This is a genomic window from Janthinobacterium sp. RA13 (genome assembly GCF_000745325.1).
Taxonomy (GTDB): domain Bacteria; phylum Pseudomonadota; class Gammaproteobacteria; order Burkholderiales; family Burkholderiaceae_D; genus Janthinobacterium; species Janthinobacterium rivuli.
The window spans coordinates 858761-1320133 of the sequence record NZ_JQNP01000001.1 but is presented as its reverse complement, the minus strand read 5'-3'; the positions used below and the strand labels follow the sequence as shown (position 1 = coordinate 1320133).

The following is a 461373-nucleotide window of genomic DNA, read 5'->3' as shown; positions in this document are numbered from 1 at the left end:
CCCGTGCCGGCCGGCGTGGACTGGATCTGCGTCAGCCCGAAGATGGGTTCGACACTGGTCGTACACAAGGGTAACGAAATCAAGGTGGTTATTCCCCAGTTCCAGCAAGACCTGGCCGCCTACGAACAACTGGATTTCGAGAACTTCTTCGTGCAGGCGATGGATGGCCCCCTGGCCGCGCACAACATGAAGCTGGCCATCGAGACGTGCAAAAGCAACCCGAAGTGGAAGCTGAGCCTGCAAACCCACAAACTCCTGCAAATTCCTTAAATAATAGTATTAATACAATAACATGCTGACTATCACACGCAAGCTCGAATTCGACGCGGGCCACCGCATTCCCGATCACAAAAGCCAGTGCCGCAACCTGCACGGCCACCGCTACACGGTGGAAATCACCCTGGTCGGCAAGGTCATCGAAGCGGAAGGCAATTCCGACAATGGCATGATCATGGACTTTTCCGACGTGAAAACCCTGGCCAAGCAGCACCTGGTCGACGTCTGGGACCACGCCTTCCTCGTCTACGAAAAAGACACGGCCGTGCGCGACTTCCTGGCCAGCCTGCCCGACCATAAAACCGTCGTCATCGACCGCATCCCGACCGTGGAAAACCTGGCGCGCATCGCCTTCGAGATCCTGAAAGCGGCATTTACCGACCATTTCGGCACCGGCTTGCACCTGCATAAGCTGGTGCTGCATGAAACGCCGAATTGCTGGGCAGAAGTGACCGATGACTGAAACGCACGCTGGCGCGCAGGACGCGCGCTATATGCAGCTGGCCCTGGAGCAGGCCCAGCACGCATGGGACCTGGGTGAAGTGCCCGTGGGCGCCGTCGTCGTCAAGGATGGCGAAGTCATCGCCGTCGGCTACAACCAGCCCATCGGCCGCCACGACCCCACGGCGCACGCGGAAGTGATGGCCTTGCGCGCGGCCGCTGAAAAGCTGGGCAACTACCGCTTGCCGGGCTGCGAGCTGTACGTGACCCTGGAGCCGTGCGTGATGTGCTCGGGCGCCATGCTGCATGCGCGCCTGGCGCGCGTGGTGTACGGCGCGGGCGACCCGAAGACGGGCGCCTGCGGTTCCGTGCTGAACCTGTTCGAGCAGCCGGCCCTGAATCACCAGACGGCGATACAGGGCGGTGTGCTGGCGGACGAGTGCGGCGCTTTCCTCAAGCGTTTTTTTGCCGAGCGCCGCCGCGCGCAGGCGGAAGCGCGCAAGCTGGCCAATCCGCCGGCCTGCTAGCCAGGTCTTGCCAGCCATGTCAGCCATTGCGGCTGGCATTTTTTATAACTGTTGCGAAATAACATCTGTATAGACCACTTTGCCATTCTCAAATGAGAATGATTCGTGTTACAGTATTGTTTTCGCCAGCAAACTTTCCTTATGCATCGTTAACACTTTCGTTATCGATCCGGGTTCAAGAGCCAGCCTCCACTCTTAAACCGGATCATCATGACTACAGTGCTTCTGCAGCGCTCCGCTGCGCCCGTCGTATCTCCCGTTCCTGCCCGCCGCCATAACCTGGTGCTGCGCGCCGCCTTGCTGGGCCTGTTCGCCGCGCCGCTGCTGCCTGCCATGGCGCAAACGGCCGCCATCAACGCGGGCACGGCCGCCCAGGAACCGGCCAAGCTGCCTGTCTTCCCGGAAATCGTTGTCAATGCCAAGCAGGACTATGAGCGCCGCGCCGGCACCAGGACGGTCGTCACGGCGGATGACCTGGAGCGCCGCAATGTCACGGACATGGGCGGCATCGTGCGCTACCTGCCTTTGATTACCGCGCCAGCGGCGGCCTCGGGCAGCGGCAGCGTGTGGGATGGTTCTGGCAATACCGGTTACAACATCCGCGGCCTGGAAGGCAACCGGGTCAGCCTGGAGCTCGACGGCATTTCCCTGCCGGATGCGGCACCCAAGCCTGACGGCAACACCCTGAACGCCTTCGCCACGGTCCGTGATTATTTTGACCCGGAAACTTTCCGCGAAGTGCGCATCGATTCGGGCACGACGGCCGCCAGCGGCGCCAATCCCGGCCTGGGTGGTGGCGTGGCTTTCATTACCAAGTCGCCCGAGGATTACCTGGGCGAAGGGGTGGACCATTTCGTGGCATATAAATACGGCCGCGCGACCGCCGACCGCAGCAATGCGCACACCCTGACGGGCGCGGCCAAGATCGGCACCAATCTGCAAGGCCTGGCCGTGTATGTGCACCGCGATGGCGAGCAGCTTGACAGCCGCGGTAGCGCCACCGTCAACCCGGACGACTGGCATTCGAACGCCTTGCTGTCCAAGCTGGTGTGGGCCTTGCCGGGCGAACAAAAGCTGGACTTGACGGTCGATATGTTCGAGCGCAAGAACAAGCGCGATCTGCGCAACAAGGTCAGCACGTATTATCCGACAGGCGTGCAGCAGGATTCCACCACCAAGCGCACGCGCGTGAGCCTGGGCCACGACGTGGTACTGAAGGATTTCGCCCTGTTCGATCGCCTGACGTCGAAAGTGTATCTGCAGAATGCGAACACCGATGACAAGACGCAAGGCCGCTACACCTTTGGCAGCCCGGCGCAGCGTTCCATTGAAACGAGCTTCAAGAATGACAGCATCGGCGCCACGTCCGAAGCGTTCAAGCAGCTCAACGCCGACAACGCGCTGTTGTACGGCGTGCAGCTGGAACAGCTGAAAACCCGGCGTCCGTGGCGTGAAGACCGTCGCATCATCGCCACCGGCCAGCATCAGATCACCAACAAGAACCGCATGGCCGACATGGATACGAGCAAGCTGGCCCTGTATGTGCGCGATGACCTCAGCTTTGATCTTGCTGGCAAGAAAGCCGTGCTGACGCCTGGCTTGCGTGCCGATTACCGCAAGGACGCGCCGAAAAACCTGCAAGGCTATGCCATCGGCGTGCCGGGCGCGTCCAAAGAGGTGCGCAAGCAGAGCGACACGTATTTCACGCCCAGCCTGAGCCTGTCCGTGGAAGTCTTGCCACAAATGAATGCCTACGCCACCGTGACGCGCGGCACGCGCCTGCCGACGGCGGCCGAACGCACGGGCACCTATGATTCCATCAGCTATACGGGCACGGGCAGGGGTTATGCCGTGCTGGGCAATGCGAATCTGCGCAAGGAAACGAGCCAGGCCTATGAACTGGGCTTGAAGGGTGACGTCGTCAAGGGCTTGAGCATGCACGCCTCCGTCTACCAGACGGAATACAAAAACATGATCGAGTATGTGATGCAGGAAGATGACCCGGTCAACTATCCCACCATCACCCAGGGCCTGTTCCGTCCGGAAAACATCGGCAATGCCCGTACCTGGGGCGCCGAGCTGACCCTGCGCGCGGAACTGGGCGCCTGGGCGCCGGCCATGCAGGGCTACCACGTCGACCTGGCGACCGGTGTGGCCAAGGGCCGCTCCTTCAATACCCTGACGGGCGACAGCGGCGGCCTGGCCTCGGTGGCGCCGGCCAAGTCGGCCCTGACCTTTGGCTACGACCATGTGGGCGAACTGTTCGGCCTGGCCCTGACGGCCGTGCATGCGGGCGACAAACAGGCACCGAATGACTTGCTGATGGGCACGACCGCGCCCCGCTTCACCGTGCCGTCGTACACGGTCTTTGACTTGTCGACCTACTGGAACGTGCACAAGAACGCCAAGATCGTCGTCGGCGTGTACAACTTGACGGACCGCAAGTACTGGGATTACGCCGCCGCGCGCAGCCTGTCCGCCGGCACCACGGCCGCCAATCGCGCCGAGATCGAGCGCTATGCCAAGCCGGGCCGCAACGTCGCCGCCAGCCTCAGCGTCAATTTCTAAATTTTTTACCGGGGAGGGGTGCTTGCCCCTCTTTTTTTCCATGTTTGATTGAATGGTCTCTCTATGAAGTTATCCAAACTCGTTCTATCCCTGCTAGGCAGCCTGCTGATTGCAAACGCATACGCGGCCCCAGCCACCCTGGCGGAACGCTGGTCCACCTTGCGTACCGAGCAGCCGAAGTTGCAGATCCGCGACGCGGCGCGTGCGCTGGGTGTGTCCGAAGCGCAATTGCTGGCAACCAACATCGGCAAGGGCGTCACGCGCCTGCAGGCCGACGGCAACCAGCCGCGCGAAATCATGCGCGCCGCGCTGGACCTGGGCGTCGTGCAAGCGATCACGCGCAATGAAAACGGCGTCATCGAAACGACGGGCGTGGCCAGCAAGTTCAAGCAGGCGGGCGACAAGTCCGAGCAGGCCGACGCCAAGGACCCGGAAACGCAAGCGCGCCAGCGCAATATCGCCGGTGGCTACCTGGGCGGCCAGATCGACCTGCGTTTCCACTTTGAAAACTGGAAATATGCATTTGCTGTGGAGCAAGCGGGCCGCGACGGCAAGCCGACGCGCAGCCTGCAATTTTTTGATGCCAACGGCACGGCCGTGCACAAGATCTACCTGCGCAACGAGCCGGGCGTGGCCGTCTACGATAAATTGGTGGCGACCTTCCGCCTGCCGCAGCAAAGCGCGGAATTGAACGTGCTGGCCGTGGCGCCCAAGGCGGCAGAAAAGCCGGATGCCGAGATCGACGTCAAGGAATTCCAGCTGGCCTGGAAAGACATGACGGATGTGCACCAGTTCGCGCAAATCATGCGTGAATTCCACCTGACGCGCGAACAGGCCTTGCGCCTGGCGCCGGCCGGCGTGGTCGAGCGCGTGACGCCGCAAGCGCTGCGCACCCTGCTGGAAAACGCGGCGAAGGACAAGGTCGCCATCATGGTGTTCCTGGGTAACGAAGGTCTGACGCAGATCTACAGCGGCAAGATCGAAAAAATCATGGCCGCCGGCGGTTTCTTCAACGTGCTGGACCCGGACTTCAACCTGCACATCCGCGACACGGCCCTGCGCAGCGGCTGGGTCGTCAAGCGCGGCGGCGTCACTTCCGTCGAATTCTTCGACAACGACGGCACGCAAGTGGTCTCCTTCTTCGGCGTGCGCGAACGCGGCAAACCGCAGCCGCAAAGCTGGGTGGACCTGGCCGATTCCTTGCCTAAGGCAAAGTAAGCAGCACCGTTGTTCATCACAGTTGCCGCGCGCCGTACCGGCGCGGCAACACTTCAGTGTGGGTGCCGCGTGCCGGTCTCATGTCTGAAGCACAATAGTGGTATGCTGGTTGCAAGGCCGCAGCGATCGTGTCTGCGTGCTGGTTCCTGTAAGAGAGGCAATCATGGCAACCATCATGGCGAACGGCCTCAACATAGCTTATGAAAGCCACGGCGACCCTGACGATCCGTGCGTGCTGCTGGTCATGGGCCTGGGCATGCAACTGATCGCCTGGCCGGCGGACTTCGTCGAAGGCATCGTCGAGCAAGGCTTTCGGGTGCTGCGTTTCGACAACCGCGACAGCGGACTGTCGAGCAAGATGGCGCTGGCGGGCAAACCGTATCTGCCGCTGGCCTACGTGAAAAACCTGCTCGGCTGGCCCCTCAAAACTTCCTACACCCTCAATGACATGGCGGACGACGCGCTGGGCTTGCTGGCGGCCTTGCGCATTGCGCAGGCGCACGTGATCGGCGTGTCGATGGGCGGCATGATCGCGCAAGTGATGGCGGCGCGCGCGCCGCAGCAGGTGCTCAGCCTGACGTCCATCATGTCGAGCAGCGGCCGGCGCGGCTTGCCCGGCCCCACGCGGGCGGCGCGCAATGCGCTATTGCAACGTCCGAAACGCAATGCCAGCCGCGCCGAACTGATGGCGCACATGGCGGCCACCGTGCGCGTCATCGGCAGTCCCGCCTACCCGGTCTCGGAAAAATTGCTGTACCAGCGCATCGAAGCGGCGCTGCAGCGCGGCAGTTGCCCGGAAGGCGTGGCGCGGCAAATGGTGGCCATTGCCGCCTCGGGCGAGCGTACGGCCTTGTTGCCAAGCATCAGCTGTCCGGCGCTGGTGATCCATGGCGCGGACGACCCCTTGATCCCCGTCGCCTGCGGCATCGATACGGCGGCGCTGATTCCGGGCGCCCGGCTGGAAGTGATCGAAGGCATGGGACACGACATGCCGCCCCAACTGATCGAGCGTCTGCTCGCCTTGATCGATGTGCATCTGCAAGGTAAGATGGCGCCCCAGATGCGCTCCCAGCCAGCTTAAAAAGCTACTTGGCGCGCCGACCACTTTTGAAGGCACGGGCATTTTGAAGACACCTGAGATTGGCATCGCCATCGTGGCGCCGGGCGGTTGCGCGCCCGACGACGCGGCCGTGGCGCGCGGCATCGCCCGCTTGCAGGCGCAAGGCGCCACCGTCCACAATTACTACGACCCCGAGCACACCTTCCAGCGCTTCGGCGGCACGGATGCGGGCCGTTTGGCGCAGCTGAACGCGGCAGCGGCCGATCCGGACGTGCAAGTGGTGCTCGCCTTGCGCGGCAGCTACGGCATCAGCCGCATCCTGCCCGATATTGATTTCGACGGCATGGCGGACAGTGGCAAGCTGTTTGTCGGCTACAGCGATTTCACGGCCTTCCACATGGGCTTGATGGCGAAAACGGGCCGCGCCAGCTTTGCCGGCCCCATGCTCTGCGACGATTTTACGCGCGACGAACCCGAGCAATTTACACTGGATCAACTGTGGTCGTGCCTGGCAGGTCCCACGCACACGGTCACGGGCACGGCGGCGGGCAATCCGCAGGTCGAAGTCAGCGGCAAATTATGGGGCGGCAACCTGGCGATGCTCGTGCATCTGCTCGGTACGCCGTATTTCCCGGAAATCGATGGCGGCATTTTGTTTCTGGAAGACGTCAACGAACACCCGTACCGGGTCGAGCGCATGCTGCTGCAATTGCTGCACGCGGGCGTGATCGGGCGCCAGCAAGCGGTCGTGCTCGGTGATTTTTCCGCCTATAAATTGAGCCCCATGGATAACGGTTATGATTTCGACGCCATGCTGGCCTATGTGCGCCAGCGCCTGCCCGTGCCCGTGCTGACGGGGCTGGAATTTGGCCATATCCGCCGCCGCGTCACCTTGCCGTTCGGCGGCCACGCGCGCCTGCAGTCGGATGCGTCCGGCTTCAGCCTGCAGGTGACCGACTACCCGACCCTGGCGCGCCCCTGAACTCCCTGAACTCCCTGAACGCCAAGTCCACCAAGCCCGGCAGGCTGTTGCAGCTCGACGTGCTGCGCGGTCTTGCCGTGTTTGGCATCCTGCTGGTGAATATCTGGGGCTTTGCCTGGGGCACGATTTCCTTGCGCTACGGCACCTTGCCGGCGCAGCCGCCTGTGCTCGACCAGCTCGTCATTTTCGGGATTGCGGCGCTGGCGCAATTCAAGTTCTATCCCATCTTCGCGTTTTTGTTTGGCGCCGGTTTTGCCCTGCAGACACGTTCGCTGCAACGCCAGCTGGGCAGCTGGGAGCAGGCGCAAGCGGTCTACCGGCGCCGGCTGCGCTGGCTGCTCGTGTTTGGTCTGCTGCACGGTTTCCTCATCTGGAGCGGCGACGTGCTGACCTCGTATGCCGTGGCCGGCATGCTGATCCTGCCACTGGCATCCGCCAGGCTCAGCCGCATACGCAACCGCGCCTGGCTGGTCGCGGCCGGTTTTCTGCTGTTCATGTGCTTGCTCATTCCCGTGGGCCAGCAGGGTGGCGCGCCGGACATCGCGCGCGACCTGCAAGGCTTTGCGGAGCGTTACGCCATCTACACGCAAGGCAGCGTATGGGCCGTGGCCAGGCTGCGCGCCAACGATTTCCTCGTCTCCTTGCTGTACGCCACCGTCATGCTGCCGCACGTCATCGTGCTGTACTTGCTGGGCATCTTGTCCGTGCGTTGTGGCTGGTTGACGCAGCCGCGGCGCCACCAGCGCCTGTGGCGCCGCGTTTGCGCCGTAGGGCTGGGCCTGGGCTTGCCGTTCAACCTGCTGGCGGCCGGCGCCGTCGCGTGGCAGGTGGCCGATCCGTATCAGACCGTGTTCGATACGGCCCTGTTCGAAGTGGGCCTGTTCGCCGGCGGCCCCGTGCTGGCAGCTGGCTACGTGGCGGCATTGATGCTGGCCGGTCCCTTCATGCTGCGCTGGCTTGGGACATGGCTGGCGCCCGTGGGACGCATGGCGTTGAGCAACTATCTGCTGCAGTCGCTGATCGGCACGTGGCTGCTGCAGGGGCCGGGCCTGGGCTGGGGCGCCAGTTTGCGTCCGGCCGAGATGCTGGGCCTGGCCGTGCTGATCATGGCGGGGCAGGTGGTGCTAAGCCGTTACTGGCTGCGTTACTTTCGGCAAGGGCCGATGGAGGCGCTGTGGCGCCGGCTGGCGCGCTTGCCTTAATCCATTGCCTTAGTCCGTTCCCCAGTCAAACGCGCTTTGCGCCGCGGCCGGCGATGGTGCTTTGGCCTTGGCGGTCGGCACCAGCGGATTGTCGACGGCATGCCACTCGAACAGTTCCACATCCAGCATGCAGGTGCGCGCCAGTTGCAGCGCTTGCTCGGGTGTCAGGGCGGGATCGAGCCAGCGGTGCGCGTCTTCCTGGCTGACGGCCACGGGGCGGCGGTCGTGGATATCGACCATGCCGCCCAGACTGTCGGCCGTCACCAGCACGAAGCCCGCTTCCTCGCGGTTGTGCTTGTAGGGGCCGAACTGGGCCAGCGCCAGCTGGAACAGAGGCGCGCGGTCCTTGCGGTGGATGTGCCACGGTTGCTTGCTGCCTTTCTCTCCCGTCCATTCATACCAGCCATTCACGCAAACGATGCCGCGCCCCGCGCGCAGCAAGGGTTTCCAGTAGGCGCCGGCGAGTTTTTCCAGGCGGGCATTGATAGCGATAGGGATTTTTTTCTTGCCGGGAGCGGGTGTGGCCGCGGCTGCCCAGGCGGGCCGGTAGCCCCAGAAGACATCGTCGACCCGGTGCACGCCATCCTGGATGTGCAGCACGGGCCGGTAGGTGCCGGGCGACACGTTCAGGTGCGGCTCGGCTTCGCTGTCGAATACGGCGTCGGTCCAGCCGAAGGACGACGCCAGCACGCGCGCCGTGTCATTTTGATCGAATCGTCCACACATGGCGAAATCATACCCGATCGCCCGGTCACGCGCGGGCAGGCGCGTGCGCGCTTCCTGTGTGTGATCAAACGTACAGACCGCCAGCGGTGTGCGGCGCACAGTAGGGACCAGTCAGCTTATTGACGCTTCTTGTACTGGAGGAAATATGTCTTTTGAAAATCCCACCATCCACAAAGGCTTTATCATCAGCGCCACGGCCAGCCAGCGCCGCGATGGCCGCTGGGTCGGCTCGTATGTGAGCCAGAACCAGGCCTGCGGCGCGTATGCGGACACTTGCGATTACGACGATTGCAGCAATGAAAAAGAGGCGCAGCAACTGGCGCTGTCCATCGGCTGGCGCCTGGCCGATGGCGTGTCGGCACGTTGAAACGGCCTTAGCGCTTGCCCCGCAAGGCCAGCAGCAGGCCGGCCAGGGGGAAGAGCAGGGTAGCGCCCAGCCGTACGGAGGTCAGTGAGGCGGTCTCCACACCCAGCACATGTGGCAAGGCCAGCAGCAACAGGGGCACGGGCACGGCGATGGCAAAGAAAAACAGGTACCACGAATAGCCATTCTTCTTGGCCAGCAAGGCAATCAGCGCGCAGCCGACGAGGAAGACCAGCGGCAAGTTCACATATTCCATTGTTCTGTGTTTTCATCCGGGAAAGCGCGTCATTATACGCGCCGCCAAGGCGTCCGGATGGACTTGCCGGCGTCAGTTGCCGACGAAATCCGGCGGCTGCGGCGCCTGCGGTGCCTGCTTTGTAGCGAGCGGCGCATCGGCCGGCAGCAGCGCCTTGATGGCGCCGTTATAGATGAGTTCCTGGGCATACGCCGATGCCTCGATCAAAGCCGCATGCACGGACTTGAAACTGCTGGGCGTTTCAATCAGCACCGGCTTGGCGTAGGCCTGCTGCGTATCGCCGCGCTTGCTGATCAAAATCATGCCCCGGTAGCGCCCATCCTTCTCCAGCGCCCCCGCCACATGAAATTCATAACCCCTGATCTGGTGTTTTTGTCCCTGATCCATGTCTCCCGCCTCCAGACCCGATTGTCGTGGCCCGGACCTTTTTATGCGTATCGAACAGCTGAGTGTTTGATTTGGCTCAAGACCGCCAATTCAAGCAATGGTTCAACTAGCGTATCGACGCTTGCTGCAAGCGTAGCGAGCGGAGGGGATGTGTGGCTGAGAAGCGCAACCGCACTTTGGTGCGGTGAGCATCGCCAGCCGCAAAGCGCCCCGCGCAGTAGCTTGCGGCAAGCGTCATCACCCCGCGCGAATGGCGCGGATCTGCTGGGCGGTTTCCTCGATCTCCCGATACGCTTCCTGGATATAGCCATTGATCGGATGCCCATCCATCCACTCGAAATAGGCGCGCTCGTCGTGTTTGATGGCAAATGGTATGTGGTGGTCGCGTATCGATTCAGCCGTTTCGCGCACCAGCGAGGCAAAAAGCAGCTCAAGAGTTTCCATGATGGTCACCTTGCGAGACAGGAATGCAGAGCCTTGAATGTAGCACAAAGCGCGTCGCCAGCCACGCTGGTGCCTGTGGCGTGCGCGCCCGTTGCCCGGCCCATCGTCAGGCCGGATGGCCGATATGCTCGTACAGGATCACGCAGCCGATGATGATCAGCACCAGGCCGCCCACCAGTTCAGCGCGCCGGCCCGCCACCGTACCCAGCACTCGGCCCAGCATCACGCCCAGGGTCACCATGACGAAGGTGGAAAAACCGATGGCGGCGGCCGTCACGACAATATTAGCGCCCAGCAGGGCCAGGCCAGCGCCCACCACCATGGCATCGATGCTGGTGGCCAGGCCCGTCACGGCCAGCACCCAGAACGAGTGCGACTGCGCTGGCGCCTCTTCCTCGTCGGCATCGGACAGCGCGTTGCGTATCATCAGCAAGCCGATGATGCCCAGCAGGCTGAAGGCGATCCAGTGGTCCCACGCTTCCACGTAAGGTGCGGCCACGCTGCCCAGGGCCCAGCCGATGATGGGCGTGATGGCTTCGATGACGCCAAAGATCAGCCCCGTGCGCAGCGCCTCGCGCCATTGCGGCTTGTGCAGGGCGGCGCCCTTGCCCACGGCGGCCGCGAAGGCGTCGGTGGACATGGCAAGCGAGAGGGCGGCGGTGGCGGCGAAATTCATCGTTGGCTTTCTGTAAACCTGGCTGGGATGTGTGTATAAACTGCAAACCCGGCGATTTTACCCCAGGTACAGCACTACCAAGGAGGCCAGCAGGCAATACGCGCCAAAGAAATGCCAGCGCCCTTGCTCGAGCCAGCGCGACAGCCAGCGCAGGGCCAGCAAGCCGGCCAGGAACGACAGCAGCATGCCCAGCAGGCTGGGGCCGAGCAGGTGCAGCAGGCTGTTGCCGTGTTCCAGATGGTCCAGGCTGCCATTTGCCACGGCCTGGTAGAAGCGCCAGCCTTCCTTGGCCAGCACGGCAGGGGTCAGCACGACGGCCAGGGCAAAGCTGAATTCCTCGGCGCGGCGCTGCGGCACGCCCATGGCGATGCCGGCGGAAATGGTGGCGCCCGAGCGGGAAAAGCCCCGGAAAGGCAGGCACAGGCCTTGCACGGCGCCGATCACCATCGCCTTGCCGATGGACAAGGTGCCATGCTGGCGCGCTTGCAGGCGCGACGAGACAATGATCAGGACGCCGGCGGCAGCCAGCGCGGCGGCCATCAGCTTCGCGTTGCCGAACAGGTGTTCGATTTCAAAACCGGGCGCATCCTTGCTCATGACGTGCGTAATGCCCTTCAGCAATCCGAAGCCGACGATGCCCGTCAGGGCCGTGGCGGCCGCGAGCAGCAGGACATTGCTGCGGAAGGCGCTGGCCGAACTGAAATACGTGGCGCGCCAGGATTTCCAGAAATACACGATGACGGCGAACATGGTGCCCGTATGCAGCATCACCAGCAGCATGGTCAGCTCCGGCGAGGTGGGATCGAGGCCCATCCATTTTTCCGCCATGATGACGTGGGCGGAACTGGACACGGGCAGCAGCTCGGCGAAGCCCTGGACGATGGAAAGGATAAATAATTGAAGAAAACTCATGGATATCTGTAATCGGGCGGGGAAAGAAGGGCCGCCGATTTTACCCGCCCGATCTTGCTATTACGTTCCCCGCCAGATTACAGTTTGTCCATGTTTTATTGCCCAGCCGGCGCCTGCGGCTGGAATACGCTGCGGAACGCCTTCAGGGCTGCCGGGTGATAGATCGTGCCGTGGGTTTCTTCCTGCATCTTTTCCACATGCCATTGCAGGCCGCCCGGTGCCTGTTTCTCCAGCACCTCGGCCAGGCGCTGCACTTCGATGGCGATGCCCGCTTCGCTGCTCGATGCCAGGTACAGGCTGTGCTTGCCTGGTTTGCCCTTGGCTATCAGCCCGGCCGCCTGGCGCGGCAGGGCGCCGTGGTTCCACCACAGGCTGGGGTCGAAGGCCAGGTAATGGTCGAACAACTGCGGTTCCAGCAGATAGGTTTCCACCACGAACAGGCCGGCCAGCGATTCGCCGACGATGGCCGTCTCACCCGTCGTGCGGTAGCGGCGCCTGACTTCCGGCATCAGTTCGTCGCGGATGAAGGCCCGGTAGGCCGACGCGCCACCCACAATGGGGGCGATCTTGCGGTCTTCCGCATTCTCCGTCGGCCCCGTCAAATCGCGCCGGCGCTGCGTGTTTTGCATGCCGACCAGCATGAAAGGGCGCATCGTGCCATTCGCTACCGACACTTGCAGCAAGCCGGCCACGTGCAAAAAATCTTCCGCTACGCCGCCGTCCGGCATGTACAGCACGGGCAACGGTGCGTCGGGGGGCGTATCCCAGGCGCGCGCCATGTACACATTGATGTGGCGCTTTTCCTGCAGCGCCTGCGAATCGATGCTGAAACTTTCGCCGATGACGAGCGGCGTGGCCGCGCTGGAGGAAGCGGTGGCGGCGGGCGCGGCATTGGCGAGGTGGAAGGGGCTGGACAGCAGCAGGGCGGCGGCGAGGTGCAGTGCAAGGCAGGAGCGGCGCATGGTTTCCCGTGATAAGTAGTGGATCGATGGCATGTACGTGTATGGACGTGCCATCGGGCAATTCTATCTTATCTTTGGTGCAGCATTACTTGATCGTCAAGAGTTTCCGCTCGCGCACGATACCTGCCTTGTCGATCGTGTAGGCGACCAGCAGCGCGCCATCCTCGGCGCAGGCGTGGCAGGTGATCAGGGGCGTGGAAAACAGCACGCTCTGGCCGCCATCGCTGGTCGCCGTGCTGCCGACGAAATCGGCGGGCGCAAACGGGACAGCGTCCGGATGGGCGGCGGCAAACGCGCGCCAGGCCGGCGTGGCGCGGTCTTCCTCGCCCACTGAGCCTTCGTCGACGTCGATGGCGGCGCCATCGCTGCCGATCAGCAAGGTGCCTTCATTCGTGTTGGCGCGGAACGGATAGGTAACGGTGGCCAGGGCCGCCTTGCCCAGCGGGCGCCAGGCGGAGATGAAGCCGGCCTTGTTTGCCTTCACCAGCATCCGGGCGGCGGCGATGGCTTGCGGATGCGCGCCGCTGCGCTGCATGGTGCGCAACAGGCAGACGTCGGGCGCGGTCGTCGATTGTTCGCTGCGGCAAGCCGACAGCGAGCGTTCCTGCCACACGGCGCGCGCGTCGACGGGGCCGATGGCTGGAAGGCCGGCCGCCTGCGCGCTTGCCAGAGCGGAGAAAGCAAGTATGGCGCAGCCGAATACCTGGCGGGAAAATTGTGTGGGCATGGGGAACTTTCTGTAGCGGAAACAATAGAGCCTCCGATTATAGGAGGGGGCCGGCGAGCTTGCCCACACGAAACGGCCTCGCTGGCGGCCGGCTTGCGCCTCGATCAGCGCTTTTTTGCCGCCGCCTGGCGCAAGGCCTTCGCTTCCTGCTTGTTGGGGATATGCGGGCGCTTGGCCAGTTCCGCCTTGACGGCGGCGATGGCGGCACCGAATAGCTGTTCAGCCTGCTCGACGCTGGCGCCCGCATAGTGCTGCTGGTTGGATTGGGCTGCACGCAGCCGGCGCAGCAGCGCCAGCAATTGCTTGCCGTGCAGGGCAGGCAAGTCCTGCGCCAGCACTTGCGCGCCCAGCGTGACCTCCACATGCTCGGGGGCGAGCAGCTGCAGCAAGGCCAGGCCTGCAGGCTGGGCGACTGGGGTCAGTTTGGGCTTGTCCATCGGCAGTTTAAAGCTCCGTGTAGGATTACAAGTATTCCCAGATTTCATCGAAGGTTTCGCGCGCGAAATCGTTGCGCCACGCTTCCGAGTTCTTTTCGCGGCTGACGCCAAACACGGCGCGCCACGTCTGCTTCGGCGAGCTCGTGTAGGTTGCGGCGATCTTTTCCAGGCCGGCCTTGCATTGCTCGACCTTGCAGCCGCTCTTCGCCAGTTGCTGGGCCGCAGGCGCCCAGGCGACAGGCGCCTTGACGACCTGGCATTCGAAGCTGACGGCGACCGTCTGCATGCCGTTTTCCACCGTGACCGGGTCCGCCTTGGTGGCCTGGCAGGCGGTGCCATTCTTGGCGGCGATAACGTTCGCGGCCAGCTGTTCGGCGGCGGGCGTCAGGGCCGCGCGCATGGTCGCGGGGAACAGGTCGGCGATCAGTTTGCCCGTTTGCGTTGGGAACTTGGCATCCGCTTCCTTCAAGCCGCTGTACGACGCGTATTCGGCGCTTTGATGGCCCGCCAGGCGGGTCGGGCGCAGGTAGGCGTTGAGTTTGGCAACGCTGGCTTCATCCTGGTTGATGATGGTCTTGATGTACAGATTGGCTACGTCCAGCGGAGCTAGTTCCACGGCGTCGGCGGCGATGGCGGGCTGAGCCAGCGCCACGGCGGCGGCCATGCTTGCCGCCAGCAGGGCGGCGCGCGAGCTTGTTTGTGTTTGTTGCATGTATTTTCTCCATGATTCAATGTCAGGCGCCAAAAGATGCTTTAAAGAAATTTTGGCGCCCGCATTATAAATGGTGAAAGTCATAACGTTGCACACATTAGGCCTACCCCTTGCTGGCTGCTTCAAGCAAAGCCAGCAGCAGCTCCTTGCGCCGGCCTTGCGCCTTGCGCGCCAGCGTCGCCACTTTTTCCAGCTTGCCCCAGACTGGATACAGCATGTGTTCCACCTGATAGCCTTCCAGCCCTTGCAGTTGCTGGAAGAATAGTTCCAGTTTCTCGACATCTTCCAGTTCCGCCTGGATTTTCACTTTGGCGTTATCCGTGCACGCGCGCAGGCAGGCCGCCAGCACGGGGACGGAGTCTGGCGTGACGCCATGCTTTTCAGCAAAGGCCGCCGTGAACTGGTCCTGCACACACTGGTGTTCCTCGTCGACGTTGGCCATGTAGTGCTGCACCAGCGGGAAATAGCGAGCGTCGAGCAGGCCCAGCCCAAACGTGGCGTAACTGCCTGGCATGCAGTTCTTTTCGCCTTCCGTATCGGCATAAAATTCGAATTGCTCGATGGCGGCGCGCGCATACGCTTCCATCTGCGGCTGCAGGGCGGGCCAGGCGAGGGCGTTGGCAAAGAAGCGGTGCGTGTCGGATTTCGCCAGTCCTTTCAAGGGCAGATATGCCTTGACCTTCGATTTGAGCTTGATCTGGTAGCTTTTCGGAAAGCCGTTGTTCAGCAAATGCGTGACGAACGCCAGCGCCTGCGCATACGCGTCTTCCTCTTCCTGGACGATGCTGATGTTAATCGTGGCAAACACATCGTTGGCGCGGCATTCCAGCTGGGCATTTTTCAGGTGGATGGCGTCGGGCGCGAAAGTGCCGCTGCCTTCCTTGAGCATGCGCACGGCCCGTTCGCTACCCAGTTCGCGGGCGATTTCCAGGAATTTCAGGCCCGTCGACTTGGCGTAGCTCGGTTCGTGGCGCAATATCATCACGGCGCCATACAGCAGCAGGTCGATCGGCGCCAGCGCCTGCGCGTCTGGCGCCGCGCCCGCTTTCAAGCTGTATTCGGCGCTGCGGTAGCTCGATTTCTGCACGTCATAGAACTGCGGCAGGAACTGCTTTTCCGCCCAGGCCGTCACGGCCTGGATGATGTCGCTGCGGTGTTCGGCCAGCGCTTGCGGGCGCGACTTGTTCAGTTGCTCGATGCGCTCGAATAGGGCGATCGTCCAGGCGATATCGGGCTGCGGAAACAGCAGGGGATCGAGCAGGTGGCGCGCGAGGAAGAAGGTTTCCAGTTTTTTCGTCGGCCGCTTGCCGTGCTCGAGTTTTTGCGTGACGTAAGTATGTATGCGTTCGAGCAGGGTTTGGCGCTTGCCTTCGTTGACGTATTCCAGCAAGGTCAGGTGCAGCTTGCCCTGCGCCGTCTGGAATTTGCCGCGGAAGCTGAAGCGGTAGTCGATCATCGGTGTGTCGGCCAGTGTCTCCAGCTTCGCTTGCACCATGGCAACCAGCTGGGGCGCGATGCTGTCGCGCACGACGGCTTCATCGAGGCGCGCCGGCGTGCGGGGACGCACGTCGTCGTCGAAGCCCAGGTCGATCTCGTCGGCGGTGGTGCGTCCTGGTTTGTAGTCGAGCAAGAAATCATTAAAGATGCCCATCTGCAGGGTGGTCCGATTCACGGCGCTTTCCAGATCGGTGCGCTTCAGGCGCTCGGCAAACCACGCCTCCACGGCCGCCATCATTTCCGCCGTTGCCTGTTCTTGCAGTGTACTCATCCTCTCATGCCTTTCGCTGGTTGTTGTCCTGGCGGCGCCGTTGCGTCCCGCGGGGGCAGTATACGTGATGCTGCCTTTTCGCCATGGTTTCAAGCGTGCCAGGCTGATTCTTTCTGCATGCTTATCTTCCGCATAATGTTGCCTTGCGATGTATTGGTATTTCCGCACAGATCGTCAAGTAAATGCAGGTATGGCTGGACGGAAATGTTACATCTGGGTATTCTGCGCATGATACTTATTTCTATACAGTTATTTCTATACAGAAAAAGGTAAGAGGGCGGTTCGTACCGGCGGCAACGCGGCGCGCCCCGCCACGCAAGGTCAGGCATGCAAAGGTGAAGTCGTCCGCCAGCTGAGCGAAACGGTCAGTTTCGGCTCGCGGCGGGCAGGGAACAGTGCTGTCATCTTAAAAATAGTAGGAGAGGTTGCTCATGGATGCAGAAAAGGATGTTGTGTACGGTACAGAAGATTTGTTGATGAGTTTGTGCAACTCGGTGGTTCGGGTGCTCAACGTTGCAACGCAAAGTAAAGTCAATTATTCAGGCATGGTGCAGCGCATTACGAAGACCGGCCTGAAGCCGGACATCGGCTGTTTCGTGATGTTCGATGGCGGTTTCACAGGCCTGGTGGTGCTTAATTTTGCCGCCGATACGGCAATGGAAATCTACGAGCGCTATATGTTGCACATGGGCATGCCGAAGTCGGAACTGGCCAGCTTCTACACGTCGGACGAAGTGTCGAACATCATGGGCGAGCTGATGAACCAGATCGTGGGCGACTTCACGGGCAAGGTGCGGCGCGAACTGCAAACGAACATCACCCAAAGCCAGCCGAAGATGCTGGTGCTGAACAAGCAGGTGATGCTTAGCGTCGACACGCCGCTGGACCGCCCGGAAATGCGCCGCGTCACTTTCTATACGGAAAAGAACAATATTTTCTATCTGGAACTGGCGATCGACCGTACCGAGTTCATCAAGCTGCACGATTTCGATTCGCGCGAAGTCGACGCCGACTCGCTGATGGATGGCGAATTCGCGAACCGCGAACGCGACGCCGCTCCCGCGCCTGCGGCGGAACCGGAAGACGACGACAACGCTGATCTGCTCAAGTCGCTGGGCATGTAAGCAGCGGTTGTTGACCGTGCTTGATCGTGGCTGGCGGCAGGTTTGCCGCCGGCCACTGTCGTATGCAGCCTACAAGGCCTTGCTCATGAATACCCGGCTCGTGCCTTCGGGGCTGCAGGCGATGTCGCCGAAGCGGCGCCAGCCGCGCCGCTCGTAAAATTCGGGCGCCTGGAAACTGATGGTGTACAGCACCGCCGAAGCGCAGCCGCGCCGGCGTCCTTCCTCTTCGAATTGCGCCAGTATCTGGCTGCCCAGGCCCAGCCCACGCAAGGCGGCGGGCAAATAAAACAGATCGAGAAACAGCAGGCCCAGCGAGGTCCGGCCCATGGCGCCGCCCAGCACCCGCTGGCTGTCGCGGTCGCGCACGACCACGCTCAATACCTGCCTGTCGCTATAGCCGGTGATGGCATCGTTGTAGGCGTTCAAGCCCTCGAGGATGGTTTGCTCGGCCTCCGCGTCGATCGTGGCGCTGACGCAGATGGTGTAGGGCAAGGCGTTGTGCGGGTGTGCAGGCATGGCGGACAGGAGAATAGTCGATAACTGTATAAATATACAGTATATTGACTAATTTTGCCCGGCTTGTTGCGGCAACGTCAATGTTTCCATGCGGCGCATGCCCACCATGCCGCTTTGCTGGCTGTCATCGAGCGACCAGTATTCGAGCGCATACGCATGGCTGCCATCGATGATGGTCAGCGATTCCTTCTGGCGTCCGTTGGGCGCCTTGTAATACAGGCGCCGCGCTGGCCTGCCATCCACAGTCTGCTTGAACGATTGCGCCGCCATGCGGGCGCGCTTGCCCGTTTTGCCCGCCATTGACATGGCCGTGATCGTCACATAGGCCCGGTCCGGGCAGCGGGCCAGCAAGTGCGCGCCGCTCAGGACGGTGGGTTGCGCTTGTTCCAGCGGGAAACCGAACGGCTGCACGCCGACGATATCCATACAGCCCATCTGTTGCGCCAGGCCGGTCAAAGCGACCGGATCGAGCGCGCTGGTATAGTGTTTTTCAGCGGCCTGCGCCTGTCCCAATGCCAGACGGCGCTCCAGTTCGGCCAGCGAAATGTCGCTGGGCACGGGTAGCGGGGCAGGGGCGTCAGGATCGGCGGCCGTGGATGTTTCCGCCTGCATGCGCGCGGCAACGGAGTGGCTGCTCCCGGCTGTGCCATCGAGTGCGTGGGCGAGTGATGTGGCGCTGGCAAGGGCCATGGCCAGCGATAAAGCTGGGTGTTTCAGCATGAAATTTCCCACTTAACGTGCGGCCATCGCCGACGCAATCTCGATTGAACTGAGTTTCCAGCCCCACACGCCATGGCGCAGCAGGACCAGCGCGCCGTCCTGCGCATTACCGTCTTTTGCCCGCACGACAAAGGTGTTCACGCCGGCATAGCCTGCCGAATACTCGGCCTTTTTCTGCGCGCCATCGGCGGGCGCGTCCGCCGTGTCGCTTGCTTGCGGACTGACGGCGCTCTTGTTGACCAGCGCGACGACGCCTGCGGGCGAGACCATGGTATCGACCATCTTGCCCAGCATGGCACTGGCGATCGACTGGCCCAGCGCGGCCAGCGGGTTGCCGCTGCCGGCGGTCGCTTCGATGCTGCGTGCCATGCTGGCCTCCAGCTGCGTCTTGACGCTGGCGCGCAAGGCGGGGAAGTCCACGTGTGCGGCCAGGGCTTTGGCGTTGCGCTCGGCCAGCGCGGTCTTGATCTGGTGCAAGGTGTAGTAGGGCGAAGCGTAGACGGAGGCGGCGACGGCAACGGCAACGGCAACGGCGGCCAGGGCGGCGGCGATGGTGATTTTTTTCAAGTGAGGCCTGTAAGGTAGAGGGAGAAAACGGATGCCGCGCAGCGTATCTGCTAAATGGGAATACGGCAATCGTATTTTCTTGCCATTATTTCTTTGCATTGATTTCCAACGTCCTGGCTGGCCCCCTATAGAGGGAAGAGGGTGGGTGCTGTATAATGGGTGCAAAGTACCTAACTAGCTGTTTTAACTGAATAAAGACCCAATATCACATGCTATCTACAGCAAATATTACGATGCAGTTTGGCGCAAAGCCATTGTTTGAGAATATCTCCGTCAAGTTCGGCGACGGCAACCGCTATGGTTTGATCGGCGCGAACGGCTGCGGCAAGTCGACGTTCATGAAGATCCTGGGCGGCGATCTGGACCCGTCGGGCGGCAACGTCATGCTCGATACCAACGAACGCCTGGGCAAGCTGCGCCAGGACCAGTTTGCCTTTGAAGACATGCGCGTCCTCGACGTCGTCATGATGGGCCACACGGAAATGTGGGCCGCCATCCAGCAACGCGACGCGATCTACGCGAACCCGGAAGCGACCGACGATGACTACATGCAGGCGGCCGAGCTGGAAGGCAAAGTCTCCGAATACGACGGCTACACGGCCGAATCGCGCGCCGGCGAACTGTTGCTGGGCGCCGGTGTCGCCATCGACCTGCATCAAGGCCCGATGAGCAATGTCTCGCCAGGCTGGAAGCTGCGCGTGCTGCTGGCGCAGGCGCTGTTCTCGAACCCGGACATCCTGCTGCTCGACGAGCCGACGAATAACCTGGATATCAACACGATTCGCTGGCTGGAAGACGTGCTCAACGAGCGCAACTCCACCATGATCATCATTTCCCATGATCGCCACTTCCTGAACCAGGTCTGCACCCACGTGGCCGACATGGACTACGGCACCCTGAAGATTTACCCAGGCAATTACGACGAATACATGTTCGCTTCGACCCAGGCGCGCAACCAGCAGCTGGCCAACAACGCGAAAGCGAAAGACAAGGTTGCCGAGCTGCAGGAATTCGTGCGCCGCTTCGCAGCCAATAAATCGAAGGCCCGCCAGGCCACGTCGCGCGCCAAGCAGATCGAAAAGATCAAGGTCGACGACATCAAGCCATCGTCGCGCGCCTATCCCTTCGTGCGTTTCGACGGCGAAAAGAAATTGCACCGCCTGGCCGTGGAAGTCGAGAACATCTCGAAAGGTTTCGACCGCCAGCTGTTCAAGAACTTCAGCATCATGGTCGAAGCGGGCGAACGCATCGCTATCATCGGCGCCAACGGCGCCGGCAAGACCACCATGCTGCGCTGCATCGCGGGCGACATTGCCGGCTTGCAGCCTGACCAGGGCCGCGTGAAGTGGGCGGAAAACGCCAACGTGGGCTACATGCCGCAAGATCCGACGGAAGATTTCGCCAAGGACACGAACCTGACCGACTGGATCGGCCAGTGGACGAAAGAGGGCGACGACGACCAGGCCGTGCGCTCCATCCTGGGCCGCTTGCTGTTCGGTGGCGACGATGTGAAAAAGGCCGTCAAGGTACTGTCCGGTGGTGAAAAAGGCCGCATGATGTACGGCAAGCTGATGCTGGGCCGCCACAACGTGCTGATGCTCGATGAGCCGACCAACCACATGGACATGGAATCGATCGAATCCCTGAACATCGCGCTGGAAAAATACGCTGGCACCCTGATCTTCGTGTCGCATGACCGCGAATTCGTCTCCTCGCTGGCGAACCGCATCATCGAGATCAAGGAAGATGAAGTGGTCGATTACCGTGGCAACTACGAAGACTATTTGAAGAGCCAAGGTATTGATTAATTTGTAGGGTAACGTTGCGTCGGATTACGCGCTGTGCGCTAATCCGACCTACGTCAGGGTGAGTTGCCCGGATTGGTCGCGTAATCCGACAATTCCGGCCAGCGAAGCCACCCAGCACCACACCGACGCGCCGCGGTCCTTTCGTTCCGGCGCACCTGCTTTATTGCAATCGTGCCGGTCTATCCCGTTTTTGTTTGACACAGCCATGCAAACTTTAGCCATCAAATCCGTCGAGTACGAACATCCACAAGACGGAGCCAGCTGCACTGCCCACGCCTGGGCACGCACGCCAGCGACGCCTTCCCCGGCTGAAAAAGCCGAACTGATCACGCGCATCAAGCGCCTGCTGATCGAGCGCGAAGCCGTGCTCGTTGCCCACTACTACGTTGATGCTGATCTGCAAGACCTGGCCGAAGCCACAGGCGGCTGCGTCTCCGATTCCCTGGAAATGGCCCGCTTCGGGCGCGACCATCCGGCCAAGACCCTCGTCGTGGCCGGCGTGCGTTTCATGGGCGAAACGGCAAAGATCCTCAGTCCCGAGAAAACCGTGCTGATGCCCGATCTCGACGCGACCTGTTCGCTCGACCTCGGTTGCCCGGCCGATGAATTCACGGCCTTCTGCGACGCCCATCCGGACCGCACGGTTGTCGTCTACGCCAACACCAGCGCGGCCGTCAAGGCGCGCGCGGACTGGATGGTGACCTCGTCCATCGGCCTCGATATCGTGGCTCACCTGCATGCGCAGGGCAAGAAAATCCTGTGGGCGCCCGACAAGCACCTGGGCGGGTATATTCAAAAGCAGACGGGCGCCGACATGCTGCTGTGGCAGGGTAGCTGCCTCGTGCATGACGAATTCAAGGGCATCGAACTCGATTTGCTCAAGGAAGAGTATCCGCAAGCCAAGGTGCTCGTGCACCCGGAGTCGCCCGCGAACGTGGTGGCGCTGGCCGATATGGTCGGTTCCACGTCGCAAATGATTGCGGCAGCGCAAACCATGGACACGGACACTTTTATTGTCGCCACCGACAACGGCATCCTGCACAAAATGCGCGCGGCCGCGCCAGGAAAACGTTTCATCGAAGCGCCCACGGCCGGCAACAGCGCCACCTGCAAGAGCTGCGCGCACTGCCCGTGGATGGCCATGAACGGCTTGCTGAACCTGGCGCAGACGCTGGAAAACATGCATAACGAAATCCACGTCGATCCTGCCGTCGGCCAGCTGGCCGTGCGCTCGATCAACCGTATGCTCGATTTCGCCGCCGCCAAGAAGGCAGGCCTCAAGCCGGGTGCTGACCTGGCAAAAGAAACCACATTGTTCCAAGGAATCGGTCCAGCATGAGTACCCTCGTTAATTCTTTCGCTCCTTTTGATGCGGCCCTGGCGCGCGCGTTCGAAGGCAATTTGCTGGCTGCCTTGCTGGAAGACGTGGGTCAGTGCGACCTGACGGGCGAGCTGGTGCCGCCCGACCATATCGTCACGGCACGTGTCATCGTGCGCGAAGCGGCCGTGCTGTGCGGCGCGCCGTGGTTCGAAGGCATCATGAAAAGCCTGGACCGCAGCATCGACATCGTTTGGCATTACGCCGAAGGCGACCTGATGACGGCCGACAGCGTCGTCTGCACGATTCAAGCGCCGGCGCGCGCCTTGCTCACGGCCGAGCGCAGCGCCCTCAATTTCCTGCAATTGCTGTCGGCGGTCGCCACGGCCACGCGCCAGTATGTCGATGTGGTCGCCGGCACCAAGGCGTCCATTTTAGATACGCGCAAGACCTTGCCTGGCCTGCGCCTGGCGCAAAAGTACGCGGTACGCGTCGGTGGCGGCAAGAACCAGCGCCTGGCCCTGTACGACGGCATTTTGATCAAGGAAAACCATATCGCGGCCGCCGGCGGCGTCAGCCAGGCCCTGGAAAACGCGCGCAACCTCGACGCGGGCGTGCCCGTGCAAATCGAGGTGGAAACCCTGGCGCAATTGCAGGAAGCGCTGGATGCGGGCGCCGTCTCCGTGCTGCTCGATAACTTCAGCAACGACATGATGCGCGACGCCGTGGCATTGACGGCTGGCCGCGCCTTGCTGGAAGCGTCCGGCGGCATCAACGTCGACACCGTGCGCGCCATCGCCGAAACAGGCGTGGACCGCATCTCGATCGGCAGCCTGACCAAGGATGTGCGGGCCACCGATTACTCCTTGCGCATCGTCGGCTGATGAAAAAAGCAGGGCGGCGCCTGCTGGCCCTGGCGCTGCTGTGGCCCGTGCTGCTTGTGCCATCGCAGGCGCCAGCCCGGGAACTGCTGGCCGTGGGCGCGCAGTTCGAGCGCGTGTTCGAGTATCAAAACAGCGGTGAATATGGCGGCCTGGGCGCGGAACTGCTGCGCCTGATGGCGGCGCGCACGGGGCACACCGTGCGTTTTCGCATGGTGCCGTGGGCGCGCGCGCAAGCCATGCTGGTGCAGGGCCAGGCCGATATCCTGATCGGCCCTTACAAGACGCCCGAGCGCATCGCCAGCATGGCGTTTTCCGACAAGCCGTTTTACCAGGACCAGATGGTGTTTTATACGCGCCAGGATGCCAGCTTCGGCTGGGATGGCGACTACGCGGTGCTGAAGAACCGCCGGGTGGTGCTGCTCAATGGCTGGGCCTATGGCGCGGACTGGGAGCGCGTGCGGCCCGGCTTGCAGGTCAGCGTGGCCAACAACGTGGAAAATGGCTTGAAGATGCTGGTGCACAACCACGTCGACGTGTTTGTCAGCAACCGCCGCAATACCGATCCCGTCATCGCCCGTCTGGGCTACGGCCGCCAGGTGAAACCCCTGCCCAAAGTCATCGACGTACAAAACGGCTATTTCGCCTTCCCCCGTTCGCCCACTTTCGACAAGCTGCGCCTGCAGTTCGACCAGGAACTGAACAGCCTGATCGAGACGGGCGAGCTGAAACGATTAGGCAAGCGCTACGACGTCAGCGTGCCCTGATGGATGCGCATGCCGGCCCGCGCGGGGCGGCATGCGTGGATTCATTTACAACTGGCGCGCCTCGAACGTATTGCACTGGGCAATCTGACCGCTTTCGATGCCCTTGGTAAACCAGCGCACGCGCTGTTCCGAGGTGCCGTGCGTAAACGAGTCGGGCACGACGTGGCCTTGCGCCTGGCGCTGCAGCGCATCGTCGCCGATGGCCGTGGCCGCTTTCAGGGCCGCTTCCACGTCGCCCTGTTCCAGGATCTTGCGATCCTGGTTCGCGTGGAAGGCCCACACGCCGGCAAAGCAGTCGGCCTGCAATTCCAGGCGTACGGACATGGCGTTAGCCTGGCGCTCCGACTGCGTGCGGCGCGCATTGTCGACCTTTTCGGACAAGCCCATCAGGTTTTGCACGTGGTGGCCCACTTCATGCGCGATCACGTAGGCTTCGGCAAACTCGCCCGACACCTTGAAGCGCTGCTGCATCAAGTTGAAGAAATCGAGGTCCAGATAGACTTTCTGGTCGCCGGGGCAGTAGAACGGCCCGCTGGCGCTCTGGCCCGTGCCGCAGGCGGTCGGAATGCTGCCCGAGAACAATACCAGCTTGGGTTTCACATAGCTGCCGCCCTCGGCCTTGAACAGGGCGCCCCACGTGTCTTCCGTATCGGCCAGCACGGTTTTCACGAAGCGGGCCATGTCGTCCGATTCGGGCGGCTGGCGCGCCGGCGCCTGGCTTTGCTGGGTGCTGATCTGGCCGCCACCGCCGCTGAGCAGGTTCAGCAAGGTCAGGGGATTGACGCCCAGCACATACGAGCCGACGAGGGCGATGACGATGGTGCCGATGCCGATCGAGCGCCCGCCAAAACCAAAGCCACCGCCACCGCCGCTCCCACCACCGTCTTCGCCACGGCGATCTTCCACATTGTCGCTTTCGCGATTGCCTTCCCATTTCATGATATCTACTCCTGCTGCGATTTGCGATTGATTGGTGACGCCGCAAGATGTCTCTTGCGGTGAATCTTATAACGAATCTTACAATTATCGCAGCAAACTGCGCCGCGACAGGAGCGACAGTGTTACGCTTTGCAACTTTCCAACCACATCACAACAGGTGCACGCATGGCGCTTGCCAACGATACACTTATTTCGCCAACGGCGGTGGTCCAGGCCCAACTGGACGCCTACAACGCACACGACGTGCCGGCCTTGCTGGCCATCTACGCCGATGACGCACAGCAATTCCAGCATCCCGATACCTTGCTGGCGCAAGGCAGCGCGCAGATTGGCCCCCGTTTCACGGCACGTTTCGCCGCCAGCCGGCCGCGGGCGCAGTTGCTCAACCGCATAGCCTGCGGCAAGCTGGTGATCGACCATGAAATCGTCCACGGCGACACGGACGATGGCGTGTCGGCGCAGGAACTGGTGGCGACGTATGAAGTGGAGCAGGGCCGCATCCGCCGTGCCTGGTTCAGCTTTGGCGCTTTGAGCGGCTTGCGCGTGGCGCTGCCGGCCGACGTACCCGCCATGAATGCGCTGATCGCGCGTTCCGGCGTGGAACTGAGCGCGGGATTTTATACGCAGGAACAGGCCGAGTCCGTCACGCGCCACGTGTTCGGCGTCGATACGCAGCTCGTTGCCGACCGGACGTATTTCATCATCGAACGCGATGGCGCCATGCTGGCCTGCGGCGGCTGGAGCCAGCGCGCCACCCTGTATGGGGCCGACCGCGCCAAGAGCGGGCCGGACCCGCTGCTCGATCCGGCCAGCCAGCCGGGCCGCATCCGCGCCTTCTTTGTGGAGCCTGCGGCCGCGCGCCAGGGACTGGGCAGCATGCTGATGCGCCATTGCGAACGGCAGGCCCTGGCCGCCGGTTTTACCGCCCTGGAACTGGCCGCCACCTTGCCAGGCGTGCCACTGTACCTGGCCAGCGGCTTTGCCGTGACGGAAGAGTTTCACCTGGACTTGCCCGATGACATCAAACTGCCGCTGGCGCGCATGCACAAGCAGTTGTAAAACCATGTTTTACCAGGGCAGCGGCGCCTTTTCCCCGTTGGCGTGCTCGCCGTAGTACAGCGACGGCAGGAAGCGCGACAGATAGGTAAATTCGCTGTAGCAATGGCGCAGCAAATTCAGGCCCAGCACGTCGGGCACGTCGCGCACGGGATTCAGGCTATTGCGGCCCAGCAAGAAGCGGCTGCGCAGCACGCAGCCCGTGGGCGTGTCGCGCGTCAGGTGCAGCATTTCGCCATCGAGCGGATCGCCCTGCGGGTCCAGCTGTACATGTTCGCCAAAGCCGATGCGCGCGCAAATGGCGGCCGACAGGGCGCCGCTGTCCTGGGCCTGTTGCAGTTGCGCCGGATCAAATACTTCCTTCGGGTCATGGAACTTCAGCTTGGCTTTCACGGGCGGAATGTCGCCCAGCGATTCCACCGCCTCGATCGAGGCGCCGTAGTAATTTGCTCCCTTTTTCCACGCGCTGTTCCAGCCGTGATGGGCCACGTGATCGTGCGGGTGCCACCATTTGATGTGCTGCGTCGTCTCGAAAAACGTAAACCACCAGTCCAGCATGCGCCCGCTGCAGCCGTGCAGTTCCGTGCGCGCCGCCACCAGCAGGCAACCGTCGGGCAGGCGCGTGATGCCCGTTTCCAGGTGCAGGGGAAACGGGTCGAGCAAGTCGCCTGTGTTGGTGATGCTCCATGGGAATTCAATATGCTGCGTCATGTCCTTCTCCTTTGTTGGGGTGAGCCAATTATATATTAAAGAAACGCAATACGTTTCCAAAATATGTTTCAGTGTAAAATTGCTTATCGATCAAGCTGGGAGATGGCATGCAGGAAGAAGAGAGCAAGGCTGTGCGCGGACGGGGCCGTCCGGCGCGGCCGCCCGGGGAAGCGCGCGAGGCGGCCGTGCAGGCGGCCACCTGGCTGCTGCTGCAGGAAGGCTATGCGGCCACGACGATGGAAGCGGTGGCGCGCCACGCGGGCATGGCCAAGAAGTCGCTGTATCAGTACGCGGCCAACCGCGAGGAACTGGTCGCTCTGGTGGTGCGCGGCTGGACGGACGCCTTCTTGCCGGCCATGGCGCACGATGCGACCGCGCCCGCTGAGGTCTTGCCGTTATTGAAGGAGGTCTTGCAGACGATGGCGGCGCGCGTGCTGACGGCGGACGCCGTGGGCCTGTTCCGCCTGCTGTGCACGGAGTTTCCCGCGCGCGCCGATTTACTTGCCGTGTATCAGCGCAACGGCATCGAGCGGGGCACGGCCATGCTGGCCGAGTGGCTGCAGCGCCAGGCCACGCGGGGCCACGTGATGCTCGGCGATGCGTCGGAGCTGGCCGGTTTGCTGCTGGCGATGGTGATTGCCGAGCCCCTGCGGCAGATGGCGCTGGGTTTGCTGGCGCCCGTGCCGGCCTGGGATGCCGGCCCCCGCATCGACGCCGCGCTGCGTCTGCTGGGCGGATCGGCGTTCAAGGTGGCTGGTGCTTCAGCGCTTCGCGGTAGCTGAGCGGCGACAGTTGCTGGCGGTGCGTGTTGGCAAACGTCGTCACGGCCTCAGGCGCGTGGCGCGCATAATCGCGCAAGGCCCAGCCGATGGCCTTGCGGATGAAAAACTCGTCTTCGTGGGCCAGGGCCAATGCCGCGTCGAATAGCCAGGCCACATCCGTGTCGGCGCGCCAGCCCAGCTGGTGCAGCATGGCGATGCGGCGCAGCCAGAAGTCTTGGTGGCGCAGCGCGTCATCCATGTGCGCATGGCCGTCGCCGCCGCGCTGGTGCGCCGCCTGCAGCACCTCGCCGACGATGCCGGCCATGCCGTCCACGCTGTCCCACCAAGCCCGCTGGCGCGCCAGGCCAAGCAGGGCGGGGATGTGTTCAACGTCCAGCTGGCGCCAGTGCAGGGCCAGCATGTCGAGCGCCACGTGCTGGTATTCGCGCTGCGGCTGCTGCCACAGCCGTTGCGCGTGTTCCAGCAAGGTCCCGGCATCAATGCCCTTCAAGCCCGCCAGCAAGCCCCTGGCGGCCATCCGCCGCTGCGGCGCGGCCACGCCAAGGAATATGAACTGGTCGCGCATATAGGCTTGCATGGGCGCCGCGCGGCCCGGTTCGGCCGCCGCTTCCAGCGCGATTTTTAATGCTTCATGTAGATCCATCCCAGCTCGCTTTCTTCAGGCGTAAAAAAAGCGCCCCCAGGGAGCGCTTTATATCCGGGCAGAATGCCCGATAAAACCGTAGCGAGCGGAAGTGAATTGTGGCCGAGAAGCGCAACCGTACTCTAGTACGGTGAGCATCGCAGGCCGCAAGTCACGACGCGCAGTAGGTTTGATCGGGTATTCTTATTGGATTTTGGCTTTTTTCATCAGTTCATCGCGGTAGGCGGCGAGTTTCTTCTGTTGCAGCGACTCGGCCACTTGGCCCTTGACTTCTTCCAGCGCCGGCAGTTTCGTCGGGCGGGTTTCTTCCAGCTTGATCACGTGGAAACCGAATTGCGATTGCACCGGCGTTTGCGTGACCTGGCCTGGTTTCAAAGCAACCATGGCGTCGGAGAATGGCTTCACGTACGAAGCTGGGCTAGCCCAGTCCAGGTCGCCGCCATTGGCTGCGGAACCGTCTTTCGATACTTTCGCCAGTTCTTCGAACTTGGCGCCGCCTTTCAGCTTGGCGATGATGTCTTTCGCTTCCGCTTCGGTGGCCACCAGGATGTGGCGTGCATGGTATTCCTTGTCGCCGGCCTGTGCCTTGAACTTGTCGTACTCGGCCTTGATTTCAGCGTCCTTGACGGGGTTTTTCTTGACGTAGTCGGCCAGCAGGGCGTTGATGATGATGCTTTGACGGGCATTGTCGATCTGCGACTTGACTTCCGGACGCGTGCCGTAGCCTTGCTTGTCGGCTTCCTGGATCAGCACTTCGCGGCCGATCAGGTCTTTCTTGATGGCTTCGCGCAATTGCGGCGAATCCGCTTGTTTGCCTTGGGCGACGACTTGCTTGACGACCTGGTCGACGCGCGACGACGGGATGGCCTTGCCATTCACGGTGGCCACGTTTTGCGCGAACGCAGGGATCGCTACAACGGCGACCAGGGCTAAGATCAGGCGGGCTGGCTTCAAAATCATGTTCATTCCTAATAAATATACTAAAAATCGATACGCGCGACTGCCGTGCAGTGCGCATTCAGGCGCAGAATACACGACCGGCGCCGAAAAGGGCGCCGGGGAGGTCAGTTCTTACTGAACTTTCGCTTTTTTGATCATTTCTTCCTGATACGCTTGCAGTTTCTTTTGCTGCAGCGCTTCGGCGATCTGTGGCTTGACTTCTTCCAGGGTCGGCAGTTTTGCCGCGCGGGTGTCTTCCAGCTTGATTACGTGGAAACCGTTAGGCGTTTGCACCGGGGTGTCGGTGACCTGGCCTTTTTGCAGTTTCACGAAGGCGTCGGAGAAGACTTTCGGGAAGGACGATGGGGCTGCCCAGTCCAGGTCGCCGCCGTTGTCGGCCGAACCGGCATCTTTCGATTGCTTGGCCAGGTCTTCGAACTTGGCGCCGCCTTTCAGCTTGGCGATGATGTCTTTCGCTTCCGCTTCGGTGCCGACCAGGATGTGGCGCACGTGGTATTCCTTGTCGCCGGTCTGGGCCACGAACTTGTCGTATTCCGCCTTGATTTCAGCGTCGTTGACCGGGTTCTTTTTCAGGTAGTCGCCGACCAGGGCGTTGATGACGATGGCCTGGCGTGCGTTCTCGATTTGCTGCTTGACGGCTGCATCTTTACCGAAACCTTTGTTTTCCGCTTCTTGCATCAGCACTTCACGGCCGATCAAGTCCTTCTTGATCATTTCGCGCAGTTGCGGCGAATCCGGTTGCTGGCCTTGGGCGACGACTTGCTTGACGACTGCATCAACGCGCGACGATGGGATAGGCTTGCCATTAACAACGGCAACATTTTGCGCAAAAACAGGTACCGCGACAACGGCGAGTAGTGCGATCAGCAAGCGGGCTGGCTTAAAAGTCATTATTAAATCCTGTTAGGGAAAGTTTCGTAAAAAACGCATGGAAAGAAATTGATAACATGGCTCGGGTACGCCAAAACGCCATCCTTACACTACTTCGGACGGCGCCAGGGCCACAATCGCCAATGCATGTATCTCATTATGCATCATATCGTGCACGGAATCATACACCAGTCGATGGCGCATGACGAGCCTGAGCCCCTCAAATTGACTAGAAATAATGCGTAGATTGTAATGGCCTCCGCCCGAGGCGGCGCCAGCATGGCCCCGGTGGCGCGCCGAGTCGTCTTCCAGCACGCATTCCAGAGGAGAAAGTGCCGTTTCCAGGCGGGTACGAATGCGCTCCATGCGCGTTGTCGTGTCGTTCGTCATCATGCGTCTTCCTTGATATGTTTGGCCAGGAACAGGGTTTGCGCCACGATGAAGGCAAAGAAAATGCCTGTCGCGCCAAACGCCTTGAAGCTGACCCAGGCGGCCATGTCGCCCTGGTACAGCACGAAGGCGACGAACAGGTTCAGTGCGCCCAGAAGGCCGAAGAAAATGATCCAGGCGGCCAGCAACTGCTTCCATACGGCATCAGGCAATTGCACTTGCGCTTCCATGGTCTTGCGGATCAGGTTTTTCTTGAAGCCAACATGCGCGATCAGCAGGGCCAGGCCGGACAGCCAGTAAATCAGGGTCGGCTTCCATTTCAGGAAGAAATCGTCATGCAGGTAAATGCTGGCGCCGCCGAACACGACAAAGATGAACAGCGACAGCCACAACATGCCGTCCACCTTGCGTCCGCGCAGCAGCAGATAACTGACCTGGCAAGCCGTGGCGACGATGCCGACGAGGGTGGCGAGTATCCACGGCGCCTGGTCGGCCTTGATCAGGCCGCCGGACACGAAGCCGGACAAATATTGCTGCACGAAATCGTGCGTGGCCGCTTCATACATGCCGCCCAGCTTGAAGGCGGCGAAGAAGGCGATCAGGGGGAATAGGTCGAATAGAAATTTCATGGCGAGACTTTACACTGGTCTTATTAAAATCATCTTAGGAATGGCTTAGGAGCAACCGAATCGCTCCCAAGCATTCCTGTGTCTCACGGCTGCGGGTCGAAGCGCAAGGAGGCCGAATTGATGCAATAGCGCAAGCCGGTCGGCGGCGGGCCGTCCGGGAAGACGTGGCCCAGGTGGGCGTCGCAGACGGCGCAGATAATTTCCGTGCGCAGCATGCCATGGCTGCGGTCGGTGATTTCCGTCACGTTGGCAGGATCGAGCGCCTGGAAATAGCTGGGCCAGCCGCAGCCCGAGTCGAACTTCGTGTCCGAGGCGAACAGGGGGGTGTTGCAGCAGACGCAGGTGTAGACGCCGTGTTCATGGTGGTCCCAGAACTTGCCCGTGAAGGCCCGTTCCGTAGCGGCGTGGCGCGTGACTTCGTATTGCATCGAGTCGAGCATGGCGCGCCATTCGGCGTCGGTTTTTTTGACTTTATTCGTGGTCATAATGACTCCTCAGGATGAGCAACTGACTTCAAGGTGGCTGGCCCAGTCGGGCGGCAGGGCCGCATAGTGCTGGTGTTCGGGCTGTTCGTCAAATGGCTTTTGCAATATTTCCAGCAGTTTCGCCACTTCCGTGTAGTCCTGCTGCTGGGCTTTTTCGATGGCCACTTGCGCCAGGTAGTTGCGCAGCACGTATTTCGGGTTGACCAGGTTCATCGCCTCTTGCCGTTCGGCATCGACGCTGTGCTCCTGCCGCAGACGCGCGCGGTATTGCGCCGCCCATGTATCGAAGGCGGGGCGGTCGATGAACATGTCGCGCAGCACCGTGTCGTGCTCGGGAGTATCTACTTGCAGTGTCGACAGGGCGCGGAAGAAGTTGGTGAAATCCACGTGATTGGCTTGCATCAGCGCAAACATGCTGTCGAACAGGGCCGTATCGTCGTCGTGTTGCGTGCGCAAGCCCAGCTTGGCGCGCAGCAAGGCATTCATCTTGTCTGCAAAAGCGGGCTGGTAGCTGTCCAGCGCCGCCTGCGCCAATTCCACTTCGCCGATCAGCGGCAGCAGCGCCTGGCCCAGCGCATAGCAGTTCCAGTGGCCCACCTGCGGCTGGTTCTCGTACGAATAGCGGCCCTGCTGGTCCGTGTGGTTGCAGATGTGCTCGGCATCGAAGGCTTCCATGAAGCCGAAGGGGCCGTAATCGAGGGTCAGGCCCAAGATCGACATATTGTCCGTATTCATGACGCCATGCATGAAGCCCACGGCTTGCCAGTGCGCAATCATGTGCGCCGTGCGCACGCACACTTCGGCCAGCAAGGCTTGATATGGATTTGATGCAGCGCGCAAGTGGGGATAAAAACTGTCGATGACGTAATCGGCGAGGATTTTCAGCTCGTCCGGCTGCTTGCGGTAAAACCAGTGTTCGAACGAGCCGAAGCGAACAAAACTGGGCGCCATGCGCGTCACGACGGCGGCCGTCTCGACGGTTTCGCGCATGATGCCTTGCTGCGAACCCATGATGGATAGCGCACGCGACGTGGGTATGCCCAGCGCCGCCATGGCTTCCGAGCACAGGAATTCGCGGATGGACGAGCGCAGCACGGCGCGGCCGTCGCCCATGCGCGAATACGGCGTGGCGCCGGCGCCTTTCAATTGCAGTTCCATGGGGCCGTGTTCGGTGGCGATATCGCCCAGCAGGATGGCGCGGCCATCGCCCAGCTGGCCGGCCCAGACGCCGAACTGGTGGCCCGAATACACGGCTGACAACGGTTGCGAGCGCTCGGCAACGGCATTGCCGCTCAGCAGCGCCACGAAGTCCGGCTCGGCCAGACGCGCCGCATCGAGGCCGATGAGGGCTGCGGCGGGTGCGCTGGCGGCCACGAAATACGGGGCGGGCAGGGGCGTGGGCATCAAGCGCGTATAGAACGCGGGCGGCAAGGCCGCAAAGGCGTTATCCAGTGGTAAGGTATGAGCGGTGATGGCAATTCCAGTCAGTAAGATGGACCGGCAAGGTGCGCCAGCCTGGAATGCGATTTTACCGCACAGCGCCAAGGCGCGTGGCGGGCACTCTTGCAGCTGTTTGCATAGCAAGAAACGGAATCAAGAATTCCATGTTGCATCGCAATATCGAAATGCGTTGACGATTTCCGCACGACCGTACGAAACTAAGGAAAGTCTTTAAATTCCAACAACAAGCAAGTATCCACCCAGGAGAGACGATGTCGGCATTCCCCTTGAGTCCAGTGATGGGCCAGATGATGAATCAGCCCCTGCTGATTTCCAGCATTATCGAGTTTGCAGCGCGTCATTACGGGGGCAGCGAAATCATTTCGCGGCGGGTGGAAGGCGATATGCACCGCTACACCTACCGCGATTGCCACCAGCGCGCGCGGCGTCTGGCGAACGCCTTGCATGGCCTCGGTGTCGGCATGGGCGACCGCGTCGCCACGCTGGCCTGGAATGGTTACCGCCACCTGGAAGCGTACTATGCCGTGTCCGGCTCGGGGGCCGTGCTGCACACGATCAATCCGCGTTTGTTTCCCGACCAGATCGCCTACATCTCGAACCATGCGGAAGACCAGGTCTTGCTGTTCGATTTGACCTTCCTCCCCGTGGTGGAAAAGATCGCCGCCGACTGCACCTTCGTCCGTCATTTCGTGCTGATGTGCGACCGCGAGCGCATGCCCGCCAGCAGCACGATTCCCGACCTGCTGTGCTATGAAGACTTGATCGCCACGCATTCCGACGATTACGCCTGGCCCTTGTTCGACGAGAATGCGGCCGCCACCCTGTGCTACACGTCGGGCACGACGGGCAATCCCAAGGGCGCCCTGTATTCGCACCGCTCGACCGTGCTGCACGCGTATGCGTCGGCCATGCCCAGCGGCCTGAACGTGCGCGCTTCCGACACCGTGCTGCCCGTCGTGCCCATGTTCCACGTGAATGCCTGGGGCTTGCCGTATTCCGTGCCCCTGTCCGGTGCGCGCATGGTGTTTCCCGGCGCGGCGCTGGACGGCAAGTCGCTGTACGAACTGTTCGAGGCGGAAAAAGTGACGTTCTCGGCCGGTGTGCCTACAGTCTGGCTGGGTTTGCTGAATCACGCCTTGCAGAATAACTTGAAATTTTCCACCTTCCGCCGCACCGTGATCGGCGGCGCGGCGTGTCCACCGGCCATGATGGATACCCTGATCGACAAGTTCGACGTGGAAGTCATTCACGCCTGGGGCATGACGGAAATGTCGCCGCTGGGCACGGCCGGCGGCTTGCAGACCAAGCACCTGGACTTGCCGAAGGACGAGCAGCGCAAGATCCTGCAAAAGCAGGGCCATGCGATCTACGGCGTGGACATGAAGATCGTCGACGACGACGGCAAGGAATTGCCGTGGGACGGCATCAGTTATGGCCATTTGCTGGTGAAAGGGCCGTGGATCATTTCCTCGTATTACAAGAACGAGGGCGGCGACGTGTTGCAGGATGGCTGGTTCCCCACGGGCGACGTGGCCACCATCGACACGGATGGCTATATGCAGATCACGGACCGCAGCAAGGACGTGATCAAGTCGGGCGGCGAGTGGATCGGCACCATCGACCTGGAAAACCTGGCCATGGCGCACCCGGCCGTGCTGCAGGCGGCCTGCATCGGCGTGTTTCACCCGAAATGGGACGAGCGCCCCGTGCTCGTCGTCGTGCTGCGTCCCGGCATGACCGTCACGCGCGACGCCTTGCTGCAGTTTTTCGAGGGCAAGATCGCCAAGTGGTGGACGCCGGACGACGTGCTGTTCATCGACGCCTTGCCCATGGGCGCCACGGGCAAGATCCAGAAGAACAAGCTGCGCGAGCAGTTCAAGGGGCACCAGTTGCCGGGGATGTAAAGCAGCCTAGGCAGCCTGCGGCAGCGCCGCCCCCAGTTTTTCCAGCAGATGATCGCACTGGAAGACGGATAGGGTCTGGCGCTGCGCCTCCGTGCCGATATCGATCATCTCATCCATTTCGCTGCGCAAGTCGTCGTGTTCACCCGTGCGGATGATTTGCGGCGCGGCAAAGCGCTGGCTGTCGGAAATGGTCATGATGTTGTCGACGTGGTCGACGAGAAAGCCGTAGCGCTCGTTTCCCCGTTCCACGATCAAAATCTTGCCGGTGCTATCGTCCGGCAAGGCCGGCATGGCGTACAGCTGGCGCAAGTCGATGATGCTGATCATTTGCTGGCGCAAGTTGAGCATGCCGCGCATGCAGGCCGGCATGCCCGGCGGCGTCGTGATGGCGCCGCTGAAATCGATGATTTCGCGCACTTGCCCGATTTCCACGGCGAAGCGGGTTTCCACCGTAAACGTGATGTAGACGCGGCGCTGCGCCTTGTGCGTGGCGGCCGCCGTTTCCGTCACGGCCGGGTACAGGCGCGCGTGGCCGTCGCGCATCTCGACAATTTCCGCCTGCGACAGGATGCCCTTGTGGTCGAGGAAAATGATGTCGCCCAGCCCCTCTTTCGTGATGCAGCCGGCGAACATGGCGGCGCGCGCCTTGCTCAGCAGGGGAATCGGCAGCACTTCGTCGCCAAAGAAATGCACGATGCTGTCGACGGAGTCGACGAGGAAGCCCACGGTCGTGTCGTCGAGGCGCACGACGATGATGCGCTGGTCGCCTGTTGCAGCCGTGCCGGACGCGGGCGCCTGCAGCAGGGCGCCGAAGTCGACGACGGCCACCTGGCTGCCGCGAAAATGCATGCGCCCCAGGCACAGTTCGCTGTTTAGCAGGGAGCTGTGCAGTTCCGGCACCCGGATGATTTCCTGGATGGCCAGCATTTCAAAGGCAAACGTGGCGCCGGCCGCATGGAAGCTGACGCATTGCCGGCGCTCGCTTTGCGCATGGTAGCGGGCCGTGCTCAGCCTGGCGCCGGTCGCCTGCAGGGCCAGCACATGGGGCACGTTTTCAATGCGCAGCAGGGCGTGCGGGTCGAGCACCTGCAGCAGGCGCGCGCCGCCATCGAGCAGGATCGTGCCGGCGATGACGGCGTGGCTGTCGCCGGCCGCATATTGCAGGGCGCTGCGGGCGCTGGCGGGCACGCGCAGGATTTCGCCCGTATCCTGGAAGACGATGCCGATCAGCACTTGCTGGAAGTCGAGGATGGCGATCTTGTCCGTGGCCACGGCGCGCGGCGCCTCGGCGCGGAACAAGCGGCCCAGGTTGACCACCGGAATGACGCTGCCGCGCAAGGTGAACATGCCTTCCAGATACGCGGGGGACAGGGGCAGGGCCGTGACTTTCGCCGGGTAGTTCACCACTTCGCGGATGCAGCTGGCGGGCAGGGCGAATTCATCGTCGCCCAGGTGGAAGGAGCCGAACAGTTCGGTGGCCGTGTCGCTTGCGCCCTGTGCTTGCAAGCCCGTCGCTTCATGCATATCCATATGCGCCTTCCTTGCGTGGAATTAATTCGGGTGGCGCCACCACATCGGTGACGGCATAGCTGTGATGGGCGCAATCGATCAGCAACTGGCGCCCGTGGCGGCCGCCCAGCGCGCAAAAACTCACCGCCAAGCCGCACTGGTCCAGGTATTTTTGCGCCGCTTGCGCGTTTTGCCGGCCCACTTGCAATCTCCCGTTGCGCGGGCCAAACATGCTGGCGCCGCCCGCCAGCACCACTTCGATGTCGGCGTAGTCGGCCTGGCGCACGCCCATCAGGCGCAGCAGCGAGGGCACGGCCTGGCTCACATAGCGTGCCCCCAGGCTGCTGTCGGCGCCCGGCGCTTCCGGCAGCAAACAGTGGGCCAGGCCGCAGCATGGGCCATTCTTCCAGATGAAACCGATGCCGATGCAGGAACCCAGCAAGGCTTGCAGCTGCTCGCCATGCGTGCCCACGCTCAGTTGACCCATGCCAACATGGTGCAGCGGCAAGCCAGGGTCGATGATGATGCTCATGCGCTACCCGCCTTATAAATCATGGGAAACTCGAATTGATAGCCGGTGCCGAGCCGGGCGATGGTTTCCGACTCGCCCAGGATCAGCCGGCCTTCGTCCTTCAGACTCAGGCGAGCCTGGCGCAGCACGGTTTCCTGGTGCTCGGCATCGAAATAAATCAGCACATTGCGCAGGAACACCAGGTCGAATTGCCGTGCCGGGCGCAGCGCTTCCAGCAGATTATGCTGGGCAAAGCTGACGTGTTGCCGCAGTTCTTCATTGACTTGGACGCCATACGGCGCGGGTGTGAAATATTTGCGCAGCAAGTCCGGGTGCGACAGACGGATGCGCTCGACGGAGCGGCCGCTGTACTGGCCGGCCCGCGCCGCGCCGAGGATTTGCTGCGAAATGTCGCTGGCCAGGATCTGGTAGCGGAAAGACGGCGCTTGCAGCTTGAATTGCTCGCACAGCATGGCGATCGAATACAGCTCCTCGCCGCTGGCGGCAGCCGCCGACCAGATGGCCAGGCAGCCGTCCGGATGCGCGCGGGCCCAGGCGGGCAGGTAGCGGTCGCGGAAGTAATCCCAGATCGACGGCGTGCGGAAGAACAGGGTGTCGTTGGTGGTCACCAGGTCGATGAAATGGTCCACCTCGTCGCGGTCGCTGGCCACGCGGTCCAGGTAAGCCTGGTAGCTGTGCAGGGACAGCGCCTGCAGCCGTGGCTGCAAACGCCGTTCCAGCAAGACGCTCTTGCGCGCCGTCATGGCGATGCCCGTATGCTGGCGCACCAGCGCGATCAGGGTTGTCAGCACCTCGGGCGTCAAGGTGGCCGCGTGGCTCATGGCCTATACCACGAAGCCGGAGACAGTCTGGTTCAAGCTGCCAGCGCGCTCGTTCAAGCCATCCGTCGAGCGGGCGATGCTGTCGCAGTTGGCGGCCGACTTTTCCGTTTCCTCGGCGATGTACTGGATGGCCGTCGACACTTCGCGCGCCGTCAGCAGCTGCTCGTTGGCCGCCTTCGAGATATCGGAAATGGCCAGGGTGGTTTTCGCCACGCCCGAGACGATCTTGTCGAAGGCGTCGCTGGCCTGGCGCGAAATCTCGCTGCCGGTGGAAACCCGCTTGACGGATTCGTTGATCAGCTTGGAAATTTCCTTGGTCGCCTGCGAGGAACGCTCGGCCAGCTTGCGCACTTCGTCGGCGACGACGGAAAAGCCCAGGCCGTGTTCGCCCGCGCGCGCCGCCTCGATGGCCGCATTGAAGGCCAGCATGTTCGTCTGGTTGGCGATTTCGCTGATGACCTTGACGATTTCGCCGATGTCTTCCGACGAGCGGTTGATCAAGTCCATCGCCTCGATCGACTTGGCGACGGCGCGCGCGCCCGCTTCCGCTTCCTGCTGCGTGGCTTTTGCCAGGAAATCGGCATTCGAGGTGTTTTCCGCGATGGAATTGATGGAAAACGTCAGGCCGTCGATGGAGGCGTTCATTTCTTCCACCGTGGCGCCCAGCGCCTGCGTGCCCACGGCCACGCCCGTGGCCCGCTCGGCGATGGCGTGCGAGGCGTCGGCAAAGCCGTTGGCGGCCGACACCACGTTGCCGATCACGCCGCGCAAGTCGACGATCATCTTGCTGATGCCGCCGGCCAGCAGGTCGATTGGCTCGTCGCCCTCGGGCACGATATTGCAGGTCAGGTCGCCTTGCGCCGCGCGCGCCACCGATTCGAGCAGGGCGTTGACCTTGCGGCTGTCGTTGGCGGCCTTGGACTGGATGCTGTTTTCCAGGTTCACCTGTTCGCTGATATCGATGGCGAACTTGACCACTTTATACGGCTTGCCGTTCAGGTCCAGGATGGGGTTGTAGGTGGCCTGTATCCACACCACCTTGCCATGGTTGCCCAGGCGCTTGTAGCGGCCCGCGTCGAATTCGCCCCGGTTGAGCTTTTGCCAGAATTTCTTGTACTCGGCGCTGCTCGCATACTCGGGCTCGCAGAACATGCGGTGGTGCTCGCCCTGGATATCGCTCAAGTCGTAATCCATGACGGCGAGGAAATTCTCATTCGCTTCCAGCACATTGCCCTGCATGTCGAATTCGATCACAGCCTGCGCCTTGCCGATGGCGCTGACCTTGCCTTCGTACTCGACATTGCGCTTTTTCAGGGCCGTGATGTCGGTAGCGAACTTGATGACTTTATACGGCTTGCCGTCCGCGTCGAGGATGGGGTTGTAGGAAGCGTTGATCCACACTTCGCGCCCATCCCTGGCGCGGCGCTTGTATTCGCCCTGGTCGAATTCGCCGCGTCCGAGCTTGGCCCAGAAGTTGCTGTATTCATCCGTTTTGACATACTCGGGGTCGCAGAAGATGGCATGGTGTTTGCCTTGCACTTCGGCCAAGGTATAGCCGACGACACGCAGGAAATTCTCATTCGCATGCAGAATGGTGCCGTCGAGCTCGAATTCGATGACGGCCTGGACACGGTTCAATGCAGTATTTATCGCTTGTAAGTCCAGATCCTGGGAGTGGCTGACATGGCTGGCTGCGTCCATAGTATTTCCTTCGGGGTGAGAAGAGGAAGGGGGAGCGATAAGGCTGCTGTTATTATTTTTTCTGCTATCGGTTTAAGGCAAGGATTAAGGCTGCGGTTATTGCATCAGCCGGCATCCGGTGATAATCCGTGAGAATGTGCGCGATGAACGTCCGCCGATGTTCGCCATACGGATTGCCTATAGTAATTGAATTGTAGGGTATTGATTTGAATCAATAATTTTATTATTCCCCAGCGTCTGGCGAAAAACAAGGGGCGGGAATAAATAATGTCAAAACTGTCGTAATTGGCTCCTGTCCACATATAACAAGCCCCTTCTTTCACATAATAAAACGACGTTATTATTATTGTGCTTTTATTATTTAAATGAATATCCAAGTGATAGCTTCTACAGACGCTTGCCGCTTGCAGCAGAATCTTTCCGCAAACGATGTTGTACCATGGCGTACCATGCTGGCGCCGGACGCGCCACGACAAAAATAATACGAGCGTTCTTTTATGCGGTATAGTGAAGCTTCATCCCTTGCAACCACCTCATCGCTGAGCAAAAATCAATAAGGAAGAGACATGAGTGCTGAATATCAAGTGAACGGCGCCGTTGCCGTCATTACCCTGGCCAACCCGCCCGTCAATGGACTGGGCCTGGCGACGCGCACGGCCGCCGTGGCCGGCATCCGCCAGGCGCTGGCGGACGAGGCCATCAAAGCCATCGTCATCACGGGCGCCGGCAAGGCCTTTTCGGGCGGCGCCGACATCAAGGAATTCAATTCGCCCAAGGCGCTCACGGAACCGACCCTGCACACCCTGATCAACGTTGTCGAGCAATCGACCAAACCGGTGGTGGCGGCCATCCACAGCGTCTGCATGGGTGGCGGCCTGGAGCTGGCGCTCGGCTGCAACTACCGCGTGGCCGCGCCGGGCGCGCAGATGGCCTTGCCGGAAGTCAAACTCGGCATCTTGCCTGGCGCGGGCGGCACGCAGCGTCTGCCGCGTGTGCTGGGCCTGGAAATGGCCCTGAACATGATCGTTTCGGGCACGCCCGTCGCATCTGAAAAACTGGCCGGCACGGCCCTGTTCGACGAAGTCATCGCGCCTGGCGCCGATTTGCTGGCCGCCGCCGTGGCCTTCGCCACGAAAGTGGCCGATGTGCGCCCGCTGCCGAAAGTGCGCGAGCGCAAGGTCGATTACCCGAATCACGAAGCGTTTTTGCAGTTTTCGCGCAATACCGTCAAAGCCATGTCCGGCCCGTTCCCTGCGCCGCTCAAATGCGTCGACGCCGTGGCGGCCGCCGTGACGATGAAATTCGACGACGGTTTGAAGTACGAGCGCGACCTGTTCATGCAGCTGGTGCAGTCGCCGGAATCGAAAGCCCTGCGCCACGCCTTCTTTGCCGAACGGGTCGCCAGCAAGGTGCCCGACGTGCCATCCGACACGCCCGTGCGCACGATCGCCAGCGCGGCCATCGTCGGCGCCGGCACCATGGGCGGCGGCATCGCCATGAACTTCGCCAACGCGGGCATCCCCGTGATCTTGCTGGAAACGAAACAGGAAGCGCTGGACAAGGGCCTGGCCACGATACGCAAGAATTATGAAAACACGGTCAAAAAGGGCAAGCTGACGCAAGAGAAGGCCGAGCAGCGCATCGCCCTGGTCAGCGGCACCTTGGCGTATGCTGACATTGCGCAGGCGGACATCGTCATCGAAGCCGTCTTCGAGGAACTGGGCGTCAAGGAAACCGTCTTCAAGCAGCTCGACGCCGTCATGAAGCCGGGCGCCATCCTCGCCTCGAACACGTCTACGTTGGACCTGGACAAGATCGCCGCGTTCACCCAACGCCCGCAAGACGTGGTCGGCACGCATTTCTTCAGCCCGGCAAATGTGATGAAACTGCTGGAAATCGTCCGCGGCAAGGAAACGGGCAAGGACGTGCTGGCGACCGCGCTGGCCCTGTCGAAAAAGCTGAAGAAGACAGGCGTCGTCTCGGGCGTGTGTGACGGCTTCATCGGCAACCGCATGATCGAGCAATACAGCCGCCAAGCCGGTTTCCTGCTGGAAGAGGGTTGTCTGCCGGAACAGGTCGACAAGGCGGCCGAGAAATTCGGCTTCGCCATGGGCCCGTTCCGCATGGGCGACCTTGCCGGCAACGACATCGGCTGGGCCATCCGCAAGCGCCGCTACGTGGAAAAACCGGAAGTGACGTATTCGAAGACGGCCGACCTGCTGTGCGAATTGAATCGCTATGGACAGAAGACGGGCGCCGGCTGGTACGACTACAAGGCGGGCGACCGCAAGGCCTATCCGTCGGAACAGGTCAACGCCATGATCATCCAGCACTCCGCCGACATCGGTGTGGCGCGGCGCAAGATCAGCGACCAGGAAATCGTCGAACGCCTCGTGTATGCGCTCGTCAACGAAGGCGCGCGCATCCTGGAAGAGGGCATCGCCTTGCGGGCCTCGGACATCGACATGGTGTATTTGACCGGTTACGGCTTCCCGCTGTTCCGCGGCGGCCCGATGTTCTATGCGGATACGGTCGGCTTGCCGAACGTGCTCGACACGATAGCCGGCTACGCCAAAGGCCGCCACGGCGAAGCGTGGACGCCGGCGCCGCTGCTGGTGAAGCTGGCGGGCGAGGGCAAGGGGTTTAATAGCTAAGCCGACGCCAACAATATTGTCGGATTACGCGTGGCTTTGCCGCGCTAATCCGACCTACGCCTCTACGAGGGCTCAAGAGCCGGGTAGGTCGGATTAGCGCGCAAGCGCGTAATCCGACACCACCACGGACGCCAGCAAGCATGTTTACTTCTTCTTCGCCACCATCTTGACCGCCTCGTTGACGATGACGGGGTTGTCCTTCTGGATGTAGTAGCCGGCGCCCGTGATGCGCTCGATGGCTGGCGCGCCGGACAGGCGCTGCCAATCCTTTTCCTGGGCCCGCACCACGTTCTCGAACGAACCCATTTCCTCGATGCCGAACTTGTCGCGTACCAGCAGCATGGCGGGCACGCGCAGCGGGCTGCTCATGTCGACGTGTTGCAGGCACTGCGTCTGGGCGTCGAATTCGGCCGATTCCGTACTGTTGAACATGAGTTTGCGCCGCGTTTTGACGAGCATGGCGTAGGCGGACGCGTCCGTTTGCAGGCGGTTCCATTGTTGCGGGTGCGTGGGATCGAGCAAGACCAGGCCGGCCACGTCCTGCGGGTACAGCCTGGCATATACATACTGGTACAGCCCGCCCAAGCCATGGCCGACCAGCACATACGGCGGCTTCAGGCCCGCTTGCGCCAGCAGGGCGCGCTGTTGGGCGGCAATGGTGCACGGATCGCGCGGCGTGGTGGTTTTTTTGCTGTCGCCGTAGCCGGGACGGTCGTACACGAGCACGCGGTGCTGCCGAGCCACTTCGGGCACCACCTTGGCCCACACATCCTTGCCGTCGCCCATGGCCGACTGGAACACGACGGGCAAGCCGCCCTGGCCGCTCAGGGTGTAGGCGATGCTGGCGTCGGGCAGGGCGGCCGTGGCCGGCACGCCGGGCATGACCGGGGCCGATGGCAACAGGGAGCAGCCGGAAAAACAGCCTGCCAGCAGCAAGCCGGCGCTGGAGAGGAGCATGGTGCGCGCGGGGCGGCCGACGAATAGATGATGCATGAATCTCCTTCTTGGTGCACGGACCGGGGACGGGTATGGCTTGCCAGCCATTATAGGCAAATCGTGCCGAAGTGGAAATGCCGAACAGAGGCGTATTTCCCGTCCTGTCAGCCGGCGTCGGCGCGATGGCAGACGGCTTCGATGCGGTTGCCGTCCGGATCGAACAAAAAGGCCGCGTAATAGCTGGCGTGATAGTGGCGCAAGCCGGGCGCGCCCAGGTCGATGCCGCCATGCGCCAGCCCCGCATGCCAGAACGCTTCCACGGCGGCGCGCGAGGGCGCCTTGAAGCAGCAATGGCGGCGCGGCGCGTCGTCGGGCGTGGGGCCGAGGCGCACGGAAAAATAGCTGCGCCCGGGATGTTCCGCATCGCTGCGCTCGCCATAGCCTATCCATGCATCGGCATGGTCGCTGCCCACCTTGGGCACGCCTAGCGCGGCGAAGATGGCGTCGTAGAAGCGCTCGGCGCGTTCCAGGTCGCTGACGGTGAGGGAAACGTGATCAAGCATGGGTACTCCGCTATAAAAACAAGGACGGCCATAGCATAGCCCGGATCAGGGCGGCCGTGGGCGGGAGTGACCGAGTGATACTGTTGCTGGCCGACTGCCGGTTAAGGGCGGCTGGCGAGCCGGGCCACGATGCTGCGGCTGAACAGCTGCACGCGGGGCGCGAACAGCATCACGGCGCAAAAGGCCACGGGCCAGGCGGCAAAGAACGCATGGCGCCAGCGGGGCAGGAAGTCGGCCTGCAGGCCGATATTGAGCCAGGTGACCCAGGCGCTCATCAGCAGGGTCATGAGCAGCGACATCAGGAAGGCAAATACGCAGCGCAGGCGCAGGGCGTCGGACATGGTGCACTTTCAAAGTGTAAAGATACGCCAGCGTAACGACTTGCAGCAATCTATACTAGAGCCATATTTTTAATTTCAAATTCCGAAAATGCAATCATGCTTGATGATTTAGCCTTATTTGTCGCCATTGTCGAGGCGGGCAGCCTGCATGCGGCGGCCGTCAAGGAAGGCTTGCCCGCCGCGACCGTCACGCGCCGGCTGCAAAAGCTGGAAAGCCAGCTTGGCTACCGCTTGCTCAACCGCAGCGCGCGCCGCCTGCAGCCGACGGCGGAAGGCTGGCAGTACTACGAGCAGTGCCGTCCCCTCGTGCACGCCCTGCGGCAGGCGACGCAGCAGCTCGACGCCAGCCTGTCGGCGGTCTCGGGCAGCATCCGCGTGCTGGCGCCCGTCAACTTCGCCAGCGGCTTGCTGACGCCAGCCTGGGTCAGCTTCATGCAGAAGTATCCGGACATCCGCCTGGAGCTGGAACTGTCGAACCTGCTGCAAGACCTGGTGGGCAGCGGCGCCGACCTGGCCATCCGCGTGGGCGCGCTCGACGATTCCTCGCTGATGCAGCGCCGGCTGGGCAGCGCTTCGCTGGTGATGGTGGCCGCGCCTGCCTACCTGGCGCGCGCCGGCGTGCCGCGCGACTTGCAGGAGCTGGAAAAGCACGAGTTGATCGTGGCCGAGCCATTGCGCAGCTGGCGCTTGCGGCGCCCTGGCGACGGCGCCGAGCTGGTGATCGAACCGCAGGCGCGCCTGCGCGTCAATGAAATGCGCCTGGCCGTGGAGATGGCCGACGCGGGCATCGGCATCTTGCTGTGTCCGCTTTTGCAATGCCGCGACGAAGTGGCCAGCGGCAGCCTCGTACGCGTCTTGCCCGACTGGATGCCGCAGCCGCGTCACGTGTACGCCGTGTGGACGCAGCGGCGCTACCTGCCGGCCCGCGTGCGCGTGCTGCTTGAGCACCTGGCGGCGTTTGCGGCCGGCAATCCGCTGTTGAACGAGGAGGCCGGCGCCGATCAGGTCCTTGCGCCGGGTATCCTTTCCAATAAGTAATACCGAGCGCTTGTACTTTTCGTCAAGATCGCGTTAAGATAAAGCAGCCCGCTTATCCAGTGGGCAATCTGGTGTTTTTTCGCGCAATCCCGTCCCTATCCATGAGAGTAGCAATGAAATATCTGATCATTCCCTTCTTGCTGGCCATCACCGGCTGCGAAGTACTGTATGACGCGAACCGGGACAAGATCGGCGAGTACTGCAACAGCCTCAATAATTTCGACGACCGCAACGCCTGCCGCAAGCGCAACCAGACCAGCTACCAGGAATACGTGCAGCAGCGCGACCAGCTGAAAAAGAGCAAGAGCGACAAGTAAGCTTGCAACCACATAAAAAAACGCCGCTGACCAGTCAGCGGCGTTTTGCATTGCGGACCCCGGCCTTGCGACCGGGGCTTGCTTCAGATTAATCGTCAGCGTAGATATTGTTATCCTTCGTTTCCTTGACGAACAGGGTGCCGATCACGACAGTCGCCAGGGCGACGACGATCGGATACCACAGGCCGTAATAGATATCGCCCTTGAAAGCCACCAGCGCGAAGGCTGTGGTCGGCAGCAAGCCGCCGAACCAGCCGTTACCGATATGGTAGGGCAGGGACATCGAGGTGTAGCGGATACGGGTCGGGAACATTTCCACCAGCATGGCGGCGATCGGGCCATACACCATGGTTACGTACAGCACCAGGATGAACAGCAGCAAGACCACCATCGGCTTGTTGATCTGGTCAGGATCGGCTTTCGCAGGGTAGCCCGCTTCCTTGATGCCGGCGCCCAGTTCTTTTTTCAGCGCCGCTTCGTGGGCCTTGCTTTCCGCATCGAAGTTCAGGCCATCGGCCGTCATGACGGCGTTAAACGACGTAAATTCCTTCGTACCGATGCGCACCTTGGCGATGCTGCCGGCCGGCGCGTCTTCCTTCGTGTAGTTCACCGAGCTGTTCGACAGGAAGCCCGTGGCGATGTCGCACGACGATGGGAATTTCTTCGTGCCCGTCATGTTGAACTGGAAGTGGCAGGAAGCAGGATCGGCAACCACCACCACTGGCGAGTTCTTCAGCGCCGCTTCCAGCTGCGGATTGGCGAAGTGGGTCAGGCCGTTGAAGATCGGGAAGTAGGTCGCTGCGGCGATCAGGCAGCCGCCGAGGATGATGTACTTGCGGCCGATGCGGTCGGACAGGCTGCCGAAGAACAGGAAGAACGGCGTGGCCAGCAGCAGGGCGATGGCGACCAGCACGTTGGCCGTTGCCAGGTCCACTTTCAGGGTCTGGATCATGAAGAACAGGGCGTAGAACTGGCCCGTGTACCAGACGACTGCCTGGCCGGCGGTCAGGCCGATCAGGGCCAGGATGACGATCTTCAGGTTTTTCCACTGGCCGAACGCTTCCGTCAGCGGGGCTTTCGAGGTCTTGCCCTCGGCTTTCATCTTGGAAAACGCCGGTGATTCATTCATGGCCAGGCGGATCCACACGGAAATACCCAGCAGGATGACGGAGACGAGGAAGGGAATGCGCCAGCCCCATGCTTCGAAATCCTTCTCGCCGGTCGCCAGGCGGGTGCCCAGGATGACCATCAGCGACAGGAAGAAGCCCAGGGTTGCCGTCGTTTGTATCCACGCCGTGAACGCGCCGCGTTTGCCTTCAGGCGCATGCTCGGCCACATAGGTGGCTGCGCCGCCGTACTCGCCGCCCAGCGCCAGGCCTTGCAGGATGCGCAGGATGACGAGGATGATCGGTGCGGCGATGCCGATGGAGGCGTGGCCCGGCAGCAAGCCGACGATGAAGGTGGAGCCGCCCATGATCAGAATGGTGATCAGGAAGGTGTACTTGCGGCCGATCATGTCGCCCAGGCGGCCGAAGACCAGCGCGCCGAATGGACGCACGATGAAGCCGGCGGCAAAGGCCAGCAGCGCGAAGATGAAGGTGGTGGTAGGGTCGCCGATGAAGAATTGCTTGGCGATGATGGAAGCGAGCGAACCGTACAGGTAAAAATCGTACCATTCAAAGACGGTGCCGAGCGAGGATGCAAAGATGACCTTGCGTTCCTCAGGCGTGATAGGTGTGCCTTTGGTGGAAAATTTCCGTACGTCGGCCGGGCCGGATGGTGATGCCATGGTTTGTCTCCCTATGTTTTATAGTGAACTGGTGCCGCGGTCTTTTTGACCATTCTTGCAACAGCTGGAGGCGAGTGTGTTCTCCGAACCTTACGTCATGCTTGCTTGAAACTTACACCAAGCTTACAAATCGATGTTACCCCGAACTTTGCGAACGACCGTACTTAAATGTGCTATTCTCATTGCGCAGATACCTCACCCCATAATATCCCCACAAGGAGACACAGCATGAATGAAGCCGTCATCGTATCGACCGCCCGCACGGGCCTGGCCAAGTCCTGGAAGGGCGCGTTCAACATGACGCATGGCGCCACCCTGGGTGGCCACGTGCTGGCCGCCGCCGTCGAGCGCGCGCGCATCGAGGCGGAGGAAGTGGAAGACGTGCTGGTCGGCTGCGCCTTCCCCGAAGGCGCGACGGGCGGCAACATCGCGCGCCAGGTGGCCTTGCGCGGCGGCTGCCCCGTCACCACGGCCGGCATGACCGTCAACCGTTTTTGTTCTTCAGGCTTGCAGGCCATCGCTCTGGCGGCGCAGCGCATCATCGCCGGCGAAGGCGATATCTATGCGGCCGGGGGCGTGGAATCGATTTCCTGCGTGCAAAACGAAATGAATACGCATATGTACCGCGACGTCTGGTTGCAGCAGCACAAGCCGGAAGTGTACTGGCCCATGCTGCAGACGGCCGAAACCGTGGCCAAGCGCTACCAGATTTCGCGCGAGCGCCAGGATGCCTACGGCGCGCAAAGCCAGCAGCGCGCAGCAAGCGCCCTGGCCGCCGGCCTGTTCGACGCGGAAATCGTGCCGATGACCACCATCATGGGCGTGGCCGACAAGGCCAGCGGCATGCTGGTCTCGCGCGAAGTGACGATTTCCGCCGATGAAGGCATCCGCGCCGACACGACGTATGACGGCGTGGCGAAGATCCGCCCGGCCATTCCTGGCGGCGTCATCAGCGCCGGCAACGCCAGCCAGTTTTCCGATGGCGCGTCGATGGCCATCGTCATGAATGCGAAAGTGGCCGAAGCGAAAGGTCTACAACCGCTGGGCGTCTTCCGCGGCTTTGCCGTGGCCGGCTGCGAACCCGATGAAATGGGTATCGGCCCCGTGTTTGCCATCCCGAAACTGCTGAAAAAAGCGGGCTTGACTGTCGCCGACATCGGTCTGTGGGAACTCAATGAAGCGTTCGCCGTGCAAGTGCTGTATTGCGCCGACACCCTGGGCATCCCCATGGACCGCCTGAACGTGAACGGCGGCGCGATTGCCGTCGGCCACCCGTACGGCGTGTCGGGCGCCCGCCTGACGGGCCACGCCTTGATCGAAGGCAAGCGCCGCGGCGTCAAATACGTGGTCGTGACCATGTGCATCGGCGGCGGGCAGGGCGCGGCCGGGCTGTTCGAAGTACTGTGATTTAAATTAAACCCAGTCTTCGGGCGGCCTTCGAGGCCGCCCGTTTGCATTGCGCGCCCCGTTCCTGCAAGACGCGCCGATAGCGGGTACAGTAATGCTTCATTAATAAACAAGCAGCCTGCCACCATGATCAAGCACATCGTTTTCTGGAAACTGTTAGACCACGCCGAAGGCGCCGACCGCGCCACGAACGCTTTGAAACTGAAAGCCCTGCTCGATTCCTGCTCCGGCCTGGTGCCCGGCATCCTGAAATTCGAAGCAGCCGTGGCCCAGCCGGGCCTGGAAGCGACCTACGACATCGTCCTGTACAGCGAATTCGCCAGCCGCGAAGCGCTCGATGCCTACCAGAACCACCCCGAGCACGTGAAAATCAAGCCGTTTTTTGGGGCGGTACGGGAAGCGCGGCAGTGCATGGACTATGAAGTGTGAAAACCCGTTAACCCCAAACGAAGGGCCGGGGTCGAACCCTCAGGGTTCGACCCCAGTTGTCGCCTCTGGGTTTCATTGATCAATAACAGGAGCATTCATGACCACCTACCAACGCATCGTCCTCGCCTCGCGCCCCGCCTCCACGGAGGAAGTCAACCCGGCACATTTTCGCCTGGAAACTCAAGACCTTCCCGCCATCAACGATGGTGAATTGCTGGTACGCAATCAGTACCTGTCGCTCGATCCTTACATGCGCGGGCGCATGAGTGCCAATAAAAGCTATGCGGCGCCGCAAGCGCTCGATGAAACCATGATCGGCGGCACGGTGGGCGTGGTACTTGAGTCGAAACATCCGAAGTTTGCCGTGGGCGACACGGTCGTGGGGACTTTGGGCTGGACGGAAGTGGCCGTGTCGGATGGCACCATGCTGCGCAAGGTCGACACGACACAGATTCCCGCTTCGGCTTACCTGGGATCCGTCGGCATGCCGGGCATGACGGCGTGGTATGGCTTGAATCAGATCATGGCGCCGAAAGCGGGCGAAACCGTGGTCGTGTCGGCCGCCAGCGGCGCCGTGGGCAGCGTCGTGGGGCAACTGGCGAAATTGAAAGGCTGCCGCGTCGTCGGTATCGCCGGCGGTGCGGAAAAATGCCGCTATGTTGTCGAGGAACTGGGTTTCGATGCCTGCGTCGATTACAAGGCGGGCAATCTTGAGGCCGATTTGGCGGCGGCCACGCCGGACGGCATCGACGCCATCTTTGAAAACGTGGGCGGCGCCATCTTCGATGCGGCGCTGGCGCGCACCAACGCGTTTGGCCGTGTGGCCGTGTGCGGCTGGATCGCCGGCTACAACGGCGAACCGACGCCGCTCGACAATGCGCGCCTGATCCTCACCAACCGCCTCACCGTGCGCGGCTTCATCGTTTCGGAACAGCCGGAATTCTGGCCGCAGGGACTGGCGGAACTGGGAACGCTGGTGGCGACGGGCAAGCTGAAATTCCGCGAATCCGTGGCCGACCGCCTGGCCAGCGCACCCGAGGCCTTCATCGGCCTCTTAAAAGGGCGCAACTTCGGCAAGCAGCTGGTGAAGTTGTAACCGGGCCGTCCTGAAAAGTGACCGGGCGCGCCCGGTAGCGCAGCAATGCTTTCAATAGATCGGGAGCGTGAAATCCTCGTCGATCCTGCGCGCCTTGCTCGTGGCGTTCGCTTGCAACAGCGACTGGATCAGGGCGCTGCCGAAGCACCGTTGCAGCAGGTGCGCGATGGCGATGCCGAACCGCGTCCGCACGTGCATGAGCCGGATGAGGCGAGGGCTCAGCTCCCGCTGTGTACGCTCGACATACGGGCGAAGCATGTGTTCGTATGCCTCGAAAGCCTCGGTGTGGTTCGCGCATCTCTTGATTTCCCCCGCCAGCACGTAGGCTCCCACCAGCGCCAGCGCCGTGCCCTTGCCCGTGAATGGCGTCGGGCAGTGCGCCGCATCGCCCAGCAAGACCAGCCGGCCTTTTGACCAGGTGGAAGCTTGTACCTGGCTCATCGGCCCGAAGTAGAAGTCCTGGACATTATCCAGCTCGGCGATGATACGATCGGCCACCTTGCCCCGGCCCACCAGTGCCGCACGCAGCATCTCGCGCCGCGACGGCGTCGTCGGACTCCGCACGCCAGGCTCAAAGGCAGGAAAGGTCATCAGCACGGTAGTGTGCGTCAAGCCACCTGGCCTGAGGTTGATCATCGTCCCGCCTATGCCATTGACGGAGCAGGCCCAGAAGTCGTCCTCCGGCCGCCGGGGAATGTTGAAAAACGCCATGTAGGCACCGAGGTAACGCATGCGCGTTTCAGCAGCCAGCGCCAGGTCTCTGGTCGGCGAGCTCACGCCGTCGGCGCAGATCACCAGCGCGAAGTCCTCTGCCGTGCCATTGGCAAAGGTTGCCCGCACGCCATTTTCAATCTCTTCAACGCCACTGACGCACGTGCCAAAACGGTATTCGCAAGTACCGCTGGTCGCATCGAACAAAATACGCGCGAAATCGCCGCGCAGGATTTCGAAATCGCAGGTCAGTCCACCGATACTACCTTTGGGAAAAACAGCCACCACCTTGCCGGCCGCGTCGAGCCACTTCTGTCCGCATTCCAGCGTGTCGCGCGCCTCGACCTGTTCCGTCAAACCCATGCGCTTGATGACCTGCTGCGCGGCATCCTTCACATCGACGTTCTGCCCGCCGACCCTGAGCGCGCCAGCCTTTTCGACGAGCACCACGGAGTAGCCGTACTTGGTCAGCCACCAGGCACACGCAGGGCCGGCGATGCCGCCGCCGCAGATCAGGATTTTCTTCGTTTGTTCCATGTGACAGCTTTCGTGGTTGTGATGTCAGTGTCCATGTTAGGCGCGCCACGTGTTGGTCACAATGAGCGAACAGGCCATGTTATATTGAATTCTTGCCACTGACTCTGACCCTTGAAAGGTGCCCGATGCCTGTTTTCAGCGACGACTCGTCCAGCGAGTGGGAAGATCCCGACTGCGTGCCAAGGCCGGTGGTCACGCTTGGCGCCGTTGGTCGCGACATGGATAGCCGCAAGGAGAGGGATTTTCATCAGCATCGAAAAGGCCAGTTCCTGCTCTGGATGCGCGGCGTGCTGACCTGCGAGGTGGACGGCGGCTTCTGGCTGGTACCGCCAGGAAGCGCCATTTGGATACCCGGTGGCACACAACATCGAATGGATGGGGCCGGCACGGTCGATTGTTACGTGGTGTATGTCGATCCTGCGGTGGGCGGCGCGTTGCCGCGGGAGTGCTGCACCTTGTCGACCACGCCGCTGCTGCGTGAATTGGTGATCCGTTCAGCGGCACTGCCGATGCGCTACGAAGAGGGCGGCATGGCGTCACGACTGATGACTCTGCTTCTCGACGAAATGGCGCTGGCGCAGCCCGGCCAGGTTCATCTACCCCTGACGACAGACAAGCGGCTACGCAAACTGGTCGAGTGGATCATGGCGCGTCCGTCCGATCCGGGCAACATCGAATCATGGGCGCAGCGGATGGGCATCAGTGCGCGCACGCTGTCACGCCTGGTGTCCCGGGAAACCGGCATGAGTTTCGGACGCTGGCGCAGGCAACTGCATATCCTGCTCGCCTTGCAATGGATGGCCAGGGGTGCCACGGTCCAGCATGTCGCAGAGGGCCTGGGCTACGAGAACGCGAGCAATTTTGTCGTCATGTTTCGCAAAATACTCGGTGAAACACCTGGACGCTACTTGAAATCGAACGCTTGAGCCGAACCAACTGCCAGGGCGCGGCAGGCCGTGCGACAATGGCGGCCTGTTTCTTTCTACCGTACATCATGACCAAGCACACCATCCGCCTCGGCGACTGGGCCACCCTGGGCTCCGACGCCACCGCCATCCGTTTTGAAGTCTTTGTCGATGAACAGAAAGTGCCGGCCGAGATTGAACTCGACGACATGGACGCCGTCTGCCTGCACGCCGTCGCCTATGATGACTTTGGTGCCGCCATCGGCACGGGCCGGTTACTGCCCGATGGCCACATCGGCCGTATGGCCGTGCGCCAGCCGGGACGCGGCACGGGCGTGGGCGGCGCCATCTTGACTTTGCTGATGGAGAAGGCCCGCGAAAGGGGAGACTTGGCGGTGGTGCTGAACGCGCAAACCGTGGCCGCGCCATTTTATGCGCGCCACGGTTTCTTGCAGCAGGGGGAACAGTTTGAAGAGGCGGGGATTGCGCATGTGGAGATGCGGCTGGTGTTTTAGGGTGTTGTCGGATTACGGCCTGCGGCCTAATCCGACCTACGCCTGTCGTTGCACGTAGGTCGGGTTAGCGCAAAGCGCGTAACCCGACAACACCAGCAAAATCAGTTCTGCGCGTGCGACTGGCGCCATTTGTCGAGAATCACCGCCAGCACGATCACGACGCCTTTCGCCACATACTGCCAGAACGACGACAGCCCCAGAATCGTCAAGCCGTTGTTCATCACGCCGATGATCAGGGCGCCGATGACGGTGCCCCAGACGGAACCCACGCCGCCCATCAGGCTGGTGCCGCCCAGCACGACGGCCGCAATCGCATCGAGTTCATAACCGGTACCCCAGTTGCCGTTGGCCGCATACAGACGGCTGGCCGACATGGCGCCGCCCAGGCCGGCGAACAGGCCGCTGATGGTGTAGACAAACATCAGCACGAGGCCAACCTTGATACCGGTCAAACGGGCCGCCTGGATATTGCCGCCGACGGCGTAGATATGCAGGCCCAGTGTCGTCTTGCGCAAAATAAACCACGTCAGCACGACGACGGCCGCCGCCAGCCAGATCAGCCAGGGCACTGCCAGGAAGCTGCCGTTACCCATCCATTCAAAGCTCGGGATTTCCGTGTTCAGCACGCTGGTGCCGTCCGCCAGCAGGTAGGCGGCGCCGCGCAGGGCCGTCATGGTGCCCAGGGTCACGACAAACGGGTTCAGGCCGACGAGGGCGACCAGCACGCCATTGAGCGCACCCAGCAGCAGGCCGACGATGAGGAAGGCGGGAATCGAGAAGCCGGCGAACTGGGCCGACAGCGACATCAGCATGCCTGCCACGGCCGAGACGGCCAGCACGGAACCGACGGACAAATCGATGCCGCTGGTCAGGATGACGAAGGTCATGCCGGACGCCAGCACGATATTGATCGACACCTGGCGGAAGATGTTCATGGTGTTATTGCTGGTCATGAACGTCGACGTGCCGTCGGCCGAGAAATACACGGTCAGACCGTACATGGCCAGGTAGAGCACCACCAGCACGGGCAGCATGCCCAGGCGGCGCATCAGGTTCGAGGCATTGAAGGGTTCGCCGGCGCGCGCGGCGCCGCTGGTGGTACTCGTTGTCATGTTAAATCTCCTGAATGATTATTTTTATGCCGCTTCTTGCAGGGTGGCATAGGCAAGGATGTTTTCCTGCGTGATGTCGTCGCCCGTGACTTCGCCGGTGAGTCTGCCTTCGCACATCACCATCACGCGGTCGCAAATGCCGACCAGCTCGGCCAGTTCGCTGGAAATGCACAGCACGGCCGTGCCCGCGTCCGCCAGCTGGTGGATGATCTTGTAGATTTCGCTCTTCGCGCCCACGTCCACGCCCCGCGTCGGTTCATCGAGGATGAGGACCTTGGGCGCGATGGCCAGCCAGCGCGCCAGCAAGACTTTCTGCTGGTTGCCGCCGGAGAGTCCGCCGACGATGCCGTCCGGCCCCGACACTTTCACGTTGAGGTTGCTGATGGCCTCGCGCGTGAGCTGGGTCAGGGCGCCACGGTTGACCACGCCCGCCGTCGCATGCTTGGACAGGATATTCATCGACATGTTTTCCATGGCCGACAATTGCATGAACAGGCCCAGGCTCTTGCGGTCTTCGGGCAGGTAGCCGATGCCGTGGCGGATGGCCGCCAGCGGCCGGTGGATATGCACTTCCTGGCCGTCGAGCCATACTTGCCCGGATTGCTTCTTGTCCGCGCCAAAGATCAGGCGCGCCAGTTCCGTGCGGCCCGCGCCGACGAGGCCGGCAAGACCCGTCACTTCGCCCGCATGCAGGGCGAACGAGGCAGGCTTGACCTTGCCGCCGCCCACCTTGTCCACGCGCAGGCGCTCGGCGCCCCGGGTGGTGCGCCGCTGGTGCGAATAAAAGTCGTCGGCAGGGCGGCCCACCATCATTTGCACGACTTTCTTTTGATCCAGCTCATCCTTGCCCAGCTCGCCCACATAGGCGCCGTCGCGCAGCACCGTGATGCGGCGCGCCAGGCGTTCCACTTCGGCCATGCGGTGGCTGATGTAGAGTACGGCCAGACCCTTGTCGCGCTGCTCTTCGATGATGCGGAACAATTGTTCTGTTTCCCGGTCGGACAGGGCGGCAGTGGGCTCGTCCATGATCAGGATGCGGCTTTCGTGCACGAGGGCGCGGGCGATTTCCACCTGCTGCTGCTCGGCGATCGACAGGGTCGACACCATGGTGTCGGCGTCGAAGCGGGAACCGAGATCGGCCAGGATGGCGTTCGTGCGCGCGCGCATTTCGCCGCCCTTGACGGTCCAGAACGGTCCCTTCGGCTCGCTGCCCATGAAGACGTTCTGCGCCACCGTCATGTTCTTGGCCACGCTCAGTTCCTGGTAGATCAGGTTGATGCCCAGCGCGCGTGCCTCGCCCGGGTTGCGGATGCGGATCGGCTTGCCGTCGAGAATGATCTCGCCGGCGTCCGGCGTGTACACGCCCGATAAAATCTTCATCAGGGTACTCTTGCCGGCGCCGTTCTCGCCCATCACGGCATGGATTTCGCCGCTGCGCACGGTCAGGTGCACGCCGCGCAGCGCGCGCGTGGCGCCAAAGCGCTTCTCGATGCCGCGCATTTCAAAAATAATATCGTCGCTCATGACTGTCCTTCCTTGCTTGTGAAACTGGCGCCGCCTGCCAACCGGCCAGCGGCGCCTCGTGGTTCAGGTCAGGCAGATCAGTTCTTTACCCAGCCCGTGTAGGTGGCGACGTTTTCCTTGGTGATGGCCGGGGTCGGCAACAGCACCATGGTCTGTTTCGGCGTGCGGCCGTTCATGATGTCGTAGCCCATCTGCACGGCGTCGGTGGCCATGCGGTACGGGTTTTGCGCCGAGGTGGCGGCGAACAGGCCGGCCTTGTTTTTCAGGGCGTTCTGGCCATCGGGCGCGCCATCGACGGCCGTGATCAGTTTGACGTCCGTGCGCTTCGACTGCTTGATCGCCAGTTCGGCGCCGATACCGGTCGGATCATTGATGGCGAACACGCCGTCGATCTTCGGATGGGCCGTCAGCAGGTTCGACATCACGGTCATACCGCCGTCGCGGCTGCCGCCGGCGTTCTGGTTGTCGGACAGGATCTTGATATCCTTGAACGCAGCCAGGGTTTTCTTGCAGCCATTCACGCGGTCGATCACGGACGTGACCGGCGGGCCGTTCAGAATCACCACATTGCCCTTGCCGCCGATCTGCTTGGCCAGGTAGGCGCACGACACGTCGCCAGCCATGGTGTTGTCGGACATCACGGTGGCCGATGCGCCCACGGCGCCCACGTCGACAGCGATCACGACCACGCCCGCATTGCGCGCTTTCTTGATGGCTGGCGCGATGCCCTTCGAGTCGACGGCGTTCAGGATGATGATGTCGGTCTTGTTGGCAATAAAGTTTTCGATCTGGTCCACCTGGGTGTTCAGGTCATACTTGCTGGACACTGTGGTGACTTTCACGCCAGGGCCGCCCAGCTTTTTCGCGCTTTCTTCCGCGCCGCGGCCAATCGCCACGAAGAACGGGTTGGCCAGGTCGCCCACGCTCACGCCGATCGATTTCAGCGGTTTGTCAGCAGCGAAAGCGCCACAGGCGGCGGACAGCAGCAGGGAGGCGGTAATGACTTTTTTCATGAGGATCTCCAAGGGTTTTTATTGTGAAAAACAAACGGTGCTACGGGTGAAAAAGGGTGCCAACTTATTGACTGCGTAATTTCTCGATCATGGCGTCCAGCTTGCCCGCATCGACGGCAAAGCCGCGGATGCCTTCGGCCAGCTTTTCGGTCGCCATCGCGTCGTCGTTCAAGGCGTAGCGGAAAGCGGCTTCGTCATACGTGATGGCCGGCTGCGCCTCGCCCAGGTCGGCGCCCAGGGCCCGCTCGAACGGTGCATCTGCCGTTTCGAGTTTCGCCAGCAGATCGGGGCTGATGGTCAGCAAGTCGCAGCCGGACAGGGCCGTGATCTGGCCCACGTTGCGGAAGCTGGCGCCCATCACTTGCGTGGCGATGCCATGTTGTTTGTAGTAATTGAAGATGCGCGTGACCGACTGTACACCTGGATCGTTGGACAAGCTGCGCGCCGCTTCGTCCCATGCCGCGCCCAGCGATTTTTTATGCCAGTCGTAGATGCGGCCCACAAAAGGCGAAATCAGCCGTACTTTCGCATCAGCGCAGGCGACGGCCTGGCAAAATGCGAACAGCAGGGTCAGGTTGCAAAAGATGCCGTCTTTTTCCAGTTCGCGCGCCGCCTGGATGCCTTCCCAGGTGGCGGCGACCTTGATCAGCACGCGCTCGCGGTTAATGCCGGCTTGCTCGTACAGGGCGATCAGGCGGCGTCCGCGGGCGACCGTGGCGTCGCGGTCAAAGCTCAGGCGCGCATCGACTTCCGTCGATACGCGGCCCGGCACCACCTTCAAAATTTCCAGGCCGAAGCGCACCAGCACCTGGTCGACAATATCGTCCAGCGACGCGTTCTTGTGCGCGGCGACCGTGCTTTCCAGCAAGGGTGCGTAATCGGGCTGCAGCACGGCCTTTAAAATCAGCGACGGATTGGTGGTGGCGTCCTGCGGCGCGAAGCGCGCCAGTTGCAAAAAGTCGCCCGTGTCGGCGACGACGGTGCTGTGTTGTTTCAATTGTTGCAGCTGATTCATTACTCTTCCTTATCACTGAGTTGGTGCAAGGCTTGCACGGCGGGAAACAAGCTACGGTAGCGGCTGTAGCGGATGCTCAAGGCTGCGCTGTGCGCGGCATCGGGCAGGAAAGTGTTTTTGATGGGCAAGCTGGTGGCCAGCAGCTGGCGCTGGCCGATGGCGGCAAAGCCGAGCTTGGCCGCGCCCAGGCTGGCGGACAGTTCGCTGTTGTGCAGGGTGCGCATCTCGCGGCCCAGCACATTGGCCAGCAATTGCGCCCAGTACTGGCTGCGCGCGCCGCCGCCCACCAGCATGCAGTGGGGAACGACGGCGCCTGTCGACGTGACGGCCGCCATCGCGTCGCGCAAGGCAAAGGCCACGCCTTCGAGCACGGCATAGCCGAGCTGCGCCGGCGTGCTGTCGTGGCCCAGCTGTAAAAAGGCGCCGCGCACTTGCGGGTCGTTATGCGGCGTGCGCTCGCCAGACAGATACGGCAGGAACAGGGGTGCGGACGGCGCGATGGTGCTGTCGAGCGGCAAGAGCGCTTCCACCAGCGCCAGCAGGGCCGCCTCGTCGGGCTGGCCCAGCACGCCAGTGGCCCAGCGCAAGCAGCTGGCGCCGGACAGGATCGCGCCCATCGCATACCAGCGGCCGGGCAGGGCGTGGCAAAAGCTGTGCACGCCGCCGGCCGGATTGCCCAAAGGCTGTTCGGTGACGGAAACGATGGCGGCGCTGGTGCCCAGCGAAATGAAACTGTCGCCGCCGTTGACGGCGCCGATGCCCACGGCCGAGACGGGGTTGTCGCCGCCGCCGGCCGCCACCACCACGTCCGCTGGCAAGCCCAGCTTGTCTGCGACGGCGGCCAGCACCGTGCCCGTGGCCGCATCGCCTTCGGCCAGCGCCGGCATCTGTTCCGCACGCAAACCGCAGGCGGCCAGCATGGGGGCGAACCAGGCACGGCTGGCCTCGTCCAGCCACAGGGTACCGGCCGCGTCGGACATGTCGGTGACCTTGTTGCCCGTCAATTGCAGGCGCAGATAATCCTTGGGCGACAGCAGGCAGGCGATGGCGGCAAAGGCGTCAGGCTCGTGGGTTTGCAGCCACAGCAGTTTTGGCGCCGTCAGGCCCGCCATGGGCAGGCTGCCCGTCACGTCCGCATACGCGGGATAGTCGCGCGCCAGGCTGGCCGCTTCGGCTTCGGCGCGCGCATCGTTCCACAGGATGGCGGGACGGATCACGGTGTCTTGCTCGTCGAGCAGCACGGCGCCGTGCATCTGGCCCGACAGGCCGATGCAGGCGACCTGCGCGTATTCCTGCGGCCAGCCGGCGCGCAGCTGCGCCAGGGCGTTGACGCAGGCGGCCCACCAGTCTTGCGGCGCTTGTTCGGACCAGCCCGGCTGTGGGCGGCTGGTGTCGACGCGCACGGACGCTTGGCCGCGCACGGCGCCAGTGCTGTCCATCAGCACGGTTTTCAGTTCGGAGGTACCGAGGTCGATACCGAGGGAAATCGCTGGATGCATGTTGATTTACTGTAAAAGGTCAGGGGCAGCCGCAGGAATTGCGTACGCGCAAGGTCGGCGACAGGCGCTGCACGTGCTGGGCACGGCCGGGATGGGCGATGCGCTCGATCAGCAGGTCGACGGCCATGGCGCCCAGCTCTTCGAGCGGCTGCGCCATCACGGTCAGGCGGGGGCTGAAATAATCGGCCCAGTCGAAATCATCGAAGCCTGCCAGGGACACGTCTTGCGGTACCGCAATGTGCGCGTCGCGCAAGGCATGCATGGTGCCGATGGTCATCAGGTTATTGCCGGCCACGATGGCCGTGGGACGCTGTCCTGCAGGCAGGGCCAGCAATTCGCGGGTGGCCACGCCGCTGCGCTCGAGGTTGGAGTCGCCCGAGCGCAGCAGTTCCGCATCGAAGCTGATATTAGCGCGCTGCAAGGCCAGGCGGTAGCCGTCGATACGCTCGTGCGTCGTGGACAGGCCGGGCGCGCCCGCGATGAAGCCGATGCGGCGGTGGCCGTGGGCCGTGATCAGGTGGCTGACTAGCTGGGCCGTCGCCTCGATGTTTTCCACACCTACCTGGTCGAACGGCTGTGGCGACATGCGGTCGACCAGCACGGAAGCGATCTTGTTGCTGGTCAAATAGTCGAGCGCGCGGTTGTGCGGATCGCCGGACGGCGCCAGCACGATGCCGTCGACCCGGCGCTGGTGCAAGTTCTGTACTACTTTGAGTTCCTGCTCGGGATCGTCATGCGTATCGGAAAACAGCATCATCAAGCCATGGCGCGTGCAGGCCGCCTCGATGGCGCGCACGGTTTCACTGAAGTAATGATTGGTGAAGGCGGAAATGGCCACGCCGATGGTGCCCGACGAGGAGCCGGCCAGCGCGCGCGCCAGCATGTTGGGCACATAGCCGATCTGCTGCATGGCCGCATTGACGGCGGCGACGGTTTTCGGGCTGACCTTGCGGGTGCCGTTGACTACGTGAGAGACGGTCGACAGCGATACGTCCGCCGCCCGCGCTACATCTTCCATGGTGGCCATGGTGTCTCCTGAGGTTTTTTTATTATTGTGTACTGCGATAGTGTGCGGCTGTGTCGCCGCGATTGAAGCTATCGTAAACAAAAGAAAGCGCTTGCGCAAGCGCTTTCTTTTTTGTGCAAGCACATGCGGAGTGGCTTTTCGATGCAGACAAGGGGAAGCGTGCGTAGGTCGGATTAGCGCGCCGCAGGGGCGCGTAATCCGACATTGTGGACGGTGGTGATGCCGGTTGAGTGTGGTGGTGTTGTCGGCTTACGCGCTTGCGCGCTAACCCGACCTACCCCGACCTACCCGGACCTACTGTATCACCAGCTCATGCAATTCGCCGGGAGAATCCGGGAACAATTTGACGACGGTGGAGGCGCGCGTGCCGTAGCCCGGCGTTTCGATGCAGACGGCGGACAGCACGCGTTCGAGGTCGAGCGGCACGCCCGTGTCCGGCAAGCGGAAGTCGGGTGCGCGCGTGGTGTCGGCCAGCATGTCGAAATACGCTTCGTCGGGCGCGCCCTGGCACAGCAAGCTGGCGAACTGGGCCTTGGTCTTCAGGACCTTCGGCCATGGCGCGTCGAGCAGCGCGTTGGACAGGCCGTAGATGCCTGGCTCCAGAGGCTGGCCGTTGCGCGCATCGCCATCGCCCCGGTTGGAAAACCAGATCAGGGTATCCGCGTCGCCCAGCACCAGATTAAAACCGTTGTAGGCTTTGCATCCGGGGCGGATTTGCGCGATGTAGTCTTGCGGCGACATATTGCCAGCCAGGTAGTCGGCCACCAGGGCGCCGCGCGAGGGGGCGTCCGGGTTGCGGTCTTGCGGGCTGCGGATATTCGTGATGGCGGCAAAGCGCGAGCTGCCGCCGCCGGCTTGCGTGATACCCATCCAGCTGCCGCCCGCCTGCAGGTCGCGGCCAGCATACACTTGCGGGTGCTCGGGCCAGGCACCAGCGGGGGCGCTGGCGCGTTCGTAAAATTCGTCGCGGTTGGCGGCGGCAATCAGCGGGATGTGCGGATTGACTTTCCAGGCAAAAACGATCAGGCACATGGAGGCAAATCCATGAACACTTCCGTATGGCGCGCGCCGGCCGTCAATGACAGCAAGCCCGCTTCGTCGGCTGCGCTGGCCAGCAGTTCCGTAAAGCCTTCGCCGACGACGGGATAAATTTCCATCCACGTCTGCAAGCCATCCTTGGCGTCAGGACGGCGCTTGAGTTGCGGCGCCACGCCGGAGGCGGCCGCCAGTTTTGCCTGCAAGGCACGCACCCTGGCTTCCAGCGCCTGGGCGTGCTCTTCTTTTACCTGATAGTAAACGTACAGATCTTTCATGGCATTCTCACAAGTCGAGTGCGTCGAGCACGTAAGGCATGGTCAGGAATTGCACGGCGGCGCCCTGGGCCGAGCCGTAGCGCACGGCGCCGGCGGCGCTTGCACCTTCTGCTATGGCCCCCAGCTTCATTTCAACGAGGGCGTCGATGCCGCCCACGCCGTTCGGAGCCGCGTTGACGACCATGCCGCAAGGCTGCTCGGGGTCGCTGATGGCGAATAGTTCGCCGCCGGCCACGACCGAGGGATCGGCAATGCTGACGAGGGTGGTGCGGCGCTTGAGCTTGCCCAGATACTGGCTGCGCGCGACGATTTCCTGGCCCGGGTAGCAGCCTTTCTTGAAATTGACGCCGCCCAGCAGCTCGAAGTTGACCATTTGCGGCACGAATTGCTCTTGCGTGGCGGCCGTGATTTGCGGGATGCCCGCGTGGATCTCGGACAATTGCCAGGCGTCATTGCCGCCCTTGGCCAACTGTTGCGTCAATGGGGTCCACACGTCGCGCGCCGTGGCGGCCGACGTCAGCCATTCATAGCGGGCGCTGCCAAATGCATCGGCCACGCGCAGCAGCGTGCCCAACTCATGCTCGACCTTGCTGAACGGCGTGGCGGGCAGTGCCGGGAACCAGGCGGACAGGGCCGAGCTGGCCTTTTGGCCGCCGAGGCCCAGGACGACCTGGTTCGCTTCGTCAAAGGATGCATCGTGCAGCTTGGCCTTGGCGCGCAGCACGAACATTTGCAGCCGCTTCTGGATGGCTGGCTGTATGGTGCGCGGCAATTGCAGATAAATGGTGGTGGCGTTGCGCCACATCAGGAAACTGGCCAGCAAGCGGCCCTTCGGCGTGCAGTAGCCGGCCAGGCGCACTTGCTCCTGGCTCAGGTGTTCCACGTCGTTGGTCAGCTGGCCGTGCAGGAAACTGGCTGCCTCGTCGCCGTTCAAGCCGATCAAGCCCTGGTCCGTGATGGCCGCGACAAAACCTTCTTGCAGCTGGGGCACGGTCAGGGACTGGCCGAAATCATGGATAGGGGCGGCGGCGATGGGGGCGGTGCCGTCAGGCACGCCACCGGTGGCAACGGGGCGGGCGCCTTGGGCGGTTAAAAATTGATTCCAGTTATTCATAATTTCCATTAGATCAGCGATTAAGCATTATCATTACGGGTTCATTATAGTGATGTCGCGCAAATTGCGTCGGCAGCGGCAAGATTGCCAGTGTTGGCGCCGCTTTGCGCGGACTTGCTTCACAAATGAACGATCATAACAAGCGCGCGTTGCCCGCCAGCGAGCGCATCACAAGAATCGGAACAATGGCTTTCTTTAAAAAACTTGTAGTCAGCTCAGTCATCGCCGCCATCGGCGTCGGCGGTACTTTTGTGTATTGGGCGCAGCAGCCCATCACCACGGACGGCGAGGCGATCCCGTTTACGATCGCGCCGGGCAGCGGCGCGCATGCGGCCGGCCAGCAAATCGCGGACGCGGGCGTGCCCATCGTGCCCATCCTGTTCAACATGCTGGCGCGCATCGAAGGCAAGACCTCGAAGATCAAGGCCGGTTCTTACGAGTTGAAACCGGGCACCACGCCGCAGCGCCTGATCACGCAGCTGGCGCGCGGCGAATTCGCGCAAGAGGCGCTGACCATCATCGAAGGCTGGACCTTCAAGCAGATGCGCCTGGCGATGGCGAATCACCCTGGCCTCAAGCACGATACCGTGGGCCTGTCCGACAAGGAACTGATGGCGAAGATCAGCCCGGAATACGTGCACCCGGAAGGCTTGTTCTTCCCGGATACATATTTGTTTGCCAAGGGCGCCAGCGAAATGCAGATTTTCAGGCAGGCGCACACGGCCATGATCGGCCGCCTTTCCGAAGCGTGGGACAAGCGCGATCCGGCCTTGCCATATAAAAACCCGTACGAGGCGCTGATCATGGCTTCCATCGTGGAAAAAGAAACGGGGCAAAAGTCCGAGCGCGCGATGATCGCCGGCGTGTTCGTCAACCGCTTGAAAACAGGCATGCTGCTGCAGACGGACCCGACCGTGATCTATGGCATGGGCGATAACTACCAAGGCAAGATCCGCAAACGCGACCTGGAAGCGGACACCCCTTACAATACCTACACGCGCGGCGGCTTGCCGCCCACGCCGATCGCCCTGGCTGGCGCGCAATCGCTGACGGCGGCGCTGGCGCCGGCCCGCACGCAAGCGCTGTATTTCGTTGCGCGCGGCGACGGCACCAGCCAGTTCTCGGCCAACTTGCCCGACCATAACCGCGCCGTGAACCAGTATCAGCGTTAATATCATCACAAGATTAAGAGTTTCATGACACAACACTATCAACCCCGCTTCATCACCTTCGAAGGCATCGATGGCGCGGGCAAGTCGACGCATATCGGCTTTGTGACCGACTACCTGCAGCAGCGGGGCGTGAGCCTCGTTTCATCGCGCGAACCGGGCGGCACCAGCCTGGGCGAAAAGCTGCGCGAACTACTGCTGCATGAAAAAATGCACCTGGAAACGGAAGCCTTGCTGATGTTCGCCAGCCGCCGTGAACACATCGCGCAAGTCATCGCACCCGCCCTGGAACGGGGCGAGTGGGTCATTTCCGACCGCTTCAGCGATGCCAGCTTTGCCTACCAGGGCGGTGGGCGTGGCATGGACTTGCGCAAGATGGAAGCGCTGGAAGCATGGGTGCACCCGCACTTGCAGCCGGACCTGACATTCCTGTTCGACGTGCCGCTGGCCGTGGCCAGAGCCCGCCTGGACGCCACGCGTGCGCTCGACAAGTTCGAGCAGGAGCAGGCCGATTTCTTTGCCGCCACGCGCAACGAGTATCTGCGCCGCGCGGCCCAGTTCCCGGAACGCTTCCGCATCATCGATTCCACGCAAAGCATCGCCGATATTCAAGTACAGTTGGCAAAACTGCTGGATATTTTGCTCGAACAAAGCCCTGTAATGCGCTGATTTAAAAGAATAAAATGACCAGTTCTCTCTATCCGTGGCAACAGGATGCTTGGCAGCAATTGCAAGCCTTGCGTCCGCGCATGCCGCACGCCATTTTGTTCCATGGCGCGCAAGGCATCGGCAAGGCCGACTTCATCGAGCATTTCGCGCAGGCACTGCTGTGCGAAGACGTGCGCGCCGACGGCCACGCCTGCGGCGCCTGCGCCTCGTGCGGCTGGTTTAGCCAGGGCAACCATCCCGATTACCGCCGGGTCCGTCCGGAAGCGCTGGAAGACGAGGTGGCGGACGACGGCGAAGAGGGCGAAGGCGCGAAGAAAAGCGCCAAGACCAAGACGCCGTCGAAAGACATCAAGATCGAGCAGATCCGCAATCTGGCCGACTTCATGAACATTTCCACGCACCGGCAAGGCTTGCGCGTGGTGGTGCTGTACCCGGCCGAGGCATTGAATACGCCGGCGTCGAACGCCTTGCTGAAAACCCTGGAAGAACCGCCGCCGGGCACCGTGTTCCTGCTGGCATCGAACAGCCTGGACCGCTTGCTGCCGACGATCTTATCGCGCTGCAGGAAATTCGCCTTGCCCATGCCCAGCCACGAGCAGGCCTTGACGTGGCTCAAGCAACAAGGCTTGAACGATGCGGACAGCTGGCTGCGCGAGCAGGGCGGCGCGCCGCTGGCCGCGCTGGCCCAGTCCGAATCGGGCGGCCGCGAAGAAACGGAACAGTTGCTGCAGGTGCTGGCCAATCCCGGCGTGGAAGCGGCCCTGAAGGCGGCCGATAAATTGCAGAAGGCGCCGCTGGCGCCGCTGGTAGCATCGCTCCAGCGCTGGCTGTACGACGTGTTTTCCGTCAAGCTGTCCGGCACCATCCGCTACTACCCGCGCCACCGGCGCGAGCTGGAGGCCTTGGCCGGGCGCATCAATGTCAGCCGTTTGATGGCCGCCATCAAGGCAGCGAACGAACGCCGGGCCATTGCCGAGCACCCCTTGTCACCCAAGCTGTTCCTGGAAGACATGTTGCTCGACTACGCATCCAGCTGCCAATAAAATCAAACGCTTGCGTTATCAAGTTAATCCAGATTGTACGGTTCTTGGGCTGAATGGAACGGCTTAGCCGCAGGCGCGCGTACAACTGCGGTATTGCACTTCGCACGCTTGCTGGCGTTCGGCGCGCCGGGCGCGGAAGGCCTGGGCTTCGGTGGGGCGCAACTGCTCCGCTTGCGCGTCGACATTCCTGCCGGCCGCGACGTAGGGATTGCTGCTGGGCTTCATCGACAAGATGGGACTGCTATCGTTTTCCGTGGCGCCTTGCGCCTGCGCGCGGCAATCCTGGCGCGCAGACGCGCAGACGGGCTGGCACAGGCCCGCCTCGGCGGCAGGCTTGGGCACGCCGCGGTTATCCTGGGCATGCGCTGTCAGGGCCAGGCAGGCCAGCAGTATCAAAGGGCGGGCAACTTTCAGCATGAACACTCTCCACGTATCCGCGCGCGACCCTATGGTTGCGCTGCGGTAAGCCACTATACATCTTGATAATATTTTTGCCTATCAGGCATACCCGTTTGCCACGCTTGGCCCCCGGTGATACAGTCAGGGCACTGGACAGCAACGGAGGCGGGCATGAAGCGAGTCACTGGCATCGGCGGCATCTTTTTCCACGCGCAAGACCCGGCCGCGCTGCGCGCTTGGTACCAGCGCCACCTGGGCCTGGACGTGCAGCCGTGGGGCGGCGCCGCTTTCAGCTGGACGGACGCCGACGGCAAGCCGACTGGCGGCACCACCATCTGGTCCGTCGCGGCCAATGACAACGAACAATTCGCGCCCGGCAAGGCATCCTTCATGATCAACTACCGCGTCGACGACCTCGACGCGCTGCTGCAAGCCTTGCGCGACGAAGGCTGCAACGTCCTGGAAAAGGCGCCCGATTCCGAGTATGGCCAGTTCGGCTGGGTCATCGATCCCGAAGGCAACAAGGTGGAACTGTGGCAGCCGCCGCAGGGGCAATAACGCCGGAAAGACTCTACTCCAAGGTAGCTGCTGAACAGGCATGGTCGCTCGTGCGCTCGTTTATCGACCATCGCATAGGAGGGCGTATAATTTAACCTGGTTCTTTAATGTAGGTTTTGAGGCCAATTTGGCAATAAGGAGAACGACATGGCGAAAGTAGCTTTTTCTCGGAGCGACGTTATGGCGATAAATGGCCGAATGTCTACCAAGTCGGCCGTGCCGAAAGAGGCTAACTATGGCTCGGCCTCCAGTACCTTGTCGCGGTCGCCGTCCTCACCTGTCGCGGCGAAAGTTATGCGGGAAGTAGGGGTTTCAAGCAAAAAAATATCAGAAGCCTACCGCTTTGCAAAGACTGCAGTTATTAACCCAAAGTGACCTGTGGCACACAACACTATCTATGGGAAGTTGACTGCAGATCCCAATGACTTGGTAGGTGCGTTAGCTTATATTATCTATAAGCAACAAAAAGTCGAGTTTTTCAAAACAACTTCGGGTGGCAATCCTAGCCGGGAAGAAGTTGACCGATTTCATGCTATAGCGTCACTTGACGCATCTATAGCAGCCTATCGTTCACAGGCTGAGGCAATGGCTCAGGCTTTTCTCAATGAAGGTCTTGATGATTTGGTTCAACGTACTGAGGCAGAAACTCGACAGGATGTTCTGTACACGTATATTGGAACGATTAATACTAGCTTGCAAACACAGCTAACGGCTATCAATGGCGCTTTAGCCGCTAAACGTACTTGGGTGGGGTGGCTGCGCGACGTCGGAGGAAATCTCATTGTTAACGTTGTCACAATTTTAGTCATTGGTGCTTTAGTGCTTGGCTATAAATTTATCGGTGAGATTCAACAGCGCACTGAGATGAAATCAGGACTTGGTTCCGCTAGTGCTTCAGGTAGCCCGGCGACGGATGCCGCAAAGCAGTGAAATCCTCTGTGGTATTGGTACGTTGATTACACTGCAGAATTTGCCTCTACTCTCTGCCAGTTTCCCCGTGCTCCGGTACAATCCCGCCTTATGTATATCGATTCCCATTGCCATATCAATTTCCCCGAGCTGGCTGCTCGCATGCCCGAGATCCTCGCCAAGATGGCCGAGAACAAGGTGACCCATGCCTTGTGCGTGTCCGTCGACTTGCCGGACTTTCCACAGGTGCTGGCCCTGGCCGAGCAGTATCCGCACATTTTCGCTTCCGTCGGCGTGCATCCCGATTACGAGGACACGCCTGAACCTTCCGTGGAAGACCTGGTGCGCCTGGCCGACCATCCGAAGATCATCGCCATCGGCGAGACTGGCCTCGACTATTTCCGCCTGACGGGCGATCTGGAGTGGCAGCGCGAGCGTTTTCGCACTCACATCAAAGCTTCAAGAATCACGCGTAAGCCCTTGATTATTCACACAAGAGCGGCCAGCGAAGACACGATACGCATCATGCGCGAAGAGGGCGCTGGCGTGTCGGACGGCGGCGTGGCCGGCGTCATGCATTGCTTTACAGAATCGCTGGAAGTGGCGCGCGCCGCCATCGACATGGGCTTCTATATTTCGTTTTCCGGCATCGTCACGTTCAAGAGCGCCAAGGATTTGCAAGCCGTGGCTCTGGAAGTGCCGCTTGAGCGCATCCTCATCGAGACGGATTCGCCGTACCTGGCGCCCGTGCCGTTCCGCGGCCGCATGAACGAACCGGGCTACGTGGCCCACGTGGCGGAATACCTGTCGACCCTGAAAGGCATACCGCTGGACCAGGTGGCGAAGCAGACGACGGATAATTTCTTCAAGTTATTCAATCAGTTGCCATAACTTCTTAAGGTCAGACATGATGAAAAAACTCGCGCTGGCGATGCTGTTGTGCTGCGCCACCGCCAGCCATGCCAGCCATGCTGCGCCGGAACCGGACGCTTTCTTCCGCGCCGTGTCCGTGAATAACGTCAGCGGCGTGCGCAGCATGCTGCTTGACGGCATGAATCCGAATCAGCCTGACGCGCAGCGCGGCGACATTCCCCTCGTGCTGGCCTTGCGCGACGATGCGGACCGGGTTTTCCAGGTCCTGCTCGAGGCGCCCGGCATCGACATCGAAGCCCGCTCGGCCAATGGCAACACGGCGCTGATGATGGCGGCCTACAAGCACAAGCAGGACGCCGTGAACGCCTTGCTGGCCAAGGGCGCCAAGGTCAACCAGAGCGGCTGGACGGCGCTGCACTATGCGGCCTCGGCGGGCGACTTGCCCATCATGAAGATTTTTCTCGACCTCGACGCCGTGGTTGATGCACGCGCGCCCGCCAACGTCACGCCGCTGATGTTTGCCGCCCGCGAAGGGCAGGAGGGCGCCGTCAAGCTGCTGCTGTCCTGGGGCGCGGACGCCAGCCTGAAAAGCGACCATGGCTGGACGGCCGTGCAGTTTGCCCAGGCGGGCGACAAGCCCGGTGTAGTCGCCATCATCGAAGCGGCACAAAAGGCGCGCGCCGCACGTAAATAAGTCCATGTAAGCAATGTTTTAATTTCAATACTTTCCATGCCAGCGCTGAAACTGGCATGGAATTGCCTCTCACCTCAGCCCTTTGTTCTCCTTGCCGATTAACGATAATGATCGTGTCGCATTAATCAGGAGATACGTCGCATGGGTCATCACCTCACCGTCAGGCGCCGGCTGTATTGTCGCCGCCCCTCGCGCAGCCCGTGCGATATCACTGCTTTCTGGAATGACAAAACCGATCGGCCATCGGAGCCAGACTCCAAGAGGACAGACATGCTGAATGAACGAGAAATCGAGAGTTGTTACCTGGGGCAATTTATCCCCGTCCATTACCACCACAATATGTTGATGGACCAGAACCGCATGCACGGGTTCAAGTCGGCGATCGATTACGCGGTGAAGCCTGGCATGAAAGTGCTGGAGCTGGGCGGCGGCACGGGCGTGCTGTCGTGGTTTGCGGCCGCGCGCGCCGACAAGGTGTGGTGCGTGGAGTTCAATCCGGACATGGTCAAGGAAGCGCGCAAGATGCTGGCGCTCAATCCCAACGGTGAAAAAGTCGAAGTCGTCCACGCGGACGCCTTCGAGTACCTGCCGCCCGAGCCCGTTGATGTGGTCATTTGCGAAATGATCCATGTCGGCATGCTGCGCGAAAAGCAGGTGGAAGTGATCGAATCGTTCAAGCGCCGCTACCTGGCCCGCTTTGGCGGCCCGCTGCCCATCTTCCTGCCCGAAGCCGTCATCATGGCCGTGCAGCCGATGCAGCAGGAATACGATTTCGAGGGTTTCTATGCGCCCATCGTGCAATTCCAGGAAACCACGGCCATCCATCCTGGCGTGCTGGAACTGGCGCCGCCTTCCGTCTACAGCATCATCGACTTCAGCCAGCCGACGGACAGCGTGTTCGGCTTTGACGGCAAGTTTGTCGTCGAGCGCAGCGGCGCCCTGAACGCCTTGCGTTTCGTCACCAAGAACATCCTGGCCGTCGTGCCCGAGCGCTCGACCACCATCGACTGGCTGAACCACTACATGTGCCTGCCGCTGGCCACGCCGGTGGCCGTGAAGGCGGGCGACGTGCTGCAAGTGAGCTTCCAGTACCGTGCTGGTGGTTCGATCCCTTCGCTGGAAGCATCGATCCGCGCCCAGGTCATCTATGACGTCAACCTGCAGCCAGCGATACAGAACGCCGTCTACGCATAAGTAGCGTTAATTCCAAGGCAACGCCGCAGCGATTTCGTCCTGCGGCGTTTGTCCATTCAGGGTATATTTCGTCTTTTACCCACTGGACAGCTTTACTATCATGGAACAGATCGATCAGCGTTACCTCGTGCAACAGAACAAAATCAGCGATGGCGAGACCAGGCCACCCGTGTTTGCCAAGGTAATGCGCAGCAAGGAAGGCGTGTTTGAAGGCGTGTCCTTCATCAAGTCCAAGGACAAGGCCACCATCATGACCATCGAAGATGCCAACCAGGCTATCAAATGGGCCACCAGCAAGAAACCGAACGCGCATGAATACATCACGAAAGTGATTTGCGTCGGTCAATAAAGGTATCCGCAGGCCCCGTTCATTCCCGTTTTTGCGCCGTTCATCCCTGTAGCGCGCAGTTCATCGCACGGCCGTTGCCGCCGTGGCGGCGCTTTACTATAGTGCTGTCACGGTAGCGGGGCAAGCACGGCTTGCTCCGCACATTTCATTCTAGGGGGAACGCGATGCTGGGATTCGTGCTGTGGTTGCTGCTCTTGCTGGTGTGCTGGCCCCTGGCCTTGCTGGCCCTCGTGCTGTATCCGCTGGCCTGGCTGCTGTTGCTGCCATTCCGTTTGATCGGCATCGGCGTGGAAGGCGTGTTCGAATTGCTGCGCGCCATCGTCATGCTGCCGGCGCGCGTGCTGGGCGGTGGCCGGCGATAAACCAGATATTTCCCATAAAAAATGGCGCCCTCGGCGCCATTTTTGTTTGCGTGACTGTGTTGCTTACAGGTCGACCATGAAACCAGCGCCGATCGATTTCTGCGAATAGTTGTAGTCGATCAAGCTCTGGCCATAGCCGGAGAACAGTTGCAGATAGCCTTTCAGGTTGGCCTTCAATGGGAAAGCCCAGCTGGCCTGCATGGAACCATGTTTCTTGCTGAAATTGCGGCGCGCCGTCACGGCGTACTCGTGACCCTTGTTGCGGTAGCTCACGCGCAAATCGCCATGTCCCATGTAATCGGTGATGTCGATATTGTCATTATCGGTCTTGCCATTGTCGAGGCGGTGCCAGATGCGCGTCGTGACGGCCAGGTTGTCTTTCTCCACGCCCAGCTCGGCATATACGCGGTTCCAGCTACGCGACAGGGTTGACGTCTGGCCGTTGGACTGGTGCACGAGGCCGAAGTTCAGGTAATTGAATTCCACGCCCGCGAAATTCTTGTTGATCGGCATCACCAGCATCAGTTCCGGCTGGTAATTGGTCTCGCGGAACGGGCTTGAGGCCTTGCGGTTATACGCCTGCCAGAAACTTTGCTGCGTGTAGCCGAACCACATGTCGATCGGTGTGCCGGCGATGTCTTCCAGCAGCTTCATCTTGAAGCTCAGCTGGAACGTCAGTTCCACATGCTGGCTCTTGATGCCGCCTGGCGTGAAATCCTGGAACGGTTCGTCGTTCGAGGCGTCGCTGTAATTGGCCAGCAGCAGATAGGTGTCGCGGTGCGGGCGGAAGTTGAACAGGCCGCGCTTCGAGGCGTCGTTCAGTTCCCACGATTGCTGCGTGCGCGAAATCGGCGCTTCCGGTGGCGCCGCGCCAGCCTGTGCGATGGCGGGAATGGCGGCGTTGACGGCGTCCGGCGTGGCGACGCCCGGCGGACTGACTGGCGTGAGGGGAGCGGCATCAGCCGCCACTGCCAGGGCCGCTGCGGCTGCCGCAGGATCGCCGCCAGCCGCGATGGTGGCCTTTTCCGCCGCCTTGGCCAGGGTATCGAAGCAGCCGAGGCGGGCGCTGGCGTCACCGAGGACGGCGCAACGCTGCATTTGCTGTTCCAGTTCGCCGGCCATGGCCAGCGCCGGCGATGCCAGCAGGGAAGAGAGGATTATTTTTCTTAGTTGGATAGTCATAAGCTGAGTAGGGCATGTCGTTCGGTGCGCACCTGGGCTGCATGCCGGCGGCGTCGCCTTGCATGGCGGGATGCCATGCGTATTGATTTTTATTAATCTTTGTTGAATTAAAGTTCAAAAATTAAGGTCTTGGAAGTATAGCCGAATCTGCAATTAGCCCCCGTGTCCCTGACGTGCGCATGGCGGACAGTGTTGCGCGCTTGGTAAACGGCCCGCTGCCGTGCTGCCCAAATCGATGTCTGCTACACTGGAAAGCCGGGCGCCGGGGCTAGCCATGGAGATTGTGATGACCCGCAAAACACCTATCGAGCGCTACCGCAACATCGGCATCAGCGCCCATATCGACGCCGGCAAGACCACCACCACCGAGCGCATTCTTTTCTACACCGGGGTGAATCACAAGATAGGCGAAGTGCACAATGGCGCCGCCACCATGGACTGGATGGAGCAGGAGCAGGAACGGGGCATCACCATCACCTCGGCCGCCACCACGGCGTTCTGGAAAGGCATGGCCGGCAACTTCCCCGAACACCGGATCAACATCATCGACACGCCCGGCCACGTGGATTTCACGATCGAGGTCGAGCGCTCGATGCGCGTGCTCGACGGCGCCGTGATGGTCTACGATGCCGTCGGCGGCGTGCAGCCGCAATCGGAAACCGTCTGGCGTCAAGCCAATAAATACCACGTGCCGCGCATCGCCTTCATCAACAAGATGGACCGGGTGGGTGCGGATTTCCTGCGCGTGCGCCAGCAGATCGCCGACCGCCTGAAGGGCGTGGCCGTGCCCATCCAGCTGCCCATCGGCGCCGAAGAGCATTTCACGGGCGTGATCGACCTGTTGAAAATGCGCGCCATCACCTGGGACGACGCCAGCCAGGGTGTGCAGTTCAGCTATGGCGAGATTCCCGCCGAGCTGCTGCCGCAGGCGCAGGAGTGGCATGACCACATGGTCGAGCACGCGGCCGAAGCCACGCTGGACATGACGGAACGCTACCTGAATGGCGACACGTTTACGGAAGCGGAGCTCAAACAAGCCTTGCGCGCGCGCACCATCCGCAACGAGATCGTGCCCATGTTGTGTGGCAGTGCCTTCAAGAACAAGGGCGTGCAGGCGATGCTCGATGCCGTCATCGAATACCTGCCGTCACCGATGGAAGTGCCGCCCATCATGGGCCATGACGAGCATGACAACGAAGTGGAGCGTCATCCGACGGACGACGAGCATTTTGCGGCGCTGGCTTTCAAGATCATGACGGACCCCTTCGTGGGGCAGCTGACCTTCTTCCGCGTGTATTCGGGCGTCGTCAATTCGGGCGACATGGTCTACAACCCGACCAAAAGCGCGCGCGAACGGCTGGGGCGCATCCTGCAGATGCATGCGAACGAGCGCAAGGAAATCAAGGAAGTGTATGCTGGCGACATCGCCGCCGCCGTGGGCCTGAAAGCCGTAACCACGGGCGACACCCTGTGCGCCATCGACCACATCATCGTGCTGGAAAAGATGATTTTTCCGGAACCTGTGATCTCCCAGGCGGTCGAACCCAAGACCAAGCCTGACCAGGAAAAGATGGGCATCGCCCTGAACCGCCTGGCGCAGGAAGACCCGTCGTTCAGGGTGCATACGGACGAGGAATCGGGCCAGACCATCATGTCCGGCATGGGCGAGCTGCATCTGGAAATCCTGGTCGACCGCATGCGGCGCGAATTCGGCGTGGAAGCCAATGTTGGCAAGCCGCAGGTGGCGTACCGCGAAACCATCACGCGCGCGGTGGAAGACGTGGAGGGCAAGTTCGTCAAGCAATCGGGCGGACGGGGCCAGTACGGCCACGTGGTGCTCAAACTTGAACCCTTGCCGCCAGGCACAGGCTACCAGTTCGTCGACGCCATCAAGGGCGGCGTGGTGCCACGCGAATTCATTCCGGCCGTCGACAAGGGCATCGTCGAAACCTTGAAGTCGGGCGTGCTGGCCGGCTACCCGGTCGTCGACGTCAAGGCAACGTTGACCTTCGGCTCCTACCACGACGTCGATTCAAACGAAAACGCCTTCCGCATGGCCGGCTCCATCGCCTTCAAGGATGGCATGCGCAAAGCGTCGCCCGTGCTGCTGGAACCGATGATGCAGGTGGAGGCGGAAACGCCGGAAGAGTTCATGGGCAACGTCATGGGCGACCTGACGGCCCGCCGCGGCATGGTGCAAGGCGTCGACGACATCCCCGGCGGCGCGGGACGCATCGTCAAGGCCCTCGTGCCGCTGGCGGAAATGTTTGGTTACTCCACCACCTTGCGGTCGCTGACGCAGGGCCGCGCCACCTATACGATGGAATTCAAGCACTATGCGGCCGTGCCGAAGCATATCCTCGACCAGGTGGCATCTGCTGGCAAAGCCAAGTAGGTCGGGTAGGTCGGATTAGGCCCTCCGGGCCGTAATCCGACACCATTGTTGGCCTGGTCCGTTGATGGTGTCGGCTTACGCGCTGCGCGCTAACCCGACCTACGCTCAAGATGGCGTGCAGGCCTTTCTCATTTTCGGCGTCACTGCTACATTAACTATCAGTTCACCAACACAGGAGAGAGCATGACCACCGCAGAACAGAAGCAGGAAGGACAGCACCGCGACAGCAGCGACTTTGTCATCACGCAGACTTTCGACGCGCCGCGCGAACTCGTGTTCCGCTCGTGGGTGGAGCCGGAGCGCCTGGCCCAGTGGTGGGGACCGGTAGGCTTCGAATTGAGCGTGCTGGCGCTGGACTTGCAGCCGGGCGGCATTTTCCACTACGGCATGCGCGCCGACAATGGCTACGAGATGTGGGGCAAGTTCACCTATCAGCAGATCGAAGCGCCGGAAAAGATCGTGTCGGTCCTGTCGTTTGCCGACAAGCAGGGCAATGCCGTGCAGCACCCCGTCAGCGCCACTTGGCCGCTGGAATCGTTTAATGTCATGACGCTCACCGAGGAAAACGGCAAGACGACGATGACCTTGCGTTCAACGCCGCACAAGGCGACGGATGAGCAGCATCGGACTTTCCTGGAAGGGCATGAGTCGATGACGCAGGGGTTCAAGGCGACCTTCGCACAACTAGCACAGTACCTGGCGCGTGTTCAGTGATCGTATTGTTTTGAACAGCGGGCCAGAGCCGCGGGCCTGAGAAAATGTCCATGGCTGCGTTGCTTGGGCTCGCCGTACATGCGTACTGTCTTCGCCCGCGCGCCTTGCCCTGGCCATTTTTCAGGCCCGCTGGGCCCGGGGAGCCTTTGTTTGGGGCGCGGGTGGGTTCTTGCTGTGGTGGTGGGTTCGCGTTTGACGAGCACCTGTTTGCAATCTGGTACAGCTATCGCTGATCGCAGGGATCCTGTTGACCTTACCTCATCATGTTTTTTACAGAAATGAAGAAGTGGAGTGCGGTTGATAGCGTCGATATATCTTCTTCTTCAATTCCTGCTGGATCAAAATGCATCACGTCATTGCGAATTAAACGAACCTCGTCAAGTGTTTCAATAAATACTTTTCTACTTGTATTTTGCTTGAAATACTGATTCCATTTTTCAGAATTCTCCAAAAGTCGTTTGTACTCACCAAAAGTTAAGTCATCAACCCTTTCAATAATTCGCTCCGCGTCACCTGGGTCCTTCGCATCTTTTATTTCGTTTAGTGGATAGTATTTTTCTATAATCATCCGAAGAACTGCCTCTATCTGGCCAATTTTCAAAAATGCTTCACTCATCTCGCTGAATTGGATTCCCAAATCAGCGGCAGTTATTATTCCGCTAATGGTGTTATCGTGTTTTTTTACTAGAACGCACTCTTTATTTATAATTGTTGATATCGTATCGAAAAGCGTGGCATCAAAAGAGACGGTTTCTATGGGAAGAGAACATTCATCAACTCTTTCTGGAAGTTTGTTATTTATCAGCATCTGATTTGCAATCGATTTCCAGCTAATTATCCCAATAACTCGACGCTCATCTGACATTATTGGCAACTGAGAAAAATTATGCTTAATCATTAGAGATGTTGCTTCGAATATTAATGCGCCTGGTGCCACCTTTGTTGGGCGTCGATTCGCTGCCTCTAGTCTACCGACCTTTAAAATATGTGCGTCGCGGTCGATCTGTAGCATTTCTTTGGCAATCTCAGTTTGAAGAGGTGGTGCAATATTGTCCTCAATTTTTTGCAGCATCACCTCCCCGCTGATATGGGCGTTTCTAAAATCGGGCAGCGTACGCAAACGAAGTTTATCCAAGGCAGACTGGATTCGACGCTCAGAACTTCCTCTTCGACGAAGGTAACCCGACCAACTTACTAAATCTCGCACAAAAATTGATATTGTCGCGGAATTATCATGTCGCAATTTATCAGCGAGAATAGATAAGTTGTCGTCAAGCGTATTTTTTGAATTTTGACTGTCCACTGAATCTAGTGTTTGGTCACTTCTCGGAATGGCAACTCCTGATACGATTGGGTAGTTAGTGCATTCAGTTTTTTCCATACATTCCATATTTAAATTGGATTTAAAAATTAAAATTTCGCTGTCTAAATTTTCTTGCGATATGTGTTCCTGAGGAATGATGAAAAATTATTTTTCACTAGTTATTTTAATAATTCCGAATTTTGAGATGCTGGGGGTGGTCGTGTCATGATTTTACATGTTATACACTCGGTGCGTTCTAAATAGCTTTTTTGCCGTGGGAAGCGTATTCCTAGCATTGTAATATTAGAGTAATTTCTGAAAAATAGAATTTCTTGGTCGCTACAAAGCCGTTTGTAAAGACTTTTCCAAAAAAATGCAATGGAAGAATTGGTGTGGTCAGTAGTGTAAATGGGGCTAATTCTTTGCCGAGATAAAACAAGATCAATTCTACAGGGGAAGCGTAGCCGCTATGTCGATACTGCAGCCAGCCAATCAGCGTGCATGTAAGCGAAAAAAATAATAGAAATTTTAACCAAGGAAAGTCAATTTGGATGGCAGCACCTCTTTCTTATTATTTTTATTTTACGGACGTTCTTGTCGGATTGTAACCCACCCAGAGTCTATGCCAGATGCGGTTTGATGCAAACGTAGCCTCCTTTACAGCACCTTTCCTCCCTCCATCCCCAACATCCCCCGAACCACCACCAAAATCATCCCCCAAGCATTCGACGTGGCCGCAATCTCGTCATAATGACTGGCCCCCGGCAAAATCAGTACCTCCGCATGGTCACCGGCCTTCACAGCTTTCGCTGCGTAATCGTGCGCCACGCGGGGTGGGGAGATGGTGTCGAGCTCGCCTGTGATCAGCACGGTGCGGCTGCCGTTGGGGATCAGGTCGGCGGCGTTGGTGTCGCTGTAGATGTCGGGGCGGTCGGTGCTGGCGCTGCCTGCCAGCTGGGCGATGTCGCGCTCGCAGCTGGTCTTGATCAATTCCTTTTCATGGCGCAGGTCGGCCAGGCCGCCCAGGCTGACGATGTTTTTCACTGGCAGGAACTGGTCGCGGTAGAGGGGGCTGGTCTTTGGCAGTTTTTCCCGGCCGGCGATCCATTGCACCAGCTGGCCGCCGGCCGAGTGGCCCATGGCGACGATGCGGTTCACGTCCAGCTGGTACTGGGGCGCGTGCTGCTGCAGGCTGTCGAGCGCCGCGTGCATGTCTTCGTAGGTGCCCGGATAGCCGCCGCCCGGCTCGTCCACGCGCCGGTACTCCACATTCCACACGGCGATGCCTTGCGCCACGAGGGCGCCGGCCACGTTGCGCATCTGCTTGATGCCGCCGAAGGCCACCGTCCAGCAGCCGCCATGCACGAGCACGACGACGGGGAACGGTCCGCTGCCTTCGGGCCGGAACAGCTGCGCGTATTGCGACGGCGCGGGGCCATACGCGATCTGCGCCGTGGGTGGCGGGCCGTTCAGGGCCAGGTAGTCGTCCAGGCTCATGGGGGCGGCGACGGCGCCGTGGACAGAGGCGAGCAGGGCGGTGGCGATCAGGGAGGATGGCAAGGAAGTAGGCATGCTGGAATTCGCTTGAGAGGAGAGCAACACTTTAGCATAGGCCCGCAGGGTCGCAGAGATCAAGCAGTGTGCTGTTTTCCTCCTGCAAGAGGGGTGCCCCATGGTATATTCCGGGCATCAGTTTTCCCCCTATCGACACGGTGCACGCAAACAACATTCTTTCCTTGCTGGACGCCGAGCATAGTGCGCTGGGCAGCATTGCGGCCGGCGCCGACCTGGCCCATGCACTGGAACACCTGTTGCTGGCGCTGCAAGACCTGGCCGAGGGCGGCGCGCATGCCTGCCTCGTGCTCATCGACGAGGCCGACCGCTTTTGCGGCTTGTCCGCGCCCAGCCTGCCGCAAGACCTGTGCCTGGCGCTGCGCCACGGCGGCGAGCAGCCTTCTCCGTTCGGCACGGCCGCCTTTTCTGGCGCGCCCGTGTATTGCGGCGACATCACGCGCGACGTGCACTGGAGCGCGGGACGCAAGGAAGCCATGCTGCACGGCTACCGCGCCTGCTGGGTCGCTCCCGTCTTCGGCGCCAAGGGACATATCCTGGGCGTGCTGGGTCTGTTTTTCCCCGCGCCATGCCATCCCACGCAACCCGAGATCGAATTGCTGGCGCTGGCCGCGCGCGTGGCCGCGCATGTGATCGAGCGGGGCCAGCTGGAACAGGCGCTGCACGACAGCCGCGAACATTTTCATTACGCCATAGAACTGAACACGCAAGTGCTGTGGACGGCCGATGTCGACGGCAAGCTCGATTATGTGGCGCAGCGCTGGCGCGAATGGACGGGCGGCATCGGCCTGGGCACCAGCTGGCTGGACGCCATCCACCCCGAGGACGTGCCCCATTCCCTGGCGGCCTGGAGCGAAGCGGTAGGCAGCGGCCAGCCTTTCGATCAGGAAATGCGTGTGCGCCGGCAGGACGGCCAGTACCGCTGGGTGCATTCGCGTGCGTATTGCCGGCAAGACGAGCGCGGCCAGCCCGTGAAATGGTATGGCTCGTGCGAGGATATCGACGAACACTGGCAGGCGCGCAATGCCTTGCTCGACAGCGAGGCGCAGTTCCGTTCACTCGCTTCCACCATGCCGAACCAGGCCTGGCTGGCGCATGGCAGCGGCGCCACCTACTGGGTCAACGAGCAAGTCTGCGACTACACGGGGCAATCGCTGAAGTCGCTCGTCACCAGCGGTTTTCGCCACTGCGTGCATCCAGACGACGTGCAGGCCACGCAAAAAAGCTGGGAACGGGCCGTCACCACCGCCAGCGCCTACGAGCACGAGTTCCGCATGCGCCGCGCCAGCGACGGCGCCTACCGCTGGTTCCTGGCGCGCGCCTTGCCGCTGTTCGACGAGGCGGGCACGGTGCTGCGCTGGGTGGGCACGAATACGGACGTGCAGGAACAGAAGAACGTACTGGAAAAGATGGCTTACCTGAATTCCTCGCTGGAAGTGGAAATGGCCAACCGCACGGCCGACCGCGACCGCATGTGGCGCTTGTCGACCGACATCATGCTGGTGGCCGACCTGGCCGGCATGATCATCGCCGTCAATCCCGCCTGGAGCCAGATCCTCGAGCGGCCGGAAATCGAATCGCTGGGCATGGACTTCATCAGCCTCGTGCATCCCGACGACCGCATGGCGGCCTTGAAGGATTTGTCGCGCCTGGCTCATGGCGCACCCACCTTGCGCATGGAAAACCGCTACCGGCGCCGCGATGGCGGCTACCGCTGGATTTCCTGGACGGCCGTACCGGCGCAAAAGCTGATCCACGCCATCGGCCGCGACGTCACCGATGAAAAAGAGGCGCGGCTGGCGCTGGTGCGCAGCGAGCAAGCTTTATTGCAGGCGCAAAAGCTGGAATCGATCGGCAAGCTGACGGGCGGCGTGGCCCACGATTTCAACAACGTGCTGCAAATTATCTCGGGTAATCTGCAGTTGCTGAAACTGACGGTGGCCGACAATCCGCAGGCGGCCAGGCGCCTCGCTTCGGCCGCCTCGGCCGTGGAACGGGGCGCCAAGCTGTCGTCGCAACTGCTGGCCTTTGCCCGGCGTCAACCTTTGCGGCCGCTGGTGACGGACCTGGGCCGTTTGCTGCGCCGCATGCATGAACTGATCCGCCGCGCCCTGGGCGAGGCGATTGCCGAGGAAACCTTCATCAGCGACGGCTTGTGGCATACCCTGGTTGACCCGAACCAGATGGAAAACGTGCTGCTGAACATGGCCATCAATGCGCGCGACGCGATGGACAAGGGCGGGCGCCTCACTTTTACCTTGAGCAACGTCACGCTCGATGCGGACTACGCCAGCCGGCATGCGGACGTGCTGGAAGGGCAATACGTGCTGCTGACCATCACCGACACGGGCCATGGCATGGAGCGCGACGTGATCGACCAGATTTTCGAGCCGTTTTTCACCACCAAGCGCGAAGGCGAGGGCACGGGACTGGGCCTGTCCATGGCTTACGGCTTCATCCGCCAGAGCGCGGGCCACATCAAGGTGCACAGCGCGCCGGGCGCCGGCACGACGTTCAAGATATATCTGCCCCGTTCGCTGGAAAAGCTGGCCGAGCCGCCACCGGGCCTGACGGGCCCCGTGCTGGGCGGCAGCGAGACCATCCTCGTGGTCGAAGACGATACTCCTGTTCAACATACCGTGGTCGACATGCTGCGCGGCCTCGGCTACGACGTGCTGCATGCGGACGATGGCGCCTCGGCCCTGGCTTTGCTGGGCACGGGCGTGCCCATCGATCTGCTGTTCACGGATGTGGTCATGCCTGGCCCCGTCAGCAGCAAGGAACTGGCGCAGCAGGCCAGGCTGCTGCTGCCGGAACTGGCCGTATTGTTTACCTCGGGCTATACGCACAACGCCATCATGCAGGGCGGGCGGCTCGATCCGGGCGTTGAATTGTTGAGCAAACCGTACCAGCGCGAAGACCTGGCGCGGCGCATCCGCCATGTGCTGGCCGACCGCCGCCTGGTGGGCGCACCCGACCCGTCCGGGCGGCGCATCCTGCTGGTGGAAGACAATGACGATGCGCGCGAAATGACGACCGAGATGCTCAATATGCTGGGGCACACCGTGCACGGCGTGGCCAGCGCCGAAGAAGCCTTGCCCCTGTTGGCCATGCCGGGCCTGGACGTGCTGGTGACGGACATCAGCCTGCCCACCATGTCCGGCCTGGAACTGGCGCGCCATGCGCGCGCGCACTGGCCGCAGCTGGACGTGGTGTTTGCTTCCGGGCACGACTGGGGCGCCAGCCTGATGCAGGACGCCAGTGCGCGTTTCCTGCGCAAGCCGTTTGGCCTGGAAGAGCTGGCCGGCGCACTGAAGGCGCGCCGGCTCGACGTCTATTAGGCACCCAAGCTTGGCGGCAACAAGGCTTGCTGCAATTGCTCGACGGTAAATGGTTTCACCAGGAAGCGCGCCTGCGGGTCCAGCACGCCGGAATTGGCCGGCGCGTGGCCCGTGGAAAACACCACTTCCAGCTGCGGATAGTCGCGCGCCGCGACTTCGGCCAGCTCGGCGCCCGACATCCGCGGCAGGCTGATATCGGTCAGCAACAGTTCCAGTCCCGGCGTGCCCAGCAGGGGCAAGGCTTCTTCGGCCGTGCCCACGGCCAGCACCGTGTGTCCCAGCATGTCCAGCAGCTCGCCCGTCATGGCGCGCGCGTCGCCATTGTCTTCCACGAGGAGGATATGGCGTCCTACCGGCAGCGCCGGCGCAGGTTGCGGCGGCGCCAGCTGCGCGCGGTACTGGTGCAGGGCCGTCACGTGGCGGCCGTTGGCCAGCAAGTGGCGGATGCGCCGCGCCAGGTCTTCGCGCCGGTACGGTTTGCTCAACAATTCCACGCCCGGCTCCAGGCGGCCGCCCTGCATCATGGCGTCCTGCGTGTAGCCCGAGGTAAACAACACGGCCAGCTGCGGCAGCTGCACGCGGGCCTGGCGCGCCAGCGCCGTGCTGGCCACCTTGCCCGGCATCACCACGTCCGTAAACAGCAGGTCGATGGGGACGCCGCTGCCGATGATGGCCAGCGCGCTTTCGCCATCGCTGGCGCGCAGCACGACATAGCCGAGGCCGCGTAGCATGTCGACCACCGTCGTCTGCACCTGCACGTCGTCTTCCACGACGAGAATGGTTTCCTTGCCGCCCAGCACGGGGCCGTCCAGTTGCAGCGGCAGTTCCGTTTCCGCTTCAAGCGAGCGTGGCAGGTAGATGCGGAAGGTGCTGCCATGGCCCGGCAAACTGTCCACCGTCAGGTGGCCGCCGCTCTGGCGCAGGAAACCGTAGGCCATGCTCAAACCCAGCCCCGTGCCTTCGCCTTCCTTTTTTGTCGTGAAGAACGGTTCGAAAATCTTGTCCAGCAGTTCCGCGGGAATGCCCGTGCCCGTATCCGAGAAGGCCAGCTGCACGTAGTCGCCGGGCGCCACGTCCGCATGGCGGGCCGCGTAGTCGCTGCCCAGCACGCTGTTACTGAGTTCGATGGTCAGCTGGCCCTGGCCAGCCATGGCGTCGCGCGCGTTGATGGCCAGGTTGAGGATGACGTTTTCCAGCTGGTGCGGGTCGACCAGGGCGCGCCAGCAGTCGTCGGCCAGCAGCAAGCGCGTCTCGATGCTTTCGCCCGTGGCGCGCCGCAGCAGTTCTTCCGTCGCGCGCAGCAGTTGCGCCAGGTCCGTCACCAGCGGTTTCAAGGGCTGGCGCCGCGCAAACGCCAGCAGCTGGGCCGACAGCTTGGCGCCCCGTTCCACGGCGGCCGAGGCGCTGGCGATGCGCTTGGCAGCCAGCGGGTCGTCATCCAGGCCCAGCTGCAGCAATTGCAGATTGCCGGAGATAATTTGCAGCACGTTATTGAAATCATGGGCCACGCCGCCCGTCAGCTTGCCCAGCGCTTCGAGCTTTTGCGATTGCAGCAGGGCCATTTCGCTGTGGCGCAACGATTCCTGCATGCTGCGCAAAGTGTTTTGCGCCTCTTTTTCCACAGTGACGTGGCGTCCGGTGGCGAAGATCAGGTCGCCTTCGGGCGCCGCCACCCACGACAGCCAGCGGTGGCCGCCATCGCGGTGCCGGTAGCGGTTTTCAAAGCTGGGCATGGATTCCTTGCCGACTTGCAGCAAGGCCTGGCGCGTGGCGGCGGCATCGTCGGGCAGCACGAAGTCGAAGATGCTGCGGCCCAGCATTTCCTCGGGCAGCCAGCCCAGGATGGCGCCGGCGGCCGGGTTGACGGCGGCAAAGCACCCATCGGCATCGATGGCCACCATCAGGTCTTGCGCGCTGCGCCATAGCCGCTCGCGTTCGCTGTTGCGCGCGGCCAGGTCGGCTTCCAGTTTCTTTTCCACGGTGATGTCGCGCGCGCTGCAATACACCTTCTCGCCCTCGGGCACGGCCACCCACGACAGCCAGTGCCAGCCGCCCAGCTTGTGGCGGTAGCGGTTTTCGAAGCGCAGGGCCGGCTGGCCCTGGTTGGCCGCATCCCAGGCCGCATACGTGCGCGGCAAGTCGTCCGGGTGGATCAGTTCAAAAAATTTCGTCGTGCGGATTTCCTCGGCCGACCAGCCCAGAGTGGCTTGCCAGGCGGGATTCGAGTGTTCGAAATAGCCGTCGAGGTTAAGCACACCCAGCAGATCGGGGCTGACGTTCCAGGTACGGCCGAATTCGCGCGTGCGCTCGGCCACTTGCATTTCCATGCTGGCAGTCAGGGTGCGCAAACGCGCTTCCGCCCGCGCCCGCAAAATGGTCGACCAGACCCGTTCCGACACTTGCACGGCCAGTTCGATTTCGTCCGCATGCCACAGTCGCGCAGCGCGGCTGTGCACGACGAACAGGGCCGCCAGCTGACCATCCTTGGCAATGGGAATGTTCAGGAAGGCGCGGATGCCCAGGCGCGCGAACGTGGCCAGCGCGGCCGGTATGGCCGTGCGCGGGTCGCTGGCCACGTCGCTGACGGCCAGCGCCTGGCCGGCGGCAAGCGCATCGGCCAGGCCTGCCGCGTAATCGCCGAGGAAATACTCGCCGGCGGCGCCCGGCGCGAGGCCATCGCTCCACGCATGCTGCAGGGTGGGGCACTGCAGGGTCTGGTCGATATCGAAACACGCCACTTGCTGGGCGCCCAGGCGCTGGCCCAGCAACTGCGCCGACAGGGACAGGATCTCGCCCGTGTCTTGCAGCAGGCGCAGCCGGCGTTCCAGCTGCAGCAAAAAGGCGACGCCGCTGGCGCCAGCCTGGCTGCGGGGGGCGGGAGTGCTGCTCATGCGGGCCTCAGCTGCCGGCCAGCGGCAGGGTGACGCTGAACAGGGCGCCATTGCCGGGCTGGCTTTGCAGGGTGATGGCGCCGCCGTGCGCATCGACCAGCTGCTTGGTGATGAACAGGCCCAGGCCCAGGCCGCCCGTGCGGTCCTGGTGGATGACGCGTTCGAAGGCATCGAAAATGCGTTCCTGGTCGCGCGCGTTGATGCCGATGCCATGGTCGCGCACTTCGATGACGGCGCTGTTCTGCGTGTGCGCCAGGCTGATTTCCACGGGCTGGCCCTGGCCGTAGCGCACGGCATTGCTGATCAGGTTGACGACGATCTGCTCGACGCGGAAGGCATCCCAGTAACCGTGGATGGGCTCGAAGGCCATCACTTCCAGCACGCTGCCCGTCGTGGCCGCATATGGCGCCAGGTCGTCCGCCACGCGGCGCACGAGGCAGGTCAGGTCGACGGCTTCGCGGCGGATCGACAGCTTGCCGCTGGTGATGCGCGAGACGTCGAGCATGTCGTCGATCAGGCGCACCATGCTGCGGATTTGCCGCCCGTCGCGCGCCACCATCTTGCCCAGCTTTTCCGGCTCGAAAGCGGCCAGGTTGCCCCGTTCCAGGTTGACGGTGCGCATCTGCGTTTCCAAAAACAGCGTGTTCAGGGGCGTGCGCAGTTCGTGCGCCACCATGGACATGAATTCGTCGCGCAGGCGCAGCGAGCGCTGCAGTTCCGCCTGCGTGGCGCGCAATTCTTTCAGCAGCGCTTCCTGCTGCTGGCGGCTGTGCTCGAGCGCCTGCACCTGGCGCCGCGTTTCGCTGCGCTGCTGGTGCAGGGCCACGAAGACGTTGACCTTGCTTTGCACGGCATTGATGTCGAGCGGCTTGTGCAGGAAGTCGACGGCGCCGCTTTCATAGCCCTGGAAGGCGAAATTCATTTCCTTGCCGGCCGCCGTGACGAAGACGATGGGGATGTGGCGCGTCTTTTCCGTGCCGCGCATCAATTGCGCCAGTTCAAAACCATCCATTTCCGGCATTTGCACGTCGAGGATGGCCAGCGCGAAATCGTGCTCGAGCAGCAGGGCCAGCGCTTCTTCGCCCGAGGATGCCTGGTAGACGCTGCGGTCGCTCTCGCGGATCAGCGCATTGAGCGCGCGCAGGTTTTCCGGCAAGTCGTCGACGATCAGCAGTTTGGTACTTGTTTCATTCATCATGTTTCATTCCTGGCATGGCTTTGCCGTCCAGCGTAGTGGGAAGCGGCGTGCGAGGGCGCACGCTTGCGGTAGAGCTTTTCGGGACCCGGCAATGGCTCGAAGTCGGCGGCAAAGCGGGTGAAATGCGTGCTTTCCTTGCTGCCCAGGCCCAGGAAACCCCGGTGGCACAGCGAGTCGTGGAACAGGCCCAGGGCCCGTTCCTGCAAGGTTTTGTTGAAATAAATCAGCACGTTACGGCACAAAATCAATTGCGTTTCAATAAACACGCTGTCCGTGGACAGGCTGTGGTCGGTAAAGTTAATCCTGTCGAGCAGGCGCTGCTGGAAGCGCGCAGTGGCATGCTCGACCGTGTAGTAGTCGGTCAGCTGGCCCAGGCCGCAGGCGGCCAGGTAGTTGGCGCCGTACTCATCGAGCCGGTGCAGCGGATACACGCCGCGCGCGGCCGTGGCCAGCGCTTGCGGATTGATATCGGTGGCGTAAATCGTGCTGCGTTCGAGCAAGCCTTCCTCGTGCAGCACGATGGCCAGCGACAGCGCCTCTTCGCCCGTGCAGCAGCCGGCCACCCAGATGGTCGGCGACGGGTAGGTTTTCAGCACGGGCACCACCTGTTCGCGCAAGGCGAGGAAAAAGGCCGGGTCGCGGAACATTTGCGTGACGGGCACGGTCAAAATCTGCAGCAGCTTGCCAAAGGCGGCCGCGTCGTCGAGCACCAGTTGCTGCAAGGCGGGCATGTCGGCGCAGTGCAAGCGTTCGAGCGCCTGACTCAGGCGGCGCCGCTGCGAGGGTAAGGAGTAATCGCGAAAATCATAGCTGTAGCGCTGATAGATCGCATCCATCAGCGCGTGCAGTTGCGCGTCCGTGGTGCGCAGAGACATCAGATGCGTTCCATCTTCGGCATCCACACGCGCAGCAGCGAATACAAGCGGTCGAGGTCGATCGGCTTGGCCAGGTAATCGGATGCGCCCGCCTGCAGGCATTCTTCCTGGTCATTCTTCATGGCCTTGGCCGTGATGGCGATGATGGGCAGCTTGTTGTAGCGGCCATCGGCGCGGATCAAGCGCGTCGCTTCCAGCCCATCCATGCCCGGCATCATGACATCCATCAACACCAGGTCGATATCGTCCACGCTGTTGAGCTTGCTGATGGCTTCGAAGCCGTTGCGGCCGATTTCCACCACCACGCCTCGCTGTTCCAGCGCATTCGTCAGGGCGAAGATATTGCGCACGTCGTCGTCCACCAGCAAAATCTTGCGCCCTTCAAATACGCGTTCGCGGCTGCGCACCTGTTGCAGCATGCCCTGGCGCTCGCTCGACAGTTCGGACTCCACCTTGTGCAGGAAGAGGGTGACTTCGTCGAGCAGGCGCTCGGGCGAACGGGCGCCCTTGATGATGATCGAACGCGAGTATTTCATCAGGTCCGCTTCTTCCTCGCGGCTCAGGTTGCGGCCCGTGTAGACGATGACGGGCGGGAACGAGCACAGCTCTTCATGTTCCATGCGTTCGAGCAATTCGTTGCCCTGGATGTCGGGCAGCTTCAAGTCGATGATCATGCAGTCGAAAATCTGCGTTTTCAGCAATTCCAGCGCTTGCTCGCCCAGCGCCACTGCCGTGATTTCCACGTCGTCGTCGCTGATCAGGTGGACCACGCTTTCGCGCTGGCGTTCGTCGTCCTCGACCAGCAGGATGCGCTTCATTTTTTGCGTAAACTTCGATTCGAGCTTGCGGAACACTTCCTTCAGCTGCTCGCGCGTGCGCGGCTTGGTGGCGTAGCCGATGGCGCCCAGCTGCATGGCTTCCTGGATCTGGTCGTTGCCGGACACGATGTGCACGGGAATGTGGCGCGTCAGCGGGTTTTCCTTCAATTGCTGCAAGACCAGCAAGCCCGGACGGTCCGGCAAGCCCATGTCGAGCAAGATGGCGTCGGGCAGGAATTCCTCGGCCAGGCGCAAGCCTTCGTCGGCGCCGTGCGCCACCAGACAGCGGTATTGCATTTCATGCGCGAGGTCGAACAGGATGCCGGCAAACGACGGTTCATCCTCGATCACCAGCACGGAACGCTGGCCCGTTTTGGCGGCCGGCACGCTATTCCTGTCATCCTCGAAGGTGGGCAGCGGCACGGGCTTGGCGGCAGGCGCCGCCTTGGGTGCGGCGGCCGCGGCGGGCGCTTGCGGCGCGGCGGTGGGCGTCGGCGTCGACGCCGCTTCCACCGCGCGTTCCGGCATGACGGCCGGCAGCACCAGGGTAAACGTGCTGCCCTGGCCGGGTGTGCTGGCCAGTTCGATGCTGCCGCCCAGCAAGGCGGCCAGGTCGCGCGAAATCGACAGGCCCAGGCCCGTGCCGCCATAGCGGCGGCTGGTGGTGCCGTCGGCCTGGTGGAAGGCGTCGAAAATCTTGTGCTGCTGGTCGCCGGCGATGCCGATGCCGGTATCCTGCACCTGGAAGCGCACCTGGCCGGCCGCATCCGTGCTCACGTGCAGGGACACGGTGCCCGCATCCGTGAACTTGATGGCGTTCGACAGCAGGTTTTTCAGGATTTGCTCGAGGCGCTGGCGGTCGCTGACGAAGGACGGCGGGACGTCCGGCGCCACCTTGACGTCAAACACCAGTTTCTTTTGCTGCGCCTGGGCGCCGAACAGCATCTTCATGCTGCTGAGCAGCTCGTTGAAGGGCACCGCTTCCGGCGTCAATTCCAGCTTGCCTGCCTCGACCTTGGAAATGTCGAGGATATCGTTGATGAGGGTAAGTAAATCGTTGCCGGCTGAATAAATGGTTTGCGCGAACGTCACTTGCTCCGGCGTCAAGTTGCCGCTGGTGTTGTCCGACAGTAGCTTGGACAGGATCAGCGAGCTGTTCAGCGGCGTGCGCAGCTCATGCGACATGTTCGCCAGGAATTCGGATTTGTAGCGGCTGGCCCGCTGCAGCTCTTCCGCGCGCGCTTCCAGCTGGGCGTGCGCCTCGCCGATGGCCATGTTTTTCTGGTCCAGCGACAGCGCCTGCACGGCCAGTTGCTCGTTCGACTGCTCCAGCGCCGCCTTTTGCTCTTCCAGGTGCGCCTGCGACTGCTCCAGCACGCGCGACTGCTCGCCCAGCTCTTCATTGGCCGTGCGCAGTTCTTCCTGCTGCACTTCCAGTTCTTCATTCAATTGCTGGGTTTCTTCCAGCACGTTTTGCAGGCGCTGGCGGTACAGGGCCGCTTCCAGCGAGGTGCCGACATTCGCGGCAATCAGGTTCAGCCATTCCTTGGCGCGGGCGCTGACGGGATGCGTAAAGCCCAGCTCGATGACGCCGTTGACGACGCCTTCGTTGTTGACCGGCGTCAAGACCAGTTCCAGCGGCGTGCCGCGGCCCAGGCTTGACGTCACGGTCAGGTAATTCTCGGGCACTTGCTGCACATGCTTGAGGCGCTTTTCGCGCGCCGTCTCGCCCACCAGGCCTTCGCCCAGCTTGAAGACTTGCTTGTCCTTCACACCCTGATCGTTGAAGCCGTACACGGCCGTGCGGCGCAGGCTGCCATCCTCGTCGACGACGTACAGGGTGGCGATGGCCACGTCGAGGCGGTGGGCCAGGAAATCGAGCACGTGCCGACCCAGTTGCGGCAAGCCCAGCTGGCCGCTCGTGTGGGCCGCCAGCTCCGTCTGCCCCGTGCGCAGCCAGGCTTGCTCCTGCAACACGTCGTTATCCTTGCCGCGCTGCTCGAGCGCATCGTTGTAGATGTCGGACAGGCGCAGCAGTTCGCGCCGTCCCAGGTAGGCCAGCAGGCCCGACAATCCCAGACTGAGGATGAGGAACACGACGACGGCCAGCATGGTGCGGCTTTCGGCCGTATCGGCCCGCTCCTGGCGCAAGCGCTGCTCCATGGACAGGAAGGTGAGGAATTCGCGGCGGATTTCGTCAAATTCGAGCTTGCCTTCGCCCTGGCGCACGCGCGCGAGGAATTCCTGGTTGTTGCGGCGCTGGGCGATCACGGCTTCCGCGTAATCGAGCCACTGGCCTTGCAGCGCGCGGATGCGGCGCAAGCGGTCCACCTGGATGGGGCTGTCGGACACCAGATCCAGCAGGGTGGTCATTTCGACGGCGATCTTTGCCTTGCCCGATTTATACGGGGCCAGGAACGTTTCGTCGCCCGTCAGCAAATAGCCGCGCATGCCCGTTTCCAGGTCGACCGACAGCTTCATGACTTCATTCGCATTGCCGATCACGCGTTCGGAATGCTCGACCGAGCGCAGGGCCGAGAGCAGGTAGGCGATCAGGCCGACAAACACGAGGGCCGTGATGACCCCGATGACCAGCGGCAAGGTCACATTGCGGGCGAGGATGCGGCGAAAGCTGAAGGAGTCGATCGGGGTCTTGGTATTCATTATGTCCGTGGAAGGCTGTCGCGAAAAAATCAATTTTAATTGAAATGCAAGATTTCTGGTGGTCAAGCATAGCGTGCGTTAGCATAACAGCCTTGGGGCATTTTCCGCAGGCGCAAGGTAGTGCAAAGCGCGCCAGCGCACAGATGAAAGTAGCTTGAAAATCAAGCTGGCCACGATTGAGGCGGATCAAAGATATTGGTTGTTGACATCCTAAGATGCAGGAGGTGGTGGCGCCCATGCGGCTGGCCACTGTGTGCAAACCAGACCATGCAGGAGGACATCATGGCTAATCATTTGATCCGTCGCGATCCGCAAAACCCGCTGGCACGTTTCGACCCGTTCAGCGACATGGAAGAATTCATGCACGACTTTTTCGCGCCCGCCCTGCGCCTGCGCGATGGCGGTTCGCCACGCATGCGCGTCGACATTTCCGAAACTGAGCAAGCGTATCAGGTGCAGGCGGACATTCCAGGCGTCAATAAGGACGATATCAGGGTGTCCATCGACGGCAACCGCGTCTCCATCAGCGCTGAACTCAAGGATGAAAGGGTGACCCGCGATAGCGGAGGCAAGACCGTGCGCAGCGAGCGCGAGTACGGCCAGCAATACCGCAGCTTCGTGCTGCCGCAAGAAGTGGACGAGGCTGGCGCGCAGGCCCGCTACGAAAATGGCGTGTTGCTGCTGGACTTGCCGAAGAAGGAGGGCACGGGCGGCCGGCAGCTGGCGATACAGTGAGCCGGATCGGGTTTAGCTGCGTAGGTCAGATTAGTGCAGCGTAATCTGACAATCTTCGTGGCGGCGCCTGTCGGCTTACGCCCTGCGGGCTAAGCCGACCTACGAAAAAACGCGGAACGATGCCGGCGTTTTTTCAAACCGCGCGCCGGGCCGGGTTCTAGCTGCGTAGGTCAGATTAGTGCAGCGTAATCTGACAATCTTCGTGGCGTGCTTGTCGGCTTACGCCCTGCGGGCTAAGCCGACCTACGAAAAAACGCGGGACGATGCCGGCGTTTTTTCAAACTGCGCGCCGGGCCGGGTTTTAGTTGCGTAGGTCAGATTAGCGCAGCGTAATCTGACAATCTTCGTGGCGCGCCTGTCGGCTTACGCCCTGCGGGCTAAGCTGACCTACGAAAAAACGCCGGACGGTGCCGGCGTTTCGTGGGGTGTTCCGGGTGACGGCGCGCCGCCACCCGGATTGCCTCTCAATATATGTCAGTCGCGAATTTCCAGCGCCCGGTTCAGGCTCAGGGCAGCCAGCGAGGCGACGGCGCCCGACAGCAGGTAGAAGCTGACATAGGCGAGGCCGAAGTTGGCCGACAGGCCCAGCGCCACCAGCGGAGCGAAGCCGGCGCCCACCAGCCAGGCCAGGTCGGACGTCAGGGCCGCGCCCGTGTAGCGGAAGCGGGCAGGGAAGTTGGCCGTCACGGCGCCGGCGGCCTGGCCGTAGGACAGGCCCAGCAGGCTGAAACCCACGAGGATGAAGACGTCCTGGCCAAAGTTGCCGCCACCCATCAGGGTTGGCACGAAGGCGCTGAAGATGGCGATCAGCACGGCCAGTACGCCCAGGGTGGTGCGGCGGCCCACTTTATCGGCCAGCACGCCGGAAATCACGACGCCGATGGCGGCCAGCACGGCGCCCAGCATCTGCACTTGCAGGAAGTCGGATGCGGAACGGGTCTGGTAGACGGAAATCCACGACAGCGGGAACACGGTGACGAGGTGGAACAGGGCGTAGCTGGCCAGTGCGGCGAGGGCGCCGATCAGCACGTTGCGGCCCTGGCCGCGGCTCATTTCAAACACGCTCACGGGCTGCAGTTCGCGTTCGTCGAGCAGGCGCGCATATTCATTCGTCGACACCAGGCGCAGGCGGGCAAACAGGGCTACCACGTTGATGGCGAAGGCCACATAGAAAGGATAGCGCCAGCCCCAGTCGAGGAAGTCCTCATCCGTCAGGGTGGTCAGCATGAACCAGAACAGGCCGGCGGCGATCAGGAAACCGACCGGTGCGCCCAGCTGGCCCAGCATGGCGTACCAGCCGCGCTTGTTTTCCGGCGCGTTCAGGGCCAGCAGCGACGGCAAGCCATCCCACGAGCCGCCCAGGGCCACGCCCTGGCCGATGCGCAGCACGGACAGCCAGATGATGGCGGCAAAGCCCAAGTGCGAATACGTCGGCAGGAAGGCGATGCCGGCCGTCGACACGCCCAGCAGGAAGAGGGCGAACGTCAGCTTGGCACTGCGTCCCATGCGGCGCTGGATCTCCATGAAGATCACGGTGCCGAACGGACGGGCGATGAAGGCGAACGAAAAGATCAGGAATGCATATAAGGTACCTTCCAGGCGTTCTTCAAACGGGAAGAAGACGCGTGGAAACACCAGCACCGAGGCGATGGCGTAGACAAAGAAGTCAAAGTATTCGGAAGCGCGGCCGATGATCACGCCGACGGCGATCTCACCGGGGTCGATATGCGATTCGACCGTGCCGGCCCCGCGTGCGTCGCGCAGGGAGTGGGGGGAAAAGTCGGCGGGTACATCCCCGCTGTGTATGCGCGTGCTGGACATGATGATCGTCTCCAATATAGTTTCGAGTTCGGCCAACGCGTAACATACCCCGGGTGTCTCACGCCCGGAGTAGGACTATTCAATAGATAGCTGTAGGAAAACTCCGCAACCACCGAGTGAAAATCCGAGCAAGGGGGTGGACAAAACGTCCAATTGCCAACGCGCTCCAGTGAGAATACAGTACCATATCTTCATCCCCTGTACTGGACTTTCCTGTATGTTTTCATTAAAAGTTCGTCGCGGACTGCTTCTTTTACCTCTCGCATTGTTGGCTGGTTGCAATACGGTGGTACTGAATGCGTCTGGTGACATCGCAGTTCAGCAAGGCAATCTGATTGTCATCTCGACATTGCTGATGCTGTTGATTATCGTTCCGGTAATCGCCCTGACCCTGCTTTTCGCATGGCGCTATAGAAAAAACAACACCGCGGCCAAATACGAGCCGGACTGGGACCACTCGACTCGCCTCGAGCTGATTATCTGGGGCGCGCCCCTGCTGATCATTATCGTGCTGGGCCTGCTGACCTGGATCAGCACCCACACCCTCGATCCATACCGCCCATTGAGCCGTATCGACGCCAACCGTCCTATTCCTGCCAGCCACAAGCCGATGATCGTCGAAGTCGTGGCCCTGGACTGGAAATGGCTGTTCATCTACCCGGAGCAAGGCATCGCTTCCGTGAATGAACTGTACGCGCCCGTCGATCGTCCGATCCGCTTCAAGATCACCGCCTCGTCCGTCATGAACTCGTTCTTCATCCCCGCACTGGCAGGTCAGATCTACGCCATGCCGGGCATGGAAACGCAGTTGAATGCCGTCATCAACAAGCCTGGTGTCTATAAAGGCTTCTCCGCCAACTACAGCGGTGCCGGTTTCTCGGGCATGCGCTTCAAGTTCCATGGCGTCAATGATGCGGACTTCGACAAATGGGTGGCATCGGCACGTGCCGGTGGCGGCGCGCTGAACCGCGACGACTACCTGTCGCTGGCCCAGCCTAGCGAACGCGATCCGGTGCGCCGCTACAGCGCCGTACCTAGCGATCTGTACAAGGCAATTCTGAACCGCACCATCGTTTCCGACGCCCTGTGCGTGACGCCGGTCGAGCCATACAAATTGACGATGGCAAATAGCCCGGTAGCGGCCGTAACGGCAGTAGTCGCTAGCGATGCAGTAGTTGAAAAGGGCGTTCAAGCCAAGTAACGACTGCATGAATCCCGCAGCGCATTGCGCTGCAGATACTGGCGCCGTTTGCCTGGCGCCTCCCTTTTTTCTCTGAGAGTAACAATGCTAGACCATATTGATCTGACGAAGCTTATATTCGGCCGTCTGACTTGGGATGCAATTCCATTTCACGAACCTATCCTGCTGGTGACCTTTGCCATGGTTGCCCTGGGCGGTATCGCACTCGTTGCGGCACTGACGTATTTCCGCGTCTGGGGTACCCTGTGGCGCGACTGGATCACCAGTATCGACCATAAAAAAATCGGTATCATGTACATGATCCTGGGCCTCGTCATGCTGCTGCGCGGCTTTGCCGACGCGCTCATGATGCGTACCCAGCAGGCTGTTGCCTTTGGCGACAATGCCGGCTTCCTGCCACCGCATCACTACGACCAGATCTTCACCGCCCACGGCGTGATCATGATCTTCTTCGTCGCGATGCCTTTCGTGACGGGTCTGATGAACTACGTGGTGCCGCTGCAAATCGGCGCGCGCGACGTGGCTTTCCCATTCCTGAACAACTTCAGCTTCTGGATGACCACCATGGGCGCCGCCCTGGTCATGGCTTCGCTGTTCGTCGGCGAATTCGCCCGCACAGGCTGGCTGGCGTATCCACCGCTGTCGGGCATCGTCGGCAGTCCGGACGTGGGGGTAGACTATTACATCTGGTCCTTGCAGATTGCCGGGGTCGGGACGCTATTGTCCGGTGTTAACCTGATCGCCACCATCGTCAAGATGCGCGCGCCAGGCATGACCTGGATGAAAATGCCCGTCTTCACCTGGACCGCACTGTGCACCAACATCCTGATCGTCGCCGCTTTCCCGGTACTGACGGCGGTGCTGGCCATGCTGTCGCTGGACCGCGTTGCAGGCTTTAACTTCTTCACGACGGAACTGGGCGGCAACGCCATGATGTACGTCAACCTGATCTGGATCTGGGGTCACCCGGAAGTCTACATCCTGATCCTGCCGCTGTTCGGCGTGTTCTCGGAAGTCGTCGCCACGTTCAGCAGCAAGCGCCTGTTCGGCTACGCCTCGATGGTGTACGCCACCTGCGTCATCATGATCCTGTCGTACCTGGTATGGCTGCATCACTTCTTCACCATGGGTTCGGGCGCCAGCGTCAACTCCTTCTTCGGCATCACGACGATGATCATTTCGATCCCGACGGGCGCGAAGATCTTCAACTGGTTGTTTACCATGTACCGCGGCCGTATCCGCTTTGAACTGCCTATGCTGTGGACGATCGGCTTCATGGTCACCTTCACCATCGGCGGCATGACCGGCGTGTTGCTGGCCGTACCACCAGCGGACTTCGTGCTGCACAACAGCCTGTTCCTGATCGCCCACTTCCATAACGTGATTATCGGCGGCGTGGTCTTCGGTGTATTTGCTGCAATCAACTACTGGTACCCGAAAGCCTTCGGTTACAAGCTCGACGTGTTCTGGGGCAAGTGCTCGTTCTGGTTCTGGTTCGTCGGCTTCTACCTGGCCTTCATGCCGCTGTACGTGCTGGGTCTGATGGGCGTGACCCGTCGTGTCAACCACTTTGAAGATCCATCGTTGCAAATCTGGACCATCATCGCCTGGTTTGGCGCCGTCTCGATCGCACTGGGTATCGCTTCCATGCTGATCCAGTTCTTCGTCAGCTACCGCAACCGTCACGCCCTGCGCGACGTGACCGGTGACCCATGGGGTGGCCGTACGCTGGAATGGTCGACGTCGTCGCCACCGCCAGACTATAATTTCGCCTTCACGCCACAAGTGCACGAACTCGATGCATGGACTGACATGAAGAAACACGGTTACCAGCGTCCGACATCCGGTTTCACGAAGATCCACATGCCGAAGAACACCTGGGCTGGTTTCGTGATCGCCGCGCTGAGCGCACTGGTCGGTTTTGGCCTGATCTGGCAAATGTGGCTCGTCGCCAGCATTGGCTTCGTGATCATGATGGTCACCATCATCGTCCATACCTTTAACTACAAGCGCGATTACTACATTCCTGCGGAAGAAGTGGTCCGTACCGAAGACGCTTATACTAAATTGCTGAGCAGCCATGTCTGATACCATCGCCCATAACACCGGCGCCGCTGGCGCCGCACCAAGCACGCGCAGCTACTTTGTGCGCGAGCACCACCCGGAAAACGGCAGCCTGCTGGGTTTCTGGCTCTACCTGATGAGCGATTGCCTGATCTTCGCCTGTCTGTTCGCCACGTACGCCGTGGTCGGCCGCAGCTATGCGGACGGCCCGACGGGCGCCGCGCTGTTCGACCTGCCGCTGGTGGCCGTCAACACGGCCATGCTGCTGCTGTCGTCGATCACCTACGGCTTCGCCATGCTGGCCATGCAGCGCAAGCAATTGCGCAGCACCCTGGTCTGGCTGGGCATCACGGGCCTGTTCGGCCTGGCCTTCCTGTCGCTGGAAATGTATGAATTCATTCATCTGATCCACGAAGGCGCCGGTCCGCAGCGCAGCGCGTTCCTGTCGTCGTTCTTCGCACTGGTCGGCACCCACGGCTTGCACGTGACGTTTGGCGTGATCTGGCTCGTGACCTTGATGTTCCAGTTGAACAAGCATGGCCTGACTCCGGAAAACGGCCGTCGCATGATGTGCCTGTCGCTGTTCTGGCACTTCCTGGACGTCATCTGGATTGGCGTCTTCACCTTTGTCTACCTGATGGGAGTGCTGCCATGAGCGACCACCACACACACGGCGATAGCCACCACCATGACAACCACGATCATGGCAGCCTGAAAAGCTACACGATCGGTTTCATCCTGTCGGTGATCCTGACGGCCATCCCGTTCTGGCTGGTGATGACGAAAGCCATCACCAACTCGGGCACCATGGGCCTGGTCCTGCTGGCGTTCGCGGCTGTTCAAGTCGTGGTGCACATGGTGTACTTCCTGCACATGAACACCAAGTCCGAAGGCGGCTGGAACATGATGGCGCTGATCTTCACGATCATGATCGTGGGCATCGCCATGGCCGGTTCCCTGTGGGTCATGTACCACATGAACCACAACATGATGCCGGATCTGATGCCTGAGTACATGCATACGAAAACGGCTCCATGATGAGTAATACGCGCCCAAGCAACACCGGGCGCGCCCCTGGCGCCGCATCGCAAGATGCCGCGCCAGGCCCACGCGGCATGGTCGTGCATTATTCAAAAATTGCATTGGCCTTGCTGGCGGGGATCTTGTTTGCCGGTTTCTGTGCCCTGGGCACCTGGCAAGTCAAGCGTCTGTTCTGGAAGCTTGACCTGATCGAGCGCGTCGAACAACGCGTACATGCGCCCGCAACGGACGCACCTGGACCCGCAGCCTGGGCCAGCATCACGCAGCAAACGGATGAATACCGCCATGTGCGACTCTCCGGTACCTATCTCCCCATTTTCAATACCCTGGTGCAAGCAACGACGGCACTGGGCAGCGGTTACTGGCTGATGACGCCCTTGCGTCTGGCCGATGGCAGCACCGTGCTGGTCAACCGCGGCTTCGTGCCGAAACGGGAAGGCATCGCCGCCAGCACGCCGGCCGGTATCGTCCACGTCGACGGCTTGCTGCGCGTCAGCGAGACGGGCGGCGGTTTCCTGCGCGAAAACAGTCCTGCCACGCAGCACTGGTATTCGCGCGACGTGGCCGCCATCGGCGCCTCGCACATGCTGAGCAATGTGGCGCCGTATTTTGTCGATGCGAAGGCCAAATCGGAAACGGCCGTTGATGCACCCGTCGGCGGCCTGACCGTGATTTCCTTCCACAACAACCACCTCGTGTACGCCTTGACGTGGTTTGCGCTGGCCCTGATGGTGGCCGGCATCACGTGGTGGCTCGTGCGCGAAGACAAGCGCCGCCGCGCGCGCCGTAGTGCCGGCACGCAAGAGAGTGACCATGCCGGGCAGGATTGAGATCCTGCCCAACCGCGAGGTACTAGAACGCGGTGCGGTGGCGGCCGAGATGGAACATCCGGCCGGCCACCAGAACATGAAGTTGCTGATCCAGCTGCGCTGGCTGGCCGTGATCGGCCAGATCAGCACGATCTTCGGCGTGGGCGTGGGACTGGGCATCGCCTTGCCCGTGCCTTACATGCTCGAAGTGCTGTCCTGCCTCATCGCTTTTAATCTTGCCAGCCTCTTGCGCTGGCACGAACGCCAGCCCGTTTCCAACACGGCTCTGTTCCTCGCTCTGCTGGTCGACGTCACCGTGCTGACGGCCCAGCTCTACCTGAGCGGCGGCATCAGCAACCCGTTTGCCTTCCTGTACTTATTGCAAGTCATCCTCAGCGCCGTGCTGCTGGAAGTGTGGTCGACCTGGATCATGGTGGCCATCACCAGCCTGTGCCTGGCCGGCCTGGCCTTGTTGCCCGGCCCCCTGATTCTGCCGATCGACCCCGAGCGGGGCTTTTCCAGCCTGTACGTGCAGGGCTTGCTGATCTGTTTCATCCTGAACGCCGCCTTGCTGGTGGTATTCATCACGCGCATCAACCGCAACCAGCGCGCCGGCGACGCCAAGGTGGCGGACTTGCGCCAGCGCGCGGCGGAAGAAGAGCACATCATCCGCATGGGCTTGCTGGCTTCGGGCGCCGCGCACGAGCTGGGCACGCCGCTGGCGACCCTGTCCGTCATCCTCGGCGACTGGCGCCGCATGCCGGAACTGAGCAAGAACAGCGAATTGCTGGAAGAAATCACGGAAATGCAGGCCCAGTTGCAGCGCTGCAAGAGCATCGTCAGCGGCATTTTATTGTCGGCGGGCGAGGCGCGCGGGGAATCTTCCGTAAAAACGACGATCAATACCTTCCTCAACGACCTGGTCGACGAGTGGCGCACCAGCCGCCCGATCCAGGGTTTCGAGTACGATAACCGCATCGAGCACGACGTGCCCGTCGTCTTCGATTCGACCCTGAAGCAAACCATTTGCAACGTGCTCGACAATGCGCTGGAAGCGTCGCCCGAGTGGCTGCGTTTCGAAGCGACGCGCGAAGCGGATGCCTTGCACCTGGTCATTACCGATGCTGGCCCCGGCTTCGAGCCGTCGATGCTGACGCACCTGGGCAAGCCGTATCAAAGCAGCAAGGGCAAGCCCGGCGGCGGCCTCGGTTTGTTCCTGGTGGTCAATGTCGCGCGTACCCTGGGCGGCACGGTGACGGCACGCAACCGGGTGCAGGGCGGGGCGGTGGTGCACCTGGCCTTGCCGCTGGCCGCCATCAAACTGGAAAGAGAAAGCGACCACCATGCAGGATGACCGTCTGTTACTGATCGTGGAAGACGACGCCGCGTTTGCCCGCACCCTGGGCCGCTCGTTCGAGCGGCGCGGCTACCAGGTCATCCTGGCCACCAATTTCGACGAAGCGAGCGCCTTGCTGGAGCAGCATTGCCCCGACTACGCCGTCGTCGATCTGAAACTCAATGGCAATACTTCAGGTCTGGCTTGCGTGCAGATGCTGCACCAGCACGACCCGGACATGCTGATCGTCGTGCTGACCGGCTATGCCAGCATCGGCACGGCCGTCGAAGCGATCAAGCTGGGCGCCTGCCAGTATCTGGCCAAGCCGTCGAACACGGACGACATCGAAGCGGCCTTCGGCCATGTGGCCGGCAACGCCGACATCGAACTGACCAACCGCGCCACCAACATCAAGACCCTGGAATGGGAACGCATCCACGAAATGCTGGCCGAGACGGATTTTAATATTTCGGAAACGGCCCGCCGGTTGGGCATGCACCGGCGAACCCTGGCGCGCAAGCTGGAAAAGCAGCGGGTGAAATAGTCACCGCGCAGTTTGGGTGTCGTCGAACGTCAGCTCGACAACGCTGTCATCGCTCCAGTCCTGTTCCCGCAACGGCGGCGTGAACGACGCGCCACTGAAGGGCACGGGCGCGCTTTTGCCGTTGTAGCTGATCGTCGCGGCCGTGATGCGCCGTGGTTCGGAAAAGCTGTAGGTTCCCTTTTGCGACACGAAGTTGCAGGGACCGCCCAGCGCGCCCATCGCCGTGCGCATGGCAAAAGGCAAGGTGTCCTTGTCGATGGCCCAATGCACTTCGCACGCCAGCCGCAGGTCGCCCAGGCGGCGGATGGTGTCGCTGGTGGCCGCGCTCCTGACGTAGGGTATCCACCGGACCGAGCCAGCCTTGCGGTTCACGCTCAGCTCGGCCTTTTCATACAGCGGACCCTGCTCGACGGGTAAAACGAAGATATTGCGCTCGTTCAGCGGGATCGCCATCCCCGCCTCGTCGCTTTCCAGCCGCAGGGCGATGGCGTGCATGTCGACGTCGGCGCGGCGTGGCTCCAGAATGAAGCGCAGTTGCGCGCCAGGCGCCAGACCATGTTTTTCCTCGAAGCGTTTGATGCCCTTGAGCATGGCACTGTAGGGCTTCCAGTCCGGATCCCGGATGCCTTTGACATTGACGGACGCCGCCGCCTCCAGATTGGCTGGCTCCACGGCCTGCGCCGTTTCCTCCCGGGCCTGGACCGCGGCGACGCATAAACACAGCAGAAGACCAGCTATTGCACGCATATTCATCCTGTTCATTTGACTCCCAAGTAATCGTAATCCCAGCTTGGCAGAGTGTAGAAAAAAACACAGGCGCCAGGTGGTTTTTAAGACAGGATGTCAATCGGGATGAATGGAGTGCCTGAAATCGCTGTTTTCCGGATTCGCCATCAATGATCTGCGGCTTTAATGGCGGTGCCCGAAATGACCAATGCCTCGTGCTCATAGGCGCCCAGATGGCCATAATGACCTTTGGGACTGAGATAAGCGACAATATGCACAAGCGGCTGCTCATAGGCTGAATTGGGCGCCACCAGGCCAACGTCCCGCCATGCAACACTGCCGAAGGAATTTAGCCACCATGGGCCGGCGTCACCAGGGTCAAGCTGGGCCGGCTGGAACATGCTCTTTTCAAAGCCTCGTGACCAGACGCCATCGCGTTCGATGGTACGGTAGCCATAGCCTGCCATGATATTGGCCCGTTCGGATGGATGGTCGCGCCAATAGCGTTGACCATTCGTGTAGGCATCACGCATGACGTCTGATTGCGTGAGAATTCCACCGTATGGATGAGTCAAGCCTTGAAAGAACCACTGCGCATATTCGGCTGGCGGCGTGGATGCTTGCTTGTCCGCCGCCTGTGTTTGCGCAAACGCATGGGCATATTCAAGAACGATCTGTGGAATATTGCCAGCGTTCGCCTTGCCGGCAAGGGCGCTTATGAATAGCAGGACTGTTGCAATAGATCGTCGCATCGCGTTTCCTCTTTCCATTGTTAATGTCTAGGCAGGCTCCCGCCATTCCATTTTCTGCACCTGGATATGCGGATGGCTTTCCAGCGCTTCCCATTCCGGCAAAAAGACAAAGCCCTGTTTCTGATAAAACGCGGCCGCGCGCGCATTTTCCGGCGCCACGTCGAGCACCAGGCGAGCATGGCCATTGTTCACGGCGCATTGTTTCACGGCGTCGACCAAGCCCTGCGCCACGGCCAGGCCCCGATATTCGCGATGCACCCACATGGCGATCAGATGGCACTCGCCATTGCCGGCCACCACTTGCGCGGCCAGACCGATGGGCTGCTCTCCATCAAAGGCGAGGAAAAAGGTGCGCTGCGGCGTGCTGACGGCACGCTGCTGCCAGTCGGCATCGGAAAAACCGGCCGCGCTGGCATGGCTGGCGCCAAAGGCCGTGGGGGCGTCGAGCAGGGCGGCCAGGCGCGCGGCTTTCAGGGCGGGCCAGTCGCTGGCGGTGGTGGGGCGGATGAGAATATTGTTCAAATCTTCAGGATTCCTCAGGCGACAAGGTCAGTCATAGCGGTCATTGGCGATATTAACAGCATCGCTGCCGTGCCGGCTCCCCGTTCGTATTTATCGGGTGCCACTCAGGACTGGTCCCACACTTCGATGGTCAGCAGTTGACCGGGTTCACATGCGGCAATGCGGTTCTGGTGCACGGTAATGCAGCCGGGCCAGCCCGTCAGCTGGCCTTGCGGAAATTCGCCATCCTGCGCTTCGGCGATGCCCGCCTGCAGCAGCGGCACGACGACGTTCGCCAGCGCCGTGTAGCGGTTGGGAAAGCCGTTGAAGGCCAGCTGGGTCGCCTTGCCTTGCTGGCATAGTTGCGCGATCCAGTCCGCACCGAACAGGCCCGCTTCCCACGTGGCGAGAAATGCATCCTTGTTGACTTTCGTCATATCGGCCATTTGCTCCGGCGTTTCTGTCGAGATAATGGTCCACCAGCCTGACATGGCTTGTCCTTGTGAAAAGTGAAAGTTAACGGGTCATGGCGCGGCGCAGCAGGTAGCTGAGGCCATCGACGGCGGCCACCATCAGCAGCATGGCGACGATGACTGTAGCGGCGTTCTGCATCTGGAACAGCGACAGATGGTATTTCAGCATCTGCCCCAGGCCGCCCGCACCGACGACGCCGAGGATGGCAGCGGCGCGGATATTGTTTTCCCAGCGGTACAGGGTGTAGGACATCATCTGCGGGCTGCACTGCGGCAAGGTGGCATACAGGAAAGCCACGGCGGGCCGTGCGCCATTGATGCGCAAGGTGGCGGCCGGCAAGGGCGGGCAATTTTCAAACGCGTCGGCAAACAAACGGCCCAGCACGCCTACCGTGTGCAGCGCCAGCGCCAGGGTGCCTGCAAACGGGCCCAGGCCGGCGGCGATCAGCAAAATCGAAGCCCACACCAGCTCCGGGACCGAACGCAGCACGTTGAGTACCGCGCGCGTGGCGTTGCGCGCCAAGGAACCAAAGCGGCCGCTGGCGGGCAGGGCCAGCAGGGCCCCCAATATTGCCGCGATGACCGTGCCGATGGCCGACATGGCCAGGGTTTCAAACGTGGCGATGCCGACTTTCATCAGGAAGGGGCTGGCCAGCTCGGGCGGGGCGAAGCCGTGCAGGAAGTCGGCGCTCGTGCGCACGGCGTCGGCGCTGAAGAATTCACCCCATTTCAGGGGCAGGGTGGCGAAGCTGGCGATGGTCAGCAGCAGCAAACCGGCCAGCAAGGCCCAGGTCGACCAGCGCACGGGCGCAGGCGCGGGCATCGCGCCGAAATTCGGATGCTTCATGCCAGCCTCCGGCGCAGCATGGCGGACACGGCATCGGCGCCTGCCACCAGCAGCACGAACACCATCAGCATGGTGGCCAGCTCATTGCCCGCCATCATTTTCATCGATTCATCCATGCGCTGGCCCAGGCCGCCCGCGCCAACAAAGCCCATGACGACGGAGCCGCGGATCGCGCATTCCCAGCGGTAAATCGTATATGACACCAGTTCGGCGGCCGATTCGGGCAAAGCGCCGTACAGCAAGGCTTTCAGGCGGCCGCTGCCATTGTGGAGCACGGCGTTGCAGGCGGCCGCATCCGACGATTCGAGGATTTCCGCGTAGACCTTGCCCAGCATGCCGCAATAGGTGAGGGCAATGGCGATCACGCCCGCCGTCGGCCCCAGGCCGACGATGCGCACTAATAATAAAGCCCAGACCAGTTCCGGCACGCTGCGCAGCAGCACCAGCAGCGCACGCACGCAATGGCGCACGCTGGCGGCCAGCGGCGACACTCGGCCAGAGCCGATGCGCGAAATCGACAGCCGCTCCGTCACCAGCAGGGTCAATGGGATGGCGCCCAGCATGGCCAGCGCCATGCCGGCCGTGGCCATGGCGATGGTTTCCCAGCTGGACACAGCCACCAGTTGCAAAAATTCCAGCGAGTGCGCGGGCGGCACGAAACTGGCAATAAACTGCCAGGTGGCCGCCAGGCTTTGCGCATCCCATAAAATCCACGGCTTGAATTCGGCCTGCACCAGCATCGGCCATAGCACGAGCAGCGCCACGGCCGTGATGGTCAGGCGGCCGCGCCAGGCAGGGTCGCGCGGCATGGCGGCGTTGGGGCTGTTCAGCAAAGGGGCCTCGCGGCGTCCAGATTTATTTCCACGGCCTCGAACTGCGGCGCCGGATCGGCCTTGTTGCGGTACAGCTCGGCGATCATGGCGTCGCTGACCTCGCTGCTGGGCGCATCGAACACGATCTGACCATCGCGCAGGGCGACGATGCGCGTAAAGCAGGCGCGGGCGATTTCCACCTGGTGCAGGCTGCAGATCAGGGTGGCGTTGCGCGCCGTCGCTTCGGCCTGCAGCACATGGATCGTCTGCAAGGCCAGAGTGGGGTCGAGCGCGGACAGCGGTTCGTCGACGAGGAACACTTGCGCGTTCGACACGAGCGCGCGGGCCATGCCGCAGCGCTGGCGTTCGCCGCCGGACAGGCGGTCGACTCTTGCATACAGTTTGTCCTGCAAGTTGAATTTACCTAAAGCTTCCCACGCGGCGCGCGGGTCGACGGGCGCGAGCAGCGAACGCATCGCCGTCCACAAGCTCCATTGCGGCAAGCGGCCCGCCAGCACGGCGTTGACGACGCGCTGGCGCGGCGGCAGCGGCGGCGTTTGCGGCGCCAGGAACAAGCGCGCGCGCAAGCGGTGGCGTTCGGCGCTGCCGATCTGCCACGGTGAAGTGCCCAGGATGTTCAATGTGCCCGATGCCGGGCGCAGCGCGCAGGCCAAGGTGTGCAGCAAGCTGGTCTTGCCGGCGCCGGAGGGACCGATCAGGGCGATCTGTTCACCTTGGGCTACGTCCAGGCTCAGCTCGCGCAGGGCCAGCGCATTGCCGGCGGCGCCCGCGTGGTGGACGCTGACCTTGTGAAGTTGGAATGTCATGCTATGTGTCGGTGCAAATGAGGGCTGGGGTCAGACCCGGCGGGTCTGACCCCGGATTTCTGCTGCTTGTCGAAAATTACTTCAACAACTTCGCGTCGCGCGCGGCCGCTTCGATATCCTTGTAGTTCTCGGCCTTGGTCGGGATGAACTTGGTGGCGCGCTGCAGTTCGAGGATTTCCTTGCCTTCGGCCGTCGATGGATCGAGCGCCAGGAAGGCGTCCGTCAGCTTCTTGCGCACGACGGGGTTCATGTCGGCGCGCACGCTCCAGTTGTAGTCGTAGTAGCCTGGTGTCGTGTAGAACACGCGCACCTTGCTTGGGTCGACCTTTTTCGCTTCGACCAGTTTTTCCCACACGGAGATATTCAAGGTACCCGCATCGACCTTGCCACCAGCCACTGCCGCCACGGTGGCGTCATGCGCACCCGAGAACGCGATGCGCTTCATGTCCGTGTCCGGGTTGATCTTGGCGGCCAGCAGGTAGTAGCGTGGCATCAAGTGACCGGAGGTCGACGATTCCGAACCAAACGTGAAATTCTTGCCTTTCAGGTCCGACAATTGATTGATGTCCTTGCTGGTGGTCACGAACACCGAGCGGAATTTCGTGTCTTCCTCACGCTGCACCAGCGGCACGATCTTGCCGCCGCTGCGCACGTTGGCTTGCACGAAAGTAAAACCGCCGAACCAGACCATGTCGAGCTTGTTATTGATCAAGCCTTCCACGGAGGCCGCGTAATCGGTGACAGGCGTAAATTCCACCTTCATGCCCAGCTTTTTCTCCAGGTAGCTGCCCAGCGGCTTGAATTTGCGCTGCAATTCCGTCGGCGCTTCGTCGGGAATGGCGGATACGCGCAACACTTGCTGCGCTTGCGCCAGGCCACTGTGGATGGCCAGGGTAGCGGCGACGGTGGCCAGGATGGCGGGGAATTTTGAGAATGTGCTCATGGGAGTGCCTTTGTAAAAAAATTGTTCATTAGATGACGGAAACTCCGGTTGTGCCTTCCAGCATCTCGCCGATGACGACGGCGTCGGCAAAACCTTCGGCACGGAAAATCGCCAGCACTTGCTCGACGGCTTCCGGCGCGCAGGCCACCAGCAGGGGGCCGGCCGTTTGCGGGTCCGTCAGAATCGCCTTGTCGATGGCGCTCAGGCTGTCGGCCAGCGCCACTTGCGCGCCATAGCCTTGCCAGTTGCGGCCGGAGGCGCCCGTGATGTTGCCGTTGTGCGCCAGTTGCTGCACTTGCGGCAGCAGCGGCACGGAATCCATGGCGATGCGCGCCTGCAACTTGGCGCCGCGCGCCAGTTCCAGGGTGTGGCCCAGCAAGCCGAAGCCCGTCACGTCCGTCAGCGCATGCACGCCATCGACCAGGGCCAGCTTCTTGCCCGGGGTATTCAATTTGGTGGTGTTGTCGATCAGGGAAGCGTAGCCATCCGTGTCGAGCGCATTTTTCTTCAGCGCGGCCGACAAGATGCCCACGCCGATCGGCTTGCCCAATACCAGTTTGTCGCCGACGCGCGCGCCCGCGTTGCGTTTCACCTGCGATGGGTGCACGAGGCCCAGCACGACGAGGCCATAGATCGGCTCGACGGAGTCGATGGTGTGGCCGCCCGCAATGGGGATGCCGGCCTGGGCGCAGATGGTTTCTCCGCCTTTTAATATGAGGCCGATGGTTTCCACGGGCAGCTTGTTGATCGGCATGCCGACCAGAGCCAGGGCCATGATGGGCGTGCCGCCCATGGCGTACACGTCGGAGATGGCATTGGTGGCGGCGATGCGGCCGAAGTCGAACGGGTCGTCGACGATGGGCATGAAGAAGTCCGTCGTGGCGATCAGCGCCTGCTCGTCGTTGAGCTGGTAGACGGCCGCGTCATCCGAGGTTTCTATGCCGACCAGTAATTCCTTCGGCAGGGGAAAGCCGCCGCTGCCCTTTAAAATATCGGCCAGCACGCCCGGTGCAATTTTGCAGCCGCAGCCGCCGCCATGGGCAAATTCGGTCAATCGGATGGGGGTATTTGGTGTTACTGCGCTATCTGACATGGGAGTTCCTGCTGATGTTGTGTACTGCTATGATCATTTTTACCCCAGACGCAAAATCTGGGGTCGGACCCTCAGGGTCCGACCCCGGTATTCTGCCTTTGGGTTCATTGCTTTCCGTCTCCGACGATAGCACATAATGCGCGCGCGGCTTGCTCAAAGGCATGTTCTGAAATATCGGGCAAGACCAGCGGCGTCGCCTGGGCATAGCGGCTGAAGTTGCGGGCGATCGATTGCCGGTAAACGGGGTCGTAATGCTGTACCAGCAGTTCTTCCACCAGCTCGGCCATCCGTCCAGACGTGGCCAGTTGCTGCCAGTGGGTAATTTTCTCCTTGCCATGCAACTGCGTCAGCAGGGCCAGCTGCACGTTCAGGCGCGCCGGGTCGCCGACGAAATGGTCATAGTCCTGCATCAGCAATTGCACGCGCTGGTCTGTTGCCAGCCGGACGTCCGTACAAGCGGCCGCGCGCATCTTTTCCATCAGCGCATCGGGCACGCGCAAACGGCCCACTTTCTTGCTTTCCGATTCGATGAAGACGGGCAGTGCCGGGTCGAAAGTGCGCAGTTGCTGCCACAGCGCGCTTTCAAACGCTTTTTGCGATGGCTGGTCTTCCTCGGGCAAGCCGCCCAGCACGGAACCGCGGTGGGCCGCCAACTGCTCCAGGTCGATCACTTGCGCGCCTTGGCTGTCCAGCACTTGCAGCAAGCGGCTCTTGCCGCTGCCCGTGGGACCGCACAGCACGTTGATGAAGTCGAAGGGCTCGGGCAGGGTGGCCAGCTCGGCGTTCACGTGGCGCCGGTAATCCTTGTAGCCGCCCTCGAGCTGCGTGACGGGCCAGCCGATGCGCGCCAGGATGTGCGCCATGGCGCCGCTGCGGTTGCCGCCGCGCCAGCAGTAGACGAGCGGCTTCCAATGCTGCGGGTGACCGAGCAAACCCTCTTCGATATGCCGCGCGATATTTTTCGCCACCAGCGCCGCGCCCAGCTTCTTCGCTTCGAAGGCGCTCGTCTGCTTATACAAGGTGCCGACACGCACGCGCTGCTCGTCGTCCAGCACGGGCAGGTTGATGGCGCCCGGCAAATGGTCTTCCGCGAACTCGGACGGGCTGCGCACATCGATGATGGCATCGAACTCGCTCAAGCGGGGCAGGATATCGCTGAAAGGCTGAACTGCGGGGTATTTCATCGTGGCGCGGGTGCTGGCAAGGGGAAAGACGTATTATCCCCGATAAACGCCCGTGCCGTCAGTCCCTGCAAGCAATGGATGCCAGGCGGTTCAAGCGGCATCCGTGCCCAGGGCGACCAGTTCCGTGCTGGCGGCCGTCGCCATCAAGGCAATGACGACCGCGGCGTCGCCCGCGTCCAGGTCGCCGCTGACCTCGAGCAAATCGCTGACGAGGAAATTGACGGCATTGCGCACGCCTGAAATGCTGCTGGCGAGGCCCTGGCAATCCGTGCCCAGCTGCTGGCACGCCGCCTTCATGCCATTGAAGGCGCCGATCTGGCCGTTCAAGCCGCCGATCTGGCTTTGCAGGTCGCTGACATCGGATTTCCATTTCAAGTATAGGCCCAAGGCCACGGCCAGGCCGACCAGGCCGAACGGACCGAGCGCTAGCAGATAGTAATAGCGCTTTTGCGCCGCATCGAGTTCGCTTTGCGCGTCGCCCAGTTGCCCCTGCAAGCTTGTCACCTGGCTTTGCAGGCCCGCTTCGACACCGGCAAGCTGGTTGAAATAGCCCATCAATTGCGCCGTTTGCGCCGTCAGCGTGCCGGCCGTTGCGTTGGCTGTGCCTTGCAGCTGCTGTGCCTGCTGCTGCAGGGCCGACATGGCCGCCTTGATGTCAGGCAGCGGCGCCTGCGCCGAGAGCATGCTTTGTACTTGCGCCAGTTGCGGCGTTGCCGTCTGGACGAAGGCGGCAACAGCCTGCTGCAACGCGTGCGTTTGCGCCAGCATGGGCAGGATCAGGGCATTGCATCCTGCCTGTATCTGCTGGGCGGCTGGCGGCAAGCCACCGAGGGCCGCGATCCGCTGCTGCGCGGCCAGCAGGTTGGCGAGGGTTTGCGTCAGCAGGCCGGCCATGGCGCTCACGCCGCTGCGGCGACGGCCGCTTCGCCCACCGTCTGGCCCTTGGGCGCGACGATGCTGGTAACGCCCGTCATCTGACCCTTGATGGTGGTGATGTCCGTAGTGACGGCTTGCATTTCCGTGTTGGCGGCCGTCAGGAACAGGCTGCGGATGGTGTCCGTGTTTTGTATGCCTTGCTGCAGATCGCTGATCAGGCTGCCCAAGTCGCTGCTGAGAAATTCCCACGCGTTTTCCATCTGCGTGGCCGATTGCACGGCTGCCTGCACCTGGTTCGACAGGCTGGCATAGCCGCTGCTGATGCCGGTGGACAGCTTGACTTCGGCCGTCAGCGACGCTTCCTGTCCCAGCAGGGTCGCCTTTTCATCGTTCAGGTTTTTCAGGGTGATGGCCGAGGCCACTTCGCCGCCTATGCCGGCGGCCACGACGGCAACACCGGCCACCACCAGCGGCGTCGACGTGCCTGCCGTGACGAAATCGGCCACGCCCCCGACGACGACCATGAAGGTGCCGCCCACGATGGCCAGGCCGCTCAGCACGGTGCCGGCAATGGCGCCGTCGATCTGGCCCTGGATGGTGCCGAGCTGGCTGTTGATGGAGCTGAGCACGCCATTGTCGCCATTCACGGCCGCGTTCAGGTCGCTGACGGTGGTGGAGAACGAGGCGGAATCCGTGGTCAGGTTGTCGTGCAAGGTCTGCAGTGCGCTGACGACGCCATTCGCGGCTGTCTGGTATTGCTGAGATTGCTGTTGCAGCGCCGTCAGGGTGGCGATCCATTGCGCCTCGGTCGAGCCGGTAGGCAAGGCCGTCAGCACGGCATTGTTGAGCGCATAGTAATTGCCGATATTGGCGATGTTGGCAATGATCGTGGGCTGGATGACATTCAGGTAGGCGGTGGCGTGGGTTTGCGCCTGACCCAGGCCATCGTTGATTTGCGACTGGTATTTCAGCAAATTGGCGTCGCCCGAAAAATCCACGCTGGGCTGCTCGTTGATGCTGTTGGCGTAGGTTTGTATCAGCAGCGCTTGTGAACATTGCGCTTTGTTGGCGGTGCTGATGCCTTGTGCTGCCTGGTTTTGATTCGACATGCGCGGCTCCTCGGATGGATCGTTGTGGGGACAAGCGGTGGCGCACCGTTCAGGACGCGCCTGTCATGGTTTGCTCCAGCGGCGCCAGACTGGCGGCCAGCAGCTGCCACGCCGTGTTGGCGTAATCGAGCTGCCCGCCCAGCGTCTCGGCGTCGGCATCGCTGGCCATGCCGGCGACGGCGTCGGCAAAGGCGGCCAGGCCGGCGCTGACGCCCGTCGCTGGCGGCGCCTGCGGCGACTGGCCCCAGTCCTCGGCCAGCACCTGGGCCGTATCGAGTGCGCTGTTGAACGCGCTGGTGAACTGGCTGTTCTGCACCTGCACCACCTTGGCCACGGCTACCAGCGCATCGGCGTCGGCCAGCTGCTGGTAGGCGCTGGCCAGCAGGGCATTGTTGGCGTTCAGGGCCGTGCGGGCCTGCGCCGTTTCGGCCACGCCCTGTTCCGCCGCATCGATGCCTTGCACCACGAAGTCGCCCGATGGCGCGGACTTTCCATCACTCTGGGCGTCGCTGATGGTGGTCATGGTCTTGACGATCAATTCCGTGACGGCAGCGCCCGTTTTGTTGGCGCCGGCGACGATATCGGCGATATTCGTGTTGATGGCGGCTTTCAGCTGGTCGATGCTGGCCGATGATGCGCTGGCAGCGGCGCCCAGAGCGGCGATGGTGGCCGACAGCGCCGTGTTGAAGCCCGCGTTGAGCGGCGCCAGTTCGCCGGCGATGACGCGCATGTCGCCCGACAGCGCCTGGGCTTGCTGGTTAATGTGTCCCGATTGCACCGCCAGTTGCCGGTAGACCTGCGCGATGTCGGCGCGCGCGGCGCCATCCTGCGCCGCTTGCGCCAGCCGGGGCCGTTGCAACTGGTAGGCGGCGTCCCATAGCGCGGCAAAGGCCGTCGCCTGGCTCAGCAGACCGATGTAGGCGGGCAGGATGCGGTCGCCGGCGGTCATCGCCCGGTTCTTCATTTGTGACTGGAACTGGCTGACCTGATAGGCCAGGCCGGCATCGACTTGCGCGTCAAGGTCGAGATTGGCTTGCTGCTCCAGCAGATCGGCGGCCGTCTGCGTGAACAGGAACTGGTCGCTGGCGGAAAAATAGTCGACTTGCAAGGCTTGCGGCCCTGGATTGGATGTGCTTGCCATAGGGTTTCCGGGATGGTGGGCGAACGAAACTCCGCCCACTATCGCCCAACCCGCGCTTGCCGTTTTGACCTGCCGCAATCGCGCCGAGGGAACGTTAAGCGAGCAAGCGCCCCAGCAGCGGCGCCAGCAGCACCGTCACGACGCCCGAAAAAATCATCGTCAGGCTGGCCACGGCGCCTTCTTCCGTGCCCACCCGGCGCGCCACGGACAAGCCAAAACCGTGCGCGGCCGCGCCATACGGGGCGCCACGGGCGATGCGCATGCGTAAGGGCAGCAGTTTCAGCAGCGGTTTGCCCAGCAGCAGGCCGAACAAGCCCGTCATCACCACGAAAATGCCCGTCAGCTGGGCCGAGCCGCCCATGCGGCGCGACGCTTCCAGCGCGAACGGCGTCGACACGGAGCGGGCCAGCAGGCTGCGCGCCATGTCGCCGTGCACCCCCAGCAAGCGGTCCAGCAGCAGGGTGGCGGCGACCGAGGCGACAATGCCGGCGCAGCTGCCCAGCGACAGGGCCAGCCAGTGTTTGCGGATCAGCTTGCGCTCCTGGAAGATGGGCAGCGCAAACGCGATGGTGGCCGGCCCCAGCAGCCACGGCAGCCAGAGCGTTTCGCCGAAATACGTGGCGAACGGCGTCGAGGTCGCCTGCACGATGACGATGAGTATTGCCGAGGTGCAAATGGCGGGCGTGAGCAGGAAGTGGGGATGGCGGCGGTGCAGCGCCTGGTTGGCGTAGAACAGCACCAGGGTCAGCAGCAAAAACAGCAGGGACAGGAGCACGGTGTTCATGCTTGCGCCTTGGCTGTGCGCTGGCGCAGCAACTTTTGCAGGCGCAACTTGCGCTCATAGCGGCAGACCCATTCCACGGTGAACGCCGTGACCAGCATCACGCTGGCAAAGCCCAGGCCGATATTCACGAACAGCATCAAGCCCTGTGACTTCAGCAGCTGCGTAAATTGCACCACGGACACGACCAGCGGAATGAAGAACAGCAGCATGTTGGCCAGCAGCCAGTTCGCGCCCAGTTCGATGGCGGCGGGCCGTACCCAGCCGGCCAGCAACAGTGCCACCAGCACGAACAGGCCGACGACGCCGCCGGAAAACGGCAAGTGCAAGGCGGAAGCGGCCGCATCGGACAGCCACCAGGCGGCGATCAGCACGCCCACTTGCCACACGGTCTGCGCAGGCTGGCGCCAAACGGGGACGGAAAGTGGGGCGGTGGTGGAATAAGGGACGGCTTTCACGGCGGGCTTTCTCGCGGCAGGGGGAAGTTTTCATTGTAGGGATCCCGCATCAAAAGATAAAATGACTTAAACTCATGATTATCATTCGATATTGGAATGCATCATGGATATCCGCTCCTTGCGCTACTTCGTCGAAGTGGTCGAGCAAGCCAGTTTTACGCGCGCGGCCGCCAGGCTGCATGTGACGCAACCCACCGTCAGCAAGATGGTCGCCCAGCTGGAACAGTCGCTGGACCTGGCCTTGCTCGACCGCGCGGGCAAGCGCTTTACCCTGACGGACGCGGGCCAGGTAGTGCTGGCGCGCGCGCATGAGTTGCTGGCCCTGCACGCGGAATTAAAAGTGGAGTTGCGCGACCTGCAACAGCTGGAGCGGGGAGAGCTGAGAGTCGGCGTGTCGCCGCAAACCCATTCGACCCTGGCGCCGTGGCTGGCCGAATACCACCAGCGCTATCCCGGCATCGAGCTGAAGATGTATGAAAGCGGCACGCAGGCGATCGAGCGCGACTTGCGCACGGGCACGGTGGAACTGGGCACCATGCTCGACTACCCGGGCAATGCGGCCACCTGGCAAGATTTCGAAGCCTTGCCCCTCGTGCGCTCGCCGCTGTGCCTGCTGGCCGCGCCCGCTTCTGCGTGGCAGGGACGCGCTTCCGTCGCCCTGGCCGAGCTGGCCGACAGTCCCTTCATTTTCTATGGCGCCGCTTTCGCCCTGAACGACATCGTGCTCGATGCTTGCCAGCGGGCCGGCTTCGCGCCGCGCATCACGGGCCGCAGCGGGCAGTGGGATTTTATCGCCTCGCTGGTACAGCTGGGCGTGGGCATCTGCCTGCTGCCGAAGATGTATTGCGACACGCTGGATCAAGCGAAATTTGCCGTCATTCCCCTGGACGGTCCGCCCGTGGAGTGGAATCTGATGCTGGCCTGGCGCCGGGGAGGGCGGCTGTCGTTTGCCGCGCGTGCCTGGCTCGAGCTCGTCAGGACGCGCATGGCGGACGCGGCCCGTTTACAATAGGCGCTCGCCAACCACCGTCAAGAATATGAAGAATATCGGTAAAACAAGTGTGAAACGCACGGCAGGCTCGCTGCTGCTGGGATTGTTGTGCACCGTGGGCCTGATGAGCGAAATGGGCTACGCCCAGGCGGCCATTCCCGTGTATGGCTATTTCGTCAAGAATACCTATCCGCACGACCCCCAGGCTTTCACCCAGGGCTTGCTGTTCAAGGATGGCCACCTGTATGAAAGCACGGGCCAGAACGGCCAGTCCTCCTTGCGCAAGGTGGAGCTGGCGACGGGCAAGGTCTTGCAGAAAACCATGCTGGACAAAACAGTATTTGGCGAAGGCATCACGGACGTGGGCGATGAAATCCTGGGCCTGACGTGGATTTCGCAAACCGGCTATGTCTTCGACTTGAAGACCTTCAAATTGAAACGCAAATTCAGTTACCAGGGCGAAGGCTGGGGCTTGGCCAGCGACAGTCAATTCGTCTACATGAGCGACGGTAGCTCCGCCATCCGCGTGCTCAATCCGAAAACCCTGGCCGAGGTGCGCCGCTTCGAGGTGAAGGCCGAAGGCCGCGCCATCGAGCGCCTGAACGAGCTGGAAATGGTCGACGGGGAATTGTTTGCCAATGTGTGGGGCGCCGACGTGATCGCCCGCATCGACCCGGCCAGCGGCAAGGTTGTCGGCTGGATCGACCTGACGGGCTTGCTGCCACCCGGGCAGCGGGGCACGGCTAATCCCGACGCCGTGCTCAACGGCATCGCCTGGGATGCACGGGGCAAGCGCTTGTTTGTCACGGGAAAACTGTGGCCCAAGCTGTTCGAGATCGAGCTGATCGAAATCCAGCGCCGCTGATGTTTCCAATTGGGCAGTGTTGCTGGCGAGGAATCGTTTAGAATTCTGATTCTTCGCCCCGTGCGACCTTTACAGGATGCCATGCTGTCCCTCTCTTTATGCCGCCTGGCGGCCTCCGCCAGCTTGCTGGCCGCCGTCCTGCCCGCCGCGCAGGCGCAAACATCCTACGTGCCGGTGATGAAGCAATACGGCGACTTTGTCGTCACGCGTGACCGCCACGACCCGCTCGTTACCCTGACTTTCCGCCGGCACGGCTACTGGCCCGGCGGCGCGCGCGAGGTGGTGGAAGTGCGGCCGATCAAGGCCACGCGCGAAGGCCAGCCCATGCTGCTGGCGTTTACCAAGGGCTATACGGGCCAGGGCACGATATTGATCGGCGTGCAGAATGGCGAGCCGCTGATGCGCCCCATCAGTCCCATGCAGCGCGACAACATGGTGCGCACGGAACGCGACCCCGAATGGGGCGTACCGCAGCCGGGCAATAGCGAGGTACTGCTGTTTCCCCGCGACGGACGCGCGCTCGATACGGGCACGGGCGAACTGCTGTGGTTTGACGTGCCGGGCAACGTCCGCGGCGATTATCCGCATGCCATGCTCGTCTCCGTCTCGCCCGACGGGCGGCGCGGCGCCTATCTGACGAATACGCTGACGAAGGTGGGCATCATCGTTGCCACGCGCGACGACGGCGTGGCCGGTGAGCTGGCCTTACCGCCGGACACCTATCAACGGTGGCTGAAGCCCTTGTCGGACGCCGCTTCCGCGCAGGCGGGCGCCGCCATCAAGGCGCGCCAGGGCCGCACGGATTCGATCCGCATCCGGCGCGAGCTGGAACTGGCCTGGTTCGGCCAGCAATTTCAATGGAAACAAGGCAAGAACGGCTTGCAAGTGACGGGGCTGGGCCTCATCTCCGCGCCGCCGGAAGGAAAACAACCATGACACTATCCAAACTGATCGCCGGCTGCTTCGCCGCCTCCTTGCTGGCCGGCTGCGTGCACGGCGAAACGTTCCCCAAGGATTATCTGGCGCAAGATATCGACAAGCAACAAGCTTTGCTGGAACTGGACGTGGTCTTCGGCAAAGAGCCCGATGACAAGCTGACGTCGCGCGTGACGGCGCGCAATACCGTGGAATACGCGGGCGCGCCGCATATCGTCGTGCCGTTTTACCAGAAGGGACTCGGCTTCGACCAGGGGTTTGCCGGCACCTATATGTTTGCCATCGTGTATCCTGTTGCCAAGGTCGAGACGGCCACGGCCAGCAGCCGCGTCTTTGGGCAGAAACTTGAGGGTCAGCAACAGGGCAGCCCCCGCTACCGTTTCCGCGTACCAGGCAAGGCGCAGTGGAACAGCAATGAAACCTTCATGCTGAGCTTTGAGCGCAAGGGCCGCCGCGAAGAAATCACTTTCCGCTTCAGCAACGAGCAAAGCTGCTCGACCGCCTTCCTGGCCACTACGCCACTCTATGGTTTCCCCATCAAGGTCGTGGCCACGTTCAAGGAGAACAAAGGTTGCCTGAAAGTATGCGACAGCCGCGACCAGTGGCCGGGCTTCTGCGCCTTCCAGCCGCCGCCGGCAGCCTGATCGGCCTGCTGGGCAATACCTGCGGACGTAAAAAAGGCCGATGCAAATCGGCCTCGATGACAACTGTAGGTGTTGCTTAGCGGTAGAACGCTTCGACTTTGCCCTTCAGCTTGATCTGCAGCGGACGGCCGCGGCGGTCGAGGGACTTGGTGGAAGCAACCTTGATCCAGCGTTCGCTGATGCAATATTCTTCCACGTCAAGACGTTCCTTGTCGTTGAAGCGGATGCCGACGTCGTTCTCGAACACGGCTGCAACGTGGTAAGGGCTGCTAGGGTCGATCGACAGGCGATCGGGCAATGGGGGTAAGGTGGTGGTATCGTTCATGGGCGTAATTATCGCCCAGAATGCCGATCCAGACAACGGCCTTTCGCGCGCAGCCTATCTGGCCGGGAGCGAAATGGCTGGCGCGGCCGTGTGCGGGGAGATGGACGGCGGCGATGAATCCCCGTGCTGCGTTCCGCTCGGGTCGGCCAGCTGGATGGTCGTGCCGTGTTGCCAGGCATCGGCGCCGGCAATCATGGCGGGCGCGGCGATGTCGGCCCGCTGGCGGCGTTTTTCGGCGGAATCGATGCGGAAGCGGCGGTCGCGCGCGGCGACCATGGCGGCATCGGCCTGGCCATCGCTTGTAAAACCCATCATCAGTTGCGGCACGCCCAGCGGCAAGGTCTTGTGCAGATCCGTGTGCCAGGTATGCCAGGTCTTGCCATACGTGGCGACGAGTTTTTGCATCAAGGCCTTTTCGGCCACGGCGGGAATGCCGGGAGCGATCAGCTGGCCTGATTTCACTTCATGTACATGGCTGTGCCACAGGGCTTTTTCCGCCGCCGGCAAGCCCTGGTACAGTCTGGCGCTGACGATGTATTCGACGCCCATCAGCTTGGCGTCCTTGACGTTGCCATCGTAGATCACGCACTGGATCAGCTCTTCATTGACGATGGCGCAATAGTGGTGCGCTTCCATCTGACCGCGCAGATTGCCGTTGTAAAAATGAAAACCGTCAAGATAGGCATTGAGTGCCGCGACGGGCGGCCGCGCTTGCAATGCGTCGGCACCCGCGTCCAGCACGCGCGTGGAGACTCCGGCCGGCGCGCCGGGTGCCTCGACGTTTGATGCCGTATTCCTGGCGCCGCAGGCGGCAAGGCCCATGCCCAGCCCGGCGCACAGCATGGCCGTCAGTGCTTTCATGTTGAGAAGGCGCGTCTAGCCATGCCTGCGGGATCAGGATTTATCGTCATTCTTGTGGCTTTGACGTCCCGCTTCCACGTGCTGCTCATGCGTGCCGCCGCGCGTGCCGGTGCCGGAGCCCGATTGCTGGCCCGACTGTTGGCCCGATTGCTGCGAGCCCGACTGCTTGTCGCCGTCATTCTTGTGGCTTTGGCGGCCTGCCTCGACATGCTGCTCGTGCGTGCCGCCCTGGGTGCCGCCCGACGATTGGCGGGTGCCGGATTGCTTGTCCGACTGCTGGCTGCCCGATTGGCCCGATTGCTGTTTGTCCGATTGGCTGCCGGATTTGTCGTTGCTGTTCGAAGTCATGGTCGTGTCCCCTATGGTTGGTTTGGCTGGTTTGCATGATCATCCGGTTCAGCATAGGCTGCACCGTTGAAACCATTCTCGCTGCCTGCGTCGGGCTTAGCCATAGGGACACCACTTGTCGCCACGTAGGAAAACTCCGTGGTGGATGACAACCATTTCTAGATTGCATTATTTCGTGGTGCCCTTTACAGGGTTGCCGTACTCTCATGCAACTGCTGGAATTGCGACAGCTGCTGCTGCATCAGCCGCGCATACTGGCCGCCCGCGCGCAGCAGCTCGGCGTGTGTGCCTTGCTGGCAAATCCGGCCTTTGTCCATGACGATGATGCGGTCCGCTTTCACGATGGTGGAAAAGCGGTGGGCGATGATGATCGTGGTGCGGCCTTGCATCAAGGTATCGAGCGCGAGCTGCACCTGCTGTTCGCTGGCGGCGTCGAGCGCGCTGGTGGCTTCGTCCAGGATGAGGATTTTCGGCGCGCGCAGGATGGCGCGGGCGATCGCGATGCGCTGCTTCTGTCCGCCGGACAACTGCACGCCCCGTTCGCCCACGAGGGTCTCATAGCCGTCCGGAAAGGCGTCAATAAAATCGTGGGCGTGCGCCAGGCGCGCCGCCGCCTGCATCTCTTCGCGCGTCACGGCGCGGTCCGGTACGGCAAAGGCGATATTGTCCGCGATGCTGCCGGAAAACAGCGCCGGTTCCTGCTCCACCACGGCCATCTGGCGGCGCAGCTGCGCCACGCCCAGCACGCCCGCATCGATGCCGTCGAACTGCAGGCTGCCCGCGTCAAGCTGGTAATGGCCCAGCACCAGGCTGGCGATGGTGGACTTGCCCGCGCCCGAGGCGCCCACCAGGGCGACCTTTTCGCCCGCGCGTATCGACAGGCTGACGCCGTCAAGGGCCGTGACCTGCGTGCGCTCGGGATACGAAAAGCGCGCGTCGCGCAGCGCGATATGGCCGGCCAGAGGCGGCTGCGGTGCCGCTTCGGGCACGGTGCGGTGGCTGCGAAGGATCTCGAAGATGCGGTCGGTCGAACCCATGGTGCGCATCCACGTGTTCCAGAATTCGCTGATGGAGCCGGCCGTGTCCGTCACCATGCTGGCATAGATGACGAAGGCCGTCAGCTCGCCCACGCTCAGGCGGCCCTGGCCGATCAGGTGGGCGCCGAAGCACAGGGTGGTCAGCAGGGCAACAAAAGCCAGCAAGCCCTGCGCGCCCTGGAACACGGCCAGCAGGCGCGTACCGGCCAGGGACACGTCCAGCAACTGCCGCATGGCTTGCGCGTAGCGGGCCATGGCGCCGCCTTGCTGGTTGAACGCCTGCACCAGCCGGGCATGGGCAAAGTATTCCTGCGCCACCTTGCCGCTGGCGGCCAGGGTGGCGGAAATGGCCCGCGAACGCTGCCGGTAATTGCTGCCTGATAATTTGCCCAGATACAGGCTGATGGGAAGGAACAAGGCCAGCGGCAGGCTCAGCATGGGCGACAGATGCAGCAGCATGGCGATGCCGCCCACAAAGACGCACAGCGAGCGCAGCGCATTGGCCGCGCCGATGGTCAGGCTTTCATGCAGGGCCGATACGTCGGACGTGAGCCGGCTGTTCAGCTCGCCGCCATGGTGCTTGTCGAAGAAGGCGATGGGCTGGTTGATCACCACGTCGAACAGGCGCCGGCGCACGCCCATGACGATCATGTGGCCGCTCGATTGCAGCAAATAGAAGCGCGCGCTCGTGACCAGCGCATACAGCAGGCTGAAGGCCAGCATGGAGGCGACCATGCCCGGCGTGACGCCGCGCCGGGTCAGTTGCGCCACGTTGTCGATGAAATACGCGATGGCCTGCGGAAAGGCCAGCTGCGCGCCCACGGTGAGGACCATGCACAGCAAGCCGGCGGCGACGCGCCAGCGCACGGGATACAGCAGGCGCAGGCGTTCAACATGCGGGCCGAAGTTCAGAAGGCTCATGCGGCGCGCTCCTGTGCCGTATCGCCTGCCAGTTGCTCGACAAGGGCCAGCCAGTCTTCATCGCCGATCAGGCCGGCCGCTTCCACCGTGCCCTCGTGATTGACGAACACATAGGACGGCGAACTCATCAAAGGATTCACGCGCCGGTAGTCGCGCAGCGTGAGCCGCGCCGTGGCCGCCCGCAAGGCGTTGCCGGGTAAAAAGGCGCGCAGGCGGCGACCCGGTTCTTCGCTGATCAGCCACAGGGCCAGGCCGGCCTCGCGCGCCAGCGGCAGCAGCTGTTCGATGCCGGCCAGCTTTTCCCCGCATTTCGGGCAGCGGCTGGCCAAAAACAGCAGCACGGCCGCCTGGCCGCTGGCGCCCGGCTGGAAACGCGCACCGCCAGCCAGGGGACGGGCTTGCACTGCCGGCAAGGGCTCGCCCGGCACCAGCGCCGCGGGCGCGATGCGTTCGCGGCGGCTGGCGCGCAGCACGGCCAGGGTCAGCCAGATATTGCCGGCGAGGGCAAACGCCAGCGCCGCCAGCACCAGTTGCAATGTCGTGGAATCCATCAGCCGGCCTTTGCCAAGGTGGCGATGTCGTGCAGGGAAATCACGGCCACGCAGACGATGGCCGCAAGGCCGGCGGCCAGAATGGACGTGGCGGCGGGCAAGGCGGTGTCCTGCGCCAGCGCAAAGTAAGCGCCGTTGATGCCGACCGCCAGCACGTTGCGCAGCAGGTCGTATTGCGAGACGGGCCGCGCCGCTTCGCCAAAGCAGCTGCAGCGCACCACGCTGTGCGTGAAGTAGCGCCAGGCCAGGATGGCCGTGAGGGTACCGAGCAGCAGTAGTGACAGCAGCATGGGCAACTGCGTGCCGCCCGCCAGCAGCCAGCCGGCCAGCAGCAGTTCCGCCGCCACCAGGCCTGGCGCAGCGAATTGGGCGGCGGCGGGCGGCACGCCGAACGAGGTGGCCAGGTTGCCGCGGAAGGCAGCATAACTGCGCAGCTTGCCTACGCTGGCCGCCAGCAGCAGCAAGGCGATGACATGGCGCGCGATATCGGACAAAAAGGGGAGAGCTGTCAGCATTGCGTGCTCCACACCGGCGCGTAGCCGCCCGGACGCTGGCACCGCAGCTGCACGCCGTCGCGCGATGCCAGCAGGGCATCGTTCCACGGCTCGTCGGGCGCGCTGCGCAAGGCGCCACCTATGCTCGCCTGCAATTGCGTCGAGATGGCCCAGCCCAGCCGTTCGGCGTGGGCATCGCGCGCCATGTTCAAGCCCAGCTTGGCCAATTCCTCGCGCGTCAAGGCATAGTTGTGCGAGTGGTAGCCCGTCACCAGTTGCGCGACGATGGCGCGCCGCGCCTCGGGTATGGCATCAGGCAATTGCCAGGCCAGCAATTCCTCGCCGATCTGCGTCAGCTCCAGGGTGGTGCGGTAAAAAGCCGTCAGGGAAGGGGGAAAGATGCTGCCGCACAGCAGGGACAGCGATTGCTGGCGCGCCTCGCTGGCATCCACGCCGAACCACTGCTGCGCCATGTCGCCGAAGACCTTGATGTCCAGGCTGGACATGGAGCCGCCGTCGGCGCCATCGAGCTGCGGGTCGATGGGCGAGAACAGAGCCAGGTCGCCGGCGATGATCTCATCGGCGCCCAGGGTCAGCAGGGTGGCGGCCGACTGGCAGTGGAAGGGCACGACAAAGCTCAGGTGACGCGCATGCTGGCGCAGCAGGATGGCGATGCGCCGCGCCGCATTGACGATGCCGCCGCGGCCGTGCAGCACCACGTCGAGGCGCGCCACGGACCCGATGCCCTGGCACAGCTCGTACAGGGCGGGCAGCAGCTCCATGTCCAGGTGCGAGGCGGCCAGGACGATGGCGCGGCTGTCGCGCGCCTGCTCCAGTTCGCGCAGCCGCAGAGGGATCTGGCTCAGGTCTGGCTGCGGCATACGGCTCCTTCGATGAGGGTATCGGCCACGCTTTCCAGCATGGTCAAGGCAGGCACCAGTTGTTGCACATACAAAAATTGACCAACAGGGTTGTTTTCCAGGAAAACGTACTCGCCATCGGGCGTGACGATGAGATCGAGCGCGCCATACTCGAGGCCATAGCTGTGCACGAAAGCGAGGCATCGCTGCTGTATTTCCGCTGGCAAGGTGCATGCTTCATAGCGGATGGGGGCTGACATATCGCGCGAATCGATGGCCGTGCGGGCATCGTCCTGGGAATACAGGCGCGCGGCAAACAGTTGCTTGCCGATCACGGTGATGCGCAGTTCGTATTGCTTGGCGATATATTCCTGGAACTGGCAGCTCAGTTCGCTGACGGCGTCCAGGCTGTCCAGCATGGCATCGTCGACAATGGTGGTGCCGATGCCGGCGCTGACCCTGTCGACGTCCTCGACCGTTTCGGCGGCCAGGCTGGGCGTGGACATGCTCTTGAAAATGATGGGCCCGTTGATTGCCGCGCGGAAAGCGCGCACGTCGTCGGGCACATTGGTAATCACGGTGGCGGGCACGCGAAAGCCCATGCGCGCGGCCCGCGCAAGCTGTTCGCCTTTCCATTGGGCGCCGCGCAGGGCCAGCGGATGGCTGAGCCAGTAGCAATCGAGCCCGTACAGGATGCTGAAGATGGCTTGCTCCGTTTCCAGCTGGGCGTAGGCGCGTTCCTGCAGCGTCAGGTCGGCGCTGGCGTAGGCATAATCGGCCGCCTTGCGCAGCCAGACGGCGCCAACTTGCTGCAGCTCAAGCCAGTCGCCATCGGGCAAGTGGCGCAGGCGCGCGCTGGCGCGGCCGTCCAGCAGGCGCTGGCACAGCTGGTAATCGCGGGGAAAGGCGTCGAGATCGATACGGAAAGGAGCATGGCCGCGCGCGGCGAGGATGGCTTCGACCAGGTCGGCGTGCAGATCGCCGCTATGGCTGATAATCAAAACCTTTTTGTGCATGTCGGGGAGGCCGCGGTAAGGGGGAATCAAAAAAGCCTTGCCGTGGCAAGGCTTTCAGCTGGTGTACGTATCAGCAGAACTCGCCGCCGTCACTCGAACCGATACGCGAATAGCGGTATTGCTCCTCGCTGTCGACCGCCGTGCAGCCGGCTACGGCGACACCGTCGCGTACTTTCCAGGGCGCAGGAAGCGCCGGCTTTTCTTCTTCCTTCTTTTCCGCCAGTTTGAATGCGAACAGTTTGGTTTCTTTATGCATGGGATCCTCTATTAATGGTTGTGTTCCGATTTTTACCGATAAATACTGATTATAAAAATGGAATCTGCAATTGAAAGGTGTTTATGTATTCATTGCGCGCAGAGAAGCCGTGCCGGAATAGGCGCCAGCGCCAGTTTGAATATGGCGGAATAGATGAAACCCCCACGCGGGCGGGGGAATGGGGCGCCGGGAATCAGCAGTACTGGCCGCCGTCGTTCGGCTGGAAGCGCGATGAATCGCGGTATTGGTCACGGGTGCCGACGGCGGTGCAGCCGGCTACGGCGACGCCGTCGCGCACCTTCCAGACGGTGGCGGGCGCTACCTGTTTTTGTACCTGTTTTTCAGCCAGTTTGAATGCGAACAATTTGGAGTGGTTCTGTTTTTGCATTGTACTATCCTCTTGTGATGGTTAAGTACTGCTTGCGCTGTATGCCATGGTATATGGCCATTCGATATTAGCGCCTGAATAAATAAGCGTCAACTTGAAAATCAATCGTATCCGCGATTATATTTTTCAAATACTCACCAAATATCACGCGAGCCATTTATGTTATTGCAGTGCGATAAATAATAAGCGCGGCACTTTAAATAATCGGCACGGTGCTTTATTATTGCCAGCAAACGGATCGGCCATGCCCGCGGCGAGGCACTATAATGGCGCCTGTTGAATGGATAAGGCACAACGTACTCTATGGAAATGGCCATCACAGACAGCTTGCGGCAGCTGGCATACGCGCAGGCCGCCGCCTTCGTGCAGACGCTGGACGGGCGCGATCCTGTTGCGCTGCAACGCGACTGGGGTCTGTCGCTGGCCGTGGCCGACGAGATCATCGACATGCTCGACAGCTATTTTGCGGCGAGCCAGGCATTGTCCCTGTCGCCGCTGGCGCAAGCCTTCGTGCCGGGCAAGGGCGGCCGTCCCGGCGTCGACGTATATGCCACCGACGCTGGAGCGCTGGGCCTGGAATGCCTGCTGCTGGCCGATGGCAAGCCGGGCGAAGCGATCCTGCACCTGGAAATGTCCGGTCACGATGGCGCGCTGCGCCTCCACTACCAATATATCGGATCCTGAAGACCCTATGATTGAACTGATCAGCGAAACACAGCAGCGCATCTGCGACAAATTCGGCTTGCCGGCGCAAGCACCCGAACCCATGGTGGCCCTGGCCATCGGCAGCCTGGACCAGTCGCCCATCTATGGCACGCGCGTCGTGCTGCCGGAAAACGGCACCATCAGCTGGTTCATCCACTGCGGCGAACACGACGATGCCAGCGGCTTTTACCAGCCCCTGCATGCGGAACACCTGCACGAGATGCTGCCGCAGGTGGTCGATTACCTGGCCTTGCCCAGTGGCGCCAGGTTCATCCTCGACCGCGAAGGGTACGAGGACGTGTGGCTGGAAGAGTAACTTTCCGACCGGCAAGATTGTCGTTGACGTTGATAAATAGGTATGGGATGCTGCGGTTCCATTTTCCACTGTCGAAAGCCGCATCTTGAAGCCACGCCTGCCGTCCGTCCTGTTCGCCCTGGCGCTTGCCGCCGCCCCCGCCAGCCATGTGCAGGCGTCCCCAGCGGAACACGACATTGCCGCCTTCGTGCGCAGCGAAATGCAGGAGCGCCAGATTCCAGGGCTGCAACTGGCCGTGATACAAGGTGGCAAGGTTGTGCTGAAGCGCAATTTCGGCCTGGCCAGCCTGCAATACCAGGTGCCCGTGACGGAGGCTAGCCTGTTTTCCATCAATTCGGCCACGAAGGCGTTTGCGGGCGTGGCCGTACTGCAGCTGGTGCAACAGGGCAAGATCGACCTGGCCGCGCCCATCGGGCAGTACCTGACGGGGCTGCCTGTCGCCTGGCAAGCCGTGACGGTGACGCATTTGCTCAACCACACCTCGGGCTTGCCCGACGTGCTGGACCAGCGCAGCGGCAAGCTGGTGGGGCCGCAGCCGGACGATGGCGCTGCGGCGTGGACAGCCGTGCAGGCGCTGCCCGTGGAAGCTGCGCCTGGCCAGCGCTTCCGCTACAACCAGACCAATTACGTGTTGCTGGCGCAGTTGATCGAGCGGCAAGGCGGCCAGCCCTTTAGCACTTTCATCCAGCGCGGGCAGTTCGACGTGGCCGGCATGCCGCATAGCGGCTTTGGCGACGCGAAGGACGTGGTGGCCAACAAGGCCAGTTCCTACGTGCTGGACCGGGGCGGCAACGGTTACCGCAATGTGATCGAAGACTTTCCCGTGTTCATGCGCGCCGGCGCTGGCATCAACAGCAATGTGGGCGAACTGGCCAACTGGCTCATCGCGCTGCAGTCCGGGCGCTTGCTGGCGCCCGCCGGTGTGGAACGGCTGTGGCAGCCGACCAGCTTGAATGACGGCAAGCCGGCGCCGTGGGCGCTGGGCTGGCCCACCATCGGCCGTGATGGTCACCGCGCCGTGGCTGGCATCGGCGGCGCCCGCTCAGCCTTTTATGTGTATCCCAACGATGGCCTGGCCGTCATTATCCTCAGCAACCTGGCCGGCGCCCAGCCGGAACAGCTGATCGATACTGTTGCCGGCTTTTATCTTCCCTCCCTGCGCCAGCAGCGCGGCGGGGCGTATGCCGCGCACTTGCTGCGCAACAAAGCGGCCAGCGCCGGTTTCGGCGGACTGGACAAGAAACTGGCGGCCATCCGGCGCCAGCATGGCTTGCCGGAACCCACGGAAGATGACTTGAATGCCTGGGGCTATCGCCTGCTGGGCCGGCAGCAGCCGAAACAGGCGGTGGCCGTCTTCGAGCTTGGCGTGCAACTGTACCCGCAAGGGGCGAATGGCCACGACAGCCTGGCCGAAGCGTACGAGGCCGATGGCGCGAAGGCGCAGGCCGTCACGCATTACCGCCGTTCGCTGGAACTCGATCCGGGCAACACGCACGCCATGAAGCGCCTGCGCGCGCTGGGCGCCAACTAGCCGGGCGTCTTGCCGTGTTCGGCGCCGTGCATGGCCAGGTAGGCGGCCAGGTTGTCATCGGCGATGCCCAGGGCGCGCAAGACCTCTTTTGTGAAGCTGACGGGCGCCGTGCCCGGTGCCGTGATGACGCGCTGGTCGGCCACGGCCCACGGCACATCCTGGTACAGGGCGGCGCCCGCATAGCCGGTTGCCGTCAGGTTATCGGCGCAATTCGAGGTGTGGCGCACGTTATCGAGCACGCCAGCCTGCGCCAGCACGCGCGTGCCATCGCAAATGCCGGCCAGCACGATATTCCTGTCGCGGGCAGCGCGCAGCAAGGGGGAGATATCGGGCGCCTTGCCGCTTTGCCAGTGGCTGCCGCCACATACCATCAGCAAATCGAGTTCATCGAGCACAATATCTTCCAGCGCCAGTTGCGGGGTGACCAGCATGCCGCCGGACGAGGTGACGGGCAAGCCGCCGGGCGTGGCGAATTGCGTGTAAAAGCCGTAATACAGGCGCGCCGTGGAATTGAGCAGGGCGGTTTCCCAATCGGCAAAGTTCTCGGTCAGGATGGTGATGGCTCGTGTCATGAAAATTCCTGTCGCAGGTGGAGATATCAATAGTAATACAGGCTCGCTAGCCTGCTGGTGCCGAAATCATAATGAACGGTACTGACAGTTTCTGTCAGGAGCGAACAGCCTGCGCTACAATCGCCGGCCCGCTGACGCGGCAATGAAAAAGGCCCGGCGCCGCCGCTGTGTGCGGCGGGACCGGGCCCCTGGAGTATTGCGGATGACTCTTGCGGATTACTTCTCGGCGAACGCGCGCTCGACAACGAAGTCGCCAGGCGTCGAGGTATTGCCTTCCTTGAAACCACGCGCTTCCAGCATTTCCTTCAGGTCGCGCAGCATGTCCGAACTGCCGCAGATCATCACGCGGTCTTCGGCAGGGTTCAGCGCCGGCACGCCCAGATCTTCGGCCAGCTTGCCGTTTTCGATCAGTTCCGTGATGCGGCCCATGTTGCGGAAGTCTTCGCGCGTCACGGTCGGGTAATAGCGCAGCTTGTCGCTGACCATTTCGCCCAGGAATTCGTGTTTCGGCAGGTGCTCTTCCAGCAAGTCGTGGTAAGCCAGCTCATCGACCTGGCGCACGCCGTGCACGAGGATCAATTCGTCGAAGCGTTCGTAGATGTCGGGATCGCGCACGATGCTGAGGAAAGGCGCCAGGCCCGTGCCCGTCGACAGCATGTACAGGCGCTTGCCTGGCAGCAGGTAGTCGGACACCAGAGTGCCCGTCGGCTTGCGGCCGACGATGACGGTGTCGCCCACTTGCAAGTGCTGCAAGCGCGACGTCAATGGACCGCCCGGCACCTTGATGCTGAAAAATTCCAGGTGGTCTTCGTAATTGGCGCTGGCGATACTGTAGGCGCGCAGCAACGGCTTGCCGTCGACGCGCAGGCCGATCATGGTGAAATGGCCATTCGAGAAACGCAGCGACGGGTCGCGCGTGGTGGTAAAGGAGAACAGGGTATCCGTCCAGTGGTGCACGCTTAAAACGCGCTCTTCATTCATCGAACTCATAGTATGTGTTGGCTGGTCAAAAAAATGGTTAGTTGCTGGCAACTGCTGGCAAAAGTGAAACCCTGTGTAGGCCCAGACGCTATTGTACTGGCCTCCACACGAAATTGTTACCGTCTATCGCCGCCATTGCTGCCGCACGCGGTGCCGACATTATAGTGCGAATGGCAAGCCGGGGCTGGAAATGGGCCGGAAATGAGCGGTGGGCATGCGGACTCTTGACCTGGCTCACTTTTCCGCGGCACGCCGCCAGCGCTGGCGGATGGCGGCATTGGCCGGTTCGGACACGTAGCGGGCCACGAGGGCGGCAGCCAGCGCCGTTGCGGCCAGGAACAGCGCCAGCCACGGCAGGCGCTCGGCGTAGGCCAGGCCCGCCTTGTCCACTACATTGCGCATGCCGGCCAGCACGATGATATGGAACAGATAGAGTTCGTAGCTATGGCGGCCCAGCCATTGCAGCGGGCCGGGCCGTCGCTGGCTGGCCGGTCCGGCCGCCACGCCGCCAAGAATGAAGGCGGCGCTGGCTACGGCGACCAGGGTAAAACCGAATACCTCATGGCCGCCGATGCCGCGCACATACACGGCCGCCAGGGCCAGGCCCGCTGTCCAGCGCAAGAGTCGCCCGGCCTGCGCGCCAGGTTGCCAGCGTTGCGTCAGCATGGCCGTCAGGCAACCGATGGCGATGGCGTCGAAGCAGGCGATATAGCCGTACATGAAGTCAATCTCATTGTCCGCATGCAGGCTGCGATACACGGGGCCGGCGACGATGGCGGCGCCGCACAGCAGCATGATCGCCTGGCGCCGGCGCAGGATGCGGCACGACAAGGGCAGCAGCAGATAAAACATTTCCTCGACGGACAAGGACCAGTACACATTCAGGCAGTAATTGAAATAGCCGGCGCTTTGCATCAGCACGTTATGCCAGAAGGTCAGCACGGAGGCGATGGCGATGACGAAATAGCTGGCGGGCAAATCCTTGCCGCCGTCCGAGTTGGCAAAGTAGGGTACGTCCAGCACGCCCAGCAGCACGATGATGGACAGGGCCAGCAGCAGCGATGGCAGCAGGCGGGCAATGCGGTAGAGATAGAACGCCGCCAGGTCGATGCGCGCCAGGTCGCCCCAGCGCTGCAGCGAGGTCGAGGTGATCAGATAGCCGGAAATGACGAAAAACATGGTCACGCCGTAATTGCCCTGGTAGGCGGCGCGCAGCAGCCAGGCGGGCAGGATTTCGAGCGGGCTGTTCTTCAAGCCGTAGGCGAGGGCGAAGTGCAGCAGCAGCACGCCCAGGATGGCGGCGCCGCGCAAGGCGTCGATATGGTGGTTGCGGGTATTCAATGGTTTCCTTGTCAGCTTGGCTGGCGACTAATGGGGCAATTATGCGACACGTGTCGCTTGCCGGTCAACGATTTTACAGATAGTCGGTAGCGAATGCGGCAACGGGGCACGGGCAGGGAAGTCTTGCGTGTATGATATTGCCGAACAGAATTGTTGGGCATCTGTCATCGTTGAAGGCGCGTTTTTTCCTGCGTCCCGGCCCAAGACTCTGCGCGTGCCACGCCGCTTGCTACGATGCCTGACCCACAGCGAAAGGTAATAAAGATGTATAAAACAGTGCGCGACTTGTTCCTGCATTTCAAGGAAGCCGTCCCATTCCGCCTCGTCCCCGCCCTGATCTGCACCGCTTTGCTCGTGAGCATGCTATTGCTGCCGGCGCCGGACGGCTTGACGCCCAAGGCCTGGGGCCTGGTGGCGATTTTCCTCACCACGATTCTGGCGATCATCCTGAAAGTCATGCCGATCGGCGTGATGGCCATGATGGCCATCGTCATCGTGTCGCTGTCGCAAGTGACGTCGACCTCGTCCAAGGGCGCCATCACGGATGCGCTCAGCAGTTTCTCGAATCCCTTGATCTGGCTGATCGTCGTGGCGATCCTGATTTCGCGCGGCCTGAAAAAGACGGGACTGGGCAGCCGCATCGGCCTGCTGTTCATTTCCCTGCTGGGCAAGCGCACCATGGGCATCGGCTATGGCCTGGCCATTTGCGAACTGGTGCTGGCGCCATTTACGCCCAGTAACACGGCGCGCGGTGGCGGCATCGTCCACCCCGTCATGAAATCGATCGCCAACGCCTTCGATTCGGATCCGGCCAAGGGCACGGAAAAGAAGGTCGGCACCTACCTGGCCCTCGTCAACTACCACGCCAACCCGATCACCTCGGCCATGTTCCTGACGGCCACGGCGCCCAACCCGCTCGTGGTCGACTTCGTGGCCAAGGCCAGCGGCCAGAGTTTCCACCTGACGTGGACCACCTGGGCCCTGTGCATGCTGCTGCCGGGCCTGGTCTGCCTGCTGCTGATGCCTTTGATTATTTATTGGCTGTCGCCGCCGGAACTGAAAGCCACGCCGGACGCCGTCACCTACGCCAAGGCGGAACTGAAAAGCATGGGCCCGCTGTCGCCGTCGGAAAAAGTCATGCTGGGCACCTTCGCCCTGTTGCTGCTGCTGTGGGCCAACGTGCCCGCCATGCTGTTCGGCCCCGCGTTTTCGCTCGATGCGACGGTGGTTGCCTTTGTCGGCCTGTTCGTGCTGATCATCACGGGCACCATCGACTGGGATGACGTGCTGTCGGAAAAGAGCGCCTGGGACACTTTGGTGTGGTTCGGCGCGCTCGTCATGATGGCCGAGCAACTCAACAAGACGGGCGTGATCGCCTGGTTCTCGGCCGGCATGAAGGCGGCGATTGTCGCCAGCGGCATGGACTGGCTGCCGATCGCCGGCGTCCTGGTGCTGGTGTTTGTCTTCTCGCATTACTTCTTCGCCAGCACGACGGCCCACATCAGCGCCATGCTGCTGGCCTTCCTGACGGTGGGCCTGCACCTGATCCCGGCCGAATACCACGTACCGTTCATGCTGATGATGACGGCCGGCTCGGCCATCATGATGACATTGACCCACTATGCGACGGGCACCTCGCCCATCATCTTCGGCAGCGGCTTCGTGACCATGGGCAACTGGTGGAGAGTCGGCTTCATCATGTGCGTGGTGGAACTGCTGATCTTTGCCGTCGTCGGCACGACGTGGTGGAAGGTGCTGGGCTACTGGTAAGTGGTAAGTGGTCAGGCGGCACGGTTGCTGATCTCGATGCCATGCGGACCCACGGGCGGGCGTTGCACGCCCGATTCGAAGCGCACGAAGGCTTCGCGCAAATGGTCTTTCAGCAAGGTTTCGTCCCAGGGCTTGGTGATGAACTTGTACACCGAGCCTTCGTTGATGGCTGCTGTGACCGAATGCAATTCAGGGTAGCCCGACAACATCACGCGCACGATCTCCGGATAGATGCCCTTGATGCGGCGCAAGAGTTCGTTGCCGGACATGCCCGGCATGCGCGCATCCGTAAGGATCACGCCCACGGCATTGGCGGCCACCAGTTCCAGCGCTTCCTGCGGCTTGCTGGTGCTGAGTATCTGGTAGCCTTCCTTGCGCAGCGAGCGGCGCAGGGCGGACAGGATGTGCTCTTCGTCGTCCACCAGCAGCAGCACACGCTGCGGCGTTTCGGCATGGCAGTTCTCGGGCGGCAAATGGGTGCCGGCATGCAACATCTGATCCATCTCGGCGCCGGGCAGCGGGCGGCTGAAGTAATAGCCTTGCATGGCGTCACAGTGGTTGGTATTGAGAAATCCCAATTGCCCCTCCGTTTCCACGCCCTCGGCCACCGTCGTCATGTGCAGCGACTTGGCCATGGCGATTATGGAGCGGGTCAGCGACGCGCCATCCACGCTGTCGGTCACGTCGCGGATGAACGATTGATCGATTTTCACCACGTCGATGGGGAACTGCTTGAGGTAGGACAGGCTGGAATAGCCGGTGCCGAAGTCGTCCAGCGACAGGGTGACGCCGATTTCCTTCAACTGTTCCAATGCCTTCACCACGAGGTCGCGGTTTTGCATCAGCACGCTCTCCGTCAGCTCCAGTTCCAGGCAGTGGGCCGGCACGCCGCTGTCGGCCAGCACTTCGCGCACCAGCTGCGGCATGTCGGCCTGGCGGAACTGGCGCGCCGACACGTTGACGGCCATCGTCAGGTGCGTAAAGCCGTAGGCATGCCAGACGCCCAGTTGCGCGCACGCCGTGCGCAGCACCCATTCGCCGATGGGCACGATCATGCCCGTTTCCTCGGCCAGGGGAATGAAGCGGTCCGGCGGCACCAGGCCGATGCCGTCGCGGCGCCAGCGCAGCAGCGCTTCCATGCCATAGATCTTGCCGCTGGTGAGGTCGACCTTGGGCTGGTAGTGCAGTTCCAGTTCGCCCAGCGCCAGCGCCTGGTGCAGCGCGTGTTCGATTTCGGCCCGCTCCTCCACCAGCACGCCCATCTTGTGGTTGTAGAACTGGTAGCCGTTGCGGCCCTTGTCCTTGGCGCTGTAGAGGGCCGCATCGGCCGTCTTGAGCAGCATGTCGCCGCTGTCGCCGTCGGACGGAAACACGCTGGCGCCGATGCTGGTGCTCACGTGCAGGGTATGCTCGCCCAGCACGAAGGGATCGGCGAACACCGCCAGCACTTTTTGCACGATCTGTTCGGCCGTCACGATGTCGGGCAGGTCCGTCAGCAGGAGGACGAATTCGTCGCCGCCCTGGCGGGCCACCGTGTCGCCCTCGCGCACCGCCAGCTTCAGCCGACGGGCCACTTCCTGCAGCAGCGCATCGCCCACCGGGTGGCCATAGCTGTCGTTGACGAACTTGAAACGGTCGAGGTCCAGCATCAGGGTGGCCAGGTGCAGGCGGGTGCGGCGGGCATGGGCGATGGCCTGGCCGATGCGGTCGTTCAGCAACTGGCGGTTGGGCAAGTCCGTCAGCGCATCGTGGTTAGCCAGGTATTCGATGCGCAATTGCTGCAGCTTGCGTTCCGTGATGTCCTGCACGGTACCGCGCATCAGCAGCACCTGGCGGCCTTCGCGCACGGCTTCGGCCTGATGAAAGACGATGCATTCGCCGCCATCGGGCCGTAGCACCTTGTGTTCCAGGCCGTAGCTGGTGCCGCTCGCATGCAGCTCCATGAAGGCATCGAGCAGCAGCGGTCGCTGGTCTTCCGGCAGGCATTGCAGCAGGCGCTCGAAGCTGGTGGGGCCGGAATCGGCGTCCAGGCCCAGGATGCGCAACAGTTCCGGCGACCAGTAGCCGTCACCGCCGGCGACCTGGTATTCCCAGTTGCCGAGGCGGGCCAGCGCCTGCGCGTGGTTCAGGCTTTCCTGGATACGGCTCAATTCGGTGAGCGCGCTGCTGGCCCGCAGCAGGTAGCGCAGCCGGTGCGCCAGCAGCCGCCATTGCATCGGCTTGGAGATAAAATCACTGGCGCCCGCTTCCAGCGCCTGCTTGATGGAGTCATCGTCGTCGTTGCCGGTCAGCACGACGATGGGCACGTGCGCGCCGCCGGGCAAGCGGCGCAGCTGCTGGCAGCATTCGAAGCCGCTCATGCCGGGCATGGCAACGTCGAGCAGGATCAGGTCGGGCACGCCGCGCTGGAAAGCGGCCAGCGCTTCCAGGCCGCTGGCCGCTTCCTCGATGCGGAAGCCTTCCGGTTCCAGCGCTTCCGTCACCAGGATGCGCGTCATGGTGTCGTCATCGACCACCAGGACCAGTGCTTGCGGGAGCAGTGCGGTATTCATATGGCTTCCTTCTCAATGGCCAGGGCGGCGAGGACACGGTCGAGTTCTTGCTGGATGCCGCGGATATGCTGCAGCGCGCTGCCGACGTCATTGCCGCGCGCGTATTGTTCGATTTCACGGCAGGTGGCCGACAAGCCCAGCGCGCCCACGTTGGCGCAGCTGGACTTGAGCGTATGGGCCGCCAGCTGCAGGGCCGCGGTATCGCTGGCCTCGGCGGCCACTTCCAGCTGGCCCAGCAGGCGCGGCGCGTCGCTGTAGAACAGGTCGATGATGCGGCCCAGCACGTCGGGACGGCCGGGACGCCGCATGGCGCGCAGGTTTTGCAGGGCGGCGGCGTCGAGGATGGCGGCCGATTCCACCGGCGCCGCCTCCGTGGTTACTGTAGGCGTCCCGGCTGTGGCCTGCGCGGCGGGCGACGGGCGCCAGCGGGCCAGGATTTCCAGCAGGGCGGCGCGCGTGTACGGCTTGGCCAGGTAGTCGTCCATACCCGCGTCCAGGCACAGTTCGCGGTCGCCGAGGATGGCGTTGGCCGTCAGGGCAATGATGGGTGTGCGGACACGGCCTTGCTCGGCCTCCATGCGGCGCAAGCGCCGCGTCGCTTCAAAACCGTCCATTTCGGGCATCTGGCAATCCATCAGGATCACGTCGAACGGGTAGCGCTCCCACAGGGCCAGCGCGCGCCTCCCGTTGTCGGCCGGTGTCGCTTCGTAGCCGCTATCTTCCAGCATGGCCAGGGCGATTTCCTGGTTGATGGCGTTATCTTCCACCAGCAGCATGCGCAGCGGCGCCTGGCCTGCGGCCGCGCTTTCCGCTGGAGCGGGCAGGGCAGGCATGGCAGCACTCGTTGGCGCCAGGGTGCCGTAGCCGCAGACAGCTTCGATGCAGTGGCGCAGTTCCATCGCCCGCACGGGCTTGGTCAGGCAGTATTCCACGCCCAGCGCCGTCAGCTGGCGCAGCTCGGCCGAGGCATCCAGCGAACTGAGCATGATGATTTTCAGGGCCGCCATGCCGGCATCGGCCTTGATCGCGCGCACCAGCTCGGCGCCATCCATGACAGGCATGCGCATGTCGATGATGGCCAGGTCGAACGGGCGCCCGCCGCGCAGCGCGGCTTGCAGCAGGTCCAGCGCTTCGGCGCCGTCGGCGGCGCTGGCGGCGGCCATCTGCCACTCGATCACATGCTGCAGCAGGATCGTGCGGTTGGTGGCATGGTCATCGACGATCAGCACGTGCAAGGCGCCCAGCGACACGCGCGGCGGCGGCGCCGGCGGCGCGTCCTCGGGCGCCACGGTGCCCACGGCAACAGTGACGGCAAAGCTGGACCCCTGGCCCGCCACGGATTCGAGCACAATGTTGCCACCCATCATTTCCACCAGCTGCTTGATGATGGCCAGGCCTAGGCCCGTGCCGCCATACTTGCGCGAAGTGGTGCTGTCGGCCTGGCGGAAGGGCTGGAAGACGGCGGCGGTCGCCTCCGGCGCCATGCCGATGCCAGTGTCGCGTACTTCCAGGCGGATCTGGCCGGCGGCGGGACAGCTGACATCGACGGAAATCTCGCCCCGTTCGGTGAACTTGGTGGCGTTGTTGAGCAGGTTGGTGAGGATCTGGCGCAGGCGCACGGGGTCGCCGCGCACGTGCTGCGGCACGTCGGAGGCGATGCGGCAGGTAAATTCGATGGCCTTGCGCTGGATGCCGTTGGCAAACAGGGCCACGACATCGTCGATCACCTGGCGCAGGTCGAAGGGGATATGTTCGAGCACCAGCTTGCCCGCCTCGATCTTGGAAAAATCGAGAATATCGTCGATGATGCTCAGCAGACTTTCGCCCGAGCGGTGTACCGTGTGCACGAAACGCTGCTGCTTGGGACTCAGTTCCGTGCGCTGCAGCAATTCCGTCATGCCCAGCACGCCATTCATCGGCGTGCGGATCTCGTGGCTCATCTTGGCCAGGAATTCCGACTTGGCGCGGTTGGCGGCGTCGGCCTCGGCCTTGGCCTGCTTGAGCGCCAGGTCGCGCTGTTCGACGTGCTCGAGCATGCCGTTAAAGCCCATGATCAATTGCCCTAGTTCATCGCTGCCATGCTGCGCCACGCGCACGGACAGCGGTTTGCCGCCGCGGATATGGGCAATCGCATGGGACAGGTGCGCCAGCGGCCTGGCGATGGAAGCGCTGATCAGCCCCGTGATGGCCACGCAGGCCAGCAGCAGAATCAGTCCGATGCCGAGAATCAGCACGAAGGCATGGCGCACGCCGTCGCGCACCTGGGCCACCGCGTCCTGCTGCTGCCCCGTGATGCGCGCCACTTGCTGCGCCGAATAGGCGGCCTGTTCGCGCTCGAAGGCGCGCACGTGGTCGATGACCTCGTCCAGCGCCTTTTCGCTGTCCAGTACGCTGCCCTTGGCTTGCACCAGCCGCTGTCCCGACCGCTCGACCTTGTCCAGGTAAGTGTTGACGCCGCGCGTTTCGGCCAGCAAGCCCAGCTGGCCTATGCTTTGCAGCAAGGTTTGCATGGTCGCCATGTCGCCGTGCAGGGTGCTGATGTGCAGGGCGATATCGTCGCCCAGGCGCGTGACGTCGCCGGCGGCCGTGGCCAGCATGACTTCGCCCACGCCGATGCTGATGGCGTCGACGGCCAGGTTGATTTCGCCGCTGGCGTCCTCGATGCGGGCCGAAGTACGCATGTAGCGGTTGGCCTGCGCCAGGCGGTCGCGTCCGATGGCCAGCTGCAGTTCGATGGGATCGAGTTCCTCGGCCAGGCGCAGGAGCGTGGAGGCCAGAGTGGCGCCGACTTGTTCCTTGAGCGCCGCATAGTGCGCCTGCTGCGCCGCGCTGGCGCCGCCCTCGGCCAGCAGTCCGGCGCGCAAGGCCAGCAAGCCGGCGGCGGGATCGAGCATCTGGCGCGCCGTGGCCAGCAGCTTTTCCCGCAGCGCCTGCTGGGCCGGGCTGATGCCGCGCTCGCCGCTTCCCGCCAGATGCGCGACGGCCGCCGTCAGCCGTTCGCGCAAGGGGGCGATGCGAAAACGGTTCTTCACGGCCTCCGTTTCGGCCAGCGCAATCTGCATGTCGAGGATGCTCTTGCGCAAGTCGGTCAGGTAGCGCGCGTTCTCGTTCAGGCGCTGGCTTTCCAGCTGCACTTCGGCGGCGGTGGCCTGGGCCTGGCTGTCGACCAGGCGGATCTTGCCGCGCGCGCCCTTGGCGGCGGCCTTGATCTGCGCCAGCACCTGGCGCATTTCCGTCGCCTGCGCCTTGTAATAGGCCTCGTTTTCCAGGCGTTTGCGCACGGCCACGCGCATGCGCTGGAATTCCTGCTCGAAAGCCGAGTGGTAGCGCGGCGTTTGCAACTCGCCATGACGCCGCAATTGCTGGCTGATGCTCTCGGCGGCCTGGATATTGGCGACGATCTTGCTTGATACCTGCTTCAGCTGCGCCAGGTCTTCTGCCTTGCCCAGCTCGAAAAAATCCGATGCCATGTCTTGCACGGTATAGCGCAGGCGCAACACGTCCGTGTACAGCGGCACGGTACGGTCGGTCAAGCCGTGCACATGGGTTTCGATGCCTTTCACCAGCAGCAGGCTGGCCGCCGCCATGGCCGCCACGCCCGCCAGCAGGACGGTGGTACTGATGATCAGCTTGGTCCTGATTTTCATGTCAGGCTCCAGGTCGCGCAGGGCAGGGGAGCGCGCATCACTTCGCGCCAGGGTCCGGGTCGGCCGGAACGATCCTGCCGTCGGCGATGCGGGTCAGGAACACGGCCGTCGACGCCTGGTGGTTGTCGGGCCGCAGCGTCACCCGCATGCCGCCCAGGTCAAGCCGGTCGAACGTTTCGAAGCTCTGGATCAGGCGCTCGCGCGTGAGGTCGGCGCCCGCGCCGCGCAGCGCCGCCACCATCAGGGTGGCCGAGATGCAGCCTTCAAAACTGACGAAAGACAGCCTGGCCGCCGGCACATGCCTGGCCAGCAGCGCGGCGCAGTCGGCGGCGATGGGCAACTGGCGGTCGTCCGGCAGCGGCACCACCTGGGAAATGACGATATTGTCGCCTGCCTTGCCCAGTAATTGCAGCAGGCTGTCCGTGCCGACAAACGATACCGTGGCCAGGGCCGTCTTCAGCCCGGTCTGGCTTGCCTCGCGCACGAACGCGGCCACCGGCGTGTAGGGCCCGGCCATGATCACGGCTTGCAGGTCGTGTCCGATCAGGGCCGCCAGTCCCGCCTTGACGGCCGTCGTGCCGCGCTGGAAGGAACCCTTGGCGACGAGCTCCATGCCGCGCCGTTGCAGGGCGCGCACGGTGCCGTCGAGTACGGCATTGCCGAAGCCGTCGTCCTGGTACAGCACGCCAAAGCGCTTGACGCCGCGGCTGGTGAAATACTGCACCAGGGCGTCGGATTCATCGTCATAACTGGCGCGGAAGTTGATAATTTCATGCACCACGGGGCGGCGCAAGGTCATCGCCCCCGTAAACGCGCCCACCAGCGGCACCTTCATTTCCCGGACGATAGGGATGACGGCGTTGGTGGTCGGCGTGCCCACGTTGCCGAACAGGGCGAACACCTGTTTTTCCTCTACCAGCCTGAGCGTTTCGCTGATGGCCCGGTCCGGATCGTAGCCATCGTCGGCAAGCACCAGTTCGATGCTGCGGCCATGGATGCCGCCGCGCTGGTTCGCTTCCTGGAAAACGGCCGTCGCGCCGTCGAGCATGGCTTTCCCCAGCCCCGAGGCCGCGCCCGTTTGCGCATTGACCATGCCCAGCCGGATGTGCGTATCGCTGACACCCGGTTCGGCGGCGTGGGCCATGCCGGCCACGAGGGTGATAGCGAGCCAGCAGCATTCCGGGAAAACGCGCATGAGCTACCTTTATGGAGGTTGACCGGTATCAAGAGGCACAGGGTTGACAACGAGTATGGAGTAAATTGCCAACAAAAAACTCACACATAGTCACAGCGCGGAAAGCAGCTCAAATATGCCTCAAGACTCGGGCAGTTGCACCACCACCTTGCCGCGCGCGCGGCCCTGCGCCAGGTAGGCCAGCGCCTGTTTCGCCTCAGCAAAAGGGAACACCTTGTCGATGACGGGGCGGATGGTTCCCGCCTCGAGCAGCCTGGCGATCTGCGCCAGCTGGCTGCCGTCGGGACGCACGAAGTGAAAGGCATAGCTGGCGCCGCGCCGCTGCGCCAGGCCGATGATCTTGCGGCTAAGCAAACCAAACACCAGTTTCAGCACCACGTTCATGCCGCGCGCGCGGGCAAAGGCGGCGTCCGGCGGGCCGATCAGCGACACGACATGGCTGCCAGGCTTGACGATGCGCAAGGCCTTTTCCAGCCCGTCGCCGCGCACCGTGCCCAGTACGGCGTCGTAGTCGCGCAGCACCTCTTCGAACGGCTGTTGTTTGTAGTCGATGACCTCATCGGCGCCCAGGCCGCGCACCAGTTCCACGTTCGCCGTGCTGGTGGTGGAGCCCACGCGGGCGCCCAGGTGCCTGGCCAGCTGGATGGCGAACGTGCCGATGCCGCCGGAACCGGCCGGGATGAACACTTTCTGGCCCGGCTTCAGCTGCATGCGTTCCTGCATCGCTTGCCACGCCGTCAGGCCCACCATCGGAATCGACGCCGCCTGCACGAAATCGAGGTTGGCCGGTTTCAGCGCGGCCGCCTGTTCCGGCACGATGGCGAATTCGGCCAGGCTGCCGTGTGGCGTGTCGAAAATACTCGCATACACGGCGTCGCCCACTGTAAAACGCGTGACACCGCTGCCGACGGCCACGACCACGCCGGCCAGATCGCTGCCCAGGGTGGCCGGCAAGCGCGTTTTCAAGATCGGCTTGAAGTCGCCCTTGGGAATCAGGTTGTCGATGGGGTTCAGGCCCACGGCGTGTACCCGCACCAGCAATTCGCCGGGACCGGGCGTGGGGCGGGGCAGTTCCACAAATGCCACGTGATCGGGGCCGCCGTATTTTTTCAGTTGCAGAGCTTGCATGCTGTTCTCTTTGTCAGGTTGAATGAAATGCCCGCGTTCACGCCAGGCGCAGGTCCTTGCGCAAGCCGGCGTCCAGCAGCGACGCCGGCATGAAACGGCGCATCAGGCGCAGGCGCGCGGCCAACGGCCCGGCCGTGTAGCGCAATTTTGGCTCGCTTGCCTGCGCCGCCGCCAATACGCTGTCGGCCACGATGGCCGGGTCATCGGCGCCGGCCATCAGCGTTTGCAGCCGGCTTGTGACGGCCGCGCTGACTTGCCGGTAGGCTGACAGCGGTGTGTCGGGCGCCAGCAGATTGGCTTCGAACGTGGTTTTCGTGTAGGCCGGTTCGATGACGCTGGCGCGGATGCCCCAGCCGCGCACTTCATGGTCGAGCGATTCAGTGTAGCCTTCGATGGCGTGCTTGGTGGCCGAATACAGCGCACCATAGGGCATGGGCAAAAAGCCCACGACGGAACCGATATTGAGGATGCGCCCGCCCCCCTGGGCGCGCATGTGCGGCAGCACGGCCAGGGTCATGCGCACGACGCCAAAGAAATTCGTCTCGAAGATGGCGCGCGCTTGCGCGATCGAACTTTCTTCGGCGCCGGCCGGGGCCACGCCGAAACCGGCGTTATTCACCAGCAGGTCGATGCGGCCCTCGCGCTGCATTACCTCTGCCACGGCGGCAGCAACGGACTCCTCGCTGGTGACGTCGAGCGCCAGCATGGCGTATTGCTGGCCAGGGAGCTGCGCGCCGCGGCGGCTGGTGCCGTACACGGTGTAGCCTGCTTGCGCCAGGCGCCGGGCCGTGGCCGCACCGATGCCGGACGAGGCGCCGGTGACCAGGGCAATCTTCTTGTTTTTCATGATGTTCCTTCAGTGGTTGACAGCGTGGAATACAAAATATGACGATCATCATATTCTTGTTTGAAAAAAAGCCCGGGACGGATCAAGGCCACGGGCGGTGCGGCTAGTCTGGTGTTTGAAACTGCGCCAGGGTGGCCGCGCACAGCGCGTCCGACAGGGCCGGCTCGTCGACGGCGCGCGCCAGAATGGTGGTGCCGATCATGGCGCACACCGTCGCCATGGCCTGCGCGTGCGCTTCCGGCTGGCCCCAGTTCGGCATTTGGCGCGCGAACAGGTCGATCATTTCCTTGATGTGGATGGTGGCGGCGCGGCGCACCTCGGGCGCCTGGCGCGGCATTTCAGAACCCAGCGCCGAGACGGGGCAACCCACCTCGATGGCGGCGATGTGTTCGGGCGACAGATACGCGGCCAGCATGGCCTGCAGCGCCTGGCCAGCCGGGGCGGCGGCCGCCACCCGGGCTGCCAGCGCCACCGCTTCGGCGCCCGCGCGGTCGCCCGCTTCGGCCAGCAGGGCGTCGCGCGAGGCGAAATGCGCATAAAAGCCGCCGTGCGTCAGGCCCGCTTCCTTCATGATGTCGGCCACGCCTGTGCCCGCGTAGCCGCTGCGGCGGATGGCGCGCGTGGCCACTTCGACGATGCGTTCGTGGGTGGCTTCCTTGCGGCTGTGCGCCGAGGGTTTCTTGTTGGGTAAGTTCTGCATGACGGTCATCATATCGTACTTTTCAACACCGTGCACGCGACCAGCCGCGGCAGACGTTTCACCGCCGCGGCCGGTAGTTGAGGAGGGACTAGCTCTTCAGGCTGCAAAAGCTGGCATAGTGGTCCTGCGTGTAATAGCGCTCCACCAATTTGCGTTTCCCCTTCGGTGTCTGCACAAGCAAGACCGCACGATGCGAACCGGCTCCGCCATCGCCGCCGATCCCCAGATAGTATTCATAATAAACCTCGTCCTTGCCGGCGGCGGGAAGGCGGCCCTCATTGTTATTGAAGACGGTATTGCCGGGACCACCGGCGACCGCGCTCGTTTTCGCATTGCGGTAGGCGTCATATTCGCTGTTTTGCGGCGTGGGCAGGGTTTTGCTTGGCTCCCTTTTGCCGCAGTCGGGGATTTTCGCCGCAAAGGCGTGGGAAGAGAGCAGGGCGCCTGCCACAATAAGACCCAGCGACCAGCTAGTTGCGCGTGAAGTTTTCATCGATATGCTTTCGTTGGTGGAACGTTCAATGGATGGGTTGCTTCCGATACGGCCAATGTCCGGCTGGCCGGCATAAATCTCTGCAATAGCGAATATAGTTAAATTTTTGAAAATATTACTATTCAATTGTCACGCACCGTTGTTGAACAGCCCCGTAGTCCAGTCGATGAACGCCCGCATCGCAGGGGAAAGAAAGCGCTGGTGGGGGTAGAGCAGCGATACCGGCACGGGCGCCGGCCGCCTGTCGGCCAGCACCTCGACCAATGTTCCGGCCTGCAAATGGCCGCTTACGAGGATCTCGGCCAGCTGCATCAAGCCGTGGCCGGCCAGGCCCAGCTCGATGTACAGCCCCGTCTCATTGACGGCGACCGTGCCGGGGAGGGGAACGGTGATACTGGCCCCGTCGTCGATGAACTGCAGCTCGCCGCCGCGCCGCGGCGTGCTGGAAAAGTAGTGGACGGCCCGGTGTCCATGTACATCTTCCAAAGTTGCGGGAACGCCGTGCTCGGCCAGGTAGGACGGCGCCGCGCAGGTGATCCAGCGCAGTTCGCCCAGCCGGCGCGCGACCAGCGTCGAGTCTTCCAGGCTGCCGGTGCGGATGACGCAATCGACGCCTTCCTGTATCAAGTCGACCTGGCGGTCATTGACGCCGATCATCAGGTAGATATCGGGGTAGCGTTGCTGGAATTGCGCCAACTGGGGCAGGATCACGGCATGGGCGATGCCGCCAGGCATATCCACGCGCAAACGTCCTTGCGGGCGCTCGCTGGAACCCTGCAGGCTCGCTTCGGTGTCGGCGATCAGGTCGAGTATCTCTCGGCAACGATGAAAGTAGCGTTCGCCCTCCGGTGTCAGGCTGAGGTTTCTGGTGGAACGGTTCAGCAGGCGCGCCTGCAAATGTTGTTCCAGCCGCTTGATGATGCCGGTGACCGACGAGGCAGGCAAGCCCAGGGTCTCTGCCGCGCGCACAAAACTCTTGCTCTCGACCACGCGGAGGAATACCTGCATTGCTTGTACGCGGTCCATGTCTTGTCTTGTTGGCAGTAGGGGAAACGGCACTATAACCCAACATTGTTCGGTTTTTTCGCATGCTGAAAACGCCGGGCGCCACTTTTTCCCCGTGCTTGCCTGCACTAGACTGCGTGCAATCCATTAACCACCGCAGGAATCAAGCATGCCTGAACACGCCCCTCAATTGCTGGCTCCGCTGGCTCCAGTCCCGCACAAGATGCTGATCAAAGGCGCCACCATCATCAGCATGGATGGCAATGTCGGCAATGTACCCAGGGGCGATATCCTGATTGCCGATGGCACCATCGCCGCCATCGGCCAGAACCTGCAAGCCGGCGGCGCCGCAGTGATCGATGCCGCAGGGATGATCGCCATTCCAGGCATGGTCGATACCCACCGCCATTCCTGGGAAGGCCAGCTGCGCCGCATCAACCCGAATGCGGCAACGCTCGAGGACTATTGCAATGCCACGCATTTTTCGTTCGCCAAATACTACCGGCCGCGCGACATTTACGTGGGCAATGTGCTCACGGCTCTGGGCTGCATCGACGCCGGTATCACGACCGTGGTCGACAATTCCCACAACAGCCGCACGGCGGCGCACTCCGACGCGGCGGTCGACGCGCTGCTCGATGCGGGCATCCGCGCCGTGCACGCCTCGGGGGCGCCCGTGTCGGGTGTCTGGGATGAGGCGCATTGGCCGGGCAACCTGGCACGCCTGCAGGCCAGGTATTTTACGAATCCCGACAGCCTGGTGACGCTGGCCATGATGGCGCAGCTGGAACCGGCGCAGTGGGCCGTCGCACGTCAATTGGGTATTCCCATCGTGACCGAGTTTTTTGGCGGCGGCATGGCGGCCGAACTGGAAAGCTTGCACCGGCAGGGACTGCTCGGCAGCGACAATATCTTCAATCACTGCACTTGTCTGCCGGAATCGGGCTGGCGCATCTTGCGCGAGGCTGGCGTGCGCGTCAATGTATGCCCGCGTTCGGATGCCCACTACGGTATCGAGGATGGCATGAACGCCTGGCAGGCGGCGTACCAGCACGGCATACGTCCCGGCCTCAGTGTCGACAACGAGACCTCGTACAGCGGCGACATGTTCATGGAAATGCGCGTGGCGTTCTACCTGCAGCGGGTAATGGGAAATTGCCAGGGGCATCGCCAGGGACATCGCCATGCGGCCGCGCCCACCGATGCCTTCCGCTTGCTGGAAGCCGCCACGATCGACGGCGCCGCGGTGGCGGGGCTGGAACAGCGCATCGGGAGTTTGACGCCAGGCAAGCAGGCCGACCTGGTGCTGATACGCACCGGCGACCTCAACCTTTACCCGGTCAATAACGCCATCGGTACCGTCGTGCACGCGGCTGAGCGCAGCAATATCGATACCGTCATCATTGGCGGGCGCGTGCGCAAACGGGGCGGCGTCGTGCTGGGCGTCGATCAGGCACAACTGCGCGCCGCGATCGACGAATCCTGTGCCCACCTGTTCAATGCCGCCGGTTACGAGCCCGATCTGTTTGCCGAGTCGTTCGCGCCGATCCACCAGGCGTAGGCAGCGCCCGCTGGACGCTGCCGTGCCGCGACTGCAGGATCAGGCCAGCTTGCGCTTGCCTGCGGAAACGCGGTTCCAGCCATAGCCGGCGACGATGATGGCCACGATGGCCGCTTGCGCCAGCAGGGTTTCCAGGGTAGGCAGGATGCCCAGCAGGTCGACGCGGATGAAATCGACGGGGCTGACGCCAACCCAGCCCGCTTCCTGCAGCGCGGCCACGCCTTTGCCCATCAGGATCACGGCCAGCACGGCCACGAAGGCGGACGTCCACGAGAAGAACTTGCCAATTGGCATGCGGGCGCTGGTGCGCAGCAAGGCCCAGGCGATCACGACCAGCAGCACGATGGCCACCAGGAAGCCGCCCAGCAGGGCGCCGCCATTGCCGTCCGCCGCCAGGGCGGAATAGAACAGCACGGTTTCAAAGACTTCGCGGTAGACGGCGATGAAGGCAAGGGCGAACAGACCCCAGGCGGAGCGCCGCGTCATGGCCGCCGTGAGTTTCTCGTGCAAATATTCCTGCCAGCGTCCGGCGCTGCTCTTCTGGTGCATCCACAAGCCCACGCTCAGCAGGACCAGGGCCGCGAACACGGAACCGAGTCCCTCGCTCACTTCCCGGCTGGCGCCGCTGATGGTGACCAGATACGTCGCCGCCACCCACGTCAATCCACCCGCCACCAGCGCGCTGGACCAGCCCGCATGCACGTAGGCCAGCACGTCCTTGCGCTTGGCCTTGCGCAGGAAGGCGATGATGCCGATCACGATCAGCAGCGCTTCCACGCCTTCGCGCAGCAGAATCGTCAGGGCGCCGACAAAGGTCGTCATCGGGTCGGCCTTGGCGTCGCCCAGTTCCGCTTCCACGTGGGTAAACAGTTGCTGCAGCTTTTCACCGGCCGCGTCGGCGTCGGCCACCGTGCCCTTGGCCACGGCGGAACGGTAGGCCAGCATGGCGTTTTCCACGGCCAGCAGCAAGGACTTGTTACGCGCGCCGACCATCGGCTCGATCGGCTCGAAACCGTCCAGGTAGGCCGACAGGCCCAGGCGCGTGGCGCCCGCGCGGTCGCCCGCATGCATGGCGGCCAGGCTTTCGGCGAGGCGCAGGCGTGACAGGGCCAGGCCGGCCGGCTTGTGCGCCTCGGACTTGTCAGCATGGCTGCGCAAGTACGCCGTCAGCGCTTTGGCCTCGTCAGCGCCCAGCTTGGCGGCCACGGCTTCCTGCGTCAAGGTCGTCACGGCGGCCAGGTCCGCATACAGTTTTTTGCTGCGCGGATCGTCCTGCCACAGCTTTTCGCCGCGCGCGCTTGCCGCCGCATCGTGCGACATGCCGCCGATATAGAAGGCCAGATCCCAGCGCTCGTTCTCGGACAACTGGCCGAAACTGGCCATCGAGGTGCCGGCCACGCCTTGCGAAATGACCTGGTACAGCGCCATCAGGCTGCGCGACTGCGCCCGTTCGCCATCCGTGAAGGCGATCGGTTTCGGCTCCAGGCTGGCCGCCAGCGGACCATCGCCGCCGCCGGCCACGCCGTGGCAAGAAGCGCACTGGGCCGCATACAGGGCCGCGCCGCGCGCCAGGTTCGGCAGCACTTTCGGTGCCACGGGTATCGGGTAGGCGGCGATCAGCAAGCCATTCGCATGGTGCGCCAGGCGTTTGACTTCCACGCCGTCCGCCTTGGCGACGACGGCTTTGCGCAGGTCGGCGATGGCGGCGGCGATGGCCGCTTGCGAAGCGTGGGCGGGCAGGGCGGCGATCTGCGTCGTCGCGTTGTCCGTAAAGTCGAGCATTTCGGCGTATTCCGCCTCGCTGACCACTTTGCCGTGCTCGACGGCGCCGCTGTAATCGACGGCAACGTAGTCAATCAATTGCCACAATTGCTTGGCGCCGGCGCCAGCATCGGTCGCTTGCGCGTGCGCGCCACCGGCCAGTAACAGGCTGAGACTGGCGGCCACGAGCGGGTAGCACGCGAGCCATTTCTTGATAGAACTGAACATGATTCTCATTCTCATTTGTCGTTAACCCGGCGACTATAGGACAGACCGCGCAGGGTGTCAACGGCGCACGGGCCTTGTCCTGGACGATATTGCCGGTCAGGCGCCGAGCTGCTGTAGAGAATGTGAGGGGGAATGTGGCTTACTGGCCGGATGCCTTCGCGTACAGGCCCTTGGCGACGGCGCTGTCCATGCCGTGCAGTTTCAGGCCGCCCTTGACGACTCGCAAGTTCAGCGTCTGGAAGGCTTGCCCCCTGAGCCATTGGGCGTCGGTGACGGCGAATGCGGCAAGGCGTTCCTGCGCGCGCTCGTCTGGCACGGCCAGCCATTGATAATCGGCTTTGGAACCCTGGCGGCGCAAGCCGGCCCGCACCCAACGTTCCGACGCCGGCATGTGGACGATGGCGTCGCCGTTCGCCACACTCACGGCCGTGGCCGTTTTGCCGCTTTGCGCTTCGAACTTCACTTCCACGTCGGCCATCGGTCCCACTTGGGGGAAACCGACGATGGCCACCCACGTACCCGCTTCGGCGGGTTTCTGGATGCGCATTTCCGATTCCTCGAACACGCGAAACTGCGGCTCCTTGCCGCCGTCGCCCGCCACTAGGGTCACCATGTCGCCGGCCACGCGCCACTCGCCGCTGGCTTGCTCGTCGGTATTGCCATAACTGAGCGTCCACTCGAACTTGCCATCCTTTTTCAGCAGCAGTTCGGAGCCCACTTCCATCACGCCTTGCAGGTAATAGTGTCCGGGCAGCGAAGTCGCGGCGGGATCCGCCGCACTGGCCGCGCCAGCCGAAAAGGACAAGGCGAGGGCGGCGCAGGCCAGCAGGCCGGAGAGGGATTTCTTCATCGGTAGGTCCTCGGTGTGTCTTTATGGAATGCCATCATAGCAACATAAATTTACTTGCCGTCGCACGACACACCGGCATGCTGGCGCCGCGCTTACTTGCCGCTGAAATCGAGCACCACGCGCGAGGCCACCTTGCCGTGCTCCAGCCGGCTGAAGATCTCGTTGATGGCCGACAGCGGCTGCAATTCCACGCCCGCCTTGACCTTGCCGGTGGCGGCGAAGGCGAGCGCCTCGGCCATGTCCTGGCGCGTGCCCACAAAAGAGCCGCGTATCGTCACGCAATTGGCGACGACGTCGAACAGCGGCGTCGGGAAGTCGCCCGGCGGCAAGCCCACCAGCACGCAGGTGCCGCGCTTGCGCGTCATCGCCACGCCTTGTTGGAAGGCATCGATCGACGGCGCCGTGATCAGCACGCCGTGCGCGCCGCCCCCGGTCGCTTCGCGCAAGGCCGCGACGGGGTCGCCCTGGCGCGCATTGATGGTCACTTCGGCGCCCAGGGCGCGCGCATGCTCCAGCTTGCCTTCATCGATGTCGACGGCCGCCACGCGCAAGCCCATGGCTACCGCATATTCGATGGCCAGGTGGCCCAGCCCGCCGATGCCGGACACGGCCAGCCACTGGCCCGGCCGCGCGCCCGTTTCCTTGATGCCCTTGTAACTGGTCACGCCGGCGCAGATGATGGGCGCCGCCTGCACGGCGGACAGACCCGCCGGAATGTGCGCGACGTAGCGCGGGTCGGCCAGGATGTACTCGGCAAAGCCGCCATTCTTGGTGTAGCCGCCGAATTGCGCCTCGGCGCACACGGTTTCCCAGGCCGCCAGGCAATGTTCGCAATGGCCGCACGCCGAGTACAGCCAGGGCACACCGACCCGGTCACCCAGCTGCACTTCCGTCACGCCCGTACCCACGGCCACCACCAGGCCGATGCCTTCGTGGCCGGGAATGAACGGCGGCGTCGGCTTGACGGGCCAGTCGCCGCGCGCCGCATGCAAGTCCGTGTGGCACACGCCGCACGCTTCCGTCTTGACGAGGATTTGGCCGGGGCCGGGCACCGGCACGGGGACGTCGCGCAGCACCAGCGGCTGGCCCAGTTGCTCGACAACGGCGGCTTTCATGGTTGTGGGTAGCATATTATTCCTTTGAAGTGGCTAATGTGTAGTGCAGGATGCAGAACAAAGTCTTGCGAATGATCATATTCTGCTGCACACGATACGAAAATTGATTGATCCACATCAACATATACGGGAAGCGATGGCATGTCCTCAGATGGAAAACAAGCTTACATTAATTCCATAATTCGACTATTATGGAATAATTGAAGAAGGTAACCACCATGCATGACTTGCCCAACATCAGCGCGGCCCACCTCGACACGCCGACCCTCGATAAACTTGCGCCGCCGGCGGTGGCCACGCATGCGCCGCGCATCCTCTTGCTGTACGGCTCGCTGCGGGAACGCTCGTTCAGCCGTTTGCTGACCCTGGAAGCGGAGCGGCTGCTGCGGCATTTCGGCGCCGAGACGCGGGTGTTCGACCCGCATGGCTTGCCCATGGTCGACAGCGTCGGCCCTGACCATCCCAAGGTGCGGGAACTGCGCGAACTGTCGCTGTGGTCGGAAGGGCAGGTGTGGTGCAGCCCGGAACGCCACGGCGCCGTGACCGGCGTGTTCAAGTCGCAGATCGACTGGTTGCCGCTGGAAATGGGCAGCGTGCGCCCCACGCAGGGACGCACCCTGGCCGTGATGCAAGTATCGGGCGGCTCGCAATCGTTCAACGCCGTCAACGGCTTGCGCGTGCTGGGCCGCTGGATGCGCATGGTGACGATCCCGAACCAGTCGTCCGTCGCCAAGGCATACCAGGAATTCGACGACAACGACCGCATGAAGCCGTCGCCATACTACGACCGACTGGTCGACGTCATGGAGGAGTTGTATAAATTCACCCTGGTGGTGCGCGACCGTTCGGATTACCTGACCAGCCGCTACAGCGAACGCAAGGAATCCATGCCCGCAGACGTGTGCGCCCTTGCTACGGCGGCCATGGCGCACGAGGCGCCGGGCAAGTAGGCTATCTCCACCCAATCAAAACCGCTGCCGCATGTCGCTTGGCTGAATGTCCACCGGCACAACGGCTTCGATATTTGGTTGACCACGCAACATCCCAAACTGATGGACGGCTCCGTGCGTGCCCTGGTCGGCAAGCATAAGCACTTCCGCCGCCTGTTCGGTGGCCAGCGTGCGATGGTCTACGAATTTGATGCGTGCAACGATGGCCTTGGTGGGCTCAAGAATGCAGTCAAGAGTTACTGGGCCTATCCGAAAAAGGCCTATGCCTGGTACAAGTCGGCCGAAGTCCACACCAAACAGCGCTTTCGCTTGCCGATATGGGTCTTTATCCCCCTGCTGGCCGTGGCTCTCGGCGTGGTGTTTGTTCCCCGCGCCTATTCCACTTTGACGCGCACGATTAGCGGCAAAGGCCTGCATGACCCTGCATCCGGCGCGTCCGCAGCTGTCGCCGCCGCCCCAGTGCAAGACACGCGCACCTTTTCCACCACCGTCACCGCGCGCGGCTATTTCAATCACGGGGGCGCGATTACCTTGCTCCTTTCAGACGGGCGGCTGATTTTCCAGCCGCAGGAATTCAAGGTTTTTCCGGGCGGGTATGAGGCGCAAATCGCGCCGGACTTATGGGTGAGGGGAGGTGTGCAATGAATCGGCTGTTCAAGGTTCTGCTTTTTCCAATGATTTTTCTTGCAGCTACGCTGCCCATTGCGGCGCAGCCGCTAGGGCCGTCCACCATTACCCTCAATTTTGCCGCGGTGCCTGTTGTCGCCTTTATGCAGGCGACGTATAAAAACCTGCTGATGCGTGACTATGTGATTGCGCCGGAAGTATTGGCCCTCGATCGGCAATTCAGCATCAACATCAAATCCTTGCCCGTCGAAGAGGTGCCCACATTTGTCGATGGACTGTTAAGGGCGCAGGGCATCCGAACACGCATCAAAGACGGGGTGTATTACCTGGAAATGGCGTCCACCAGCGCGGATAAGGCCGCGCCCGACTTAGCGCAAGCGGCCCTTGCTTCCCCGTCTGCCGCCAGCTCACCGCCTGAACGCGACGGCGCCACCTTGGATGTGGTCGAGCTTTATGCGCCGCGCCACCGCCCCGCCGAATTACTTGTCGCTGCTCTTAATGCGGCCTTTGGTGCGCCGTATGCGCGGCTGGCCGGTGTCGTCGTGGCGCTTTCCGTGCCCGCCGCACGGTCGGCCGATGCGCGCCGCCTGCTCGAAGCGCTCGATGAACGCGGCCGCACCGTCGAGGTATCCGCATCGTTTGTCGAGGTGCTGCGCTCTGACTCCACCTCGCGGGGCCTGTCGCTGGTCACCTCCACACTGGCCGCCCGGTTTGGCGCGGCATTCTCTACGTCCACCGGTTCGCTGAGCGTGTCAGCGGGCGGCTTCCAGCTGGTGCTTGACGCGCTGCGTGCTGACGGCCGCTTTAAGCAGGTGTCGAATTCGCGTGTCCTGGGCGATGAAGCGGAACACTTGTTGCTGACAGTCGGGGATGAAACTCCCACTATCGCCAGTTCGGGCCGCGACAATCAGGGCAACGCCGTGCAAAACATCGTCTACCGGCCATCGGGCGTGATTCTCGATGTGACGCCGCGTGCCGCTGGCCCTGGGCGCCTGTCGCTAGCCGTCGACGGGCAGGTGTCGTCCTTTCAATCCACGGTCAATGGCGTGACGGGTTCACCCACGCTGCTCAAGCGCCAGGTGAAAACCTCCGTGACCATAGCCGATGGCGAAGTGGTGATTATTGGCGGACTGGACGACACGCGCTCGTCTACTGCGCACAGTGGATTCTCATTTCTGCCGCGCTCCTGGGGTGGTGGCACGTCTTCCGACTCACATACAGACCTGGTGCTGATCCTGAGCGCCCGCGTGGCTTCCGCGCTCAATTAGCGGCCTGGAAGGGGCCTTGACAGTACAAGCGGCCCGCAGGGCGGGCAAAATCTTTTGGGTATCTGGAATCGGCGGTGGATGTTGGGGTAACAGCCCATTGACTGAGGCGGTATTCGATGCGGGCGACCCGCATAGTTTAAAAAGTTTTAGCGGGCAGACTTTACCGCTATTTATTTCTCAGGTGTCACACGTCGAATACAGGCCCCATCCATGAAGACAACATTATCAGTAGGCAACGAGTGGCGGTCGCGCTGCTTGCAGCGGCGGCCGCCGCAAGGCGGCCTAAATTTATATTAGGGACACTTAAGCACACCACAGGAGATTCGGCACTTGCAGTAAAGAACTTGATTCTGTTTTTCCATAAAAAAAACTCCAAGCATCGGCAAAATGCTTGGAGCCTTCGATAAACCTGCCACACAGGAGTACCGAATGAGTGAATTAGATGATGAAAGCACGATTTCGTCAATAGATTTCTCTACTGCTGAGCAAAATATTGATACAAGCAGGCCCGACTATTGGAACGATGATGGTATTAAGAATACCTGGAACGATACCTTTACTGCGCGACGCCGTGTATTTCCAGACGGACAGTGCGAAGTTACTGTCGTCAAGGAACGTTTCTTTATCGGTCCAGCGCTGCAGCGCAAACCGCAAGCAAAACGCGGCGAATCGAGCCAGCGCGAGGCGAACGACGACGATGCAGGCAGGCGTGCAAAGAAAAATGTACGTCTTTGCTGCAAGCAAATCGGCGCTGATCGCATGGTCACATTGACCTACAGAGAAAACATGCTGGACCGCGAACTTGCATTAAAACACTGGAAGGCGTTTTGTCGAAAACTTGGTAAGCATAAACAATTTCACTATGTAGCGGTGATTGAGGAACAGGCCCGTGGCGCTTTGCATTTCCATGTGGCTGTGGCAGGGCGGCAAATGTATGCATTGCTGCGCTCGATCTGGCAAAGCATCCTGGGGCGCGGCCCGAACGGTGAACAGATGGGGCAAGTTCACGTCCGTGACCCGCACCGTTTCGGCTTTGGCGTGGCCGGAGCGCACAAGATCGCCAGCTACATAGCGAAGTACTGCGGCAAAGAAATGCAGTGCAGGGCGCTTGACCAGAAACGCTACTTCCGTTCCAGGGGCATTGTGGTGCCGGAAGTTGATGTATGGCGGGTGCCGTTTTGTACAAACATGCTGCGCGCTGCGCAGGTCGCATTTCACGCGCTTTCCGGCCATTGCATGGACGGTTTGCAGACCTGGTGCAACAACAATCTCGGCGTCGTGTACCTAGCGACTGCACCGGGACTGCCACAGGTGGTGGACGATTGTCCGTTCTGACATTTACTCCACCTTGATTGACGGGGAGGAGGGACGTGATATGGGAAATTTTGACGCTAATACACTGCGGTTACTTGAGCAAATTGAGGATGAATTCCGCAATCAGTACTGGATCATTCGAAACTCCAGGCGGACCAATTGGCGGGCGGTCAATCGCACGAGGATGTTGGGCGATTTTATGTACATGCTTGGGGTGCCGAAATGGGCCGTTCAACAGGCTCGCTACTGTCTGCGTTTACGTGTCTGTGAGAGATGCTTTAATGACGAATTACGTTGTCATGGAATTTGTGGGCGGGCGAGGCGCGGTGACTTTAATACACAAACGGAAAAATAGGTTGACATATTTCCAATGTTTTGAGTTAGAATTGTATTGCTAAAAATAATTAATTAAACATCTTTGATTCTTTTTTTAAATACATTTAATATTGGAAAAGGTTTATGGCTACAAATTTGGATCGATTCAAAAATGACATTGATGACCTATTGGAACGTGGGAGAATGCTGCAACTTGCAATGTCATATGAGACAAATTCTAAAAATTTTAAAGCTGCCGCAGAAAAGGCACATGGAGAAAATGCCATGGAATTTTTAAAGTCCATTCCAGATTTCAAAGAAAAATATCAAGGATGGTATTCAGAGTCGTTGGTTTTATTGCGCCAGATTTTGCCAGACAGAGTTGCGGATTTTATTCGTCATTACGAAAAGCCAAAAAATAGGAAGTCCATAGATTATGAAAATTATCGCATTGAAGATTATTTACAGGACCTCCGAATAACCAGAGGATTAAATGAAGTAGTAATTGTTGATGCAAGCGCTGCTATTCCACAATTTGATCAGCAGTGTGCAATGGTTGCGGCTGCAAAGTCTCGATTTAAAAGTTCACTTTTCGATATCCGGCAGTTGGTTCAAGCAGATTTACTTGATTCTGAAATTGAAGCAGCAGAGATGTTGTTGAAATATAAATTCCACCGTGCCGCAGGTGCAGTTGCAGGTGTTGTGCTCGAACGTCATTTATCCCAAGTATGTATCGATCATGGCATCGTTCCAAAAAAGAATTCAACTATTGCTAATTTTAATGAGTCGTTAAAAGAAGCAAATATTATTGATTTGCCGCAATGGCGTTTTATACAGCATTTAGCGGATATTCGAAATTTATGTGACCACAGTAAAATCCCAGAGCCAACGCCAGAACAAGTCCAAGATCTAATATCTGGCGTGAAAAAAATTATTAAAACAGTTTTTTAGAGTATTTTTTGAAATTTTTTCGGTATCAATCTTATGAAAACTAAACTTTTTCAAAACTTATGGTGGATTGCTTTTGCTATTGCCTTAGCATTGCTCATCGACCACAGTTTTAAAATCATCAATCTTACTGTTGATACTACATCTATTTGTTTGTTGGCAATTATGCTCTTAAGTCCTTTTATTGCCGCCATTAAAAAAATTAAATATGGTGATTTTGAGGCTGAAATTGATATAGATGAAATTAAAAAGTTGAAGTCAACAACAGAAAAAACTTTAAGTGAAATGCAAGATGATAGGGAAGAACGTCCAGAAATTCACGTCGCCAGTGAATCAATTAGGAAATTATCTGAATCTGACCCAGTAATTGCGCTAGCAAAAGTAAGAATAGAATTGGAAAAATTGCTTGGGCAGATAGCACGGTTTAGTTCAATTGAGCATAATCCTTCTAGCCTTGGTGGGTTGGTAAATAAACTAACAAGCCATGAAATTATTAGTCAAGACGTTGGCAAGGCACTTAAGGAGGTGATCGCACTGTGCAATCGGGCGATTCACGGTGAGGCTGTGTCCGAGGAAGGGGCAAGAACTATCATTGAACTTGGAGTTGAGTTGCTTCAAGAATTATATTGGACGACGCGAACCCAAGTTTCGTTAGGAAAAGTTATTAAGGAGGAAGTAATTACCCCGCAAGAGGCAGATGATTATTACGAAAAGAAGAAATATCGTCTAACTTCAATCACACCACTTCTAGAAAGTCCAAAAAGAACAGTTCGATTGCTGACTCAAGAGCAACTTGACGAGTTTTTGGAGGACTATCGTGAGTATGCTGAATTTATCGTAGAATTGGTTGAAGTGCAGGAGAACGGAGTTAATGATCATGGTTGAGAATTGCCAGTGCATGCCAGTAATTCTCTAGAAAAGCGGGGTACTTTTAGGTGGTAAAAAGATACCAAAAAGTACTTTCGTCTCCCGTTCATCATTTGACATAATATAAATTATGCGAAGTTATGGATGAATTTCGTAAAGCCCCCATTTTGCCAACTCCCCAATCGCAAATGCGATTTTCCCTATCCGCGAGCCGCTGTCGCGGCCGCTGGATTCCTTCGCTTGAACACGCTACATGAAATACGGCTTGTCCCCGTCCGTGTTCGGTTTGTTCACGCCCAGGTTGGCGTGCTTGTGCAAATCTGGCGCGTCGATGATGCTGGCGATCAGGTCTGCCACGCTCTTGCGCGATACCACGGTGCCTTTGAATGGCGCGTGGCGCGTCGTCAGTTCGTAGTCAACTTCATCCTCGTCCGTCATCCAGGCTGGGCGCACGATGGTGTATGCCAGGCCCGACGCTTCGATGGCGTCGGCGGCGCGGCGGAATGGTTTCAGGTGTTCCGCCAGCCTGGCGTTGTTCCATGCGCCGAATTTGCCGGGAACTTCGTCGTAGATGCCCATCGACAGGACGAAAATCAGGCGCTCGACACCAGAGGCCTGCATGGCGGCAATGATGCTGTTGGCCTGGTCTTCCATGTCGTCGCCCACCAGATTGGCGTAGACCAGGTCATGACCGGGCATCGTTTGCCGCAGCAATGCCTGGTCCAGCACGTCGCCGGCCAGCACGGTGCCGTTGGGCGGGACTGGCGTGGGCAGCTTGCCGGGATTGCGTAGCAGCAGCGTCAAGGCGATGTTGTCACGACCCGCCAAGGCGCGGATGACCCACTGCGCCACCTGTCCGCCTGCACCCAGTATCAATATCTTTTTCATGATTGTCGCTTTCGCCATGGCACGCTGCCATGCAGGAAGTTACAGGTTTTCTTTGAAGAAAGGAACCTGGCGCTTGAAAAAGCGTCGCCCGCTCAGGCGTGCCGGCCCGGCGCCTGGTCTCGTGGTAAATTGCCGTCCGTGAGCAGTATTTTCAAAACCTACAATATCAATGAAATCAGGCATTTACCGACTATTTTGCATGAGAAGTCTCAAGCCACATGCACGCACGGCGCTAGCGTCTTGCCGTCGCTTCCTGTCCCTCGCCGGCGCGCTGGCCCTCGCGGCCGCCTTGTCCGCCTGCGCCAGCAAGCCTGGTCCTTGGCCTGCGCGCGCCCTGCCTGCATCGGCTGCCGTGACGGTCGATGCCACGCAGTTCCTGTCCAGAAAACAGCTGCTGGACTGGCAAGTCGACCTGGATGAGCGCCGCCTGCGCGCCACCGGATCGCCCCGGCATGAAGCGTATATCGACGCCCTGCATGAACGCCTGGCGCGCGCCGGTGTCAAACAACTGCGCTTCGAGCCCGTCAGCTTCCGGCAATGGTCGGTGCAGATGGACGACTGGGGCCTGGAACTGCTCTACGACGACAGAGTTAGCGTATTGTCCACGGTCGGCTACATCCCGTATTCGGGCGTAACGCCGCCGTCTGGTATTACGGGCCGCATCGCCTATCTGGCGCCGGGGGCCAGGCCCGATGCCAGCCTGGCCGGCAAGCTGGTGCTCGTCGACATGCCCGCCGTGGCGTGGACAGGCCAGGCGTTTCACCAGACCGCCGTGCACGTCCACGATCCGGACCACGCCATGGGGCCGGACACGCCGTATGCACGCCAGTTCCAGATGCTGGGGCCGTTCATCGCCCTGCTGGACAGCCTGCAGGCGGCCGGTGCGGCGGGCGTGATCGTCATTCTCGATACGCCGCCATTGACGGCGGCCGGCTTGTATGCGCCCGGAGATGGCAAAGTGCGCCAGTTGCCCGGCGTGTTTATCGACCGCGACGGTGGCCAGCGCCTGCGCGAAAGCGTGCTGGCAGGCACGGCGCCCGTGCTGCGGCTGACCATGGCTGCCACCGTGCGGCAGGTGCAGACGCGCAATCTGATCGGCATCATCCCCGGCAAGTCCGAGGAATTGATGGTGCTGGGCAGCCACACGGATGGCACGAACGCGCTGGCAGACAACGGGCCGAACGCCATCGTCGACATGGCCCAGTACCTGACGCGCCTGCCGCAGGACAGCTTGCCGCGCAGCGTCATGTTGTTGCTGACGAGCGGCGAGCTTGCCGGCGGCGTGGGCACCGAACAGTTTCTCGAACGGCACGAGAACGATGGCTTGATGCAGCGCATCGCCGTGATGCTCGCCATCGGGAACCTGGGCGCGCTGGAAGTGCTGCCCGACAGCAACGGTTATTTGGCTCCCACGGGCAGGTTTGAGCCGGCCGCCGTGTTTTCGCCCCGGACGCCGGTCCTGATGGAGGCGTCCCGTGCCATGTTGCGGCAGGCCGATGCGGCGCCAACGTTCGTGTTGCCTTCAATCAAGCCCGGCTCGAAGTATGCCCGCTGGCCTGGCGCGGGCCAATATGTACGCGCTTCGCGGCGCATTCCCACGGTGCATTACGTCACGAAACCGACCTATTGGCTCAACTATGGCGTCGACGCCGTGACCCGGGCGGATTACCGGCTGATGCAGCGCCAGACCGTGGCCTTGACGCAAATGCTGCTGGACCTGTCGCGCGTGCCGCATGCCGAATTGCGCGAGGAAACAGCGCCGTAGCCGCCGCAAGACCTTGCCTGGCATCCTCCTCCCTTCCCCGCCCTGCTCCCGGCGCCATTTCTGGCACCATACCAGCACACTGGAAAATAGGCACTGGTATGGCCCGCATTGCCCTTCATATGGGGAAAGACGGCAACTGGTATTGTGATCTTGCGCAAGGGACAAAACCAGTTGACTACCACCTGCAATGCTTGCACTCTGAAAAATCGGACGGTGTCCAGCCGCCCGGCCCAAAAAATACACAAGGAGATGCAATGAACCGGACAGTCATGAATACCCTCATCCTTACCCTCTTCGGGGGAACGTTGGCCGCCTGCGGTGGCGGCAGCGGCGACGGATCCAGCGGTGGCGCAAGCCAGTTGCTGGCCGCCTCGGCCCAAGCGGTCGCCTGCTACACGCCGTGGAACAGCGGCACGGCCTACAACGGCGGCGGCCAGGCCAGCTACAACAACGTCAATTACACGGCCAACTGGTGGACGCAAGGAAATAACCCGTCGACCAGCAGCGGCGGCGCCGGCAGCGGCCAGCCCTGGACGGCGTTGGGCGACTGCGGCACGCCTACTCCTACGCCAACGCCAACGCCGACACCCACGCCTACCCCAACACCTACGCCAACTCCCACCCCGACGCCTACCCCGACACCGACTCCAACTCCAACTCCAACTCCTACACCGACGCCCACCCCCACGGGCCTGGCAAAACACGCGCTGATCGGTTACTGGCACAACTTCACCAACCCCAGCGGCGCCACGTATCCGATCAGCCAGGTCAGTGATGACTGGGACGTGATCGTCGTCTCCTTCGGCGACAACGCGGGCGGCGGCAATGTCAGCCTGACCATCGATCCGGGCGCAGGTACGGAAGCGCAATTCATCGCCGACGTGGCCGCCAAGCGTGCGAAAGGCAAGAAAGTCATCCTGTCGCTGGGCGGACAGAACGGCTCCGTTTCCGTCGGCAACACGGCCGAAGCGACGAATTTCACCAACAGCCTGTACGCCATCATCACCAAGTATGGCTTCGATGGGATCGACCTGGACCTGGAAAACGGCGTGGCGCAAGGCGCAGCCATCCAGACCTACCTTCCGATCGCCGTGAAAAACCTGAAAACCAAGGTCGGCAGCAGCTTTTATCTGTCGATGGCGCCGGAATGGGTGTATGTGGAAGGAGGCTACACGAGTTATGGCAGCATCTGGGGCGCCTACATTCCCATCATCAACGCCTTGCGCAGCGAGCTGACGGTGCTGCACCCGCAGTATTACAACAATGGCGATATCTATACGCCATACGCCACCGGCCCCATCAAGGCGGGTTCGGCCGACCAGCTGGTAGCCACGGCGCGCATGCTGATCGAAGGATTCAATTATGGCGGCAATACCTTCGCCGGCCTGCGTCCGGACCAGGTGGGCTTTGGCGTGCCGTCGGGCCGCAGCTCGGCCGGCTCAGGTTTCACGACGAATGCCGACGTCAGCAATGCCTTGAATTGCCTGACGCGCCTGCTCAACTGCGGCACCATCAAGCCGCTGCAGGCGTATCCGGACTTCCGCGGTGTGATGACGTGGTCGATCAACTGGGACCGCCACGACAACTATAATTTCTCCGTGCCCACGAAGACTGTGCTGAAAACCCTGCCGTAACAACCTTGGCCCGACTGCGCATGGGAGCTTTGCCGCTCACATGCGCAGCAACGCCGCGCCCAGCAGGCGCATGTGCAGCGCCATGCCCTGGCGCAGCGCCTCCCCTCCCCCTTGCGTGTGCTTGATGCCATCCATGGTCGCCACCAGCAAGCCGGCCACCTGCATGGCAGTCGCGTCCACCCGGCGCAGCGCGATGTCGCCCGCCGTTTCGGCCTGATCCAGCGCGCCGGCCAGGGATGCCACCAAGGTTGCCCGCGCCGTCAGGGTGATGTCGGCAGCCAGGCTCATATTGGCATCGAACAATTCCTGCCCATGGGCGCTGGCTGAAATTTCCGCCATCAAGCCTTGCTGGAATGCCAGCAGCGCCATTTCGATGCGCGTCAAAACGGGGCCGGGTTCGGCCAGCGCCGCGGTCACGTGCGCCATGACGGTGGCATGGGCCCGTTCGGAACCGGCGCGAAACACGTCCTCCTTGTTTTTGAAGTGCAGGTATAGCGCGGCGCGTGACATAGCGGCCGCCTGCGCGATGTCGAGCATGGACGTCTTGCGGTAGCCGTAGCGGCAAAACACGCCGAGGGCCGCGTCGAGTATGCGCTGGGTTTTATGGGTATCGGTGCTCATGTAGCCATGTTGACACTATGGTCATATAGTGTCAACATGGCTTTTGGACAAAAACCGTCAAAGTGTCAATCACCTACCCGAACAGGACTGTCATGACCGATTTCAATGCAGCAATGGATAACGAACAGCAAATAGAACTGCTGCGCCACACGGAACGCAGCCGCTTGCGCGCCCTGGTGGCGGCGGATACCGACGCGGCGCGCATCCTGCACGCGGATGATTTTCAGTTGATTACGCCCGTCGGCAGCATGCTGTCGCGGGAAGAATATCTGGGCGCCATCGCGGCGGGCCAGATGCGCTATCTGAGCTGGGAACCGGGCGAGATCGCCGTGCGCCTGTACGGCGATGCGGCCGTCCTGCGCTACCAGGCCCAGCTTGAAATCAATTTCGGCGGCCAATCCGTCCCCCGCTCGCGCTATTGGCATATGGATAGCTACGAATGGCGCGAGGACCGCTGGCAAGCCGTGTGGTCGCAGGCGACGGCGATACGCTGAACGCTGTAGCGGGATGTGCCCACAGCAGGGGTAATTGATATTTCACAAACCATAGCTTCAATCTATGAGTCCGGTTGAAATATTTTACTTCCTTTTGTAAATGAGAATCGTTACTATCTAAATCAAGGATAAGCGAATTCAACAGAAAGGAGCCTCCCTTGTTCACCGCCATCAAAACATTCAGCCAGGTCTGCACGCATATGTCGATCGCCTTCGGCCTCGCCTACTTGCTGACGGGGTCCCTGGCACTCGGAGGCCTGGCCGCAATCATCGAACCGATCATCAACGTGGCCCTGTTGCCGTGGCATGAAAAAGCCTGGCACGCGATTCGCCGCCGCTACGCCGCCAGCCGCCTGGGCTTTGCCGCGCTGGCCGGGGAAAAGCTCAGCCAGACAAGCCTGCACATGGGCGTGGCGTTCGGCGTCATGTACTGGGCCACGGGTTCCATGGCCTTCGGCGGCTTGCTGGCCGTGGTCGAGCCGATCTGCAACGTGATCGTCCTGCCCTTCCACGACCGGCTGTGGGAAAAAGCCCGCTTTCGCCTGGAAAGCCGCGGCGCGGCGCCGCTGGCGACGCTGCCCACCTGATATTTTTCACCCAAGAACAAGGAATGGGGCCGGGCCCGGCGTGTCCGACCCCGGCTACTTGCCGCAGGCCAAAGCCGATATGGCGGCCGGTTTCAGCCGCCTTCATGGCATGCTTACACCTTGCCCGCCCACACGGGCGGCCTTTTTTGCACCCACGGCACCGCCCGTTCCAGCTGCCCAGCCAGGCGCAGCAGGACCCCATCGTTCGCGTAACTAGCCATGAACTGCATGCCGATCGGCAAACCGTCATCCGACATGCCGAGTGGCACGGACATGGCCGGCAAGCCCGCCACGTTGGCCAGCGGCGTGTACGGCGAATGCTCGAACAAGCGCGCCGTCCAGCCCAGGCCGTCGAGCTGTTCCTCCTTTTCACCGTAGCGCCCCAGCTGCCACGGCAAGTCCGGCAAGGTGGGCGTCAGCAGCACGTCGTACTGGCCGAACAAGGCGCCGGCCTGGCGCGTGACCATGTTGCGCACGTCGAGGGCGGCCACGAAATCGATTGCCGACACCGTCTGTCCATGGCGGTAGCAGGCCAGGGTTGCCGCTTCCAGGGTATCGAGTGACACGGCGCGTCCGCTTTCCTGCGCCAGGGAGGCTATCCACGGCACCAGATTGGCGCACCAGATGCTGGCGTTCGCGTGCACGAAGGCTTCCCACGACACGCCCAGCGCAGGTGACACTTCTTCCACATGGTGGCCCAGGCTTTCCAGCAGGCGCACGGTGGCGTTCAGCGCGGCATCGATGGCGGGCACGGGCTGGGCGCCGTTGCAGGCGGCGCGCTGCACGGCGATGCGCAGCTTGCCTGGCGCCACGCTCACCTGCGACAACCAGCTGTGGCCGGGCGCAGCCGTCACATATGGCTCGCCCGGCAGCACGCCCTGCACGCAGTCGAGCAAGGCGGCGCTGTCGCGCACCGTGCGACTCACGCCCAGCTGCACGCCCAGGCCGCTGAAGATCTCATCCATGGCAGGGCCGTTCGAGACCCTGCCCCGGCTCGGTTTCAGGCCGAACAGCCCCGTCGACGCGGCCGGCACGCGGATGGAGCCGGCCGCGTCCGTCGCATGGGCCAGCGGCACGATGCCGGCCGCCACGGCCGCCGCCGCGCCGCCGCTGGAGCCGCCCGCGCTCAAGTTCAGGTTCCAGGGATTGCGCGTAGCGCCGTAGAGCACGGGTTCCGTGGTGGTGGCAAACGCCATTTCCGGCGTACTCGTGCGGCCGAACGTCACAAGGCCGGCTGCGCGAAACTGCGTCATCAGGTGGGAGTCGAGTGTGGCAACATGGCCGGCGCCCAGGCGGCTGCCCGCTTCGCCGCGCTGGCCCGCCATGGTGACGGCCACATCCTTGATCAGGAATGGCACGCCGGCGAACGGCGCCGCGTGGTCGATGGCGGACAGATCCGCCGGCCACAGCTCGACCACGGCGTTGATGTGCGGGTTGACGGTGGCGCAGGCGCGCACGGCGGCGTCGTGCAATTCGGCGGCGGAAACGGCGCCATCGCGCATCAGCTGGGCCAGTCCTAAACCATCAAAGCTAGCATATTCATGGAGTTGCATCAGTTTATTCCTGTAATGGATGAAGAGTGGATATCACAGGAACTACTGTAGGGCTTGCGCTATCATAGTGGAAATGAATAGTTCATATACAAGGTATAGCCATGAGCAATTTACACAAGCTGGACTTGAATCTGCTGCTGACCCTGAATGCCTTGCTGATTGAACGCAACGTCACGCGGGCCGCCGCGCGGCTGCATCTGAGCCAGCCTTCCGTCAGCGTGCAGCTGGGCAAGCTGCGTGCCGCTTTCGACGATCCGCTGCTGCTGCCCGGCCCGCGCGGCATGCTGCCCACGGCGCGGGCGCTGGGCCTGTTCGCGCCCTTGCAAGCCGTGCTGGCCCAGCTGGAGCAAGTCTTGCAGCCGGAATCGGCGTTTGAACCGGCCACGGCCGAGGTGTGCTGGAACCTGGCGGCGGCCGATGCCACCGAATACGCGATTTTGCTGCCCATGCTGCCGGCTCTGCGCGCGCGGGCGCCGTTGTCGCGCATGGCCGTGTTCGAAGCCGTGCCCGCACGCATGGCGCACGATCTGGAAAGCGGCCAGGTCGACCTGGGCTTTTTGGCCCGGGAAGAAGCGCCGCCTAGTTTACGCCACCGCACCCTGTTTACTGAACACTACGTGCTGGCGGGCCGCCACGACCACCCGCTGCTGCAGGCACAGCCGGGCCTCGATCAATTTTGCGCGCTGGAATTCATCGTCGTCTCGCCCAACGGCGGCGGTTTCCGCAGCAATGTCGATACGGCGCTGGAATTGCTGGGCCGGACGCGCAAGGTGGTGCTGTCCGTGCCGCACTTTCTGATCGTCCCGCCCTTGCTGGCGGCGTCCGACATGGTGGCCCTGCTGCCGTCGCGCCTGCTGAAAAATGCGCTGGGCGGCCTGCGCACGTGGGAACCGCCCATCAGCCTGCCCGACTACGAGATGGCCATGGTGTGGCACGAGCGTATGCACCTGGATCCGGCGCACCGCTGGCTGCGCGAGCGGATCATGGCCTTCTGACCTCTATGCCGTCTTCGGCTTGAGCATGCCTTCCACGATGCCCAGCACGGTCTGGCGCGGCAGCAAGCGCGGCAGCCAGGCCAGCAGCCGGTTCGGACGGCCCGCCACATGGCTGCTGCGGCCCCGGTCCAGCGCCCGCAGCGCTTCATCGACGACGGCTTGCGGATCCATGCGCTTTCCCACGGCCGCTTCGGGCGCGGCCACCACGTCGAAGAAGGCCGTCTCGGTTGCGCCCGGGCACAGGGCCAGCACGCGCACGCCGCGGCTGCGGTTTTCCGCCCACAGCGCTTCCGAAAACGACAGCACGAAAGCCTTGCTGGCGCCATACACGGCCATGTAGGGATCGGGCTGCAGGGCCGCCGTGGACGCCACGTTGATGATGGCGCCCCGTCCTTTTGTCAGCATGTGCGGCAAGACGCAGTGCGTCATTTCCATGAGCGCCGTGCAATTGACGGTCACTTCGGCCGCCTGGCGCGCGAGATCGATGCTTTCGAAGCGGCCGTGCGTGGCGAAGCCCGCATTATTGATCAGTACGTCGGGCGCCATGCCCATCGACCAGGCTTGCGCATGGGCTTGTGCCGCGGCGCCGGGCTGGCTCAGGTCGGCCACCAGCGCATGCGCGCGGATGCCATGGCGCTGCGAAAGTTCCTTGGCCAAATTGTCGAGCACGGCGCCGGAACGGGCCAGCAACAGCAAATGGGCGCCGCGCGCGGCCAGGGTTTCCGCAAACACGCGGCCGATGCCGGACGAGGCGCCCGTGATCAGCACGGTCTGGTTGGTGAAATTGAAAGCGGTCATGGCAGTGGTGTGGAGTAGATGAGGTTTTCACTGTAAACTGTCGACTTTAGTCCACGGTCAAGCGTGGAATGCAAAGAAAGTCAAAAAACTATGCGCATCGGAGAAATCACCCGCCTGACGGGCGTCAGCAAGGACACCGTGCGTTTTTACGAGCGCCAGGGGCTGCTGGATGAAGCGCCGCAGCCGGGTCTGACGAACAACTATAAAGAGTACTCGGCGCAAGCCTTGCGGCGCATCGAGCTGATCGGTCACGCCAAGGCGCTGGGTTTTACCTTGAAGGAAATTGCCGAAGTCATTGCCGTCTGGCAGGAAAATGCGCTCGATGCGCAGACCAAACGAGCTATGCTGGAAACGAAAATTGCCCAGATCGACGACAAGGCCCGCTCGATGGCCGTGCTGCGCGCCGGCCTCGTCGATGCGCTGGCCAAGGTGGAGACGGGCTGCACCGATGCGGCGCCAGTGCGCGTAGACAAGAATAAATACAAGGAGAATCAATGAGCAACCATTACACGCGCTACCGCCACCTGGCGATCGAGGGCGCCAAGCCTGCCCCCACGGCGCAGCAGATCGCCGCCATCGAATCCTTGCTGGAAGCGCCGTTGCCGCCCGCCTTCCTGGCGTTCTTGCAGGTGGCCAACGGCGCTTATTTTGATTACACCAGCGATGTGCCGGACGGTAATGGTGGCGTGGAAAAAATGGGTTTCAATACCTTCTTCAGCGCCGACGAAGGCGATTTCTGCGATGAAACCTTGGTGGGCGAAATCCGCGCCGCGCGCAAACACACCGACATGCCGGTGCGCATCCTGCCGTTCGCCCGCGATGGCGGCAATTCCATGGTCTACCTGGACATGACGGAGGAAGGCGCCGGCCGCGTGCTGGCCTATGTGCAGGAATTGCCGGACTGGACGGGCAAGCGCGCCCACGGCCTGATGGAACTGGCGCCCTCGTTCGACGCCTGGCTGGACAGCCTGTACATCGACCGCGACACGGTACTCGACGAACTCGAACACAGCGTCTCGGAGCCATCGCACCTGGACGCGATGGCGGAATGGCTCGATATCGGCATGCCCGCCTGGCGCCGCGATGCCGGCATCGCGGCTTTGTTTACCCTGAAACAAGTCGAATTGTGCGCTAACGAACAGGACTAGTCCTGTGGGCTGCTCGACAGCGGCCTCAAGACTGGCAAAATAAAATGCTGTTCAGTATTAGCTGAACAGCATCGGTTTGCAGACCGCCTTTTCACGAATCGCTATCAATGGGATTTTTTACGCCGTTGCGCAGTCAAGGAAGCGGCGAATGCAATCGCATTAAAAATGATCACACTCGATAGCAGGTTCCAGCCATTGAAGCTCGATGAAGAAGTCATTGCCCATGCGATCAGGCCACCGCACGTGCCAAACGACAGAATTTTTAAGTAACGCATATTACTTTCCCCATTACAATTAAGAATCAACAATCCAATACTAGGCATAGTGATTCGCCCTGCATATCAGACTCCTCTTAAATTTGCTGTCGCAGCAATCTGACGACCGACCTCTTCGAACCTTCTCCGGCGAACAGGATCAATCCTACAGAGAAGATCGTTCCTGTCCTATGGGTGTGTGTGATTGGCTGGATTAACATTCCAATCAGCTTGTAAAAAAATCACGCACAATTTGACGGCATGACCGCGAATGTCGTTCGATTTTCTGCGCCATACACGAAAGGAGTTCTTATGCCTATCTCTACCACCAGTTCCCGTACCCCCTCCCTGAAAAGCGTAGCCATCGGCGCCGCCGTGGCGCTGTTGAGCGGCATCGCCATCAACAGCATCGCCGCTGCCGCACCAGGCGCGTACGACAAGCAATTCCTCAGCAAGGCCGCCGATGCGGGCAGCACGGAAATTGCCGCAAGCAAAGTAGCGCAAAGTAAGAGCACCAATGCGGAAGTGAAGAAATTCGCCGATACCATGGTCACGGACCACACGAAAGTGGCTGAGGAGCTGAAACAGCTGGCCAGCAGCAAGCAGATCGAGGTCAGCGACCAGCCCGGCAAGAAACACCAGGCGCAGATCGACAAGCTGAGCCGCCTGGAAGGTGCGCAGTTCGACAAGGAATATGCAACCACTATCGGCGTGGCCGCGCACAAGGACGCCGTGAAACTGTTTACGGATGCCAGCCAGAAGGCGAGCGACCCCGAGATCAAGGCCTTTGCCGCGAAGACCTTGCCAGCGTTGCAACATCACCTGGAAATGGCGAATACCTTGCATGCGGCGGTGGGCAAATAGCCAAGTTGACGGCAATTAGCGGGGACATGCTTGCTGTACGTGCCGTACGGCAAGCATGTCTGCTCTTGACATACAATGCCGCAACTTCGTTTTCGGCCATGCCATGACCTCATGCAGCTACTCAAGAAAACCGGCCTGATCGCCGCCGCCTTCCTGCTCATCATTGTGCTGGCAGGCTGGCTCTTCATCAAGGTAAGCGCGGCGCGCAATGCCACCGTCTATGCACAGCAGTGGAATGACCAGGGCACGTGCGTGATCAAGACCTATGTACCGCATTACGGCAACGGCGTGTCGCAGAACATCGTGCGCGCGCTGAGCACCTCCACCTTCTTCCGCGTGTACCACAAGGATGGCACTTTGCTTGAAAGCACGGAATGGGTGCTGGACATGCATGAAGACGGCATCCTCGACCATGCTCGCTGGGGCCAGAACCAGAACCGCGCCATCTACCCGACCGACCTGGGTTACGAAGGCTGGACCTTGCCAGAATGCGCGTAAACGGGGAACCATCATGCAAGAAGTAAAACAAAAGGGGTTGCGTGGCCCCTGGAGCGACGCTCTCTACGTTCCCACCTTGTACCATTTCCTCGGCCCTTTCGACGTGTATGACCGCGAACACACCCTGGGCGCGGAGCTCGACACCTGGGACATGAACGATCCAGCCCAGCGCGCGGCGCTGATACGGCGCGACATCACCTCGCAATACAAGGAGCTCAGCTACCGCCACCGTCACGCGCTGGTGGCCGTGCTGGCGCAAGCCTTGCAAGACCCTGCCTACGATTTCCAGGCCATCCTCGAACACGACCCCGAGAGCACATACGCCCTGCCCGTGCTGTGGGACGAAATGGACGACCCGCGCACCTTCTTTGCCGATATCCACCGTCTGGTGCGGCAAGACTGGCGCGACGATCTGGCGCGCGCGGCGGTGGAAGACCCGGCCAGCTGGTAGCGCGGCACTGGCGCCACACTATCGACACGATAGCCTGCGCCTGCCTTCCCCCTATGACATATCGATTGCTGCATCGTGCACGCAACGTTGCAAAAACGCCCGTCTGAAAAAATATCTGTTGCACCAGCGCATCTTCGCTGGCATCGCGCTACCATGCACCGTCGGCATTCCGATAGGCGCCGCCTCACCGCGCCGGTTCCCCACCGGCGTCCCTCTGCCGCAATGTGAAGGAGATTCTCATGCCCAAGTTCGCCCCTGCCATGTGCCTGTCGCTCATGCTTGCCGCCGCTACACTGCCGTGTATTGCCAGCGCTGCCGAAGGCGGCGCCACGCGCGCCGACGCGGAAGCCATGGTCAAGAAAGGCGTGGCCTACATCAAGAGCGCCGGCGACGCCAAGGCGTATGGCGAGATCACGGCCAAGTCGCCGCAATTCATCCTGCACGACCTGTACCTGGTCGTCTACAAACTCGACGGTACGGTCGCCGCGCATGGCGCCAACCAGAAAATGGTGGGCAAGAACTTGATGGAGCTGAAGGATATCGACGGCAAGGCTTTCGTCAAGGAACGAGTCGACCTGGCCAAGAGCAAGGGCACGTTCTGGCAGGAATACAAATTCACGAATCCGGAAACCAAGAAGATCGAACCGAAGGCGATGTACTGCGAAAAGCTGGCCGAGACCGTCGTCTGCGGCGGCATCTACCTGTAGCCAGCCGCCGCGCCGCCAGTGCCGGGATGGTTTTCCACTCTCTTGACGATATGGGTTCCGATGAAAATCGCACAGAAGATGTTGATCGTCCCGGTGGTCGCGCTGGCTTGCCTGCTGGCCATGGGGGCCTTGTCCTACTTCGCCATGCAGCAGAACGAGCAGCGCATGCGCGAACTGAAAGACGTGACCCTGACGGCCGAGCGGCTTGCCAGCCAGCAAGCCATTGCCCTGGGCCAGGTGCACGCCGACGTGTATGCGAAGATCGCCATCGCCGCCAGCCTGTCGGAGGAACAGTTCAAGCAATTCGGCGCGCAAACGGATGGCCAGCTGAACGCCATCGCGCAAGGCTTGAAGGAATTGCAGAAATTCTCGGGCGCCGCCACGGAAGCGGGTCAGGCGCTGCCCGGCATCGAGCGCTACCGTGCCAGCGTGGCGCAAGCGCTGGACCTGGCGTCCATGGATCCGAATACGGGCGTGGCAGCGATGCAAAATGCCGCCGGACACTACCAGCAAGTGCGCGGACAGCTGCGCCAGGTGCTGCTCAACCTCGACCACCGTACCGTTGACGCCTTGCAGGAAACAAAAAATGCGGGCCAGCGCGCCGGCTGGCTGTCGCTGGGTACCATGGCCATCGGCTTCGCCTTGCTGGCCCTGATCGCTACGTGGGTGGCGCGCTCCGTGGTGCGGCCCATCGATGACGCTTGCCGCGCCGCCGAATCGCTGGCCGCCGGCGACCTGACCACGCGCATCGAGGCGCAGGGCGACGATGAAGTGGGCAAGCTGTCGCGGGCGCTGGCCACCGTGCTGAAAAACTGGAACACTTTATTAGGCGAGATACGCCAGGCGGGCTCCACCATCACGGTGGAAGCGAGTGAAATCGCGCTCGGCAATGCGGACTTGTCGGCCCGCACGGAGTCGCAGGCCCATTCCTTGCAAGAAACGGCAACGTCCATGCACGCCCTGACCGATACCGTGCGCGAAAACGCCAGCCACGCGCACCAGGCCAATCAGATGGTGTTGTCGACGTCGAACGTAGCGCTGGAAGGCGGCCGCGTCGTGGGCCAGGTGGTCGAGACGATGGGTTCGATCAAGGCCAGTTCCGGGCGTATCGTCGACATCATCGCCGTCATCGACGGCATCGCGTTCCAGACGAATATCCTCGCCTTGAACGCGGCCGTGGAAGCGGCGCGCGCGGGCGAACAGGGGCGCGGCTTTGCCGTCGTCGCCACCGAAGTGCGGGGCCTGGCGCAGCGCTCGGCCACGGCGGCGCGCGAAATCAAGCAGCTGATCGAGGATTCCGTGGCCCGCATAGAAACGGGCAGCGAGCTGGCCGACAGCGCCGGGCGCACCATGGGCGATATCGTTGCCTCCGTCCAGCAGGTGACGGAAATCATGAACGACATCACGGCGGCCAGCCAGCGCCAGAGCAAGGGCATCGAGGAAGTCAACAATGCCATCACGGAAATGGATGAATTGACCCAGCGCAATGCCGCCCTCGTCGAGCAATCGGCCGCCGCCGCGCAAAGCATGCAGGACCAGGCGCATGATTTATTGCGCGTGGTCGACGCCTTCCGCCTCGGTGACGGCGGCCCGCCCTTGCTGCCGCGTTAGTGACGTTGCGGCAATGCGGCCCTGGCGCAGGCCAGCATGTTGCCGCCTGCCGCGGCCAGCGCGGGATCCTGGTCCGCCTGCAAGACCTTGCCCCGGCTGTTCTGATCCTCGTAACTGCCCAGCATGGCCGCATACAGCGAGGCCTGGTCCTGCAAACGCCAGATGGCGCTGCGGGAATTGCCGGGCGCCTCAGGCATACTGGCGCTGAAGTAACTATACAGGCCGCCGATCTGCTTCTTGTGCAGCCATTCCATCAATTGCACGATGCGGTACTGTTCCAGCAGGCTCAATTCGCTGACATTCACGCTGGACAAGGCGTAATACAGTTCCAATCGGGCCATCCAGTTGCCCTTTGCGCCGGCCGCCACCAGCCCTTCCCAGGCGAGGCCGGAGCGCACATCACGCACGGCGCGCGGCGCGCCTGTCCAGGCGTCGACAAAGGCCTGGTCCGGCACGGGGCCGTAGTCATCGGGCGCACGGCAGACGAACTGGCGCGCATCTGGCCCGCCATCCTTGAGCGCGTTGCCAATCTGTTTGGCAACCTTGTCGCCGATGGCCAGCAGGCGCTTACCATAGCTCTCTATCGTCCAGCTCGAAGGCAAGCGCCCCAGCCAGGCCAGAGCATCGTCGTTGGCCCGCGCTTGCACCGCATAGGCGGCGATCCTGGCCTGCATCTTGGCTTCTTTCTGCTGCTCCGCCAGCTTGCGCGCATCCTGCTCTTCATCATGGCGGCTCGTGGTTTTGGCCAGTTGCATGCATTGCTGGAAGGCTTCCGGCGCACCCTGCCAGCATTGTGCCGGGACCTTCAGCTGCCAGCGCATGCTGACGGTTTTCAAAATATAGTTTTCTTCGCCCACCTCCGCCTTGACATAGGCGCGGCCGTCCGCCGTGGTCACGCCTTTGCTCAGTTGCTTGCCGCCAACCGTGCTCCAGGTATACGGGTCATCGTCTTGCGGCACGCCGGGCACGGCGTACAGGGTCAGGTAGTGGCTGGCTGCGGCGGGCGCATCGGCCGCCTGGCAGAGTGGCGACAGCAGGGATAAGGCCAGTAAAGTGCTTCCAGGTTTCAGTTTCAGCATGCAGCAATCGTTCAATGCAGTTCGGTATGGCAGGCGCAATCGTGGCCGCTGGCCGCTTCCGACAGGTTCTGCAGGATGGCGCAATCTTGCGACGGCTGCGGCTGGTCGCATTGGTGGCGCAAGGTTACCAGTTGCTGCTGCAATATTTGTAAATTCGCCATTTGCTCGGCGATGCGCAAGATGTGGTGGTCGAGCAATTCATTGACGCTGTGGCAGCCTTCGGCCGGGTTGTTCTTAAATTCCAGCAAGGCGCGGATGTCCGTCAAACCGATCTGCAGGGAGCGGCAATGGCGGATGAATTGCAACCGTTCCTGGTGTTCTTCGCGGTACTCGCGGTAGCCGGCGCTATTGCGCCCCGGTTCCTGCAGCAAACCCGCCTTTTCATAGTAACGCACGGTTTCCACGTCACAATCTGTCCGTTTGGCCAGTTCTCCGATACGCATGGCATCCCCTTTTCATTCTTTCATGCAAATTCTGCTTGACCCTGTAGCGGCTACAGGCTTTCTAATGGAAGCATACACGAAACCGGAAGGACGAATGCGATGCCACACGATAGCCATACCCATACGCACGACCACGACCACGCGCACAAGCATGACCATAAGCACGACCATGAGCACAAGCATGACCATGCACCCAAGGCGGCCAGCTGCTGCTCCAGCCAGCATGCGTGCTCGTCCACGCCTGCCGACGCATCCGCACCGACCCTGCCCAGTGCGGCCATCGCCGGCGCGAGCACGGCCAAATACCGTATCGCCAACATGGATTGCCCCACGGAAGAACGGCTGATCCGCAACAAGCTGGGCAATATGGCTGGCGTCGTGGGCCTCGATTTCAACCTGATGAACCGCGTGCTCGACGTGCACCACACGCTGCCCTCGCTGGCCACGGTGGAAGCGGCCCTGCATGGCATCGGCATGGAAGCGATCCCCATGGCAGCGGACGCCGCCGTTGCGCGCGACCCGAACGAAGGCAGCCTGAGCGGCCTGCAAAAAGGCTTGCTGGTCGTCTCCGGCCTGGCTGCCGCGGCGGCCGAAGCACTGGCCTGGACCACGCATGAAGACAGTTCGCCCCTTGTCATCACCCTGGCCCTGCTGTCGATCGCCACGGGCGGCTGGCCGACCCTGAAAAAGGGCTGGATTGCCCTGAAAACGTTCACGCTGAACATCAATTTCCTGATGAGCCTGGCGGTTTTCGGCGCCGTCGCCATCGGCCAGTGGCCGGAAGCGGCCATGGTCATCTTCCTGTTCGCCATTGCCGAGCTGATCGAAGGCTTGTCGCTGAACCGGGCGCGCAACGCCGTGCACAGCCTGATGCAACTGGCGCCCGACACGGCGACGGTCGCCGACGCCAGCGGCGCCTGGCAGCCAGTCTCCGTCGCCACGGTGGCCATCGGCGCGACCATGCGCGTGAAACCGGGCGAGCGCATCGCACTCGATGGCGTGGTGGCCAGCGGCGAATCGTCCGTCAACCAGGCGCCGATCACCGGTGAAAGCATGCCGGTAGACAAGGCTGTGGGCGACGTCGTGTATGCGGGCACCATCAATGAACGGGGCTTGCTCGACGTCACCGTCACGGCCAACAGTGGTAACAGCACCCTGGCGAAAATCGTCAAGGTGATCGAGGAAACACAAGGAAAACAGGCGCCCACGCAGCGCTTTGTCGACAATTTCGCCCGCTACTACACGCCGGCCGTCGTCGTCTTCGCCATCCTCGTGGCCGTGCTGCCGCCCCTGCTTTTCGGCGCGCCCTTCATGGACTGGATCTACAAGGCGCTGGTGATGCTGGTGATCGCCTGCCCGTGCGCACTCGTCATTTCCACCCCGGTCACCGTTGTCAGCGGCCTGACGGCTGCGGCGCGGCGCGGCATCCTGGTAAAAGGCGGGCAATTCCTGGAAACCGGTTACCGCATCAAGGCCATCGCCGTCGATAAGACGGGCACCTTGACCATGGGAAAACCGGCCGTCACGGACGTGGTGGCGCTCGATGGCAGCGACCGCGACGCCATCCTGCTGCTGGCAGCCAGCCTGGACGCGAACTCCGCCCACCCCCTGGCCGCCGCCATCGTCAAGGCCGGCCCGCCCGCCGGCAGCCACTTGCCCGTGACCCAGTTTGCCGCCCTGCATGGACGCGGCGTGCAAGGCAATATCGATGGCCAGACGTATTACCTGGGCAATGCCCGCCTGATGACGGAATTGAAGGTCTTGACGCCGGCATTGCAAGGCATCCTGGTGCGGCTGGAACAGCAGGCGTACACGGCCATGGTGCTAGCCACCTCAGCCGGCGCGCTGGGCGTCATCGCCGTGGCCGACGTGCTGCGCCCGACGGCGGCGTCCGCCATCGCCAGACTGAATGCGCTGGGCGTCACCACCGTGATGCTGACGGGCGACAATGTGCTGACGGCGCAGCGCATCGCTGCCGAGGTCGGCGTCAGCCTGGTCAAGGCGGAATTGCTGCCGGAAAACAAGCTCGATGAAATCAAGGCCTTGCAGCAGCAATTCGGCGTGGTCGCCATGCTCGGTGACGGCGTCAACGACGCCCCTGCCCTGGCGCAGGCCGACATCGGCTTTGCCATGGGCGCGGCCGGCAGCGACACGGCCATCGAAACGGCGGACGTGGCCCTGATGGATGATGAACTGGGCAAATTGCCTGAATTCATCAGCCTGAGCCAGCGCACGCGCAACATCCTCGTGCAAAACATCAGCTTTGCCATCGGCATCAAGGCCGTCTTCTTCGGCCTGGCCCTGGCCAGCATGGCAACCTTGTGGATGGCCGTGTTCGCCGACGTGGGCGCCAGCTTGCTCGTGGTGGCGAACGGTCTCAGGCTGTTGCGTGGCAGCAAGGCCAAATAAATCCGAGTGGAAAACTTTCCATCTGGACAATTGGTGTAAAAAACGCTACTTTGGCAGCTGTTCCCCACCGCCGCCAAAGTAGCCGATGACCTTACTGCCCCGCCTGACCCTGCTGGCCACTCTGCTGGCTGGCACCTCGCTGCATGCCGAACCGATGTTCTTCACCCCCTGCGCCGATACGGCCAGGCCCGGTAGCCTGTGCTCGGGCTTGAACGTGCCCGGCAGCTACGATGCCCAGGGCCACGCCGTGGGCGACAGCGACGCCATGCACGTCTTTGTGCGCAAGTTTGCCGCCGATGTACCTGCCGGCAAACCGGCCAAAGGCACCCTGTGGCTGGTGGCGGGCGGTCCCGGCGAATCGGGCGCCTCGTTCTACAGCTTGCTGCCCACCTTGCGCCGCAGCTTTCCCGGCTTTGAATTCCTCATCCCCGACCACCGCGGCACGGGCCATTCGTCGCGCCTGTGCAAGGTGGAGGAATCCGAACAAAGCCCCGGCGGCCGCGCGCTGGCTGGCGCTGAATGGGGCAGCTGCTTTGCCGGTCTCAACCTTGTACCGGAATACGCGGGCCAGTTTTCCATCACGATGGCGGCGCGCGACTTGCAAGCCCTGATCGAAGGCGAACGCAAGGTCAAAGGCAAACAGCCGCCCGTCTATGTATACAGTGTATCGTATGGCACGCAGCTGGTCTTGCGGGCATTGCAACTGGGGCCGCTGCCCGTCAAGGGCGTCATCTTCGACTCGCTGGTGCCGCCGCAAACGGATGCGCGCTGGGATTTGAGCCAGCGTTCGCACGTGGTCAACACCGTCGGCATGCAGGTGCTGGCCGAATGCGACGCGGATGCGGCTTGCCATGCGGCACTGGGCGAGCCGGCTGAAACGCTGTACCGCCGCGTGCTGGACAAGGCGCAAGCGGACCCCGCCCTGCTGGCGAAGATCCCCGGCAAGAACCTGAAAAACTTCCTGGGCGGCATGCTTGACGTGCCAAACGCCCGCGCGCGCATTCCGTATCTTCTGCGCGAGCTGGACCAGGGCGGCGAGACGGAACTGGCGTCCGTGCGCGTTACCTTGACGCAGGCGGCGGCCAGCCTGGGCAGCTATCCCCAGTCGCCGTTGTCGATTCCGCTGGTCAGCATCATCAGCAATTCGGAAAACAATCTGCAGCCGTCCTTGCGCCCCAACTGGGCCGCCACCGACATCGACCGCGATGAGGAGAAATTGCTGTTTACCAGTCCCCTGCCCCGCATCCTGCTGGGCGGCGGCTTGCCGACCTACCCGCGCGACGCCTATTTTGGCGCCTTGCCGGCGAAAATGCCGCCGACCCTGGTGCTGCAGGGAACGCTGGACCCGAAGACGCCGTACGCGGGCGCGCAGGCGCAAGTGCAGGCTTTGACGCAGAGCAAGGCCGGCAAGGTGGCCCTGTCCACCGTGCACAAGGCCCCGCATTTCCTGTTGTGGACGGCGCCCGCCTGCTTTGAACAGGCCAGCACCCGTTTTATTGCCGGCAAACCGGCGCACGATTGCACGCTGTAGTTCCCCCCACTATATAGAAGAGGACGATATGCGCATCACAGGCCTGGCATTGCTGCTCTTAACTTGTTTCAACACGGCGCAAGCGGCTCCCGTACCTGCGTGTGCCTCGCCTACGCAAGCCGTGCGCGAGCAAGGCTATGTGCCCATCAATGGCATCGAGCAATGGATCACGGTCACGGGCGCCGCCTGCGGCAATCCCGTGATCCTGTTCATCCATGGCGGCCCCGGCAACGCACTGAGTCCCTACGCGGAGGCCATCTATACCGGTTGGGAACGCCACTACACCCTGGTGCAGTGGGACCAGCGCGGCGCCGGCATGACGTATGCGAAACAGCAGCCGACGGAAGACATGACCTTGACGGTGGAACAGATGCGCGACGACGGCATCGCCGTGGCGCGCTATATCGAACAGCATCTGGGCCAGCAGAAAGTCATTTTGATGGGCAGTTCCTGGGGATCGATACTGGGCGTGCACATGGCCAAGGCGCGCCCCGACCTGTTCCACGCGTATATCGGCACGGCGCAGGTGGTCAATGCCAGGGACAATGAGACCGGCATGTACCGGGAAGTGATGGCGCTGGCGCAAGCGGCTGGCGATACCGCCACGGTGGACAAGCTGACGGCGCTCGGTGCACCGCCATGGACGGACCCGCGCAACTTCGGCATCTTGCGCCGCTTCGACCGCAAATATGAAGGTTTGGCAACGGATCCGCCGCCCAAGCACTGGTGGCAGCCGGCGCCGTTCTACGCCACGCCGCAAGCCCTGGCGGATGCCGAGGCGGCCGATGACTACTCGTACATCCAGTTCATCGGCCTGCGCGGCGATGGCATGTTCGCCAAGGTCGACCTGCCTGCGCTGGGCACGCGCTTTGACTTGCCCGTGTTTTTCATCATGGGCGAAGCGGACTTGCTGACCTCGCCCGTCATCGCGCGCACCTACTTTGACAGCATCACGGCGCCGGCCAAAGGTTTTACCTTGGTGAAACGGGCCGGACACGACCCCAACCAGGCCGTGCACGACGCCCAATGGACGGTCTTGCGCGACAAGGTGGCGCCGCTGCTGAAGCGCTGATCCATCAGATCGAGATCGCCCGGCGTGCCCGCAGATGCAGGTGGCGGATGGTGGCCGCGGCCGCCATCAGGATGGCGGAAGCCGTAGCCAGCACGACAATGAACGCCTTGTCGAAGGCCGAGCGGGCCAGTTCCGACACTTGCAAGCCCAGTTCGGCAGGCAATTGCTCGGCGGCCAGCAGCGCCGCATCGAGGGTGTCGTGGGCGTTCGGCAAGATGCCAGCGCTTTCCGGGATCACCAGGGTGGCGCTGTAGACGGCCGACAAGATGGTGCCCAGCACCGTCACGCCGATCACGGCGCCCAGTTCATACGACACTTCCTCGATCGAGGCTGCCATGCCGGCTTGCTGGGGAGCCACGTTCAGCATCACGGCGCTCGATGCGGCCGTCATGACGGCGCCCAGGCCCAGGCCCAGGATTACCAGGCTGGCCACTTGGGCAGAGACGGCGGCGTCATGCAGCACCAGATACGACGCCATGCCGATGCCGGACAACAACAGCGAACCCCACAACACCTTGGCCTTGTCGGCGCGCGGCAGCATGAAACCGGTCAGCGGTCCCGCAAACACGGACGCCAGCGGCAATGGCAGCAGCAGCAGACCCGCTTCCAGCGGAGATAACTCACGCACCAGCTGCATGTGCTGGCTCAGCGCCAGTTCCATGCCGATCAGAGCGGCGGACGCCACCATGGCGGCGGCCACGGCGCTGGAAAACGGCAGTTCGCGGAACAGGGCGAAGTCGATCAGCGGCTTGGCCTGGCGCTTCTGGCGGCGCACGAATTTGAGCATGAAGAAGGCGCCCACGGCGAACGAAGCGGCGGCCAGCGCATACGAGGGCTGCGACTTGCCCAGCTCCTTGATCGCATACACGCCACCAAGCAGACCCATCATGATTTGCAAAGAACCCTTCAGGTCCCACGGTTTGTCGCGGTTACCGGCCCGTTTCGGCAGGACGACGGCGGCCAGCACCAGGGTCAGCAGCACGATGGGCACGTTGATCAGGAAGACGGAACCCCACCAGTAATGTTCCATCAGGAAACCACCAAGCACGGGGCCAAACGCGGCGCCGCCGGAGGCAATCGCCGCCCACACGCCGATGGCGAACGAGCGCTCGCGGTTATCCGTAAAGGTCAGGCGAATGATGGACAAGGTGGCCGGCATCATCAAGGCGGCGCCGATGGCCAGCAGCACGCGGGCAAAGATCAGCCATTCCGGCGCGGGCGAAAACGCGGCGCACAGCGAGGCGATGCCGAACACGGCCAGGCCGGCAAGGAAAACGGGTTTGTGGCTCAAGCGGTCACCGAGGGTACCGAGGCCGGGCAGCAGACCGGAGACAACCAGCGCGTACACGTTGATGATCCACAGTTTTTGCGAGGAAGTGGCCTGCAAGTCGCGCGTCAGCGCGGGCAAGGCGGTGTAGAGCACGGTCATGTCGACCACGATGAGGAACAAGGCGCTGGAGACGATGGCCAGCGTCAGCCATTTTTTCATTGGATGCATGGGTAACTCAGTAATTTTAGTATAACTTTTAACAACTATCTGTTTGGATAAAGCGGGTGCTGCGCAAATATTTACGTTCCAGGCTGCCACGGGCCTGGGCTTGTCGGGGGCGGCGGGCGTCAGCCACGGTCACCATCCTTGTCATCCACGGCGGAGGTCATCGCGTCGAGTTCGCGCAGCATGACGACGGACACTTGCTTGAAACCGCGTCCCTGGAAGAAGGTCTGCGCCGTCAGGTTGTGCGCGCCGCATTCGAGGAACAAACGGGCGATGCCGTGGCTGTGCAGCTCATCGGCCACCCACTCCACCAGCTGGCTGCCGATGCCGCTGCCGCGCACGGAAGGCAGCAAGACCAGATCGTCCAGCGCGGCGAACGATTTCGAAGCGCGCTGGCGCGTGTCAATGGAGACCAAGGCCATGCCGACGATGGTTTCGCCCGATGTGGCAACAGCCAGCAGGGTCGAATCGCCATGCGCCCAGTCATGCGACAGGGCGGCGCGGATTTCGCCACGGATGACCTCAGGCAAGTCCGCGCGCCAATTGCCTGGCGCGTCGGCGCGCTCGCCCTGCAGCTCCGAATGGGAGATATAGTCGGCGCTGACGTTGTCAAGATATAACTTGCACAAGGTATCTTCGGCGGTGGCGTCGTGGCACCAGCTGAAGCTGATGGCGGGTGAATTGGCTTGAGCGTTTTTCATGGCGGATCTCGTGTTGTTGAAAATGTAAAGGCATTTTATGTCGCCCCTGAATGGCATTCAAGTTAAAATCCATCTGTAAAACAGATAGGTGGATGCCATGCAATGGACTTTGGAACAAATGCGCTACTTTGAAGCGGCCGTCGCGGCCGGTTCTTTCTCGGGCGCCGCGCGCCGGCTGGGCCGCGCGCAATCGGTGGTCAGCACCTCGATCGGGCTGCTGGAAGCGGAATTCGGCGTGGAACTGTTCGACCGCTCGCGCCGCAGCGCCGTGCTGACGGAAGCGGGCAAGGTGATGCACCTGGAAGCGTGCGAATTGCTGCGCCAGGCCGAGCGCTTGCAACTGCGCGCCCAGTTGCTGAGCGAGGCGCCCGAAGCGCAGCTGACCCTGGCGCTGGACGAAGCCCTGCCCTACCTGGCCATCGGCACCCTGGTCAAGGAACTGGCGGCGCGCTACCCGGCGCTGGAACTGGTGATGCTCAACGCCACGGCGTCCGAGGTGGCGCAATACGTGGAGCAGCAGCAAGCCGACGTGGCCTTCCACTTCGACCGCGGCCCGATTTCTCCCGTGCTGGAACAGCAGCACATCGGCAGCGTGGCGCAAGGCGTGTTCGTGGCCAAAGGCCACCCCATGGCCCACGGCCAGGAAGTCAGCCGCAACGAGCTGACCCGCTACCGCCAACTTATCATGGATTCCGAGCTCAACCGCGAACACGCGTTCAGCCCCGCCGTCTGGTTTTCCGACAGTTTCTACAGCATCGCGGAAATGGTCGCGGACGAGCTGGGCTGGGCAATTCTGCCCCTGAACATCGCCAATTACGACAATTACAAGGGGTATCTGCAGGAAGTGCCCTGCCCCGCGCTGGCCTTGTCGCGCCTGCCCGTGCGGCGCTTGTCAATTCATGGGAAAAAGCTCAGCGAGACGAGTTTGTGGCTGACGACGAGGCTGGCGGAGTTGCTGCTGGATGGGCCGCGGGGGTGAGGTACGCTGCGATGTAATGGACCTGTTGCTCAGGAAGCGGTAGCGACGTTCATGAGGCATCCGGTGTTTCTTGCATGACATCCACAACGATTGTCCCTTGCTGCAGCACCACCACCCTTTGCGCCATGGCGATGGTTTCCGGCCTGTGCGCAACGATCACGCGCGTGAGCGTGATTGTTTGGATTGCCGCGTTCACCGCCTGTTCGTTGCGCGTATCGAGGTGGCTGGTCGCTTCGTCGAGCACCAGCAACTTCGGATTCTTGTACAGGGCGCGTGCCAGCAGGATGCGCTGTTTCTGGCCGCCGGACAGGCCGCTGCCAATGTCGCCTACCAGGGTATTGAAGCCCATCGGCATGGCGGCGATTTCTGCATGCACGGCAGCCAGGTGCGCGCAGGCTTGCACTTGCCGGTCATTCGGAGACGGGGCAAAAAAGCTGATGTTGTCGGCGATCGAGCCAGCGAACAAGGTGTCTTCCTGCATGACCGTGCCCAGCAATTGCCGGTAGTTCGTCAAGCCCAGGCTGGCCAGCGGGATGCCGCCGATGAGGATCTCGCCTTGCGTCGGCTGCAGCAAGCCGAGCAACAACTTGAGCAAGGTTGTCTTGCCGCAGCCCGACGGGCCGGTAATGGCGATGCACTGGCCAGCGGGAATGTGCAGATTGAGGCCGCTCAATACATCCGGTTCGCCATCGGCATACCGGAACGTCAGGTTGCGGATATCGATCGATGGCGAGATATCGTCCATGTCCACCTCGACGTCGCTGCCGTCTTCTTCCGCGTCCGTCAGGACGATGTCGGCCACCCGTTCGCCATGCAGGCGCAGCATGCGCAGCTCGAACAGTTTGTCGACCAGGCTGGCCATGCGCTGGCTGAACTGGTCCTTGTAGCTGATGAAGGCGAACAGCATGCCCACCGAAAAGCGGTTGTCCAGCACGGCCAGCGCCGCCATCCAGATGACGATCACGCGTTCGGCGCTGAAGAGCAAGGTATTGGCCGTCTGGTAGGAAACAGACAGCTTGGCGATGCGCAGGTCGGCATTGAACTGGTCGGCCAGCGCGTTGGTCCAGCTGGCGCGGCGCTCGGCGGCGCGGCCGAACAGGCGGATGCTCTGGATGCCGCGTACGGATTCCAGGAAGTGCGTCTGTTGCCGGGCCGCATGGATGATCTGCTCGGCCGTCGCCTCGCGCATGGCCTTGAACAGGGCCCAGCGCAGCAATACATACAGTAGCACCGCGATGCAGGCCACGCCCGCCAGCAGCGGGCTGTAGAACAGCATCATGCCCAGGGTGGCCAGCACCAGCACGCCGTCGATGGCGCCTTCGATAAACTGCGTCGTCAGGCTATGTTGCATGGTTTCGATGGAATTGAAGCGCGAGACGATATCGCCCGTGTGGCGCTTCTCGAAGTACTGCAGCGGCAGCTTCAGCAAGTGGGCAAAGGCGTTGCCCAGCCATTGCAAGTTCAGATTCGTGGCCAGCACCGTCGTGATCCAGGAACGCACGGCGCCGATGGCCGTCTGTACCAGCACCAGCAGCAAGAAGCCGCAGCCGAGCACGGTGATCAGGTCGCGGTCGGCGGCCAGCAAGGCTTCATCGACCAGCCATTGCATGTAGAACGGCGCCACCAGCGCGCACACCTGCAAGGCCAGGCCCAGCACCAGCAATTGCAGCAAGCCGCGTTTCAGGCCTACCACGCGCCCCATCAGCGACAGCAGCGAAAACTGCTGCTTTTCCTCGGCCTTTTGGAATTCGGCGGTGGGCGTCAGTTCCAGCGCCACACCCGTAAAGTGTTTCGCCACTTCCGCCAAGGGCAGGCGGCGCTCGCCCACGGCCGGGTCGTGGATCACGGCATGGCTGCCGGACACGGACTTGAGCACGACAAAATGGTTCAAGTCCCAATGCAGGATGGCGGGCAGCTTCAGCTCGGGCAAATGCTGCATGTCGAGTTTCAAGGGGCGCGTATGCAGGGCCAGCCCCTGCGCCATCGCCATCAGCCCTTTTAAAGTCACGCCTTTCAATGACACGGAAAAGCGCCGGCGCATGCTGGAAATGTCGGTCTGGTGGCCCCAGTAGCTGGCCACCATGCACAAGCAGGCCAGGCCGCATTCGGCCGCTTCCGTTTGCAGCAGGACGGGCAGGCGCTGACTGCGCCAGAAGGACAGGTGGGCAAGATCAGGAAGGTGCATGCGTATTGTGGGTATCAATCAAGAGAGGGCTTACAGGCGCCCGGAAATGCTGAACAGGGGTTCCAGCACCCATTCATACAGGCGCCGCTGTTCCAGCAGCACGCTGGCGTCGACCAGCATGCCCGACTTCAGTGGCAGGGTTTCGCCATACGCCTGCACGCTCTGGCGCTGCAAGCTCAGGCGGATGCGGTACAAGGGTTCACCATTCGTGCCGCTGACGGCGCCCGGCACCGCCAGCTCTTCGGGCCGCAGCGAGGTGCTGGCCACTTCGCGCACGAGCGCCGGATACTGTCCGAATTTCTGGTACGGATAGGCCTGGTAACGCAGCAGCACCGTCATGCCCGGCTTGATGAAGCCAACCGAGCGCGACGGCGCGTAGATTTCCGCTTCCAGCTGGGCGCCTTGCGGCAGCACGGAGGCGAGCACGCTGTTGGCCGCCACGGTCTGCCCCAGCTCGGTGGTGATGGCCGTGACCATGCCATCCTGCGCCGCGCGCACGAGGATTTCGCGGCGCGCCTCGTTTTCCGTCAGGTCCTGTTCAATGGCGGACACATTGCGCTGCAAACCTTCCGTGTCGCGCTGCGCCTGCACCTGCAAGTCGCGCACGTCCGCTTGCGTGGTGGCCAGTTCGCGGCCGCTAGCCGACTTGATGCGCTGCAATTCCGCCAGGCGCTGATGCTGGTCCAGCAGCTCGGCCTGCTTATCCTGCAGTTGCGCCGATGAAATGTAATGGGTGGCGTGCAGCTCGCCGTAGCGCTGGTAGGACTGTTCCGCCAGGGTGATGCGGCGCTGTTGCAGCGCGATCTGGTCGTCCATGCGGCCGATTTCCGCCGCCAGGTCGCTGGCCCGGCGCTGGCCCGCCGCCATGCGTTGGCGCGATTGCAGGCGCGACTGCTGCAATTCCGCGTCATAGCTGTCGCGCCGGCTTTTCAACAGGCTTGATACGAGCTGCTGGGGCGCCCCCGCATTGGTGCTGCTGCGTTCGCCCGACAGCACGAACAGCACCTCGCCCGCGCGCACGGCCTGGCCCTCTTTGACGCGTACCCCGGCAATGACGCCCGCCTGGCCCGGCATGATGCGGATCACGCCGCTGGTCGGCAGCAGCACGCCCTGCGACTGCGCCTTGCGGGTGGTGCTGAAGAAGATAAAGAAAGCGACGATGGCCAGCGCGATGGAGAGGAACAGCCAGGTCAGGAATACATGGCTGACGGGGCGCGCAAGCAATACGGTGCCGTATTGTTTATTGCCTAGATGCTCGATGGCTTGCTGGCGGAACAGCTTTTGAACGAACGGATCAGGGCTTGCGACGGAGACGATATTGCAGAATTGATTATGCAAGATAATATTCTTTTTCGAATAAAAATTGATTGCAAGGTCGCTAATTGATGTTATGAGAAATGGCTGATCAATTCGCTTTCTTAGCGAGATTGGCAAGCGGTGTCACATGGCTGACATGCAGTCTAGACGCCAACTAAGAGCAAGCCGTACAAGCGCTGCCAGCTACCCACCTAAATTTTTCGACTTACATTTTTTCAGCGAGTAACTTTGCCAAACTGAGATTCCTTTGCTTGTGCAATATAGGCTTCGACCGATTCCATTCCCAAAGCTTTACGACGTTTGTTGACGCTATCTATGTCATCGATCTCAGTCGATGGTAATGTGATACCTTCATTGCTTACTAAGAGTTGCGTGCCATAAATTTGTTTGCCTGTCCTGCGAAGCTGAATTCGGTCAGAGAGGTGAGCAAACTGCTTTGGATCAACTGTCCCATTTCGTACGCGGCCTTCGATCACCGCTAGGGCTCGCATCTGCAGCTGATCGTCATGGTCAGAATGTTGCGCGATGAGCTGTGCAGCCGACGACGATCTTCCATCGAGAGTCTCCTCACTCGGCCATCCGCATCGATCCAAGATAGATTTTAGCTTTTCACCGTTCACGTGATTCAAGGTCTGCACCTTCAAATTCCAATCTGCACGTTCCTCCGGTCCTTTAAGTCCAATATTATGCCCATCATAACGAAGGGATTGATCCGCTGTGGCCATTTGGTCTAACTCATCAGGCACCGAAGAACAGTTTTCCGAAGCACCCGCATTAAATATGAATGAGAACAAAATTGGTAACAAGTATGCACAAATTATTTTCATGGTTACTTTCTATAGTATTGTTGGGCTGCGGCCAGAAACATGCCTATCAGCTATCCACATCAAATCTCTGAAACTTTTGTCACGCAGAATTTCTTTAACCGTTATTCCTGGGCTCTTGCTTTTCCATTGAAAATCAGGGTCGCGCTCAATTAAAAAGTCAGAAAATGCATCAATTAATAAAAACTCAGGAATCATTTGCTCCACCCACATGAACTACCCGGCTTCATTAACTTCCAGGAAAATATAATCACCATCAGGTATTACAACGAAATCTAGGCATCCAAAGACAATTCCCAGATCTCTCATAAAGGCAATGCACATTTCTTGTACTGAAATAGGAAGCTTGTGTGCAACTGCAACCAATGCGTTTTTTTCAGATGACATGCGCCAGTCTTCTTTGTCTGGGGCATGCAACGCAGCCGCAACACAATGTTTTCCCATAATTGTTACCCGGACTTCAAAATCCTTTTCAATGTATTCCTGGTAAATTCCGGGACAAACTTGAAGCAAATCGTCAGATGGTAAATCGCTCTCATGCAAAATCCGGGTGTATGTTATTAATTGCCTGTCTTTATAAGTCCAATTGAATCCTCGCAGAGGCTTATAAATCGTCTTGCGCGGCGATAAAAATTTTAGAAAATCTCGTACATCGGTCGGTGAATTTGTGGCCAGTGTTTCCGGAATTTTTAATCCAACCCTTTAGGGGCGAACTGGAATCGACGCGACGAAACCATCTAAAAATAGAAAATGAAAAAATTCCCCAACACGCCCTGGATAATAAAATACTGATTCAGGCGATGAAAATATGGCAGGAGAAGAAGCCGAATTTATTCTTTAAACGCATCTATAACCAGGCGGTTCTTGATATATAAAATAATAGAGCGTTCGGATTGAACCCCGAGCGCTCTAAAAACTACTTTTTGTTACGATAGTAAAGAGTGAATGCAGCCATCATCGCGATGAAGAAGAACACAGACGAAATTACTACCGACGATGCCTTCCCATCGGCGCCGTTCACCAATGGGTAGATCAATGGAAACACAAAAGAAAAAATCAAAGTTGCCACCAAAGCCATTAATATGTTCTTTGCCATAGAGGCTCCTTTTTTTAAGCAATATAATTATAATAAGATCCATTGCCCTATTCCCGAGGAACGCCACCAGGAGATACATTCATTTTTTTTCAAGTTCTGCTATTGCTCTGCCTTGTTAAATTTTCTCTTTCTTGATTTGTAAATATAGAAAGAAACAAAGGTCAATGAGATTAAAAATATAATTATTCCGTTAAAAATGGAAGGGTTGCGCATTGAGAAATTCAGTAAGCAATAATAAATCCATGCGCATTCACTCAATAGGAAAAATAGCAGGGAAATCGATGTCGCGAAAAAAATTATCGACACAATGATGCTTTTATCAAAATTTTTCATGGCTATTCAAGAGTATTTGATGCAACAATCATCACTGGGCAGTGATGCTGCTTATCCTAAAGCTAATAAATTCTGCCGCATATAAGATTAGTCCTAAAAATTTCTGGATGGGATGATGCTGGCATACAATGCTGTCTCATCTCACCTCTCTGTCGGCATCCAGCTTGCGCTGTACGTCGGTATTACTAAGGAGCACAGCATGGATTTCGATTGGCACGGCGGCGTCATTACCCGGCAGACCAGCGTCGACGCCCGCTATAAAAACACGCAAAACGTCAGGCGCTTCCTGTTGGATCAGTGCGGCCCCGGATTCAGACTCGACCGTGATCTTATGGCCTGGATATGCGATGGCGCCGCCAAAACCATGGGCGATGTGGCCGATGAATGGATGCGCCGACATAGTCAAGCCGGCGATGCATAAATAAATATTGATAAGTACTGAAAGCTTTACATGATTCACTCAACCGTCGTAAGCAGCTGGCTCGCCATGGCAAAAGACGATGCCGTGGAAATTGATCCCGACGACATCAACCACGAAGCCCGAACCAATATGTGGAGCTTTTCGCCCACGGACGAGGAAACGCCGCAGATCCATGCGGCCGATATCGTCGAGTTCATTGGTGAGGTGATCGCGGCGCGTAGTAGCGCACTCGCTGGCGAAGACATGCTGTTCTATTGCTGGCACGATGCGCAATGCCGGCAGTTGCGCTACAGCCTGGTGTCGCGCTCGCATGGGCGGCTGCCGTTTCGCTGCGAACTGCGCGAAACGCAGGATCTGGCGCTGATCGCCGAGCGCGTGGTGAACGGGGACTGGCGCAACGAACACTATATGCAGTCACCATCGGAGAATGACGATGAGCAGGAGGCAGCGCCATTCGTCCTGCCCGTGTTCGTGGTGCCTGTGCCGTAGGAATCAGCGACAAATAATCAAGCCAGGAAACGCGCGGGCCGGCAAGCTTTCAAGGCTGATCCTGGCTCGCCAGTGACGATTTCCTCGCTGGCAAGCTGGCCCACGATGGCGGCCAGCACAACGCCTGGATGCATGACGCACACGTACGCGCCTTCGACCTGGGGCAAATGGCCGACGATGGGCACGCCATCGGCCGGCATGGGACGCAGGCCGATGCCGGCGAATTCTGGCGCGATGGCCTCGGCTCCTTCCAGTTCATTGCGGATTGCGCTGGCCGTGCGCTGCGCCATGGCGGCGGGCTGGTTTTCCGGCGCGTCGTCGAGGTAATCTTCCGCCGCCAGCATGGTGCCGTCCTCGGCTTGCCGCACTTCCATTGCATGGCTGGAAATAATGCTGTGCACCAGGCCGGGCGGCGCCTGGTAGCGCATGAAAATGGCGGGCGAGGCGTGGATGGGCAGGCTGGCGCCCAGCATCGCCGCCAGCGCAGCAGTTCCCGTGCCTGCCGCCAGCACGACCACGTCCGCGTCCATGAGGCCAGCGACCGTTTTCACGCCAGTCACCCGCGCGTCCTGGACCACAAAACCCAGCACGGGCGTATGCGTGCGGATGGTCACGCCCAGCACCTTGGCCGCTGCCAGCAAGTCGTGTGTGGCGGCAACGGCGTCGAGCGCGCCCTGTTCCTGCTCAAAGATCGCCTGTTCCGGCGGCCGCCGCAGACGCGGTTCAAGCTCGGTGATGCGCGCGCGGTCTATCAATAGGGACTCGGGCGACACGCGCCCATCCTGCGTGCCATACGACAAGGCGCCGTGCCAGCGCACTTTTAATTCAGGCACCTGCGTTTCCAGCCGGCGCCAGGCCGCGATGGCGCCACCGCGCAGGGCCGCAATGGGGTCGGGACCGGCGCAGGACGTGTTAATCCACGCGAACGACGTACCCGTCACGCCGCAAGCGATGCCGCCCGCCTCGACCACGGTGACTTTTTCACCCTTGCTGGCCAAGTGATATGCGAGCGAGGCGCCCACGATGCCGGCGCCGATGACGATGATGTGCTGGGGTTTTTCGCGATTCATATCTGTCAATTTTGTTTATTTATCACAGGGCATAGTCTACCCCAGCCGCCCGTAAATCCAGCGCATACGCATGGCCATCGACAACCTTGCCTGCCACGATGGCAATATCGGGCACGGCCGTTCCCTGCACGAAACCGCAGCGTTCCAGCACGCGGATCGAGGCCGCATTGCCGTCGATAGCGTAGGCGCACAGACTGGCCAGCCGCCACTCGTCTTGTGCCAGGGCGATCAGGTGGTACAGCGCGGCTGTGGCCAGGCCCTTGCCCGCCTGCTGCTCGCCGATGCGGTAGCCGACTTCGGACGTTTGCGCTTGCCCGTCGATATCCTTGAGGTTGGCGCGGCCGATCAATTGTCCCTGTTCGTCGACGATGACGCAGGGGTGCATGCGCCCCTGTGCGTGCTCGTCCAGGAATTGCGCGACGTGGGCCTGGATGCCGTCAATGCTGTAAAAAGTATCGGGACGCCGGTCGATATGGCGTTCGAACCAGGCCCGGTTGGCGTGTTCGAAGGCCAGCAAGGGCGCGGCGTCGTCCGGACGCAGGGTGCGAATGATGTGTGTACTCATGGAGGCTCCTGGAAAGGCATGAGTCTAGTGACGCGCTGCCCGGCCCGTCAATCTTGATTCTACGAATCAATATACAGATACAATCGCCGCCATGAAAAACGACTTATCCGCCCTTGACGCGGCGCGCCTCCTCGGCGTCAGCCTGCCCACCCTGTATTCCTACGTGAGCCGGGGCTTGCTGGCTTCCGTCAGCAAGGGAGATTCGCGCCGCAAGCGCTATCCGCAGGAAGAGGTATTGCGCCTGGCGGCTCGCAAAAATGACGCCAAGCGCGGCGGCCAGACGGCAGTGGCCGCCATGCACTGGGGCTTGCCCGTGCTCGAGACGCGGATTTCCCACATTCTCGATGGCCGGCTGCTGTACCGGGGCTGCGATGCGACGGCGCTGGCCGAGTCCGCGACGCTGGAGACGGCCGCCGGCCTGCTGTGGGACGACAACGCGACAGACTATTTCCAGCAAGATGCGCCGGCCCTGCCTTCAGGACTGGCCTGCGCATCAGATGCGACGCCGCTGGCGCGCGCCATGCTGGCCATGACCATGCTGACGCCAGCGGACATGCCGCACGCGCTGGAGTCCGGGCCCGCCTTGATGCGCCTGCTGGCCGCCGCCCTGCTGCAGACGGCGCCATCCACCCTGCCGCTGCACCAGCAGTTGGCGCTGGCGTGGCAGGCGGACCCGGACCAGACTGAATTGCTGCGCGCCGCCCTCGTGCTGCTGGCCGACCATGAATTGAACGCGTCCACCTTTGCCGTGCGCTGCGTCGCCTCGACGGGCGCCAGCCTGCCGGCCGCACTGGGGGCAGGATTGGCGGCCTTGTCCGGTGACAAGCACGGCGGTGGCAGCGCGGCGGCCAGGTGCATGTTGACGCAGGCGCTGGCCGCGCCGGACGCCAGGGATAGCATCGACGCCTTTTACAAGACCGTCGCGCCGGAATTCGCCGGCTTTGGCCACCCGCTGTATCCGCTGGGCGACCCGCGCGCCGCGTATCTGCTGGACCGCTTGTCGGCGCTGTCGCAAGCGTATCCGCAGTTGCGCGCCATCCTGTCCGTCTGCGCCACGGCGGGCGAACTGCTCGATGCGCGTCCGAACGCCGATCTGGCGCTGGCGGCCATGGAGCTGGCGTTTGGCTGGCCCGCGGGCGCGGGCATGAGCGTATTTGCCCTGGCCCGCTCGACCGGCTGGATTGCGCATGCCGCCGAGCAAGCCGCCAGCGCGGCGCTGATACGGCCACGCGCACGCTACATCGGACGCCACCAGCGCGACTAGCAATTGGCGCTTGATTTATTACGCATACGTAGTAGTATACTTCGCATGCGTACCAATAATTCTCCTACTTCAGACGTCCCCGATGCCGCAGCCTGCCCGTTGGGCGAGCGTTCGCCGCGCCTGTTCAATCTGCTTAACCTGGCGCGGCAGAACCTGTTTCGTTCGGCAGACGCCGTCTTCACCAGCGAACTGGGATTTTCCGGCACGCAAGTCGTCGCCTTGTTTGCCCTGAAGGGCGAAGAAGGCTGTCAATTGAAGGATCTGGGGCGGGCGCTGCAACTGAAAAACTCGGCCGTCACGGGCCTGGTGGCGCGCATGGAGGAAAACGGCCTGATCGTGCGCGGCCAGTCCGCGCTCGATGCGCGCGCCGGCACGCTGCACATGTCGCCCAGGGGGGGCGAGGTGCTGGCCGCCGCCCTGCCCCTGCTCGACAGCCTGAATGCACAACTGAAAGCGGGTTTCAGCGAGGAAGAGCTGGCCATCGTCGCCCGCTTCCTGCTGCATGCCTCGCGCCTGCGTTTTGCGCAAGATCAAGCCAACCCACAGACAAAAGCTGGGGTCAGACCCTGAGGGTCTGACCCCGGTCATTGCCGTTGGGTTAAGCATTTTCATCCCCTTTTTTCTAACCCACAGGAGTTACCCATGCACCCCAACGACATGACCGGCTTGCAACTGATGCAAGCTTTCGCGCAAGGCCTGTTTCCACGGCCCGGCATTTCCAAGACCATGCCCATGGATGCGCACACGGTCGAGCATGGCCGCGTCGTCTTCACGGCCACGGCGAATGAAACGCACACCAATCCCATGGGTGGCGTGCATGGCGGATTCGCCGCCACCGTGCTCGACACGGTCACCGGCTGCGCCACGCACACGGTCTTGCCGGCCGGCGAAAGCTACGGCACGACGGACCTGAACATCAAGATGTGCCGCCCCCTGCCCTTCAACGTGACGGTGTTTGCAGAAGGCAAGGTCATCAATGCGGGACGCAACCTGGTCATTTCCGAAGGCACGATCCGCGACGAAGCCGGTAAAGTGTACGCGCACGCGACGGCCACCTGCATGATCATCCGCCCGCGGGAGCAGGCGGCCGCATGATACGGCCTGGCAGCACCGCGGAAGCCTGGCGTGTGCTCCTGGCTTGCCATGGGAGCAACAACGCCATACACTGAGCCATTCTGCCCGAGGTCAAACGATGGTTAAAAAGATTGCTGTCCTCGGCTTACTGGTTGGCATCGCCTTCGATATGCTGCCTCATGCGTTTGAGGTCGTTGCCAAGACCAATATTTGCCGCGAATCATGCTCCAACTTGCTGAAGGTCGTGTCGGTCGTCATCTACGCGACCTTGCCCATAGCCTGGGGCGCGCTTCTGGGGATAGTGATTGGAAAGCATCACGCAACGCGGATAGTGTGTATCAGCGCGCTATTCTCTCTGACAGTCATGGCAGTCTTGACCTGGTTTCTCTACAAGCAGCAACATCCCTGATTTTCAAGCGCAATGCTTTTTTTGGGGCGGCCTCAGTCCGCCGGTTTCTTCTTCGCCTTCAATAAACTGCCGGCCGCATCCTTCTCGAAGCGGCCCTGAAAGGATGTGCGCTGCGGCCAGCCCCTAGGCTGTAAGCTGGGAATGCGGACGAGGATGGCTTTTTGTATCGCTGGCTTGGCGGTGTGCTTCCCGCGCACCGCAAGACGGGGTTGGCGCAGCGTATGCTGCCTCTAAATGCCTCACAAAGCTGCATGCATATCTCCTACTTGCCAAAGAGGCAATGATGCCATACACTCAACCATGCTGGATCCTTGAGTCGACAGCATGAGATGCTACATCGCAGGCGCCCATGCTAACTCGTCGTTTTGCAATGTCTAACAGGTTGGGCCTAAAAATATGAAACTACCCGTTCAGCTTGAAAAACTGCATCAAGTCGCTGATGCTGCCGCAATTAAGTTTAAAACTTCCGCCGATATGGTCTTCGAGCCTTGTGGCCTTATCCTGGAAATGATTCAAATAGAAGAGCAATACTGGTGCACCCCTACCAACGTCGTTCCCTTTGCAAGCACAGGCGGGGACGGTGTCCATTACAGTTATCTCAAAGATTTTGTATCCACTAACGGAACTTTGCCTATCATAATGACTCTGCCATCCGCAGACGAAAACAACGTAGTGATCGCCGAGTCCTTTGAGGAATTCTTTAATTTGGGCTACTACGTCGGTTGGTACTCGCTCGAGCAGCTGGTATATCAAGAGGAGCAGGCAATCGACTACTTTATAAAACCCGATGAGGAACACCGTGATGATGCAGAGTCTCGCCTGGAATACATGCGGGAGGCTTTGCAGATGCGTCCTGTTCCGCCGCAGATGGCGCGGCTCGCCAAGCTGCGCGAGCAATATTTCGATCTTTTGCTCATCCCGGAATTGCCTGAATAAACCCAGTCACCCATTCAACCGGACGCGCTGGCGGACACCCTCAACCCGCCGCCCTCTTCTTCGCCTTCAATAAACTACAGCCTTTTGCGGCTTGCCAAATAAGCCCGAGGACGTCACCGGCAAGGAGTGGGAATCCAAGGTCAAGGCGCGCACCGCTATCATCATGTTTCATGCTGACTGGACTCGCGATGGGGAAGCACCCGACAGCGCAAGCGGAGGCTATATTGATTTTTGGAATGGCAAGCGAATGACGGTCTCTGGCGCTGAAGGTTTCATCGCGGTGGTGGGCAGAAGAATTGGCGTATCAAGTGCTCATATTCCCGGCACCTCGATTGGCTACTCGGACTTGAGCAACGCAAGCCTCATCCTGTTTTGGGAGGTCAAGTGAAACGTATCGGCTTATCAGTAGGGTTTCTTATTGCTGGACTGCTAACAAGCTGGGCTGCAACGGTCGCTGGCAGTCACCTGCCGTTCTGGTTTCATGTCAAGCTGTTGCGCCACGACTCCAGCGCTTGCTACGAAATAGGGCCGTGTTCGGTATCCTGGTGGGTCACTGCCGCGCTTGTCGCCTATCTTCTTGGCCCATCGTTCATTTTTATGGTGACGGGATGGCTTAGCGCAAAGCCCGGCGTGACCACATCTAAAAAACTGAGCAGACTCTTGCTGCTGGCAGTCTTTACGTTTGCATTGTATTTGCTCGGGTATGTCATCAGTTGAATGTGGGATAACAATCGGTCAACTGGCGCTCCGCTGCGCGGTGTCGTCGGGCGCCTCAGCCCGCCGCCTTCTTCTTCGCCTTCAACAAACTCCCGGCCGCATTTTCCTCGAAGCGGCCTGCCTCTTCTATATAGCCATGCACGGTGCCGTCGTGGCGCCAGCCGCCCTGGCGCTTGATGGCCTGGAAATCGGCGCCGGCCCGGTGGGCGCTGGTGGCCATGCCGCGGCGCAGGCTGTGGCTCGATAGTTCCGGCACGTAATCGAGCTCCGCCAGCCTGGCGCAGTCCTCCAGTATCGTGTTGATGCTGCTCGCGTGCAATCCCTTCGCACCCACGTGCCCCCACTGGTTCACCGTGCGCAATAGCGGCCCCGTGCGGATGTGCGCCGCGGCCAGCCAGGCGCGCAAGGCCGTGGCCGGACAGCAGACGCCGTCACCGAACGGAATCGCCTTGACGATGCCCTCCCCCAGTTGATCCGTTTTCGAGCGAGGCAAGGTGATGACCATGCCCTGCGGCTCCCAGCTCACGTCTTCCAGCATCAATCCCACCAGTTCGCTGCGCCGGAAACCGCCAAAAAAGCCCAGCTGCAGCAAGGCGCTGTCGCGCAAGGCCTTGACCTTGCCCAGCGCGGCCAGTCTGGACACGATCGTTTCCAGGTCCTCCAGCGGCAGAGCCTTGGCCTTTTTCTTTGGCTTGCCGTGCAGGCGGGCGATGCCGGCCAGGGTTTTGCGCACGGTGGGCGTGGACGCGGGGTCGGCAAAGCCCTGGTACACATGCCATTGCGACAGGGCCGTCAGGCGCAGGGCCAGCGTGCGCGCGTTCAGGCTGTCCGCATACGCCATCAGGTAACGGATGACGGTGGACTCATCTGCAGGCAGCGTCCCGCCCCAGGCCTGGAAGTGGCGGATGGCGGAACGGTAGGTGCGGCGCGTGTTATCGGACGTGGCGGCGGCGAGAAACGCCTGGTGGCGCGCGGCCAGCTCGGCATCGATCAGGGCGCCGTGTAATGGCGCGGTGGCGATGGCGGTGTTTTTGGCCACGGCGGCACGGCGTTTCGAGAGGGGCAAATCAGGCATGGCGGCGGCGAAATCGCGGTTTTGTACTGGGAGACACACAGAATAGCATGCCAAACACCCCAATAACACGCGATAAGCAATCTTATCGTGACTTATTTTTTTCAAAAAACGCAAAAATTTATATCGTAATATTATGCGACATTACGTATCATGTAATACGTTACTAAATTTCGTTCATAGGTGGTTTTATGGCCCGCACCGGCATTCTGTACTCTGATGTTATGAAAGCAGCCCAAATCGTCACTGCCGATGGGCGCAATCCCACGGTCGACAGCGTGCGCGAAGCGCTGGGCAGCACGGGTAGCAAGAGCACCATCGCTCCCCTGCTCAAGCGCTGGAAGGAAGAGTTCCAGGGCGCAGGCGCCGTCAAAACGGAAGCAGGCTTGCCGGCGGAGCTGATGGAAGCGATGCGCGGTGTCTATGAAAAACAGCAGCGCGACGTGGCGCAGCAGCTGGAAACGGGCATGCAGCAGAATCGCGCCGAACTCGACGCGGCGCTGGACAAGCTGAAGAAGACGGAAAACGAACGATTGAAACTGACGGAGGCACGCGCCGCCCTCACCCAGGAATTGCGGGCCACGCAGCATGCGCTGGCGCAACTGAAGGAAGAGCACCATTTTCGCGCCGTCACCCTGGCCACTTTGCACAGCGATAACGCGGGCCTGACGCAGCGCCTGGCCGACCGGGGCGAGGACATCGCCGCCCTCAACCGCCAGCTGGCGCAAGTGCGTTCGCAGTTCGACCATTATCAGGAAGCGGCCGCCACCCAGCGCAGCGAGGAACGGGCCCAGGCACAGCAGCGGGAAAGCAGGCTGGAGCAGGAAAACGCCCAGCTGCAGCAGCGTTTGCAGGGCCAGCAAGCCACCCTGGTGCAACAAGACATGCGGCTGGCGCAGCTGCAGGCGGACCACGCGCGCCTTGCTGACGAAGCGGCCGCCGACCGCGCAGCGCTGGCCACCGTGCGTCCCGAGCGCGACCAGTTCGAATTTCAATACCTGCAGGCGGCCGCGTCGGCCGACGCCCTGCTGGCCAAGCTCGATACGGCCCTGCTGGCGCTGAACGACGCCAAGGTGGCGCTGGCCGCGCAAGACCGGCAGCTCGACATGCTGGCGGAAAATGGGCAACTATCGCAGCAGAAAATGGAAGCATGGGCGCAGGAGCGCGACGGCTTGTTGCGCGACAATGCCGGCATGGCGGCGCGCCTGGCGCTGCACGACAGCGCCGCATCGACGCCCGCTACGATAAGCTCGAGGACGCCCTCAAGGCAGCCCTGACGCACTCTTTACCGTCGGTAGCGCACCCGTACCCACGCGCCCATGGCGTCCACGCCGCTGTCCGCCGCGTCTTCGACCCAGCCCGCGCGCGCATAAAAGCGCCGCGCACCCGTATTGGCCAGCTGCGTCTTGAGGCTCAGATGGGGACCGAAACGGGCGACGACGGCCGCCAGCAGGTGCGCGCCGATGCCCAGGCCGCTGTGCGCCGGGTGCACGTACAAATGGTGCAGGAAGTACTCCGGCGCGTCGCCCGTGTACACGGCGGCAAAGCCGGTGACGCTGCCATCGGACTCGGCAACGAGAATGGCTTCGCCCTGCGTCGCCGCCGTGAAAACGGCGCTGCCGGCGACTGTGCCAAAGGCGTCGCGCCCGGCCAAGGCCAGGATGGCGGTGCAGGACTGCGTGTCCCCGCTGGCGAAAGGTCGAATCAGGCACATGGCTTGCGCGTTATCCATTCCTTACAGGCGGCGGTTCAGCACGCTGTCGACAGCATGGGTTTTCAGCTCCACCTGGAGCACGCCGTCTTGCAGCCAGTAGCCGCCGGCTCCCTGTTGCAGCGCCTCCATGTCGAGCGTGCCCAGGCTTGGCGCGATGGTGCCAGCGAGCAAGGCCGCAGCGTCATCCCATTCCCTATAAAACAGTTTCAGATACCAGCCGTCGTCGTGGGCAAAGGCGAGAAAGCGGCTGCGCAAGGCGGGCAGCGGCGCGAGCGCGCCATGGTGGCCGAGCATCGCGGCCACGTGCGCATCATCGGAAGCGGGCGGCGCACCCTGCCAATCGGCCCAGGCATGGCTGCCCCAGGCATGGATATCTTCGTGCGCCAGGGCTGGCAGTTGCTGCCGCGTCAAGGTCTGCCAGGCGGCAGGCTTTTTGAGCGTGCCGGCACTGCCCCTGCGCAGCACGATGCCGTCCGCCTTGCCGAGGGCAGCAATACAATCCTTGAATTCGATGCCGGAAGCGACCAGCATGTGCTCGGCCGGGTCATGCCAGATATACAGATAATGTCTCAAGTAGTGGTCCGTTTTGGTGTCGTCGACGTGTTCAGGGCCACGGCGGCGCGTATCAGCGTGCGCACGCTGGCCAGGGTTTTGCCGCGCCAGTGCGCCAGCGAGGCGACTTTCGCATCGAGCTGGCTGGCGGCGGTGGCTGCATTCTCCGCCACATCTTCGGGCGGCGTGCGCGGTTCGTTCATGGCTGGCATCTCTTTCACCGCGCGCGCGCCTTACTGCGCTGGGTTGGCCATGCAGGGAACCAGCGCGGCAAGGAACTGGTCGCGCAAAGCCTGGTACTGCGCATCCGTCGCGAATTCCCGCTTGTCTGCCGGCTGATTGAGCAGGTAGGCGGTGGCGACCGTCCCGCTGGCGGCATGCAGCAAGGTGTATACGCTGATCACGCCCGACGATTGCGTGATATACGGGTTATTCAATCCTAGCACTTCCACGCCCTGGCGCGTGTCCGTTTCCAACGGCACCAGCTGTGGCGGCTTGCTGTTGGCGGACATCTGCTGCATTTGCGCCAGGATCGTGTCACGGTCGGCGGCAAACCTGCCTTCAACGCTGCGTTCAATCTTCAGGTTCACGAAGGGCAAGCTGCTCTTGTGGAACAGCATCAGCCGATAGCCGTCGGCCACCGATACCTGCCCCTCACCCGTTGCCAGCTTGACGCTGCGCGTCGTCACGTGGGCGGGCAGGCGGTCCTGCTGCCTGAACTGAAACTCGCTGCGATTGATGCATTGGGCCAAGGGCCCCAGGGGATCGGCCGTGCGGTCTTGCGCGTGGGCGGCCAGTGCGGCAAGCAGCATGGGAATGACAAGCAATTGGCGGTGGTTCATGAAAGGCATCAGTCATCGGGTTGGCGAGCAGGGAGAATAAGCGCCAGTATTACTAAAAGGCAAATGTTTAGTTGTCATCCTCTAAATATGGATGGAACAGCGTCTTAATATGAAATTCACCCGGCCCACGTAGCATTCAGATTGGCAAGGCTCTCATTGTGCAGCGCCTGCCATTTTCCGGCTGAACCATGACTGACATCGCTTTATCCCTGCGCCACGGCGCCGCCCTACCCCGCCGTGCCAGCGGACACCGCCTGAAAGCGGCGCTGGGCGCCCTCTTCTTTCCACGCCAGCGCACGCGCTGGCAAGCCTTCCTGGGCAGCATGCCGGGCCTGAATTCGCTGGCGCAGCTGCATCCTTGTTTGCGCTTCAAGATCTACCGCCCGTACGCCTCGCGCCAACTCGGTTGCACGGACCGCCTGGCCTTGCTGGAAGGGCATTACCGTTTCCTGTGGCAAGCGGGCGCGCGCACCCTGGTCGAGCGGGCCGCGCGCCAAGCGGTGGTGCTGGCCGCGTTTGACGGCAAGGATGGGGCGCTGTACCGCTTGCAGCTGACGGCCATCCACGACAGCTACCGCGAAGGCGAACTGTGCCTGCGCCTGACGCGCGACGGCCAGCCATTCTACCTGGCCAGTTTTTTATTCCTGCCGCGCGCCGATGGCGTCTCGCTGCAGCTGGGCGCGCTGCAAGGCTTGCGCTCGGAAGCGGGCAAGCTGGCCGTCAAGGAAGCCACGCGGGCGCTGCACGGTTGCCGCCCGAAAAACCTGATGGTGACGGCCTTGCGCGATTTCGGCGATTTTTTTGCCTGCACGAATTTGTTCTTGATCAGCAACGACAACCGCATCGCCCTGAATGCGCGGCGCCGCCGCCATATCGCCGCCGATTACGACCATGTGTGGCAGGAATTGCACGCCTTGCGCATGCGCGACGGTAATTATCACTTGCCCTGCGCGGCTTACCGGGCGCCGGAGCTGGCCGCCGTGCCGTCGAAGAAACGCGCCGATGCGCGCCGGCGCGGCGAATTGCTGCAATGTATGTCCGCCGACATGCGCGCGCAGCTGGCGGGTTTGCTGGACGCGCCCATGGCTGAAAAATGCGCAAGCGCAAGCCTTGGCATACTGACAAAAATGCCATAAACCTCAGGAAGCCTTCATGTTGGGGCCGTATCCTGCACCGGGCATGCCAGCCACCTTCTCCAAGGGCCGGCGTGCATTCGATCCACCCTGGACAAGGTTTCCCCATGACACCCTCTTTCGCCCTCCTCCCCCTTTGCCTGGCTGGCACCGCTGCACTGGCCGCCCCCGTGCTGGACGACGCCGTGCGCCAGCGCGCGGAAGAACTGACGCGCACGGGCATGCACGCGAGCATCGTCATCGCCGTGATCGACGGCAAGGACAGCGCCGTCTACGGCTTTGGCAGCGTACACGCCGGCAAGCACATCAAACCGGGCGCCGACACCGTCTACCAGATCGGTTCCGTCACCAAGACCATGACGGCCTTGCTGCTGGCCGACGCCGTCGCCGAAAACAAAGTCAAACTCGACGAGCCGGTGGCCACTTTATTGCCCGGTTATACCGTGCCCGCCTTCGATGGCAAGAAGATCAGCCTGCTCGACCTGGCCACGCATTATTCTTCGCTGCCGCGCCTGCCCGACAACTTCGCGCCCAAGGATACGGCCAACCCGTATGCCGATTACACGGAAGCGAAACAGCGGCAATTTCTCGCCGCCTACCACCTGCCGCATGCGCCTGGCACGGCATTTGACTACTCGAACATCGGCTACGCCGTGCTGGGCACGGCCCTGGCCGCACAAGCGGGTAGCAGCTATGAAGCGCTGCTGCAAAAGCGCATCGCCGTGCCGCTGGGCATGCGTTCCACTTCGAACCAGCCCACGCACGGCATGCTGGCGCGCCTGGCGCCCGGCCATTTGCTGTCGGGCGAGCCGACACCAGCCTGGGATTTGAACGTGGTGGCGCCGGCCGGCGGCGTGTATTCGAGCGCGCGCGACATGATCGCCTACCTGCAAGCGTATATGTTCAAGCCGCTGCGCCCGTATGCGCTGGCCATCCTGCCGCAGCGCCCGCTGGCGGCCGACGGCGACACGAAAATCGGCCTGTCCTGGCTGCTGGAGCAGAAACAGGGCCGCAGCTACGCCTGGCACAGCGGCCAGACGGGCGGCTACGCCAGTTATGCGGCGTTCACAACGGACGGCAAGCGGGGCGTGATGGTGTTGACGAACACGGCGCGCGACGTCGACGCCCTGGGCCTGTCCACCCTGCTGCCCGGCACACCGCTGCCGCCGCTGAAGAAGCCGCAAGCGGCCATCGCGCTGCCGCGCGCCGCGCTGGCCGAGTACGTGGGCGAGTATCCATTGGACAAGGATTTCACGTTGACGGTAACCCTGGGCAAGAATGGCCTGGAAGCGGCCGGCACGGGCATGGGATCGGCGCCCTTGTTTGCCAGCGCGAAAGACCAATTCTTCTTCCGCGCCATCGATGCGGACCTGGCCTTTACGCGCGATGCCGCGGGCAAGATCGCCAGCGCCGTGCTCAAGCAAGGCGGGCAGGACGTCATCCTGCCGCGCAAGCCGTAAAAATCACGCTGCCGGGTCTTGCATGAATTGCTCGACCCGGGCGACAAATTCCGCCTTGCTGCGCGTGCGAAATTCGCCCAGGAAGGCGTCGCTGCCCTGGACGATCTTGCCGTGGCGGTCATATGCCACCTTGCCCATCTCCAGCACGAATTCGCCCTGTGGATCGTCCTCCGGTTCAAAATGCGAGTTGAAGCAGTAACCGGAGTCGCGGCAGCTGCCCCACAGCAGCAATGCGCTGCTGAACCATTCCATCGTATCGGGGCCAGTTTCTACCTCGAACAGGGTGTTGACGGTGATGTGCCAGCCGCCCGGGACGCGCAGCGGCTGCAAGGGATAGGGAAAGCGTGGCTGTTTCATGTGGACGATGGCGCGCGGCGCGCCCGGTAAAAGGTGAGAAATTCCGCGGCCGGCAGCGCTTTCGCGAACAGCCATCCCTGGCCGAATTCGACCTTGCGCTCCAGCAGATAGTCCGCTTGCTGCTGCGTTTCGATGCCTTCGGCCACGATCAGCATGTTCAAGGTGCGGGCCATGGCGATGATGTGCGGCGTGACGCTGCTGGTGGCCGCGTCCGTGCCGATGGTGTCGACGAACGACTTGTCGATTTTCAGGGCGTCGAGCGGCAGGTTTTGCAGGCTCGACAGGCTGGAATAGCCGGTGCCGAAGTCGTCGATGGCCACGGCATGGCCGCGCGCCCTGGCCTTTTCGATGGTGGCGCGGGCCGCTTCCACGTTGATGAAGCCCCGCTCCGTCGCTTCCAGCCAGATCTGCTGCGCCTCGATGCCCGTGCCGTCCAGCGCGCGTTCCAGCACGTCGAGCACCCGGCCCGTTTCGATGTCGCTGGCGCACAGGTTGATGGCGATGTGCAGCTCGCGGTCGGCCAGCAGCGCGGCGCGCATGTCGGCAATGACGCAATCGATGACCTGATCGGTGATCGGCAGTATCAGTTCGGCCTCCTCGGCCACGGGGATGAACAGGTCGGGGCGTATCATGCTGCCGTCGGGGCGGCGCCAGCGTATCAGCGCCTCGGCGCCCACGCACACGCCCGTGTCGAGCGCGATGATGGGCTGATAGTGGACAAAGAATTCACGCCGCTCGACCGCCGTTTCCAGCTCGCCGCGCAGCGACAGCCGGCGGCGCGACAGCCACACGACGATGCCGACGATGAAGGCGGCCATCAACAGGCCCAGCGGCAAGAGCAGCAGCTGTTCGCGGCGCAGCCTCTCGCTGAGCTTGCTGCGCGGCTCGATCATGACGGCCGTCAAGCCATCGCGGTACAGCATCGCATGGATGCTGTCCTCGTGCGCCAGTTCGCCCTTCGCCCCCGTGCCGGCAAGCAGCGTATTGACCAGTGCCGGGTCCGGATGGTGCAAGGTGTCGAGCACGCCGCCCTTGCCGATGGCCACGGCCATCTGGATGTCGTTGTCGACGATGACGTCGGAAAAACGCACGGGATCGATCAGCACCTTATGGGCGCGGTAAGACAGCCCCACCATGCGCTTGCCGCCGCTGACGACGGGGCGCAGGTTGAAATCGAGGCCCATGCCATTGTCCAGCGTGAAGTCGGCGGGCGTGATGGCGATGCGCTCGTCCTCGATGCCGTTCGACGTGCATTTGAGCAAGCCGTTTTCCACATAACCGATATCGTCGATGCTGCGCGTGGTGATGGTGATGCGGCGCAATTGCTGGACATGGGCTTCCGAACACGGCGCCAGCTCCAGCGCATCGGCGCTGCGCAGCGCCATGCTGGCCGAGGCGATCGAACGGTGGGCGCGCTCGAGCGCGTAGCCGGCGAGCAGGCGCAGGCGCTCCTGCTCGCCCTGCTCGGCGCGCACGGACGACAGATAGAAGGCCAGGCTCAGGGGAGCGGCCACGCCGATGACTGCCACCAGCACACTGGTAATGATGATCCGTTTTCTGCGCATGTGATTACCTGCGGTAGTTATATGATTGCCATGTATTGCTCGATGGCATCATATTACAAGCAGAGGCCGCGCACGCGGAACTTACTGAACAGTTACACTTTTTCCTGCGGCCGCGCCAGCACGAACACCAGCGCCGCCACCACGGCCGCCAGTCCGCCCGCCAGATACAGCACGCTGGCAAAGCCGTCGATAAAAGCGTGGCGCGCCGCTTCCTGCGCCACGGCCTGCATTGCGGGCGGCAACTGGCCGAAGGCCTCGGCCGCGTTGCCGGCGACGATGCGTCCTATCATTTCAGGCGACGCCTTCAAGCCGTGCAGCCACGCCAGCTCGTTGAACGATGCGGCCGTGCGCATGGCCAGCACGGCGCCCAGCGCGCCCACGGCCAGGACGATGCCGACAAAGCGCGTGGTCGTGCTGATGCCGGAACCCATGCCCGTGCGTTCGCGCGGGATGCAGGCAAGGATGGCCTTCTGGGTCGTGCCATTGAGCAATCCGGCCCCCGCGCCCGTGACGACCATACCGGCCGCCACCCAGCCATATTGCAAACTGGAGGCGGCCAGGGCCGTGGCCACGTTGCCCACGGCGACGATCAGCAAGCCCGTCACCAGAATGCCGCGATCATCCAGAACCCGCATGGCGCGCGGCGCCAGACGCGACAGCGCCACCATGGCGACGGCAAACGGCAGCATGGCGCAGCCGGCCAGCACGGCGGAAAAGCCGAAGGCGTTCTGCAAATACAGGGGCAAAAAGGTCATCATCACTTGCGCGGCGATCGCATAGCCGAACATGCCCAGCACGGCGCCGACGAACACGCGCCGGCCGAACAGCGACAAATCGACCATGGGCGCGCGCTGGCGCCGTTCCACTAGCACGAAGACCAACAGCAGCGCCGCGCCGGCCACAAAGCGCAGCATGGTGGCGCGGCTGGACCAGCCCGCCACGCTGGCGTCGATCAAGCCCCAGATGATGGCGAACAGGCCGGCGGAGAATAATGCCGCGCCGAATGGATCAAAACTGGCGTTGGAGGCATCCTTCGACTCGTCCACGTGCTTGCCTACCAACCACATCAGGATGGCGACAACGGGCAGGTTCAGATAGAAAATCCAGCGCCAGTTGATGGCGCTCGTGATCAGGCCGCCCAGCAGGGGCGCCACCGTCATGGCCACGCCCATGGCCGCGCTCCACACGGACCAGGCGCGCGCCCGCTCCTTTTCCGCGTGAAACGTGTGGCCGATGACGGCCAGCGCGGATGTGAGCAGCAGCGCCGCGCCGAGTCCCTTGACGGCGCGCGCCACGTTGAGCACGAACGGCGTCCACGCCAGGCCGCACAGCAGGGACGCCAGCGCGAATACGGCCAGGCCATACAGCATCACCCTGCGCCGCCCCAGGCGGTCGGCGATGCTGCCGGCGGGCAGCAAAAACGAGGCGAACGCCAGCATGTAGGCGCTGACCACCCATTCCACGTCGACGAAGCTGGCGTTCAGCGAGCGGGCGATCGACGGCAGCGAGACGGCCACGACGTTGGTGTCGAGCATGATCAGGGCGCACACGCCCGAGCATGTATATAAAGTCCAGTTGGTATTCTTCATGTCCCGATTGTAAGCACGCCTGTATTATTTCCTGTTATAAGGCAGCCGCCTTATAATTTACCCATGGTGAATACAAATAAAGACATGGAGCTGCGGCATTTCCGCTGCGTGCTGGCCGTGGCGCACAGCCTGCACTTCGCGCGCGCGGCCGCGGAACTCGGCATTTCGCCGCCCGCGCTGACCAAGCAGGTGCAGGAAACGGAGCTGTTGCTGGGCACGCGGCTGTTCCAGCGCAGCAAGCGTGCCGTGTCCCTGACTGCCGCCGGGGAACTGTTCGTCATCGAGGCCACGCGCGCGCTGGGGCAACTGGCGCAGGCGCAGGAAGTGGCGCGGCGGGCCGGACGGGGCGAACTGGGACGGCTGGAAATCGGCTACGTGGCCTCGGCCGCGTATTCCGGCGTGCTGCAAGACCAGTTTGCCCGCTTTCGCGCCAGCCACCCCGGCATCCACATCGGTGCGCGCGAAACCGCGATGGATACCCTGCCCGGCTTGCTGGACCAGGGCCGGGTCGACCTGGCCTTCGTGCGCCCGCCGCTGCACTTGCCGGAAGGCATCGACAGCGTGGTCTTGCTGCGCGACCGTTTCGTGCTGGCCGTACAGGCGGACAGCCCGCTGGCCTTGCTTGATGTGGCGGGGCCGGCCGCGCTGGCGCAGCAGGCCTTCATCGTGCCGGAGCAGGAATTGGGCACATTGGAGGTGAGCCGGCGCGGCGGTTTTGCGGCGCAGGTGGTGTCGCGCCCGGGCAGCCTGGTGGCCGTGCTGACGGAAGTGTCGCTGGGCGTGGGCTGCGCCATCGTGCCCCATTCCGTGATGGCCAGCGTGCAATTGCCTGGCGTGTGCTTTCGCGAACTGGCAGGGCCGCAGATCAGCTCGGAAATCGCAGTCGCCTTCCGCCGCCACGAACAGGCGCCCGCCGCGCGCGCCTTCATCGCCCAGCTGCGCGCAGACGCGCTGGTTTAACTTCAGCTGTTCTTCAAGACCGCCACGGCGTAGGTGCAGGCGCTGGCCGTTTCATTGCGAAACACGCAGTCGGCGGGCGGCCCCAGTTCCAGGCAGTCGCCTTCGTCCAGCACGTGGCGGGTCTCCCCTTCGATAAACACGAGGCTGCCGCTGAGCGACCAGATGAGTTGTCGCCGCGACACATAGGCGGCGGCCGGCATGGCCACCACGGCGCCGGGCGGCAAGGTAATCTGCACGAGGTCGAGCGGCATGTCGGACGCGGGCGACACGTGGCGCCGCACATAGCCGCTCTGCGGGTCGACCCACACGGGCTGCTCAAGCTTGCGCAGCAAGCGCCCGGCGCGCATCTCGGCGCGGGCGATCAGCTCGGACATGCTCAGGTCGAAGGCGCCCGACAGCCGCGCCAGCAAGGTGGCCGTAGGGCTGCAGTCGCCCCGCTCCACCTTGTGCACCATGGCGCGCGACACGCCCGAGCGGGCCGCCAGGTCCGTCAGCGACCAGCCCAGGTTTTCGCGCTCGAGGCGCACCCTGGCGCCGATGCGCTGATTCAATTCGTCTGGTTTAGTGGACATATATCTGCTTCCATTCGGATTTTATTGGACAAGGCGCGAGCGGCAATCTATGATTTGTCCATTATAGTAGACGCCTTGCGAGGAAATCAACATGCAGATACGCGATGCCCATGCGGGCGACATCGAGGCCATACTGGCCATCTACAACGATGCCGTCAGCAACACCCTGGCCATCTGGAATGAACGGACGGTCGATGCGGCCAACCGCGCCGCCTGGCTGGCCGACCGTCAGCGGGCCGGCTATCCGGTGCTGGTCGCCATCGATGCGGAAGGAACTGTCGCTGGCTACGCCTCGTTCGGCGACTGGCGCCCGTTCGAGGGTTTCCGGCATACGGTCGAGCATTCCGTCTACGTGCGCGCCGATCGCCGTGGCGCCGGCGTCGGCAAGGCCTTGATGACGGAATTGATCGCGCGGGCGCGCGGCTTGGGCAAGCACGTGATGGTGGCGGGCATTGAGGCGGGCAATGCCGGCTCGATCGCCCTGCACAAGCAGCTGGGCTTCGAGGAAGTGGGATTGATGCGCCAGGTGGGCACCAAGTTCGGCGCCTGGCTGGACCTGGCGTTCTTGCAGCTGCAGCTCGATACGCGCAGCGATCCGGACGGCATTGCGCCGCCCGGTTGAGGTCAAGCAGACATCAAGGATCGATCTCCGGTGGCGGACGGCGCAGCGCCATATGTTCCCACACGGCTACCAATACCAGCACGCAGCTGGTGATGCAGGCCAGGGTCAGGGGCGCATACAGCCTTCCGTAGGCCATCGGGATCAGCGCCAGGATGATCAAAATGCCCAGCAAATGCGACAGCGGCGGCGCGGCGCGCTCGCTGCTGACCCATTTGAACAGTGCATTGCCCAGCAGATACAGGATTGGGCCGCCCAGCAAGGCGCTGATGCCGGCAAAACTCGCCTCATCAGGATGCACGAGGGCCAGTTCATCGGCCACGGCGGAAACGATCACGCCGCCGACGATCAGCACGTGGATATACGTGTAGGCCTTGCGGGCGATGCGGCCCGGATCTTTCGAGTGGGCGATACGGTGGTGGCCCGCCTCGGCGCCCGTATCAAAGTATATCCACCACATGGCGATGCTGCCGACCAGGGCCGACAAAAAGCCCAGCCAGTTGGCGGCCGTCCATTCCAGGCCCGCGAAGGTGGCGCCCGTCACCAGCAACGATTCGCCGAGGGCGATGATGACGAACAGGCCGCAGCGCTCGGCCATGTGGCTGCCGTCGACGTCCCAGTCGGCCGTCGTCGAGCGGCCCAGGCCAGGCAGGCCGAACTGCATCCAGGGGCCGGCCAGGTCGATCGCCAGTGCCAGCATCCACCAGAAGATGCGCTGCTCGGGCGACGCGAGGCCGCCGGCGATCCAGAAGATGCCGGACAACACGGCCCACAGGGCGATGCGCTGGAAATTGCGGCGGCGCGACAGCGTTTCATGGCGCACGGCCCACCAGGCAAACAGGGGCCGCCCCACCTGCATGGCGACGTAGGCGCCGGCAAAAGCCAGGCCCCGCGTGCCGAACGCTTCGGGGATCGAGGCCGACATGATCAGGCCGCCCAGCATCAGCGCGAACAGGCTGATGCGCACGGGAATGCGTTCGGGGTCGAGCCAGTTGGTGATCCACGACGTGAAAATCCACACCCACCAGACGGCCATCAGCAGCAAACCCGTCTGCAGCCAGCCCATGGCGCTCAGGTGGGCCAGCAAGCCGTGCGACAGTTGCGTGACGGCAAACACGAACACCAGATCGAAGAACAGCTCGATCATGCCCACCTTGCCGCTGTCTTGCCCGCCGCGCGTGCGCAACAGCGATTTTGTCAATTCCATAGCTACTCTTTCATTCAAGCTTGATTAAAACGGTTCATCGTGGACTTTATGGCTTTACGGGTGTCAACAAGGACAAGCCGGCGAAGTGCGCGGCCAGGTTATCGACCACCAGTTGCCCCATCGCATGGCGCGTTTCCACGGTCAGGCTGCCCACGTGCGGCGTCAGCACGACGTTCGGCAAGGCGCGCAATGCGTTTGGTACGCGCGGTTCGTCCGCAAACACGTCGAGGCCTGCCGCGCCCAGGTGGCCATCCTGCAAGGCGGCGATCAGGGCCACTTCGTCGATGAGGGCGCCGCGGGCGATGTTGATCAGGGTGCCTTGCGGCCCCAGCGCATCGAGTATGGTGCGGTCGACGATCTTGCGCGTGGCCGGCGTGCCCGGCGCGCAGACAATCAGGTAATCGCTTTCCTGCGCCAGGGCCAGCAAGGATTCCGCACGCGGCACGCTGGTGCCGGCAATGGCGCGCGGCTGGAAGTAGCGCACATGGACGCCGAAAGCGGCCAGGCGCAGCGCGATGGCCTGGCCGATCTGGCCGAAACCGAAGATGCCGGCCGTCTTGCCGCGCAGGCTGGACGCGGGGGCGATGGCTACGCGGCGTTCCCAGCCGCCGTCGCGCACGAAACGGTCGAGCGTCACGATGTGCCGCGCGCTGGCCAGCAGCAAGGCCAGCGCCACGTCGGCCACGTCATCCGTCAGCACGTTCGGCGTGGTGGTGACGGCGATGCCGCGTTCACGCGCCACATCGAGCGCCACGCCGTCGAGACCCACGCCATTGACGGCGATGATTTCCAGATTCGGCAGCAAGCCCATGTCGGTCGCGTTCAGGCCCAGTGCGCCCGTCGTGACGACGCCGCGGATGGCCGGCGCCCGCTGGGCCAGCCAGGCATGGCGCTCGTCCGCCGGCACCTGCCAGGCGTGGTGGCAGGTATATTGCTGGTCCAGCTGCGCGTTGACGGCTGCCGAAGGGCTGGGAGCGAGGATGAGGAGTTCGGGGAGCATGGGCGTCCTGGGTCGTGTCACATGAATTGCAGACGCAACTTAGCATATTTGAGACCCTGCCGGGGGTGGCATACCCTATTACAGCCCCTAAAACCCTGCACGCCGTGCGGTCTTTACCTGGCATGGATCACGCTTGCATCATGCGTAGGTCGGCGCGACGAACATAGTCAGGTCGGCTCAACCGGGGCAAGGCACGCGTTTCACCTTGCCGCCCGTCCTGGCCGGATCGGCGCCGGAGCCGGGATTCTCGGCCATGCCATAGCAGGTGGCGCCGCCGGCGCTGACGACGCGCGTGGCGGGCCGGCCATCGGCCGTGAGGAATTCCTCCACGCGGATGACGGGGCCGCCGCGCCAGGCGGAGGCGACCAGCTTCTGGAAGGTGCTTTCGCTCTTCAGGTCGGCGGAGGCCAGCCACGGCTGGTCTTGTTTGAGCTCGCCGCGCAAGGCCTTGTCGGCGGCGCCCGCGGCCAGCCGGGCGCGCGTGCGCAAGTCCGCCGTGGAAGGCGCCGTGGCAGGCGCAGCGGGAAATTCCTCGGCCGGCACGGTGATGGCCTCCACTATGACGGGAGGTGGTTCGAGGATGGCGGACGGCGCGACGGGCGGTGCCGTTGCCCGCGCGCGCGGCAAGGGAGCCGGCATGGGCATGGGCAAGGCCATCGGTGGCGTCTGCGCCATTGGCCGGGACGGCAGCAAGGTCATGAACGCCACTTCCGTGTATTGCTTGAGTTGCCGCGCCGGCAGCAGCAGGAAATACAGGCCCAGCACGTGCATGCACAGGATCAGCGCGACGGCCGCGCCTTTCAGGCTCAAGCCCTCCCGCATACGCATGGAAGCGGACTGTAGATGGTGGTGCAATGGCATGCGGTTTCCTGTGGGCGCGGGGCGCGGTGGTCCATTTTAGCGAAACTTGGATATGCGCATTAATAAATCCACAAGGTATCGTTTGGCGCGCCTTTTTCCGCCAGATTCCGGCACCCTGGCGTGCCCGGTGTTGTACGAATGGCGACTTTTTTGATCGCTTTGTCACACTTTCTCACGCGCTGCGCCACGCTGGAATATAATGATAATCATTCTCATTAATATCCAGATAACACCATGCGCACCTTCCACCTCGTCCCTACCCCGTTCGCCCTGGCCGCCTTCCTGCTGGCCAGCGCCGCCGCCCACGCCCAAACCACGTCCACCACACCGGCCGGCGACGCGCAAAGCATGCCGACCGTGGTCGTCAACGCGTCGGCCGATGCGTCGGCGGAAGGCTTGTCGAAGGCGTATGCGGGCGGCCAGGTGGCGCGCGGCGGGCGTCTGGGTTTGCTGGGCAATGTGGACATGATGGACACGCCATTCGGCAGCACCAGTTACACGCAGCAATTCATCGCCGACCAGCAAGCGCGCAGCGTGGGCGACCTGCTGCAGAGCGATCCGGCCGTGCGCATGTCGCGCGGCTATGGCAATTTCCAGGAAGTGTATGTGATCCGCGGTTTCGCCCTCGATTCGGACGATGTGGCCTACAACGGCCTGTACGGCGTGCTGCCGCGCCAATATGTATCGCCGGAATTGCTTGAGCGCGTGGAAGTGTTCCGTGGCGCCAGCGCCTTCCTCAACGGCGCGGCACCTGGCGGCAGCGGCATCGGCGGCGCTATCAACCTGATGCCCAAGCGCGCCGGCAACACGCCGCTGACGGAATTGACCGTGGGCGTGGAATCGGGCGGCCATGCCTATGCGGCCATCGACGTGGCGCGCCGCTTTGGCGAAAACAAGGAATTCGGCGTGCGCGTCAACGCCGCCAAGCGCCAAGGCGAGACCGGCATCAAGCGCGAAGACCACGACGTGGGCATGTTTTCGGTGGGCCTCGACTACCGCGGCAGCAGCTATCGCCTGTCGGCCGATGCCGGCTACCAGAATTTCGATCTGACGGCGCCGCGCCCCTCCGTCGGCATAGGCAGCGTGGCCGTGCTGCCATCCGCGCCCGATGCGTCGAAGAACTTTGCCCAGCCATGGAGCTATTCGAAGGAACACGATGTGTTCGGCACGGCGCGCGCCGAGGTGGACCTGGCCAAGGATGTCGTGGCCTGGGCCGCATTTGGTTCACGTTCGACCAAGGAAGCCAATAGCCTTGCCGAGCCGTCGTTGACCTCGAGCAATGGCGACGCCACAGTGTCGCGCTTTGACAACGCCCGCAAACAGGAGATCCGCACGGGCGAACTGGGTATTCGCGGCAAGCTCGTGACGGGCGCCGTCAAGCACACCCTGGTGGCCAGCTGGTCCGGGCACTGGAATGAGGCGAAGAACGCCTATGCCATCGGCGACAAGTTTGCCACCAATATTTATGCGCCGGTCAGCGTGGCCCCGCCGCCAACGCCCTACCCGGGCGGCATCATGAGCGACCCGCGCATCACCCAGAAAACCATCCTCAACAGCTATGCCCTGGCTGACACCATGGCCTTCCTGGACGACAAGCTGCTGCTGACCGTGGGCTTGCGCCGCCAGCAGATCAAGGATGCCGGCTACGACTACAACACTTCGGTGCTGCAAGGAAAGGCCTATGACGAGAGCGCCACGACGCCCGTGGCTGGCATCGTCTTCAAGGCGAACCGGAACGTGTCGCTGTACGCCAACTACATCGAGGCGCTGGTCAAAGGTCCGACGGCCACTGGAACGTATGTGGAAAACGGCCAGCAGCTCAATGTCGACAACATGGGCGACGTGTTTGCGCCGTACAAATCGAAGCAAAAGGAAATCGGCGTCAAATATGACGGCGGCAAGCTGGGCATGAGCGCCGCACTGTTCAGCACGGCCAAGCCTTTGCTGGCCGTGGTCGGCAAGCGGGCCGAACTCGATGGCGAGCAGCGCAACCGTGGCCTGGAATTGTCGGTTTTCGGCACGCCGATGCAGGGCGTGCGCCTGCTGGGCGGCTTGACCTGGCTCGATGCAAAGCTCAGCAATACCGGCATGGCCGAGAATAATGGCAAGAAACCCATTGGCGCACCGGAAACGCAGATGAGCGTGGGCGGCGAATGGGACGTGCCCGGCGCGCCAGGCCTGACCCTGAACGCCCGCACCATCTACACCTCGACGCAATACGCGGACCAGGCCAACACCAAGCAACTGCCATCGTGGACCCGCCTCGATATCGGCGCGCGCTACCTGACGCAAGTGGCAGGCCGTGACGTGACCTTGCGCGCCCGCGTGGACAACGTGACGGACCGCAATTACTGGTCGTCGGCCGTGTCGTCCTTCAATATCGGCTCGCTGGTGCTGGCCGCGCCGCGCACCGTGGTCGTCTCGGCCAGCGTGGCGTTTTAAAGGCCGCGCGCTCTGTCGCACCGCGAAAGCTGCCCTCGGGCAGCTTTTTTTTCGCGTGCGCGCCTGTGCCGCAAGCCGCGCTTGGGCGACAATGCCGCATGAAACGACTCCCTGCCCTGCTGCTCCTGCTCTGCCTGTCTCTGCCCGCTGCCGCCCAGAAGCAGGCCGCCTGTCCGTACGCCGCCTGGAAAAGCGGCTTCAAGGGTGATGCGCGGGCGCAAGCCACGTGCTTGCTGCGTCCCGTCAAACTGTATGCGCGCCTGGGCGACAGCGCGCCGCTGCCGGCGTTTCTTGCCGCCCGCATCGGCCAGCGCACGGGCATCGCCCCGGCCCGGTTGCGGGCCTGGCTGGCGGAACAGGGGATCGCCGAGGCGGATGTGGGCGGCCCCGTCGACGCGCCATTGTCGCGCGCCGTGGGCCGGCTGGCCGCACCGATGGCCCGCTATTTCGTCATCCACGACACCAGCTACCCGAATTTCTTATTGGAAAGCATTCCCGATCACATCAACGACGCCAGCTGGGATTTCAACGATTTCAATCTACGCAACCCGGCGCTGGGCGGCGGTCCGAAAGGCCATGTGTACGTGAACCGCCTGGGCGGCTCCCTGCTGGTGCGCGACTTCGGCACGGCCAGCTACGCCAGCAAGCTGGAAAAGGACAAGCCGTCGCTGGCGGGCCTGTTCCTGCACGTGGAACTGGTGCAGCCGCGCCACTCCGTGCCCGGCGGCGGCAAGGGCAACGACGGCCTGGCGCCCGATCCCGGTTTTACGCCCGCGCAATACGAGCGCCTGGCCCTGCTGTACATCGCCGCCAGCGTGCGCAAGGGCATGTGGCTGATCCCCGCCTTCCACGCCGTGATCGACACAGGTTTTGCGAACGGTCATGACGATCCGCAGAACTTTTCGCTGGAACAATGGGATACGACCCTCAGCCATTTGAGCGCCGTCATTGCAGGCGTCGACGCGCCGAATTGAACACCACCTGCACGCCGATTTGGAGGATACTTTAGCTCCCGCCGATGCACGGCGCGGATGCCGAGCTGTCCAGGGAGAGCTGCGATGACCTATGCCTCTGACCAGAAAATGCACACGCTGGACCTGCCCGCGCGCACGCGGCGGCTCTTCAGCATGCGCGATGCCGTGCTGACGCAGTGGGAACACGAGGTGCGCGCCAAGGTACGCGGCGCCGACGCCTTGCTGACGCCCATCCTGATCAATACCTTGCCCGCCTTCTTCGACAATCTGACCGAGGCGCTAACGCCAGGCTATCCGCGCGACGATGCCACCAGCAACACCAACGCCCCGGCCGTGCATGGCAACGAACGGGCGCGCATGACCAGTTATGGCCCGGAACAGGTGATCCAGGAATACCAGATCTTCCGCGACTGTTTCGCCGAGGCCGCCCTCGACGCGGGCGTGCCGCTGCGGCGCCGCGACTGGAAGGTGATCAATGCCTCGATCGACACGGGCATCCGCGAAGCCATCCTGGAATTTACGGCCATGCATGAAAGCTTCCAGCGGCGCATCGCGGCCGGCCTGTCGCACGACATGCGCAATCCCCTCTCCGTCATGCTCAACAGCGCCCAGCTGCTGCAGCGGCGCGCGCAGCAGGTCGACGTGCCGGCCCTGGCATCGAAAATCATCGAACACGGCAAGCGCCTCGACGACATGATCCAGGAATTGCTCGATACGCTCAGCTACCACCGGGGGCAGAAACTGCCGCTGGTCTTGCATCGCTTCGATATCCTGCCGCTGGCGCAGCAGGTGGCCGACAGCGTGAATACGGGCCATCCGGGCAAGTGCCAGGTCACGGGCGCGTCCGTCACCGGCTGGTGGTGCGAAAATTCGCTGCGCCGGGCCCTGGAAAACCTGGTGGGCAATGCCCTCAAGTACGGCGACGACGGCCCCATCCATATCCACGTCAACACCCTGCGCGAACGCATGATACTCACGGTGCACAACACGGGCAGTACTATCGCGCCCGAGCAGACCGAGCGCATCTTCGAATACCTGCGCCGCGAACACCAGGGCAGCGCGCCCGGCTGGGGCATCGGCCTGCCCTTCGTGCAAAACGTGGCGGAAAGCCATGGCGGCAGCGCGCTGGTCGACAGTGCGCCGGAAACGGGCACCACGTTTACCATCGACCTGCCCGTCGATTGCCGCCCCTTCGTCACGCCGGACGCCTGATTTCACCCGCCCCGCGCCCCATAGCCCTGCAGAATCGACACCGTAGCGCACCAAAGCGGTGCGGATGACGGTTTTACGCCACAAAAATGGTCATTTTCTACATACTTTCGGGTGTGCGGCATTGGCACGTTTCCTGCTGAGCTATAGTCAGACACGGCTCAAGGGAAATCACAACATGGCAAATTTTTTCAATGAAATGACTGCAAATGAAGTGGGTACGGACAGCAAGGTACGTGAACACTATCGTGAATTCAGCAACTGGCTGGAGCAGCAATCCCCCGAGACCATCGCCCGCAAGCGGGCGGAAGCCGACCTGACGTTCCGCCGGGTCGGCATCACGTTCGCCGTGTATGGCGACGATGCCGGCACAGAACGCCTGATTCCGTTCGACACCATCCCGCGCATCATTCCCGCCACGGAATGGGCGCAGATGCAGACGGGCCTGGTGCAGCGCGTGCAAGCCTTGAACATGTTTATCCATGATATTTATCATGAGCAAAACATCATCAAGGCGGGCATCATTCCTGCCGAGCAAATCTACAAGAATGCCCAGTATCGCCCGGAAATGCAGGGCATTTCCGTCGCCTCCGACATCTATGCCCACATCGCCGGCGTCGATATCGTGCGCGCCGGCCAGGGAGAATTCTATGTACTGGAAGACAATCTGCGCGTGCCGTCCGGCGTGTCCTACATGCTGGAAGACCGCAAGATGATGATGCGGCTGTTCCCGGAACTGTTCGCCCGCAACCGCATCGCCCCCGTCGACCATTACCCGGACATGCTGCTCGACAACCTGCGCTCCGTCGCCCCGATGGGCGTGGATGACCCGACGGTCGTCGTCATGACGCCCGGCATGTACAACTCCGCCTACTTCGAGCACGCCTTCCTGGCCCAGCAAATGGGCGTGGAACTGGTTGAAGGCAAGGATCTGTTCGTCAACGATAACTCGGTGTACATGCGCACCACGCGCGGGCCAAAACGGGTCGACGTGATCTACCGCCGCGTGGACGACGACTTCCTCGACCCGCTGGCCTTCCGCTCCGATTCCTCGCTGGGCGTGCCGGGCCTGCTGTCCGTGTACCGCGCCGGCCGCGTGACCCTGGCGAACGCCATCGGCACGGGCGTGGCCGACGACAAGTCGATCTATCCTTTTGTTCCCGACATGATCAAGTTCTATCTGTCGCAGGAACCCATACTCAACAACGTGCCCACGTACCAGTGCCGCAAACCGGCCGATTTGTCCTACGTGCTGGCGAACCTGGCGCAACTCGTCGTCAAGGAAGTGCATGGCGCGGGCGGCTACGGCATGCTGGTGGGGCCGGCGTCCAGCCTGGCGCAGATCGAGGACTTCCGCCAGCGCCTGCTGGCCAATCCGGGCGGCTACATCGCCCAGCCAACACTCGCCCTGTCCGCCTGCCCCACGTATGTCGAGGCCGGCATCGCACCGCGCCACATCGATTTGCGGCCGTTCGTGCTGTCCGGCAAGACGATTTCCATGGTGCCGGGCGGCTTGACCCGCGTGGCGCTCGGTGAAGGCTCGCTCGTGGTCAACTCCTCGCAAGGGGGCGGCACCAAGGATACCTGGGTACTGGAAGCCACATCCGCTTTTGCAGGAGAGAAAACATGCTGAGCCGCACCGCCGATCATTTGTTCTGGATGGCCCGCTACACGGAGCGGGCGGAAAACACGGCGCGCATGCTCGACGTCAATATGCAGACCTCGATGCTGCCCCAGTCCGAACAGGACGCGGAGCAAGGCTGGCGCGCCACCCTGGGCATTTCCGAGCTGCAAAGCGCCTACGACCACAAATATGGCCGCTTCCACACGCGCGACGTGCTCGACTTCATGGTGCGCGACCCGAACAACCCCTCGTCCATCCTCGCCTGCCTGACGGGCGCGCGCGAAAACGCCCGCGCCGTGCGGGGGACTTTGACGACAGAAGTGTGGGAAATCCAGAACGCCACCTGGCTCGACATGCAGAAACGCTTGAAAAGCAATCTGCTGGAAACGGATCCCAGCCAGTTCTTCGAATGGGTCAAGTACCGCTCGCACCTGTCGCGTGGCGTGACCCTGGGCACCATGCTCAAGGACGAAGCCATCCACTTCATTCGCCTGGGCACCTTCCTGGAACGGGCCGACAACACGGCGCGTATCCTCGACGTGAAGTTCCACGGCGCGCGCGACACGTCGAAAGACATTACCCAGCGCGACTTTTATTACTGGGCGGCCCTGCTGCGCTCCGTGTCCGGCTTCGAGATCTACCGCAAGGTCTACCGTGACGTCATCACCCCGGCGCGGGTGGCGGAATTGCTGATGCTGCGCGGCGACATGCCGCGTTCCCTGCTGGCCTGCATGGATGACGTGGTGGAAAATCTCAAGCACATCCGCAACGATGTGTCGGCCGATACGGAGCGCTTCGCCGGCAAATTGCACGCGGAACTGAAATTCGGCCATATCGACGACATCATGAAGACGGGTTTGCATCTGACCTTGACGGAGTTTCTGGAAAACATCAATGACCTGGGCAACCGGGTCAGCCGCGACTTCCTCGTTCCCTTGGCGGCCTGATGCAGCTCACCATCCGCCACAAAACCGAGTACGCCTACAGCGCACCGCTGGCCCACACCATCCAGCAGCTGCACCTGACGCCGCGTATCGAGCCGCAGCAGCGGGCATTGTCCTGGCAAATCACGACGCCGGGCCAGTGCCACGCCTACACGGATGCTTACGGCAATCTGTCGCACATGCTGACGATTAACGGCAGCCATCACTCCCTGAGCCTGGTGGCGCAGGGCGTGGTGGAAACCATCTACCCGCACAAGGGACGGCTGAACCTGATCGATACCCTGTCGCCGCTGCTGTTTACCATGCCGACGCCGCTGACCCTGGCCAATCCCGCCATCCTCGACCTGGCGGCCGCCAGCCTGCCGGACCAGCACGTGACGGCGGGCACGGGCCATCTGCTGCGCCTGGCCGAGCACATCGTCGGCAAGGTCGCGTATGAAAGCGGCGCCACCATGGTCACCACGACGGCTGGCGACGCCCTGGCCCTGGGCCGCGGCGTATGCCAGGACCACGCCCATCTGTTCCTGGCCTGCTGCCACGCCTGGGGCATCCCGGCCCGCTATGTGTCCGGCTACATCGATCCGGGCACGACGGGCCACGCGGCCAGCCACGCCTGGGTCGACGCGTGGGCCGAGGACACGGATTTTGCGGGCTGGGTCAGCATCGACGTCACGCACGCGCGGCTGATGACGGATGCATATTGCCGCCTGGCCATCGGACGCGACTACGATTCGGCCGCGCCCGTGCGCGGCGTGCGCCAGGGTGGCGGCACGGAAACGTTGAGCGTCGATGTGCAGATCGTGCCCGTATAAACTGGCAGGAATGAGGCTGGCCGGGCCTTGCCAGCAGGTGGCAAGGCCCGGCTGGTGTAAAATGCTTCCCCTTTTGATGTGATTTACGACGATGACTTATTGCATAGGCATGCGCCTGAACGAAGGCCTGGTCTTCCTGTCCGACTCCCGCACCAACGCCGGCGTGGACCAGGTGGGCACCTTCCGCAAGATGAGCGTGTTCGAAAACCCGGGCGACCGCATGCTGGTCCTGATGACGGCCGGCAACTTGTCGATCTCGCAGGCGATCCGCCAGATCGTTTCCGAACACGTGGATGCGGATGGACGCAGCATCTGGAACGTGGCCAGCATGTACGACGCGGCGCGCATCGTGGGCGAAGCCGTGCGCACCGTGCACCTGCGCGAAGCGAAGGCCCTGGCCGACTGCGGCATCGATTTCAACGTCAGCATCATATTAGGTGGCCAGATAGGCGCCGAGCGCTGCCGGTTGTTCCAGGTGTATTCGGCCGGCAATTTCATCGAATCGCACGATGAAAACACGTATTTCCAGATCGGCGAAGCCAAATATGGCAAGCCCATCATCGACCGGGTCGTCAATCCGTTCACGCGCCTGGACGAGGCGGCCAAGTGCGCCCTCATTTCCATGGATTCCACCCTGCGCTCGAACATTTCCGTCGGCTTGCCGCTGGACCTGCTCGTCTACGAGACGGGCAGCCTGGCCGTCACGCGCTTCGTCACCATCGATGAAAAGAACCAGTATTTCCGCATGATCCGCGACACCTGGGGCGAACAATTGAAACAGGTGTTCGAAGGCATCGTCGACCCCGTATGGAATGCGGCGCCCGAGACGACGACGAACGTGCTGTCGTCCGCCAACATGCACAGCAAGCCCGTGCGCGTCGCCATCCCCGAGCACGTGAGCCGCGGCGGCCTGACCGTGGCGCCCCTGCAATCCTTGGCGCAGCAGTTCAGCGACGACAAGCAGCATTGACCTGTGGTTGACAGCGCCTGTCGTGACGGGCATTGCCTCGACGCATGCAGAACGCTCATAGATTACGTCAAAAATATTGATTTATTGAGAATTCTACAGGGGTGCAATCTATATCGAACAACAAAAAAATAAGAATTTTCATTCTCAACACTGCCTCTTAATTTTATGTCATTATTGAAACTGGCGCCTTTCGATTCCGGAAGGCGCTATTTTTCAATGTTACGATATAAAGGGAAGCAGCAATGAACTTTCAAAAGGCACGGGTAGATAAACATAATTGCTGGCCTACGGCTATGCTATTTAAGGCGGAACAGGAATTTTCTGATTTGCTGGCGATGAGGCACCATCCTCAGGTATTTGAACCCGTGCAGTTGCAATTTAGCAACGATGCTAATTTCCAAGTACTGGTGGGACACCTGATTGATGGCATCGAATGCCTGCCTACCCGTCCAGACTATCTGTTTGATCATTGCTTCCGTGTCATAGACAAGGGCGCAACTCCCCTGTTTTCCAAAGGTGGCAAGGCCATAGTTCAAGGATTGGGAGGGAAGTTGACCCTGGCCAACCAAAAAGGTTGGAATGACATACTCGCGCTACTAGCCAATGCAATGCCGCTTGGTTCATATAAATATGTGGCCAAGCGCATTTGCTATGCACATGTACAACCCAGCATTCAGAACGACTTTATCAAAGGACGCGCCAAAGATTTTTTTGGCGAAGTGCGCTATAACGAATTCATGGATAAATTCGCGGTGCCGCCACCGGTCGCGCCTCAAACGGTTGGCGCAAAACTGAAGGGCAAGCCAAAACTTTCAAATCCACCGCCTGTTGATGCCAAGAAAATCGATCTGTGTGCGAGCTTTCTCAAACTCTACATATCCGGTTCGTTTGGCGGCAAGCCGAAAAATCCTGCTACGCATACTACACTGGATATGACCAGGGTGCAAAACCAACCCAAGGATAAGAAAAGAATCGAGTTTTTTCTATCTTTACTCTTATACACTTCTCGCAATGAACGCGCGCATGGCAGTATGTTAAGCCCGTTCCGCACCAGTAAGGCGGATGTGGAGCGCTATGAGCGTTTTTATTTTTCGGCCTTGGTTGCATATATCTTTGCGCTTGGTGTTATTGATCTTCAAGGCGCGATAGCAATTCCTGTTGCCGACATTAAAACTATCTGCGCACGCAATTTACAGCTCCAGAAGCATCTGTTCACATAGGCAGTTGTGGTGGCCGCTGCCAGGCCAGAGGCGGAACAGCAATGGCTCTATCTGAGTAGCTTGACGGATCTTCCATGCGTTGCGAACCCCGCTGGACAAGCCCATGACATCGTGCTTATATGGCAATGTCAATAATTACACAGGAAGGTGGGCAGCATGGAATTAATCACCTCCGCCATCGTGGCAGCCATCGGGCATGGCGCGCCCGGCCACGCTCCTCAAGCCGTCGCCAGCCACTATGAGCGGCTGAAGCAGGCCATCGCCAGGTTCGACGGCGCGGCCGCCATCCTGGCCGCCATCGCCGCGCTGGAAGCCGAGCCTGCAAATAGTCAGCTGCAACTGGCCCTGTCGGCCGCCCTGTCCAGCGCGAAAGTGCCGGACGACATGGAAACCCTGTTTGCCGCGCAAGGCTTGCTCGATGCGCTGCAGCGACCTTTCGCCCAGGCACCCGAAGTGGAAGCCGTGCCCGCCCCGGCCGATAAAAGCGCCGTCGTCTCGAATTATGCGGTGGTCAAAGTGTATTTCGCCACCGACCGCCAGCGCGACGTGGGCAAGCCGCCGGCCCAGCGCTTCAGCGGCGAACGCAACATCATGAGCGGCAATGGCCCGCTCAGCTATGGCAGCTGCGACGTCAGCATCCCCCGCGACCACCGCATGGGCCAGCTGGAGTCACCGTCGCTGTGGCGTCTGGAATTTCGCGACGACCCGGCCAAGCATGTGGTGCTGCTGTCGGCCGAGGTGCAGGACCGCGACAATTTCTTTGCCGCACTCAAAACCCAGATCCGCGCCTCGCCCGATAAAAGCGCTTTTGTCTTCGTGCACGGCTACAACGTGAGTTTCGAGGATGCGGCGCGGCGCACGGGACAGATGGCCTACGACCTCGGTTTCGATGGCGCGCCCGTGTTCTACAGCTGGCCGTCGCGCGGCGAGGTGGCCGGCTACACCATCGATGAAAACAATATCGAGTGGAGCACGCCCCACCTCACGGCCTTCCTGGCCGACTTTCTTGCCAGCACGGAGGCGGCGCAGGTGTATCTGGTGGGACACAGCATGGGCAGCCGGGGCCTGACGCGGGCCGTGGCCGACTTGCTGGCCGCGCAGCCGCAGCTGGCGCAAAAGATCACGGAAATCATCCTGTCCGCGCCCGATATCGACGCCGCCATCTTCAAGCACGATATCGCGCCAAAACTGGCCGGCGCGCGCAACCCCGTCACCCTGTATGCCTCGTCGCAAGACCTGGCCCTGGCCGCCTCGAAGGCCGTGCACGGTTATGCGCGCGCGGGCGACAGCGGCGCCGGCATGCTGATCGTGGCGGGCGTGGAAACGATCGACGCCACCGGGGTCGACACGAGTTTCATGAAACACATGTATTTCGCGGAAAAGAGCTCCGCCCTGTCCGACATGTTTTATCTGATACGCAACCATGCGCGCGCCGACCAGCGCTTTCTCGACCCCGTCGACACGGTGGCCGGCCGCTATTGGACGTTCAAACCATGACGCCGTTCCATCGAGTGCGGCACGCATGCTAAGATACGGCCCAGAGGGTGGCAACGGGCACGGCGATGACGCCGCCAGCCGATCCCCCGCAAGCAGGCCTATCATGTTGACAACATCTTCTACACCGCAAGCCGAATCGCTGATCCGCAACACCAACGCCCGCGTCACCAAGACGCGCGTGAAGGTGCTCGACTTTTTAATGGCGCAAAACCGTTCGCTGACCCACCATGAAATCCAGCAGGCGCTGTCGCAGGACAGCGACATCGATTCCGTCACCCTGTACCGGGTGCTGGAATGGCTGACGGAAAATGAACTGGTGCACCGCATCGCCGGTGCCGACCAGGTGTGGCGCTTCAGCGCGGGCGCCGGCCACCAGGCGCACGAGCACGCGCACTTCCAGTGCACCAAATGCGCGAACGTCACCTGCTTCAACGAAGTCAAGCTGCCACCGCCCGTACTCTTGCCGGAAGGTTTCAGCGGCGGCGAAGTCGATTACCTGATCAAGGGCCTGTGCCCGCGCTGCAAATAGCGGGTGTCACCTGAGCAGCAAGGCCAGGTGATGCTCGTCATAAAATAGCTCGCCCACGCGCATCGAGCGCGGCTCCGTGCCATACGCGATAAATCCCAGCGATTCATACAGGCGCAAGGCGGCATTGTTTTCCGCATTCACGCTCAAATGCACTTGCATGATGGCAGGGTCCGTCTCGGCCTGTTCGATGCAGGCGTTGACGAGGCGCCGCGCCACGCCCTTGCCCCGCTGCGTCACATCGACGAACACGCCCCACAGCAAGGCCTTGTGCGACAGTTGCCGCATGGATTCGCGCCGCAAGCCGGCAAAGCCGACCAGGCGTTCGCCATCGAAGGCACCGAAAGCCCTGTGCAGCGGGCCGCCGGCGATGCGCTGCGCATGTTCTTCCGGCGTGCGCGCCAGCTCATCCTCGCGCGACGAGGAAAACGAACTGGGCGAATCAAGGATGGCGCGCAGGCGCAGCGCGCAAAAGGCGGCGGTGTCGGCTGGCGTCAGCAGGCGAATGACGATGTCATGTGCGGGCATGGTGGAATCCGGCAGTTTTTTTCCATTATACCCACGCCCCCGTCTCAGGCACGCACACGGCGCAAACCCAGCAAGGTCCAGCCGTACAGGGCCGCCATTAGCAATACCATGGCCGCACCGAGGGCCGCCGTCCAGCTTTCCGGCAGCGACCATGCGGAGTCCAGCTTGCCGGCCGCCATATAGGTCGCCATGGCCACGCAGACGGCGACGATGGGCCAGCCCAGGCGGCGCCGGAAGGCGCGCACGATATCCGCCTGCCCCGTGCGCATGACCTTTGCCGTGACCCAGCCATCGAAGGTATCCGTCACGCCCATGCCGACGGCAAACACCAGGCCCGTCAGCAAGGCTGGCTGCATGCCGCCCAGCGCAACGGCCGCGTAGCCCCAGGCGGCCGCCTGCAGGGCCGTGTCGAACACCAGCGCGAACAGCATGCCGACGAGGATGGCGGCCAGCGGCCCCGATGCGCCCCGCAGCGACCGTGGCAACAGCCGCCCGCGCACCTCGGCCAGTTGCGCCCCGGCCAGCAAGCTGCGCGCATTCATGCCAGCGATCAACAGCAGCAAGGCGATGGGCAGCCATTCCAGCCAGCCGAACACGGCTTCAGACGGTGTAAATTGCTGCGACGCCACGGCGGCCAAGGCCACGATGGCCAGCACGGTGACGCCATGGCCCAGCGCAAACAGCGCCCCCATCCACGGCGCCCAGCGCGGCGCTGCGGCCTGGCTGCGCAAGGTCAGCCCATCGACGGCGGCCAGGTGGTCGGGCTCCAGGCCATGTCGCATGCCAAGCAGAAAGATCAGCGCCAGGGCGGGCAAGCCCGCTTCCACGCTCATGCCGCCACCTCGACGGGGCTGTCCGCCGTGGCCAGCGCGACCACGCAACGGTCCAGGCCCCGGATCAGCATGTCCTGCGGCAAGTCACGGCCGATAAAAATGATCTTGCTGGCGCGCGTCTCGCCGTCGCGCCACGGCGCGCCGAGTTCCGAGCCCATCAGCATGTGCACGCCCTGGAAGACGGCGCGGCATGGCATGTCGGCAACATACAAAATGCCCTTGTAGCGCATCAGCTGGGCACCGAACAGCTGCACCACGGCATCAAGAAAATTTTCCACCTGCAGCAGATCCAGGGGCTGGGACTGGTGGTAGACGAACGATTGCACGCCGTCGCCATGGCGGTGGCCCAGTTCCCCCAGGAAATCCGGCTCCAGCTCGACGATGGCGTTCAAGTTGAAACCGCGAATGTTCAGGATGTCGCGCAGCGGCACATTGCCAAAGCTGACTTTCTGTATGCTGGCACGGCCATTGATGGCGACCAGCCGCTGGCGCAGCGCGGCCAGCTCGTCCTTGCTGACCAGGTCCGTCTTCGACAGCAGGATGCGGTCGGCAAAGCCGACTTGCTCCTGGGCTTCCTTGTGCGCCGTCAATTGCTGCTGCGCGTGGCGCGCGTCGACCACCGTCAAAATGGCGTCGAGCATGTAAAACTCGCTGATGGAGGGCTCGGCAAAGAAGGTTTGCGCCACGGGCCCAGGCGCGGCCAGTCCCGTCGTTTCGATGATCACATGGTCGAACGCGATGGTTCCCGATGCGCGCTTGGCGTGCAATTCGCCCAGGATGCGGATCAGGTCGCCGCGCACGCTGCAACAGATGCAACCATTGTTCATTTCCACGATCTGCTCGTCGCTGTCTTGCACCAGCAAGCCATGGTCGATGCTTTCGGCGGCGAATTCGTTTTCGATCACGGCGATGCGCATGCCGTGATCGCCCTGCAATATGCGCTTGAGCATGGTGGTTTTCCCGCTGCCGAGAAAACCCGTGATGATGGTGACGGGGATCAGTTCTGTCATAGTGCTTTCCTGTTGATGGTTAATCTTCGAGTTCTTCCATGCGCTGCCATTGGGGAAACGGGTCGGGCAGCTTGCGCCAGGCGGCCATGCCCTGGCGCGTTTCCGTGTAGTTGAGTTGACATTTCTTCAAGTCCGCCTCGATGGCGGCCTGGTCCATGTCCTGACCGATGAAGACGAGCTCCTGGTAGCGGTCGCCATACGTTTCGCTCCAGCCCGCATTAACTTCCGCCAGCGAGGCCGCATCCGTAGGCCAGCGCTCCTTCGGCACAGAGGCCCACCACAAGCCCACGGGTTCGATATTCATCAGCTTGCCCGCGCCGGACAGGCTGGCCACCCATTCGGGACGGCTGGCCAGCCAGAAATATCCCTTGCTGCGCACCACGCCCTTGATCGGCTGGGCAATGTAGTCATGCAGACGCTGCGCGTGGAACGGCTCTTTCGCCCGGTAGACAAAGCTGCTGATGCCATACGTTTCCGTCTCCGGCGTGTGGGTACCAGCCAGTTCCTGCGCCCAGCCCGGCATGCTGGCCGCCTGCTCCAGGTCGAACAAGTTCGTGCCCAGGATGGCGTCCAGCGGCACGACGGACTGGTTGGTTTCGATGATGCGCGCGCCGGGATTGAGGGCTTTGATGACGGCCAGCACGCGCAGGCGCTCGGCCGCATCGACCATGTCGACCTTGTTGAGGACGATGACATTGGCAAACTCGATCTGTTCTGTCAGCAAGTTGGCCAGCTGGCGGTCGTCACCCTCGCCCGCGATCTCACCGCGCTGCTCCAGGCTGTCTTCGCTATGGAAATCCGCCAGCAGGTTGGCGCAGTCGACGACGGTGACCATGCAGTCGATGCGCGCCACGTCGTTCAGGCTGTCGCCGTGCTCGTCCTCGAAGTCGAAGGTGGCGGCCACGGGCATCGGCTCGCCCACGCCCGTCGATTCGATCAGCAAATAATCGAAGCGGTCTTCCGCAGCCAGGCGCCGCACTTCCAGCAACAGATCGTCACGCAGCGTGCAGCAGATGCAGCCGTTGGACATTTCCACGAGTTTTTCTTCCGTGCGTGACAGAGCCGCACCGGCCGCTTCCGCACTGTCTTTCACCAGCGAGGCGTCGATATTGACTTCGCTCATGTCGTTGACGATGACGGCCACCCGCTTGCCTTCGCGGTTGCGCAAGATGTGGTTGAGCAAGGTGGTCTTGCCGGCGCCGAGAAAGCCGGACAGGACGGTGACTGGGAGTTTGCGCTGGGTCATGGGGATTCCTTCGGCTGGCTGAGTTGCTGAGTTGGCGATGGTCGCATTAATGCAAATGAATTGCGTTTTCAAATTATAATGCAACTAACTTGCATTTGTGTGGCGATCTTTGTCTGCCACCTTGAAAAAGAGGAATCCATGCGCTACCAGCAGGATCAGGATCCCGGCCCTCGACGTGCTAGAGTGCAAGCTCGTCGGCGATGCCATCGAAGTAAGCGCATGGCGGCTGACTGTTGTCGGCAGCCCCAGGATGATGCGATGAAGACTGCTTCTGCCCCTCGTGCAGACATACAGCCGTGCTTCTCAGCCGCGCGGCCGCGTAAGCATCACATCGGCTGGCTTCGATTGTATTAGCCCTTAGCAAGCCGCTCTTAACTATTTTATTCTCGCCTGGCCCAATGAAAAAAATACTGATAATAAGCCTGCTCGCTCTCATCTCCATATATGTTTTTAAGCAAATGATTTACAACCCCTACATATGGAAACAAACCATTAACAGCCCTGAGCATAAATTGCAAATTGGAAGTTTTATTTTTAACAAAAGAACAGGGGTGAATGGTGGAAGCCAAAGCATTCAAACGGATCATTTCATTTTCAAAGTAATAGAGATCAATGGCGATCATGTTCGGCTTTCTGTTGTCAGGCAATTGTCGAAAAATAATACAATTTCACAATCCGACTTCTCGACCACAAAAGAGCATTTTGAATATTTAAAAAAACATATCAATGAAATTACAGTTACAGGAATATTAACAAGAGACTTATTCGTGGGAAATTATGAGCCATATACCATGAATAATTATTTGCTGAAGAAGTATCCCTCATTGGGAAAATCAAGGTATTACTTCGAAGATATCCCTGAAGATATGAAAAATTTGCCGTTACCGACAGACCATATCAAACTACTGGATTATTTTAGTTCAATCTATTCCAAAAAAGAAATTATTGAAAATGGCAATCTTGTACTCTGGGTTTTAAATAATAGCGGTAATCCTGAATTAGCCAAAAACTCAGCAGAAGATATAGATTTGATACAAAATTAGATTTTTGTCGCGCTTGATCAATTGTGCTTGCATGGCGCGTGAAGATACTCCATCTTGCCACAGTTCAATTTTCACAATCACCAAGGAATCGATGTTCTTACGCAACTCCACAAGGCTTCTTGCCGTACTTGTTTTGATGATGGGCAGTGCCATTGCCGCAGACATACAAAAGCCAATCCAGCACTATCTTTACTTTAATCACCGTGAACTGAACGGGGAAAACATCCGCTCGGATAAAGCGTTAAACGATCCCCGCTTCCGTGGCGCGCAAATCGTCTACACCTGGCGCAGCCTGGAGCCACAACAGGACCGGTATGATTTTGCGAAGATCCGCCACGACATCGCCCATCTCGATTCAATCGGCAAAAAACTGTGGATACAACTGCAGGAAAAATCCTTCACGCCGCGCCATAATGTGCCGGCCTATTTGCTCAGCGATCCCCAATATCAGGGCGGCATCATCAAGCAAAGCATGCTCTCGGCGCCGGAGCGCGACCCGCACAAACCGGTGACGGATGATGAATACGGCTGGTCGCCAAAGATGTGGGAACAACCGGTGCGCGACCGTTACCAGCGCTTGATCCGGGCGCTGGGCCAGGAATTCGACGGAAAAATCGAGGGCATTAATTTCAGCGAAATCTCGATCGACATCGGTGTCGAGGACAGTAAAGGAAATACGATTTTTCCCGATGATTTCAAGCCGCAACAGTATGTCGATGCCATCAAGGAAAACATGCGGGTGCTGGCCGGCGCCTTTCCTCACACCACCACCATGGTGTATTTGAATTTTTTGCCAGGTGAATGGCTGCCGTGGAGCGACAAGGGTTATATGCGCAGCGTGTTTGCGCAAGCGCAAACACTGCAGATGGGCGTGGGCGGCCCCGACCTGATGCCGTATCGAAAAAGCCATATGGGCCAAAGCTACGGCTTCATCAAGGACTATCCGGCCGATCTGGTCAAAGGCATGGCCGTGCAAGACGGCAATCTGCGCCAGATCAATCCCCGCACCGGGAAAAAAAACTCGGTCGAGGATATCCTCGACTTTGCCCGCAACTACCTGGGCCTGGATTATATTTTCTGGGTGGAGGATGAACCATACTTCAGCAATGAGGTGCTGAAAAAGCTGCCGGCGCATTGATACGCCGGCACGACGCCATGCACCCTGCCACACTGTCATGGTGGCGTCATATGCAGGCGTTACAGTCGCGTCCTTTGAATCTCTCCGAGGGCGGTAATGAAAACAAATTGGGTCATGCTGGCGGCGCTGGCAAGTGCAGGTCTCGTCGGTTGCAACGGCAGTTCGAATACCCCGGCGGCACCGGCCATTCCCGAAGGCACGACGGTCACGGTGGCCTTGCTGGAAACCACCGATATCCACTCGAACATCTTGAGTTATAACTACTATGCGCTGGCCGAAGACACCAGCCTGGGCCTGGAGCGCACGTCGACCCTGATCCAGGCGGCGCGCACGGAAAATCCGAACAACGTCTTGCTCGACGACGGCGACGTCATCCAGGGCACCCTGCTGGCCGATTTACAAGCCGTGGCCGCGCCCGTGCCCTGCTCCGGCACGCTGGCCGTGCACAAGGCCATGAACGCGCTGAAATACGATGCGGGCGGCATGGGCAACCACGAATTCAACTACGGCTTGCCTTACCTGAGCCAGATCACCAACACGGATTTCGGCATACCCGGCGTAGCCAAGCCGACGGGTACGTGCGGCGCGCCAGCCTTCCCTTCCGTGCTGAGCAATGTCGTCGGCGTGTCCAGCGGCAAGCCGATTTTCCAGCCCTACACCCTGCTGCCCCGCGATTTTACCGCCACTGCGCCAGATGGCAGCAAGCTGACCGTGAAAATCAATGTGGGCGTGCTGAGCTTTGTGCCGCCGCAAATCCTCGAATGGGACCAGAAAGTGCTCGCCGGCAAAGTCAGCGTGACGGGCGTGCAGGAAGCGGCGAAACAGTACGTGCCGGAATTGCGCAGCAAGGGCGCCGACCTCGTCGTGGCCCTGTCGCACGGCGGCCTCGATACCAGTCCCTACAGCCCGAAGATGGAAAACGGCAGCTATCACTTGACCAGCACGGGCATTGACGCGCTGATGATCGGCCACTCGCACTTGATCTTCCCGAAAGGCAAGGAAGACGGCGCGGCCGCACTGGACGCCTCGTTCGCCGCCTTCCCCGCCAGCGCGAAGATCGATGCCGAGAACGGCTTTGTCAACGGCGTGCCCACCGTCATGGCGCAAAGCTGGGGCCGCCGCCTGGGCATCATCAAGCTGACGATGGCCTATCAGGGCGGCAAATGGGTGGTGCAGCCGGCCAAGACGACGGTCGAATCGCGCGGCTTCAAGTATACGGATGGCAAGACCCTCGTGAACGCCGACCCCGCCATCGCGCCGCTGGTGGCCACCGAGCACGCGGCCACCATCGCCTACGCCAAGCAGCCGCTGGGCATCAGCACGGATTTCGAGATGTCGGCCTATTTTGCGCTGGTAGGGGACGTGAGCGCCATCCAGCTGGTGAACCAGGCGCAGCTTGACTACGTAAAAAACTTCATCGCCACCAGCACGGACGCGACCTTGTCCAGCTACAAGAACATCCCCGTCATCTCGTGCAGCGCGCCGTTCAAGGCAGGCCGCAACGGGCCATCGGACTTCACGGACGTGGCCTCGGGCGCGACGCCTGCCGCACCGGTCGGCTTGCAAGTGCGCAATCCGGGCGACCTGTATTTATATAGCAATAACAACCTGCAAGCCGTGAAAATCAAGGGATCTGACTTGAAGGCCTGGCTGGAAACGTCGGCCAAGCAATTCAACCAGATCGACCCGGCCAGCAGCGCCGAGCAAGACCTGGTGCCGTCGTATGGCACGATTTATAACTACGACGTGTTTTATGCGGAAAACAATGCGCTGACGTACCAGATCGACGTGACGAAAAAGCTGGGCAGCCGCATCGTCAACCTCACGTACAAGGGCGCGCCAGTGGCCGACGGCGATGACTTCATCGTTGCCACCAACGACTACCGCGCCGGCGGCGGCGGCGCCGTGCCTGGCATCGATGGCAGCAAAACCATCATCAAGTCGCCCGATGCGAACCAGGCTGTGGTCAGCAACTACCTGGCGTCGCTCAGCACCAAGGGCGGCAAGGTGACCCTGGCGGCGAATGGCAGCGCGCGCAGCTGGAGCTTCGTCAAGACGGCCACGGCCGGCCCCGTGATCCTGCGCTCGGCGCCGGGCCATCTGGCGCTGGCGCAAGCGAGCGGCATCGCCAACGTGGCGGCCGAAGGCGGACTCGACGCCAGCGGCTTCGCCAAGTACCGCATCGACCTGAGCAAATAAGGTCCATGGGCCGGAACTGCCATGGTTCCGGCCTGTCTTGATGAAAGCTGATCAATATGAAACATGCACTCTCCCTGCCCGCCATCGTGCTGGCCACTGTGCTGGCCACTGCCCTGTCCGCCTGCCAGTCGTCGCCGCCACCCACGGCGGCCGAAATCGAAGCCGTCGCCATGCATGCGCGCCAGGCGGGCGACCAGCAGGCCGAACGCAAGGTACGCGGCTGGGCCAGCAAGGACATGCCAGTCGCCGAGCGCGAACTGGCGCTGATTTACCAGCTCCGTCCCGAACGCCGTGCCGAGGCCTTGAGCCTGTTTGAACAGGCGGCCCGCGCGGGTGACACGGAAGCGGCCTTCGAGCTGGGCCAGATGCTGCGCGCCCCCACGCCGGCCCAGGCCTGGCTGTGGTACCGGCAAGCGGCGCAGCAAGGCCACGCGAAGGCGGCTCTGATGCTGGGCTTGCTGGCGGCGAATGGCGAAGGCGTGCCGCAAGATCCCGTGATCGCCGCACACTGGCTGGACAAGTCAAGCGAACTGGGCAATCCACACGCCATGTTTTTGCTCTATAACGCCTACCGCGAAGGCCGCGGCGTGCCGCGCGACCTGGCCAAGGGCCACGAGCTGCTGGAAGAAGCGGCCCACCACGAATACCCGCCCGCCCTCCAGGAACTGGCCATGACGGTGCAGGCCGACGACGCCCTGCGCGCCGGCCACCTGATGAAGGAAGCGACGGAGCACCGGCACAATAACTGGAACAAGTTTTAAAAACTGGGCAAAAGGCCAGTGGCGCGATCAAGACCTGCCTTTATATACTTGCAACTTGCAAGCGTGCGGGAGCGGCAGGTATTGAGCGCTTATGATGCAAGTACGCCGCCTGAGCTTGCTCGGGCGGCGTGGCAAGCCATCCCGAACAAAAAAGTTTACACTGGTTTGCATTTTAGAAATTTTACTCTGGACCAGCCCCGGTGAGTGTTCATTCAACCCAGCCAGTGTTTGAGTAGCACCGGTGCGTCCATTGCTCTGCCTAGCCATGAAAGAAAGAGTCCAATGAAAAAGCTGACCACCGCCTTTGGCGCGCCTGTTGTCGACAACCAGAACATCCAGACGGCCGGTCCACGCGGCCCCGCCCTGCTGCAAGATGTATGGTTCCTGGAAAAGCTGGCCCACTTCGACCGCGAAGTCATTCCCGAGCGCCGCATGCATGCCAAGGGTTCCGGCGCACACGGCACGTTTACCGTCACGCACGACATCACGCGCTACACGCGGGCGAAAATCTTTGGCGAAGTGGGCAAGAAAACGCCGATGTTTGCGCGCTTTTCCACGGTGGCCGGCGAACGGGGCGCGGCGGATGCGGAACGCGATATCCGCGGCTTCGCCCTGAAGTTTTACACGGAAGAAGGCAACTGGGACCTGGTCGGCAACAATACGCCCGTGTTTTTCATGCGCGACCCGCTAAAATTTCCCGATCTGAATCACGCCATCAAGCGCCTCCCACGCACGGGCTTGCGCAGCGCCAACAGCAACTGGGATTTCTGGACCTCGCTGCCCGAAGCCCTGCACCAGGTGACGGTGGTGATGAGCGACCGTGGCTTGCCGCGCAGCTTCCGCCACATGCACGGCTTCGGCAGCCACACTTTCAGCTTCCTGAATGCGCAAAACGAGCGTTTCTGGGTCAAGTTCACCTTGAAAACCCAGCAAGGCATCCAAAACCTGACGGACCAGGAAGCCGAGGAACTGGTCGGCAAGGACCGCGAAAGCTCGCACCGCGACCTGTACGAAAGCATCGAAAACAAGGATTTCCCCCGCTGGACCCTGTACGTGCAGATCATGCCGGAAAAAGAGGCAGGCACGTATCACCTGAACCCCTTCGACCTGTCGAAAGTATGGCCGCACGGCGACTATCCGCTGATCGAAGTGGGCGTGCTGGAACTGAACCGCAATGCCGACAACCACTTCGCCGAAGTGGAACAGGCAGCCTTCAACCCGGCCAACGTGGTGCCCGGCATCAGCTTTTCGCCGGACAAGATGCTGCAAGGCCGGCTGTTTTCGTATGGCGACGCGCAGCGCTACCGCCTCGGGGTCAACCACAGCCATATCCCCGTCAACGCGCCAAAGTGCCCGTTCCACAGCTACCACCGCGACGGCCAGATGCGGGTCGACGGCAACATGGGCGGCACCCTGGGCTATGAACCGAACAGCGAGCAGGAATGGGCCGAGCAACCGGACTTCCGCGAGCCGCCGCTCAGCATCGAAGGCGCGGCCGACCACTGGAACCACCGGGTCGACGAGGATTACTATTCGCAGCCGCGCGCCCTGTTCCGCCTGATGAGCGCGGCGCAGCAGCAAGCCTTGTTCGACAACACGGCGCGCGCCATCTCGGGCGCCTCGGAACAAGTCAAGCAACGCCACATCGGCAACTGTACCCTGTGCGACCCTGCCTATGGCGCGGGCGTGGCCGAAGCGATCGGCCGCCTGAGCAAATAAGGCTGGCTACAGGACTGCATGGAAGGCCTGGCAACAGGTCTTCCATCGCAACGCAACGCTCCGCCGCGGCAAGGTGTCCAGGCCCGCTTGCTGTCTACCAGCGCTGAATATCGATCTGGCCCGTGACGCTCGTTTCCACCGGATAACCCTCGACCTGCAACGGTACGCGCCGCTTGACGGACGAGTCGCGCAGGTACACGAAGAGCGCTTCCTTGCCCACGGCCGTTTGCCCCACGCTGACGCCTTCCACGCCATCGATGGCCATCAGCGCCCGCTCGTTGCGGCGCTTTGCCGCTTCCAGGCGGCCCTGGGGTGCGGCAGGGGCGTACTGTCCCGTGCCCTGTCCAGGGGTCTCATCCGGCAAATACGGCATGGCGGCGTCCTCGAAGACGGCATATGGCGATTGTGCGAATTTACTGTTTGACATGACAGACCCTCCTGATGCCTTCCATGATACACCCGCCCATCCGGCGTTGCAGCACGCTTCGCCAGCCCGAACCAGGCGTGGCGGCGCCCCTTGCCCAAGATCATCATCGTGCAAAAAGTGGCGTTATGCAAGGCGCCTCGCCTGGTCGTAAAAGCGTGCTCAGGTGTACAAATTGATGTCGAGCGCCACCACCACGCGCCGCATCTGGTTGGCAAAGGTGATGTTATTGCCTCCAGCAAACAGCAGGCCGACGGGATTGCGCTGCTGGTTCCAGGTCCAGATGGACGAGCCGGAGTCGCCTCCCGCGCTGAACGCCCCGCTCACGCCCGTGATGGCGATCTGATCCTGGAACAGCGCGATCCTGCCGCCGCCGTAATTGACGTTGATGGTGGCGCCCAGGCCCGTGATGCGGCCCTGCGTCAACTGCGTCGTGCGGCCAGACTTGCCAACCATCATGCCCAGCGCGGGCGCCACCAGCGCATTGCTGATGCGGAAGTAGGCGGGCACGCCGCCGCTCAGGTAGACCAGTTCGGGACGCACCCTGTCTGGCCAGGCCCAGCCGGTGGCGCAATCGACAAAGTTGACGCCGCCGCTGAAATTGATGGGCACGAAGCGTTCAAGCACGGCCACCTGGTCTTGCGGGCAGCGGCCGCCGTCGATGGGGCCAGGCTGCACGATGCAGTCGTTGAACACGCCGCCATTGGAATTGGCCAGCACGTGGTTATTGCTAAGTATCATCAAGCGGCTGTTGCGCGGCGCGCTGCGCCCCACGGCCAGGCAGCCGATGGTGCCGGCCGTGATGCGGAAATGCCCGACGGACACGCCGCCCGGCGCCGGACGCAGGCGGAAACGGTGCGGTTGCGCATCGATCACGCCCGTGACGACGATGTTGACGGGCACGCTGTCGCTGGCCACGGCGCGCACGCCCATGGCTCCCACGATGGCGGCCTTGGCGCGGTCGACGGAAGTGGGCTCGGCCACGTACAGGGTCAGGGCCGGCAAGCCTGGCTCCCCGGACGAGCTGTCGCTGGCGCCCTCGCCCAGGCCGATGGACACACCCTGGATATTGCCGCCGTCACTGAAGGCGTCGGCCGCGCGCACGCCGGCCACCTGGGAAATGGACTGGCGCATGCCGTCTTCGATGCTGCGCTTGATTTCCAGCAATTCCATGCTGACGCCGCTCAAAGCGTCGGGCACGTCCGAGACGGACGCGCTCTCGATCGTATTGTCGTCTTCGCCGGGGGCGGAAAATTGCCCGACGGCCTCTTCATCATCCGCGCTTTGCCCCCTGCCGCTGCCGCCAGGCGGGGCGCTGAAACCATTCTCGTTACCTATCATGATGTTCTCCTCGTTGGTCATTTCGAAGCACCAGTGTGGGCGGGCTGCGCCTGCCGGTATTGATCTGGATTGAACCGCGCCGACACATGGCCGCCCTTCCTGCAAGGGCGAGCGAGGATCAAAATAGTTCCGTCGTCTGGGTTGAGCGAGATCAGGCGTGCGGCCAGAGGCTGCGCCGTATACTTGACTGACAGGCTGGAACCGGGCCTGCTCCACGGCTGCTCCACGGCAGCAACGGTATGGATGGGGAAACAATGACGAGCCCTGGTATGACACGCCAAGACATGACACGCCAAGACGACGCGCCCGCGGGCGAGCAAGCAGGCCAGCATGCCGGTTTTATGCACGGCATGGCGGCCTGGGCGGAAAAACACCGCATCAGCCCCTGGCGCGGCAGTTTCGCCGACTTCATCGAGCAGATATTGCCCGGCCGCGCGGCCCTGCTGACGCGCAGCGCGCACCAGTACCTGTGGGACATGATGCGCTGGAACGGCCAGACGGACGACGCCGGGCGCTTCCGCTGCCGCCTGTTCGACGACGAGCTGTTCGGCATCGACGAGGCGATCGACCGGGTTGCCGCCTATTTCAAGGCGGCCGCCGCCGGCTCCGAGGTGGGCCGGCGCATGCTGCTGTTGCTGGGGCCGCCATCGGGCGGCAAGTCGACCATGGTAATCCTGCTCAAGCGTGGACTGGAAGAATACAGCCACAGCAGCGAAGGCGCGCTGTACGGCATCGCCGGCTGTCCCGTGCACGAGTCGCCGCTGCATCTGGTGCCGCACAGCATGCGCGCTGACTTTCGCGCCAGCTATGATGCCGAGCTGCACGGCGAACTGTGTCCACACTGCCGCGCCCGCCTGGAAGAACAGTATGCGGGCGACTTCCTGCGCATGCCCGTCGAGCGCATCCACCTGTCCGAGGCGGGCCGGTGCGGCATCGGCACGTATGCGCCGCACGATCCCACCACGGCCGACCTGGCCGACCTGGTCGGCTCCGTCGATCTGTCGAAAGTGGCGCAGTACGGCGACGAAGGCGACCCGCGCGCCTGGTCGTGGTCGGGCGCCGTGTATGCGGCCAGCCGCGGCATGCTGGAAATGATCGAGATCCTCAAGGTCAAGCGGGAATTTCTCTACCTGCTGCTGACCCTGACACAGGAAAAGAATGTCAAGGTCTCGCGCTTTCCCCTGATTTACCTCGACGAAACCATCCTCGCGCACACGAACCTGGCCGAATTTCGCAAATTTCTGCAAGAAAGCGAAAACGAGGCGCTGCTCGACCGCATGGTCATCGTGCAAGTGCCCTATACCCTCAACTACCGCGAGGAAGCGCGCATTTACCGCAAGCTGATCCTGGCGGCCGCGCCCGCCTTCCGCGACGTGCACCTCGATCCGCACGTGCTGCATGCGGCGGCCGTGTTTGCCATCCTCAGCCGTCTGCCCGAAGGCGACGACAAGGAGGCCGAACTGGTCAAGAAACTGCGCGTGTACGCCAATGAAGACGTGGACGACTTGCAGCCGGCCGACCTCCGCCGCATGCGCGAACGCGACAAATCGCCCGATGAGGGCCTGTCGGGCGTATCTCCCCGTTTCGTCATCAATGCCCTGTCGCACGCCATCATTTCAGCCCAGCGCAACAGCCTGTCGACCATGGACGTGCTGCTGGCCCTGAAGGACGGCATCGAAAACGATGCCCGCATCGAGCCCCGGCGCAAGCGCCAGTGGGTCGATTACCTGGTGCTCACACGCAAGGATTTTTATAACCGCTGGGTCAAGGCCGACGTGCACAAGGCCCTGTTCGTGTCGTTCGAACAGGAAGCGCAAGACTTGCTGAACAAATATCTCGATGAAGTCGAAGCCATGCTCGACAACCGCCAGATCCGCGATCCCATCACCAGCGAAGAACGCCGGCCAGACGAGCGTTTCCTGCGCGCCGTGGAAGAAAAAATCCACATCAGCGACTCGGGCAAGCAATCTTTCCGGCAAGAAGTGGTGCGCAAGGCCATGAGCGCCTTCAAGCGGGGCGAAGCGTTTGGCCTGGGCAGCCATGCGCAATTGCACGACGCCATCCAGCAATATCTGTTCGAACAGCGGCGCGACGTGCTGCGCCTGGTCGGCTCGGCCAAGCGCCCCGACGACGACGTGCGGGCCAGAATCTCCGCCGTCGAGCAGCGCCTGGTCGACGAATACGGCTATGACGCTCACAGCGCGCGCGAAGCGCTCAACTACGTGACCACCTTGCTGGCGCAGGAATAGCCATGGCCGCCACGACCTCGCCCGCTTCCGCCGCGCCGGCCCTGGCGCGGCCCTGGTACGGGCTGTTCTCGCGCGGCGCGCGCGACTGGCTGCGCCACAACCAGAAAGTGCGCGACGCCGTGCAGGCGCACTTGCCCGAGCTGATCGCCACACCTGACCTGATCGGCGGGCCGCAGCAGCGCACGGTGCAAGTGCCCATGCGCCTGCTCGAACATGCGCGTTTCCGCCTGGCGCCCGCGCGCAACAGCGTGGGCGCGGGCCAGGGTGACGGCCAGCCCGGCGATATCCTGCGCGCTGCCCATCCCGCCGCCACGGGCGGGGCGGGAACGCAAGGCGAAGGCGGCGATGGCGAGGGAGCGGTGCGCCTGCTGCTCGAGTTTCCCATCGACGACATACTCGACTGGCTGTGGGACGCCTTCGAATTGCCGCACCTCAAACCCCGCCACTTGGGCGCCATCGACGACGTGCGGCTCGTGCGTAGCGGCCTGGACCGCCATGGCGCCCGTTCGCGCCTGGACCGGCGGCGCACCGTCAAGGAAGCGATCAAGCGGCGCGCCTTGCAAGCCCAGCCGGTGCCCTTCACCAATGAAGACTTGCGCTACCGCCAAGTGCTGCAACTGCCCCGGCCCAGCGCGAATGCCGTCGTGTTTTTCGTGCTGGACGTGTCGGCCAGCATGGGGCAGGCCGAACGCAAGCTGGCCAAATCCTTCTTTTTCTTTGCCTTGCAAGGCTTGCGCCGCAGGTATGCGCGCGTGGAAACGCGCTTTATCGCCCATACGACGCGGGCATGGGAATTTTCCGAGGCCGAGTTCTTCCAGGTCAACGGCATGGGCGGCACCATGGCTTCCACCGCCTTCCGCCTGAGCCGCGAACTGCTGCAGGAACACTACGCGCCGGGCCGCTACAACGCCTACCTGTTCTATGCCTCCGATGGCGAAAATTTCAGCGAAGACCGCGGTCCGGCCAGCCTGGCCCTCGGTGAACTGGCCGCCTTGCTCAACTATATGGGCTATGTGGAAACCGTGCCCGGCGTGCCGCGCAGCCTGGAAACGGAAATGCACGGCCTGTTTGCCGAGCAGGAACGGCGCGGCTTGCCCTTGCATAGCAGTATCCTCAGCAGGAATGACGATATCTGGGCGGCCATCCGCACCTTTTTCCAGCACGAGGCGGCCGATGCGGAGGAAGCGCCATGACGCAGGTTGACGCTGCCGGCCTGGACGGCTATGCGGCGCGCATCGAAGCGCTGGCGCGGGAACTGGGGCTGGAGTTTGCCCCCGTCGAGTTCGAACTGGTGCCGGACAGCTTCATGGCCGAGATCGCCATCTATGGATTGCCCGTGCGCATGCGCCACTGGTCGTTCGGCGTGCGCTACATCCACCAGCTCGTGCATCAAAAGATGGGCAACTCGCATATGTTCGAAGTCATGTTTCCCGGCGACCCTTGCCATGCCTACATGGCCGAGCACAATTCCGTGGCAGAAAACACCCTTGTCACGGCCCACGTGCTGGGCCACGCCGATTTCGCCAGCCGCAACACCCTGTTCCTGCGTTTTGGCGCCATGGCGGGCCAGCGCATTCTGGAACAGAGCGCGGCGCGGGCGCAACGTCTGGAAATGGCACTGCAACGCCACGGGCAAGAGCAGGTGGAAGCCGTGCTCGACGCAGCACTGGCGCTGGAGCAGCACGTGGACATCCATGCCGAGCTGCACCGCCCGCCCTACTCCGTACCATCCGTACCATCCGTACCATCCGCGCGATCCGGGCCGCCGGGCGTGGCCGGTACGCAAGACGCGGCCGGCACAGACGATCCTTTTACGCAACGCTACCGGCGCCTGCCCGGTGAAGCGGCCGCGCTGGCGGCGCACGAGGCCGCACGGGCACGCGTGACGCAACGCCCTCTCCTGCCGCCGCAGCCCGAATACGATTTACTGTGGTTCATCGCGCAACATGGGACGGAGCTGGCTGACTGGGAGCGCGACATGTTCCTGGCCGTGCGCGAAGAGTCGTTTTACTTCTATCCCGTGTACGCCTGCCAGATCATGAACGAAGGCTGGGCTTCGTACTGGCACGCGCGGCTGCTGCGCGAAGCCGACTTCCTGCCGCCGGCCCTGTATCTGTCCGCCATCAAGTCGCACTCTGACGTGGTGCGCCCCTACGCGGGCGAGCACCAGCAAGCGCTGGCCGTCAACCCCTATCATCTGGGCTTTTGCATGTGGGAACACATCATCGAGCGCGAAGGACTGGCCCGGGCCCGCCAGATTTGCCGCGACGACGATGACTGCAGCTTCATCCGCAACTATCTGGACGACGAACTGGCTGACCGCCTGGGCCTGTTCGTGCATGAAAGTCGCCGCGACGGCGAAACGCGGATGGCCAGCCGCGACTTGCGGGCCATCCGCGAAGCCATCCTGGCGCCCAAATACAACTATGGCGCGCCGTGCATCGCCGTCACCCTGCTCAACGACGACGGCAGCCTGGTGCTGCGCCACGATCACCAGCGCGATGGGCGCGGCCTCGACCTGGAGCGGGCGGAGCAGGTACTGGCGTACATCGCCCGCATCTGGCGCCGCCCCGTCACCCTGCATACGGCCGATTTTCGGGGCACGCCGCGGGTTCTGCGCAGCAAGAGCGAGGGCATACCGGAACCGCCCGCACCGGCAGCGTCATCAACAACGTCAGCAACGCCGACAGCGCCGCCCGTGCAATATTGAACGCTGACGCACGGCCAGCGTGTCCCTCGGCCTGGGCTGCCTGTTTCTCACGCGAGCCAACTGGCCTGCCGGCATGTGCCTCACGGCTGGCCAACTGACCGGCGGGTATGTGCCTCACGCCTGGCCGGCCCGGCCCTCAAGCCCGGTCCGCCTGCGCCACATACCAGGCGATGGTGTGACGCAAGCCTTGCGCCAGGTCGTGTGTGGGGGCATAACCGAGCAAGTGGGCCGCCTTGGCGATGTCCGCCTGCGAATGGCGCACGTCGCCGGCGCGGAACTCCCCATAGTGCGGCGCCAGCGGCACGTGCTGTGGACGGGCGGCAAGCAGCATCTGCTGCATGGTGGCGTGCAGCTGCGTCAGGCTGGTGCGGGCGTTGACGGCTACGTTGTAGACCTGGTTGACGGCCGCCGGGTCGGCGCGGGTGGCGGCCAGGATATTCGCTTGCACGGCATTGTCTACGAAGCAGAAGTCGCGGCTGGTGGCGCCGTCGCCATGGATGTGCACGGCCTGCTTGTCCAGCATGGCGGCGATCCAGCGGGGAATGACGGCCGCGTAGGCGCCCAGCGGGTCCTGGCGCGGACCGAAGACATTGAAATAGCGCAGTCCCACCGTCTGCATGGCGTAGCAGCGCGCATACACCTGCGCATACAGCTCGTTGACATATTTGCTCAAGGCATACGGTGACAGGGGCGCGCCGATGTGCTGCTCCACTTTCGGCAAGGCCGGATGGTCGCCATACGTGGCGCTCGAGGCCGCATACACGAAGCGCTGCACGCCCGCGTCCCGGGCGGCGGCCAGCATGTTCAAGAAACCGCTGACATTGACGGCGTGGCACAGCAGCGGGTCTTCCAGCGAACGCGAGACGGAACCGAGCGCCGCCTGGTGCAGCACATAATCGACGGCGACGCCAGCGGTGACGGAGTCGCCCGCACTGGCACGGCCGCGCCCGGCCAAGCTGCCGCTGGGGCCGCTGTGGCCGTTGCCACCATCGGCCGCAGTTGTCCCGCCGTCTGCCTCGCCGTCTGCCTCGCAGCCATCGGCACTGCCAGCCTGCGCCGCTGCGCCGCACGCGCGCGCGCACGCCTGCGGGTCGCGGATGTCGCCTTCGATGAAAGTGAAGTGCCGCCATGCAACGTCTCCTACGCTGGCGCGCACTTGCTCCAGGTTGTGGCGGTGGCCCGTCATGAAATTGTCGAGGCCGCGCACTTCCTGTCCCAGGTTCAGCAAGGTTTCCAGCAGGTGCGAACCGATGAAGCCTGCCACGCCCGTCACCAGCCAGCGCCGCGGCGTTTGTGCCAGCTGCGCACAGGCTTGCGCATACGCGCCATCATCCGGGGCGCCACAGGGGGCGCCTTGCGCCGCGCTTGCCGCCCGATCGAAAGCATCGGCCGCCATCACAGCCGCCACACGTGCAAGCCGCCGTCCTCGAGCGGACGCGGGTCGAAATGCGATTTGATATCGATGAAGCAACCGTTTTCCAGCACCTTGCCCTGGAAGTCCGCCAGCGGGCGGGCCAGCAGGGCCTGGTGCGAGACGGCGCTGATGATGGCCTCGGCCCGCGGCAGCTGTTCCCAGCTTTCCAGGGTCAAGCCATATTCTTCCAGCGCTTCGCGGCCATCGGCGACGGGGTCGTGCACGTGCACCTGCACGCCATACGATTGCAACTCGTGGATCATGTCGACCACTTTCGAGTTGCGCAGGTCGGGGCAATTTTCCTTGAAAGTCAGGCCCAGCACGTTCACGTGCGCCCCTTTCAATTTGAAGCCCGCGCGCACCATTTCCTTGATGGTCTTTTCCGCCACGAACTTGGCCATGCCGTCGTTGATGCGGCGCCCGGCCAGGATCACGTGCGGGTGGTAGCCGAGCATTTCCGCCTTGTGCGTCAAATAGTATGGGTCGACGCCAATGCAGTGGCCGCCCACCAGCCCCGGCCGGAACGGCAGAAAATTCCATTTCGTGCCCGCCGCCTGCAGCACTTCCAGGGTGTCGATGCCGATGCGGTCGAAGATGATGGCCAGTTCGTTCATCAGCGCGATGTTCAGGTCGCGCTGCGTGTTTTCGATCACCTTGGCCGCCTCGGCCACCTTGATGCTCGAGGCCCGGTGCACACCGGCCTCGACCACACCTTCGTACAGCGCCGCCACTTGCTCCAGGGTGGCGGCGTCGTCGCCCGAAACCACCTTGCGGATGCTGTGCAGGGTATGGTCCCGGTCGCCGGGGTTGATGCGCTCGGGTGAAAAGCCCACATGAAAGTCTTCCTTCCAGCGCAGGCCCGAATGCTGTTCGAGGATGGGGATACAGATTTCTTCGGTGGCGCCTGGATATACGGTGGACTCGTAGATGACGATGGCGCCGCGCCGCATGTGGCGGCCGACGGCCGCGCTGGCGCCAGCCAGGGCGGAGAAATCGGGATTGTGCGCGCTGTCGACGGGCGTGGGCACGGCCACGACAATGAAGTCGGCCAGTTGCAGCTCGGCCGGGTCGCAGCCGACGCTCAGCCCTTGCGCCGCCAGCAACTGTTCATGGCTGACTTCGCCCGTCGGGTCGATGTGGCGCCGGTAGCTTTCCACCTTGCGGGCCGACAAGTCAAAGCCGATCGTGCGCTGGCGCATGCCAAACGCCACGGCCAGCTGCAAGCCCACATAACCGAGCCCCACCACCGCCACCACGCCGCCCTTGCTATCCACCTTGCTGTCCATATGTCTGCGCTCCGAAAGGTTGCGGCCCGAGCATCGCCGTCCGGGAAATTCTACGGTTGCCGATCCGGCGATTCTTGAGCGGGAACAAGAAACACGGGGCAGCGGCCAGCATGCACGCCGACAATCGGCAGCTTGTTGAGCGCAATCAAGGAGACCGGCGGCCATCTTTTTAAGCTAGGCCATGCCGATCCCTCATGCACGCCGCTACCGGAGACTTCCATGGCCCGTTCCCTGCCCCGCCCTTTCCCTGGCCTGCCCGCCATTGCGCTGTGCTGTACTTTGCTGCTGCCCCTGCTGACGGCTTGCCACGGCACGCAAAGCAGCGAAAGCCTGCTGGCCGACGCGCAGCAGTACCGTCAGAAAGGCGAGGCGCGGGCCGCCATCATCCAGTTGAAGAACCTGCTGCAAAAGGAACCGGACAACGCGGCCGCGCGCTTGCTGCTGGGCAGCATCTATATCGACACCGGCGAAGCGCTGTCGGCAGAGAAAGAATTGCGCAAGGCAATGTCGCTGGGCCTCGCTTCGCAGCAAGTGATGCCGCTGCTGGGCAAGGCCTGGCTGATGCTGGGCCAGTTCGACAAGGTACTGGCCGAGATCGCCGACGATGCGGCGCAATCCGCCAGCGTGCTGGCCCTGCGCGGCGATGCCTTGCTGGCCTTGGGCCGCCGGGACGAGGCCCGCGCCCTGTACTCGCGCCTGCTCGAAGCCCATCCGGACCAGGTCGAAGCCTTGCTGGGCCTGGCCCGCCTGGCGGCGCTGGACCAGCAAGTGGCGGCGGCCGAGCTGCTGCTGGCGCAAGCCTTGAAAAGCGCGCCCGCCAACCTCGACGCCTTGCGTCTGCAGGGCGACCTGCTGCGCCTGCAAGGCAAGAACGGCGCGGCGCGGCTCTCCTACATGCAGATTCTCAAGATAAAACCGGACAATACCCAGGCGCACATCGACCTGGCCAACCTCGATATCGTGGAAAATCGCTACGGGGAAGCGGCGGCCCAGCTGGCCACGGCGCGCAAGACGGCGCCCAACAGCCTGGGTTTGCTGCAAGCCCAGGCGCTGCTCGATTTCCGCCAGGGCAAGAACAAGACGGCCTTGCAAGCCTTGCAACTGGTGCTCAAGGCGGCGCCCGATCACATGCCGTCCATCCTGCTGGCCGGCGCCGTGCAACTGGCGCTTGGCTCGCCGCCGCAGGCGGAAAACTACCTGCGGCGCTTCCTCGCCGTGTATCCCAAACACTTGTATGCCGTCAAGATGATGGCGTCGATCGAATTGATGCGCAACAAGACCGATGCGGCCATCGACTTGCTGCAACCGATGTTGGCCGCCTTCCCCGACGACGTGGAATTGCTGTCGCTGGCCGGCGAAGCCCACTTGCGCGCGCGCCAGTACGACAAGGCGACGGCGTATTTCGAACAGGCCAGCACCCTGGCGCCGGACACGGCCAGGCTGCACGCGGCGCTGGGCATCAGCCGCCTGGGCATGGGCGAGCACAGCCGCGCCATCAATGAACTGGAACGCGCCAGCATGCTCGACAAGAGCACGCCGCAAGCAGGCACCATGCTGGTGATGACCTTGCTACGCAACAAGCAGAACGACAAGGCCCTGGCCAGCGTCAAGATGATGGAGCAACAGCAGAAAGGCACGAATCCCTTGCTGCTGAACCTGAAAGGCGGCGTCTACCTGGCCTTGCGCGATTTACCGGCCGCGCGCGCCAGTTTCGAGCAAGCCTTGGGCATGGACCCTATCTATTTACCCGCGCTGAACAACCTGGCGCAGATCGACCTGGCCGAGAAAAAGCCGGAACAGGCCAGGCAGCGCTTCGAGCGGGCGCTGGCAAAAGCGCCGAAGAATGCCGACCTGTGCGCGGCGCTGGCCAAGCTGGCCGCGTCGCAAGGCAAGACGGACGAGGCGCGGCGCTGGCTCGAGCGGGCCCACCGCGACAATCCCGACGCCGTCGCGCCGGCCCTGCTGCTGAGTAACTTTTACCTGAAGACGGGCGCGTCCGACAAGGCGCTGGAACTGGCGCGCACCTTGCAAACGGGCCATCCGGGCGACGCCGATGCGCTGGCCCTGCGCGCCCAGGTGGAATACAGCGCCGGCCTGGCGCCAGCCGCGCTCGACAGCTACAACAAGCTGGCCAGCATACAAACCACGTCCGCGCCCCTGCAGATGCGCATCGCCAGCCTGCACCTGGCGCTGGGCGACCATCACAATGCGCTGCAAGCCGTCAAGCGGGCGCAGGCGCTTGACCCGGCCCTGCTCGAAGCGCGCGTGGTGGAAGTGGCGATGCTGCTGACCCTGAACCGGCAGCGCGAGGCGCTGGCCGTGGCGCGGCAAGTGCAGGAGCAGCAGCCGAAGCTGGCGGCCGGCTACAAGCTCGAGGGCGACGTGCTGATGGAGCAAAAGCTGCCGCAGCAAGCCGTCAAGCTGTACCAGCACGCCCTCGGCATCAGCCCCATCGGCCCCTTGCAGGTGCAGCTGTACCGCGCCTTGCAGGCGTCCGGGCAAGAACGCGAAGCCGAGGCGAGCATGGCCACCTGGCTGAAGGCGCATCCGGAAGACTTGCCGACCCGCACCTACCTGGCGGGCACCCGGCTGGCGGCAAAGCAATACCGCGCCGCCATCGAGCACTTCCAGTACGTCGTCGCCAAGGATGGAGCCAATGTGGTGGCCTTGAACGACCTGGCCTGGGCGTATCAGCAGGAAAAAGATCCGCGCGCGCAGGCCACGGCCGAGCAGGCGCTGAAGCTGGCACCCGACAATCCCGCCGTGCTCGACACCCTGGGCTGGATCGTGCTGGAGCAAGGCGACGTCAAGCGCGCCACGGCCCTGCTGCGCAAGGCGGCGGCGCTGGCGCCGAAGTCGCCCGAAGTGGCGTACCACCTGGGCGCGGCGCTGGCGAAATCGGGCGACAAGGGCGGCGCGCGCAAGCAGCTGGAACAATTGCTTGCCGCCAACAAGGACTTTCCGCAGCGGGCCGCAGCGCAAGCCCTGCTGACCCAGCTGTAGGCCATGGCTGTCCACGCGGCCATGCCCGGCGTAGCGGCGCGGCCGCTGGCCCTGCTGGCGGGCGCGGCCTGCGTGCTGGCCTTGCGCCACTATCCGCTGGGCCACGGCTGGCCCGGCCTGCTGTTTGCCATCCTGCTGCCCGCGTATTTTCTGCTGCTGTGCTGGCGTCCCGCCAGCTGGCTGTTCTGCGTGCCCGCCCTGCTGCCCGTGCTGGACCTGGCGCCGTGGACGGGCTGGTTCTTCCTGGAAGAAATCGACCTGCTGTTGTTGCTGACGGTGGCCTGCGGCTACTGGCGCCTGGGCGGGCCGGCCCAAGGCGCAGCGGCGCGGCTGTCGCCCGCCGCCCGCGTCTGTTTGCTGCTGTGCAGCCTGGCCTGGCTGGTGGCGCTGCTGCGCGGCGTCCTGCCGCTGCCGCACCTCGACTTGAACACCTGGGATAACTATCTGAGCCCCTACAACAGCTTGCGGCTGGGCAAGGCCTGGGCCTGGAGCATGCTGCTGCTACCGCTGCTGCTGCGCGACGCGGATCCTCCCGCCTTGCGCCGCTACGCGCTGCCGGGCATGCTGGCCGGGCTGGCCATGGTCTCGCTGTTCGCCCTGTGGGAACGGGCCGTGTTTCCCGGCCTGTCGAATTTGTCCAGCGACTACCGCATCACGGCGCCGTTTTCCGCCATGCACACGGGCGGCGCCGCGCTGGACGGCTACCTGGCGTTGAGCCTGCCGTTTGCGGGCCTGTGGCTGGCGCGCGCGCGCAGCCGCTGGCAGGCGGCGCTGGCCTTGCTGCTGCTGGGCCTGGCCCTGCACGCGGCATTCACCACCTTTTCGCGGGGCTTGTACGCGGCCCTGGCCGCAGCCATGCTGCTGGCATTCTGGCACACCCTGCGGACGGCGCCCGCCGCCGCGCGGCACCCACCGGGCCAGCCACCCGTGCGCAAAATTTTGCTGAGGCTGCTGCTGGCCGGTCTGGGCACGGTCCTGCTCGTGTACATGTTCAGCCTGGCCGGCTACCGGGGCTTGCTGGCCGCCGTCGTCCTGCTTGCGGCCAGCTTCGTGCTGGCGGCGCGGCCCTTGCCGTGGCGTCTGGCGCCGGCCAGCCTGCTGTGCGCGCTGTGCCTGCAGGGCTTGCTGGCCGCCTGGTGGCCGGAAGGGACAGGCCATCAAACGGCCGGCTGGCTGAAAGGTCCATATTTCCTGTTTTTGCTGGCGGCCGCGCTGCTGGCGGGCGCATTGTGGCCCAGCGGCACCGGCGGCAAAGGGCCGGCCAGGCTGGGCCTGGCAATGATGGCGTGGACCATGCTGGCATGCAACCTCGCCTGGATAGGCTGGCACTGGGCCGGACCGCAGGCCCTGCTGCCCGCCGGCCTGGTCGTGGGGCTGGCCACGCTGATGTTGTGCAACGGACGCTTGCGCCCGCCGTTGTGGCGGCTGGACCGGGCCAGCCTGAGCATCGCGGGCGCAGCCGGCATCCTGCTGTTGCTGGCCATACCCGTCTCGGCCAGCTATTACGCCACAGAACGTTTCTCCACCACGGCCTTCGACATGCAAGGCCGCTTGCGCCACTGGCGGCAAGTGCTGGCCATGCAGCCAGCGGACTGGGGTGACCGCCTGTTCGGCATGGGGTTCGGCAGTTTTCCCGCCACGTATTACTGGCACAATCCGCAGCGCGAGGTGCCGGCCAGCATCGCGTATGCCGAGGAAGGCGGCAATCTGGACAATCCCGGCAACAGGTATGTGCGCCTGGCCAGTCCCGGCTACAACGCCGGCTATGGCGAACTGCTGCGGCTGCTGCAACGCCTGCCCGTGCAGCCTGCCACGCGCTACACCCTGGCGCTCGACGTGCGCCGTACCGGCCCCATGCCCGTGCTGCTGGTGCGCCTGTGCCAGCGGCAATTGCTGTATGCGCAAGGCTGCGTGAACGTTCCGTTGCGCCTGCGCCCTGCGCCGGCTGGCACGCAGGCCAGCGCCTGGCAGCATTATGACGTGCCGTTCGACAGCGCCTGGCTGGGCGCGGGCGCTTGGCTGCTGCGTCCGCCCTTGCAACTGGAACTGGCTGCCAGCGGCACGGCCACCTCGTCCGTGCTCGAAGTCGATAATCTGAGCTTGCGCGCACCGGGCGGCGAGGAGCTGATCGCCAATGGGCGCTTTACCCAGGCCAACAATTACTGGTTTTTCAGCAGCGACCACCACCACTTGCCGTGGCATATCAAAAGCATGGCCTTGCACTTGCTGGTGGAAACGGGCTGGTGCGGCGCCCTGTCGATGCTGGCCCTGCTGGCTGCGGCCGGCCAGCGCCTGCTGCGCCGCGCCGCGCGCGGCGATCCGGGCGCGCTCGCGTGCGCCGCCGCCTTGCTGGGTTTTCTCGTCGTCGGCCTGTTCGACAGCCTGCTCGACGTGCCGCGCATCGCCCTGCTGTGTTACCTGATGCTGCTGTGCGCGCTGCTGCAGCCCGTGTCATCTCCTCCCGTTGAAAGTACACCGCCATGAAAGCCTTGCTCTCCGCCTTGCTGTCCTGCCTTTTTCTGCTCCTGGTTGCCGCGCCCTGCCGCGCCGATGCGCCGCTGGCGCACACCATCGCGCGCGTCAAGCCGTCCATCGTCGGCGTGGGCAGCCTGCAAAAGACGCGCACGCCGCCGATGAACTTCATCGGCACGGGCTTCGTGACGGGCGACGGCTTAAGCGTGCTGACCTGCGCCCATGTGATCCAGAAGCTGCTCGACGCCAATCCGAACGAAGTCATCGGCATACTCACGGGCCAGGGCGAGGCGGCGCAGTTTCGCCCCGCCAAGGTCCAGGCGCTGGACACGGAACACGACCTGGCCTTGCTGCGCCTGGCGGGCGCGCCCCTGCCCGCCCTGGCGCTGGGCGACGCGGCCACGGTGCGCGAAGGCCAGGCCATGGCGTTTACAGGGTTTCCCCTGGGTACCTTGCTGGGACTGCACCACGTCACGCACCGCGCCACCGTGTCATCGCTCACGCCCGTGGTCATGCCCAGCGAAAATGCGCAGCGCCTCGACGTGCGCCGCCTGGCGCAATTGCAAAAGGCGCCGTACACGGTGTTCCAGCTGGACGCGACGGCGTACCCGGGCAGCAGCGGCAGCCCCCTGTTCGATCCCGAGACCGGTCTCGTCTACGGTATCGTCAACATGGTGTACGTCAAGGGCCTCAAGGAGACGGCCATCAGCGCGCCCAGCGGCATCACTTACGCGATTCCGGGCAGCCACATGCAGGCGATCTTGCTGAAAAATAAATGACTTCTCAGTTGCGCCCCTGCCTCAGCCGGTCGGTAATGCCAGGCTCATCCCATGTCGGGAAAAAAAAGGGGTAAAACGACCGTTCACCCCCATGCTGTTCCATCAGGCCACCGTACTTGCGGATCTGGGCCCCCATGTAATCGAGGTCCAGCCGTAGCAGCACGGCCGGCGCCCCCACGCGCGTGCACTCGCGCTCGCCGCTGAAGTCCTGGAAACCGAGCATGCGCTTGTAAAACACCACGTGGCGCGGGTTGACTTCGATCACGTAATCCGTAAAGCCGTGAATATTATGGGCATAGATATAAGAGATATGAATCAGCGCCGCAAACACGCGCTTGCTCACACCCTTGTCGATGGCCAGGCGCGACGGTTCGCACAGGCGGCGGCCCTGCTCGCGCAGGACGTCGAGCTTGTCGCGGAAGTTTTCATCGGCAGGCAAGCCCGTCTCGTCATTGTCGAGGCACAGGGTCATGGTGCCGACGGTGCTGCCGGCCGTTTCCGCAAACAGCGTGATTTTATTCAGCGCATGCGCGGTGCCGGGATCGACGGCATAGCCGCGCCAGCCGTACATCTTGCGGATCAGCAAACTGGCCGCCTCGCGCCGGCCACGCGAATTGGCCATGCGGATATGAAAGCGCTGCAGGTCGAGCTCGTGCTCCATGGCCGGGTCGATCTGCCCCTCGCCCACCACCAGGTCACTCAGGGCGCCTGGCGTGTCGAAGGAAATAATGGGTTCATCTTGAAAGCTCATCTTGTCCTCACGTTCATCGGCCGCCGTTGAGACGGACTGAAGCCAATGCCTTGTGACAAGACAAAAACTGGAGAAGTTCCCAGCTTTAGTTAAAAAAACAGAAGAATTTCACCTTTAGATAGCAAAATTACACGCTGAAATTTGCCGAAAAGTACAAAATGACAAATATAAGTGCTGTTTTGATATTGCCGAGGCAGCTGTTAAAAAAAGCTTTCCGGTATCAGCAGCACATCGCCCGGCCGCATCATGACATTCGCGGAAATATCGCCTTCCTTCAGCAAATCATCGAGGCGGACCCGCAGCTGCTGCTGGTTGCCTTCGCGCATGCGGATGATGCTGGCCTTGTTGCCCGCTGCGAAATCGGTGATGCCGCCCACGGCGATCAGCACGTCCATCAGCGACATGCCCAGCCGGTACGGCAGCGCCTGCGGCTTGGCCGCCTCGCCAATCACCCGGATCTGCTCGCCATACGGCCCCGAGAAATTGGTGACGATGACGGTTACCACGGGCTGCTGGATGAATTTGCTCAAGGCTTGCTCGATGTCGCGCGCCAGCTGGGTCGACGTCTTGCCGCTGGCGGGTAAATCCTCGACCAGCGGCGTGGTGATCTTGCCATCGGGCCGGACGGCCACCGTCAGCGACACTTCCGGGTTGCGCCAGACGATGATGTTGACGGAGTCGCCCGGCCCGATCAGGTAATCGTGCATGGGCGCGCTGTCGTCGGACGGTGCCAGCGGATGGGACGTGCGGCAGGCGCCCAGCAGGCTGGCCGCGCTGGCCAGACCCAGCGCGTTACGGACAAATGCACGGCGAAACGGATTCATGCGGAGCCTCTTCGAGTCGATGGCGCATCCATGGCCGGCCCCGCAGAACCAGCCTGGGCCGCGAACTTCCTATGATTATTAAAACTCGGCAAGAGAACCTTGAGGCGTATCAAGAAGCAATCATCTTGGGAAATCTTGCTCCACAGCCGCCCTATACTTTGCTTACCCAACAGGCAAGTATTTCTTGCAAGATGCCGCTGTTGTCCGCGCCGCCAGCCCATCTCCCGTGCAGCACCGCACCGCCACCTGAAGGAAGCGACATGGAAGACTTGATACAGCAACTGCTGTCCAGCCTGAAAGGCATCTGGAAGTACCGCTGGCACGCGGTCGTGGTGGCGTGGCTGGTGGCCATCGCCGGCTTCATCCGGGTGATCTCCCTGCCCGACGACTTCCAGACGTCGGCGCGCGTGTTTGTCGATACACAAACCATCCTCAAGCCGCTGATGGCCGGCATGACCAGCGTGCCGAACACGGAACAGCAGGTAGCCATCATGAGCCGCACCCTGCTCAGCCGCCCGAACGTCGAGCGCGTCATGCGCATGGTCGACCTCGACCTGGGTTCGAAGACCGTGCGCGAGCACGAGGCCCAGCTGGACGACTTGATGAGCCGCATCAAGATCACCGGCACCAACGCTTACGACATCTACACCATCAGCTACAGCGGGCGCGACCCCAAGCTCGTGCGCGACGTGGTGCAAAGCCTGCTGACCATCTTTGTCGAAGGCAGTTTCCAGGGCAAAAAAGGCGATTCGCAAAAGGCGGTGCAATTCATCGACGAGCAGATCAAGAATTACGAGGACAAGCTGAGCGCGGCGGAAAACCTGGTGAAGGAATTCAAGATCCGCAACAACCTGCTGCTGCCGCGCCAGGGCATCGACTATGGCAGCCAGCTGCTGATGTCGTCCGATAGCCTGAACAATGCCAAGCTGGAACTGGTCGAGGCGGAACAGGCACGCAAGGCCATCCTGAGCCAGATCGAGGGCGACGAGCCCGTGCTCGACCTGGAACCGAACGCGGCGGCCATCACGAATCCCGAACTCGACGAGCGCATCGCGTCGATCAACAAGAACCTCGACAGCCTGCGCATGCAATTTACGGAATTGCATCCCGACATCATCGCTTCGAAACGCCTGGTGGCCCAGCTGGAAGAACGCAAGATCGAGGAAAGCAAGCTGAAAACGGCGGCCGGCGATCCGGGCAAGAACTACAGCCCCATGCTGCAGCAACTGAAGGTGGCGCTGACGGACGCGGACGCCAAGGTGGCCGCCATCCGCGCCCGGGTGCAGGAATACAACGCGCGCAACGAGCGCCTGCTGGCGCAGAGCAATGCCGTGCCCGAGGTGGAATCGCAGCTGGCGCAGCTGAACCGCGACTACATCATCAACAAGGAAAACTATGAAAAGCTGATCGGCCGGCGCGAAGCGGCCAAGCTGTCGGGCGAACTCAGTTCCACCACGGACATGATGGCCTTCAAGATCATCGACCCGCCCACGGTGCAATATGCGCCCGTCGGCCCGAACCGCCCGCTGCTGTTTTCCGCGGCGCTGGGCGCGGCCCTGATTGCCGGCGTCGCCACGGCCCTCCTGATCAGCCAGGTGCGCCCCACCTTCCTCAGTCCGTCCGAACTGCGCGACGCCACGGGCTTGAACGTGCTGGGCACGGTATCGATGAACTGGACGCCGCTGCAGCAAGTACGCCGCCGCCGCGCCCGCTATGGCTTTGGCGCCTGCCTGGGCAGCCTGTTCGTGCTGTACGGCGGGGTCATGACGGCCGCGCTGCTGAAATTCTAGATCCCAAGGAGCGATGATGAGCAGCAAGGACAGCGGCAAGCAGGAACCCACCATACTGGAAGTGGCCGAGGCCGGCGTGCCCTATACGGTGAACGGTACGCAGGGCGCGGACGCGGCCCGGTCGCCCCGCTACCGCCCCCTGAACCTGGACCGGCTGGCCGAGCAAGGCATGCTCACGCACGACGGCGGGCGCAGCGCGGTGGCCGAGGATTTTCGCATCATCAAGCGCCCGCTGCTGCGCCAGGCGCGCGCCAGCGGCGCCGAGGCCATTCGCCACGGCAACCTGATCGTCGTCACCAGCGCCATGCCGGGCGAAGGCAAGACGTATTGCGCCATCAACCTGGCCATGAGCATCGCCATGGAAATGGATATCACGGTACTGCTGGTCGATGCGGACGTGGCGCGCCCGTCCGTGCTGAAAGTGCTGGGCCTGCCGCCCGAGCCGGGACTGATGGATATCCTGCTCGACCCGCAACTGGCCATGGCCGACGTGATCCTGAAAACCAATGTGGCCAACCTGAGCATCCTGCCGGCCGGGCGCAGCAACAAGCACGCGACGGAATTGCTGGCCAGCCGGGCCATGAGCCGGCTGCTGGCAGAAATTGCCAGCCGCTATGGCGACCGCATCGTCGTCTTCGATTCGCCGCCCCTCCTGATCACCAGCGAAGCGCACGCGCTGGTCGGGCAGATGGGACAAGTCGTCATGGTGGTCGAGGCGGAAACGACGACGCAGCACGCCGTCAAGGAAGCGCTGCGGCAGATCGAGTCGTGCGAACACATACATTTGATCTACAACAAGACCAAATCGTTCCCCGGCAACGACTACTACGGCTATGGCCATTACGATTAGCCGCCGGGTTTCGCTAACGCCGTCGCCGCTGCTGCCGTTGCTGCCGTTGCTATCTCTGCTGCTGCCCCTGCCGGCCGGCGCCGTCGACTGGCTGGTGCAGCCGTCGCTGCGCCTGCGCGAAAGCTATACGGACAATGCCTTGCGCGCGCCGCCCGGCAAGGCGCAATCGGACTTCATCACGGAAATCGCGCCCGCCATCGCCCTCATCGGCACGGGCCCCCGCCTGCGCGTGCACCTCGATTACAGCTGGCACAAATACCTGTCCGGCCAGCGCGCCGATACCGAGCACCACGAACTGGGCGCCTCGGCCGACGCCGAGCTGGTCAAGGACTGGTTCTTCATCGATGCGGACGCCAGCGTGAGCCGGCGCAACATCTCGCCGTTCGGCCCGCAATTGATCGACGACCTGCCCGATACGGACAACGCCAGCACCGTGCGCACCACCGGCATCAGCCCCTATTTGCGGCACCGTTTCCGCGGCCTGGCCACGACCGAGCTGCGCTACACGCGCAACACGGTCGACAGCGGCGGCGCACTGCTGTCCGTACACAGCGATGAAATGGAATTGCTGCTCAGCGGCGAGCCGCGCGGCAAGGGCTGGACCTGGAACGCCAGCCACGACGTGCGCCGCACGCAGGACAGCAAGCTGGCGCCCATGCGCATGCAGCGCAGCAGCGTGGGCCTGCGCTATCCGTTCAGCAGCAAATGGGCGGCCACGGCCAGCGGCGGCACGGAAAAGGAAGGCTATGTATCGGCCAGCGGCAAGGCGCCGGCCGGCCGCTTCTGGTCGCTGGGCGGCGTGTGGACGCCGTCGCCGCGCACCAGCGTGGCCTTCAGCACGGGCAGGCGCTTTTTTGGCAACACCTACAGCCTGGACGCCACGTTCCTGCAGCGCCATACCAACTGGCAACTCAATTACAGCGAAAACATCACCACCCTGCCGACGCAATTTTCGCGCCTGGGCGACCGCGACGCGGGCCAGTTGCTCGATCAATTGTGGCGCGGCATCTTTCCCAATGCGCGCGACCGGCGCCTGCGCATCGATGCCTTCCTGCGCTACGCCAACAGCCTGGGGCCGGAACGGGGCGCCATCAATTACTTCAGCCACCGCTATTTCCTGCAAAAACAGCTGAAGCTGACGATGGCGCGCGCCACGGCGAAAAGCACGATGATCGCCGGCATCACGGCCGTCGACCGCACGGCGCAAACGGCCAGCGGCATCGACAGCGGCTTGCTGCCCGGCGTGGAATTTGGCAGCGAAGACCGCACGCGCCAGATGAGCGGCAACCTGGGCTGGAGCTGGAAAGCCAGTTCGCGCACCAGCCTGAACGCCAATGCCGGCTACGCCAGCGTGCGCTCGCTGAGCGTGCCCCGGCACGACAACAACATCACCGTGACGGCCGGCTACACCCGCATCCTGCAGCAGAACATGACGGCCAGTATCGACGTGCGGCACACGCGGCACGCCAGCAACCGCGGCGGCGACTACCGCGAAAACGGCGTCAGCGCCACGCTCACCATGCAATTCTAAGGAGGCCGCAATGTCCGACCCTACTCTTGCGTCCGCCGCGCCGGCGCACCTGCTGTGCGTGGTGGCCGCGCGCCCCAACCTGATGAAGATGGCGCCCATCCTGGCCGCCCTGGCCCGCCACGCACCTTTCGTGCGGGTGACCTTGCTGCATACGGGCCAGCACTACGACACGGCCATGAATGGCCAGCTGTTTGCGGACCTGGACCTGCGCCCGCCCGACATCTGCCTCGATGTCGGCTCCGGCAACCACGCGCAGCAGACGGCCGAGATCATGCGCCGCTTCGACGCCGTACTCGACGCACAGCCGCCGCTGGCGCCCGATGCCGTGCTGGTGGTGGGCGACGTCAATTCCACGCTGGCTTGCGCGCTGGTGGCGGCCAAGCGTGACATTCCCGTGATCCACGTCGAGGCGGGCCTGCGCAGCGGCGACCGGCGCATGCCCGAGGAAATCAACCGCGTGCTCACCGACCAGTTATCCAGCCTGCTGCTGACCAGCGAGGAAGGCGCGCGCGCCAAGCTGCTGCGCGAAGGCATCGCGTCCGAACGCATCCATTTTACGGGCAACGTCATGATCGACAGCCTGCGGCAGCAGCTGCCGCGCGCGATAACGCCCGCCGCCACCCTGCACGCCCACGGCCACGCCTGCCCGCCCGCGTATGGCCTGTTGACCTTGCACCGGCCGTCGAACGTGGACGACCCGGCGCAGCTCGAAGCGCTGCTGGGGGCGCTGGGAGAATTGTCACAGCAACTGCCGCTGCTGTTTCCCATCCACCCGCGCACCCTGGCCGGCCTGCGTCTGGCGGGCCTGGAACCGCTGCTGGCGCGGCATGCCATCGTCCGCCTGCCGCCGCTGGGCTACCTGGAAATGCTGGGCCTGATGCAAAAGGCGCGCCTGGTGCTGACGGATTCGGGCGGCGTGCAGGAAGAAAGCACGGCCCTGGGCGTGCCTTGTTTGACCTTGCGCGACAATACAGAGCGGCCCGTCACCGTGAGCGACGGCACGAATACCCTGGCCGGCACGCAGCCGGCCGCCATCCTGGCGCTGGCGCGGGGCATCCTGGATACGGGCGGCAAGCGGGGCCGCCTTCCGCCCCTGTGGGATGGCCACGCGGCCACGCGCATCGCCGCCGTCATCGCACCCTGGCTGGCGGCGCGCCGGGGGCCGCCATGACGCCGCCGCTGATACTGCGCAACGCGCTCACCATCGACGTGGAAGATTACTTCCAGGTGTCCGCCTTTGCGCCGCACATCGCGCGCGCCGACTGGCCCCGCCTGGAATGCCGGGTCGAGGCGAACATCGAGCGCATCCTGCTGCTGCTGGAAACGCGCCGCATCCACGCCACCTTTTTTACCTTGGGCTGGATCGCCGAGCGCTATCCGGCCATGCTGCGCCGCGTGGTGGCCGCCGGGCACGAAGTGGCCAGCCACGGCTATGCGCACCTGCGCGCCTGCGACCAGTCGGCCGCGCAGTTCGCCGACGATGTGCGCCGCAGCAAGACCATCCTGGAACAATTGACGGGGCTGGCCGTGCACGGCTACCGGGCGCCCAGCTTTTCCATCGGCGCGGCCAACCTGTGGGCTTTCGACGTGCTGCAGGAAGCGGGCTACCGCTACAGTTCCAGCATCTATCCGATCCGCCACGACCACTACGGCATGCCCGATTCCCCCCGCTTCGCCTGGCGGCCACGGGGGGCGCACGGCATGCTGGAATTGCCCGTCAGCACAGTACGCTTGCGCGGGCGCAACCTGCCGGCCGGCGGCGGCGGTTATTTCAGGTTGATGCCGTATGCACTGTCGCGCTGGCTTTTGCGACGCATCAATTCGCGCGACGGGCAAGCTGGCATATTCTATTTTCATCCTTGGGAACTCGATCCCGGCCAGCCGCGCCCGACGGGCCTGAGTGCCAGGACGCGCTTTCGCCACTACCTGAACCTGGGACGCATGGAAGCGCGGCTGGGGCGCCTGACTCGCGATTTCTCCTGGGACCGCATGGACCGTATCTTTTTGGAAAGCACATGATGCACGAGGCCAGCCTTGCTCCCGACCCGCTACAGTCCCGCGCCGCCATCGCCGTGCGGTCGCTGCAGGGGCACGAGCATGCGCGCTGGGATGCCTTTGTCGACACGTGCCCGGAAGCGACCTTCTTTCACCGCGCCGGCTGGCAAACCATCATGGAGCAAGGTTTCAAGCACGACAGTTATTTTTTGTACGCGGAACAGGACGGGCGCATCGCCGGCGTGCTGCCGCTGGCCCATCTGCGCAGCCGTTTGTTCGGCTCTTCCCTCGTCTCGCTGCCATTTTGCGTGTACGGCGGCATCGCCGGCGGCAGCGCGGCCATGCGACTGGCCCTCGACGGCGCGGCACTGGCGCTGGCGCGGCGCCTCGGCGTGGGACACCTGGAATACCGCTGGCGCGAAGTGCCAGAAAGTACAGACCCTTCCTGGCTGCACAAACCCCTGTACGCGACCTTCCGCCGGTCCTTGCTGCCCGATGCCGAGCAGAACCTGCTGGCTATTCCCCGCAAGCAGCGCGCCGTCGTGCGCAAGGCCATCGCGGGCGGCCTGCACAGCGCCATCGACTATGACCTCAACCGTTTCTACCCGATTTACGCGGCCAGCGTGCACCGGCTGGGCACGCCCGTCTTCGCGCGCCGCCATTTTGCCCTGCTGCGCACGGTGTTTGGCGACGCCTGCCAAATCCTCACCGTCTACCACGGCCAGCAGGCGCAAGCGAGCGTGCTGCTGTTCTATTTCCGCGATGAAGTATTGCCATATTACGGCGGCGGCAGCGTGCTGGCGCGCAGCACGGGCGCTAACGACTTCATGTACTGGGAAGCGATGCGCCGCGCCTGCGCGCGCGGCTACCGCCTGTTCGATTTCGGCCGCAGCAAGCTGGGCACGGGGGCATACGACTTCAAGAAGAACTGGGGCTTTGCGCCGCAGCCGCTGCCCTACGCCTACCAGCTCGTGCGTGCCAAGGCCTTGCCGGAAGTCAACCCACTGAATCCGAAATATGCGCTGTTCATCCGTGCCTGGCGCCGCCTGCCGCTGCCGCTGGTCAACCTGCTGGGGCCGCACATCGTGCGGCAGCTGGGCTAAGCGACGGGACCCACCATGCGTGAACTGCTATTCCTTGCCCACCGCCTGCCGTATCCGCCCAACAAGGGCGACAAGATACGCTCGTGGCACATGCTGCAATACCTGAGCCGGCATTTCCGCGTGCACCTGGGCTGCTTCATCGACGATGACGACGACTGGCAGCACGCGAACAGCGTGGCCGCCCTGTGCGCCAGCACGCGCTTCATCGGCTTGCGGCGCGGCGCGGCCCGCTGGCGCGCCATGCAGGCGCTGCTGTCGCGCCAGGCCATGAGCGTGCAGTACTACCGCGATGATGGCCTGCTGCAATGGGTCGACGGCTTGCTGTCCTGCGGAAAGGTGCGCCACGCGCTGGCCTTTTCCGGCCCCATGGCGCAATACATCGACGGCAGCGCGGGCCGGGCCCTGCACCGCGTGATCGATTTCGTCGACGTCGATTCCGACAAATGGCGCCAGTACGGCGACAGCAAGCCCTGGCCCATGTCGCAGCTGTACCGGCACGAAGCGCACATGCTGCTGCAGTACGAGCGCCATATCGCCCAGCAGTTCACGGCCGCCAGCTTCGTCTCGCCGGCCGAAGCGGCCCTGTTCCGCCAGTGCGCCCCGATGGCGCGGCGCAAGACGGGATACTTCAACAACGGCGTCGACACGGCGTATTTCACGCCCCTGCCGGACCAGCCCCCCATCTATCCGCCCGGCGTGCAGGCGCTGGTGTTTACGGGCGCCATGGATTACTGGCCAAACATCGACGCCGTGCAATGGTTCGTGCGCCACGTCTGGCCCGCCTTGCGGCGCCAGTTTCCCCAGTTACAGTTTTATATCGTCGGCAGCGCGCCCGTGCCCGCCGTGACGGCGCTGGCCAGGGTAGCTGGCGTGGTGGTGACGGGCAAGGTGCCCGATATCCGGCCCTACCTGGCCGGCGCGGCGCTGGTCGTGGCGCCGCTGCGCATCGCCCGCGGCGTGCAAAACAAGGTACTGGAAGCGATGGCGATGGGCAAGGTCGTGCTGGCCACGCCGCACGCGCTCGAAGGCATCGCCGCCCAGCCGGGCCTGGAACTGCTGCTGGCGCGCGACGACGTCGAATTCATCCACCATGCGGCGCGCGTGCTGCGCCATGCCCAGGGCGGCGCAGCCGAAGGGAGCGGCGCGGCCATGGGCACCGCGGCGCGCCAGCTGGTCTTGCAGGATTACAACTGGGAACGCAATCTGCGGGGCCTGGGCGCCATGCTGGGCCTGCCTGCCGAGACGGATGCCGATACCGATGCGGCTGTCAGCGGCGCCATCGCGCCTTTGCTGCCCGTGCGGGAGCCATCCACATGAGCGTGCAACTCGACCCGGTGGCCCGCTTGCCGGACGCGGCCGTCTGGCGGCACGGGCACGCCCAGGGCCAGCAGCAAGCGCTGCTGCTCCTGCTGCTGGTCCTGGCCGCCATCGTGCTGCTGTACCACGCCACCTTCTGGTCGATGCTGGAACTGTGGTCCCGTTCGCAAACCTTTGCGCACGGTTTCTTGATCGTGCCCATCAGTTGCTGGCTGGCCTGGCGCCAGCGCGCCCGCCTGGCCGCGCTGGCGCCCCAGCCGTCGCGCCCGGGCTTGCTGCTGCTGGGCGTACTGGGCCTGGCCTGGCTGCTGGCCGACGCCGCCAACGTGCCCGTGGTGGAACAATATGCGGCCACGGCCATGCTGCCCGCCTGCGTGCTGGCCATCCTCGGCCGGCCGGCCGTGCGCCTGCTGGCCTTTCCGCTCGCGTATCTGTTTCTCGCCGTGCCGTTTGGCGAAGTCTTCCTGGAACCGCTGATCGACTTCACGGCCGCCTTCACCGTTACCGCGCTGCAATGGACGGGCGTGCCCGTGTTTCGCGATGGCAGCAATTTTTCTCTGCCCACCGGCAACTGGTCGGTGGTGGAAGCGTGCAGCGGCTTGCGCTACCTGATCGCCGCGCTGGCCCTGGGCGCCCTGTTTGCCCATGTCAACTTCCACAGCGCGCGGCGGCGCCTGGCCGTCATGGCCGCCGCCCTGCTCGTGCCCATCCTCGCCAATGGCGTGCGCGCCTACCTGATCGTGATGCTGGGCCACCTGAGCGACATGCGCCTGGCCGTGGGCATCGACCACCTGATCTATGGCTGGCTGTTCTTCGGCCTGGTGGCGTTGCTGCTGTTCTGGCTGGCCGCGCGCTGGCGCGAACTGCCGCCGGCGCGGGCCGTGCCGCCGGCTCGGCCCGCACAGCTGAGCGCTGGCGCGGCCACCCCGCGCGCCGTCGTGCGCGCCAGCGTCGCCTGCCTGCTGCTGGCGGCCGTATGGCCGGTATTGGCGCTGGCCAGCCACCGCGATGATGCTCCCAAGCTGCCCGCCGTTGTGCTGACACTGCCCGATCCGCCCGCCTGGCATCGCCTGCCCGACGTTCCTCCTGCCTGGCAAGCGCCGTATGCGGGCACGCCCGCGCGGTTTGCCGCCACGTATGCGCGCCAGGACGGCGACGGCGCGCCCGTGGGGCTGCAACTGCACTGGTATGCGCGCCAGGCGCGCGATGCCGAACTGCTGACGCACCAGGCCTCGCCCTACGGCGCGCACTGGATGCCCCTGGCGCAGGGCGTGCGGCACGTCAACCTGTCCGGCGGCCAGATTGGGGTGCGCGAAAGCGTGCTGGCCCACGGCGGCGAACGCCTGCTGGTGTGGCGCGTCTACCGCCAGGGCGGTGTCGTCACGGCCAGGCCCGTGCTGGTAAAACTGCTGCTGGCGCAAGCCAAGCTGCTGGGCAGGCGCCAGGATGGCGCCGACATCCTCGTCTTTGCCGCCTACGACGAGCTGGCGCCACCGCCGCGCGCGCAGCTGCAAGCCTTTATGCGGGCGGCGCTGCCCGTCATCGAACAACGCTTGCAGGAGTTGCCGCATGGCCCTTGACCTCGATACCGGTGGCACGGAGGCCGCCAGCACGGCCCCGCTGATCGTGCACGTGATCCACCAGCTCGACGTGGGCGGGCTGGAAAACGGCCTGGTCAACCTGATCAACCATTTGCCTCCGGAACGCTACCGCCACGCCATCGTCTGCATGAAGAACGCCACCGCGTTTCGCCTGCGCCTGACCACCCCGGGTGTCGACATCATCAGCCTGGACAAGCGCGAAGGCAAGGACTGGCGCCACTATCTGCACCTGTACCGCGTGCTGAAACGCTTGCAGCCGGCACTCGTGCACACGCGCAACCTGGGCTGCCTTGAAGCGCAGCTGCTGGCCTGCCTGGCCGGCGTGCGCCTGCGCGTGCATGGCGAACACGGGCGCGACATGAGCGACTTGCACGGCACCCGCCGCAAATACCGGCTGCTGCGCAAATGCATGCTGCCGCTGGTGCAGCATTTCATCGCCGTCAGCGCCGACCTGGGGCTATGGCTGGTGGACGCCATCGGCGCGGCGCCCACGCAGGTGTCGCACATCGGCAACGGCGTTGACAGCGTGCAGTTTCACCCGCGCCTGGGGCCGCCGGCCGCCGTGGGCCCGCCCGGTTTCCTGTGCAACGGCGCCTTCGTCATCGGCAGCGTGGGCCGCATGGCGACCGTCAAGGATCACGCCTCGCTGGTGCACGCCTTTTTGCTGTTGCTGGCGCAGCCGGGCGCCCGCGCGCGCCTGCGCCTGCTCATCGTCGGCGACGGGCCGTGCCGCCAGGCTTGCCTGGACCTGCTGCAGCAAGCCGGCGTGGCGCACCTTGCCTGGCTGCCCGGCGCGCGCGACGACGTGGCGCAACTGCTGCGCGCGATGGACCTGTTCGTGCTGCCCTCGCTGGCCGAAGGCAGCTCGAACACCATCCTCGAAGCCATGGCGACGGGTCTGCCCATCGTTGCCACGCAGGTGGGCGGCAACGCGGAACTGGTGCAGTCGGGCTGGAGCGGCACGCTGGTGCCGCCCGGCTCGCCCGAGATGCTGGCCGACGCCATGCTCGACTACTACAGCATGCCCGAACTGGGCCCACGCCACGGCGCGCGCGGGCGGCGCCAGGTGCTGGCCGAGCACAGCCTGCCCGCCATGGCCGGCGCCTACCTGGCCGTATACGACCGCCTGACGGGCGCGCGCCAGCCGTCTCCCCTGTCCACCACTCCCTGAAAGGCCTCCCATGTGCGGCATCAGCGGCATCTTTGATTTGCAGGGCCAGCGTGACATCGACGTGCTGCTGCTGGCGCGCATGAACCACAGCCTGCATCACCGTGGGCCGGACGAAGGGGGCTTGCACCGCGAGCCGGGCCTCGGTCTGGCGCACCGGCGCCTGTCCGTGATCGACCTGGCCAGCGGCCAGCAGCCGCTGTTCAATGCCGACCGCAGCATCGCCATCGTCTTCAATGGCGAAATCTATAACTATCGCAGCCTGATGGCGGAGCTGCGCCAGTTCGGCCATCAATTCCGCACCAGCAGCGACACGGAAGTCATCGTCCACGCCTGGGAACAGTGGGGCGAGCAATGCGTGCAGCGCCTGCGCGGCATGTTCGCCTTCGCCCTGTGGGACCGCCGCCGCCACCTGCTGTTCCTGGCGCGCGACCGCCTGGGCGTCAAACCCCTGTATTACGGCGAGGCGCAGGACGGCACCCTGCTGTTCGGCTCCGAACTCAAAGCCCTGCTCGCCCATCCGGCCATGCCGCGCGCGCTCGACCCGCTGGCCGTGGAAGAGTATTTCGCCTACGGCTACGTGCCCGAGCCGCGCAGCATTTTCCAGCACGCGCGCAAGCTGCCGCCCGGGCATACCCTGTCGATCCGCGCCGGCCAGCCGCTGCCCGCGCCGCAAGCGTACTGGGACATCCCGTTCACGCCGAATCCGCCCGCCAGCGAGGCGCAGGCAGCCGACGAATTGCTGGCGCGCCTGCGCGAAGCCGTGCGCATCCGCATGGTGGCGGAAGTGCCGCTCGGGGCATTTCTGTCCGGCGGCGTCGATTCAAGCGCCGTCGTGGCGCTGATGGCCGGGGCCAGCGCCACGCCCGTCAACACGTGTTCGATTTCGTTCGGCGACCCGGCCTACAACGAAGCGCGCTACGCCGACCTGGTGGCGCGCCGCTACGGCACGGCGCACCACGCGCGCCAGGTCGAGCAGGACGACTTCGAACTGATCGACCTGCTGGCCAATTTGTACGACGAACCGTTCGCCGACAGTTCCGCCATGCCCACGTACAGAGTCTGCCAACTGGCGCGCCAGCGGGTCACGGTGGCCCTGTCGGGCGATGGCGGCGATGAAAGCCTGGCCGGCTACCGGCGCTACCGCCTGCACACGCGCGAAGAAAAGGTCCGCAAGGCAATGGATCCGCTGTTGCCGGCCGGCTTGCGCCAGTCGCTATTCGGCACCCTGGGGCGGCTGTACCCGAAGGCCGACTGGGCGCCCCGCTTCCTGCGCGCCAAGACCACCTTCGAAGGCCTGGCGCGCGACACGACGGACGCGTATTTCCACGGCGTCAGCCTGCTGGGCGACGCCATGCGCGCGCGCCTGTTCAGCCCCGAGCTGCGGCGCAGCCTGCAGGGCTACCGCGCCGTGGAGGTGCTGCGCCGCCATGCGCTGGCCAGTCCCGCGCAGGATCCGCTGTCGCAGGTGCAGTACCTGGACCTGAAAACCTATCTGCCCGGCGATATCCTGACGAAAGTCGACCGGGCCAGCATGGCGCATGCGCTGGAAGTGCGTTCGCCCCTGCTCGACCATGAACTGGTGGCGTGGATGTCGGGCCTGCCGCCGCACTTCAAGCTGCGGCGCGGTGTAGGCAAGTATTTGCTGAAGAAAGCCCTGCGCCCGCTGCTGCCCGATACCCTGCTGTACCGCCAGAAGATGGGCTTTTCCGTGCCGCTGGCCGACTGGCTGCGCGGCCCGCTGCGCCAGCGCCTGCAACAGCGGCTGCTCGGTCCCACCCTGGCGCAGTGCGGCCTGTTCGACATGGACTACGTGCGCCTGCTGCTCGATCAGCATGCGAGCGGGCGGCGCGACTACAGCGCGCCGTTATGGTCGCTGCTGATGTTCGAGGCCTTTTTGCGCCAGGTGCTGCCGGCGGGCGCACAAAAAACGCCGGCGCCCGCGCCCGCCATGGCGGTGGAGTAAATCCATGCGCATCCTGCACATCCTCGACCACTCGCTGCCCCTGCACAGCGGCTACACGTTTCGCACCCTGGCCATCCTGCGGCAGCAGCGCGCGATGGGCTGGCACACGACGCAGCTCACCAGTGCCAAGCAGGGGCCGGCCGACGGCGCGCAGCAGCTGGTCGACGGCTGGCATTTCTACCGCACGGCGCCCAGTGCGCGCTGGTGGACGCGCCTGCCCGTGCTGCGGCAGGTGGCCGTCATCGTCGGCCTGGCCGTGCGCCTGCGCCGGCTGGCGCAACGGATCAAACCCGACATCCTGCATGCGCATTCGCCGGCGCTGAACGCCATCGCCGCCCTCAACGCGGGCCGCGCGCTGGGCATCCCGGTCGTGTATGAAGTGCGCGCCTTCTGGGAAGACGCGGCCGCCGACCATGGCAGCAGCCAGCCCGGCGGCCTGCGCTACCGGCTCACGCGCGCGCTGGAAACCTACGCGCTGCGCCGCGCCGATGCCGTCACCACCATCTGCGACGGCTTGCGGCGCGAGCTGTGCGCGCGCGGCGTGCCCGCGCATAAAATCACCGTGATTCCAAACGCCGTCGATGCGGGGGCCTTCAGCGTCACGGCGCCCGACGACTTGTGGCTGGCGCGCAAACTGGGCCTGCACGGACACCTGGTCATCGGCTTCATCGGCTCGTTCTACGCCTACGAGGGACTGGCCCTGCTGCTGCGCGCCATGCCGCGCCTGCTGGCGGCGCAGCCGGCATTGCGGCTGCTGCTGGCTGGCGGCGGTCCGCAGGAGGCGGCGCTGTGGGCGCTGGCGGCGCAACTGGGCATAGACCACGCCGTGGTCTTCGCGGGCCGGGTGCCGCATGCGCAGGTGGCCGCGTATTATCAGCTGGTCGACATCTGCGTGTATCCGCGCCTGCCGATGCGCCTGACGGAACTGGTGACGCCCTTGAAACCGTTGGAGGCGATGGCGCAGGGCCGCCTCGTGGTGGCGTCCGACGTGGGCGGCCACCGCGAACTGGTCGAGCATGGCAAGACGGGCATGCTGTTTCGCGCCGGCGACGCCGGGGCGCTGGCGCAGACCATCTTGTCGCTGCTGCTGGCACCCGCCAGCTGGCCGGCGCTGCGGCGCCAGGCGCGCGCCTTCGTCGAGACGGAGCGCAGCTGGGGCGCCAGCGTGGGCCGCTATGCGCCCGTGTATGCGCGCGTGACGACGGCGCGCATGGCGGAGGAACTGGCAGGAGTCGCGCCATGATCTTCGCGGGCCTGCGCATCGCGCTGGTCGGCCCGCTGCCGCCACCGGCCGGCGGCATGGCGAATCAGACGGCGCAACTGGCGCGCAAGCTGCGCGAAGATGGCGCGCATGTGCAGCTGCTGGCCGTCAACGGGCCGCATCTGCCCCCATGGCTGGCGCGCATCCGCTACCTGCGCGCGGCGCTGCGCCTGCCCGTGCACCTGTGGCGCCTGTGGCGCGCGGCCAATACGGTCGACCTGTTCCACATCATGGCCAATTCCGGCTGGTCCTGGCATCTGCAGGCCGCGCCCGCGCTGTGGATCGCCAGCCTGAAAGGCAAGCCGGCCCTGCTCAATTACCGGGGTGGCGAAGCGGCCGTTTTTTTCGCCCGCTCGCCGCGCCTGGTGGCGTTCAGCCTGCGCCGCGCCAGCGCCATCGTCGTGCCGTCGGCCTACCTGGCCGGCATTTTCGAACAGTATGGCCATACGGCCCACATCGTGCCGAACGTGGTGGACTTGCAGCGTTTTACGCGCGCCACATCCGCCGCGCCGCGCGCGCCAGTGGCCGATGGCCCCTGCATTCTCGTGGCGCGCCACCTGGAAGCGCTGTACGACAACGCCAGCGCCGTGCGCGCCTTCGCCATCGTGCGCGAGGCTTTTCCCGCGGCGCGCCTGGTGCTGGCCGGCGGCGGGCCGCAGCGCGCGGCGCTGGCGCGCCTGGCCAGGTCGCTCGGCGTTCTGGACGCCGTGCGCTTTGCCGGCCCCGTCGACAACGCCGCCATGCCAGCCCTGTACCAGGCCAGCGACATCGTCCTCAATCCCAGCCTGGCCGACAACATGCCCAATTCCGTACTCGAGGCGCTGGCCTGCGGCGTGCCCGTCGTCAGCACCAACGTGGGCGGCATCCCCGTCCTGCTGCAAGACGGCGTGACGGCGCTGCTGGTGCCGCCCGGCGATCCGGCCGCCATGGCGCGCGCCATCCTGTCGCTGCTGCGCGACCCGCCGCGCGCCCACGCGCTGGTCGACGCGGGCCTGGCGCACGCCGCCACCTTTGGCTGGCCCGATATCGCGCCCAGGCTGGCCGCCCACTACCGCCGCATCCGCGCCGCGCCGCGCCCTGGCGCCTACACGCGCTGCGTCGCCCGCTGGCTGTTTCCCCTGCACGAATGGCTCAAGGGCCACCGCAGCGCGCACCTGCTGCGCCGGCTGGAACGCTCGCAATGGTGGAGCACCGAGCAGCTGCAGGAATGGCAGCTGGCCCGCCTGCGCGCGCTGCTGCGCCATGCGGCCGAGCACGTGCCGTATTACCGCGCCCTGTTCGCCCGCAGCGGTTTCGATCCGGAACAGGTGCGGCAACTGGCCGACTTGTCGCGCCTGCCGCTGCTGAGGAAGGTTGATATCGCCAGCGCGCGCGACAGTTTCAAATCATCGCGCGCCGTGGGATTGCGCCCGTTCGCCACGGGCGGCTCCAGCGGCGAGCCGCTGCAATTTTTTCTTGGCAGGCGCAGGGTCAGCCATGACATCGCCGCCAAGTGGCGCGCCACGCGCTGGTGGGGCGTCGACATCGGCGACCGCGAAGCCGTGCTGTGGGGCTCGCCCATCGAGCTGCACGCGCAAGACCGCGTGCGCCGCCTGCGCGACGCGCTGCTGCGCACGACTTTGCTGCCCGCGTTTGCCATGTCGCCCGACCGGCTCGATGGTTATGTCAGGCAATTGCGCAGCTGGCGTCCGCGCATGCTGTTCGGCTACCCGTCCGCCCTGTGCCGCATCGCCAGCCACGCCAGCGCGCGCGACCTGCCGCTCGACGGCCTGGGCGTGAAAGTGGCCTTCGTCACGGCCGAGCGCCTGTACGACGAGCAGCGCGCGCAAATCGCCGCCGCCTTCGGCTGCCCCGTGGCCAACGGCTACGGCGGGCGCGACGCGGGCTTCATCGCCCACGAATGCCCGGAAGGCGGCATGCACATCACGGCCGAAGACATCATCGTGGAAATCGTCGATGGCCAGGGCCAGCCGCTGCCGCCAGGGGCCACGGGCGACATCGTCGTCACCCACCTGGCCACGCAAGACTACCCCTTCATCCGCTACGCCACGGGCGACGTGGGCGCGCTGGGCACCGGGCCGTGCGCCTGCGGCCGCGGCCTGCCCCTGCTGCAGAAAATCGAAGGGCGCAGCACGGATTTCCTCACGGCCGTCGATGGCACCGTCATGCACGGCCTGGCCCTCGTCTACATCGTGCGCGAACTGCCGCAGGTGCGCAGTTTTAAAATCATCCAGGAAAGCCTGCTGCGCACGCGCGTGCTGCTGGTCTGCCTGCCGCGCCTGGACGCCGCCACGCGCACAGCCATCGTCGCCGGTTTCCAGGCCAGGCTGGGCGCGCAGGTGGACATCGCCATCGATGAGGTCGACGAGATCGCGGCGGAGGCGTCGGGCAAGTACCGCTATGTGGTGAGCGCAGTGACGCAGGCAGGCAGCCCGTAGTTAGCTGGCAGCGCGGCCCGCAGGCAGCGACAGCAGAATTTTCCCGTGCTCGGATTGGAAAAGCTGCCTCGCATTTGCTTCAAGCGAGCGATAAACCTCGCTGCGCGCTCCGGCACCACCGCGTATCATTTCTTGATGTAAACCATTCATGAACCGACGGAAAACTTGCAAACCATCGTTGAATCGCCCCGCACCATCGAGCAGGATATGTTCTGCAAGCCGCAGTTTGCCAATACGCGCGCAAAGCAGATATTCGATATGAATTCCCGCGGGCATCATGTCGAGCATTAATTGGGCGAAATTGGTGATCGACGTTAAATGCGTTGGGGACACGTCTTTGGACGACTTCGCCATGGCAAGAATATTATCGATAAAGGACAGGATTTCATTGCGTTTCGCCGCCATGCTGGTCAACAGCGGAATGGCAAGCTCACGTATTTCCGATGCCAGACTACGATCCTGCAACAAGGTTCGCGCTGCCTCCACCAGTCCCACATATTCACTGATCTTACCCATGTAAAATACAATGTGCTGCGAGCGCACATCTTGCGCAATGACATCGACAGTGGCCTGGATTTTATCCAGTTTCTTTGCCAAATATTTTGTCTGCACCACGATCGCGGCAAGAATAATGCCGGTCGACACGGCCGCGGCGATCACCGTCGTCGCCTGCGCCATTTTCAGCGCTTCTTCCACGCTCTTGGCCGCACTTTCCTTGAATGGAAGATGCTGGATGATGCCAGACCCGCCGCTGCCCTCGGCCCAGTATGCCACGCCGTCATGTATGGCTGCCTTGCCTTCCGCCATCGCTTGTATCAACACTGGCTTCAATTTGGCCTGGTCGATGATCCATATTGTTTCTTGCAGCATTTACATTTCCTTAGAAAAATTCACGTGCTTCACATTCCCGGCGCATATAAGCGATTTGAATGACGGCAGGAATCGTTACACGATAAGCGGCGCCGCTGATTGCGGGCACGGTGAGCGCGGCCGACACGGCCAATCCGACGGGGCCGGCAAACATGGCCAGGCTTCTGCCCAGACCACCTGTCGCAATGACGCCAAGCGCCCGTCCCGCGAACATGCTTGCAGCGGATCTGGCGATCAGCGAAGATATTTGCAGGGAACCGATGCCACTCAACAAGGCCGCTTTCAGCAAGGCCAATCCTTCCCCATCGCGTGAGTTGTAGCCGATATCAAATTCCTTCAGCAGCGAAGCGCGTTGTTCCGCACCGAGCTTTTCCCAGGCATCGCCGATGAATTTCTCCAGCAGCTTGTTTTCCATCGCATAAGCGGAACTGTTTTTTTCCGTTTTGACTTTCTGGTTATCGCACACGTCCGACAAAATCTCCTTGTACAGCACGCCATCGCCACGAAACAGGTTGACGATAGTGTCGCCGCCGAAATGCTGAAGCTCGCCGGCAATCAACCGCCAGCATTGCCGGTACTGGTCCGTCTTTCCAGCAAACTTCTTGAAGTTATCATCTGCAACAAGTTCGCTGGCCATGCGAGCCGACTGATCTTTGTCGTGCGTGAGATAGCCAGCCAAAATACGCAAATCCTCTTCCTTGCAATACTCCAGGAATGCGAGGTCTTCATCGACGCGATATTTGATACCCATATTTCCCCTTGGTAATTTTCTTGTATTGTATTTTTAATTGCACCCAACTTACAAGGCAAAACAAGGAAAACATGCGATATAAAGCCGATGCCGCTTTTATTCTCTCATTGGCGCATGACGGCCCGCAACTGGCACTGGCACTGCAATCGAGCCTGCCACCATCGCCGGCATATGCGCCGCCGTAACGAGTGGCTGTGCTGGCAGCATGGTGGAAGTCAAAACGGCCAAGGGAGCTTGCGCGTTAGCGTACGGCCTTCAAGCGCATTCTTCGGCCGAGCGTGATTGCGGGAACACAGCCAGCAACTTGCAAAACGGATGATGCGCGGGGGTTCAGCTATTTCAAAAGGCTGCTGTTCATTACTATTTCCCTTACTTTTATTTCGAAATGGTAATGAACGCCACTATCTTCGCTAAACTGATTTTCCAAAACAATGACATCAACATCTTTTTCAGGGAAATAGACTTTGATCGAGGCAAAGCCCAAGCCCTTCCCGGAGTGGCCTATATACTTGACCGTATCCTTGTCACTCACATAAACACCGTAACCATAACCGATTTCTCTGTCACCGAAAGCCACGTGCTGACTGGATATGGAATAATTCGTCATCAGCTTATAGGTTTCGGCCTTTAAAATCTTCCCTTTATGAAGTTTCTCATCCCAGATATTCAAGTCCTTCACATTTGAAACAATTCCTCCTGCCGGGATGAAGCCTGTCCAGTCTTTTCCCTGAACAGGATGTTCCTTCAGTGCGAATACATTTTTCGTGTTGACATATCCATTGATGACGTTATTATTCTTGTTTTCCTCATAGCAAAAACTATTCACCATCCCCAGCTCTCTGAACAGCTCATGCGCTGCATCAACATACATTTTTCCGCTGACTTTTTCAAAAATATTGCTCAGCATTGAATAAGTCGTAACGCCATACAGAAAGTCCGTTCCGGGCCTGAAGCTGAGTGGCTTGTCGATTTCCGTGATTCCTGCTGAAAAGTTGAGCAGCTGATGCACCGTCACCTCGTCGGCCCAGGCCTGCGGCAAATCGGGCAAATATCTTCTAACGGGACTTTGCAAGTCTATCGTGCCTTTTTCAACTTCCCTCAAAATCAACACAGCCGTAATTTGCTTGCTATTCGACATGATTCGGAAATTATCTTCCAGCCTCAACCGTGTTTTATTTTCAACATCAGAATAACCAAAGGCTTTTGCGTATTTCTCCTTGCCATTCTTCGTGATGAGAATGACGCCATTAAAACTTCTTGGGCTTGTTGATTTGACCAAGCTGTCGATCTTGGCGGAATAATCATCTATCTTTTCCGCATGTGAATGATCGCCAACTTGGGCAGTCACGAATGTGGATGTCATCAACAAAAAAGAAAGTGCAGATATTGTCAGTGGCAGCATCGTTTTTCTTTCAATATGGAGATTCTGGTTTGATTTATTATTTCCAATGAACAAAAAATTCTACAAGATTGATCACCTGACAAGTACTGGCCTGTCAGTGAATGCGGATCCAGGCGCGCAAAAGAATGAAGGCTAGCCACGCCGGGCGTTCAGTCGTCCACCAGATCGAAGTCGGTCAGCAAACCGTCCGCGGTCAGGTAAACCAACAATTTTCGCTCCGGCTTGATGCCGCTCACGTGGAAGGCAAGGACGCTGTCCACCTTGCTGCCATGCCGTTCGATCTCGCGGCCAGCGACAGCTTGCTCGTGCAAAAAAGTCAGCGACTTGACATTGACCAGTTCGCCAATAGCCTGTGTGCCAAAATTGTTCTTGATGCCGGGCGTGGCAAAATCCGAGTTGGCCAGGGCGCTGCCGCCACGCCCAATGTCGGACAGCACAGCCTGCACATTCCGGGTGCGCGCAGGCTTGGGGTCGGTGCGTGCTGCCAATGTGTGCAGCAGCGGGCCGATGCGCGGCGCCGTGTTGGCTTTGTCTTTGGTCGTCACGACAACGCCAGTCACCTCTGCCTGCGCATCGACGACGAACGCCAGTTCGCAATTGCGCGACGTCGAATGGAAGCGATGCCGGCCGACAGGCACGAAAGTTTCGTCGGGCAAGCCATCGAAAATGCTGCGTAGCTGACCACCCTGCATATCGAAGGTTCCCATCGTATTGTTCGCCAACTCGTAGCGGCCCGTGTAGCGGATGAGTTCCTTGGCATCGATGTTGATGGCGGGTTGCTTGAGCAACACGTCGTAATCGGCTTCTGGCCAGTGATAGGCGCGGCCGATGGCGGCCGTCAGGCGGTCCATCATGCGGGAATTGTCATTTGCGTTAATCATGATCACGACACCCTGGCCTGTGCCGGAAAATGCCGTCAGCAAGGTATCGAAGCCTTCGTCACGCCCGCCGTGCGAGAAGCGTTGCGCGCTGCCGCTGCCGTGAAGGAAGACGCCCAGGCCCGCGTTCTCTTTTTGCGGGCTCAGCATCTGCCGGGCCAAGGCTGCCGAGATGACGGGGTTGGACGTGCCAGCCAGGGACTGCTGTACCCCGATGGCGAAGCGCGCCAGGTCCGACGCGTTGGTCCATAAACCAGCCGCCGCCATTTCAGGGTACACATGCCAGCGTCCCGCCACCAGGCTGCGGTCGGCAAGGTGGCCGCTGGCATTCAGGCGCGCGCGCTCGGCCGGCGGCGGTTGCAAATACGAGCTCTCGTTCATGCCCAAGGGCTTGAGGACGGCGTCGCGCATATAGTCGGGAAACGCCTGACCGCTCACGTCGGCCACCATTTGTTGCATGACGGTATAGCCGCCACCCGAGTAACGCACCTTGCTGCCTGGAACGATATCAACGCGAATGGGCGCGGTATTCGCGGGCTTCTCGCCATCGAGCACCTGGACCACGCTGGGTACTGGCGCATTGCTGGCGTAGCCGGGAAAGCCGTGCACGGTCAGTCCCGCGTTGTGGCTGAGCAGCCTGCGCAGGGTCACCTTCTGTTCGGCCAACAAGGCGTTGTGCGGCAGTTTCCACGTGCGCAGCCTGGTGTTGACGTCATCGTCAAGCGCAAGCTTGCCTAGCTCGACCAGATGCAACGCCCCCAGTGCGGCCACCGGTTTGCTGACCGAACCGGCCTGGAACAGTGTGTGCGGGCTGACCGGCGTCTTGCCGCCCTTTTCCGTGACACCGTATCCTTGCGCCCTAACAATCTTGCCATTCTCGATGATGGCAAGCGACAGGCCGGGGATTTGCCGCATCGTCATTTCGGCGTTGATGATGTCGTCCAATGCGTCCGCCTGGGCACTACTTGCGAACAACAGGGTCACGATGAATGCCAGGGGATGAACTCGCATGAACGCTTCTTTCAATGGTGGTTGACGGATGCCAGGAAGGAAAAATTGACGATACGTTACCTTGTACGGGCGCAATGCAGGATTGCGACAGGCCGTCAAATATCAGTCATGGGCGGTCGTTTTCCCGGATGCGTTGCGTTCCGCCTTTGCTGGCGTGACCGATTGCATCCGCAGCGGGAAGCAAATATCGGTCGGCAACGAAATTCGTCACTTCATACAGCCTATTGTCTGTCCTGCTTGCGTCTTGTGAAAAACGCCCAGGCAAACACCGCAATGCCTGCGACGACACATCCGGCCAAACTGACGGCGACACCAAAAATGTACCACGCCACATCGAATCCATGACTGTAGAATGTTCCGACAAATCGTCCACTCACCAGCCAGACCAACACCGCCAATTTAAGCAGAAAGTATTTTACTTTAGCGATGGGGCGACCAAGGCGCATCTGTTGAATAGCGGCCGCACCCATGATTAAACAAGCCAAACTGGCCGCAATTATCAAGCGTGAAAATGAATACTCCATATCGCAACCTAACTTGTAGCTGAGCCAGCGGGCCCGAAGAGTAAAGAACCGAGGGGGTCAAGTGCAGCAGCCAACTATCGCCTGCAACTACACCACCGGCTTGAACCTGCACTACGGAACTTGTGCTACCACCGACAATCACTGCCCGAACAGTTGTTCCAGCCTTTGCTGATCCCCCGCCGCCACAAAGCAGGCACTCTGCCAGCGCTGCGTGCGCAAAGCCTGGACCGATTCCGGCGCGCACCAGGGCGGATACACGCGCAGCGCCCGTTTGCCGCCCTGGCCGGCGCGCGACATCACGCCCCGTTCGACCAGCACGCTGCGCGGGAAAATGAAAAAGCCGTGCTGTACCTCATCGCTGACGGCGATGATGACGACATCAACAGCGTCCGCTTCGTCCAGCGGCGCGATGTCGGCGTCGGGATGGGGGCGCTTCCAGACGGTGACGAACTGGCCGGTTTTTGTCGGCGTGGTTTTCGCCACGCGCAAGACCAGGCGCTTGCCGTGCAGTTCTGTGCGGCAGGCGCCGTAGTCCGCGCTTTCCGCTTCCGGCACGGGCGCTTGCGGCAAGCCCAGGAAAGCCCATGGACTGGCCTTCATTGCGCGCTGAACTCGGCGGCGGCCTTGGCTGCCCACAGCGCTTCGGCATGGCTGGCGAACGGGCTGTCGTAGCCGTCGACCTTGCCATCCTCGTCGACAAAATACAGCCACCAGCCGTCGGCCTGCTGGCGGATGGCCGTGTGGCCCGGTGGGCAATGGGTGTCGATGGCGTCGCTGGCGGCCAGAGTGGTAATGCGGATGCCGCGGTGAATAATATGCTCGGGTGTCATGGGGGGAGGTCGTGCAAAAAAATCAATGGCCGTAGTGTAGCCGCACTGGCCTCTCCTGGCCAGTGCGCTACACTATTCCTTCACACGGAGGACGACATGGCATCACAGCAAGGTACGGTGGATTTTTTGCTCGACCAGATGGCGGGCGCGGGCAGCATCAGCGCGAAGAAAATGTTTGGGGAATATGGCCTGTATTGCGACGGCAAGATGTTCGCCATCGTCGCCGACGACCAGCTGTTCATCAAGCCGACGGACGCGGGACGCGCCTGGATCAGTGCGCAAGGCTCGCTGCAGGAAGCGCCGCCCTATCCGCAAGCCAAGCCGTATTTCCTCATCGATGGCGGGCTGTGGGACGAGCGCGACTGGCTCAGCCAGCTGGCGCGGCGCACGGCCGACGCCTTGCCGCTGCCGAAACCCAAGCCGCCGTCCAAGCCTAAAAAACCGGCGTCAGCTGCTTAAGACGCTGTTTTCACACGCCTTGCCTTCACGGAAGCACGCCAGGTTGTGATATGTGATGGCGGCGATCTCGCGCAGCGCTTCGCTGGTAAAGAAACCTTGGTGGCCCGTCACCAGCACGTTCGGGAAGGTCATCAGGCGCTGGAAGATGTCGTCGTCGATGATGTCGGACGAGCGGTCCTGGAAGAACAGATTGCTTTCCTGCTCGTACACGTCGATGGCCAGGGAACCGAGCTGGCGCGATTTGAGCGCCTCGATGACGGCGCCCGTGTCGATCAAGCCGCCGCGCGAGGTGTTCACCAGCATGGCGCCCTTCTTCATCAGCGGCAAGGTTGCGTCGCTGATCATGTGGCGCGTGCTGTCCATCAAGGGGCAATGCAGCGAGACGATGTCGGACTCGGCCAGCAGCCGCGGCAGCTCCACCATCGTGCCCAGTTCCCCGAACGCGGGCGCAGGATAGGGGTCATGGCCCAGCACCGTGCAGCCAAAGCCTTTGAAGATGCGCGCCGTGGCCAGTCCGATCTTGCCCGTGCCGACGATGCCGACCGTTTTGCCGTGCAAGGTGGCGCCCAGCAAGCCATCGAGCGAGAAATTGCCTTCGCGCACGCGGGCGTAGGCGCGGTGCGTGTGGCGGTTCAGGGTTTGCACGAGGGCCAGCGTGTATTCGGCCACGGCTTCCGGCGAGTACGCGGGCACGCGGGCGACGAACAGGCCCAGGCGCTTGGCCGCTTCCAGGTCGAGGTTGTTGTAGCCGGCGCAGCGCAGCAGGATGGCGCGCACGCCGTAACCATGCAGGGCTTCGAGCACGGGCGCGTCGAGCACGTCGTTGACGAAGACGCAGACGGCGTCGGCGCCTTGCGCAAGGACCACGGTTTCCTGGCTCAGCAAAGCGCTGTGGTAGACCAGTTCGATGCCGGTGGCGTCGGGCTGGGACGGCAAGGCTTCGTCGAAGAACCGGCGGTCGTAGGGTTGGCTGGCAAAGAAAGCGATTTTCATGGGGCGTCCTGGAACTTGCTGTATGGCAAAACACCATCATAGCGCAAGCGCCCTGCCCCACGCTGTACGCCTGGCGTCCCTGGCCGCCTATTTGGGTTCGCGCGGCAAGGTCAGCACGTGGCGCAGATACGCCGTTTCCTCGGCGTGCCGCGCGTGGTAGCGCTCGCGCGCGGCGCGCATGGCCGCCTGGTGGGCCGCGATGCCCGTTACCGTCAGCTCGGCGCCGAAGTCGGCCGGCGGCGGCACCGGGCCGCCGAACAGGCGCGCCAGGATGAAGCGGCCCACATTGTCGCGGTAGTGCGACGCTTCCCAGTAATAGCGCATTTCGCGCGCGCCCGTCACTTGCGGGATAGCCTCGCTGGTGATGCTGTTAAAGCCCGAAAAATCATACACGCGCACGTCGCAGCCCTGGCTGCGGTAGCGCCCGGCCATTTGCGCCAGGTCGCGCTGCCATGCTTCCATGGCGTCCCACTTGCCGCGCCAGTACAGGGCGTCGAGCGTGAGCGCGTGCGTGGGATTGATGTACAGGCGCAAGCGCGTGCCGCCACGGCACAGCTTCCCGACGCTCGCATCGAAGGCATGCAGCGCCGCTTCGGTGGGGCCGGCGCCATCGCCGAACTCCTGCAGGCGCGGCTTGAAGGCGCGCGCCGTGCCGGCCCAGCCATGGTTGCGGCTGGTGATGCAGGACTCGTCGCGCTGGCCGTGCAAGGCCAGGCTGGACAGGCACACGCCGTCATAAGTGCCGCTGAGGATGCGCCAGCTGTCGTGGGTCATGTCCACCGTCAGGCCACGCTTGAGGTTGAGCAAGGCGCGCCGCGCGAAAAACGCGGGGCCGCCGTCCGTCAAGCCCGGCTCCACGCCGGCCGAGCCCAGCTCCAGGGAAAACGAAGGCGCGTCGATGCCCCACACGAGGGTGTCGACATGGCTGACCCGGGCCGCGTGTTCGGCCAGGCGGATGGCGTCGCCGATCGAAGCGCCCGAGACGGCGCTGTTGAAGACGCTCTTGCCATCGAACAAGGTACGCATGCTGCTTGCAGGCAAGCCCATTTCCGTGCGCGAATTGCCGATATACACGACGGCGGGCCGGTAGCGCGCCACGGCGTACGTCTTGCCCCACACGCTGAGTTTTTCGTTGGTCGGGCGCAATCGCTGCACCAGCGGGCTGTCCCACTGGTGCAGCAAATACGGATCGACCTGATAGTTGATGGCGGAGACCAGGGCCAGCGCGCCCAGCGCGCAGGCAAGGAAGACGGCGAGATAGCGGCGGGCGTTGGTATCCATGGTCAGAATTGAAAGTAGAGAAATTCGGTAACCCGGTTCATGCCGAAAATGCAGGCGATGAACAGCGCGGCAAAGCCCAGGCTCCAGCGCGGCGTGGGCCGCCAGCTGAAGGCCCAGCGCCCAGCCGGTTGAAATATTCTTTCAATGGCAGGCTCGTAGAGAAAGAAAATTTCTTGCGTGTTCGGCGCCCGGAAAGCCAGCAGCATGGCGCCCAGCAGCACGGGCAAGCCAGGACCCACCAGTTCGATCCAGCGGATGCCGTCGAACGCCGGATGCATGCCCCACTGCGCCAGGCTGGCCGCGTGACTGGCCAGGCCGCGCGGCAGGCTCACGCCGTTCGCGCCCACCAGCGCGCCCGTGATGTCCCAGGCCGTGGCCACGTCGGGCGCGCGGAAAAAGATCCAGGCCAGCATGACGGCAAGAAAAGTCAGCAAGCTCGGCCACCAACGCGCCGTGGCCGCGCCAAACATGCGCTGCCACGCCTGCTGCAGCACCAGGTACAGGCCGTGCAAGCCGCCCCAGATGACAAAGGTCCAGCCGGCGCCATGCCACAGGCCGCCCAGCAGCATGGTCAGCATCAGGTTGCGGTAGCGCATGGCCTCGCCACGCCGGCTGCCGCCTAGCGGGATATATAAATAGTCGCGCAGGAAACGCGACAAGGTCATGTGCCAGCGGCGCCAGAAGTCGGCGATATTGGCCGCCTTGTACGGCGAATTGAAGTTCAGCGGCAATTTCACGCCGAACAGGCGCGACAGGCCGATGGCCATGTCCGAATAGCCGGAAAAGTCGAAGTACAGCTGAAAGGTGTAGGCCAGCACGCCGATCCACGCTTCGATCAGGGTCGGCTGCGCGCCGGCCGCGAAGACGGGCATGGCCAGCGGCGACAGGTTGTCGGCGATCAGCACTTTTTTTGCCAGCCCGATGGTAAAGATCGACAGGCCGATGGCGAAGTTGGCGGCGCGCGGATGGGCGTTGGCCGGGTCGGCGAACTGCGGCATCATGTCGCGGTGATGCAGCACGGGGCCGGCGATCAGGTGCGGAAAGTAACTGACGAACAGCACGTAATGGATGAAGCGGTATTCGCGCACCTCGCCCCGGTAGCAATCGACGAGGAAGGCGATCTGCGTGAAAGTGAAAAACGAGATGCCGATCGGCAGGATGATGTCGAGACCATGCCAAGGCAGGCTTTCAGCGCCAGCACCGGCGGCCACGGCGACGGCATTGACGCTGTCGATGAAGAAATTTGCATACTTATAGTAGGCAAGCAGCCCCAGGTTCAAGGCCAGGGCTGCCACCAGCACGCGCTTGCGGGCCGCGCCCGTGCTGGCTCCCAGCAGGCGCCCGGCGCCATAATTGACGCAGATCGAGGCCAGCAGCAGCGGCAGATAGCGCACGTCCCACCAGGCATAGAAGAACAGCGAGGCGAGCGCCAGCCACACGGCTGGCGCCAGGCGCCAGCTGGCGGAAGACGTGAATCGGTCCAGCAGAAAATAGCCGGCCAGCACGATGGGCAGATAGCCGAACAGGAAGGCGAAGGAGTTAAACAGCATGTTGCCTCCTGGCAGGCAAGGACTGCAGCTGGTAATAACACTCGGCAATTTGCGCCGCCACCCGCTCCCACGTAAAACGTTCCACCAGCGCTTGCACGCGGGCGCGTTCGGGTGGCAGCGCCAGCAGTTCGAGGATGGCCTGGCGCTGCGCGGGGCCGTCGTCCCAGCGCACCTTGCGCAGCGCGAAGGCGGAATCGGGCAAGTCCAGCGCGCTTTGCGCCGTCATGACGACAGGCGTGCCGGCCGCCAGCGCTTCGAGCACGCTCAAAGGAAACACCTCGCCCTGGCTGGGCAAGGCCACCACGGCCGCCGCATGGTAGGCGCTGGCCAGCAGCGGATCGGCGTGGTCGAGCGCGCCCAGCCAGCTGACGTGCGGCAAGTCCAGCAGCAGTTGCAGATACGCTTGCTGCTCGCGCGGCGCGGCGCCGATCAGCACCAGGGGCAAGCCGGCGCCCGCCAGCGCCTGCGCCAGTCCCAGCTGGTTTTTATACGGCGAAATGCTGCCCACCATCAGCACGAACGGTCCGGCAATGCCCGTCTCGCGCAAGAACAGATCGCCATTGGCCGTGAAGAAATGCGGGTTGATTCCATTTGGCAAGACGCGAATGGCGTCGGCCGGCATGCCGAAACCTTGCACGATGGCGTCGCGCTCGGCCTCGCCCAGGGCGATGACCACGTCGGCCAGCTGCAAGGCGCGCCGGGTTTGCGCATAGCTCGTTTGCACCATCCACTCTGTCAGGCGCCCCGCCAGCCGGTCGGCCAGCCGCGCGCGCCAGGCGCTGGCCCGGCCCCAGCCCGGCGACAGCAGCGGCGACAGCACCACGGGCACGCCTTGCTCGCTGGCCATTTCCATGATGCGGTAAGTCCCGTTACTCGCCGAAAACACGTGCAGCACGTCGAAATCGGCCAGCCGCTCATGGTTGGCGTCGACTAGCTGCACTTCCAGGGGCCGCGCCGGCTGCACGGGTAGCCGGTTCAGCGCGGCAATGGTTTCGCGTACCTGGATCTGCAAGCCGCCGTCGCGCTGGAACAGCATCGGGTAGGACAAGATACCGACACGCATGGTCATCCTTTCGTGGATTTGACTGCCAGCCAACGACCTGTCAGCTTCCGTTGCAATAACAGAAATTCGCCGGCCAGCTCATGTTTCAACAGGAACAGACCGGCCAGCCAGCACAGCAAGGTGGCCAGCGCCGTGCCCGTCAGCGCCAGCAGCGCCGGGGTTTCCATTGGCAGCCACAGCAGCGAAGCGATGGGCGCGACGCCGCTGACACCGCAAAGCAGCAGGCTCTTGCGCAAGGCCCGCGCCAGGGTGCGCCAGTCCAGCGCGCTCAAACGCCGCAGGCAGCTGTAGTTCAGCCAGCTGCGCAGCACGTTGCTGAGCACCACGGCCCAAGCTAGCACCACCAGGCCGAACGGCGCCGCGGCCAGCAGCAGCGCCACCTTGATGACGCCGGCGCAGGCATCGAGCCGCACTTGCGCATGCAGCTGGCCCGTCGCCACGAACAGGTAGCGGGCCATGCTGAACATGCTATACACGGCCGAAGACAGGCACATGATGCGGATCAAGGGCACACAGGCTAGCCATTGCGTGCCATACAGCACCTTGACCAGGGGCAAAGCCATGCAGGCGAGAAAGAGAAAAAACGGCCAGGCCAGCGCCGTCATGTAGCTGATGGTGCGCAAATACACAAGTTCCGCCCCGCCCCACCCCCCCTGTCCCCCACCCTCGCGCGCACGCGCCGCGAACAGGGGAAACACCACGGGAGAAATCGCGCTGGTGATGGCCTGGTTGAAGATATTGAGCACGCTTTGCGCCTTGCCGAACAGGGCCAGGCTTTCAATGCCGATCAGCTTGCCGATGATGAGGTCCGGCGCCGCCACGCCCGCCTCGTCAACGAGGCCGCCCCCCGTCGCATACGCGCCAAAGCGGGCGATATTTGCCATGCCGCGCCGTCCCGGCAGCCACGGCAGTTCCCTGGGCCGCACCAGCAGGCTCACCAGCAGCGAGGCGCAGGAACCGGCCAGCGCCGCCCACACCATGCTCATGTAACTGTAGCCCTGCAGCGCCAGCAGCACGGCCACCAGCAGGTTGACCACGCTATTGGCCGCGTTGATGGCATAGATGGCGCGAAAGCGCAGTTGCCGGCGCAGCATCGGCAAGGTCAAGGCGCTGAACGGGATCAACAGGAAATTGATGGACAGCAAACGCAACACGAGGGTCAGCCGGGGTTCGCCATAGAACTGCGCGAGCGGCGCGCTGGCCAGCAGCACCAGGCCCGCCAGCAGCCAGGCGACAAGCAGGCTGGTGGCCAGCGCGGCCCGCAATTTCACGGTATCGAGCTGCTTTTCCTGGATCAGGTATTGCCCCACGCCAAAATCGCGCACCACTTGCGCCAGCGCCACCAGCACGGCGCCCAGCGAATACACGCCCACCTCGGCCGGCGTCAGCAGGCGCGACAGCACCATGGTGGCGACAATGCCCAGCAGCAGCACCGTATATTTTTCGGCGAAGGAAAAGAAAAACGAATGGCGGGTGGCACTCATGCGGGCCGCCCGCGCCTACACGAGGCCGGCGTAAAATGCGCGCAGCTGGCGTTCCAGGCGCGGCATCGAATAGCGCTGCACGGTTTCTTCGCGGGCCAGCCGTCCCATGCGGGCGCGCCGCGGTGCATCGGCCAGCAGCTGCGCCACAGCCGCGCAAGCGGCGTGCTCGTCGTCGAGCGGCAGCAGCAGCCCGCCTTCGCTGTCGTGCAGGATATCGTGGGTGCCCGGCACATCCGTCCCCACGGCCGGCACGCCGCAGGCCATGGCCTCGATCGTGGCGATGCCGAAGCCCTCGTTTTGACTCAGCAACACATGCAAGTCGAAGGCCGGCATCAGCAACTCGACGCGCTGCTGGAAACCGGCAAACACGATTCTGTCGTGCAAGCCCGATTGCTGCGCCTGCAGCCGCAGCATGGCTTCCAGCGGCCCCGTGCCCACGAGCACCAGATATAAGTTTGGAAACTGCGCAGCCAGCCTGGCGAACAGGGCGAGCAGCGCTTGGGGACGCTTCTGTGCGGACAGCCGCGCCACGCAACCGAGCACCAGCGCGTCCGGCGGCAGCCCGAGTTGTCGCCGCGCCAATACTCTCCGTTCGGGCGAGACAATGAACGTGTCCGTATCGACACCGTTCGGTATCACGGCCAGCCGCGTTTCCGGGTTCAGCATGCCGCGGTACAGCTCAAGGAAATGCCGCATGGCCGATGGCGACACGGCATACACGCCCTTGACGCTGCGAAACGCTTCCTGCAGCCGTGGCCGCTGCCAGTCGCTGAAGGCTTCCAGGGGAAACGCATTGTGCACGCTGATCACGGCCGGCAGCCGGCATTGCCGGGCCAGCCACAGGATGGACGCGCCATAACTGGTCCAGCAAAAGGCCACGTGAACCAGATCGGGCCGCAGCCGCCGCAGCCGCCAGGCGCCCGTGACCCTGGCGCGCAGCCAATTCCAGCGGCGCCACGCCCAGTGTTCGAGAAACAAAGGCGGCTCGTACACGCGCACTTGCATCTGCCTTGCGCGCAAGTCTTGCGCCCAGGCAGTAAAACCGGGAAAGCGCCGCAGGGCCAGCACGCTGTCGTAACCGCTCGCGCCCAGCATTTTCGCCTCTTGCGCCATGCGCAGCTCCATGCCGCCCAGCTCGCCTGAATAGCTGCTGATGACGATGCGCGGCAAGCGTTTGCGCCGTCCCCGCCACGCTTCATGGAAGAAACCGCGCAGCCACGCCCGCTCCCATTGGCGCAGGAACAGGTCGGCGTGGTCGCGCCGCAGCCAGGCCCGCACGGCGCCGAGGGTATCGCGCACGTATCTGCCCAGCATCCAGCGTGGCACGCCCAGCAACTCCACGCTCGGTGCAAAGGTGGCCAACCGGCATTGGCCCCGGCCAAACAGCATGGCGCGGCGCAGTATCCAGGCGCGCTGCACTTGCGGCACGCGGATGATGTGCGCCACTTTCGCCTGCGGACAGAACCAGGATGGATTGCCGGCCGCATGCATTTCCAGGTTAAGCCGGGTTTCGCTGCCCATGGCGTAATTGGCCCCCTGCGGGCCGATGCTTTCGTCATAGCGGGCGCCCGCCTCGAAGATGCGGCGGCGTATCGCCATGTTGGCGCCCCAGACCAGACCCGGATAGATGGGCGCGTCGCGCAGGTCTGGGCTGGTGATGCCCCACGTCAAGCCAACGGGCGTCAGGCGCAGCAGCCAGTCTTCCGGTTGCTGGCGCCAGGCGGGCACGATGGCGCCGCCGAACAGGGCGTAGCCGGGGTGGGCGCGGGCGCTATCCTGCAAGCGGCACAGCCAGTCCGGTGCGGGCATGGCGTCGTCGTCGCCAAACACGTACAGCTCGCCGCCATCGCCGCCCAGGCGCAAGGCGTGTTCGACGGCCCCGTTCAGGGCGGGACTGCGGCCGCGCCGCGCCACATAGACGGAACGCAAGGGCAAGCGCCCGCGGAAGGCGGCGATCACCTGGGCCGTGGCGTCCGTGCTGCCATTGTCGGCGATGATCAGGCGCCAGCCGCCCACGGGCGCGCGCAGCCCCATGTAGGCGCGCAATACCTGGGGCAAGGTGCCGGCGCCATTGTAGGTCGCCATGAGAACGGTCAACAAGGACATGCCTCCTTGGTCTTACCATGACAAAACTATGCATCAAGCAGTATTGATCCAGTGTACTGAGCCTGCCCGCCAGCCCGTTGACAGGCATCAATACCTTGCCAGCCCGGACACAACCAGGAGCGTCCCCCTTCATGCGCGACATACTGATTACCATCATCATCCTCGGTTCGCTGCCCTTCATCCTGAAGTCGCCGGCCATCGGCGGCCTGATGTGGGTCTGGGTCAGCGTGATGAATCCGCACACGCAGGGCTGGGGCTTTGCCACCCACATGCCGTTCGCCTTCATCATCGCCGTCGCCACCCTGCTCAGCCTGCTCATGACGCGCGAGCCGAAAAGCTTGCCGCTCACGCCCGTCAGCGTGCTGCTGCTGTTGTTTGTCGTGTGGATGAATGTCACGGCCCCGTTCGCCCTGCTGCCGGCGGCGTCGTGGGTGCAGTGGAACAAGGTCATGAAGATCATGCTGATGAGCTTTGTCATCATGATGGTGATACGCACGCGGCGCGACATCGTGCGCCTGGTCTGGGTGCTGGTCGGCTCGATCGGCTATTACGGCGTGAAAGGCGGCATTTTTACCATCCGCAGTGGCGGCACGGAGCGGGTCTGGGGGCCGGAAGAAACCTTTATTGGCGATAACAATTCCCTGGCCCTGGCCCTGATCATCACCATCCCCCTCATGTATTATTTGCAGCAAAACACGGACAAGCGCTGGGTACGCCATGGCTTGTCGGCGGCGATGCTGCTGTCGGCCCTGGCGGCGCTGGGTTCGTATTCGCGCGGCGGGCTGCTGGCCATTGCCGCCATGGGCCTGTTCATGTGGCTGAAAAGCGACCGCAAGCTGGTGCTGGGCGCGCTGCTCGGCGCGGTCGCGCCGCTGCTGCTGGCCTTCATGCCCGAACGCTGGGCCGAACGCATGGACACCATCAATACCTACCAGGACGATGTTTCCGCCATGGGCCGCCTGAACGCCTGGCGCATGGCCTGGAACCTGGCGCGCGACCGTTTTCCCGGCGGCGGCTTCGACGTGTCCGACGCCTCCATCTTTGCCCGCTACGCGCCCAATCCCATGGATGTGCACGCGGCCCACAGCATTTATTTCCAGGCGCTGGGCGAACACGGCTTTGTCGGCTTGCTGATTTACCTGGCGCTGGGCATCGCCACCTGGCGCACTGCCGCCGCCATCATCCGCCGCACGCGGGGCAAGCCTGAATTGCGCTGGGCGCTGGGCCTGGCCACCATGAGCCAGGCCAGCCTGATCGGCTTTGCCGTGGGCGGCGCCTTCCTCAGCCTGCTGTACTTCGACATGCCGTATTACCTGATGGCCGCGCTGATCGCCACGCGCATCGTCGTCGAGCAGCAAGCCACGGCCCCCACGCCCACGGCCCGCCGGGCCAAACCCGGAACAGCCATCGCGGAGCAGCCATGACGGCCACCTTGTCCATCCTGATTTACCACCGCGTGCTGGCGCGGCCCGACCCGCTGTTTCCCGGCGAAGTCGATGCCGTGCTGTTCGAGCGCCAGTTGCGCCTTATCAAACGTTTCTATACGCCGCTGCCGCTCGGAGAGGCCGTGCAGCGCCTGCAAGATGCCAGCCTGCCGCAGCGCGCCGCCTGCATCACGTTTGACGACGGCTATGCGGACAATGCGCAAATCGCCCTGCCGCTGCTGCGGCGCCACGGCTTGCACGCCACGTTTTTCATCGCCACGGGCTACCTGGACGGGGGACAGATGTGGAACGACACGGTGATCGAGGCCGTGCGCCACGCGGCAGGACCTATGCTGGACTTGCGCGAGCATGAGTTGGGAGCGTTCCCCGTCGCCAGCCTGGCACAGCGGCAAACGGCCATCGCCACCCTGCTGGGCCAGCTCAAATACCTGCCGTTCGCGCGGCGCCAGCAGCTGGCCATGTACATCCGCCGCCAGGCGGGCGTTGCGGCAGGCCCGCCAGCCATGCTGAGCACGGCGCAGCTGCGCCAGTTGCAGGCGGCCGGCATGGGGCTGGGCGCGCACACGGACAGCCATCCTATTCTGTCCACCTTGCCGGACCATGCGGCGCGGCAAAACATTGCAGACGGCAAGCGCCAGCTGGAAGCGTTGATCCAGGCGCCCGTGACCCTGTTTGCGTATCCGAACGGCAAGGCCGGGCGCGATTATGGCGCGCCGCACGTGGCGATGGTCAAGAGCCTCGGTTTCAAGGCGGCCGTGGCGACGGACTGGGGCGTGGCGCGTCCCGGCGCGGAGCTGGACTTGCTGCAACTGCCCCGTTTTACGCCGTGGGATCGAGGACGGCTGGCGTTTCTGTGGCGCATGCGGCAAAACCGCCGGCAAGCGCACCCAGCGCGCCCGGATGCTGGCTGAGCCATTGTTCCAGCATCAGCAGCAGCCACACCATGGTGCCGTGATAAGCCGGGTGTTCCGCCAGCAAGCGCCCTTGCAGATCGTCGATGAAGGCGGGCCGCACGATGCCGCGCCCGCGCAGCTGGGTCAGGTTGTCGAACGCGAATTCGCGCAACGGAGGATGGCTGTGCAGCCACTGGCCGAAAGGCAAACCAAAGCCGTGCTTTTTCTTGCGCACGATGGCCGGCGGCAAGATTTCCGCCAGCGCTCGCTTGAAGAAAGGCCGCAGGCGCATGCCGTCAAGCTTGTCGCGCGGCGCCAGGCGCGCGGCAAACGCCACCATCGCATCGTGCAGAAAGGGAAACGCCGCTTCCACGCCGGCCAGCTCGCACGCCTTGCGCACCTTGAACAGGTCGTTGTCGGCCAGGGTAAAACGCATGTCCAGCGCCAGCAGTTCATTGATCTGGCTCAAACCCTGGCCTTGGCGCTCCCAATACGCGCCATTCACGCAGCCGGGCGCCATGCCCAGGTCGATGGTGTCGATGAAGCCCGCTTCCAGCACCGTGCGGTGGCCGTGGCGCAGCAGCAGGTTGTAGCTGTCGAGCCGTGCCGGCAGCGGCAGGCTCGCTTGCTCGATGTAGCGGCGCGCCTTGTCGGCCAGCCGCCACGGTTTGCCCCGTTGCTGGCGGAACAGCAGCGGCTCGATGATGGCCTGGCGCAACATGACGGGCAAGCGCTCGTACTGCGACAGCAAGGCCTGGTGCGCATAGCGCTCATTACCGCCAAACAATTCATCGCCGCCATCGCCACCCAGCAGGCGCGTCACGCCATCCTCGCGCGCCATCTGCGCGCAATAGTAAGCGGGAATGGCCGAGGCATTGCCGAAAGGCTGGTCGAAGATGGCCGCCATGGCAGGGATGGCGGCCAGCACGTCGGACGGTGTCACGTAGCGCTCGTGGTGGATGCTGCCCGCGTGGCTGGCGGCCAGGCGCGCATACGCCATTTCATCATAGCCGGGCGCATCAAAACCGATGGAATACGTGCGCGCGGGCCGGCCCGTCACCTGGCCGATGATGGCGGCCAGGGTGGAACTGTCCGTGCCGCCGCTGAGAAACGCGCCCGTGTCCGCGCCATCCGCGCCCAGGCTGCTTTCCACGGCCTGGCGCAGCAGGCGCAGGAATTCCTGCTTGTTGCTGGCAAAGCTGGCCCGCGCGCGCCCTGCTGGCGGCTCGTGGAAAGCCAGCTGCCAGTAACTGCCCTTGCATTGCTTGCCGCCGCGCACATGCAGGTATTCGCCGGGCAGCAGGCGCTGCTGGCCAAGATAGGCCGTGGCCGGGCCGGGTACCATGTGGAAGAATAAATAGTGATACAGCGCTTGCGGATCGAGCGCGCCCCGCACGGATGGATGGGCCAGCAAGGCGTCATGCGAGGAGGCAAAGAACAAGCCTTGCGCATTGCTCGCATAGCTGAGCGGGTGGATGCCGGCGCGGTCCACGGCCAGCAGGGCCGAGCCGGAAAAGGAATCGAGGATGGCCAGACAGAAAGGCCCGGACAGGTTGGCGCAGGCGGCCACGCCCCGGCTCAGCCACAGGGACGCGAGGCGGGACGCCACGTCGTCGGCCGAGCCGTCAAGCTCGGGCCGGCCCCAAATGGCCACTTGCAAGCCATCTTGCTGATATACATGGCGGCTGCCGTCGATGGCGGCCACGGCCACGCCGCCCACTTCGCTCACGCTGGCGGCCAGCGGTGCGCTATCGAAACGCGACAAGGGCGCGACCATGCCTGCCAGCGCGCTCGACGCTACGCCATCGGAAGCCGTGCCGACGGTACCCACGCCGCCAAGCGCCGCCAGCCAACCGCACAGGCCGCTCATACGAGCACCTCGGCCGGCAGCGGATGGCCGAGAAAGGCCGTCGGGCTGGCCGTCAAGCCATACGCGCCCGACTGGAACACCACCACCAGATCGCCCTCCTCGGCGCGCGCCATCTCCATCTGGTCGGCCAGCAAGTCCAGCGGCGTGCACAGCGGCCCCACGACGGACGCCACTTCGCGCGGCCCTCCCTGCAGCCGGTTGCCAATGGCGACAGGATAATTCTTGCGGATCAGCTGGCCAAAGTTGCCCGAGGCCGCCAGATGATGGTGCAAGCCGCCATCCGTGACGAGAAATACCTGCCCATGCGACACCTTGCGTTCGATCACCGTGCACACATAGATACCGGCTTCGGCCACCAGATAGCGGCCCAGTTCCAGGTTCAGGCGCGTACCGGGCGCCGCCTGGGCCAGGATGGCGAGCTGCCGCTGCAAGCCTGCCGCCACAGGCGCCAGGTCGAGCGCCTGATCGCCGGGAAAATACGGCACGCCGAAGCCGCCGCCGATATTCAGGGTGCGCAAGGGCGATGGCGCGCTGTCGGCCAGTTGCAGGGCCAGTTGCACGCTCAGCGCCTGCGCTTCGGCCAGGGCTGACGCCGACAGGCTTTGCGAACCCGCATACAGGTGAAAACCGTGAAAATCCAGGCCCAGCTGGCCGATCCGGCCCAGCAGCGCCGGCACGAGGGCCGCATCGACGCCGAACGGCTGCGCGCCGCCCCCCATGCGCATGCCCGTGCGGCGCAAGGCGAAATCGGGATTCACGCGCACGGCCACCCTGGCCGCCAGGCCCAGCCGTTCACTGGCCAGCGCCACCTTTTCCAGCTGGGCGCCGGACTCGACGTTGATCAATACGCCAGCGGCCACGGCCCGCGCCAGTTCGCCATCGCTCTTGCCCGGCCCCGCAAAGCTGATGCGCTGCGGCGCCATGGGCGTATCGAGCGCGGTCGCCAGTTCGCCGCCCGAGGCCACGTCGATGCCATCGACCAGCCCCGCCAGCCACTGCACCACGGCCGGCATGGGGTTGGCCTTCATGGCGTAATGCAAGTGCACGCCGGCCGGCAAGGCGGTGCGCAATTGCGCCACGCGGCGCGTGATGTGCGCGCGTTCATAGGCGTAGAACGGCGTGCTGCCCACCCTCTGGGCCAGCTGGCGCAAGGGCACGCCGCCAATCTGCAGCATGTCGTTTTCCACAGCAAACTGCTGGCCCAAGGCCGAGTGCGTGGGCAATTCCGTATTGTTCGAGCGGATCAAGTCCTTCATGCCGCATCTCCTGTCTGGACCGCATACGCGCGCGCCAGTTCCCTGGCCAGCAAGGGGCGGTCGATCTTGCCGTTCGGATTGCGCGGCAGCACGCCGTCGCGGATCTCCACCCACAGCGGCACCATATAGCTGGGCAGGCGGGCGCGGCAGGCGGCCAGCACGCTGTCGCGCTGCAATTCCACGCCGGGTGCGGGCGTGACGAGCAAGGCGATGGCCTGGCCCAGCACGGCGTGGGGCAATCCCAGCGCGGCGGCCTCGCCCACCAGTCCGCTCGCATACGCGACTTCCTCGATCTCGGCCGGGCTGACCCGGTAGCCCGACGTCTTGATCATGTCATCGCTGCGGCCGACGAAATACAGATAGCCGTCCGCATCGCGGCGCACCGTGTCGCCAGACCAGACGGCCAGTTCCGGCAGCACCAAGCCGCTGGCCTGCGGCGGCAGCGGCTTGAAGCGCTCGGCCGTGCGCGCCGCGTCGTTCCAGTAGCCGAGCGCCACCAGCGCGCCGCGGTGCACCAGTTCGCCCGGCTCGTCGGCGTCGCACACGCTGCCGTCGGGACGCAGCACCAGCACTTCCGCGTTGGGAATCGCTTGTCCGATGGAGTCGGGGCGCCGCTCCAGCTGTTCCGGCGCCAGATACGTCGAGCGGAACGCCTCCGTCAGGCCATACATCAGGTAGACCTGCGTGCGCGGCAGCGACTGGCGCAGCCGGTCGAGCGTGGATCGCTGCATCACGCCGCCCGAATTGGTGATGTAGCGCAGGGGCGTGGACAGGGGCCAGCTCAGCTGCGACAGCTGCACCCACAGGGGCGGCACGGCGGCCAGGCCCGTGATGGCTTCCTGCTCGACGGCTTCGACGATATCGCGCAGCAGCAGGTAATTCATCAGCACGGCGCAGGCGCCGCTGGCAAAGGCCGTCGTCAGCTGGCTCAAGCCATAGTCAAAACTGAGCGGCAGGACGCACAGAATGCGGTCTTCCGGCGTGTTGCGCAAATAGCCCGACACGCTGAGCGCGCCCGCCAGCATGTTGCGGTGCGACAGCACCACGCCTTTCGGCCGCCCCGTGCTGCCCGAGGTATATAAAATGGCGGCCATGTCGATGTCGATCGCCCCGTGCGGCCGGGGTGTGGGTGCGCCAGCGACAGGCACGGCGTTCCACGGCAGCAGCCGTATCTTGCCCAGGCTCGATTGCGCCTCGCCTTCGCCCGTCAGCAGCACCGTGCGCAAGTCCGGACAGGCGGCCAGCGCCGGGCCCAGCTGCGCCAGGCGTTCGCGCGAGGTGACGAGGATGTCCACGTTGCAGTCGGCCAGGATATACGCCACCTGGTCCGGCTTGAGCAGCGGATTGACGGGCACGAACACGCCGCCGGCGGCCGCCGCGCCGAACATGGCGCTGACGTTTTCCGGGCGTTTTTCCAGGTACACGGCCACGCGCGCGCCGCGCTGCAAGCCCAGGGTCAGCAAGGCAGCGGCCGCCGCGCGCACGGACTGCGCCAGCGCGGCATAGCTCACTTCCTCGCCCTGCCACGACAGGGCCGGCGCGTGGGGGCTGCGCTGCGCCGTTTCGAAGATCAGATCGTGTATCAGTGTCGCCATCGTGTCATCCCCGGGTTGCCATGATTGCCATGCATTCCCCTATGATTCAGACAAACGGCCACAGCGGTCTTGATTTTGATCAATTAACAGTTTCAGCAACACAGCTTGAGCCGGCGCAAGACCGCCGCTGGCCGCTGCGCTCTAATGGACAGCGTTGGCTGCATAGCCGCCCCATCCGTTACCGCCATGGCCCTGTCCTCGCAATTTCCCCTGCTGCAACGGCTGGCCGCCAGCCTCCATCAACTGGGCTGGCGCGACAACGCCTGGCTGGCCGTGGCGCGGCTGCTGGCGATGGTGCCGGGCGGGCGCTGCGCGCTGTACCGTTATCAATTTGTGGCGCAGGCCGTGGCGCCCGGTTCGCTGTGCCGCGGGCGCGGCCAGTCGGTCAGCGTCACGCCCTGCCTGGCCGAAGCGGACTTGCCGCCCGGTCCCGAGCGCCGGCCCGGCGCGCTGCGCGAACGCTACCGGCAAGGCGCGCAATGCCTGGTGGCGCGCAGTTCGCAAGAAGCTGGCAAGGACAGCATGGCCGGCTGGATCTGGCTGCTGCGCCACGGCTGCCAGGAAGACGAGGTGCGCGCCCGCTACGCGCTGGCCTCACACCAGTCGTCGTGGGACCTGGACGTGTGGGTGCATCCCGAGCAGCGCGGCGGCCTGGTTTTTGCGCGCCTGTGGGAAGAAGCCAACGCCGTGCTGTACGCGCAGGGCGTGCGCTGGTCGTGCAGCCGCATCTCGCGCTTCAACCGCGCCTCGCTGGGCGCCCATGCGCGCCTGGGCACGCATGCGCTGGGCACGGCCACCTTCATGCGCTGCGGGCGCTGGCAATGGATGGCCGCCAGCCTGCCGCCGTATCTGCACCTGTCGCGCAGCCCCGACGATATCCCCTGCCTGGCCTTCGATACGTCGTCCCTGCCGCACTACCCTTCCCTGGAGCTGACATGCCGCATCTTGAAGCAGTAAAGCAAATCCTCGACACCACGCTGGGCTTGAACGGGCGCCTGCTGGAATCGCACACGCCGCTGCTGGGCAGCGTGCCGGAACTCGACTCGATGGCCGTGATCGGCGTGATCGCCGCGCTGGAAGACCATTTCGGCATCATTGTCGCCGACGACGACATCCACGCGCGCCACTTCGCCACCGTCGGCACCCTGCACGATTTCGTGTTTGCAAAGCTGCGACCATGAACCGCGCCGCCCTCGACGCGCTGCCGCTGCTGCCCTTCTTCCTGCCCGCCAGCGGCGGCCAGCGCTACTGCCTGCTGCACCTGCCGCCGCCGGGCCAGGCCGCGCGCGGCGGCATTATCTACGTCCATCCCTTCGCCGAAGAACTCAATAAAAGCCGCCACGTGGCCGCCGCGCAGGCGCGCGCCTTTGCCGCCTCTGGCTACAGCGTGCTGCAGATCGACCTGTTTGGCTGCGGCGACAGCAGCGGCGATTTTAACGAAGCGCGGTGGGACATCTGGCACAACGACCTGCATCTGGCTTGCGCCTGGCTGGCGCAGCGGGTCGACGGCCCCCTGAGCGTGTGGGGCCTGCGCCTGGGCGCCCTGCTGGCCCTCGATTTCGCCAGCCGCGCGCCGCTGCCGCTGGCGCGTTTGCTGCTGTGGCAACCGGAACTCGATGGACGGCGCAGCATCGACCGTTTCCTGCGCCTGCGCCTGGCGACCGGCATGCTGGCCGGCGGCACGCAGGAAGCGCCCGGCCAGGCGCGCGCCACGCTGGCGAAAGGCGAGCCTGTGGAAGTGGCCGGCTACCTGCTGGCGCCAGAACTGGCGCACGCCATCGACGACGTCAGCGCCTCCGCGCTGCAGCCGGCCGTTCCCGAGCTGCCCGTCTACTGGCTCGATTACCAGGCGACGGAACAGACTTGCGCACCCGTGCCGCCATTGGCGCGGCAATGGCGAGAACACGGCGCCGCCGTGCACGTGGCCAGCTTCGGCGACGGCCCTTTCTGGCACAGCGGCGAACTGCTCGCATGTCCGCAACTGCTGGACGCTACGCGCGCGCTGTGCCGCGACTGGCTAGACGACGAAAGGACGCCGCCATGAAGCGCGACAGCGGGCAGCAGCACCTCGCCGGACACGCCGTGCGCGAGCTGGCCCTGCGCTTTCGCAGCACATGTGACGACGACGAGGCGCAGGCGCGCCTGGCCGGCATCCTCAGCCTGCCCGACGTGCCGGGCCCGCGCGGCGTATTGATCGTCACGGGCGGGCCGCAGTACCGAATCGGCAGCCACCGCCAGTTCGTCTTGCTGGCCCGCGCCCTGGCCGCGCAAGGCTGGCCAGTGCTGCGTTTCGACTTGCGCGGCATGGGCGACAGCGAGGGCAGCGCGCGCGACTACCGCGCCGCCGGTCCCGACATCGCCGGCGCGCTGGCGCAATTCTTCGACGCCGTGCCGTCCTTGCGCGAAGTGGCGCTGTGGGGCTTGTGCGATGGCGCCACGGCCGCCGCCTGCCATGCGCCGCGCGACGCGCGCGTCACAGCCCTGATCCTGCTCAACCCGTGGGTGCGCAGCAGCGCCGGCCTGGCGCGCGCCACTTTGCGCCATTATTATCTGCCACGCTTGCTGCAAGGCGGTTTCTGGCGCAAGCTGGCCAGCGGCGGATTGCAACTGGGCGCCAGCCTGGCCTCGCTGCGGCAGGTGGCGGCCGCCACGCAAGCACCGACAACGCAGGCAGACGACGCGCCCGCGCCGGCCCTGCTGCGGGCGCTGACGCAATTCCAGGGCAAGGTGCTGCTGATCCTCAGCGGCGACGACCTGGGCGCACGCGAGTGGCAAGCCCTGCTCGATGGCGATGCGGCCTGGCGCGGCGTCGCCGACCGCGCGCAGTGGAAGCAGGCGCAGGTCGACGGGGCCAACCACACGTTCGCCAGCGCCGCCTGGCGCGGCGAAGTGGAACAGCGGTGCGCGCGGTGGCTGCAGTCATGGTAAAAACCTCGCCAAAACGCGTGCTGATGGTCGCCTACCATTTCCCGCCGTTCGCTGGCGGCAGCGGCATCCTGCGCACCCTGGGCTTTGCGCGCCATTTGCCCGACTGCGGCTGGCAGCCGCTGGTGCTCAGTCCCAGCGCCACCGCGTATCAGCATCAGGGCGATTCCCAGCTGGCGCAGACAGTCGCGCAAGCCACCGTGCGGCGCACCCTGGCGCTGGATGCGGCGCGCCATTTGTCCATCGGCGGGCGCTATCCGCGCTGCCTGGCGCTGCCCGACCGCTGGAGTTCCTGGTGGCTGAGCGCCGTGCCGGCGGGCCTGCGCATGATCCGGCAATACCGCCCCGACGCCATCTGGTCGACGTATCCGATCGCCACGGCGCACCTGATCGCGATGACCTTGCAAAAACTCAGCGGCCTGCCGTGGATCGCCGACCAGCGCGACCCCATGCTCGACGACAGCGACCCGCTGGCGCCGTATCCGCCCGAGCCGCGCCTGCACCGCGTGCATGCGTGGATAGAACAGCGCATCGCGGCGCGCAGCGCGGCCATCGTCTGCACCACGCCGGGCGCCGTCGCGGCGCACCAGCGGCGCCTGGCTCAACTGCCCCGCGAACGTTTCCAGCTGATAGAGAACGGTTACGATGAAGACGGCTATGCAGACAGCCCTGAAAGCACGGGCCACCGCAACCGCTTCCTGCTGCTGCACAGCGGCGTAATCTATCCGTCCGAGCGCGATCCGCAAGCGCTGTTCGAAGCCCTGGCCCGGCTGCGCCATGACGGCGTGCTCCACGCCCGCAATTTCCAGCTGGTGCTGCGCGCCACGGGCCACGATGCGTGGCTGGCGGGCCTGCTGGCGAAATACGCCATCGAAGATCTGGTCAGCCTGGAACCCTTGCAGCCGCATGGCGCGGCGCTGCAGGAAATGCTCGCCGCTGACGGCTTGCTGCTGCTGCAGGCGGCCAATTGCAACGGGCAGATACCCGCCAAGCTGTATGAATACCTGCGCTGCCGCCGCCCCATCCTCGCGCTGACGGACCTGGCGGGCGACAGCGCGGCCAAGCTGCGCCACTGCGGCATCGACACCATCGGCCAGCTGGCGTCCAGCAGCGACTGCGCGCGCGCCCTGCTGCACTTTCTGGAGCTGGCGCGCCAGGGGCGCGCGCCGCTGGCCAGCCCCACGGCCATCGCCCTGCAATCGCGGCAAGCCCGCAGCAACGCCCTGGCCGATTTGCTGGACCAGGTCAGTCACAGGAGCCCACCATGAAGCATTGCTTGTTTGCCTGCGCCCTCGCCGCCTGCTGCGCCAGCGCCGGCGCCGCCGATTGTCCGCCCTACGTCAAGCACACGCCGGGCGGCGACTATACGAGCGCGGAAGACCGTTCCGGCTTGACCGTGGTCGAGAAATTCCATTTTTCACGGGCCGTGGAAACGCTCACGCAAGGCATGACGGGCAGCCTGGGCGCCGACATCAGCTACACGCTCGAACACTTCCCGAACCATCACCGGGCGCTGGCGTCGATGGCGAAACTCGGCTTGCGTCTGAAAAGCGCGCAGCCGCCCGGCGCCCGCTACACGGTCAGCTGCTACTTCGAACGGGCGATCGCCTTCGCGCCGCACGACGTGACGGCGCGCATGGTGTATGGCAGCTATCTGCTGTCCACGGGCCAGGATGCGATGGCGCTGGAACAGCTGGACGCAGCCAGCCGCCTGGCGCCCGAGCAGGCCACCATCCAGTACAACCTGGGCCTGATGTATGTGAAAAAGAAGGAATACGACAAGGCCAGCGCGCACGCGCAAAAAGCCTATGCGCTGGGTTTTCCTCTGCCAGGGCTGAAGAACAAGCTGAAGGCGGCGGGCAAGTGGAGAGAACCGCCACCCGCCGTCATGCAAGCGAAGGAAGCACCGACAGAACCGGCCGTGGCGCCGGTCGAACCTAGTGGGGAATGACGGCTGGCCGCTGGGCCACGCTCAAGTGGCCCGTTGGTGACGCGGCAATCGCGGCGGCCAGGTCACGCCGCGACTGCGCCTTGTCTTCCGCTTCGCTGATGTACGCCAGTTCGGCCGGCTGCAGCACGGTAAGAGAAAGCAGCATCACTTCGCCATACGGCGTGGCGAAGGATGGGGGAATCGTGGCCGTACCCTGGGCCAGCAGCACGCCCACCTGTTCGTTTTCGTCTTCCAGCCCGTTTGGTGCATCTTGCAAGTCGAGCACCATCGACACGCTGCCGTGGCGTTGCACCAGCAAATCGATGGAGCCATGGTCGGCCACGTTCTGGCTGACCTGGTAAATGAGGTCGAAGAGCCACGATGCCTGCACGGGATCGCCATCGAAGGCGGACAACGGCGCCTCGATGCACACTTCCAGCAAATGGCCGCGCGGCACGAACACGTCGTCGTCATCCTCGAACGGGTCGCTCAAGCCATCGCTGGCGATGAGAATCGAGTCAGGCCGGCGGATCACCCGCCACGCCTGGCGCAGCGACGGCCAGCGCGGGCCTCCCATGAAGGCGGGATTGACCAGCGGCGCCAGCACGTCGGCGTCCATGGCGCCCAGGGTGGCATAAAAGGCGTCGCGCGCGGCGCAGGCCGTGGCCAGCATCTGCGCGCCCGCTTCCTTGCCGACGACGGCGTCGTCCGGTTGCGGTACTTGGGGGATAAGGTTTTCAGGCATGCGATTACTCTAGTCGGTAGGTGGAAAATCGTGATAGGAACGGGGCAGATAAGCCCAGATGCGCGCCACCCGGCCCCGCACTTCGAAATCAAAGCCGATGCGTTCGAGTTCCGGCACGATCCACACGCCGTGATCGATGATTTTCTTCGGCAGCAGCATGGCCACGTGTTCTTCCGAATACAGGCTGATATCGAACCATTCCACGCCCAGGAAGGGGAACGGCGGATGGTAATCCCATTCCGTATCCCAGCGCGAGACATAGCCGGTGACGGAGCCGTAACGGTACGACGGCGCCCAGTCGGTGCGTCCGCGCATGAAGGCCAGCAGTTCGTTCCACTTGCAGTCGTTGGCGGCTCCCGCTTGCGGCGCCGGCCAGGTTGCGCCGCGCGATGTGGCCGCGCAGCTTGCGCTTGATGTCCTCGCCGCCGGCATCGGCCTGCGGCAGGCTGGCCTCTGCCATCAGCGCGCCACCGGCTTGACCTTGGACGCGGCCAGCACGGCGCGTTGGCGGGCCGTGTCGATATCGTCGGCCGTGGCCAGCGCCACGCCCATGCGGCGGCGGGCGAACGATTCCGGCTTGCCGAACAGGCGCAAGTCCGCGCCCGGCACGCTCAAGGCGTCGGCCACGCCTTCGAAGGCGATGCCTTTCGCTTCCAGCTGGCCGTAGATGACGGCCGAGGCGCCGGGCGAACGCAGCGCCACGTTGACAGGCAAGCCGAGAATGGCTTTCGCGTGCAGCTCGAATTCGCTCTGCACCTGGCTGGCCATGGTGACCATGCCCGTGTCGTGCGGACGGGGGCTCACTTCCGAGAACCACACCATGTCGTCCTTGACGAACAGTTCCACGCCGAACAGCCCAAGGCCGCCCAGGTTGTCCGTCACCTTGCGGGCGATGTCGCGTGAGCGCTCCAGGGCCAGCGGCGCCATGCGGGCCGGCTGCCACGATTCCACGTAGTCGCCATGCACCTGCAAGTGGCCGATCGGTTCGCAGAACTGCGTTTCAATCTGTCCCGAGGCGCCCACGGCACGCACCGTCAGCAAGGTGATTTCGTAATCGAAGTCGATGAAACCTTCGACGATGACCCGGCCCGTATCGACCCGGCTGCCGCTGGCCGCATACGCCCACGCCGCGTCCACGTCTTGCGCGCCATCGAGCTTGGACTGGCCCTTGCCCGACGACGACATCACGGGTTTCACGACGCATGGGAAGCCGATCTCCTCGCAAGCGGCCTGCAACTCCTGCAGGCTGCTGGCGAAGCGGTATGGCGACGTGGCCACACCCAGGGTTTCGGCCGCCAGGGTGCGGATGCCTTCGCGGTTCATCGTCAGCACGGCCGCGCGCGCGTTCGGGATGCACGTGATTTGCCCGGCCGCCTCCAGCGCCGCCAGGGTGTCGGTGGCGATGGCTTCGATTTCCGGCACGATCAAGTCCGGCTTTTCCAGGGCTATCAGGGCGGCCAGCGCCACGCCGTCGCTCATGTCGATCACATGCGAGCGGTGCGCCACCGGGTGGCCCGGCGCATTCGGATAGCGGTCGACGGCGATCACTTCCACGCCCAGGCGCTGCAGCGAGATGATCACTTCCTTGCCCAGTTCACCGGAACCCAGCAGCATGACCTTGATGGCGGTGGAAGACAGGGGCGTGCCGAAGGTGCGGGGCGCGATGGTGCTGCTGGTGCTAGTGGTCATGGCAGGATCTGTAAGCGGATGGAAAGATGGCTGGGACTATAGCAAATGCCGGCCCTCTTGGACAGGGCGCGGCAACGGTGCGGCCGCTGGCGGCGGCACTTGCCAGCGCAGGCAGTCGATGCAATAATTGAGAATGATTCTCAGTTAACCATCATACACCATCGTCCTTGCCGCCATGAACCCTGCCGCACCGTCCGACCTTGCCACAATGTACCGCGCCCACCACGGCTGGCTGCAGGGCTGGCTGCGGCATAAACTGGGCTGCGGCGCCGATGCGGCCGACGTGGCGCACGACACGTTCATGCGCCTGCTGCAGCGGCGCGAACGGCCGCAGCCCGCCCTGCGCGAGCCGCGCGCCTACCTGACGCGCATCGCGCAAGGCCTGGTGATCGACCATTACCGGCGCCGCGACGTGGAATACGCCTATCTGCAGGCGCTGGCCGCCCTGCCCGAGCAGACGGCGCCGTCGCCCGAAACGCGGCTGCTGATCATCGACACCCTGGTGCGCCTCGACACGGCGCTCGACGCCCTCAAGCCGCGCGCCAGGCTGGCCTTTTTGCTGGCCCAGCTGGACGGCTTGACGGGTCCCGCCATCGCCGCCAGGCTCGACGTCTCGCTGGCCACCGTCGAGCGCGACCTGGCCAGCGCCTGGCGCGCCTGCTACCGCGTCTATTACCAATGACATTTCCCATGACGGCCGCCGCCTTGCCGGAAGACCCCGTGGAGCAAGCCATCGCCTGGGCAGTGCGCCTGCAGATGCAGGGCGCCACGCCGGACGCGCTGCTGTCGCTGCAGCGCTGGCGCGAGGCCGATCCCGCTCACGAACAGGCGTGGCAACGCCTCGCCGCCATCGGCAGCCAGTTCTCGGGCTTGCCGCCGGAGGCGAGCCGCGCCACGCTCGACGCCAGCCTGGCGCTCCGCCGCCAGCGCCGCCAGGCGCTGAAAGTATTGGCCGCCATCGGTTTTGCCGGCACCGCCACCTGGTTCGCCATCGACACGCGCGCCGACTACCGCACCGGCACGGGGCAGCGCCTGGCCGTGCGCCTGCCGGACGGCAGCTTGCTGCACCTGAATGCGGGCACGGCCGTCCGGCTGCGCTTTGACGGCGCCCAAAGGCTGCTGAGCTTGCTGCATGGCGAAATGGCCATCACCACGCAAGCGGACCCACAGCGCCGGCCGTTTCTCGTCGAGACGGGCGAAGCGCGCATGCTGGCGCTGGGCACGCGCTTCACGGTGCGGCGCCTCGCTGGTGACGATGGCACCGCTGGCGCCGATGGCACACTGACGCGCCTGGCCGTGCAGCAACACGCGGTGCAGCTGCAGGCCGCTGCCGGCGTGGTGCGGCCTGAGCTGGTGCAGGCTGGCGACAGCGTCCGGACGGATGGCGCGCGCATCTGGCGCGAGCCGGCCCATGACGATCCGGCCGCCTGGCTCGATGGCGTGATCGCCGCGCGCGACATGCCACTGGGCCAGCTGGTGGCCGAACTGGCGCGCCACCGGCATGGCTTGCTGCTGTGCGACGCCGATGTCGCCCACTTGCCCGTTTCCGGCGTCTTCCAGCTGGACGATCCCGAGCGGGCCCTGCGCGTATTGCTGCACACGCAGCCCATCGTGGCCGTGTATCGCACGCGTTTCTGGGTCACGCTGAAAAAAGCGTAAAAAAGATGAGGGGATCGGGCTGGCCGCACGGCATACAGCTTGATACCACCCACATGATAGCGACCCATGACCCACTCTTTCCTGCCCTGCCCTCAGCCATTCCCAACCCTTCCCGCGCGTTCCCGCCTGGCCGGCGCCGTTGCCAGCGCCCTGCTGCTGCTCGGTGCGGCGCCCGTCCTGGCCCAGCAAAATCCACCCCAGGCCAGCAGCGCCAGCGCCATGCACGCCCTGCAGATCGCCGCCGGCCCGCTCGATGCGGCGCTGGAACAGCTGGCGCGCAAGGCGGGCCTGACGCTCACCTACCAGGCGAGCGAGGTGCGCGGCCTGCGCACGGCTGGCCTGGCCGGCAACTACAGCGCCGCGGCCGGCCTCGAGGCGCTGCTGGCCGGCAGCGGCCTGGCGGCGCTGCAGCTGGCGCCCAACGATTTCGTCCTGCGCCCGCTGCCCAGGTCGGCGAACGCGGCCACTGATGGCGCGCAGCGACTGGCCGAAATCACCGTCACGGCCGGCGGCGAGCCGGCGCTGGAAACGGAAGGCAGCGGCGCGTATGCGGCGGCACTGGCCGGCACGGCCACGCGCTTTACCCTGTCGCCACGCGAAACGCCGCAATCGCTGACCGTCATCACGCGCCAGCAGATGGATGACCAGGGCGTCCTCAGCCTGGCCGACGTGCTGCAGCAGACGCCGGGCGTAACCGTTTCGCACGACGATTCGGAGCGCTATAACTACTATGCGCGCGGCTTCAGCCTGAACAGCTTCCAGTACGACGGCGTGCCCACCTTCGATTTCAGTACCAATTCGAACGGCCTGGGCATCCGCGACATGGCCATCTACGACCGGGTGGAAGTGGTGCGCGGCGCCAACGGCCTGATGAGCGGCGCTGGCAGCCCGGCCGGCGCCGTCAACCTGGTGCGCAAGAAACCCACGCGTCAGTTCCAGGCATATGCGCAGGCGGGCATCGGCAGCTGGGACCGCTACCGCGCGGAAGCCGACGTTTCCGGTCCCCTGAATGCGGACGGCTCCGTGCGCGCGCGCCTGGTGGCCGCGCACCAAGATCACGGCTCCTACATCGACTATTACCAGCAGGACAAGAGCGTGGTCTACGGCGTCATCGAGGCCGATCTGACGCCGCGCACGCGCGTGCTGGCCGGCATCGACTACCAGAAAATCGATTCCAAGGGCTCGTCCTTCGGCCAGAATCCCCTGTTCTACACGGACGGCAGCCGGACGCGGTTCGCGCGCGCCTTCAACCCCGCCGCGCGCTGGACGGATGCGGGCAGCACCAGCACGCGCGTGTTCGCCGCCGCCGAGCACCTGTTCGACAACGGCTGGCAAGTGAAGGCGGAAGCGAGCCACTGGAAAGGCGATACGGACCAGTTGCAAGCGAATATCATCAGCTGGGGTCCCTATCCGGACCCGGCCACGGGTCTGGCCACGGTGCAGCGCGGCGCAAAAACCTATGGCATCGACAGCAATTCGCTCGATGCCTACGCCACGGGACCATTCCAGTGGCTGGGCCGCCAGCATGAACTGGTGCTGGGCGTCAACGCCAGTCACCGCAAGTCCGACTACCTGGCGTATGGCGGCGGCAATGTGGAAGTCGATTACCGTCACTGGAACAACAACGTGCCCCTGCCGGCCAGCATGGCCGTCAGCCTGACGCAACAATACAGCTTCAAGGAATATGCAGCGTATGGCGCAGCCCGTTTCAAGCCGGCCGATGGCTGGTCGCTGATCGTCGGCAGCCGCCTGAACAGCTATGAACGCACGGGCGACCTGATCTACGGTTGGGGCGGCACGGGCCGCGACGACGCGAAGGAAAAACACCGGCTGGTGCCGTATGCGGGCGCCGTCTACGACTTGAACGGCACGTATTCCGCGTATCTCAGCTATGCCAGCATCTTCGAGCCGCAATCGGTCAGCGACGCCAATGCCAGGGCGCTGCCGCCCACCACGGGAAAATCCTGGGAAAGCGGCATCAAGGGCGAGTTTTTCGAGCGCAAGCTGAACGCCAGCATGGCCATTTTTCACATCCAGCAAGACAATCTGGCCGATTACGTGGGCACGGACGCCAACGAACGGGAAGTCTACCGCCCGATCGACGGCACCACCACGCGCGGCGTGGAGCTGGAAGTGGCCGGCCAGCTGTTGCCCGGCTGGCAGGTGCAGGCGGGAGCGACGTTCAGCCGCCCGCGCGACAAGGATGGCCAGCGCATCGATACGACGCGCCCCGAACGCAGCGTCAAGCTGGCGACCAGCTACCGCCTGGGCGGCGACTGGCGCCGCCTGAGCGTGGGCGGCAATGTCAACTGGCAAGGCCGGACGTATTACCACACCGTCCTGGCAGGCAACGTGCCGGCGCGCGCCGACGAAGGCAGCTTTGGCGTGGCGGGACTGATGGCGCGCTACGAGTTCAGCAAGCGGCTCAGCGCCGTGCTGAACATCAATAATGTCTTCGACAAGCGTTATTACAGCGGCTACGGCCTGTACGGCAGCGGCTACTACGGCGATCCGCGCAACGCGCAGCTGACCTTGCGGGCCAGCTTTTAACCGGCGTACGCCCGCTTGATCTCGTCAATGTTGATTTTTTTCATGCCCATCATGGCCTTCATCACGCGCTGGGCCTTGACGGGATCGGGGTCGGTCAGCAGCTTGATCATGAGGGTGGGCACGATTTGCCAGGACACGCCGAACTTGTCCTTGAGCCAGCTGCATTGCTGCGCTTCCGGCGGCCCGCCTTCGGACAGCAGGTTCCAATAGTGATCGACCTCGTCCTGGGTTTCGCAATTGACCTGGAACGAGATCGCTTCGGAAAACTGGAACAGGGGGCCGCCGTTCAGCCCCGTAAACGTCTGGCCGTCCAGTTCGAACGCCACCGTCAACACGCTGCCCGGCTCCTGGCCGTGGATTTCCCTGCCCTCCTCGCCGTAGCGCAGGATCTGGCCGATTTTCGAATTGGGAAATATTTCCGTATAAAACCGGGCCGCCGCCTCGGCGTTGCCGTTGAACCATAAACACGGGGTAATCTTTTGTACGCTGTGCATGATGTCTCCCTGGTCCGGTGTGTGGATTGGCGTCTCTAATATAGTCGCAATTGCGCCGGCATGGCGCGCGGATCGCGCCTGTTTTGAGTGCATTACCGTCCAGGAATAGCCTCGCGCCCCAGCACACCGGCGCTGGCCAGCAGGCGCAGCCGGGCCGAGCGCCATTCCGCCTGGCAACGAATGCGCTCCTGCTGCGCCTCGAGCAGCGCCGACTGCGTGTTCAGCATTTCCAGGATATCGGCAGCGCCCAGGCCGAACTTGCGCTGCACGCTGGCCTGGGCATCGCGCGCCGCGTCCAACCACGTTTGCGAGGCGGCCAGGTTGGCCAAGGCCGTGCTCGCCTCCGCATGCGTTTTCACCAGCTCCATCAGGGTCTGCTGCTGCACTTCCTCGGCTTCCGCTTGCCTTTGCCCGGCCTGCGCCAAGGCGCCGCGCACCTTGTAATGGCGCGCAAAACCGTCGAACAGGGGAATGTTCAATGCGATGCCCACCAGGGTTTCGCGCGTGGAGGCGGCGGACAAGCCCTGGTTGGGGCGGCCGTTCTGGTAGATATTCGCCGTCAAGTCGATGCTGGGGCGGCCTTCCGACTCGGTCACTGCCACCCGTTCGCGCGCCGCCGCCAGCTGCGCCTGCGCGGCCACAATGGCCGGGTGCCGCGCCTGGGCCAGCGCCAGCCAGGTGTGCAAATCTTCGCTCAAGCCCGCCACCGGGGCATCCGCATCGTCGTCCAGGATCACGCCCGCCTCGGCCGGCAAGCCCAGCGTATAGACGAGCACGGCGCGCGCCTTCTGGAACTCGCCATCGGCGCGGCTGGCGCCCAAGGCCGCCTTGGCCAGCGCGCTGGTCGCCTGCAGGGTGTCGCTGTGCGAGCCGAGGCCCCGCTGCGCGCGGCGCTGCGTGGCCAGCACCGTTTCATTCGCCAGGGCCGCGTAGTCCTGGCGCATGCGCACATTTGCCCGCGCCGTCTGCGCCTCGAAATACGCGCTGACGGTGGTCGCCAGGATTTTTTGCAGCACGGCGTCGCGGTTGGCCAGGGCCGCGTCCAGCAAGGCTTGCGCCGAACGCTGGCCCGCCGCGCGCCCGCCAAAGTCGAACAAACGCCAGGACAGATTCAGCGAGCCCGTATTGCTGTTCAAGCTGCCGGACGGCGTGCTGGCGCCCGGATAAGCCGTGCGGTCGTGCACCCGGCTCACGCCCGCATTCAGGGTCGGTAAAAAGGCGGCCCGCGCCTCGCCCAGGCCGGCCGCCTGCAAGCGGATGCCGGCCCAGGCGCCGTGCACTTGCGCGTTGCGGCACAGGGCCAGGTCGACGGCCGCCGGCAGGGTCAATGGCACAGTCAGCAGCACACCAGCCTCATACGCGGACGGGCATGGCGCGGCATCGAGCCCGCCCGGCGATTGCGCCTGCGCCACAGCACTGGCCAGCAGCAGGCCGGTCGCGATGACCAGGGCGCGGCATCTAGCGTTCATGCAGCGCCTCCTTCTGGTGCTGCACCAGCGGCGAGAGCACATATTCGATCACCCTGCGCGTCCCCGTGCGGATTTCCGCGCGCACGGCCATGCCGGCCGACAGCGGCACCAATCTGCCGTCGATGACGATGGATGGCTGCTGCAGCGTGATCCTGACGGCATACACGGGACCCTTCTTTTCATCCTCGACGGCGTCGCGCGAGACGCTGCTGACGACGGCGGGCACGGTGCCATACTTGGTGTAGTCGAAGGCGTCGACCTTGATGGCGACCATCTGCCCTTCCTGCACGAAGCCGACGTCGCGGTTTTCCAGCACGGCGTCGATTTCCAGCCTGCCCTGGCGCGGCACGATCTGCATCAGCGCCTGCGCGGCCGGCACGACGCCGCCCACCGTATGCAGCTTCAGTTGCTGCACCGTGCCGTCGACGGGCGCCGTCAGGCGCAGCAAGCTGCCACGCGCGCCGGCGCGGCGCGCATCCTGGCCGCTGGCCGCCGCCACCCTGGCCCCTTCCGTCAGCGCGTCGTAGGCGTCCTTGCGCGTTTGCGCCACCAGGGCCGCGCGTTCGCTGCGGGCCGACGCCAGCTGGCCGGCCAGGTCGATGCGCGCCTGCTCCTTTTCCAGCCACGCGTGTTCGGCCACGTCGCGCGTCGCCAGCAGCGCGTGGTAATCGCCGGCGCGCTGCGCGGCCAGCGGCAGCGCCTGGGCGTAGCGGGCGATTTCTCCATCGAGATGCGCGAGCCTGGCGCGGAAACTCGCGTACTGGCCATCGAGGTGGCCCTGCGCTTCTTCGCGCTGGGCGGCGGAGGCGCCATCGGGCGCCGCCAGCCTTGGCAGCGTCAAGCTGTCGATGGCGGCGATCAGCGCGCGCGAACGGGCCATTTGCAGCGCGGCCGCCACGGCGTCGCCGGCGGCCTTGTCGCGTTCGGCATCCGGGCCGCGGCTGTCGAGTTCCACGAGCAGCTGGCCAGCCTGCACGGCTTGCCCCTCGCGCACATGCAGGGCGCGCACGGCCGCCACGTCGACGGAAGCGATGGTCTTGCTGTTACCGGACGGAATGATCTTGCCGGCCGCATTGACGATGATGTCGACCTGGCCGAAGACCGCCCACAGCACGACGCAGCCAACCAGCAGCATCAGCACCTGGGCCGTCAGGCGCAAGGACGGCGACATGGGCCGCTCCTGCAGCGCCAGCGCGGCCGGCAAAAAGGCCGCCTCGTCTTCGCTGAGCACGGGGCCGCTCAATGCCGCGCGGTCGCGCCAGCTGTGCCGCAGCACCTGGCCGTAACGTTGCAACAGCTCGCCATACGCGGCCAGGCGGTGGCCGGCGCTCATGTTGCGTCCCCTGTTGCGCTCCCGTGCGTGCCTTGCTGCAGGCTGTACAGATGGGCGTAGATGCCGCCCGGGTTCGCCAGCAGCGCGTCATGCGTGCCCAGCTCGGCCACCTGCCCCCGCTCCATGACGACGATGCGGTGTGCTTCGCGCACGGCCGACAGGCGGTGGGCGATGATCAGCACGGTGCGTCCCGCGCAAATGCCGCGCATATTGTCCTGGATGATTTTTTCCGATTCGTAGTCGAGCGCGCTCGTCGCTTCGTCGAAAATCAGGATGCGCGGATCGCCGATGAGGGCGCGGGCAATCGCGATGCGCTGGCGCTGGCCGCCGGACAAGCCCGTGCCGTGCTCGCCCACCATGGTGTCGTAGCCTTCTGGCAATTCGCAAATGAAATCGTGGGCACCGGCCAGTTTCGCCACGGCGATGACGGCGTCGATGGGCAGCGCCGGGTCGCTCAGGGCGATGTTGTCGCGCACGGAGCGGTTGAAGAGGATATTTTCCTGCAGCACCACGCCGATCTGGCGCCGCAGCGAGGCCGTGTCGATGACGGCGATGTCCTGCCCGTCGATCAGCACCTTGCCCCGTTCGGGAATGTACAGGCGCTGCGCCAGCCGCGTCAGGGTGCTCTTGCCGGAACCGGAACGCCCGACGATGCCGATCACTTCGCCGGGCGCGATGGCGATCGACACATTGCGCAGCACTTCGGCCGCATCGGGCCGGTAGCGGAAACCCACCTGCTGGAACTCGATGGCGCCCGCGATGCGCGGCAGGCGCGCCTTCTGGCTGCCCGCTTCCACACGCGCGTTGAGGATGTCGCCGAGCCGGCTCATCGAGATGCCCACCTGCTGGAAATCGTTCCACAGCTGCGCCAGGCGCAGGATGGGCGAGGCCACCTGCCCGGCCAGCATATTGAAGGCGACCAGTTCGCCCACCGTCATCTTGCCGTCGATGACGAGGGTCGCGCCCCACCACATGATGGCCGCCGTCACCAGCTTGCTGACGAGGGTGACGCCGCCGCTGGCCAGCATGCCGATGTTATTCGCCGACAAGCCCGCCGACACATAGCCGGCCAGCTGCTTTTCCCACTGCTGCTGCCAGCGCGGCTCGACGGCCATGGCCTTGAGCGTGTCGACGCCGCTGATGGTTTCGACCAGGAAGGACTGGTTTTCCGCGCTGCGGTTGAATTTATCGTTCAGGCGGCCCCGCAGCACGGGCGTGAGCAGCATCGACAGGGCCGCGTAGACGGGAATCGAGGCCAGCACGACGATGCTGAGCGCCGCGCTGTACCACAGCATGGCGGCAATAAAGATGAAGGAAAACAGCAAATCGAGCACCAGGGTCATGGCGTTGCCGGTGAGGAAAGAGCGGATGTTTTCCAGTTCATGGATGCGCGCCACGGAATCGCCCACGCGGCGCGCCTGGAAATACGCGATCGGCAAGGCCAGCAAATGGCGAAACAGGCGCGCGCCCAGTTCCACGTCGATCTTGCTGCTGGTGCGCGCGAATACATAGGTGCGGATGAGGCCCAGCACGGCCTCGAAGACGATGGCGCACACCAGGCCGATGGCCACCACGTGCAGGGTTTTCATGGCGTGGTTGACCAGCACCTTGTCCATCACCACCTGGAAAAACAGGGGCGTGGCCAGACCGATCAGTTGCAGCACGAAGGAAATGAGCAACACTTCGCCCAGCAGCCTGCGGTATTTGACGATGGCGGGGATGAACCAGCTGAAATCGAAACGGGCCGTCTCCCCCGCATAACTGGCCTTGCTGGTGAAAAAGATCAGTTCGCCCGTCCAGGCGGCAAGGAAGGCTGCCCGGCCGAGGATTTGCGGCGGCTGGCCCGGATGCTGGACCAGCACCTTGCTCACGCCGTCAGCGTCCGTCTCGACCTTGCCGAGGATAAAGAAACGGCCATCCGTATCGATGGCGATGGCAGGCAGCGGCGCTTGCGCCAGCCTTTCGGGCGCCTGGCGCACCAGTTTGGCCGTCAAGCCAAGTTGCCGGGCCGCCAGCAGCACGGTTTGCCGCGTGAACACGGCCTGGCCGAAAGCGTGCTTGAGCTGGGCGCCATCGGCGGCGATGCCGTGCAGGCTGGCCATCAGCAGCAGCGACAGCAAGCCCGTGTCGGGCACAGCTTGTATGGACGGCGTATCGTTACGGTAGGAGAGGACTGTCATCGGGCAATATCAGAAATTCAATGGCGCAGCCGGGCCGTGGCGGGTCACCCCGGCCCGGCTGCGTGAGGGTGGATCTAGTTGCTCAACGGTTTAATGCGCTGCCGCCAGCTGGAGCTGCGTCGACGGGCCGCCTTGCGCCGACCACGGCGCCGATGCGGCGGCCGGCACGGCAAAGCCGGCCATCGCTTGCACCAGCTGCGCGGCATCCGCTTGCCAGCCGCTGAAACCGCCCTGGCTGGCGGCGCTGATTGGCTGCGCGGCGCGCCAGTTTTGCGCCAGCACCGGCGCCAGGATGGCGGCCGTGCCGGCAGGCAGAGTGAGCTGGCCGGCTGGCGGCGGCGTCAGGCTGGCCATCGCCTGCACCAGGTTTTGCACTTGGCTGCCCAGCAAGACCCGGCCATCGGCCATGCGGAATTCCTCGATGCGCCGCTCCGCGCTCTCGTACCAGCCGGTGACGGTGATCTTGTCGCTGGTGCCGATGGTGCTCACCTCCAGAGCCGTGCCCACCTGGCGGAACCACAGCTGCTCGGCGCTGACGCCGGCCAGGAAGGACACGACATCGCGGCTGCCCGCCTCGTTGGCCTCGTTGATCAAGTCGGCGCCGTCGCCGCGGGCGAAGATGTAGGTGTCGTTGCCCAGCACACCAGCCAGGATGTCGTCGCCCTTGCCGCCTTGCAAGATATCGTTGCCCAGGACGCCCAGCAGGGTGTTCTTCAGTTCATTGCCGATCAACACGTCATCGAACTTGCTGCCGACAACCGCGATGAAATTGGCCGCCACATCCACGCCCGGACGCGCCGCCAGTGCCGTGCCTGCGGGGGCGAAGGCAACCGTCGCGCCAGCGCTTGCATTGACGTAATTGAGCGTGTTGCCCGCACCGCCGCCGTCGAGCACATTGCCGCCGGGGGTAGTGACGAAAAAGAGGTTGTTGGTGAAGGCGCTGCCCGTCACCGTCAGGCCAGGGGCGCCGAGGCGCACATTCTCGACGTTGTCGGCCACCGTGTAGTTGACCGTGGTAAACACGGTGTCGCTGCCGCCATTGCCCCGTTCGACGATGAAGTCGCCACTGTGGTTGACGTGATAGGTGTCGTCACCGCCCAGGCCTTCCATCAGGTCGGCGCCGGCCGTGCCCTTGATGATGTCGGCATTTTCCGTGCCGACAAAGGTTTGCTCCGTCAACTGCGTGGGGCCGTTGAAGTGCCAGGCCTGGGACAGCACGGGCGCCAGGGCGGCGGCGGTGCCCGCCGGCAGGGTCAGCTGGCCCAGCGGCGGCGGCGCCAGGGTCGCCATCGCCTGCACCAGCAGTTGCACGTCGGCGCCGCGCAGGACGTGGCCGGCGGCCGTGCGGAATTCCTCGATGTTCGGCGCAGCCTTGTTCCAGGCGCGGATGGTGATCTTGTCCGTCGTGCCGATGGTGCTCACTTCCAGGTCCGCGCCCACCTGGCGGAACCACAGCTGGTCGATGTTGACGCCGGCCAGGAAGGCGATGGCGTCGTAATTGGCATCGGCGGACGCTTCGATGATGACGTCGGCGCCGTCGCCGCGCGCAAAGACATAGGTATCATCGCCCAGGCCGCCAGTCAGCACATCGTCGCCCTTGCCGCCTTGCAAGGTATCGTTGCCGAGCCCGCCAGACAGGGTGTTGGCCAGTTCGTTGCCGATCAGCACGTCGTCATAGGCACTGCCTGTCACGCTGGAAATATTGACCAGCACATCGCTGCCAGGCAAGAGCGCGCTACCGCCGACGACGGGAACGATGGTCGCCGTGGCGCCCGCCTTGGAACCCGCGTAAGTAGCCGAATTATTGCTGCCGATGCCATACAACAAGTTGCCGCCAGCAACGTCGACGTGAAAGACGTTGCCGCTGCCGTTACCTGTCACACCCACGCCCGCGGCGGCCAGGTGCACCTCTTCGATGTTGGCGCCCATGGTGTAGCTGACCGTCGTGTAGACAGTGTCGCGGCCGCCGCCAGGCTGTTCGGTCACCACGTCGTAGCCATGGTTGACGTAATAAATGTCGTCGCCGGCCAGGCCCGCCATCACATCGGCGCCCGCCGTGCCCTTGATGATGTCCGGATTCGCCGTGCCAGTGAAGACGCCGTTGCCGGGCTGATTCGGTCCTTCCGTGCGCCAGTTCTGCGCCAGCACGGGAGCCAGGACGGTGGCTGCGTAGATTGGCAAAGTCAGCTGGCCAGCCGGTGGCGGCTGCAGTGCGGCCATCGCCTGCACCAGGTTTTGCACGTCGCTGCCCAGCAGCACGCGGCCGTCGGCCGTGCGGAATTCCTGGATGCGGGGCGCGCTGCCCGCGCTGAACCAGCCGTTGATGCTGATCTTGTCGCTCGTGCCGATGGTGCTCACTTCCAGGTTCGCGCCCACCTGGCGGAACCACAACTGGTCGGCGCTGACGCCGGCCAGGAAGGAAACGACATTGTGGCCGCCGCCCTCGACCACCTCGGAGATGATATCGGCGCCGTCACCGCGGGCAAAAATATAGGTATCGTCGCCCGCTACGCCGAACAGCGTATCGTCGCCCTTGCCGCCCCGCAAGGTGTCGTTGCCGATGCCGCCAATCAGGAGGTTCTTGAGTTCATTGCCGGTCAGGACGTCGTCGAACTTGCTGCCCACGATGCTGGCGAAATTGACCAGCACATCGCTGCCCGGCGCTGCCGCCACCGGACCACTGGCCCCGGACAGGGTGGCCGTCACGCCTGTGCTGGAGCCAAGGTAATTGACCGAGTTGCCCGTGCCGCCACCGTCGAGCACATTGCCGCCGGCCACGCTCACATGAAAGATATTGTTGGTGTTGGCGCTGCCCGTCACCGTCAGGCCGCTGGCGGCGAGGCGCACGTTCTCGACGTTGTCGGCCACCGTGTAGTTAACGCTGGTATACACGGTATCGGTGCCGCCATTGGCCAGCTCGACAATCACGTCGCCGCTGTCGTTGACGTAATACGTATCGTCGCCGGCCAGGCCTTCGAGCACGTCGGCGCCCGCGGTGCCGCTGAGCACATCGGCATCCGGCGTGCCGGTGAAGCGCTGCAGCGCCGCGGCGGCGGCACTGTTCAGGTATGCCTCGATGGCGGAAATGCCGTCATCTGCGGAGGTGGAAGTGTGCGATGCAAATTTTTCAGTCATGTTGCAGTTTCCTGTCGTTAAACGTCAAAACCAAGAATGAATATGTCGGCGCAAGCCGGCATGCAAGGCAAAAGTCCCGGCCGCATCCACTTGCCGTTCAGCGTGCACCTTCAACGGTCCGGCACTTTCGGCGCATGGACGGCGCGCGGTTGGGCGTCGCCACGCATGCACCCCCTATTGACGTTAAAGCGGGCAGAACACTGTTGTTTGTCATGCAAATGTCACACTGCATGGAGGAGAGAAGAGGAAAGGCAACGCTGGTTTGTACGGCTGGCCTATTGTTTTCGTGCAGTCTTTTCTGTCACCGCTGCACCCATTGTGCGAGAATGCCCCACCCCCCCTGGATGGTGCGCATGATGACCAAACTCGCCGCAAGCATCACTGTAATGACACTCGCGCTGGCAGCTTGCAAGCCGGCAGCCACGGCTCCTGCGCATGACATTCCCGCGGCCATGCGCCAGACGGCGACCACCTTGCTGCAGTCAACATTGCTGCACGCGACCTCGATTGCCGTCGTGTATCGCGGCAAGGAATTCATGCTGCATCAAGGCGAGCTGGAGACGGGAAAAGCCAATCCGCCGAACGATACAACGCTGTATGAAATCGGCTCGGTCAGCAAAACTTTTGCCGGCCTGCTGCTGGCGAACGCTGTGCTCGATGGGAAGGCGGCGCTCGACGATCCCATCCAAAAGTACCTGCCGGACGCCTACCCGAACCTGCAGTGGCAGGGGCAGCCAGTGCGCTTGCGCCATTTGATCACGCACACCAGCACCATGCCGGGCATGCTGCCTTTGCAGGTGAACAGCATATTGAAGGATTTCACCGCACACGCCACGCCGGCAAAGCTCAATGCGGCCTACGCCAGCTACGGACAGCAGCAGTTCTGGCAAGACTTGCACACAGTCAGCATCACAGGTCCGCTAGGCAAGGACTACGCCTATTCCAGCGCCGGCACCGAACTCATTGCGCACACGCTCGAAACAATCTACGGCACGCCCTATGAAGTCCTGCTCACGCAATTCGTCGCGCGCGAAGCGGGCATGCGCGATACCAGGCTGAGAATCGCTGCCACGGATGCCGGCCGGCTGGCGCCCGGCTACCACAGCGACAATCCCGTCGTGACAACACCGATGCCGCAACTGCCCTGGGGAGCGGCGGGCAACCTGAAGTCGACCTTGCCGGACATGGCAAAATACCTGCGCCTGCAATTGAGCGCCCATCCTGCGGTCATCGAATCGCACCAGCCGCTGGTGCGCTTTCAGGACGACTTCAGCATTGGCTACTTCTGGAACATCGGCAGCAATAGCCAGTTGGGCACGCATTATGTACACCATGGCGGCGTGCCGCGTGCGCAAAGCTACGCCTGGGTCGTTCCCAAATATCAGCTGGGGGTCTTCATCATCACCAACCAGAGCGGCGACGCGACCGCCGGCGCCATGGAAAGCGCGCTGGCGCATATTTTCGACACGGTGGCATCGATGGAAAGCGTGGAGTAGGCCGCCAGCAATACGCTGGCTTCAAAGTTTGGCGAGATGGCGCTTATCTGCCCGGCGCCGCGCGCACGGTAGCGCCGGCCACCTGCAACTGCAATGGCGCCAGGGAAGCGTCCTGCCTCATGGCAAGGCGCCAAAAGTCTGATCCTGCAACTGCTGCACCAGGAAATCGATGAACACGCGCAAGCGCGGCGGCAGGTGGCGGCTGGCTGGCCACAGCAGCCAGAAGGCCGTGCGCGCCTGCGTATGCTCGTCCAGCAACGAGACCAGTTGCCCAGCCGCCAGCTCGCGCTGCACGGCAAACGCGGGCAGGTAGGCGATGCCCTGCCCCTGCACGGCCAGGTAGACGCGCATTTCCACGCTGTTGCAGACCATGCCGGGCGCCGGCTGGACAGTCTCGTCCATCAGCGGCCATTGCTCCAGGCGGCCCGTGGCGGGAAAGCGGTAGTCGAGGCGCGCGTGCCGCAGCAGCGCGGCGCCATCGGCGGGCCGGCCGTGGCGCGCCAGATAGGCGGGCGACGCCAGCAGCAGGCGGCGGAACGTACAGAGTTTGCGCCGCATCAAGCTTGAGTCGGCCAGCTCGCCCGTGCGCACGACCGCATCAAAGCCGTCGCTGACGATGTTGACCATGGCGTCGGAGAAATCAAGGTCGAGTTCGATGGCGGGATAGGCTTGCATGAACGCGCCGATGGCCGGCTCGAACAGGCCGCTGTAGCGTGGCAGGCTGATGCGCAGGCGGCCGCTGGGCGCGCCGCCCGATTCGCCCAGCTCGCGCTCTGCCGCTTCCACTTCCGCCAGGATGCGCTTGCAGCGCTGCAGGAATTTTTCCCCTTCCGCCGTCAATGCCAGGTGCCGCGTGCTGCGCTGGAACAGGCGCGCACCGAGCCGCGCCTCCATGCGCGCCACGCTCTTGCCGACGGCCGACGATGACAGACCCAGCAGCCGGCCCGTGGCCGAAAAACTGCCGCTGTCGGCCACCTGCACGAACATGGCGATGCCACCCAAGCTATCCATTTGCACTCCATTCACGACATTTTTGTCCGATATGTTGATCAGTTTAGCCCATTTTTCTTCAATGACGGGCGCGCCATACTCGCCCCTCTTTCTTTCATATCCGACACCTATGTCCTCTTCCTCACCTCTTTCACTCCCGCTGCAAGTGCTGGCCGCTTGCCTGACGGGCTTGTTGATTCCCCTGTGCTTCACGGGCCCGGCCGTGGCCCTGCCCGCCCTCGGTGCCGAATTGCACGGCAGCGCCGCCGCCCTGAACTGGGTCATCAATGCGTATATCCTCAGCTATGGCAGCGCCATGATGGTGGCCGGCAGCCTGACGGACGTGCTGGGACGGCGCCGCGTCTGGCTGGCGGGCCTGGCGCTGTTTTGCGTGGCGACACTAGCCATCGCCCACGCGCCATCGGTGGCTTGGATCGCCGTGCTGCGCTTCGTGCAGGGCCTGGGCGGCGCGGCCGCGTTCGCCGCCGCCATGTCCTCGCTGGCGCCCTTGTTCCACGGCGCGGCGCGCAGCCGCGTGATGAGCGTGCTGGGCACGACGTTCGGCCTGGGCCTGGCCTTCGGTCCGCTGGCCGCCGGCGCCATGCTGGCACTGGCCCGCTGGCCCGCCATCTTTTATGCCACGGCCGTGCTGGGCGCCATCGGCATGCTGCTGGTATGGGTCAGCGTGCCGGCCGATCCGGCGCGCGGCCAGGGCCGGCTGGACTGGCCCGGCGCCATCAGCTTCAGCGCCGCGCTGGGCCTGCTGACCCTGGGCATGCTGCTGGCGCCCGAACACGGCTGGCGCCACGGCGCCGTGCTGCTGTCCGTCGCCGCATCCGTACTGCTGTTCCTCGCCTTTGTCGCCATCGAGCGCAGGACGGCGCGGCCCATGCTGGATTTGTCGCTGTTCCGCCAGCGCCGCTTTGTCGCCGTGCAAGTGCTGGCCGCCTCGCCCGCCTTCCTGTTCATCGTGCTCATCGTCATGCTGCCGGGGCGCTTCATCGGCATCGACAACATGTCCGCACTGGCGGCGGGCCGGTTGATGATTGCCCTGGCAGCGCCGCTACTGCTCGTACCCATGCTGGCGGCGCTGCTGTCGCGCTGGGTCGAGACGGGCGCCCTGTGCGCGGCGGGACTGCTGCTGGCCGCGGCGGGCCTGGCCTGGCTGGCCCAGGTGCTGGGCCATGGCGGCACCGCGGCGCTGGCCGGCCCCCTGCTGCTGATCGGCGTGGGCATCGGCTTGCCGTGGGGCTTGATGGATGGCATGGCCCTGAGCGTGGTGGAAACGGAGCGGGCCGGCATGGCGACGGGCATCTTCAATACCGTGCGCGTCAGCGCCGACGGGGTGGCGCTGGCGCTGGCGGGTTCCTTGTTGGCCGGCCTGATCGGCGCGGGCCTGGCGCAGCAACTACCAGCCGAGCTACCCGTGCTGGCCGCCGCCAGCCGCGCCGCGCTCGGCGATATCGAGCAGGCGACACAGCTGCTGGGCGGCCAGGAAGCGCTGCTGCGCGCCAGCTATGACGCCGTCTTCCGCCAGCTGCTGCTCGGCCTGGCGTTGCTGGCCGTGGCGCTGGCGGCGCTGGTGCCGTATCTGCTCAGGAAGAAAGAAAAGCGCCTGACAAAACCGTAGCGAGCGGAAGGTAGAGGTGGTCGAGAAGCGCAACCGTACTAGAGTACGGTGAGCATAGCAGGCCGCCTATACCGACGCGCAGTAGGTTTTGGACGGTGCTTTAGGTGTCCAGGCCGTAGAACACCGCGACAAGGATGGCGATATTGTTGCAGGCGCGCGCGAACGCCGTTGTCGCGTAGGCAACGGCCACGCTGGGGCCGCGGTAGCGCAGGTAGACAAAGCTGAACATGGCGCCCGACCCCAGCGCGACGATGGCGTGCAGCAAGCCGCCGCTGATGAAATGCACGACGGCCCACAGGATGGCGCCGATAAAAACGCTCAGTTGCCGGCTGGCGCCCAGGCGCCGGAGGATTTCCAGCGGCAGCAGCTGGCCGAGGAAGGTTTCCAGGATGGGGGAATAGATGACGACCCAGAACACCAGCAGCGGCAGCGACATTTCGCGCTTGAACTTGGACAAGCCCGTGTGCGCCCCCCAGTATTCGGGCGGCAACAGCCATTTGGTGATAAACAGGATGGCAAAGCACAGCATGCAGGTGAGCAAACCCCAGCCGAGACCGGCAAGGGCCAGCTGCAGCACGGGCGGCGCCGGTTTGTCGTCGTCCGGGCTGGATAGATCATGGCTGCTGCGCACTTGCATGAGAAGTCCTGGCGGTGATCCAGCGCTCATTGTAGCGCGGAATATGCCTGGTGGCGCACGCCGCGCTAAAGTGCCATCCGCCTCAAGCGGCGAGGCGCAGCGGTCCGTTGGCCGGCTTGGCGAGTTTGAAAATGCCCACTTCCTGTTCCAGCTGCGCCGCCTGCTGCTGCAATTCGTGCGCGGCGGCGGCCGCCTGCTCGACCAGGGCCGCATTCTGCTGGGTCACCCTATCCATGTCGACGATGGCGCGGTTGACTTGCTCGATGCCGGCGCCCTGCTCCTGCGTGGCGTGGCTGATCTCGGCCATGATGCCCGTTACCCTGCCGATGCCGGCCACCACATCGTGCATGGTGACGCCAGCTTGCTCGACGAGCAAGGTTCCCGTGCCTACCTTGCTGACGGAGTCGTCGATCAGCAGCTTGATTTCGCGCGCGGCGGCGCTTGAGCGTTGCGCCAGGTTGCGCACTTCCGTGGCGACGACGGCGAAACCGCGTCCCTGTTCACCGGCCCGCGCCGCTTCCACGGCCGCGTTCAAGGCCAGGATATTCGTCTGGAAGGCGATGCTGTCGATCACGCCGATGATATCAACGATCTTGTTCGACGAGGCATTGATCAGGCCCATGGTGTGCACCACTTCGGCCACGGCCTTGCCGCCCTGCTCCGATACCTTGGACGCTTCGCGCGCCAGGTGGTTCGCCTGCTGGGCGTTGTCCGCATTCTGGCGCACGGTGGAAATCAGTTCTTCCATCGATGACGCCACCTCTTCGAGTGAGCCGGCCTGCTGCTCCGTGCGCTGCGACAAATCGCGGTTGCCCGAGGCGATCTCGGTCGATGCCGTGGCGATACTTTCCGTACCGTGGCGCACCTTGCCGACGATGGCGGCCAGGTTGTCGCGCATGGTCTTGATCGCAAACAATAAACTGCTGTCGTCGCCGTGGCGCGTGTGCACGTCGATGGCCAGTTCACCGAGCGCGATGCGCCCCGCAATCGCGGCCGCATACGCCGGCTCACCGCCCAGCTGGCGCAGCAGGCCGCGCGTGATGACGGTAGCCACGGCTATGCAAATGAGCACGCTGAGCGCGGCCAGCACGCCGATCCAGCGCAGCGACTGGCCGTAGATGGCGCGCGCGGCCACGCTGGCCTGCTCCGATTCGCGCTGCACGGATTTCAGCACCGTGTCGATGTCGGCGACGATCTGGCGCCGCAAAGGGCTGCACTCCTCGACGAGGAAGGTGCCGTACTGCTCCATCTGTCCCGTGGCGCGGAACTGGCGCGGACGCTGCAATTCCTGCGCCATGGCTTTCAAGCCCGTGCTGACTTTCTCGAATTGCGCATCGCCAACGAACTGCGGCGCCAGGCGCGCCAGCGCTTCCAGGTACAGCGCTTTCTGGCTGTCGAGGATGGCCAGCTCTTTCTCGGCGGCAGCCTGGTCATGGAAGATATACGCGTTGCGGGCGGCCAGGCCCGTCTGGTCGAGCGCTTCGCGCGCCACGTACAGCGGTTCGAGTTTTTCCAGTTGGACTTTTTCTTGCGCGTCCATGGCGCCGGAAATGGCGCCGATGCGCAGCAGCGCGAAGGCGGCCAGTACCAGCATCAGTAGCACCAGCAGCCCGAAGCCTGCGCTCAGGCGCGCGCCTATCGTCAAACGATTGAATGACATCATTGTTGTTATTGCCCTGTAATAAAGTTGATTGTTGCTGGTTACTTGGAAACCAGCGATCTGCTCGCCGTCGTCTTGCCTTTCCCGCATGGCGCGGGATGGGTCTCTAACTGGCGTTTTTTGGGCAGTCAGCTTCTAATTTCGGGCAATGTCGGCGCGTAGGGTACTCCCCCTGCGCCAAACAACAGCACACTGAATTATAAGCGAACAGCGTTATGGATGATTCCACGTGTCCACTTTTAGTGCCTTGACGCATATCAAAAAAGACAATCAACTCTGCTCTGGGGCGTCGATGACGGCCATGGTGATGCGCGAAATGCAGCACAGTTTGCCGTCGTCGCCAGTGATGCGGATTTCCCAGACCTGGCTCGTGCGGCCCCGGTGGATCGGCGTGGCGCGCCCCGTCACCAGGCCGCCGCGCACGCCGCGCAAATGGTTGGCGTTGATTTCCTGGCCCACGCTCACGTACCGGCGCGAATCGAGGCAGGCATTCGCGGCCATGCTGCCCAGGGTTTCGGCCAGCAGCACGGAAGCGCCGCCATGCAGCAGTTTAAAAGGCTGCATGGTGCGGTGGTCGACGGGCATGGTCGCCTCGATCCAGTCGGGGCCGAAAGCCGTGAATACGATGCCCAGGTGGCGCATGGCCGTGCCCTCGCTGGCGGCGTTGAGGATAGCCAGGTCGAGCGGTGCGTGCCAGATTTCCATTGTTGCCTCGGATAAGTAAGGAGAAAAGGCCATTGTAGGACAGCGCGCCCATATGCGCCGCTTCATCTTTCCTTCACCGTGGCCCGGGGTGGCGATGGCATTAACTGGTTATAATTGCCCCATTCTTAAAAAACGAGGTTGTGTATGAAGTGGGCCTTGCTGGGCATTTTTGTGTTTTCTGTTTTACATATTCATTTTCGGGGCAAGGTGCGCCTGCCGTTCCGCCGCCAGATCTTCGATCATTCCTCGTTCATGGCGCCGCTGAACCTGTTCATGCACACCTTTTCCAAGGTGCCGGCCACGCCATATTTAGCCGTCGAGCAATTCCCGGAACTGGCGCCGCTGCAGCAGAACTGGCAAATCATCCGCGATGAAGCGCTGCGCATGCAGGAAATGAAAAAGATCAAGGCCGCTGAAAAGAACAATGACGTGGGTTTCAATTCCTTCTTTAAATATGGCTGGAAGCGTTTCTACCTGAAATGGTATGACGCGAACCACCCGTCGGCACAGCAGATGTGCCCGCAGACCTATGCGCTGCTGCAATCGATTCCCTCGATTAAAGCGGCCATGTTCGCGGAGCTGCCGCAAGGCGGCAAGCTCAACCCGCACCGCGATCCGTTCGCCGGCTCCCTGCGCTACCACCTGGGCTTGCAGACGCCGAACGATGACCGCTGCTTCATCGACGTCGATGGCGAGCGCCACAGCTGGCGCGACGGCCAGGCCGTGATGTTCGATGAAACGTATATCCACTGGGCCCGCAACGATGCCGACAGCGACCGCATCATCCTGTTCTGCGACATCGAACGCCCGATGCGCTACCGCTGGGCGCAAGGCTTGAACCGCTGGCTGGGCCGCACCCTGATGACGGCAGCCGCCTCGCCAAACGAACTGGGCGACCAGGTCGGCGGCGTGAGCAAGCTGTTCCAGATTTCCTGGACCATGGGCCAGTACCGCCGCCGCTTCAAGGCGTGGAACAAGACGGCCTACCAGGTTACCCGCGTGGCGCTGGTGGTGGGCATCATCGCGCTGATCTACTTTATCTAGGCGTTACATTGCCTCTTTGACAAAACCGCCTTCGGGCGGTTTTTTTTATAATGCGATGTCCCCGCCAGGAGAATCTACAAAATGACCGAACGCGACCGCAAGCACGATATCCAGATCGGCGATGAGACATGGATCGAGTTCATCAGCCTTGACGGCCGCTACGAGCAGTCGCTCGACATCGACGCCCTGCTGGCCGGATTATGGCCGCTGATCTGCCGCCTGGAAACGCATTGCGACGCCGGCTGCTGCGGCATCGACGCCTTCGATTTCACGTGCGAAAGTATCGATACGGCCCTGCTTGAGCTTGACCGCGCGCAACTGCACGCGGCCTGCTTGCAAGCCCGCGCTGCCGTGGCCGCGGCCGGCAGCGACGTATTGACGAGCAAAACGATGAATCATATTGCGGATAGACGCGTGTTCCTGCAGTTGCTCGGGCATCTCGAGCGCTGCCTTGCCGGCCCTCAAAACGGCCCGCCGGCAAGCCAGCCGCGCTGACATCGGCGATAATACGGGCTCACACCACTCTTTTCTTTTATTTATGCGCGACATCATTGCCGGATTTCTACGTTTCCAGAAGGAAGTCTTTCCTGAACGCCGAGAGCTGTTCAAGAGCCTGGCCACGGGACAGACACCCAAGGCCCTGTTCATTTCCTGCTCCGACAGCAGGATGGTGCCGGAACTGGTGACGCAGCGCGAACCTGGCGAACTGTTCGTCATCCGCAACGCGGGCAACATCGTGCCTTCGTTTGGCCCGGAACCGGGCGGCGTGAGCGCGTCCGTCGAATTTGCCGTCGCCGCCCTGAATGTGACGGACATCGTCATTTGCGGCCATTCCGATTGCGGCGCGATGAAAGCCATCGCCACCTGCACCTGCCTCGAACACATGCCGGCGGTCAAGAACTGGCTGCGGCACGCGGATGCGGCGCGCATGATCAATGAGTCGATCGAACATGCCACGGAACAGGAGCGCATCGACGGCATGGTGCGGGCCAACGTGGTGGCGCAACTCAACAACATCCGCACCCACCCTTCGGTGGCGCTGGGCATCACGCAAAAACGCCTGACCCTGCATGGCTGGGTGTATGACATCGAAAATGGCTCGCTCGACGCGCTCGACGAGGCTACCGGCCAGTTTGTCCCGCTGGCGGAACATCCGGCGTCGAAGATGTAAGGCAAGGGTCGGCCTACCACCGTCTTCCCCCGTATCGCCAGCACAGCGATGAATTCAAGCGTGCCGCTGTGGCGCGTACTCAGGTTGACAGGGCATCCGTTTCGCTGCTTGCCCGCGATCTGAAGATCAACACCAATCAGCTGTTCAGTTGGCGCAAGCGCTGCGGCGACGAGACGCTTGCTGCGCGCCAAGTCAACTGGCCACTGCTGGCATGAACGGTCTGGCGGCGACGGCGCAGACGGCGCTCGTCGAAGATCCGACAACGCATGAACTTGCAGCTCAAAGCAGTTGGGTTGACTTATGGCGTTAAAAAATACGTTGGCGGAAATGCCGATAAACCGCACTGGTCAACTACGGGACATTCATATGAAATTTTTCGCCGCCTTTCTGATCGCCGCATCTCTCCTGCCGACGGCGCACGCTGTAGAGCCCGTGCCGGCGCGCTTGATTGGCTACTACTCGAATATGCGGACCGAAGGCGCTGATGATCCACATTTTGTCTCCGGATACGACATCGTGCTTTACCAACGCGTAGCGGAAACGATAGGCCATGTCGCTGTCGCCATCGGCACCTCCGAACCAGTCAGAGCCACCATCAAAGAGATGACATACGATACGAAGAAAAAATTGCTGACCTTCACCGCCGAGTACTCCAGCGGCCTGGCCACCAATCCTGTGAAAGGAGCGCCCGACCGCGAAGCTTTGCAAGTGCTCATCTTCAGCGGCGTCGTGCGTCCGCAGTCGATCTCGGGAAAAGTGGGCATCAAAGATTTCTACTGCGGTCAATGCAGGCCGGTGTTCAAGCGCGTGACACTCAAACGTATCATTGAAATGGGGCGCACGGGCGAATTGTGGGCCATCCCGTTATAGTCGCCTGAGCACTTGGGCCGACTGGAGATGCATCAATCTGAAAAGAGATTACGTCTGGGCTTCAGAACAGCTTGGCTTAGCGCCCGATTTTTTCCATTTTCCCTCTACCCCACATCGCGCTTCAGAATCCTGGCATGAGCGCAGTTGGGGCCGGCACGTTGGCCATCGCCACGCAGAATTCAGGCGCAAGTTGCGCTTGACCTTATCAAGGCGGGAAGGTTCAAGGTAGCGGTATTCAAGCGACATCAAGGAGAATCCCGCATGCCAAAAATCACCGTCCTGCCCCATCCCGAGCTGGCGCCGGAAGGCGCCGTGTTCGACGCGCCCGAGAACATGAGCATTTGCGATGCATTGCAGCGCAACAAAATAGATATCGAACACGCCTGCGGCCAGGTGGGTGCCTGTTCCACCTGCCACGTGGTCGTGGTGCAGGGTTTCGACTCGCTCAACGAACTGGGCGACAATGAGGAAGACATGCTCGACCAGGCCTGGGGCTTGCAGCCCTACTCGCGCCTGTCGTGCCAGGCCCGCGTGTCAAACGCAGACCTGACGCTGGAACTGCCCAGGTACACGCTCAACCACGCCAAGGAATAGTCCCCGGCGCGGTTGCGCGACTGCCCTACGGGTTTACCACGTGATTTACCACATGATCACGCGCTGCTCGGGCGGCAGATACATCGGGTCGCCCGGCTTGATGCCGAACGCTTCGTAGAAGCCGGGCTGGTTCTTGACCGTGCCCTTGGCGCGGAATTCGCCCGGCGAATGCGGATCGCTCTTGATCTGCGCGATGGCCGCTTCGGGACGCAGTTTCGCGCGCCATTTCTGCGCAAAGCCGATGTACAGGCGCTGTTCTCCCGTCAAGCCATCGATGACCGGCGACGGCTTGCCGTTCAAGGAACGCTGGTAGGCCTTGTAGGTGATCGACAGGCCGGAATTGTCGCCGATGTTTTCACCCAGGGTCAGCTCGCCATTGATGTGGTAGCCCGGCACGGGGCTATAGGCGCCGTATTGCTTGACGAGGCCGGCGGCCAGCGCCTTGAAGGCCGCGCGGTCTTGCGCCGTCCACCAGTTACGCAAGCGGCCCTTGGCGTCATATTGACTGCCCGAATCGTCGAAGGCATGGCTGATTTCATGGCCGAAGGTGATGCCCAGCAAGCCGTAATTGACGGCATCTTCCGCTTTCACGTTGAAGAATGGCGGTTGCAAAATGGCGGCCGGGATCGTGATGGCGTTGAGGGCCGGGCTATAGCTGGCATTGACGGTTTGCGGCGTCATCGACCATTCGTCGCGGTCGACAGGCTTGCCCAGCTTGGCCAGATTTTGCTTGCGGCTCCACGCGCGCGCGGCGCGCACGTTGGCGATCAGGTCATTCGGCTGCGTCTGCATGCTGCTGTAGTCGCGCCAGGTATCGGGATAGGCGATCTTCGGCTTCAACGCTGCCAGCTTGAGCTGGGCTTCTTTCTTGGTTTCCGGGCCCATCCAGTCGAGCTGCTCGATGCCATCCTTGAACGAGGCGACGAAATTGTCGAACATGGCCATCACGCGGGGCCGGGTTTCCGGCGGCAAATACATTTCCACGTAGCGCTTGCCGACGGCGTCGCTGATGGCGCCATCCGTGAAGCGCAGCGCCAGCTGCCACCGCGGTTCGCTTTGCGGCACGCCGCGCAGCACCGTGCCGTCGAAGGCAAAGCGTTCCTTGACGGTGGCGCTGTCCAGGAACGAGGCATAGCTTTCGATGATGCGCCAGTTCAGATAGCTCTTCCACGATTCCAGCGGCACGGCGGCCACGGTCTCGGCAAAGCCTGTCATGAAGCTGGGCTGGCGCACGACGGCAGAAGTAGCCTTTGGCGCGAGGCCGGCGGCCGTGAAATACGCGTTCCAGTCGAAGGCCGGCGCCAGTGCCGTAAATTTGTCGAAATCGACCCGGTTGTACGATTTGACGGGGTCGCGCATCTGCACGCGCGTCCACTGCACGGCCGCCAGGCGCGTTTCAATGTCGAGTATCTGCGCCGCGTGGGCGGCAGCGGCCTTGTCGCCGCTCATGGCCAGCATGGTCTCGATATGCTTGAGGTACTTGGCGCGCACGGCTTGCAGCTTGGCGTCGTCATCCTTCAGGTAGTAATCGCGGTCGGGCAAGCCCAGGCCGGACTGGCTGATGTTGACCGTGTAGCGCTCGGGGTCTTGCGCATCGGGCGCCACATAGGCGGAAAACGGCGTGGCAACGCCATTGCCTTGCAGATAGGCCAGCAGCGCCGGCAAGTCTTTCTTGTCTTTCACGGCGGCGACGCGGGCCAGCTCGGCGCGCAGCGGCTTGAAGCCGGCCGCGTTGCGTGCCTTGTCGTTCATGAAGCTCGTGTACAGGTCGGCGATCTTGTGCGCTTCGCTGCCGGGCTTGCCGGGATTTTTCAGGGTCGCGTCGATCAGGCCGCGCAACTGGCCCTGGGCGATTTCGCGCAATTCGATGTAGGTGCCCCAGACGGATTTGTCGGCCGGGATGTCCGTGTTGCGGGTCCAGACGCCGTTGACGTAGCCGTAGAAGTCATCCCGGGGGCTCACTGCCGGGTCCAGCGTTTTCAGGTCGATGCCGGAGACGGGCGCGCCGGCATTGGAGGCTTGGGCGTACAGCGACGGCGAAGATAAGGCGAGCAAGGCGCAGCAGGCGGCGCTGATCAGTGAACGTTTCACGAAGATTCCTTTAATTGTTTTCACTTCATGTTGGGGAACATGCTTGTCCAGGCATGAGAGGCTGGATTATAGTCCGCGTGCTTGCCGCGCAACAATGACAGTTGAATAACTCCGGGAATCAGCGGCTCAGGAGATCAAACAGGTCTACCGTCTTTTTACCCTGATTTTTCAGCAGATCCGCAAGCGAACCCGGCGTTGGCCCGCCATTGCCGGCCGCATGATTGAAATAATTAAAATCGAGCTTGATCTTGTCTTCCAGGTCGCTCGCATAATTGGCAGGATACTGCGATTGCTCCAGACGCGGCAATGTATTGAAATGCGCCAGCACCGACTTGAAGAAATTGGTCGTCTTGCCGGTGGTATTGTATTCATGCATGGCTTGCGCCACGACCTGGGTGCGCCATGCCTCTTCTTCCTGATACGCCTGCATAAAGGCGGCGCGCCGCTCGTTGACGGTAAAGGTCCCGCTGTCATCGTTCGAAATGGCGGACAATTGCTCACGCGACAAGCCCGCAAACGGATTGGGGCCCTTCCGGTCCACATAAGCGGTGGCGGCGGCGGCCGACTTTGCCGATGCCGCGTCATTCGGTTGCGGCAGCTGTTTGGCGGCGGCCGCCTTGTGTTCGGCGTCCAGCGGATACAGGATGTCGTCGGTATTGCCATTCACCCACGCACCCAGCGCCGCATGATCGAAGTTCCGGATGGTGGCGCTGGTGGCCTCCGAAGCTTTCGCCAGGCGCCCGGCCAAAGTCGAAATCACGACATCGTCCGCCACGGCGCCAGCGCCGGCCGGCGCCTGTGCGGTCTGGGCCTTGTCCGAGGATGGCTTGCTGCCTTCCGCGGCAGACAGCGCCCCGCGTTGAATTCCTGCCGTGCTGATATGCATCATTGCTCGCCCCGAGACCAGTAAAAGTTACTATTTAAGTAAATGTTACTATAGCACAATATATGTGTACGCCGGGCCAGGCGCATGCACGGGGGCGGTTCGGCTCCGGCTTTACTTCACCGGCTCGAACGTCACCGTCAAGCCGTTGCCCGTGGTCCTGATCTGCGTCGGCACGAACTGCACGCCCGCGTAGCGCAATTCGTCGGGTTTGAAGGTGTAGATCGGCGTTTCATGCATGAGCTGGTCCGCCACCAGGCTGGCCACCTTGGCGAACTGGCGCTGCTGCGACTCGTCCATGCCGTCGATGGTCACCTTGTCCACGCTCGCTTCGCTCAGGTAGACGGCATTGCGCTGGGCATCGAGCACGAGGCGGCCCGACATGGCCAGGCTGCCGCGCCAGCTCTGGCGTATGAATGGCGGCAAGACGCTGGCGTCCACGCTGAGGGCGACTCTTTCGCGCTCGGGCTGCAAGGATAGTTGCGGGCGGGTCAGCTTGACGTCCAGCACGGACAGCACGCGCTTGTCGATGGGAAAGCGGCGCTCCAGGCCTTGCTGCATCTTGCTCAGCGACACATTCACGTCGCGCGGGCCGATCAGGGTGGAACACGCGGCCAGCACAGTACAAGCGAAGGCGGCGATGGCGGCGGTTTTCAGCAAGGGACGGATGGCGGTCAAGGTCATGGATAGTCTCGGTGGAAAGATGGCGCCATCTTACACATGCGCCCGCTTTCACGCAAAAACCGGCGCTCACCTTGCAGCGGGCGCCGGTTCTGGTGTTGGCCTTGTCAGCGTACGAACAGGGCGATCAGTATGACGATGGGCAATGGAATACCCAGCAGCAGCAAGAGGATGGAACGCATGGCAGACTCCTTGATTGTATGGGTGGCTTAAATGGTCACGTGGCGCAGCACTCTTTCATGGTCGCGCTGGCGGCCGCCAAACGTTGCCGCCAGGCTGGCCACGAAAGCGCCCAGCAGCAAGGCGACGAACATCCACAGCGCCGTATGCGCGCCAGCCTTGCGGGCCGTGTCAGCCGCTTGCTGGGCACGCGCCTTGGCATCGGCGGCGGCCTTGGCGGCGCGGGCGTAGACGGCGTCGACGCGCGCTTCCGCTTCCGCCTGCGTCAGGCCCGTGCGGCTGGCCACGACCTGGCCCAGATAGGCGCGGTCATCGGCGGCCAGGCTGCCCGTGGACAAGCTTGTTGCGAAGATCCTGCCGGTTTCCACGCGCTGCTCGGTGACCGTGCCACCCGTTTCGCCCGCACCAGCCGCCGGTGCGGCACGCAGCAGCATGTCGGAGAAATAGTCGAGCGGATTGGCGTCGCTGCCCTCGCCCGCCTTGGCGCCTGCAGCCCCGGCACCGGCCGCCGCAGCCGGGGACACCGCCGCCGCCACGCCGCTGCCCGCATCGATGGCGCCGCTCAGGACGGCGCGCGTGCCGCTGGCCAGCACGGCCACGGTGATCAGGGTGGCCACGGCCCAGGCCAGCAAGCCATGGGCCGTATCGCGGAAATGCACCTCATCCGTGTGAATCGAGCTCCATTTCACGCGCAGGCGGCCCGCCATGTAGCCGCCGATGCCGGAGGCGGCCAGTTGCATGAAAGCCAGCCAGGCGATGGTCGACACGCCGATGGCCGTCGCGTTGAACGACCATGGCGACACGGACGACAGGCCCAGGCCCACGCCGAGGATCAGCAGGATGAAGGACAAGGCGGCCGCAGCGGCAGCGCCCGCCAGCACTGCGCCCCAGGACACGCCCGGATTGTTCAGGTCCGACACGGACAATGGTGTAGCTTGCATGGAATACTCCCTTGGTTGTTGATTTTTTTAAGCCGTTCAGGCGGCCACGCCCGTCAGTTGCTCCTTGCGCGCGGCCATTTCCTGGCCCAGCGCGTCGAGGTCGACGGCCGTCTCGCGCACCTTGGGAAACATGTCGCCCTCTTCTTCCTTGACGTGGTGCTCGATCTGCTCAGACAGCACCTTGACCTTGGCGTCGTACAGGTCGTCGGCCGGGTCCATGGCGGCAATCTGCGCGATGAGTTCCTTGGCGCTGGCGTGCTCGACGATGGCTTCATCCATCAGGTCGCCATCGTGGATGGGACGACGCACGGCCGGATAGAAGATTTCTTCTTCCAGCTGCGTGTGCACGGTGAGTTCCTGGCAGATCTGGTCGGCCAGCTTTTTCTTGGTGGCAAATGAGCGGTCGCTCAAGCCTTCATACTGGGCAAACAGGGCTTTGACGGCCTTGTGGTCCTGCATCAATAATGTGATCGCGTTCATGGCGCCTCCTTGTTGTGGATGAGGCAAGGATGCGCCACGGCGGCGCCAGCGTATGTGCGACGCCTTACACAATCTTGATTTTTAATACACTCAGCTATTAAGCTGCGACTTGATGCCGTGATGGCCCATCAGGTCGTACAGGGTGGGCCGGCTCACGCCCAGCAGCTCGGCCGCCCTGGCGATATTGCCGTCGGCCCGCGCCAGCGCGCGCACCATCACCTTGTATTCGGCCGCTTCGCGCGCCTGACGCAGATTGATGGATTCATCGGCGGGGGTGGCCTGGGCGCTGGCGGGCAAGCCCAGGTCATCGGCCGCGATCTGTGGCCCGTCGCACATGATGACGGCCCGCTTGATGCAGTTTTCCACTTCGCGCACATTGCCGGGCCAGCCATAGCTTTCGATCAGCTGCAGCGCGCCCGCGCTGAAATGCAGGTTGCTGCGCCCTTCGCTGGCGCAGAACTTGTTCTTGAAATGGTGGGCCAGCAAGGCCGCATCGCCAGCCCGTTCGCGCAGCGGCGGAATGCGCAGGACGATTTCGCTGAGGCGGTAAAACAGGTCTTCGCGGAAACGCCCCTGTTCCGCCAGCACCTTCAGATCCTGGTGCGTGGCGCAGACGATGCGCACGTCGACGGCGATCTCGGCGCGCCCGCCCACGCGCTCGATGACCCGTTCCTGCAGGAAGCGCAGCAGTTTCGCCTGCAGCCCCATCGGCATGTCGCCTATCTCGTCGAGAAAGAAGGTGCCGCCATGGGCCAATTCGATCTTGCCCAGGGTTTGCCGCGCCGCGCCCGTAAACGCCCCCCGTTCATAGCCGAACAGCTCGCTTTCCAGCAGGTTTTCAGGAATCGCTGCGCAATTGATGGCAACAAAGCGTTGCGCATGGCGGCTCGACAGCGCATGCAGGCCCCGCGCGATCAGTTCCTTGCCACTGCCCGAATCACCGAGCAGCATCACGCTGGCCGACGAGGGGGCCACTTTTTCCACGTTGCGGCACAGTTTCAGCATGCCCGGATCGCGGCTGACGATGCCGGCCAGAGGGGAATCGGCCTGCGTTTGCAGCATGCGGCGGTTTTCCTGCTGCATCGCGTGCAGATAAAACGCGCGGGCGATGACGAGGCCCAGCATGTCGGCCTCGAACGGTTTCTGGTGGAAATCGTAGGCGCCCAGCGCGATGGCTTTCAAGGCATGCGCGCGCTCCTGGTTGCCCGACAGGATGATGACTTTCGTGTCCGGCGCCAGCGCGAGGATTTGCTGCAGGGTGGCCAGGCCCTCCGTGGCGCCGTCCGGGTCGGGCGGCAAACCCAGATCCATCGTCACGACGGCCGGCTGGTGGCGCCGCACCAGCGCCAGCGCCGCCTCGCGCTCGCCCGCCAGCAGCACCTCATAACCGTCAAAGCTCCAGTGCAACTGCTTTTGCAGGCCGGGATCGTCTTCGATGACCAGCAGTTTTTGTTTCGCCATACGTATGCACTCCAGTCAACGGGTAGAACAGCGGAAATCTGGGGTATGACCCGGCGGGTCAGACCCCATGGCCGCATGCAGCGGCAAGATCACGCGAAACGTCGTGCCCACTTGCGGCTCGCTGCGCACTTCCAGGCTGCCGCCCACTTCGCGCAGGTACTCTCGGCTTTCGAACACGCCAATGCCCATGCCCGCCGTCTTGGTCGTGTCGAACGGTGTAAATAGACGTTCGCGGATGAATTGCTCGCTCATGCCCTGCCCCGTATCGTCGAGCTCGACGACGGCCGTGTGCTGTATGCGCCGCAGCCGCACGGCCACCTTGCCGTCACTGGCAGTCGCTTCGATGGCATTCTGGATCAAGTGGCCAAGCACCCGTTCCAGGCGCGCGCGGTTGGCCAGCACCGTCAGCTCGCCATCGACGATTTCCAGCCGGGGCGCCGGCGCCAGGCTGGCCTTGGCGGCAACGGCCTGGCGCAGCAAGCCGTCCAGCTGCAGCGGCGCGGGCGCTTCCGGCGCTTCGCCGCGCGCCAGTTTCTGCAGCAAGGTCTTCATTTTTTGCACGGAATGGTCCAGGGTGCCCAGCATGTCTTCCTGGAAAGCGGGATTGGCGCGGTGTTTTTCCGCGTTGCTTAACAACAATGACAGCTGAAACACAAGGTTTTTGAGGTCGTGCACGATGAAAGTGGACATGCGGTTGAACGAGTCGAACTGGCGCGCCACCGTCAGGGTATCGAGCGATTCGCGGTGCGCCAGGTAGCTGGCGGCTTGGCTGCCGGCAATTTTCAGCACGTCGCGGATTTCCCAGTTCAAGCCGATGCGCGTGCGGGGCCGCGCCAGCGCGACGAAGGCGAACAGCTGGCCATGCAGCATCAGGGGCACCAGCAGCCACACGTCGGGCAGCGCCAGCAGCGCCGGCGGCAAGCGCAAGCCGCCGTACTGGCGCGGGTTTTGCTGGCAATCGGGCACGTCGATCACCCACTGCCGTGCCTCGAGGAACTGGCACAGTGGGCCAAGCGCCGGTTCGCTCCACGTGCCAGGCGGCCAGTTCCAGCTGGCGGCCGGGGCGAACTGCCCCTGTTCGCGCAAGATCCACAGCGCGCCGGCGCGGCTTTCCACCAGCTGCGCCATGGCCTGTATCGTGCGTTCGCCCAAGGCAGGCCCGTCTTCGGACAGCGCGCGCGTAAATCTCAGCCATTCCTCGCGGTAATCGAAGATGGCATTGTAAAAATGTTTATTGATGTAAACCTTGAGCTTGGCGCGCAGGCTGCCGGAAAACAGCACACCAGCCAGCAGCAGGGCCGCGCCGCCCAGGTAAGCCATCTGCATGAAGGAACCCCAGGTGCCGCCGAAATAGCGCAAGTAATAGGCGCTGGCCGCCATGGCCAGCAGATAGATGGCCGAGCCCAGCAAGGCGGCCGAGCGGTACAGCATCTGGCGCGAGACGGACAAGCCCAGCGCCCAGCCAGGATTGCGCGCGGCCGAGACGGCCAGCAGCGGCGCGCACAGGGCGTCGACGATGCCGCGCGCGGCCCAGATATCGTCATTGACCGTACGAAACAGCAAAGCGTCGCTGTACAGATAAAAATCGTAGGCGAACAGGCCGCCCACGCCCAGGCACGCAAACTTGATGCCCCAGCGTTTCAACGGCGGCGTGTTGCGGTACCACTGTTCCACCAGCAACATGCCCAGCACGGCCAGCAGCAGCCGGCAGACACTGGCGATGATGCGCGCCGGCAAAGGCAGCGCCAGCCACGATGAGGCCATGGAGAGCAACCACGGCGCCAGCGCCGTGAGGACGATGCCCACCAGTACGAGGCGCAAACGGGGCCGCGACGGTTCGATCAGCAGCAGCAAAAACACCAGCCAGGCCAGGGTGCGCAGCAATTCGAGCGCATCGCCGGCCAGCGCGGTGCGCTGTCCCAGCAGCACCAGCACCACCGTGCCCGTCGCCCAGCCGCCCGTCGCCAGGCAGGCGACCAGCAAGGCGCGCACGTTTTGCCGCGCGCGCCAGTTGCTGATGAGCAGCAGCGCCAGCACAAAAAAAGCCAGCGACGCCAGGCCATGACTGAGGGCCGCCGCGTCGGCCGCCGCCAGCCAGTCCGACTGCTGCCGCATCACCGGCTGCCCTTGCCAAACAGCACCACCTGCACCGTGTCGAGCAGGATCAGCAAGTCGAGGAACAGGCTATTGTTTTTCACATAATACAAATCGTATTGCAGTTTCTTGACGGCATCGTCGACGGAAGCGCCATACTGGTAGCGCACCTGCGCCAGGCCCGTGATGCCCGGCTTGATATTGTGACGAATGTTGTAGTAAGGCACTTGCTCCTTCAGTTGCTCGACAAAATAGGCGCGCTCGGGACGGGGACCGACGAAACTCATCTCGCCGCGAAACACATTGAGCATCTGCGGCAATTCATCGATGCGCAGCTTGCGGATCAGTTTGCCCACGCGCGTGATGCGCGCATCGTTGTCCAACGCCCAGATCGGTTTGCCATCGCGCTCCGCATCGCAGCGCATGCTGCGAAATTTCAGCACGTTGAAGGGCAAGCCGTCGCGCCCCACCCGCTCTTGCTGGTAAAACACGGGACCGCCGTCTTCCAGGCGGATGCACAGGGCCGTCACCAGCATCACGGGCAGCGCGGCCAGGCAGATGACGCCGCTGGCCGCCAGGTCGAACAAACGCTTCGATGTGGCGCGGAAAAAGCTCTGGTCAAAGCCGCCGCCGTAGATCAGATAGCTCGGTTGCAAGGAATCGATGCGGATCTGGCACGCTTCGCGCTCGAAAAACGTGGCCGCATCGATCACCTTGACGCCGCCCAGCGCGCATTCCAGCAATTGCTTGACGGGAAACGCGCCATTGCGCCGGTCGCTGAGGGAGACGACGATCTCATGCGCGGCATGGCGCTGGGCCATGGCCAGCAGCGAGGCTTCGGCCGGCAGCAAGGCCGAGGCCGGCACACAGCACTGTTCGCCAGCCACATCGATGCAGCCCACCACCGTAAACTGATGGAAACCGATCTTGCTCGCCGCCAGCTCCATGCATTCGCGCGCCAGCGCCCCGCCGCCCACGAGGATCAGCCGGCCTTCCATCAGCGCCGATTGCGAGGATTTGAACACCACCAGGCGCGCCAGCAGCACGCCGATGGCGCCCAGGCCGAAGATCAGCACGCTGCCGCGCCCGAAATGCAAGGAAGGGATAAAACGGATCAACACGCTGAGCACGGCAAAACCCAGCGCGAACGACGGCAGGATGCGTAATAGCGTGTTGCGGATGTCTTCGCGCGAGCGGTGCTGGTACATGCCCAGCGCGCTCATGCTGAAAACGATGACCAGGGCGAAGATCGAGGACGACAGGTAGACCTCGCTCACCCGCAGCACGCGGCTGCCGTCGGCCAGCCACATCAGGGATGTCAGGACGGCCGATAGCAGCAGGATCATGATTTCGAGCAACAGCAAGATAAACGCTGTTTTCGAGACGTAATGGCTGAAGATGCGGATCATGGGGGCCTCCTGCGGCAAAGGCGGCACACCGCGCACAAGGCGGCTTGCTGCCGGTATTGCCATCATGGCGAACTGTTCCAGCAGGACATTGATACGCCACAAGCTACGGCCCCAGCTATCTTTCACTGGCAGAATTTATCTCAACACATTACCGATTGATGTGAAATGGACTATAGTATGCTTCCCCTGAAAAAAGATAAATGTCATGAAATTTGATGTAGCGATTGTCGGCAGTGGCCTGGCGGGTTTATCGGTTGCACTGCATTTAGCTGAGACGCGCACCGTCGCGATCATTTCCAAACGCGCGCTGCTCGACGGCGCCAGCAACTGGGCGCAAGGCGGGATCGCGGCCGTGCTGGACTCGGGCGACAGCCACCAGCAGCACATCGAAGACACCCTGATCGCCGGCGGCGGCCTGTGTGACGAGAGCGCCACGCGCTACATCGTCGAGCACGGCCGCGAAGCCATCGAATGGCTGATCGAGCAAGGCGTGCCGTTTACACGCGACGCCACGGCCGAGCTGGGTTTCCACCTGACCCGCGAAGGCGGACACAGCCAGCGCCGCATCATCCACGCGGCCGACGCCACCGGGCACGCCGTGCAAGTGACCCTGGAAGAAAAGGTGCGCGCCCACCCGAACATCAGCCTGTTCGAACACCATTGCGCGATCGACCTGATCACTTCCGACAAGCTGGGCATGAAGCCGACACAGCGCAATGCGCAACCGCATTGCCACGGCCTGTACGTGCAGGATGAGCAAACCGGTAAAGTACTGACGTTTGCCGCCGAGCACACCGTGCTGGCCACGGGCGGCGCCGGCAAGGTGTATTTATATACAACAAATCCCGACACGGCCAGCGGCGACGGCATCGCCATGGCCTGGCGCGCCGGCTGCCGCGTGTCGAACATGGAGTTCATCCAGTTCCACCCGACTTGCCTGTATCACCCGTATGCAAAATCGTTTTTGATCACCGAAGCCATCCGTGGCGAAGGCGGCTTGCTGAAACTGCCGCCCGAGGCGGGCGCGGCAGCCGGCCAGCGCTTCATGCTGGCCCACGATGAACGGGCCGAACTGGCGCCGCGCGACGTGGTGGCGCGCGCCATCGACTTCGAGATCAAGAAACGCGGCCTCGACTACGTGCACCTGGACATCAGCCACAAGCCGGCCGAATTTCTCATCGAACACTTCCCCACCATCTACGCGCGCTGCCTGGAGCTGGGCATCGACATCACCAAGCAGCCTATCCCCATCGTGCCCGCCGCCCATTACACCTGCGGCGGCGTCGTCACGGATCTGGCGGGCCGGGCCGACTTGCCGGGCCTGTATGCCGTCGGCGAAACGGCCTGCACGGGTCTGCATGGCGCGAACCGTCTGGCATCGAACTCTTTGCTGGAATGCATCGTCATCGGCCGCGCTTGCGCGCAGGATATCGAAAGCAAGGAAAAGCTGGGCACGCCATATCTGCCCGACTGGGATGAAAGCCGCGTCACGGATGCGGATGAAGAAGTGGTGATTTCCCACAACTGGGACGAGCTGCGCCGCTTCATGTGGAATTACGTGGGCATCGTGCGCACGACCAAGCGCCTGGAGCGGGCCCAGCACCGCATCGCCCTGTTGAAGGAAGAAATCGACGAGTACTACCGCAACTTCCGCATCACGCACGACTTATTGGAACTGCGCAATCTCGTCGACGTGGCCTCGATGATCGTCAACAGCGCCCTGTCGCGCCGCGAAAGCCGCGGCCTGCACTTCAGCCGCGATTATCCGGAAACCTTGCCGAAGGCGATCGCCAGCGTGCTGACGCCGCCGCACCGGTAAATAAGCAACAGCCTTCTCATTCCAGCATGACGATTTCCGAATTTCTCACCGCCGGCCGAAGTGCTTCTTTCACCGTTCGTTTGGGACCGGACGCCACTGGTTGATCTTGGCTCGTCGCCGGCGAGCGCAGTTGAAGATTTCTTGTTCCGCATATTGGATGCCGGCGCATCTCAAGTTCGTATCGGCTGACCCCGCCGTCTATCGAACGTTCTGGCGAATCGCACGCCCGTCCCTTTTGACAACAGACATTGAAAACGTTAACGTTTTGTGCGGTTCAATGCACCTGGAGGAAAGTCATGGCAGGAAAATTTTTGAGTCGAGGCGCGCTAGTCCACCTTATCAAGAGTCAGGAACGAACTAACGCGATTCAAAAGCGCGATGGATTAACCCAGCACCCGGTGCGAACAACGGTGTGTGGTTGCACTGACCCTGATTGCGGTGGCTGGCATACCATACTGACTGACAGAAACGTGCCTACCGCAGACGAGTGCAAGTCGATTTTGCAACACGAAAAGGCCAAAAGAAAGAGCTAGCTGCGTATGGAATCAATGACAGTGATGGCAACAAAGTGGAAGAACCAGGAGGTGCGAAGCCACAATGGCCTTCTGTGCAGCAACGGTGATCTGTACGACGTGCACGAAACCAGAATGGCCAGAGTACGTGAAAAACAGGAACTTGGCGGTTGGCTCAATGTCGCGATTCTGGCGCAAGAAGAGCTGTATGGTGGACAGTACGTAGTTAAGTGCGGAGAGGCTGCGGAACACGGCTCAATCGGCGTAGTCGTTTTGGAGTCGCTGCAAAATCATGAACCTGTCTGGACGTTTGTTTCGGATCAATCCAATCCATTTGATCAAATAACAATCAAGGGCGGCTTGGTTTTGGTGCTGTCAACGTCAGGCGCCGTGTTACGGTTTGCTGCGCCAATGAGGGAGGCAAGGCTTCTGCTTCCGAGTACTTCGATCCATGGTGCTAACGACGGGCGCTTGTAAACCCGGGCGTTTTTCAACACAATAGGGCGAAAGCTGCCTCCCACAAAAGGTCCTGCCCGGCACAAGCAGCCATGCGCCATGGTCCATAACGACCTCCCCGGCTCACGATTCCGGCATCTCAAACTCAATCCCATCGTCCGTGTACGACATCGTCGCGGACGCGCCCGTACAACTACCCTGCGCCTCGTCCGCCACATAGCGGCACTCGCTCTCCAGCCCGCCATCCTCGCGCCAGTACCGGGTCCAGCCCTGGCGTTCGCCATCGACATATTCGATCAATTGACGCGGCTTGCCATTCGCATGCCAGGAACGCAATGCGCCCTCCTCGCGCCCGCTCGCGTTCCACAGCTTGTGCACCATCAATACGCCGGTCCGGCTGAAACGCTGTTCGCTGCGCAAGACATAGTGGCCGCTGTGGCTGCGCTTGCTGGCGACTTTGCCGTCCGGGTAATATTCGACGCTGTCGCCGGCCGGCTTGTCGTCCACGTACTGCGTTGTACGCTGCACCTTGCCATCCGGGAAGTAGCCGGTGCTCGGTCCTGACTGGATGCCGTTCTCGTACCGGCTGCGGCTTTCCACCGTGCCATCGGGATAAAATAGCAGCAGCTCGCCCTCCGTCTGGCCCTTGACCTGAGTCATGCGCGTGCGCAACTTGCCATCCTCGTCGAAGGTTTCCACCACGCCATCGGCGCGGGCGCCGTTCTTGTACTGGCTGGCCTCGTTCAGCTTGCCCGTATCGTGATAGGTCCGCTGTTCGCCTTCCTGCACGCCATTGCGCCACGTGTTGCGCATGGAAATCTGGCCCTCAGGACGATACAGGGTCTGCACACCTTCCTGCACGCCGCGGCCATCCTGCTCCACCTGCATCTCGACCTGGCCATGCGGGTAGTACATGCTGTAGTTGCCCACCAGCTTGCCGCGCAGGTAATCGGGATCGTTGACCTCGCCAATCAGCCGCTTCGGCTCGCCTTCGCGCGCGTGCACCACCTCGACTTGCCAGGTGCCGCGCGTCTTGCCTGGCGGCAGCGGCACGACCAGCGCATAGCGCGCATGTTCCTTGACTTCGCCGCGCGTCAGATTGTGATTCAGGTACAGGCGCGCCTTGCCATCGGCACAGGCTTGCGGCTCGCAGCGGCCCAGCTTGCCAACTTCGGGCATGACGAGCGCTCCAGCACCGCCTGGCGCGGGACAGGATTTGATACGCATCAGCAAGGGCGTCTTGTCGCGGATCAAGGGAGCCAATTGCTGCTTCATGGCGACATACTGATCCTTATCCAGCCGCACGGAAACAGCATTCATCAGCACCTGCCTGTCGCCACAGCCGCTGTCGCTGGCGAGGGTCAGCACGTCGCCGTCGGGCGTCGCCTTGATCGCGGTGATTACTTGCCGCTGTTCGATCTCGGCGTGGGCCAGCGCCGGCCACAGCAGCGTTGCAAGCAGCACATGCTTCACAAGGCGCGCCATGCCTGCTCCTTGCGCTGCAGTTCCGGCGCTGGCGGCGCCTCGCCGCAGCCGCCCTGGGCCTTGCCGGCCACATACTGGCATTCGCCCTTCAAACTGCCATCCTCGTGCCAGCTGCGGCTCCAGCCGTCGCGCCGGTCGTTCACGTAGTCGATGGCTTGTTCCGGCTTGCCGTTCTCGTACCACGAGCGCGACGTGCCCTGTTCGCGCAGTTGTGCATCCCATTTCCGTTCCAGCACCAGCACGCCCTGAGGGCTGTAGCGCTGGATACTGAGCAGCCCGCCCTTGTCTCCATATTGCTGGCGGCTTTTCACCTTGCCGTCCGCATAGAATTCCATTGCCTCGCCCGTGGGCAAGTCGTTAACCTGCGTCATCCTGGCTTGCACGGCGCCATTTGGGTAGTAATTCGTGCTCACGCCATTGAACTTGCCGTGTTGCATTTCCGCGCGGCTGGAGATTTTTCCATCAGGGAAGTATGTGAGCATCTCGCCTTCCATCTTGCCGCCGCGCAAAGTGTAGCTGCTACTCAGCTTGCCATTTTCATCAAACGTCTGCACTGGACCGTCGAGCTGCTTGCCGTCGCGGTAGATGCTCGTTTCACTCAACTTGCCGGTAGAGTGATAGCGTTGATGCTCGCCTTCTGGCAAGCCATGGCGCCAGTCACCGCGCAGCTCCAGCGTGCCATCGGGAAAATACTTGCTGCCGATGCCATGCTGACGGCCCTGCCCATCCTGCGCCACCTGTTTCTCGATCTTGCCATTCGGGTAATACGTGACATAGCCACCCACCAGCTCGCCCTGCGCATAATCGGCGCGGTTGACCTGGCCCGACAGGCGCAGCTTGTGGCCGGCCACGCTGTAAATGTCCACCTTCCACGTACCCGGCAGCTTGCCTTTCGGCAAAGGCAACAGCAACACGTTTGGCGCCTTTTCCTGCTCGATGGGGTAGAAACGCTCGTGCAGGTACAACCGCGCCCGGCCGTCGGTGCAGGCCGCTGGCGTGCAGGCGGCGATCTGGCGCACGATGGGCACGCTCGCATCGTCCGGGCATTTTTTCAAGGTGACAAGCATGGGCGTCTTGCTGAGGATCTGCCTGGCCAGCCGGGCTTTCATCGCTTCGTATGGCCCATCGTCCAGCCCGACCGAGCGCGCATCCATGCGCACTTGGCGGCCGCCGCAAGCCGTGTTCGCGGCCACGGTCAGCACGTCGGCGCCTTCGCTATCCTGCTCGCTGGCGATGGCTGTCACCACCTGGCGTTGAACGATCTCCGCCTGCGACAACGCGGGCCACAATAAGGACGCGCCCAGCACGGCGCATAAGGTCTTGATTTTCATGGTATTCCTCTAATTTTCCGCCGTGACGGCCACGCCGCCCGGCACAAAGCTGACCCGGCCATCGCGGTAGCGCACCAGCACCACCACCTTGGCATCCTGCAATTGACCGTGCTGCACGGCCGGCAAATAGGTCCAGCGCTTCACGCTGTCGAGCAGCACCTTGTTGAGCATCGGCTCCATCGGCAACTCGGCCGCCGCATAGGTCAGGGTGCCGTCGGCCGCGATGGTCAGGGTCAGGCGGTTTTCACCCGTTGCGTGCTTTTCGTCCAGCACGCCATACGCAACCGTCGTCATCGTGTCGCGCTGCACGCCGCCGACCTGGTCGCGCAAGGGCGGCATGGCCTTGAGTTTGGCCGCCAACAGCGCGCCCTCGGCCAGCACCTTGTCCCAGCGTTTCTGGTAATCCCACCCCTGAGCCAGGCGCAACACCTTGGCGTTCAGGTCCATGCGCTGCATCGTGCGAGCGACGCCGTTGTCGGCCGGTTCGCCCGGTTCCGCCGGCAAGGCGTTCTGCACGGCATAACGGTAAGCCGTCAGCTGCGCCAGCGCCACCAGATTCACGGCATCGCGCTCATCGCCGCCGCGCAGCAGGGCAGTGGCCGCGATGCCCAGCCAGGCTACGCCATCGGTGGGGCGTGCCCACACGGCTTGCTCGAAATACTGGCGCGCCGCCTGCGGTTCGTCCAGGCTCAGGTACATGCGGCCCATGGCCGCCGCCGCCAGATAGTCGCGCGGGTCGGCTTGCAAGTTGTCGAGATACGTATCCGACAATTCGGGGGCGTAGCCCGGCATCGACCCCAGGCCTTCCATCAAGGTGGTGCGCAGCCGGACGCGCATCGGGTCGCCAGCGTAGGTGGACGGCTTTCCTTCGCCTGCCCGGTACAACAGCTGCAAGCCGCGCGTAACGGCGTCGTCGTCGCCCTTGCTGACCGCTTGCGACATGCTGCGCACGGCCTTGCGCGCATCGGACGGCTGGAAACCGGCAGTCTTGCGCGTGCGCCAGCGAAATACTTCCAGGCCAGCCGCCTGGTCCGCTTGCGCCTGCAGGCTGGCCTTGGCCTTGGCTTCATCGGGCGACGAGGTCCAGGCCGTAAAGCCAATCAGGAACAGCACGATCAGCAGCACCACCACGGCCCAGCCCTTGCCAGAAATGCCGACCGCATTGGCCTGCCCACTGCCAGCAGGCAGCCGGACGGGCATCTGCCCGGGCGCCGTATGATGCGCGCCGCGCGTACTGCGCTGCGGCGGCAACGATTGCTGTTGCAGCTGCATCTGCTGCGCCTGCACCGAGGCTTGCGCGGCCGCGCCGATGACCTTGTCGCGCGCGCACGCCGCGCAACCCTGGCCCGCGAAATGCTGGTGTTCGGGATTCGCGGTACACACGACCAACTTGCCGCCGCTGCGCTGTGCATAGCCGCGCAGCAGCTGCGCCCAGTCGGCCGCCGACGGCCGCTGCGGTTTGGGGGATGGCGAAAACGCGCGGTCAAACATGGCGCGCAGCTCGGGCGGCATCAGCGCGTGGCCGCTGGTGGCGTTCGGCGCCAGCTGCTTGTGGCGTTTTATCCCATACGCATAGCAGCCGTCGCGGATGCGCCCGGGAATATCGGTCGCCACTTGCGCATTGCCGGGCCGCCCGCTGTACGGGTGGATGCCAAAGTTGAGCAGCTGGAAGATGACGACGGCCAGCGCGAAACGGTCTTGCGCCATTTCCATGCCCGCCGGCATGCCCTTGCGCTGGAATTCCGGCGCCAGGTAGTCGGCCGTGAATTGCTCCGCAGGAAAGCGCTCCGCATGGCCCTGGATGCTGAAACCGTCGCAATCGAGCATGGCGATGTACAGCGAATCGCGGTAGAAGCGCAGATTCACGGGTTTCAGATCGACCACATAATGCTGCTGCTGGTGCAGCGCATCGATGACGGCGGCCAGGTTGGCGGCCAGGGTCAGCTTGGGACCGAGTCCCGTGGGCAAGCCTGCCGCGCGCGCTTGCCGCTCCTGCATGATCTGTTCCAGCTCGGCCGTCTGCGCCATGTCCAGCAAGGGCATGACGAAACCGGCGAAGCCGCCCTGGCCGTCGAACACGGCCGCTTGCGGCCAGGCGATCTGCACGTAGCGCTTGCCGTTTTCCAACTGGTCCGGCAACTCGGGCGACAATTCCAGCATCGCTTCGAGCTTGCGCCGGTTGGCGGCCCGGTCCAGGTGCGGATGGTACAGCTTGGCCACCTGCGCAGGCGCGCCCGGCAGCAGATACACGCTGCCCGCGCCGCCGCTTTTAATCAGTTTGCCCAGCACCAGCGTACGGACTTTGTCGAGCCAGATTTTTCCACCCGGACTCAGCCCCGGTGTCACACCCTGCTTCCGGCTCATGCGCGCAAGGCCAGCAGCAGGGTCTTGTCGTCGCCCGTGATCTGGTGCGTGCGCGGGTCGGCCAGGGTGGATGCCAGTGCTGCGTTGCCCAGCTCGACGCTGTCGACCGTGCGCAGATAGCCTTGCACGGCATCCATGAAGGGTGCGTACAGGGCCGCATTGTTCTTGCTCATGGCAAAGGGCATGCAGCCATCGGACATCAGCACCACGCCGCGCACGGATCGGGGAATCGGCAACAGGCGCAGCTGTTCGCGCCAGCGCTCGCCGCTGATAAAGTAGGTTTCGTTGGCGTATTCGCCGTTGGCGGGCAGCGAGATCAGTTCGCCGCCGTCAATCAGCTGCGCCACGCCCAGGCCATCGCCCAGGTGGAAGAAGAAGCCGCTATCTTGTCCCATGACCACGCCGACGACCGTGGCGGCGTAGTCGTCGAGGGTAGCGTCGGCGGCGCGGGCAATGTCGTCGAGCGCGGCGCGGATCTGCGCCAGGGTGCCGGCCAGTGCGCCGTCATGCAAATCCTGCACGGTGGCGCCCTGCTCCAGCCGGCCGGCCAGCGCCTGCACGGTGTGCGCGGCAACAAACTGCGCGCCCTGCTCGCTGAGCCTGGCCGAACCGGCGCCATCGCAGACGATGGCCACCAGGACGTCGCCCACGACGGCGTGCGCGTGCGCATCCTGGCAAGGGATGGCTTTATCCAGGTGGGCCTTGCCCGTGACGGAGGCGCCAAACACGCGCCAGGTATTCTGTACCGCGGCCATGGATCAGGTGCTTACGACGGACCAGCCGTCCGTCGAGGCCAGCTGCGCCTGCGCGCCGGGACGCGATTGCGACACCACCTGCATGCTGGCGCTCAGCCACAGGAACAGTTCGCGGAACTGCAAGCCCTTCAGCTGCTTGACGCCCCGCTCGCCCCGGCTGGAAAACTGCCCCAGGGAATCGATATTCGCGTTGTCACCCACGGCGATGGGGAAGATCGCCACTTTATTGGCTTGCTCGGCCGCGCGCGCCTGCTCGGCGCCGTGCTGCCAGCGGTCCGTCGGCTCGCCGTCCGACATCAAAAACAGCCACGGCCGCGTGTACGCCACGCCTGCCTGGCGGAAACGCTGTTTTTCCTGCTCGATCTCGGCCAGCGCCAGTTCGACGGCGGCGCCGGTCGGCGTGGTGCCGTTCGCTTCCAACTGGGGCGCCGTGAAATCCATGGCGTCGCACCAGTTGCTGGCCACCACGGCTTCATCGTGCGCGCCATATTGAATCACGAGGATGCGCACGCGCTTGGCGGCGATCACGTCGGACTTGAGTTCCTGTTCCAGCAAGGCCAGGCCTTCGTTGAGCAGCGAGACGGGTTCGCCGGCCATGCTGCCGGAGCAGTCCAGCACGAGCACCAGCGGTGTGCGTTGTTCGGTATTGTCGACCAGGGCGACGTCGGGGATCATTATGGAGGTCATGTAATTTTGATAGAGTTGCGAAATAGCTTAGGGCCGAAGCTTACCCTATGGATATGTTTTCCATGCGTCCGATTGCATCGGATTTCACCATGCGGTATCAAACACCTGATAAAACCGCTAAGTAATCCTCAGGAAATTATTGTGAATTTATGACGAACAGAACCGGATGCAAGGCGTCCGTTGCGACGCAGTGCGAGCACTGCTAGCAGCGGGCAACACCGCAGAGCGCCGGTTATGGAAGCCAGAAATCACAATAATTTATTGGGGGTTACTTGGCTTGCAATGAAAATAACAAGCTCGTACACTGCGCCATTCTGCCCCGACTCTGGCGGCCATCCATTTACTGACGTTTTGGAAAGAAAGTAATGCAACAGCACCCTGAAATGGACTATGTCGGCTTTTGGCCGCGCGTTGGCGCGACGTTGATCGACACCTTGCTCTTGCTGATTTTCATCATACCGATGTTGATAGCCATCTATGGCGAAAGCTACTTTTTGACCGATTCCTTTTTCCGTGGCCCGGCCCACTTCATGATTTCATGTGTCATGCCGCCACTGATTCAACTGGCGTTTTGGATTGCCCTGTCTACAACGCCTGGCAAGATGGCCATCGGCGCGATCATCGTCGATGCGAAGACGGGCGGCAAACCGTCTGCCAGCCAGTGTGTCAAACGCTGCCTCAGTGCTTACCTGTCGGCGCTACCGTTTTACCTGGGATTTCTTTGGGTCGCCAGGGACCCGCGCAAGCAGGGATGGCACGACAAGATCGCTGGTACGCTTGTGATACGGCGCAAGACCACGGCAGTGCCGGCCGCCCTGCAATAAGCAATCTGGATGATGATACTGATCGCCAGCCTGGAAGAACTTGAAGAATTCCTTGGAGAAAAGCTGGACCAGTTCGCTTCTGGGCCGCCAATCGCACATCCAGGGCTGCGCCTGTCGCAGGTGTGCAAGCAGGTGGCGCTGGAAATTCGCAACGGCAACGCCACTGCCGTGCGCGTCGCCTGTCGGGTAATCACAGAAGACCCTGGCATGCCCTTCGGGAAGCTGATCAAGAGTGCTTTCGCCAGGGCGCTAAGGCAAAGTGCCGATCTCCTGTCCGAGGTGCAACGGCGTGGCTTGACGGCGAAAACCGTTGCGTTGCTGGAACTCGAATTCTGTCCGCGAGAAACAGAAGATTATTGCAAGTTAATCAAAAAATTTGACCCGGCCGAACTGCTCGCCCGGCTCGATAACGTGCGGGCCACGGATGCGAAATCGCGCATGCTGCTGCAAAGCCTGATTGCCGACGGAGCGCGACGTGCAGCAGCAAGCTAGCGGCACTATTCCCAGATGATTTCCAAGGGCACGCCCGGCTCCATCTCCGCCTCCTTGCCGGAAAGCGGATATTTTCGATGCCCCAGCGAGTATTTGGTCACGAAGACCTTGTAGCCGCCATCGTGAAGAAAATGCACGACGAAGCGGCCAGCATCGGCGGGAGCATACGGAGGAACCGCCACCGTTTGCTCCACGCGGACATCCTCGCCGTTTTTTACCGTATGCATGGCGACGGCCGCCGTCATCCCAGGCTTCCATCGCGCCGGTATCGAAAGGCAGCAAGTCTCTCCCCCTCCGCCCCCGCCGGGAGCAAGATACCCGGCCTCCGCCGACGAGCCATCGGCCAGTGTCACGGTATAACTGCCGACGCCGTACTCGCCATGGTTGTAGCCCGTCAGGCTCACGGTGATTTGTCGTTCGCTCCTCGCACAGCCGGTATTCAAAAGCGACAAGACCATGCACACGAAACAGGCGGCATAGCTATTTTTCGAGAAAAATATCATTTGGTCCTCACAGGGAACCGCATGTGCATGACCCTTCTGCCGCGCAGCGTCTTCAGCCCCAGATAATTTCAATCGGAACGCCCCGCTCCAGTTGCGCCTCTTTCCCTGACAGCGGGTATTTTCGATGGCCGAGCAGGTAGCGGGTGACGAACACCTTGTATTTGCCATTGCTCAGAAAATGCACGATGAACATTCCCGCATCGTCAGCCGTGTACTTTGGCACTGGCACGGTTTGTTCCACGCGGATGTCCTTGCCATTCTTGATGGTGTGCATGACGATAGTCGCCGTCATTCCCGCTTGCCACACGCGGGGAAGGGAAAGGCAGCAAGTATGTCCGCCGCCACCCTGGCCAGCATCCAGATAGCCCGCCCCCGCGCTGGCGCCATTCTGCAAGGTCACCTCATAACTTCCCACCCCGTGATCGGTATGGTTGTAGGCGCTTATATTTACGATCAACTCCTTGCTTTCCTTGCCCGTTGCCGCATGTGAAACCGCCATGCAAAGCCACAGGAAACCGATCAGCGCCGGCTTCATCGACCTAAGATTTTTTAGCATAAGATACCCTCAGCAATCACGAATGATGACACCGTCAATTCTGCAATGTTGTCACGGCTCGACGAATTATTATTTCGCCGCATACGCCTCCCACAACGGCGGCCCCGCCTCCCAGACGGTATTCGGCAAGGCGTGCAGGGCATCGTAAAAGGCGTCCACCGAGGCGGGCGGATTTTTCATCAGGGCCACGAACTGCGGCTGCTCCATTGCCTTGCCCGACGTGTACAGCGCCAGCACCACGTATTGCGACTGCCGGTCGAGGTCGTCGATTCCCGCATCGAGCGCGCGCTGCTGGTATTTGGCGACGAAGGCATTGAGTATGCGCGGCGGCGTGTCATTCGTTTCATCGGTGATCACGCGCCGCAGATGACTGACCAGGTTGGCCGTATCGGCAGGCTTGACCTTGCCCTGCCGCGCTCCGCTGGACGCTGGCGGCACTTTGTCGGCAGCCTGCGCCACGGCGCTGCCGCCCATAAACGCCAGCGTCAGGCACAGTGCCAGCGCCGGAAGTGCCGTCAGGTAATGCTTGCTTGGTTGCATACAAACTTTCGCTAAGTGAATGGCATGCGACTCCCGCCCATGCTCCATGGTTTATATTTTTAACAATTTTTTATTGTATCGAGGAATTTTTAATCCGGGAGCACGATTGCATCGGCAGCGCCGCATTGCGGTGGTGCAGCGTTTGTACTATCTTGATAGTTGCCCAGGACAGATGGCAGCGACCAGCCCCTCCTCACAAAGGCGGGGCGGATCGCCGCGCAAGACCGCCCTTACCCAGTTCCGCACCTGCACGCCTGCGGCACACTGATGTCATCAGGATTGGGGGCAAGCATGATCACAGGGACAGTCACGGCGGATGTGAGCAAGCTGATCGGCGCCATGTACGACTCGGCCTGCGGCACAGGCGACTGGCCGCAGCTCGACAGCGCCGGCCTGAACGGCCAGCAATGGCAGGAACTTCTGCCGCATCTGCAACGCGCGCTGTGCCTGCAGCAGCGCCTGCGCGAGGCGCGGCTGGCCAGCCACTGCGCGCAGGCGGCGCTCGACGCCATGGGCGCCGCCGTGCTGGTGCTCGACGCCAGCCTCGCGCTGCGCTTCGCCACCCCCGCCGGACACGCGCTGCATGCGGCGCAGCTGGAACACGCCGCGCCGCCCGCCTTGGTGCGCGCCGTGCGCCTGGTGATCGCCAGCGCCGGTGGCGCGGCGCAATGCCAGTCGCTCCGCCTGGCGCGCAAGCAGCAAGCGCCGCTGGCCTTGACCATCAGCCCGCTTGCCGATTGCCAGCCCACCTGCGCACTGCTGATCGCGCGCGACCCCACGAAAACGTGCACGTCCGTTCCTGCCTTGCGCCAGCTGTTTGACTTGACGCAAGCCGAGGCGCAAGTGGGCAAGGCGCTGGCGCAAGGGGCCACCATCGAGGAAATCGCCGCGCAGGGCGGCATCAGCGTCAACACCGTCAAGACGCATCTGCACCACACCTATTTGAAGACGGATACGCGGCGCCAGGGCGAGCTGATCGCCCTGATCCACGGCGCGACGGCGCACCTGGCCATCGTCGATGCATGAGGCCGTGTCATCCGATCGGATGATGCGCGGTGCATCTTGCCTGCCTACACTGGCAACACCGGTCGCCCGCGCCTTGCCAGAGTGACAGCAAGGCACGCGGACCAGCCGGTGTGGTTCCCTGTCACCGATAACAACATCGCCGCGCCGGCAGCGGCCGGCACCAAAGTTCAAGGATGGGTAAAAAAATGAAAACATGGATCTTGGCCGGCACCCTGGGCGTCTGCGCCCTGCTGGCAAATGCGCAAACGCTCCCCGACAGCCAGACCGTCGTCGTTCCAGGCGGGCGCCTGCAGACGATCGAACTGCCGGTACACCAGCATTTCATGAGTGCGGAAAGGTTTGCTCCGTTCCGCGGCGGCTATGAGCTGTCGAACGGGCAAGTGCTGTACCTGCGCAATGCGGGCAACATCGGCGCCATGATGTATGCACGCATCGACGACCAGGAAGAACACCGCATCATCGCCAGCGGCAGCAACAGCTTCGTGGCGCTCGACCAGCAACTGGCCATGCGCATCGACTTGCGCGACGACGGCGGCGTGGGCGGCGAAGTGCTGATGCAAGTACCGGCCGAAAAACTGGCCAGCGGCGCCATCGTGCCCGCCCACGTGCAAAGCATGAGCCTGGCATCGCGCTAAGCCGGCAAGCGGCATTCCACATGGGGTGGCAGCCATGAGCAAACAGTATTCTGTCCAACAGCAAAACGCGCTGACCCAGGCCGCCATCAAGCAGACGGCGGCCTGGGACGACATCAGCGCCCGCTACGACCTGGCCGCACACAAGCGCGGCACGGGTGTGGGCTATGGGATATTGTGCAAGAAAGTACTGCAGGAATTGAATCGCGGCGCGTCCTGGCGGAACGGCTGCCTTCGCATGCTATGATCGCCGTCCAGTTCATGAGACAAATGGCAACGGCACATGCGGCAATCCCCCGGCAACAACCCGATCTCGACGCTGCTGCGCGGCATCCTGCGCCTGCTGGCCTGGCCCTTGCTGGCCCTCGTCAGCGCCGCCTGCACCAGCACCACGCGCCATCCTGCCAGCGAGCCCACGCAAGTCATCCTGCGCTTTACCTATGACGACGGCAAGCCAATGCGGCATGACAATTACCTGGCCCAGGCGCGCCAGCAAACGTATATCAAGCACTGCAGCAAGATAGGCAGCACCACTGTCTGCGACGTCGGCTCGGATCCACTCTTCATGGGTGGCGACGCGCCGCTGGACGCCAACGGCGAAGTGCGCGTCACCCTGCACTCGACCGGCCCCATCGGCAACAATCCGAGCAGTCTTTGCATCAAGGGCAAAGGCTACGTCTTTGATTCCGGCGACTGGAGACGCGGTCCGTTTCACCATGGCCAGGTGATCGAGATCCGCTACAGGATCAGCGAAGTGCAAATGACGTGCCCCTGGTCGTCGGGCACGCCGCCGTGGTGGGACAAGAGTTAAGTCTGGCCAGCCGGGGCCGGCTGGCTTGAAAGTTACTGCAGCTCGAACTCGCCTGGATTCAAACCCAGCTCGCGCGCAATCTTGCTGGCCACGCGCTGTTCGTTGGCGTCGAAATTGCCGTCCGACGAAGCGACGGCGATAATCATGCGCACCAGCAGGCGCGACGCCTCCACATTCGACTTCATCTTGCCCAGCGCCTGATACGCCTTGGCTTCGCCGATATCCTTGTCGAATTCCAGCTGCCCGACATAGTCCTGGAAAGCCTTGATCACGTCCGTGGTGGTAAACACCGACAGCGCATCATTGCTTTCAATGAATTTGACCATCTTTTGCTTCTCTTCCGCACTGACGCTGCCGTCCGCCATGGCGATCAGGGCCGAGCCGGCCATCGCGGCGTTCAGGAAATCCTTGTTCTTGTACTTCAGTGCCTCGGTTTTCAGTTCGCTGGCTTTGGTCTTCAGTTTGGACAGAAAGGAATCGAAACTCATGGGGCTTCTCCTGGTTGGTTCGAATGAGGCAGCGCTACAGGCTACCATTGCAACCCAGATGAGGGCGCGTGGGTGAAATGCAAGCACTGGGAGCGCGCTATGCCCCGATACTGGCATGGCCAAACCCAGAGCAAGGGCCGGGGTCAGACCCTAAGGGTCTGACCCCGGCCCTTGCTCTGGGTTTGGGGTGAAAAACCGCCAACTGCATACAAACGCCCAAAACACCACGAAACCCAATTAATAAGAAAATTATCTTATTCGCAGTTGAAAAATAAGTAACTCCATGGCAGCATGGAATGATATTTTCTTTACTGCAAGGTTGTGATGGACAAGCAATTGCTGTTGATTTGCGCACTGACGTTCATCATCCACATTATCGGCACCCTCGCCTACTCCGTGCGCATCGCCGGCATCCGCACGCGGCGCATCGCCGTGTCGCTGGCCCTGTTCAGCATTCTGATGCTGCTGTCGCGCACGTCGAACTCTTTCCTGGGCCCCTTCCTCGCCAAGCGCGTGGAAACGGGCATCGACCAGCATGTTGCCGCCAGCACCTTATTAGTCGACTTCCGCTGGCTGCTATTCTCCGCCAGCCTGGCCACGATTATCGGCGCGATCTTGATTTCGAACTTCTAACACACCTTTTCTAATTTCATAGAATTCTATTTACAAAAAGGATAATTATGTCATTTAACGACACACAATTGAAATATTTCTCAAAAGAAATTTACAAGATAAAAGAAATGGATAATTGCAATATGTATATTCAAAAAAATGAAAATTGGATATGCATAGAAAATTCAGAAACAATTTCAGACGATGAATTACTTAAAGCAATGAATGAAAAATCAAAAAATAATTTCCAAAAAAAACAAACAGGAAATGGAAATTGGATAGCAATTTTCTGGGTGGAAAAATATGAAATTTCTTTAATTGTAAATATAGAACCAAAAAAACATAAGTCAACCCTAATAGAATTATTGAAAAAAATTAACCAAAGTTTTGAATCTTCAAAACTCATATACTATGCAAATCATGACACGCTTACCGGTCTACTCAACAGAAATGGCACCCAAGCAAAATTAGACAACTACTTTCATTCATTAAAAAATAGCGATAACAAATCAGAAGATGGGGAACAAAAATTTAGCCTCATTGAATCAATTGCAATATTTTCATTTGATATCGACAATTTTAAACAAGTAAATGATTCATATGGCCATGAAGCTGGGGATGCTATATTAACAATAATATCAAAAAGATTAGAAAATGCTATAAATAATCTTGAGAGTAAAATGAATAGTAAATTCATCTTAAGTCGCCCAGGTGGCGAAGAATTTGAACTTATAGCAATAGAAGATCTTACACGTGACACTCTAGAAGAAATTTCAAAATGTATTTTTAATGAAATAAGAAAACCTTCTCTACCTACCGAACAAGAAATAAATCATTACCAAGATAAAATTGAAATTTATTTGCATAAAGGTATATCGGATTTAAAGATATCAGTGAGCATAGGTGTATCCAAAGAACCATTGCCCGAGAAAGATTCAGAAACAATAAAATTTATATCAAAACTAAGAAAAAAAGCAGATCTTGCGCTGTCGCGAGCAAAAAATGATGGAAAAGATTGCGTGCGATTCTTTGAAGACATCAGTCAAAAACATGGGAAAGTTATTGAATTTTATCCAGAGTCAAACCTAGCAATTATAGATATAGGAAAATCTGTTAACGTTTCAAATGGAGACATATATTCAGTTTACTACCCGCCCTTCACCGGAAAGAATGTATGCGTTAAAGATGATGGACGTTCAAGAAAAACCCTTGGTAATTATATTGCGCTTGAATCAGCAAAAATCCAAATTATAGATGTTCAAGAACATATAAGTACCTGCATAATAATAGATAAAAATACATTGGAAAATATTCCAATCGAATCAACATTAAAAAAAATTAACGTTGGGACAAAGCCATATTTGCCTACAACACGCCATTTAATAATAGATAATGAAAAAACAGAAAATTTAATAAAAACTATTGAAAATTTAATTAAAGACGAAAATTTGTTAGCGGTGATAAATTTATTACCTCAGATAACAGAGGAAGATTTCAGTAAAAAAAATAATCTTCTATCTAAATATAAATCAATCATATCGATGGTTCTTCCTAGTAAAGCTGAAATTTTTTCATCGATGGATAACAGTATTTTTTTAATACTAAGAAATTATAAAAGCTCACCAATTAGTAACGATACATTAATAAAAAACGATAAGGAAGAAATCTCTTTAAAACAGAAAAAATATTTGGAGAAACTCCTAAGAAAAATAAATGATTTATTTAATTTCAGTGCCGGAATTTACCTAGCATCAAATCATCCAAAAAATTCTGAGAAAACAGCCGAAATATGCCTACACTTAAGTAAGGCATCGTTACATGTAGCGATAAATAATGCATCGAAAAATAATATTGCATATTTCAACGGCTATGAAACAATATTAACTTGGAGACGAAAAAATAACACAAAAGACGCAATTTCCGATTATTCCTCATTCAAAAAATATGGGATATCAGACGCGTCAATGGAAAATCAAATTGGACTTTCTATTTTAACAAATAACGAATTGGAAAATTTCGATATTGCTGAATTAGCATTTAGCATATCGAATGAATCGACACCTAAAAATGAGATATTTTTTGCGAATCTTGGGATGTTAAAAGCACATAGAAAGAAATTCAACGAAGCCTTTGAGCTTCTTAAAAATATAAAAAGCATAGAATCCTACACATCCCCTTACTGCATTTCTTTTGCAAAAAGTGCAATAGAATGCAATAAAAATGGCGCCGAAATAGATAAAAATATGATATTGAATTTAATCAACATTGCAACTGGAAAAGAGACGAAAAGAACAGTGCCATCCACGTATCATCAATGGCTTGAAGAATTAAAAAAGTACAAGAAAGAGAATTTTCCCGACTAAGTGACGGTTTAAAAACTTCATAGCAACTTCCGGGTCAAAGCATCTTTGATGTATTGGAGCGATTGATGATGTGGACGCAAGAGAATCGAAAGCGGCATCAGCAGGTGAGGACGGGACTCAAACGTGGCTATCCCACGGATGTGAAAGATGAAGAGTGGCGCTTGATCGCACCGCTGCTGCCAAAGCAAGCGAAGACGGGAAGGCCTCGGAAGACGGATTTGCGCACGGTGATCAATGCGTTGCGTTACATGGTGCGGTCTGGATGCGAGTGGCGCATGCTGCCGAATGATTTCCCTCCGTATCAGACGGTCTATTACTGGTTTCGGCGGCTGATGCGGCGCATGCTGTTTCGTACCATCCGTGACTTGGCGCTGATGCTTGATCGCTTGTGCAATGAGCGGGAGGTGCTGCCGAGTGCCGGTGTTGTCGATAGCCAGAGCGTGAAAGCGCCCGGCGCGCGAACGCGAGGTTATGACGCCAACAAGAAACTCAGCGGGCGCAAACGCTATATCGCAGTCGACACGGATGGTCGCTTGCTGGCGATGCAGCTGACGCCAGCCGACATTGCCGACTCCACTGGCGCGCAGATGGTGCTCGATGGCTTGATCAAACGCTGGCCATGGGTGAAGCATCTGTTTGGAGATGCGGCATACGACCGCAGACAGTTGATGGACAAGGCCGCGTTTCTCGACTTTACTGTGGAAGTCGTGCGGCGTTTGCAGGGGCAGCAAGGTTTCGCTGTTCAGCCAAGGCGCTGGGTGGTCGAGCGAACGTTCGCATGGCTAATGCGTTACCGGCGCCTGGTGCGCGACTACGAACAGCGCATTGACGTGTCGGAAAACATGATCTACCTGGCCATGGGATCGTTGCTGCTGCATCGACTAAATTTCCGCTAAGTTATTAAACCGTCTCTAAGAAACTTAGTGATAGCTGTGATAAAACAAGTCCAATAAAAAAGGTCGCGGCCTGTTGGCTGCGACCTTTTAATCAAAGTCAGAGGGGGTGACATACCCCCTCTTTCTTCAAATTACCCCACAAACTTCCGCGCATTCCTGAACATGCGCATCCACGGCGAATCCTCGCCCCATGCTTCAGGGTGGTAGGACTGCTGGACTGACCGGAACACGCGCTCCGCGTGCGGCATCAGCACGGTGAAGCGGCCGTCTGGCGTGGTGACGGAGGTGATGCCTTCCGGCGAGCCGTTCGGGTTGTATGGATACGCTTCGGTGGCGGCGCCCTTGTTGTCGACGAAGCGCATGGCTTTGGTGACCTGGGTGATGTCGCCCGTTTGCGAGAAGTCGGCGTAGCCTTCGCCGTGGGCGATGGCGATGCCGGCTTGGGTGCCGGCCATGCCGTTGAAGAAGATCGATGGGGAGTCCATCACTTCTACCATGGCAAAGCGGCCTTCGAATTTCTCCGACTTGTTGCGCGTGAATTTAGGCCAGGCGTGGGCGCCGGGGATGATGGATTTCAAATTGCTCATCATCTGGCAGCCGTTGCAGATACCCAAACCAAAACTGTCCGTGCGGTTGAAGAAGCGCGCGAACTGTTCTGCCAGGCTGGCGTTGAACAGAATCGTTTTCGCCCAGCCTTCACCCGCGCCCAGCACGTCGCCGTACGAGAAGCCACCCACGGCGATGACGCCCTGGAAGTCGTCCAGTTTCACGCGGCCGGCAATCAGGTCGCTCATGTGCACGTCGACAGCCGTGAAGCCTGCCTGGTGCATGACGTAAGCCGTCTCGATGTGCGAGTTGACGCCCTGCTCGCGCAGGATGGCGACACGCGGACGCACACCGGTGGCGATGAATGGCGCGGCGATGTTCTCGTTCTGGTCGAAGGTGACGACAGGCGACATGCCCGGATCTTGCGCGTCCAGCAGGCGGTCGTATTCGGCGTCCGCGCAGGCTGGATTGTCGCGCAGGCGGGCGATGCGCCAGCTCGTTTCGCTCCACAGGCGGTGCAGTTCCGCGCGCGGCTGGGTGTAAATCAGCTTGGCGTCGCGCGTGAATTCGATCACGTCGCGGTCGTTCAATTTGCCGATGATATGGCTGCAGGCGCCCAAATTAAACGTGCGCAGCACGTCCATGACGAGCGATTTTTCTTCCGCGCGCACCTGGATCACCGCGCCCAGCTCTTCGCTGAACAAGGCGCGCAGGGTCAGTTCGTTGCGGCGTTCCGCGACCTGGCCCGTCCAGTTCTTGGCGTCGCCCCAGTCGCTCGAATGCTCACCTTCCATGGTCAGCATGTCCAGGTTGACGGACATGCCCGTGTGGCCGGCGAAGGCCATTTCCGTCAGGGTGGCGTACAGGCCGCCGTCCGAACGGTCATGGTAGGCCAGCAGCTTGTCGTCGCTATTGAGCTTTTGAATGGCGGCGAAGAAGCCTTTCAGGTCTTCCGCGCTGTCGACGTCCGGCGTCTCATTGCCCAACTGACCCATGACTTGCGCCAGGGCGGAAGCACCGAGGCGGTTCTTGCCGCGGCCCAGGTCGATCAGGATCAGGGATGTATCGCCCTTGTCCGTTTTCAGCTGCGGCGTGAGCGACTTGCGCACGTCGGTCACTGGCGCGAACGAGGACACGATCAGCGACACCGGCGACGTGACGGATTTCGCCACGCCCGTGTTTTCATCTTTCCACGTCGTGCGCATCGACAGCGAATCCTTGCCGACCGGGATGCTGATGCCCAGCGCCGGGCACAGATCCATGCCGACGGCTTTCACCGTGTCGTACAGGGCCGCGTCCTGGCCAGGCTGGCCGCAGGCGGCCATCCAGTTGGCGGACAGTTTGATGTCGGAGATGTCGCTGATTGCGGCGGCGGCGATGTTGGTGATGGCTTCGCCCACGGCCATGCGGCCCGAAGCGGCGGCGTCGATGACGGCCAGCGGCGTACGTTCGCCCATGGCCATCGCTTCGCCCAGATACCCCTCGAAGCTCATGGTGGTGACGGCGCAATCGGCCACCGGCACTTGCCATGGTCCGACCATCTGGTCGCGCACGGTCATGCCGCCCACGCTGCGGTCGCCGATGGTGATGAGGAAGGATTTGTCGGCCACGGTCGGCAGCAGCAGCACTTTTTGCGCCACGTCCTTCAACTCCATGCCCGTCAGGTCAATCGCCGGGAAATCGTTGGCCACGTGGACCACGTCGCGCTGCATCTTCGGCGGCTTGCCCAGCAAGACGTCCATCGGCATGTCGACCGGCTCGTTGCCGAGTTCCGGGTCGATCAGTTTCAGTTGACGCTCTTCGGTGGCCACGCCCACGGCGGCGAACAAACAGCGTTCGCGTTCGCACATGGCTTTGAACAGTGGCAGGCTTTCCGGCGCGATGGCCAGAACGTAGCGTTCCTGCGATTCATTGCTCCAGATTTCTTTCGGCGCCATGCCCGATTCTTCCAGCGGCACTTTGCGCAAGTCGAAAATCGCGCCGCGCTTGGCGTCGTTGGTGATTTCCGGGAATGCGTTCGACAAGCCGCCCGCACCCACGTCGTGGATCGAGATGATCGGATTGTCCGCGCCCATTTGCCAGCAGGCGTTGATGACTTCCTGGGCGCGGCGTTCCATTTCCGGATTGCCGCGCTGGACGGAATCGAAGTCCAGGTCGGCCGTGTTGCTGCCGGTGGTCATCGACGAAGCGGCACTGCCGCCCATGCCGATGCGCATGCCCGGGCCACCGAGCTGCACCAGCAGGCTGCCGACGGGGATGTCGTTCTTGTGCGTGTGCTGCGCCGAGATATTGCCGATGCCGCCAGCGATCATGATCGGCTTGTGGTAGCCGAACACGGCGTCTTTGTCCGTGCCGACGTTCTGTTCATACGTGCGGAAGTAGCCGCCCAATACGGGACGACCGAATTCGTTCGAGAACGCGGCGCCGCCCAGCGGGCCTTCAATCATGATCTGCAGCGGCGAGGCGATGCGTTCCGGTTTGCCGTATTGGTCCGCATCCGTGCGGCCAGCCAATGGCGCCGTCACGGAAGCTGCCGTTTCCCAGCTGCGCACGGCGTCCGGCAGCGACAGATTCGATACCGTAAAGCCGGTCAAACCCGCTTTTGGCTTGGCGCCGCGGCCCGTCGCGCCTTCGTCGCGGATCTCGCCGCCCGCGCCCGTGGAGGCGCCGGGGAATGGAGAAATCGCCGTCGGGTGGTTATGCGTTTCCACCTTCATCAGGGTGTGCGTCAGTTCGGTCGACGCCGCGTATTCGTGCTTGTCGCCGCGCGGGTAAAAGCGCGACACGATCGCGCCTTCCATGATCGAAGAATTGTCGCTGTAGGCGACGACGGTGCCCTTCGGCTGCAGTTCGTGCGTGTTCTTGATCATGCCGAACAGCGACTTCGGTTGCGCCACGCCGTCGATGGTCCAGTCGGCGTTGAAGATCTTGTGGCGGCAATGCTCGCTGTTCGCCTGCGCGAACATCATCAGTTCCACGTCCGTCGGGTTGCGGCCAGCCTTGGTGAAGGCGGCGTCCAGGTAGTCGATTTCGTCTTCCGACATCGCCAGGCCTAGTTCCGTGTTCGCCGTTTCCAAAGCAAGCTTGCCCTGCCCCAGCAAGTCGATCGATTCGAGCGGACGCGCTTCCAGGGTGCGGAACAGGTCCTTGGCGTCGTCCGCGCTGCGCAGCACGGATTCGGTCATGCGGTCGTGCAGCAGGTCGGCCACGGCCTGTACCTGCTCGTCCGTCAATTTTCCGGCGCCAATGGCGCTGCCCAGGATGCCCGATTTCAGGTTGATGCGGAAAGCGACGCCGCGTTCGACGCGCTTGATGTGCGCCATGCCGCAGTTGTGCGCGATGTCGGTGGCTTTCGAGGCCCACGGCGAAATCGTGCCGAAACGGGGGATGACGAAGAATTCTTCGGCAGCACCTTCCGTATTGTCAGCGTGGGCTGGCTCGCCGTACGTCAGCAAGGCGCCAAGGCGCGTGCTGTCGTCGCTGGTGAGAGGCGCGCTGGCATCGATGAAATGGACATAGCGTGCTTGTACGGCAACAATCGCAGGCGAGACGGCTTGCAGTTGGCTTAACAGACGGTGGCTACGGAAATGGGACAGGGCATTGGAACCCGGCAGTATCAACATGATTGGAAGGTGGTTGATGCAGCGTGGCTGCGGGTTAAAGGTAGGTATGACAATATCTTTCGTACGGCAAATTTCCTTTGCGCGCATTATACCCGTTTTACCCCTGCCTTATGACCGGAACTTGGGGTTTTACCCCCCTTTTGCCCCGCTTTTGCCCCACATAGCGGCAGTTTTTGACACGGCAACAACACCGTCAGCCGGTCATCAGGCGATCACGTAGCGGTTCTTGCCCTGCCGCTTGGCCAGGTACAGGGCTTCGTCGGCCAGCCGGTAGCTGTGGCCCAGGTCCTTGCTCCGGTCCAGCTCGGCCACGCCCACGCTGATCGACACGAACTGGGCGGCCAGAAAAGCCTGGCTGACGGCGTCGACCAGGGCGCCGGCAAAGGCGCGCGCGTCTTCCCGGCCGCCCGCGTAGACGATGCCAAATTCCTCGCCGCCCAGGCGCCCGCACAGATGGCCCTGCGCCTTGTCGGCGATGACGGCGGCCGTGCGCACGAGCACTTCGTCGCCCGCATCGTGTCCCTGCTGGTCGTTGATGATCTTGAAATCGTCGATATCGATCATCAGGAAATGCAGCGTGCCGCCATGGGCCGCGCCGTGCATCTGCTGGGCGCGCTGCGTGAACATGCGGCGGTTGTTCAGGCCCGTCAGGCTGTCTTGGAAAGCCAGCCGCGTCAATTCCACCTTGGAGTGATAGTTTCGCAAACGCAATAAACTGAAACTGACGTTCAGCGCCAGCCCGAACAGCACGCTGACGGCGATCATCAACGGCGCCCAGGACTGGTCGGGCAAGCCCGCGTTGACGGGATACAGGCCGTGGCCCACATTCCACCACACGCCGGCCACCACGGCCAGGTAGCTGAGGCCGCCATTGAAGATGGAGGCGATGGCCAGGGTCATGAAGACGCCCACCGGCAAGACCCAGAAGCTGGCGTGCTGCACGGCGTCGGCCATGGTGCGCAAGCCAAAAGTCAGGGCCAGCACGGCGCAGGCGCCCGTAATGGTCAGCACGGACAAGGTGGTGCAGCGGTAGCGCACGATGAGGCTAATCAGCATGCCCAGCAGCGCCAGCGCGGCATGCGTGAGGTTCGGATGATAGGCAGGCGGCATCAGCAGCCACGTCAGGCTGAAGGCGACGATGCCCAGCACTTGCGTGACCAGGCCGACCCGGTGCAATTCCGCAAAATAGGTGTGCTGCTGTTCGCTGTTGCCGCCAAATGCAAGGGGAACGGCAATGCGCCGCAGGGAAGAAAGGTCAGGAACACGCATACGGGTATCGACACCAGAGAGAAGAAGAGCGCCCGGTACAGCCTTGCGCATGCCTGGCCGCAAGATTGTGCGGCATCCAACACTAGTTGTAATTAGGATACTATCATGCAAGTCAACTATCTGCTGGAATTTGCGGCGCCGGCACTGGCGCGCAGGGCGGCGGCACCATGAAATACAACGCCGCGCGCCACCGGAAGCGCCCGGCGCCCTGCCCCGCGCCCGATTGCATGCATTTTGCTGGCAGTGTCGGCCGGCTTTGCAGTATGCTGATAAAAAGTAATACTGTCAGGCAGATACATATATAAGAAGAGTTCCCGCAAATGACCGAACAGATGAACGAGAGCTGAACCATGCCAGAAACTAGCGACTTATCTGTCCTGATCGTCGACCCGAACCCCAGCATGCGGGGCAATCTGCACAATATGCTGAACCAGGCGGCCATCACCAAGGTGGAATATGCCGTCAATGCCGGCACGGCCATCCGCTTGCTGACGAAGAAACCGTTCGACATCATCCTGTGCGAATACGATCTTGGTAGCGGCACGGACGGCCAGGATGGCCAGCAATTGCTGGAAGACTTGCGCCACCACAAGCTGATCGGCCTGTGGACGATCTTCATCATGCTGACCTCCGAAGCCATCCACAGCAAGGTCATCAGCGCGGCCGAACTGACCCCGTCCGACTACATATTAAAACCGTTCACCGTCGACGTGCTGAGCGGACGCATCGCGCGCGCCATCGAGCGGCGCGCCATTTTCCTGCCCACGTATCAGCTGATCGACAAAGGCGACTTGCGCGAAGCCGTGAAAAGCTGCCGCGCGGCCGAACTGCAGCACCCGCGCCTGGCGGCCGATTTCACCCGCCTGCGCGCCGAGCTGCACATCGCCCTGGACGAATGGAAGGAAGCGGAACAGCTGTACGGCGACATGCTGGCCACGCGCCCCATGGCCTGGGCCCACCTGGGACTGGCGCGCACCCTGTTCGAGCAGCAGCGCCACGAAGAGGCGCAGGACGCGCTGCTGGAACTGGTGGAGGTCTATCCCCGCTTCATGGCCGCCTATGACCTTCTTGCGAAGAACCATGAAGCCATGGGCCAGCAGCTGCAGGCAAAGAAAATCCTCGAGGACGCGGTGGCCATCTCGCCGCACATGGTGCGCCGCCTGCGCCACCTGGGCGGCATCGCCTATGACACGGGCGACATCGGCGCGGCCGAACGGGCGTATAAACAGGTCGTGACGAAAGCGAAGTACTCGGAATTTCGCGACCCGGAAGACCACGTCAACCTGGTCAAGACGCTGGTCAAGAAAGGCGACGCGCCGCAGGCGAGCGGCGTGCTGCGCGACATGGAGCGCTCCTTGCGCGGCGGCGCCAACGTGGAAGCGTGCCGCGCCATCTCGGCCGCCATGCTGCATGAACTGTCGGGCAACGACATCGCCGCCGCCAGCGAACTGCAGCTGGCCGCCGCCGCCCTGGATACGGCGCGGGGCCTGTCGACGCAGCTGAAGGTGGGCCTCGTGCAAAGCTGCCTGAAAAACAACCTGGAGCAGGCCGCGTCCGACGTCATGATGAAACTCGTCAACGAAGCCGACAGCGACGTGACGATGGAAGCGGCCGTCGACGTATTTGAGAAGGCGGGCCGCCACGACCTGGCGCAAGGCATGGGCCAGCAGATCACGCACCAGGTGCAGGAACTGATGCAGGATGCGGCCAGCAAGTCGGAAAGCGGAGAGCTCAAGGGGGCGGTATTCGTGCTGCGCCAGGCCCTGCGCAAAACCCCAGGCAACCTGCCCGTGCTGTTCGCCTCCGTCGACGCCATCCTGCGCCAGCTCAACATGCTGGGCTGGGAAGCCCCGCTGGCCGAACAGGCACAGCACCAGATGCAGGTGATCAGCAAGATCGACCCCAAGCATCCGAAGCTGGAGTCGCTCAAGCAGCAGTATGCGGCCACGCAGCACAAGTACGGTATTGCCACCTGATGTGAGGGACGCACTGCAAACCTGCTGCTACGGTTTGCAGAAGCGTCGTGAGGAGCGTTGACGTCAAAAACGCACACCCCATTCTTGATGGCGTAGGTCGGATTAGCGTAGCGTAATCCGACACCATTGTCGGCTCCGCAGTGTCGGATTACGCGGCGTGCCGCCGCTAATCCGACCTACACCTACGGTTTGCAAACGCGTCGCGAGGTGCGTTGGCGTCAAAAACGCACAGCCCATTCTTGACGGCGTAGGTCGGATTAGCGTAGCGTAATCCGACACCATTGCTGGCTCCGCAATGTCGGATTACGCGGCGTGCCGCCGCTAATCCGACCTACGCGCCACACGTGCCAACACCAGCACAATCAACGCCGCGATATTAACGCTCGCCCCTGAGCGTGTAGACCGGCTTCTCGGACTCCCCTTTCTCCGCCATCGCCAGCACGCGCTGCAGTTCCTTGCGCTCGTTGCCCTCCTTGGCCGATGACACCAGCTTGCGCAGGATGGCGACGTGCGCCGTCTGCAGCGCCTGTGCCGCCGGCACGGCGATGTCCGGTTTCACGCCGACGTGCTCCCAGTTGGTTTTGGTGACGACATTGATCGTGCGTGCGGTCGGGATCGCGACTATGATGTCCTGCCCCAGGTTGTACCAGCTCACGGGATTGGAGCCGCCGCCGGTGGTCTCTCCGACCACCGTGCCGCGCTTCTGCGCCTGGATGCCATAGGAGAAATCCTCGCCGCCGGAAAACGTGCGGGCCGAGGTCAGCACGTACACGGGCTTGTCGTAACGCTGTGTGACCGTCTTCACGGTCCAGAACTGCCGCGTCGTGCCGGTCGGACGATCATACATGTCGATCAGGTGACGCTCGTCGCCGAACGGGAAGAAATGACTCATCAGGTAGGCCACGCTGGCCGGGCTGCCGCCGCCGTTGCGGCGCAAGTCGAGGATCAGCGCATCCGTCCCCGCCATGAGCGACATCGCCGCCGTGTACGCCGCGCCGACGAATTCCGGACCGCCGAAGCCGCGCAGTTCGATATAGCCGACGTTGCCGGGAAGGCGTTCGATCTTCTCGATGTCATAGCCGCGCCGCACGGTCTGGTCGCGCCATTCGTCAATCTTGGCGCGGCTAGGCAGTTCGTCGGCACCGCTGCGCTCACGAAGACCTTCGTAAAACGCGGCGCTGAAATGCAAGTCACCGCTCAATTCCCGCAAGTCCTTCGCCAGCACCTCGCTGAACGCCTTCACGCTGGCGGCGCTCGCATAACCTCCTGCCGCATTTTTCCTGGTGATCGCACTGCCGACCCGTTCAGCCACCGCTGGTTCGATGTAATTCGCGTTCATTTTCGTGACCAGTGTCTGCACGATCGCGGCGCGGGCGGACGCGCTCAGGACGGTGTCCTCCGCCGCGTAGGCGGAAAACGACAACAACGCACCCAATACGACTGCTGCGACAAACTTCTTTCTACCTGCCATACATTCCTCCAAGTTGGACTACGAAGCCTTTGATTGTTGCGTGAAAAAATGCGCGTGTTGCGCCCTGCCTCATTCGGCTTTCTTGTCGCGGCGTTGCAGTGCTTCCGTCAGAGCGGGCATATAGGAGCGGCTGGCGCGCAGCACACTGCCGTCGCGCAGGCGCAGCATGGCGTCCCGGTTGGTGAGCGAGCGCAGCTCGGCGATCATGTCCAGCCGCACGATGGACGAGCGGTGCACGCGATGAAACTGGCGCGGATCGAGCTGCATGGCCAGGTTGTGCAGGCGCTCACGCATCAGCCAGGTCTTGCCGTTCGCATGCAGGGAGGCGTAATCGCCGTCGGCCTCGATGCGTTCGACCTCCGCAACCGGCACCAGCACCGTGCGCGATCCGACACGCACGCTGAAAGTGCGCGCTGCCGGCGTCGCCGACGCTGCGGCACGACCATGGCCGCGATAGGGAAAAGCCTGCTCAGCACGGTCAAGGGCTTCGTCGAAGCGTTCGTCATCGACGGGCTTGAGCAGGTAATCGAGGGCGGCCAGTTCGAAGGCTTGCAGGGCGAAGCCGTCGTAGGCGGTGAGCAGGATCGCCATCGGCCGCTGCGCCGGCGCCAGTGCGGCCAGCATTTCGAGGCCGGACTTGCCCGGCATTTCGACATCGACGAACACCAGGTCGGGCTTCAGCGCCAGAATACCTTCGCCAGCGCTGGCGCCGTCGCCGAATTGGCCAACCAGCGTGAAGGCATCGCGCCGGGCCAGCCTGACTTTGACCGCCAGCCTGGCCAGCGGCTCGTCGTCGATGATAACGACCCGGATGCTCATGCCGCCGCCCCCATACCGCGCAGCGGCATGGCGATGCGCACGTGGAAGCGACCGTCCGTACGCCAGCCTGCGTCCACCTCTTGAGCCTCGCCGTACAGGTGGCGCAGCCGTTCCCTGACGTTGCTCAGGCCGATCCCGCTTTCCGCGTGCGCCCGCTGCTGGCCGTCGTTCCGCACGTCGATGAGCAGGCGCGCCCCGGCGCGCTCGACCAGAATATCGAGCCGGCCGGGAGCGGCCAGCGGCGCGATGCCGTGGCGGATCGCATTCTCCACCAGCGGCTGCAGCATCAGATAGGGCACGACGCTGTCGAGCAGGTCAGGGCCGGCCTTCATCGTCAGGCGCAGGCGCTCGCCGAGCCGCGCCTTTTCGATGGCGAGGTAGGCGTCGAGCAGGGCCAATTCATCGGCAAGCGTATGCTCGTGGCGGCCGTCGTGTGCGAGGGTGGCGCGCAGGAAATCGGACACGCACGCGAGCATGCGGTTGGCTTCACGGTTGGACTGCGCCGACACCAGCGCGGAAATCGCGTTCAGGGAGTTGAACAGGAAATGCGGATTGACCTGCAGGCGCAGCGCGCGCAGCTCGGCGTCGCGCGCAGCGCTTTGCGCCTGGACGAGATGCAGGCGGACCTGTTGCAGCGACAGGTAATACACCCCCACCGCATGCACCGCGCAGAACGCGATCAGCGCCAGCCAGCAGCTATCCAGACCCCGTGCGAGAGAGGCCCAGTGGTAGCCCTTCTCCATTCCGAGCGAAATCCCAAGGCGCTGCCCCAGCAAGGCGTTCACAATGGCCATTGCGTAGGTGACCGCCAACAGTATCATCCCCATCCGCAGCCACGACCATTCGCGGCGCCACATGGCCCGCTGCAGCAGCGTCAGCGGAATCAGCCACACCAGGCAGGCGACGAAGAAAAGCGTACGAAAGGCAACTATATAGCCATTACTGTAGGCCGGCAGACCGAGGATGGCCATGCAGGCGCACACCGGCAGCGCGGCCAGCACGGGAACGAGCAAGGGCGTTTCGACCTTCACGCCGGGCTTCCAAAAATGCAACTCCGCAATTCTGTTGTGTCAGTCAGCCATCGAATGGAAGGTAAAACGCGCATGGAAAGTCCCGAGCTACGAAAGCCACCACCTTAAGCGATAGCCGGACGGCGGTCCAGTCAAATGCGCCGACCCGTGCATGCCCTGCGACCAGCCGGTTCGGGCTCCGGTAATGTGCTCGCGGGCGTCGAGTTCATGCGTATGCGCCGCGAGGGCCAGGCCACGCCGACGGCCCCTGCCAGACAGCGCTGCCGTAGACCTCCCTGGCGCGTTGGCACTTAACAGGTAAAGCCGCCGTCGACGGTAATGCTTTGTCCTGTGATGAAGGCCGAATCGTCGGACAGCAGGAAACGCACGACGCCGACCACGTCGGCGACGGTGCCGAAACGGCCCATCGGCGTGAGACCGATGATCTTCTGTTTCTCCACTTCCGAGGTCGCGTCCGCCATCTCGGTGGCGATCAAGCCTGGCGCGACCACGTTTACGCGCACCATGCGTTCGCCCAGCTCGCGCGCGAGGCAGCGGCTGAAGCCGTCGAGCGCGCTCTTGGTCGCGCCGTAGATCGACATGCCGGAAAAGCCGCGCTTGCCGGAAATCGAGCCGATGTTGATGATGCTGCCGGCCCCCTCCCTGAGCAGATAAGGCGCCACGAAATGCGTGATGCGGATCAAGGCCTCGAGGTTGGTGCTCAGCAGCTTTTGCAGCAATTCCTCGTTCATCATCGTCAGCAACTGGCCGTCGCTGTAGCCGGCGTTGTTGACCAGCCCCGAAATGGCGCCGTAGCGGCGAGCCACTTCCTTGACGAATTTCTTGCTCTCGGCGCCGTCGGTGATGTCGAGCGCGCGCCAGCAGAAGCGGTTCTCGTCCGGGTCGGCCGCGCGCAGTTCGCGGATGAAGGCCGTCTCGTTGCGGCTGCAGGTAGCCACGATGTGGCCGCATGCCAGCGCGTCGCGCACGAAGGCCTGGCCCAGGCCGCGGCTGCCGCCAGTGATGATGATCGCACCAATTTTTCGCATGGGGACTCCTTAATCTGTTTTCCAGGTGTAGTTGCTGGCACGCCGGTGGGTGCCGATGGCGTAGACGCGGCGCGCCATCAGCATGATCAGGCGGCCCAGCATGTGCGCCGGCTGCGGCATCGGGCGCAGCACGTCCACAATCAGCACGACCCGCACTTCCTGGGCGTCGTTGATGATTTCATGGTCCCAGCTGTCGTCGAACAGCACTGCCTCGCCTTCCTTCCAGGTGTACTTGGTGTCGTGCAGCAGCAGCGACGGCGGATTGTGCTTCGGCACTTTCAGGCCGAGGTGGTAGCGCAGGTAGTAGCGCGAGGGGCTGGTGTGGCGCGGGATCGACTTGCCGGGATCGAGGATCGAGAAGAATCCCTGGCACAGGTGCGGAATCGCGTCGAGCAGTTCGCAGGTCTTCGGGCACTGCTTGCGGTTGAATTCCGGCTTCTCGCCGTAGCAGTACAGCATGAACACGTTCCAGCGCTTCTCGCGGTTGTAGCGGCCCGAGGCATACAACAGGTCGATATCGATGTCGTGGTAGCGCGGCATTTCGTGCTGGTGCGGCAGCACGGCGTCAAGCTCGGCCCGGATCGCGTCATAGTTCTGCTCGAACAGGCGCAAGGCGGGACAGGTCTCGTCGATGTCGAAGTACAGCGGCCGCTTGTCGCCCCCGATCACCCGGTTGAAGATGGGGTTGAACACGCTGACGATCTTGTAGTTGAGCAGGCGCTTCCTGGCGATGAAGTAGAGTTTTTTCAGCAGCATCATGGTTCCCCGTCGTGGCGCCCGACTGCCAGCACGCCGTTGAGTCCGCCAAAGGCGAACGAATTGCACAGTGCATGGCGCTTGCCATGCCCGATGGCCGTCCCATGGACAATGTTGAGCCTGCTGGCGGGGTCGGGAATGTGCGGCGCGCCGATCGGCGGAACCACCCCGTGCTCGAGCGCCAGCAGCGCACTGATGCATTCCAGCGCGCCGGTGGCGCCCAAAGCGTGCCCGTGGATCGCCTTGCCGCCCGAGACAGGCACGCTGGCGCCGTGGCGGCCGAACACTGCGTGGATGGCCTCGCTCTCGGCCGCGTCGTTGAGCAAGGTGCCGGTGCCGTGCGCGATCACGAAGCCGACCTGCTCGACGTCGAGTCCGGCACTCTTGACGGCCCGCGCGATGCAGCGCGCCATGCTTGCGCTGTCGGGACGGGTCCAGTCGGCGGCCGAGGCGTTCATCGCAAAGCCGCAGATTTCGCCAAGGATGGTGGCGCCACGCGCGCGCGCCGAGGCCAGCGTTTCGAGCACCAGCACGCCGGCGCCCTCGCCCAGCACCATGCCGTTGCGGTCGGCCCCGAAGGGCCGGCAGGCGTCCGGCGAAAGCACGCGCATCTGGCGCCACGCGCTGTACAGGCTGTACGACGGCAACTGTTCGCTGCCGCCGGCCAGCATCACGTCGGCCAGGCCGGCCCGTATCATCTGGTAAGCCTGTCCGATGGCGTGCGTGGCCGAGGCGCAGGCGCTCACCACCGAGTGGCTCGGCCCTTGCAGGCCGAAGGCCATCGAGACGGTGCTCGCGCCGGCGTTGGCCATGGCGCGGATCAGGGTTTGTGGCGCCGGCGGACGCCGCTTGACATACACCCGGAAGCCGGCCAGGTTGCGCGCATCCTCGCCACCCATCGCCGTGCCCAGCACCACGCCGACCTCTTCCCTGTTCTCCATCAGGTAGTCGAAGCCGGCCTGGCGCATCGCCTGTTCGGCCGCGTGCAGGGCGAAGCGCGCGAAATCGTCGATGCTTTCGGGCGATATATTGGCCGCCACCGTGCGCGCGGCCGGCAGGCTGACCTGGGCGCCGATCAGGCGTACAGGTTCCTGCGCCGTCGCGCACCACTGCTCGCCCTCGCGGCTGAGCGCGGCCACGCCGCTGCGCCCGTTGCGCAAACTGTCCCAATAACTGGCCAGGTCGTTGCCGGCGGCCGAGACCACGCCCATTCCCGTGACCACCACGCGCCGTTGGGCGGCCATGTGCGAGCCCGTCATGCCGGGCAACGCTTGATGGCGAGCACCGAATTCATGCCGCCCAGGCCGAAGGAATTGGACAAGGCGGCATCGATCCGCTTTTCGCGCAGTTCATTGGGCACCATGTCGATGTCGCACAGCGGATCGCGTTCGAGGAAATTGGCGGTCGGCGGGATCAGGCCGTGCTTGAGCGCGAGGGTGGCGGCGATCAACTCGAAGCCGCCGGTCGCGCCCAGCGCGTGCCCGTGCACCGCCTTGGTCGACGACACGGCCACCGCGTCGCGCGCGCCGAACACGCTGCGGATCGCCGCGCTTTCAACCAGGTCGTTCGATTCGGTGCCGCTGCCGTGGGCGTTGATGTAGCCGATCTGATCGGGGCGCAGGCCGGCCGAGCGCATCGCCTTGTTCATGGCCGCGGCCGAGCCCTGCGCGAGCGGGTTGACCGGGTCGCCCGCGTCCGAGGTGATGCCGACGCCCGCCAGTTCGGCGTACACGACGGCGCCGCGTGCGCGCGCCGAGGCCAGCGTTTCGAGCGCCACCACGCCGGCGCCCTCGCCCAGCGCCAGGCCGCTGCGGCCACTCGAAAACGGGCGGCAGGTGTCGCTGGCCAGCACGCCCATGGCCTGAAAGGCGAGCAGGGTCGAATAGATGACGCTGGCCTCGCTGCCGCCACTGATGGCGTAGCCGGCGTGGCCGTGGCGCAGCATCAAAAAGGCCTGCGCGATCGCGTGCGTGCCCGAGGCGCAGCCGCTATGGACCACGAAGGCCGGGCCCGTGAAGCCGAATTCCATCGAGATGCAGCTGACCGACGCCTGATGGTTGGTGCGCACCACCAGCGCAGGATTGCAGCTCTTTTTGCCGAGGTGGAACAGGCGGATCGCCTCGGCCTCGCGCGAGGCCTCGCCGCCGCTGGTGGTACCCAGGATCACGGCCACCTGGTCGCCCGGAACCTGCTCGCGGTTCCAGCCGGCATCGGCGATCGCCTCCTGGGCCGCCACCAGCGCGTACTGCGAGAACGGGTCGAGCAGCGGTTGCTGGCTGGTGCGTATGTGCTGCTGCAACTGGAAGCCTTCGACTACGGCGGCCGGCGCCGTGATCGTATGCCCCACCTGGGTCCGGGTGACGGGACGGATCGCCGATTTGGCATGGATCAGCGCATCCCAGAACGGCGCCACCCCGATCCCGCTCGCCGACACGCAGCCCATGCCGGTGATGACCACCCTTTGCTCGTCGCTCAGCTCATGCATCGGCGACCACCGTCCCGACCGCTCCGTTCTTGCGGCGCTCCTGGTCGACGTGGACGCAGGCGTCCTCGATGGTGTCCAGGGTCATCAAGGTGTAGAGTTCGATCTCGATGTCGAAGGCGTCGTTGATCTCGAACACGATCATCGCCATTTCCAGCGACGCAATGTCGAACTTGTCGAAGCGGGTCGCGGGGGTGAGCTCGGTTTCGATCAGCGAGGGTTTGACCTTGCGGATGGCTTCGTAAATGACACGTTCAGATTCTCGCATAAGATTGCTCCATTTGGCAGGGTTGATTGATTACGACGGGCTGACGACGACACTGAGGGAACTGGTCACGACGTTGCCGTTGGCGTCGCTGACGCTGAGCACATAGTCGGTCGTGACGGCCGGGTTGACGACGACGCTGCCCTTGGCCACCTGGTCGCTGGCGATGGCGCGGCTCACGCCGTTCGCGCCAAGATTGGCCGACAGCGCCAGGCTGGTTTGCCATTGCAGCGTCACCGCCGTGCCGGCGGCCACGCTATAGGCGCTGGCGAGGAACACCTGCACCTGCAGCGAAGGATAATCGCCCAGGTATTGAACCACAGGCCCGTAGGCGCCGCTGGCCGTGAGCCGGAAATAGCCGGTGAACTGGTCAACCTGCCAAACGCCGTTGCTCACGCCGACCTGGTAGGTGTTGGTCACGCCGAAGGCTGGATAGCGGAAGTAATCGACCGTCACCGGCTTGAACGGGATGTCGATCTGCGCCAGCACCGGCTGGCCAAGCCCGGTCGCGCGCAACGTGTAGGTGGCCGAATTGCCTTGCAACCTGTTGTAGGGCTGCACGGGCATGCTGCCGGAACTGCCCACCTGTACCACGCCCGTGTCCGTGGTCAGTTGCACCGTTTGGGCGTAGTCGACATTCCAGCTCAAGGTGACGGTATCGAAATAGTTGATGGCCGGACTGTTTCTGGGTTCGAAACTCTCGACCACCGGCACGCTGATCGTCACCACCACGATGTCGCGCGCGAATTCCTGCGAAGGCGTCCACGCGTAGAAAGTGTAGGCGACCTGCACCGCGCCGGGGGCCACGTCCTTCGACGGCGTCGTGACCAGCTGGTCGATGGTCTTGTACTGGTTCGGCAGCGGCGAAATCGTCACGTAGGCGGCCTTGGCCGCCGTCCATTTCAGGGTCGTACTCTGGCCCAGGCCGACAATCTGCGGGACCGCCTGCGCCACGATGCTGAGCACGGCCACGCTTTTTGATACCGGGAAGCTGGTCTTGGCCTGGCCGGCACCGATGAACTCATCGAGCAGCACGGATACGTTGCCCTGCTCCAGATTGATGACCACCGCATTGAATTCAAAGGCCAGGAAGGCGCCCGCGGCGAGCGTGACGTTCTGGCTCGGCGAAATCAGGAAATTGTACGGGGCGGCCGAGGCGTTCTTGCTGCAGCGCCAGCTGGCAGGCGCCCCGGTGTTGACCGTGCTCAAGTCCGCCGTCAAGTCGGTGGCGCCGCTGCCCACCGGCAGGCAGATGTAGATTTCATCGTTCGGCGTCAGCTGCAAGGGCTTGGCGCCGCCGTTGCTGGCCACGAGGGTGAAATTGACGCGGCTGTTGGCCACGGCCGTGGCCGGGGAGAGTACATAAGTGAGGACTGTCGCGCTCATCGCATCTTTCTTCTATCGGGGTAAGTGAAAAATCAAGGCTGGTCGCCGCCCAGGGCGCCGCTCAGCTTGAGCCAGCCTTCGCTCAGGATCGGCCGCGTGGCCGGCAGCGCCGCCACGGCGCCGGCGCTGGTGAGCGCGTCGCTCTCGCTCCAGGTGGTCACGCCGGAGCGCTCGACCCAGGTCCATACGCCTTTCACGCTGGCCGGCAGCGGCAACTGGATCTGCGGCGTTTCAAGCAATACCGGACCGGTGCGGAAGGTCGTGGACATATTGTTGAGCGCGCTGTTAACCGGACCGGCCGGCAACGACAGCCATTGCACCGGCAGGTAGCCGGAGATGGCCGGCATCCAGCCACGCGGGTCGACCAGCATCGTCACGCTGTGGGTGGTCACGCCGTCGGCCACGGTGGTGAAGCCGGGGTCGCCCACCAGGTAGGAGTTCGGGCCGGGCGCGCCGGGGGCGCCGCTGGCGGCCAGGTCGCTGGCCATGCGCGCGAGTTTGTCGCGCGGCGCCAGGGTGCGGTCGGCCATCACCCGGCGCGGAATGGCGAGCCGGTCGTCATAGCCGTAGTAGGGATAAAAGCAACTGTAGTCGTCGTCGAGGAAGTAACCCATCACGCCGTTGTTGCTCAAGCCGATGTCGCCGATGCGCAGCGGCAGCGCCACCGACGTGAAGTCCCCGGTGACGTTCATGCCGGTGTCGGCCCATGACTGGTCGTTGGCGTCCGAGCCGCTCACGCCGAGCGTGACGAGGGCGCGCACCATCGCGATCGGGCGGCCCAGCAGGATCGCCAGGTTGCCCTGGATCGGCTGGCCCAGGGGGTCGACTTTCCACAGGCTCGAATCTATCACGTCGAGCAACTCCTGCAGGGCCGGACATCCCTCGGAGCCGCGCAGCAGGATGCCGTCGACGAAATCGTTCAGGTGCCGCAAAGCTGGGCCGAATTCGGGCGGGCTGCCCAGCACCGCATTGCTGCCGGGGACGGCGTCCCAGCGCAAGCCGGAGCCGACATCGACGGCGTCGTTGCCGTAGTCGATGAGCATCACCTCGCCCAGGTTGTTGCCGGCCGGGTCGAACACCACCAGGCTATGGTCGATATGGTTCGGGATCACCCAGCCGCAGATGGCGCTGGTGAGGTCCGACGAATTGCTGCGCACGCTGTCATCGTCCGCCTTCACCATGCGGAAGTCCAGCCGCAGCGGCTGCGTCACGCGCGGCGTCAGCTGCATGTATTTGCTGTTGCCCTCGCCCAAGGTCACCAGGCTGGCGCTGCGGATCGGTTCGAGGTTGTCGCTCAGTTGCGAGCCGCGCAGGATCTGGCCGTAGGCATCGACCACTTGCAGCTTGGGGATGCGGAAATGGCCGGCGTGGATAGGAAAGAACAGGTCGGCGCCCGCATCGGGCAGGTAGCTGGCCACGTCGGCGAGCAGTTCGGCGATCTCGGTCTTCTGGACGGAGCTGAGCTTGCTCATTTTCAGCTGTTGCATGATCAGTTGCTGGATGATGCCGGACATCGATTGGGCCAGCACGTCGAACTGGCCGATGGTGGCGGCCATGTCGCGCAATTCGTCGATCTGGTATTGCGGCAACAGCGCCGTGTTCGGATCGCTGTTGAGGAAGTCGTTGAGCTTGTCCTGCAGGCCGAGCGCGCTTTGCCCGTTCAGGATGCTGCGCCCGGTGTAGGTGGCGGCGGCGGCGGTCACGGTGGTGCCGTTCCATTCGAAATCGAGTTCGTCGAGCTGCCAGTCCGCCAGCATCGCTTGCGGGGTGGCGGCGCTCGGATGCCATTCGATTTCCCAGTCGAGGTAAATCGGCGCCCACGGCGGGGTCCAGGCGGCAACCGACAGCTTGGCCGGCGGCACGCCATACAGGCCGGCGGTCCCGGCGATCGTGCGCACGTCGACCACCTCGGCGGCCGGCCCGTTCCAGGCCAGCGTTTGCTGGCGCGCGATTTGCGCGCTCAGGTCGGCCAGCTGGGCCGCGCTCGGGACGATGTTCGCCTTTTCGAAGGCGCGCGCGGCGATCAATTGGGCGTTGTTGGTGTCGAGCAGGAAGGTCTCGAACCAATAGTCATGCATTTCCTTCGGGATCATGACGCCGGCCGGCCACAGAATAGCCGGGAAATCGCCCACCGCCAGCGTCACGTCAAACGGCACCGGTGTGTAGACGACGTCGATCGCGTAAATGGTCTGGCCGGTGAAGCGGGTGAACAGCTGGCCGTCGCCGGCGCTGGAACCCAGGGCGCCGAACTTGGTGTCCTGGCTGGCGCCAGCGAGCAGAATCACCGGATCCTGGCGGTAGTTGAAGCGCGGCTGGTTGATCGTGTTCATCGTCAGGTTCAGCGGCGCGACCAGGGTCTGCAGCGCCGCCCTGTCCTGCTCCAGGGTCAGCGTGAGCGCAGCGATCTGGTCTTGCAGCGTGCCGACCTGCGGGCTCAAGGCATCGATCTGCGCCTGCGCCTTGGCGCCGTAGCCTGGATTGGTGCGCGGATAGTTTTCCAGTTTCCAGTAAGCCGCGTACAACTGCCACTTCAAGGTGGCCAGCAAGGCGGTGTCGGCGTCGAGCCGGTACTGGTCGCTGTTGAGCTTGATCAAGGCCGCGGTTGCGGCCGGATCGAGCGGCACCGAATAGGCGCCCGTCGGGATGTCGGTCGGCGACGAGGTTTGCCCGTCCTGGAAAACGACCCATTGCTTGCCGCCGCCCTGGGTGGCGAAACGCGCCGCCTGCGACTGGACCAGGAACACGCTGCGGTTGTCGACGTAGTCGTACACCATGTCCTGCTGGAACGCGAGCAGCAAAGCCTCGGCCTCGACGCTGCCGACTTCCTTGGCCAGCCAGGCCGACAGCGCCTCCTCGGCGTTGGCGCCGATCGCCACCGTGGGCGGATTGGTGCCGTCCAGGATCTTGTTGATCGGGTAAAACTCGTCGCTCCCCTTCCATTGCAAGCCATACACGAAGCCGTGGCACAGGTTCTGCGCCGGCCACTGATTCTGGGCGGCGGTCAGGGGCGGGCCGCCGCTGACCGGGTTGGCCCCCAGCCAGGCCTGCCAGTCCAGCTCGGCGTCGGCCAGGTCGGCGTCATTGCCGACGGTCCACTGCATGGTGTCCATGATGGCCCGCCACTGCTCTTCGGTGGTGAAGCCGGACGGCATGTCGACCGTCTTGCCGTAGAGCGGATCGTCGTCCGGCGTGGCATACCAGCCGCAGCTGCTGTAGCTGTACACGCCGGCGGCCGCGCCCGCCATGTCGTCGTGGAAGGCAAGCACGTTGGTCATGTTGTCGTACACCGCGACATAGGTCGGGTCGCCCGGCCCCATCGCCTGCAGGAAGGCCTTGCCGTAGGTCGAGGTGGTGCCGTCCCAGGCGCTCAGGTCGAAGCGCCGGCCGATGTAGCGCAAGGTGCTGCCGCCGTCGGGATCGGGAAACACGTGGGTGCCTTCGGGCGCGGGGCCGAGGTAATCGCTCTCGAGCACCCAGGCCGTCAGTTGCGGCACGTCGCCGGGCTGGGCGATGAAGCTGCGTGTGACGATCCAGCGGTTCGGCAGCGAGGGGAAGCTGACGCCGCCGAGCACGTCCACCTGGCCATGGCGCAGCGCGCTGGGCACGGTCCAGATCAGGTGGATGCCGAGCGCGGGCGGGTTCGACGCAATTTCAAACGCGCTCGGCTGCGGCTGCCCGAGGCGCAGGCCGAGCTGGTCGTACTGCACCGCGACGGCGGCCCAGTCGCCCGTCTGGTTCGGAGCGCCCACCATCAGCGCGTCGAGGTAGATCGGGGTCAGCAGGACCGGTCCGGCCCAGGTTGGATTGACGATAGGCGTGCTCATGCTTTCACCAGATTTCCGTTGCAAATTTTTCCAGTCGCGGGTTCGAATTGCTGCAAGCCCGCCCCCTTGACCATCTCGACCGCGAATTGCGAGGAAGTAAACGCAGCGCCGGCCTGCCAGGCGCCCAGGCCGACCAGCTTGTCCACCATGGCGTCCTTGCATTTGACGATGTCGAGCACGCCGCTGGCGCGGTCGCCGTCGCGAAACGTGATCGGCGAGGTGCAGGCATCGCCGTGGCTATCGTTGATCTGCTTGCCGGCCGGGAAGGCGCCGCCCAGGCCGCGCAGGGCGATCTGGTATGCGCCCGGCTCGGCCGGCACGCCGATGACGCCGAAATGCAAGCCTTCCGGCGGTTCCGAGAAGTTGACCAGCTGCGGCACGCCGTTGAACAGGGCCAGCAGCACGTTGTCGGACAGCCGGTCCAGGCGCAGCAGGGGAACCGGCCTGGTGCCCAGGACGTCGAAGAAGGCGTTCACCTCCATACCCGGCCAGCCCGTGACGGCGGCCGAGCGCAGCAGCACGCCGGTCACCGTGCCGCCCACCTGCAGCGTGGGCGCGAGGGCCTTGCGGCGCAGCTTGGGGCGCACGTTGCCGACGGCGAGCGCGGCCTGCTGGGCCAGGCGCTCGAAGGTACGCAGCACTTGCGCGTAATCCTGCGACGAGCCGAGCGCGATATTGACGGCGCCGTTGACGGCGCAATCGGTCCAGTTCTGGTCCATGTAAAAGAAGCGGATCGATTCAGGCGGCAGCATGGCCGCGTCCGGCACCAGGTATTCGAAGGGCACGCCGTACAGCAGGCACAGCTCGGCCAGCCAGGCGACGATGTCGTCGGGAATGTCGAGCAGGCCATTTTCCTTGTCGCCATCGGTCCTGGCCAGCGCCTGCTGGTACATCTTGAGCAACTCGGTCGCGCCGCTATGGCTGCTTGTGGTCATGTGAACTTCCTCGTTTAGTTTGGCTTGCGCACGTGCTGGTGCAACAGGTGCAGCGCGTCCTCGCCGGCGGCGATGCGCTCCTCCCAGTCCGGCACCACGCCGGGCAACAGGTCCTCGTCGCGCCGCTCGTGCGCCTTGAGCGGGGCAATCGAGACGGCCTGCCCGGCCACCCTCGAGAGCACCGCCAGCAGTACCGGCGTGACGCCGGCGCGCGGCTGCTGGAACTGGTCGGCCAGGCCGTGCAGGTGGTCCGAGGCGACGGCCGACAGGGCCGCCTGGTAACTGTTGATGCGCCACTGGAACAGCGAACTGGCGAAGGCCGCGTCAGACAAGCCGAGCAACTGGCCTATTTGCCAGGCGCTGGCGTAAGACATGTTGAACAAGCCGTTGGCCGGGTCGTAGCGGATCGCGCGGTCGCTGAAGAAATACGGGCCCAGCGGGTCGGCCTTGGTGGGCACCGGCGACAGGGGGCCGCGGTACCAGGACGTCGTCACTTCGCCGCTGCGGGTCACGTTTTGCAGGGGAATGTAGCCGATCTGGAGTGCCTCCACGGCCGTTTTCTCGGCTCCGCTCAAGTCGGCGGGGAATGGTCGGTGGGTCGGCTGCATCAGGTCGACCCCGCCCTGCCCGCACAGGTTCTGCATGTAGTCGAGGAAGCTACCGCGCGGGCCGGCGGCGGTGAACTTCCAGGTTGCCAGGCAAACCAGGCGGATCGTCTTGTATTGGGCCGCGATGGCGGGGCCGCCGTGCAGATGCGCCTGCTGGCCTTCGAGCGAGACCAGGAAACAGCTGTTGTCGCAGCCGCTCCTGGGCAGCCGGTTGCCGACGGCGACCGAAAACCAGCCGTCCTCGACCATGCCCAGCACCTCTTTCTGGTCCGTGTTGACTTCGCGTACGTGGGCCAGCAGCGGCAGTTCGGCCAGCGACGGCGCGAGCGCGAGGAAGGCGGCCAGGTCGAGGTCGATGGCCAGCAGTTGCGAGGCCAGTTCATCGGCACTGAGGGTGTCCGCGTCGATCAGGGTCGGCCCCAGGATGGACGGGTCGCCCGGGTCGATCAGCTGCGCCACCATGATCACCTGCGGGGTGGCGCCTTTGAGCTCGTCCGGATACAGCGTCAGCAGGCCGATCCAGGGCGGCGTGGTGCCGTCGTTGTCGCCCGCGTTGTTGGTGTTGCCGTCGATCGACCTGACCCACGGCAAGGTGCGGGTGCGCAACACCACGTGCGGCAGCGATTCCTCGTAGTTACCAACCATATTGGCCGGCGGATAGACCAGCTGCAAGTCCTGGGACGGCAGCTGGAAGCGCGGGCCGCTCACCAGGAACGGGGTTTGCACGCCGAAGCTGTTGCCCTTCACATCGGCCTTGAACCCGTCGACCGTCTGCTGCGCCTGCAACCAGTAGGAGCCTGCCTGGAGCGGGGGCTCGGCGGCGCAATAGAAGCGGATCTGTCCCGCTGCGAGCGGCACATCCTCGTCGGCGATGGCGATATCGTTCATGGACTTGTCCTTATGCTATTTGAAGTTGGCAAGACGGCGGCGCGGTATCGGCCGGCGCCCCCGCGGCGCACTGCATGAGGCCGTTCAAGCCGCCCGATTTCAGGGTCGCCGCGTCGGCGCAAAAGCCGAACACGCCCTGCACGCTGGCCGACGCCGGCGAGCGGTAACAGGCGGTGTCGCGCCCGTGCACCAGCAGCGCCAGGCCGAGCTTGCCGTCGAGGCAATCGGGCACCTGGTACACATACACCTGCAGCGCGCCGGCCTCGAGCACGAATTGCGGATCGAGGTCGTCCTCCCCTGCATACGCCGGGTTGGCGGGATCGTCGGTCCAGCGCGCCTGCACGCGTGGCCGGACCGAGCCGCCGACCAGCACCGCCACCGTCGACACGTGCTCGAAGAACAGAGTTTCGAGCCAGCCCTGCCCCAGGCTGCCGTCGGCCTGGCGCACCTGGTTGCCCTTGAGGACGTCGCTGGCCAGTATCTGGCCGCGCTGCGGTTTTTTCAGCACCGGCGCCGCTTCCGGGCGCAGCAGACAGCCGTCGGCCTGGAAGTAATAATGGTTCAGGCGCGTCCAGTCGCTGTCGTGGTACCAGCCGGCAACGCCGTCCGGGCTGGCGTCGCCGGCAATCACCACCAGCTCGCTGGTGGCGGCTGGCAGCGCGTGGTATGCGCCGCACGCCGGATCGGCGAGGCGCAGCTGCAGCGGCTCCTCGTAGCGGTTGAAGGCGAGCAGGCGCAGCGCCAGGTTGCCGCGCAGCTCCACGCTGCGCGCGGCGTCGTCGCCGAGGCGCACGATGCTGGTCGCGCCCGGCGCCAGGGTCAGGTGCAGCTTGCCGGCCACCTTGGCAGCGAACTGGCCGAGGCCGGCCACCCATTTGGCGCGGCTGCGGTAGCGCATCAGTGGCAAGGCGGTGTCGCCCTTGCCCAGCGCGTGCCGGGTGGCGCCGGCCCGGTAGCGTCGGCTGTGGCCAATCACCCGGCTGGCGTTCACGGCGGCGGGCGCTTCCGCGGCGACCCGCGGCGCCGCCTGCGCCATCGTGGTCGAGGCAGTGATCACCGGCGCGAGGTCCATGCCGAGCGGCGCGATGCTGGGCGGCGACTGGAAAATGTTGCCGACGTTGTGTTGCAGCACCGACAGATTGGGCGCCTCCAGCGCCGGCTGGCCAAACAGGCGCAGCGCGGCCAGGATGTCGTTGCGCAGCAGCACGACCAGCGGATCCATGATGGTCGAAGCGATCACCTCGGCGCGGTCGGTTTGGAGCGGCTCCGCCTGGGCCGGGTAGTTCGGCGTCCAGGCGAATGGCAGCGGCAGCGGACCCAACGTGACGAAGGCCAGCGTGGCCATGTCCATCGGACCGACCGGCGCATACAGCAACACCTGGGAGGCCTGCAGGGTGGCGCCCAGGATGGTGCCGGGAATCGACTTCGCCTGCGGGATGCCATTCGGATCGAAGGAGTTCTTCGACCACAGCGCATCGGGCGAGCTGCTTTGCTGCATGCCCACGTCGATCAGGCGCGCATCCAGGCCGATCGCTTCCCAGGCCTGGTCCTTGACGGACCAGCCCAGCACGGTCAAGGTCAACGGCGTCGTCACGGTGACTTGCGCCATCGGCTGGATGCCGATGGCCGGACCGCTGAAGCTGGCGGCGGCGCCGGCGAAGCGCAAGGTGGTCGCCGGAACGACGGTGCCGACGGTGAGCGCGAACGGACTCTGGATCACCCAGCCGACATCCGGGTAGTCGCCGATCAGGCCGCGCGTCACTTGCGGCTTGAGCACGGCGTAGGCCTGGGTCAGCGCCGGGGTCGGCGCCTGCTGCGCCAGCGCCATCAGCGCGGCCGGGGCTGTTCTGGCGCCCGCCGGCGCCGTGTCGATGCTCAGCGCGGGCAGGAAGCTGAGCTGGAAGGCGTCCCAGTCGAGCGGATTGGTGCCGGGCTGGGCCTGCTTGCTGTCGCCGAACGGGATCGTAAACGAAATCACGTACCAGTCGACCCCGACCTCGCCGGCGATCGGCGGGCCCCACAGGACCAGGCGTGCGCCGATCTGGGCCGTCAGCGACAGCTTGACGCCGGCCACCTCGGTCTCGAATCCGGCGCCGACGGTGATGTAGGCCTCGAGCTTGAAATAGAACGGTTGCCACTGGATCAGGAAATCGACGCCGGCGGCGAACCAGGCGCGCAGCGGGCCGCTTTCGAACAACACTTTCAGGTAGCCGCCAGCCATGATGGCAGACGGGGTCAGCGCGAAATAGGCGCCGCCGTTGATGTTGAGCGAACCGATCGGCATGGCCATCGGCCAGTTGAAGCCCAGGCGCGGCACGACCGGATAGTTCTCGGGCACGCTGAAGGCCGGGTTGTAGCCGCCCAGGGTGATGACGAAGTCGCCCGCGTAAAGGCCGTCATACCAGACGATGGCCGCGAAGCCGCCCGTCAACTGGCAATCCTTGGACAGCACGAAGGAGTTCGGCGTCAGTTGCGCGCGCACCGACACCACGCCGTCGCTGGGACGGAACGAGACCAGCAAGCCCAGTTCCACGTAGGCCAGCGCATTGGCCGGCTTGGCCTTGGGCGGGAACGAGGCCGAGCTGATGCCGATCAGGTCGATCGAGAACTCGCGCCCGAACTTGACGATCAGCAGCGCGAACGAGTTGAGCATCTGGAAGCTGGTGAACTGGATGCCGCCTGCGGCCCAGTATTGCCCGATTTCAGGATAGACCACCTTGGAGAGCACGCTCAGGGCCGAATCCGGCGTCGCGCCCGAGCCGAACACGCTGCTGTCGATGGCGCCTTGCACCAGCGGGAATTCGGCGATGTCGCCCACGTCCGGGATGCGCAGGTTGCGGTTGTAGCCGAAACCGGCGGCCAGGCCGTTGATGAAGAAGGCCGGGGTGGGCCCGAGCGGGATGTTCAGGTTGACAAAGATGAACAGCGAGGCGGCCGTCGGGCCGTCCGGCTTGGCCGGGTCGAGCGGCACCAGCGCGTACGAGCCGAGCGCCAGCAAGCCGAAGGAGCCGGCCTTGACGGTGGCGTAGCCGTCGTAGCTGAGCGGGTTGTCCTGCTTGAGGAAGCCGCCGGCGATTTCCACGCCACCGCCGCTGAACTGGATGTCGATGCCGGCCAGGTCCATGCTGTAGGCGCTCGGGTCGAGCGGGGTCTTGACAGGCACGCCGACGGACAGCGAATCGAGGCCGATGAACAGGCCCGCCATGGTGACGTTGCCGTCGAACAGCATGTCGAGCAGATACTTGTCCTGCTCCCAGCCGACCCCGATCTGGCTGGCGTACAGGGGGCCGAAGCTGCGCTGCACCGGGAACCACACCTGGGTGCCCTCACTGCCGTCGCCGCTGAACAGCTCGACGTACAAATCGTTGACATAGGAGGTGCGCACCGAGAAACCGGGATTGGCGACCGGGTTGGCCGACTGCGGCGAGGCATCGCTGCCGGAGCCGAGCAGGTTTTCCGCCACCGGATTGGCCTTGCCGCCCGGCACGGCCACGTTGGGCGCGAGCGAAATGCCTATATCGCTGAGCATCACGCCCCCGCCAAACGACGTGACCTGGCTGGGTTTGGCGAAGTCGAAGGTGATCAGGCCGCGCGGCGCGACCGCGCCCAGGCTGAAGCGGCTCATCTGGACCAGGTTCTGGCCTTCCTTGCCATGGAAATCCATGCCGATGTTGACCAGTTCAAGCAGCAATTTCCTGAATTCCGGCGAATCCGTGCTGATCGGCACGTACAGCGAGACGCCGCCCTTCAGGTCGGGGTCGCCGCCGGCCTTGGCGATCCATTCGGTGTCTTCGTCGCCCAGCTGCAAGGTCACGTAGGGCACGGCGGCCAGTTCCAGGCCGGGCACCATCACGCGCAGGCCGAAATAGTCGCTGCCGTCGCTGCGCGGACCGAGCCAGATGCCGCCGGTCTTGCCGATGCTGACCAGCTGGAACTGCTGGGCCAACATGGCGCGCAGGAAACGGGCCAGGAATTGCTCGATGGTCAGGCTTTCCAGCGCGGACAGGCTGTTGAGCATGTACAGCTTGTCTTCCTGGATCATCAATTGCGAGGCCAGCAAAATGGTGGCGGCGCTCGGCCCCTTGTCCGACGAGAACAGCGGTTGCTCCATCCACTTGCTGACGGCGGCCTGGTTCAGCACCAGGATCGACAGGTAGCGCGGCACGATGTTGAGCAGGATCGATTCGAGCCACTCAACGACATCCTGGCTCCATTGGGTCGTATCGGGTTGACCGAAGAAGGTCGGCAGCAATTCGCGGTAGTAGCTGCTGGCGGCCAGCGCCGTGCCAGCCGGGTCGACGCCGAGCAGGAACTTGCTGCTGAGCATGTCGAACTGCATCGACAGTTTCGGTCCGCAGCCGTCCTGCAGCGGCGCCAGGATGGCCAGCTGGAAGTTCAGCTGCGGCTTGACCGGGCTGACCGGGGTGCCGTCGGCCAGCACGGGAATGCCGATGCCGGTGGGCGCGATCTCGAGCACGATGCTGTCGCCGGTGGGCAGGTTCAGTTCGACCCACAGGCCGACCTGCAAGATGTCCGACAGGGTTTGCACCCCCGTCACCAGGGTGACCGGCAGGCTGGCCGATGGCTTGTAGCGCAACAGGCCGGCATCGGTCTCGATGCTGGCGAAATACGGCTTGAGCAGGCCAGCCACGGCTTGCACGGTGGCCGGCGCGTTGGCGCTCGACAGGCGTGCGGACAGCCACGCGAGCGCCGCGCTGCCGACCGCGTCCGCGCCCTCCTCGCTGACCGCGATCAGCTGCTGGACCAGCTGCGGCACCTGCAATTCGTCCGAGGCGCTGCGCAGGCTGGCCACGAAGGCGGCCGCGCCGCCGGCGGCCAGTTCGTCCAGCAGCACGGTGGTCAGTTGCTTGAGCAAGGCTTGCGCGGCTTGCTGCGCGGCCTCGACCACCAGCGTTTGCCATCCGGGGAACGGCAGTATCTGGAAATTCTGCCCGCTCTCGAGCTGCCTGGCCGACAGGTGGAATACCTTGTCGTAGGCGGCCTGGAGCACCAGCGTGGTGTCGCCCGCGACCTTGCCGCTGAGCGAGACCTTGCCGGCCAGGCCGGGCTGGAAGTTCGGCCCCAGCGACAGCGAAAACGCCAGCGTCCGCAACTCGACGCCGTCGGCCAGCGCCAGCGTCTTGCCGGCTGCGAGGCCGGGCGTGATGATGAATGTCTGCGCGGCAACGTCAGCCACCAGCTCGATTTGCTGGCTGTACGGCAAACCGAAAATGCACAGGCCGCCCGTGATCGGCTTGATGCCGACGCCGCTGGAGGCCTGCGAGGCGACCGTGATGGTGGAGAACACGCGCGCCAGGGCGGCGATGTTGAGCTGGCCATTGGCGCCGAGCACGGCGTCGCCCAGCAGCCAGCCGAGCGGATCGCCGAACAGGCCGAGCGGCGACTTGGTGAACCACAGGCCGGTGGCGCTGTCCTGGAATGCCAGCCCGAGCGCCGACATGGCGGTGCGCGCGACCGGGTAGGCGTTGAGCAGCTGGGCGTCGACCACTTGCCCGAAAAAGGTCGAGAGCGCGAAATTGGGCGCCAGCGCGATGGTTTGCTCGAGGAACAGCGCGGCATCGAAGGGATACAGGGTCAGCGGCAGCGGCATTGGCTGGGTGCCGTCGCCCCAGCACAGTTCGACCGCGAACGCGGCCTTAGGCGCCGCGGCGACCGTGACGGCCAGCTTGGAGCGCACTTCGAGCTGCACTTGCGCGCAATACAGGCCCAGTTCGGCGCTCAATTCGCTGCTGCGCAGGTCGAACCCCATTGCCCCGCTGATCTGCAGGAAGTTGCCCCACATCGGCAGCGCGTCGGCCAGCAGGCTGACCTGGATCAGCGCGCCTTCCGACACCGACAATTGCACCGGCCCCACGATCACCGGTTCGATCTGCGAGCACAGTTCGGCGCTCAGCTGGGCCACGCGCGCCGGGTCGTCCATCAGGGCGGTAAAACGGCTTTCCAGCTGCGCCGCCGGATTGGCGGCCAGCGCCACCCAGTCGTACAGGCAGGGGGCGAAGCCGCTGTCCTGGTCCTGCACCAGCTGCAACGCGTGCAACAGTTGCAGCATCGGCAGCGGCAGCGCCGGCAGCGTGATGCCGATGATGGATTCGAGCAGCGCCACCGCCTGGGCCCGGCTGTCGGCATCCTGGAACAGGGCGATGCCGCGTTCGATGAAGTAATTGAGCGGATCGGCCAGCATCGCGGTCCAGCCGGCCGAATCGACGCCGGCCAGTGCATCGGCCCTGGACAGCGGGACGACCAGGTTCATCAGGCCCAGCACCTGGTAGGCGTTGCCGATGGCGGCGTTGCCCAGCAATGGCGTGACGAACTGGCCCACGCCCACGTTCAGCAGGCCGTAAAACACGGCCACCCATTCGCTGCTCTCGTGCGTCAACTGGTCCAGGTCGTAGACCAGCGTGTCGTCGCCGCTATGCATGGTCAGCAGCACCTGCGGCTGCAGCACGAGGCTGCCCTGGTCGAGCGCCATGTCGATCCCGAGCCGCATCGACACGAGCGTCTTGACGGTGCCGTCGGTGCTCGGCACCACGACGGGCGTTTGCGGCGTGAGCAGGGTCTGCAGGCGCAAGCCTGGCAGGTAGTTGCTCTGCGGCGCGGCGCCCGTCAGGGGCACTTCGACGAAGCGCAGCAGCAGGTCGGTGCTGGTGTCGATACCGAGGGCGCTGAAGCTGAAGCTGCGCTGCAAGCCCAGGCCGAGGGTCTGGCCAAGGGCCGACGTCCACACGGCCAGGTCCAGGTCGCCCGGCAGGTCGACCGCCACCGCGAACGGCGCGGCGTAGCTGCCGCTGCCCGACACCGCCGGGATTGGCGCACCGTCGCTGACGGCCCAGCCCAGCAAGGACATGGCCGCTTCCGTGTAGTCCGCCTGCGCCAGCAGCGCCGAGATCTGGCGCTTGACGTCGCCGACCGGGTCGGTGAAGCCGTCCGGCTTCATCACCGGCATCGTGGCCGGCCAGCTCAGGCCGGCGGGCACGAAGGCGCCCAGGTTCGGCAGCAGACCGAGCAAGGCGTTGAGCGCGAGGCCGGGACGGTTGCTGGTGCGGTACACGGCCACGCCGGACAGGGCGGTGACGATGGGCGCGAAGGTCTGTCCCTGCTTCGTGACGAGTTCATCGAGCGAATCAGCGTCCGAGAACACCATGTCCTGCCCGACCGGCATCGAGGTGCCGTCGACGATGATGGCCGGCTGGCCGACGGCGACGTTCCAGTGCCAACTGTCGTAGGGCGACCAGCTGCCGCTGAAGGAGGCGCCGTCGACGCTGACGGCGGCGCCGGCGACGGCCGGTGTGACGAGGGTTTGCGGCAGCGCGATGTGCGCGGCGATGCCCGGAAATATGCACGCCTGCACCGGCGCGCCGTTACCGAACTGCATGCTCAACGCGTACACGTCGATGCCGATGTCCAGCGTTTGCAGGCTGGCGTAACTGATGTCCGGGCTCAGTTGCAGACCCAAGGTAAGGCGGTTGGCGCCGCCGGCCTGGCTTTCCACATACGCCAGCAGGGATGCCGGCAGGCTGGCCTCCGTGAGCGTAAACAGCCACGGGTCGTCCGCCTGGCCCTTGCCGCTCACGCTGGTCGTGACGCCGGTCTGGTCGAACAAGGCGCCAGCCGCCTGCAGCAGCCAGTACACGGGCAATTGCCCGTCGACCAGGGTGCCGTCTTGCAGCAGCGCGCTGTAATACGTGCTGAACGCGGCCACCGGGTTCTGGAACGAGGTGACCATTTGCGCGGCGCTGAACGGCGGCGCCAGCGTGGCCGGCCAGCTCACACCCGCCTCCAGGTCCGGCGCGATCACGCCGAGAAGGATGGCGGCCTGGCGCCCATAGGAGGAGCCGCCGGCCAGGCCGAACACGCCCTGCAGGGCAGCGTCGACCAGGGTGTACAACTCCGTGATCGCCTGCTCGACCAGGGTGCCCGGCTGGGTCAGGTCGATCTGCGCGTATTGCCCATTTGGCGTCGATACATCGACCAGCTGGAACGCGGGCACCACCTTCATCGCCGCGGTACTGCTTTGCAAGACCGAAACTCCGCCGCTCAGGCTGCCAAAGCTGTACTGTTCGCCGCCCACGCTGCCGGCGAACAGCGGCTTGCCGGCGTCGGTGCTGGCCAGCGCGATGCCGACATTGAGGTTGAGGAAACTGGTGCTCACGCCAAGCTGGCCGGTGGTGGCCAGCGAAAACTGGGCCAGGTCGAGCTGGGCCTGGATCAGGATGTGCGCCGGGGCCGTGCCCAGTTGCTGGCCCGTGCCGCGGAAATTGAGGCCCGGCAGCAGGTAGCGGGTGCCGAGGGCGTCGACCTGGGTGACCATGGTCAGCGCCAGCGCGCCGTAGGCCGGCTCGCTCAGCAGCGGCACCATGAACGGCGCGGCCACGCTGCCGTCGCCGGCCACCTCGGGCGCGGCCACGCCGAGCAAGGCGCCGATCGCGCCCATCCAGGCCGGGAATGCGGCCTCGTCAGCCAGCAGGCTGTTGAACCAGGCGACGAAGGGCGCGCCCAGCGAGGCGCCCGCCTTCGCTTGCGACAGCAGCGTGTCCCAGCGCAGCAGCGGCAGGCGTACCGCCGAATCGGGGACGATGGGCGACAGGCCCAGGATCGGCAACAGGTTGCTGGCGCGATTGTCCTGGCTCAGCACTTGCTGCAAGGCCGAGACGAACAGGGTCGACACCGTGCTCAGCCATTCCTGCGGCGTGATCTGGGCGATCTGGCTCAGGTTGCGGTCGGCCGGGACCAGTTCGGTCGGCAATTGCAGTTGCATCACCACCACCGACAGGTCGACCGATGGCGCACCCAGGTCGAGCTGGGCGCTGAACTTGACGCCGTTGAACGACAGGCCGTTGCTGTTGATGATATTTTGCCCACCTGCGGCGGCGAACTGCACGCCCATGTTGAGCGGGAAGTCGCTGTTCCCCAGCACCATGTGCATGCCGCCCTGCCCGATTTTCAAGACCGGCAGCAAGCCCCAGGCGCTGACCTCGATGTCGCTGACGCCGTCGGCCACGCCCTGGGCCGCGAAATCCCACTGGTGCAGCACGCCGATGCCAAATACCTGGTCGCTGTTGACGAGGTCCGGATTGACGGCGTAATTGACGAGGTAAAAACCAGTCGCCGTCAGGCTGCCCGGATACGGGATCGGATTCCACACGCCCATGCTGCCCAGGTCCTGGGCCGGCAAGCCGAGCGCGCTGGCCGACACTTCGCCGAGCAGCTCGGCGAACAGTTCGGCGATCGTCGCGCCGTTGGTCGACAGATTGTCCCCGGTCAGATTCATGGGGTTCTGGAACCAGTCCGGATTGAGCTCGTAGCTGTTGGCCTGGCCCTGGACCGCGCGCAGAATGCCGATCGCGATGCCCAGCTTGAGCAGCGTGGGCGCCAGTTGCGACGCGTCGAAGGTGGCCGCGCTACCCACGACGGGCCTCACAAGAGAACGTGTTGATGAACATCATTTACTCCCGTTGCATGAGCTTCAAGGACTGTTTCCGTCAAACCAACTTTACTTCGACCACTCCGGGCGCGCCGGCCGAACCGGGATTGCCCGGCAGACCGGGCTGGCCGAATGCGCCATCCGGATGGCCCATCCCGGGAATGCCGGGCGCGCCGCCGGCGCCGGCCGTGCCGCCCGGTATCTGGTCGGCACGGGTGGTGAAGCTGGCGCCCGGATCGATCGCCTCGATCCAGACCCGCAGGCGCCCGCCGTTGCCGCCGGAACCGCCATGGCCGCCGGGTCCGCCGGCCGCGCCGGCGCCGCCCGCCGCCATCTTCCTGGTGGCCGGATCGATCCCGCCCTGGCCGCCCTGGCCGCCCTTGCCGCCGGCGCCGCCATCGCCGCCCTTGCCCGCGCTGACTTCGAACAGCGTGTCGCCGCCCAGGCGCGCGATGGTGATGAGCGCGTCGGGACTGTCGAGGCCGCGACTGCCGTTCCCGCCGGCCCCGCCAAAGGTGCCGGGGCCGCCCGGGGTATGGCTGTCAACGCCGTTCACGCCCGTTGCACCCCGCGATCCGGCCGGGCCGGCCTGGCCGCCGGGGGCGGTCAGCAGGACCACCCTGGTTCCGCCCGGCGCCGCGCCGGGGCACCATTGATCGACCACAAGATCGGTGTTGGCCGTCAGGACGAGGCGCGCGTCGTCCGCCATCGACAGCGATGCGAGCACCAGGACCACGCGCTGCCCGGCCCTGCCACTCACCAGCAAGCGTTGCCCCGGCCCGAGGGTCAGTGCGCTCAACGCGAACACGGCCGCCTGCCTCGGTCCGACCGACTGGGGCGCCAGGTCGGATTGCGCAGGATCCCCGCTCAGGACCAGGCCGGCATGCACCGGCCCGGCCAGCGCGGCCGGATCGACCCCGTAGTACTCCAGCTGGCGCAGAAAATACGGCGACATCGCGCGTCGCGTCACAGCGTCCATCGTTCAGCTCCCTGGATTGAGAAGGTCGATATAGTTGTACAAGCCGTGGTAAGTGCTGCCGTTGTAGCTGTCGAAATCACCTCCCGACAACGGCACGGGCGTGCCCAGGGTTTGCGGTGCGCCCAGCAGTTGCAAGGCGGGCATGATGTCGAGCGTCCTGGCCACCTGAAAATTGCAACTGCCCAGGCGGCTCAAGCCATAGTTGCGCGCGAACGTGAGATCGGCCGCCGGTCCCGTGCCGAAGGTGTAGACCGAAGCGACCGTGCGATTGCCGGCCAGCGGATTGGTCAGGATGTCGACCGCCATCAGGTTGGCCAGCGCGCCGCCGCAGTCGTGCCCGGTCAGGATCACCGGCTTGTTGCCCAGCACGTTGAGCGCGGCGCGCAGGCTGTCGCGGCCGCTGGCATACAGGTCGACCAGGGGCTGGGCATATTTCCCGTAATTGCCGCCGAGCCAGGCTGGCGAGGACGGGGCGGCATTGCTCACGAGGGTGATCAGTTCGATCCACGTGAACGTGCCGCGCAGCGCAATGACGAGCGTGTCGGGACCCTCGAACAGGCTGGCCCAGACCGTCGCGCCCACGCTCAGGTTTTGCTGCAGCACGTAGGGGCTGTAAGTGAAAGCCAGGGTGCTGCCCGGATGCTGGGCCATCTGGTAGGGGATGGCCGACAGCTTGGCCATCGCAAAGGCCAGCAGCGGATCGAATCCGGGCACCGCGGCCGTTGTGCCCGCGCCGTCATTGACGGGGGCCACCCCGGTCAGCAATTGCTGGTAGTACGGACCGTCGCGCTCGACCCAGGGCGAATCGTAGGTCGGGATCGCCATGGCCAGGTTTTGCTGTGCGCCGGCCTGGACGTAGCCGCTGGCCGGCAGCGGCTGCGACGGGAACAGGTCGGCCGGCGCCTGCACCCGGTAGGCCGCCGGCACCATGCTGGCGAACGAGGCGGCGAAGGCGGCGTCGGCGAAGGGCGGGCAGGAATACACGTAGGACTGCAAGCTGGTCACCGGCGACGGCGACAGCGTCTTGTTCGGCCGCAGGTCGAGCGACGCCAATTGCGCCACCGGCGCGCCCGGCCCGAGGCCGACCACCACCAGCGGCAACGTGGTGGCGAAGGCGGGAATGGTCCGCTGGATCTTGGCCAGGTCTACCCACAGCGACCTGCGGATGGACTGGTACATGGTCTCGAAGCCGCCGTCGGCCGAGATCGCCGCGGCGGTGCCGACGACGCTGCTCGGCACCAGGAACAAGGAATGGTTGTCGGGCGTGTAGAAGGCGATGAAATCGCTCCACAGCGCGCCGAGCACCAGCACGCACATGGTCGGCGAGGAAGCTGGGCTGACCGCCAGGAAGTACTGGCAGCCGCCCATCGAGGCGGCGCCGGTGTAGCTGTATGCCAGGCCCCAGTCGGACGGCAGGTACAGGTTCGCCAGCGACGCGTTGGCCAAGGTGGCCAGCGGCACCAGTTCGGCTGCCAGCGCGGCGTCGTAGGACTCGAGGGCGGCGTCGGCCATCATGCCGCCACCGCTGTTTGACTCTGCAGTATCAGCACCGCGCCGACGGCGCCGGCCACGCCGGGGTTGCCGCTCGCACCGGCCACTCCGGCGCTGCCGCTGGCCGCGTTGCTCGGATCGCTGGTGCCCGAGGCGACTTCGTTGGCGCCGCCCAGGCCGCCGGCGCCGCCCATGCCGCCCAGTCCGCCGGGACCGGCCAGCCCGCCGGTCGAGATCGCCACGATCGGTTCGCTCATGGTGGTGTAGGTGATGGTGACGCCGCCACCGCTGCCGCCAGAACCGGCATTGCCGCCGATGCCGCCATTGCCGCCATTGCCGCCGATGCCGCCGACCGCCGTGCTGCACTCGGGCGATTTGCCGCCGGACGCCTCCAGGCAACTCGTTTCGACCGAAGCCGGCATTTGCCCGGCCGCGCCGCCGAGCCCGCCGAGTCCGCCCACTCCGCCCGCGCCGCCTGCGGCGCCCGCGCCACCGGTCGAGGAGATCGTCAGCAAGCCCTCGACGCTGCCGACGACCATCGTGAAGGTGGGTGCCGGCCAGCCCGGCCCGCCGGGCGAACCATTATTGCCAAAGCCGCCAGGTCCGCCGGCGCTCCCGTTGCTGGAACAGTTGCAGCACTTTCCAGACGTCAAGCTGCCCGCCGTACCGGCGGCCCCCGCCGTGCCAGCGGCGCCGGCGGCGGCGTCCGGGACCGGAATCGCATCCTGGCCAAGCAGACGTATCACTGCAGTGCTGCCATCAAAAGTAGTCATCTCTTCTCCCTTTCAAGACCCCGCGCTGGCTTGCGCGGGGAGGTCACCCACAGTCGTGAAGCTGCCCTTACGCCGGTTGCAGACGCGCCGAGAGGGTACCTGGAGAACCGGTGATGCCGGGCACGCCTGCCGTGCCGGGGTTCCCGGCCGTGCCGCCGCCGGTGCCACCGCTGCCGGCCGCGCCGCCGGCGCCCGCCGCGCCGCCCGAGCCGGCGGCGATCGACGAGGTGTCGATCGAAAACGTGGTGTCGGATGTGATCGAGGAGTAATAGATCGTCACGTTCGGCCCGTTGGCGCCATTGCCGCCATTGCCGCCGTTGCCGCCATTGGCGCCATTACCGGACGGGGTGCCGGCGTATGAGTTATTGCAGGGCGCAGCCGCCGCCCCGGCCGCGTTGCCGCCATTGCCGCCATTGCCGCCAGCCTTGCCGGCGCCGCCTTTGCCACCCACGCCGCCGATGTAGGTCACCTGGATCGGACCGGAGATCGCGCCCAGCGAAAACACCGAGGTGCCGGAAATGGAACCGTCCGCGCCCCGGGTGCCGGCACTGCCCGCAGTGCCGTTGCCGCTGGCCGTGGCGGCCACCGGCGAAGGATTGTTGCAATCGCAGTTATTGCCGCTCGGCGAACCTTGCACGGCATTGCCGCCGTTGCTGCCGTTGGTGCCGGCCGTGCCGTCGGTGCCGTCGCTGCCGTTGGCACCCCGGAAGTTAATGGTCGGAACGGTGCCGCCGGCACCGCCCAACGCTGTCTGGCCGTTGAATACCTGCGAATCCATCTGGGCGGCGGTGACGACCTGGATACTGCCGCCCGGCTCCACCGTCACGACGCCGAAATTGTACAAACCGATCTGGTCGGAATCGAGCACCAGCGGATTGGCGGCGGTGATCGTGATGTCCTGGGCTGCGTAGACCGCCAGCGACATCGGAAAATGGATCGCGTTGATGATCGCCTCGTAATCCTTGACCTTGTTCGAGTTGCCCACCAGGAAAGCGTGCAAGGCCTGCACCACCGCCGCCTTCTGGGTCTCGGTCATGAAGTTCTCGATCAAAGCCAGGTCGCGCCCGTGGGAGGACAGCGGCGGCAGCGCCAGCTCCGAGAGCGGTTGCGGATACCTGACCTGGGCATCGCTTTCCAGCCCGCGCACATAATCCTCGTCCTTGCAGGCGCACAGGGCCTTCAATTGCGCCACATTGGCGACCTTGAGGATGTTCGCGGGAGGAAAAGTCGAATTGGCGGCGGGATGCCCGCAGTGCAGGCCGTCCTCGGCGCCGGCGGTCGTCACGCTGGTCTGAATCTTGCTGGGGTCCACGCCGAGCTGGGCGCAGCGCGCATTGAATTTCGCCACTTGCTCGTCGCTCAGATCTTTAAAGTGTTTAACCATCATCTCGCTCCTTCAGATTGGATAAAAATCCGTCAAGTCATCAGCCATATTATGGGAATGAAGCCATTCGTTAATATTCGCGATCTCGACACGAAACATCAACTGCCTGTGATGTTGAAAATAAAACGTGACAATTACGACATTCTCGGTGACGAGATCAGGAAACGATGGTCATGGTTTGCACATTCATCTGCAATGTGGACCGCGCCTCGATATAGCCGCCCGGCTGCACCGTGACCGTGCCGAATATCAGGCTGGTGGGCGCGTTCGAATTGTCGACCAGCAATGGATTGGCAGCCGTGATTTCCAGGTCGGTCACCGCGTAGACGGCCATTTGCAGCGGAAAGTGCAGCGTGTTGATGTAGTCTTCATAGTCCGCGACGCGGCTTGAATCACCGAGCAGGTAGGCGTTCATGGCGTCGGAAACGGCTTGGAATTGCGGACGCGAGAGGCTGTTGCGCAGCTTGACGGCCTTCCCGCCAAATGCGGCCAGGTCCGGCATCGCCATCTCGGCCAGCGGCGTGGGGTAGCTGACCTCGGCCGCACCTGTGGCGCCGAGAACATCGTCCACGCCCTCACCGCGGCCCAGGGCTTTCAGCTGTTTTATGCTGTCGACCTGGACGATATTATCGGGCGGGAAAGCGGAACTGGCCGCCGGATGGCCGCACAAGACGCCCTTGCCCATATTTTCGGTTGATAGTGTCGCCCGAACGGCGGTTGGATCGATGCCATGGCGCAGGCATGTGGTCTTGAATTGCTCTTGTTGATTCCAGGACAAGTCATTAAACAGTATTGTCATCATCGCACCCTTCAAGAATGAATCGGGAAATGAACTGGGAAAAGCCATGCTGGAAGTGCGTGAAACTGTCGAATGGCCGTAAATCAAGCACATCGCTCATTTCCGTCATGCCAGTGAATAATATAATCATAAAAAAATGCTAAAAACACTCGCATTGTCACAATTACAAATTTATTTTTAAATCATCCAGACGCGGCGCCGGAGGCTAGTCTCCGGCCGATAAGACAGGCGGAATCAGACCGGCACCGTGGGTCGGATGCCCTTGCAAATCCGTGGAAAAAAAAGGGGGGGGGGGGTGATTTTCAGTGCAGCTTAACGCGGCGGCACACGGCCACATCCCACCCGCGCCAGCACCAGCTCGATCAGCTCCGCGATCAAGGGCCGGAACGTGGCCGCATCGCCGCCCTGCCCCAGCATGACGGTGCGCGTGGTCAGGTGCGAGAAGACGGCGTCGAAGAGAATCTGCGGCAGGTTGGAAAACGAGGTGTCGGGCGCGATACGGCCCTGGGTGCGCTGCTGTTCCAGCAGGCGCAGGATCAATGCATGCCACACTTGCGGGCCATGTTCGTACCAGGTGAGGCCCACGGCCGGCACGGCGGCGGCGCCCGTGACGACGAGGCGGTAGAAATCCACGTGGCGGGGGCTGGTGACGACGGCCACCAGTTCATCGAGGATCAGCTGCAAGCCCTGCTCCAGGCCGACTTGCGAGGTATCGAGCTGGCGTAGCGCGATGATGAAATCGGCGCACAGGTATTCGACCACGGCCACCAGCAGGTCCTGCTTGCTGCCGAAATAGCGGTAGGCGGTGGCTTTCGAACCACCCGCCTCGGCCACGATGGCATCCATGCTGACGCCGTCGTAGCCGGAGTCAAGAAAGAGCCTGGATGCCGCCACCAGCAGCTTGCGCCGCCGCTCCTCGCTTCGGGTACTCGGGGAAGCGGGAACGGTGCGCAACTGGGGCATGAAGCAAACTCTTACTGTGTCTTGGGAAGCGCGTATGCTATCACGTAATCCCCCCGGTCCGGACTCTGGCGGGCGCCGCCCGCCACCACCACGACGTACTGGCGGCCCGACTTGGGCGACACGTACGTCATCGGCGTGCCTTGCGAACCGACCGGCAGGCGCGCCTTCCACACTTCACGGCCCGTGGCGATATCCATGGCGCGCAAATAGTAATCCTGCGTGCCCGCATAAAACAGGAGGCCGGACGCCGTGCTCATGCCGCCGCCCAAAGTTGGCATGCCCAGCGGGATGGGCAGCCTCGCCTTGACGCCATTGACGACCGCATCCTGCACCGTGCCGGCCGGACGCTCCCACACTTTTTTCTTCGTCTTGAGGTCGATGGCGGCAAACACGCCCCACGGCGGGCTTTGGCACGGTATGCCCAGCGGCGAATTGAAGGCCTTGTGGTCGATGACGAACGGCGTGCCATCCATCGGATAGGTGCTGCCCACGCCGTGGCCAGCCGTCAGCGTGGCCACGTCCACCGTTTCGCGCGGCACCAGCCTGACCACTTGCGGCATGCGGATATCGTTGACGAACATATAGCCATTGCTTTCATCGACGGCCGCGCCGCCCCAGTTGAAGCCGCCGTAATAGCCCGGATAGATCAAGGTTTCGCGGGTGCTCGGCGCCGTGAACTCGCCCTGGTAATTGAGCTTGCGGAAGCTGATGCGGCAGGCCAGCTGGTCGAAGAAGGTGGCGCCCCACATGTCGCGCTCCGTCAGCGTTTCCGCGCCGAGGGCCGGCATGCCGGTGGAATATGGCTGCGTTTTTGCCACCCAGTCGCCGGCCGCGTGCTCTTGCGGCACAGGTTTTTCCACCACGTCCGCGATCGGTTTGCCCGTGCGGCGGTCCAGCATGAAGATCTGGCCACGCTTGGTCAGCTGCACCAGCGCGGGTATCTTTCCACCTTTGCCGCCCTTGACGTCCGGGACATCGTACAGGGCTGGCTGCGCGGCCACGTCGTAATCCCAGATATCGTGGTGGACGGTCTGATACGTCCAGCGCTCGCGGCCCGTGGCCATGTCGAGGGCGACGATGGCCGACGCGTATTTTTCCGTCAGCGGCGGACGCTTGCCGCCCCAGAAGTCGGGCTGCTCGTTCCCCGTCGGCAGGTAGACCAGGCCCAATTCGTCGTCGAAGGCGGGCGCCGACCACATGTTCGGCGTGCTGCGCGTGTAGGTCTGCCCTTCCGGCGGCAGCTTGGTGATGGCCGGATTGCCCAGGTCCCAGGCCCACACCAGTTCCCCCGTGTCGGCGCTGTAGGCGCGCACGACGCCCGACGGTTCATCGGTGGAGCGGCCATCGAAGACCCAGCCGCCGAGGATGATCAGGTTGCGCGCCACCGTGGGCGCGGACGTGTAGGCGTAGTACGGCACGTTCATCTTAACCTTGCCCAGGCCGACGGTCAGGTCGACGGAACCCTTGTCGCCGAAGCCCTCGCACTGCTTGCCCGTCTGCGCGTCGATCTGAATCAGGCGCGCATCCATGGTCACTTGCACGATGCGTTTGGCGCACGCACCCGCCACCGGCGCGCTGGCCGCGGCCATGCCGTCAAAACGGAACGGATTCGTCACTTTTGCCGGCTCGTAGTAAGCCACGCCGCGGCAGCGGTTCCACGTTTTGATGTTGGCCGGCTTCGGATCGAAGGTCCAGCGTTCCTTGCCCGTGTCCGCGTCGAGCGCGATGACCTTGCTCGTCGGCGTGCACGTGTAGATGGTGTCGCCGATCTGCAGCGGCGTGTTTTGCGATTCGGACGCGCCTTCGGCCAGCTCGCCCGAGCGGTAAGTCCACGCCACTTGCAGCTGGCCGGCATTCCGCTTGTCGATCTGCGTGTACGGCGCAAAGCGCGTGCCCTTCGGGCCATAGCCGTAATGCGCCCAGTTGGCACTGCCGCCGTTCACCGCCGCGATCGCATCCTGCTGCGGCTGCACGGTGGCGTCCAGCACACCGTGCGGCTTGAACATGGCGGCGAAACCGGCCACCAGCACGACGGCGAGCAGCGCCGCGAAACCGCGCGACTGGCCGGTGTGCTTGCGCCCCGCCAGCCACGGATGCAGCAAGGCGGCCACCAGGCCGATGACGAGGAACGGCGCCAGGCGCGGCACCATGGGCCAGAAGGCGAAGCCGATTTCCCACACGGCCCAGACCAGGGTGGCGATGACCAGCGCGGCGACGATGCCGCTCGCCAACGGTTTGCGGCGCAGATACATCACGCCGGCAAGGAGCAGGCCGAGACCGGCCAGCAGGTAGTACCAAGAACCGCCGAGGGTAATAAGTTCGATGCCGCCGGCGGCCAGGGCCAGGCCGGAAAATCCGAGAAAAATGCCGAAAACCGTCAAGGCAAGCCGCTTGCCCCTGAAGACCGCCGGGATCGCCGGCGCTCCTTTATTTACTGAAGTGTCCATTTTTTATCCATGACGCCTCCCCTGCCCGGGCCAACACGCCGGGGATGGCTGATTTTTTTAAATCCACGTAGTGAAACTGTACTGTACAGTTTCATTTTATGCCGATTTTTGACGCAAGGAAAGAAAAATTGACGCGGGAGCTTGATTTTTGGCGGGGATGGGGGCGTTCAGGGGGATTGTCGGATTACGCTCTACGAGCTAATCCGACCTACCGGACTGCTGGATATGCGTAGGTTGGATTAGCGCAAAGCGCGTAATCCAACAAACACAGGTCAACCAGATAGCAGCCGTTTTTGCTTTTAAAGCATAGCGGTTGGAACGCCCGAAAAATGCCCAGGGCTAGGCGCCGCGTCGAAGACAGTACGAATAGTACGGCGAGACGCGGCAACAACGCCCTGGGCTTTTTCTCGAGCGTTACAGCGATGCCATGTCGATCACGAAGCGGTAGCGTACATCGCTTTTGACCACGCGCTCAAACGCTTCATTGATATCCTGAATGCGGATGATCTCGATGTCCGACACAATATTGTGCTTGCCACAGAAATCCAGCATTTCCTGGGTTTCCTTGATCGAGCCGATCATGGAGCCGGACAGGCTGCGGCGCGCGCCCACCAGGCCGAAGGCGTTCACGGGCGGCACGGCGCCGTCGGGGATGCCGACGATGACCATGTTGCCGTCGACTTTCAGCAGGTTGATGTACTGGTTCCAGTCGATCGCCGCGCCCACGGTGCAGATGATCAGGTCGAACGTGCCGGCCAGCTTGCTGAACGTTTCCGCATCGTTGGTAGCGTAGTAATGGTCGGCGCCCAGGCGCAGGCCGTCTTCGCGCTTCGACAAAGTCTGGCTCAGCACCGTCACTTCGGCGCCCATGGCGTGGGCGATCTTGACGCCCATGTGGCCCAGGCCACCCATGCCCAGGATGGCGACCTGCTTGCCAGGGCCGGCCTTCCAGTGGTTCAGCGGCGAATACAGGGTGATGCCGGCGCACAGCAGCGGCGCCGCGGCGTCCAGCGGCAGGTTGTCGGGAATCGACAGCACATAGCCTTCCTTGACGACGATGCTGTCCGAGTAGCCGCCCTGCGTGGCCGTCTTGCCGTCCGCTTCGACGCCGTTGTAGGTCTGGATCAGGCCTGGCATATACTGTTCCAGGTCCACGTTGCGCGTCTTGCAGGTGGTGCAGGAATCGACGAAGCAGCCCACGCCCACGTGGTCGCCCACCTTGAACTTGCTGACGTTGGCGCCAACGGCCGTGACGACGCCGGCGATTTCATGGCCGGGCACCATCGGGAAAGCGGCGCCGCCCCATTCGTCGCGCGCCTGGTGGATATCGGAATGGCACACGCCACAGTATTTGATCGAGATGGCCACGTCGTCTTCGCGCGGCGCGCGGCGCTCGAACGTGAACGGTTGCAGTGCGGAAGTCGGGCCCAGTGCGGCGTAGCCTTTGGCGATGGTGGTCATGAAAACTCCTGTATCTAGATGTGTGTGGCGAGGGGTGACGCGTGCCATGCATGCGATTGCACAAGTGTGCCCGAGATGCCCGGCCGCCGTTACCGCGATCCTGCAAGACCTTTGCACGATCCTCCAAATCTGCGTAAGATCAGCCCCTGCTCTTCTCTTCTTAGCCTCACGCATCCTGAACACCATGTCCCCGCCACTTACTCCACAAGATGAAATCGCCGCCCTGATCAGCCGCCACGCGCCGCGCACGGGCGACTACGCGACGGCCATCGGCAACCTCAGTTTCCACCGCCAGTCCTCGGTCACGGAATCGCTGTTCCATGCGGCGCGCCCCAGCGTGGCCATCATCGCGCAGGGCGCGAAAGACGTCACCCTGGGCAGCGAAACCTTCCATTACAGCCGCATGCAGTATCTGCTGACGTCCGTCGACTTGCCGGTGCAGGTGCGCGTGGTGGAAGCGAGCGAAGACAAGCCGCACCTGTGCGTGGTGCTCGGCATCGACATCGCCGACGTGGCCGCGCTGCTCGATAGCGAAAGCAGCAGCGACAGCGCGGCGCAGCAGAAAATCCTGCCCGCCACGCGCGGCATTTCCGTCAGCGACGTGTCGGCCGAGCTGCTCGACGCCATGCTGCGCCTCGTGCGCCTGCTGGACAAACCGGGGGAAATCGCCACCTTGGCGCCATTGATCCGCCGCGAGCTGACGTACCGCCTGCTCAATGGACCCGTCGGCGCGCGCCTGCGGCACATGGCGCTGGCCAGCAGCCAGTCGCACCAGGTGGGGCAAGCCATCGACTGGATCAAGCACAATTATTGCGAGCCGCTGCGCATCGAGCACCTGGCCGGCATGGCGAACATGAGCATGTCGTCGCTGCACCACCACTTCAAGGCGATTACGGCCATGACGCCGATGCAGTACCAGAAGCTGCTGCGATTGCAGGAAGCGCGGCGCCTCATGCTGGTCGAGCAGATCGACGCAGGCACGGCCGGCTACCGGGTCGGCTACGCCAGCGAATCGCAGTTCAGCCGCGAATACAGCCGCCAGTTCGGCCGCGCGCCCATGCGCGACGTGGGCCAGGTGCGCGCGCAGCTGAGCGGCGCCAGTGCCAGTACCGGCGCGGCCTACTCCGTCTTGCCGTAAGCGCCGCCACCCGGCGTCTCGATCACGAACACGTCGCCCGCCTGCATATCGGTCTTGCCGATATGCGCCAGGTGCTCCACCGTGCCGTCCGCCCGCTCCACGTAATTGCGTCCCAGCGCACCCGCCGCGCCGCCATCCATGCCGAAAGGCGGATGGATGCGGTTGTTCGACAGGATCGCCGCCGTCATCGGTTCCAGGAAGCGCACCCGGCGCACGCCGCCATTGCCGCCGTGCCAGCGCCCCGCCCCGCCCGACCCTGCGCGGATGCTGTAGCTGTCCAGCCGCACAGGAAAGCGCCACTCGAGGATTTCCGGATCCGTCAGGCGCGAATTGGTCATGTTCGTCTGCACCACGTCCGTGCCGTCAAAACCGGGGCCGGCGCCCGAGCCGCCCGATATCGTCTCGTAATACTGGTACTTTTCGCTGCCGAAGGTGAAATTGTTCATCGTCCCCTGCGAGGCTGCCATCGCCCCCAGCGCGCCATACAGGGCATTCGTGATGCAGGTCGAGGTTTCCACATTGCCCGAGACGACGGAGGCCGGATACTGCGGATTGAGCATGGAGCCGGACGGGATGATTACCGTGAGCGGCTTCAGGCAGCCCGCGTTCAGGGGAATCTCGTCGTCAACGAGGGTACGGAACACGTACAGCACGGCCGCCATGCAGACGGCGGACGGCGCATTGAAGTTGTTGGGCAACTGGCTGGACGTTCCCGTGAAGTCGATGACGGCGCTGCGCCGCGCCACGTCGACCCTGATCGCCACCTGGATGCGCGCGCCGTTGTCCAGGTCCAGCGCATAGCTGCCATCCATCAAGGTCGTGATGACCCTGCGCACGGCTTCCTCGGCATTGTCCTGCACGTGGCCCATGTAGGCTTGCACGACAGCCAAGCCGAAATGCGCGACCATCTTGTGCAGTTCTTCGGCCCCCTTCTGGTTGGCCGCCACCTGGGCGCGCAGGTCAGCCACATTCTGCTGCGGATTGCGGGCCGGCCAGCTGGCGCCCGCCAGCAGGGCCAGGGTTGCGTCTTCGCGCAGCAAACCCGTGGCGCCGTCGACCAGCTTGAAGTTGTCGATCAACACGCCCTCTTCCTCGATGCGCGTGGAGTCGGGCGGCATGGAACCGGGTGTCGTGCCGCCGATGTCCGCATGGTGGCCGCGCGAGCCGACGTAGAACAGGATGGCGCCGCCCGCCTCATCGAACACCGGCGAGATCACCGTCACGTCGGGCAGATGCGTGCCGCCGTGATAAGGATCATTGAGCATGAAGACGTCGGCCGGCCGCATGGCGCCCGCATTGCGCGTCATGACGGTGCGGATGCTCTCGCCCATGGAACCGAGGTGCACGGGCATGTGCGGCGCGTTGGCGATCAAATGGCCTTGCGCGTCGAAGATGGCGCAGCTGAAATCGAGCCGCTCCTTGATGTTGACGGAATGGGCCGTATTTTGCAGGCGCAGGCCCATCTGCTCGGCAATCGACATGAACAGGTTATTGAAAATTTCCAGCATCACGGGATCGGCCTGCGTCGCTGTTTGCAACCCCTTGGCGCGCCGCTCCGGCAAGGCGACAACCCTGCGCAAGACCAGATGGCCGTGCGCCGTGACGTCCGCGCGCCAGCCCGGTTCGATCACGGTGGTGGCGTTGGCGTCGCTGACGATGGCCGGGCCATCGATGCTATCGCCGGGGCGCAGGCTGTCTGCCCCATACAGGCCGCTGTCGCGCCACGCGCCGGCGCAGTACATGTCCACCATCTGCACGGGCGCCAGCACGCCTGCGCGCGGTGCATGGACCGGCGCGGCCACTTGCGGCGCATCGGACGCGCCGATGGCTTCCACGGAGATCGCCTCGACGATCAGCGCACGCGCCGGCATCAAAAAGGAAAAGCGTTTTTTGTAGGCCGCTTCAAATTGCGCCTGCATGCTCGCCACCGTATCGAACAGCACGACGAGGGCCGAATCCGTGCCTTCGTAGCGCAGGTGCATGCGCGACACCAGCGCGATGCGCTTCCCTTCCACGCCCTGGCGCAGCAAGTCGCCACGCGCCAGTTCGCCCAGTTGCGCGAAATCGCCGGCCAGGTCCGCGCCCAACGCCGCCTCGATGGCGCGCTCGCGCATGGCGCTCTGGTCGGCCAGGCCCATGCCGTAGGCCGACATCACGCCCGCCAGGCTGTGGATGAACACCGTGCGCATGCCCAGCGCATCGGCCACCAGGCAGGCATGCTGGCCGCCCGCGCCGCCAAAGCTGGTGAGCGTGTACTCGGTGACGTCGTGGCCGCGCTGTACGGAAATCTGCTTGATGGCGTTGGCCATGTTCCCTACGGCGATGGCGATATAGCCTTCGGCCACTTCTTCCGGCGTCGAGTTCACCGTGCGCGCCAGCGCTTCGAACTGGGCGCGCACCGTGGCCGCGTCCAGCGCTTCATTCGCGTCGGGACCGAAGACGCGGGGGAAGAAGGCGGGCTGCAGCTTGCCCAGCATGACGTTGCAGTCGGTGACGGCCAGCGGGCCGCCGCGCCGGTAGCTGGCGGGGCCGGGATTGGCGCCCGCGCTGTCCGGCCCCACCTTGTAGCGGGCGCCATCGAAATGCAGGATGGAGCCGCCGCCCGCGGCCACCGTGTGGATGCTCATCATGGGCGCGCGCATGCGCACGCCGGCGATCTGCGTCTCGAACACGCGTTCGAACTCGCCCGCGTAATGCGACACGTCGGTGGAGGTGCCGCCCATGTCGAAGCCGATGACTTTATCGAAGCCGGCCAGCGCGCTGGCGCGCACCATGCCGACGATGCCGCCTGCGGGGCCGGACAAAATGCTGTCCTTGCCCTGGAAGGCCCGCGCATCCGTCAAGCCGCCGTTCGACTGCATGAATTGCAGATGCACGCCGGGCAGCTCCATCGCCAGCTGGACGACATAGCGGCGCAAAATCGGCGACAGATAGGCGTCGACCACGGTCGTGTCGCCGCGCGCCACCAGTTTCATCATGGGGCTGACCTCGTGCGACACGGACACCTGCGTAAAACCTGCCTCGCGCGCCAGCTGCGCCACCCGCGCCTCGTGCGCGTGGTGGCGGTAGCCGTGCATCAGCACGACCGCGATGGCGCGCACGCCGCGCGCATGCGCATTTGCCAGCGCCGTGCGCGCGGCCGCCTCGTCGAGCGGCGTCACGACGTCGCCGTGCGCGCCCATGCGCTCCTCGATCTCGATCACGTCGCCGTACAGCAGTTCCGGCAGGATGATCTGGCGCGCGAACAGCTGCGGACGGTTCTGGTAGGCGATGCGCAAGGCGTCGCGAAAACCGCGCGTGATGGCCAGCACGGTCGGCTCGCCCTTGCGTTCGAGCAGCGCATTGGTCGCCACCGTGGTGCCCATCTTGATGGCGCCCACCCGTTCCACGGGCAGCGGCGCGTCAGGCGCCAGGTCCATCAGCTGGCGCATGCCGGCCAGCGCCGCGTCGCGGTACTGGCCCGGGTTCTCCGACAGCAGTTTATGCGTGGCCAGGCTGCCGTCAGGACGGCGCGCCACGATGTCCGTAAAGGTGCCGCCCCGGTCGATCCAGAATTGCCAGTCCATCGTATTGCCCCCGTGCCTGTGTGAGATCCTATGTGAGATGGCTATTGTAGCCGCACAATTTACGGCGCACCGCAGGCGTGCGCGCCTTGCCTTTCGCCCGCTTCGGCCTTATGTTGAAGACATGCTGACTAACGGAACACGCGCCATGCCCCTGATTGACTCTTCCACACCGCTGTACTCCATCGCCGAACTGCGCGCCATCGAACAGGCGGCCATGCGCGACCTGCCGCAAGGGCTGCTGATGCAGCGCGCGGGCCAGGCTGCCGCCAGTGCCGCCCTGAAGCTGCTGCACGCCCAGGAAGATGGCGACGATGCGGGCCACCGGCGCGTCCTGGTGCTGGCTGGCCCCGGCGACAACGGCGGCGATGCGCTGGAAGCGGCCGCGCACCTGGCCGGCAGCGGCACCGAGGTGCTCGTCTGGCTGGCGCCCGAGGCGCAAGCCACGTCGCCCGAACGCGAACAGGCGCTGAGCCGCGCGCGCAACAGCGCCGCGCGCTTGATGGAAGCGGCAACGTCCATGGCCTCGGCGGCAGTGGGCGCGGCGCCATGGCACCTCGTCATCGACGGCCTGTTCGGCATCGGCGCGTCGCGTCCCCTCGATGGCGAATGCCGCGACATGGCGCAGCTGGTCAACAATCTCGCTTGCCCCGTGCTGGCGCTCGACGTGCCCAGCGGCCTGCACGCGGACACGGGCGCCATCGACGGCGTCGCCATCCGCGCCACGCATACGCTCACCTTCATCGGCGACAAGCCGGGCCTGCACACGGCGAATGGCCGCGACCATGCGGGTGAAGTGGAAGTGGCCGCGCTGGCCATCGCTCCCTCCCTGCTGCCCGCGGCGAAGGCGCAGCTGGGTGGCCTGCACCTGTTCGCGCGCCAGTTGCAGCCACGCCGGCAAAACACGCACAAGGGCAGCTACGGCAGCGTGGCCATCATCGGCGGCGCGCAAGGCATGGCCGGCGCGCCCATCCTGGCGGCCCGCACGGCCCTGCATGCGGGCGCGGGACGAGTGTATGTCGCGTTTCCCGACGCACCGCCCGCCTTCGACAGCGGCCAGCCGGAGCTGATGTGCCGGCACGCCAGGGACGTGGACTTCTCGGGCCTGCACTTCGCGGCGCTGGTGGCCGGCCCCGGTCTCGGCGACAAGGCCGGCACGGTGGAACTGCTGCTGCGCGCGTTCGAGAGCGACAGCCCGCTGCTGCTGGACGCGGACGCGCTGAACCTGATGGCGGCCGAACCGGAACTGCAATCGGCGCTGGCCGTACGCACGGGCGCGGGGGCGACGATACTGACGCCGCATCCGCTGGAAGCGGCACGCCTGCTCGACATGACGGTGACCGAGGTGCAAGCCGACCGCCTGGGCGCAGCGCGCCAGCTGGCCACGCAGCTGGGCGCCATCGTGGTATTGAAAGGTTCCGGCACGGTGATCGCCGCGCCCGACGGCCAGGTCGTCGTCAACAACACGGGCGGCCCCGCACTGGCGACGGCCGGCACGGGCGACGTCTTGTCCGGCCTGTGCGGCAGCCTGCTGGCGCAAGGCTGGCCGGAATGGGAAGCGGCGATAGGCGCCGTCTGGTTGCATGGCGCGGCGGCCGATGCACTGGTGGCCGCAGGCAGCGGCCCCATTGGTTTGACGGCCGGGGAATTGATACCGGCGATACGCAGGTTGATCAATGCCTTGTCGGCATAAGCTATGGCGCGGGTGTGTTGGATTACGCTGCGCTAATCCAAGCTACACCTCGGAGGGCGGGTAGGCCGGGTAGGTCGGATTAGCGGAACGCGTAATCCGACAACCACCACCAGCAATCACACCAACCGACCAGCCGCAATCGTGATCGTCCGCCCGCAACGGGCAGCGATCGAGCTGTCATGCGTGACGAGCACCAGGGTCGATCCGCGTTCGCGGTTCAACTCGAACATCAGCTGGATCACGGCCTCGCCGGTGGCGGCATCGAGGCTGCCCGTCGGTTCATCGGCGAACAGCAGCGGCGGCTCCGTGACGAAGGCGCGGGCCAGAGCCACGCGCTGCTGCTCGCCGCCGGACAGGTATTTCGGATAGTGCTTCAGGCGGCTGCCCAGGTTGACTCTCCCCAGCATGGCTTGCGCCTTTTCCTTCGCGTCCGGGTCGCCGCGCAATTCCAGCGGCAGCATGACGTTTTCCAGCGCCGTCAGGTGGGCCAGCAGCTGGAAGGACTGGAACACGAAACCGAGCTTTTCCTTGCGGAAACCGGCGCGGCCGTCTTCGTCGAGGGCGAAGATATCGGTGCCGTCGAGGATGACCTTGCCCTCGCTGGGCGTGTCCAGTCCGGCCAGCAAGCCCAGCAAGGTGGACTTGCCGGAACCGGAAGCGCCGACGATGGCCAGCGTCTCCGCCGTTTGCACGGTAAAATCGACTTGATGCAGGATGGTCAGCTCACCATCGGCATCGGGTACGCGCTTGGCCAGCTGGACCACTTCGATGGCCGGCCGGGCCTTTTGGCTGTTGGGTGCGGCGGGCCGCTGGGCCGCTGCGTCTGATGGGAGAAAACTGGTGGAAGTCGCTTTAGGGAATTCGGGCATGCTGATCTATCTTAAAAAATTTCGTGAACAAATAAGTGTCGAGGGCAGCAGCCGCATGCGGCGGCGCGCGCTGTCCCTGCTTCCTGCGGCAGCCCTGCTGCTGGTGTCAGGCATGACGAACGCCTATTCTGCACCAAAAACGCTGCTGGTGCTCGGCGACAGTCTCTCGGCCGAGTATGGGCTGGCACGGGGCACGGGCTGGGTGGCGCTGCTGGAACAGCGGCTGCAAGCGCAAAAGAACGATACGCGCATCGTCAATGCCAGCATCAGCGGCGAGACGACCAGCGGCGGCCGCGCGCGCCTGCCTGCGCTGCTGGCCAAGCACCAGCCCGACGTCGTGCTGATCGAACTGGGCGCCAACGACGGCTTGCGCGGCTTGCCCGTGGCGGCCGCCGAAGCGAATCTGCGCGCCATGGGCGAAGCAGCCAAAAAATCGGGCGCCCAAGTGGTGCTGGTGGGCATGCGCATGCCACCCAACTATGGCCGCGCCTACGGCGAGCAGTTTTATGGCGTGTACGGCAAGCTGGCCAAGGAATGGAAGGCGCCACTGGTCCCCTTCATGTTCGAAGGCATCGCCGACCAGCCGCAGCTGTTCCAGGCCGACCGCATGCACCCGAATGCGCAGGCGCATCCGACGATTTTAAAGAATATCTGGCCGCGGCTGGCGCCGTTGCTGGACGCGAAGTAAGCCGGTTGTTGACGTTAGCTCTAGCCCGAGGCAAAAATCCGGGGTCAGACCCGGCGGGTCTGACCCCAGCTTTACGCTGGTGGTCATGGTAAATTCATTGACACGCACATTCCACAGACAAAAAAATAGCCGCTCGAAAGCGGCTATTTTTATGGGCTAAAACTGATTACGGCGCTTCCGGCGCTGCTGCAACCGGCGCGGTGACCGGCTTGACGATCTTCACCTTGGCCTTGGCTTTCAGGTACTCGACGTAATCGAACATTTCCTGTTGTGCCAGGATGCCGCTGATCTGGTCTTTCTCTTGCTGGCGGCGTGCTGCATCCACTTGCGCCGGCTGCTGCACCTTGGCGATGCGGTAGATGCCATAGCCCAGGGCTGGCAGGTCCACACCCACGTAGGCTGGCAGCTTGCTCGTGTCCGCTTTCATGACTTGCGCGATGGCGGCACGGTTGATGCCGTCCAGCTTGCTGCGCGATACCCATTGCGCCGCGCCGAAACCGGTCGCGTCGCCCGAAGCCTTCAAGGCGGCCAGCTTGGTCTCGCCCGCTTTCTTGGCCAGCTTTTCCGCTTCTTCCAGGGTCACGCGCTGACGGATCATCGCTTCGACTTCGGCCAGCGGACGCTTGCTGGCAGGCTTGAATTCCACCACGCGACCGGCGATCAGCACGTTAGGAGCGACGGTCACGGCTTCCGTGTTGCGCTTGTCTTTCAGCGAATCGTTCGAGAAGATGGCGGTCAGGAACTTGGCGTTGTTGAACGGCGCCTTGCCCAGTGCTGGCGACGGCGTCCGCGACAGGTTGGCGACGCTTTCCACTTTCAGTTTCAGCTTGTCGGCCACCGGCTTCAGGCTGTCCGATTGCTCGTAGACCGTGTTGGTGAACGTTTCCGCCATTTCCGAGTATTTCTTGGCAGCGAATTGCTTGCGCAGGTCGGCCGTGATCTCGCCGCGTACTTCATCGAGCGCACGCACGTGCTGTGGCTTGAGCGAGGTCACGGTCAGGATGTGGAAGCCGAAATCGGAAGCGACGACGTCGCTGATTTCGCCTTGCTTGAGTTTCGAAACCGCGCTCAGCAGCGGTGCCGGCAAACCATCCTTGCCAATCACGCCCAGGTCGCCGCCCTGTTCCGCGGACGCCGGATCTTCCGACTTGGCTTTCGCCACGGCGGCAAAGCTGGCTGGCGTCTTGCGCACTTCCGCCAGGATGGCTTCGGCCTTGGCCTTGGCGGCTGCCTTGTCGGCGGCCGATGCGTCTTTCTTGACGGCGACGAGGATATGGCTGGCCTGACGCGCTTCTTCCGTCGTGTAGGCTTTCTGGTTCTTCGCGTAGTAGCCGGTCACGTCGGCGTCGGTGACGTCGACTTGCTCGCCGGCGGCGCTGTCGTCAAGCACAACGTACTCGATCTTGGCTTGTTCCGGGATCTCGAAGAACTTGCTGTTCTTGTCATAGAAAGCCTTGATCATGGCGTCCGTCACTTTGACTTCCGACACGTACTGGGCGATCGGCAGCAACAGTTCCTGCACTTCACGCTCTTCCGAGGTGATGTCGGACAGGCGTTTGGAGACGGTGCTTGGCGCGAAGGCGGTGCCTTGCACGGCGCCGGCCAGTTGCTGCAGGGCCAGGTCGCTGCGGCGGCGCGCATCGTACATCTGCGGCGTCATGCCTTGGGCGGCCAGCATGGCCTTGTAGCGTTCCAGGTCGAATTTACCGTCCGGCAAGGTCAAGCCTGGGATTTCCAGCACTTCCTTTTGCAGCACGGCATCGCTGATGACCAGGTGGCTACGGCCCACTTCGGCGGCCACGGCGCGCTCGGCGATCAGGTTGTCGAGGATGCTCTGGCGCGCTTCCGGCGTGTCAAACATTTTTTGGTCGAACTGCTCGCCCATCATCTGGCGGTAGCGGTCGATCTGCTGGCGTTGCGCTTCTTCATATTGCTGCTGCGTAACGACCTGGTCGCCGACCTTGGCGATGGTGTTCGCGCCATCGCCGAAGCTTTGGTAGCCGCTGATACCGACCAGTGCAAAAGACGGGACGATGACCAGCATCAGGAGAAACTGCATCAAGCGTCGATGGGTACGAATAAATTCAAACATGGTCAGCCAATTCGGGATGAGTGGATCACTATAAAAAAAGGCGAACATGCGTTCGCCTTGATTTCTTCGGCGGAATGGACGGGACAGATGTCCACTTCCCCTTTAGATTCAACAACTTGGCGCTGGAACTAAAGCAGGATTCTGACGCCCAAGCCATTATCTCCTGATTCTACAATGCCCATAGCGCTATAGCAAGAGTAAATCAGGGCGCGCGCCCTGCCCTGGCGCCGCCTGGACGGCAAGGCGCCGGACTCGCGCATTTAACCGGACGCAGCTTAAAGCGGATTTAAATGCGGGTGTTTTTATTCAAAACGGCAGGACGGGATTTTAAAAGCAGGCGCGCCGAGATAATCTGGCGCTGAAAAAGAAAAACCCGCGCTACTTATTCAGCAGCGCGGGCTTCTATATTCTGGCGGAGCGGACGGGACTCGAACCCGCGACCCCCGACGTGACAGGCCGGTATTCTAACCAACTGAACTACCACTCCTTAAGAGCGTATTTTTTTGGCGGAGCGGACGGGACTCGAACCCGCGACCTCCGACGTGACAGGCCGGCATTCTAACCAACTGAACTACCACTCCGAAAAATACACAGTACTACTTGCATTTGTATCCAGGGTTGTTATTCGAAGAACTTCAACCCTGAAATCGCGGCACCCGGAGGCGCCGCCAAATGTTTCCGGTGATTGTCACCTCACCGAAGTCCGTTAGTTTACAGCATCCTTCAAAGCTTTACCAGCTTTAAATTTTGGAACTTTTGCAGCTTCGATCGTGATCGCTTCTTTGGTACGCGGATTGCGGCCGGTACGCTCAGCGCGTTCGCTGACCGAGAAAGTGCCAAAACCAACCAGCGTCACGCTGTCGTTGTTTTTCAAAGTTTCCGTCACGCCGCCGATAACAGCGTCGAGTGCGCGCGCAGCGGCGGCTTTGGAAATGTCAGCTTTTTCAGCAATGTGGTCGATCAATTCAGTCTTGTTCACTAGCATCCCCAATTACAAAGGTATAAAACGTTTACCGTATCGTTGCGGCACTTTTGGCACCACAGCTGTCCGGCGAAAAAAATGTGCAGGCGTATTAAACAAGCCACACTGTATATGTGTCAAGCGCTTTGGGGGCGCAATTCACGTTTCAATATAAAACAAGCGCTCTAAAAGCGCTTGTTTGGGGAAAACAGGGGTAAAACGTTAGTGTTTTACTACCTCGCCGGCCGCGTCAGGCTTGGCCGCGGCGGCCGTGACAGCCTCCACCGCAGCGACATCCGCCAACGCTTCAGGCATGCGTTCGAGGGCGATTTCCAGCACTTTGTCGATCCAGCGCACCGGTACGATCTCCAGTTTGTTCTTGACGTTGTCCGGAATGTCGGCCAGGTCTTTCACATTCTGCTCTGGAATCAGGACCGTCTTGATGCCGCCGCGATGGGCCGCCAGCAGCTTTTCTTTCAGGCCGCCGATCGGCAATACTTCGCCGCGCAAGGTGATCTCGCCCGTCATCGCCACGTCGGCACGCACGGGAATGCCCGTGAAGACCGACACCATCGCCACCGTCATGGCCGCGCCAGCCGAAGGACCATCCTTCGGTGTCGCGCCTTCCGGCACGTGGATGTGGATGTCGCTCTTCTCAAACACGTCCGCCTTGATGCCCAGGCGCTGTGCCCGGCTGCGCACCACCGTGCGGGCTGCCTCGATCGACTCTTTCATGACGTCGCCCAAGGTACCCGTGCGGATGATGCCGCCCTTGCCCGGCATCGACACGGCTTCGATGGTCAGCAGATCGCCGCCCACTTCCGTCCATGCCAGACCAACCACCTGGCCGACCTGGTTTTCTTTCTCTGCGACACCGAAATCATAGCGGCGCACACCGAGGAATTTATCCAGGTTCTTCGAGTTGACGATGACTTTTTTGTCGGATTTCTTCAGCAGCAGCATCTTGACCACCTTGCGGCAGATCTTCGATACTTCACGCTCGAGCGAACGCACACCGGCTTCCCGCGTGTAGTAGCGGATGATGTCGCGCAAGGCCGACTCGGCCACCGAGATTTCCTCTTCCTTCAAGCCATTGTTCTTGATCTGCTTCGGCAGCAGGTAACGCTGCGCGATGCTGGTTTTTTCATCTTCCGTGTAACCGGACAGACGAATCACTTCCATGCGGTCAAGCAAGGCTGGCGGAATGTTGTACGAGTTCGACGTGGCCACGAACATCACGTCAGACAAGTCGAAATCGACTTCGATGTAATGGTCGGAGAACGTGTGGTTCTGTTCCGGGTCCAGCACTTCCAGCAGAGCCGACGATGGATCGCCACGGAAATCGGCGCCCATCTTGTCGACTTCATCGAGCAGGAACAGAGGATTGCGCACGCCGACTTTCGACAGCGATTGCAAAATCTTGCCCGGCATCGAGCCGATGTAGGTGCGGCGATGGCCGCGGATCTCGGCTTCGTCGCGCACGCCGCCCAGGGCCATGCGCACGAACTTGCGGTTCGTCGCGCGGGCGATGGACTGGCCCAGCGAGGTTTTACCCACGCCAGGAGGGCCGACGAAGCACAGGATCGGGGCTTTGAGCTTGTCGACGCGCTGTTGCACCGCGAGGTATTCCAGGATGCGTTCCTTGACCTTGTCGAGGCCGTAGTGGTCGCCCTCAAGCACTTTTTCCGCATTCGACAGGTCGTTATTGACCTTGGATTTCTTTTTCCAAGGCAAATTGACCAGGGTGTCGATGTAGTTGCGCACGACGGTGGCTTCGGCCGACATCGGCGACATCAGTTTCAGCTTTTTCAGCTCGTTGGTAGCCTTGTCGAGCGCTTCCTTCGGCATCTTGGCCGAAGCGACTTTTTTCTCCAGCTCGTCGAGGTCGGCACCATCTTCGCCCTCGCCCAGTTCTTTCTGGATGGCCTTGACTTGCTCGTTCAGGTAGTACTCGCGCTGCGACTTTTCCATCTGGCGCTTCACGCGGCCACGGATGCGCTTTTCCACCTGCAGAATGTCGAGCTCGCCTTCGAGCTGGCCCAGCAGGTGCTCGAGGCGCTTGGCCACGCTGAAAATTTCCAGGATGACTTGTTTTTGCTCCAGCTTCAGCGGCAGATGCGCGGCCACCGTGTCGGCCAGGCGGCCGGCATCGTCGATGCCCGACAGCGAAGCGAGGATTTCCGGTGGAATCTTTTTGTTCAGTTTGACGTACTGGTCGAACTGCTGCACGATCGCGCGGCGCATGGCTTCGACTTCCGACTCGTCGCCCGGCTCGGACTCGAGCGGCGTCAGGTCGGCGATGAAGTGCGTCGGCGCATCGCTGATGTGGTTGATTCGGGCACGCTGCGCGCCTTCGACCAGCACCTTGACGGTGCCATCGGGCAGCTTCAGCATTTGCAGAATATTGGCGACGCAGCCAATTTCATAGATATCCGAAGGAGACGGCTCGTCCTTCGCGGCTGCTTTTTGAGCGGCAAGCATGATGCTCTTGCCCTGCTCCATCGCAGCTTCCAGCGCCTTGATCGACTTTGGACGGCCAACGAACAGCGGTATCACCATATGCGGGAAAACGACGACATCCCGCAGCGGCAATAACGGCAGTTGAGTTTGCTCAGTTAATTTGGAAGTTGTCATGGCGTACCTTATAGAAAGCGTGTTTACGATGTTGGCGCTCGCTGCCAAAACACAAGACCGGCGAGAATAAATAATTCTGTGAAACAAACATTTTTCTGTTTATTTCGCAAAACACACCCGCATGACGTTAATAAATGCAGTTTTCACAGTAAAAAAGCCACGCGCAGCTAAGCGCCGCGAGTGGCTTTCCGATTGAAGCCTGCACTCATTGATTTAAATTGTACTGCCATGCATTAAGGAATCAAAATCCTTTTTATGCATTTGTCTCAGCAGTAATCAATTTTCTCCGGAGGCCTTGGCAGTCTCTTGATAAATCAACAAAGGTTTGGCGCCGCTGGTGATGGTATTTTCGTCGATGACGACCTTCACTACATTTTGTTCGCTCGGCAGTTCGTACATGACGTCCAGCAAAGCATGTTCCAGGATGGAACGCAGGCCACGGGCGCCCGTCTTGCGCGCCAGCGCTTTCTTGGCGATCGCATGCAGGGCGGCCGGACGAATCTCCAGTTCCGCGCCTTCCATCTCGAGCAGCTTCGAATACTGCTTGATCAGCGCATTTTTCGGCTCGACGAGAATCTGGATCAGCGCCTCTTCCGTCAATTCTGCCAGGGTGGCGATGACGGGCAGACGACCGACCAGTTCCGGGATCAGGCCGAACTTGACCAGATCTTCCGGTTCCGCTTGCAGCATCAGTTCGCTAGCCGAGCTTTGCGACTTGCTGCGCACCGTGGCCGAGAAGCCGATGCCGCTCTTTTCGGAACGGTTGGCGATCACTTTCGACAGACCGTCAAAGGCACCGCCGCAGATGAACATGATGTTGGTCGTGTCGATCTGCACGAAATCCTGGTTCGGATGCTTGCGGCCGCCTTGTGGCGGCACGGAAGCCATCGTGCCTTCGATCAATTTCAACAAGGCTTGCTGCACGCCCTCGCCCGACACGTCGCGCGTGATGGACGGATTGTCGGACTTGCGCGAAATCTTGTCGATTTCATCGATGTAGACGATGCCGCGCTGAGCTTTCTCGACGTCATAGTTGCAGCTTTGCAGCAGCTTCTGGATGATGTTTTCCACGTCTTCACCCACGTAACCGGCTTCGGTCAGGGTGGTGGCGTCGGCGATCACGAACGGCACGTTGAGCATGCGCGCCAGGGTCTGTGCCAGCAGGGTCTTGCCCGAGCCGGTAGGACCGACCAGCAAGATATTGCTCTTGGCCAGTTCGATGTCGTCTTTCTTGCCCAGGTGCTTGAGACGCTTGTAATGGTTGTACACCGCCACCGACAGGATGCGCTTGGCAGTCTGCTGGCCGATCACGTACTGATCGAGCAAGGCGGCAATTTCTTGCGGCGTCGGCAGGTCGGATTTGGTACCGGTCACCGTCTCGATGCTCGACGTTTCATCACGGATGATGTCGTTGCACAGGTCGATGCACTCGTCGCAAATGAACACGGACGGGCCGGCGATGAGTTTCTTCACCTCGTGCTGGCTTTTGCCGCAGAACGAGCAATACAGTAATTTTTCGCCGCTAGAGGATTTTTTGTCTGACATAAGGCATTTTGGTTGGAACTGCATTAACAATATTGCAAAATCGCAAGCCGGATGATGGTTGCCGCCCGTAAAGGCTGCTAGCCATGGCGCAAGTCAACAACGCGCACAAGCTCCATGCTACCCGAAATAAAAGCGAAACGCCCGAACGTTTGATCGCCCGGGCGTTTACTTACATGCTTAGCAATACCGGTAGGGGCTCATCAAGCGCGGCTGGTCAACACTTTGTCGATCAAACCATACTCAACGGCCTCGTCGGCGGACATGAAACGGTCGCGGTCGGTGTCCTTGGCGATCTGTTCGATCGACTGGCCCGTGCGCTCGGCCATGATGCCGTTCAAGCGGGTGCGCAGGTAAAGGATTTCCTTCGCCTGGATCTCGATATCGGACGCCATGCCTTGCGAACCACCGGACGGCTGGTGAATCATGATGCGCGAGTTCGGCAGCGAGAAACGCTTGCCCTTGGCGCCAGCGGCCAGCAGGAAAGCGCCCATCGAAGCAGCCATGCCCGTGCACAGGGTCGAGACGTCCGGTTTGATGAACTGCATGGTGTCGTAGATGGCCATGCCGGCCGAGACCGAACCACCTGGCGAGTTGATGTAGAGCGAGATTTCCTTTTCCGGATTTTCGCTTTCCAGGAACAGCAGCTGGGCGACAACCAGGTTGGCCATCTGGTCATTGACCGGGCCGACCATGAAAATCAAACGTTCCTTCAGCAGGCGCGAGTAAATATCATACGAGCGCTCGCCGCGACCGCTTTGTTCCACCACCATCGGCACCAGGCCGAGCATCTGTGTGTCCAGCGCCGGATTACGGTTCATACCTGTCATTTCATTTCCTTGTGAAGCAGTTAGGGGAAGCCGCCCTCACCTTTCGGCCAGAGCAGGCATCCCAATACCAACTGGTTTACGCTTGTGCGTTGCTTCCCATCAGTTCGTCAAAAGCAACTGCTTTCGACGTGACTTTCGACAGGCCCAACACGTAGGTGACGACGTTTTCTTCCAATACAAGGGCTTCGATCTCACCCAGACGACGACGGTCGCTGTAGTAGTACTTCAACACTTCGCGTGGGTCTTCGTAGCTTTGGGCGAAATCTTCGATCTGCGCCTTGACTTGCTCAGGCGTCGCCTGCAGCTTGTTGTCGCCCACCAGTTGCGACAGGATCAGGCCCAGGCGTACGCGACGCTCGGCTTTTTCCGCGAACAGTTCTGCTGGGAAAGGCACGTCCTTGACGTTCATGCCGCGCTGCGCCATGTCCTGGCGGGTCATTTCGGCCAGACGCTCGGAATCCTGAGCGATCAGGGTTTTTGGCACTTCCAGCTCAGCAACTTTGATCAGCGCGTCCATGACGGCTTCCTTGTTGCGGGCTTTTACGCGGCCAGCGACTTCGCGCTGCAGATTGACTTTGATGTCTTCGCGCATTTTGGCCAGGTCGCCATCGGCAACGCCCAAGGACTTGGCGAATTCAGCATCGACTTCCGGCAGGTGCGCCCATTCCAGCTTTTGCAGCGTGATGGTGAACGAAGCGGTTTTGCCGGCGACGTCTTTACCATGGTAGTCCTCTGGGAACGACAATGGGAAAGTCTTGGACTCGCCCACTTTCAGGCCCAGGGTTGCTGCTTCGAATTCTGGCAGCATGCGGCCTTCGCCCAGCACGAAAGCGTAGCCTTCAGCTTTGCCGCCCGGGAATTCAACGCCGTCGATCGAGCCGACGAAGTCAACGGTCACGCGGTCGCCATTGGCAGCGATCGGCTCACCGCCGTCGCCGTGTTCGCCAGCTTCGCCCTTGGTGTGGAAGTGCACGCGCTGCTTGCGCAGGATGTCGATGGTCTTGTCGATTTCGGCTTCCGACACGTCGGCTTGCACGGTTTCGATTTCAACGGCCGTCAGGTCGCCGATGGCAACTTCCGGATACACTTCGAACGTTGCGTCGAAAGCCAGCTGGCCTTCGGCTGCTTCTTCTTTCGGCACGATGTTCGGGAAACCGGCCACGCGCAGATTGTTTTCGTTGGCGGCGTCGTTGAACGCGCGGCCGACTTTGTCATTCAGCACTTCGGATTCAATTTGGTAGCCGTATTGTGCTGCGACCATTTTCAACGGCACTTTGCCCGGACGGAAGCCCGGTGCCTTAGCCGTACGGGCTTGCACTTTCAGGCGCTTCTCAACTTCCGTGCGGACGTCCGTCAGCGGGAAGGAGATCGTGATACGACGTTCGAGTTTGCCCAAGGTTTCGACTGCAGTTGCCATGTAAAAAATCGTCCAAAAAATAAACACTGTTGGTGCGAGAAAAGAAGACCCGACCCCTTGCGCCATCACTGGCGGCAAGACATGGGTCCAGCTTCACTCGCTCGCATATTCATCTGTAAAAGTACTGAAAACAGGACGATGGACCTGGTCTACCCGGCTGAGGGAAAAACCCGCACCAGGCACCAAACAATCCGCCGCTTCCAGTACTGCGACAGGGCTCCGAGCGTCCAGCCTTGCTTCTAAGTAAATGCAGGGCCGGCCATCATTCGGTAAAGCGTGGCATTATAACAAAGGACTTCGGGAAAGTGGCTGGCTTTGCAGCCCGGCCACAGAGGATACCAGCGGCGGCGAACGAGTCGCCACAGCCTGGAGGTGCCCTGCCTTTACTCTTGCCCCGGCATTCTTTGTTTCGCCAGAGACAGGCTTTCCAGCCTGCTTCGTTCATTAGTATATGCGAACTGGCGCCCCGTCCGAAACAAAGAAATGCGCTCACGACGAAGATTTCGGGCAAAAAACCTTTGATTTACCTCAATTTGGCCATTTTTCAGGCAAATCTCCGCCTGAGCCCCGCCCCGCCGCCCGGTCGCTGACGAAAAATAGCGCAAACAAAGACATCCCGCATGACGAAAATACAGGCAAGACAACAGGAAAACGGGAAAGACGCCTGCAAGGAGGCTGAAGAACAACTTGATGGTGCTACACCTCCGGGCTGGAACAACCCGGATTGGTGCGGATGGGGAGACTCGAACTCCCAAGCCGAAGCACTGGCTTCTAAGACCAGCGTGTCTACCAATTCCACCACATCCGCATTTGTACTACTGTGTGCTACTTGCTACAAACTGCTTCCCTGATTTTAACAACTCGGGAGCGATCTGGCTACCGTGGACTTATGAGCAAGCCCGGAGCAAGCGCTCGGTAAAGCAAAGGCGGCATTCTACTGGATTTCCCAGAGGAATGCCGCCTTTTTTATGCCTGCGCCGTAGCGCTGGCTGCTAGCCTTCTTTTGCGCTCACCGGCTCCGGCTTCCTGACCCGGAACCAGGCCGCATACAGGGCCGGCAGGAACAGTAAAGTCAAGGCCGTCGCCAGGATCAGGCCGCCCATGATGGCCACGGCCATCGGCCCCCAGAACACGGAGCGCGACAAGGGGATCATGGCCAGCGCCGCGGCGGCGGCCGTCAGCACGATGGGGCGGCAGCGGCGCACGGCCGAGTCGATGATGGCATCCCACGGGGCCGAGCCGTCCTTGATGTCTTGCTCGATCTGGTCGACGAGGATCACCGAGTTGCGGATGATCATGCCGAACAGCGCGATGATGCCCAGGTTGGCCACGAAACCAAGTGGCCGGCCCAGCGCCAGCAAGGCAAACGCGGCGCCCGCCACGCCCAGCGGTCCCGTCAGGAAAACCAGCAGGGAACGCGAGAAACTGTGCAGCTGCAACATCAGCAGGGTGAAGATGATGAAGATGGCCAACGGCAGGTTGGCCGAGATCGACGCTTCCGCCTCGCCGCTGTCGGCCGCCACGCCTTTCACCACGATGCGGTAGCCGGACGGCAACTTGGCCCGCAATGCGTCCAGCTGCGGCGCCAGTTGCGTCGACACGGTGGCGCCCTGGATGCCGTCGATCACGTCCGACTGCACGGTGATGGCCCATGCGCGCTTGTCGCGCCAGACGACTCCCGGTTCCCACACAAAATGCGCGCGGGCCAGCTGCGAGATCGGCACGGACTTGCCCGTCGCCGTCGGGATATTTGTGTCATTCAACACGGAAATCGTGGCCCGCTCTTCCAGTGGCTGGCGCACCTGAATGTCGATCAGCTTGTTGTCCTCGCGGAACTGGCCGATGACCGTGCCCGACAGGATCGTATTGGCCGCCTGCATCACCGTTTTCGAGGTGACGCCCAGCGCGCGCATCTTGTCCTGGTCCAGGTCCAGGCGCAGCACTTTCACCGATTCATTCCAGTTGTCATTGACGCCCAGGGTGTTCGGATTGGCGCGCATGATGTCCTTGACCTGGTCGGCGATGGCCCGCACACCGGCCACTTCCGGCCCCAAGACGCGGAACTGCACCGGATACGGCACCGGCGGCCCATTCGGCAACAGCTTGACGCGGCCCCGCACTTCCGGGAAATCCTTCTTGAAGACATCGACGATTTGCTGGCGCAAGCGTTCGCGGTCAGCCAGGCTCTTCGGCAAGACCACCACTTGCGACACGTTGGTCTGCGGGAATATCTGGTCCAGCGGCAAGTAGAAACGGGGGCTGCCCGTGCCGACATAGCTGGTCACGCTTTCCACGCCGTCGAGCTTGCCCACAAACGCTTCGAACTTCTTGACCTGCTTTTCATTCGCGGCGAACGTCGTGCCTTCGGGCGACCACAGTTCCACCATCAGTTCGGGACGGCTGGAATCGGGGAAGAATTGCTTTTCGATAAAGTTGAAACCATAGATGCCCAGCGCAAAGATGGCCAGGGTGGCGGCAATGGTGGTCTTGCGCCATTCCACGCACCAGGTGACGGCGCGGCGGAAGCGGCGGAAGTTCGGCGTATCGAACAATTCATGGTCGTTATGCGCGTGCGGTTTGACTTTCAGCAAGATGTAGCCGATGTACGGCGTAAATACCACGGCCACCACCCACGAAATGATCAGGGCCAGTGCATTGACGGAGAACAAGGAAAACGTGTATTCGCCGGCGGCCGACTTGGCCAGGCCGATGGGCAAGAAGCCCGCCACCGTGATCAGGGTGCCCGTCAGCATGGGCATGGCCGTCGACGTGTAGGCAAACGTGGCCGCGTCGAAACGCGACATGCCCTCTTCCATCTTGCGCACCATCATCTCGACGGCAATGATGGCGTCATCGACCAGCAAGCCCAGCGCGATGATCAGGGCGCCCAGGGAAATCTTGTGCAAGTCGATGTCGAGCAGGCGCATGAACAGGAAGGTGACGGCCAGCACCAGGGGAATGGTCAGCGCCACCACCAGGCCCGGCCGCACGTCGATGCGCAGCGGCTTGGTGTGCAAGCCCAGCGCCACGAAGCTGACGGCCAGCACGATCAGGATGGCTTCGATCAGGGTATGCACGAACTCGCCCACGGAGGCGGACACGGCTTCCGGCTGGTTCGACACGCGCTGCAATTCTATGCCGACCGGCAATTCGCTCTTCATGCGCGTGACCGTTGCCTGCAAGGCCTTGCCCATGTCGATGATGTTGCCGCCCTTTTCCATCGACACGCCCAGGCCGATCACTTCCTTGCCGTTGAAACGCATCTTGTCCTTGGGCGGATCGACGAGTTCACGTTTTACGGTGGCAAAATCACCGAGGCGGAAGGTGGTGCCGTTGGCGCGCAGTTCCAGGTTTTCCAGGTCCTTGACGGTCACCATGGCGCCCGTCACGCGCACTTGCAGATTGTCCGTCGGCGTCACCAGCACGCCGGTGGCGTTGATGCTGTTTTGCGCGGACAATTGCTGCACGATGGCGTCAAAAGGAATGCCCAGCTGGGCAAATTTCTTGTGCGAAAAGATGATATTGATCTTTTCATCCTGCACGCCGAACAGTTCCACCTTCGATACCAGCCCCACGGCCAGCAGTTCCTGGCGTACCTTGTCCGCGTAATCCTTCATTTCCGCGTAGGTAAAACCGTCGCCGGACAGGGCGAAGATGGAGCCGTACGTGTCGCCGAACTCATCATTGAAGAACGGACCCACGACGCCAGACGGCAAGGTGCCCTGGATGTCGCCGATCTTCTTGCGCACCTGGTACCAGGCGGCCGCCGTTTCCTTGGGCGGCGCCGATTCGCGCAGCTCCAGCAAAATCAAGGTTTCGCCCGGCTTCGAATAGCTGGTGATTTCGTCGATGTACGGCGTTTCCTGCAGTTTCTTTTCCAGCTTGTCCGTCACCTGCTCGGCCATCTGCAAGGCCGTGGCGCCGGGCCAGTACGCTTGCAGCACCATGGCGCGGAAGGTGAACGGGGGATCTTCATCCTGGCCCAGGCTGGCGTAGCTGAGCATGCCGCCGATCAGCAGCACGGCCATCAGGTAGCGCGTCAGCGGGATGTGTTCGAGCGCCCAGCGCGACAGATTGAAGCCGCCCTTCATTTGATGGCCTCGGCAGCAACGACGGCAGGCTTGCTGGCCAGCTCGGCGCCTAGGATGGTGACTTTCTGGCCCGGCTTGAGCAGGTTGACACCGGCCGTGACCACCGTCTGGCCCGCTTTCACGCCCGAGGTCAGCAGCAACTCATTGCCCGCCACGCCGCCCACCGTCACGGGCACGAGCTTCACGGCGCCGTTTTCCACCACCCACACGGAGCTTTGCGATTTCTCATTGAACAGGGCCGTCAGCGGCACCTTGATCTGCGGCGTGGCCGTTTGCGAGGCGAACTGCACCACGGCCGTCATGCCCAGGCGCACTTGCGGCGCGTCCGGAATGCTGACCTTGGCTGTGTAGGTGCGCGTGGCGGCATCGGCCACGGGCGACACTTCGCGTATCTTGCCCGGCAAGCCCTGCTTCGGATCGGCCCACAGGCGCACGACCACATCCTTGACGCCGCGCAAGGTTTCCACCTTGTCTTCAGGAATGCCGATCACGACTTCCTTCTCGCCGCTCTTCGCCACTTGCACGACGGGCGCGCCGGGCGCCACCACCTGCCCCACTTCAGCCTCGATGCGTGTGACGACGCCATCGACGTCGGCCAGCAAACTGGCATAGCCGGACTGGTTCGCCTGACCACGGTACAGGGCCTGGGCCGCTTCCACATTTGCCTGCGCCGCCTTGTAGGTGGCGTCCTTGCCGTCGAGCACGGCCTGGCTGACGAAGTTCTTCTCGCGCAAATCCTGGTAGCGCTTGAGTTCCGCGCGCGCCAGGTCGCGGCTCGTTTCCGAACTCACCAGCGAAGCCTTGGCTTGCGCCTGCGACAGTTGCAAATCGACGGGATCGAGCTGCATCAGCACTTGCCCCTTCTTCACGCTGGCGCCCACGTCGACCTTGCGCGCGACGATCTTGCCGCCCACGCGAAACCCCAGCTGCGACACGACGCGGGGCACGACCTCGCCCGACAGCTCGGCACTTACGTCAACATTGCTGCTAGACAATACGATGGCGCGCACGGGGCGCACGTCTTCCACTTTGACGGCAGGCTTGGAACAGGCCGCCAGGGTCAGCGCCAGAGCGGCGGCGGCAATCAGCCGCAGGGCAGGAAGTGCGGAAGCGCCGGTCTCGCGGCGCAGGGTTTTCAGGGCAAACAAGGTATTTTCCTTTACTATGCGGGCTGCAATATTTTTATGCGGAGAAACTTTTTGCTTGTCCTTTGGGCCAAGCCAAACTTTTTCGCACGCGATATCCTTAAATTTGTGACAATATCAGCTTGGTCATGGCGGGGACTGCTCTTCGCCTAATGACTTTCTGGTTATTAATTATAATCGTGCGTAAAAGTTTTTAGTGACTTATGCGTCATTAATCTTGAGACGTACAACGCCCGGCCGCAATCCAGCGTTTGTGGGGGCCGGACAAACGCAAGACTAGAGAAGTGTGTTCATGCCTGTAGACCATTACGAAAATTTTCCTGTTGCATCATTTTTACTGCCGCGCCGCCTGGTGCCCGCCGTCGAAGCCATCTATGCCTTCGCCCGCAGCGCCGACGACCTGGCCGATGAAGGCGACGCCAGGCCGGCCGAGCGCCTGGCCGGCCTGCACGCCTATGAAGCGGCGCTGGGCCGCATCGCCCGCCACGAAGGCCATGGGGGCGAAACCGCCGCCATGTTCGAACGCCTGGCCGCCGTCATCGGCAAACACCAACTGCCGCTGCAGCCGTTTTACGATCTGCTGTCGGCCTTCAAGCAGGATGTGGAAACGACGCGCTACGCCAGCTACGACGACGTGCTCGATTACTGCGCCCGTTCCGCCAACCCCGTGGGGCTGCTGATGCTGCACCTGTATGGCGCGGCCGATGAACAGAATGTACGCGATTCCGATGCGATATGTTCAGCTTTGCAACTAATTAATTTCCTGCAAGACGTCGCCATCGACCAGCAAAAAGAGCGCATCTACCTGCCGATGGAAGACCTGACCCGCTTTGCCGTGTCCGCCGCCGCCTTCGAGCGGCCCGAGGCGCACGGCAAGTGGAGCGCCCTGATGCGCTTCGAAGTGGCCCGCACGCGCGCCCTGATGCTGTCCGGCGCGCCGCTGGCCCTGCGCCTGCGCGGGCGCATCGGCTGGGAGCTGCGTCTGGTGGTGCAAGGGGGTTTGCGCATCCTCGAATGCATCGAAGCCGTCAATTACGACGTGTTCCGGCGCCGGCCCAAGCTGGAGAAACGCGACTGGCTGATCATTTTCTGGCGCGCGCTGCGCATGTCGCGCAAAAGCCTGCGTCAAGAGACACAAGTAAAAACGGCTTTTCCCCCGTCGCCCACTCTGTAAGACGATAGAATAGCGGCTTCGATCTGCAACCCTTGCTCTTTTGACTATGTCTCCCGACGAATACTGCCAACAAAAGGCCGCCCAGAGCGGCTCCAGCTTCTACTACAGCTTCCTGTTCCTGCCGGCCGAGCGCCGCAAGGCCATCACGGCCCTGTACGCGTTCTGCCGCGAAGTCGATGACACGGTTGACGAATGCACGGACGAAGCCGTGGCACGCACCAAGCTGGTCTGGTGGCGCAAGGAAGTCAAGGCCATGTACGAGGGCAACCCCACGCATCCCGTGATGCGCGCGCTGCAGCCGCACCTGGACATCTATAAACTGGAAGAAAAGCATTTGCAGGCCATCATCGACGGCATGGAAATGGACTTGAACCAGACCCGCTACCTCGACTACCAGGCCATGAGCCGCTATTGCTGGCACGTGGCCAGCGTGGTGGGCATCTTGTCGGCCAGCATCTTCGGCGCGACCCGCCCGGAAACCCTGCTGTACGCGGAAAAACTGGGCCATGCCTTCCAGCTGACCAACATCATCCGCGACGTGGGCGAAGATGCGCGCAAGGGGCGCATCTATTTGCCGATCAGCGAATTGCAGCAATTCAATGTGACGGCGGCCGACCTGCTGAACGCGCGCCACAGCGAAAACTTTGAAAACCTCATGCGTTTCCAGGTGGCGCGCGCGCAAAAGGCCTACGACGAAGCGTTCGCGCTCTTGCCAGCCGAGGACCGCCGCGCCCAGCGCCCGGGCCTGATCATGGCCGCCATCTACCGCACCGTGCTCAACGAAGTCGAGCGCGACGGCTACCACGTGCTGAAACAGCGGATCTCGCTCACGCCGATCCGCAAACTGTGGCTGGCCTGGAAGACCTGGGTTCGTGGCTAAGAGTCGCGTGAAGCAACGCTACGCCGTCATCGGCGCCGGCTGGGCTGGCTGCGCGGCGGCCATGGAACTGGCGCGCGCCGGTCACGCGGTGAGCGTATTCGAGGCGGCGCGCACCTTGGGCGGGCGCGCGCGCCGCGTCGAAAGAGAAAATACGGTGCTCGACAACGGCCAGCACATCCTGCTGGGCGCGTACACGGAAACCTTGCGCCTGATCAAGCTGGCGGGGCAAGACCCTGCCGAGCTGATCCTCACGCTGCCGCTGCAGATGCGCTATCCGGCGAACTCCGGCGGCATGGATTTTCTCGCGCCGCGCCTGCCCGCGCCGCTGCACCTGGCCTGGGCCCTGCTGCGCGCCAAGGGATTAGTGCGCGCCGACAAGCTGGCCCTGATGCGCTTTTCCACCGCCATGCGGACGATGGGCTGGCAGCTGTACAACGATTGCACGGTCAGCGAATTGTTGCAGCGCTTCGACCAGACGGACCGCCTGAACCGGCTGATGTGGCACCCGCTGTGCCTGGCCGCGCTGAATACGCCGCCCGAACGCGCCTCGGCCCGCGTCTTCCTCAACGTGCTGCGCGACAGCCTGGGCGCAAGCCGCCGCCGCGCCTCCGACATGCTGATCCCGAAAGCGGACCTCTCTACCCTGTTACCCGACGCGGCCGCCCGCTATGTGGCACGGCATGGCGGTACAGTGCGCACGGGAGCCAAGGTCGATGCATTGCAAGCGCTACCCGATGGCCGCTGGCGACTCGATGATGGCGAGCATTATGATGGCGTCATCGTGGCCACCTCGTCCGTACAGGCGGCCAGCCTGCTGCAAGGCTTGCAGGACGCACGCCTCGACGAGGCTATTGGGCGCATGCAAGCTTTCACGCCGGAAGCCATCAGCACCTGCTATCTGCAATACGACGCCTCGCTGCGCCTGGACTTGCCGTTCTACGCCCTCGTCGATACGCCGGGGCAACAGCACTGGGGCCAGTTCGTCTTTGACCGGGGCCAGCTCGACGCCAGCCAGGCGGGCTTGCTGGCCGTCGTCATCAGCGCCTCGGGCAATGCCGCCGAGCAAGGCCATGGCCCGCTGGCGCACGCGATCGCGGCGCAGCTGGCGCAGGTGCTGCAACGCCCGGAACTGGCGCAGCCCGCGTGGACCCAGCTGATCACGGAAAAGCGCGCCACCTTTGCCTGCACGCCGGAGCTTGCCCGCCCCGGCAACGCCAGCGGCATGCCGGGCTTGCTGCTGGCCGGCGACTACACGGCCAATGAAGACCGGACGCAGGATTATCCGGCCACCATCGAGGCGGCCGTGCGCAGCGGCGTGGCGGCGGCCAGGATGATGAACTCGGGCAAGGCGGCAAAACAGCCTTGACGGTGCATCCTCCCCTGGTGTCGCTCGGCCCCGCGAAATTGCATTCTGTCGCACCGCACTGGTGCGCTCGCGTACGCTTGGGTACAGTCTGATCATCGACAACGGCCATGCCACGGGGAATACCATGCACACCACCTTGCACTTGAAAAATAGCTTGAAAGCCCTGGCGCTGCTGGCTGGCGTGGTGCTGGCCACCTTGATCGTCATTCAGGTACAGCAAGCGCCACAAACGCCATTGCTGCTGAGCCAGGCAAGCATGCTGCTGCCGGCCGTGGGCTGAAGCGGCGAAGCGGAATGACAGGAAGAATATGATGAACAAGCAAGATTATCTCGACGCACTGCGGCGCGCGCTGGCAGGCTTGCCACCGGACCTGGTGGCCAAGACCCTCGACTATTACGAACAGACCTTCATCGAAGGCGCCGCGGCCGGCCGCAGCGAGCACGAAATCGCCGAAGACCTGGGCGACCCGAAAAAAATCGCCCTCACCTTGCGCAGCAGCACGCACCGCCAGGCCTTCGAGCAAAAGAAAACCCCCGTCAACCTGCTGCGCCTGCTCGTCTCGCTCGTGGGCCTGGCCATCTTCAACCTGTTCATGGTCGTGCCGGCCGCCGTCTACGCGGCCCTGCTGGCCACCCTGTACGCCGTCAGCCTGAGCTTTTACCTGGCCGGCATCGCCATCACGGCCAGCGGCTTGTCCGGCGCCAACGAACTGGTGCTCGATGGTCCGCTGCGCCACGTCTTCATCCATGACGATGACGGCGGCGAAGGCGGCGAACGGCGCGAAACGCGCATCACCATCGGCGACAAGGGCATCGAAGTCGATCACCTGCCCGGCCCCTTGCAGCCAGAACCGGCCGAGTCCGAGGCCAAGACGCCGGGCGCCTCGTCGCGCGTGATGGAGCGGGCTGAAGCGCTGGCCGGCGGCGGCATCCGCATCTCCACCGACATGGACCGCGATGCGCGCACCACGCAAACCGTCTTTGGCGTGGGCATGCTACTCGGCGGCATCGCCATCTTCCTGCTCAGTCTGGTTGTCACGCGCTATACCTTGATCGGCATCAAGCGCTACGTCGCCATGAATGTCTCCCTGCTCAAAGGTCACTAGAAAGGCTGCCATGAAACGCTTGCTCAAAGTTGGCCTGTCCATGCTCTTGCTGGCCATGGTCCTGATCGCCATGTCGTATGCGGCGCTGCGCGCCAAGGGAATCAGCAATCCCAGCAGCGCCGCCGGCCGTGCCGTGCGCAGCGAAACGCGCCCGGTTGCCGCCAATATCACCAGCATCGACCTGGCCGGCCCCATCGACCTGGTGCTGCGCCGCGGCGCCACGCCCTCGCTGAAGGTGAGCGGCGAGCAGCGCTTGCTGTCGAACGTCGACACGACGGCCGATGGCACCACCCTGCATATCGGCCCGAAAGGCATGCTGTTCCACCATCGCCAGCCTTTGCAGGTGGAACTGGTGCTGCCGGCCCTCGTGCGCGTGGAAGTGCACGGCAATGGCGACAGCAAGATCACGGGATTTTCGGGCGACAGTTTTATTCTGGAACTGACGGGTTCGGGCGACGTCAGTTTTACCGGACGCTACAAGCAGGTTGCCGCCACCGTCAACGGCAGTGGCGACCTCGACATCAATGCGGGCAACAGCGACAGCGTGGTGCTGGAAATGGTGGGCTCCGGGCGCATCGCCGCCAGCGGCAACACGAAATTCCTGCGCGCCGACCTGAGCGGTTCAGGCGACATCGATGCCGAGCACCTGGCGGCCGACAAGGCCAGCGTCAGCCTGCAAGGCTCCGGCACGAGCACCGTCTTCGTGCGCGACGCCAGCAACCTGACCCTGCGCGGCAGCGGCGACATCCACGTCCACGGCAACCCGCGCCAGCGCGAGACGCAAAAGAGTGGCTCAGGCGAGATTACCTGGCATTAACCGGCCACCACACAATGGCCTGCTACTGCGCCCTGCCCTGGCGCAACTGTCGCATACGCTGCACGAGTTTGACAATGGCGTAGGCGAGCATCAGCAGGCCAGCGCCAGTGACCGCGCTCGCCCGGGGCTCCGCCAACAAGACATGGCGTGATGCTGGCGCAACGACCACCAGAAAGAATGGCAATCCGCTTACCAGCAAGAGGACCAGGCTGCGCTGGTATTTCCGCACCTTCGATGGTACATCCGTGAAAATTTCGGGAATTTTTCCATCCACCACAGGTTTGCGCCAGCAACGCCATCCCCCCACATCCACCACGCGTTCCCAGCCTCCATCGACAAATAATTGCGTATAGACAGGATCCGCCTTTACGCCCGGAAAGTCCCAGCGATATGCCATGTCCGCCGGTGCGCCGCGCTCGAACGTCATGCGAATGCCAAGCGGATCGCTGGCATGCAAGTGCAATCCCTGGCGCGCCTGCTCTTGCAGCCAGCGCTCATGCATCCCGTCTTGCCACACCCACCACCATTTGAATTTCTTGACCAGTTGCTTGCTCATGCCGCATTCCCCTGTAGAAGTGACAATGTTCTTTTCCCTGTGGCTGCCATGATGTCCAGGCGCCGCACCTGCTCGCTCAGCACTGCACGCCCCAGTTCTGTCATGCCATAAATCTTGCGCCGCTCCTCTTCCCTGAGCTTGACGATCAAGCCCTGCTTTTCCAAGGTAGCAAAAGCACCATACAAGGTGCCGGGACCAATGCTGACACTGCCTTCGCTGAGCATGTCCACCTTTTGCATGATGGCATAGCCATGCAGGGGTTCATGCAGGCAAGCGAGCACATAAAACGTGGCCTCGGAAAGCGGCAGGTAGTGCGAAAAGTTGATAGCGTCCATGCTGCCCTCCATATCGTGTTTCGCTATACCGGCAGTCGATATAGCGAAACACGATACTAGCGCAGGGCATTGTTTATTGTCAACAAAATTATCGGGAGAGAGGACAGCGCATGCGCCCACGGCAGCGCGCGGGCGCACGGTGATGGGATCAGGCGGACCGCGCCTCAAGCCAGCTGACCGCCTGCTCGCCAGCCGCCTTGCCTTGCGCCAGGCAGGCCGTCAGCAGGTAGCCGCCCGTCGGCGCCTCCCAGTCCAGCATTTCCCCCGCCAGGAACACGCCCGGCATGGCGCGCAGCATGCTGCCGTCGATGCCGTCGAATTCCACGCCGCCGGCGCTGCTGATGGCTTCATCGATGGGGCGCGGACGCACGAGCGTGACGGGCAGCAGCTTGATGGCGTCCGCCAGTTTGGCTTCATCGGCAAAGTCGGCCGCACTCAGGCATTCGCGCAGCAAGCCCGATTTCACACCCTTGATGCCCAAACGGCTATTCAGGTGGCTGGACATGGAACGGGAACCGCGCGGGCGCGTCACTTCTTCGAACACGCGTTCATGCGTGTGGTCGGGCGCCAGGTCGAGCCAGATGGTAGTGCTGCCCTCGGCGGCGATCTGCTCGCGCAGCGCGGCCGATAAGGCATAAATCAGGCTGCCTTCCACGCCGCCCGCCGTGATGACGAACTGGCCCTGGCGCTTGATCATGCAGTCATGGATGTTGCGCGCCGAGATGGCCACCGTGGTCAGCGGTTCGCCCGCATGACGGCTGCTGAAATGCTCGCTCCAGTCCACGTCGAAGCCGCAATTGGCCGGCACCAAAGGCGTCACGGCCACGCCCTGCTCTTGCAGCAGCGGCACCCAGGCGCCATCGGAACCGAGTCGCGCCCAGCTGCCGCCACCGAGCGCCAGGATCACGGCGTCGAAGGCGCGCAGGCGTTCGCCGTCCGGCGTGGCGAATACCAGCTGGCCGTCGCGCCAGCCCGTCCAGCGGTGGCGCATGTGAAATTGCACGCCCGCTTCGCGCAGGCGGTGCAGCCAGGCGCGCAGCAGCGGCGCCGCTTTCATATCCGTCGGGAAGACACGGTTCGAGGAACCGACGAAGGTATCCACGCCCAGGCCGTGTACCCAGTCGCGCACTTTTTGCGGGCCGAACTGGTCCAGCGCCGGCTTGATCCAGCGTGCCGGCCTGCCGTAGCGCGAGATGAAGGAACAGTAGTCTTCCGCATGGGTGATATTCATGCCGCCGCGCCCCGCCAGCAGGAATTTGCGGCCGACGGACGGCATGGCGTCGAACAGTTCCACCCTGGCGCCCTGGCTGGACGCTTCCTGGGCGGCCATCAGGCCGGCAGGGCCGCCGCCGATGACGGCGATGTGAAAGGGAGGAAGGCTGGAATGGGTCATGGCAAGCTGGAAAGACGGTGAAAACCCCGGCATTTTAGTCGAGATAAGGCGCGGGGATGGCAAGAATGCCGAAAAATGATGCATACTGCGCGCAGATGCCGCAGCGATCAGCGGCTGGACTTCACGAGACAACGAGACGACAAGAGGAGAAACACATGGGCGCAGGATTCTGGATTTCCCGCTATTTGCTGGCCAGTTCGATCTTATTCATCATCCTGACGGTGGTCGAGTACAGCAAGGGCACCACCAGCCAGGCCGACATCCTCAGCGCGCTGGCCTGGTCGCTGGTGGCGTCGGCCATCTTCATCGGCTCGAAATACTGGCGCTACAAGAAAGCCGTCGCCTGCGCCACGTGCAGCGGTGATAAACCAAAAGCCAAATCGTCATGAAAAAACGGCCACTTCGATGAAGTGGCCGTCTCACTGGCAAGCGCGATCAACCGCCCGTCACGGGCGGGAAGAACGCCACCTCGTCGCCTTCGCCGATCACGGTATCGGCATCGCACATCACCTGATTGTGGGCCATGCGCAGGGCGCGGCCCTGCGCCAGCGCATATTCCCAGTTGCCGCCGCGGGCGATCAGCAAGGTTCTCACCTCGCCCACCGTCAGCCGTGACGCGGCGCCCGCGTCCACTTCCAGCACTTCCTGGCCAGTGCCCACCAGCTCGCGCACGCTGGCAAAAAATCGCAGATTGATCTTCATCGATACTTCCTCAGTACAGCAATTCGTTAAACGGGATAAAACGCAGCATGTCGCCGCGCGCAATCGACAGCCCCGGCGGACAATCGATCAAGCCATCGCCCCACACGGTGGAGGTCAGCACGCCCGAACTCTGGTTGGCGAACAGTTCCAGCTCGCCCTCGTCATTGACCTTGGCGCGCAAGAACTCGTTGCGCTTGTCCGCCTTCAGGCGCTCGAACGCGGCCGGCAGCTTGTAGCTGCGCGGCGCCAGGCTGCCCGCCACGCCCTGCAGGCGCAGGATGAACGGGCGCACGAACAGCAAAAACGTGACGAAGCTGGAGACGGGATTGCCGGGCAAGCCGACAAAGAACGCGTCCTGTACCTCGCCAAACGCCAGGGGTTTACCCGGCTTGACGGCGATCTGCCACATGTTCAGGCGCCCTTCCGCTTCCACGGCCGGCTTGATGTGGTCTTCCTCGCCCACGGACACGCCGCCCGAGGTGATGATCAGATCATTGCCCTGGGCCGCCTGGCGCAGCACGGCGCGCGTCGCTTCCAGGCTGTCGGGCACGATGCCCAGGTCCGTGATCTCGCAACCCAGGTTTTCCAGCAAGCCGCGCAAGGTAAAGCGGTTCGAGTTGTAGACGGCGCCCGGCGCCAAGGGTTCACCCGGCATGGCCAGTTCGTCGCCCGTGAAAAACACGGCCACGCGCAGCTTGCGCAGCACGGGCACTTGCGCCAGGCCAACCGAGGCGGCCAGGCCCATTTCCTGGCTGCGCAGGCGCCGGCCCGCGCCAAGGATTTCACCGCCGGCGCGGATATCCTCGCCCTGGCGCCGCACCCATTCGCCCGCGTGCGGCACGTGATTGACCGTCACCACGCCATCCGCCACCGTGCACTGCTCCTGCATGACGACGCAATCGGCGCCGTCCGGGATCAGCGCACCCGTGAAGATGCGCGCCGCCGTCCCCGGCTGCAAGGGCTGGCCCACGTGGCCGGCCGCGATGCGCTGCGACACGGGCAAGCTGGCCGCGCCGCTGGCGCAATCCTGCGCGCGCACGGCATAGCCATCCATCTGCGTGTTGTCGCGCTCGGGCACGTTCAGGGTCGACGTTTGCGCCGTGGCCAGCACGCGGCCGTTGGCGCGCATGGTGTCGACCAGCTCCACCTCGGCCACCGGGCGCGCCGCGCCCAGCATGAAGGCTTGCGCCTCGGCCACCGACAGCATCGGTTTGCGTACAGTGCTGGCGTCTGTCATCACAAGCCCGTATTGGCGGCGATATACGCCTTCATTTTTTCCACGTCCGCATCCATCACGACGAACTTTTGCGGCAAGTCTTCGATGTTCTCGAAGCCCTTTGGCCGTTCCGCGTCCACGCCCAGCGCTTCGAGGATGGTTTCGTTGAACTTGGCCGCCAGCGCCGTTTCCAGCACGATCATCGGCACGTTCGGCTCCAGGTGCTCGCGCGCCACCTTGATGCCGTCGGCCGTGTGCGTGTCGATGGTGATGCCATAGTCGTCGGCCACGTCGCGGATGGTGTCGAGGCGGTCCTGGTGCGTGGACTTGCCCGACTTGAAGCCGTATTTGGCCACCAGCTTGAATTCGTCGCCGTCGCTGCCAGGTTTACCGGACAAGTCGAAGCCGCCATGCGTTTCCACTTTCGTGAACAGGGCGCGCACGCGGTCGCTGTCGCGGCCTACCAGGTCGTAGACGAAGCGCTCGAAGTTCGACGCTTTCGAGATATCCATCGACGGGCTGCTCGTGTGATACGTTTCGGCCGACTTGCGCACGCGGTAGACGCCCGTGCGGAAGAATTCGTCGAGCACGTCGTTTTCATTCGTCGCCGCCACCAGTTTCGAGATGGGCAGGCCCATCATGCGGGCGATATGGCCGGCGCAGATATTGCCGAAGTTGCCCGACGGCACCGTGAACGACACTTTTTGCTCGTTGCTGGTGGTGGCGGCCAGGTAGCCGCGGAAGTAGTACACGACTTGCGCCACGACACGCGCCCAGTTGATGGAATTGACGGTGCCGATCTTCTGTTTCGCCTTGAACGGCAAGTCGTTCGACACGGCTTTCACCATATCCTGGCAGTCGTCGAACACGCCTTCGACGGCGATGTTGACAATGTTCGGGTCTTGCAGGCTGAACATCTGCGCCGTCTGGAAGGCGCTCATTTTCTTGTGCGGCGACAGCATGAAGACGCGGATGCCCTTCTTGCCGCGCATCGCGTATTCGGCCGCGCTGCCCGTGTCGCCCGAGGTGGCGCCAAAGATATTGAGTTCGGCGCCCGTCTTGGCCAGGGTGTATTCAAACAGATTGCCCAGCAGCTGCATGGCCATGTCCTTGAAGGCCAGGGTCGGGCCGTTCGACAGCGCCTGCAGCATCAGGGTGGTCGATCCGCCCTTGACGACGTTTTCTTCGAGCACGCGCAGCGGCGTGATGTCGGCCGCGTTTTCGCCGGCGCGGGCGTTCTTGTAGACTGCCTTGGTATAGGTTTTCGCCGTCAGTGCCTTCAGGTCCGCGGCCGGGATATCGGTGGCGAACTTCTTCAGGATTTCGAATGCCAGGTCGGCATACGACAATGTGCGCCAGGCGTTGAGCTCGGCACCAGTGACTTGCGGGTAGTGTTCTGGGAGATACAGTCCGCCATCGGGGGCCAGGCCGCCCAGGAGGATGTCGGAGAATTGCTGCAGATTCGATGGCGCTTTATCAGCGCGGGTAGACACGTAATGCATAAATTTGAAGAGTCCAGTTGAGCTGAGTGCGGTTGATCATGAATGGCAGCGGATATTATAGTGCCAGCCGCCGCCCAAGGCGAATCCGTCGCGTTTGCCCGGGCGACGCCAGCCCCGCGCGGGCAGCGTCTGTTGTCAAACGACACACCTTGTCGCATGGCAACTGTATCATGGCCGCTTTCCTGACTACGCGGGCGCCCCAGCCAGCCCACGACGACCATGCCACAGCCAAGCCACATGAAACGAGACGATTTTCTCAAGCAGGACGATGTACGCGGTTTTATCGACTGGCTGGCGACCGAACTGCCAGCCAGGTCCTTTCACCTGAAGATGGCGCGCAGCCGCTTCGTGCCGGGCGGCCTGGACGTGCAGGCGACGGGCCTGGAAGCGGTGCTGGGCCACTATGTGTGGAGCACGCGCTGGACCGATGCGCAAGGCAAGGCGGTCGTCTCTGGCAACTGGCATGAGACGCGCGCTTCGCTGGGCCAGCTGCGCGGCTGGCTGAAGGACGCCATCGCGCGGCGCGATGAAGACCAGACGCTGGCCGCCTGCCTGGCCATCCTCGCATGGGGCGGCGTGCGCGGTGCCATCGTCTTCCTCAAGCGCCTGCACGCGCAAGGCCGCCTGGTCGCCTACTTCACGCGCCTGGCGCCCTTGATGGCGCTCGACTCGGACGCCTCGCTGGACGCCCTCGATACGGATACCGTGGAGCGCTTCGACGCGGGCCTGACCAAGATCCACGCCCTGTTTGACGACAGCGGCTCGCCCATCTACGACAGCCGCGTCGGCGCGGCCATGGCCATGCTGTATGCGCAGTACCGCAGCCAGGCAGGCAGCAAACGGGCAAAGAAACACTGGCTGGCATTCCCCTCGGGCGCCGCGCGCGGCAAGCAAATCCGCAATCCCAAGGGAATCGACGGCGGCTTTGCCGGCGCCCCGCAATTCTTCGGCAAGGCCGTATCGTGCCAGGACTGGGCGCAATGGCAAGTCAAGCTGGGCTGGATCCTGCGCGCCGTGCTGGAACAGTGCGACTGGTTCAAGGCGGGCAGCGCCGACATGGCCGCCCGCTGCCATGCCTTCGAGGCGTGTTTGTTCATGCTGGGGTATGACTTGCGGTGTTTTGGAGAGGCGACTGCGGAAGCCACTATGGCAAAAGAAAGAGTTGCAAAAGACGACGTGCCACAAAGCGGCTGGGTGCCGACTGGCTGCTCATTCAAGAACGTCCTTCCTGTGTACGCACAATTCCGGCAGAGACACGAAAAAGATGATCTTGCCACCTTCGCCAAGTGGTACGCCAGAACTCAGGGTGCAGCAGAGAAGACAGCCAATGCCTACTGTTTCCCATATTCCGAAAGCGAATTCGATATGTTTGACAGCAGTGAAGAACGGCTGGACACCATAGTCAAGGGTGGAAAAGAAGGACTGTATGCGGCAGTGGAGAGCACGGAACCATATGCGGAAGGCGCCGAGCGCGAGCGAATCTGCCTGGTCGACGCTTTGCTGGCCGGACGTACGGCGGATATGTCGGTTCCGGTGCGCACCGCCTGGCTGCTGCAAAAAGGCTATGCCGGAACGAAAAGTGCAGCCAACACCCTGATGACTGTCGGACGCCAGGTCGGCCGTCATTTCGGCCTGCTCGACAAGAAAAATCGCCCTACCGCCTTCTTCCACGAGTACTTCGGCGATTGCATGCGCGAGCCTTAAGTCAAAAAATCCGGCGCCCGTGCTGGCGCGTGCGCCGGATTTGCGCCACACTGGTGCTTGTCGTCCCGCCTGCGGGTCATTCATGGAATCGGCCATGTCGCTGAGTAAAAAACCGTATTTGCAAAGCGCCGCGCTGCGCCCCGACGCCGTCGTCGACCTGGAGCACTATCCGTTCACCATTCCCGCCATCCGCGACTTCGTGCACATGGACTTCCACCGCGACGTGACGTTTTTCGTGGGCGAGAATGGCAGCGGCAAGTCGACCATGCTCGAAGCGCTGGCCGTAGCGCTGGGTTTCGGCAAGGATGGCGGCACGCGCAACGTACGCATCGCCCTGCCCTCGGACGAGGAATCGGGCTTGCACGCGCATCTGCGCCTGAGCAAGAGCTACAAGAAGCCCGAGGACAGCTATTTCCTGCGCGCCGAAAGCTTTTTCAACGTCGCCACCTATATGGACGACATGCCCGAATACCTGGCCAGCTATGGCGGCAAGTCGCTGCACGCGCAATCGCACGGCGAAGCGTTCATGGCGACCCTGATCAACAAGCTGCGTGGCAAGGGCCTGTACCTGCTGGACGAGCCGGAGGCGGCCCTGTCACCGAGCCGCCAGATGGCGGCATTGTCCGTCATCCACCAGCTGGTGCAGGACGACTCGCAGCTGATCATCGCCACCCACTCGCCGATTTTACTGGCCTACCCGAACGCAAAGATTTTGATGTTTACAGGCGGCGGCATCCACGAAGTGGCGTATGAAGACACGGAACACTTCGCCGTGACGCGCGATTTTTTGAATAACTATCCACGAAGGCTGGAGCAGTTGTTTGAGGAGGAGTGAGTTATTGGATGGTGTTGTCGGCTTACGCGCGTTGCGCTAAGCCGACCTACGCCATACCGGATCCGCTGCAGTTGTAGGTCGGCTTAGCCCGCAGGGCGTAAGCCGACAATACCGCCATCAGCAAGCCGCGTGATTGACCGTAATAACGTGGACTGCCAGCCCACCCAGCGACGTTTCCTTGTACTTGTCCTGCATGTCCGCGCCCGTCTGGCGCATGGTTTCGATGACTTCGTCGAGGCTGACGAAATGCGTGCCGTCGCCCTTCAGCGCCAGCGAGGCGGCCGTAATCGCTTTCACGGCGCCCATGCCATTGCGCTCGATGCACGGGATCTGCACCAGGCCGCCGATCGGGTCGCACGTCATGCCCAGGTGGTGCTCGATGCCGATTTCAGCCGCGTTTTCGATCTGTTCATTCGTGCCGCCCAGGGCCGCCACCAAGCCGGCCGCCGCCATGGCGCAGGCCACGCCCACTTCGCCCTGGCAACCCACTTCGGCGCCCGAGATCGAGGCATTGCGTTTGCATAGCATGCCGATGGCGGCCGCCGTCAGCATGAAACGGCGCACGCCGCCCACCGGGTCGCTGGGGCGGCAATCCTGCGCGTAGTAGCGCAGCACGGCCGGGATGATGCCGGCGGCGCCGTTGGTCGGCGCCGTGACGACGCGCCCGCCGGCCGCGTTTTCCTCGTTGACGGCCATCGCATACAGGCTGACCAGGTGCACGGCGTCGTGCGGCAAGTCGTTGGCGCGGTTGTCGGACGCCTTCGCCTCCTGCGCCAATCGCCACAATTTCGCGGCGCGGCGTTTGACGTTCAAGCCGCCCGGCAGGTTGCCCGTCGTTTCCAGTCCGTGCGCGATACAGTCGCGCATGACGTGCCAGATGCGGTCCAGGCCTTCATTGAGTTCCGTTTCGCTGCGCTTGACGCACTCGTTCGCGCGCAGCATTTCCGGGATCGACAAACCGCTTTCCACGCCATGCGCCAGCAACTGCTCCATCGTGTCGAAGGGGAAGACGACGCGGGCGCTTGCCGCCGACTCCACGGCCACTTCGGCCTGCGCCGCAGTTTGAACTTCCTCGGCCTCGCGGATAAAACCGCCGCCGATCGAGTAATACACCTTGTCGGCACGGCTGCCGTCCGCCAGTTTCAGGGTAAAGCGCATGCCGTTCGGATGTTCGGGCAGGGATTCGCTCTTGTGCCAGATCAGGCCCGTGGCGGCCGTGAATGGCACCACATGCGTGCCCAGCAAGGCGATCTCGCCGGCCGCCTCAATGGCGGCCAGCTTGCTGTCAACTTCATCGGGCGCCACGTCCTGCGGCGTTTCGCCCATCAGGCCAAGAATCACGGCCTTGTCCGTCGCATGGCCCACGCCCGTCAGCGCCAGCGAGCCATACAAGGCCGCCTCGACGCCCACCACCTGGTCCAGCGGACCGTATTCGACCAGAAAACGCCGCGCCGCCACCATCGGCCCCACAGTATGGGAACTCGACGGCCCGATGCCGATTTTAAAAAGGTCAAATACGCTCATGTCCATGTAGTGTCTCTTTATTTAGTATGTTTTTTTAGTACTGCTGCAAAACTCAGGCTGCCTTGGCGGCATGGCCCACATCGACATTGGCCAGCATGTCGGTGACCATCTGCTCGACGCCGATCTGCGCCTTCCAGCCCCAGTCGGCGCTGGCCTTGCTGTCGTCCAGGCTTTGCGGCCAGCTGTCGGCGATGGCCTGGCGGCTGTCCGGCTTGTAGCTGATCTTGAAGTCCGGCACCATGCGCACGATGGCCTTGGCCAGCTGCTCGGGGTTGAACGACACGCCGGCCACGTTGTACGACGAACGGATCTTGATCGATGCCGCTGGCGCGTCCATCAGTTCGATGGTGGCGCGGATGGCGTCGGGCATGTAAATCATCGGCAAGGTGGTGTTCGCGTCGAGGAAGCAATCATAGCGCTCGCCGCGCAAGGCCGCGTGGAAGATGGCGATGGCGTAATCGGTGGTGCCGCCGCCCGGAGGCGATTTGTAGCTGATGATGCCCGGGTAGCGGATGCTGCGCACGTCCACGCCATACTTGTTGAAGTAATACTCGCACAGGCGCTCGCCGGCCAGCTTGCTGATGCCGTACATCGAGGTCGGGTCCATCACCGTCATTTGCGGCGTGTTTACTTGCGGCGTATTCGGGCCGAAGGCGGCGATCGACGATGGCCAGAAGATGCGCAGAGGTTTGCCCGCTTCGCCGCGCTCGCGCGCCAGTTCCAGGATATTGAGCAAGCCATCCATGTTCAGGCTCCACGCCTTCAGCGGCGCCGCCTCGCCCGTGGCCGACAGCATGGCCGCCAGCTGGTACACCTGAGTGATGCATTCATCGGCGATGATCTTCGCCAGGCCGTCCTTGTCCAGCACATTCAATTGCGCGTAGCGCTTGGCCTGGTACAGGTTGTTCGTGCCGATGTCGCTGGCGATGACGTTGTCCGCGCCGTGCTGCTGCGCCAGCGCGCCCACCAGTTCACTACCGATTTGGCCGTTTGCGCCTATGACTAAGATGCGTTCCATGCTATTTTCCTGAATTCGTATTAATTAGTAGTGGTAGTGGTGGTCAGCAAACCGAGTTCCTTGCCAGCCTGCTCGAAGGCGGCCAGCACCTGCACCAGCTGTTCGCGGGTGTGGGCGGCGGACAGCTGCACGCGGACACGGGCCTGGCCCATCGGCACGACCGGGTAGAAGAAGCCCGTCACCAGCACGCCCAGTTCATACAGGCGGGCGGCGAATTTCTGCGCCACGGGAGCGTCGAACAGCATCACGGGAACCACCGGATGGGTGCCCGGCTTGATGGTAAAGCCAATGCGTTCGATCTCGCTGCGGAAGAAAGCCGTGTTCTCATGCAGGCGGTCGCGCAGTTCCGTCGACTTGGCCAGCCGTTCCAGTACCGACAGCGAGGCGCCGGCGATCGATGGCGCCAGGGTATTCGAGAACAGATACGGGCGCGATTTCTGGCGCAGGGTGTCGATGACTTCCTTGCGCGCCGAGGTAAAACCGCCCATGGCGCCGCCCAGGGCCTTGCCCAGTGTGCCCGTGATGATGTCGATGCGGCCCATCACATTGTGGTGTTCGTGCGTGCCGCGGCCCGTCGCGCCCATGAAGCCGGACGCGTGGCATTCGTCGATCATCACCAGCGCGCCGTATTGGTCGGCCAGGTCGCAGATCTTGTCGAGTTGCGCAATCGTGCCGTCCATCGAGAACACGCCGTCCGTGACGATGACCTTATGGCGCTTGCCGGCGGCAATGGCCGCTTTCAGCTGCACTTCCAGGTCGGCCATGTCGTTGTGGGCGTAGCGGTAGCGGCCAGCCTTGCACAAACGGATGCCGTCGATAATGGAAGCGTGGTTCAGCGCGTCCGAGATGATGGCGTCGTTTTCATCGAACAGGGGCTCGAATACGCCGCCGTTGGCGTCAAAGGCGGCCGCGTACAAAATCGTGTCTTCGGTACCCAGGAACGCGGAAATAGCCTGTTCCAGTTCTTTATGCACGGTTTGCGTGCCGCAGATGAAACGCACGGACGACAGGCCATAGCCATACTTTTGCGTGGCGGCAATGGATGCTTCCTGCGTCTGCAGGTCGCCGGACAGGCCCAGGTAGTTGTTCGCACACATATTGATCAGGGTACGGCCATCGTCGCACACCACTTCGGCGCCCTGGCGCGAGGCGATCACGCGCTCGGGCTTGTACAAGCCCTGCTGGCGCAGTTGATCGAGATTCTGTTGCAGACCGCTGAAAAAGGTGTTCTTCGCTTGCTCGCTCATGATGATCCTTGTGTGTCCCTGCGTTTGTGGTATCCGTGTGACCTCAGCCGCCATAGGGAAAAGCGGCCGCTTGACCGGTGCGCGCACAATGCTGTACCGTGAAGCGCTGTTTGAAGTCTACACGTTTCCGTGTTTTTCCTCAAAATCCACTATTTCGAACTGAAATTCAATATAGTGGATATTACCCAAGCCTTTTGAACTTTGCAAGCCACCTGCCGATGAAAACCAGCGTTTCGACCAATTCTCCGCCCGAAGTGGGCGCCACCCTGCAACGGCTGCGCCTGGCGCGCGGCCTGACACTGGAGGATTTGTCGCGCATCGCCGGCGTTTCGAAGTCCATGCTGTCGCAAATCGAGCGCGAAAAAGCCAATCCCACCATCGCCATCACGTGGCGCCTGGCCAACGCCCTGGGCGTGCAGATCGGCGAATTGCTGTCGAGCGCGGAAAAAGCCGTGGAAACCATCCGCATCACGGATGCCCACGAAACCCCCACCCTGCCCGGCGACCACGCGGGCTACGTGCTGCGCATCCTGGGGCCGATGGAGCTGGCGGGCAAATACGAATGGTATGAAGTGACCCTGGCGCCGGGCGGCGAACTGGCCTCGCAGCCGCACGACCCGGGCACCACCGAACATTTGACGGTGATTCACGGCAACCTGGAACTGGAAGTGGGAACGGCGAAGAAAAAGGTCAAGAATGGCGGCACGGCGCGCTATCCGGCCGACCAGCCACATACGATACGCAACCTGGGCAAGACGGAAGGCAAGGCATTATTGGTGGTCATCCATAGATAGTTGCTTTTCAGCAGTGTGCAATAAGCTCTTTCGCCCATGCTAAGATTTTGGATTAGACAAGATTTTCACTGTCTTTCATGGAGCCTTAGCAATGACGATTTCCGAAAGCACCACCCTCTTCCACAAGAAAAAAGTCGTCGAGTACGATCCTGATATTGCGCTGCAATCCGGGCAGGATATCGTCTACCGCCTCTCGCTCGAGTATGACGACAAGCGCAAGATGCCGGATCTGATCGCCGGCTTCCTGGAAAAAACCGACAAGAATGCGCTTGAAGCGCTGATCATCGGCATGTGGGGCGACCCGTACGAAGCGGGCGCCGACGAGGTGATCGCCGCGCTGGCCAGCCACGCGCCGCAGTTGCCGAACTTGCGCGCCCTGTTCATCGGCGACATGACGTACGAGGAATGCGAAATCTCGTGGATCGTGCAAGGCAGCTACAAGCCGCTGCTGGACGCTTTCCCGCAGCTGGAAGAACTGCGCATCCGTGGCGGCAATGAACTCGTCATCGAACCGTTCGCGCACCAGAACCTGCGCCGCTTCACCATCGAAGCGGGCGGCATCGATCAAAAGATCGCCGAAGCGCTGGCGCAATCGAGCATGCCGCAGCTGGAACACCTGGAGCTGTGGCTGGGCACGGACGACTATGGCTTTTCGGGCGACGTCGACCTGTACCGCAAGGTGCTGGCGCAGCTGACCGTGCCAACCCTGCGCTACCTGGGCCTGCGCGACGCGGAAATCGCCGACGACCTGGCCGTCTGGCTGGCGGAAGAACCATTGGTGGCGCAGCTCGACACCCTCGACCTGTCGCTGGGCACCATCGGCGACCTGGGCGCCGTGGCCGTGCTCAATCACACGCAGCTGGGCAAGTTGAAGCGCCTGGACCTGTCGCACCATTACATCTCGGAAGAAAACCAGGCCAAGCTGAAGGCGCTGCCCTTCGAGGTGGTGCTGGACGACCCGCAGGAAGCCGATGAAGACGATGGCGAAAGCTATCGTTATGTCGCCGTCGGCGAATAAAACCTGATGCTTTTGCTGGCCACCAGCGGCAGCAAGCGCGTGCGCCTGATGCAGGCGGCGCGCGCGCAACTGCGCCTGCCGCCCGCGCAAGTGCTGGAATGGCGCGACTGGCTGGCGCAGCCTACCCTGCTCGAGGACGCCTTGCGCCGGCCCTGCCTGTTCAAGATCGAGCCGCCTGGCGACGACCCGGCGGCGCACCTGCGGCTGCTGCATGACGGTTGTCGACAGCTTGATCGCGCGCCCGTGCATGCACCGGAACATGGCGAGCTGCTGGCCATGGATGCGTGGTTCGCAGGATTTGCCTCCGCCATGGCCTACCTGGCGGCGCAGCTGGCCGACCTGCCGCAGGCGCGCGTCGTCAATGCGCCAGCCGAAATCTGTCTCATGACGGACAAGCTGGCGTGCCAGCGCCACCTGGCCGCGCACGGCGTCGCCATTCCCAGCCTGCTCGGCCCCGTGCACGGCTACGCGCATCTGCAGTCGCTGCTGCACGAACACCAGCTTGACCGCGTGTATCTGAAACCGCGCTACGGCTCCTCCGCGTCTGGTGTCGTTGCCTACCGCAGGAACAAGGCCGGGCGCCAGCAAGCCACCACCTCGGCCGCCTTGCAGCATGGGGACGGCGCGGCGCGTCTGTTCAACGTCAAGCGCATGGCGCGCTACGAGACCCGGCACGACATCGCCGCCCTCGTCGACGCGCTGGCCGCCCAGGAACTGTATGCGGAAACATGGCTGAACAAGCCGCGCTGCGGCGACGGCCACTACGACTTGCGCGTCGTGACCCTGGCCGGCCAGCCGGCGCACCGGGTGGCGCGCATCGGCCACCAGATGATGACGAATCTGCACCTCGACAACCGGCGCGGCGACGCATCCGGCCTCTTGAACGCAGCCGACCTGGCGGCGCTGGAAGCGGCCAGCGCCCAGGCCGCGCGCGCCTTCCCACACAGTCATGTGACGGGCTACGACCTGGTGGTGCGCCAGGGCCAGGCCCATGTGCTGGAGGCGAACGCCTTCGGCGACCTGCTGCCAGGCCTGCTGTGGCAAGGCGCGGACACTTACGCAGCGCAACTGACGCAACTGCCCCATGTTTAAAGACCCACCTGCCATCCCCGACATGCGCGCCATCGTCGGCAGCCACGACATCGTTTTCATCACGCTCGACACCCTGCGCTACGACGTGGCGCAGGCCTTGTATGCGGCGGGTGAATTGCCCGTGCTGGGACGTTTTCTGCCGCCGGGCGGCTGGGACAAGCGCCACTCGCCCGCCACGTTCACGTATGCCGCGCACCAGGCTTTTTTTGCCGGTTTTTTGCCCACGCCGGCCGCGCCTGGCCGCCATCCGCGCCTGTTCGCCAGCGCTTTTGCGGGCAGCGAAACCACCTCGCCGCACACGTTTGCGTTCGAGGAAGCGGACCTGCCCGCCGCGCTGGCCGCGCGCGGCTACCGCACCATCTGCATCGGCGGCGTGGGCTTCTTCAATAAACAGACGGCGCTGGGCACGGTGCTGCCGTCGCTGTTCCAGGAAAGCCACTGGAACGCCGGCATGGGCGTGGCCAGCCGCCATTCGACGCAAAAGCAGGTGGCGCTGGCGACACAGCTGCTGGCGCAAAACGATCAACGCATCTTTTTGTTCATCAACGTGGCCGCCCTGCACACGCCGAACCGCGCCTACCTGCCCGGCTGCCGCGCCGATAACCTGGACAGCCATGCGGCGGCCCTGCGCTATGTGGACGCGTCGCTGGCGCCCCTGTTTGCCGCCTGCGCCGCGCGCGCGCCCACGTTCGCCATCGTCTGCTCGGACCACGGCAGCGCGTATGGCGAAGACGGCTACCGTGGCCACCGCATCGCCCATGACAGCGTGTGGCAGGTGCCGTACGCGCACTTCTTCCTCACGCCAGATACCATTTCCCAGGAGTCCCCACCGTGAACCCATCCGAACAACCGGGCACCCTGGCGCAGCGCATGCGCCACACGCCCTACCAGGCGTATTCATACTCGTATCCGCACAAGGCCGCCTACCGCGCCTTGCCGCAGGCGGCGCCGCTGGCGCCCCTGTGGGCGCGGCAAGACCGCTCCGCCCTCTTCGCCTACATCCACATCCCGTTCTGCGAAATGCGCTGCGGCTTTTGCAACCTGTTCGCCATGGCGCGCCCCAGCGCCGACATGGTCGAGCGCTACGTCCAGCAAGTGCTGGTGCAGATGCGCGCGCTCAATGGCGCGCTGGGCGAACGGCGCTTTGCCCGCTTCGCGCTGGGCGGCGGCACGCCCACCTATCTGTCGCCGTCGCAGCTGGACACCCTGCTGTGCGGCGCGCGCGACATCCTCGGCATCGACCTGCAAGCCACGCCGGCCGGCATCGAAGCCTCGCCCGAAACCATCACGGCCGAGCGGCTTGCCGTCTGCCGCGCGCATGGCATCGACCGGGTCAGCCTGGGCATCCAGAGCTTTGCCGCCGGCGAGATGCGCGCCTTGGCACGCCCCCAGCAAAACGCCACCGTCCATCACGCCATCGGCCTGATACGCGCGGCCGGCTTCCCCACCCTGAACCTGGACCTGATCTACGGCATCGCCGGGCAAACCGTGGCCAGCCTGCTCGCGTCCATCGACAGCGCGCTGGCGTTTGCGCCCGAGGAAATCTACCTGTATCCGCTGTACGTACGGGAACAGACGGGTCTCGGCAAGGTGGCGCGCCGCCAGGGCGCGCAGTCGCTCAACCCCATCATGCTGGCGCGCGACGGCGACAGCCGCCTGGCCCTGTACGCGGCCGCGCGCGACCATCTGCGCGCCCTGGGCTATGAACAGGTCTCCATGCGCATGTTCCGCGCACCGCACGCGCCGGAGCAGAACGGGCCCTCGTACTGCTGCCAGAACGATGGCATGGTGGGCCTGGGCGCGGGCGCCCGCTCTTACACTTCGCGCCTGCATTATTCGAGCGAATACGCGGTGGCGAGAACGGAGACCATCGGCATCATCGACAACTACCTGGCGCTGGACGAGGAACGCTTCGCGCAGGCCGAACACGGCTATGTGCTCGATGATGCGGAACAGCGCCGCCGCTACGTGATTCAGTCGCTGCTGACGGAACCGGGCCTGGACCGCGACGCCTACACGGCGCGCTTCGGCACGCGCTGCGAGCTTGATCTGCCGCAGCTGGCCGAACTGCACGCGCTGGAACTGGTGGAAGAAAACGGCCCCCTGCTGCGCCTGAACGACCGTGGCTACAGCTACGCCGACACCATCGGCCCGTGGCTGGCCTCCGAGACGGTGCGCACGCTGATGGCCGAAGGCGGCCAGGCGTGCTGACAGCACCAAAAGAAACGCTGTCCCTGCTGTACCGGGGCACCTTGGCAAGCTGCAATTACGCCTGCGGCTACTGCCCGTTCGCCAAGAAGCGCGACAGCCGCGCCACCCTGGCCCGCGATGCGCGCGAAGTGGCGCGGTTTACCAGCTGGGTGGCGGCACAAAAGCGGGACATCAGCGTCCTGTTTACGCCCTGGGGTGAAGCGCTGGTGCGGCGCCACTACCGTACGGCCATGCAGACGCTGGCCGCTTTGCCCCATGTGCGCCAGGTGGCGCTGCAAACGAATCTGTCCGGCCCATTGAACTGGCTGCATGACATGCCCGGCCTGGAAAAGATCGGCCTGTGGTGCACCTACCACCCGGACCAGACGACACTGGCCCGCTTTCTCGCACGCTGCGCGCGCCTGGACGCCATGGGTGTGCGCTATTCCGTCGGCGTCGTCGCCATCAATGAACACCTGGACGCCATCCGCGCCCTGCGCGCGGCCCTGCCGGCCCACGTCTACCTATGGCTGAACGCGTATGACCGGCGTGGCCCCGGCTATTACGGCGGGGAAGACCTGGCCTGGCTTGACGCCATCGACCCGTGGTTCGCGCAAAACCGCCGCCCGTCGCCTTCACGCAATAAACCCTGCCTGGCGGGCGAAGCGTCGTTGTCCGTCGATGGCGATGGCGAACTGGCGCGTTGCCATTTCGTGCCCGAGCGCCTGGGGAATCTGTATGAGGATGACCTGGCCGACATGCTGCAAGAACGCAGCTGCCCGCGCTTCAAGTGCGATTGCTATATCGGCTACGCGCAGCGCAAGGATTTGCCGTTTCAGGCGGTGTTTGGGGAGGGGGTATTGGCGAGGATCGTGCACGCAGAGCAACGTAGGTCGGATTAGCGGCGGCACGCCGCGTAATCCGACACATTGTTGGCTCCGGTGGTGTCGGATTACGCACGGCGATGCCGCGCTAATCCGACCTACCGCGTTTTACTGCGCCGCCACCTTGGCCGGCTCCGCCACTACCGGCGTCATCTTCAGCGAACGGCTGAGGAAGCCCCAGCGGTCCGCCACTTCTTCGATCTGCTTGGTCGTCGGCTTGCCGGCGCCATGGCCGGCCTTGCTGTCGATACGGATCAGCACGGGCGCCGCGCCACCTTGCGCTGCCTGGGCGGCGGCGGCGAACTTGAAGCTGTGGGCAGGCACGACGCGGTCGTCGTGGTCGGCCGTCGTGATCATGGTGGCTGGATAGCAACCGCCCGCTTTCAGGTTGTGCAGCGGCGAGTATTTCACCAGCGCCTTGAACTGCTCGGCATCGTCCGACGAACCGTAGTCAGGCACCCAGCCCCAGCCCACGGTGAACTTGTGGAAGCGCAACATGTCGAGCACGCCCACTTGCGGAATCGCCGCGGCGAACAGGTCGGGACGCTGCGTCATGGCCGCACCGACCAGCAGGCCGCCATTGCTGCCGCCGCCGATCGCCAGTTTCGATGGCGAGGTGACCTTGTTGTCAACCAGCCACTGCGCCGCGCCGATGAAATCGTCGAACACGTTTTGCTTGTTCAGCTTGGTGCCAGCCTGATGCCAGGCTTCGCCGTATTCTCCGCCGCCGCGCAGGTTGGCCATCACGTAGACGCCGCCCATTTCCACCCAGGCAAGATTTGCCACGGAGAAGCTCGGCGTGAGCGAAATATTGAAGCCGCCATAGCCGTACAGATAGGTCGGGTTCGTGCCGTCCAGCTTCATGCCTTTTTTCGAGACGATGAACATCGGCACCTTCGTGCCGTCGCGGCTGGTGAAGAATTGCTGGCGCGTTTCAAAGGCGTTCGGGTCGAAATCGACCTTCGGCTGGCGGTACACGCTGCTCTTGCCCGATTTCATGTCGTAGCGGTAAATGGTCGCTGGCGTCGTGAAGCTGGTAAACGAGTAGAACGTTTCCGTGTCGCCACGCTTGCCCGCAAAACCGCCGGCCGAACCGATGCCCGGCAAGGCCACTTCGCGCACCAGCTTGCCTTTCAGGTCGACGATCTTGATTTGCGTTTGCGCATCTTTCAGGTAGTCGAGCACCAGCTGGTTGTTGATCAGGTTGACGGCGACGAGGGTTTCCGCGCTTTGCGGCACGATTTCTTTCCAGTCGGCAGGCGCAGGTTTGCGCGTATCGATGGCGATCACCCGCGATTTTGGCGCCTTGTTGTCCGTCTTGAAGAAGAACACGGGACCGTCATTGTCGATGAACGAGTACGACGCGTCGAATTCTTCCAGCAAGCCGACGACCTTGGCGTTCTTCTGGCGCAAGTCCTTGTAGAAGACGCGGTTCTTGCGTTCCGTGCCCTGCGTGGCCGTGATGATCAAATAGTTGCCGTCGTCGCTGACGGTGCTGCCGCCGAACGCCCATTCCTTCTGGTCGGGACGGTCGAAGACCAGCACGTCGTCGCTTTGCGGCGTGCCGATCTTGTGGAAATACAATTTCTGGAAGTAATTGATATCGGCCAGCTTGGTGGCTTCGTTCGGCGCGTCATAGCGGCTGTAGAAGAAACCGGTGTTGTCCTTGGTCCACGAAGCGCCGGAGAACTTGGCCCACTTGATATGGTCCGTCAAATCCTTGCCCGATTCGATATCGCGCACTTTCCACTCGTTCCAATCGGAACCGGAGGCGGACGTGGCATACGCCAGGTACTTGCCGTTCGGGCTGATCGAGGTGCCGGCCAGCGCCACCGTGCCATCCGTCGACAGGGTGTTCGGATCCAGCAGCAGACGCGGCTCGTCCGTCAGTTTTTTCACCGTGTACAGCACGGCCTGGTTCTGCAAACCGTCATTGCGGCTGTAGAAGTAGCGGCCACCCTGCTTCGTTGGCGTAGAGAAACGCTCATAGTTCCACAGCTTGGTCAGGCGCTGCTTGATCGCGGCGCGCTCGGGGATGGTGCCCAGATACGACTGCGTCAGCTTGTTTTGCGCCGTGACCCACTCGCCCGTTTCCGCGCTGTTGGCGTCTTCCAGCCAGCGGTACGGATCGGCGATGGTGGTGCCGAAATAGCTGTCTTGCTGGTCGACTTTTTTGCTGACCGGATACGCCACGGCAGCGCCGTCGCCAGCCGGGCACGATGGCATCGCGGCGCTTTGCGCCAGGGCATTGCCGCCGAAAGCGGTCATCAAGCTGAATATGAGGGTTGCACTACGTAATTGCATGGGTTGTCGTCTCATTGTTGGATGTCGGGGAAAGCATGCCGCTCAAGCAAACTCTGCGGCTGCCTATGTTGACTTTCGCCAAGAGAAATCATAGCGCGGATTGCCACTTTTAAAGAACAGTTATCCGGTGGATTTGCCGTCTTTTGTTTGGCAAATTTACGTGGATCACCATGATAAATCTCGCTTTCGACGGAATTGGCAAACTGACGTTCATGCAAGAAACATTATCAAAAGCAAAGTCGTTTCATCAAGCCGTCATAAATCTTCTTTACTATCGGCAACATGTTCATGGCCCGTCCAGAGGCCGTGCCGCCACGTCCGCCTATGCACACTCTCGCCCTCCCCACCGCCGCGCCGCCCGGCGCGATGCCATCGAATGTGGCTTACCTGACGCCGCCATCGATATCCATGAGCATCGAAGGGACGGATGCCTTGCACGAGATCCTCGCGGGCCGCAAGCTCAGTGCGCTGTTCCAGCCCATCATCCACATGCACAGCGGCGACATCATCGGCTACGAAGGCTTGATACGGGGGCCGTCCGACAGCCCCCTGCACGCGCCGATGAATCTGTTCAAGGTGGCGCGCGCGCATGACCTGACCCTGGAAGTGGAGCACCTGTGCCGGCAAGTGGTGCTCGAACGCTTTGCCGAACTGCAACTACCCGGCAAATTGTTCCTCAACGTCAGTCCCGAATGCCTGTTGCTGCGCAATGCGCGCCATGGCGAAACCCTGGAATACATCGAGCATATCGGCATCAATCCGGACCGCGTCATCATCGAACTGACGGAAAACCAGCCCACGTATGACTACGAGCTGATGCGCGAAGCGGTGCTGCACTACCGCAACATGGGTTTCCAGATCGCCATTGACGACCTCGGTGAAGGCTTTTCCAGCCTGCGCCTGTGGTCGGAGCTGCGCCCGGAATACGTGAAAATCGACATGCATTTCATCCAGGGCATCAATAATGACCCCGTGAAACTGCAATTCGTGCGCTCGATCCAGGAAATCGCGGAAAAATCGGGCACCCTGGTGATCGCCGAAGGCATCGAGGCGCAGACGGAATTGCTGGTCTTGCGCGATCTGGGCGTGGCCTTCGGGCAAGGCTATCACCTGGGCCGGCCCAACGCGGTGCCGGCACGCGCGCTGCCGGCCGAAGTGGTGCAGGCGCTGGGGCGCAACGGCGTGGCCGTATATCCGCAGCGCAGCAGCCTGGAAAAGAACGGCGCCAGCATCCGCAAGCTGCTGCACCGGGTGGCGGCCGTGTCGCCCGAGAAAAACAATAACGAGGTGTACGATATTTTCCTGAAAGACCCGAAGCTGATGATCATCCCCGTCGTCGACGACGGCGTGCCGCTGGGACTGATCAGCCGCTTCGAAATGATCGACCACTTCGCCCGCCCCTACCAGCGCGAACTGTATGGCAAGAAATCCTGCAGCCTGTTCATGGATGCCACACCCCTGATCGCCGACCACGAGACGAGCTTGCAGGAACTCAGCTACACCATGGTGCAGTCGGACGCCCACCACCTGTTCAACGGTTTCATCATCACCGAGCACGGCCGTTACCTGGGCATGGGCACGGGACACGACCTGATGCGCGAAATCACGCAGATGCAGATCAATGCGGCCCGCTACGCCAACCCGCTGACGCAACTGCCCGGCAACGTGCCCATCAACGAGCATATCGACCGCTTATTGCACAGCGGCAGCCGCTTCTGGGTCTGCTATTGCGACCTCGACCACTTCAAGCCCTTCAACGATGTGTACGGCTACCGCAAGGGCGACGACGTGATCCAGCTGACGGGAGAAATTCTCAGCGGCCATTGCGACCCGAACCGCGACTTCATCGGCCACATCGGCGGCGACGATTTCATGATCCTGTTCCAGAGCGAAGACTGGGAAACGCGCTGCCAGGCCATGCTGGACGACTTCGCGGCCGCCATCCTCGCCTATTACAGCACGGGCGACTGCGAACGGGGCGGCTACATCAGCGAAGACCGGCAAGGCAAGAAAGTGTTTTACTCCTTGATCAGCCTCTCGCTGGGCGTCATCAAGGTCGAGGCGCACCAGTACTACACGCACCATCAGATCGCCACGCAGGCGGCCGAAGCGAAGAAACAGGCCAAGAAAATCCACGGCAACAGCCTGTTTCTGGACCGGCGCCAAGGCACGGGCGCGGCACGCATGGATGCGTAGCCAGCGACAATAGCAAAAAGCTCAACGGAATCAGATGCGCACGAGGTCGCCAAACGCATTGCTGCCGCACGCATCGGGCACGAATGCCAGGCTGATGTGCGCGCCATCGCGGCGCGCCTGCAGGCGGTAGTTGCCTGCGGGAACGTCCACGAACAGGCCGCCATATGCCATGTCCGGTTCCAGGCCGCCGCCCGTGACGTCTTCCCCGGCGCCGATGAAGACGCGGCCCGAGGTGACGGCCAGATGCACGACTACCTGCGGCTCGGCAAGTTCGGCGTGCAAGACAAGTTCATACGCGCCGTCGCCGCCCACGTTGAAAAACGCCACCTGCCCCGCATTCACGGCAGCCAGTTCCGCGCTGGGGAGGCTCCACCAGTCGCAGTCATCATCCAGCCTGTGGCGCAGGAGCGCCGGGTCGAACACGCACACGGTGGCCGTGCCGGTGACAATACTCGTCATGCGGCCAGCGGCGCCGGTCCCAGCAAGGGCTGGCTCGCCACATACTGCGCACTGGCTTGCGCCTGCCACGGAAAATGGCCATCGCGCGACGGCCAGACGATCTGGTACAAGATAAAATCATCGCCTTGGTAATACCAGCGCGCATAGCCGACATAGTTGCGGTATTGCTCCACGGGCACGCGCACGAAAGCGCACTGATGGCCTTCCAGCAAGACGTCCGTGGTGGCCGTCAAATCCGTGATGGCGCCGCTGCGCGCGGCGTCCAGCGCCACGTCGAGTATCTGGTGGGCCATGGCGCGTGGCAAGCCCATGATCAGGAATTCAGGCTGGCCGAAGCTGTGGCAAGCGCCTATGGTAAAAGCATAGCCGGGACCTTCTTCATCCGCGCTGATATGCACGCCATGCCAGCCATGCGTGGCGATGTCGTCGATGACTTTTTGCTCGGATGCATCCTCGCCTGCCTGCCTTACCATGGTCCACCTTTCACTGTGCCGAAAACCATGCCGCGTTCGCGACATGCCTGCCGGCAATTATCGCATGCAGCACGCGTCCGCGCACGCACGGTGCCAGTGCTTCAGTCGCGCGGCGGCAGCGGCGGAAAGCGCACCTGGTGCCATTGCCGCATGCGCTGCTGCGCCTCTTGCAGCTGCGCCGGCTCCAGCCTGGCGGCAGCTGCTTCCCGCGCCTTCGCCGCCCCGCTATCGCCGCCCTCGGCCGCTAGCGCCAGCCACATGTAGCCACAAACGGGATCTTTCTCCACGCCGCGCCCGCTGTTGTACATGCCGCCCAGGTTGTATTGCGCCAGCGCATGCCCCTGGCCGGCCGCGCGCGCATACCAATGCACGGCCAGGCCATCGTCTTGCGGCACGCCATGGCCGTTCGCGTACATGACGCCCAGGTTGTTTTGCGCGCTGGCATCGCCCTGCTCGGCGGCCGTGCGGTACCAGCGCACGGCGCATACCTCGTCGCGCTCCACGCCCTGGCCATTGGCATACATCACGCCCAGGTTGAACTGCGCATTCGACGCACCCTGAGCCGCCGCCCTGGCGTACCAGTCCAGCGCCTGGCGCAAGTCGCGGACAACGCCGCGTCCGCCCGCAAACATGCCGCCCAGGTTGTATTGCGCCATGCAATGGCCTTGCAAGGCGGCACGCCGGTACCAAATGACGGCGCGCGCCTCGTCCTTGTCCACGCCCTGGCCGCGCGCCAGCATCAGGCCCAGGTTGAACTGGGCGTCGGCGTCATCCTGCTCGGCCGCCCGCTGCAGCCAAGCGTAGGCGCGCAACTGGTCGGGCGCCACGCCCAGGCCTTCCGCATACGCGACGCCGAGTTGCCGCTGCGCCACGGCCAGGCCCTGGGCCGCGGCCTGGCGGAACCAGGCCAGCGCCTGCGCATCGCTTTGCACCACGCCCTGGCCCCGCTTGTAGACGAGACCCAGGTTCAGCTGCGCCTGCGCATCGCCCTGCAAGGCGGCCTTGCGGAACCAGGCCAAGGCCAGCGCATCGTTCTTTTTCGCGCCCAGACCCTGCGCATACGCTTCACCCAGCAGAGATTGCGCGCTGGCCACGCCCTGTTCCGAGGCGCGGTAAAACCACGCCAGGGCCAGCTCGTCGCTCTGCAGCACGCCGCGTCCCTTGCGGTACATCTGCCCCAGGTTTTGCTGGGCCGAGGCGTCGCCCTGGGCGGCCGCGCGGCGAAACCACAGCACGGCGTCCTCGTCGCTCTGCGCCACGCCGCGGCCGTGGTAATACAGGGCGCCCAGGTGGTTCTGTGCAAAAGCCAGTCCTTGCAGCGCGGCCAGGCGTAGCCAGACAAAAGCGCGCGCATCGTCCTGCGCCACGCCTTCGCCCTTTTTGTACATTAATCCCAGGTTGAACTGGGCGTAGGCATTACCCTGCTCGGCAGCCGTGCGGAACCAGATATACGCTTCGTGGCTATCTCTGGCAGTATGGTGCTTGTCCATGTGCGCCCCCATCCACATTGCGCTTGCCGGCAGCACGCGCAAAACGGCGGCCCAGGGCGGCGAAATCGTGTGTTGCTTAAATTTTAAATTCGATGCGGGGGAAGGACTTGAGCAGGCTCAAACGAAATAACAAAATTATATCGTTTTGATGAGCCCGCTTAGAGGGAGAATGGCGCTCAGCGGCGCGATGGGTGTTTTTGCAGGAATTGCGGCACCTTGGCGGCGGCCAGCTTGTTCAGCGACACCAGCAAGTCGGCGTCGACATCGGCGATGCCATAGCTGCTGCGCAAGTGGCGGCCGATATGGATCAGCACTTGCGCCGCCACTTCCGCATCGGACTCGGCCCTGTGGGCGGCGCTCTTGAAGGCGATGCCCAGCTGGCTGGACAGCAAGCCCAGCTTGTAGCTGGCCATGCCGGGAAACACGCGGCGTGACAGTTTCAAGGAACACACGAGCGACTGGTGCGCCGGTGTCAGGTTCAGCCTGGCGCTTTCCGCGCGCAGGAATTTTTCATCGAAGCTGGCATTGTGCGCCGACAAGGCATCGCTGCCAATAAAATCCAGCAACTGCGGCACCACCTCGGCCACGGGCGGCGCCTTGTCCACCATGGCCTGCGTGATGCCCGTCAAGCCCGTGATGAACGAGGGAATGCGCGCATTGCAGTTGATCAGGGTCACATAGCGGTCCGTGATCCGCCCGCCCTCGATGCGCAGCGCCGCCACTTCCGTGATGCGGTCGCCCATGTCGGGCGACAATCCGGTCGTCTCGAAGTCGATCATGACGATCGGTTTGTCAAACACATTCATGAAGTCAGACTCTTTCTGCGATGCTGCGGTGGGCCAGCTTAGCCGAACTTGCGCACGGCGTCCAGCGCGAGACCTGCGCCAATGCTGCCGAACAAGTCGCCCTCGACCTTGCGCGCGGCCGGCACCAGGGCGGCGATCTTTTCGCGCAGCAAGCGCACGCCGCTCGAGCCGCCCGTGAAGAACACGGTATCGACGGCGTCCGGCGCCACGCCCGCATCGCGCAGCAGGCGCAACACGGTTTCTTCCACGGAACCGCACAGGTGGCCGATGGCTTCGTCGAATTGCGTCCGTTTGAGCAACAGGCTTTGCGCGGGCGACAGGCGGTCCAGCTCCAGCTGCACTTCGGCCGCGTCGGACAGGGCGATCTTGCCCTCTTCCACTTTCATGGCCAGCCAGTGGCCGGCGCGCTCGTCGATCAGCTTTTGCAAGCGTCCCATCTTGTCTTGCTCACGCGCATCACGGCACACGTCGGCCAGCTGCACCCAGATCTTCTTCGTGTACGCCAGGTTGATCGTGTGCCAGGTGGCCAGGTTGAAATAATAGCTGGACGGCACTTCGCTATTGTTATGCAGGCGGCTGCCATAGCCGAGCAAAGGCATGACGGAAGACAGGCTCAGGTATTTATCGAAATCCGTGCCACCGATGTGCACGCCGCCGGTGGCGAGGATGTCCTCACGCCGTTCGGTCTTTTTTGCCCGCTCCGGCGACAAACGCACCAGCGAAAAGTCGGACGTACCACCGCCGATGTCGGCGATCAGCACCAGTTCTTCCTTGTCGATTTGCGACTCGTAGTCGAAGGCGGCGGCAATCGGCTCGAACTGGAAGGCGACGTCCTTGAAGCCGACGGAACGGGCCACTTCGGCCAGGGTGTCTTGCGCCAGCTGGTCGGCTTGCGCATTGTCATCGATAAAGAAGACGGGACGGCCGAACACGGCGGACGAGAATTCGCGGCCGGCGGACTGCTCGGCGCGGCGTTTCACTTCGCCAATGAATTGGGCCAGCAACATGCGGAAGGGCAAGGCACGGCCGCCCACTTCCGTCTGGCCATCGATGAGACTCGTGCCCAGCAAGCTTTTCAGCGAGCGCATCAAGCGCCCCTCGTAACCGGCCAGATAGCCGGCCAGCGCCGCGCGGCCAAAACTGACTTCCTCGTCTTCCGCATTGAAGAAGACGACGGACGGTAAGGTCGTCTTGCCATCTTCCAGGCCGAGCATGGTGCTCTGCCCGGGACGTGCCCAGCCTACCGTGGAATTTGACGTGCCGAAATCGACGCCGCAAGCATTGGCCATGTCGACCCTTCCCTGAATAAAGGGGCGTTATGTTATCAGAAGGCAGGACATTGCACCAGCAAAACCCGTTCAGCCCCGTCAACAGCATAAGCTTGCTTTGCATCAAGTAGTTGCCGCGCGCAAAAGCTACTCTTTGAAAATTGATGCCGAGCAACTCGGCCAGCTCCCGGAGACCCATCGTGCCCCTCGCCCCCTCTGCGCCGCCCACGCCACCTGCCCGCAGCTTTGCTGGCCGCCTTCCTCGTTTCCCTGGCCGGCTGCGGCGGCGGTTCGGCCGATACCCAGGCAGGCGCCGGCTGCGCACTGCACAGCACGGCAGGCTGCGGCGGCAGCCCGCCGCCGGTCGTCAATCCGCCCGTCACCCCGCCCGTGATACCGCCCGTCACGCCGCCCGAGCCGGCCAGCCTGGCCAGCGCCGTCAACCTGGTATTTTCCAGCACGGAACTGGCTTCGGCGGGCCAGCCCGGCGGCGAAGTGGCCGTCACGGCCCTCGTCAAGGATGGCGCCAACCTGGCCTTACCCAACGCAAAGATTTCCTTTGCCGCCGATTCCGGCATCCTCGGCAGCGTCGATGCCGTGACGGACAAGAACGGCCAGGCGCGCGCCCTGCTGGGTACGGGCGGCGCCAACAGCAACCGCAGCATCACCGTCACGGCCAATGTCGGCACGCGCAGCGGCAAGGGTACGGTGGCCGTCACGGGCAGCAGCGTGGAATTGCTGGGGCCGGCCGCCTTGATGCTGGGCCAGGGCGCCGACCTCATCGTCACCGTGCGCGACTCCGCGCGCAAGCCCGTGGCTGGCGCCGCCATCACCTACAGCACGGGCGCCGGCAATGGCGTGCGCGTCAAGGATGGCGGCGCGGCGCTCAGCAATGCGCAAGGCCAGCTGGTGCTGCGCCTGACGGCAGGCAGCCTGGGCAAGGATGCCGTGTCCGTCAGCGCGCTGGGCGCCGCCGCCACGCAAGCGTATGCCGTGGCCGGCAGCGATTTGCGCCTGAGCCCGACCGTGGGCCAGGACGCCAGCGGCGCGGACGTGCTGCCGGAAGTGGCCACCCTGGCGTGCCAGCCCATCGATGCGCGCTATGAGAGGGCGGGCGTGGCGCAAACGGGCAGCGCCAGCCTGTCGACCTCGCGCGGCAGCCTGTTTGCGGACAGCGATTGCAGCCAGGCCTTGCCCGCCAGCTTGATTTTCAGCAATGGCAACTTGCCGCGCAGCTATGTGCAATCGGCCAACGCGGGCGTGACCACCATCACGGCCGCCGTAGCGGGTGGCCCCACGGCGCAGACGCGGCTGGAATTCGTCGCCCCGCTAAGCGCTGCCAGCAGGCTGGCCGTGCAAGCGGATCCGGCCGTGCTGCGCGCCAATACGGCCACTGCGGCGGCACTGGCCGACAACGCCAGTATCAGCACAATCAGCGCCGTGGTGCGCGATGGCGCGGCCAACAACCTGGTCAAGAACGCGCCCGTGCTGTTCAGCATCTTGAACGACCCCAGCGGCGGCTACCTACGGCAGGCGGGCCCGGTGCTGACGGGCAGCGACGGCCTGGCGCGCGCCGTGTACGTGGCGGGGCCGGCCGATAGCGGCCGCGACGGCGTGCTGATCCAGGCCCGCATCGAGGGCGCGCCGCAAGCGGCGGCCACGGCCCTCGTGCGCCTGACGGTGGCGCGGCAAGCGCTGTCGATCAAGCTGGGCACGGGCAGCCTGCTGCGCGAGCATTCGGCCAGCGTGCTGCAGAAGGACTTTGCCGTGTTCGTCTCCGACAGCGCAGGCAATGCCGTGCCTGGCGTTGCCATCACGGCGGCAGCGTGGCCCAGCCGCTACGCCAAGGGATCTTATGTGTGGCAGGCGGACAAGCCCGAGTTCCCCGACACAGGCGTCTGGCGCCTGGCCCTGCCCCGTTACAGCTGCGCCAATGAAGACGTCTTGCGCAACGGCATCTTTGACGCCGCCTACGACCGCAACGGCAATGGCGTGCTCGACCCGGGCATCCCCCTGACCGTCAGCGCCAGCGGTCTGAGCGACGCGCTGGGCATGGCCACCGTCACCGTCAGCTATCCGCGCAACTATGCTTCCTGGGTGGAAGTCACCCTGACGGTGCGCGGCAGCGTCAGCGGCACGGAAGCGAGCGCTACGGCGGAGTTGCCATTGCCTACCCTGGCCAGCGATTTCAGCGCGCGCCGCGTGGACCCGCCGGGACGCCTCAGCCCCTATGGCAGCGGCCCCTGTGACAGCCCCGATTAATGGGGGCGCTCGACACTTGCCATTCAGTCATATTTTTTGCAACATAATCAAGAAGGCAGTCTTGCCATGCGGCAATCTTTTGCGCTATGCTCATTCTGCCCGCCCAGGCCGCCACAAGCGGCCGGGCCTGCAGGAATACTTTGAGACAGGTTGCTTGCCAGACCAATATGCGAAAAAAGAATACTGTAGCCCGGACACCCAGCACCACCAGCCGCGCCATACCCGGCGCGGGACGGCGCGTGACCTCGTATGACGTGGCTCTGCTGGCCGGCGTGTCGCAATCGGCCGTGTCGCGCTGCTTCAAGCCGGGCGCCAGCATCTCGCAAGCCACCCATGCCAAGGTCATGCAGGCGGCCATCAGCCTCGACTACATCCCCAACGCGGCCGCGCGCAGCCTGATCACACGGCGCTCGAACCTGGTGGCCGTCATCATTTCCAACCTGGCCAATCTGTACTATCCGCAAGTGCTGTCCGACCTGAGCCAGCAAATCGCCCGCCAGGGCAAGCGCCTGTTACTGTTTACCCTCGAGCGCGAAGCCGATATCGGCAAGGTCTTGTGCGATGTGTGGCAATACCAGGTCGATGGCGCCGTCGTGGCCGCCTGCCTGTCGGACGAGCAGATGGCAGAATTCGGCCGGCGCGACGTGCCGCTGGTGCTGTTCAACCGCAGTCCGCGCGAGCACGCCGTGCATGCCGTGCTGTGCGACCAGGGGGAAGCGGCGCGCCTGCTCGTCTCGCGCCTGGCCGAGGCGGGCCACCGCCAGTTCGCCATCATCGACGGCCCCGGCGACTCGGCCGTCGCGCAGGAACGCAAGGCCGGCATGCTGGACCGTTTGCTGAGCCTGGGCTTGCCCGCCCCCATCGTCGTCAGCGGCAACTACGATTACGCCAGCGGCGGACGGGGCTTGCGCAAGGTCATCGACCGCCTGGGCCGCGTGCCGGACGCCGTCATTTGCGGCAACGACATCATGGCCATCGGCTGCCTGGACACGGCGCGCCACCAGATGGGCATCCAGGTGCCGCTGCAAATGTCGGTGGCCGGTTTTGACGCGCTGGATGCGTCTGGCTGGCTCAGCTACGACATCACCACCCTGCGCCAGCCCGTGCAAAAGATGGCCACCGACGCCGTCGCCATGCTGGGCGAACTGATGGAGCGGCGCGGCGGCAGCGCCGAGCGGCGCCGCTATTGCTCGTATCTGGTGGAAGGCAGTACGGCCAGGCTGACTGTCGAGCAGCCATATTTCGGCATGATGGCCGCCGCCTGAAAAACGCCCGTGGCGTTGTTGCCTGCCCCTCGCCGTACTATTCGTACTGTCTTCGGGGCCGCGCCTAGCCACAGGCGTTTTTCAGACGCTCGCACTTCTCTGCCAAAAACCTTGCACATAAAAAAACCTCGCATCGCTGCGAGGTTTTTCACTTTCAAGACCTGGGAATCAACCGAATATCTTGCCCTTGAGCATATTCAAACCCTGGCTGACGAGGTCATTGCCTTCCGGTACCTGACCATCGGGCGTCAGCTTGTCGATCAACTGGGGCAGCAAGGCTGCCAGGCCGCCCGAGGCGGCGTCCGGCGCGACGCCCGCTTTTTCAGCGATCTGGGTGATCGTGTCGCTACCGAGCGCATCCTTGATCTGGTCGCCGGACACGGGCGCATTGGCGCCGGTGCCGATCCAGCTGGCCACCTGGTCGCCCAGGCCGCTTTCCTGGAACTTCTGCAGCAGACCGGGCAAGCCGCCATGCTGGTTGACCAGGTCCATGACGCTGGCCATCAATCCCGATGGGGCTTCCCCGTCAGCACTTTTATTACCCAAAGCGCTCATCGCCTGTCCTGCAAGTTGGTCTAGCAAACTCATCGTATTCTCCTGAACGCTATCGATTCGTGCCGCGTGACTGCGGCGTCCGGCATGGCGCAGACCTTTCTCCGCCATGGAAATCATTATACTATGAATAATAAAATGCCATAATTACAATCTCGAAGCGAACGCACGGATGGCCTCGCTGCCGAGGCATCCACCTCCATCATATTTAGTTCGGCACAACTTGCAAGCGTAAATTGACACTTTGCAAAAACGTGTAGAATTAATTTCCCCACTTACTGAGGAGTATCAACACATGAACATCAATAAAGCGGTAGACAAGGCTTACGAAAAAAAGACGTTCAAGGAAATCGCTGATGCCCCCGTCGATGCGCTGCAAGGCGTGAGCGAGAAGGATGCGGAGCTGCTCAAGCAAGCCTTCAATATCAAGACCGTGCGCGACCTGGCGAACCTGAAATACTCGAAGTGGGCGCGCGCCATCGTCACCCTGGCCGATACGGAAGAATAAACCGGGCCATGCCTTTGGCATTCCCGTCAGCACAGCCCGCCCGAGACGGCGGGCTTTTTCATGTCGGCCCACTATCGGCTCGCAAGCCGATAGCTGCGCGGAGGCCCCATTGCTCACGCCGCTGACCCTGCCCGGCATCTGCTGGCCCCTGCAAGCGAGCACGGGCGATCTTGCCGTCACCACGTCCCACATCACGGGCCACTTTCGCGCCGGTGCGGGGCTGGACGCCATCGTCCTGTGCGATCTGCTGCCTGCTGGAAAATTTCGCAACGGCGCGGCGCGCCACTGGTGCCGCACGCACCAGTGCTACTGGGGCACGCAAGCCGACCTGGCCGACCGGCAAGCAACACAGCAGATGCGTTGCCGCCAGCACGCCAGCCCCATGGGCTATGTGCTGTACCCGGAACTGTTCGACCCCATGCAATTTCACGCCACCACCTTGCGCCTGGGCACGGATGGCGTGCTGCAACTGCGCGCCCGGGCCGATGACGGCGGCGCCCTGCTGGCGCGCGACCTGGCCGCGCTGGCCATCGACTGCCGCGCCCTGCCAGGCCTGTTTCCTCCCGACGTCGTGCAGCTGAATATCACGCCGCCCGCCGCGCAGGCGTTCGCCGCCACGCTGCAGGCAGGCACACCGCTGGACTGCAGCGATTGCGCCCGCTGCGGCCACCCGCACCTGGACCTGGGCAGCTTCGCGCTGGCGCCGCACCGGCGCCACAGTTGCGGCCATTGCGGCCACGACGCCTCGCACAGCGGCACGGCCATCGTCTCGACGCCGCTGTGGCGCTTGCGCCAACGCTACACGCAATGGTTCTGAAGGTGCGCCCGCCCACAGTCGGCCTGGTCGCTTGTGCGTAGACTGGGGCCATCACCACCACGAGGATAGCCCCATGCCGCAAGCGCGACACCAGGATGAAAATGACCAGCAAGGCGACGAAGGCGACTTGTCCGACCTGCTCAGCGAATTGCGCATCCTCTTGCCAGGCGCGCAGATGCTGACGGCCTTCCTCATCATCCTGCCCTTCAACGGCGGCTTCGCGAAGATCGTGCAGGCGGAAAAAGTCGTCTTCCTGCTGACGTTTTTCCTGTCCATGACCAGCCTGGTGCTGCTCAGCGCGCCAGCCATCCAGCACCGCGTGATGCGGCCCCTGCAAGACCGCGAACGTTTTAAAAGAGTGGCCGACCGCATCATGATGTGCGGCGCCTTTGCCCTGGCGCTGGCGTTTATCCTGGGCACCAATCTGGTGATGTCGGAAGTGTTTGGCCACATCGCCGGCATCATCGCCGGCGTGCTGATGGGATCGCTCATCATTTGCATGTGGTGGTGGCTGCCCCTGCATTTAAAGCGCAGCAAGAAAATGTGATCCGGCCGCTTACTTTTGCAGGATGGTGATCTTGCCATCGGCCTCCAGGAAAGCGCATTTCATGTCCTGCAACGCACAATCCGCCTCGCGCAGCGCCTGCTCCACATCGCCGCCGGCCACCCTGCATTTCTTGACGACATCGTCAAAAATCTGGCCATCGCGGCCCAGCAGCACGGGCTTGCCATCGACCAGGTCGGCGAACTTGCGGCTGCGTGAACTCAGCCAGGCGATCAGCATGTTGAGACAGATCAAGGTCAAGGCCAGCACCAGGCCGCCGGGAATCGAATCGTCGCCGCCCGACAGCGAATTCGAGACGGCTTCGCTCAGCAGCATGACCACCAGCAAATCGAAGGGCGTGAATTGTCCCACCGTCCGCTTGCCCGTCATGCGCACCATCAACAGCAAGGCAAGATAAATGATGACGGCGCGCGCCACCAACTCCCACACCGATACATCCATGGCAAACATGGCAATCCTCCTGACGAATGATTGCCTTATTTATACGTCTTTTTACGCCGCCATGGCCACACCGCTGGCCTGTTCCAGTAGTGTCTCGCGGAAAATCCCCACCAACGGACGCAGGTTGACCTTGTGCCAGGCCAGCCACAAGGGCGTGCGATAGCTGAACCACGGCAGTTCCCTCACGACGACGCCGGCCGGCGCGTGCTGGCGAAGGCTGTGCTGGATCATGGCCATGCCCAGTCCGGCCGCCACCAGGCCCAGCGCCGTCAGCGGTTCCGTTGCTTCCAGCCGGATATCGGGCGTAAAACCGGCGCGCGCGCAGGCGGCGATGAAGTTATCGTGTTTCAGCACGCTTTCCTTGTGCAGCACGGCAATCCACTCCTCGCCTGCCAGATCCTCCGGGGTCAGCTCGGCCTTGGCCGCCAGCGGGTGCGTTTCCGGCAAGGCCAGCAGCATGGGGTCGCTCAGCACTTGTGCGCAATCGAGATCCGGGTCGTTCGGCAGCGGCGGTTCGCACAGCAGGGCAATGTCCAGGCTGCGCTGGCGCAAGCCTTCGATCTGCTCGGCCGAATGCAGGTTATACAGGGCGATGTGCACCTGCGGCCGCGTGGCGCGCAAGGCGCGCAAGCCGTCCGGCAACACGCCCGCATGCATGGCGTTTTCGATATAGCCGATGCACAGGCCGCCTTCGTCGCCGCGCCCCAGGCGTTTCGCCAATGCTTCCAGACGATTCCCGTGTGTGATAAAAGCGCGCGCTTCGGCGAGAAACGTATGGCCGTCGCGCGTCAGGCGGATGCGCTGCGCGCTGCGCTCGAACAGGGTCAGGCCCAGCCTGTCTTCAAGCTGGGCGATTTGCCGGCTCAGCGGTGATTGGGAAATGTGCAGGCGCTCGGCGGCGCGCCCCACGTGTTCTTCCTCGGCGACGGCGATGAAGTATTGCAATTGGCGGATGTCCAGCATATCAGACCTTTCAGGACTCAAGTTGCGCAAATTATGTCTTGGACAGGCTTAACTTGTCCAGCTATTCTGTCTTCACTGATCCACACATTGAAGGAAAACATCATGAGTATCAAACACTTACTGACAGGCAAACTGGGTTTCGGCACGGCGCCACTGGGTAATATGTTCCGCAACATTCCCGAAGAGGAAGCAATGGCAACGGTCGACGCGGCCTGGGAATCGGGCATCCGCTATTTCGATACGGCTCCGTTCTACGGCGCCGGCCTGGCCGAGCTGCGCCTGGGCGCCGCCCTGAAGCAGCGCCGCCGCGACGATTACGTACTCAGCACCAAGGTCGGCCGCCTCATCCTCGATGAACTGGAAGACCCGGCCGCCCGCGAACTGGGCGAAAAAGGCGGCTTGTTCGAATTTGGCCGCAAGAACAGAATCGTCGATGACTATACGGTCGACGCCACCCTGCGCTCGATCGAAGACAGCCTCAAGCGCCTGGATACGGACCGCCTCGACATCGTCTGGGTACACGACATCGCGCAAGACTTCCACGGCGACAACTGGTTGGCGCAGTTCGAGATTGCCCGCACTGGCGCCTTCCGCGTGTTGACCCGCTTGCGCGAAGAAGGCGTCATCAAGGCCTGGGGCGTGGGCGTGAACAAGGTGGAACCGCTGGAACTGACCCTGGATTTAAGCGAAGCGCAGCCTGACGCCTTCCTGCTGGCCGGGCGCTACACCCTGCTCGACCATGAGCGTGCGCTGCAGCGATTGATGCCAGCCGCTGCAAAACAGAACGTCGACATCGTCGTGGGCGGTCCCTACAGCTCGGGCATCCTGGCCGGTGGCGCGCACTTTGAATACCAGAAAGCGTCGCCCGAAATCATCGCCAAGGTGGAACGCATCAAGACGATTGCCGCCCGCCACGGCGTCAGCGTCAAGGCGGCCGCCCTGCAATTCTCGCTGACCAATTCGGCCGTGGCTGCCGTGATCCCCGGCGCCAGCCGTCCGGAACGCCTGGCCGAAGACCAGCAAGCACTGAACAGCGTCATCCCCGCCGCCTTCTGGCAAGACATGCGCACCGAACAACTGGTGTCGCCGTTCGCGCCCCTGCCAACTGGCACCAACTAATATATAAAGGAATACCATCATGGCACATACCACGACTTCCATCGATATCGCCGCCACGCCGGGGCAAGTGTGGCAACTGATCGGCGGCTTCAATTCGCTGCCCGACTGGCTGCCGTATATTCCCAGCAGCACGCTCATCGACGGGGGCCGCATCCGCCACCTGGCCACCCCGGCCGGCGACGTCATCGTCGAGCAGCTGGAAGCGTATGACAATGCGGCGCGCAGCTACAGCTATTCGATTTTGCAGGCGCCGTTTCCTGCCAGAGATTACCTGTCCACCCTGCAAGTGAGCGCGATTCCCGGCAGCGCTGGCGCGCGGGTCACCTGGTCGGGCCGCTTTACGCCTGTCGGGGTCAGCGAACAGGACGTGACGGAGCTGTTCCACGGCATTTACGTAGCGGGACTGGAAGCGCTGCAGCAATCATTAGCGAAGTAAGGCGCTGCGAAGACCATTTCCGCCACAGCCAGCTTTTCTTCGTCTGCCCTGTGGCGGAATCGCGCAGATTCCGTGTTATCGTTAACAATAAGCGCAAGTGCGGTTGTGTGCAGTGCAGCAGATTTTAGCCATCGCCCAGCAGAGCTTGCCCGAATCTTTTACAATGTTGTCCTTGGGCAGTTCCTATCGCCCGAAAATACCGGCCAGCCGTCGACTCTGGTGGCGCATTGCCACTTCCGGCCGGGCCACAACGCACCACTCCACCCTGTCATTCTTTACCCAACCAACAAGAACATGCACGCCTCCGTAGATCCCCTGATTCCGCGCGTCACCGCGCCTTTTGGCGCCGGCTATGCCGACCTGGCCCTGGCCATCGGCGGCCTCGCCATCGGCACGGGCGAATTCGCCTCCATGAGCATCCTGCCCGTGGTGGCCGACGACCTGGGCACGACCTTGCCGCAGATGAGCCACATGATCAGTGCCTACGCGCTGGGCGTGGTCGTCGGCGCGCCCCTGATCACGATCTTCCTGGCGCGCATGCCGCGCCGGCTGATGCTGATCTGTCTGATGCTGATGTTCGCTGGCGGCAACTTGCTCAGCGCTATCGCCCCTAATTATGGCTTGCTGGTCGTGGCGCGTTTCGTGGCCGGCATCCCGCATGGCGCCTATTTCGGCGTCGCGGCGCTGGTGGCGGCCGCGCTGGCCGAACCGGACAAGCGGGGCCAGGCCGTGGCCCGCGTCCTGATGGGCTTGACCGTGGCGAATATCTTCGGCGTGCCGCTGGCCACGTATATCGGCCAGACCCTCGGCTGGCGCTCGGCCTTTTTGCTGGTCGCCGCGCTGGGCTTGCTGACCATGCTGATGGTGCGCATCTTCGTGCCGATGGTGGCTGCCGGCGATTCCAGCCCGCGCCGCGAACTGGGCGTGTTCCGCCGCCTGCAAGTGTGGCTGACCCTGCTGATGGTGGCGATCGGCTTCGGCGGCATGTTCGCCGTCTACACCTTCATCACGCCAACCTTGCTGGAAATCACGAAAGTGTCGCCCCTGGTCATTTCCATCCTGCTGGCCATCATCGGCGTCGGCATGACGGTGGGTAACCTGATCGGCGGCTGGCTGGCCGACCGCTCGCGCCTGTGGACCATCTTTGGCGTGCTGCTGTGGAACGTGGCCGCCCTGGCCGCATTTACCTACACCAGCAGCAATGTCTGGCTGACGGCCATCAATCTGTTCGCCATCGGCGCCGGCATCGCCGTTGCTCCCGCCGTACAGACGCGCTTGATGGACGTGGCCGGCGACGCGCAAACCGTGGCCGCCGCCCTCAACCATTCCGCCTTCAACATCGCCAACGCGCTGGGCGCCTGGGCCGGCGGCATCGCCATCGCCATGGGCATGGGCTTGCGTTCGACGGGCTGGGTCGGCGCCATGCTGGCCTGCGGCGGCATCGTCGTGCTCGGCATTTCCGTGCTGGTGGAAAACCGCAGCCGCAATGTGGGCGGCGCGCAACCGGCTTGATGGAATAAGCAGGCGGCCGCCGGGTCTGGCGGCCCTAGGCGTCCACCCACGCAAACAGCGCCTTGTCTGGCGTGGCAGACCGATGCCAGTTTGATTTCAATTCCATCAACAATCCGGCCAGGTCGCATGGCTGGGCATCCAGGTCCGCCCATGGCGCCGTTCTGGACCATGCCACGGCAAGCGCCAGCAAGTCGTCATCCGCCATCCGGCCTATCGCTTGCGCAATCGCATCATTGAATACGTGAATGTCGCGCCCCTCTATCCGCAGGGGCCGCAGCACCGGCTCTGCCGACTGGGTCAGCAATTGACCCAGCGATGCAAAATCGAGTTCCCCTGGCAAGGTGATGCCGGTGACGGGAAACGCATCGAAGGCCTCTTCCCAGCTGGCACAGGCGCGCATCCCGGCGTCGGAACAGACAAAAATATCGATTTTCTTCATGTAATCAAGTCATGCATCAGACATGTATCAGTACGGCTGAATATTGATGAGCTCAAGCTTCGTTCAGCAAGGCACGCCTTGCCGGTTCGACCTCTCGCGGTCATACCGCCGCTCAAAGGCGCCGGCATCGTCCGCTTCTGCCCACAAGCTTGCGATGTAGTCGAACTCCAGTTCGAACGGCTGCTGAAAATCGGACACGTCGAGCGCGTATTCGCAATTGCGGCTCAGCATGACCAGCCAGTCGGGATAATCGAGCGCCGGGTACAAGCGGGTCAAGATGGCGTCGAGCGACTGCACGCTTTCGCTGCCTGCCAGATAGGCGGCGCGCAGTTCGACGATGTATTTGCCAGCGAGGAATTGTTCCTCCAGGCGCGTGTCGCCGCGGTAGCGTCCGACGATGGCCTCGGCCAAGGGCAGCACCTCGTCAACGCCCCGGGCGCTGGCCAGCAGCACGATATTCAGGTCATCGCCCTCCTGATCCAGGCGCAAGCGCTCCACGGCCCAGTCCACGCAGCGGTCCGCCCGGCCATCGCCATGGCGCAGCCGGAAGCATTCCAGCTCAAGTTCCGTCAATTGTTCCATTATTTATTCTTCGCAAGCGCGTCGTTACCATAAACGGTGTCCGGCACCAAGAAGGATGGTTGCCGCGGCCATATTATACGACGGGCAGAAAAAAACACGCGCAGGGAATAACGATTGAAAAGACCGGGGAATCGTTTCGATAAGCGAGAGAGGAAACAATTAATTATACTGCCGCGCAGCGGAGCATTTAATCAGAGCAAGGAAACCAATGAATCAATTAGCAATCCAGGGAATCAGGAAAATATTATTAAAGAAACATCAAAACAAAAAGGCCATGCGCGCAAGGTGCGAACATGGCCATCACCTCGCTTATTGCGGATTCGACGCCACGATGAATGGATCGAAAGTCAGCAGCGTGTTATTCGCCAGCAACAAGGTCATCGTATATTGCACATTGCTGCCTTTGGCATTCACGCGGCCGCCCCATACGGTATTGCTGTATTGCGGGTAAGGCGCCGGATTGATCATGCCATTGCTGATGGCGGTGCCACCGAAGCTGTGAATGGAAACCTGCTCGGCCGGGTCCAGCGATTCGACGTTCCAGACGATGGTGTCGCCGTTCTGGCAGGTGGTCACCAGTTCATTGCCGCCTTCGTTGCCGTTGCCCGAGTAGCCCGTCGTGTCGACCATGAAGACATACTTGCTCAGATTTTTTTGCGCCACTGCCTGACCGACATTGACCGCCACCAGTACGTTAATTGTTGCCATGGATTTACCCCTATTTGGAATGGAATTAAACATTACAACTATCCTTTGTGCGATGAAATAACGAAGATCCAGTCAAATTACCGGCAGCGCTTCGCACGCAATCGGAATTCATCACTGGCGCATAAAAATACGCGAAATGTATCAATTAAAAATACACAGAATATATCAATAAATCACCAAATCTATCGACAATATAGTGCGCTTGATGATCAATAATATTTTTTGACCCGCATTATCGCAACCACGATGAGAGGATATTTTAATTATTTTTTCAAGTCAAATTATTTTTAATAATAATCAGAATCTATCCATTAATAACATTTAATTTTTAAATGAAATTTTTTATGAATTGAGTATTGGTATTCCGTGTTTGATTTACCGCAAACAAGTGAGGTATTCCAACGGAAATAGATGGTGGGGAGGCGAACAGGCGCAGGCAATGGCTGCCGCATGCGGGCCGGACGGCCCTGCGGCAACTCAGCTCGTTTGCAGCATCTTTTGCAGCACTGCATCGAGCTCGTAAAAATCCACGGGCTTGGTCAGGTGCAAATCGAAGCCCGCATCGGATGCCATCTGGCGATCCTTGTCCTGGCCCCAGCCCGTGACGGCCACGAGGATGGCGTCCTTGCCGCAGGGCTCACTACGCAACAGCCGCGCCACGTCATAGCCATTCATGTGCGGCAAGCCGATATCGAGCAGGATCACTTGTGGCATGAAAACTTGCGCCGCCGCCATGCCGGCCGGGCCATCATAGGCCGTGCGCACGTCATAGCCGAGGATGTCGAGCGCCAGCGCCAGGCTTTCGGCCGCGTCGGCGCTGTCGTCGATGACCAGCACCTTGCCCTCGCGCGTGCCGGCCAGCAAGCGGCGGTTGGATTCGGGCGGCGCCAGCAAAGGCACGGCCGGTAGCGGCAGACGCAATGTAAAAGTGCTGCCCTGCCCGACGCCATCGCTGTGCGCGCTGATGCTGCCGCCATGCAATTCGGCCAGGCCGCGCACCAGCGACAGGCCGATGCCCAAGCCGCCCTGAGCCCGCGACAGGGCCGGCTCCAGCTGCGAAAACAGGTCAAATACCTTGTCCAGGTGCTCGGGCGCGATGCCGATACCCGAATCGCGCACGGTAATGTGTACGTCGTTTTCCGTGCATGCCACGTCCAGCCCGATGACGCCGTTGGCGGGCGTGTATTTGACGGCGTTGGTCAGCAGGTTGCCGATCATCTGCCCCAGGCGCGTCGCGTCGGCATCGAGCCAGATGGCTTGCGGCCATTGCTCCACGAGCACCTTGTGGCCCGATTGCGCCGCCAGCTCCGCCACGCTGTGCAGGGCCGCTTCCACCACGGGCGCCAGTTCCACGCTGGCGCGGCGCAGTTCCAGACGGCCCTGCGTGATGCGCGACACTTCCATCAAATCGTCGACCAGGTGCGTCATGTGGCCCACCTGCCGGCCCAGCACGTCGCGCGCCCAGCACAGCTGCGGGTCGTCCAGCTGCGCCAGGCGCAGCACTTCCAGCACATTGCGCATGGGCGCCAGCGGATTGCGCAGCTCGTGCGCCAGGGTGGCCAGGAATTCGTCCTTGCGCCGGTCGGCGGCCGCCAGCTGCTCGTTGAGTTCGCCCGCCTCCTTGCGCGCCAGTTGCAGCTGCTGTTCGTACTTGCGCCGGTCGCTGGCGACGAAAGCGGCGATCTCGTCATAGCGAACGCCGTCATGCACGCGGCGCACGGCGTTGAACAGCATGGGGATGGATTGCCCCTGGCGCTGGCGCATGTCGAGCAATATTTCCGATACGCTACCCTGCACCTGCATCAACGGCAGCCAGTGCGTCTGGTGAAACACGCGCCCGCCGATGGTCAGCAAGTCCTGCAACTTCTTTTTCCCGATCAATTCTTCGGCGCCATAGCCGAGCCAGCCGCAAAACGTGGCGTTCGCCTGCACGATGGTGCCGTCGGCCGTGCACAGCAGCAAACCGCAAGCGGCGTGCTGGAACAAGGTAGTGGTATCAGGCAAGGAAGGCATCGTGTCGCGCATTACAGGTGCAGGCCGTCGAGAAAACGGCGGATGGCGCGGTAGCTGGCATCGGGCGCACTCATGTGCGGGCAATGGCCCACATTCTCGATCACGTGCAGGCTGCTGCGTGGCAGCATTTCGCGCAGGTACTCGCCCACAAACGGCGGCGCGATGAAGTCGTCGCTGCATTGCACGATCAGGGCCGGTGTGCTGTTGTGCGGCAAGACGGCGCGGTGGTCGGACAAAAAAGTGGCTTGCGCGAAATGCCGGGCGATGGCGGGATCCGTGCGGCAAAAGCTGCTCACCAGGTCTTGCCCCAGCGCCGGCTGGCCGGGCGCGCCCATGATGGCAGGCGCCATGCCGGCGGACCAGCCCAGGTAATTGCTGTCCATGGCATCGAGCAAGTCGTCGATATCGGCACGGCTGAAGCCGCCACGGTAGCCGGCCGCCGCATCGTCGACATAGCACGGCGACGGCGCCAGCATGACTTGCGCGGCAAACAGCTCCGGCTCGGCAATGGTCGCCAGCAAGGCACTCATGGCGCTGACGGAATGGCCCACGCAAATCACGGGGCCGCCGCCAACGGCATGGATGACCTGGCGCAAATCGGCGCCATGCGCGTCGAGCCGCGCGTAGCTTTCGAAATCATAGGCGCCCAGGTCCGAAGCGCCGCTGCCGACCAGGTCGAACAGCACGGTGCGGTAGTGGGTGCGAAACAGCGGCTCCAGGTAGCGCCACATGGTTTGATCACAGCCAAAGCCATGCATGAACACCATGGTGGCTGCCGCGTGCCTTGGCGGCACGGCGCTGCATTCGCGAATGCGGACATTGTTCCGGTCTTCTATGCGCATGCCGCTTCAGCCTTGAGTATTTCCATGTGGAATGTATATTAACTTCTTGCTAGCATCTTAGCATGCGCTATTTAACATTGGGCAACACCATTGGCGCTGGACAAACGCCACATCACGGCGGATAATGAGAACGATTCCCATTATCAAAATGTCAGGCTTGTGCCTGGCCCTGTGCGCCCCGGTGGCGCCTGCTGGCGGCAACAAGCCGGTTTCATGTTGAAGGTTTGTACCGCATGCGCGCTTTCTGGACTGTCATACACCGCTGGGCCGGCCTCACCATCGCCCTCTTCCTCATCGTTGCCGGCTTGACGGGCGCCGTCACGTCGTGGGACCACGAACTGGACGAGTGGCTCAACGCCGACATCATGGACACGCCGGGCCGCGGCCCCCTGCAGCAACCATTTACGCTGGCGCAAAAAGTCGCCGCCGCCGATCCGCGCGTGGAAGTCAATTACATGACCCTGGGCCTGGAAGAAGGTCATGCGGGCGCCTTCATGGTGCGCCCATTGACCGACCCGGCCACGAACAAGCCGTTCGTGCTCGACTACAACACCGTCTACATCGACCCCGTCACGGCGCAGATCACGGGCACGCGCGATTCGACGGCCATCTCCCTGTCGCGCCGCAGCCTGATGCCATTCCTGCGCCATCTGCACTACAGCCTGCACGTGCCCGCCTTCTGGGGTACGGACCGCTGGGGTTACTGGCTGATGGGGACAGTTGCCCTGATCTGGCTGCTCGACAGCATGGTGGCGTTTTACCTGACCACGCCGCGCCGTTTGCGCCCGCGCGCGCAAGACGAAACGCCGCGCCACCGCGACGCCGCCAGCTGGTGGCAGCGGTGGAAACCGTCGTGGGTCGTGCGCTGGGCGGCCGGCGGCTACAAGCTCAATTTCGATCTGCACCGCGCGGGCGGCCTGTGGGTGTGGGCCGTCATTATTGTTGTCGCGTTTACCTCGTTCTCGCTGAACCTGTACCGCGAAGTGTTCTATCCCGTCATGTCGCTCGTGTCCACCACCACGCCGGGACCGTACGAAACGCAGACGCCGGCGCCCTACGGCACGTACATCACGCCCATGATCGGTTTCGAGCAAGCCGTGGACATCGCCAAAAAGCAAGCCATGCAGCGCGGCATCACCTCGCCCATCGGCGGCATTTATTATGGCGGCAATTACTCGTTCTACAACGTCTCCTTCTTCGACCCGGCCGACGAATTCGGCGCGGCCGGCATGGGCCTGTCGAACCTCTACGTCGACGGCATGGACGGCAGCATCATCGGCCAGCACAAACCGTGGGAAGGCACGGCGGCCGACGTCTTCGTGCAACTGCAATTCCCCCTGCACTCGGGCCGCATCCTCGGCTTGCCGGGCCGCATCATGATGTCCTTCATGGGCGTGATGGTGGCCATGCTGTCGGTGACGGGCATCGTCATCTGGGAGCGCAAACGGCGCGCGCGCCGGCTGCAGGCGCGAAGCCATTGAAGCTTACCTGAAGCAGCACCCCCATCACGGCGCAGGCGGACGCATTCAGCCTTCGCCGCACACGCGCACCGCGTAACTCCACCCCACCTCCGCACTTCGCTACACGGTAGCCGGCTCATGCCGGCTGTCCGCGCTGCGCTCTCCATGCGGCTAAATGCAGTTTACTTGCAATAGAGTTAGGTGCAAGTTATTATTGCAACTTAATTGCATCTACACCTTCGCGCTGCGCCTGCGTCCAGCGCCAGCACCCATTCCGTCTTTTTAGAGAGTCTTATGCGCCATCACGTATTCGCAGCCGCCATGCTGTCCACTGCCCCGCTCGCTTACGCGGCCGACGACGTCACCTTGCAGACCATCAAGGTCCGGGCAGACAAGCCTTCCAGCATCGACAGCGTCGTTCTGGTCGAGAATACGCAAGCCCAGAACAGGACCTTGGGCAACATGCTCGAGCATGTCTCGGGCGTGCAAAGCAGCGCCTTCGGGCCGAATGCGGGTGCACCGGTGATACGCAGCCTGAGCGGCAGCCGCGTGCAGATACTCGAAGACGGCCAGTCCATCCTCGGCATGAATGCGCTCAGCGGCGACATCAACATCCCGTTCGATCCCCTGTTTGCGCGCAGCGTGACCGTCAACAAATCGTCCGATAGCGTGCGTTTTGGCGGCAATGCGATTGGCGGCAGCGTCGATGTCGATTCCGGCCTCATTTCCAGGAAGATGGAGAGCAAGGAGAAAGACCTGGAATTCGTCCTGCGCAAGGGCTTCAACGACGCCAACGCCCAGGGCTTGCGCATGAACTTCAACGATGGCAAGCGCTTCTCGACGAATCTGCAAATGTCATTCCAGAAGATCGGGCATTACGATATTTCTGGCAACAGCAAGGCGGGCGTGTGCAACAGCCAGCTGTTCCCCTTGAAGGGCGGCGTGAATACCTTTCTGGCCGACAGTTGCCAGAAAGAAGCGAGGATCCAGCAAGTCTACAACAAGGCGTCGCAACCGTTTATCGACCAGTTCATGAAGGAAAATCCGGACTGGGCCGATGGTGATTTTTCCTTCTATACGAATCAGCCGACCTCCGTCTGGCAGCGCAAGACCTACGTCAATCCGGCCAACCCCGCTTACGTGCCCGGTACGCCCAAGACGGTGCAGAACAAGATCAACAAGGACGTGACTCCCGACTACCACGGCACCCTGGGCAACAGCCATGCCAGCAATTCCCACTTTGCCGTCGGCAGCACCTACTTTTTCGATCGCGGCTACGTGGCCGTCAGCGTCGACACCAAGAATAGCGAGTATGGCGTGCCGGGCTTTTCCATGGAAAACAAGTCGTTCGGCGCGAACTATGATGAGGGGCTGCCCGTCGGCGTCGTGATCAGCCAGGATAAATATGCGCTGGAAGCGAAGCTGCTCGACCCCGTCGCGTATATGGAAAGCGTGCAGCTGCGCGTGTCCCGTTTGAGCAATACGTCGGGAGAACGCCTCGGTGCGGCCAAGGCGAACGATTACCAGTTCGACACCAATCAGGCCGAACTGCTGCTGGCGCACCGGCGCGCGGGCCCATTGAGCGGCTTGCTTGGCTTGAGCCATCAATCCCGGGAAATCGCCGGTAGCGGACCTCAACTGTACCTGCCCGATGCGAGCACGGCCAGCCGCGCACTGTTCCTGAAGGAAAGGCTGGACTTCGACTGGGCCACCTTCGATGCCGGTTTTCGCCATGAAAAAGTCGATCACGAGATCCGCAAGAGCGGCTTCAAGACGTCGAGGAATGCCAGCAATTCCAAACTCGAGGACAAGTCGTTCAGCCTGAACAGCTATAGCCTGGGGGCCTCGGCCAAGCTGGGCCAGCTGTTCGGCGCGAAGCTGCGCTATGCCTCCTCGGAAAGAGCGCCCGACGTCAATGAGTTGTACGCGAGCAACCGCCACTATTCGATCATGACGCAGGAAGAAGGCAACCAGAACCTGAAGGCCGAGCGCGCGCGGAATACCGAGCTTACGGGCTTATTCGC

411 protein-coding genes, 3 tRNA genes and 2 pseudogenes (2 of these 416 only partly in view) are annotated in these 461373 nt (G+C 62.7%); 185 read left to right on the top strand and 231 right to left on the bottom strand.

Features of this window, described 5'->3' with window-relative positions; genetic code table 11:
* The 8 genes from queE to FG13_RS05610 all read left to right on the top strand — a co-directional run.
* Positions 1–270, top strand: the final stretch of a protein-coding gene (gene queE / locus FG13_RS05645; protein ID WP_035819193.1) for a 7-carboxy-7-deazaguanine synthase. Its footprint begins 366 nt before the window's first position; the window shows 270 of its 636 coding nt (coding positions 367–636); its start codon lies off the left edge, out of view; its stop codon occupies positions 268–270.
* 22 nt (positions 271–292) lie between these two features.
* On the top strand, positions 293–739 hold the full coding sequence (gene queD / locus FG13_RS05640; RefSeq protein ID WP_035819191.1) for a 6-carboxytetrahydropterin synthase QueD: 447 nt from the start codon (positions 293–295) through the stop codon (positions 737–739).
* Positions 732–1244, top strand: a complete 513-nt coding sequence (gene tadA, locus FG13_RS05635) for a tRNA adenosine(34) deaminase TadA (protein ID WP_035819189.1) — start codon at positions 732–734, stop codon at positions 1242–1244. The genes queD and tadA overlap by 8 nt, the downstream gene beginning before the upstream one ends.
* A 210-nt stretch (positions 1245–1454) precedes the next feature.
* Entirely contained in the window at positions 1455–3812 is a 2358-nt protein-coding gene (locus FG13_RS05630; RefSeq protein WP_035819186.1) for a TonB-dependent hemoglobin/transferrin/lactoferrin family receptor, read from the top strand.
* A gap of 63 nt (positions 3813–3875) precedes the next feature.
* Complete coding sequence (locus tag FG13_RS05625) at positions 3876–5030, top strand: hemin-degrading factor (protein WP_035819184.1); 1155 nt, start codon at positions 3876–3878, stop codon at positions 5028–5030.
* Between the two features lie 163 nt (positions 5031–5193).
* Positions 5194–6111 carry an alpha/beta fold hydrolase gene (locus FG13_RS05620; protein WP_035819182.1) on the top strand — a complete coding sequence of 306 codons (918 nt, stop codon included), beginning with the start codon at positions 5194–5196 and terminating at the stop codon, positions 6109–6111.
* 43 nt (positions 6112–6154) lie between these two features.
* The gene (ldcA, locus tag FG13_RS05615; RefSeq protein ID WP_035819180.1) at positions 6155–7072 is read left to right on the top strand and encodes a muramoyltetrapeptide carboxypeptidase; all 918 of its coding nucleotides are present in this window, start codon (positions 6155–6157) and stop codon (positions 7070–7072) included.
* Positions 7073–7119: 47 nt separating this feature from the next.
* Entirely contained in the window at positions 7120–8274 is a 1155-nt protein-coding gene (locus FG13_RS05610) for a DUF418 domain-containing protein (protein ID WP_051958591.1), read from the top strand.
* A 9-nt stretch (positions 8275–8283) separates the two neighbouring features.
* Here FG13_RS05610 and FG13_RS05605 read toward each other — a convergent pair whose 3' ends face one another.
* Positions 8284–9000, bottom strand: a complete 717-nt coding sequence (locus FG13_RS05605; RefSeq protein ID WP_081922452.1) for an SOS response-associated peptidase — start codon at positions 8998–9000, stop codon at positions 8284–8286.
* Between the two features lie 145 nt (positions 9001–9145).
* Here FG13_RS05605 and FG13_RS05600 point away from each other — a divergent pair, with 145 nt between their 5' ends.
* A complete protein-coding gene (locus FG13_RS05600) occupies positions 9146–9367 on the top strand; it encodes a hypothetical protein (protein WP_035819178.1) in 222 nt (73 codons plus the stop codon).
* A gap of 7 nt (positions 9368–9374) precedes the next feature.
* On the opposite strand, the gene FG13_RS05595 is transcribed toward FG13_RS05600, so the two are convergent.
* The 10 genes from FG13_RS05595 to FG13_RS05550 all read right to left on the bottom strand — a co-directional run bounded on the left by FG13_RS05595 (position 9375) and on the right by FG13_RS05550 (position 16645).
* Positions 9375–9620, bottom strand: a complete 246-nt coding sequence (locus FG13_RS05595; RefSeq protein ID WP_035819175.1) for a hypothetical protein — start codon at positions 9618–9620, stop codon at positions 9375–9377.
* Positions 9621–9692: 72 nt separating this feature from the next.
* Positions 9693–10007 carry a hypothetical protein gene (locus FG13_RS05590; protein ID WP_035819172.1) on the bottom strand — a complete coding sequence of 105 codons (315 nt, stop codon included), beginning with the start codon at positions 10005–10007 and terminating at the stop codon, positions 9693–9695.
* A 237-nt stretch (positions 10008–10244) separates the two neighbouring features.
* Positions 10245–10451 (bottom strand): hypothetical protein, encoded by a 207-nt coding sequence (locus tag FG13_RS05585; protein WP_099393766.1) that lies wholly within the window; start codon positions 10449–10451, stop codon positions 10245–10247.
* Between the two features lie 106 nt (positions 10452–10557).
* The gene (mntP, locus tag FG13_RS05580; protein WP_035819167.1) at positions 10558–11127 is read right to left on the bottom strand and encodes a manganese efflux pump MntP; all 570 of its coding nucleotides are present in this window, start codon (positions 11125–11127) and stop codon (positions 10558–10560) included.
* Between the two features lie 57 nt (positions 11128–11184).
* Positions 11185–12039 carry an undecaprenyl-diphosphate phosphatase gene (locus tag FG13_RS05575; protein WP_035819164.1) on the bottom strand — a complete coding sequence of 285 codons (855 nt, stop codon included), beginning with the start codon at positions 12037–12039 and terminating at the stop codon, positions 11185–11187.
* Positions 12040–12134: 95 nt separating this feature from the next.
* On the bottom strand, positions 12135–13001 hold the full coding sequence (locus FG13_RS05570; protein ID WP_035819161.1) for an alpha/beta hydrolase: 867 nt from the start codon (positions 12999–13001) through the stop codon (positions 12135–12137).
* A gap of 85 nt (positions 13002–13086) precedes the next feature.
* Positions 13087–13728 carry a hypothetical protein gene (locus tag FG13_RS05565; protein ID WP_051958589.1) on the bottom strand — a complete coding sequence of 214 codons (642 nt, stop codon included), beginning with the start codon at positions 13726–13728 and terminating at the stop codon, positions 13087–13089.
* A gap of 104 nt (positions 13729–13832) precedes the next feature.
* The gene (locus FG13_RS05560; protein ID WP_035819158.1) at positions 13833–14165 is read right to left on the bottom strand and encodes a hypothetical protein; all 333 of its coding nucleotides are present in this window, start codon (positions 14163–14165) and stop codon (positions 13833–13835) included.
* A 25-nt stretch (positions 14166–14190) separates the two neighbouring features.
* Positions 14191–14877 (bottom strand): hypothetical protein, encoded by a 687-nt coding sequence (locus FG13_RS05555; RefSeq protein WP_035819156.1) that lies wholly within the window; start codon positions 14875–14877, stop codon positions 14191–14193.
* A 103-nt stretch (positions 14878–14980) separates the two neighbouring features.
* The gene (locus FG13_RS05550; protein WP_035819154.1) at positions 14981–16645 is read right to left on the bottom strand and encodes a DUF6138 family protein; all 1665 of its coding nucleotides are present in this window, start codon (positions 16643–16645) and stop codon (positions 14981–14983) included.
* Between the two features lie 431 nt (positions 16646–17076).
* Here FG13_RS05550 and FG13_RS05545 point away from each other — a divergent pair, with 431 nt between their 5' ends.
* On the top strand, positions 17077–17769 hold the full coding sequence (locus FG13_RS05545; protein WP_034784631.1) for a DUF3334 family protein: 693 nt from the start codon (positions 17077–17079) through the stop codon (positions 17767–17769).
* A 69-nt stretch (positions 17770–17838) separates the two neighbouring features.
* Here FG13_RS05545 and FG13_RS05540 read toward each other — a convergent pair whose 3' ends face one another.
* From FG13_RS05540 to FG13_RS05530, 3 genes are read right to left on the bottom strand one after another with little or no spacing between them, the layout of a single operon-like run.
* Positions 17839–18285, bottom strand: a complete 447-nt coding sequence (locus FG13_RS05540) for a GNAT family N-acetyltransferase (protein WP_051958587.1) — start codon at positions 18283–18285, stop codon at positions 17839–17841.
* 48 nt (positions 18286–18333) lie between these two features.
* On the bottom strand, positions 18334–19005 hold the full coding sequence (locus FG13_RS05535) for a hypothetical protein (protein WP_152598691.1): 672 nt from the start codon (positions 19003–19005) through the stop codon (positions 18334–18336).
* Between the two features lie 12 nt (positions 19006–19017).
* Positions 19018–19572 (bottom strand): DUF2939 domain-containing protein, encoded by a 555-nt coding sequence (locus FG13_RS05530; RefSeq protein WP_051958585.1) that lies wholly within the window; start codon positions 19570–19572, stop codon positions 19018–19020.
* A 209-nt stretch (positions 19573–19781) separates the two neighbouring features.
* Between FG13_RS05530 and FG13_RS05525 the strand changes: the two genes are divergently transcribed.
* The 4 genes from FG13_RS05525 (at position 19782) to FG13_RS05510 (ending at position 24346) form a co-directional block, all read left to right on the top strand.
* On the top strand, positions 19782–21380 hold the full coding sequence (locus FG13_RS05525) for an ABC-F family ATPase (protein ID WP_034756044.1): 1599 nt from the start codon (positions 19782–19784) through the stop codon (positions 21378–21380).
* A 205-nt stretch (positions 21381–21585) separates the two neighbouring features.
* Positions 21586–22719, top strand: a complete 1134-nt coding sequence (gene nadA / locus FG13_RS05520; RefSeq protein WP_035819150.1) for a quinolinate synthase NadA — start codon at positions 21586–21588, stop codon at positions 22717–22719.
* Entirely contained in the window at positions 22716–23582 is an 867-nt protein-coding gene (nadC, locus tag FG13_RS05515) for a carboxylating nicotinate-nucleotide diphosphorylase (protein ID WP_035819147.1), read from the top strand. Before nadA ends, nadC begins: the two co-directional genes overlap by 4 nt.
* Positions 23582–24346, top strand: a complete 765-nt coding sequence (locus tag FG13_RS05510) for a substrate-binding periplasmic protein (RefSeq protein ID WP_035819144.1) — start codon at positions 23582–23584, stop codon at positions 24344–24346. The genes nadC and FG13_RS05510 overlap by 1 nt, the downstream gene beginning before the upstream one ends.
* Positions 24347–24391: 45 nt before the next feature.
* On the opposite strand, the gene ypfJ is transcribed toward FG13_RS05510, so the two are convergent.
* Positions 24392–25285, bottom strand: coding sequence for a KPN_02809 family neutral zinc metallopeptidase (gene ypfJ / locus FG13_RS05505; RefSeq protein WP_035819141.1), 894 nt, complete (start codon positions 25283–25285; stop codon positions 24392–24394).
* Between the two features lie 165 nt (positions 25286–25450).
* Between ypfJ and FG13_RS30825 the strand changes: the two genes are divergently transcribed.
* Positions 25451–26344, top strand: a complete 894-nt coding sequence (locus tag FG13_RS30825; protein ID WP_081922450.1) for a GNAT family N-acetyltransferase — start codon at positions 25451–25453, stop codon at positions 26342–26344.
* 9 nt (positions 26345–26353) lie between these two features.
* Here the strand turns inward: FG13_RS30825 and FG13_RS05495 are convergent, their stop codons facing one another.
* On the bottom strand, positions 26354–27052 hold the full coding sequence (locus FG13_RS05495) for a DAPG hydrolase family protein (RefSeq protein WP_035819138.1): 699 nt from the start codon (positions 27050–27052) through the stop codon (positions 26354–26356).
* A 107-nt stretch (positions 27053–27159) separates the two neighbouring features.
* On the opposite strand from FG13_RS05495, the gene FG13_RS05490 reads away from it, so the two are divergent.
* Entirely contained in the window at positions 27160–27834 is a 675-nt protein-coding gene (locus FG13_RS05490) for a TetR/AcrR family transcriptional regulator (RefSeq protein WP_035819135.1), read from the top strand.
* Here the strand turns inward: FG13_RS05490 and FG13_RS05485 are convergent.
* From FG13_RS05485 to FG13_RS05455, 7 genes are all read right to left on the bottom strand, one after another.
* Complete coding sequence (locus FG13_RS05485; RefSeq protein ID WP_035819132.1) at positions 27797–28477, bottom strand: DNA alkylation repair protein; 681 nt, start codon at positions 28475–28477, stop codon at positions 27797–27799. The two genes, FG13_RS05490 and FG13_RS05485, sit on opposite strands and share 38 nt — an antisense overlap.
* A gap of 183 nt (positions 28478–28660) precedes the next feature.
* The gene (locus FG13_RS05480; RefSeq protein ID WP_034756072.1) at positions 28661–29437 is read right to left on the bottom strand and encodes a peptidylprolyl isomerase; all 777 of its coding nucleotides are present in this window, start codon (positions 29435–29437) and stop codon (positions 28661–28663) included.
* Positions 29438–29548: 111 nt separating this feature from the next.
* Positions 29549–30328, bottom strand: coding sequence for a peptidylprolyl isomerase (locus FG13_RS05475; protein WP_035819129.1), 780 nt, complete (start codon positions 30326–30328; stop codon positions 29549–29551).
* An 84-nt stretch (positions 30329–30412) separates the two neighbouring features.
* Positions 30413–30700: a BolA family protein gene (locus FG13_RS05470; protein ID WP_035819127.1), complete on the bottom strand. Its 288-nt coding sequence runs from the start codon at positions 30698–30700 to the stop codon at positions 30413–30415.
* On the bottom strand, positions 30697–31326 hold the full coding sequence (locus FG13_RS05465; RefSeq protein ID WP_035819124.1) for a septation protein A: 630 nt from the start codon (positions 31324–31326) through the stop codon (positions 30697–30699). Before FG13_RS05465 ends, FG13_RS05470 begins: the two co-directional genes overlap by 4 nt.
* Before the next feature lie 83 nt (positions 31327–31409).
* On the bottom strand, positions 31410–31811 hold the full coding sequence (msrB, locus tag FG13_RS05460) for a peptide-methionine (R)-S-oxide reductase MsrB (RefSeq protein WP_035819122.1): 402 nt from the start codon (positions 31809–31811) through the stop codon (positions 31410–31412).
* Positions 31812–31820: 9 nt separating this feature from the next.
* Positions 31821–33299, bottom strand: a complete 1479-nt coding sequence (locus FG13_RS05455) for a protein adenylyltransferase SelO (RefSeq protein ID WP_081922781.1) — start codon at positions 33297–33299, stop codon at positions 31821–31823.
* A 224-nt stretch (positions 33300–33523) separates the two neighbouring features.
* Here FG13_RS05455 and FG13_RS05450 point away from each other — a divergent pair, with 224 nt between their 5' ends.
* On the top strand, positions 33524–35176 hold the full coding sequence (locus FG13_RS05450) for a 3-(methylthio)propionyl-CoA ligase (RefSeq protein ID WP_035819118.1): 1653 nt from the start codon (positions 33524–33526) through the stop codon (positions 35174–35176).
* Between the two features lie 6 nt (positions 35177–35182).
* Here FG13_RS05450 and FG13_RS05445 read toward each other — a convergent pair whose 3' ends face one another.
* The 4 genes from FG13_RS05445 to FG13_RS05430 are packed head-to-tail and all read right to left on the bottom strand — an operon-like array spanning position 35183 to position 39739.
* Positions 35183–36706 carry a chemotaxis protein CheW gene (locus tag FG13_RS05445; RefSeq protein WP_235211672.1) on the bottom strand — a complete coding sequence of 508 codons (1524 nt, stop codon included), beginning with the start codon at positions 36704–36706 and terminating at the stop codon, positions 35183–35185.
* On the bottom strand, positions 36693–37217 hold the full coding sequence (locus FG13_RS05440) for a chemotaxis protein CheD (RefSeq protein ID WP_051958582.1): 525 nt from the start codon (positions 37215–37217) through the stop codon (positions 36693–36695). Before FG13_RS05440 ends, FG13_RS05445 begins: the two co-directional genes overlap by 14 nt.
* Positions 37214–38038 carry a CheR family methyltransferase gene (locus FG13_RS05435; protein ID WP_035819115.1) on the bottom strand — a complete coding sequence of 275 codons (825 nt, stop codon included), beginning with the start codon at positions 38036–38038 and terminating at the stop codon, positions 37214–37216. Before FG13_RS05435 ends, FG13_RS05440 begins: the two co-directional genes overlap by 4 nt.
* A gap of 3 nt (positions 38039–38041) precedes the next feature.
* Positions 38042–39739 (bottom strand): methyl-accepting chemotaxis protein, encoded by a 1698-nt coding sequence (locus tag FG13_RS05430; protein WP_035819112.1) that lies wholly within the window; start codon positions 39737–39739, stop codon positions 38042–38044.
* 566 nt (positions 39740–40305) lie between these two features.
* On the opposite strand from FG13_RS05430, the gene FG13_RS05425 reads away from it, so the two are divergent.
* Positions 40306–42393, top strand: a complete 2088-nt coding sequence (locus FG13_RS05425) for a 3-hydroxyacyl-CoA dehydrogenase NAD-binding domain-containing protein (RefSeq protein WP_035819109.1) — start codon at positions 40306–40308, stop codon at positions 42391–42393.
* Between the two features lie 144 nt (positions 42394–42537).
* Here the strand turns inward: FG13_RS05425 and FG13_RS28775 are convergent, their stop codons facing one another.
* The 3 genes from FG13_RS28775 to FG13_RS05410 form a co-directional block, all read right to left on the bottom strand.
* Complete coding sequence (locus tag FG13_RS28775; RefSeq protein ID WP_051958580.1) at positions 42538–43386, bottom strand: alpha/beta fold hydrolase; 849 nt, start codon at positions 43384–43386, stop codon at positions 42538–42540.
* Between the two features lie 107 nt (positions 43387–43493).
* Complete coding sequence (locus tag FG13_RS05415) at positions 43494–43892, bottom strand: VOC family protein (protein ID WP_035819104.1); 399 nt, start codon at positions 43890–43892, stop codon at positions 43494–43496.
* A gap of 101 nt (positions 43893–43993) precedes the next feature.
* A complete protein-coding gene (locus FG13_RS05410; protein WP_035819102.1) occupies positions 43994–44233 on the bottom strand; it encodes a DUF2798 domain-containing protein in 240 nt (79 codons plus the stop codon).
* A 96-nt stretch (positions 44234–44329) separates the two neighbouring features.
* Here FG13_RS05410 and FG13_RS05405 point away from each other — a divergent pair, with 96 nt between their 5' ends.
* Positions 44330–45271, top strand: coding sequence for a LysR family transcriptional regulator (locus FG13_RS05405; RefSeq protein WP_051958579.1), 942 nt, complete (start codon positions 44330–44332; stop codon positions 45269–45271).
* A gap of 113 nt (positions 45272–45384) precedes the next feature.
* Positions 45385–45588 (top strand): hypothetical protein, encoded by a 204-nt coding sequence (locus tag FG13_RS05400; protein ID WP_035819100.1) that lies wholly within the window; start codon positions 45385–45387, stop codon positions 45586–45588.
* Positions 45589–45676: 88 nt separating this feature from the next.
* Here the strand turns inward: FG13_RS05400 and FG13_RS05395 are convergent, their stop codons facing one another.
* Entirely contained in the window at positions 45677–47377 is a 1701-nt protein-coding gene (locus tag FG13_RS05395) for an MFS transporter (RefSeq protein WP_035819098.1), read from the bottom strand.
* Positions 47378–47605: 228 nt separating this feature from the next.
* On the opposite strand from FG13_RS05395, the gene FG13_RS05390 reads away from it, so the two are divergent.
* The 3 genes from FG13_RS05390 (at position 47606) to FG13_RS05380 (ending at position 50309) form a co-directional block, all read left to right on the top strand.
* Positions 47606–48784 (top strand): acetyl-CoA C-acyltransferase, encoded by a 1179-nt coding sequence (locus FG13_RS05390; RefSeq protein ID WP_035819095.1) that lies wholly within the window; start codon positions 47606–47608, stop codon positions 48782–48784.
* A 126-nt stretch (positions 48785–48910) separates the two neighbouring features.
* Complete coding sequence (locus FG13_RS05385) at positions 48911–49213, top strand: Dabb family protein (RefSeq protein ID WP_035819092.1); 303 nt, start codon at positions 48911–48913, stop codon at positions 49211–49213.
* Between the two features lie 97 nt (positions 49214–49310).
* Positions 49311–50309 carry an NADP-dependent oxidoreductase gene (locus FG13_RS05380; RefSeq protein ID WP_035819089.1) on the top strand — a complete coding sequence of 333 codons (999 nt, stop codon included), beginning with the start codon at positions 49311–49313 and terminating at the stop codon, positions 50307–50309.
* Between the two features lie 51 nt (positions 50310–50360).
* On the opposite strand, the gene FG13_RS05375 is transcribed toward FG13_RS05380, so the two are convergent.
* On the bottom strand, positions 50361–51557 hold the full coding sequence (locus FG13_RS05375) for an FAD-dependent monooxygenase (protein ID WP_035819088.1): 1197 nt from the start codon (positions 51555–51557) through the stop codon (positions 50361–50363).
* Positions 51558–51682: 125 nt separating this feature from the next.
* On the opposite strand from FG13_RS05375, the gene FG13_RS05370 reads away from it, so the two are divergent.
* Both FG13_RS05370 and FG13_RS05365 read left to right on the top strand, forming a co-directional pair.
* A complete protein-coding gene (locus FG13_RS05370) occupies positions 51683–52483 on the top strand; it encodes an AraC family transcriptional regulator (RefSeq protein WP_035819086.1) in 801 nt (266 codons plus the stop codon).
* 68 nt (positions 52484–52551) lie between these two features.
* Entirely contained in the window at positions 52552–52977 is a 426-nt protein-coding gene (locus FG13_RS05365; protein WP_051959563.1) for a GNAT family N-acetyltransferase, read from the top strand.
* Between the two features lie 101 nt (positions 52978–53078).
* Here FG13_RS05365 and FG13_RS05360 read toward each other — a convergent pair whose 3' ends face one another.
* From FG13_RS05360 to ygfZ, 9 genes are all read right to left on the bottom strand, one after another.
* Positions 53079–54089 carry an ABC transporter permease subunit gene (locus tag FG13_RS05360; protein ID WP_035819084.1) on the bottom strand — a complete coding sequence of 337 codons (1011 nt, stop codon included), beginning with the start codon at positions 54087–54089 and terminating at the stop codon, positions 53079–53081.
* 24 nt (positions 54090–54113) lie between these two features.
* Positions 54114–55613: a sugar ABC transporter ATP-binding protein gene (locus tag FG13_RS05355; RefSeq protein ID WP_035819081.1), complete on the bottom strand. Its 1500-nt coding sequence runs from the start codon at positions 55611–55613 to the stop codon at positions 54114–54116.
* A 77-nt stretch (positions 55614–55690) separates the two neighbouring features.
* On the bottom strand, positions 55691–56626 hold the full coding sequence (locus FG13_RS05350) for an ABC transporter substrate-binding protein (protein WP_077404737.1): 936 nt from the start codon (positions 56624–56626) through the stop codon (positions 55691–55693).
* A gap of 64 nt (positions 56627–56690) precedes the next feature.
* Positions 56691–57641: a transaldolase gene (gene tal, locus FG13_RS05345; protein ID WP_035819079.1), complete on the bottom strand. Its 951-nt coding sequence runs from the start codon at positions 57639–57641 to the stop codon at positions 56691–56693.
* The gene (gene xylB, locus FG13_RS05340; RefSeq protein WP_200880366.1) at positions 57641–59128 is read right to left on the bottom strand and encodes a xylulokinase; all 1488 of its coding nucleotides are present in this window, start codon (positions 59126–59128) and stop codon (positions 57641–57643) included. Before xylB ends, tal begins: the two co-directional genes overlap by 1 nt.
* 31 nt (positions 59129–59159) lie before the next feature.
* On the bottom strand, positions 59160–60167 hold the full coding sequence (locus FG13_RS05335; RefSeq protein WP_035819074.1) for a LacI family DNA-binding transcriptional regulator: 1008 nt from the start codon (positions 60165–60167) through the stop codon (positions 59160–59162).
* 294 nt (positions 60168–60461) lie between these two features.
* Positions 60462–61199 carry an NRDE family protein gene (locus FG13_RS05330; RefSeq protein WP_035819072.1) on the bottom strand — a complete coding sequence of 246 codons (738 nt, stop codon included), beginning with the start codon at positions 61197–61199 and terminating at the stop codon, positions 60462–60464.
* A complete protein-coding gene (locus FG13_RS05325; RefSeq protein ID WP_035819070.1) occupies positions 61190–61480 on the bottom strand; it encodes a DUF4936 family protein in 291 nt (96 codons plus the stop codon). Before FG13_RS05325 ends, FG13_RS05330 begins: the two co-directional genes overlap by 10 nt.
* A 7-nt stretch (positions 61481–61487) precedes the next feature.
* A complete protein-coding gene (ygfZ, locus tag FG13_RS05320) occupies positions 61488–62603 on the bottom strand; it encodes a CAF17-like 4Fe-4S cluster assembly/insertion protein YgfZ (protein ID WP_035819068.1) in 1116 nt (371 codons plus the stop codon).
* A gap of 176 nt (positions 62604–62779) precedes the next feature.
* Between ygfZ and mltG the strand changes: the two genes are divergently transcribed.
* From mltG to FG13_RS05305, 3 genes are read left to right on the top strand one after another with little or no spacing between them, the layout of a single operon-like run.
* Positions 62780–63766, top strand: coding sequence for an endolytic transglycosylase MltG (mltG, locus tag FG13_RS05315; protein ID WP_035819066.1), 987 nt, complete (start codon positions 62780–62782; stop codon positions 63764–63766).
* A 24-nt stretch (positions 63767–63790) separates the two neighbouring features.
* Positions 63791–64432, top strand: a complete 642-nt coding sequence (gene tmk / locus FG13_RS05310; protein ID WP_035819063.1) for a dTMP kinase — start codon at positions 63791–63793, stop codon at positions 64430–64432.
* Positions 64433–64446: 14 nt separating this feature from the next.
* Entirely contained in the window at positions 64447–65475 is a 1029-nt protein-coding gene (locus FG13_RS05305; RefSeq protein WP_035819059.1) for a DNA polymerase III subunit delta', read from the top strand.
* A gap of 63 nt (positions 65476–65538) precedes the next feature.
* Here the strand turns inward: FG13_RS05305 and FG13_RS05300 are convergent, their stop codons facing one another.
* Positions 65539–65892 carry a hypothetical protein gene (locus FG13_RS05300; protein ID WP_035819056.1) on the bottom strand — a complete coding sequence of 118 codons (354 nt, stop codon included), beginning with the start codon at positions 65890–65892 and terminating at the stop codon, positions 65539–65541.
* A gap of 153 nt (positions 65893–66045) precedes the next feature.
* Here FG13_RS05300 and FG13_RS05295 point away from each other — a divergent pair, with 153 nt between their 5' ends.
* The 7 genes from FG13_RS05295 to FG13_RS05270 all read left to right on the top strand — a co-directional run bounded on the left by FG13_RS05295 (position 66046) and on the right by FG13_RS05270 (position 70813).
* The gene (locus FG13_RS05295) at positions 66046–66432 is read left to right on the top strand and encodes a VOC family protein (protein WP_035819054.1); all 387 of its coding nucleotides are present in this window, start codon (positions 66046–66048) and stop codon (positions 66430–66432) included.
* A gap of 378 nt (positions 66433–66810) precedes the next feature.
* On the top strand, positions 66811–67362 hold the full coding sequence (locus FG13_RS29915; protein ID WP_152598690.1) for a hypothetical protein: 552 nt from the start codon (positions 66811–66813) through the stop codon (positions 67360–67362).
* A gap of 90 nt (positions 67363–67452) precedes the next feature.
* Positions 67453–68232, top strand: a complete 780-nt coding sequence (locus FG13_RS05290) for a TatD family hydrolase (RefSeq protein WP_035819052.1) — start codon at positions 67453–67455, stop codon at positions 68230–68232.
* A gap of 16 nt (positions 68233–68248) precedes the next feature.
* Entirely contained in the window at positions 68249–68908 is a 660-nt protein-coding gene (locus FG13_RS05285) for an ankyrin repeat domain-containing protein (protein ID WP_035819050.1), read from the top strand.
* A 270-nt stretch (positions 68909–69178) separates the two neighbouring features.
* Positions 69179–70102, top strand: a complete 924-nt coding sequence (locus FG13_RS05280) for a methyltransferase domain-containing protein (RefSeq protein ID WP_035819048.1) — start codon at positions 69179–69181, stop codon at positions 70100–70102.
* 100 nt (positions 70103–70202) lie between these two features.
* A complete protein-coding gene (locus FG13_RS05275) occupies positions 70203–70451 on the top strand; it encodes a hypothetical protein (protein ID WP_035819046.1) in 249 nt (82 codons plus the stop codon).
* A gap of 164 nt (positions 70452–70615) precedes the next feature.
* Positions 70616–70813 (top strand): hypothetical protein, encoded by a 198-nt coding sequence (locus tag FG13_RS05270; RefSeq protein WP_034784591.1) that lies wholly within the window; start codon positions 70616–70618, stop codon positions 70811–70813.
* A 63-nt stretch (positions 70814–70876) separates the two neighbouring features.
* Here the strand turns inward: FG13_RS05270 and FG13_RS05265 are convergent, their stop codons facing one another.
* Positions 70877–71995 carry a phospholipase A gene (locus tag FG13_RS05265; protein WP_327062279.1) on the bottom strand — a complete coding sequence of 373 codons (1119 nt, stop codon included), beginning with the start codon at positions 71993–71995 and terminating at the stop codon, positions 70877–70879.
* A gap of 286 nt (positions 71996–72281) precedes the next feature.
* Here FG13_RS05265 and fusA point away from each other — a divergent pair, with 286 nt between their 5' ends.
* A complete protein-coding gene (fusA, locus tag FG13_RS05260; RefSeq protein ID WP_035827349.1) occupies positions 72282–74390 on the top strand; it encodes an elongation factor G in 2109 nt (702 codons plus the stop codon).
* A gap of 183 nt (positions 74391–74573) precedes the next feature.
* A complete protein-coding gene (locus FG13_RS05255) occupies positions 74574–75104 on the top strand; it encodes an SRPBCC family protein (RefSeq protein WP_035819034.1) in 531 nt (176 codons plus the stop codon).
* A gap of 253 nt (positions 75105–75357) precedes the next feature.
* Here FG13_RS05255 and FG13_RS29325 read toward each other — a convergent pair whose 3' ends face one another.
* Together FG13_RS29325 and FG13_RS05245 are read right to left on the bottom strand one after the other, a co-directional pair.
* Complete coding sequence (locus FG13_RS29325) at positions 75358–76485, bottom strand: CBS domain-containing protein (protein ID WP_161784149.1); 1128 nt, start codon at positions 76483–76485, stop codon at positions 75358–75360.
* 579 nt (positions 76486–77064) lie between these two features.
* Complete coding sequence (locus tag FG13_RS05245) at positions 77065–77979, bottom strand: alpha/beta hydrolase (RefSeq protein WP_035819029.1); 915 nt, start codon at positions 77977–77979, stop codon at positions 77065–77067.
* Between the two features lie 140 nt (positions 77980–78119).
* Between FG13_RS05245 and FG13_RS05240 the strand changes: the two genes are divergently transcribed.
* Positions 78120–81320 carry a PAS domain-containing protein gene (locus tag FG13_RS05240; RefSeq protein WP_235211670.1) on the top strand — a complete coding sequence of 1067 codons (3201 nt, stop codon included), beginning with the start codon at positions 78120–78122 and terminating at the stop codon, positions 81318–81320.
* Here the strand turns inward: FG13_RS05240 and FG13_RS05235 are convergent.
* The 4 genes from FG13_RS05235 to FG13_RS05220 are packed head-to-tail and all read right to left on the bottom strand — an operon-like array spanning position 81317 to position 89766.
* Positions 81317–84211: a hybrid sensor histidine kinase/response regulator gene (locus FG13_RS05235; protein WP_051958576.1), complete on the bottom strand. Its 2895-nt coding sequence runs from the start codon at positions 84209–84211 to the stop codon at positions 81317–81319. The genes FG13_RS05240 and FG13_RS05235 overlap by 4 nt on opposite strands.
* Positions 84212–84218: 7 nt before the next feature.
* Positions 84219–85409: a hybrid sensor histidine kinase/response regulator gene (locus tag FG13_RS05230; protein ID WP_035819025.1), complete on the bottom strand. Its 1191-nt coding sequence runs from the start codon at positions 85407–85409 to the stop codon at positions 84219–84221.
* A complete protein-coding gene (locus tag FG13_RS05225) occupies positions 85406–86284 on the bottom strand; it encodes a CheR family methyltransferase (RefSeq protein ID WP_051958573.1) in 879 nt (292 codons plus the stop codon). Before FG13_RS05225 ends, FG13_RS05230 begins: the two co-directional genes overlap by 4 nt.
* Positions 86284–89766 (bottom strand): response regulator, encoded by a 3483-nt coding sequence (locus FG13_RS05220; protein WP_035819023.1) that lies wholly within the window; start codon positions 89764–89766, stop codon positions 86284–86286. Before FG13_RS05220 ends, FG13_RS05225 begins: the two co-directional genes overlap by 1 nt.
* A 282-nt stretch (positions 89767–90048) precedes the next feature.
* On the opposite strand from FG13_RS05220, the gene FG13_RS05215 reads away from it, so the two are divergent.
* The gene (locus tag FG13_RS05215; RefSeq protein WP_035827342.1) at positions 90049–90501 is read left to right on the top strand and encodes an Hsp20/alpha crystallin family protein; all 453 of its coding nucleotides are present in this window, start codon (positions 90049–90051) and stop codon (positions 90499–90501) included.
* A gap of 474 nt (positions 90502–90975) precedes the next feature.
* Here FG13_RS05215 and FG13_RS05210 read toward each other — a convergent pair whose 3' ends face one another.
* On the bottom strand, positions 90976–92322 hold the full coding sequence (locus FG13_RS05210; RefSeq protein WP_035819021.1) for an MFS transporter: 1347 nt from the start codon (positions 92320–92322) through the stop codon (positions 90976–90978).
* 217 nt (positions 92323–92539) lie between these two features.
* Between FG13_RS05210 and cyoA the strand changes: the two genes are divergently transcribed.
* The 7 genes from cyoA to FG13_RS05175 all read left to right on the top strand — a co-directional run bounded on the left by cyoA (position 92540) and on the right by FG13_RS05175 (position 99317).
* Complete coding sequence (gene cyoA / locus FG13_RS05205; RefSeq protein ID WP_071653323.1) at positions 92540–93523, top strand: ubiquinol oxidase subunit II; 984 nt, start codon at positions 92540–92542, stop codon at positions 93521–93523.
* 84 nt (positions 93524–93607) lie between these two features.
* Positions 93608–95611 carry a cytochrome o ubiquinol oxidase subunit I gene (gene cyoB, locus FG13_RS05200; RefSeq protein WP_034748052.1) on the top strand — a complete coding sequence of 668 codons (2004 nt, stop codon included), beginning with the start codon at positions 93608–93610 and terminating at the stop codon, positions 95609–95611.
* The gene (cyoC, locus tag FG13_RS05195; RefSeq protein WP_034788486.1) at positions 95604–96242 is read left to right on the top strand and encodes a cytochrome o ubiquinol oxidase subunit III; all 639 of its coding nucleotides are present in this window, start codon (positions 95604–95606) and stop codon (positions 96240–96242) included. The genes cyoB and cyoC overlap by 8 nt, the downstream gene beginning before the upstream one ends.
* Positions 96239–96625 carry a cytochrome o ubiquinol oxidase subunit IV gene (gene cyoD / locus FG13_RS05190; protein WP_034748058.1) on the top strand — a complete coding sequence of 129 codons (387 nt, stop codon included), beginning with the start codon at positions 96239–96241 and terminating at the stop codon, positions 96623–96625. Before cyoC ends, cyoD begins: the two co-directional genes overlap by 4 nt.
* Positions 96622–97458: an SURF1 family protein gene (locus FG13_RS05185; protein ID WP_035819020.1), complete on the top strand. Its 837-nt coding sequence runs from the start codon at positions 96622–96624 to the stop codon at positions 97456–97458. The genes cyoD and FG13_RS05185 overlap by 4 nt, the downstream gene beginning before the upstream one ends.
* A complete protein-coding gene (locus FG13_RS05180) occupies positions 97442–98791 on the top strand; it encodes an ATP-binding protein (protein WP_034748064.1) in 1350 nt (449 codons plus the stop codon). The genes FG13_RS05185 and FG13_RS05180 overlap by 17 nt, the downstream gene beginning before the upstream one ends.
* Positions 98781–99317: a response regulator transcription factor gene (locus FG13_RS05175; protein WP_034748067.1), complete on the top strand. Its 537-nt coding sequence runs from the start codon at positions 98781–98783 to the stop codon at positions 99315–99317. The genes FG13_RS05180 and FG13_RS05175 overlap by 11 nt, the downstream gene beginning before the upstream one ends.
* On the opposite strand, the gene FG13_RS28770 is transcribed toward FG13_RS05175, so the two are convergent.
* From FG13_RS28770 to FG13_RS05100, 15 genes are all read right to left on the bottom strand, one after another.
* Positions 99318–99989, bottom strand: coding sequence for a hypothetical protein (locus FG13_RS28770; RefSeq protein WP_051958571.1), 672 nt, complete (start codon positions 99987–99989; stop codon positions 99318–99320).
* 221 nt (positions 99990–100210) lie between these two features.
* Complete coding sequence (locus tag FG13_RS05165; RefSeq protein ID WP_035819016.1) at positions 100211–100795, bottom strand: hypothetical protein; 585 nt, start codon at positions 100793–100795, stop codon at positions 100211–100213.
* Positions 100796–100822: 27 nt separating this feature from the next.
* On the bottom strand, positions 100823–101317 hold the full coding sequence (locus tag FG13_RS05160) for a GNAT family N-acetyltransferase (RefSeq protein WP_081922446.1): 495 nt from the start codon (positions 101315–101317) through the stop codon (positions 100823–100825).
* A 104-nt stretch (positions 101318–101421) separates the two neighbouring features.
* The gene (locus FG13_RS05155) at positions 101422–101787 is read right to left on the bottom strand and encodes a hypothetical protein (protein WP_035819014.1); all 366 of its coding nucleotides are present in this window, start codon (positions 101785–101787) and stop codon (positions 101422–101424) included.
* 25 nt (positions 101788–101812) lie between these two features.
* On the bottom strand, positions 101813–102616 hold the full coding sequence (gene phnE, locus FG13_RS05150) for a phosphonate ABC transporter, permease protein PhnE (RefSeq protein ID WP_035819012.1): 804 nt from the start codon (positions 102614–102616) through the stop codon (positions 101813–101815).
* Positions 102613–103425 carry a PhnE/PtxC family ABC transporter permease gene (locus tag FG13_RS05145; protein ID WP_035827336.1) on the bottom strand — a complete coding sequence of 271 codons (813 nt, stop codon included), beginning with the start codon at positions 103423–103425 and terminating at the stop codon, positions 102613–102615. Before FG13_RS05145 ends, phnE begins: the two co-directional genes overlap by 4 nt.
* Before the next feature lie 17 nt (positions 103426–103442).
* Positions 103443–104255, bottom strand: coding sequence for a phosphonate ABC transporter ATP-binding protein (locus FG13_RS05140; protein ID WP_035819010.1), 813 nt, complete (start codon positions 104253–104255; stop codon positions 103443–103445).
* 76 nt (positions 104256–104331) lie between these two features.
* Positions 104332–105198, bottom strand: a complete 867-nt coding sequence (locus FG13_RS05135; protein WP_035819008.1) for a putative selenate ABC transporter substrate-binding protein — start codon at positions 105196–105198, stop codon at positions 104332–104334.
* A 28-nt stretch (positions 105199–105226) separates the two neighbouring features.
* Positions 105227–106291 carry a selenide, water dikinase SelD gene (selD, locus tag FG13_RS05130; RefSeq protein WP_035819004.1) on the bottom strand — a complete coding sequence of 355 codons (1065 nt, stop codon included), beginning with the start codon at positions 106289–106291 and terminating at the stop codon, positions 105227–105229.
* A gap of 104 nt (positions 106292–106395) precedes the next feature.
* Entirely contained in the window at positions 106396–107475 is a 1080-nt protein-coding gene (gene mnmH / locus FG13_RS05125; RefSeq protein WP_035819001.1) for a tRNA 2-selenouridine(34) synthase MnmH, read from the bottom strand.
* Between the two features lie 90 nt (positions 107476–107565).
* The gene (locus tag FG13_RS05120; RefSeq protein ID WP_152598689.1) at positions 107566–108378 is read right to left on the bottom strand and encodes a hypothetical protein; all 813 of its coding nucleotides are present in this window, start codon (positions 108376–108378) and stop codon (positions 107566–107568) included.
* Positions 108375–109460, bottom strand: a complete 1086-nt coding sequence (locus FG13_RS05115; RefSeq protein WP_051958568.1) for an HBL/NHE enterotoxin family protein — start codon at positions 109458–109460, stop codon at positions 108375–108377. The genes FG13_RS05120 and FG13_RS05115 overlap by 4 nt, the downstream gene beginning before the upstream one ends.
* 49 nt (positions 109461–109509) lie before the next feature.
* A complete protein-coding gene (locus FG13_RS05110; protein ID WP_035818995.1) occupies positions 109510–110601 on the bottom strand; it encodes a hypothetical protein in 1092 nt (363 codons plus the stop codon).
* Between the two features lie 94 nt (positions 110602–110695).
* Complete coding sequence (locus tag FG13_RS05105) at positions 110696–111385, bottom strand: LrgB family protein (RefSeq protein ID WP_035818994.1); 690 nt, start codon at positions 111383–111385, stop codon at positions 110696–110698.
* On the bottom strand, positions 111382–111840 hold the full coding sequence (locus tag FG13_RS05100) for a CidA/LrgA family protein (protein WP_035818988.1): 459 nt from the start codon (positions 111838–111840) through the stop codon (positions 111382–111384). Before FG13_RS05100 ends, FG13_RS05105 begins: the two co-directional genes overlap by 4 nt.
* 103 nt (positions 111841–111943) lie before the next feature.
* On the opposite strand from FG13_RS05100, the gene FG13_RS05095 reads away from it, so the two are divergent.
* The 4 genes from FG13_RS05095 to FG13_RS05080 all read left to right on the top strand — a co-directional run bounded on the left by FG13_RS05095 (position 111944) and on the right by FG13_RS05080 (position 115276).
* The gene (locus FG13_RS05095; protein ID WP_035818986.1) at positions 111944–112852 is read left to right on the top strand and encodes a LysR family transcriptional regulator; all 909 of its coding nucleotides are present in this window, start codon (positions 111944–111946) and stop codon (positions 112850–112852) included.
* A 49-nt stretch (positions 112853–112901) separates the two neighbouring features.
* Positions 112902–113696 (top strand): glutaminyl-peptide cyclotransferase, encoded by a 795-nt coding sequence (locus FG13_RS05090; RefSeq protein WP_235211669.1) that lies wholly within the window; start codon positions 112902–112904, stop codon positions 113694–113696.
* Between the two features lie 81 nt (positions 113697–113777).
* A complete protein-coding gene (locus tag FG13_RS05085; protein WP_051958565.1) occupies positions 113778–114632 on the top strand; it encodes a hypothetical protein in 855 nt (284 codons plus the stop codon).
* Positions 114629–115276, top strand: a complete 648-nt coding sequence (locus FG13_RS05080; RefSeq protein WP_035818985.1) for a hypothetical protein — start codon at positions 114629–114631, stop codon at positions 115274–115276. Before FG13_RS05085 ends, FG13_RS05080 begins: the two co-directional genes overlap by 4 nt.
* A 76-nt stretch (positions 115277–115352) precedes the next feature.
* Here FG13_RS05080 and FG13_RS05075 read toward each other — a convergent pair whose 3' ends face one another.
* From FG13_RS05075 to FG13_RS30610, 10 genes are all read right to left on the bottom strand, one after another.
* Positions 115353–115601, bottom strand: a complete 249-nt coding sequence (locus FG13_RS05075) for a DUF3297 family protein (RefSeq protein WP_010398340.1) — start codon at positions 115599–115601, stop codon at positions 115353–115355.
* Positions 115602–115655: 54 nt separating this feature from the next.
* Positions 115656–116462, bottom strand: a complete 807-nt coding sequence (locus FG13_RS05070; protein WP_081922444.1) for an OBAP family protein — start codon at positions 116460–116462, stop codon at positions 115656–115658.
* 33 nt (positions 116463–116495) lie between these two features.
* Positions 116496–116810, bottom strand: coding sequence for a hypothetical protein (locus FG13_RS05065; RefSeq protein ID WP_035818984.1), 315 nt, complete (start codon positions 116808–116810; stop codon positions 116496–116498).
* A gap of 185 nt (positions 116811–116995) precedes the next feature.
* The gene (locus FG13_RS05060) at positions 116996–118768 is read right to left on the bottom strand and encodes an ABC transporter ATP-binding protein (RefSeq protein ID WP_035818982.1); all 1773 of its coding nucleotides are present in this window, start codon (positions 118766–118768) and stop codon (positions 116996–116998) included.
* Entirely contained in the window at positions 118765–119319 is a 555-nt protein-coding gene (locus tag FG13_RS05055; RefSeq protein ID WP_035818980.1) for a redoxin domain-containing protein, read from the bottom strand. The genes FG13_RS05060 and FG13_RS05055 overlap by 4 nt, the downstream gene beginning before the upstream one ends.
* Positions 119319–119834, bottom strand: a complete 516-nt coding sequence (locus FG13_RS05050) for a MauE/DoxX family redox-associated membrane protein (protein WP_035818977.1) — start codon at positions 119832–119834, stop codon at positions 119319–119321. The genes FG13_RS05055 and FG13_RS05050 overlap by 1 nt, the downstream gene beginning before the upstream one ends.
* Positions 119828–120694, bottom strand: coding sequence for an SDH family Clp fold serine proteinase (locus FG13_RS05045; RefSeq protein ID WP_035818975.1), 867 nt, complete (start codon positions 120692–120694; stop codon positions 119828–119830). The genes FG13_RS05050 and FG13_RS05045 overlap by 7 nt, the downstream gene beginning before the upstream one ends.
* Complete coding sequence (locus FG13_RS05040) at positions 120676–121674, bottom strand: ATP-grasp domain-containing protein (protein ID WP_235211668.1); 999 nt, start codon at positions 121672–121674, stop codon at positions 120676–120678. Before FG13_RS05040 ends, FG13_RS05045 begins: the two co-directional genes overlap by 19 nt.
* Positions 121675–121759: 85 nt before the next feature.
* Positions 121760–121945 carry a hypothetical protein gene (locus FG13_RS05035; protein WP_035818970.1) on the bottom strand — a complete coding sequence of 62 codons (186 nt, stop codon included), beginning with the start codon at positions 121943–121945 and terminating at the stop codon, positions 121760–121762.
* A gap of 193 nt (positions 121946–122138) precedes the next feature.
* Positions 122139–122333, bottom strand: coding sequence for a hypothetical protein (locus FG13_RS30610; RefSeq protein WP_035818969.1), 195 nt, complete (start codon positions 122331–122333; stop codon positions 122139–122141).
* Between the two features lie 309 nt (positions 122334–122642).
* Between FG13_RS30610 and FG13_RS05025 the strand changes: the two genes are divergently transcribed.
* The 3 genes from FG13_RS05025 (at position 122643) to FG13_RS05015 (ending at position 124885) form a co-directional block, all read left to right on the top strand.
* Positions 122643–123017 carry a hypothetical protein gene (locus FG13_RS05025; protein ID WP_035827324.1) on the top strand — a complete coding sequence of 125 codons (375 nt, stop codon included), beginning with the start codon at positions 122643–122645 and terminating at the stop codon, positions 123015–123017.
* A gap of 7 nt (positions 123018–123024) precedes the next feature.
* Positions 123025–123354, top strand: a complete 330-nt coding sequence (locus FG13_RS05020) for an immunity protein Imm33 domain-containing protein (protein ID WP_035818966.1) — start codon at positions 123025–123027, stop codon at positions 123352–123354.
* Positions 123355–123439: 85 nt separating this feature from the next.
* Complete coding sequence (locus FG13_RS05015) at positions 123440–124885, top strand: serine hydrolase domain-containing protein (RefSeq protein ID WP_051958560.1); 1446 nt, start codon at positions 123440–123442, stop codon at positions 124883–124885.
* On the opposite strand, the gene FG13_RS05010 is transcribed toward FG13_RS05015, so the two are convergent.
* The 3 genes from FG13_RS05010 to FG13_RS05000 form a co-directional block, all read right to left on the bottom strand.
* Positions 124882–125457 (bottom strand): type 1 glutamine amidotransferase family protein, encoded by a 576-nt coding sequence (locus FG13_RS05010; protein WP_035818961.1) that lies wholly within the window; start codon positions 125455–125457, stop codon positions 124882–124884. The genes FG13_RS05015 and FG13_RS05010 overlap by 4 nt on opposite strands.
* A 216-nt stretch (positions 125458–125673) precedes the next feature.
* Positions 125674–126447, bottom strand: coding sequence for a ferredoxin--NADP reductase (locus FG13_RS05005; RefSeq protein WP_035818959.1), 774 nt, complete (start codon positions 126445–126447; stop codon positions 125674–125676).
* 225 nt (positions 126448–126672) lie between these two features.
* Positions 126673–127779 (bottom strand): acyltransferase family protein, encoded by a 1107-nt coding sequence (locus FG13_RS05000; RefSeq protein ID WP_035818957.1) that lies wholly within the window; start codon positions 127777–127779, stop codon positions 126673–126675.
* Positions 127780–128043: 264 nt separating this feature from the next.
* On the opposite strand from FG13_RS05000, the gene FG13_RS04995 reads away from it, so the two are divergent.
* A complete protein-coding gene (locus FG13_RS04995; protein ID WP_035818954.1) occupies positions 128044–129549 on the top strand; it encodes a DASS family sodium-coupled anion symporter in 1506 nt (501 codons plus the stop codon).
* 11 nt (positions 129550–129560) lie between these two features.
* On the opposite strand, the gene FG13_RS04990 is transcribed toward FG13_RS04995, so the two are convergent.
* The 8 genes from FG13_RS04990 to FG13_RS04955 form a co-directional block, all read right to left on the bottom strand.
* Positions 129561–132101, bottom strand: coding sequence for an EAL domain-containing protein (locus tag FG13_RS04990; protein WP_035818947.1), 2541 nt, complete (start codon positions 132099–132101; stop codon positions 129561–129563).
* Positions 132098–135748: a response regulator gene (locus tag FG13_RS04985; RefSeq protein ID WP_035818944.1), complete on the bottom strand. Its 3651-nt coding sequence runs from the start codon at positions 135746–135748 to the stop codon at positions 132098–132100. Before FG13_RS04985 ends, FG13_RS04990 begins: the two co-directional genes overlap by 4 nt.
* A 37-nt stretch (positions 135749–135785) precedes the next feature.
* Positions 135786–136943: an ABC transporter substrate-binding protein gene (locus FG13_RS04980; protein WP_035818941.1), complete on the bottom strand. Its 1158-nt coding sequence runs from the start codon at positions 136941–136943 to the stop codon at positions 135786–135788.
* 120 nt (positions 136944–137063) lie between these two features.
* Positions 137064–138071 (bottom strand): NADP-dependent oxidoreductase, encoded by a 1008-nt coding sequence (locus FG13_RS04975; RefSeq protein ID WP_035818939.1) that lies wholly within the window; start codon positions 138069–138071, stop codon positions 137064–137066.
* Between the two features lie 37 nt (positions 138072–138108).
* Positions 138109–138918 carry an oxidoreductase gene (locus FG13_RS04970; RefSeq protein ID WP_035818936.1) on the bottom strand — a complete coding sequence of 270 codons (810 nt, stop codon included), beginning with the start codon at positions 138916–138918 and terminating at the stop codon, positions 138109–138111.
* Positions 138919–139021: 103 nt separating this feature from the next.
* Positions 139022–139630 (bottom strand): TetR/AcrR family transcriptional regulator, encoded by a 609-nt coding sequence (locus FG13_RS04965; RefSeq protein ID WP_035818933.1) that lies wholly within the window; start codon positions 139628–139630, stop codon positions 139022–139024.
* 76 nt (positions 139631–139706) lie between these two features.
* Positions 139707–140237, bottom strand: coding sequence for a ribonuclease domain-containing protein (locus FG13_RS28765; RefSeq protein WP_152598688.1), 531 nt, complete (start codon positions 140235–140237; stop codon positions 139707–139709).
* Positions 140238–140240: 3 nt separating this feature from the next.
* On the bottom strand, positions 140241–141137 hold the full coding sequence (locus tag FG13_RS04955) for a LysR family transcriptional regulator (RefSeq protein WP_035818931.1): 897 nt from the start codon (positions 141135–141137) through the stop codon (positions 140241–140243).
* 148 nt (positions 141138–141285) lie between these two features.
* On the opposite strand from FG13_RS04955, the gene FG13_RS04950 reads away from it, so the two are divergent.
* Positions 141286–142677 (top strand): amidohydrolase family protein, encoded by a 1392-nt coding sequence (locus FG13_RS04950; protein ID WP_035818928.1) that lies wholly within the window; start codon positions 141286–141288, stop codon positions 142675–142677.
* Between the two features lie 39 nt (positions 142678–142716).
* Here the strand turns inward: FG13_RS04950 and FG13_RS04945 are convergent, their stop codons facing one another.
* The 3 genes from FG13_RS04945 to FG13_RS04935 form a co-directional block, all read right to left on the bottom strand.
* Complete coding sequence (locus FG13_RS04945; protein WP_200880254.1) at positions 142717–144666, bottom strand: cytochrome c/FTR1 family iron permease; 1950 nt, start codon at positions 144664–144666, stop codon at positions 142717–142719.
* Positions 144667–144805: 139 nt separating this feature from the next.
* The gene (locus FG13_RS30605; RefSeq protein ID WP_051958555.1) at positions 144806–145516 is read right to left on the bottom strand and encodes a hypothetical protein; all 711 of its coding nucleotides are present in this window, start codon (positions 145514–145516) and stop codon (positions 144806–144808) included.
* 92 nt (positions 145517–145608) lie between these two features.
* Positions 145609–146646 carry a zinc-dependent alcohol dehydrogenase gene (locus tag FG13_RS04935; RefSeq protein WP_235211667.1) on the bottom strand — a complete coding sequence of 346 codons (1038 nt, stop codon included), beginning with the start codon at positions 146644–146646 and terminating at the stop codon, positions 145609–145611.
* A gap of 203 nt (positions 146647–146849) precedes the next feature.
* Between FG13_RS04935 and arsH the strand changes: the two genes are divergently transcribed.
* The 6 genes from arsH (at position 146850) to FG13_RS29910 (ending at position 152938) form a co-directional block, all read left to right on the top strand.
* Positions 146850–147581, top strand: a complete 732-nt coding sequence (arsH, locus tag FG13_RS04930; protein WP_035818921.1) for an arsenical resistance protein ArsH — start codon at positions 146850–146852, stop codon at positions 147579–147581.
* 3 nt (positions 147582–147584) lie between these two features.
* Complete coding sequence (locus FG13_RS04925; protein WP_081922442.1) at positions 147585–148226, top strand: zonular occludens toxin domain-containing protein; 642 nt, start codon at positions 147585–147587, stop codon at positions 148224–148226.
* Positions 148223–149476, top strand: a complete 1254-nt coding sequence (locus FG13_RS04920) for a type II secretion system protein GspD (RefSeq protein ID WP_161784148.1) — start codon at positions 148223–148225, stop codon at positions 149474–149476. Before FG13_RS04925 ends, FG13_RS04920 begins: the two co-directional genes overlap by 4 nt.
* A 429-nt stretch (positions 149477–149905) precedes the next feature.
* The gene (locus tag FG13_RS04915; RefSeq protein ID WP_035818917.1) at positions 149906–150811 is read left to right on the top strand and encodes a rolling circle replication-associated protein; all 906 of its coding nucleotides are present in this window, start codon (positions 149906–149908) and stop codon (positions 150809–150811) included.
* Positions 150812–151249: 438 nt separating this feature from the next.
* Positions 151250–152056: a hypothetical protein gene (locus FG13_RS29320; protein WP_099763838.1), complete on the top strand. Its 807-nt coding sequence runs from the start codon at positions 151250–151252 to the stop codon at positions 152054–152056.
* Between the two features lie 33 nt (positions 152057–152089).
* Complete coding sequence (locus tag FG13_RS29910) at positions 152090–152938, top strand: hypothetical protein (RefSeq protein ID WP_152598687.1); 849 nt, start codon at positions 152090–152092, stop codon at positions 152936–152938.
* Between the two features lie 231 nt (positions 152939–153169).
* Here the strand turns inward: FG13_RS29910 and FG13_RS04910 are convergent, their stop codons facing one another.
* Positions 153170–153808, bottom strand: coding sequence for an SDR family oxidoreductase (locus FG13_RS04910; protein WP_035827315.1), 639 nt, complete (start codon positions 153806–153808; stop codon positions 153170–153172).
* A gap of 199 nt (positions 153809–154007) precedes the next feature.
* Between FG13_RS04910 and FG13_RS04905 the strand changes: the two genes are divergently transcribed.
* On the top strand, positions 154008–155573 hold the full coding sequence (locus FG13_RS04905) for a M28 family peptidase (protein ID WP_035818916.1): 1566 nt from the start codon (positions 154008–154010) through the stop codon (positions 155571–155573).
* 254 nt (positions 155574–155827) lie between these two features.
* Complete coding sequence (locus tag FG13_RS04900; protein ID WP_235211666.1) at positions 155828–157207, top strand: chitinase; 1380 nt, start codon at positions 155828–155830, stop codon at positions 157205–157207.
* A gap of 36 nt (positions 157208–157243) precedes the next feature.
* On the opposite strand, the gene FG13_RS04895 is transcribed toward FG13_RS04900, so the two are convergent.
* The gene (locus FG13_RS04895; protein ID WP_035818913.1) at positions 157244–157828 is read right to left on the bottom strand and encodes a TetR/AcrR family transcriptional regulator; all 585 of its coding nucleotides are present in this window, start codon (positions 157826–157828) and stop codon (positions 157244–157246) included.
* Positions 157829–157920: 92 nt separating this feature from the next.
* Between FG13_RS04895 and FG13_RS04890 the strand changes: the two genes are divergently transcribed.
* Both FG13_RS04890 and FG13_RS04885 read left to right on the top strand, forming a co-directional pair.
* Positions 157921–158322, top strand: coding sequence for a nuclear transport factor 2 family protein (locus tag FG13_RS04890; RefSeq protein WP_051958550.1), 402 nt, complete (start codon positions 157921–157923; stop codon positions 158320–158322).
* Positions 158323–158480: 158 nt separating this feature from the next.
* Positions 158481–158909, top strand: coding sequence for a DUF2061 domain-containing protein (locus tag FG13_RS04885; RefSeq protein ID WP_035818911.1), 429 nt, complete (start codon positions 158481–158483; stop codon positions 158907–158909).
* A 113-nt stretch (positions 158910–159022) separates the two neighbouring features.
* Here FG13_RS04885 and FG13_RS04880 read toward each other — a convergent pair whose 3' ends face one another.
* Complete coding sequence (locus tag FG13_RS04880) at positions 159023–160462, bottom strand: amidase (protein WP_035818908.1); 1440 nt, start codon at positions 160460–160462, stop codon at positions 159023–159025.
* 101 nt (positions 160463–160563) lie between these two features.
* On the opposite strand from FG13_RS04880, the gene FG13_RS04875 reads away from it, so the two are divergent.
* Positions 160564–161457 carry a LysR family transcriptional regulator gene (locus tag FG13_RS04875; protein WP_035818905.1) on the top strand — a complete coding sequence of 298 codons (894 nt, stop codon included), beginning with the start codon at positions 160564–160566 and terminating at the stop codon, positions 161455–161457.
* A 3-nt stretch (positions 161458–161460) separates the two neighbouring features.
* Here FG13_RS04875 and FG13_RS04870 read toward each other — a convergent pair whose 3' ends face one another.
* Positions 161461–162255, bottom strand: coding sequence for an SDR family NAD(P)-dependent oxidoreductase (locus FG13_RS04870; protein ID WP_035818903.1), 795 nt, complete (start codon positions 162253–162255; stop codon positions 161461–161463).
* Between the two features lie 90 nt (positions 162256–162345).
* Here FG13_RS04870 and FG13_RS04865 point away from each other — a divergent pair, with 90 nt between their 5' ends.
* The 7 genes from FG13_RS04865 to FG13_RS04835 all read left to right on the top strand — a co-directional run bounded on the left by FG13_RS04865 (position 162346) and on the right by FG13_RS04835 (position 167788).
* Positions 162346–162753, top strand: coding sequence for a MerR family transcriptional regulator (locus FG13_RS04865; RefSeq protein WP_051958548.1), 408 nt, complete (start codon positions 162346–162348; stop codon positions 162751–162753).
* Positions 162750–163403, top strand: coding sequence for an SMI1/KNR4 family protein (locus FG13_RS04860; protein ID WP_035818901.1), 654 nt, complete (start codon positions 162750–162752; stop codon positions 163401–163403). Before FG13_RS04865 ends, FG13_RS04860 begins: the two co-directional genes overlap by 4 nt.
* Positions 163404–163969: 566 nt before the next feature.
* Positions 163970–164521 (top strand): DUF4142 domain-containing protein, encoded by a 552-nt coding sequence (locus FG13_RS04855; RefSeq protein ID WP_051958547.1) that lies wholly within the window; start codon positions 163970–163972, stop codon positions 164519–164521.
* A gap of 111 nt (positions 164522–164632) precedes the next feature.
* Positions 164633–165019: a hypothetical protein gene (locus FG13_RS04850; protein WP_035818899.1), complete on the top strand. Its 387-nt coding sequence runs from the start codon at positions 164633–164635 to the stop codon at positions 165017–165019.
* Positions 165020–165032: 13 nt separating this feature from the next.
* Complete coding sequence (locus tag FG13_RS04845; protein ID WP_035818896.1) at positions 165033–165470, top strand: hypothetical protein; 438 nt, start codon at positions 165033–165035, stop codon at positions 165468–165470.
* Positions 165471–165709: 239 nt separating this feature from the next.
* Positions 165710–166177: a cache domain-containing protein gene (locus tag FG13_RS04840; protein ID WP_307789077.1), complete on the top strand. Its 468-nt coding sequence runs from the start codon at positions 165710–165712 to the stop codon at positions 166175–166177.
* A gap of 60 nt (positions 166178–166237) precedes the next feature.
* Positions 166238–167788 carry a methyl-accepting chemotaxis protein gene (locus tag FG13_RS04835; RefSeq protein ID WP_235211665.1) on the top strand — a complete coding sequence of 517 codons (1551 nt, stop codon included), beginning with the start codon at positions 166238–166240 and terminating at the stop codon, positions 167786–167788.
* Here the strand turns inward: FG13_RS04835 and FG13_RS04830 are convergent.
* Positions 167785–168867, bottom strand: coding sequence for a hypothetical protein (locus FG13_RS04830; RefSeq protein WP_035818890.1), 1083 nt, complete (start codon positions 168865–168867; stop codon positions 167785–167787). The two genes, FG13_RS04835 and FG13_RS04830, sit on opposite strands and share 4 nt — an antisense overlap.
* A gap of 11 nt (positions 168868–168878) precedes the next feature.
* Positions 168879–169310 (bottom strand): Cd(II)/Pb(II)-responsive transcriptional regulator, encoded by a 432-nt coding sequence (gene cadR / locus FG13_RS04825; RefSeq protein WP_035818887.1) that lies wholly within the window; start codon positions 169308–169310, stop codon positions 168879–168881.
* A 99-nt stretch (positions 169311–169409) separates the two neighbouring features.
* Here cadR and FG13_RS04820 point away from each other — a divergent pair, with 99 nt between their 5' ends.
* From FG13_RS04820 to FG13_RS04810, 3 genes are all read left to right on the top strand, one after another.
* The gene (locus FG13_RS04820) at positions 169410–171719 is read left to right on the top strand and encodes a heavy metal translocating P-type ATPase (protein WP_035818885.1); all 2310 of its coding nucleotides are present in this window, start codon (positions 169410–169412) and stop codon (positions 171717–171719) included.
* 85 nt (positions 171720–171804) lie between these two features.
* Positions 171805–173250, top strand: a complete 1446-nt coding sequence (locus tag FG13_RS04815; RefSeq protein ID WP_051958543.1) for an alpha/beta fold hydrolase — start codon at positions 171805–171807, stop codon at positions 173248–173250.
* Positions 173251–173278: 28 nt separating this feature from the next.
* A complete protein-coding gene (locus FG13_RS04810) occupies positions 173279–174322 on the top strand; it encodes an alpha/beta fold hydrolase (protein ID WP_081922440.1) in 1044 nt (347 codons plus the stop codon).
* Between the two features lie 4 nt (positions 174323–174326).
* Here FG13_RS04810 and FG13_RS04805 read toward each other — a convergent pair whose 3' ends face one another.
* Together FG13_RS04805 and FG13_RS04800 are read right to left on the bottom strand one after the other, a co-directional pair.
* Positions 174327–175811 carry an MFS transporter gene (locus FG13_RS04805; RefSeq protein WP_327062644.1) on the bottom strand — a complete coding sequence of 495 codons (1485 nt, stop codon included), beginning with the start codon at positions 175809–175811 and terminating at the stop codon, positions 174327–174329.
* A 128-nt stretch (positions 175812–175939) separates the two neighbouring features.
* On the bottom strand, positions 175940–176518 hold the full coding sequence (locus FG13_RS04800; protein WP_035818876.1) for a GNAT family N-acetyltransferase: 579 nt from the start codon (positions 176516–176518) through the stop codon (positions 175940–175942).
* Between the two features lie 97 nt (positions 176519–176615).
* On the opposite strand from FG13_RS04800, the gene FG13_RS04795 reads away from it, so the two are divergent.
* On the top strand, positions 176616–177497 hold the full coding sequence (locus FG13_RS04795; protein WP_035827285.1) for a LysR family transcriptional regulator: 882 nt from the start codon (positions 176616–176618) through the stop codon (positions 177495–177497).
* 49 nt (positions 177498–177546) lie between these two features.
* Here FG13_RS04795 and FG13_RS04790 read toward each other — a convergent pair whose 3' ends face one another.
* The 6 genes from FG13_RS04790 to FG13_RS30370 form a co-directional block, all read right to left on the bottom strand.
* Positions 177547–179682: a peptidase domain-containing ABC transporter gene (locus FG13_RS04790; RefSeq protein WP_035818873.1), complete on the bottom strand. Its 2136-nt coding sequence runs from the start codon at positions 179680–179682 to the stop codon at positions 177547–177549.
* 30 nt (positions 179683–179712) lie between these two features.
* Positions 179713–181020 carry an HlyD family secretion protein gene (locus FG13_RS04785; RefSeq protein WP_051958542.1) on the bottom strand — a complete coding sequence of 436 codons (1308 nt, stop codon included), beginning with the start codon at positions 181018–181020 and terminating at the stop codon, positions 179713–179715.
* Between the two features lie 194 nt (positions 181021–181214).
* The gene (locus tag FG13_RS29905; RefSeq protein ID WP_152598685.1) at positions 181215–181826 is read right to left on the bottom strand and encodes a DUF6624 domain-containing protein; all 612 of its coding nucleotides are present in this window, start codon (positions 181824–181826) and stop codon (positions 181215–181217) included.
* A gap of 9 nt (positions 181827–181835) precedes the next feature.
* Entirely contained in the window at positions 181836–182036 is a 201-nt protein-coding gene (locus FG13_RS29900; RefSeq protein ID WP_161784147.1) for a hypothetical protein, read from the bottom strand.
* Positions 182037–182039: 3 nt separating this feature from the next.
* Complete coding sequence (locus tag FG13_RS29895) at positions 182040–182366, bottom strand: hypothetical protein (RefSeq protein ID WP_152598683.1); 327 nt, start codon at positions 182364–182366, stop codon at positions 182040–182042.
* 373 nt (positions 182367–182739) lie between these two features.
* On the bottom strand, positions 182740–182919 hold the full coding sequence (locus FG13_RS30370) for a hypothetical protein (protein WP_035818868.1): 180 nt from the start codon (positions 182917–182919) through the stop codon (positions 182740–182742).
* 532 nt (positions 182920–183451) lie between these two features.
* Here FG13_RS30370 and FG13_RS04775 point away from each other — a divergent pair.
* Positions 183452–183673 (top strand): DUF6434 domain-containing protein, encoded by a 222-nt coding sequence (locus tag FG13_RS04775; RefSeq protein ID WP_051959559.1) that lies wholly within the window; start codon positions 183452–183454, stop codon positions 183671–183673.
* 66 nt (positions 183674–183739) lie between these two features.
* Positions 183740–184162 (top strand): hypothetical protein, encoded by a 423-nt coding sequence (locus FG13_RS04770; RefSeq protein WP_051958538.1) that lies wholly within the window; start codon positions 183740–183742, stop codon positions 184160–184162.
* Between the two features lie 17 nt (positions 184163–184179).
* Here FG13_RS04770 and FG13_RS04765 read toward each other — a convergent pair whose 3' ends face one another.
* On the bottom strand, positions 184180–185232 hold the full coding sequence (locus tag FG13_RS04765; protein WP_035818867.1) for an NAD(P)/FAD-dependent oxidoreductase: 1053 nt from the start codon (positions 185230–185232) through the stop codon (positions 184180–184182).
* A gap of 22 nt (positions 185233–185254) precedes the next feature.
* On the bottom strand, positions 185255–185797 hold the full coding sequence (locus FG13_RS04760) for a GNAT family N-acetyltransferase (RefSeq protein WP_035818865.1): 543 nt from the start codon (positions 185795–185797) through the stop codon (positions 185255–185257).
* A gap of 91 nt (positions 185798–185888) precedes the next feature.
* Between FG13_RS04760 and FG13_RS04755 the strand changes: the two genes are divergently transcribed.
* The 7 genes from FG13_RS04755 to FG13_RS29890 all read left to right on the top strand — a co-directional run bounded on the left by FG13_RS04755 (position 185889) and on the right by FG13_RS29890 (position 190197).
* Positions 185889–187061, top strand: coding sequence for a citrate synthase (locus tag FG13_RS04755; protein ID WP_035818863.1), 1173 nt, complete (start codon positions 185889–185891; stop codon positions 187059–187061).
* Positions 187062–187106: 45 nt separating this feature from the next.
* Positions 187107–187631: a MarR family winged helix-turn-helix transcriptional regulator gene (locus FG13_RS04750; protein WP_081922437.1), complete on the top strand. Its 525-nt coding sequence runs from the start codon at positions 187107–187109 to the stop codon at positions 187629–187631.
* 72 nt (positions 187632–187703) lie between these two features.
* Positions 187704–188156 (top strand): PaaI family thioesterase, encoded by a 453-nt coding sequence (locus FG13_RS04745; RefSeq protein ID WP_035818857.1) that lies wholly within the window; start codon positions 187704–187706, stop codon positions 188154–188156.
* Positions 188157–188253: 97 nt separating this feature from the next.
* Positions 188254–188544: a hypothetical protein gene (locus tag FG13_RS04740; protein ID WP_035818856.1), complete on the top strand. Its 291-nt coding sequence runs from the start codon at positions 188254–188256 to the stop codon at positions 188542–188544.
* Between the two features lie 396 nt (positions 188545–188940).
* On the top strand, positions 188941–189480 hold the full coding sequence (locus tag FG13_RS04735) for a hypothetical protein (RefSeq protein WP_035818853.1): 540 nt from the start codon (positions 188941–188943) through the stop codon (positions 189478–189480).
* 91 nt (positions 189481–189571) lie between these two features.
* Positions 189572–189868 (top strand): T6SS effector amidase Tae4 family protein, encoded by a 297-nt coding sequence (locus tag FG13_RS04730; RefSeq protein ID WP_051958534.1) that lies wholly within the window; start codon positions 189572–189574, stop codon positions 189866–189868.
* The gene (locus FG13_RS29890) at positions 189865–190197 is read left to right on the top strand and encodes a hypothetical protein (protein WP_152598682.1); all 333 of its coding nucleotides are present in this window, start codon (positions 189865–189867) and stop codon (positions 190195–190197) included. Before FG13_RS04730 ends, FG13_RS29890 begins: the two co-directional genes overlap by 4 nt.
* 55 nt (positions 190198–190252) lie before the next feature.
* Here the strand turns inward: FG13_RS29890 and FG13_RS04725 are convergent, their stop codons facing one another.
* A complete protein-coding gene (locus FG13_RS04725) occupies positions 190253–191272 on the bottom strand; it encodes a tyrosine-type recombinase/integrase (protein ID WP_081922436.1) in 1020 nt (339 codons plus the stop codon).
* 221 nt (positions 191273–191493) lie between these two features.
* On the opposite strand from FG13_RS04725, the gene FG13_RS04720 reads away from it, so the two are divergent.
* Positions 191494–192546 carry a DNA-binding protein gene (locus tag FG13_RS04720; protein ID WP_051958532.1) on the top strand — a complete coding sequence of 351 codons (1053 nt, stop codon included), beginning with the start codon at positions 191494–191496 and terminating at the stop codon, positions 192544–192546.
* 8 nt (positions 192547–192554) lie between these two features.
* Here the strand turns inward: FG13_RS04720 and FG13_RS04715 are convergent, their stop codons facing one another.
* Genes FG13_RS04715 through FG13_RS04700 form a run of 4 tightly spaced genes read right to left on the bottom strand, consistent with a single transcriptional unit; the run spans position 192555 to position 194377 of the window.
* Positions 192555–192983, bottom strand: a complete 429-nt coding sequence (locus tag FG13_RS04715; RefSeq protein WP_161784146.1) for a GNAT family N-acetyltransferase — start codon at positions 192981–192983, stop codon at positions 192555–192557.
* A gap of 21 nt (positions 192984–193004) precedes the next feature.
* The gene (locus tag FG13_RS04710; RefSeq protein WP_035818848.1) at positions 193005–193556 is read right to left on the bottom strand and encodes a hypothetical protein; all 552 of its coding nucleotides are present in this window, start codon (positions 193554–193556) and stop codon (positions 193005–193007) included.
* Positions 193553–193738, bottom strand: coding sequence for a hypothetical protein (locus FG13_RS04705; RefSeq protein ID WP_035818846.1), 186 nt, complete (start codon positions 193736–193738; stop codon positions 193553–193555). The genes FG13_RS04710 and FG13_RS04705 overlap by 4 nt, the downstream gene beginning before the upstream one ends.
* Positions 193739–193768: 30 nt before the next feature.
* Complete coding sequence (locus FG13_RS04700; protein ID WP_152598681.1) at positions 193769–194377, bottom strand: hypothetical protein; 609 nt, start codon at positions 194375–194377, stop codon at positions 193769–193771.
* A gap of 188 nt (positions 194378–194565) precedes the next feature.
* Between FG13_RS04700 and FG13_RS04695 the strand changes: the two genes are divergently transcribed.
* Complete coding sequence (locus FG13_RS04695) at positions 194566–195513, top strand: VirK/YbjX family protein (protein WP_051958528.1); 948 nt, start codon at positions 194566–194568, stop codon at positions 195511–195513.
* Between the two features lie 104 nt (positions 195514–195617).
* On the top strand, positions 195618–196970 hold the full coding sequence (locus FG13_RS04690; RefSeq protein ID WP_161784145.1) for a serine hydrolase: 1353 nt from the start codon (positions 195618–195620) through the stop codon (positions 196968–196970).
* Positions 196971–196973: 3 nt separating this feature from the next.
* Here FG13_RS04690 and FG13_RS04685 read toward each other — a convergent pair whose 3' ends face one another.
* The 3 genes from FG13_RS04685 to FG13_RS04675 all read right to left on the bottom strand — a co-directional run bounded on the left by FG13_RS04685 (position 196974) and on the right by FG13_RS04675 (position 200481).
* Complete coding sequence (locus FG13_RS04685; RefSeq protein WP_152598680.1) at positions 196974–197327, bottom strand: hypothetical protein; 354 nt, start codon at positions 197325–197327, stop codon at positions 196974–196976.
* Positions 197324–198892, bottom strand: coding sequence for an EAL domain-containing protein (locus tag FG13_RS04680; protein ID WP_035818841.1), 1569 nt, complete (start codon positions 198890–198892; stop codon positions 197324–197326). The genes FG13_RS04685 and FG13_RS04680 overlap by 4 nt, the downstream gene beginning before the upstream one ends.
* Positions 198893–198984: 92 nt before the next feature.
* Positions 198985–200481, bottom strand: coding sequence for an MFS transporter (locus FG13_RS04675; protein WP_035818840.1), 1497 nt, complete (start codon positions 200479–200481; stop codon positions 198985–198987).
* Positions 200482–200544: 63 nt separating this feature from the next.
* Here FG13_RS04675 and FG13_RS04670 point away from each other — a divergent pair, with 63 nt between their 5' ends.
* Positions 200545–201441 (top strand): LysR family transcriptional regulator, encoded by an 897-nt coding sequence (locus FG13_RS04670; RefSeq protein WP_051958524.1) that lies wholly within the window; start codon positions 200545–200547, stop codon positions 201439–201441.
* 2 nt (positions 201442–201443) lie between these two features.
* Here FG13_RS04670 and FG13_RS04665 read toward each other — a convergent pair whose 3' ends face one another.
* Positions 201444–202013 carry a helix-turn-helix domain-containing protein gene (locus FG13_RS04665; RefSeq protein WP_035818837.1) on the bottom strand — a complete coding sequence of 190 codons (570 nt, stop codon included), beginning with the start codon at positions 202011–202013 and terminating at the stop codon, positions 201444–201446.
* A 91-nt stretch (positions 202014–202104) separates the two neighbouring features.
* Here FG13_RS04665 and FG13_RS04660 point away from each other — a divergent pair, with 91 nt between their 5' ends.
* Positions 202105–202635 (top strand): GNAT family N-acetyltransferase, encoded by a 531-nt coding sequence (locus FG13_RS04660; protein ID WP_035818834.1) that lies wholly within the window; start codon positions 202105–202107, stop codon positions 202633–202635.
* A gap of 13 nt (positions 202636–202648) precedes the next feature.
* Here FG13_RS04660 and FG13_RS04655 read toward each other — a convergent pair whose 3' ends face one another.
* The 3 genes from FG13_RS04655 to FG13_RS04645 form a co-directional block, all read right to left on the bottom strand.
* Positions 202649–203833, bottom strand: coding sequence for a low temperature requirement protein A (locus FG13_RS04655; protein ID WP_442905216.1), 1185 nt, complete (start codon positions 203831–203833; stop codon positions 202649–202651).
* A gap of 52 nt (positions 203834–203885) precedes the next feature.
* On the bottom strand, positions 203886–204839 hold the full coding sequence (locus tag FG13_RS04650) for a 2-hydroxyacid dehydrogenase (protein WP_035818830.1): 954 nt from the start codon (positions 204837–204839) through the stop codon (positions 203886–203888).
* Positions 204840–205016: 177 nt separating this feature from the next.
* A complete protein-coding gene (locus tag FG13_RS04645; protein ID WP_152598679.1) occupies positions 205017–205700 on the bottom strand; it encodes a hypothetical protein in 684 nt (227 codons plus the stop codon).
* A gap of 234 nt (positions 205701–205934) precedes the next feature.
* Between FG13_RS04645 and FG13_RS04640 the strand changes: the two genes are divergently transcribed.
* From FG13_RS04640 to FG13_RS04595, 10 genes are all read left to right on the top strand, one after another.
* The gene (locus FG13_RS04640; RefSeq protein WP_035818826.1) at positions 205935–208142 is read left to right on the top strand and encodes a TonB-dependent receptor; all 2208 of its coding nucleotides are present in this window, start codon (positions 205935–205937) and stop codon (positions 208140–208142) included.
* 98 nt (positions 208143–208240) lie between these two features.
* Positions 208241–209116, top strand: coding sequence for a hypothetical protein (locus FG13_RS04635; RefSeq protein ID WP_051958522.1), 876 nt, complete (start codon positions 208241–208243; stop codon positions 209114–209116).
* Positions 209117–209200: 84 nt separating this feature from the next.
* Positions 209201–210328: a sensor histidine kinase gene (locus FG13_RS04630; protein WP_035818823.1), complete on the top strand. Its 1128-nt coding sequence runs from the start codon at positions 209201–209203 to the stop codon at positions 210326–210328.
* 175 nt (positions 210329–210503) lie between these two features.
* A complete protein-coding gene (locus FG13_RS04625; protein WP_051958520.1) occupies positions 210504–211958 on the top strand; it encodes a circularly permuted type 2 ATP-grasp protein in 1455 nt (484 codons plus the stop codon).
* Positions 211952–212896, top strand: a complete 945-nt coding sequence (locus FG13_RS04620) for an alpha-E domain-containing protein (RefSeq protein ID WP_035818820.1) — start codon at positions 211952–211954, stop codon at positions 212894–212896. The genes FG13_RS04625 and FG13_RS04620 overlap by 7 nt, the downstream gene beginning before the upstream one ends.
* The gene (locus tag FG13_RS04615; RefSeq protein ID WP_035818818.1) at positions 212896–213705 is read left to right on the top strand and encodes a transglutaminase family protein; all 810 of its coding nucleotides are present in this window, start codon (positions 212896–212898) and stop codon (positions 213703–213705) included. Before FG13_RS04620 ends, FG13_RS04615 begins: the two co-directional genes overlap by 1 nt.
* Positions 213706–213796: 91 nt before the next feature.
* The gene (locus FG13_RS04610) at positions 213797–214675 is read left to right on the top strand and encodes a peptidase (RefSeq protein ID WP_034748331.1); all 879 of its coding nucleotides are present in this window, start codon (positions 213797–213799) and stop codon (positions 214673–214675) included.
* A 242-nt stretch (positions 214676–214917) separates the two neighbouring features.
* Positions 214918–215895, top strand: coding sequence for a hypothetical protein (locus FG13_RS04605; RefSeq protein ID WP_152598678.1), 978 nt, complete (start codon positions 214918–214920; stop codon positions 215893–215895).
* A 156-nt stretch (positions 215896–216051) separates the two neighbouring features.
* A complete protein-coding gene (locus FG13_RS04600; protein WP_035818812.1) occupies positions 216052–217392 on the top strand; it encodes an alpha/beta hydrolase in 1341 nt (446 codons plus the stop codon).
* A 103-nt stretch (positions 217393–217495) separates the two neighbouring features.
* Positions 217496–217921: a Fur family transcriptional regulator gene (locus FG13_RS04595; protein ID WP_035818810.1), complete on the top strand. Its 426-nt coding sequence runs from the start codon at positions 217496–217498 to the stop codon at positions 217919–217921.
* A 6-nt stretch (positions 217922–217927) separates the two neighbouring features.
* Here the strand turns inward: FG13_RS04595 and FG13_RS04590 are convergent, their stop codons facing one another.
* From FG13_RS04590 to zigA, 4 genes are read right to left on the bottom strand one after another with little or no spacing between them, the layout of a single operon-like run.
* The gene (locus FG13_RS04590; protein ID WP_035818808.1) at positions 217928–218446 is read right to left on the bottom strand and encodes a GNAT family N-acetyltransferase; all 519 of its coding nucleotides are present in this window, start codon (positions 218444–218446) and stop codon (positions 217928–217930) included.
* Between the two features lie 44 nt (positions 218447–218490).
* Positions 218491–219279 carry a HoxN/HupN/NixA family nickel/cobalt transporter gene (locus FG13_RS04585; RefSeq protein ID WP_051958517.1) on the bottom strand — a complete coding sequence of 263 codons (789 nt, stop codon included), beginning with the start codon at positions 219277–219279 and terminating at the stop codon, positions 218491–218493.
* On the bottom strand, positions 219276–220289 hold the full coding sequence (locus FG13_RS04580) for a CobW family GTP-binding protein (RefSeq protein ID WP_035818802.1): 1014 nt from the start codon (positions 220287–220289) through the stop codon (positions 219276–219278). The genes FG13_RS04585 and FG13_RS04580 overlap by 4 nt, the downstream gene beginning before the upstream one ends.
* 19 nt (positions 220290–220308) lie before the next feature.
* Positions 220309–221535 (bottom strand): zinc metallochaperone GTPase ZigA, encoded by a 1227-nt coding sequence (gene zigA / locus FG13_RS04575; RefSeq protein ID WP_035818799.1) that lies wholly within the window; start codon positions 221533–221535, stop codon positions 220309–220311.
* A gap of 398 nt (positions 221536–221933) precedes the next feature.
* Here zigA and FG13_RS29885 point away from each other — a divergent pair, with 398 nt between their 5' ends.
* The 5 genes from FG13_RS29885 to FG13_RS04555 all read left to right on the top strand — a co-directional run bounded on the left by FG13_RS29885 (position 221934) and on the right by FG13_RS04555 (position 228395).
* Entirely contained in the window at positions 221934–222578 is a 645-nt protein-coding gene (locus tag FG13_RS29885) for a hypothetical protein (RefSeq protein WP_152598677.1), read from the top strand.
* 31 nt (positions 222579–222609) lie between these two features.
* Positions 222610–223716 (top strand): hypothetical protein, encoded by a 1107-nt coding sequence (locus FG13_RS04570; protein ID WP_200880253.1) that lies wholly within the window; start codon positions 222610–222612, stop codon positions 223714–223716.
* Between the two features lie 96 nt (positions 223717–223812).
* Positions 223813–225915: a bifunctional 2',3'-cyclic-nucleotide 2'-phosphodiesterase/3'-nucleotidase gene (locus FG13_RS04565; protein ID WP_035818795.1), complete on the top strand. Its 2103-nt coding sequence runs from the start codon at positions 223813–223815 to the stop codon at positions 225913–225915.
* A gap of 56 nt (positions 225916–225971) precedes the next feature.
* The gene (locus FG13_RS04560; RefSeq protein WP_081922433.1) at positions 225972–226676 is read left to right on the top strand and encodes a tetratricopeptide repeat protein; all 705 of its coding nucleotides are present in this window, start codon (positions 225972–225974) and stop codon (positions 226674–226676) included.
* 282 nt (positions 226677–226958) lie between these two features.
* Positions 226959–228395, top strand: a complete 1437-nt coding sequence (locus FG13_RS04555) for a catalase (RefSeq protein WP_035818793.1) — start codon at positions 226959–226961, stop codon at positions 228393–228395.
* 94 nt (positions 228396–228489) lie between these two features.
* On the opposite strand, the gene FG13_RS04550 is transcribed toward FG13_RS04555, so the two are convergent.
* Positions 228490–228822, bottom strand: coding sequence for a hypothetical protein (locus tag FG13_RS04550; RefSeq protein ID WP_035818790.1), 333 nt, complete (start codon positions 228820–228822; stop codon positions 228490–228492).
* A 159-nt stretch (positions 228823–228981) separates the two neighbouring features.
* Complete coding sequence (locus FG13_RS04545) at positions 228982–230160, bottom strand: hypothetical protein (RefSeq protein WP_035827246.1); 1179 nt, start codon at positions 230158–230160, stop codon at positions 228982–228984.
* Positions 230161–230444: 284 nt separating this feature from the next.
* Between FG13_RS04545 and FG13_RS04540 the strand changes: the two genes are divergently transcribed.
* From FG13_RS04540 to FG13_RS04530, 3 genes are read left to right on the top strand one after another with little or no spacing between them, the layout of a single operon-like run.
* Positions 230445–232409, top strand: a complete 1965-nt coding sequence (locus FG13_RS04540; RefSeq protein ID WP_051958515.1) for a prkA protein — start codon at positions 230445–230447, stop codon at positions 232407–232409.
* Positions 232410–232411: 2 nt separating this feature from the next.
* Positions 232412–233602, top strand: a complete 1191-nt coding sequence (locus FG13_RS04535) for a DUF444 family protein (RefSeq protein ID WP_051958513.1) — start codon at positions 232412–232414, stop codon at positions 233600–233602.
* Positions 233599–235119: a SpoVR family protein gene (locus tag FG13_RS04530; protein ID WP_081922432.1), complete on the top strand. Its 1521-nt coding sequence runs from the start codon at positions 233599–233601 to the stop codon at positions 235117–235119. The genes FG13_RS04535 and FG13_RS04530 overlap by 4 nt, the downstream gene beginning before the upstream one ends.
* 136 nt (positions 235120–235255) lie before the next feature.
* Here the strand turns inward: FG13_RS04530 and FG13_RS04525 are convergent, their stop codons facing one another.
* Positions 235256–236515 (bottom strand): SDR family oxidoreductase, encoded by a 1260-nt coding sequence (locus tag FG13_RS04525; RefSeq protein ID WP_081922431.1) that lies wholly within the window; start codon positions 236513–236515, stop codon positions 235256–235258.
* Positions 236515–237819 carry a nucleotide sugar dehydrogenase gene (locus FG13_RS04520; protein ID WP_035818787.1) on the bottom strand — a complete coding sequence of 435 codons (1305 nt, stop codon included), beginning with the start codon at positions 237817–237819 and terminating at the stop codon, positions 236515–236517. The genes FG13_RS04525 and FG13_RS04520 overlap by 1 nt, the downstream gene beginning before the upstream one ends.
* 219 nt (positions 237820–238038) lie before the next feature.
* Here FG13_RS04520 and prsT point away from each other — a divergent pair, with 219 nt between their 5' ends.
* From prsT to FG13_RS04505, 3 genes are read left to right on the top strand one after another with little or no spacing between them, the layout of a single operon-like run.
* Complete coding sequence (prsT, locus tag FG13_RS04515) at positions 238039–240822, top strand: XrtA/PEP-CTERM system TPR-repeat protein PrsT (protein ID WP_035818785.1); 2784 nt, start codon at positions 238039–238041, stop codon at positions 240820–240822.
* 3 nt (positions 240823–240825) lie between these two features.
* Positions 240826–243306: a hypothetical protein gene (locus tag FG13_RS04510; RefSeq protein WP_152598676.1), complete on the top strand. Its 2481-nt coding sequence runs from the start codon at positions 240826–240828 to the stop codon at positions 243304–243306.
* Entirely contained in the window at positions 243303–244073 is a 771-nt protein-coding gene (locus tag FG13_RS04505) for a S1 family peptidase (RefSeq protein ID WP_035818781.1), read from the top strand. The genes FG13_RS04510 and FG13_RS04505 overlap by 4 nt, the downstream gene beginning before the upstream one ends.
* A 4-nt stretch (positions 244074–244077) precedes the next feature.
* Here FG13_RS04505 and FG13_RS04500 read toward each other — a convergent pair whose 3' ends face one another.
* Both FG13_RS04500 and FG13_RS04495 read right to left on the bottom strand, forming a co-directional pair.
* Positions 244078–244824: an N-acyl amino acid synthase FeeM domain-containing protein gene (locus FG13_RS04500; protein WP_035818779.1), complete on the bottom strand. Its 747-nt coding sequence runs from the start codon at positions 244822–244824 to the stop codon at positions 244078–244080.
* A gap of 200 nt (positions 244825–245024) precedes the next feature.
* The gene (locus FG13_RS04495; RefSeq protein WP_035818776.1) at positions 245025–245648 is read right to left on the bottom strand and encodes an XrtA/PEP-CTERM system exopolysaccharide export protein; all 624 of its coding nucleotides are present in this window, start codon (positions 245646–245648) and stop codon (positions 245025–245027) included.
* Between the two features lie 260 nt (positions 245649–245908).
* On the opposite strand from FG13_RS04495, the gene FG13_RS04490 reads away from it, so the two are divergent.
* From FG13_RS04490 to FG13_RS29315, 12 genes are read left to right on the top strand one after another with little or no spacing between them, the layout of a single operon-like run.
* Positions 245909–247438 carry an XrtA system polysaccharide chain length determinant gene (locus tag FG13_RS04490; protein ID WP_035818773.1) on the top strand — a complete coding sequence of 510 codons (1530 nt, stop codon included), beginning with the start codon at positions 245909–245911 and terminating at the stop codon, positions 247436–247438.
* Between the two features lie 13 nt (positions 247439–247451).
* The gene (locus FG13_RS04485) at positions 247452–248288 is read left to right on the top strand and encodes an XrtA-associated tyrosine autokinase (protein WP_035818771.1); all 837 of its coding nucleotides are present in this window, start codon (positions 247452–247454) and stop codon (positions 248286–248288) included.
* Positions 248272–249819, top strand: coding sequence for a TIGR03016 family PEP-CTERM system-associated outer membrane protein (locus tag FG13_RS04480; RefSeq protein ID WP_035818769.1), 1548 nt, complete (start codon positions 248272–248274; stop codon positions 249817–249819). The genes FG13_RS04485 and FG13_RS04480 overlap by 17 nt, the downstream gene beginning before the upstream one ends.
* 10 nt (positions 249820–249829) lie before the next feature.
* The gene (gene wecB, locus FG13_RS04475) at positions 249830–250990 is read left to right on the top strand and encodes a non-hydrolyzing UDP-N-acetylglucosamine 2-epimerase (RefSeq protein WP_035818766.1); all 1161 of its coding nucleotides are present in this window, start codon (positions 249830–249832) and stop codon (positions 250988–250990) included.
* A complete protein-coding gene (locus tag FG13_RS04470) occupies positions 250987–251838 on the top strand; it encodes an XrtA system polysaccharide deacetylase (RefSeq protein WP_035818763.1) in 852 nt (283 codons plus the stop codon). Before wecB ends, FG13_RS04470 begins: the two co-directional genes overlap by 4 nt.
* Positions 251838–252917 (top strand): FemAB family XrtA/PEP-CTERM system-associated protein, encoded by a 1080-nt coding sequence (locus FG13_RS04465; RefSeq protein ID WP_035827219.1) that lies wholly within the window; start codon positions 251838–251840, stop codon positions 252915–252917. The genes FG13_RS04470 and FG13_RS04465 overlap by 1 nt, the downstream gene beginning before the upstream one ends.
* A gap of 15 nt (positions 252918–252932) precedes the next feature.
* Positions 252933–254234 (top strand): TIGR03087 family PEP-CTERM/XrtA system glycosyltransferase, encoded by a 1302-nt coding sequence (locus FG13_RS04460; protein ID WP_035818761.1) that lies wholly within the window; start codon positions 252933–252935, stop codon positions 254232–254234.
* Positions 254231–255814 carry an exosortase A gene (gene xrtA / locus FG13_RS04455; RefSeq protein ID WP_035818753.1) on the top strand — a complete coding sequence of 528 codons (1584 nt, stop codon included), beginning with the start codon at positions 254231–254233 and terminating at the stop codon, positions 255812–255814. The genes FG13_RS04460 and xrtA overlap by 4 nt, the downstream gene beginning before the upstream one ends.
* Complete coding sequence (locus tag FG13_RS04450) at positions 255804–257006, top strand: TIGR03088 family PEP-CTERM/XrtA system glycosyltransferase (RefSeq protein ID WP_035818750.1); 1203 nt, start codon at positions 255804–255806, stop codon at positions 257004–257006. The genes xrtA and FG13_RS04450 overlap by 11 nt, the downstream gene beginning before the upstream one ends.
* Positions 257007–257016: 10 nt before the next feature.
* Positions 257017–258969 carry an XrtA/PEP-CTERM system amidotransferase gene (locus FG13_RS04445; protein ID WP_035818747.1) on the top strand — a complete coding sequence of 651 codons (1953 nt, stop codon included), beginning with the start codon at positions 257017–257019 and terminating at the stop codon, positions 258967–258969.
* Between the two features lie 4 nt (positions 258970–258973).
* Complete coding sequence (locus FG13_RS04440; RefSeq protein WP_035818745.1) at positions 258974–260212, top strand: TIGR04063 family PEP-CTERM/XrtA system glycosyltransferase; 1239 nt, start codon at positions 258974–258976, stop codon at positions 260210–260212.
* Positions 260209–262668, top strand: coding sequence for a glycosyltransferase (locus FG13_RS29315; protein WP_081922429.1), 2460 nt, complete (start codon positions 260209–260211; stop codon positions 262666–262668). Before FG13_RS04440 ends, FG13_RS29315 begins: the two co-directional genes overlap by 4 nt.
* Here the strand turns inward: FG13_RS29315 and FG13_RS04430 are convergent, their stop codons facing one another.
* The 7 genes from FG13_RS04430 to FG13_RS04400 form a co-directional block, all read right to left on the bottom strand.
* On the bottom strand, positions 262669–263538 hold the full coding sequence (locus FG13_RS04430; protein ID WP_035818742.1) for a hypothetical protein: 870 nt from the start codon (positions 263536–263538) through the stop codon (positions 262669–262671).
* A 10-nt stretch (positions 263539–263548) separates the two neighbouring features.
* Entirely contained in the window at positions 263549–264289 is a 741-nt protein-coding gene (locus FG13_RS04425; RefSeq protein ID WP_035818739.1) for a DUF3944 domain-containing protein, read from the bottom strand.
* Between the two features lie 334 nt (positions 264290–264623).
* Positions 264624–265691 (bottom strand): serine hydrolase domain-containing protein, encoded by a 1068-nt coding sequence (locus FG13_RS04420; protein WP_035818736.1) that lies wholly within the window; start codon positions 265689–265691, stop codon positions 264624–264626.
* A 149-nt stretch (positions 265692–265840) separates the two neighbouring features.
* Positions 265841–267514: a serine hydrolase gene (locus tag FG13_RS28755; protein WP_051958511.1), complete on the bottom strand. Its 1674-nt coding sequence runs from the start codon at positions 267512–267514 to the stop codon at positions 265841–265843.
* 287 nt (positions 267515–267801) lie between these two features.
* The gene (locus tag FG13_RS04410) at positions 267802–268104 is read right to left on the bottom strand and encodes a hypothetical protein (protein ID WP_035818733.1); all 303 of its coding nucleotides are present in this window, start codon (positions 268102–268104) and stop codon (positions 267802–267804) included.
* A 138-nt stretch (positions 268105–268242) separates the two neighbouring features.
* The gene (locus FG13_RS04405; RefSeq protein WP_035818731.1) at positions 268243–268704 is read right to left on the bottom strand and encodes a MepB family protein; all 462 of its coding nucleotides are present in this window, start codon (positions 268702–268704) and stop codon (positions 268243–268245) included.
* Complete coding sequence (locus FG13_RS04400; RefSeq protein ID WP_035818728.1) at positions 268701–268934, bottom strand: hypothetical protein; 234 nt, start codon at positions 268932–268934, stop codon at positions 268701–268703. The genes FG13_RS04405 and FG13_RS04400 overlap by 4 nt, the downstream gene beginning before the upstream one ends.
* Before the next feature lie 96 nt (positions 268935–269030).
* Between FG13_RS04400 and FG13_RS04395 the strand changes: the two genes are divergently transcribed.
* Positions 269031–269393: a TfoX/Sxy family protein gene (locus FG13_RS04395; protein ID WP_035818725.1), complete on the top strand. Its 363-nt coding sequence runs from the start codon at positions 269031–269033 to the stop codon at positions 269391–269393.
* Here FG13_RS04395 and FG13_RS04390 read toward each other — a convergent pair.
* From FG13_RS04390 to FG13_RS04365, 6 genes are all read right to left on the bottom strand, one after another.
* Entirely contained in the window at positions 269382–270386 is a 1005-nt protein-coding gene (locus FG13_RS04390) for a 2-hydroxyacid dehydrogenase (protein WP_035818721.1), read from the bottom strand. The genes FG13_RS04395 and FG13_RS04390 overlap by 12 nt on opposite strands.
* A gap of 87 nt (positions 270387–270473) precedes the next feature.
* Positions 270474–271667 (bottom strand): hypothetical protein, encoded by a 1194-nt coding sequence (locus FG13_RS04385; protein WP_035818718.1) that lies wholly within the window; start codon positions 271665–271667, stop codon positions 270474–270476.
* A 2-nt stretch (positions 271668–271669) separates the two neighbouring features.
* The gene (locus FG13_RS04380) at positions 271670–273217 is read right to left on the bottom strand and encodes an MBOAT family O-acyltransferase (protein WP_035818715.1); all 1548 of its coding nucleotides are present in this window, start codon (positions 273215–273217) and stop codon (positions 271670–271672) included.
* Complete coding sequence (locus FG13_RS04375; RefSeq protein ID WP_035827206.1) at positions 273207–274280, bottom strand: glycosyltransferase family 4 protein; 1074 nt, start codon at positions 274278–274280, stop codon at positions 273207–273209. Before FG13_RS04375 ends, FG13_RS04380 begins: the two co-directional genes overlap by 11 nt.
* 2 nt (positions 274281–274282) lie before the next feature.
* Positions 274283–275764 carry a lipopolysaccharide biosynthesis protein gene (locus tag FG13_RS04370; protein ID WP_035818713.1) on the bottom strand — a complete coding sequence of 494 codons (1482 nt, stop codon included), beginning with the start codon at positions 275762–275764 and terminating at the stop codon, positions 274283–274285.
* A gap of 15 nt (positions 275765–275779) precedes the next feature.
* Positions 275780–277864 carry a glycosyltransferase gene (locus FG13_RS04365; RefSeq protein ID WP_235211664.1) on the bottom strand — a complete coding sequence of 695 codons (2085 nt, stop codon included), beginning with the start codon at positions 277862–277864 and terminating at the stop codon, positions 275780–275782.
* Between the two features lie 137 nt (positions 277865–278001).
* Between FG13_RS04365 and FG13_RS04360 the strand changes: the two genes are divergently transcribed.
* On the top strand, positions 278002–279294 hold the full coding sequence (locus FG13_RS04360) for a putative O-glycosylation ligase, exosortase A system-associated (protein ID WP_035818709.1): 1293 nt from the start codon (positions 278002–278004) through the stop codon (positions 279292–279294).
* Entirely contained in the window at positions 279291–280226 is a 936-nt protein-coding gene (locus tag FG13_RS04355) for a polysaccharide deacetylase family protein (protein WP_035818707.1), read from the top strand. The genes FG13_RS04360 and FG13_RS04355 overlap by 4 nt, the downstream gene beginning before the upstream one ends.
* On the opposite strand, the gene FG13_RS04350 is transcribed toward FG13_RS04355, so the two are convergent.
* The 3 genes from FG13_RS04350 to FG13_RS04340 are packed head-to-tail and all read right to left on the bottom strand — an operon-like array spanning position 280135 to position 284929.
* Positions 280135–282078 (bottom strand): asparagine synthetase B family protein, encoded by a 1944-nt coding sequence (locus FG13_RS04350; protein WP_035818705.1) that lies wholly within the window; start codon positions 282076–282078, stop codon positions 280135–280137. The genes FG13_RS04355 and FG13_RS04350 overlap by 92 nt on opposite strands.
* Positions 282075–283334: a pyridoxal-dependent decarboxylase, exosortase A system-associated gene (locus FG13_RS04345; protein WP_035818702.1), complete on the bottom strand. Its 1260-nt coding sequence runs from the start codon at positions 283332–283334 to the stop codon at positions 282075–282077. Before FG13_RS04345 ends, FG13_RS04350 begins: the two co-directional genes overlap by 4 nt.
* Complete coding sequence (locus FG13_RS04340) at positions 283331–284929, bottom strand: acyl-CoA ligase (AMP-forming), exosortase A system-associated (RefSeq protein WP_035818699.1); 1599 nt, start codon at positions 284927–284929, stop codon at positions 283331–283333. Before FG13_RS04340 ends, FG13_RS04345 begins: the two co-directional genes overlap by 4 nt.
* Before the next feature lie 144 nt (positions 284930–285073).
* On the opposite strand from FG13_RS04340, the gene FG13_RS04335 reads away from it, so the two are divergent.
* The 6 genes from FG13_RS04335 to FG13_RS04310 are packed head-to-tail and all read left to right on the top strand — an operon-like array spanning position 285074 to position 289805.
* A complete protein-coding gene (locus tag FG13_RS04335; protein WP_081922426.1) occupies positions 285074–285886 on the top strand; it encodes a hypothetical protein in 813 nt (270 codons plus the stop codon).
* Positions 285865–286110 (top strand): acyl carrier protein, encoded by a 246-nt coding sequence (locus FG13_RS04330; protein ID WP_035818693.1) that lies wholly within the window; start codon positions 285865–285867, stop codon positions 286108–286110. Before FG13_RS04335 ends, FG13_RS04330 begins: the two co-directional genes overlap by 22 nt.
* Positions 286107–286973 (top strand): hydrolase 2, exosortase A system-associated, encoded by an 867-nt coding sequence (locus tag FG13_RS04325; protein ID WP_051958509.1) that lies wholly within the window; start codon positions 286107–286109, stop codon positions 286971–286973. Before FG13_RS04330 ends, FG13_RS04325 begins: the two co-directional genes overlap by 4 nt.
* The gene (locus tag FG13_RS04320) at positions 286970–287857 is read left to right on the top strand and encodes a hydrolase 1, exosortase A system-associated (protein ID WP_152598674.1); all 888 of its coding nucleotides are present in this window, start codon (positions 286970–286972) and stop codon (positions 287855–287857) included. The genes FG13_RS04325 and FG13_RS04320 overlap by 4 nt, the downstream gene beginning before the upstream one ends.
* The gene (locus FG13_RS04315) at positions 287851–289122 is read left to right on the top strand and encodes a glycosyltransferase (RefSeq protein ID WP_235211663.1); all 1272 of its coding nucleotides are present in this window, start codon (positions 287851–287853) and stop codon (positions 289120–289122) included. The genes FG13_RS04320 and FG13_RS04315 overlap by 7 nt, the downstream gene beginning before the upstream one ends.
* Entirely contained in the window at positions 289119–289805 is a 687-nt protein-coding gene (locus FG13_RS04310) for an ABC transporter permease (protein WP_200880251.1), read from the top strand. Before FG13_RS04315 ends, FG13_RS04310 begins: the two co-directional genes overlap by 4 nt.
* On the opposite strand, the gene FG13_RS04305 is transcribed toward FG13_RS04310, so the two are convergent.
* The 3 genes from FG13_RS04305 to purT form a co-directional block, all read right to left on the bottom strand.
* Complete coding sequence (locus tag FG13_RS04305; protein ID WP_081922424.1) at positions 289792–290529, bottom strand: hypothetical protein; 738 nt, start codon at positions 290527–290529, stop codon at positions 289792–289794. The genes FG13_RS04310 and FG13_RS04305 overlap by 14 nt on opposite strands.
* Positions 290530–290538: 9 nt before the next feature.
* Positions 290539–290844 carry a DUF6678 family protein gene (locus tag FG13_RS04300; protein WP_051959555.1) on the bottom strand — a complete coding sequence of 102 codons (306 nt, stop codon included), beginning with the start codon at positions 290842–290844 and terminating at the stop codon, positions 290539–290541.
* A gap of 144 nt (positions 290845–290988) precedes the next feature.
* Positions 290989–292218, bottom strand: a complete 1230-nt coding sequence (gene purT / locus FG13_RS04295; protein ID WP_035818690.1) for a formate-dependent phosphoribosylglycinamide formyltransferase — start codon at positions 292216–292218, stop codon at positions 290989–290991.
* Positions 292219–292393: 175 nt separating this feature from the next.
* On the opposite strand from purT, the gene FG13_RS04290 reads away from it, so the two are divergent.
* The 3 genes from FG13_RS04290 (at position 292394) to FG13_RS04280 (ending at position 296427) form a co-directional block, all read left to right on the top strand.
* The gene (locus tag FG13_RS04290; RefSeq protein ID WP_035818687.1) at positions 292394–292900 is read left to right on the top strand and encodes a sigma-70 family RNA polymerase sigma factor; all 507 of its coding nucleotides are present in this window, start codon (positions 292394–292396) and stop codon (positions 292898–292900) included.
* 8 nt (positions 292901–292908) lie between these two features.
* Complete coding sequence (locus FG13_RS04285) at positions 292909–293877, top strand: FecR domain-containing protein (protein ID WP_035818685.1); 969 nt, start codon at positions 292909–292911, stop codon at positions 293875–293877.
* Positions 293878–293943: 66 nt separating this feature from the next.
* Positions 293944–296427, top strand: coding sequence for a TonB-dependent siderophore receptor (locus tag FG13_RS04280; protein ID WP_051958508.1), 2484 nt, complete (start codon positions 293944–293946; stop codon positions 296425–296427).
* On the opposite strand, the gene FG13_RS04275 is transcribed toward FG13_RS04280, so the two are convergent.
* The 5 genes from FG13_RS04275 to FG13_RS31150 all read right to left on the bottom strand — a co-directional run bounded on the left by FG13_RS04275 (position 296424) and on the right by FG13_RS31150 (position 305038).
* The gene (locus FG13_RS04275; RefSeq protein ID WP_035818682.1) at positions 296424–296921 is read right to left on the bottom strand and encodes a VOC family protein; all 498 of its coding nucleotides are present in this window, start codon (positions 296919–296921) and stop codon (positions 296424–296426) included. The genes FG13_RS04280 and FG13_RS04275 overlap by 4 nt on opposite strands.
* Before the next feature lie 92 nt (positions 296922–297013).
* Positions 297014–298390, bottom strand: coding sequence for a TolC family protein (locus tag FG13_RS04270; RefSeq protein ID WP_051958504.1), 1377 nt, complete (start codon positions 298388–298390; stop codon positions 297014–297016).
* Entirely contained in the window at positions 298380–299723 is a 1344-nt protein-coding gene (locus tag FG13_RS04265) for an HlyD family type I secretion periplasmic adaptor subunit (protein ID WP_035818679.1), read from the bottom strand. Before FG13_RS04265 ends, FG13_RS04270 begins: the two co-directional genes overlap by 11 nt.
* Positions 299720–301903 (bottom strand): type I secretion system permease/ATPase, encoded by a 2184-nt coding sequence (locus FG13_RS04260; protein ID WP_051958503.1) that lies wholly within the window; start codon positions 301901–301903, stop codon positions 299720–299722. The genes FG13_RS04265 and FG13_RS04260 overlap by 4 nt, the downstream gene beginning before the upstream one ends.
* A 90-nt stretch (positions 301904–301993) precedes the next feature.
* A complete protein-coding gene (locus FG13_RS31150) occupies positions 301994–305038 on the bottom strand; it encodes a calcium-binding protein (RefSeq protein WP_035818676.1) in 3045 nt (1014 codons plus the stop codon).
* 353 nt (positions 305039–305391) lie between these two features.
* On the opposite strand from FG13_RS31150, the gene FG13_RS04250 reads away from it, so the two are divergent.
* A complete protein-coding gene (locus tag FG13_RS04250; protein ID WP_200880250.1) occupies positions 305392–306534 on the top strand; it encodes a serine hydrolase domain-containing protein in 1143 nt (380 codons plus the stop codon).
* A gap of 117 nt (positions 306535–306651) precedes the next feature.
* Here the strand turns inward: FG13_RS04250 and FG13_RS04245 are convergent, their stop codons facing one another.
* The gene (locus FG13_RS04245) at positions 306652–307545 is read right to left on the bottom strand and encodes a LysR family transcriptional regulator (RefSeq protein ID WP_035818674.1); all 894 of its coding nucleotides are present in this window, start codon (positions 307543–307545) and stop codon (positions 306652–306654) included.
* A gap of 109 nt (positions 307546–307654) precedes the next feature.
* Here FG13_RS04245 and FG13_RS04240 point away from each other — a divergent pair, with 109 nt between their 5' ends.
* Positions 307655–309154, top strand: coding sequence for an MFS transporter (locus tag FG13_RS04240; RefSeq protein WP_152598673.1), 1500 nt, complete (start codon positions 307655–307657; stop codon positions 309152–309154).
* 100 nt (positions 309155–309254) lie between these two features.
* On the opposite strand, the gene FG13_RS04235 is transcribed toward FG13_RS04240, so the two are convergent.
* The 3 genes from FG13_RS04235 to FG13_RS04225 form a co-directional block, all read right to left on the bottom strand.
* Positions 309255–309791 (bottom strand): CPBP family intramembrane metalloprotease, encoded by a 537-nt coding sequence (locus tag FG13_RS04235; RefSeq protein WP_035818668.1) that lies wholly within the window; start codon positions 309789–309791, stop codon positions 309255–309257.
* An 82-nt stretch (positions 309792–309873) separates the two neighbouring features.
* The gene (locus FG13_RS04230) at positions 309874–311454 is read right to left on the bottom strand and encodes a methyl-accepting chemotaxis protein (protein ID WP_035818665.1); all 1581 of its coding nucleotides are present in this window, start codon (positions 311452–311454) and stop codon (positions 309874–309876) included.
* Positions 311455–311721: 267 nt separating this feature from the next.
* Positions 311722–312156 (bottom strand): hotdog fold thioesterase, encoded by a 435-nt coding sequence (locus FG13_RS04225; protein WP_035818662.1) that lies wholly within the window; start codon positions 312154–312156, stop codon positions 311722–311724.
* Between the two features lie 144 nt (positions 312157–312300).
* Between FG13_RS04225 and lpxO the strand changes: the two genes are divergently transcribed.
* The 6 genes and pseudogenes from lpxO to fdx all read left to right on the top strand — a co-directional run bounded on the left by lpxO (position 312301) and on the right by fdx (position 315835).
* Positions 312301–313200, top strand: coding sequence for a lipid A hydroxylase LpxO (lpxO, locus tag FG13_RS04220; RefSeq protein ID WP_035818659.1), 900 nt, complete (start codon positions 312301–312303; stop codon positions 313198–313200).
* An 81-nt stretch (positions 313201–313281) separates the two neighbouring features.
* Positions 313282–313695: a DUF6331 family protein gene (locus FG13_RS04215; RefSeq protein ID WP_051958501.1), complete on the top strand. Its 414-nt coding sequence runs from the start codon at positions 313282–313284 to the stop codon at positions 313693–313695.
* A gap of 43 nt (positions 313696–313738) precedes the next feature.
* Positions 313739–314371 carry a carbonic anhydrase gene (locus FG13_RS04210; RefSeq protein WP_035818657.1) on the top strand — a complete coding sequence of 211 codons (633 nt, stop codon included), beginning with the start codon at positions 313739–313741 and terminating at the stop codon, positions 314369–314371.
* Positions 314372–314418: 47 nt separating this feature from the next.
* Positions 314419–314586: pseudogene (locus FG13_RS31225) on the top strand (transposase); the annotation flags it as partial.
* 151 nt (positions 314587–314737) lie between these two features.
* Positions 314738–315241, top strand: a complete 504-nt coding sequence (locus FG13_RS04205; protein ID WP_035818655.1) for a hypothetical protein — start codon at positions 314738–314740, stop codon at positions 315239–315241.
* 261 nt (positions 315242–315502) lie between these two features.
* Entirely contained in the window at positions 315503–315835 is a 333-nt protein-coding gene (fdx, locus tag FG13_RS04200) for an ISC system 2Fe-2S type ferredoxin (RefSeq protein ID WP_035818651.1), read from the top strand.
* Positions 315836–315880: 45 nt separating this feature from the next.
* On the opposite strand, the gene FG13_RS04195 is transcribed toward fdx, so the two are convergent.
* The 8 genes from FG13_RS04195 to FG13_RS04160 form a co-directional block, all read right to left on the bottom strand.
* Entirely contained in the window at positions 315881–317926 is a 2046-nt protein-coding gene (locus tag FG13_RS04195) for a M13 family metallopeptidase (protein ID WP_035818648.1), read from the bottom strand.
* Positions 317927–318044: 118 nt separating this feature from the next.
* Positions 318045–318815 (bottom strand): hypothetical protein, encoded by a 771-nt coding sequence (locus tag FG13_RS28750; RefSeq protein ID WP_051958499.1) that lies wholly within the window; start codon positions 318813–318815, stop codon positions 318045–318047.
* Positions 318816–318923: 108 nt separating this feature from the next.
* Positions 318924–319493, bottom strand: a complete 570-nt coding sequence (locus FG13_RS04185) for a DUF1439 domain-containing protein (RefSeq protein ID WP_035818645.1) — start codon at positions 319491–319493, stop codon at positions 318924–318926.
* A 206-nt stretch (positions 319494–319699) separates the two neighbouring features.
* Entirely contained in the window at positions 319700–320611 is a 912-nt protein-coding gene (locus FG13_RS04180) for a hypothetical protein (protein WP_051958497.1), read from the bottom strand.
* Between the two features lie 36 nt (positions 320612–320647).
* Positions 320648–321091 (bottom strand): hemerythrin domain-containing protein, encoded by a 444-nt coding sequence (locus FG13_RS04175; protein ID WP_035818639.1) that lies wholly within the window; start codon positions 321089–321091, stop codon positions 320648–320650.
* Positions 321092–321181: 90 nt separating this feature from the next.
* The gene (gene prsR, locus FG13_RS04170; protein WP_035818636.1) at positions 321182–322552 is read right to left on the bottom strand and encodes a PEP-CTERM-box response regulator transcription factor; all 1371 of its coding nucleotides are present in this window, start codon (positions 322550–322552) and stop codon (positions 321182–321184) included.
* Between the two features lie 15 nt (positions 322553–322567).
* Complete coding sequence (gene prsK / locus FG13_RS04165) at positions 322568–324667, bottom strand: XrtA/PEP-CTERM system histidine kinase PrsK (protein WP_051958495.1); 2100 nt, start codon at positions 324665–324667, stop codon at positions 322568–322570.
* Entirely contained in the window at positions 324667–326055 is a 1389-nt protein-coding gene (locus FG13_RS04160) for a TIGR03013 family XrtA/PEP-CTERM system glycosyltransferase (RefSeq protein WP_035827156.1), read from the bottom strand. The genes prsK and FG13_RS04160 overlap by 1 nt, the downstream gene beginning before the upstream one ends.
* A 205-nt stretch (positions 326056–326260) precedes the next feature.
* On the opposite strand from FG13_RS04160, the gene nadB reads away from it, so the two are divergent.
* Positions 326261–327874: an L-aspartate oxidase gene (nadB, locus tag FG13_RS04155; protein WP_034787348.1), complete on the top strand. Its 1614-nt coding sequence runs from the start codon at positions 326261–326263 to the stop codon at positions 327872–327874.
* Between the two features lie 539 nt (positions 327875–328413).
* The gene (locus FG13_RS04150; RefSeq protein ID WP_035818633.1) at positions 328414–328863 is read left to right on the top strand and encodes a hypothetical protein; all 450 of its coding nucleotides are present in this window, start codon (positions 328414–328416) and stop codon (positions 328861–328863) included.
* A gap of 102 nt (positions 328864–328965) precedes the next feature.
* Here FG13_RS04150 and FG13_RS04145 read toward each other — a convergent pair whose 3' ends face one another.
* From FG13_RS04145 to FG13_RS04125, 5 genes are read right to left on the bottom strand one after another with little or no spacing between them, the layout of a single operon-like run.
* Positions 328966–330327: a toxin-antitoxin system YwqK family antitoxin gene (locus FG13_RS04145; protein WP_035818631.1), complete on the bottom strand. Its 1362-nt coding sequence runs from the start codon at positions 330325–330327 to the stop codon at positions 328966–328968.
* Complete coding sequence (locus FG13_RS29875) at positions 330312–331658, bottom strand: toxin-antitoxin system YwqK family antitoxin (protein ID WP_035818629.1); 1347 nt, start codon at positions 331656–331658, stop codon at positions 330312–330314. The genes FG13_RS04145 and FG13_RS29875 overlap by 16 nt, the downstream gene beginning before the upstream one ends.
* Positions 331659–331667: 9 nt before the next feature.
* Entirely contained in the window at positions 331668–334022 is a 2355-nt protein-coding gene (locus tag FG13_RS28745; RefSeq protein WP_152598671.1) for a hypothetical protein, read from the bottom strand.
* Positions 334019–334777: a PP2C family serine/threonine-protein phosphatase gene (locus FG13_RS04130; RefSeq protein ID WP_035818621.1), complete on the bottom strand. Its 759-nt coding sequence runs from the start codon at positions 334775–334777 to the stop codon at positions 334019–334021. Before FG13_RS04130 ends, FG13_RS28745 begins: the two co-directional genes overlap by 4 nt.
* 3 nt (positions 334778–334780) lie before the next feature.
* Positions 334781–335464, bottom strand: coding sequence for a vWA domain-containing protein (locus FG13_RS04125; RefSeq protein WP_035818608.1), 684 nt, complete (start codon positions 335462–335464; stop codon positions 334781–334783).
* Between the two features lie 383 nt (positions 335465–335847).
* Here FG13_RS04125 and FG13_RS04120 point away from each other — a divergent pair, with 383 nt between their 5' ends.
* Positions 335848–336288, top strand: coding sequence for an RDD family protein (locus FG13_RS04120; protein WP_235211662.1), 441 nt, complete (start codon positions 335848–335850; stop codon positions 336286–336288).
* A gap of 9 nt (positions 336289–336297) precedes the next feature.
* Positions 336298–336780, top strand: a complete 483-nt coding sequence (locus FG13_RS04115; protein ID WP_035818602.1) for a hypothetical protein — start codon at positions 336298–336300, stop codon at positions 336778–336780.
* 5 nt (positions 336781–336785) lie between these two features.
* Here FG13_RS04115 and FG13_RS04110 read toward each other — a convergent pair whose 3' ends face one another.
* The 3 genes from FG13_RS04110 to FG13_RS04100 form a co-directional block, all read right to left on the bottom strand.
* The gene (locus FG13_RS04110; RefSeq protein WP_035818600.1) at positions 336786–337283 is read right to left on the bottom strand and encodes a DUF3304 domain-containing protein; all 498 of its coding nucleotides are present in this window, start codon (positions 337281–337283) and stop codon (positions 336786–336788) included.
* A gap of 52 nt (positions 337284–337335) precedes the next feature.
* Complete coding sequence (locus tag FG13_RS29300) at positions 337336–337818, bottom strand: DUF3304 domain-containing protein (protein WP_235211661.1); 483 nt, start codon at positions 337816–337818, stop codon at positions 337336–337338.
* A 90-nt stretch (positions 337819–337908) separates the two neighbouring features.
* A complete protein-coding gene (locus FG13_RS04100; protein ID WP_051958491.1) occupies positions 337909–338379 on the bottom strand; it encodes a hypothetical protein in 471 nt (156 codons plus the stop codon).
* 291 nt (positions 338380–338670) lie between these two features.
* Between FG13_RS04100 and FG13_RS04095 the strand changes: the two genes are divergently transcribed.
* The 4 genes from FG13_RS04095 to FG13_RS04080 all read left to right on the top strand — a co-directional run bounded on the left by FG13_RS04095 (position 338671) and on the right by FG13_RS04080 (position 340848).
* Positions 338671–339405, top strand: a complete 735-nt coding sequence (locus FG13_RS04095; protein WP_035818598.1) for a helix-turn-helix transcriptional regulator — start codon at positions 338671–338673, stop codon at positions 339403–339405.
* A gap of 185 nt (positions 339406–339590) precedes the next feature.
* Positions 339591–340040 carry a hypothetical protein gene (locus tag FG13_RS04090; protein ID WP_152598670.1) on the top strand — a complete coding sequence of 150 codons (450 nt, stop codon included), beginning with the start codon at positions 339591–339593 and terminating at the stop codon, positions 340038–340040.
* Positions 340041–340074: 34 nt separating this feature from the next.
* Positions 340075–340284: a hypothetical protein gene (locus tag FG13_RS04085; protein WP_035818594.1), complete on the top strand. Its 210-nt coding sequence runs from the start codon at positions 340075–340077 to the stop codon at positions 340282–340284.
* Between the two features lie 36 nt (positions 340285–340320).
* The gene (locus FG13_RS04080) at positions 340321–340848 is read left to right on the top strand and encodes a hypothetical protein (protein WP_035818592.1); all 528 of its coding nucleotides are present in this window, start codon (positions 340321–340323) and stop codon (positions 340846–340848) included.
* Between the two features lie 32 nt (positions 340849–340880).
* Here FG13_RS04080 and FG13_RS04075 read toward each other — a convergent pair whose 3' ends face one another.
* The gene (locus FG13_RS04075; RefSeq protein ID WP_035818589.1) at positions 340881–341336 is read right to left on the bottom strand and encodes a tellurite resistance TerB family protein; all 456 of its coding nucleotides are present in this window, start codon (positions 341334–341336) and stop codon (positions 340881–340883) included.
* 324 nt (positions 341337–341660) lie between these two features.
* Here FG13_RS04075 and FG13_RS04070 point away from each other — a divergent pair.
* From FG13_RS04070 to FG13_RS04065, 3 genes and pseudogenes are all read left to right on the top strand, one after another.
* Positions 341661–341966, top strand: a pseudogene (locus FG13_RS04070) (lipid II flippase family protein); the annotation flags it as partial.
* 50 nt (positions 341967–342016) lie between these two features.
* Positions 342017–344311 carry a GGDEF domain-containing protein gene (locus tag FG13_RS29295; protein WP_081922414.1) on the top strand — a complete coding sequence of 765 codons (2295 nt, stop codon included), beginning with the start codon at positions 342017–342019 and terminating at the stop codon, positions 344309–344311.
* A 68-nt stretch (positions 344312–344379) separates the two neighbouring features.
* Positions 344380–345207 carry an IS5 family transposase gene (locus FG13_RS04065; protein WP_035827144.1) on the top strand — a complete coding sequence of 276 codons (828 nt, stop codon included), beginning with the start codon at positions 344380–344382 and terminating at the stop codon, positions 345205–345207.
* Positions 345208–345338: 131 nt separating this feature from the next.
* On the opposite strand, the gene purL is transcribed toward FG13_RS04065, so the two are convergent.
* Both purL and FG13_RS04055 read right to left on the bottom strand, forming a co-directional pair.
* Positions 345339–349376, bottom strand: a complete 4038-nt coding sequence (gene purL, locus FG13_RS04060) for a phosphoribosylformylglycinamidine synthase (RefSeq protein WP_035818587.1) — start codon at positions 349374–349376, stop codon at positions 345339–345341.
* Between the two features lie 204 nt (positions 349377–349580).
* Positions 349581–350645, bottom strand: coding sequence for a GGDEF domain-containing protein (locus FG13_RS04055; RefSeq protein WP_051958490.1), 1065 nt, complete (start codon positions 350643–350645; stop codon positions 349581–349583).
* Positions 350646–350995: 350 nt separating this feature from the next.
* Here FG13_RS04055 and FG13_RS04050 point away from each other — a divergent pair, with 350 nt between their 5' ends.
* The gene (locus FG13_RS04050; RefSeq protein WP_035818585.1) at positions 350996–352621 is read left to right on the top strand and encodes a tetratricopeptide repeat-containing response regulator; all 1626 of its coding nucleotides are present in this window, start codon (positions 350996–350998) and stop codon (positions 352619–352621) included.
* A gap of 376 nt (positions 352622–352997) precedes the next feature.
* Here the strand turns inward: FG13_RS04050 and FG13_RS04045 are convergent, their stop codons facing one another.
* From FG13_RS04045 to FG13_RS03945, 21 genes are all read right to left on the bottom strand, one after another.
* The gene (locus FG13_RS04045) at positions 352998–354092 is read right to left on the bottom strand and encodes a S41 family peptidase (RefSeq protein ID WP_081922413.1); all 1095 of its coding nucleotides are present in this window, start codon (positions 354090–354092) and stop codon (positions 352998–353000) included.
* Positions 354093–354161: 69 nt separating this feature from the next.
* Complete coding sequence (locus FG13_RS04040; protein ID WP_035818583.1) at positions 354162–354911, bottom strand: LytR/AlgR family response regulator transcription factor; 750 nt, start codon at positions 354909–354911, stop codon at positions 354162–354164.
* The gene (locus tag FG13_RS04035; RefSeq protein WP_235211660.1) at positions 354908–355942 is read right to left on the bottom strand and encodes a sensor histidine kinase; all 1035 of its coding nucleotides are present in this window, start codon (positions 355940–355942) and stop codon (positions 354908–354910) included. The genes FG13_RS04040 and FG13_RS04035 overlap by 4 nt, the downstream gene beginning before the upstream one ends.
* A gap of 290 nt (positions 355943–356232) precedes the next feature.
* Positions 356233–356970 carry an SDR family NAD(P)-dependent oxidoreductase gene (locus tag FG13_RS04030; protein WP_035818580.1) on the bottom strand — a complete coding sequence of 246 codons (738 nt, stop codon included), beginning with the start codon at positions 356968–356970 and terminating at the stop codon, positions 356233–356235.
* A 9-nt stretch (positions 356971–356979) separates the two neighbouring features.
* Positions 356980–357729, bottom strand: coding sequence for an aspartyl/asparaginyl beta-hydroxylase domain-containing protein (locus FG13_RS04025; RefSeq protein ID WP_152598668.1), 750 nt, complete (start codon positions 357727–357729; stop codon positions 356980–356982).
* A complete protein-coding gene (locus FG13_RS04020) occupies positions 357726–358985 on the bottom strand; it encodes a beta-ketoacyl-[acyl-carrier-protein] synthase family protein (RefSeq protein ID WP_051958486.1) in 1260 nt (419 codons plus the stop codon). Before FG13_RS04020 ends, FG13_RS04025 begins: the two co-directional genes overlap by 4 nt.
* Positions 358982–360211 (bottom strand): beta-ketoacyl-[acyl-carrier-protein] synthase family protein, encoded by a 1230-nt coding sequence (locus FG13_RS04015; RefSeq protein WP_035818577.1) that lies wholly within the window; start codon positions 360209–360211, stop codon positions 358982–358984. The genes FG13_RS04020 and FG13_RS04015 overlap by 4 nt, the downstream gene beginning before the upstream one ends.
* Entirely contained in the window at positions 360204–360476 is a 273-nt protein-coding gene (locus FG13_RS04010) for a phosphopantetheine-binding protein (RefSeq protein ID WP_035818574.1), read from the bottom strand. The genes FG13_RS04015 and FG13_RS04010 overlap by 8 nt, the downstream gene beginning before the upstream one ends.
* 30 nt (positions 360477–360506) lie before the next feature.
* Positions 360507–361859 (bottom strand): hypothetical protein, encoded by a 1353-nt coding sequence (locus tag FG13_RS04005; protein ID WP_035818571.1) that lies wholly within the window; start codon positions 361857–361859, stop codon positions 360507–360509.
* A gap of 32 nt (positions 361860–361891) precedes the next feature.
* The gene (locus tag FG13_RS04000) at positions 361892–365683 is read right to left on the bottom strand and encodes a hypothetical protein (RefSeq protein ID WP_035818569.1); all 3792 of its coding nucleotides are present in this window, start codon (positions 365681–365683) and stop codon (positions 361892–361894) included.
* Positions 365680–366618, bottom strand: coding sequence for a hypothetical protein (locus FG13_RS28740; RefSeq protein WP_051958484.1), 939 nt, complete (start codon positions 366616–366618; stop codon positions 365680–365682). The genes FG13_RS04000 and FG13_RS28740 overlap by 4 nt, the downstream gene beginning before the upstream one ends.
* 14 nt (positions 366619–366632) lie before the next feature.
* A complete protein-coding gene (locus tag FG13_RS03990; protein WP_035818565.1) occupies positions 366633–368114 on the bottom strand; it encodes a hypothetical protein in 1482 nt (493 codons plus the stop codon).
* 10 nt (positions 368115–368124) lie between these two features.
* On the bottom strand, positions 368125–377541 hold the full coding sequence (locus FG13_RS03985) for a DUF6603 domain-containing protein (RefSeq protein ID WP_152598667.1): 9417 nt from the start codon (positions 377539–377541) through the stop codon (positions 368125–368127).
* Positions 377542–377614: 73 nt separating this feature from the next.
* Positions 377615–378535: a hypothetical protein gene (locus FG13_RS31075; RefSeq protein ID WP_152598666.1), complete on the bottom strand. Its 921-nt coding sequence runs from the start codon at positions 378533–378535 to the stop codon at positions 377615–377617.
* Positions 378536–378538: 3 nt separating this feature from the next.
* Complete coding sequence (locus tag FG13_RS03975; RefSeq protein ID WP_081922412.1) at positions 378539–380050, bottom strand: lipase family protein; 1512 nt, start codon at positions 380048–380050, stop codon at positions 378539–378541.
* Positions 380047–380799 carry a hypothetical protein gene (locus tag FG13_RS31070; protein ID WP_051958480.1) on the bottom strand — a complete coding sequence of 251 codons (753 nt, stop codon included), beginning with the start codon at positions 380797–380799 and terminating at the stop codon, positions 380047–380049. The genes FG13_RS03975 and FG13_RS31070 overlap by 4 nt, the downstream gene beginning before the upstream one ends.
* 67 nt (positions 380800–380866) lie before the next feature.
* Positions 380867–382186, bottom strand: a complete 1320-nt coding sequence (locus tag FG13_RS03965) for a hypothetical protein (protein ID WP_035818559.1) — start codon at positions 382184–382186, stop codon at positions 380867–380869.
* A 154-nt stretch (positions 382187–382340) separates the two neighbouring features.
* Positions 382341–383030, bottom strand: a complete 690-nt coding sequence (locus FG13_RS03960; protein ID WP_152598665.1) for a hypothetical protein — start codon at positions 383028–383030, stop codon at positions 382341–382343.
* 264 nt (positions 383031–383294) lie between these two features.
* The gene (locus FG13_RS28725; RefSeq protein ID WP_081922411.1) at positions 383295–383945 is read right to left on the bottom strand and encodes a TetR/AcrR family transcriptional regulator; all 651 of its coding nucleotides are present in this window, start codon (positions 383943–383945) and stop codon (positions 383295–383297) included.
* Between the two features lie 11 nt (positions 383946–383956).
* Entirely contained in the window at positions 383957–386392 is a 2436-nt protein-coding gene (locus FG13_RS03950) for a membrane-bound PQQ-dependent dehydrogenase, glucose/quinate/shikimate family (RefSeq protein WP_081922410.1), read from the bottom strand.
* A 414-nt stretch (positions 386393–386806) separates the two neighbouring features.
* Positions 386807–387853 (bottom strand): NAD(P)-dependent alcohol dehydrogenase, encoded by a 1047-nt coding sequence (locus FG13_RS03945; protein WP_035818554.1) that lies wholly within the window; start codon positions 387851–387853, stop codon positions 386807–386809.
* 184 nt (positions 387854–388037) lie between these two features.
* Between FG13_RS03945 and FG13_RS03940 the strand changes: the two genes are divergently transcribed.
* Complete coding sequence (locus FG13_RS03940) at positions 388038–388991, top strand: AraC family transcriptional regulator (protein ID WP_035818551.1); 954 nt, start codon at positions 388038–388040, stop codon at positions 388989–388991.
* On the opposite strand, the gene FG13_RS03935 is transcribed toward FG13_RS03940, so the two are convergent.
* The gene (locus FG13_RS03935) at positions 388973–392557 is read right to left on the bottom strand and encodes a hydantoinase B/oxoprolinase family protein (RefSeq protein ID WP_035818548.1); all 3585 of its coding nucleotides are present in this window, start codon (positions 392555–392557) and stop codon (positions 388973–388975) included. The two genes, FG13_RS03940 and FG13_RS03935, sit on opposite strands and share 19 nt — an antisense overlap.
* Before the next feature lie 145 nt (positions 392558–392702).
* Between FG13_RS03935 and FG13_RS03930 the strand changes: the two genes are divergently transcribed.
* Entirely contained in the window at positions 392703–394247 is a 1545-nt protein-coding gene (locus tag FG13_RS03930) for a bifunctional ADP-dependent NAD(P)H-hydrate dehydratase/NAD(P)H-hydrate epimerase (protein WP_035818547.1), read from the top strand.
* 116 nt (positions 394248–394363) lie between these two features.
* On the opposite strand, the gene FG13_RS03925 is transcribed toward FG13_RS03930, so the two are convergent.
* Entirely contained in the window at positions 394364–395116 is a 753-nt protein-coding gene (locus FG13_RS03925) for an ABC transporter ATP-binding protein (protein WP_051958473.1), read from the bottom strand.
* On the opposite strand from FG13_RS03925, the gene FG13_RS03920 reads away from it, so the two are divergent.
* Positions 395115–395804, top strand: coding sequence for an arylesterase (locus tag FG13_RS03920; RefSeq protein ID WP_081922409.1), 690 nt, complete (start codon positions 395115–395117; stop codon positions 395802–395804). The two genes, FG13_RS03925 and FG13_RS03920, sit on opposite strands and share 2 nt — an antisense overlap.
* A gap of 166 nt (positions 395805–395970) precedes the next feature.
* On the opposite strand, the gene FG13_RS03915 is transcribed toward FG13_RS03920, so the two are convergent.
* The 11 genes from FG13_RS03915 to FG13_RS03865 all read right to left on the bottom strand — a co-directional run bounded on the left by FG13_RS03915 (position 395971) and on the right by FG13_RS03865 (position 410519).
* Positions 395971–397896, bottom strand: a complete 1926-nt coding sequence (locus FG13_RS03915; protein ID WP_051959549.1) for a SurA N-terminal domain-containing protein — start codon at positions 397894–397896, stop codon at positions 395971–395973.
* 410 nt (positions 397897–398306) lie between these two features.
* Positions 398307–398383, bottom strand: a tRNA-Asp gene (locus FG13_RS03910).
* A 17-nt stretch (positions 398384–398400) separates the two neighbouring features.
* Positions 398401–398477: transfer RNA gene (locus tag FG13_RS03905), tRNA-Asp, on the bottom strand.
* 125 nt (positions 398478–398602) lie between these two features.
* Positions 398603–398875: an HU family DNA-binding protein gene (locus tag FG13_RS03900; RefSeq protein ID WP_010398442.1), complete on the bottom strand. Its 273-nt coding sequence runs from the start codon at positions 398873–398875 to the stop codon at positions 398603–398605.
* Positions 398876–399079: 204 nt separating this feature from the next.
* The gene (lon, locus tag FG13_RS03895; protein ID WP_034751007.1) at positions 399080–401491 is read right to left on the bottom strand and encodes an endopeptidase La; all 2412 of its coding nucleotides are present in this window, start codon (positions 401489–401491) and stop codon (positions 399080–399082) included.
* A gap of 276 nt (positions 401492–401767) precedes the next feature.
* Positions 401768–403036 (bottom strand): ATP-dependent Clp protease ATP-binding subunit ClpX, encoded by a 1269-nt coding sequence (clpX, locus tag FG13_RS03890; protein WP_010398446.1) that lies wholly within the window; start codon positions 403034–403036, stop codon positions 401768–401770.
* Between the two features lie 200 nt (positions 403037–403236).
* Positions 403237–403854, bottom strand: a complete 618-nt coding sequence (gene clpP, locus FG13_RS03885; protein WP_374106380.1) for an ATP-dependent Clp endopeptidase proteolytic subunit ClpP — start codon at positions 403852–403854, stop codon at positions 403237–403239.
* Positions 403855–403939: 85 nt separating this feature from the next.
* Positions 403940–405280, bottom strand: a complete 1341-nt coding sequence (tig, locus tag FG13_RS03880; RefSeq protein ID WP_035827113.1) for a trigger factor — start codon at positions 405278–405280, stop codon at positions 403940–403942.
* A gap of 725 nt (positions 405281–406005) precedes the next feature.
* Positions 406006–406088, bottom strand: a tRNA-Leu gene (locus tag FG13_RS03875).
* Between the two features lie 184 nt (positions 406089–406272).
* Positions 406273–409371 carry an efflux RND transporter permease subunit gene (locus FG13_RS03870; protein WP_035818542.1) on the bottom strand — a complete coding sequence of 1033 codons (3099 nt, stop codon included), beginning with the start codon at positions 409369–409371 and terminating at the stop codon, positions 406273–406275.
* Positions 409368–410519 (bottom strand): efflux RND transporter periplasmic adaptor subunit, encoded by a 1152-nt coding sequence (locus FG13_RS03865; protein ID WP_081922407.1) that lies wholly within the window; start codon positions 410517–410519, stop codon positions 409368–409370. The genes FG13_RS03870 and FG13_RS03865 overlap by 4 nt, the downstream gene beginning before the upstream one ends.
* A gap of 289 nt (positions 410520–410808) precedes the next feature.
* Here FG13_RS03865 and hpnC point away from each other — a divergent pair, with 289 nt between their 5' ends.
* The 6 genes from hpnC to FG13_RS03835 all read left to right on the top strand — a co-directional run bounded on the left by hpnC (position 410809) and on the right by FG13_RS03835 (position 415859).
* Complete coding sequence (gene hpnC, locus FG13_RS03860; protein ID WP_035818540.1) at positions 410809–411690, top strand: squalene synthase HpnC; 882 nt, start codon at positions 410809–410811, stop codon at positions 411688–411690.
* Between the two features lie 46 nt (positions 411691–411736).
* On the top strand, positions 411737–412570 hold the full coding sequence (hpnD, locus tag FG13_RS03855; protein ID WP_035818538.1) for a presqualene diphosphate synthase HpnD: 834 nt from the start codon (positions 411737–411739) through the stop codon (positions 412568–412570).
* A 7-nt stretch (positions 412571–412577) separates the two neighbouring features.
* Positions 412578–413936 carry a hydroxysqualene dehydroxylase HpnE gene (gene hpnE / locus FG13_RS03850; RefSeq protein WP_235211659.1) on the top strand — a complete coding sequence of 453 codons (1359 nt, stop codon included), beginning with the start codon at positions 412578–412580 and terminating at the stop codon, positions 413934–413936.
* A 124-nt stretch (positions 413937–414060) separates the two neighbouring features.
* On the top strand, positions 414061–414216 hold the full coding sequence (locus tag FG13_RS30360; RefSeq protein ID WP_161784144.1) for a hypothetical protein: 156 nt from the start codon (positions 414061–414063) through the stop codon (positions 414214–414216).
* 28 nt (positions 414217–414244) lie between these two features.
* Positions 414245–415042: a DUF1700 domain-containing protein gene (locus tag FG13_RS03840; RefSeq protein ID WP_235211658.1), complete on the top strand. Its 798-nt coding sequence runs from the start codon at positions 414245–414247 to the stop codon at positions 415040–415042.
* Between the two features lie 10 nt (positions 415043–415052).
* The gene (locus tag FG13_RS03835; protein WP_035818532.1) at positions 415053–415859 is read left to right on the top strand and encodes a head GIN domain-containing protein; all 807 of its coding nucleotides are present in this window, start codon (positions 415053–415055) and stop codon (positions 415857–415859) included.
* Between the two features lie 22 nt (positions 415860–415881).
* Here the strand turns inward: FG13_RS03835 and FG13_RS03830 are convergent, their stop codons facing one another.
* The 3 genes from FG13_RS03830 to FG13_RS03820 all read right to left on the bottom strand — a co-directional run bounded on the left by FG13_RS03830 (position 415882) and on the right by FG13_RS03820 (position 418143).
* Positions 415882–416415, bottom strand: a complete 534-nt coding sequence (locus FG13_RS03830) for a DUF2812 domain-containing protein (RefSeq protein WP_035818530.1) — start codon at positions 416413–416415, stop codon at positions 415882–415884.
* Positions 416412–416750: a PadR family transcriptional regulator gene (locus FG13_RS03825; RefSeq protein ID WP_051958472.1), complete on the bottom strand. Its 339-nt coding sequence runs from the start codon at positions 416748–416750 to the stop codon at positions 416412–416414. The genes FG13_RS03830 and FG13_RS03825 overlap by 4 nt, the downstream gene beginning before the upstream one ends.
* Positions 416751–416898: 148 nt before the next feature.
* Positions 416899–418143: a TIGR03862 family flavoprotein gene (locus tag FG13_RS03820; RefSeq protein WP_035818528.1), complete on the bottom strand. Its 1245-nt coding sequence runs from the start codon at positions 418141–418143 to the stop codon at positions 416899–416901.
* A gap of 155 nt (positions 418144–418298) precedes the next feature.
* On the opposite strand from FG13_RS03820, the gene FG13_RS03815 reads away from it, so the two are divergent.
* Complete coding sequence (locus tag FG13_RS03815) at positions 418299–418532, top strand: hypothetical protein (RefSeq protein WP_035818526.1); 234 nt, start codon at positions 418299–418301, stop codon at positions 418530–418532.
* Positions 418533–418578: 46 nt separating this feature from the next.
* Here the strand turns inward: FG13_RS03815 and moaD are convergent, their stop codons facing one another.
* From moaD to thrC, 3 genes are read right to left on the bottom strand one after another with little or no spacing between them, the layout of a single operon-like run.
* Positions 418579–418845, bottom strand: coding sequence for a molybdopterin converting factor subunit 1 (gene moaD / locus FG13_RS03810; RefSeq protein ID WP_035818523.1), 267 nt, complete (start codon positions 418843–418845; stop codon positions 418579–418581).
* Positions 418846–418855: 10 nt separating this feature from the next.
* The gene (locus FG13_RS03805; protein WP_035818521.1) at positions 418856–420082 is read right to left on the bottom strand and encodes a molybdopterin molybdotransferase MoeA; all 1227 of its coding nucleotides are present in this window, start codon (positions 420080–420082) and stop codon (positions 418856–418858) included.
* Positions 420082–421563 (bottom strand): threonine synthase, encoded by a 1482-nt coding sequence (thrC, locus tag FG13_RS03800; RefSeq protein ID WP_035818520.1) that lies wholly within the window; start codon positions 421561–421563, stop codon positions 420082–420084. Before thrC ends, FG13_RS03805 begins: the two co-directional genes overlap by 1 nt.
* A gap of 237 nt (positions 421564–421800) precedes the next feature.
* Here thrC and FG13_RS03795 point away from each other — a divergent pair, with 237 nt between their 5' ends.
* Together FG13_RS03795 and FG13_RS03790 are read left to right on the top strand one after the other, a co-directional pair.
* Positions 421801–423267 carry a hypothetical protein gene (locus tag FG13_RS03795; RefSeq protein ID WP_035818519.1) on the top strand — a complete coding sequence of 489 codons (1467 nt, stop codon included), beginning with the start codon at positions 421801–421803 and terminating at the stop codon, positions 423265–423267.
* Positions 423268–423361: 94 nt separating this feature from the next.
* Complete coding sequence (locus FG13_RS03790; RefSeq protein ID WP_035818518.1) at positions 423362–424102, top strand: AAA family ATPase; 741 nt, start codon at positions 423362–423364, stop codon at positions 424100–424102.
* A gap of 117 nt (positions 424103–424219) precedes the next feature.
* Here FG13_RS03790 and FG13_RS03785 read toward each other — a convergent pair whose 3' ends face one another.
* From FG13_RS03785 to kbl, 3 genes are read right to left on the bottom strand one after another with little or no spacing between them, the layout of a single operon-like run.
* On the bottom strand, positions 424220–425632 hold the full coding sequence (locus FG13_RS03785; RefSeq protein WP_035818517.1) for an L-serine ammonia-lyase: 1413 nt from the start codon (positions 425630–425632) through the stop codon (positions 424220–424222).
* A 46-nt stretch (positions 425633–425678) separates the two neighbouring features.
* Positions 425679–426644 carry an NAD-dependent epimerase/dehydratase family protein gene (locus FG13_RS03780; protein ID WP_035818515.1) on the bottom strand — a complete coding sequence of 322 codons (966 nt, stop codon included), beginning with the start codon at positions 426642–426644 and terminating at the stop codon, positions 425679–425681.
* 20 nt (positions 426645–426664) lie between these two features.
* The gene (gene kbl, locus FG13_RS03775; RefSeq protein WP_035818512.1) at positions 426665–427891 is read right to left on the bottom strand and encodes a glycine C-acetyltransferase; all 1227 of its coding nucleotides are present in this window, start codon (positions 427889–427891) and stop codon (positions 426665–426667) included.
* 218 nt (positions 427892–428109) lie between these two features.
* On the opposite strand from kbl, the gene FG13_RS03770 reads away from it, so the two are divergent.
* The 6 genes from FG13_RS03770 to FG13_RS03745 all read left to right on the top strand — a co-directional run bounded on the left by FG13_RS03770 (position 428110) and on the right by FG13_RS03745 (position 433887).
* Positions 428110–428685, top strand: coding sequence for a helix-turn-helix domain-containing protein (locus FG13_RS03770; RefSeq protein WP_034751403.1), 576 nt, complete (start codon positions 428110–428112; stop codon positions 428683–428685).
* A gap of 91 nt (positions 428686–428776) precedes the next feature.
* Entirely contained in the window at positions 428777–429703 is a 927-nt protein-coding gene (locus FG13_RS03765) for an STM4015 family protein (protein ID WP_035818509.1), read from the top strand.
* 6 nt (positions 429704–429709) lie between these two features.
* Positions 429710–430795 (top strand): STM4014 family protein, encoded by a 1086-nt coding sequence (locus FG13_RS03760; protein WP_035818507.1) that lies wholly within the window; start codon positions 429710–429712, stop codon positions 430793–430795.
* Complete coding sequence (locus FG13_RS03755) at positions 430788–431630, top strand: STM4013/SEN3800 family hydrolase (protein WP_035818505.1); 843 nt, start codon at positions 430788–430790, stop codon at positions 431628–431630. The genes FG13_RS03760 and FG13_RS03755 overlap by 8 nt, the downstream gene beginning before the upstream one ends.
* On the top strand, positions 431627–433006 hold the full coding sequence (locus FG13_RS03750; protein ID WP_200880249.1) for an STM4012 family radical SAM protein: 1380 nt from the start codon (positions 431627–431629) through the stop codon (positions 433004–433006). The genes FG13_RS03755 and FG13_RS03750 overlap by 4 nt, the downstream gene beginning before the upstream one ends.
* A complete protein-coding gene (locus tag FG13_RS03745) occupies positions 433000–433887 on the top strand; it encodes an STM4011 family radical SAM protein (protein WP_081922405.1) in 888 nt (295 codons plus the stop codon). The genes FG13_RS03750 and FG13_RS03745 overlap by 7 nt, the downstream gene beginning before the upstream one ends.
* 90 nt (positions 433888–433977) lie before the next feature.
* Here the strand turns inward: FG13_RS03745 and FG13_RS03740 are convergent, their stop codons facing one another.
* On the bottom strand, positions 433978–436137 hold the full coding sequence (locus tag FG13_RS03740; RefSeq protein ID WP_235211657.1) for a prolyl oligopeptidase family serine peptidase: 2160 nt from the start codon (positions 436135–436137) through the stop codon (positions 433978–433980).
* 444 nt (positions 436138–436581) lie between these two features.
* On the opposite strand from FG13_RS03740, the gene FG13_RS03735 reads away from it, so the two are divergent.
* The gene (locus FG13_RS03735) at positions 436582–438369 is read left to right on the top strand and encodes a GGDEF domain-containing protein (protein WP_035827096.1); all 1788 of its coding nucleotides are present in this window, start codon (positions 436582–436584) and stop codon (positions 438367–438369) included.
* A 30-nt stretch (positions 438370–438399) separates the two neighbouring features.
* Here FG13_RS03735 and FG13_RS03730 read toward each other — a convergent pair whose 3' ends face one another.
* The 5 genes from FG13_RS03730 to FG13_RS03710 all read right to left on the bottom strand — a co-directional run bounded on the left by FG13_RS03730 (position 438400) and on the right by FG13_RS03710 (position 442886).
* Positions 438400–438828 (bottom strand): DUF6386 family protein, encoded by a 429-nt coding sequence (locus FG13_RS03730; RefSeq protein ID WP_035818503.1) that lies wholly within the window; start codon positions 438826–438828, stop codon positions 438400–438402.
* Positions 438825–439301 carry a DUF4262 domain-containing protein gene (locus FG13_RS03725; protein WP_035818500.1) on the bottom strand — a complete coding sequence of 159 codons (477 nt, stop codon included), beginning with the start codon at positions 439299–439301 and terminating at the stop codon, positions 438825–438827. The genes FG13_RS03730 and FG13_RS03725 overlap by 4 nt, the downstream gene beginning before the upstream one ends.
* A 101-nt stretch (positions 439302–439402) precedes the next feature.
* Positions 439403–440791 carry a tetratricopeptide repeat protein gene (locus FG13_RS30785; protein ID WP_035827093.1) on the bottom strand — a complete coding sequence of 463 codons (1389 nt, stop codon included), beginning with the start codon at positions 440789–440791 and terminating at the stop codon, positions 439403–439405.
* Between the two features lie 176 nt (positions 440792–440967).
* A complete protein-coding gene (locus FG13_RS03715; RefSeq protein ID WP_170846245.1) occupies positions 440968–441597 on the bottom strand; it encodes a 3'-5' exonuclease in 630 nt (209 codons plus the stop codon).
* 38 nt (positions 441598–441635) lie between these two features.
* A complete protein-coding gene (locus FG13_RS03710) occupies positions 441636–442886 on the bottom strand; it encodes an Hsp70 family protein (RefSeq protein ID WP_035818497.1) in 1251 nt (416 codons plus the stop codon).
* A gap of 225 nt (positions 442887–443111) precedes the next feature.
* Between FG13_RS03710 and FG13_RS03705 the strand changes: the two genes are divergently transcribed.
* Together FG13_RS03705 and FG13_RS03700 are read left to right on the top strand one after the other, a co-directional pair.
* Positions 443112–445127, top strand: a complete 2016-nt coding sequence (locus tag FG13_RS03705) for an Ig-like domain-containing protein (protein WP_051958469.1) — start codon at positions 443112–443114, stop codon at positions 445125–445127.
* A 167-nt stretch (positions 445128–445294) separates the two neighbouring features.
* Positions 445295–446392 (top strand): LacI family DNA-binding transcriptional regulator, encoded by a 1098-nt coding sequence (locus FG13_RS03700; protein ID WP_081922404.1) that lies wholly within the window; start codon positions 445295–445297, stop codon positions 446390–446392.
* 168 nt (positions 446393–446560) lie between these two features.
* Here the strand turns inward: FG13_RS03700 and FG13_RS03695 are convergent, their stop codons facing one another.
* Positions 446561–446980, bottom strand: coding sequence for a YidB family protein (locus tag FG13_RS03695; RefSeq protein WP_035818493.1), 420 nt, complete (start codon positions 446978–446980; stop codon positions 446561–446563).
* Positions 446981–447239: 259 nt separating this feature from the next.
* On the opposite strand from FG13_RS03695, the gene FG13_RS03690 reads away from it, so the two are divergent.
* From FG13_RS03690 to FG13_RS03680, 3 genes are all read left to right on the top strand, one after another.
* Positions 447240–447452 (top strand): hypothetical protein, encoded by a 213-nt coding sequence (locus FG13_RS03690; protein ID WP_034751103.1) that lies wholly within the window; start codon positions 447240–447242, stop codon positions 447450–447452.
* 109 nt (positions 447453–447561) lie between these two features.
* Entirely contained in the window at positions 447562–448269 is a 708-nt protein-coding gene (locus tag FG13_RS03685) for a hypothetical protein (RefSeq protein ID WP_035818489.1), read from the top strand.
* Between the two features lie 73 nt (positions 448270–448342).
* Positions 448343–448816 carry a DUF6328 family protein gene (locus tag FG13_RS03680; protein ID WP_035818487.1) on the top strand — a complete coding sequence of 158 codons (474 nt, stop codon included), beginning with the start codon at positions 448343–448345 and terminating at the stop codon, positions 448814–448816.
* 9 nt (positions 448817–448825) lie between these two features.
* Here FG13_RS03680 and FG13_RS03675 read toward each other — a convergent pair whose 3' ends face one another.
* Positions 448826–449284, bottom strand: coding sequence for a DUF421 domain-containing protein (locus tag FG13_RS03675; RefSeq protein WP_035818485.1), 459 nt, complete (start codon positions 449282–449284; stop codon positions 448826–448828).
* A gap of 42 nt (positions 449285–449326) precedes the next feature.
* Positions 449327–450238 carry a LysR family transcriptional regulator gene (locus FG13_RS03670; RefSeq protein ID WP_035818483.1) on the bottom strand — a complete coding sequence of 304 codons (912 nt, stop codon included), beginning with the start codon at positions 450236–450238 and terminating at the stop codon, positions 449327–449329.
* Between the two features lie 102 nt (positions 450239–450340).
* Between FG13_RS03670 and FG13_RS03665 the strand changes: the two genes are divergently transcribed.
* The 3 genes from FG13_RS03665 (at position 450341) to FG13_RS03655 (ending at position 453305) form a co-directional block, all read left to right on the top strand.
* Positions 450341–451357: an aldo/keto reductase gene (locus FG13_RS03665; RefSeq protein ID WP_035818481.1), complete on the top strand. Its 1017-nt coding sequence runs from the start codon at positions 450341–450343 to the stop codon at positions 451355–451357.
* Between the two features lie 19 nt (positions 451358–451376).
* Complete coding sequence (locus tag FG13_RS03660) at positions 451377–451793, top strand: SRPBCC family protein (RefSeq protein WP_035818478.1); 417 nt, start codon at positions 451377–451379, stop codon at positions 451791–451793.
* A gap of 294 nt (positions 451794–452087) precedes the next feature.
* On the top strand, positions 452088–453305 hold the full coding sequence (locus tag FG13_RS03655) for an MFS transporter (RefSeq protein ID WP_035818476.1): 1218 nt from the start codon (positions 452088–452090) through the stop codon (positions 453303–453305).
* 34 nt (positions 453306–453339) lie between these two features.
* Here the strand turns inward: FG13_RS03655 and FG13_RS03650 are convergent, their stop codons facing one another.
* The 5 genes from FG13_RS03650 to FG13_RS03630 all read right to left on the bottom strand — a co-directional run bounded on the left by FG13_RS03650 (position 453340) and on the right by FG13_RS03630 (position 457889).
* Positions 453340–453744 (bottom strand): hypothetical protein, encoded by a 405-nt coding sequence (locus FG13_RS03650; RefSeq protein WP_035818474.1) that lies wholly within the window; start codon positions 453742–453744, stop codon positions 453340–453342.
* 63 nt (positions 453745–453807) lie between these two features.
* A complete protein-coding gene (locus FG13_RS03645) occupies positions 453808–454326 on the bottom strand; it encodes a hypothetical protein (protein ID WP_035818472.1) in 519 nt (172 codons plus the stop codon).
* Between the two features lie 309 nt (positions 454327–454635).
* Positions 454636–455034, bottom strand: coding sequence for a hypothetical protein (locus tag FG13_RS03640; RefSeq protein ID WP_035818471.1), 399 nt, complete (start codon positions 455032–455034; stop codon positions 454636–454638).
* 477 nt (positions 455035–455511) lie between these two features.
* A complete protein-coding gene (locus FG13_RS03635) occupies positions 455512–457047 on the bottom strand; it encodes a hybrid sensor histidine kinase/response regulator (protein WP_035827086.1) in 1536 nt (511 codons plus the stop codon).
* 11 nt (positions 457048–457058) lie between these two features.
* A complete protein-coding gene (locus tag FG13_RS03630; protein WP_035818470.1) occupies positions 457059–457889 on the bottom strand; it encodes an alpha/beta fold hydrolase in 831 nt (276 codons plus the stop codon).
* Between the two features lie 233 nt (positions 457890–458122).
* On the opposite strand from FG13_RS03630, the gene FG13_RS03625 reads away from it, so the two are divergent.
* Both FG13_RS03625 and FG13_RS03620 read left to right on the top strand, forming a co-directional pair.
* The gene (locus FG13_RS03625; RefSeq protein ID WP_035827084.1) at positions 458123–459370 is read left to right on the top strand and encodes a PepSY-associated TM helix domain-containing protein; all 1248 of its coding nucleotides are present in this window, start codon (positions 458123–458125) and stop codon (positions 459368–459370) included.
* A gap of 300 nt (positions 459371–459670) precedes the next feature.
* Positions 459671–461373, top strand: the 5' portion of a protein-coding gene (locus FG13_RS03620; RefSeq protein WP_235211656.1) for a TonB-dependent receptor. 601 nt of this gene lie beyond the right edge of the window; the window shows 1703 of its 2304 coding nt (coding positions 1–1703); it begins with the start codon at positions 459671–459673; its stop codon lies beyond the right edge, outside the window.

Bases quoted from the DNA above. Each gene is read 5' to 3' on its own strand.
- queD (WP_035819191.1), top strand. From the start codon at position 293: ATGCTGACTATCACACGCAAGCTCGAATTCGACGCGGGCCACCGCATT.
- tadA (WP_035819189.1), top strand. From the start codon at position 732: ATGACTGAAACGCACGCTGGCGCGCAGGACGCGCGCTATATGCAGCTG.
- FG13_RS05630 (WP_035819186.1), top strand. From the start codon at position 1,455: ATGACTACAGTGCTTCTGCAGCGCTCCGCTGCGCCCGTCGTATCTCCC.
- FG13_RS05625 (WP_035819184.1), top strand. From the start codon at position 3,876: ATGAAGTTATCCAAACTCGTTCTATCCCTGCTAGGCAGCCTGCTGATT.
- FG13_RS05620 (WP_035819182.1), top strand. From the start codon at position 5,194: ATGGCAACCATCATGGCGAACGGCCTCAACATAGCTTATGAAAGCCAC.
- FG13_RS05605 (WP_081922452.1), bottom strand. From the start codon at position 9,000: ATGTGTGGACGATTCGATCAAAATGACACGGCGCGCGTGCTGGCGTCG.
- FG13_RS05600 (WP_035819178.1), top strand. From the start codon at position 9,146: ATGTCTTTTGAAAATCCCACCATCCACAAAGGCTTTATCATCAGCGCC.
- FG13_RS05595 (WP_035819175.1), bottom strand. From the start codon at position 9,620: ATGGAATATGTGAACTTGCCGCTGGTCTTCCTCGTCGGCTGCGCGCTG.
- FG13_RS05590 (WP_035819172.1), bottom strand. From the start codon at position 10,007: ATGGATCAGGGACAAAAACACCAGATCAGGGGTTATGAATTTCATGTG.
- FG13_RS05585 (WP_099393766.1), bottom strand. From the start codon at position 10,451: ATGGAAACTCTTGAGCTGCTTTTTGCCTCGCTGGTGCGCGAAACGGCT.
- mntP (WP_035819167.1), bottom strand. From the start codon at position 11,127: ATGAATTTCGCCGCCACCGCCGCCCTCTCGCTTGCCATGTCCACCGAC.
- FG13_RS05575 (WP_035819164.1), bottom strand. From the start codon at position 12,039: ATGAGTTTTCTTCAATTATTTATCCTTTCCATCGTCCAGGGCTTCGCC.
- FG13_RS05570 (WP_035819161.1), bottom strand. From the start codon at position 13,001: ATGCGCCGCTCCTGCCTTGCACTGCACCTCGCCGCCGCCCTGCTGCTG.
- FG13_RS05565 (WP_051958589.1), bottom strand. From the start codon at position 13,728: ATGCCCACACAATTTTCCCGCCAGGTATTCGGCTGCGCCATACTTGCT.
- FG13_RS05560 (WP_035819158.1), bottom strand. From the start codon at position 14,165: ATGGACAAGCCCAAACTGACCCCAGTCGCCCAGCCTGCAGGCCTGGCC.
- FG13_RS05555 (WP_035819156.1), bottom strand. From the start codon at position 14,877: ATGCAACAAACACAAACAAGCTCGCGCGCCGCCCTGCTGGCGGCAAGC.
- FG13_RS05550 (WP_035819154.1), bottom strand. From the start codon at position 16,645: ATGAGTACACTGCAAGAACAGGCAACGGCGGAAATGATGGCGGCCGTG.
- FG13_RS05545 (WP_034784631.1), top strand. From the start codon at position 17,077: ATGGATGCAGAAAAGGATGTTGTGTACGGTACAGAAGATTTGTTGATG.
- FG13_RS05540 (WP_051958587.1), bottom strand. From the start codon at position 18,285: ATGCCTGCACACCCGCACAACGCCTTGCCCTACACCATCTGCGTCAGC.
- FG13_RS05535 (WP_152598691.1), bottom strand. From the start codon at position 19,005: ATGCTGAAACACCCAGCTTTATCGCTGGCCATGGCCCTTGCCAGCGCC.
- FG13_RS05525 (WP_034756044.1), top strand. From the start codon at position 19,782: ATGCTATCTACAGCAAATATTACGATGCAGTTTGGCGCAAAGCCATTG.
- nadA (WP_035819150.1), top strand. From the start codon at position 21,586: ATGCAAACTTTAGCCATCAAATCCGTCGAGTACGAACATCCACAAGAC.
- nadC (WP_035819147.1), top strand. From the start codon at position 22,716: ATGAGTACCCTCGTTAATTCTTTCGCTCCTTTTGATGCGGCCCTGGCG.
- FG13_RS05510 (WP_035819144.1), top strand. From the start codon at position 23,582: ATGAAAAAAGCAGGGCGGCGCCTGCTGGCCCTGGCGCTGCTGTGGCCC.
- ypfJ (WP_035819141.1), bottom strand. From the start codon at position 25,285: ATGAAATGGGAAGGCAATCGCGAAAGCGACAATGTGGAAGATCGCCGT.
- FG13_RS30825 (WP_081922450.1), top strand. From the start codon at position 25,451: ATGGCGCTTGCCAACGATACACTTATTTCGCCAACGGCGGTGGTCCAG.
- FG13_RS05495 (WP_035819138.1), bottom strand. From the start codon at position 27,052: ATGACGCAGCATATTGAATTCCCATGGAGCATCACCAACACAGGCGAC.
- FG13_RS05490 (WP_035819135.1), top strand. From the start codon at position 27,160: ATGCAGGAAGAAGAGAGCAAGGCTGTGCGCGGACGGGGCCGTCCGGCG.
- FG13_RS05485 (WP_035819132.1), bottom strand. From the start codon at position 28,477: ATGGATCTACATGAAGCATTAAAAATCGCGCTGGAAGCGGCGGCCGAA.
- FG13_RS05480 (WP_034756072.1), bottom strand. From the start codon at position 29,437: ATGATTTTGAAGCCAGCCCGCCTGATCTTAGCCCTGGTCGCCGTTGTA.
- FG13_RS05475 (WP_035819129.1), bottom strand. From the start codon at position 30,328: ATGACTTTTAAGCCAGCCCGCTTGCTGATCGCACTACTCGCCGTTGTC.
- FG13_RS05470 (WP_035819127.1), bottom strand. From the start codon at position 30,700: ATGATGACGAACGACACGACAACGCGCATGGAGCGCATTCGTACCCGC.
- FG13_RS05465 (WP_035819124.1), bottom strand. From the start codon at position 31,326: ATGAAATTTCTATTCGACCTATTCCCCCTGATCGCCTTCTTCGCCGCC.
- msrB (WP_035819122.1), bottom strand. From the start codon at position 31,811: ATGACCACGAATAAAGTCAAAAAAACCGACGCCGAATGGCGCGCCATG.
- FG13_RS05450 (WP_035819118.1), top strand. From the start codon at position 33,524: ATGTCGGCATTCCCCTTGAGTCCAGTGATGGGCCAGATGATGAATCAG.
- FG13_RS05445 (WP_235211672.1), bottom strand. From the start codon at position 36,706: ATGGATATGCATGAAGCGACGGGCTTGCAAGCACAGGGCGCAAGCGAC.
- FG13_RS05440 (WP_051958582.1), bottom strand. From the start codon at position 37,217: ATGAGCATCATCATCGACCCTGGCTTGCCGCTGCACCATGTTGGCATG.
- FG13_RS05435 (WP_035819115.1), bottom strand. From the start codon at position 38,038: ATGAGCCACGCGGCCACCTTGACGCCCGAGGTGCTGACAACCCTGATC.
- FG13_RS05430 (WP_035819112.1), bottom strand. From the start codon at position 39,739: ATGGACGCAGCCAGCCATGTCAGCCACTCCCAGGATCTGGACTTACAA.
- FG13_RS05425 (WP_035819109.1), top strand. From the start codon at position 40,306: ATGAGTGCTGAATATCAAGTGAACGGCGCCGTTGCCGTCATTACCCTG.
- FG13_RS28775 (WP_051958580.1), bottom strand. From the start codon at position 43,386: ATGCATCATCTATTCGTCGGCCGCCCCGCGCGCACCATGCTCCTCTCC.
- FG13_RS05415 (WP_035819104.1), bottom strand. From the start codon at position 43,892: ATGCTTGATCACGTTTCCCTCACCGTCAGCGACCTGGAACGCGCCGAG.
- FG13_RS05410 (WP_035819102.1), bottom strand. From the start codon at position 44,233: ATGTCCGACGCCCTGCGCCTGCGCTGCGTATTTGCCTTCCTGATGTCG.
- FG13_RS05405 (WP_051958579.1), top strand. From the start codon at position 44,330: ATGCTTGATGATTTAGCCTTATTTGTCGCCATTGTCGAGGCGGGCAGC.
- FG13_RS05400 (WP_035819100.1), top strand. From the start codon at position 45,385: ATGAAATATCTGATCATTCCCTTCTTGCTGGCCATCACCGGCTGCGAA.
- FG13_RS05395 (WP_035819098.1), bottom strand. From the start codon at position 47,377: ATGGCATCACCATCCGGCCCGGCCGACGTACGGAAATTTTCCACCAAA.
- FG13_RS05390 (WP_035819095.1), top strand. From the start codon at position 47,606: ATGAATGAAGCCGTCATCGTATCGACCGCCCGCACGGGCCTGGCCAAG.
- FG13_RS05385 (WP_035819092.1), top strand. From the start codon at position 48,911: ATGATCAAGCACATCGTTTTCTGGAAACTGTTAGACCACGCCGAAGGC.
- FG13_RS05380 (WP_035819089.1), top strand. From the start codon at position 49,311: ATGACCACCTACCAACGCATCGTCCTCGCCTCGCGCCCCGCCTCCACG.
- FG13_RS05375 (WP_035819088.1), bottom strand. From the start codon at position 51,557: ATGGAACAAACGAAGAAAATCCTGATCTGCGGCGGCGGCATCGCCGGC.
- FG13_RS05370 (WP_035819086.1), top strand. From the start codon at position 51,683: ATGCCTGTTTTCAGCGACGACTCGTCCAGCGAGTGGGAAGATCCCGAC.
- FG13_RS05365 (WP_051959563.1), top strand. From the start codon at position 52,552: ATGACCAAGCACACCATCCGCCTCGGCGACTGGGCCACCCTGGGCTCC.
- FG13_RS05360 (WP_035819084.1), bottom strand. From the start codon at position 54,089: ATGACAACGAGTACCACCAGCGGCGCCGCGCGCGCCGGCGAACCCTTC.
- FG13_RS05355 (WP_035819081.1), bottom strand. From the start codon at position 55,613: ATGAGCGACGATATTATTTTTGAAATGCGCGGCATCGAGAAGCGCTTT.
- FG13_RS05350 (WP_077404737.1), bottom strand. From the start codon at position 56,626: ATGAAAAAAGTCATTACCGCCTCCCTGCTGCTGTCCGCCGCCTGTGGC.
- tal (WP_035819079.1), bottom strand. From the start codon at position 57,641: ATGAATCAGCTGCAACAATTGAAACAACACAGCACCGTCGTCGCCGAC.
- FG13_RS05335 (WP_035819074.1), bottom strand. From the start codon at position 60,167: ATGGCCACCATGGAAGATGTAGCGCGGGCGGCGGACGTATCGCTGTCG.
- FG13_RS05330 (WP_035819072.1), bottom strand. From the start codon at position 61,199: ATGTGCCTGATCGTTTTTGCCTGGAAAGTCAATCCGCACATCCCGCTG.
- FG13_RS05325 (WP_035819070.1), bottom strand. From the start codon at position 61,480: ATGAAAGATCTGTACGTTTACTATCAGGTAAAAGAAGAGCACGCCCAG.
- ygfZ (WP_035819068.1), bottom strand. From the start codon at position 62,603: ATGGAAATTATGAATAACTGGAATCAATTTTTAACCGCCCAAGGCGCC.
- mltG (WP_035819066.1), top strand. From the start codon at position 62,780: ATGGCTTTCTTTAAAAAACTTGTAGTCAGCTCAGTCATCGCCGCCATC.
- tmk (WP_035819063.1), top strand. From the start codon at position 63,791: ATGACACAACACTATCAACCCCGCTTCATCACCTTCGAAGGCATCGAT.
- FG13_RS05305 (WP_035819059.1), top strand. From the start codon at position 64,447: ATGACCAGTTCTCTCTATCCGTGGCAACAGGATGCTTGGCAGCAATTG.
- FG13_RS05300 (WP_035819056.1), bottom strand. From the start codon at position 65,892: ATGCTGAAAGTTGCCCGCCCTTTGATACTGCTGGCCTGCCTGGCCCTG.
- FG13_RS05295 (WP_035819054.1), top strand. From the start codon at position 66,046: ATGAAGCGAGTCACTGGCATCGGCGGCATCTTTTTCCACGCGCAAGAC.
- FG13_RS05290 (WP_035819052.1), top strand. From the start codon at position 67,453: ATGTATATCGATTCCCATTGCCATATCAATTTCCCCGAGCTGGCTGCT.
- FG13_RS05285 (WP_035819050.1), top strand. From the start codon at position 68,249: ATGATGAAAAAACTCGCGCTGGCGATGCTGTTGTGCTGCGCCACCGCC.
- FG13_RS05280 (WP_035819048.1), top strand. From the start codon at position 69,179: ATGCTGAATGAACGAGAAATCGAGAGTTGTTACCTGGGGCAATTTATC.
- FG13_RS05275 (WP_035819046.1), top strand. From the start codon at position 70,203: ATGGAACAGATCGATCAGCGTTACCTCGTGCAACAGAACAAAATCAGC.
- FG13_RS05270 (WP_034784591.1), top strand. From the start codon at position 70,616: ATGCTGGGATTCGTGCTGTGGTTGCTGCTCTTGCTGGTGTGCTGGCCC.
- FG13_RS05265 (WP_327062279.1), bottom strand. From the start codon at position 71,995: ATGACTATCCAACTAAGAAAAATAATCCTCTCTTCCCTGCTGGCATCG.
- fusA (WP_035827349.1), top strand. From the start codon at position 72,282: ATGACCCGCAAAACACCTATCGAGCGCTACCGCAACATCGGCATCAGC.
- FG13_RS05255 (WP_035819034.1), top strand. From the start codon at position 74,574: ATGACCACCGCAGAACAGAAGCAGGAAGGACAGCACCGCGACAGCAGC.
- FG13_RS29325 (WP_161784149.1), bottom strand. From the start codon at position 76,485: ATGGAAAAAACTGAATGCACTAACTACCCAATCGTATCAGGAGTTGCC.
- FG13_RS05245 (WP_035819029.1), bottom strand. From the start codon at position 77,979: ATGCCTACTTCCTTGCCATCCTCCCTGATCGCCACCGCCCTGCTCGCC.
- FG13_RS05235 (WP_051958576.1), bottom strand. From the start codon at position 84,211: ATGAGCAGCACTCCCGCCCCCCGCAGCCAGGCTGGCGCCAGCGGCGTC.
- FG13_RS05230 (WP_035819025.1), bottom strand. From the start codon at position 85,409: ATGATGAATGAAACAAGTACCAAACTGCTGATCGTCGACGACTTGCCG.
- FG13_RS05225 (WP_051958573.1), bottom strand. From the start codon at position 86,284: ATGTCTCTGCGCACCACGGACGCGCAACTGCACGCGCTGATGGATGCG.
- FG13_RS05220 (WP_035819023.1), bottom strand. From the start codon at position 89,766: ATGAATACCAAGACCCCGATCGACTCCTTCAGCTTTCGCCGCATCCTC.
- FG13_RS05215 (WP_035827342.1), top strand. From the start codon at position 90,049: ATGGCTAATCATTTGATCCGTCGCGATCCGCAAAACCCGCTGGCACGT.
- FG13_RS05210 (WP_035819021.1), bottom strand. From the start codon at position 92,322: ATGTCCAGCACGCGCATACACAGCGGGGATGTACCCGCCGACTTTTCC.
- cyoA (WP_071653323.1), top strand. From the start codon at position 92,540: ATGTTTTCATTAAAAGTTCGTCGCGGACTGCTTCTTTTACCTCTCGCA.
- cyoB (WP_034748052.1), top strand. From the start codon at position 93,608: ATGCTAGACCATATTGATCTGACGAAGCTTATATTCGGCCGTCTGACT.
- cyoC (WP_034788486.1), top strand. From the start codon at position 95,604: ATGTCTGATACCATCGCCCATAACACCGGCGCCGCTGGCGCCGCACCA.
- cyoD (WP_034748058.1), top strand. From the start codon at position 96,239: ATGAGCGACCACCACACACACGGCGATAGCCACCACCATGACAACCAC.
- FG13_RS05185 (WP_035819020.1), top strand. From the start codon at position 96,622: ATGATGAGTAATACGCGCCCAAGCAACACCGGGCGCGCCCCTGGCGCC.
- FG13_RS05180 (WP_034748064.1), top strand. From the start codon at position 97,442: ATGCCGGGCAGGATTGAGATCCTGCCCAACCGCGAGGTACTAGAACGC.
- FG13_RS05175 (WP_034748067.1), top strand. From the start codon at position 98,781: ATGCAGGATGACCGTCTGTTACTGATCGTGGAAGACGACGCCGCGTTT.
- FG13_RS05165 (WP_035819016.1), bottom strand. From the start codon at position 100,795: ATGCGACGATCTATTGCAACAGTCCTGCTATTCATAAGCGCCCTTGCC.
- FG13_RS05155 (WP_035819014.1), bottom strand. From the start codon at position 101,787: ATGTCAGGCTGGTGGACCATTATCTCGACAGAAACGCCGGAGCAAATG.
- phnE (WP_035819012.1), bottom strand. From the start codon at position 102,616: ATGAAGCATCCGAATTTCGGCGCGATGCCCGCGCCTGCGCCCGTGCGC.
- FG13_RS05145 (WP_035827336.1), bottom strand. From the start codon at position 103,425: ATGCCGCGCGACCCTGCCTGGCGCGGCCGCCTGACCATCACGGCCGTG.
- FG13_RS05140 (WP_035819010.1), bottom strand. From the start codon at position 104,255: ATGACATTCCAACTTCACAAGGTCAGCGTCCACCACGCGGGCGCCGCC.
- FG13_RS05135 (WP_035819008.1), bottom strand. From the start codon at position 105,198: ATGAGCACATTCTCAAAATTCCCCGCCATCCTGGCCACCGTCGCCGCT.
- selD (WP_035819004.1), bottom strand. From the start codon at position 106,291: ATGTCAGATAGCGCAGTAACACCAAATACCCCCATCCGATTGACCGAA.
- mnmH (WP_035819001.1), bottom strand. From the start codon at position 107,475: ATGAAATACCCCGCAGTTCAGCCTTTCAGCGATATCCTGCCCCGCTTG.
- FG13_RS05115 (WP_051958568.1), bottom strand. From the start codon at position 109,460: ATGTCGAATCAAAACCAGGCAGCACAAGGCATCAGCACCGCCAACAAA.
- FG13_RS05110 (WP_035818995.1), bottom strand. From the start codon at position 110,601: ATGGCAAGCACATCCAATCCAGGGCCGCAAGCCTTGCAAGTCGACTAT.
- FG13_RS05105 (WP_035818994.1), bottom strand. From the start codon at position 111,385: ATGAACACCGTGCTCCTGTCCCTGCTGTTTTTGCTGCTGACCCTGGTG.
- FG13_RS05095 (WP_035818986.1), top strand. From the start codon at position 111,944: ATGGATATCCGCTCCTTGCGCTACTTCGTCGAAGTGGTCGAGCAAGCC.
- FG13_RS05085 (WP_051958565.1), top strand. From the start codon at position 113,778: ATGCTGTCCCTCTCTTTATGCCGCCTGGCGGCCTCCGCCAGCTTGCTG.
- FG13_RS05080 (WP_035818985.1), top strand. From the start codon at position 114,629: ATGACACTATCCAAACTGATCGCCGGCTGCTTCGCCGCCTCCTTGCTG.
- FG13_RS05075 (WP_010398340.1), bottom strand. From the start codon at position 115,601: ATGAACGATACCACCACCTTACCCCCATTGCCCGATCGCCTGTCGATC.
- FG13_RS05070 (WP_081922444.1), bottom strand. From the start codon at position 116,462: ATGAAAGCACTGACGGCCATGCTGTGCGCCGGGCTGGGCATGGGCCTT.
- FG13_RS05065 (WP_035818984.1), bottom strand. From the start codon at position 116,810: ATGACTTCGAACAGCAACGACAAATCCGGCAGCCAATCGGACAAACAG.
- FG13_RS05060 (WP_035818982.1), bottom strand. From the start codon at position 118,768: ATGAGCCTTCTGAACTTCGGCCCGCATGTTGAACGCCTGCGCCTGCTG.
- FG13_RS05055 (WP_035818980.1), bottom strand. From the start codon at position 119,319: ATGGATTCCACGACATTGCAACTGGTGCTGGCGGCGCTGGCGTTTGCC.
- FG13_RS05050 (WP_035818977.1), bottom strand. From the start codon at position 119,834: ATGCTGACAGCTCTCCCCTTTTTGTCCGATATCGCGCGCCATGTCATC.
- FG13_RS05045 (WP_035818975.1), bottom strand. From the start codon at position 120,694: ATGCCGCAGCCAGACCTGAGCCAGATCCCTCTGCGGCTGCGCGAACTG.
- FG13_RS05035 (WP_035818970.1), bottom strand. From the start codon at position 121,945: ATGCATAAAGAAACCAAACTGTTCGCATTCAAACTGGCGGAAAAGAAG.
- FG13_RS30610 (WP_035818969.1), bottom strand. From the start codon at position 122,333: ATGCAAAAACAGAACCACTCCAAATTGTTCGCATTCAAACTGGCTGAA.
- FG13_RS05025 (WP_035827324.1), top strand. From the start codon at position 122,643: ATGGCCATCACAGACAGCTTGCGGCAGCTGGCATACGCGCAGGCCGCC.
- FG13_RS05020 (WP_035818966.1), top strand. From the start codon at position 123,025: ATGATTGAACTGATCAGCGAAACACAGCAGCGCATCTGCGACAAATTC.
- FG13_RS05010 (WP_035818961.1), bottom strand. From the start codon at position 125,457: ATGACACGAGCCATCACCATCCTGACCGAGAACTTTGCCGATTGGGAA.
- FG13_RS05005 (WP_035818959.1), bottom strand. From the start codon at position 126,447: ATGAGTTCGATGAATGAAGAGCGCGTTTTAAGCGTGCACCACTGGACG.
- FG13_RS04995 (WP_035818954.1), top strand. From the start codon at position 128,044: ATGTATAAAACAGTGCGCGACTTGTTCCTGCATTTCAAGGAAGCCGTC.
- FG13_RS04990 (WP_035818947.1), bottom strand. From the start codon at position 132,101: ATGAATACCGCACTGCTCCCGCAAGCACTGGTCCTGGTGGTCGATGAC.
- FG13_RS04985 (WP_035818944.1), bottom strand. From the start codon at position 135,748: ATGAAAATCAGGACCAAGCTGATCATCAGTACCACCGTCCTGCTGGCG.
- FG13_RS04980 (WP_035818941.1), bottom strand. From the start codon at position 136,943: ATGCGCGTTTTCCCGGAATGCTGCTGGCTCGCTATCACCCTCGTGGCC.
- FG13_RS04975 (WP_035818939.1), bottom strand. From the start codon at position 138,071: ATGCAAGCTCTGCAACTGAAAAAATACGGCGGCCCCGATCACGTGGCA.
- FG13_RS04970 (WP_035818936.1), bottom strand. From the start codon at position 138,918: ATGAAAAACAAGAAGATTGCCCTGGTCACCGGCGCCTCGTCCGGCATC.
- FG13_RS04965 (WP_035818933.1), bottom strand. From the start codon at position 139,630: ATGATGACCGTCATGCAGAACTTACCCAACAAGAAACCCTCGGCGCAC.
- FG13_RS04955 (WP_035818931.1), bottom strand. From the start codon at position 141,137: ATGGACCGCGTACAAGCAATGCAGGTATTCCTCCGCGTGGTCGAGAGC.
- FG13_RS04950 (WP_035818928.1), top strand. From the start codon at position 141,286: ATGCCTGAACACGCCCCTCAATTGCTGGCTCCGCTGGCTCCAGTCCCG.
- FG13_RS04945 (WP_200880254.1), bottom strand. From the start codon at position 144,666: ATGTTCAGTTCTATCAAGAAATGGCTCGCGTGCTACCCGCTCGTGGCC.
- FG13_RS30605 (WP_051958555.1), bottom strand. From the start codon at position 145,516: ATGAAGAAATCCCTCTCCGGCCTGCTGGCCTGCGCCGCCCTCGCCTTG.
- FG13_RS04935 (WP_235211667.1), bottom strand. From the start codon at position 146,646: ATGCTACCCACAACCATGAAAGCCGCCGTTGTCGAGCAACTGGGCCAG.
- arsH (WP_035818921.1), top strand. From the start codon at position 146,850: ATGCATGACTTGCCCAACATCAGCGCGGCCCACCTCGACACGCCGACC.
- FG13_RS04920 (WP_161784148.1), top strand. From the start codon at position 148,223: ATGAATCGGCTGTTCAAGGTTCTGCTTTTTCCAATGATTTTTCTTGCA.
- FG13_RS04915 (WP_035818917.1), top strand. From the start codon at position 149,906: ATGAGTGAATTAGATGATGAAAGCACGATTTCGTCAATAGATTTCTCT.
- FG13_RS29320 (WP_099763838.1), top strand. From the start codon at position 151,250: ATGGCTACAAATTTGGATCGATTCAAAAATGACATTGATGACCTATTG.
- FG13_RS29910 (WP_152598687.1), top strand. From the start codon at position 152,090: ATGAAAACTAAACTTTTTCAAAACTTATGGTGGATTGCTTTTGCTATT.
- FG13_RS04910 (WP_035827315.1), bottom strand. From the start codon at position 153,808: ATGAAAAAGATATTGATACTGGGTGCAGGCGGACAGGTGGCGCAGTGG.
- FG13_RS04905 (WP_035818916.1), top strand. From the start codon at position 154,008: ATGAGAAGTCTCAAGCCACATGCACGCACGGCGCTAGCGTCTTGCCGT.
- FG13_RS04900 (WP_235211666.1), top strand. From the start codon at position 155,828: ATGAACCGGACAGTCATGAATACCCTCATCCTTACCCTCTTCGGGGGA.
- FG13_RS04895 (WP_035818913.1), bottom strand. From the start codon at position 157,828: ATGAGCACCGATACCCATAAAACCCAGCGCATACTCGACGCGGCCCTC.
- FG13_RS04890 (WP_051958550.1), top strand. From the start codon at position 157,921: ATGACCGATTTCAATGCAGCAATGGATAACGAACAGCAAATAGAACTG.
- FG13_RS04880 (WP_035818908.1), bottom strand. From the start codon at position 160,462: ATGCAACTCCATGAATATGCTAGCTTTGATGGTTTAGGACTGGCCCAG.
- FG13_RS04875 (WP_035818905.1), top strand. From the start codon at position 160,564: ATGAGCAATTTACACAAGCTGGACTTGAATCTGCTGCTGACCCTGAAT.
- FG13_RS04870 (WP_035818903.1), bottom strand. From the start codon at position 162,255: ATGACCGCTTTCAATTTCACCAACCAGACCGTGCTGATCACGGGCGCC.
- FG13_RS04865 (WP_051958548.1), top strand. From the start codon at position 162,346: ATGCGCATCGGAGAAATCACCCGCCTGACGGGCGTCAGCAAGGACACC.
- FG13_RS04860 (WP_035818901.1), top strand. From the start codon at position 162,750: ATGAGCAACCATTACACGCGCTACCGCCACCTGGCGATCGAGGGCGCC.
- FG13_RS04855 (WP_051958547.1), top strand. From the start codon at position 163,970: ATGCCTATCTCTACCACCAGTTCCCGTACCCCCTCCCTGAAAAGCGTA.
- FG13_RS04850 (WP_035818899.1), top strand. From the start codon at position 164,633: ATGCAGCTACTCAAGAAAACCGGCCTGATCGCCGCCGCCTTCCTGCTC.
- FG13_RS04845 (WP_035818896.1), top strand. From the start codon at position 165,033: ATGCAAGAAGTAAAACAAAAGGGGTTGCGTGGCCCCTGGAGCGACGCT.
- FG13_RS04840 (WP_307789077.1), top strand. From the start codon at position 165,710: ATGCCCAAGTTCGCCCCTGCCATGTGCCTGTCGCTCATGCTTGCCGCC.
- FG13_RS04835 (WP_235211665.1), top strand. From the start codon at position 166,238: ATGAAAATCGCACAGAAGATGTTGATCGTCCCGGTGGTCGCGCTGGCT.
- FG13_RS04830 (WP_035818890.1), bottom strand. From the start codon at position 168,867: ATGCTGAAACTGAAACCTGGAAGCACTTTACTGGCCTTATCCCTGCTG.
- cadR (WP_035818887.1), bottom strand. From the start codon at position 169,310: ATGCGTATCGGAGAACTGGCCAAACGGACAGATTGTGACGTGGAAACC.
- FG13_RS04820 (WP_035818885.1), top strand. From the start codon at position 169,410: ATGCCACACGATAGCCATACCCATACGCACGACCACGACCACGCGCAC.
- FG13_RS04815 (WP_051958543.1), top strand. From the start codon at position 171,805: ATGACCTTACTGCCCCGCCTGACCCTGCTGGCCACTCTGCTGGCTGGC.
- FG13_RS04810 (WP_081922440.1), top strand. From the start codon at position 173,279: ATGCGCATCACAGGCCTGGCATTGCTGCTCTTAACTTGTTTCAACACG.
- FG13_RS04805 (WP_327062644.1), bottom strand. From the start codon at position 175,811: ATGAAAAAATGGCTGACGCTGGCCATCGTCTCCAGCGCCTTGTTCCTC.
- FG13_RS04800 (WP_035818876.1), bottom strand. From the start codon at position 176,518: ATGAAAAACGCTCAAGCCAATTCACCCGCCATCAGCTTCAGCTGGTGC.
- FG13_RS04795 (WP_035827285.1), top strand. From the start codon at position 176,616: ATGCAATGGACTTTGGAACAAATGCGCTACTTTGAAGCGGCCGTCGCG.
- FG13_RS04790 (WP_035818873.1), bottom strand. From the start codon at position 179,682: ATGCACCTTCCTGATCTTGCCCACCTGTCCTTCTGGCGCAGTCAGCGC.
- FG13_RS29905 (WP_152598685.1), bottom strand. From the start codon at position 181,826: ATGAAAATAATTTGTGCATACTTGTTACCAATTTTGTTCTCATTCATA.
- FG13_RS29900 (WP_161784147.1), bottom strand. From the start codon at position 182,036: ATGTGGGTGGAGCAAATGATTCCTGAGTTTTTATTAATTGATGCATTT.
- FG13_RS30370 (WP_035818868.1), bottom strand. From the start codon at position 182,919: ATGGCAAAGAACATATTAATGGCTTTGGTGGCAACTTTGATTTTTTCT.
- FG13_RS04775 (WP_051959559.1), top strand. From the start codon at position 183,452: ATGGATTTCGATTGGCACGGCGGCGTCATTACCCGGCAGACCAGCGTC.
- FG13_RS04770 (WP_051958538.1), top strand. From the start codon at position 183,740: ATGGCAAAAGACGATGCCGTGGAAATTGATCCCGACGACATCAACCAC.
- FG13_RS04765 (WP_035818867.1), bottom strand. From the start codon at position 185,232: ATGAATCGCGAAAAACCCCAGCACATCATCGTCATCGGCGCCGGCATC.
- FG13_RS04760 (WP_035818865.1), bottom strand. From the start codon at position 185,797: ATGAGTACACACATCATTCGCACCCTGCGTCCGGACGACGCCGCGCCC.
- FG13_RS04755 (WP_035818863.1), top strand. From the start codon at position 185,889: ATGAAAAACGACTTATCCGCCCTTGACGCGGCGCGCCTCCTCGGCGTC.
- FG13_RS04750 (WP_081922437.1), top strand. From the start codon at position 187,107: ATGCGTACCAATAATTCTCCTACTTCAGACGTCCCCGATGCCGCAGCC.
- FG13_RS04745 (WP_035818857.1), top strand. From the start codon at position 187,704: ATGCACCCCAACGACATGACCGGCTTGCAACTGATGCAAGCTTTCGCG.
- FG13_RS04740 (WP_035818856.1), top strand. From the start codon at position 188,254: ATGGTTAAAAAGATTGCTGTCCTCGGCTTACTGGTTGGCATCGCCTTC.
- FG13_RS04735 (WP_035818853.1), top strand. From the start codon at position 188,941: ATGAAACTACCCGTTCAGCTTGAAAAACTGCATCAAGTCGCTGATGCT.
- FG13_RS04725 (WP_081922436.1), bottom strand. From the start codon at position 191,272: ATGCCTGATTTGCCCCTCTCGAAACGCCGTGCCGCCGTGGCCAAAAAC.
- FG13_RS04720 (WP_051958532.1), top strand. From the start codon at position 191,494: ATGAAAGCAGCCCAAATCGTCACTGCCGATGGGCGCAATCCCACGGTC.
- FG13_RS04715 (WP_161784146.1), bottom strand. From the start codon at position 192,983: ATGTGCCTGATTCGACCTTTCGCCAGCGGGGACACGCAGTCCTGCACC.
- FG13_RS04705 (WP_035818846.1), bottom strand. From the start codon at position 193,738: ATGAACGAACCGCGCACGCCGCCCGAAGATGTGGCGGAGAATGCAGCC.
- FG13_RS04700 (WP_152598681.1), bottom strand. From the start codon at position 194,377: ATGAACCACCGCCAATTGCTTGTCATTCCCATGCTGCTTGCCGCACTG.
- FG13_RS04695 (WP_051958528.1), top strand. From the start codon at position 194,566: ATGACTGACATCGCTTTATCCCTGCGCCACGGCGCCGCCCTACCCCGC.
- FG13_RS04690 (WP_161784145.1), top strand. From the start codon at position 195,618: ATGACACCCTCTTTCGCCCTCCTCCCCCTTTGCCTGGCTGGCACCGCT.
- FG13_RS04685 (WP_152598680.1), bottom strand. From the start codon at position 197,327: ATGAAACAGCCACGCTTTCCCTATCCCTTGCAGCCGCTGCGCGTCCCG.
- FG13_RS04680 (WP_035818841.1), bottom strand. From the start codon at position 198,892: ATGCGCAGAAAACGGATCATCATTACCAGTGTGCTGGTGGCAGTCATC.
- FG13_RS04675 (WP_035818840.1), bottom strand. From the start codon at position 200,481: ATGAAGAATACCAACTGGACTTTATATACATGCTCGGGCGTGTGCGCC.
- FG13_RS04670 (WP_051958524.1), top strand. From the start codon at position 200,545: ATGGTGAATACAAATAAAGACATGGAGCTGCGGCATTTCCGCTGCGTG.
- FG13_RS04665 (WP_035818837.1), bottom strand. From the start codon at position 202,013: ATGTCCACTAAACCAGACGAATTGAATCAGCGCATCGGCGCCAGGGTG.
- FG13_RS04660 (WP_035818834.1), top strand. From the start codon at position 202,105: ATGCAGATACGCGATGCCCATGCGGGCGACATCGAGGCCATACTGGCC.
- FG13_RS04650 (WP_035818830.1), bottom strand. From the start codon at position 204,839: ATGCTCCCCGAACTCCTCATCCTCGCTCCCAGCCCTTCGGCAGCCGTC.
- FG13_RS04645 (WP_152598679.1), bottom strand. From the start codon at position 205,700: ATGCCATTGCACCACCATCTACAGTCCGCTTCCATGCGTATGCGGGAG.
- FG13_RS04640 (WP_035818826.1), top strand. From the start codon at position 205,935: ATGCGCACCTTCCACCTCGTCCCTACCCCGTTCGCCCTGGCCGCCTTC.
- FG13_RS04635 (WP_051958522.1), top strand. From the start codon at position 208,241: ATGAAACGACTCCCTGCCCTGCTGCTCCTGCTCTGCCTGTCTCTGCCC.
- FG13_RS04630 (WP_035818823.1), top strand. From the start codon at position 209,201: ATGACCTATGCCTCTGACCAGAAAATGCACACGCTGGACCTGCCCGCG.
- FG13_RS04625 (WP_051958520.1), top strand. From the start codon at position 210,504: ATGGCAAATTTTTTCAATGAAATGACTGCAAATGAAGTGGGTACGGAC.
- FG13_RS04620 (WP_035818820.1), top strand. From the start codon at position 211,952: ATGCTGAGCCGCACCGCCGATCATTTGTTCTGGATGGCCCGCTACACG.
- FG13_RS04615 (WP_035818818.1), top strand. From the start codon at position 212,896: ATGCAGCTCACCATCCGCCACAAAACCGAGTACGCCTACAGCGCACCG.
- FG13_RS04610 (WP_034748331.1), top strand. From the start codon at position 213,797: ATGACTTATTGCATAGGCATGCGCCTGAACGAAGGCCTGGTCTTCCTG.
- FG13_RS04605 (WP_152598678.1), top strand. From the start codon at position 214,918: ATGAACTTTCAAAAGGCACGGGTAGATAAACATAATTGCTGGCCTACG.
- FG13_RS04600 (WP_035818812.1), top strand. From the start codon at position 216,052: ATGGAATTAATCACCTCCGCCATCGTGGCAGCCATCGGGCATGGCGCG.
- FG13_RS04595 (WP_035818810.1), top strand. From the start codon at position 217,496: ATGTTGACAACATCTTCTACACCGCAAGCCGAATCGCTGATCCGCAAC.
- FG13_RS04590 (WP_035818808.1), bottom strand. From the start codon at position 218,446: ATGCCCGCACATGACATCGTCATTCGCCTGCTGACGCCAGCCGACACC.
- FG13_RS04585 (WP_051958517.1), bottom strand. From the start codon at position 219,279: ATGAGCGTGGAAGCGGGCTTGCCCGCCCTGGCGCTGATCTTTCTGCTT.
- FG13_RS04580 (WP_035818802.1), bottom strand. From the start codon at position 220,289: ATGACAGAACTGATCCCCGTCACCATCATCACGGGTTTTCTCGGCAGC.
- zigA (WP_035818799.1), bottom strand. From the start codon at position 221,535: ATGACCCAGCGCAAACTCCCAGTCACCGTCCTGTCCGGCTTTCTCGGC.
- FG13_RS29885 (WP_152598677.1), top strand. From the start codon at position 221,934: ATGAAAAAAATACTGATAATAAGCCTGCTCGCTCTCATCTCCATATAT.
- FG13_RS04570 (WP_200880253.1), top strand. From the start codon at position 222,610: ATGGCGCGTGAAGATACTCCATCTTGCCACAGTTCAATTTTCACAATC.
- FG13_RS04565 (WP_035818795.1), top strand. From the start codon at position 223,813: ATGAAAACAAATTGGGTCATGCTGGCGGCGCTGGCAAGTGCAGGTCTC.
- FG13_RS04560 (WP_081922433.1), top strand. From the start codon at position 225,972: ATGAAACATGCACTCTCCCTGCCCGCCATCGTGCTGGCCACTGTGCTG.
- FG13_RS04555 (WP_035818793.1), top strand. From the start codon at position 226,959: ATGAAAAAGCTGACCACCGCCTTTGGCGCGCCTGTTGTCGACAACCAG.
- FG13_RS04550 (WP_035818790.1), bottom strand. From the start codon at position 228,822: ATGTCAAACAGTAAATTCGCACAATCGCCATATGCCGTCTTCGAGGAC.
- FG13_RS04545 (WP_035827246.1), bottom strand. From the start codon at position 230,160: ATGATAGGTAACGAGAATGGTTTCAGCGCCCCGCCTGGCGGCAGCGGC.
- FG13_RS04540 (WP_051958515.1), top strand. From the start codon at position 230,445: ATGACACGCCAAGACGACGCGCCCGCGGGCGAGCAAGCAGGCCAGCAT.
- FG13_RS04535 (WP_051958513.1), top strand. From the start codon at position 232,412: ATGGCCGCCACGACCTCGCCCGCTTCCGCCGCGCCGGCCCTGGCGCGG.
- FG13_RS04530 (WP_081922432.1), top strand. From the start codon at position 233,599: ATGACGCAGGTTGACGCTGCCGGCCTGGACGGCTATGCGGCGCGCATC.
- FG13_RS04525 (WP_081922431.1), bottom strand. From the start codon at position 236,515: ATGGCGGCCGATGCTTTCGATCGGGCGGCAAGCGCGGCGCAAGGCGCC.
- FG13_RS04520 (WP_035818787.1), bottom strand. From the start codon at position 237,819: ATGGACAGCAAGGTGGATAGCAAGGGCGGCGTGGTGGCGGTGGTGGGG.
- prsT (WP_035818785.1), top strand. From the start codon at position 238,039: ATGGCCCGTTCCCTGCCCCGCCCTTTCCCTGGCCTGCCCGCCATTGCG.
- FG13_RS04510 (WP_152598676.1), top strand. From the start codon at position 240,826: ATGGCTGTCCACGCGGCCATGCCCGGCGTAGCGGCGCGGCCGCTGGCC.
- FG13_RS04505 (WP_035818781.1), top strand. From the start codon at position 243,303: ATGAAAGCCTTGCTCTCCGCCTTGCTGTCCTGCCTTTTTCTGCTCCTG.
- FG13_RS04500 (WP_035818779.1), bottom strand. From the start codon at position 244,824: ATGAGCTTTCAAGATGAACCCATTATTTCCTTCGACACGCCAGGCGCC.
- FG13_RS04495 (WP_035818776.1), bottom strand. From the start codon at position 245,648: ATGAATCCGTTTCGCCGTGCATTTGTCCGTAACGCGCTGGGTCTGGCC.
- FG13_RS04490 (WP_035818773.1), top strand. From the start codon at position 245,909: ATGGAAGACTTGATACAGCAACTGCTGTCCAGCCTGAAAGGCATCTGG.
- FG13_RS04485 (WP_035818771.1), top strand. From the start codon at position 247,452: ATGATGAGCAGCAAGGACAGCGGCAAGCAGGAACCCACCATACTGGAA.
- FG13_RS04480 (WP_035818769.1), top strand. From the start codon at position 248,272: ATGGCCATTACGATTAGCCGCCGGGTTTCGCTAACGCCGTCGCCGCTG.
- wecB (WP_035818766.1), top strand. From the start codon at position 249,830: ATGTCCGACCCTACTCTTGCGTCCGCCGCGCCGGCGCACCTGCTGTGC.
- FG13_RS04470 (WP_035818763.1), top strand. From the start codon at position 250,987: ATGACGCCGCCGCTGATACTGCGCAACGCGCTCACCATCGACGTGGAA.
- FG13_RS04465 (WP_035827219.1), top strand. From the start codon at position 251,838: ATGCACGAGGCCAGCCTTGCTCCCGACCCGCTACAGTCCCGCGCCGCC.
- FG13_RS04460 (WP_035818761.1), top strand. From the start codon at position 252,933: ATGCGTGAACTGCTATTCCTTGCCCACCGCCTGCCGTATCCGCCCAAC.
- xrtA (WP_035818753.1), top strand. From the start codon at position 254,231: ATGAGCGTGCAACTCGACCCGGTGGCCCGCTTGCCGGACGCGGCCGTC.
- FG13_RS04450 (WP_035818750.1), top strand. From the start codon at position 255,804: ATGGCCCTTGACCTCGATACCGGTGGCACGGAGGCCGCCAGCACGGCC.
- FG13_RS04445 (WP_035818747.1), top strand. From the start codon at position 257,017: ATGTGCGGCATCAGCGGCATCTTTGATTTGCAGGGCCAGCGTGACATC.
- FG13_RS04440 (WP_035818745.1), top strand. From the start codon at position 258,974: ATGCGCATCCTGCACATCCTCGACCACTCGCTGCCCCTGCACAGCGGC.
- FG13_RS29315 (WP_081922429.1), top strand. From the start codon at position 260,209: ATGATCTTCGCGGGCCTGCGCATCGCGCTGGTCGGCCCGCTGCCGCCA.
- FG13_RS04430 (WP_035818742.1), bottom strand. From the start codon at position 263,538: ATGCTGCAAGAAACAATATGGATCATCGACCAGGCCAAATTGAAGCCA.
- FG13_RS04425 (WP_035818739.1), bottom strand. From the start codon at position 264,289: ATGGGTATCAAATATCGCGTCGATGAAGACCTCGCATTCCTGGAGTAT.
- FG13_RS04420 (WP_035818736.1), bottom strand. From the start codon at position 265,691: ATGCTGCCACTGACAATATCTGCACTTTCTTTTTTGTTGATGACATCC.
- FG13_RS04410 (WP_035818733.1), bottom strand. From the start codon at position 268,104: ATGGAGTATTCATTTTCACGCTTGATAATTGCGGCCAGTTTGGCTTGT.
- FG13_RS04405 (WP_035818731.1), bottom strand. From the start codon at position 268,704: ATGAAGGCCAGTCCATGGGCTTTCCTGGGCTTGCCGCAAGCGCCCGTG.
- FG13_RS04400 (WP_035818728.1), bottom strand. From the start codon at position 268,934: ATGACACCCGAGCATATTATTCACCGCGGCATCCGCATTACCACTCTG.
- FG13_RS04395 (WP_035818725.1), top strand. From the start codon at position 269,031: ATGGCATCACAGCAAGGTACGGTGGATTTTTTGCTCGACCAGATGGCG.
- FG13_RS04390 (WP_035818721.1), bottom strand. From the start codon at position 270,386: ATGAAAATCGCTTTCTTTGCCAGCCAACCCTACGACCGCCGGTTCTTC.
- FG13_RS04385 (WP_035818718.1), bottom strand. From the start codon at position 271,667: ATGGATACCAACGCCCGCCGCTATCTCGCCGTCTTCCTTGCCTGCGCG.
- FG13_RS04380 (WP_035818715.1), bottom strand. From the start codon at position 273,217: ATGCTGTTTAACTCCTTCGCCTTCCTGTTCGGCTATCTGCCCATCGTG.
- FG13_RS04375 (WP_035827206.1), bottom strand. From the start codon at position 274,280: ATGCGTGTCGGTATCTTGTCCTACCCGATGCTGTTCCAGCGCGACGGC.
- FG13_RS04370 (WP_035818713.1), bottom strand. From the start codon at position 275,764: ATGAGTGCCACCCGCCATTCGTTTTTCTTTTCCTTCGCCGAAAAATAT.
- FG13_RS04360 (WP_035818709.1), top strand. From the start codon at position 278,002: ATGCGCGACATACTGATTACCATCATCATCCTCGGTTCGCTGCCCTTC.
- FG13_RS04355 (WP_035818707.1), top strand. From the start codon at position 279,291: ATGACGGCCACCTTGTCCATCCTGATTTACCACCGCGTGCTGGCGCGG.
- FG13_RS04350 (WP_035818705.1), bottom strand. From the start codon at position 282,078: ATGAGCGGCCTGTGCGGTTGGCTGGCGGCGCTTGGCGGCGTGGGTACC.
- FG13_RS04345 (WP_035818702.1), bottom strand. From the start codon at position 283,334: ATGAAGGACTTGATCCGCTCGAACAATACGGAATTGCCCACGCACTCG.
- FG13_RS04340 (WP_035818699.1), bottom strand. From the start codon at position 284,929: ATGGCGACACTGATACACGATCTGATCTTCGAAACGGCGCAGCGCAGC.
- FG13_RS04335 (WP_081922426.1), top strand. From the start codon at position 285,074: ATGGACAGCGTTGGCTGCATAGCCGCCCCATCCGTTACCGCCATGGCC.
- FG13_RS04330 (WP_035818693.1), top strand. From the start codon at position 285,865: ATGCCGCATCTTGAAGCAGTAAAGCAAATCCTCGACACCACGCTGGGC.
- FG13_RS04325 (WP_051958509.1), top strand. From the start codon at position 286,107: ATGAACCGCGCCGCCCTCGACGCGCTGCCGCTGCTGCCCTTCTTCCTG.
- FG13_RS04320 (WP_152598674.1), top strand. From the start codon at position 286,970: ATGAAGCGCGACAGCGGGCAGCAGCACCTCGCCGGACACGCCGTGCGC.
- FG13_RS04315 (WP_235211663.1), top strand. From the start codon at position 287,851: ATGGTAAAAACCTCGCCAAAACGCGTGCTGATGGTCGCCTACCATTTC.
- FG13_RS04310 (WP_200880251.1), top strand. From the start codon at position 289,119: ATGAAGCATTGCTTGTTTGCCTGCGCCCTCGCCGCCTGCTGCGCCAGC.
- FG13_RS04305 (WP_081922424.1), bottom strand. From the start codon at position 290,529: ATGCCTGAAAACCTTATCCCCCAAGTACCGCAACCGGACGACGCCGTC.
- FG13_RS04300 (WP_051959555.1), bottom strand. From the start codon at position 290,844: ATGCGCGGACGCACCGACTGGGCGCCGTCGTACCGTTACGGCTCCGTC.
- purT (WP_035818690.1), bottom strand. From the start codon at position 292,218: ATGACCACTAGCACCAGCAGCACCATCGCGCCCCGCACCTTCGGCACG.
- FG13_RS04290 (WP_035818687.1), top strand. From the start codon at position 292,394: ATGAACCCTGCCGCACCGTCCGACCTTGCCACAATGTACCGCGCCCAC.
- FG13_RS04285 (WP_035818685.1), top strand. From the start codon at position 292,909: ATGACGGCCGCCGCCTTGCCGGAAGACCCCGTGGAGCAAGCCATCGCC.
- FG13_RS04280 (WP_051958508.1), top strand. From the start codon at position 293,944: ATGACCCACTCTTTCCTGCCCTGCCCTCAGCCATTCCCAACCCTTCCC.
- FG13_RS04275 (WP_035818682.1), bottom strand. From the start codon at position 296,921: ATGCACAGCGTACAAAAGATTACCCCGTGTTTATGGTTCAACGGCAAC.
- FG13_RS04270 (WP_051958504.1), bottom strand. From the start codon at position 298,390: ATGAACGCTAGATGCCGCGCCCTGGTCATCGCGACCGGCCTGCTGCTG.
- FG13_RS04265 (WP_035818679.1), bottom strand. From the start codon at position 299,723: ATGAGCGCCGGCCACCGCCTGGCCGCGTATGGCGAGCTGTTGCAACGT.
- FG13_RS04260 (WP_051958503.1), bottom strand. From the start codon at position 301,903: ATGACAGTCCTCTCCTACCGTAACGATACGCCGTCCATACAAGCTGTG.
- FG13_RS31150 (WP_035818676.1), bottom strand. From the start codon at position 305,038: ATGACTGAAAAATTTGCATCGCACACTTCCACCTCCGCAGATGACGGC.
- FG13_RS04250 (WP_200880250.1), top strand. From the start codon at position 305,392: ATGATGACCAAACTCGCCGCAAGCATCACTGTAATGACACTCGCGCTG.
- FG13_RS04245 (WP_035818674.1), bottom strand. From the start codon at position 307,545: ATGGATAGCTTGGGTGGCATCGCCATGTTCGTGCAGGTGGCCGACAGC.
- FG13_RS04240 (WP_152598673.1), top strand. From the start codon at position 307,655: ATGTCCTCTTCCTCACCTCTTTCACTCCCGCTGCAAGTGCTGGCCGCT.
- FG13_RS04235 (WP_035818668.1), bottom strand. From the start codon at position 309,791: ATGCAAGTGCGCAGCAGCCATGATCTATCCAGCCCGGACGACGACAAA.
- FG13_RS04230 (WP_035818665.1), bottom strand. From the start codon at position 311,454: ATGATGTCATTCAATCGTTTGACGATAGGCGCGCGCCTGAGCGCAGGC.
- FG13_RS04225 (WP_035818662.1), bottom strand. From the start codon at position 312,156: ATGGAAATCTGGCACGCACCGCTCGACCTGGCTATCCTCAACGCCGCC.
- lpxO (WP_035818659.1), top strand. From the start codon at position 312,301: ATGAAGTGGGCCTTGCTGGGCATTTTTGTGTTTTCTGTTTTACATATT.
- FG13_RS04215 (WP_051958501.1), top strand. From the start codon at position 313,282: ATGACCGAACGCGACCGCAAGCACGATATCCAGATCGGCGATGAGACA.
- FG13_RS04210 (WP_035818657.1), top strand. From the start codon at position 313,739: ATGCGCGACATCATTGCCGGATTTCTACGTTTCCAGAAGGAAGTCTTT.
- FG13_RS04205 (WP_035818655.1), top strand. From the start codon at position 314,738: ATGAAATTTTTCGCCGCCTTTCTGATCGCCGCATCTCTCCTGCCGACG.
- fdx (WP_035818651.1), top strand. From the start codon at position 315,503: ATGCCAAAAATCACCGTCCTGCCCCATCCCGAGCTGGCGCCGGAAGGC.
- FG13_RS28750 (WP_051958499.1), bottom strand. From the start codon at position 318,815: ATGATGCATATCAGCACGGCAGGAATTCAACGCGGGGCGCTGTCTGCC.
- FG13_RS04185 (WP_035818645.1), bottom strand. From the start codon at position 319,493: ATGACCTTGACCGCCATCCGTCCCTTGCTGAAAACCGCCGCCATCGCC.
- FG13_RS04180 (WP_051958497.1), bottom strand. From the start codon at position 320,611: ATGCAAGCTACACCATTGTCCGTGTCGGACCTGAACAATCCGGGCGTG.
- FG13_RS04175 (WP_035818639.1), bottom strand. From the start codon at position 321,091: ATGAACGCGATCACATTATTGATGCAGGACCACAAGGCCGTCAAAGCC.
- prsR (WP_035818636.1), bottom strand. From the start codon at position 322,552: ATGGCGAAACAAAAACTGCTGGTCATCGAAGACGATCCCGGCCTGCAA.
- prsK (WP_051958495.1), bottom strand. From the start codon at position 324,667: ATGCGGCAGCAGTCGGACTGGCTGGCGGCGGCCGACGCGGCGGCCCTC.
- FG13_RS04160 (WP_035827156.1), bottom strand. From the start codon at position 326,055: ATGATCCGCATCTTCAGCCATTACGTCTCGAAAACAGCGTTTATCTTG.
- nadB (WP_034787348.1), top strand. From the start codon at position 326,261: ATGAAATTTGATGTAGCGATTGTCGGCAGTGGCCTGGCGGGTTTATCG.
- FG13_RS04150 (WP_035818633.1), top strand. From the start codon at position 328,414: ATGGAATCAATGACAGTGATGGCAACAAAGTGGAAGAACCAGGAGGTG.
- FG13_RS04145 (WP_035818631.1), bottom strand. From the start codon at position 330,327: ATGGCGCGCCTTGTGAAGCATGTGCTGCTTGCAACGCTGCTGTGGCCG.
- FG13_RS29875 (WP_035818629.1), bottom strand. From the start codon at position 331,658: ATGAAAATCAAGACCTTATGCGCCGTGCTGGGCGCGTCCTTATTGTGG.
- FG13_RS28745 (WP_152598671.1), bottom strand. From the start codon at position 334,022: ATGAGCCGGAAGCAGGGTGTGACACCGGGGCTGAGTCCGGGTGGAAAA.
- FG13_RS04130 (WP_035818621.1), bottom strand. From the start codon at position 334,777: ATGGCCGCGGTACAGAATACCTGGCGCGTGTTTGGCGCCTCCGTCACG.
- FG13_RS04125 (WP_035818608.1), bottom strand. From the start codon at position 335,464: ATGACCTCCATAATGATCCCCGACGTCGCCCTGGTCGACAATACCGAA.
- FG13_RS04120 (WP_235211662.1), top strand. From the start codon at position 335,848: ATGGACTATGTCGGCTTTTGGCCGCGCGTTGGCGCGACGTTGATCGAC.
- FG13_RS04115 (WP_035818602.1), top strand. From the start codon at position 336,298: ATGATGATACTGATCGCCAGCCTGGAAGAACTTGAAGAATTCCTTGGA.
- FG13_RS04110 (WP_035818600.1), bottom strand. From the start codon at position 337,283: ATGATATTTTTCTCGAAAAATAGCTATGCCGCCTGTTTCGTGTGCATG.
- FG13_RS29300 (WP_235211661.1), bottom strand. From the start codon at position 337,818: ATGAAGCCGGCGCTGATCGGTTTCCTGTGGCTTTGCATGGCGGTTTCA.
- FG13_RS04100 (WP_051958491.1), bottom strand. From the start codon at position 338,379: ATGCAACCAAGCAAGCATTACCTGACGGCACTTCCGGCGCTGGCACTG.
- FG13_RS04095 (WP_035818598.1), top strand. From the start codon at position 338,671: ATGATCACAGGGACAGTCACGGCGGATGTGAGCAAGCTGATCGGCGCC.
- FG13_RS04090 (WP_152598670.1), top strand. From the start codon at position 339,591: ATGAAAACATGGATCTTGGCCGGCACCCTGGGCGTCTGCGCCCTGCTG.
- FG13_RS04085 (WP_035818594.1), top strand. From the start codon at position 340,075: ATGAGCAAACAGTATTCTGTCCAACAGCAAAACGCGCTGACCCAGGCC.
- FG13_RS04080 (WP_035818592.1), top strand. From the start codon at position 340,321: ATGCGGCAATCCCCCGGCAACAACCCGATCTCGACGCTGCTGCGCGGC.
- FG13_RS04075 (WP_035818589.1), bottom strand. From the start codon at position 341,336: ATGAGTTTCGATTCCTTTCTGTCCAAACTGAAGACCAAAGCCAGCGAA.
- FG13_RS29295 (WP_081922414.1), top strand. From the start codon at position 342,017: ATGTCATTTAACGACACACAATTGAAATATTTCTCAAAAGAAATTTAC.
- FG13_RS04065 (WP_035827144.1), top strand. From the start codon at position 344,380: ATGTGGACGCAAGAGAATCGAAAGCGGCATCAGCAGGTGAGGACGGGA.
- purL (WP_035818587.1), bottom strand. From the start codon at position 349,376: ATGTTGATACTGCCGGGTTCCAATGCCCTGTCCCATTTCCGTAGCCAC.
- FG13_RS04055 (WP_051958490.1), bottom strand. From the start codon at position 350,645: ATGCGTGTTCCTGACCTTTCTTCCCTGCGGCGCATTGCCGTTCCCCTT.
- FG13_RS04050 (WP_035818585.1), top strand. From the start codon at position 350,996: ATGCCAGAAACTAGCGACTTATCTGTCCTGATCGTCGACCCGAACCCC.
- FG13_RS04045 (WP_081922413.1), bottom strand. From the start codon at position 354,092: ATGGCAGGTAGAAAGAAGTTTGTCGCAGCAGTCGTATTGGGTGCGTTG.
- FG13_RS04040 (WP_035818583.1), bottom strand. From the start codon at position 354,911: ATGAGCATCCGGGTCGTTATCATCGACGACGAGCCGCTGGCCAGGCTG.
- FG13_RS04030 (WP_035818580.1), bottom strand. From the start codon at position 356,970: ATGCGAAAAATTGGTGCGATCATCATCACTGGCGGCAGCCGCGGCCTG.
- FG13_RS04025 (WP_152598668.1), bottom strand. From the start codon at position 357,729: ATGATGCTGCTGAAAAAACTCTACTTCATCGCCAGGAAGCGCCTGCTC.
- FG13_RS04020 (WP_051958486.1), bottom strand. From the start codon at position 358,985: ATGACGGGCTCGCACATGGCCGCCCAACGGCGCGTGGTGGTCACGGGA.
- FG13_RS04015 (WP_035818577.1), bottom strand. From the start codon at position 360,211: ATGCATGAGCTGAGCGACGAGCAAAGGGTGGTCATCACCGGCATGGGC.
- FG13_RS04010 (WP_035818574.1), bottom strand. From the start codon at position 360,476: ATGCGAGAATCTGAACGTGTCATTTACGAAGCCATCCGCAAGGTCAAA.
- FG13_RS04005 (WP_035818571.1), bottom strand. From the start codon at position 361,859: ATGAGCGCGACAGTCCTCACTTATGTACTCTCCCCGGCCACGGCCGTG.
- FG13_RS04000 (WP_035818569.1), bottom strand. From the start codon at position 365,683: ATGAGCACGCCTATCGTCAATCCAACCTGGGCCGGACCGGTCCTGCTG.
- FG13_RS28740 (WP_051958484.1), bottom strand. From the start codon at position 366,618: ATGACCACAAGCAGCCATAGCGGCGCGACCGAGTTGCTCAAGATGTAC.
- FG13_RS03990 (WP_035818565.1), bottom strand. From the start codon at position 368,114: ATGAACGATATCGCCATCGCCGACGAGGATGTGCCGCTCGCAGCGGGA.
- FG13_RS31075 (WP_152598666.1), bottom strand. From the start codon at position 378,535: ATGGACGCTGTGACGCGACGCGCGATGTCGCCGTATTTTCTGCGCCAG.
- FG13_RS03975 (WP_081922412.1), bottom strand. From the start codon at position 380,050: ATGATGGCCGACGCCGCCCTCGAGTCCTACGACGCCGCGCTGGCAGCC.
- FG13_RS31070 (WP_051958480.1), bottom strand. From the start codon at position 380,799: ATGACTACTTTTGATGGCAGCACTGCAGTGATACGTCTGCTTGGCCAG.
- FG13_RS03965 (WP_035818559.1), bottom strand. From the start codon at position 382,186: ATGATGGTTAAACACTTTAAAGATCTGAGCGACGAGCAAGTGGCGAAA.
- FG13_RS03960 (WP_152598665.1), bottom strand. From the start codon at position 383,030: ATGGCTTTTCCCAGTTCATTTCCCGATTCATTCTTGAAGGGTGCGATG.
- FG13_RS28725 (WP_081922411.1), bottom strand. From the start codon at position 383,945: ATGCCCCAGTTGCGCACCGTTCCCGCTTCCCCGAGTACCCGAAGCGAG.
- FG13_RS03950 (WP_081922410.1), bottom strand. From the start codon at position 386,392: ATGGACACTTCAGTAAATAAAGGAGCGCCGGCGATCCCGGCGGTCTTC.
- FG13_RS03945 (WP_035818554.1), bottom strand. From the start codon at position 387,853: ATGACCACCATCGCCAAAGGCTACGCCGCACTGGGCCCGACTTCCGCA.
- FG13_RS03940 (WP_035818551.1), top strand. From the start codon at position 388,038: ATGTCCCCGCCACTTACTCCACAAGATGAAATCGCCGCCCTGATCAGC.
- FG13_RS03935 (WP_035818548.1), bottom strand. From the start codon at position 392,557: ATGGACTGGCAATTCTGGATCGACCGGGGCGGCACCTTTACGGACATC.
- FG13_RS03930 (WP_035818547.1), top strand. From the start codon at position 392,703: ATGCCCCTGATTGACTCTTCCACACCGCTGTACTCCATCGCCGAACTG.
- FG13_RS03920 (WP_081922409.1), top strand. From the start codon at position 395,115: ATGCTGATCTATCTTAAAAAATTTCGTGAACAAATAAGTGTCGAGGGC.
- FG13_RS03925 (WP_051958473.1), bottom strand. From the start codon at position 395,116: ATGCCCGAATTCCCTAAAGCGACTTCCACCAGTTTTCTCCCATCAGAC.
- FG13_RS03915 (WP_051959549.1), bottom strand. From the start codon at position 397,896: ATGTTTGAATTTATTCGTACCCATCGACGCTTGATGCAGTTTCTCCTG.
- lon (WP_034751007.1), bottom strand. From the start codon at position 401,491: ATGACAACTTCCAAATTAACTGAGCAAACTCAACTGCCGTTATTGCCG.
- clpX (WP_010398446.1), bottom strand. From the start codon at position 403,036: ATGTCAGACAAAAAATCCTCTAGCGGCGAAAAATTACTGTATTGCTCG.
- clpP (WP_374106380.1), bottom strand. From the start codon at position 403,854: ATGAACCGTAATCCGGCGCTGGACACACAGATGCTCGGCCTGGTGCCG.
- tig (WP_035827113.1), bottom strand. From the start codon at position 405,280: ATGGCAACTGCAGTCGAAACCTTGGGCAAACTCGAACGTCGTATCACG.
- FG13_RS03870 (WP_035818542.1), bottom strand. From the start codon at position 409,371: ATGAAGGGCGGCTTCAATCTGTCGCGCTGGGCGCTCGAACACATCCCG.
- hpnC (WP_035818540.1), top strand. From the start codon at position 410,809: ATGCCTGTAGACCATTACGAAAATTTTCCTGTTGCATCATTTTTACTG.
- hpnD (WP_035818538.1), top strand. From the start codon at position 411,737: ATGTCTCCCGACGAATACTGCCAACAAAAGGCCGCCCAGAGCGGCTCC.
- FG13_RS30360 (WP_161784144.1), top strand. From the start codon at position 414,061: ATGCACACCACCTTGCACTTGAAAAATAGCTTGAAAGCCCTGGCGCTG.
- FG13_RS03840 (WP_235211658.1), top strand. From the start codon at position 414,245: ATGATGAACAAGCAAGATTATCTCGACGCACTGCGGCGCGCGCTGGCA.
- FG13_RS03835 (WP_035818532.1), top strand. From the start codon at position 415,053: ATGAAACGCTTGCTCAAAGTTGGCCTGTCCATGCTCTTGCTGGCCATG.
- FG13_RS03830 (WP_035818530.1), bottom strand. From the start codon at position 416,415: ATGAGCAAGCAACTGGTCAAGAAATTCAAATGGTGGTGGGTGTGGCAA.
- FG13_RS03825 (WP_051958472.1), bottom strand. From the start codon at position 416,750: ATGGACGCTATCAACTTTTCGCACTACCTGCCGCTTTCCGAGGCCACG.
- FG13_RS03820 (WP_035818528.1), bottom strand. From the start codon at position 418,143: ATGACCCATTCCAGCCTTCCTCCCTTTCACATCGCCGTCATCGGCGGC.
- FG13_RS03815 (WP_035818526.1), top strand. From the start codon at position 418,299: ATGGGCGCAGGATTCTGGATTTCCCGCTATTTGCTGGCCAGTTCGATC.
- moaD (WP_035818523.1), bottom strand. From the start codon at position 418,845: ATGAAGATCAATCTGCGATTTTTTGCCAGCGTGCGCGAGCTGGTGGGC.
- FG13_RS03805 (WP_035818521.1), bottom strand. From the start codon at position 420,082: ATGACAGACGCCAGCACTGTACGCAAACCGATGCTGTCGGTGGCCGAG.
- thrC (WP_035818520.1), bottom strand. From the start codon at position 421,563: ATGCATTACGTGTCTACCCGCGCTGATAAAGCGCCATCGAATCTGCAG.
- FG13_RS03795 (WP_035818519.1), top strand. From the start codon at position 421,801: ATGAAACGAGACGATTTTCTCAAGCAGGACGATGTACGCGGTTTTATC.
- FG13_RS03790 (WP_035818518.1), top strand. From the start codon at position 423,362: ATGTCGCTGAGTAAAAAACCGTATTTGCAAAGCGCCGCGCTGCGCCCC.
- FG13_RS03785 (WP_035818517.1), bottom strand. From the start codon at position 425,632: ATGGACATGAGCGTATTTGACCTTTTTAAAATCGGCATCGGGCCGTCG.
- FG13_RS03780 (WP_035818515.1), bottom strand. From the start codon at position 426,644: ATGGAACGCATCTTAGTCATAGGCGCAAACGGCCAAATCGGTAGTGAA.
- kbl (WP_035818512.1), bottom strand. From the start codon at position 427,891: ATGAGCGAGCAAGCGAAGAACACCTTTTTCAGCGGTCTGCAACAGAAT.
- FG13_RS03770 (WP_034751403.1), top strand. From the start codon at position 428,110: ATGAAAACCAGCGTTTCGACCAATTCTCCGCCCGAAGTGGGCGCCACC.
- FG13_RS03765 (WP_035818509.1), top strand. From the start codon at position 428,777: ATGACGATTTCCGAAAGCACCACCCTCTTCCACAAGAAAAAAGTCGTC.
- FG13_RS03760 (WP_035818507.1), top strand. From the start codon at position 429,710: ATGCTTTTGCTGGCCACCAGCGGCAGCAAGCGCGTGCGCCTGATGCAG.
- FG13_RS03755 (WP_035818505.1), top strand. From the start codon at position 430,788: ATGTTTAAAGACCCACCTGCCATCCCCGACATGCGCGCCATCGTCGGC.
- FG13_RS03740 (WP_235211657.1), bottom strand. From the start codon at position 436,137: ATGACCGCTTTCGGCGGCAATGCCCTGGCGCAAAGCGCCGCGATGCCA.
- FG13_RS03735 (WP_035827096.1), top strand. From the start codon at position 436,582: ATGAGCATCGAAGGGACGGATGCCTTGCACGAGATCCTCGCGGGCCGC.
- FG13_RS03730 (WP_035818503.1), bottom strand. From the start codon at position 438,828: ATGACGAGTATTGTCACCGGCACGGCCACCGTGTGCGTGTTCGACCCG.
- FG13_RS03725 (WP_035818500.1), bottom strand. From the start codon at position 439,301: ATGGTAAGGCAGGCAGGCGAGGATGCATCCGAGCAAAAAGTCATCGAC.
- FG13_RS30785 (WP_035827093.1), bottom strand. From the start codon at position 440,791: ATGGACAAGCACCATACTGCCAGAGATAGCCACGAAGCGTATATCTGG.
- FG13_RS03715 (WP_170846245.1), bottom strand. From the start codon at position 441,597: ATGAATGTGTTTGACAAACCGATCGTCATGATCGACTTCGAGACGACC.
- FG13_RS03710 (WP_035818497.1), bottom strand. From the start codon at position 442,886: ATGGCCAATGCTTGCGGCGTCGATTTCGGCACGTCAAATTCCACGGTA.
- FG13_RS03700 (WP_081922404.1), top strand. From the start codon at position 445,295: ATGCGAAAAAAGAATACTGTAGCCCGGACACCCAGCACCACCAGCCGC.
- FG13_RS03695 (WP_035818493.1), bottom strand. From the start codon at position 446,980: ATGAGTTTGCTAGACCAACTTGCAGGACAGGCGATGAGCGCTTTGGGT.
- FG13_RS03690 (WP_034751103.1), top strand. From the start codon at position 447,240: ATGAACATCAATAAAGCGGTAGACAAGGCTTACGAAAAAAAGACGTTC.
- FG13_RS03680 (WP_035818487.1), top strand. From the start codon at position 448,343: ATGCCGCAAGCGCGACACCAGGATGAAAATGACCAGCAAGGCGACGAA.
- FG13_RS03675 (WP_035818485.1), bottom strand. From the start codon at position 449,284: ATGTTTGCCATGGATGTATCGGTGTGGGAGTTGGTGGCGCGCGCCGTC.
- FG13_RS03670 (WP_035818483.1), bottom strand. From the start codon at position 450,238: ATGCTGGACATCCGCCAATTGCAATACTTCATCGCCGTCGCCGAGGAA.
- FG13_RS03665 (WP_035818481.1), top strand. From the start codon at position 450,341: ATGAGTATCAAACACTTACTGACAGGCAAACTGGGTTTCGGCACGGCG.
- FG13_RS03660 (WP_035818478.1), top strand. From the start codon at position 451,377: ATGGCACATACCACGACTTCCATCGATATCGCCGCCACGCCGGGGCAA.
- FG13_RS03655 (WP_035818476.1), top strand. From the start codon at position 452,088: ATGCACGCCTCCGTAGATCCCCTGATTCCGCGCGTCACCGCGCCTTTT.
- FG13_RS03650 (WP_035818474.1), bottom strand. From the start codon at position 453,744: ATGAAGAAAATCGATATTTTTGTCTGTTCCGACGCCGGGATGCGCGCC.
- FG13_RS03645 (WP_035818472.1), bottom strand. From the start codon at position 454,326: ATGGAACAATTGACGGAACTTGAGCTGGAATGCTTCCGGCTGCGCCAT.
- FG13_RS03640 (WP_035818471.1), bottom strand. From the start codon at position 455,034: ATGGCAACAATTAACGTACTGGTGGCGGTCAATGTCGGTCAGGCAGTG.
- FG13_RS03635 (WP_035827086.1), bottom strand. From the start codon at position 457,047: ATGCCTTCCTTGCCTGATACCACTACCTTGTTCCAGCACGCCGCTTGC.
- FG13_RS03630 (WP_035818470.1), bottom strand. From the start codon at position 457,889: ATGCGCATAGAAGACCGGAACAATGTCCGCATTCGCGAATGCAGCGCC.
- FG13_RS03625 (WP_035827084.1), top strand. From the start codon at position 458,123: ATGCGCGCTTTCTGGACTGTCATACACCGCTGGGCCGGCCTCACCATC.